351 protein-coding genes, 1 tRNA gene and 5 pseudogenes (2 of these 357 cut by a window edge) are annotated in these 461,373 nt (G+C 70.6%); 169 read left to right on the top strand and 188 right to left on the bottom strand.

Annotated features, from left to right (window positions below; all coding sequences use genetic code 11):
• Together WMF39_RS38705 and WMF39_RS38700 are read right to left on the bottom strand one after the other, a co-directional pair.
• Positions 1 to 708: the 5' portion of a nucleotidyltransferase domain-containing protein gene (locus WMF39_RS38705; RefSeq protein ID WP_437741488.1), read on the bottom strand. Its footprint begins 72 nt before the window's first position; only the first 708 of its 780 coding nucleotides appear in the window; the start codon lies at positions 706 to 708; the stop codon falls past the left edge of the window.
• A complete protein-coding gene (locus WMF39_RS38700) occupies positions 705 to 2,042 on the bottom strand; it encodes a DNA polymerase beta superfamily protein (protein WP_437741487.1) in 1,338 nt (445 codons plus the stop codon). Before WMF39_RS38700 ends, WMF39_RS38705 begins: the two co-directional genes overlap by 4 nt.
• 321 nt (positions 2,043 to 2,363) lie before the next feature.
• Here WMF39_RS38700 and WMF39_RS38695 point away from each other — a divergent pair, with 321 nt between their 5' ends.
• A complete protein-coding gene (locus WMF39_RS38695) occupies positions 2,364 to 3,284 on the top strand; it encodes a transposase (protein WP_437748088.1) in 921 nt (306 codons plus the stop codon).
• A gap of 483 nt (positions 3,285 to 3,767) precedes the next feature.
• On the opposite strand, the gene WMF39_RS38690 is transcribed toward WMF39_RS38695, so the two are convergent.
• Positions 3,768 to 5,303, bottom strand: coding sequence for a hypothetical protein (locus WMF39_RS38690; RefSeq protein WP_437741486.1), 1,536 nt, complete (start codon positions 5,301 to 5,303; stop codon positions 3,768 to 3,770).
• Positions 5,304 to 5,953: 650 nt separating this feature from the next.
• On the opposite strand from WMF39_RS38690, the gene WMF39_RS38685 reads away from it, so the two are divergent.
• The 4 genes from WMF39_RS38685 to WMF39_RS38670 all read left to right on the top strand — a co-directional run bounded on the left by WMF39_RS38685 (position 5,954) and on the right by WMF39_RS38670 (position 9,581).
• Positions 5,954 to 6,079: a hypothetical protein gene (locus WMF39_RS38685; protein ID WP_437741485.1), complete on the top strand. Its 126-nt coding sequence runs from the start codon at positions 5,954 to 5,956 to the stop codon at positions 6,077 to 6,079.
• A 172-nt stretch (positions 6,080 to 6,251) separates the two neighbouring features.
• Positions 6,252 to 7,238: a TOMM precursor leader peptide-binding protein gene (locus WMF39_RS38680; protein ID WP_437741484.1), complete on the top strand. Its 987-nt coding sequence runs from the start codon at positions 6,252 to 6,254 to the stop codon at positions 7,236 to 7,238.
• Complete coding sequence (locus WMF39_RS38675; RefSeq protein ID WP_437741483.1) at positions 7,235 to 8,626, top strand: YcaO-like family protein; 1,392 nt, start codon at positions 7,235 to 7,237, stop codon at positions 8,624 to 8,626. Before WMF39_RS38680 ends, WMF39_RS38675 begins: the two co-directional genes overlap by 4 nt.
• Before the next feature lie 127 nt (positions 8,627 to 8,753).
• Positions 8,754 to 9,581 (top strand): SagB/ThcOx family dehydrogenase, encoded by an 828-nt coding sequence (locus WMF39_RS38670; protein WP_437741482.1) that lies wholly within the window; start codon positions 8,754 to 8,756, stop codon positions 9,579 to 9,581.
• On the opposite strand, the gene WMF39_RS38665 is transcribed toward WMF39_RS38670, so the two are convergent.
• Positions 9,582 to 10,475 (bottom strand): SDR family oxidoreductase, encoded by an 894-nt coding sequence (locus WMF39_RS38665; RefSeq protein ID WP_437741481.1) that lies wholly within the window; start codon positions 10,473 to 10,475, stop codon positions 9,582 to 9,584.
• Between the two features lie 90 nt (positions 10,476 to 10,565).
• Between WMF39_RS38665 and WMF39_RS38660 the strand changes: the two genes are divergently transcribed.
• The 7 genes from WMF39_RS38660 to WMF39_RS38630 all read left to right on the top strand — a co-directional run bounded on the left by WMF39_RS38660 (position 10,566) and on the right by WMF39_RS38630 (position 18,530).
• Positions 10,566 to 11,486 carry a LysR substrate-binding domain-containing protein gene (locus WMF39_RS38660; RefSeq protein ID WP_437741480.1) on the top strand — a complete coding sequence of 307 codons (921 nt, stop codon included), beginning with the start codon at positions 10,566 to 10,568 and terminating at the stop codon, positions 11,484 to 11,486.
• A 174-nt stretch (positions 11,487 to 11,660) separates the two neighbouring features.
• Positions 11,661 to 12,344 carry a PAS domain-containing protein gene (locus tag WMF39_RS38655; RefSeq protein WP_437741479.1) on the top strand — a complete coding sequence of 228 codons (684 nt, stop codon included), beginning with the start codon at positions 11,661 to 11,663 and terminating at the stop codon, positions 12,342 to 12,344.
• A 184-nt stretch (positions 12,345 to 12,528) separates the two neighbouring features.
• Positions 12,529 to 13,173, top strand: a complete 645-nt coding sequence (locus WMF39_RS38650) for a DUF2267 domain-containing protein (RefSeq protein WP_437741478.1) — start codon at positions 12,529 to 12,531, stop codon at positions 13,171 to 13,173.
• A 251-nt stretch (positions 13,174 to 13,424) separates the two neighbouring features.
• Positions 13,425 to 13,724, top strand: a complete 300-nt coding sequence (locus WMF39_RS38645; RefSeq protein ID WP_437741477.1) for a hypothetical protein — start codon at positions 13,425 to 13,427, stop codon at positions 13,722 to 13,724.
• 32 nt (positions 13,725 to 13,756) lie between these two features.
• Positions 13,757 to 14,497 (top strand): phytanoyl-CoA dioxygenase family protein, encoded by a 741-nt coding sequence (locus WMF39_RS38640; RefSeq protein ID WP_437741476.1) that lies wholly within the window; start codon positions 13,757 to 13,759, stop codon positions 14,495 to 14,497.
• Between the two features lie 306 nt (positions 14,498 to 14,803).
• On the top strand, positions 14,804 to 17,545 hold the full coding sequence (locus WMF39_RS38635; protein WP_437741475.1) for a hypothetical protein: 2,742 nt from the start codon (positions 14,804 to 14,806) through the stop codon (positions 17,543 to 17,545).
• A gap of 112 nt (positions 17,546 to 17,657) precedes the next feature.
• Entirely contained in the window at positions 17,658 to 18,530 is an 873-nt protein-coding gene (locus tag WMF39_RS38630) for a DNA-formamidopyrimidine glycosylase family protein (RefSeq protein WP_437741474.1), read from the top strand.
• A 13-nt stretch (positions 18,531 to 18,543) separates the two neighbouring features.
• Here the strand turns inward: WMF39_RS38630 and WMF39_RS38625 are convergent, their stop codons facing one another.
• The gene (locus WMF39_RS38625; RefSeq protein WP_437741473.1) at positions 18,544 to 20,580 is read right to left on the bottom strand and encodes a right-handed parallel beta-helix repeat-containing protein; all 2,037 of its coding nucleotides are present in this window, start codon (positions 20,578 to 20,580) and stop codon (positions 18,544 to 18,546) included.
• A 416-nt stretch (positions 20,581 to 20,996) separates the two neighbouring features.
• On the opposite strand from WMF39_RS38625, the gene WMF39_RS38620 reads away from it, so the two are divergent.
• Complete coding sequence (locus WMF39_RS38620; RefSeq protein ID WP_437741472.1) at positions 20,997 to 21,287, top strand: hypothetical protein; 291 nt, start codon at positions 20,997 to 20,999, stop codon at positions 21,285 to 21,287.
• A 119-nt stretch (positions 21,288 to 21,406) separates the two neighbouring features.
• A complete protein-coding gene (locus WMF39_RS38615) occupies positions 21,407 to 21,859 on the top strand; it encodes a LamG domain-containing protein (RefSeq protein WP_437741471.1) in 453 nt (150 codons plus the stop codon).
• A gap of 207 nt (positions 21,860 to 22,066) precedes the next feature.
• On the opposite strand, the gene WMF39_RS38610 is transcribed toward WMF39_RS38615, so the two are convergent.
• Together WMF39_RS38610 and WMF39_RS38605 are read right to left on the bottom strand one after the other, a co-directional pair.
• Positions 22,067 to 22,474 carry a hypothetical protein gene (locus tag WMF39_RS38610; RefSeq protein ID WP_437741470.1) on the bottom strand — a complete coding sequence of 136 codons (408 nt, stop codon included), beginning with the start codon at positions 22,472 to 22,474 and terminating at the stop codon, positions 22,067 to 22,069.
• Positions 22,475 to 22,536: 62 nt separating this feature from the next.
• Positions 22,537 to 22,662 carry a hypothetical protein gene (locus WMF39_RS38605; protein WP_437741469.1) on the bottom strand — a complete coding sequence of 42 codons (126 nt, stop codon included), beginning with the start codon at positions 22,660 to 22,662 and terminating at the stop codon, positions 22,537 to 22,539.
• A gap of 683 nt (positions 22,663 to 23,345) precedes the next feature.
• Here WMF39_RS38605 and WMF39_RS38600 point away from each other — a divergent pair.
• The 3 genes from WMF39_RS38600 (at position 23,346) to WMF39_RS38590 (ending at position 29,509) form a co-directional block, all read left to right on the top strand.
• Positions 23,346 to 27,320 (top strand): serine/threonine-protein kinase, encoded by a 3,975-nt coding sequence (locus tag WMF39_RS38600; protein ID WP_437741468.1) that lies wholly within the window; start codon positions 23,346 to 23,348, stop codon positions 27,318 to 27,320.
• A gap of 364 nt (positions 27,321 to 27,684) precedes the next feature.
• Complete coding sequence (locus WMF39_RS38595; RefSeq protein WP_437741467.1) at positions 27,685 to 28,485, top strand: hypothetical protein; 801 nt, start codon at positions 27,685 to 27,687, stop codon at positions 28,483 to 28,485.
• A gap of 121 nt (positions 28,486 to 28,606) precedes the next feature.
• Positions 28,607 to 29,509, top strand: a complete 903-nt coding sequence (locus WMF39_RS38590; protein WP_437741466.1) for a LysR family transcriptional regulator — start codon at positions 28,607 to 28,609, stop codon at positions 29,507 to 29,509.
• Here WMF39_RS38590 and WMF39_RS38585 read toward each other — a convergent pair.
• Entirely contained in the window at positions 29,490 to 29,807 is a 318-nt protein-coding gene (locus WMF39_RS38585; protein ID WP_437741465.1) for a putative quinol monooxygenase, read from the bottom strand. The two genes, WMF39_RS38590 and WMF39_RS38585, sit on opposite strands and share 20 nt — an antisense overlap.
• A gap of 779 nt (positions 29,808 to 30,586) precedes the next feature.
• On the opposite strand from WMF39_RS38585, the gene WMF39_RS38580 reads away from it, so the two are divergent.
• Positions 30,587 to 33,004 (top strand): protein kinase domain-containing protein, encoded by a 2,418-nt coding sequence (locus tag WMF39_RS38580; RefSeq protein ID WP_437741464.1) that lies wholly within the window; start codon positions 30,587 to 30,589, stop codon positions 33,002 to 33,004.
• A 320-nt stretch (positions 33,005 to 33,324) separates the two neighbouring features.
• On the opposite strand, the gene WMF39_RS38575 is transcribed toward WMF39_RS38580, so the two are convergent.
• Both WMF39_RS38575 and WMF39_RS38570 read right to left on the bottom strand, forming a co-directional pair.
• Positions 33,325 to 33,909: a sigma-70 family RNA polymerase sigma factor gene (locus WMF39_RS38575; RefSeq protein WP_437741463.1), complete on the bottom strand. Its 585-nt coding sequence runs from the start codon at positions 33,907 to 33,909 to the stop codon at positions 33,325 to 33,327.
• On the bottom strand, positions 33,906 to 35,018 hold the full coding sequence (locus WMF39_RS38570) for an RNA polymerase sigma factor (protein WP_437741462.1): 1,113 nt from the start codon (positions 35,016 to 35,018) through the stop codon (positions 33,906 to 33,908). The genes WMF39_RS38575 and WMF39_RS38570 overlap by 4 nt, the downstream gene beginning before the upstream one ends.
• A 216-nt stretch (positions 35,019 to 35,234) precedes the next feature.
• Between WMF39_RS38570 and WMF39_RS38565 the strand changes: the two genes are divergently transcribed.
• From WMF39_RS38565 to WMF39_RS38545, 5 genes are all read left to right on the top strand, one after another.
• On the top strand, positions 35,235 to 36,350 hold the full coding sequence (locus WMF39_RS38565) for a PEGA domain-containing protein (RefSeq protein WP_437741461.1): 1,116 nt from the start codon (positions 35,235 to 35,237) through the stop codon (positions 36,348 to 36,350).
• A complete protein-coding gene (locus WMF39_RS38560; RefSeq protein ID WP_437741460.1) occupies positions 36,347 to 38,038 on the top strand; it encodes a hypothetical protein in 1,692 nt (563 codons plus the stop codon). Before WMF39_RS38565 ends, WMF39_RS38560 begins: the two co-directional genes overlap by 4 nt.
• Before the next feature lie 38 nt (positions 38,039 to 38,076).
• The gene (locus WMF39_RS38555; RefSeq protein WP_437741459.1) at positions 38,077 to 39,642 is read left to right on the top strand and encodes a hypothetical protein; all 1,566 of its coding nucleotides are present in this window, start codon (positions 38,077 to 38,079) and stop codon (positions 39,640 to 39,642) included.
• A gap of 448 nt (positions 39,643 to 40,090) precedes the next feature.
• A complete protein-coding gene (locus WMF39_RS38550; RefSeq protein WP_437741458.1) occupies positions 40,091 to 40,912 on the top strand; it encodes a hypothetical protein in 822 nt (273 codons plus the stop codon).
• Between the two features lie 266 nt (positions 40,913 to 41,178).
• Positions 41,179 to 41,418: an MbtH family protein gene (locus tag WMF39_RS38545; RefSeq protein WP_437741457.1), complete on the top strand. Its 240-nt coding sequence runs from the start codon at positions 41,179 to 41,181 to the stop codon at positions 41,416 to 41,418.
• A gap of 1,064 nt (positions 41,419 to 42,482) precedes the next feature.
• Here the strand turns inward: WMF39_RS38545 and WMF39_RS38540 are convergent.
• Positions 42,483 to 43,325 (bottom strand): PfkB family carbohydrate kinase, encoded by an 843-nt coding sequence (locus tag WMF39_RS38540; RefSeq protein ID WP_437741456.1) that lies wholly within the window; start codon positions 43,323 to 43,325, stop codon positions 42,483 to 42,485.
• 479 nt (positions 43,326 to 43,804) lie between these two features.
• Here WMF39_RS38540 and WMF39_RS38535 point away from each other — a divergent pair, with 479 nt between their 5' ends.
• The 8 genes from WMF39_RS38535 (at position 43,805) to trpS (ending at position 55,140) form a co-directional block, all read left to right on the top strand.
• A complete protein-coding gene (locus tag WMF39_RS38535; RefSeq protein WP_437741455.1) occupies positions 43,805 to 47,608 on the top strand; it encodes a M23 family metallopeptidase in 3,804 nt (1,267 codons plus the stop codon).
• A gap of 760 nt (positions 47,609 to 48,368) precedes the next feature.
• Positions 48,369 to 48,536, top strand: a complete 168-nt coding sequence (locus WMF39_RS38530) for a hypothetical protein (RefSeq protein WP_437741454.1) — start codon at positions 48,369 to 48,371, stop codon at positions 48,534 to 48,536.
• Between the two features lie 976 nt (positions 48,537 to 49,512).
• Positions 49,513 to 49,674 (top strand): hypothetical protein, encoded by a 162-nt coding sequence (locus WMF39_RS38525; RefSeq protein WP_437741453.1) that lies wholly within the window; start codon positions 49,513 to 49,515, stop codon positions 49,672 to 49,674.
• Between the two features lie 176 nt (positions 49,675 to 49,850).
• Positions 49,851 to 50,528, top strand: coding sequence for a hypothetical protein (locus WMF39_RS38520; RefSeq protein ID WP_437741452.1), 678 nt, complete (start codon positions 49,851 to 49,853; stop codon positions 50,526 to 50,528).
• Positions 50,529 to 50,531: 3 nt separating this feature from the next.
• Positions 50,532 to 51,128: a hypothetical protein gene (locus tag WMF39_RS38515; RefSeq protein WP_437741451.1), complete on the top strand. Its 597-nt coding sequence runs from the start codon at positions 50,532 to 50,534 to the stop codon at positions 51,126 to 51,128.
• A gap of 25 nt (positions 51,129 to 51,153) precedes the next feature.
• A complete protein-coding gene (locus tag WMF39_RS38510; RefSeq protein ID WP_437741450.1) occupies positions 51,154 to 52,323 on the top strand; it encodes an MFS transporter in 1,170 nt (389 codons plus the stop codon).
• Entirely contained in the window at positions 52,320 to 53,786 is a 1,467-nt protein-coding gene (locus WMF39_RS38505; protein WP_437741449.1) for a B12-binding domain-containing radical SAM protein, read from the top strand. The genes WMF39_RS38510 and WMF39_RS38505 overlap by 4 nt, the downstream gene beginning before the upstream one ends.
• Positions 53,787 to 54,039: 253 nt before the next feature.
• Positions 54,040 to 55,140 (top strand): tryptophan--tRNA ligase, encoded by a 1,101-nt coding sequence (gene trpS / locus WMF39_RS38500; protein ID WP_437741448.1) that lies wholly within the window; start codon positions 54,040 to 54,042, stop codon positions 55,138 to 55,140.
• Between the two features lie 183 nt (positions 55,141 to 55,323).
• Here the strand turns inward: trpS and WMF39_RS38495 are convergent, their stop codons facing one another.
• Together WMF39_RS38495 and WMF39_RS38490 are read right to left on the bottom strand one after the other, a co-directional pair.
• Positions 55,324 to 56,208 carry an MBL fold metallo-hydrolase gene (locus tag WMF39_RS38495; protein WP_437741447.1) on the bottom strand — a complete coding sequence of 295 codons (885 nt, stop codon included), beginning with the start codon at positions 56,206 to 56,208 and terminating at the stop codon, positions 55,324 to 55,326.
• Positions 56,205 to 57,389, bottom strand: a complete 1,185-nt coding sequence (locus tag WMF39_RS38490) for an acetyl-CoA C-acyltransferase (RefSeq protein ID WP_437748087.1) — start codon at positions 57,387 to 57,389, stop codon at positions 56,205 to 56,207. The genes WMF39_RS38495 and WMF39_RS38490 overlap by 4 nt, the downstream gene beginning before the upstream one ends.
• Before the next feature lie 624 nt (positions 57,390 to 58,013).
• On the opposite strand from WMF39_RS38490, the gene WMF39_RS38485 reads away from it, so the two are divergent.
• Positions 58,014 to 58,625: a peroxiredoxin gene (locus tag WMF39_RS38485; protein ID WP_437741446.1), complete on the top strand. Its 612-nt coding sequence runs from the start codon at positions 58,014 to 58,016 to the stop codon at positions 58,623 to 58,625.
• A gap of 261 nt (positions 58,626 to 58,886) precedes the next feature.
• Complete coding sequence (locus WMF39_RS38480; protein WP_437741445.1) at positions 58,887 to 61,040, top strand: glucan endo-1,3-beta-D-glucosidase; 2,154 nt, start codon at positions 58,887 to 58,889, stop codon at positions 61,038 to 61,040.
• Positions 61,041 to 61,095: 55 nt separating this feature from the next.
• Here WMF39_RS38480 and WMF39_RS38475 read toward each other — a convergent pair whose 3' ends face one another.
• The 5 genes from WMF39_RS38475 to WMF39_RS38455 all read right to left on the bottom strand — a co-directional run bounded on the left by WMF39_RS38475 (position 61,096) and on the right by WMF39_RS38455 (position 68,265).
• On the bottom strand, positions 61,096 to 62,841 hold the full coding sequence (locus WMF39_RS38475; protein ID WP_437741444.1) for a class II glutamine amidotransferase: 1,746 nt from the start codon (positions 62,839 to 62,841) through the stop codon (positions 61,096 to 61,098).
• Positions 62,842 to 62,864: 23 nt separating this feature from the next.
• A complete protein-coding gene (locus WMF39_RS38470; protein ID WP_437741443.1) occupies positions 62,865 to 63,896 on the bottom strand; it encodes an alpha-E domain-containing protein in 1,032 nt (343 codons plus the stop codon).
• Entirely contained in the window at positions 63,893 to 65,521 is a 1,629-nt protein-coding gene (locus WMF39_RS38465) for a circularly permuted type 2 ATP-grasp protein (protein WP_437741442.1), read from the bottom strand. The genes WMF39_RS38470 and WMF39_RS38465 overlap by 4 nt, the downstream gene beginning before the upstream one ends.
• Positions 65,522 to 65,574: 53 nt before the next feature.
• On the bottom strand, positions 65,575 to 66,042 hold the full coding sequence (locus tag WMF39_RS38460) for a response regulator (RefSeq protein ID WP_012239707.1): 468 nt from the start codon (positions 66,040 to 66,042) through the stop codon (positions 65,575 to 65,577).
• A gap of 327 nt (positions 66,043 to 66,369) precedes the next feature.
• Positions 66,370 to 68,265 carry a chloride channel protein gene (locus WMF39_RS38455; RefSeq protein ID WP_437741441.1) on the bottom strand — a complete coding sequence of 632 codons (1,896 nt, stop codon included), beginning with the start codon at positions 68,263 to 68,265 and terminating at the stop codon, positions 66,370 to 66,372.
• 274 nt (positions 68,266 to 68,539) lie between these two features.
• On the opposite strand from WMF39_RS38455, the gene WMF39_RS38450 reads away from it, so the two are divergent.
• Positions 68,540 to 68,908 carry a hypothetical protein gene (locus WMF39_RS38450; RefSeq protein ID WP_437741440.1) on the top strand — a complete coding sequence of 123 codons (369 nt, stop codon included), beginning with the start codon at positions 68,540 to 68,542 and terminating at the stop codon, positions 68,906 to 68,908.
• A gap of 99 nt (positions 68,909 to 69,007) precedes the next feature.
• Positions 69,008 to 69,394 (top strand): hypothetical protein, encoded by a 387-nt coding sequence (locus tag WMF39_RS38445; protein ID WP_437741439.1) that lies wholly within the window; start codon positions 69,008 to 69,010, stop codon positions 69,392 to 69,394.
• Between the two features lie 37 nt (positions 69,395 to 69,431).
• Here the strand turns inward: WMF39_RS38445 and WMF39_RS38440 are convergent, their stop codons facing one another.
• Positions 69,432 to 70,136, bottom strand: coding sequence for a hypothetical protein (locus WMF39_RS38440; protein WP_437741438.1), 705 nt, complete (start codon positions 70,134 to 70,136; stop codon positions 69,432 to 69,434).
• Between the two features lie 501 nt (positions 70,137 to 70,637).
• On the opposite strand from WMF39_RS38440, the gene glgC reads away from it, so the two are divergent.
• The 5 genes from glgC to WMF39_RS38415 all read left to right on the top strand — a co-directional run bounded on the left by glgC (position 70,638) and on the right by WMF39_RS38415 (position 75,590).
• Complete coding sequence (gene glgC / locus WMF39_RS38435; RefSeq protein WP_437741437.1) at positions 70,638 to 71,906, top strand: glucose-1-phosphate adenylyltransferase; 1,269 nt, start codon at positions 70,638 to 70,640, stop codon at positions 71,904 to 71,906.
• A 197-nt stretch (positions 71,907 to 72,103) separates the two neighbouring features.
• On the top strand, positions 72,104 to 72,799 hold the full coding sequence (locus WMF39_RS38430; protein WP_012239701.1) for a metallophosphoesterase: 696 nt from the start codon (positions 72,104 to 72,106) through the stop codon (positions 72,797 to 72,799).
• A gap of 123 nt (positions 72,800 to 72,922) precedes the next feature.
• On the top strand, positions 72,923 to 73,876 hold the full coding sequence (locus tag WMF39_RS38425) for a 50S ribosomal protein L11 methyltransferase (RefSeq protein WP_437741436.1): 954 nt from the start codon (positions 72,923 to 72,925) through the stop codon (positions 73,874 to 73,876).
• The gene (locus WMF39_RS38420) at positions 73,873 to 74,631 is read left to right on the top strand and encodes an RsmE family RNA methyltransferase (RefSeq protein WP_437741435.1); all 759 of its coding nucleotides are present in this window, start codon (positions 73,873 to 73,875) and stop codon (positions 74,629 to 74,631) included. Before WMF39_RS38425 ends, WMF39_RS38420 begins: the two co-directional genes overlap by 4 nt.
• On the top strand, positions 74,631 to 75,590 hold the full coding sequence (locus WMF39_RS38415) for an alpha/beta hydrolase (RefSeq protein WP_437741434.1): 960 nt from the start codon (positions 74,631 to 74,633) through the stop codon (positions 75,588 to 75,590). Before WMF39_RS38420 ends, WMF39_RS38415 begins: the two co-directional genes overlap by 1 nt.
• 112 nt (positions 75,591 to 75,702) lie before the next feature.
• Here WMF39_RS38415 and WMF39_RS38410 read toward each other — a convergent pair whose 3' ends face one another.
• On the bottom strand, positions 75,703 to 76,899 hold the full coding sequence (locus tag WMF39_RS38410; RefSeq protein ID WP_437741433.1) for an endo-1,4-beta-xylanase: 1,197 nt from the start codon (positions 76,897 to 76,899) through the stop codon (positions 75,703 to 75,705).
• A 398-nt stretch (positions 76,900 to 77,297) separates the two neighbouring features.
• On the opposite strand from WMF39_RS38410, the gene WMF39_RS38405 reads away from it, so the two are divergent.
• A complete protein-coding gene (locus WMF39_RS38405) occupies positions 77,298 to 77,732 on the top strand; it encodes a hypothetical protein (RefSeq protein WP_437741432.1) in 435 nt (144 codons plus the stop codon).
• Positions 77,733 to 77,814: 82 nt separating this feature from the next.
• Here WMF39_RS38405 and WMF39_RS38400 read toward each other — a convergent pair whose 3' ends face one another.
• The 5 genes from WMF39_RS38400 to WMF39_RS38380 form a co-directional block, all read right to left on the bottom strand.
• The gene (locus WMF39_RS38400) at positions 77,815 to 81,867 is read right to left on the bottom strand and encodes a serine/threonine-protein kinase (protein ID WP_437741431.1); all 4,053 of its coding nucleotides are present in this window, start codon (positions 81,865 to 81,867) and stop codon (positions 77,815 to 77,817) included.
• A 182-nt stretch (positions 81,868 to 82,049) separates the two neighbouring features.
• Positions 82,050 to 82,337 (bottom strand): hypothetical protein, encoded by a 288-nt coding sequence (locus tag WMF39_RS38395; protein WP_437741430.1) that lies wholly within the window; start codon positions 82,335 to 82,337, stop codon positions 82,050 to 82,052.
• A 286-nt stretch (positions 82,338 to 82,623) separates the two neighbouring features.
• Positions 82,624 to 84,012, bottom strand: coding sequence for a tyrosine-type recombinase/integrase (locus WMF39_RS38390; RefSeq protein WP_437741429.1), 1,389 nt, complete (start codon positions 84,010 to 84,012; stop codon positions 82,624 to 82,626).
• A gap of 71 nt (positions 84,013 to 84,083) precedes the next feature.
• Entirely contained in the window at positions 84,084 to 84,611 is a 528-nt protein-coding gene (locus tag WMF39_RS38385) for a hypothetical protein (RefSeq protein WP_437741428.1), read from the bottom strand.
• A complete protein-coding gene (locus WMF39_RS38380; protein WP_437741427.1) occupies positions 84,608 to 85,012 on the bottom strand; it encodes a hypothetical protein in 405 nt (134 codons plus the stop codon). Before WMF39_RS38380 ends, WMF39_RS38385 begins: the two co-directional genes overlap by 4 nt.
• A 1,596-nt stretch (positions 85,013 to 86,608) precedes the next feature.
• Here WMF39_RS38380 and WMF39_RS38375 point away from each other — a divergent pair.
• Complete coding sequence (locus tag WMF39_RS38375; RefSeq protein ID WP_437741426.1) at positions 86,609 to 87,376, top strand: transposase; 768 nt, start codon at positions 86,609 to 86,611, stop codon at positions 87,374 to 87,376.
• 746 nt (positions 87,377 to 88,122) lie between these two features.
• Here the strand turns inward: WMF39_RS38375 and WMF39_RS38370 are convergent.
• The 6 genes from WMF39_RS38370 to WMF39_RS38345 all read right to left on the bottom strand — a co-directional run bounded on the left by WMF39_RS38370 (position 88,123) and on the right by WMF39_RS38345 (position 93,047).
• On the bottom strand, positions 88,123 to 89,055 hold the full coding sequence (locus WMF39_RS38370; protein WP_437741425.1) for a hypothetical protein: 933 nt from the start codon (positions 89,053 to 89,055) through the stop codon (positions 88,123 to 88,125).
• 13 nt (positions 89,056 to 89,068) lie between these two features.
• The gene (locus tag WMF39_RS38365) at positions 89,069 to 89,875 is read right to left on the bottom strand and encodes a DUF6345 domain-containing protein (RefSeq protein WP_437741424.1); all 807 of its coding nucleotides are present in this window, start codon (positions 89,873 to 89,875) and stop codon (positions 89,069 to 89,071) included.
• 97 nt (positions 89,876 to 89,972) lie between these two features.
• Complete coding sequence (locus WMF39_RS38360) at positions 89,973 to 90,335, bottom strand: hypothetical protein (protein ID WP_437741423.1); 363 nt, start codon at positions 90,333 to 90,335, stop codon at positions 89,973 to 89,975.
• Positions 90,336 to 90,635: 300 nt separating this feature from the next.
• Complete coding sequence (locus WMF39_RS38355) at positions 90,636 to 90,848, bottom strand: hypothetical protein (RefSeq protein ID WP_437741422.1); 213 nt, start codon at positions 90,846 to 90,848, stop codon at positions 90,636 to 90,638.
• A gap of 63 nt (positions 90,849 to 90,911) precedes the next feature.
• Positions 90,912 to 91,808: a helix-turn-helix transcriptional regulator gene (locus WMF39_RS38350; protein WP_437741421.1), complete on the bottom strand. Its 897-nt coding sequence runs from the start codon at positions 91,806 to 91,808 to the stop codon at positions 90,912 to 90,914.
• Between the two features lie 120 nt (positions 91,809 to 91,928).
• Positions 91,929 to 93,047: an RNA polymerase sigma factor gene (locus WMF39_RS38345; protein WP_437741420.1), complete on the bottom strand. Its 1,119-nt coding sequence runs from the start codon at positions 93,045 to 93,047 to the stop codon at positions 91,929 to 91,931.
• 89 nt (positions 93,048 to 93,136) lie between these two features.
• On the opposite strand from WMF39_RS38345, the gene WMF39_RS38340 reads away from it, so the two are divergent.
• The 3 genes from WMF39_RS38340 (at position 93,137) to WMF39_RS38330 (ending at position 97,687) form a co-directional block, all read left to right on the top strand.
• Complete coding sequence (locus tag WMF39_RS38340; protein ID WP_437741419.1) at positions 93,137 to 94,465, top strand: hypothetical protein; 1,329 nt, start codon at positions 93,137 to 93,139, stop codon at positions 94,463 to 94,465.
• A gap of 221 nt (positions 94,466 to 94,686) precedes the next feature.
• A complete protein-coding gene (locus WMF39_RS38335) occupies positions 94,687 to 96,114 on the top strand; it encodes a hypothetical protein (RefSeq protein ID WP_437741418.1) in 1,428 nt (475 codons plus the stop codon).
• A gap of 37 nt (positions 96,115 to 96,151) precedes the next feature.
• Positions 96,152 to 97,687 (top strand): hypothetical protein, encoded by a 1,536-nt coding sequence (locus tag WMF39_RS38330; RefSeq protein ID WP_437741417.1) that lies wholly within the window; start codon positions 96,152 to 96,154, stop codon positions 97,685 to 97,687.
• A gap of 11 nt (positions 97,688 to 97,698) precedes the next feature.
• On the opposite strand, the gene WMF39_RS38325 is transcribed toward WMF39_RS38330, so the two are convergent.
• From WMF39_RS38325 to WMF39_RS38290, 8 genes are all read right to left on the bottom strand, one after another.
• Positions 97,699 to 98,796: a hypothetical protein gene (locus tag WMF39_RS38325; protein WP_437741416.1), complete on the bottom strand. Its 1,098-nt coding sequence runs from the start codon at positions 98,794 to 98,796 to the stop codon at positions 97,699 to 97,701.
• 113 nt (positions 98,797 to 98,909) lie between these two features.
• Positions 98,910 to 99,521 carry a hypothetical protein gene (locus WMF39_RS38320; protein ID WP_437741415.1) on the bottom strand — a complete coding sequence of 204 codons (612 nt, stop codon included), beginning with the start codon at positions 99,519 to 99,521 and terminating at the stop codon, positions 98,910 to 98,912.
• A complete protein-coding gene (locus WMF39_RS38315; protein WP_437741414.1) occupies positions 99,518 to 100,057 on the bottom strand; it encodes a hypothetical protein in 540 nt (179 codons plus the stop codon). Before WMF39_RS38315 ends, WMF39_RS38320 begins: the two co-directional genes overlap by 4 nt.
• Positions 100,058 to 101,696: 1,639 nt before the next feature.
• Positions 101,697 to 101,834 (bottom strand): hypothetical protein, encoded by a 138-nt coding sequence (locus WMF39_RS38310; protein ID WP_272104033.1) that lies wholly within the window; start codon positions 101,832 to 101,834, stop codon positions 101,697 to 101,699.
• A 104-nt stretch (positions 101,835 to 101,938) separates the two neighbouring features.
• The gene (locus WMF39_RS38305) at positions 101,939 to 102,949 is read right to left on the bottom strand and encodes a hypothetical protein (protein ID WP_437741413.1); all 1,011 of its coding nucleotides are present in this window, start codon (positions 102,947 to 102,949) and stop codon (positions 101,939 to 101,941) included.
• A gap of 19 nt (positions 102,950 to 102,968) precedes the next feature.
• Positions 102,969 to 104,378 carry a DUF4150 domain-containing protein gene (locus tag WMF39_RS38300; protein ID WP_437741412.1) on the bottom strand — a complete coding sequence of 470 codons (1,410 nt, stop codon included), beginning with the start codon at positions 104,376 to 104,378 and terminating at the stop codon, positions 102,969 to 102,971.
• The gene (locus WMF39_RS38295) at positions 104,375 to 105,448 is read right to left on the bottom strand and encodes a DUF2169 family type VI secretion system accessory protein (protein WP_437741411.1); all 1,074 of its coding nucleotides are present in this window, start codon (positions 105,446 to 105,448) and stop codon (positions 104,375 to 104,377) included. Before WMF39_RS38295 ends, WMF39_RS38300 begins: the two co-directional genes overlap by 4 nt.
• Positions 105,449 to 105,672: 224 nt before the next feature.
• The gene (locus tag WMF39_RS38290) at positions 105,673 to 107,583 is read right to left on the bottom strand and encodes a type VI secretion system Vgr family protein (protein WP_437741410.1); all 1,911 of its coding nucleotides are present in this window, start codon (positions 107,581 to 107,583) and stop codon (positions 105,673 to 105,675) included.
• Positions 107,584 to 107,839: 256 nt separating this feature from the next.
• On the opposite strand from WMF39_RS38290, the gene WMF39_RS38285 reads away from it, so the two are divergent.
• Together WMF39_RS38285 and WMF39_RS38280 are read left to right on the top strand one after the other, a co-directional pair.
• Positions 107,840 to 109,993 carry a DUF2169 family type VI secretion system accessory protein gene (locus tag WMF39_RS38285; RefSeq protein ID WP_437741409.1) on the top strand — a complete coding sequence of 718 codons (2,154 nt, stop codon included), beginning with the start codon at positions 107,840 to 107,842 and terminating at the stop codon, positions 109,991 to 109,993.
• A gap of 699 nt (positions 109,994 to 110,692) precedes the next feature.
• Complete coding sequence (locus WMF39_RS38280) at positions 110,693 to 111,490, top strand: hypothetical protein (RefSeq protein ID WP_437741408.1); 798 nt, start codon at positions 110,693 to 110,695, stop codon at positions 111,488 to 111,490.
• Between the two features lie 499 nt (positions 111,491 to 111,989).
• Here WMF39_RS38280 and WMF39_RS38275 read toward each other — a convergent pair whose 3' ends face one another.
• Complete coding sequence (locus WMF39_RS38275) at positions 111,990 to 113,195, bottom strand: hypothetical protein (protein ID WP_437741407.1); 1,206 nt, start codon at positions 113,193 to 113,195, stop codon at positions 111,990 to 111,992.
• Between the two features lie 29 nt (positions 113,196 to 113,224).
• The gene (locus WMF39_RS38270; RefSeq protein ID WP_437741406.1) at positions 113,225 to 113,545 is read right to left on the bottom strand and encodes a hypothetical protein; all 321 of its coding nucleotides are present in this window, start codon (positions 113,543 to 113,545) and stop codon (positions 113,225 to 113,227) included.
• 461 nt (positions 113,546 to 114,006) lie between these two features.
• Between WMF39_RS38270 and WMF39_RS38265 the strand changes: the two genes are divergently transcribed.
• The gene (locus WMF39_RS38265) at positions 114,007 to 116,253 is read left to right on the top strand and encodes a DUF3160 domain-containing protein (protein ID WP_437741405.1); all 2,247 of its coding nucleotides are present in this window, start codon (positions 114,007 to 114,009) and stop codon (positions 116,251 to 116,253) included.
• Positions 116,254 to 116,587: 334 nt separating this feature from the next.
• Here WMF39_RS38265 and WMF39_RS38260 read toward each other — a convergent pair whose 3' ends face one another.
• Positions 116,588 to 117,550, bottom strand: a complete 963-nt coding sequence (locus WMF39_RS38260) for an AraC family transcriptional regulator (protein WP_437741404.1) — start codon at positions 117,548 to 117,550, stop codon at positions 116,588 to 116,590.
• 207 nt (positions 117,551 to 117,757) lie between these two features.
• Between WMF39_RS38260 and WMF39_RS38255 the strand changes: the two genes are divergently transcribed.
• Positions 117,758 to 118,849, top strand: a complete 1,092-nt coding sequence (locus tag WMF39_RS38255) for an MBL fold metallo-hydrolase (RefSeq protein WP_437741403.1) — start codon at positions 117,758 to 117,760, stop codon at positions 118,847 to 118,849.
• Positions 118,850 to 119,309: 460 nt separating this feature from the next.
• Positions 119,310 to 120,497 (top strand): MYXO-CTERM sorting domain-containing protein, encoded by a 1,188-nt coding sequence (locus tag WMF39_RS38250; protein WP_437741402.1) that lies wholly within the window; start codon positions 119,310 to 119,312, stop codon positions 120,495 to 120,497.
• Positions 120,498 to 120,707: 210 nt separating this feature from the next.
• Here WMF39_RS38250 and WMF39_RS38245 read toward each other — a convergent pair.
• From WMF39_RS38245 to WMF39_RS38230, 4 genes and pseudogenes are all read right to left on the bottom strand, one after another.
• Positions 120,708 to 120,821 (bottom strand): annotated as a pseudogene (locus tag WMF39_RS38245) (GFA family protein); the annotation flags it as partial.
• Positions 120,822 to 121,410: 589 nt separating this feature from the next.
• Positions 121,411 to 121,935, bottom strand: a complete 525-nt coding sequence (locus tag WMF39_RS38240) for a hypothetical protein (RefSeq protein WP_437748154.1) — start codon at positions 121,933 to 121,935, stop codon at positions 121,411 to 121,413.
• Between the two features lie 46 nt (positions 121,936 to 121,981).
• Positions 121,982 to 122,110, bottom strand: a pseudogene (locus WMF39_RS38235) (IS200/IS605 family transposase); the annotation flags it as partial.
• A 193-nt stretch (positions 122,111 to 122,303) separates the two neighbouring features.
• Positions 122,304 to 122,930, bottom strand: coding sequence for a hypothetical protein (locus WMF39_RS38230; RefSeq protein WP_437741401.1), 627 nt, complete (start codon positions 122,928 to 122,930; stop codon positions 122,304 to 122,306).
• A 502-nt stretch (positions 122,931 to 123,432) separates the two neighbouring features.
• Here WMF39_RS38230 and WMF39_RS38225 point away from each other — a divergent pair.
• From WMF39_RS38225 to WMF39_RS38195, 7 genes and pseudogenes are all read left to right on the top strand, one after another.
• The gene (locus WMF39_RS38225) at positions 123,433 to 123,828 is read left to right on the top strand and encodes a hypothetical protein (protein ID WP_437741400.1); all 396 of its coding nucleotides are present in this window, start codon (positions 123,433 to 123,435) and stop codon (positions 123,826 to 123,828) included.
• 232 nt (positions 123,829 to 124,060) lie between these two features.
• Positions 124,061 to 125,026 carry an L-histidine N(alpha)-methyltransferase gene (gene egtD / locus WMF39_RS38220; protein WP_437741399.1) on the top strand — a complete coding sequence of 322 codons (966 nt, stop codon included), beginning with the start codon at positions 124,061 to 124,063 and terminating at the stop codon, positions 125,024 to 125,026.
• Positions 125,023 to 126,312 (top strand): SUMF1/EgtB/PvdO family nonheme iron enzyme, encoded by a 1,290-nt coding sequence (locus WMF39_RS38215; protein WP_437741398.1) that lies wholly within the window; start codon positions 125,023 to 125,025, stop codon positions 126,310 to 126,312. Before egtD ends, WMF39_RS38215 begins: the two co-directional genes overlap by 4 nt.
• Positions 126,309 to 127,103 carry an ATP-binding cassette domain-containing protein gene (locus tag WMF39_RS38210; RefSeq protein ID WP_437741397.1) on the top strand — a complete coding sequence of 265 codons (795 nt, stop codon included), beginning with the start codon at positions 126,309 to 126,311 and terminating at the stop codon, positions 127,101 to 127,103. Before WMF39_RS38215 ends, WMF39_RS38210 begins: the two co-directional genes overlap by 4 nt.
• Positions 127,100 to 128,620 (top strand): glycine betaine ABC transporter substrate-binding protein, encoded by a 1,521-nt coding sequence (locus WMF39_RS38205; RefSeq protein ID WP_437741396.1) that lies wholly within the window; start codon positions 127,100 to 127,102, stop codon positions 128,618 to 128,620. Before WMF39_RS38210 ends, WMF39_RS38205 begins: the two co-directional genes overlap by 4 nt.
• A 765-nt stretch (positions 128,621 to 129,385) precedes the next feature.
• Complete coding sequence (locus WMF39_RS38200; RefSeq protein WP_437741395.1) at positions 129,386 to 130,687, top strand: peptidylglycine alpha-amidating monooxygenase; 1,302 nt, start codon at positions 129,386 to 129,388, stop codon at positions 130,685 to 130,687.
• Between the two features lie 469 nt (positions 130,688 to 131,156).
• Positions 131,157 to 131,549: pseudogene (locus WMF39_RS38195) on the top strand (hypothetical protein); the annotation flags it as partial.
• A 1,720-nt stretch (positions 131,550 to 133,269) separates the two neighbouring features.
• Here WMF39_RS38195 and WMF39_RS38190 read toward each other — a convergent pair.
• Positions 133,270 to 133,803 carry a hypothetical protein gene (locus WMF39_RS38190; protein ID WP_437741394.1) on the bottom strand — a complete coding sequence of 178 codons (534 nt, stop codon included), beginning with the start codon at positions 133,801 to 133,803 and terminating at the stop codon, positions 133,270 to 133,272.
• Positions 133,804 to 134,517: 714 nt separating this feature from the next.
• Between WMF39_RS38190 and WMF39_RS38185 the strand changes: the two genes are divergently transcribed.
• From WMF39_RS38185 to WMF39_RS38170, 4 genes are all read left to right on the top strand, one after another.
• Positions 134,518 to 135,162, top strand: a complete 645-nt coding sequence (locus WMF39_RS38185) for an RNA polymerase sigma factor (RefSeq protein WP_437741393.1) — start codon at positions 134,518 to 134,520, stop codon at positions 135,160 to 135,162.
• Positions 135,155 to 136,657, top strand: coding sequence for a tetratricopeptide repeat protein (locus WMF39_RS38180; protein WP_437741392.1), 1,503 nt, complete (start codon positions 135,155 to 135,157; stop codon positions 136,655 to 136,657). Before WMF39_RS38185 ends, WMF39_RS38180 begins: the two co-directional genes overlap by 8 nt.
• A complete protein-coding gene (locus tag WMF39_RS38175; RefSeq protein ID WP_437741391.1) occupies positions 136,654 to 137,859 on the top strand; it encodes a hypothetical protein in 1,206 nt (401 codons plus the stop codon). The genes WMF39_RS38180 and WMF39_RS38175 overlap by 4 nt, the downstream gene beginning before the upstream one ends.
• A gap of 286 nt (positions 137,860 to 138,145) precedes the next feature.
• The gene (locus tag WMF39_RS38170) at positions 138,146 to 138,589 is read left to right on the top strand and encodes a DUF4215 domain-containing protein (protein ID WP_437741390.1); all 444 of its coding nucleotides are present in this window, start codon (positions 138,146 to 138,148) and stop codon (positions 138,587 to 138,589) included.
• Between the two features lie 45 nt (positions 138,590 to 138,634).
• Here the strand turns inward: WMF39_RS38170 and WMF39_RS38165 are convergent, their stop codons facing one another.
• The 4 genes from WMF39_RS38165 to WMF39_RS38150 all read right to left on the bottom strand — a co-directional run bounded on the left by WMF39_RS38165 (position 138,635) and on the right by WMF39_RS38150 (position 143,580).
• Entirely contained in the window at positions 138,635 to 139,570 is a 936-nt protein-coding gene (locus WMF39_RS38165; protein ID WP_437741389.1) for a hypothetical protein, read from the bottom strand.
• A gap of 119 nt (positions 139,571 to 139,689) precedes the next feature.
• Positions 139,690 to 140,190 carry a hypothetical protein gene (locus tag WMF39_RS38160; RefSeq protein WP_437741388.1) on the bottom strand — a complete coding sequence of 167 codons (501 nt, stop codon included), beginning with the start codon at positions 140,188 to 140,190 and terminating at the stop codon, positions 139,690 to 139,692.
• A 10-nt stretch (positions 140,191 to 140,200) separates the two neighbouring features.
• On the bottom strand, positions 140,201 to 140,953 hold the full coding sequence (locus tag WMF39_RS38155; protein WP_437741387.1) for a hypothetical protein: 753 nt from the start codon (positions 140,951 to 140,953) through the stop codon (positions 140,201 to 140,203).
• Positions 140,950 to 143,580 (bottom strand): TonB family protein, encoded by a 2,631-nt coding sequence (locus WMF39_RS38150; RefSeq protein WP_437741386.1) that lies wholly within the window; start codon positions 143,578 to 143,580, stop codon positions 140,950 to 140,952. The genes WMF39_RS38155 and WMF39_RS38150 overlap by 4 nt, the downstream gene beginning before the upstream one ends.
• Before the next feature lie 198 nt (positions 143,581 to 143,778).
• Between WMF39_RS38150 and WMF39_RS38145 the strand changes: the two genes are divergently transcribed.
• From WMF39_RS38145 to WMF39_RS38120, 6 genes are all read left to right on the top strand, one after another.
• Positions 143,779 to 144,195, top strand: a complete 417-nt coding sequence (locus WMF39_RS38145) for a hypothetical protein (protein WP_437741385.1) — start codon at positions 143,779 to 143,781, stop codon at positions 144,193 to 144,195.
• 93 nt (positions 144,196 to 144,288) lie between these two features.
• Positions 144,289 to 145,098, top strand: coding sequence for a ParA family protein (locus WMF39_RS38140; protein WP_437741384.1), 810 nt, complete (start codon positions 144,289 to 144,291; stop codon positions 145,096 to 145,098).
• Entirely contained in the window at positions 145,073 to 145,906 is an 834-nt protein-coding gene (locus tag WMF39_RS38135) for a hypothetical protein (protein WP_437741383.1), read from the top strand. The genes WMF39_RS38140 and WMF39_RS38135 overlap by 26 nt, the downstream gene beginning before the upstream one ends.
• Positions 145,903 to 146,820 carry a hypothetical protein gene (locus tag WMF39_RS38130; protein WP_437741382.1) on the top strand — a complete coding sequence of 306 codons (918 nt, stop codon included), beginning with the start codon at positions 145,903 to 145,905 and terminating at the stop codon, positions 146,818 to 146,820. Before WMF39_RS38135 ends, WMF39_RS38130 begins: the two co-directional genes overlap by 4 nt.
• Positions 146,817 to 148,124, top strand: a complete 1,308-nt coding sequence (locus tag WMF39_RS38125) for a hypothetical protein (RefSeq protein WP_437741381.1) — start codon at positions 146,817 to 146,819, stop codon at positions 148,122 to 148,124. The genes WMF39_RS38130 and WMF39_RS38125 overlap by 4 nt, the downstream gene beginning before the upstream one ends.
• A 111-nt stretch (positions 148,125 to 148,235) precedes the next feature.
• Complete coding sequence (locus WMF39_RS38120; RefSeq protein WP_437741380.1) at positions 148,236 to 148,841, top strand: HAD family hydrolase; 606 nt, start codon at positions 148,236 to 148,238, stop codon at positions 148,839 to 148,841.
• 57 nt (positions 148,842 to 148,898) lie between these two features.
• Here WMF39_RS38120 and WMF39_RS38115 read toward each other — a convergent pair whose 3' ends face one another.
• The 4 genes from WMF39_RS38115 to WMF39_RS38100 form a co-directional block, all read right to left on the bottom strand.
• On the bottom strand, positions 148,899 to 150,296 hold the full coding sequence (locus WMF39_RS38115) for an MFS transporter (RefSeq protein ID WP_437741379.1): 1,398 nt from the start codon (positions 150,294 to 150,296) through the stop codon (positions 148,899 to 148,901).
• Positions 150,297 to 150,505: 209 nt separating this feature from the next.
• Complete coding sequence (locus WMF39_RS38110; RefSeq protein WP_437741378.1) at positions 150,506 to 152,311, bottom strand: fatty acyl-AMP ligase; 1,806 nt, start codon at positions 152,309 to 152,311, stop codon at positions 150,506 to 150,508.
• Positions 152,308 to 152,574, bottom strand: coding sequence for an acyl carrier protein (locus WMF39_RS38105; RefSeq protein ID WP_012239660.1), 267 nt, complete (start codon positions 152,572 to 152,574; stop codon positions 152,308 to 152,310). Before WMF39_RS38105 ends, WMF39_RS38110 begins: the two co-directional genes overlap by 4 nt.
• 103 nt (positions 152,575 to 152,677) lie before the next feature.
• The gene (locus tag WMF39_RS38100; RefSeq protein WP_437741377.1) at positions 152,678 to 153,676 is read right to left on the bottom strand and encodes a helical backbone metal receptor; all 999 of its coding nucleotides are present in this window, start codon (positions 153,674 to 153,676) and stop codon (positions 152,678 to 152,680) included.
• Between the two features lie 171 nt (positions 153,677 to 153,847).
• Here WMF39_RS38100 and WMF39_RS38095 point away from each other — a divergent pair, with 171 nt between their 5' ends.
• Complete coding sequence (locus WMF39_RS38095) at positions 153,848 to 155,290, top strand: serine/threonine-protein kinase (protein WP_437741376.1); 1,443 nt, start codon at positions 153,848 to 153,850, stop codon at positions 155,288 to 155,290.
• A 64-nt stretch (positions 155,291 to 155,354) separates the two neighbouring features.
• On the opposite strand, the gene WMF39_RS38090 is transcribed toward WMF39_RS38095, so the two are convergent.
• Entirely contained in the window at positions 155,355 to 155,954 is a 600-nt protein-coding gene (locus WMF39_RS38090; RefSeq protein WP_437741375.1) for a DUF2231 domain-containing protein, read from the bottom strand.
• Between the two features lie 477 nt (positions 155,955 to 156,431).
• On the opposite strand from WMF39_RS38090, the gene priA reads away from it, so the two are divergent.
• The gene (gene priA, locus WMF39_RS38085) at positions 156,432 to 158,879 is read left to right on the top strand and encodes a replication restart helicase PriA (RefSeq protein WP_437741374.1); all 2,448 of its coding nucleotides are present in this window, start codon (positions 156,432 to 156,434) and stop codon (positions 158,877 to 158,879) included.
• A gap of 48 nt (positions 158,880 to 158,927) precedes the next feature.
• On the opposite strand, the gene WMF39_RS38080 is transcribed toward priA, so the two are convergent.
• Positions 158,928 to 159,515 (bottom strand): hypothetical protein, encoded by a 588-nt coding sequence (locus WMF39_RS38080; protein WP_437741373.1) that lies wholly within the window; start codon positions 159,513 to 159,515, stop codon positions 158,928 to 158,930.
• Positions 159,516 to 159,857: 342 nt separating this feature from the next.
• Here WMF39_RS38080 and WMF39_RS38075 point away from each other — a divergent pair, with 342 nt between their 5' ends.
• A complete protein-coding gene (locus WMF39_RS38075) occupies positions 159,858 to 160,304 on the top strand; it encodes a helix-turn-helix domain-containing protein (RefSeq protein ID WP_437741372.1) in 447 nt (148 codons plus the stop codon).
• Between the two features lie 12 nt (positions 160,305 to 160,316).
• On the opposite strand, the gene WMF39_RS38070 is transcribed toward WMF39_RS38075, so the two are convergent.
• On the bottom strand, positions 160,317 to 160,958 hold the full coding sequence (locus WMF39_RS38070) for a sigma-70 family RNA polymerase sigma factor (RefSeq protein ID WP_437741371.1): 642 nt from the start codon (positions 160,956 to 160,958) through the stop codon (positions 160,317 to 160,319).
• A gap of 547 nt (positions 160,959 to 161,505) precedes the next feature.
• On the opposite strand from WMF39_RS38070, the gene WMF39_RS38065 reads away from it, so the two are divergent.
• The 4 genes from WMF39_RS38065 to WMF39_RS38050 all read left to right on the top strand — a co-directional run bounded on the left by WMF39_RS38065 (position 161,506) and on the right by WMF39_RS38050 (position 167,122).
• Complete coding sequence (locus WMF39_RS38065; RefSeq protein WP_437741370.1) at positions 161,506 to 162,423, top strand: prephenate dehydratase; 918 nt, start codon at positions 161,506 to 161,508, stop codon at positions 162,421 to 162,423.
• Positions 162,424 to 162,701: 278 nt separating this feature from the next.
• On the top strand, positions 162,702 to 164,795 hold the full coding sequence (locus WMF39_RS38060) for a hypothetical protein (protein WP_437741369.1): 2,094 nt from the start codon (positions 162,702 to 162,704) through the stop codon (positions 164,793 to 164,795).
• A gap of 426 nt (positions 164,796 to 165,221) precedes the next feature.
• Positions 165,222 to 166,328 carry a hypothetical protein gene (locus WMF39_RS38055; protein ID WP_437741368.1) on the top strand — a complete coding sequence of 369 codons (1,107 nt, stop codon included), beginning with the start codon at positions 165,222 to 165,224 and terminating at the stop codon, positions 166,326 to 166,328.
• 266 nt (positions 166,329 to 166,594) lie between these two features.
• Positions 166,595 to 167,122 (top strand): DinB family protein, encoded by a 528-nt coding sequence (locus tag WMF39_RS38050; protein ID WP_437741367.1) that lies wholly within the window; start codon positions 166,595 to 166,597, stop codon positions 167,120 to 167,122.
• Between the two features lie 135 nt (positions 167,123 to 167,257).
• Here the strand turns inward: WMF39_RS38050 and WMF39_RS38045 are convergent, their stop codons facing one another.
• From WMF39_RS38045 to WMF39_RS38035, 3 genes are all read right to left on the bottom strand, one after another.
• Positions 167,258 to 169,183, bottom strand: a complete 1,926-nt coding sequence (locus WMF39_RS38045) for a bifunctional metallophosphatase/5'-nucleotidase (protein ID WP_437741366.1) — start codon at positions 169,181 to 169,183, stop codon at positions 167,258 to 167,260.
• A 91-nt stretch (positions 169,184 to 169,274) separates the two neighbouring features.
• The gene (locus WMF39_RS38040) at positions 169,275 to 170,558 is read right to left on the bottom strand and encodes a diaminopimelate decarboxylase (protein ID WP_437741365.1); all 1,284 of its coding nucleotides are present in this window, start codon (positions 170,556 to 170,558) and stop codon (positions 169,275 to 169,277) included.
• Between the two features lie 202 nt (positions 170,559 to 170,760).
• Positions 170,761 to 171,681, bottom strand: coding sequence for a protocatechuate 3,4-dioxygenase (locus WMF39_RS38035; protein WP_437741364.1), 921 nt, complete (start codon positions 171,679 to 171,681; stop codon positions 170,761 to 170,763).
• A 92-nt stretch (positions 171,682 to 171,773) separates the two neighbouring features.
• On the opposite strand from WMF39_RS38035, the gene WMF39_RS38030 reads away from it, so the two are divergent.
• The 3 genes from WMF39_RS38030 (at position 171,774) to WMF39_RS38020 (ending at position 173,818) form a co-directional block, all read left to right on the top strand.
• A complete protein-coding gene (locus WMF39_RS38030) occupies positions 171,774 to 172,046 on the top strand; it encodes a hypothetical protein (protein WP_437741363.1) in 273 nt (90 codons plus the stop codon).
• A 398-nt stretch (positions 172,047 to 172,444) separates the two neighbouring features.
• Positions 172,445 to 172,852 carry a response regulator gene (locus WMF39_RS38025; RefSeq protein WP_437741362.1) on the top strand — a complete coding sequence of 136 codons (408 nt, stop codon included), beginning with the start codon at positions 172,445 to 172,447 and terminating at the stop codon, positions 172,850 to 172,852.
• A 63-nt stretch (positions 172,853 to 172,915) separates the two neighbouring features.
• On the top strand, positions 172,916 to 173,818 hold the full coding sequence (locus tag WMF39_RS38020; RefSeq protein WP_437741361.1) for a dienelactone hydrolase family protein: 903 nt from the start codon (positions 172,916 to 172,918) through the stop codon (positions 173,816 to 173,818).
• 58 nt (positions 173,819 to 173,876) lie between these two features.
• Here WMF39_RS38020 and WMF39_RS38015 read toward each other — a convergent pair whose 3' ends face one another.
• The 8 genes and pseudogenes from WMF39_RS38015 to WMF39_RS37980 form a co-directional block, all read right to left on the bottom strand.
• Positions 173,877 to 174,773, bottom strand: a complete 897-nt coding sequence (locus WMF39_RS38015; protein WP_437741360.1) for a Uma2 family endonuclease — start codon at positions 174,771 to 174,773, stop codon at positions 173,877 to 173,879.
• A 124-nt stretch (positions 174,774 to 174,897) separates the two neighbouring features.
• Positions 174,898 to 176,157, bottom strand: a complete 1,260-nt coding sequence (locus WMF39_RS38010) for a hypothetical protein (RefSeq protein ID WP_437741359.1) — start codon at positions 176,155 to 176,157, stop codon at positions 174,898 to 174,900.
• On the bottom strand, positions 176,154 to 180,470 hold the full coding sequence (locus tag WMF39_RS38005; RefSeq protein ID WP_437741358.1) for a VIT domain-containing protein: 4,317 nt from the start codon (positions 180,468 to 180,470) through the stop codon (positions 176,154 to 176,156). Before WMF39_RS38005 ends, WMF39_RS38010 begins: the two co-directional genes overlap by 4 nt.
• Before the next feature lie 503 nt (positions 180,471 to 180,973).
• Complete coding sequence (locus WMF39_RS38000) at positions 180,974 to 182,218, bottom strand: serine hydrolase domain-containing protein (RefSeq protein WP_437741357.1); 1,245 nt, start codon at positions 182,216 to 182,218, stop codon at positions 180,974 to 180,976.
• 214 nt (positions 182,219 to 182,432) lie between these two features.
• A pseudogene (locus tag WMF39_RS37995) lies at positions 182,433 to 182,702 on the bottom strand (ATP-binding cassette domain-containing protein); the annotation flags it as partial.
• Positions 182,702 to 183,079 carry a DUF1048 domain-containing protein gene (locus WMF39_RS37990; RefSeq protein ID WP_437741356.1) on the bottom strand — a complete coding sequence of 126 codons (378 nt, stop codon included), beginning with the start codon at positions 183,077 to 183,079 and terminating at the stop codon, positions 182,702 to 182,704. The gene WMF39_RS37990 and the pseudogene WMF39_RS37995, both read right to left, overlap by 1 nt.
• Positions 183,063 to 183,392, bottom strand: a complete 330-nt coding sequence (locus WMF39_RS37985) for a PadR family transcriptional regulator (protein ID WP_437741355.1) — start codon at positions 183,390 to 183,392, stop codon at positions 183,063 to 183,065. The genes WMF39_RS37990 and WMF39_RS37985 overlap by 17 nt, the downstream gene beginning before the upstream one ends.
• A 241-nt stretch (positions 183,393 to 183,633) precedes the next feature.
• Positions 183,634 to 185,139 (bottom strand): carboxypeptidase regulatory-like domain-containing protein, encoded by a 1,506-nt coding sequence (locus tag WMF39_RS37980; RefSeq protein WP_437741354.1) that lies wholly within the window; start codon positions 185,137 to 185,139, stop codon positions 183,634 to 183,636.
• A 1,293-nt stretch (positions 185,140 to 186,432) separates the two neighbouring features.
• Here WMF39_RS37980 and WMF39_RS37975 point away from each other — a divergent pair.
• The 5 genes from WMF39_RS37975 to WMF39_RS37955 all read left to right on the top strand — a co-directional run bounded on the left by WMF39_RS37975 (position 186,433) and on the right by WMF39_RS37955 (position 193,324).
• A complete protein-coding gene (locus WMF39_RS37975; RefSeq protein WP_437741353.1) occupies positions 186,433 to 186,951 on the top strand; it encodes a hypothetical protein in 519 nt (172 codons plus the stop codon).
• 180 nt (positions 186,952 to 187,131) lie between these two features.
• Positions 187,132 to 188,733, top strand: a complete 1,602-nt coding sequence (locus WMF39_RS37970) for a S28 family serine protease (RefSeq protein ID WP_437741352.1) — start codon at positions 187,132 to 187,134, stop codon at positions 188,731 to 188,733.
• Positions 188,734 to 188,927: 194 nt separating this feature from the next.
• A complete protein-coding gene (locus WMF39_RS37965) occupies positions 188,928 to 190,334 on the top strand; it encodes a hypothetical protein (RefSeq protein ID WP_437741351.1) in 1,407 nt (468 codons plus the stop codon).
• Positions 190,335 to 190,672: 338 nt separating this feature from the next.
• Entirely contained in the window at positions 190,673 to 191,374 is a 702-nt protein-coding gene (locus WMF39_RS37960; RefSeq protein WP_437741350.1) for a thermonuclease family protein, read from the top strand.
• A 609-nt stretch (positions 191,375 to 191,983) separates the two neighbouring features.
• On the top strand, positions 191,984 to 193,324 hold the full coding sequence (locus WMF39_RS37955) for a cytochrome B6 (protein WP_437748086.1): 1,341 nt from the start codon (positions 191,984 to 191,986) through the stop codon (positions 193,322 to 193,324).
• An 11-nt stretch (positions 193,325 to 193,335) separates the two neighbouring features.
• On the opposite strand, the gene WMF39_RS37950 is transcribed toward WMF39_RS37955, so the two are convergent.
• The gene (locus tag WMF39_RS37950; RefSeq protein WP_437748085.1) at positions 193,336 to 194,130 is read right to left on the bottom strand and encodes a TetR/AcrR family transcriptional regulator; all 795 of its coding nucleotides are present in this window, start codon (positions 194,128 to 194,130) and stop codon (positions 193,336 to 193,338) included.
• A gap of 74 nt (positions 194,131 to 194,204) precedes the next feature.
• Here WMF39_RS37950 and WMF39_RS37945 point away from each other — a divergent pair, with 74 nt between their 5' ends.
• Positions 194,205 to 195,797, top strand: a complete 1,593-nt coding sequence (locus WMF39_RS37945; RefSeq protein ID WP_437741349.1) for an FAD-dependent monooxygenase — start codon at positions 194,205 to 194,207, stop codon at positions 195,795 to 195,797.
• Positions 195,798 to 195,877: 80 nt separating this feature from the next.
• Here WMF39_RS37945 and WMF39_RS37940 read toward each other — a convergent pair whose 3' ends face one another.
• From WMF39_RS37940 to WMF39_RS37930, 3 genes are all read right to left on the bottom strand, one after another.
• Positions 195,878 to 196,588 carry an adenylate/guanylate cyclase domain-containing protein gene (locus tag WMF39_RS37940; protein ID WP_437741348.1) on the bottom strand — a complete coding sequence of 237 codons (711 nt, stop codon included), beginning with the start codon at positions 196,586 to 196,588 and terminating at the stop codon, positions 195,878 to 195,880.
• A 22-nt stretch (positions 196,589 to 196,610) separates the two neighbouring features.
• Positions 196,611 to 196,958, bottom strand: coding sequence for a hypothetical protein (locus WMF39_RS37935; RefSeq protein ID WP_437741347.1), 348 nt, complete (start codon positions 196,956 to 196,958; stop codon positions 196,611 to 196,613).
• A 108-nt stretch (positions 196,959 to 197,066) separates the two neighbouring features.
• Positions 197,067 to 197,969 (bottom strand): SGNH/GDSL hydrolase family protein, encoded by a 903-nt coding sequence (locus tag WMF39_RS37930; RefSeq protein WP_437741346.1) that lies wholly within the window; start codon positions 197,967 to 197,969, stop codon positions 197,067 to 197,069.
• Between the two features lie 394 nt (positions 197,970 to 198,363).
• Between WMF39_RS37930 and WMF39_RS37925 the strand changes: the two genes are divergently transcribed.
• Positions 198,364 to 199,239 (top strand): helix-turn-helix domain-containing protein, encoded by an 876-nt coding sequence (locus WMF39_RS37925; protein WP_437741345.1) that lies wholly within the window; start codon positions 198,364 to 198,366, stop codon positions 199,237 to 199,239.
• Positions 199,240 to 199,363: 124 nt separating this feature from the next.
• Here WMF39_RS37925 and WMF39_RS37920 read toward each other — a convergent pair whose 3' ends face one another.
• From WMF39_RS37920 to WMF39_RS37910, 3 genes and pseudogenes are all read right to left on the bottom strand, one after another.
• The gene (locus WMF39_RS37920; protein ID WP_437741344.1) at positions 199,364 to 200,485 is read right to left on the bottom strand and encodes a polysaccharide deacetylase family protein; all 1,122 of its coding nucleotides are present in this window, start codon (positions 200,483 to 200,485) and stop codon (positions 199,364 to 199,366) included.
• A gap of 199 nt (positions 200,486 to 200,684) precedes the next feature.
• Positions 200,685 to 200,846, bottom strand: a pseudogene (locus WMF39_RS37915) (glycosyltransferase); the annotation flags it as partial.
• A gap of 786 nt (positions 200,847 to 201,632) precedes the next feature.
• Positions 201,633 to 202,040 carry a hypothetical protein gene (locus WMF39_RS37910; RefSeq protein WP_437741343.1) on the bottom strand — a complete coding sequence of 136 codons (408 nt, stop codon included), beginning with the start codon at positions 202,038 to 202,040 and terminating at the stop codon, positions 201,633 to 201,635.
• Between the two features lie 147 nt (positions 202,041 to 202,187).
• Between WMF39_RS37910 and WMF39_RS37905 the strand changes: the two genes are divergently transcribed.
• Complete coding sequence (locus WMF39_RS37905; protein WP_437741342.1) at positions 202,188 to 202,667, top strand: GNAT family N-acetyltransferase; 480 nt, start codon at positions 202,188 to 202,190, stop codon at positions 202,665 to 202,667.
• A 117-nt stretch (positions 202,668 to 202,784) separates the two neighbouring features.
• On the opposite strand, the gene WMF39_RS37900 is transcribed toward WMF39_RS37905, so the two are convergent.
• The 4 genes from WMF39_RS37900 to WMF39_RS37885 form a co-directional block, all read right to left on the bottom strand.
• Positions 202,785 to 203,858, bottom strand: coding sequence for a cyclase family protein (locus tag WMF39_RS37900; RefSeq protein WP_437741341.1), 1,074 nt, complete (start codon positions 203,856 to 203,858; stop codon positions 202,785 to 202,787).
• A 201-nt stretch (positions 203,859 to 204,059) separates the two neighbouring features.
• Positions 204,060 to 205,541: a PAS domain-containing protein gene (locus WMF39_RS37895; protein ID WP_437741340.1), complete on the bottom strand. Its 1,482-nt coding sequence runs from the start codon at positions 205,539 to 205,541 to the stop codon at positions 204,060 to 204,062.
• 37 nt (positions 205,542 to 205,578) lie between these two features.
• Positions 205,579 to 205,677, bottom strand: a complete 99-nt coding sequence (locus tag WMF39_RS37890; RefSeq protein WP_437741339.1) for a hypothetical protein — start codon at positions 205,675 to 205,677, stop codon at positions 205,579 to 205,581.
• A 163-nt stretch (positions 205,678 to 205,840) separates the two neighbouring features.
• On the bottom strand, positions 205,841 to 207,604 hold the full coding sequence (locus WMF39_RS37885; protein WP_437741338.1) for a hypothetical protein: 1,764 nt from the start codon (positions 207,602 to 207,604) through the stop codon (positions 205,841 to 205,843).
• 339 nt (positions 207,605 to 207,943) lie between these two features.
• On the opposite strand from WMF39_RS37885, the gene WMF39_RS37880 reads away from it, so the two are divergent.
• Positions 207,944 to 208,087 (top strand): hypothetical protein, encoded by a 144-nt coding sequence (locus tag WMF39_RS37880; RefSeq protein WP_437741337.1) that lies wholly within the window; start codon positions 207,944 to 207,946, stop codon positions 208,085 to 208,087.
• A 49-nt stretch (positions 208,088 to 208,136) separates the two neighbouring features.
• Here the strand turns inward: WMF39_RS37880 and WMF39_RS37875 are convergent, their stop codons facing one another.
• Both WMF39_RS37875 and WMF39_RS37870 read right to left on the bottom strand, forming a co-directional pair.
• The gene (locus WMF39_RS37875; protein ID WP_437741336.1) at positions 208,137 to 209,570 is read right to left on the bottom strand and encodes a right-handed parallel beta-helix repeat-containing protein; all 1,434 of its coding nucleotides are present in this window, start codon (positions 209,568 to 209,570) and stop codon (positions 208,137 to 208,139) included.
• 173 nt (positions 209,571 to 209,743) lie between these two features.
• Positions 209,744 to 211,417 carry a right-handed parallel beta-helix repeat-containing protein gene (locus tag WMF39_RS37870; RefSeq protein ID WP_437741335.1) on the bottom strand — a complete coding sequence of 558 codons (1,674 nt, stop codon included), beginning with the start codon at positions 211,415 to 211,417 and terminating at the stop codon, positions 209,744 to 209,746.
• A 172-nt stretch (positions 211,418 to 211,589) separates the two neighbouring features.
• Between WMF39_RS37870 and WMF39_RS37865 the strand changes: the two genes are divergently transcribed.
• Complete coding sequence (locus tag WMF39_RS37865; RefSeq protein WP_437741334.1) at positions 211,590 to 212,018, top strand: hypothetical protein; 429 nt, start codon at positions 211,590 to 211,592, stop codon at positions 212,016 to 212,018.
• A gap of 350 nt (positions 212,019 to 212,368) precedes the next feature.
• Positions 212,369 to 212,968, top strand: coding sequence for an HdeD family acid-resistance protein (locus tag WMF39_RS37860; protein ID WP_437741333.1), 600 nt, complete (start codon positions 212,369 to 212,371; stop codon positions 212,966 to 212,968).
• 40 nt (positions 212,969 to 213,008) lie between these two features.
• Here the strand turns inward: WMF39_RS37860 and WMF39_RS37855 are convergent, their stop codons facing one another.
• From WMF39_RS37855 to WMF39_RS37835, 5 genes are all read right to left on the bottom strand, one after another.
• Positions 213,009 to 213,824 carry an HAD hydrolase family protein gene (locus WMF39_RS37855; RefSeq protein ID WP_437741332.1) on the bottom strand — a complete coding sequence of 272 codons (816 nt, stop codon included), beginning with the start codon at positions 213,822 to 213,824 and terminating at the stop codon, positions 213,009 to 213,011.
• Positions 213,821 to 215,215: a glucose-6-phosphate dehydrogenase gene (gene zwf / locus WMF39_RS37850; protein ID WP_437741331.1), complete on the bottom strand. Its 1,395-nt coding sequence runs from the start codon at positions 215,213 to 215,215 to the stop codon at positions 213,821 to 213,823. Before zwf ends, WMF39_RS37855 begins: the two co-directional genes overlap by 4 nt.
• A 179-nt stretch (positions 215,216 to 215,394) precedes the next feature.
• A complete protein-coding gene (locus tag WMF39_RS37845) occupies positions 215,395 to 215,787 on the bottom strand; it encodes a hypothetical protein (RefSeq protein WP_437741330.1) in 393 nt (130 codons plus the stop codon).
• 26 nt (positions 215,788 to 215,813) lie between these two features.
• On the bottom strand, positions 215,814 to 216,965 hold the full coding sequence (locus WMF39_RS37840; RefSeq protein WP_437741329.1) for a zinc-dependent alcohol dehydrogenase: 1,152 nt from the start codon (positions 216,963 to 216,965) through the stop codon (positions 215,814 to 215,816).
• Between the two features lie 322 nt (positions 216,966 to 217,287).
• Positions 217,288 to 218,859, bottom strand: a complete 1,572-nt coding sequence (locus WMF39_RS37835) for a sigma-54 interaction domain-containing protein (protein ID WP_437741328.1) — start codon at positions 218,857 to 218,859, stop codon at positions 217,288 to 217,290.
• Positions 218,860 to 219,056: 197 nt separating this feature from the next.
• Here WMF39_RS37835 and WMF39_RS37830 point away from each other — a divergent pair, with 197 nt between their 5' ends.
• Positions 219,057 to 220,292 (top strand): RtcB family protein, encoded by a 1,236-nt coding sequence (locus tag WMF39_RS37830; RefSeq protein WP_437741327.1) that lies wholly within the window; start codon positions 219,057 to 219,059, stop codon positions 220,290 to 220,292.
• Positions 220,289 to 220,564 (top strand): hypothetical protein, encoded by a 276-nt coding sequence (locus WMF39_RS37825; protein ID WP_437741326.1) that lies wholly within the window; start codon positions 220,289 to 220,291, stop codon positions 220,562 to 220,564. Before WMF39_RS37830 ends, WMF39_RS37825 begins: the two co-directional genes overlap by 4 nt.
• A 312-nt stretch (positions 220,565 to 220,876) precedes the next feature.
• On the opposite strand, the gene tnpC is transcribed toward WMF39_RS37825, so the two are convergent.
• The 3 genes from tnpC to tnpA are packed head-to-tail and all read right to left on the bottom strand — an operon-like array spanning position 220,877 to position 223,310.
• Positions 220,877 to 222,559 (bottom strand): IS66 family transposase, encoded by a 1,683-nt coding sequence (gene tnpC, locus WMF39_RS37820; RefSeq protein ID WP_437740543.1) that lies wholly within the window; start codon positions 222,557 to 222,559, stop codon positions 220,877 to 220,879.
• A gap of 41 nt (positions 222,560 to 222,600) precedes the next feature.
• On the bottom strand, positions 222,601 to 222,972 hold the full coding sequence (tnpB, locus tag WMF39_RS37815; RefSeq protein ID WP_437740544.1) for an IS66 family insertion sequence element accessory protein TnpB: 372 nt from the start codon (positions 222,970 to 222,972) through the stop codon (positions 222,601 to 222,603).
• Complete coding sequence (tnpA, locus tag WMF39_RS37810) at positions 222,969 to 223,310, bottom strand: IS66 family insertion sequence element accessory protein TnpA (protein WP_437740545.1); 342 nt, start codon at positions 223,308 to 223,310, stop codon at positions 222,969 to 222,971. The genes tnpB and tnpA overlap by 4 nt, the downstream gene beginning before the upstream one ends.
• A 51-nt stretch (positions 223,311 to 223,361) precedes the next feature.
• Here tnpA and WMF39_RS37805 point away from each other — a divergent pair, with 51 nt between their 5' ends.
• Positions 223,362 to 223,817: a peptide chain release factor-like protein gene (locus WMF39_RS37805; protein ID WP_437741325.1), complete on the top strand. Its 456-nt coding sequence runs from the start codon at positions 223,362 to 223,364 to the stop codon at positions 223,815 to 223,817.
• Positions 223,818 to 223,862: 45 nt separating this feature from the next.
• On the opposite strand, the gene WMF39_RS37800 is transcribed toward WMF39_RS37805, so the two are convergent.
• From WMF39_RS37800 to WMF39_RS37775, 6 genes are all read right to left on the bottom strand, one after another.
• Positions 223,863 to 224,165, bottom strand: a complete 303-nt coding sequence (locus tag WMF39_RS37800; protein ID WP_437741324.1) for a type II toxin-antitoxin system RelE/ParE family toxin — start codon at positions 224,163 to 224,165, stop codon at positions 223,863 to 223,865.
• On the bottom strand, positions 224,165 to 224,404 hold the full coding sequence (locus WMF39_RS37795) for an addiction module protein (RefSeq protein WP_373372339.1): 240 nt from the start codon (positions 224,402 to 224,404) through the stop codon (positions 224,165 to 224,167). Before WMF39_RS37795 ends, WMF39_RS37800 begins: the two co-directional genes overlap by 1 nt.
• A gap of 451 nt (positions 224,405 to 224,855) precedes the next feature.
• Positions 224,856 to 225,743, bottom strand: a complete 888-nt coding sequence (locus tag WMF39_RS37790; protein WP_437741323.1) for a hypothetical protein — start codon at positions 225,741 to 225,743, stop codon at positions 224,856 to 224,858.
• Positions 225,744 to 225,774: 31 nt separating this feature from the next.
• Entirely contained in the window at positions 225,775 to 226,758 is a 984-nt protein-coding gene (locus WMF39_RS37785) for a hypothetical protein (RefSeq protein WP_437741322.1), read from the bottom strand.
• A 519-nt stretch (positions 226,759 to 227,277) separates the two neighbouring features.
• Positions 227,278 to 227,466, bottom strand: a complete 189-nt coding sequence (locus WMF39_RS37780) for a helix-turn-helix domain-containing protein (protein ID WP_437748084.1) — start codon at positions 227,464 to 227,466, stop codon at positions 227,278 to 227,280.
• A gap of 211 nt (positions 227,467 to 227,677) precedes the next feature.
• On the bottom strand, positions 227,678 to 227,857 hold the full coding sequence (locus tag WMF39_RS37775; protein WP_437748083.1) for an SDR family oxidoreductase: 180 nt from the start codon (positions 227,855 to 227,857) through the stop codon (positions 227,678 to 227,680).
• A gap of 311 nt (positions 227,858 to 228,168) precedes the next feature.
• On the opposite strand from WMF39_RS37775, the gene WMF39_RS37770 reads away from it, so the two are divergent.
• The 4 genes from WMF39_RS37770 to WMF39_RS37755 all read left to right on the top strand — a co-directional run bounded on the left by WMF39_RS37770 (position 228,169) and on the right by WMF39_RS37755 (position 231,467).
• Positions 228,169 to 228,699: a cytochrome c-type biogenesis protein gene (locus WMF39_RS37770; protein ID WP_437741321.1), complete on the top strand. Its 531-nt coding sequence runs from the start codon at positions 228,169 to 228,171 to the stop codon at positions 228,697 to 228,699.
• A 248-nt stretch (positions 228,700 to 228,947) separates the two neighbouring features.
• On the top strand, positions 228,948 to 229,796 hold the full coding sequence (locus WMF39_RS37765; RefSeq protein ID WP_437741320.1) for an MbnP family copper-binding protein: 849 nt from the start codon (positions 228,948 to 228,950) through the stop codon (positions 229,794 to 229,796).
• A gap of 1 nt (position 229,797) precedes the next feature.
• Positions 229,798 to 230,331 (top strand): hypothetical protein, encoded by a 534-nt coding sequence (locus WMF39_RS37760; RefSeq protein WP_437741319.1) that lies wholly within the window; start codon positions 229,798 to 229,800, stop codon positions 230,329 to 230,331.
• Positions 230,328 to 231,467 (top strand): MbnH family di-heme enzyme, encoded by a 1,140-nt coding sequence (locus WMF39_RS37755; protein WP_437741318.1) that lies wholly within the window; start codon positions 230,328 to 230,330, stop codon positions 231,465 to 231,467. Before WMF39_RS37760 ends, WMF39_RS37755 begins: the two co-directional genes overlap by 4 nt.
• Before the next feature lie 23 nt (positions 231,468 to 231,490).
• On the opposite strand, the gene WMF39_RS37750 is transcribed toward WMF39_RS37755, so the two are convergent.
• On the bottom strand, positions 231,491 to 232,261 hold the full coding sequence (locus WMF39_RS37750; RefSeq protein WP_437741317.1) for an SDR family NAD(P)-dependent oxidoreductase: 771 nt from the start codon (positions 232,259 to 232,261) through the stop codon (positions 231,491 to 231,493).
• A gap of 121 nt (positions 232,262 to 232,382) precedes the next feature.
• Between WMF39_RS37750 and WMF39_RS37745 the strand changes: the two genes are divergently transcribed.
• From WMF39_RS37745 to WMF39_RS37710, 8 genes are all read left to right on the top strand, one after another.
• A complete protein-coding gene (locus WMF39_RS37745) occupies positions 232,383 to 233,069 on the top strand; it encodes a TetR/AcrR family transcriptional regulator (protein ID WP_437741316.1) in 687 nt (228 codons plus the stop codon).
• Between the two features lie 315 nt (positions 233,070 to 233,384).
• Positions 233,385 to 234,422 (top strand): deoxyhypusine synthase family protein, encoded by a 1,038-nt coding sequence (locus WMF39_RS37740; protein ID WP_437741315.1) that lies wholly within the window; start codon positions 233,385 to 233,387, stop codon positions 234,420 to 234,422.
• A gap of 40 nt (positions 234,423 to 234,462) precedes the next feature.
• Positions 234,463 to 235,506 carry an NAD-dependent epimerase/dehydratase family protein gene (locus WMF39_RS37735; protein ID WP_437741314.1) on the top strand — a complete coding sequence of 348 codons (1,044 nt, stop codon included), beginning with the start codon at positions 234,463 to 234,465 and terminating at the stop codon, positions 235,504 to 235,506.
• Positions 235,507 to 235,553: 47 nt separating this feature from the next.
• Positions 235,554 to 235,712: a hypothetical protein gene (locus WMF39_RS37730; protein ID WP_437741313.1), complete on the top strand. Its 159-nt coding sequence runs from the start codon at positions 235,554 to 235,556 to the stop codon at positions 235,710 to 235,712.
• Entirely contained in the window at positions 235,709 to 236,596 is an 888-nt protein-coding gene (locus WMF39_RS37725) for a phosphotransferase family protein (RefSeq protein ID WP_437741312.1), read from the top strand. Before WMF39_RS37730 ends, WMF39_RS37725 begins: the two co-directional genes overlap by 4 nt.
• A gap of 423 nt (positions 236,597 to 237,019) precedes the next feature.
• On the top strand, positions 237,020 to 238,261 hold the full coding sequence (locus tag WMF39_RS37720; RefSeq protein ID WP_437741311.1) for a polysaccharide deacetylase family protein: 1,242 nt from the start codon (positions 237,020 to 237,022) through the stop codon (positions 238,259 to 238,261).
• A gap of 161 nt (positions 238,262 to 238,422) precedes the next feature.
• Positions 238,423 to 239,217 (top strand): peptidyl-prolyl cis-trans isomerase, encoded by a 795-nt coding sequence (locus tag WMF39_RS37715; protein WP_437741310.1) that lies wholly within the window; start codon positions 238,423 to 238,425, stop codon positions 239,215 to 239,217.
• On the top strand, positions 239,214 to 240,212 hold the full coding sequence (locus WMF39_RS37710) for a HupE/UreJ family protein (RefSeq protein ID WP_437741309.1): 999 nt from the start codon (positions 239,214 to 239,216) through the stop codon (positions 240,210 to 240,212). Before WMF39_RS37715 ends, WMF39_RS37710 begins: the two co-directional genes overlap by 4 nt.
• Positions 240,213 to 240,285: 73 nt before the next feature.
• On the opposite strand, the gene WMF39_RS37705 is transcribed toward WMF39_RS37710, so the two are convergent.
• Entirely contained in the window at positions 240,286 to 241,458 is a 1,173-nt protein-coding gene (locus tag WMF39_RS37705) for an SUMF1/EgtB/PvdO family nonheme iron enzyme (RefSeq protein ID WP_437741308.1), read from the bottom strand.
• Positions 241,459 to 241,727: 269 nt separating this feature from the next.
• Between WMF39_RS37705 and WMF39_RS37700 the strand changes: the two genes are divergently transcribed.
• From WMF39_RS37700 to WMF39_RS37690, 3 genes are all read left to right on the top strand, one after another.
• Complete coding sequence (locus tag WMF39_RS37700; RefSeq protein WP_437741307.1) at positions 241,728 to 244,409, top strand: penicillin acylase family protein; 2,682 nt, start codon at positions 241,728 to 241,730, stop codon at positions 244,407 to 244,409.
• A 340-nt stretch (positions 244,410 to 244,749) separates the two neighbouring features.
• Complete coding sequence (locus WMF39_RS37695; protein WP_437741306.1) at positions 244,750 to 246,549, top strand: ABC transporter ATP-binding protein; 1,800 nt, start codon at positions 244,750 to 244,752, stop codon at positions 246,547 to 246,549.
• Positions 246,550 to 246,852: 303 nt separating this feature from the next.
• On the top strand, positions 246,853 to 248,835 hold the full coding sequence (locus WMF39_RS37690) for a carbamoyltransferase family protein (protein ID WP_437741305.1): 1,983 nt from the start codon (positions 246,853 to 246,855) through the stop codon (positions 248,833 to 248,835).
• A 55-nt stretch (positions 248,836 to 248,890) separates the two neighbouring features.
• On the opposite strand, the gene WMF39_RS37685 is transcribed toward WMF39_RS37690, so the two are convergent.
• The 4 genes from WMF39_RS37685 to WMF39_RS37670 all read right to left on the bottom strand — a co-directional run bounded on the left by WMF39_RS37685 (position 248,891) and on the right by WMF39_RS37670 (position 270,237).
• Positions 248,891 to 249,718, bottom strand: a complete 828-nt coding sequence (locus WMF39_RS37685) for an FkbM family methyltransferase (RefSeq protein ID WP_437741304.1) — start codon at positions 249,716 to 249,718, stop codon at positions 248,891 to 248,893.
• Between the two features lie 69 nt (positions 249,719 to 249,787).
• Entirely contained in the window at positions 249,788 to 258,256 is an 8,469-nt protein-coding gene (locus WMF39_RS37680) for an amino acid adenylation domain-containing protein (protein WP_437741303.1), read from the bottom strand.
• A 38-nt stretch (positions 258,257 to 258,294) separates the two neighbouring features.
• The gene (locus tag WMF39_RS37675; protein ID WP_437741302.1) at positions 258,295 to 263,712 is read right to left on the bottom strand and encodes an SDR family NAD(P)-dependent oxidoreductase; all 5,418 of its coding nucleotides are present in this window, start codon (positions 263,710 to 263,712) and stop codon (positions 258,295 to 258,297) included.
• Between the two features lie 3 nt (positions 263,713 to 263,715).
• Positions 263,716 to 270,237, bottom strand: a complete 6,522-nt coding sequence (locus WMF39_RS37670; RefSeq protein ID WP_437748082.1) for an amino acid adenylation domain-containing protein — start codon at positions 270,235 to 270,237, stop codon at positions 263,716 to 263,718.
• Between the two features lie 573 nt (positions 270,238 to 270,810).
• Between WMF39_RS37670 and WMF39_RS37665 the strand changes: the two genes are divergently transcribed.
• The 4 genes from WMF39_RS37665 (at position 270,811) to WMF39_RS37650 (ending at position 275,581) form a co-directional block, all read left to right on the top strand.
• Positions 270,811 to 271,443, top strand: coding sequence for an RNA polymerase sigma factor (locus tag WMF39_RS37665; RefSeq protein ID WP_437741301.1), 633 nt, complete (start codon positions 270,811 to 270,813; stop codon positions 271,441 to 271,443).
• Positions 271,434 to 272,747 carry a FecR domain-containing protein gene (locus tag WMF39_RS37660; RefSeq protein WP_437741300.1) on the top strand — a complete coding sequence of 438 codons (1,314 nt, stop codon included), beginning with the start codon at positions 271,434 to 271,436 and terminating at the stop codon, positions 272,745 to 272,747. Before WMF39_RS37665 ends, WMF39_RS37660 begins: the two co-directional genes overlap by 10 nt.
• A 98-nt stretch (positions 272,748 to 272,845) precedes the next feature.
• Positions 272,846 to 273,886: a hypothetical protein gene (locus WMF39_RS37655; RefSeq protein WP_437741299.1), complete on the top strand. Its 1,041-nt coding sequence runs from the start codon at positions 272,846 to 272,848 to the stop codon at positions 273,884 to 273,886.
• 75 nt (positions 273,887 to 273,961) lie between these two features.
• Positions 273,962 to 275,581, top strand: coding sequence for a hypothetical protein (locus tag WMF39_RS37650; protein ID WP_437741298.1), 1,620 nt, complete (start codon positions 273,962 to 273,964; stop codon positions 275,579 to 275,581).
• A 29-nt stretch (positions 275,582 to 275,610) separates the two neighbouring features.
• Here the strand turns inward: WMF39_RS37650 and WMF39_RS37645 are convergent, their stop codons facing one another.
• Entirely contained in the window at positions 275,611 to 276,606 is a 996-nt protein-coding gene (locus WMF39_RS37645) for an amidohydrolase family protein (RefSeq protein WP_437741297.1), read from the bottom strand.
• A 345-nt stretch (positions 276,607 to 276,951) separates the two neighbouring features.
• Between WMF39_RS37645 and WMF39_RS37640 the strand changes: the two genes are divergently transcribed.
• A complete protein-coding gene (locus tag WMF39_RS37640) occupies positions 276,952 to 277,611 on the top strand; it encodes a hypothetical protein (protein ID WP_437741296.1) in 660 nt (219 codons plus the stop codon).
• A 109-nt stretch (positions 277,612 to 277,720) separates the two neighbouring features.
• Here the strand turns inward: WMF39_RS37640 and WMF39_RS37635 are convergent, their stop codons facing one another.
• From WMF39_RS37635 to WMF39_RS37615, 5 genes are all read right to left on the bottom strand, one after another.
• The gene (locus tag WMF39_RS37635) at positions 277,721 to 277,900 is read right to left on the bottom strand and encodes a hypothetical protein (protein ID WP_437741295.1); all 180 of its coding nucleotides are present in this window, start codon (positions 277,898 to 277,900) and stop codon (positions 277,721 to 277,723) included.
• A gap of 143 nt (positions 277,901 to 278,043) precedes the next feature.
• Entirely contained in the window at positions 278,044 to 278,694 is a 651-nt protein-coding gene (locus WMF39_RS37630) for a LolA family protein (protein ID WP_437741294.1), read from the bottom strand.
• 47 nt (positions 278,695 to 278,741) lie between these two features.
• On the bottom strand, positions 278,742 to 281,249 hold the full coding sequence (locus WMF39_RS37625) for a cytochrome c peroxidase (RefSeq protein ID WP_437741293.1): 2,508 nt from the start codon (positions 281,247 to 281,249) through the stop codon (positions 278,742 to 278,744).
• A 413-nt stretch (positions 281,250 to 281,662) separates the two neighbouring features.
• Positions 281,663 to 283,123, bottom strand: coding sequence for a C45 family autoproteolytic acyltransferase/hydolase (locus WMF39_RS37620; RefSeq protein WP_437741292.1), 1,461 nt, complete (start codon positions 283,121 to 283,123; stop codon positions 281,663 to 281,665).
• 1 nt (position 283,124) lies between these two features.
• Positions 283,125 to 283,949 (bottom strand): glycosyltransferase family 2 protein, encoded by an 825-nt coding sequence (locus WMF39_RS37615; protein WP_437741291.1) that lies wholly within the window; start codon positions 283,947 to 283,949, stop codon positions 283,125 to 283,127.
• A gap of 12 nt (positions 283,950 to 283,961) precedes the next feature.
• On the opposite strand from WMF39_RS37615, the gene WMF39_RS37610 reads away from it, so the two are divergent.
• Positions 283,962 to 285,305, top strand: coding sequence for an MFS transporter (locus tag WMF39_RS37610; protein WP_437741290.1), 1,344 nt, complete (start codon positions 283,962 to 283,964; stop codon positions 285,303 to 285,305).
• A 12-nt stretch (positions 285,306 to 285,317) separates the two neighbouring features.
• On the top strand, positions 285,318 to 286,301 hold the full coding sequence (locus WMF39_RS37605) for a phosphotransferase enzyme family protein (protein WP_437741289.1): 984 nt from the start codon (positions 285,318 to 285,320) through the stop codon (positions 286,299 to 286,301).
• Between the two features lie 62 nt (positions 286,302 to 286,363).
• Here WMF39_RS37605 and WMF39_RS37600 read toward each other — a convergent pair whose 3' ends face one another.
• The gene (locus WMF39_RS37600; protein WP_437741288.1) at positions 286,364 to 288,058 is read right to left on the bottom strand and encodes an adenylate/guanylate cyclase domain-containing protein; all 1,695 of its coding nucleotides are present in this window, start codon (positions 288,056 to 288,058) and stop codon (positions 286,364 to 286,366) included.
• A 479-nt stretch (positions 288,059 to 288,537) separates the two neighbouring features.
• Positions 288,538 to 289,083, bottom strand: coding sequence for a hypothetical protein (locus tag WMF39_RS37595; protein ID WP_437741287.1), 546 nt, complete (start codon positions 289,081 to 289,083; stop codon positions 288,538 to 288,540).
• A 601-nt stretch (positions 289,084 to 289,684) separates the two neighbouring features.
• On the opposite strand from WMF39_RS37595, the gene WMF39_RS37590 reads away from it, so the two are divergent.
• From WMF39_RS37590 to WMF39_RS37565, 6 genes are all read left to right on the top strand, one after another.
• A complete protein-coding gene (locus WMF39_RS37590; protein WP_437741286.1) occupies positions 289,685 to 300,304 on the top strand; it encodes a SpvB/TcaC N-terminal domain-containing protein in 10,620 nt (3,539 codons plus the stop codon).
• Positions 300,301 to 300,780: a hypothetical protein gene (locus WMF39_RS37585; RefSeq protein WP_437741285.1), complete on the top strand. Its 480-nt coding sequence runs from the start codon at positions 300,301 to 300,303 to the stop codon at positions 300,778 to 300,780. The genes WMF39_RS37590 and WMF39_RS37585 overlap by 4 nt, the downstream gene beginning before the upstream one ends.
• Positions 300,781 to 301,052: 272 nt before the next feature.
• Positions 301,053 to 303,317 (top strand): RHS repeat domain-containing protein, encoded by a 2,265-nt coding sequence (locus WMF39_RS37580; RefSeq protein ID WP_437741284.1) that lies wholly within the window; start codon positions 301,053 to 301,055, stop codon positions 303,315 to 303,317.
• On the top strand, positions 303,317 to 303,559 hold the full coding sequence (locus WMF39_RS37575) for a DUF2283 domain-containing protein (protein ID WP_437741283.1): 243 nt from the start codon (positions 303,317 to 303,319) through the stop codon (positions 303,557 to 303,559). The genes WMF39_RS37580 and WMF39_RS37575 overlap by 1 nt, the downstream gene beginning before the upstream one ends.
• Positions 303,560 to 303,633: 74 nt before the next feature.
• Positions 303,634 to 303,900, top strand: a complete 267-nt coding sequence (locus WMF39_RS37570; protein WP_437741282.1) for a hypothetical protein — start codon at positions 303,634 to 303,636, stop codon at positions 303,898 to 303,900.
• Positions 303,869 to 304,360: a hypothetical protein gene (locus WMF39_RS37565; protein WP_437741281.1), complete on the top strand. Its 492-nt coding sequence runs from the start codon at positions 303,869 to 303,871 to the stop codon at positions 304,358 to 304,360. Before WMF39_RS37570 ends, WMF39_RS37565 begins: the two co-directional genes overlap by 32 nt.
• Positions 304,361 to 304,683: 323 nt before the next feature.
• Here WMF39_RS37565 and WMF39_RS37560 read toward each other — a convergent pair whose 3' ends face one another.
• The 5 genes from WMF39_RS37560 to WMF39_RS37540 form a co-directional block, all read right to left on the bottom strand.
• Complete coding sequence (locus tag WMF39_RS37560; protein ID WP_437741280.1) at positions 304,684 to 306,021, bottom strand: DUF885 domain-containing protein; 1,338 nt, start codon at positions 306,019 to 306,021, stop codon at positions 304,684 to 304,686.
• A gap of 156 nt (positions 306,022 to 306,177) precedes the next feature.
• Positions 306,178 to 306,993 (bottom strand): ExeA family protein, encoded by an 816-nt coding sequence (locus tag WMF39_RS37555; protein ID WP_437740784.1) that lies wholly within the window; start codon positions 306,991 to 306,993, stop codon positions 306,178 to 306,180.
• Positions 306,990 to 308,345, bottom strand: a complete 1,356-nt coding sequence (locus WMF39_RS37550; protein ID WP_437740783.1) for a DDE-type integrase/transposase/recombinase — start codon at positions 308,343 to 308,345, stop codon at positions 306,990 to 306,992. The genes WMF39_RS37555 and WMF39_RS37550 overlap by 4 nt, the downstream gene beginning before the upstream one ends.
• A gap of 119 nt (positions 308,346 to 308,464) precedes the next feature.
• Entirely contained in the window at positions 308,465 to 309,088 is a 624-nt protein-coding gene (locus WMF39_RS37545; RefSeq protein WP_437740782.1) for a hypothetical protein, read from the bottom strand.
• A 357-nt stretch (positions 309,089 to 309,445) separates the two neighbouring features.
• Positions 309,446 to 310,105: a hypothetical protein gene (locus WMF39_RS37540; RefSeq protein ID WP_437741279.1), complete on the bottom strand. Its 660-nt coding sequence runs from the start codon at positions 310,103 to 310,105 to the stop codon at positions 309,446 to 309,448.
• 346 nt (positions 310,106 to 310,451) lie between these two features.
• Between WMF39_RS37540 and WMF39_RS37535 the strand changes: the two genes are divergently transcribed.
• Positions 310,452 to 311,681 carry a phospholipase C gene (locus WMF39_RS37535; protein WP_437741278.1) on the top strand — a complete coding sequence of 410 codons (1,230 nt, stop codon included), beginning with the start codon at positions 310,452 to 310,454 and terminating at the stop codon, positions 311,679 to 311,681.
• Positions 311,682 to 311,817: 136 nt separating this feature from the next.
• Here WMF39_RS37535 and mscL read toward each other — a convergent pair whose 3' ends face one another.
• Positions 311,818 to 312,267 (bottom strand): large conductance mechanosensitive channel protein MscL, encoded by a 450-nt coding sequence (gene mscL / locus WMF39_RS37530; protein WP_437741277.1) that lies wholly within the window; start codon positions 312,265 to 312,267, stop codon positions 311,818 to 311,820.
• A gap of 488 nt (positions 312,268 to 312,755) precedes the next feature.
• On the opposite strand from mscL, the gene WMF39_RS37525 reads away from it, so the two are divergent.
• Together WMF39_RS37525 and WMF39_RS37520 are read left to right on the top strand one after the other, a co-directional pair.
• Positions 312,756 to 313,361, top strand: coding sequence for a 5-formyltetrahydrofolate cyclo-ligase (locus WMF39_RS37525; RefSeq protein WP_437741276.1), 606 nt, complete (start codon positions 312,756 to 312,758; stop codon positions 313,359 to 313,361).
• Between the two features lie 16 nt (positions 313,362 to 313,377).
• Positions 313,378 to 315,921: a hypothetical protein gene (locus WMF39_RS37520; protein ID WP_437741275.1), complete on the top strand. Its 2,544-nt coding sequence runs from the start codon at positions 313,378 to 313,380 to the stop codon at positions 315,919 to 315,921.
• Between the two features lie 448 nt (positions 315,922 to 316,369).
• Here WMF39_RS37520 and WMF39_RS37515 read toward each other — a convergent pair whose 3' ends face one another.
• Entirely contained in the window at positions 316,370 to 316,699 is a 330-nt protein-coding gene (locus WMF39_RS37515) for a PilZ domain-containing protein (protein ID WP_272104316.1), read from the bottom strand.
• Positions 316,700 to 316,866: 167 nt separating this feature from the next.
• Between WMF39_RS37515 and WMF39_RS37510 the strand changes: the two genes are divergently transcribed.
• Both WMF39_RS37510 and WMF39_RS37505 read left to right on the top strand, forming a co-directional pair.
• Positions 316,867 to 317,043, top strand: a complete 177-nt coding sequence (locus WMF39_RS37510; RefSeq protein ID WP_157907138.1) for a hypothetical protein — start codon at positions 316,867 to 316,869, stop codon at positions 317,041 to 317,043.
• Between the two features lie 823 nt (positions 317,044 to 317,866).
• Entirely contained in the window at positions 317,867 to 319,693 is a 1,827-nt protein-coding gene (locus tag WMF39_RS37505; protein WP_437741274.1) for a hypothetical protein, read from the top strand.
• 190 nt (positions 319,694 to 319,883) lie between these two features.
• Here the strand turns inward: WMF39_RS37505 and WMF39_RS37500 are convergent, their stop codons facing one another.
• The 4 genes from WMF39_RS37500 to WMF39_RS37485 all read right to left on the bottom strand — a co-directional run bounded on the left by WMF39_RS37500 (position 319,884) and on the right by WMF39_RS37485 (position 330,165).
• Entirely contained in the window at positions 319,884 to 325,541 is a 5,658-nt protein-coding gene (locus tag WMF39_RS37500; protein WP_437741273.1) for an AAA family ATPase, read from the bottom strand.
• Positions 325,542 to 326,114: 573 nt separating this feature from the next.
• Positions 326,115 to 328,169 (bottom strand): M3 family metallopeptidase, encoded by a 2,055-nt coding sequence (locus WMF39_RS37495; protein ID WP_437741272.1) that lies wholly within the window; start codon positions 328,167 to 328,169, stop codon positions 326,115 to 326,117.
• A gap of 222 nt (positions 328,170 to 328,391) precedes the next feature.
• Entirely contained in the window at positions 328,392 to 329,531 is a 1,140-nt protein-coding gene (locus tag WMF39_RS37490; RefSeq protein WP_437741271.1) for an acyl-CoA dehydrogenase family protein, read from the bottom strand.
• A 76-nt stretch (positions 329,532 to 329,607) separates the two neighbouring features.
• On the bottom strand, positions 329,608 to 330,165 hold the full coding sequence (locus tag WMF39_RS37485) for a CAP domain-containing protein (RefSeq protein ID WP_437748081.1): 558 nt from the start codon (positions 330,163 to 330,165) through the stop codon (positions 329,608 to 329,610).
• Between the two features lie 402 nt (positions 330,166 to 330,567).
• Between WMF39_RS37485 and WMF39_RS37480 the strand changes: the two genes are divergently transcribed.
• Positions 330,568 to 331,758 (top strand): hypothetical protein, encoded by a 1,191-nt coding sequence (locus WMF39_RS37480; protein ID WP_437741270.1) that lies wholly within the window; start codon positions 330,568 to 330,570, stop codon positions 331,756 to 331,758.
• A 94-nt stretch (positions 331,759 to 331,852) separates the two neighbouring features.
• Here WMF39_RS37480 and WMF39_RS37475 read toward each other — a convergent pair whose 3' ends face one another.
• On the bottom strand, positions 331,853 to 332,896 hold the full coding sequence (locus WMF39_RS37475; RefSeq protein WP_437741269.1) for an AraC family transcriptional regulator: 1,044 nt from the start codon (positions 332,894 to 332,896) through the stop codon (positions 331,853 to 331,855).
• Between the two features lie 77 nt (positions 332,897 to 332,973).
• On the opposite strand from WMF39_RS37475, the gene WMF39_RS37470 reads away from it, so the two are divergent.
• Positions 332,974 to 333,999 carry a Rieske 2Fe-2S domain-containing protein gene (locus WMF39_RS37470; RefSeq protein ID WP_437741268.1) on the top strand — a complete coding sequence of 342 codons (1,026 nt, stop codon included), beginning with the start codon at positions 332,974 to 332,976 and terminating at the stop codon, positions 333,997 to 333,999.
• 131 nt (positions 334,000 to 334,130) lie between these two features.
• Here the strand turns inward: WMF39_RS37470 and WMF39_RS37465 are convergent, their stop codons facing one another.
• The 6 genes from WMF39_RS37465 to WMF39_RS37440 all read right to left on the bottom strand — a co-directional run bounded on the left by WMF39_RS37465 (position 334,131) and on the right by WMF39_RS37440 (position 339,778).
• Positions 334,131 to 334,601, bottom strand: coding sequence for a response regulator (locus tag WMF39_RS37465; protein ID WP_437741267.1), 471 nt, complete (start codon positions 334,599 to 334,601; stop codon positions 334,131 to 334,133).
• Positions 334,602 to 335,029: 428 nt separating this feature from the next.
• Positions 335,030 to 336,412: a sigma-54-dependent transcriptional regulator gene (locus tag WMF39_RS37460; RefSeq protein WP_437741266.1), complete on the bottom strand. Its 1,383-nt coding sequence runs from the start codon at positions 336,410 to 336,412 to the stop codon at positions 335,030 to 335,032.
• A 2-nt stretch (positions 336,413 to 336,414) separates the two neighbouring features.
• Complete coding sequence (locus WMF39_RS37455; RefSeq protein ID WP_437741265.1) at positions 336,415 to 336,552, bottom strand: hypothetical protein; 138 nt, start codon at positions 336,550 to 336,552, stop codon at positions 336,415 to 336,417.
• On the bottom strand, positions 336,549 to 338,024 hold the full coding sequence (locus WMF39_RS37450; protein ID WP_437741264.1) for an ATP-binding protein: 1,476 nt from the start codon (positions 338,022 to 338,024) through the stop codon (positions 336,549 to 336,551). The genes WMF39_RS37455 and WMF39_RS37450 overlap by 4 nt, the downstream gene beginning before the upstream one ends.
• 132 nt (positions 338,025 to 338,156) lie before the next feature.
• The gene (locus WMF39_RS37445; RefSeq protein WP_437741263.1) at positions 338,157 to 339,158 is read right to left on the bottom strand and encodes a flavin-nucleotide-binding protein; all 1,002 of its coding nucleotides are present in this window, start codon (positions 339,156 to 339,158) and stop codon (positions 338,157 to 338,159) included.
• Positions 339,155 to 339,778: a glutathione S-transferase family protein gene (locus tag WMF39_RS37440; protein ID WP_437741262.1), complete on the bottom strand. Its 624-nt coding sequence runs from the start codon at positions 339,776 to 339,778 to the stop codon at positions 339,155 to 339,157. Before WMF39_RS37440 ends, WMF39_RS37445 begins: the two co-directional genes overlap by 4 nt.
• Before the next feature lie 147 nt (positions 339,779 to 339,925).
• Between WMF39_RS37440 and WMF39_RS37435 the strand changes: the two genes are divergently transcribed.
• Positions 339,926 to 340,828 carry a LysR family transcriptional regulator gene (locus WMF39_RS37435; protein ID WP_437741261.1) on the top strand — a complete coding sequence of 301 codons (903 nt, stop codon included), beginning with the start codon at positions 339,926 to 339,928 and terminating at the stop codon, positions 340,826 to 340,828.
• Positions 340,829 to 340,869: 41 nt separating this feature from the next.
• Here WMF39_RS37435 and ahpF read toward each other — a convergent pair whose 3' ends face one another.
• Together ahpF and ahpC are read right to left on the bottom strand one after the other, a co-directional pair.
• Complete coding sequence (gene ahpF, locus WMF39_RS37430; RefSeq protein ID WP_437741260.1) at positions 340,870 to 342,432, bottom strand: alkyl hydroperoxide reductase subunit F; 1,563 nt, start codon at positions 342,430 to 342,432, stop codon at positions 340,870 to 340,872.
• An 83-nt stretch (positions 342,433 to 342,515) separates the two neighbouring features.
• Positions 342,516 to 343,079: an alkyl hydroperoxide reductase subunit C gene (ahpC, locus tag WMF39_RS37425; RefSeq protein ID WP_437710813.1), complete on the bottom strand. Its 564-nt coding sequence runs from the start codon at positions 343,077 to 343,079 to the stop codon at positions 342,516 to 342,518.
• Positions 343,080 to 343,212: 133 nt separating this feature from the next.
• Between ahpC and WMF39_RS37420 the strand changes: the two genes are divergently transcribed.
• Complete coding sequence (locus tag WMF39_RS37420) at positions 343,213 to 344,178, top strand: hydrogen peroxide-inducible genes activator (protein ID WP_437741259.1); 966 nt, start codon at positions 343,213 to 343,215, stop codon at positions 344,176 to 344,178.
• A 140-nt stretch (positions 344,179 to 344,318) separates the two neighbouring features.
• Positions 344,319 to 345,149 carry an EI24 domain-containing protein gene (locus WMF39_RS37415; protein ID WP_437741258.1) on the top strand — a complete coding sequence of 277 codons (831 nt, stop codon included), beginning with the start codon at positions 344,319 to 344,321 and terminating at the stop codon, positions 345,147 to 345,149.
• 51 nt (positions 345,150 to 345,200) lie between these two features.
• Here the strand turns inward: WMF39_RS37415 and WMF39_RS37410 are convergent, their stop codons facing one another.
• The 7 genes from WMF39_RS37410 to WMF39_RS37380 form a co-directional block, all read right to left on the bottom strand.
• On the bottom strand, positions 345,201 to 345,791 hold the full coding sequence (locus WMF39_RS37410; protein WP_437741257.1) for a Uma2 family endonuclease: 591 nt from the start codon (positions 345,789 to 345,791) through the stop codon (positions 345,201 to 345,203).
• 118 nt (positions 345,792 to 345,909) lie between these two features.
• A complete protein-coding gene (locus tag WMF39_RS37405; protein ID WP_437741256.1) occupies positions 345,910 to 347,610 on the bottom strand; it encodes a delta-60 repeat domain-containing protein in 1,701 nt (566 codons plus the stop codon).
• A 115-nt stretch (positions 347,611 to 347,725) separates the two neighbouring features.
• On the bottom strand, positions 347,726 to 348,859 hold the full coding sequence (locus tag WMF39_RS37400) for a prohibitin family protein (protein WP_437741255.1): 1,134 nt from the start codon (positions 348,857 to 348,859) through the stop codon (positions 347,726 to 347,728).
• Between the two features lie 68 nt (positions 348,860 to 348,927).
• Positions 348,928 to 350,835 (bottom strand): PAS domain-containing protein, encoded by a 1,908-nt coding sequence (locus tag WMF39_RS37395; protein ID WP_437741254.1) that lies wholly within the window; start codon positions 350,833 to 350,835, stop codon positions 348,928 to 348,930.
• A gap of 114 nt (positions 350,836 to 350,949) precedes the next feature.
• Positions 350,950 to 351,735, bottom strand: coding sequence for an ABC transporter permease (locus WMF39_RS37390; RefSeq protein WP_437748080.1), 786 nt, complete (start codon positions 351,733 to 351,735; stop codon positions 350,950 to 350,952).
• A 5-nt stretch (positions 351,736 to 351,740) separates the two neighbouring features.
• On the bottom strand, positions 351,741 to 352,547 hold the full coding sequence (locus tag WMF39_RS37385; protein ID WP_437741253.1) for an ABC transporter permease: 807 nt from the start codon (positions 352,545 to 352,547) through the stop codon (positions 351,741 to 351,743).
• On the bottom strand, positions 352,544 to 353,587 hold the full coding sequence (locus WMF39_RS37380; protein WP_437741252.1) for an ABC transporter ATP-binding protein: 1,044 nt from the start codon (positions 353,585 to 353,587) through the stop codon (positions 352,544 to 352,546). Before WMF39_RS37380 ends, WMF39_RS37385 begins: the two co-directional genes overlap by 4 nt.
• A 115-nt stretch (positions 353,588 to 353,702) precedes the next feature.
• Between WMF39_RS37380 and WMF39_RS37375 the strand changes: the two genes are divergently transcribed.
• Positions 353,703 to 356,102, top strand: a complete 2,400-nt coding sequence (locus WMF39_RS37375) for a protein kinase domain-containing protein (protein WP_437741251.1) — start codon at positions 353,703 to 353,705, stop codon at positions 356,100 to 356,102.
• Positions 356,103 to 356,184: 82 nt separating this feature from the next.
• On the opposite strand, the gene WMF39_RS37370 is transcribed toward WMF39_RS37375, so the two are convergent.
• The gene (locus WMF39_RS37370; RefSeq protein ID WP_437741250.1) at positions 356,185 to 357,366 is read right to left on the bottom strand and encodes an FIST signal transduction protein; all 1,182 of its coding nucleotides are present in this window, start codon (positions 357,364 to 357,366) and stop codon (positions 356,185 to 356,187) included.
• A 133-nt stretch (positions 357,367 to 357,499) separates the two neighbouring features.
• Here WMF39_RS37370 and WMF39_RS37365 point away from each other — a divergent pair, with 133 nt between their 5' ends.
• On the top strand, positions 357,500 to 358,255 hold the full coding sequence (locus tag WMF39_RS37365) for a PP2C family protein-serine/threonine phosphatase (protein WP_272104357.1): 756 nt from the start codon (positions 357,500 to 357,502) through the stop codon (positions 358,253 to 358,255).
• A gap of 32 nt (positions 358,256 to 358,287) precedes the next feature.
• The gene (locus WMF39_RS37360; protein ID WP_437741249.1) at positions 358,288 to 358,605 is read left to right on the top strand and encodes a hypothetical protein; all 318 of its coding nucleotides are present in this window, start codon (positions 358,288 to 358,290) and stop codon (positions 358,603 to 358,605) included.
• A gap of 63 nt (positions 358,606 to 358,668) precedes the next feature.
• On the opposite strand, the gene WMF39_RS37355 is transcribed toward WMF39_RS37360, so the two are convergent.
• From WMF39_RS37355 to dnaB, 9 genes are all read right to left on the bottom strand, one after another.
• On the bottom strand, positions 358,669 to 360,726 hold the full coding sequence (locus WMF39_RS37355; protein WP_272104360.1) for a PrkA family serine protein kinase: 2,058 nt from the start codon (positions 360,724 to 360,726) through the stop codon (positions 358,669 to 358,671).
• 260 nt (positions 360,727 to 360,986) lie between these two features.
• Positions 360,987 to 362,183 (bottom strand): YcbK family protein, encoded by a 1,197-nt coding sequence (locus WMF39_RS37350; RefSeq protein ID WP_437741248.1) that lies wholly within the window; start codon positions 362,181 to 362,183, stop codon positions 360,987 to 360,989.
• 277 nt (positions 362,184 to 362,460) lie between these two features.
• Entirely contained in the window at positions 362,461 to 363,450 is a 990-nt protein-coding gene (locus WMF39_RS37345) for an L-threonylcarbamoyladenylate synthase (RefSeq protein ID WP_437741247.1), read from the bottom strand.
• 669 nt (positions 363,451 to 364,119) lie between these two features.
• Entirely contained in the window at positions 364,120 to 365,124 is a 1,005-nt protein-coding gene (locus WMF39_RS37340) for a hypothetical protein (RefSeq protein ID WP_437741246.1), read from the bottom strand.
• A 62-nt stretch (positions 365,125 to 365,186) separates the two neighbouring features.
• Entirely contained in the window at positions 365,187 to 366,233 is a 1,047-nt protein-coding gene (locus WMF39_RS37335) for a hypothetical protein (RefSeq protein WP_437741245.1), read from the bottom strand.
• Between the two features lie 29 nt (positions 366,234 to 366,262).
• Positions 366,263 to 367,276: a hypothetical protein gene (locus WMF39_RS37330; RefSeq protein ID WP_437741244.1), complete on the bottom strand. Its 1,014-nt coding sequence runs from the start codon at positions 367,274 to 367,276 to the stop codon at positions 366,263 to 366,265.
• Between the two features lie 242 nt (positions 367,277 to 367,518).
• Positions 367,519 to 370,326, bottom strand: a complete 2,808-nt coding sequence (locus WMF39_RS37325) for a hypothetical protein (protein ID WP_437741243.1) — start codon at positions 370,324 to 370,326, stop codon at positions 367,519 to 367,521.
• A 44-nt stretch (positions 370,327 to 370,370) separates the two neighbouring features.
• Positions 370,371 to 370,799, bottom strand: a complete 429-nt coding sequence (locus WMF39_RS37320; RefSeq protein ID WP_437741242.1) for a hypothetical protein — start codon at positions 370,797 to 370,799, stop codon at positions 370,371 to 370,373.
• 15 nt (positions 370,800 to 370,814) lie between these two features.
• The gene (dnaB, locus tag WMF39_RS37315; RefSeq protein WP_437741241.1) at positions 370,815 to 372,317 is read right to left on the bottom strand and encodes a replicative DNA helicase; all 1,503 of its coding nucleotides are present in this window, start codon (positions 372,315 to 372,317) and stop codon (positions 370,815 to 370,817) included.
• A gap of 496 nt (positions 372,318 to 372,813) precedes the next feature.
• Between dnaB and WMF39_RS37310 the strand changes: the two genes are divergently transcribed.
• A complete protein-coding gene (locus tag WMF39_RS37310; RefSeq protein WP_437741240.1) occupies positions 372,814 to 373,740 on the top strand; it encodes a PfkB family carbohydrate kinase in 927 nt (308 codons plus the stop codon).
• Positions 373,741 to 373,855: 115 nt separating this feature from the next.
• On the opposite strand, the gene rplI is transcribed toward WMF39_RS37310, so the two are convergent.
• From rplI to WMF39_RS37280, 6 genes are all read right to left on the bottom strand, one after another.
• A complete protein-coding gene (gene rplI / locus WMF39_RS37305) occupies positions 373,856 to 374,308 on the bottom strand; it encodes a 50S ribosomal protein L9 (RefSeq protein WP_437741239.1) in 453 nt (150 codons plus the stop codon).
• A 10-nt stretch (positions 374,309 to 374,318) separates the two neighbouring features.
• Positions 374,319 to 374,639 (bottom strand): 30S ribosomal protein S18, encoded by a 321-nt coding sequence (rpsR, locus tag WMF39_RS37300; protein WP_012239546.1) that lies wholly within the window; start codon positions 374,637 to 374,639, stop codon positions 374,319 to 374,321.
• Positions 374,640 to 374,642: 3 nt separating this feature from the next.
• On the bottom strand, positions 374,643 to 375,182 hold the full coding sequence (gene rpsF / locus WMF39_RS37295) for a 30S ribosomal protein S6 (protein WP_437741238.1): 540 nt from the start codon (positions 375,180 to 375,182) through the stop codon (positions 374,643 to 374,645).
• Positions 375,183 to 375,290: 108 nt separating this feature from the next.
• Complete coding sequence (pth, locus tag WMF39_RS37290; protein WP_437741237.1) at positions 375,291 to 375,962, bottom strand: aminoacyl-tRNA hydrolase; 672 nt, start codon at positions 375,960 to 375,962, stop codon at positions 375,291 to 375,293.
• A 124-nt stretch (positions 375,963 to 376,086) separates the two neighbouring features.
• Complete coding sequence (locus WMF39_RS37285) at positions 376,087 to 376,776, bottom strand: 50S ribosomal protein L25/general stress protein Ctc (RefSeq protein ID WP_437741236.1); 690 nt, start codon at positions 376,774 to 376,776, stop codon at positions 376,087 to 376,089.
• A gap of 214 nt (positions 376,777 to 376,990) precedes the next feature.
• Positions 376,991 to 377,953 carry a ribose-phosphate pyrophosphokinase gene (locus WMF39_RS37280; RefSeq protein ID WP_437741235.1) on the bottom strand — a complete coding sequence of 321 codons (963 nt, stop codon included), beginning with the start codon at positions 377,951 to 377,953 and terminating at the stop codon, positions 376,991 to 376,993.
• A 167-nt stretch (positions 377,954 to 378,120) separates the two neighbouring features.
• Between WMF39_RS37280 and ribF the strand changes: the two genes are divergently transcribed.
• The 3 genes from ribF to WMF39_RS37265 are packed head-to-tail and all read left to right on the top strand — an operon-like array spanning position 378,121 to position 382,259.
• Positions 378,121 to 379,122, top strand: a complete 1,002-nt coding sequence (ribF, locus tag WMF39_RS37275; protein WP_437741234.1) for a riboflavin biosynthesis protein RibF — start codon at positions 378,121 to 378,123, stop codon at positions 379,120 to 379,122.
• Between the two features lie 49 nt (positions 379,123 to 379,171).
• On the top strand, positions 379,172 to 381,223 hold the full coding sequence (locus tag WMF39_RS37270) for a tetratricopeptide repeat protein (protein ID WP_437741233.1): 2,052 nt from the start codon (positions 379,172 to 379,174) through the stop codon (positions 381,221 to 381,223).
• Positions 381,224 to 381,281: 58 nt separating this feature from the next.
• On the top strand, positions 381,282 to 382,259 hold the full coding sequence (locus WMF39_RS37265) for a hypothetical protein (protein WP_437741232.1): 978 nt from the start codon (positions 381,282 to 381,284) through the stop codon (positions 382,257 to 382,259).
• 44 nt (positions 382,260 to 382,303) lie between these two features.
• On the opposite strand, the gene WMF39_RS37260 is transcribed toward WMF39_RS37265, so the two are convergent.
• The 3 genes from WMF39_RS37260 to WMF39_RS37250 form a co-directional block, all read right to left on the bottom strand.
• Positions 382,304 to 383,308, bottom strand: coding sequence for a hypothetical protein (locus tag WMF39_RS37260; RefSeq protein ID WP_437741231.1), 1,005 nt, complete (start codon positions 383,306 to 383,308; stop codon positions 382,304 to 382,306).
• Positions 383,309 to 383,349: 41 nt separating this feature from the next.
• On the bottom strand, positions 383,350 to 384,765 hold the full coding sequence (locus WMF39_RS37255; RefSeq protein ID WP_437741230.1) for a protein-disulfide reductase DsbD family protein: 1,416 nt from the start codon (positions 384,763 to 384,765) through the stop codon (positions 383,350 to 383,352).
• Positions 384,766 to 384,829: 64 nt separating this feature from the next.
• On the bottom strand, positions 384,830 to 385,528 hold the full coding sequence (locus tag WMF39_RS37250) for a tetratricopeptide repeat protein (protein ID WP_437741229.1): 699 nt from the start codon (positions 385,526 to 385,528) through the stop codon (positions 384,830 to 384,832).
• Positions 385,529 to 385,935: 407 nt separating this feature from the next.
• Between WMF39_RS37250 and WMF39_RS37245 the strand changes: the two genes are divergently transcribed.
• The 5 genes from WMF39_RS37245 (at position 385,936) to WMF39_RS37225 (ending at position 391,738) form a co-directional block, all read left to right on the top strand.
• Positions 385,936 to 386,400 carry a hypothetical protein gene (locus tag WMF39_RS37245; protein WP_437741228.1) on the top strand — a complete coding sequence of 155 codons (465 nt, stop codon included), beginning with the start codon at positions 385,936 to 385,938 and terminating at the stop codon, positions 386,398 to 386,400.
• A complete protein-coding gene (locus WMF39_RS37240) occupies positions 386,397 to 386,732 on the top strand; it encodes a hypothetical protein (RefSeq protein ID WP_437741227.1) in 336 nt (111 codons plus the stop codon). Before WMF39_RS37245 ends, WMF39_RS37240 begins: the two co-directional genes overlap by 4 nt.
• Before the next feature lie 256 nt (positions 386,733 to 386,988).
• A complete protein-coding gene (locus WMF39_RS37235; protein WP_437741226.1) occupies positions 386,989 to 388,107 on the top strand; it encodes a hypothetical protein in 1,119 nt (372 codons plus the stop codon).
• Positions 388,108 to 388,273: 166 nt separating this feature from the next.
• Positions 388,274 to 389,875, top strand: coding sequence for a DUF2254 family protein (locus WMF39_RS37230; protein ID WP_437741225.1), 1,602 nt, complete (start codon positions 388,274 to 388,276; stop codon positions 389,873 to 389,875).
• 195 nt (positions 389,876 to 390,070) lie between these two features.
• Positions 390,071 to 391,738 (top strand): serine/threonine protein kinase, encoded by a 1,668-nt coding sequence (locus WMF39_RS37225; RefSeq protein WP_437741224.1) that lies wholly within the window; start codon positions 390,071 to 390,073, stop codon positions 391,736 to 391,738.
• A 75-nt stretch (positions 391,739 to 391,813) separates the two neighbouring features.
• On the opposite strand, the gene WMF39_RS37220 is transcribed toward WMF39_RS37225, so the two are convergent.
• On the bottom strand, positions 391,814 to 393,346 hold the full coding sequence (locus WMF39_RS37220; protein ID WP_437741223.1) for a helicase HerA domain-containing protein: 1,533 nt from the start codon (positions 393,344 to 393,346) through the stop codon (positions 391,814 to 391,816).
• Between the two features lie 250 nt (positions 393,347 to 393,596).
• Positions 393,597 to 394,280, bottom strand: coding sequence for an FxLYD domain-containing protein (locus WMF39_RS37215; RefSeq protein ID WP_437741222.1), 684 nt, complete (start codon positions 394,278 to 394,280; stop codon positions 393,597 to 393,599).
• A gap of 1,493 nt (positions 394,281 to 395,773) precedes the next feature.
• On the opposite strand from WMF39_RS37215, the gene WMF39_RS37210 reads away from it, so the two are divergent.
• The 3 genes from WMF39_RS37210 to WMF39_RS37200 all read left to right on the top strand — a co-directional run bounded on the left by WMF39_RS37210 (position 395,774) and on the right by WMF39_RS37200 (position 400,068).
• The gene (locus tag WMF39_RS37210; RefSeq protein ID WP_437741221.1) at positions 395,774 to 397,447 is read left to right on the top strand and encodes a DUF1592 domain-containing protein; all 1,674 of its coding nucleotides are present in this window, start codon (positions 395,774 to 395,776) and stop codon (positions 397,445 to 397,447) included.
• A gap of 19 nt (positions 397,448 to 397,466) precedes the next feature.
• Complete coding sequence (locus WMF39_RS37205) at positions 397,467 to 399,098, top strand: DUF1552 domain-containing protein (RefSeq protein ID WP_437741220.1); 1,632 nt, start codon at positions 397,467 to 397,469, stop codon at positions 399,096 to 399,098.
• A gap of 112 nt (positions 399,099 to 399,210) precedes the next feature.
• Positions 399,211 to 400,068: a hypothetical protein gene (locus tag WMF39_RS37200; protein ID WP_437741219.1), complete on the top strand. Its 858-nt coding sequence runs from the start codon at positions 399,211 to 399,213 to the stop codon at positions 400,066 to 400,068.
• 86 nt (positions 400,069 to 400,154) lie between these two features.
• On the opposite strand, the gene WMF39_RS37195 is transcribed toward WMF39_RS37200, so the two are convergent.
• A complete protein-coding gene (locus tag WMF39_RS37195) occupies positions 400,155 to 400,721 on the bottom strand; it encodes a hypothetical protein (RefSeq protein ID WP_437741218.1) in 567 nt (188 codons plus the stop codon).
• Between the two features lie 600 nt (positions 400,722 to 401,321).
• On the opposite strand from WMF39_RS37195, the gene WMF39_RS37190 reads away from it, so the two are divergent.
• The 3 genes from WMF39_RS37190 to WMF39_RS37180 all read left to right on the top strand — a co-directional run bounded on the left by WMF39_RS37190 (position 401,322) and on the right by WMF39_RS37180 (position 407,302).
• A complete protein-coding gene (locus tag WMF39_RS37190; RefSeq protein ID WP_437741217.1) occupies positions 401,322 to 403,382 on the top strand; it encodes a tetratricopeptide repeat protein in 2,061 nt (686 codons plus the stop codon).
• Positions 403,383 to 404,141: 759 nt separating this feature from the next.
• Complete coding sequence (locus tag WMF39_RS37185; RefSeq protein ID WP_437741216.1) at positions 404,142 to 405,692, top strand: DUF1592 domain-containing protein; 1,551 nt, start codon at positions 404,142 to 404,144, stop codon at positions 405,690 to 405,692.
• A 14-nt stretch (positions 405,693 to 405,706) separates the two neighbouring features.
• Entirely contained in the window at positions 405,707 to 407,302 is a 1,596-nt protein-coding gene (locus WMF39_RS37180; RefSeq protein ID WP_437741215.1) for a DUF1552 domain-containing protein, read from the top strand.
• Between the two features lie 167 nt (positions 407,303 to 407,469).
• Here the strand turns inward: WMF39_RS37180 and WMF39_RS37175 are convergent, their stop codons facing one another.
• Positions 407,470 to 408,036 (bottom strand): hypothetical protein, encoded by a 567-nt coding sequence (locus tag WMF39_RS37175; protein WP_437741214.1) that lies wholly within the window; start codon positions 408,034 to 408,036, stop codon positions 407,470 to 407,472.
• Positions 408,037 to 408,538: 502 nt separating this feature from the next.
• Here WMF39_RS37175 and WMF39_RS37170 point away from each other — a divergent pair.
• On the top strand, positions 408,539 to 409,411 hold the full coding sequence (locus WMF39_RS37170) for a sulfurtransferase (protein WP_437741213.1): 873 nt from the start codon (positions 408,539 to 408,541) through the stop codon (positions 409,409 to 409,411).
• A 6-nt stretch (positions 409,412 to 409,417) separates the two neighbouring features.
• On the opposite strand, the gene WMF39_RS37165 is transcribed toward WMF39_RS37170, so the two are convergent.
• The 6 genes from WMF39_RS37165 to WMF39_RS37140 form a co-directional block, all read right to left on the bottom strand.
• Entirely contained in the window at positions 409,418 to 410,536 is a 1,119-nt protein-coding gene (locus WMF39_RS37165; protein WP_437741212.1) for an arginase family protein, read from the bottom strand.
• 22 nt (positions 410,537 to 410,558) lie between these two features.
• Positions 410,559 to 411,173, bottom strand: a complete 615-nt coding sequence (locus tag WMF39_RS37160; protein WP_437741211.1) for a histidine phosphatase family protein — start codon at positions 411,171 to 411,173, stop codon at positions 410,559 to 410,561.
• 15 nt (positions 411,174 to 411,188) lie between these two features.
• Entirely contained in the window at positions 411,189 to 411,956 is a 768-nt protein-coding gene (locus tag WMF39_RS37155; protein WP_437741210.1) for an adenosylcobinamide-GDP ribazoletransferase, read from the bottom strand.
• Positions 411,953 to 413,041: a nicotinate-nucleotide--dimethylbenzimidazole phosphoribosyltransferase gene (cobT, locus tag WMF39_RS37150; protein ID WP_437741209.1), complete on the bottom strand. Its 1,089-nt coding sequence runs from the start codon at positions 413,039 to 413,041 to the stop codon at positions 411,953 to 411,955. Before cobT ends, WMF39_RS37155 begins: the two co-directional genes overlap by 4 nt.
• An 86-nt stretch (positions 413,042 to 413,127) precedes the next feature.
• Positions 413,128 to 413,200, bottom strand: a tRNA-Ala gene (locus tag WMF39_RS37145).
• A gap of 202 nt (positions 413,201 to 413,402) precedes the next feature.
• A complete protein-coding gene (locus tag WMF39_RS37140; protein ID WP_012239515.1) occupies positions 413,403 to 414,572 on the bottom strand; it encodes an acyl-CoA dehydrogenase family protein in 1,170 nt (389 codons plus the stop codon).
• A 357-nt stretch (positions 414,573 to 414,929) separates the two neighbouring features.
• Between WMF39_RS37140 and WMF39_RS37135 the strand changes: the two genes are divergently transcribed.
• From WMF39_RS37135 to WMF39_RS37125, 3 genes are read left to right on the top strand one after another with little or no spacing between them, the layout of a single operon-like run.
• A complete protein-coding gene (locus WMF39_RS37135) occupies positions 414,930 to 415,982 on the top strand; it encodes a RimK family alpha-L-glutamate ligase (RefSeq protein ID WP_437294676.1) in 1,053 nt (350 codons plus the stop codon).
• On the top strand, positions 415,979 to 416,734 hold the full coding sequence (locus tag WMF39_RS37130) for an enoyl-CoA hydratase/isomerase family protein (protein WP_437741208.1): 756 nt from the start codon (positions 415,979 to 415,981) through the stop codon (positions 416,732 to 416,734). The genes WMF39_RS37135 and WMF39_RS37130 overlap by 4 nt, the downstream gene beginning before the upstream one ends.
• Positions 416,735 to 416,746: 12 nt before the next feature.
• A complete protein-coding gene (locus WMF39_RS37125; protein ID WP_437741207.1) occupies positions 416,747 to 419,767 on the top strand; it encodes an ATP-binding protein in 3,021 nt (1,006 codons plus the stop codon).
• A 26-nt stretch (positions 419,768 to 419,793) separates the two neighbouring features.
• Here WMF39_RS37125 and WMF39_RS37120 read toward each other — a convergent pair whose 3' ends face one another.
• The gene (locus WMF39_RS37120; RefSeq protein WP_437741206.1) at positions 419,794 to 420,555 is read right to left on the bottom strand and encodes a Uma2 family endonuclease; all 762 of its coding nucleotides are present in this window, start codon (positions 420,553 to 420,555) and stop codon (positions 419,794 to 419,796) included.
• A gap of 105 nt (positions 420,556 to 420,660) precedes the next feature.
• Positions 420,661 to 421,791, bottom strand: a complete 1,131-nt coding sequence (locus WMF39_RS37115; RefSeq protein ID WP_437741205.1) for an AAA family ATPase — start codon at positions 421,789 to 421,791, stop codon at positions 420,661 to 420,663.
• Between the two features lie 106 nt (positions 421,792 to 421,897).
• Between WMF39_RS37115 and WMF39_RS37110 the strand changes: the two genes are divergently transcribed.
• Positions 421,898 to 422,581, top strand: coding sequence for an RNA ligase family protein (locus tag WMF39_RS37110; RefSeq protein ID WP_437741204.1), 684 nt, complete (start codon positions 421,898 to 421,900; stop codon positions 422,579 to 422,581).
• On the opposite strand, the gene WMF39_RS37105 is transcribed toward WMF39_RS37110, so the two are convergent.
• A complete protein-coding gene (locus tag WMF39_RS37105) occupies positions 422,570 to 423,178 on the bottom strand; it encodes a hypothetical protein (RefSeq protein ID WP_437741203.1) in 609 nt (202 codons plus the stop codon). The genes WMF39_RS37110 and WMF39_RS37105 overlap by 12 nt on opposite strands.
• A gap of 282 nt (positions 423,179 to 423,460) precedes the next feature.
• On the opposite strand from WMF39_RS37105, the gene WMF39_RS37100 reads away from it, so the two are divergent.
• From WMF39_RS37100 to WMF39_RS37075, 6 genes are all read left to right on the top strand, one after another.
• Positions 423,461 to 425,959 (top strand): beta-glucosidase, encoded by a 2,499-nt coding sequence (locus tag WMF39_RS37100; protein ID WP_437741202.1) that lies wholly within the window; start codon positions 423,461 to 423,463, stop codon positions 425,957 to 425,959.
• Between the two features lie 350 nt (positions 425,960 to 426,309).
• Entirely contained in the window at positions 426,310 to 428,034 is a 1,725-nt protein-coding gene (locus tag WMF39_RS37095) for a protein kinase domain-containing protein (RefSeq protein ID WP_437741201.1), read from the top strand.
• Between the two features lie 7 nt (positions 428,035 to 428,041).
• On the top strand, positions 428,042 to 429,151 hold the full coding sequence (locus WMF39_RS37090) for a hypothetical protein (protein WP_437741200.1): 1,110 nt from the start codon (positions 428,042 to 428,044) through the stop codon (positions 429,149 to 429,151).
• Complete coding sequence (locus WMF39_RS37085) at positions 429,148 to 430,113, top strand: PEGA domain-containing protein (protein WP_437741199.1); 966 nt, start codon at positions 429,148 to 429,150, stop codon at positions 430,111 to 430,113. The genes WMF39_RS37090 and WMF39_RS37085 overlap by 4 nt, the downstream gene beginning before the upstream one ends.
• A 128-nt stretch (positions 430,114 to 430,241) precedes the next feature.
• Positions 430,242 to 431,174 (top strand): alpha/beta hydrolase, encoded by a 933-nt coding sequence (locus tag WMF39_RS37080; RefSeq protein WP_437741198.1) that lies wholly within the window; start codon positions 430,242 to 430,244, stop codon positions 431,172 to 431,174.
• Positions 431,171 to 432,589, top strand: a complete 1,419-nt coding sequence (locus tag WMF39_RS37075; RefSeq protein WP_437741197.1) for a pyridoxal phosphate-dependent decarboxylase family protein — start codon at positions 431,171 to 431,173, stop codon at positions 432,587 to 432,589. The genes WMF39_RS37080 and WMF39_RS37075 overlap by 4 nt, the downstream gene beginning before the upstream one ends.
• Before the next feature lie 42 nt (positions 432,590 to 432,631).
• Here the strand turns inward: WMF39_RS37075 and WMF39_RS37070 are convergent, their stop codons facing one another.
• From WMF39_RS37070 to aroA, 15 genes are all read right to left on the bottom strand, one after another.
• Entirely contained in the window at positions 432,632 to 433,222 is a 591-nt protein-coding gene (locus tag WMF39_RS37070; protein ID WP_437741196.1) for a PDZ domain-containing protein, read from the bottom strand.
• Positions 433,223 to 433,505: 283 nt separating this feature from the next.
• Positions 433,506 to 435,059: an FAD-binding oxidoreductase gene (locus tag WMF39_RS37065; protein WP_437741195.1), complete on the bottom strand. Its 1,554-nt coding sequence runs from the start codon at positions 435,057 to 435,059 to the stop codon at positions 433,506 to 433,508.
• 254 nt (positions 435,060 to 435,313) lie between these two features.
• The gene (locus tag WMF39_RS37060) at positions 435,314 to 436,873 is read right to left on the bottom strand and encodes a SulP family inorganic anion transporter (protein ID WP_437741194.1); all 1,560 of its coding nucleotides are present in this window, start codon (positions 436,871 to 436,873) and stop codon (positions 435,314 to 435,316) included.
• Positions 436,874 to 436,980: 107 nt separating this feature from the next.
• The gene (locus WMF39_RS37055; protein ID WP_437741193.1) at positions 436,981 to 437,649 is read right to left on the bottom strand and encodes a carbonic anhydrase; all 669 of its coding nucleotides are present in this window, start codon (positions 437,647 to 437,649) and stop codon (positions 436,981 to 436,983) included.
• Positions 437,650 to 438,307: 658 nt separating this feature from the next.
• Positions 438,308 to 438,733, bottom strand: a complete 426-nt coding sequence (locus WMF39_RS37050) for an HIT family protein (protein WP_437741192.1) — start codon at positions 438,731 to 438,733, stop codon at positions 438,308 to 438,310.
• A 154-nt stretch (positions 438,734 to 438,887) separates the two neighbouring features.
• Positions 438,888 to 439,829: a hypothetical protein gene (locus WMF39_RS37045; RefSeq protein WP_437741191.1), complete on the bottom strand. Its 942-nt coding sequence runs from the start codon at positions 439,827 to 439,829 to the stop codon at positions 438,888 to 438,890.
• A gap of 133 nt (positions 439,830 to 439,962) precedes the next feature.
• Entirely contained in the window at positions 439,963 to 440,913 is a 951-nt protein-coding gene (locus WMF39_RS37040; RefSeq protein WP_437741190.1) for a hypothetical protein, read from the bottom strand.
• Between the two features lie 122 nt (positions 440,914 to 441,035).
• On the bottom strand, positions 441,036 to 442,493 hold the full coding sequence (locus tag WMF39_RS37035) for an AI-2E family transporter (RefSeq protein ID WP_437741189.1): 1,458 nt from the start codon (positions 442,491 to 442,493) through the stop codon (positions 441,036 to 441,038).
• Positions 442,490 to 443,041, bottom strand: a complete 552-nt coding sequence (locus WMF39_RS37030; RefSeq protein WP_437741188.1) for an HIT family protein — start codon at positions 443,039 to 443,041, stop codon at positions 442,490 to 442,492. The genes WMF39_RS37035 and WMF39_RS37030 overlap by 4 nt, the downstream gene beginning before the upstream one ends.
• Positions 443,042 to 443,174: 133 nt before the next feature.
• Positions 443,175 to 443,699, bottom strand: a complete 525-nt coding sequence (locus WMF39_RS37025; protein WP_437741187.1) for a hypothetical protein — start codon at positions 443,697 to 443,699, stop codon at positions 443,175 to 443,177.
• Positions 443,700 to 443,888: 189 nt separating this feature from the next.
• A complete protein-coding gene (locus WMF39_RS37020) occupies positions 443,889 to 445,988 on the bottom strand; it encodes a 30S ribosomal protein S1 (protein WP_437741186.1) in 2,100 nt (699 codons plus the stop codon).
• A complete protein-coding gene (locus WMF39_RS37015) occupies positions 445,880 to 447,043 on the bottom strand; it encodes a hypothetical protein (protein ID WP_437741185.1) in 1,164 nt (387 codons plus the stop codon). Before WMF39_RS37015 ends, WMF39_RS37020 begins: the two co-directional genes overlap by 109 nt.
• 4 nt (positions 447,044 to 447,047) lie before the next feature.
• Positions 447,048 to 448,013 (bottom strand): hypothetical protein, encoded by a 966-nt coding sequence (locus WMF39_RS37010; RefSeq protein WP_437741184.1) that lies wholly within the window; start codon positions 448,011 to 448,013, stop codon positions 447,048 to 447,050.
• Positions 447,997 to 448,809: a (d)CMP kinase gene (gene cmk, locus WMF39_RS37005; protein WP_437741183.1), complete on the bottom strand. Its 813-nt coding sequence runs from the start codon at positions 448,807 to 448,809 to the stop codon at positions 447,997 to 447,999. Before cmk ends, WMF39_RS37010 begins: the two co-directional genes overlap by 17 nt.
• Before the next feature lie 53 nt (positions 448,810 to 448,862).
• Entirely contained in the window at positions 448,863 to 450,248 is a 1,386-nt protein-coding gene (gene aroA / locus WMF39_RS37000; protein ID WP_437741182.1) for a 3-phosphoshikimate 1-carboxyvinyltransferase, read from the bottom strand.
• 123 nt (positions 450,249 to 450,371) lie between these two features.
• Between aroA and WMF39_RS36995 the strand changes: the two genes are divergently transcribed.
• From WMF39_RS36995 to WMF39_RS36945, 11 genes are all read left to right on the top strand, one after another.
• A complete protein-coding gene (locus WMF39_RS36995; protein WP_437741181.1) occupies positions 450,372 to 451,274 on the top strand; it encodes a nucleotidyltransferase domain-containing protein in 903 nt (300 codons plus the stop codon).
• A 75-nt stretch (positions 451,275 to 451,349) separates the two neighbouring features.
• On the top strand, positions 451,350 to 451,631 hold the full coding sequence (locus WMF39_RS36990; RefSeq protein WP_012239482.1) for a cupin domain-containing protein: 282 nt from the start codon (positions 451,350 to 451,352) through the stop codon (positions 451,629 to 451,631).
• Between the two features lie 128 nt (positions 451,632 to 451,759).
• Positions 451,760 to 452,065 carry an ArsR/SmtB family transcription factor gene (locus WMF39_RS36985; protein WP_437741180.1) on the top strand — a complete coding sequence of 102 codons (306 nt, stop codon included), beginning with the start codon at positions 451,760 to 451,762 and terminating at the stop codon, positions 452,063 to 452,065.
• Positions 452,066 to 452,162: 97 nt separating this feature from the next.
• Positions 452,163 to 452,636: an ArsI/CadI family heavy metal resistance metalloenzyme gene (locus tag WMF39_RS36980; RefSeq protein ID WP_437741179.1), complete on the top strand. Its 474-nt coding sequence runs from the start codon at positions 452,163 to 452,165 to the stop codon at positions 452,634 to 452,636.
• A complete protein-coding gene (locus WMF39_RS36975) occupies positions 452,620 to 453,339 on the top strand; it encodes an aquaporin (protein ID WP_437741178.1) in 720 nt (239 codons plus the stop codon). The genes WMF39_RS36980 and WMF39_RS36975 overlap by 17 nt, the downstream gene beginning before the upstream one ends.
• Positions 453,336 to 453,764, top strand: a complete 429-nt coding sequence (locus tag WMF39_RS36970; protein WP_437741177.1) for an arsenate reductase ArsC — start codon at positions 453,336 to 453,338, stop codon at positions 453,762 to 453,764. Before WMF39_RS36975 ends, WMF39_RS36970 begins: the two co-directional genes overlap by 4 nt.
• Positions 453,765 to 453,816: 52 nt before the next feature.
• Positions 453,817 to 454,065: a hypothetical protein gene (locus tag WMF39_RS36965; protein WP_437741176.1), complete on the top strand. Its 249-nt coding sequence runs from the start codon at positions 453,817 to 453,819 to the stop codon at positions 454,063 to 454,065.
• Positions 454,066 to 454,917: 852 nt separating this feature from the next.
• A complete protein-coding gene (locus tag WMF39_RS36960) occupies positions 454,918 to 455,874 on the top strand; it encodes a hypothetical protein (RefSeq protein ID WP_437741175.1) in 957 nt (318 codons plus the stop codon).
• 53 nt (positions 455,875 to 455,927) lie between these two features.
• Complete coding sequence (locus tag WMF39_RS36955) at positions 455,928 to 457,316, top strand: protein kinase domain-containing protein (protein WP_437741174.1); 1,389 nt, start codon at positions 455,928 to 455,930, stop codon at positions 457,314 to 457,316.
• Positions 457,317 to 457,600: 284 nt separating this feature from the next.
• Complete coding sequence (locus WMF39_RS36950; RefSeq protein ID WP_437741173.1) at positions 457,601 to 457,756, top strand: hypothetical protein; 156 nt, start codon at positions 457,601 to 457,603, stop codon at positions 457,754 to 457,756.
• Positions 457,744 to 458,244, top strand: a complete 501-nt coding sequence (locus WMF39_RS36945) for a hypothetical protein (protein WP_437741172.1) — start codon at positions 457,744 to 457,746, stop codon at positions 458,242 to 458,244. The genes WMF39_RS36950 and WMF39_RS36945 overlap by 13 nt, the downstream gene beginning before the upstream one ends.
• A 20-nt stretch (positions 458,245 to 458,264) precedes the next feature.
• Here WMF39_RS36945 and WMF39_RS36940 read toward each other — a convergent pair whose 3' ends face one another.
• From WMF39_RS36940 to WMF39_RS36925, 4 genes are all read right to left on the bottom strand, one after another.
• Positions 458,265 to 459,419, bottom strand: coding sequence for a hypothetical protein (locus WMF39_RS36940; protein WP_437741171.1), 1,155 nt, complete (start codon positions 459,417 to 459,419; stop codon positions 458,265 to 458,267).
• The gene (locus WMF39_RS36935; RefSeq protein ID WP_437741170.1) at positions 459,419 to 460,093 is read right to left on the bottom strand and encodes a hypothetical protein; all 675 of its coding nucleotides are present in this window, start codon (positions 460,091 to 460,093) and stop codon (positions 459,419 to 459,421) included. Before WMF39_RS36935 ends, WMF39_RS36940 begins: the two co-directional genes overlap by 1 nt.
• A 78-nt stretch (positions 460,094 to 460,171) precedes the next feature.
• Positions 460,172 to 460,744 carry a hypothetical protein gene (locus WMF39_RS36930; protein ID WP_437741169.1) on the bottom strand — a complete coding sequence of 191 codons (573 nt, stop codon included), beginning with the start codon at positions 460,742 to 460,744 and terminating at the stop codon, positions 460,172 to 460,174.
• A protein-coding gene (locus tag WMF39_RS36925; protein WP_437741168.1) for a hypothetical protein crosses the window boundary here: on the bottom strand, positions 460,719 to 461,373 show its 3' portion. Its footprint extends 440 nt past the window's final position; the window shows 655 of its 1,095 coding nt (coding positions 441–1,095); the start codon falls outside the window, past its right edge; its stop codon occupies positions 460,719 to 460,721. The genes WMF39_RS36930 and WMF39_RS36925 overlap by 26 nt, the downstream gene beginning before the upstream one ends.

The raw sequence follows: 461,373 nt of genomic DNA, 5'->3' as shown, positions 1-461,373 counted from the left end.
CACGGCGTGGTCGCGGGCCGCCTCGAGGGTCGTGAAGGCGCGGGCGATCTGCTCGGCCCAGCGCTCGGCGACGTCGGGAGCGAGCGGCGCCTGCTCTCCGGCGCGCTTGGCCTCGACCAGCTCGCGCGCGGCGCTGAAGCCGTAGAGGTCGAGGAGCGCGGTGACGTCGGTGACGATCTCGCCCGTCCGGAGGGCGTGGGCGCCGGTCAACGTGGTCCTGAGGACATAGAGGAGCTTCTTCGCCGACGAGCGCCCTCCCGCCTCCCAGGCGCGGAGCTGGCTCGTGGCGAAGCCGATGTAGTGGCGGAAGATCCGGCGCGAGAGCGCGGCGGCGACGAGCGGGCGAAGGGAGGCGAGGTCGGGATCGACGTGGAGCTGGAGGGGGCCGAGGATCCGCTCGATGTAGTTGCCGTTGCCCTGGAGGACGCCAATGAGGACGGGGTGGAGCTCGTTCGACGTGTAGTCGATCTCGACGCCGTCGATGACCTGCATCCGCTCGGGGCTCGCGTTGCTGCGATGGAGGCCGAGCAGCTTCTCGGTCGGCTCGACGTGAACCGACTTGAGGTCGAGGTCGCTGTCCGGCGAGGGGAACCCGTACGCGTGCGCGCCGCTGAGGGCGATGACGAGGTGCGAACGCTTGGCCTCCTCCTCGGCGATGACGCGCGCCGCGACCTCCTGCTGCTTTGCTTCGAGCACCTGGGGGTTCATCCGTCGTCCTGTCTCAACTCGTTGCCGGGCGTGGGGTCGTTGCCGGGCGTGGGGTCGTTGCCGGGCGCGGGGGCCGCGTCTCTGTCGTCCCAGGCCGCGACCGGCGCGGGGGGAGCGTCCTTGCCGAGGGGGCCGGGCTCCGCCGTGAGGTGCCGGCGGGCGATCTCCTCGCGGACCCGCCGGAGGAGCGCGTCGGCGCGGGGCACGTCGGGGTGCGGCGGCAACCTGGTTGCGAGCCGCGCGGCCTCGAGGTCGGGCGTCATCGACTCGGCGAGCTCGATGGTGCGATCGAGCGGCCAGGCGCCGCTCTTGATGGCGAGGAGCGTCTCGCGGAGATCGCCCTGCACGACCAGGTCGACCTCGCCGTCGCGCAGCCAGCGGATGGCGGTCGCGATGAGGCGAACCAGGTTGTAGGCGTTCTTGGGGCGGAGGTCGCGGGAGAGGTCGAGCGACGTCCTGTCCGCCCGGGCGAAGGCCGCGAGCGAGGCGAAGTCGCGCGCGGGCAGCAGGCCCTGGTCGTGGAGCGAGCGGTAGAGCTGCTTGATGTACTCCTTCGCCTGGAGCTCCCTGTCGGCCTCGGTCGGCGCGGCGCGCGGGCTGATGGCGGCGAGCTTCCGGGCGACGTCGTCGAGCGACATCGCGGGGTCGTTCGCGAGCCAGTCGAGCACGCGCTCCCGGTGCTCGGCCAGCCGGTGCGCCTGCGAGAGCCGCTTGAGCTGCGAGAGCGCGTAGCGGCCGAAGCTGCCGTAGATGGCCGAGGAGACGAACGCGTCGCGCGCCTCGAGGATCCAGGCGCCGATGTCGTCGCGCGCCTCGGCGGTGCGGACGAAGAGCAGCTCGAGGGTGTTCGGGTCGGCGCGCAGGGCCTGCCGGATGGCCTTCTCGACCTCCCAGTACGAGGCGCTGCCGTCGGCGCTCACGAGGTCCCGCGGCGGCTCGGCGAGGCCCGTGGTCCAGGGGAAGGGGAGGGCGAAGACGCCACGCCGGTCGGTGTCGGACCCCTCGTTCGCGAGCCCCCACGCGCGCGACCCCACGACGGCCTCGAGGACGACGGCGGGCAGGAGCGCGTCCCAGGCGGCGCTGCGCCGCTCCGCGTGCCGCACCTGGCCGGTCTTGCGCGGGACGAGCTCGTCCCGGCGGTAGCGGACGACGCCCACGCCAACGAGCATCACGTCGAGCTCGGCGCCCGCCGAGCCGACGACGCGCCCGATGGCGCCCTGCAGGACGCGGCGCTCCCCGAGGACCCGGTCGACCCGGGTTGTCACCTCGGTGCCGTGGGGCAGAGGGACGGCGAGCGGATCGAGGTGGGTGAGGCCGCGCAGGCGGAGCTCCATGCGAGGACGCTACCATGACGACCCGACCCAGGTTGGGGGCGACCGACCGACCCGGATCCGACCCAGGTTGGGGTACCGGGGCCGACCCAGGTTGGTGGCGCTCCGGGTTTGACCCAGGTTGGCGGTGGGCCAGGTTGGCAGACCGAGGTTGGCGTCCCGACCTGGGTCGGACTAACCGCAACCCAGGTCGGGCTAGGAGTAGTCGCAACAGCTCCAGCTCAGGTGGCGGACCGCCAGGCGGCCGCCACCCACGAAGCTTGGTCGAGCCGCGAAATGATTGATGGAAATCCCTGGCACGGCGCTTGTCTTATTGCGCCTGTCATGAGCCAGCCCCGCGAGATCGCTGCCGGAGCCACCTACCTCATCACCCGTCGCGTCTTGCGCCGGCACCTGCTCTTCCGCCCGGATGCGGCAATCACCCAGCTCCTGGTCTACGTCCTCGCGGTGTCGACCCGCCGTTACAGCATCGAGGTCCATGCGATCTGCGCCATGTCGACGCATCTGCACCTGGTCGTGACCGACTCGAGGGGCGTCCTGCCGCGGTTCTTGCAATTCTTCCATCGCATCGTCGCGCTCGGCACGAAGGTGCTTCGCGGGTGGGAAGGCCCGGTATGGGACCACGAGGCCACGAGCGTGGTGCGGCTGCTGACGCGCGCTGCGGTGGTGGAGAAGATTGCTTACGTCATGGCGAATCCTGTCGCCGCTGGCCTGGTGCAGCATGCTCGCGAGTGGCCGGGCGCCAAGGTGGATGTGGACGAGCTCGGTCGCGGCGTGCTGCGCGCAGCACGGCCTTCGGTGTATCTCGACCCGGAAAACCCCCAGTGGCCCGAGGAAGCGACGGTCTCGCTCGCGCTGCCGCCGGCCATCGAGCAGGACAGCGCGGAGGGCTTTCGCCAGGACGTTTCTGCCGAGCTCGAGCGACACGAAGCGCGGGCCCGCGCGGAGGTGCAGCGGCGAGGACTTCGCTTCTTGGGCGCCGAGAGCGCCTGCAAGGTGTCCCCTCACGAGCGCGTGACGAGCTTCGAGCCGCTGCGCGACGGCAATCCGACGTTTGCGGTGGGTCGCGAGCAGGGAGATGCGTGGCGAGTCGCAGGTGCCGCTGTGCGTGCGTTTCGAGCGTCGTACCGTGCGGCGCTGGAGCGATGGCGTGCCGGCGTACGCAGCGCTGTATTCCCCGCGGGGACGTGGTGGATGCGCACGTTTCACGGCGCCAGCGTGGCCGACGTCGTGCTCACGGTGTAGAGCCACAGCGGTGGGGCGCTGCAGGGAGGTGGGCGGGACGGGCGAGGGCATCAGTGCCTTGTCGTGGGGCGCGTCCGTCTGGGACCGGCGGTGTGGGCGGCAGATCGGTGTGCGGCATTGTGCGCAATAGGATGTGCTGGTACGATGCCGCTCCGAATTCTTATGAGTGGGTCCGGAGGGGTTGCGATCGGCTCTGCGTGATCGAACGGGGAGCTTCGTGCCGTAAACGAACATAGCGATTAGCCCAGCTTGGCTTTAAGCTCGCCTAGCCGGGGTTCGATCGTGCCATGAGTAGAGTTCAGCTCGGCTGAAATCGCTGCGTTGCCGGCCGCAGCTCAACCCGGGTCCGGCGGGCAGGCTCGCAACCTGGGTCTGGGCTGGGCTGCCGCAACCTGGGTCGGGTCGCCCGGGTAGGCTCAACCCGGGTAGGCTCAACCTGGGTCGGAGTGGGTTGCCGCAACCTGGGTCGGGTCGTCGCAGCCGTCACCGTTCGATCAGCAGCACCGGGCTGCCCGAGAGGGCGAGCGTCGCCTTGCCGCCGCTCGCGTCGGCGGAGGTCTTCGCGCCGTCCCACGCGTGGACCTCGAACCCCGTTGTCGTCGCGAGCTCGACGCTCGCGGACGCGTCCTCCGTGCTGCTCGCCGTCACGGCCCAGAGGGCGATCCGGCGCTTGCCGTCCTTCGTGAACACGGCGCCCCGAGCGCCCCCCGGCAGCGCGAGTTCCCTGGTCGCGCTGTCATCGTAGGACGCGCCGAAGAGGATCTCGTTGAGAGTGGTATACGCCTTGCCGAGGTCGGTCTTGATCGCCTGATCCACGCTGGCGAGGGCGCCGACGTCGTTGTAGAGACCCATGTGCGCGAACACGTCGTCGCTCCCGTCCTCGCCGTTCGATAGAATGAACCAGTCGACGCCGCCGATGCCGTGCGCCTGCGCCATGGTCATCATCTTGATGAGGTAGTTCCGCGCGTACTCCGGGCTCCCCACCTCCGGGTACTCCGGCGTCGGCGCGAGCGGCGCGCCGTTCTCCGAGACATTCCACCCCTGCACCACCGCCGCGGCGTCGGCGAGCGTCGCGCCGAAAGCGTCCTTCGACGCAAGGAAATCGTCGACGGACGCATCCGAGCTCTTCGGGCTGAAGATCGGGTAATAGTGAAAATCGAGCACGTCGATGTAGGCGCCGCCCTTCTCCGGGTAATCTCGCGTGACCGCCCCCCCGTCGGGGTTGTCGGTGTAGCGCAGGATCGCCGAGAGGAACGAGGGGTATCCGATGCCCCCCGTCGCGATCCGCGCGTCCGGATCCGCCTTGCGCGCGGCCTCCTTCGTGACGCGCAGCATTCGTATATAGTCAAATATCGATCCATTGAACCGGGGGAGATCGGCGGCCTTCGGCGGTTCGGTCCTCCAGGTCTCGGTGACGCGCCAGTCGGCCACCCAATCGGGCTCGTTCCACACGTGCCACAGCTTGACCCAGGGCTTGTAAGTGTCGACGGTCCGATACACGTAAGAGGCCCACGCATTGCCCGGATTCACCGTTCCATCAGCCGAGAAGATCGGCTCGTAAAGGCTCTTCGGGATATAGTACTCGTTCTGCCAGTCCTCCGCGTCGGCCGGCGCCACCGTCAGATCGACCGACTCGGAGCCGATGAGAAATCCGATATGATCCGCCATGCCCAGGGACGCGTACGATTGAATGTCCCCGACCTCGATCTCGTATCCCCACCTCGCGAAATGGGCCGCTGGCAGCTTGATGCGGAGGCTGCGGACGCCCGCTCGCGCCGCGAGCGTGGCCTCCTTGTCGTCGCCCCAGTCCGCGTTGCGGTGGCCGAGGTTGGCGCCATAGCGAAATGCGTGAGGGAGCCCGCCGCTCCCGCCGTTCCCCCCGCTTCCCCCGTCTCCCGCGCTTCCGCCTCCCCCGGAGCTGATGTCGCCGCCGCCCGACGCATCGTACCCCGGCGAGTCGTCCCCCGAACCACATGCAACGACAGCTGAAGCGCACAGCAGAACGGACCATCGAGCCATGAACATTCCTCCTCCACTCAGATCCCGGGAGGCCAGCGTAAGGGAGTTTCGCGTCCAATTTCAGGAAATCTGCGAAGCAGATTGCACTGCGCTCGCCCAGGGGCCGTTCGCCCGCTCTACAGCGGCGGGCACGCCGAGGCCGAGTAGGCGCTCTCGCTGTCGGTCTCCGTGGGCGAGGTGCAGGAGCGCGAGGGGCTCGCCCGTCTGGCTCGCGCCGTGGCGCAGGTTAGCGATCCTGGCTGACGCAAGCGCGTCTCCCACCGAGCGCGCAGCGCGCCGGTGGGGCTTTGCTCGATCGCGCAGGAGGTTGCGCGTGCTTGTCTTCCAGCTCGCTCGGTCGGTCCTGCGGTGGCCGAGCGAGAATGCCCGCTCTGCTCTGCGGTTCATGGGTCTCGAGGCGAGACTGGGCACACCTTCGCGGCTGGCACATCGCTTGCCATGGTGCCCAGATGTAACCGATGGCAGAAAGGAATCGAACATGACCGACGACCGATCGAACGATTCCAGGACCTCACGTTGGGGGAGAGCCTCGCCGAGATCCAGCTCGGCGCAGGCACCCTCGATGTCGAGGCTGTCGGCCGAGCCGTCGTTGACGAAGGTGTGTCGAGCAATCGGCGGCTGAAATCTGGCGAAGCAGTAGACGTACCCAAATGTTTGAATGGTTGGTCGATGACCTGATGGACCTCACCGTCGATGAGCATGGCGCCGCGAGGTCCGTCGTCTTTATCGGCATCGCCGCGTGCAGCAGCAGTAGCAGCATCATCTGCATCGGTTGATACGGACGACGCTATCCGACCGGACAGGGCTCCTCGTCAGATGAGGAGCCTCCTCCGGCGCTCCATTGATTCCTGACGGGCTCTGCCCCAGTCATCGTTCTGCGTGCCAGCGCTGGCGGCGTCGTGAGGCCTCGCCGCCAGCTCCGCAGCGCGAAGAAGCTGATGAGCGAGTATGAACAAGCTAGACGACGTCCCTGAGTTCCCCTGTGTCAAGACCTGGTATCGGGTCGCGATCACGGATGATGCGGTGATCTTCCAGCACGGAGAGAGGGCGCTCTGCTTTCAAGGCAAAGCCGCGAGCAAGCTGCTGCCGGTGCTGCTTCCGATCCTCGATGGAACGCGGACGATCGAGCAAGTGATCGAGTACATGGGAAGATCCATCGAGCCCGCCACCGCGAACGCCTTGCGGTTGCTGGCCGAGAAAGGGGTGCTCACGAGCGGTTCTCCGGTCGGGGCCTCGGCGCCGCGGCCCGTCCGGGAATCGGCCCGCTTCCACGCGGCATACCGCGATGACGAGCCGGAATCCCTCACGCAGCAAAGGTTGAGCGACGCCAGCGTGGCGGTCGTCGGTGCCGGCGTTCTTGCCGACGAGATCGCGCGCCAGGTGAGCCTCTCCGGGGTCACGGGCGTGCAGCGGAGGTCGTTCGATGCCGGGGCGGGCGACCTGGCCTCGGCGAACCTCGTCGTGGTCGCTCCGGATCGAGGCGAGCTCGACTGGGTGGCGCACTGGAACACGGAAGCGCTGCGCCGACGTATCCCCTGGATGCAAGTGCTCGCGTACGACAGCAGGTTCTCCGCGGTAGGCCCGCTCTACCTTCCGCGCGCGACCTGCTGCTACGAGTGCTACCGGCTGCGCCTCGCTTCGAACGTCGCGTATCGAGGACAATACTGGGCCCTGGAGCGCAGCACGCCCAGCTTCCCACTGCCGTGCGCCATGCTGGCGATCGTAAGCGGCCTCGCCGCATTGCTCGTGGCCCGCTGGATCGTCTCGCGGGACCCGCTCTTGCCAGGGCGGTTTTACGCGGTCAACCCAGGTCCAACCGTCCGCAGCGACACGCACATGGCGTACCGTGTACCCCGGTGCTCGGCATGCAGCGCCGCCGTCGCCGCGAGCGCCCCCAGCCCCTGGTACGCCCTGCAGGCAGGAACGGAGCCATGAACATGTTCGCTCCGCTCCGCTCCCCAGGCGACGAGCCGGCGCGTGGTCACGTCACGCCGAGGCGCGCGCAACGCACGCCGCTCGCCGAGGTCGCCGGCAGGCTGCGCACCCTCGTGTCTCCCTATACGGGCGTCGTGCGCGACACCGTGGAACTGCTCCGCGCTCCGGATGACTGCCGCTTCTTCAACTTTGGCGCCCACACGGGCGACATCTCGGATCTGGTCGGCGCGCCGAGCGAGGTCATGTCCAACGCCGTGCATCCCGACCGAGAGGCGGCCTGGGTGGCGGCGGTCGCCGAGGCCGTCGAGCGGTATTCGTCGTTTTACGTGCCTGTGGGGGATCTCGTGTTCTCTTCGTATGAGGAGCTGGACGGGGCAGCGCCGGAGCCGGAGAGCTTCGCCCTGTTTCATCCATCGCAGTACGCGTCGAGCGACTTCCCCTATGTGCCCTTCACCTCCGGCGCCCGGGTCCGGTGGGTGCGTGGCTGGTCCATCCAGGATGGGATGCCCGCGTGGCTGCCGGCCCAGCTGACGTTCATGGGGTCACACCTCGCGCGCGGCGAGCCGCAGATCGCCTACTCGACGAGCAGCGGGACCGCGCTGGGCGGTACGCTGGAAGAGGCTGCGTTCAGCGCGCTGATGGAGGTCATCGAGCGCGACGCGTTCATGCTGGCATGGAACAACCGATTGGAGCTGCCGCTCCTGGATTGGCAGGGAGACGACTCGCTTCGTCATGACGAGCGCGTGGTTCCGGCCCCAGCGGGCATTCACTATGCCGCGCTCGACGCGAGCGTCTTCTTCCGCGTGCCGACGGCCATCGGCGTGACGCGATGCACCCTGGCCGGGCAGCCCGCGCTGACCGTCGGCGCTGCCAGCGCGGCGACCGGTCAGGAGGCTGCACGGAAGGCGCTGCGCGAAGCCTTCCAGACCAGGGTGCTGGCGAAGCAGCTCTTGAGCGCTCTGCCCAGGGGACGGCGCGCGCTGGAGGCGCATCAAGTCCGCACGTTCGACGATCATGCGCTCTACCATGCGCTGCGAGAGAGCTCCGCGTCTTCCGCGTTCCTCGATGCAAGCAGAGTGCGGCGCCACCTCGGCGACGTGCCCCCCCTGGAGGGCACGGACGTGCTCGGTCAGACCGCTTCGGCCGTGCGAGCGCTCGCGCGGCGAGGCGTCGGTGCGTACCTCGTCGACATCACCTCGCCGGATGTGCGCGACGCCGGGCTGTGGGTGGTGCGCGTGATCTGCCCGGAGCTCTGCCGGCTGGACGCGCCCCACACCGCGCGGTTCCTCGGCGGCAAGCGGCTCTATCATGCGGCGTACGAGGCGGGGCTCCGCGCCCGGCCTCTCTCGTTTGAAGACATCAACGTCCATCCGCACCCGTTCCCGTGAGCTCATGCGAGAGAGGGACGAGCGGGCGTCATCCACGGCGTCCGTCGTCGAACGAGCTGAAGAGACGGATCGCGCTGGACGGCGGCACGGCGCCGTGGCGCGCTGACCGGGGCAACAGGGGGAGATGATGAAATTGAGTCAAGCCGATGCGGCCACGGTCAATGTCGCGGAGCTGGTCTATGGAGACCAGGTGGAGCTCGATGATCCGGCGGAGACATACCATGAGGCTTCCAAGCTCCATCCGGGCATCCTCGGCGAGGAGGCCGCTGGTAGGACGCTCCTGGAGACGAGCGCGCAGCTCCAGCGCTCGACGGCGAGGTCAACCAAGCGGTATGTGCTCGGCGAGGTGATTCGACTGCCAGGACCGGCGCTGCCCGATGTGGGCCTGACGGCGCTCCTTCGGGAGCGCAGATCGATCCGCCAGTTCAGCGGCGCGCGAATCGACGCGCAGGCGCTCTCGAGCCTCGTGTACGCCGGGTATGGCATCACCCACACGGTCCCCGCGAGCCCGATGACCATGCGGACCGTCCCTTCAGGAGGCGCGCTTTACCCCCTGGATCTCTACTGCGCCGTCCTCGGGGTCGACGGGGTTGCCTCTGGCGTGTACCACTACGACCCCTTCCAGCACGCCTTGGAGCAGGTGCGGGCTGGCGACTGCCGGGAGGAGATAGGCGGATCCATGGTCGCTCCCGGGATCGTGAAGGGCGCGTGCGTGGTCCTGCTGATCGCGGCGATGTTCAGGCGAAACCGGTTCAAGTACGGCCTCCGAGGGTACCGGTTCGCGCTGATCGAGGCCGGGCATCTTGCGCAGAACGTGCTGCTGGCCTCCCAGTCGCTTCAGCTCGGCGGCGTTCCGCTGGGAGGCTACTATGACCGCGGCATCGACGATCTCCTCGGCATGGATGGGGTGAACGAGTCTGTCGTCTACACGCTCGCCATCGGTGTTCCCGCCTGATCAGGCCTCGACAGGCGCGAGCAGCGCTGCCCGGTGGCGCGCAAGGTAGCTCCGCACGTCCTCCGCGGGCTTGCCGGTGAGCTCCTCCACCGCCCTCGTCGCCACATCCAGCGTTCCGCGGGCGATCGCCTCGTCGAACGAGGCGAGCAGCCCGGCGATCGCCGCGGGCATCCCGGCCTTCTGCATGCCTTGCTCCAGCGCATCGCGCGGCACGGGGACGTAGTCGATCGACTTGCCTGTGACGGACGAGGCGATCTGCGCGAGCTCGCGCTGGGACACGGCCGACGGCCCGGTGATATCGAGCACGCGCTTGCCATCGAAATCGGCCGCCAGCGCCGCGGCCGCGGCGCGGGCGCAGTCCTCGCGCGTGACATACCCGGCCTTGCCGTCGCCGGCCGCAGCGACCAGCTGGCCCGTCGCCAGCGCGCGCCGCATCGAGGCCACGAGGAAGTCCGTATAGAGGTTGTTGCGCAGCACGGTCGCGCCGAGCCCGCTCTCCGCGAGGGCATCCTCGGTGACCTGGTGGTCGGGCGCGATCGCGATCGGCGAGCCCGGCCCGGGGTTGGTCAGCGACGTGTAGACCACGTGCCCCACGCCCGCCTTCGCCGCGGCCTCGAGCGCGCTCCGGTGCTGCGCGATGCGCCGGCCGGGGCGGTCCAGCGCGTCGGTGCTGATGAGCAACAGGCGCGCCGCGCCGGCGAACGCCTCCGCGAGCGACGCGGGAGCATCGAAGTCTGCGCGCCGCACCTCGACGCCGCGGGCGCGGAGCTCGCCGAGCTTCTCCGGGTGCCGGGTCGTGACGATGAGCGGCCCTGCGCCCTGCGCGAGCAAGAGATCGACGACGCGCCGCCCGAGCTGGCCGTTCGCGCCGGTGACGAGGAGAGGCTGAGACATGGTGAGAGCTCCTTGTGACGAGGTTGGGCGGATATTTGCCGCTGTCTCGAATCTGGTGCAACACGCAGAAACTGGCTACTGTGTGCCGGAATGGGAACAATGGATCTGAACCACCTCTCCGTCTTCGCGGCGGTCGCCGAGACGGCGAGCTTCACGGAGGCGGCGCGCCGGCTGGGGGTGCCCAAGTCGACGGTCAGCCGGGGCGTCGCGTCGCTGGAGGCGTCGCTCGGCGTGCGGCTCTTGCAGCGGACGACGCGCAGCGTGGCGCTGACGACGGCCGGGCACGCGCTGGTGGACCGCCTCGGCTCGCGGCTCAAGGCGCTGACGGAGGCGATCGAGGGGCTCCCGGAGCTCGAGGACGAGCCGTCGGGCACGCTGCGCCTCACCGCGACGGCGGACTTCGCCACCGAGGTGCTGGCGGAGATCCTCGCCGCCTTCTGCCGCCGCTACCCGCGCATCACGGTGGAGATGCACCTGTCGACGCAGTCCGTGGATCTGGTGAAAGAGGGGTACGACGCTGCGTTCCGGTTCCTCACGAAGCAGCCGCGAGACTCGACGCTGGTCGCGCGCAAGGTGGGCGAGCTGCACCTCCAGTTCTATGCCTCGCCCGCGTACCTGGCCGCGCGGGGGACGCCGAAGACGCTGGAGGATCTCGCGGGGCACGATGGCGTGGCGCTCATCAAGACGAGCCCGTTCGGGCGAGACGAGGTGTCGCGCGCCCGCGCGCGGCTCCGTGTCCGGTGGCTCGTGAACGACGGGTTCTTCGCGCGCGAGGTGGTGCGCAACGGCGGTGGGATCGGCCTGCTCCCGACCTTCCTCGTCCAGCAGGACGTGCTCGCCGGGGCGCTCGTCCGCGTGCTGCCGCGCTGGACGGCGCCGACGGGCGGCGTCTTCCTCGTGTTCCCGAGCGGCCAGCACTTGCCGAGGAAGACCGTCGCGCTGCGCGATCACGTGGTCGAGGCGCTGCGGATGCAGCTCAAGGCGCGCGCGGGCCGCGCCGGTGAGGGCTAGCGCCCCATCGGGTTGTCGCGAACATTACACACGTATTGGACCCACGGCAGCGCCGCGACGAGATGTGATCCGCGCCTCCACGCGGGCGCCCCTTAAGGCTTGATTTGCCGACAGGTCGTGAGGTTAGGCTGCACAGCCGAGGCCGCCGGCGCATCGCGGGCGGGGCACCTGAACATGAGCGCACACGACACTCTCGCGCGATCGCCGCTCGCGGTGGTCGAATACGGGCTGGATCTGGCGATCACGGCGTGGAACGAGAGCGCCGCGCGACAGCTCGGGTTCTCGAGGCAGGAGGCGATGGGTCGATCCATCGCCGAGCTGCTCGCTGTCCCCGAGGGCGCGGGGTTGTGGCGGCGGCTGCTCGACGAGGACAGCGGGGAGCAGCGCCTGCGTCACGCCCGGAGGGACGGGGGCGACGTGGCCGTCGTGTGGGTTCATCACCGCGTGCTCGGTGCGCGGGGCGAGACGGCGGGCGTGGTGTGCATCGGCCGCGATGTGACGGCCGAGCTCGAGGCGTCCAGGCGTCAGGCGGAGCACCAGCACATCCTCCGTGCGCTCGTCGAGAACCTCGATGTCGTCGTCTGGGCCTGCGATGCCAGCGGCGTGTTCACCTACTACGACGGCAAGGCGCTCGCGGCGGCCGGCATGAAGCCAGGACAGCTCGTGGGGCTGAACAATTTCGACATCTACAAGGAGCACCAGACCGGGGGGTTGCGGAGGGCACTCCGAGGGGAGCCGATGCACAACGTCATGGAAGCGGACGGAAAGCCCATCGAGAACTGGTTCGTCCCGGTCCGAGGGGAGGGGGGAGGTCGCAGGCCGGACCCAGGGGGAGGTCGCCGGCCGGACCCAGGTTGAGGTCGCAGGCCGGACCCAGGTTGAGGTCGCAGGCCGGACCCAGGTTGAGGTCGCCGGCCGGACCCAGGTTGAGGTCGCCGAGGTCGCCGGCCGGACCCAGGTTGAGGTCGCCGGCCAGATCCTTCACTCTCGGCACGCGCCTGGCACGGGCCTCGCAAGGATCCTCTCCCGAAGGAGGCCCCTCATGGATTACGACCGCTTCATCGAGGAGGTGCAGCGCCGCGCCGGCTTCGAGGGCCGCGACGAGGCCGAGCGTGCGATCGCGGTGACAGCACGGACGCTCGGCGAGCGGCTACTCGTGGAGGAGGCGGCCGTGGTCGCCGGTGGGCTGCCGGGTCCGGTCGCCGCCGCGGTGCGCGGCGCCACGTACCAGGGCGACTTCGATCGCGACGAGCTCTACGACCGCATCGCCCGCCGCGAGGGCGCGCCGCGCGGCTTTGGCATGGAGCACGCCCAGGCCGTGTGCCAGGTCATCGGCGAGGCGTTGCCCGAGGCCGAGCGCGTGCGGCTCCAGCGGCACCTGCCGGACTGGGCGGACCTCTTCGCGCCGCGCTCGGCCGGAGCGCCCCCGCCGCGGCCGGCGCACGCCGCATCGCCGCCCGAGACCGGCCAGGGTTCGACGCTCGCGACGGGGCGGCCCGGCAGCCGTCACCCCTTGAGCGAGGCGCGCCCCGAGACGGCCCATGCGCAGTCGGTCGCCCGATCGGACGATCCCCACGCGGATACCAGGCTGTCGAGCAGCCCGGGGCTGACGCAGGAGCGCCTCCGAGAGACGCTGGCTGACGGGCGCCCCGGCCCCGAGCACCCCGTCAGCGAGACGCAGCGCTGAGCCGCGAACCGCAGCGCGGACGGCCCCACCCGGCGCGGGGGCCTCTGGCGCCTGCTTGACAGCGGCCGTGCTCCCGCGAACACTTCGCCTCGCGGGCTGCTCCGGGCCCGGCTCCTCGCTCGCCGCCGGCACGGCTCCGCGAGGGGCGAAGAGGGCGCTGCCCTTCGGCGGTCTTCGCTCGTGATGCTGCCGCTCTTCCGTCGGTGCCGGCCGACAAGGACCGATCTCGGCAGATCACCTGGACAGGGCCGATGGGGAACCGCCACCACCACAAGAGGCTGCGCGCCGACGTCCGCGCCAGGATGGCCCGGACCGGCGAGAGCTACCAGAAGGCGCTCGCGCAGATCCTGGACGAGCGTTCCACGCCGAAGGCGGCGCGAAACATCGATCTCGTGCCGATCGATTACTTCGGCGCGCCGGCCGCGCTCGCGACGTTCGAGATCGCGGGGCGGCTCGCGTGTCTTGTCGTCTCGAGCCGCCATCGCCCGCGGCCGTTCCCTCAAAGCCCCCTCATCGCCCTGGCGATGCGTGGGCCTCGGGCCATCCATTGAGTGATCTCCGCGATCCCGGGTGTCGCGAGGTCATGATGAGCACGTCAACGAGAGATCGAATCGACGCCTTTCGCGCACAAGGCTTCTTCATCATGCGCGCTTTCCTCGACGTCGCCGAGCGCGCCGAGCTCCGCTGCGCGTGCGACGCCGCGCTCCTCCGCACACGAGCGCTCTCCCGGGAGACGGGTCACTCGACCCCCAGGATCTCGCTCCTCACGGACGGCGCGACCTGCTTTCAGGACGATCCCTGCGCGCTGGAGCTCATCTCCGCGTTCGTCGGCTCCCGGCGCGTCTGCGAGCTGCTCGCCGGCCTCTCGCGCGCGGGAGCGGGAGAGGGAGAGGAAGACGCCCCGCGCCTGAAGGACGCGCATTACTACCACGAGCAGACCAGGCGCGACTGGGACGGGGACTGGCACCGAGACAGCCAGTTCGGCCAATCCGATCCAGAAATCGAGCGCGCCATCGTCGCGACGACGACATCGGTCCACTTCAGGGTCGCCCTGGAAGACGACGATCGGCTCGAGATCGTCCCCGGGTCCCACGCCCGCTGGGACACGCCGGACGAGCTCCGGATCCGCAGGGGCGCCGATCGGACCACGCCGGACATGCCGAACGCCGCGCGCGTCGCTTTGCGCGCCGGAGACGCATGTATCTTCCACGCGTGGTCCATTCACCGCGCGACTTACCTTCGAGCTCCTCCGCGTCGCACGATCGACGCCCTCTACACCTTTGCACGTCCGACCGCGCGTCGGTGGACGCTGCCGGCGATCTGAGGTGCCGCCGTCCGTCGCCCGGCCACCGCGGCGCCCGCCCTCTCGCGCATGCTGGTGCCGGCGTGGCCGTCGCGGCGGCCCTCGTCTTTGCGCCGTGCGCCGCGCGCGCGGATCCCACGATGAGCGAGGAAGCGGGATGGCTGATGCTCGCCGCGCTGCCGTCCGAGGTCGGCGGCGACGTGGGGATAGGCCTCCGCGAGATGGGTGGCCCGCGGATGCTCCTCGCGTGGTCCATGCAGCTCCCCATCCTTCCGCCCCCGGCGAGCTTACAGCAGCCGTGCGCGAGGTCGCCTATCCTTGCCGCCCATGGCGCCCCGCCTGCCCCTGCTCCACCGCCTCGCCGGCGGGCTGGAGACCCGCCCCGTCAAGGCCGCGATCTCGCTCCTGATCCTCGTCTCGGTCCTGCCCATCCAGGGCCTCGACGAGCAGCTCCGCCCGTATTTCCTGGCGATCTTCGGCGTCGAGCTCCTCTTCCGGGCCGTCCTCCTCCACCAGCGCGGGGACGGGCGGTCGCGCCTCGACGTGCTCCTCTTCGCCTTCGACATCATCGCCTGGGTCAGCTTCCTGCCGCTCGAGCGGATCCTCGACGCGCACGCCGCCCACGCCCTCCCCATGCTGCGGCTCTCGCGGCTCTTCCTGCTCCTGCGCTTCACGCGCGAGATCGCGATCGACCTCTACGCGATCATGACGCGGCGCGAGCTGCTCGAGCAGTTCGGGCTCGTCACGCTGGCCGTCTGGGGGCTCGCGTTCGGCTCCTCCGTGCTGCTCAGCCACCTCGCGATCACGCACGACTACGATGGCCGCGGCCCGACCCCGGACACCAACTTCATCGACCGGATCTGGTGGTCTTTCCGGCAGATCGAGAGCGCCGACAACCTCGTCGAGAACCTCCGGGTCCACCCCGTCGTGGCCGTCGTCTCGCTCGGCCTCACCATGGTGGGCGTCTTCATCACGTCGTTCATCATCGGCATCGGCGCCAACGTGGTCGACCAGGTCGTGCGCGCGGCGCGGCGGCGGCCGGTCCGCTACGCGGGGCACGCGCTCGTGATCGGCCCGGTGCACGAGGCCGAGATGCTGGTGCAGGAGTTCGTCCGGCTGTACGAGCGCCACCGCGCGCTCCGGAGCATCCGGCTCGCGGAGCTCTGGCAGTGGCTCATCCGCCGCGGGCCCCCGCCGACCCGCCACGCGCTCCCGCGGATGGCGCTCCTCGGCACCGAGGACGACCCGCCCGCCTATCTCTACGCGCCGGGGATGCGCTGGGTGAGCTACCGCCAAGGGGACAGCGCGCAGCCGGAGGCGCTCGAGCTCGTGGGCGCCGCCGAGGCGAAGCGCGCGCTCATCCTCGCGCGGCCCGACGCCGGGCCCGACGCCGACGCCTTGACGGCGATGACGCTCTCCTCGTTCCGGACGCAGAACCCGCACGGCCACGTGTTCGTCGAGGTGCAGGAGAGCAAGAACCGCGATCTCATCCAGGAGGTGGGCGGGCCCGGGACACATCCGCTCGACATGCAGCGGTTCCTCGGCTTCTTCCTCTGCCAGCACCTGCTCACGCCAGGCGTGGAGTCCCTCTACACCGACCTCATGACCGCGGACGGCTCCGAGTTCTACACGCACATCTTCCTGGGCGAGGAGGCGGCCTGCGCCGTCGGCAAGCTCGGCAAGGCGCCGAAGCACGAGCTCTCGTTCTCGGACATGGCGCGCGCTGCCTACGAGAAGCAGGTGATCCTCGCGGGGGTGTTCCTCGGGGACGAGGCGGCGGTGCCGAAGCGCGAGGAGGGCAAGCTCGTGTCGGTCGAGGGGCTCGTGCCGTGGCTGAATCCGCTGCTCGATCCGCCCGAGGGGTCGCCGGCGTGGGCCCTCGGCGCGCGGGCGGGCCGGGTGCCGGCGCAGCGGCTCAGGGGGCTCATCGGCGTATCGGCGACGTATGCGCCGCTCCTGGACTACGGGCGAGAGCTCTACAGGGGGCGGGGGATCGAGCGCGCCGCGGCGTCGGACGGCGCGACGGCGGCGCACGAGTGGGCGGCGAAGCTCTCGCTGCACCTCGGCGAGATCGAGCGGGTGCTGATCGTCGGGTACAGCGCCGCGCTGCCCTCGCTGCTGCACGCGCTCGCGCGGTTCGTGCCGGGCGTCGAGGTGACGCTGGTCCTCGGGGAGCGCGGGGACGAGCGGATGCCGCTCCCCGATCGGCTCGCCTCGCTCGGCGTGACGCCCGGCCCGAGCGGCGCGCCGCCGGGCTCGGACGGGGCGATGCTCTCGCTCCCGCGCGGGGGCAGCGCGACGGTGTACACGCAGCACGGGCACGACCTCGCCTCGCTCGCGGTGCGCTGCGTGGCGCGCGGCGCGCCGCTCTCCGCGGCGGTGTTCCTGAGCGAGCCCGAGGGGCTCGATCGCGACGCCCGCACGGCGATGCGGGTCATCCGCTTCGCGCGGGCGCTGGCGAGCCGGGAGCTCGCGCACGGCAGGGCGCTGCATGTGCTCGCGGAGTTCTCCTCGGTGGCGAAGGGCGAGCACGTCCGGAGCCTCCTTGCCCCTGACAAGTGCGGCTTCGCCGTGCGGGTCAGCCTCGTCAGCACCGAGCGCATCAAGAACTACTTCATGGTCCACAGCGCCTTCGTGCCGGGAGTAACGGCTCTTTACGATGAGCTCCTCGGCGAGGGCGGGCAGGACCTCGTCCGCATCGAGGCGCCGCCGCCCGACGTGGCGGGGCAGGCGGGCGACGAGCTCCGCTTCGACGACATCCGGGCGGCGCTCGAGCCCCGGGGCGCCATCCCCATCGCGCTGGAGGTCGAGGAGCCGAAGGAGGACCAGCCCGGGGGGGCGAGCCCCGTCGCGCAGCGGGGCGAGCCCCGGCGCGCGAGCCATGTCGCGCAGCCGGGCGAGCGCCGGGTCGTGCACCTGAACCCGCCGCCGGAGAAGGCCTTCAAGACGGCGCTCATCCGCGTCGTGTACGCGCTCGCACGGCGCCAGGATCTCGTGATCCAGGGGGCGCAGCGGCCGAGGCGGGGCGACGCAGCGCTCGGCGAGGAGTCCCCGCGGATCAGCGCGTGATCAGCGCGTGATCAGCGCGTGATCAGCGCGTGATCAGCGCGCCGCCGCGCCTCTTTTTCGCGCCTCGCCCGAAGTCGCGCGATCTTCGCGGCGAGATCTGTATCCTGGAGGCGTGCCCGAGCGCCCGGACCTGGAGTACGTCGTTCCGATCCTCGCGCGCGAGCTCGCGGGCGCGGCCGTGGCCGCGGCGCGGGCCGAGAACTCGGTGGTGCTGCACGTCCTGCTCCCGGAGCGCCTCGACGCGCTCTTGCCGGGCGCGGAGATCCGGCGCGTGGCGCGGCGGGCGCACGCCGTGGTCTTCGAGCTCGACGGGGCGCGCGCGCTCGATCTCGTGATCTCCCCGATGCTGGCAGGGCGGTTCTCGATCACGCGGCCAGGAGAGACGCGGATTCCAACCGATCTCGCCTTCTCGCTGACCCTCGGGGACGGCCGCGAGCTCAGGGTCCGAGACGACGTGCAGATGAGCAAGGTCTACGTGCTCGCGCGGGGCGATTTCGACAGGATCCCCGGGCTCCAGCGCGTCGGTCTCGACGTCCTCGATCCTCGGGTGTTCACGCAGGAGGCGTTCCGCGCCGCCGCGCGCGGGCGGCGCGACCTCGCCAAGGATTTCCTGATGGACGGGACGGCGCTCGACTCCATGGGAGACGCGTACGCCGACGAGGTGCTCTTCGAGGCAAGGATCCACCCGAAGGCGACGGTCCAGAGCCTCTCCGAGGAGGAGACCGATCGCCTCCACGTGGCGATCACCCGTGTCCTCGGCGACGCGACCCGGACCATCGCCCGGCGCGCGCCGGCCCTGGACGAGCGGCTGCGCGACTTCCTCAAGGTCCGCGGGCGCCCGGGCCAGCCGTGCCCGCGCTGCGGCGACAAGCTCCGTCGCGCGAGCGTCCATGGGCACGACGCGATCTTCTGCCCGGCCTGCCAGCCGGAGGTGCGGAGGAGCGCAGCGGGGGATCCGCGCCGCGCCAGGCGGGAGCCGGGCTGAGGTGAGGCCGGCGTCACAGCGCTTCCGGCAGCGGCTCCGGCGGCGCGAGCCCCGCGCTCTTCGCCCTGCACGGGATGCTCATGCCCTGACAGCCGCACTGGTTCTGGCCGCCGTCGGTGATCTTGCCCGCCGTGCCGCTCTCCGTCTCGACGTTGAGATCGATGAAGTTGCACTCGATGGTGCTGCGCGCGAGCGCCACCGAGGCGCCGAAGCTCGCGATGGCGGCGCCGTCGCTCGCCTCGATGCGCACGCCGGTCAACGTGGCCTCCGAGTCGCCGGGGTCCTTGACGATCGTGACGCCGTTTCCCTGGAGCCCATCGGCTGAGCTCCGCGTGCCGCGGATCGTGGTCTCCTCGAGGGTGGCCGCAGATCCGAAGAGGGCGAGCCCCGAATCTACGCTCTCCTCGACGAGCGACGCCCGGAGCACGAGGCCGCTCCGCCCGTCCTGTGCGCCGAGCGCGTGGACCTCGATCCCCCGGCCGAAACGCCCGTCCGACGCCTGCGGGAGCGTGCGGCGGACCGCGACCCGCTCCAGCGTCGCGTCGGCGCCCTCGATGAAGACACCCGCGGTGCGGCTCCCCTCGACCACGGAGCCGCGCGCGGTGACGTCGCCGCGCAGCGGGCCGCGGGAGGCCACCGCGAGCCCGACGCCGTGTTTCCCGTCCCCGTCGCGCGGCAGGGTGTCGCGCACGAGCACGCCGTCGAGCGAGGCGTCGGAGCTCAGGATCGCGACGCCCACGTAGCGGCTCTGCTCGACGACCACGCGCTGCAGGGTCGCCTCGGAGCGCAGGCCCTCCTCGAGGTCGGCGGCAATATAGACGCCCCACCCCGTCGCCAGCTTGTCCGGGTAAGGCCGCGTGTCGCGCACGACGGTATCCTCGACGACGGCGGACGAGCCCTGGACCCAGATCCCCGCCTCCTCATTGGCCTCGAGGACGCTGCGCCTCAAGGTCACCTGGCTCGGCTGGCCCCGGCTGTTCCGGATGGCCAGCACGCCCATCCCGGCGGCGTTGGTGTCGATTCCGGTGCTGTCGCGGATCACGCTGTCCTCGACGAGCGCCTCGGAGGCGATGAGGTACACGCCGGTTCCGTGGCTCTGCTCGATGATGGATGCGCGTACCGTGATCGAGGCCGGCGTGTTGCCCTCTCCCCTGTTCGCGCCGACGCCCGTCCCCTCGACCTCGCCGGACTCGAGGGTTCCTCGCACGACGGACGACTCGAGGGCGAGCTCGGCGCCCGCGCTGTGCACGCCGACCCGATGGGCCCCTTCGACGAGCGAGCCACGGACGGTGAGCGCCGCCGGGCCTTGCTCGTTGTCCACCTTGATGCCCTGGGCGCCCGCGCCGGCCACCCAGACCTCGTCGATCACGACGCCGCTCGAGCCCGAGACCAGGATACCTTGCCCCGCGCTGCGGATCGAGACGCCCCGTATCTCGGCCGCGTCGGCGCCCGCGCCGACTTCGATGGCCGCGGCCGTGTCCGGCCCCGCCCCGGCGATCTCGACGAGCGCCGGGCACCTCCCCCACAGCCGTACTGGCTTGTCGACGATCACGTCCTCTGGATACGGACCCGCGGCGATCGCGACGACCGCGCCGGGCGCGGCCGCGCGGAGGCCCTCGCCGACGGTCGTCCACGGCCTCTCCGGCGTGCCATCGGAGTCGCCCCCTGCATAGGCGCCGTCGACGTGCTGGGTCTCCTCGTCCAGGGCGATGTCGCCCCATGGCGCCTCACCGCACGGCGCGACCTCGCGACAGGCGGTCTCGCCCGGCACGGCCATCGTCCCCGCAGGGCAGGGGGCATCCGGCAGGACAGGCGCGCACGCTCGGTCGCCCGGCGTGAAGCCGGCGCCGCACGCCTCGGGCGGGATGCCCGCGGGCTCGCACCCAGAATCGGTCGTGCGCTCGCCGGCCGCGCACCCAGGCGCGGCCGCCCCTCCTCCTCCGCCGCCGTCAGGCGTCGCGTCCGGTCGAGGTGGGGGGGCCTCCCTGTCGCAGCCAGCCAGGAGCCACGTCGCCGTGAGCAGCAGGAGCGGAGCCCCGTGTCGGTCCATGAATCCGTCCATGAACCGGACCACGACGTCGAGCAACAGTCTACTTGTCGTCTATCACCGTAAAAAAAACGCCGACCCGTCCGCGCTCACGGTCTTCTCTTTGCTCAAACGCGACCCAGGAGACGCGGAGGCTTCACAGGAGAGAGCAGCGAGCGACCGCCATGCACTCCGCGCCTCTTCTTCTGCGCCTCTGTGGTGCATTTTTCTTCTCACTGCATCGGCGCGCCGGCGCGAGTCGAGCCTTCGTGCGAGGCACGGTGACAGGGAGCGGCGTTCTGAGCTACGCTGAGCGCCCCGCAGGAAACGCAGCATGCTTTGCAAAATTCATCACTCTGCACATCGCCTGGCCGGCGTCGCCGTGCTTCTTCTGTCGCTGCCGGGCTGCGCCCTCGAAACGAAAGGCACAGGCGGGTCAGGTGAATCCGAGGCTCAACCCGGAGGACCTGGCGGCGCTCCCGCTGGAGAGCCCGGCGGAGCCATCGCCGGACAGCCTGACGGCGCTCCCGTCGAAGAGCCTGGCGGCGCTCCGGCGGAAGAACCCGGTGGAACGCCGGCGGAAGAACCCGGCGGAACGCCGACGGAAGAACCCGGCGGCGCTCCCGTCGAAGAGCCCGGCGGGGATCCGGTCGAAGAGCCCGGCGGCGCTCAGGTCGAAGAGCCCGGCGGCGCTCCCAAGCCGCTGTGCGGGGCGGCAGCTCCATCGCTGATCGCGTGCTTCGCGTTCGAGGGCAACCCCGACGACGCCTCGCAGCATCACTTCACGCCCGAGCGGGTGCGCAGCCTGCACTACGCGCCTGGCCGTGCCGGCCAGGCGCTCTCGGTGACGATGGGGAGCAAACTCTACTTCCGCCACGACGCCGCATGGACCGCCTCCGCGATGACCATCGATGTCTGGATCAACCCCGCCTCTCTCCCCGACAAGCGGCGATACACCGTGATCGACAGCGGTGGGAAGCCTTCGCTCTTCCTGATGCCGGGCGGACAGATCCGCTGCACCATGGGCGTCGAGCGGAACGTGACTTACCCCATCGTTCCCGGGCAGTGGACGCACGTCGCCTGTCTCTCCGACGGCCAGACGCAGAGCCTCTACGTGAACGGCGTCGAGGTCGACCGGAGCCCCTCTGGCCCGGTGATCGCCTCCGGCGAACAGCCCGTCCACATCGGCTCGGACGAGCCCTCGGGGGAAGACGAGTTCAACGGGCTGCTCGACAGCCTCCGCATCTTCGGCCGGACGCTCGCGCCCCAGGAGATCTGCGCGGCTGCCGGCGGCGGCTGCTGAGCTGCACGGTCCGGCGCGCGCCCAACGGGGGGCTCTGGCCCGCGGGCCGGCTCATGGCCGTCGCCGCGGGCCGGCTTCATGGCCGTCACCGCAGATCGACAGGCGAGGCCCGGCGTGACCGGCCAGGGCTGCCCGACGAAGGCGCGCTCTCGGCGCGCGGAAGGATGAGCGGAGGGAGGGAAGAGAGCGAGAGAGGAGAGGAGCGCCTCAGAAGGGGGCGTCGCGGAGCGTCTCCTTGTACGTCGTCTTGTACAGATCGTGGCAGGTCTTGCAGCTCGCCTTGGCGCCGTCGATGTCGCCCTTCTTGGCCTTGGCGATGCCGTCGTTCGTGATCGCGACCCACTTGTCCATGCCCTTCGGCGGCCGCTTCGCCACGTACTCCAGCGCCTCCGCGATCTTCGCGGCGTCGCCGCTCGTGGTCGCCGACTGCATCACCGACTTCATCCAGCCCTGCATCGGACAGGCCTTCTGTCCTTTTGCACCGCAGCCGAAATCCTTCTTCTCGGCGACGGAAGCGGGGAGGTCCGCGGTCCCGCCAGCGGCCCACGCGGCTCCAGCAAAGCCAATGCCGACGGTCATCAACACGGCACTCATCAGCTTCTTGCTCATCGACATCCGACGTCTCCTGTGGGTAAGGGCAAGCGCAGCGAGAGACATTGCAGTTCCGCGCGTGGAAGTCAACAGCCACCTTGGTCGCCGAGCCAGCTCGCGAACGCCGCCAAGGCGGAGACGATGTCGGGGGACAAGATCTTCATCACAAACGCGGCCGAGGCGAAGATAACGTCAGGAGAGAAAAACTTCATTCATGATGTCCGCCCCGCGCCGTCTCCGTCCGCGCTCGCGCCGCGCGGACGTCCCGACTCCACGCGGCGGGCGGAGGTGCCGGCTCGCCGGCGAGCGCGCCTCAGGGCCGCCCTCCGGGCGCGCGCCGCCTCCGCGCCGCTCCAGCGCGCCCACCCTGGGCGTCGTCGGCGGGGCCTCGCGTTCGTCGATGGCGCAGGCGGGTCCCTTCGCCGGCGCGATGACGAGGTTCGCGATGCGCAAGACCCACCCATCGACATGACGCGACTACGTGGCTTATCGACATGGCGAGATGCGCTCCTCGATGGCTTTTCAGATGCCTTGAAGCGCGCCCGCAGAACACGGCACCCGGCGGCGCCCTCTCCGGCGCCGGCGCCGTTCCCCCATCACGGGCGCCCTGGTCGTCGATGATTTACCTGCGCTCGGCGCACCACCCGGACGGCCTGCGCACACGCACGTATCCGTCGAGAACCCCTCGTTCGCGCCGGCGGGCGGCCAGCGCGTGCGCGGAGCCGGTCCTCCCCGAGCGCCCCGGCGTGTTCTTCGTGAGACTCCAGCCCTGACGCGTCGCATCGCGCGTTCGATCCGGTCGCGGTCGCGCTGGAGGTGAGTCGCCCTACCATCCCGGGCCTGTATCCAGACCAGGAGGGCGGCGCGCGTGATATCGCTGGATTCACGGCCGTTGATGCGCGTCGGAGAGATCGTCGACGAGCGGTTCCAGATCGAGGGCCTCGCGGGCTCGGGCGGGATGGGGCACGTCTACCGGGCGCGCGACCGGCGAAGCGGCGACACGGTGGCTCTCAAGGTGCTTCGCCGCGCCGACAAGGGTGAGCTCAGCCGCTTCTCCTGCGAGGTGGAGGTGCTCTCGGCGCTGCGCGTCCCCGGCGTCGTCCGGTACATCGCCCACGGCGTCGCGGCGGGCGGCAAGCCGTATCTGGTGATGGAGTGGCTCGCCGGGGAGACGCTCGCCGAGCGCATCGCGCGGCGAGGGCTCACCCCCGCCGAGAGCGTCGACGTCGTCGCGCGGATCGCGGAGACGCTCGGCGCCCTCCACGGGCAGGGCGTCGTGCACCGCGACCTCAAGCCGAGCAACCTGCTCCTCGTCGAGGGGCGGCTCGATCGCGCCATGGTGCTCGACTTCGGGATCGCGCGCTTCCGGATCGACCAGCAGCTCACCCTGCCGGGCACCGTCCTCGGGACCCCGGAGTACATGGCGCCCGAGCAGGCGCGCGGCGAGCGGCGCGTCGACGCCCGCGCCGACGTGTTCGCGCTCGGCTGCGTGCTCTTCAAGTGCCTCACCGGGCGCGCCGCCTTCCAGGGCGCCGGGGCGCTCGCCGTGATGGTCAAGGTGCTGCTCGACGAGCCGCCGCGCCTCCGCGAGGTTCGCCCGGATCTGCCGGGCGAGCTCGACGCCCTCGTCACCAGGATGCTCGCGAAGCAGCCAGACGGGCGGCCCCGCGACGGCGCGGCCGTCGCCGAGGAGCTCCGCGCGATCGACCTCAGCCGCGCCGGCGCGGCGGACGGCGCCTACCCTGCCGCGCTGGCGCCCGTCCTGGAGCTCACGAGCAGCGAGCGGCGCGTCACGTGCCTCGTGCTCGCGCACGAGCGCTCGGCGCCCGAGGAGGTGACGCGCTCGCAGGAGGAAGAGCAGGCGCGGGCGACGGGCCGCGCCGACGAGCTCTACGCGCTCGCCGAGCGCTACCAGGGTCAGATCGAGCTCATCGACGCGAGATCGCCGCTGCTCGTGCTGACGAGCGCCGAGGCGGCCACCGATCTCGCCGCGCAGGCCGCGCGCTGCGCGCTCTCGCTGCGCGCGTTGCTCGGCGGCGCGCAGGTCTCGCTCGTGACCGGCCGGGCCGAGCTGACGTCGCGCATCCCGATGGGCGAGCTCATCGACCGGGCGGTCCAGCTCCTGCCGTCGCGCGGCGAGCCGGGCGCGGTCGCCGCGGTCCGCATCGACGAGGTGACGGCGGGGCTCCTGGGCGGCCGGTTCGAGACGAGCTGCGAGGGCGGCGCGCGCTTCCTTCACGGGGCGCGGGACGACCTCAGGGTGACGTCGGCGCCGGCGCTGCTCGGCAAGCCGGTGGCGTGCTTCGGGCGGGAGCGGGAGCTCGCGGTGCTGACCGCGGAGCTCGATCGGAGCACCGAGGAGTCGACCTCCGGCGCGCTGCTGGTGGTCGCGGCGGCCGGCATGGGCAAATCGCGGCTGCGGCAGGAGTTCCTCGAGACGGTGTCGGCGCGCAACGCGCGAGCGGCCGACCGCGCGCGCGGCGGGGGCGGCGCCGACCTGGCGGACGGCGCCCACGTGGAGGTGTGGATCGGCCAGGGGGACCCGATGAGCTCGGGCTCGGCGTTCGGCCTCCTGTCGCGCGCGCTGCGGAGCGCGATGGGCATCGTCGACGGCGAGCCGCTGGAGGAGCGCCGGCGCAAGGTGAGGGCGCGGGTCGAGCGCCATCCGGAGCTCGACGTCGGGCGCGTCAGCGCCTTCCTTGGCGAGCTCCTGGGCGCGCCGTTCCCGGACGACGACATCCGGGTCGGCGCGGCGCGGCGCAACCGGCAGCTGATGGGCGATCAGCTGCGGCTGTCGTGGGAGGAGTTCATCCGGGCCGAGTGCGCGAGGCAGCCCGTGCTGCTGATCCTCGAGGACTTGCAGTGGGGCGACCTGCCCACCCTGACGATGGTGGAGGCGGCGCTCCGGAGCCTGCGGGATCTGCCGTTCCTGGTGCTCGGGCTGGCTCGACCCGAGGTGCACGAGGCCTTTCCGGGGCTGTCTCAGGGGCGCTTCGGCAACCAGATGATGCTGCCGCCGCTCACGCGCCGGGCGAGCGAGCGGCTGGTGCGGGCCGCGCTGGGCGACGAGGCGCGCGCCGAGCTCGTGGCCACGCTGGTGGACCGGGCGGACGGCAACCCGTTCTACCTGGAGGAGCAGGTCCGCGCGGTGGCGGCCGGCCATGGCGCGGACCTGCCGGAGACGGTGCTGGCGATGGTGCAGGCGCGCATCGAGGCGCTCGACGCCGAGGCGCGGCGCGTGCTGCGGGCCGCGAGCGTGTTCGGCCAGGCGTTCTGGCCGAGCGCGGTGAGCGCGCTGCTCGGGGGCGCCGTGGTGACGCGCTGGCTCTCGGAGCTGGAGCGCCGTGAGGTGGTCCACCGGCGCGGCCCCGGGCGGATGCGCGGAGAGGTCGAGTACCGCTTCCGGCACGCGCTGGTGCGCGAGGCGGCGTACGGGATGCTGACGGAGGCCGACCGGCGGCTGGGCCACGCGCTGGCGGGCGCCTGGCTGGAGGGCGCGGGCGAGCCCGACGCGATGGCGCTCGCGGAGCACTTCGAGCGCGGCGCGGTGCCCGCGCGGGCCGCCGCGGCGTACCTGCGCGCGGCGCAGCACGCCCTGGAGGGCAACGATCTCGGCGCCGCGATCGCGCGGGCCGAGCGCGGGCTCGAGTGCGCGCCGGAGCCCGCGGTGGTGGGGGCGCTCCGGCTGGTCCAGGCCGAGGCGCACGTGTGGCGGGGCGACCTCGCGCTGGCCGAGCAGCGGGGGACGGACGCGGCGCGGCACCTCGCGCCCGGCTCGGCGCCATGGTTCGCGGCCGTCACGCAGGCCGTCGCGGCCGCGAGCAAGCTGGGCGGCTTCGACCGCGTGGAGCGGTGGATGGGCGCGGCGGTCGTCGTCACCGCCTCGCAAGGCGCGGAGAGCGCGAGGAGCACCTGTCTCTGCATGGGCGCCTCGACGCTGGCCTTCGCCGGACGGCCTGCGATCGTCGACGGGCTCATCGCGGAGGTGGAGCGCGCCATGGCCGACGGGGCGCCGACCGGCGCCGGCACGGGGGCCGAGGTGGTCGCGGGGCTGCACCAGGCGCGCGCTTTCCGCGCGATGAGCGGGGGCGATCCCGGCGCCTGCGTCACCGGCCTGGAGGCTGCGCTGGTGGCGTTCGAGCAGGTCGGCGACCGGCGCAACGCGTGCATCACCCGCGCGAACCTGGGCTATTCCTACGGCGAGCTCGGCGATTTCGGCGGCGCCGAGGCGGCGCTCCGCTCCGTGCTGGAGGCCACGGAGCGGATGGGTCTGCACGAGGTGGCGGCGGCGGCGCAGGCCAGCCTCGGGCAGGTCCTCGCCTACTGCGGCAGGCTCGCCGAGGCGCGGGCCGTCGAGGAGGCGGCCCTCGCCTCGAGCCAGCGGCTGGGCGACCCGCGCGCCGAGGTGGTGTCGCGCTCGTACCTCGCAAAGATAGCCCTGCTCGCCGGCGATCTCGCGGGCGCTGAGCGCGAGGCGCGCCTCGCCGAGGCGCTGGAGAGCGCGTCGCCGTTCCGCGTCACGGCCATGGCGATCCGCGCCCGGGCGCTGATCGGGCTGGGGCGCGCCGCCGAGGCGCTCGTGGCCGCCGGCGAGGCCCTGGCAGCGCTCGAGTCGCTCGGCGGGATCGAAGAGGGCGAGTCGATGATCCGACTGGTCCACGCGGAGGCGTTCTCCGCGGTCGGCGACGCGGCCAGGGCGGCGGTCGCCATCTCCTCGGCGCGCGACAAGCTGCTCGACCGGGCCGCCGGCGTTCGCGATCCCGAGTGGCGCGGGCGCTTTCTCTCCCACGTTCCGGACAACGCCCGCACCCTGGAGCTCGCATCGCAGTGGGTCGGAGCTGTCGGAGCTGGGCGGAACGGTCGGAACTGAATGTGGCCGAACGTGACTGAACGTGGCCGAACGTGACTGAACGTGGCCGAACGTGACTGAACGTGACTGAACGTGACTGAACGTGACTGAACGTGACTGAACGTGGCCGAACGTGACTGAACGTGACGAAGCGTTGCTGTCCCACGGAGGAATCCGCGGAGGACGTGCAATTTAATAGCTGACAGTCGAAGTGGTTTGCCGTACCCTGGTCGTTGACGTGGAGAGTTCCCGGCTGTCGTTGTGTTGAGCGACGCGCCGGAGGGCGTGCTGTGATCGGGGAGCGTGGGCGCTCCCCTTGGCTCGCTACCTGAGGTCTCATCACGTGAAAACCAGGGCTGTACTTGGGTGCGCAGGCATCCTTTTCGTGGCTACCGGCTGCATCGCGCCCGAGCAGGCGCTCGAAGCGGGGGATGAAACAGAGGAGCTCGGATCGAGCGCTGGCGAGCTCGCGAGCGGCAATGCGCTGAGCGCGAATGCGCTGAGCGCGAACGCGTTGAGCGCGAATGCGCTGAGCGCCAACGCGCTGAGCGCGAACGCGTTGAGCCCGGTGGCGGCCTCCGCTCTCAGGGATCCTGGCGCGAGGGGCGATCTCTTCCGGTCGCTCGTGAAGTACACGGTCAGCTGCGCGCTCAAGGAGTCCCAGTCGTTCCGTTTCTCCTGGACCGACAGCGCGGGCGCGACCCACAAGGAGGTCTATCCCGGACACCTCGGCCTCGCGCCTCGGTGGGACCGGCGCCCGCTCGACGACGAGGGCAAGCGGATGGTCTCCGCGTGCCTCGCCGCCCACACGAACCGTTATGGAGTCTCGGTCAGCATCTCGATGCGCTCCCGACAGAACCCGCTGCATCACGAGGTCGGGTGCGGCGAGCTCGACGAGTACCCTCATGTCGAAGGGGCCTTCTGGGGGAACCTCTTCACGGAGACGCCGTACCTGCGCGCCTGTTACAACCCGGCGAACGTCGATGTCGCGCGCGCGGCGAAGCGCGACTGCGCCGCGGGCCAGCTCGCCGCGGACGGCGATCTCGAGGGCTGCGGGATGATCGAGATCGTCGGGCATTGCAAGGAGTACTGCGGCAAGCTCAACCGCTCCGGGGAGTATTACAAGGAATGCGATGATCCGGAGTTCGGCGACACGCGCTATGTGATCACCACCGCGCTTCGGTGACCCTCGTCCTCCCGGGGAGAGGGGCCGCCGGTCGTCTTCTCCCTCGGCAGCCCTGATCGGAGCCGAGCGAACGCGCCGCCTCCTTGGCGCGGGCGGCGTCGCCGGGCGAAGATGCGCGGCCATGGAGATGCATCAGGTCCGGTATTTCCTTGCGGTGACCGAGACCCGCAGCTTCACGCGCGCGGCCGAGCGGTGCGCGGTCTCGCAGCCCGCGCTCACGGCCGCCATCAAGAAGCTCGAGGAGGAGCTGGGCGGGCCGCTCGTCCTGCGCGAGCGCGGCGGCGCCAAGCTCACGGCGCTGGGGCAGCGCGTGCTGCCGCGGCTCCAGCGGCTGCGGGACGAGATGCAGGCCGTCCAGGTGATCGCGGACAACCACCGGCGCCTCAAGCAGGTGCCGCTCCGGGTGGGCATCCTCTGCACCATCGGGCCCGCGCGGCTCGCGGGCTCGCTGGCGGCGTTCCGCGCGGAGGCGCCGGGGGTGGAGCTGGAGATCGCGGTGGCCGTGCAGGGTGAGCTCCTGCGGCGGCTGGAGGAGGCCGAGGTCGACGTCATCGTCTCGAACCTCGGCGACGCTGTCCCGGACTGGTGCGTGGTGGCGCCCCTCTACGAGGAGCGCTACGTCGTGGTCCTCCCGCCCGGCCACCACCTGGCCGCGCGCGAGGGCTTGCGGCTCGAGGATCTGGATGGCGAGCCCTACCTCGATCGGCTCGCCTGCGAGATGCGCGAGCAGGTGACGGGCGCGTGCGCCGCGCGGCGCGTGGACCTGTACGCGGCGTACCGGACCGACCGGGAGGACTGGGTCCAGAGCCTGGTGCACGCGGGGCTGGGTTTTGCCTTCATGCCCGAGCACTCGGTGCTGCTGACGGGCGCGTCGCAGCGCCCGCTCGTCGATCCGGCCCTCCGTCGCACCGTCGCGCTGGTGCGCTCGGGCGATCGCACGCCGGCGCCGGGCTTGCAGCTCTTCTGGGACGCGCTGCTCTCACGCGCTGCCCGGGCGCGGCCGGTCAACCCTTCGCGGCGATGATGTCCACGTGCTCGATGACGGGCGGCGCGGCGAGCAGCTCCGGCGCCTTGGCCATGAGCGCTGCCGCGATGCGGCCCGCGAGGTGCTCCTTGCGCCCCACCTCGTCCGCGAAGGTGTCGAAGATGCCGAACGTCGACGGCCCGATGCGCAGCGCGAACCAGTGAACCGTCCGCGGCTCCTCGGCCGCGAGGCCGACGGCGGAGCGGAGGAGCGCCTCGACCTCGGCCTCCTTGCCAGGCTTGGCCTCGATGCGGGCCAGGAGGGAGAGCGTCACGGCGGTCGGGGAAGCAGCGGTCATAAGATCCTCCTCTTCGGCGGCGCACGGCGCGCCGCGCTTCGATGAAGAGAGTTGTAACGACGCCCGTCCGGCCGACCATTCGATGTTCTGGATGGATCCATCAGCGCCGTGGATGGACCTTCCCGTGATCCTGCGCCAGCCACCGCGGGACGGCCGCCGCGTGTGGCGGCTTCGGCAGGGGGATGACGCGCCCTCTCACGGGATAACCCAAGGGGCAGGCGCCGCGGTACGTCCGTGCTTTACACAGAAGGGGGCGGTCAGGTGACCGTGGGCGCTGGCGAGACCGACCTGCCTCGACCGCGCTCTGCAGGCGCGAAGCGCGATCCGTACAGGCCGAGGGTCATGTATGATGGGCCTCATGCGGCGTCGAGCGCGCATGGTGGCCGCGGGCGGGCGGAGCGTTGAACTGACCAGCGGTGGCGGCAGGTGCAGCGGCCGCGACGCGCGGCAGGGTTCGGAGGAATGGACCCGGTGTGGCTCTGCTTCGGGCGTTAGGCAGGGCTCGGCCGAAGGGGTTCGGCGGACCCGAGCCGAATGGGTTCGACCGGACGGTCTACTGATAGTTCGGCGGACGAGCGCTGCACGCGCCGGCCCTTCGCTCCGTGTGGTCCATGGAGCCTCCTGACCAGATGCAGTAGCGGCGCTCGGTCATTTCGACGTTCTTGACGCGCCCCCGCAAGCAGGGTCTACTCCCCCTTGGACAGAGTTTGCGTTTGGTCTCGTCGGCGCCCCTCCCCGCGCGACGCTAACCACCTCTCGGTATCACGATAGGACTCAGCATGGACCCGTATAAAAGGCGCCAGTTGGAAGACGAAGTAGCCCAGCGCGACTACGCCGGACTCGTGAGCTTCTTTAATGCAAATGATCTCCAAATCGATCGCGTAGATGGTCTCCGCCCCGGCAGCTACGATTACTTCGTTCTCTTGCACCTGACATCGGAGCGACGGAAGCAACTTGGGCTAACGGGCGACGAGCTCCTGGCCATCATCCTTCATCATACTCCGCAGCAAGCTTGGTTTTTTAACGAGGTAAGACGAAAGCTTCGTGCCAATGATCGTCTAGCGAAGACGGCTGTGCTCGTAATCTCGTCGGATCCCAATATTGTCGCCCAATGCGCCGAAGCCTACCCGGACGGAGCAACAGGCTATAAGACGGCGTACATTGGGCTTACCCATGCAGATATTCGGGCCCTTCAGACTCCAGTGCAGCGTCAAGAACATTTGGCCAGGGCATTCGCCCAGCAGGCCTTCACTGTTGATCACTTCGATACACGATTTCCGGTGCCCGACGATCTGTTCGGCCGCATGCCCCTTGTGACACAACTAGAGCATGACGTCGTCCAGGGTGAGCTTGGCGTGGCTATTCTCGGAATCCGTCGGGTTGGAAAGACGTCTGTTCTGAAAAGGCTTACATCTCAGGTTGTGACGCGTCCGGGGCACGATTGGCTCGTCGCGCTGTATGACGCTCAAGAGGAGAACATTGACGCGGATGCTGCTAGTGCCGCACGGGGGCTGTTGCGGCAGTTGCGCTCGTCCATTGCCGACCGCGGGCTACCGTCGGGTGGACAAGGATCGAGTGACGACCCCCTGGCGAGTCTTCGTTCTCAGGTGCGATGGGCCGTTGAGCGGCACCAGAAACGCGTCCTTCTCGCCATCGATGAAATCGAGTGGCTGGTCCCCACCACCGATGCGGTTGACCCCAGCGAAAAGGCGCGTCGTGAAAGGGAGTACGTCCGCCTGTTCGGGGCGCTGCGGGCGCTGAAGCAGGCACATCAGTCGCAAGTGGCATTGGTCGTCTGTGGAATCAATGAGACATTCTGCGAAATTCCGGATGTTGGTGGTGTAAATAACCCGGGTCTTGACCTGTTTCGAACGCATTACGTTCCGCTTCTTGAGCGTCCGATGATGACACAGATGCTTCGAACAATCGGTGCGCGCATGGCCGTAACACTCGAAGATGAGTTCATCGACCGTGTGTGGTCAGCCTTTGGGGGGCACGCGTATTTGGCTCGACAATTCTGTAGCGTACTGTCTCGTGCTACTGCGGTCCGACCCATGGTGCTTCGAGCCGCAGACTTCGACCGCGAGTACGCGCAGTTCCTTGAGCAACGCGCTGACGGAGTAATAAAACAGGTTGTGCAGTACCTCGCACGCTTCTACCCCGGAGAGTATGAGGTCTTGCAGCGACTCTCTCTCGGTGCGCCCGGTAATCCCAAAGGAAGCAGTCTTCGTCATCTGCGTGCCTACGGTCTTGTCGATGATTCGGTGACTCCACAGGTCACTATGGATGCGCTTCGTGACTTTACCGCGAAACATGCTGTTGACGAGGTGCGTGCAGGACGGTTCACTTTGCTGCAACGGTTGGGAGAAGGTGCGACGGGCACGGTATGGCGTGCATGGGATCGTCAAGCTGGCGCCGACCGGGCACTGAAAGTCTACTCCTCATCTGCGAGTCGCGACGCGGCTGACATGGAGTATCGAAACCTGCTCGCGCTTGCGTGCGATGCTGTTCCGCGCGCATACGAGGTTGTTGAGTATGACGATCGATTTGCTTTGGTGATGGAGTACATTCCGGGGAGATCGCTGTCGACGATCGTCCACGAATCCGGCGGACAGATGAGCACTGAGGCACTCGAGGCTGTGACGACGCATATTTTGGCCGCGGTGGAATCGCTTCATCCCTCGGCCGAACGTCGACGCGCGCTGAAGCGCCAACTGGACGAGCGCTCTCAGGTCACCGAAGAACAGCTGGAGGAGTACTTCCGGCTGTCGCAGAGCGGGTATCTCCATCGAGATCTGAAACCGGACAACATTATTGTGACAGACGAGAGCTCCTGGACGGTCAAGCTGATCGATACGCAGCTTGCGAAGCGGCCGGATGATGCCAATCGAACACAGGTTGGAACGCCGGCCTATGCTCCTCCCGATTGGGGCGTCGGCAAGTGGGATACGTCATTTGATCTCTACGCAATAGGGGTAATCTTTCACGAGCTACTCTTTGGCGAGCGGCCCCGCGCTGACGACGTGCTGCACCACGTGCGAGGGTTGCGTGCCAGTGCGGAATATCGCGCGAGTCTGAGTGAGTTCTTTTCGCGCGCGCTCGCACCGTCCGCTGCGGAGCGATTTTTGAGTGCGGCGGACATGCGGGCGGCGTGGGAGGATGTGTTGACGGCTCCGCACGGCGTCACTCCAGCTTGACGTTCTGTGCCGCCGAACAATCCGATGGATCCGGCGCCACTTCGCGGCGCAGCTTATCGGCCGGTCGTTAGCCCGACAGAGCACGAAGCAGGCAGGGATGAAGGTCGCCACCGGCGGCGATCCGAGCCACGCCCCGGCACAGTGCGCGTACCAGAAGGCGGGGGTCGACGCCGAGATCCCCGGTGTAAGGATGTGCCGCAAGCGATGATTGGGCTCGCACCCCTTCCGCTGCATGAACGTCCCCACGCCCGACCCCGGGGCGCAGCCCGGCTTGCGAGACGGCATCCTCCGTTCCCGGCGCGCGCTCGCGACGGGGGACGTCATCGATGAAAAGTTCGCGGACTTCCGCGAATCTCCGAACGCTCGCGGCCGCAGGGCCTCCGCCACCGCAGGCGAGCGCGCCGGAACCACAGCCGGCCGAGCCGCAGTCGATTCCAGACCGTGTTCGGGTTCTGCCCGAGCTCCGCGGCGATCTCCGCGATCGTGTGTCCCTGTGCCGTGAGGGCGAGGACAGCTCGAAACCTGGGGGCGACTCGTCTCAGATCGTGCAGTGCCCTCCGGGCCTCGATCTGTTCGACCGGCGCAGGGGTGTGGTCCTGGCGGAGCCCACCGGCGCTCGGCACGAGGACCTCGTACCGCCGGTGCGCGCGCTTTACGTAATGTGAAGCATGACGCCAGCTGATGCCGACGATCCATCGCTTCAGGGCCACGGCGTCCGGGACCCCCGGCCGCGGCTGGAACCGGCCGGCACGCATGCTTTGCCATGCCCCGAGCAGCACCTCCTGGACGAGGTCGGCGCGATCCCTGCTCGGCACGCGCCAGCGCTGCAATACATGGTTGATGGTCGCCGCGTGCCGGGTGATGGAGTCGATGTCCAGGTCGACGGCTTTGCGCGGCGCGATCACTCGTGCGCCTGGAGCGACCCGTAGCGCTCGCAGCGCACCCGCCGGAGCAGCGCGTCGCGCTCCACGCCGTGTTCTCCGCGACCACGACGCTCGCGGTGCTCGTGCAGGAGACGGCACGCCGCAAGCTGTCCCTCGATGGTCCCGAGATCCAGCATCGCTCGCGCGCGCTCGATCCTCGGATCGATCCGGACATGCTCCGCGCCGGTACCTTCCTGGGGCGATCTCGCGACTGCGGCGGACGCCGCGCCGGATGTCGTGGAGCTGCCGTGAGGGGCGGATGTGGCGGAGGCCATGACGGCCTCTCGTCTCATGACGCTCTCGGATAGGCCCGGCCTCACGCCGCGCGCGTCAGCAGGTGCCGCCGGGATGTCGAGTGTGGACTGCGCGTGCCCCGAGGCTGCGAGCAGGGGCGCTTCGGCGAAACCTGCCGCTGGGCCAGGCCAGGCGGCGCCCGCCCCGAGCACGAGCCCAGCCGCAGCCGTCCCATGCAGCCTGAACCGGCGAAGTCCGCGCAATGCGTCGTGAAGCCAGGCGCTGGAGAAGAAGGGCATCACGCACGGCGCCGCGGCCTCCCCGCGCCGGTGCTGCTCTGCCTGCCAGCGCGCCCTCTCCTGCTCGACCCTGTCCCAGGCGGCAGCGAGCCGTGACTTGACGGTGTTCTCCGAGAGCGCGTGCGCCCTGGCGATCTCGGCGAGCGTCCGGCCCAGGAGCTCGTGCTCGATGAACACCGTGCGACGTGCGTCATCGAGCTTGTCGATGAAGCGCCAGAGCACGGCAGGCCGCTGGCGGGCCATCACGGCGGCTTCTGGACCCGGCCGCTCGTCCGAAGGATCCTCGTCCTGGAGCGGTGCGACCACCTCGTCCCGGCGGCGCGATCGCCGCCGGCTGGAGCGCGCCTCGTTTCTGACGATCTGGTCCACATACGCTGCGGCGTCCCTCGCCAGGTCGATGTGCGCGCGGTTCTCCAGGATGCGAAGCCACGCCTGCTGGACGACGTCGTCGACGTCCTGAGCCGGCACGCGCATGGCGCGCGCGAGCCGGCGGAAGCGATCGGAACCAAGCGGACAAGGGGCTGCGACGTCCAGGATCGGCGGAGTGCTCAGGTCCATGCACGTCCAGATGCTTCAGGCGCGAAAAGAGGTGACCCAATCGATAGGCGCGACGAAGAACGGTGCGCGAAGGTGCGTCCACACGGGGATGACGGCCGGGCGACGCCTCGACAGAGACCATTGCGAAGGCGACGTCGGATTCGTTTGGCAAAAACGCAGCGTTCGGCGTGCTCGCGCCGTTGCTGGGCTGGCGGCATCCCCGGTACAGTGCGCCGCGTGACGCGCTGGCGCTCGGTCGTGGGCGGGGTCTGTCTTGTCGGCGCGCTGGGCAGCGGCATCGGGCTCGCGCGCGCGGCGCCGGGGCCTGCGGGGCCCCGGGCGGCCGGGAGCGCGGGGGTGATGACGGCGCACCAGCAGGCCCGGCGTGCCTTCGGCGCGCGGCGGTGGGCCGAGGCGGAGGCGAGCTTCGAGGCCGTCCTGGCGGCGCCCGACGCTGCTGGCATGACCGCGGTGCAGCGGGCCGAGGTGCTGGGTTATCTGGGGCTCTGCGAGCTGGAGCAGGGCAAGCACCGGGAGGCCGCCGAGCACTTGGGGCAGAGCCTCGAGCAGGACGCCGCCCTGAATCGCGCGCTCCTCGACAGGTTCACGCGTGCGTTCAACAGGGCCGCCGAGCGCGTCGGGAGGATCTACGTGGCGGCGTCCCCGCCGGACGCCGAGATCCTCCTGGACGGGGAGCCAATCGGCACGGGCGCCACGGCCCACGAGCTGTTCGTCTCGCCGGGGGCGTACACGCTTCGGGCCCGGCTGTCGGGGCACGGGGAGGTCTCGCAGCGGGTCGAGGTCGATGCGGGGAAGACGGTCAGCGCGGCGCTGCGGATCGAGCGCGCGGCCGACGCGCCCGTGCGCGCGCCGGATCCGGGCGTGAGGAAGAGCGCACCGGTCGAGCCGGCGGCGGCCTCGGCCGCGCCCCCGGCGGCACCGGGACCATGGGCGTCATGGCCGGGGACGCTGCGGATCACGGGCGTTGCGGTCACGGCGGCCGCCGTGTCGGCGGGGGCGGTCTTCATGCTCCGGGCGAACCGCCTCGACGGGGACCTCCGCGAGCGCATCGGCGGCCTCCACCGCGATCCGTCGTGGACCTCGGGCGCGTGCCGCGAAGCGCCGCAGCCCTCGGCGTGCCCGGAGCTCCGGCGTATGCGCGAGCAGCGCGATCAGTCCGGCGTCCTCGGAACCGCCCTGGTCGCGACGGGGGCCGTGGTCGGCGCGGTGACCGTCGCGTCCTTCTTCGTGGACCTCTCGTTCCTGCGATCGACGCCGTCGCGGAGCGGGCTGCGTGTCGTCCCGGCGATGGCGGCGCAGCAGGTCGGGCTGGTGGCGCTGGGGGTGTGGTGAGGGGCTCGGAGACGGGCATGGAGGGCCAGGAGGCGAGCGTGAACGTGAGGTGGGCCAGGGCGGCGCGGAGGGCCGCGATGTCGCTTGCGATCGCCGGGCTGTGTGCGTGCGGCGCGAGCGCGGTCTCGGGGTGCAGTATTTACGGGGGCGACTACTGCTGGGAGGAGCAGACGTGCGACGAGCCCTCCCCCCCGGCGCCGCCGCCCCCGGCCTCGCCGTGCGACGGCGATCCAGAGAGGGCGCCGGCGCTAAGCGGTTGCGGGGTGTTCGTCCGCGTGGACGGCGACGACCGCAACCCGGGCACGCGGCAGCGGCCCGTGAGGACATTGCAGCGCGCGATCGCGCTCGCTGCGGGCGGACGGCGCGACGGGGAGGCGCCGACCCGGCGCGTGTACGCGTGCGGCGAAATGTTCGAGGAGTCGGTCGTGCTGCCCTCGGGCGTGGACCTCTGGGGAGGGCGCCGCTGCGCCGACGGGGACTGGTCATTCGGGTGGTCGTTCGGAGGGCCCGACCAGCTGACCACCATCACCCCGGGCCCGGCGGCGGTCCCGGTCCGGGTCCTCGACGGGGGAGGTGCGACGTCGACGGTGGTCGGGATCCGGGTCGTGGCCGCCGAGGGGTCGGCGAGCGACGGGAAGTCGTCGATCGGGATGATCTTGAGCCAGGGGGCGAAGCTCCGGGTGGTGGAGAGCCAGGTCCACGCGGCCGATGGCAAGGACGGGGAGCCGGGGGAGGACGCCCCGCGCCTCCGGGCGAAGGACGGGCAGTACGGGGAGGACGGGGTGAACGCGTGCACGGCGGACATCGCGACGGGCGCACCCCCCGTGATCACCGAGTGCGAGGGGGGCATCGAGTCCATCGGCGGACAGGGCGGCGATGGGCACGTCGAGGAAGGCGGCGACGGCCAGCCGGGCGCACCTTCTTCGGCGGAGAGTCCGGTGGCGTCCGGCGAGGGGGGGCTCGGCGCGGGCAGCGGGGGATGCAAGGCCGGAAAGCCGGGCGCGAACGGTGAGTCGGGGCAGCACGGCCCCGGTGCGATCGGCCTCGGTAGCCTCGACGTGACCGGGTGGGTGGGCGTTCGGGGCGGCGATGGTGCCCCCGGGGGCATCGGCCGGGGCGGCGGGGGCGGCGGCGGGAGTCGATCGAGGGTCGACATGATCCAGTGCCGTGCTGGAGCACCTCGGGGCGGCGCTGCCGGCGGCTCCGGAGGCAGCGGCGGCTGTGGTGGAAAGGCGGGCCAGGGAGGGGGCCACGGCGGCTCGAGCATCGGGATCGTGGCGCTGGGGGGCGCCGAGATCACGGTCGAGGCCAGTACCTTGGTGACCGGCCGAGGTGGCAATGGTGGGGCCGGCGGGACAGGCCAGCTGGGAGGCGTTGGGCTTAAGGGCGGTCAAGGTGGGCTCGGCTATGGTATCGAAATGTGGGACGCGTGCCCCGGGGGCCATGGCGGTGACGGTGGTGACGGCGGCGACGGGGGAGGCGGCCTGGGTGGGCACTCGATCGGCGTCGCCACCGTGAGCGTCGGCAAGGTGAGCTTTGTGCGACACGCGGGATTCACGAGCGGCGGTGCTGGCGCCGGCGGCCTCGGCGGGGGGTTCCGCAAGGACGCGAGCGAGGGTGGGCGGGGCGAGTCGGGTCTGTTGGTTGTGTTCCCAGCGGTGACCCAGGCCGAGGAGCCACCGCGATGAAGGTCCCCCCGTGCGGGGCGCGACATTCGAGAGGCTCCATGAGGATCGCTGAAATCCGACGACTGCTTTTGCTGATGCCGCTCGCGGCGGCGGGGTGCGGGATCGATCTCGGTCCCTATGAGGATGACCAGCCTTCTGCGCCGTGCGGTGGCGCGACGTCGTGCGCACCTGCTGCTCCGCCGGAGTCGGTCTGTCGCGCGTACCTCACCGCCGACCAGGCAGAGGACGGTTGCGGCGTGTTCGTCGATGTGTTCGTGGGCGACGACGAGAACCCCGGTACGCGGGACAAGCCGGTGCAGAGCCTGCCGCGCGGCATCGCGCTCGCGCGCACGGGGCGCGGGCGCGTGTTCCTTTGCAGCAGACATTCAGGCGCGATCACGCTGCCCTCCGGCGTCGACCTCGTGGGGAGCTTCGACTGCACCAACGATTGGAAGCGGAGGAATCCGAGCGACGATCCATTCATCTCGTCATTCCCCGTGGGTGTCGCGTTGACGATCGAGCCCGCGAGGTCCGGCGACACGGGGGCCGCGGACGGCGTCTCGACGCTCGTCAACTTGCGGATCGGGACCACGGAGGACGTCGGGCTCTTCGTCCGGTCCGGCAGCGCGGTGGAGATTGTTCGCAGCGAGCTCTTCGGGGGTCACGGCTACAGGACGGGGGAGGATGCGAGGACAGTTCCCGATCCGCCCGAAGGCGCGCGTGGGAACGGCGGTGTGCAGGGATGCTCCCTGGCCCCCGCGGCCGGCGGGGTTCCGGCGAGGACCTCCTGTGACGACGGCGCCGTGACGATCGGCGGCAAGGGGGGCGACGGAGGGGCGACCGGAGGCGGCAACGGCGGTGACGGCGGCGATGGCGGCGACGGTGTGCCCGCGCCGGGCCCCGATGCCAGTCCCGATGACCGTCGCTGGGGCGCTGGGGGTACCGGAGACCACGGCGACGGCCGCTGCCAGGACGGGCAACCGGGGAAGGACGGCGCGCAGGGCGCCGATGGGGCACCGGGCCAGGGCATCGGGCGTCTCAGCGAGAACGGTTGGCTGGGAGACCGGGCCGGGGATGGGGCCAGGGGGGCGCCGGGTCAGGGGGGCGGCGGGGGCGGCGGTCTTCGCGGGAGCGCCGCCTTCTGCGGCGTGGCCTCCCGGTCGGGACCGTCCGGAGGCTCGGGCGGCGGCGGCGGCTGCGGCGGCAAGGGCGGGACGGGAGGCGGCAACGGCATCCCGAGCATCGCGATCCTCGCGCTCCACGCCAAGGTCACGGTGCGTGACAGCCGGATCGGGACGGGTCCGGCCATGCCTGGGACCGACGGAGGGGAGCCTCAGGAGGGCAGCCGTGGGGGGCGCGGGGGCGTCGGCGCCTATTCGCCCGATGAGATTGTCCGCGCGTGCGACGGCGGCGACGGCGGCTTCGGGGGCCGGGGCGGTTATGGCGGCGGCGGGCGCGGCGGGGACTCCATCGGCATCGCCTACCTCGATGAGGACCAGCTCGTGCTGGAGAACGTCACGTTCGAACTCGGCGAGCCAGGCGAGGGCGGCATCGGCAACCCCGCGGATCCCGCGACATGGGGCGAGGACGGCATCGCGGTCGAGACATCGCGCTTTCCCGAGTGAGCCGCGCGCGCCGCCTGGGCGCGCGGCGTCCGGCAAGCGGGCCAGGGGCGGCTTGGTTCCTGGACGCGAGGGCTCAGTTCCTGGACGGGTCGGCTCGGTTCCTGGACGGGTCGGCTCAGTTCCTGGACGGGGCGGCTCGGTTCCTGGACGCGAGAGATCGGTTCCTGGACGGGGTGGCTCGGTTCCTGGACGTGAGGGCTCAGTTCCTGGACGGGGCGGCTCGGTTCCTGGACGCGAGGGCTCAGTTCCTGGACACCGCTGCAGGCTTCCTGGACTCGGCGGCTGGATTTGTGCACCGCCCCTTCACACCACGCGGTCGCTAGATTCCTGCTTTGCTCGCGCCACCCCGTCTGGGCCTCTTGCGGTCCCTCGGAGAGGTCTTAACCAGGAGTGCTTGGGGAGAATCCCACTCTCCATGAACAATCCCTCGGTACATCAGGAGATTCCGATGCCCAAAGCGAAGACCGATCTGGACCTGTGGATGAAAGAGGCGCTCGACGCTCCGGGGAACGACGAGCTATCCATCTCGGTGCCCCTTCATGTGCTGTTCGGTGAAGCGGTCGACGTCGCGAGGTTCCACAAGGCCTACTGGAAACCGGAGGTGAAGGACGGGAAGGTGGTGCGCCGCGGCCTTGAGATGGCGGCGAGCAAGAACAAGAAGGGGAACGCGCTGACCGCGAAGACAGGCGAGGAGATCCTCTCTCTCCAGCGCGCCGCCGTGGAGGCGGGCACCTGCTACTTGCTCGCCGTGGATCCGAAGAAGGCGAGCCCGTTCGAGCGCGGGCAGCTCGTCCTCGACGAGATCACCGCGACGCTCGAGTGGCTGTTCGACGATGGCGTCGAGGACGAGAACGATGCGAGGCTCGCCAAGCTCGGACAGGCCCACGCGGGCGACCCGTCCACCGCCGACGCGCTCGCGCTGGCCCTGGACGACTACGCCGCCCTCGCGGCGCCCCAGCGCGAGGCGATGGACGGCCTCGGCGGGTTCGACGTGGCCATGCTCGACGAGGCCGCGGAGCTCGCGGCCGCGCTCCGGGCGCACCCCACCCAGAGCGCCGCGCTCGGTGAGAAGGCGCGCGAGGCGCTCGTCGTCCGCAACAAGGTGATCGGGCTCTTGAGCGCGCGGATATCGACGGTGCGCGCGGCGGCGCGGTTCGTGTTCCGGGACCGGCCGGAGATCGTGCGCGAGGCGACAAGCACCTACGAGCGGCGGCGCCGGGCCGAGGCCAAGCGCCGCGCGAAGAAGGTCGACGCGCCGGCGCGCCTGTGAGCTCGCCTTGACGGGGCGCTGTCCAGTGGCCTCGTCCCGCGTTGCGGGCCCGCGGCGTCATGCGTCGAACCATGGGGAGCGGATCCATGGGGCATCGGTTCGCTGGCGTGATCTCGTGACACGGGCATCGATCCGGGCATGATGCCGTCTCGGGCGGAGACGGCCTGATCCTGCGATCCGTTCTCGGAGATTCCGGCTCGACGGCGCGGGGAGCGAGGTTATGGTGCGACCCCGCAGCGCAATCGGGCCGACCCGCGGAGGGGAAGATGAACCAGGAACAGCGGCAGGACGCAGCCACCTATCGCGTCGTCGTCGATCACGAGAAGCAGTACACCGTCTGCCCTGTCGAGCGCGCGATCCCGAGCGGGTCGCGGGAGGCCGGCAAGCAGGGATCCATCATGGAGTGCCTCGCTTACATCGAGCAGGCATGGGAGCGCCTGCGCGCCCCGGAGGAGGGATGCGCCCCGGCGGAGGTCGCCCGAGCGCGCGCGGAGTGGCTCTCCTGACGCCGCCATGAGGCGAGGACGGCGGCGATGACAGGGGCGACGTGGCCATGAAAGCGGAGTCTGCGCCGTCCGTCCGGCAGCCTGGTCAGGCTGGACCGGGAAGGCTGGACATGGAGCACGCTGGCTGGACGGAGGTCCTTGCGCCATGGGGGCCTGCCAAAGCGTGCCAACCTGGGCCAGAGGGGACCTCTCGCGCTCGACGTAGCTGCATGAAACAAGGCAAGGATCGCCGCGGAACGGCGATTGCTGAGGGCAGGCCCGGAGGAGCTGATGCGTCACCTCTCTCTCGTCGGTGTTGCCCTCGTTGTGCCCCTGTTCATCGGCTGTTCCTCGCACGTGGACCTCGACGCTGAGAGCGCTTCAGCGAGTGGGTCCGGAGGCGCGCCGAGCGGGGAAGGCGGCGCGCCGAGCGGGGAAGGCGGCGCGCCGGCTGGGGAAGGCGGCGCGCCGAGCGGGGAAGGCGGCGCGCCGACCGGGGAGACGACGGTTTCGCCCGGGTGCCCGAGCGAGGTGCTTGTCGAGTCGACAGCGTGTCCTGAGATCGGGAAGATCTGCACGTACACGACGGGCGATTGCGTCCTCGTGTTCGAATGCAAACTCAATGAAGGCGATCCCGACGATACTCAGAGCAGCTGCGCAGCGCGGCCGGCAGCCTGGCTCAAGACGGAGCAATCGGCGTGCGGCGGATGCGCCGGGGCCAACGCGATCTGCGTTCCGTGCGAGGGCGCCAGCCCAGGCGAACCGTGCGATGCTGTCGGCTATGCTTGCGAGAACGACTCCGGGGGCGGCAACTGTGGTGGGGCGATGCGCTGCAAGCACGACAAGACATGGGTTGCATCAACGCTCTATCCCTGGTGCTGCATTTAGAGCGACAAACGGGTTGAAACCACGAGAAAAAGCAGGAATTTACAGGGAGGCGGGGAGCGAGAGACGGCAAGAGGGAGAAATTCATTTCTTCTTCCTCCCCGCCTCCCCGCCTCCCTGTGAAAATTCTCCGGGTTTCAACGTGACCGCCGCTCTAGGTAACAAGCGCCGCGATCCCGCCCCGCAGAGGTGGATCCGAGTCACGGTGCGATAAGCGCCATCTGCGTCTCGAGCGGATCGATCCCGCGCAGCACGGCGGCGCCGTGCGGTCCAGCGAGGCGACAGGCTTCCTCGACCGGGAGGCCGTGGGCGAGGTGGTAGGTGAGGGCGCCGGCGAAGCTATCGCCGGCGCCGTACTCGCCGAGGACGCGGTCCGGCGCGGGCGGCGCGTCGACCAGCGCGGCGCTCCCCGGGCGGAGGACGCGGACGGGCCGCGGCCCGTCGGTGAGCACCAGCGCGCCGGGGCAGGGGTCGTACGCGGCGAGCGGGGCGTTCTCGCGCGGATCGGAGGCGCTGCCGATGACCACGTCGGGGGCGATCGCCGCCGCCCGGAGCGCCGCGCCCCTGCGGGCGGTCACCACGAGGCGACGCGCGGCGCGCGCGAGGCGCAGGCTCTCGGGGTCGGCGCCGGTGAAGTAAACGGCGTCGCAGCCGGCGAGGATCGACCACGGGAGCGGGTCGGTCGCGGCGGGCTGGAGCGGGGCCCCGGTGACGAGGATGGTGCGGCGGCCCTCGGCGTCCACGACGACGACCACGCGCGGGTGGTCCACGGCGCGCACCGCCGCATGGACGTGCACGCGCCCCGGCGCGACGCGGATGCGCTCCTCGACGGCGCGCGCCGCCGCGTCGTGCCCTAGCGCGGTGAAGAGGTGGATCTCGGCGTCGCTCCGGCAGAGCTGAGCGAAGGCGAGGCCGCCGCCCCCGCCGGGCAGGAAGCGCGCGTCGAGCAGGTGAACGATGTCGCCCGGCTGGGGGACGCCCTCGGTGCGGCCGAGCGTCACGTGCTCGACATGACCCACGACGGCGATGCGCGGCGCTGCCATGCCGCTCGACATAACACGGCGGCGCCGCGCCGCGCGGGCGCCTCCTGGCCGTCGCCCGGCCGGAGCACGCCCGCCTCCCCGGCCCCCCGCGCCGCCCGCCACGCCCGGCGACGCCCCTCGCCGGGCATGGCCGGCGGCGCGCGCGGGAAAAGAGGATCGGTGCCTGTCAGAAGCCGGACGGCCGCGGCGTAGGAACGGGGGTGGCCGTCGAGCCACGCCCGATCCGCGCCCTCCTGCGCGCCAGGGCCAGCCGCCGTCGCGCGCTGGTGAGCGGAGACGCACGCGCGTGACGGCCGCGCGACGCGCGACCCGCGGCGGAGCGCTGGCCGGAGGGCCTCGTCTGCTCGGCTTCTCATCAACGATCCATGTCCAGAGGAGATCAACACCGTGCTTCATCACGCATTCAACAGATCCATCCGGTACCCTGCGCCATGCCTCGCCGCCGCGCTCATCGCGGGCCGCGGGAGGACGGGCGCATCATGAGGCGGCTCTGCAAAGGCGCGCTCCTCGCGGCGCTCGCCGTCGGGAGCCCCATCGCGAGCGCGGGAGACGCGCGGGCTGCAGAGGGCGCCAGCGCCTTCTGGAACAACGCCGTCGAGGTCCAGGTGTCGGGCGGCGCCCTCACCCGCGGCCCGGGCTGGGGCTGGAGCGCCGGCGCCTCGTCGGTCCAGCAGATCGAGGCGGGCGACGGGTTCGTCGAGTTCTCCACGAACGAGGCGAACCGGACCAAGATCGCCGGGTTGAGCCACGGCGATGAGAGCCCATCGTTCTGGGACATCGATCACGGGGTGCTCCTTCGCGCCGACGGGGGCGTGGAGATCCTCGAGCAGGGATACGGGAAGGGCTACTTCGGGACCTACCAGGCCGGCGACGTCTTCCGCGTCGAGGTGTTCGATGGCCAGGTGCGTTATCGCAAGAACGGGGTCGTATTCTATACGAGCCAAACGGAGCCCACCTACCCGCTCGCGCTCGACGCCAGCCTGCACGACGAGGGCGCGACCGTCACCAGCGCCCAGGTCACGAGCTGCGCGGTCGGCGACGAGAGCTGCATGCCGCCGGGGTTCTGGAAGAACGTCCGCTACGCCCCGGCGAACGGGACCTTGCTGACGCGCAGCCCCGGCTGGGGCTGGCACGCGGGGGCCTCGTCGGTCCAGCAGATCGAGGCCGGCGATGGATTCGTGGAGTTCTCCACGAACGAGGCGAGCCTCGAGAAGATGGCGGGCCTCGGCAACGGCGACGCCGATCAGGGCTTCGGGGACATCGACCATGCGGTCTTTCTGCGCGCCGATGGAGGCCTGGAGATCGTCGAGCAGGGGTACGGGAAGGGCTACTTCGGGACGTACCAGCCGGGCGATGTCTTCCGCGTGGAGGCGTTCAACGGCCAGGTGCGTTACCGCAAGAACGGGCTCGTGTTCTACACGAGCGCCACGGCGCCTATCTACCCGCTCGGGCTCGACACAAGCCTGAACCACGAGGGCGCGACCATCACCAGCGCCCAGGTCGCGAGCTGCGCGGCCGGGGACACGAGCTGCATGCCGCCGGGGCTGTGGAGGAACGTCCGATACGTCACCGCCAACGGAGGCTTGCTGACGCGAAGCGCCGGCTGGGGCTGGCACGCCGGGGCCTCGTCTGCCGAGCAGATCGAGGCGGGCGACGGGTTCGTGGAGTTCTCCACGAACGAGGCGACCCTCGAGAAGATGGCGGGCCTCGGCAACGGCGACGCCGATCAGGGCTTCGGGGACATCGACTATGCGGTCTTTCTGCGCGCCGATGGAGGCCTGGAGATCGTCGAGCAGGGGGTTCTACAGGGGTACTTCGGGACGTACCAGCCGGGCGATGTCTTCCGCGTCGAGGTGTTCAACGGCCATGTGCGTTACCGGCAGAACGGGATGGTGTTCCACACGAGCACCATGGCGCCCACCTACCCGCTCGGGCTCGACACAAGCCTGAACCACGAGGGCGCGACCGTCACCGGCGCCCAGATCATGAGCTGCGCGGCCGGGGACGAGGGCTGCATGCCGCCGCAGGAATGGAAGAACGTCCGCTACGCCACGGCGAACGGAAGCCTGCTGACCCGCGACGCCGGCTGGGGCTGGCACGCCGGGGCCTCGTCGGCCGAGCAGATCGAGGCGGGCGACGGCTACGTGGAGTTCTCCACGAACGAGGCGGACCTCCAGAAGATGGCGGGCCTCGGCCATGGCGACACGGACCAGGGCTTTGGAGACATCGATTACGCGATCTACCTGCGCGACGACGGGGGCCTGGAGGTCTACGAGCAGGGCGTTGGACAGGGATACTTCGGGACCTACGAGGTCGGGGACGTCTTCCGCGTCGAGGTGTTCAATGGCCAGGCGCGCTACCGCAAGAACGGGATGGTGTTCCACACGAGCACCACGGCGCCCACCTACCCGCTCGGGCTCGACACCAGCCTGAACCACGAGGGCGCGACCGTCGCCGGCGGCCAGGTCGTGAGCTGCGCGGCCGGGGACACGAGCTGCATGCCCCCCGGGCTATGGCAGAACGTCCGCTATGCCACCGCTAGCGGTGGCTTGCTGACGCGCACCGCCGGCTGGGGCTGGCACGCCGGGGCCTCGTCGGCCGAGCAGATCGAGGCGGGCGACGGCTATGCTGAGTTCTCCACGAACGAGGCGAACCTCGAGAAGATGGCGGGCCTCGGCCACGGCGACGCCGATCAGGGCTACGGCGACATCGATTATGCGATCTACCTGCGCGCCGATGGGGGGCTGGAGATCTACGAGCAAGGGGTTGGACAGGGGTACTTCGGGACCTACCAGGCCGGCGACGTCTTCCGTGTCGAGGTGTTCAATGGCCAGGTGCGGTACCGCAAGAACGGGCTGGCGTTCCATACGAGCCTGACGGCGCCCACCTATCCGCTCAGGCTCGATACCAGCCTGAACCACGAGGGCGCGACCGTCACCGGCGCCCAGGTCGTGAGCTGCGCGGCCGGGGACACGAGCTGCATGCCGCCGGGGTTCTGGAAGAACGTCCGCCATGCGCCGGCGAGCGGGGGCTCGCTGACGCGCGCCGCCGGCTGGGGCTGGCATGCCGGGGCCTCGTCGGTCCAGCAGATCGCGTCGGACGACGGCTACGTGGAGTTCTCCACGAACGAGACGAACCGGTACAAGATGGCGGGCCTTGGCCACGGCGACGCCGATCAGGGCTACGGAGACATCGATTACGCGATCTACCTGCGCGGCGACGGGGGGCTGGAGGTCGTGGAGCAAGGCTACGGACAGGGGTACTTCGGGACCTACCAGGCCGGCGACGTCTTCCGCGTCGAGGTGCAGAACGGCCAGGTGAGCTACCTGAAGAACGGGGCCGTGTTCCACACGAGCAGCGCGGCGCCCACGTACCCGCTCGAGCTGGATACCAGCCTGTACGACGACGGCGCGACCATCACGAACGCGTCGGTCTCGGGCGCCGGCGGCGGGGGGGACCCGACCACCGGCTGCGGCGAGGTGGGGCCCGGCGACGAGCTCAGCGACACGAAGGTGCCCACGTTCTGCAATCACCCCACCACGATGCCGAACGGAGATGCGCCGCCCATGGGGCAGTACTTCGGCCATACGTGCACTTCGGTCGTGCTCCAGACCGTCTATTACACGCACACCTCCGGCAACCACAGCGGGCTCGACTTCTCCGTCCCAGCGCGCAGCCCCCTGTACTCGGTCGGCTATGGAAAGGTCATGTGCGCCGGGCCAAACGCCTGCACGGGCAGGTACCCCACCGCCCGGGGCGCGCCTTCCCAGATCGATCTCACGATCCGCTATGGCTCGGTGTACGTCATCTACGGGCACGCCGCGTCGACCCTGGTCGCGGAGGGCGATCTCGTCGTCCCGGGGCAGGAGCTCGGCGAGTCGTCGGACTGGCCGGACAACGACCACCTGCACTTCGAGGTCCGCCGCGTCGCCGACAACAAGGCGCCGAACCCGGTGCCCTTCTTCTCGCCGGACATCCGGAGCTATCTCGAGGGCACCGTCACCGACGCGCACTTCTGCACGGGGCACTTCGATGATCAGGCGGACGTGGGGTTCACGTCGACCACCCAGCTCGACGAGCGGCCGTGCACGGACGCGAACGACGGCACGACCGGCCCGATCCGCTGCCAGGAGGTGTGCGACTACAGCCCTGCGGACTGCGAGGTAAAAACCTACCCCAACGGGTACAGGGAGGTGCACGAGTACTGCAGCGTCTTCAGCTGCGGCGGCGGCGCCTTCGCCTGCGGCCTCCGCCGGAACACGGCCGCCCAGGCGTGCCAGTGACACCTGCGCCGTGACGCCGCCCATCATCGGCCAGCGCTGTTGAGCCGAGCTCGCCGGCGCTGCCGCTCCTCACGGGCGCGGCGATCGCCGTGGTCGCCGCGCTCATGGCCGCCTCGGCGACCATGCAGCAGGCCACCGGGATCCTCGGCGACGCGATCGAGAGCGTCCGCCTGGTGCACAGCCTGCAGATCGACCTCCTCCGCGATGCACATCAGATCCACCGCGGCGCCGGGTCCGCCAGCGGCGGGCCGATCTCCACCTTCCACGAGTGGGAGATCGAGCTAAGGGAGGGCCTTTCGCAGGCTCACCGTTACGTGAGCAGCCAGGAAGAGAGCAGCGTGCTCGTCGACGCAGAGCGGCGCGTCGACGAATACCTCGTCGGGCGTCGAGCCGGCGATGCCGGCGGCTCACCCCCCCTCGCCGGACGCGCCGGCGCTGGCCACCGATTCGCTCGCTTTCGACGAGGCGTTCGAGGCCCTCGACCGCCTGGTCGAGATCAACCTCCATCAGGCCCGTGCGTCCCAGGCGCTCATAGAGCGTCTGGGCCGGCGCGCGACCACCGCCGGCGTCGCGGCCGTCCTCTTCTTCATGGCGGGCGCGTCCCTGGTCCTCATCAGCGCACGGCGGCTCGTCTACGGCCCCGTCGTCGCGATCCAGGAGGCGATCGGCCGCTACGGCGCGGGGGACCGCGCCGCGCGCGCGCCGCTCGTCGGGCCGCGCAACCACCTTGACGTCGACCGCCACAGGTCCTGTTTGCTCCATGTCCAGCAAGGACGCCGCGAAGTCCTGGGCTGCGGAGTCCATCAAGGCAGGCACGAAATCCCCGAGCCAGATTGCCTCGGAGCGGGCCGAGCGGGCACGCCGGATCGCCGAGCGGCAGCGCGACCGCGACGCGCGGCGCGCGAGCGGCGACGCCTCCGCGAGGTGAGCCCTCTTCGCCCGGCCGCGCCGTCAGGCGCCATTCCCCGCCGCGCGCCGCCATCGGCCCTCGCGGCGCCCGGCCCGCCCCTCGCGCTCCAGCTTGAACGGGTGAATTTTCGAGGCGCATCCGAGCGAGCGGCCACGCCGGCGCTGTGACATGTCATGTGACATGTCACGCTAGGATCGTGACATCCGGCCGTGCCATGTCATGGCGGCCATCCCAGCACGCCTGACCGCCGCAGCGGCTGAGGCCTCAACACGCTCAGTCGCGCGCGGATCGGGCCGACTTGGAGCGGCTCCCACGATGGCGCGGAACGTGCAATGCTGCTCGCGGGGTCCGGTCGTGCAAGCGGAGACGCGTGCACCCTGCGACAAACGATCGAGACTGTGATTTGACCATCGTCGGGCGCGGCGCCCTCCCTGCGGGGGCCATGCGAGCAGCCGGATATGCCTGTCGATGACAGGCGCTTGCCGCCTCGAGGGGAGCTCGGCTGAACCAACATCACCTGGTGGGAGGAGCAGGGGTAAGCTCACTGCGAGCTGGTCGCGGCGACGCAGGATAGTCGACGCAGCGGAGCGCGCTCAGCTGTCCGATCGACCAAACGAATCATGGTGTGATTCTCCGTCGATCGCCCAGCTCCGCTCACCGTCTCAAGCAGCCAAATCATCGAGCAAGATACCGTCGCAATGCATGCTTGACCAGATACGCGGCGTCACACAAAACAACAGCAGTCCGGCGATGGAGCCGAGTTGAAAAGGGGGGGATTGTCCGCTTGATATCGAAGAGATCGTCGTAACGGCTTCCGAGGATGAGACCCAGGGGCGCTCGCTCGCGCAAGGAGCGTTCTGTCCCCTGAGGTGAGCGTGGCGATTCGCCCTTGGCATCCTCCGAATCGTCTTGCTTTGTCTTCCACTCGCACATGGACGCCTGAGCGCCGTCGCTCGGGCATGACACCAACCCAGTACAGCATACAGGAGCAAATATGAACACCGAGATCGCCAACAATGCCGCCGTTCAGCAGACCAACGATGCCTCGCCGGCCCTGAGCCGCATCACGCTCGACAACGTCCTGCAGGCCGTCCGCCGGATCGAGGAGAGCGAGGTGAACAACCGCCTGAGCATCGCGATGTGGCCCGAGACCTGATCCTACAGGTCTGGGCGTAGACCAGGGGAGCGCCAGGGAGGGTCTCGCCGCGGCGCCGCCGTGCGTCGCTCGACCTTCCCTGGCGTTCGCTCCTGTCCTCGTTGTCGACCGACTCCGCGTCACGTGGCCGGGGTCGGCGCATGTAACATGGAATTCGAAAAAATCATGTGACGCAGATGCGAAACAGCGAATTTCAGTCCCTGGTTGACCGCTACGGCTACTACTCGAGCGCGGCGTTGCTGGTCAAGTACGTGCAGTTCCTCGACTGCCTGCAGCAGAACTGGCGCTGCGGAGACGTACGGAAGAACGTGGACGTGATGTCCCGCTACTCGCTGCTCAGAGATCACTACGCCGAAGTATCGACGAGCCTGCTCCCGAGCATCCACGCGGATCACGTCCGCGAGGTCGACCTCGGCGGGCGCTCGTATCTTCAGTACGATCGGGAAGCGTTCATCGCCCAGCGGCCCGGCGGAGCGCCGCTCAGCGGATGTGCGTACCGTCGCCTCGACCCGCGCAGCGTCGCCGACGCTGTATTTTACATCTACTCGATCGACAGGCGGGGCGAGATCATCATCAACCCGGAGCCCATGGCGGTTCACGACATGTTCTTCCGGAAGGACGGCGCGAGGGTCACCCACGCTCACCTGCTGGAGGACCGTGACCTCCTCTCCGCCTGCTCCGGAGAGGCGATATTCGTCAAGGGGGGATCCGACATCGTCTTCGCGCTGATCAACAACTGCTCGGGTCACTTCCTCCCGAGAGAGAAACATCTCCAGTACGCCGTGGGCGTGTTCTCCGCGGCGCTCGGCGTCCCCGCGGAGAGCGTCTTCGCGTTGTGCGTGGGCAGAAGGTAGCTCATGGAATTTGAAGCCTCGTTCATCATCGCCGAGCGCGACTTCCCCGAGCTGCGCGGGATGTACGTCCAGCGCTATCAGGACGCGCTCCAGTACACGCTGCGCCAGTCGCGGGTCTACATCGATTCGGACCAGCTGCTCCTCCATCGGTCGCAACAGTCTGCCTCTTTCGTGACCGAGCCGCGGGGGACGCACTGCCTGCTGCACAAGAGGAACGTCGCCATCCACGACGGCTACGTCGCGAGAGAAGAACGCAAGCTCAAGTGCAGCGACTATGCGGACGTGCAGGCCATGGTGGACGTGTTTCAGCGCTCGGTCGGCCTCTCGGCGCCGCTCGCGCCCAGGCTCGTTCTCGTGTCGGAGCGGCGGAACGTCGTGGTGCAGACCGTCCCGCAGCCTGTGTTCATCACGTTCGACGTCGTCGATGCGTACGCGACCGACAACACGCATCTGCTGCGGTTTTACGCCGTCGAGTTCGAGTGCAATGGCGAGCGAGCGGACGACCGTTTTCTCCGCGAGGTCGCCGGCTTCAGGGAGCGCGTCTCCGACGCGGTGCTCCTGCACTCGTCGAAATATAGCCACTCGATGAGCTCCCTGTGACCTGACGCCGCGAAGTCGAGCCGCCATGGACCGAGCATTCCGCAGATACGCAGCCATCCAGTCGATCTCGATCCTGTTCAACAACATGCACGTCCTGCTGTTGCCGTACTGGTACTACGAGCTCACCGGATCCAAGCTCCACAGCACCGCGATCTTCGCGGTCGAGGGGGTCTTCGCGCTCGTCGCGGTGCCGTTCGTGGGCGTCCTCGTGGATAACCTCTCGCACCGAAAGCTCACGGTGATCGCCGAGGCGGCGCGCGGCGCGTCGGTGGCGTGCCTGCTGGCGGTGAGCGGAGCGACGCCCGTCGTCGTCATACTCATCCTGGCGGCGATCAACAGCGTCGCGTCCTCGGTCTTCTTTCCGCTCCAGCAGGCGGTCATGAAGAACAACGTCGGACACGAAGGCGTGCTCAAGGCGCAGTCGCTCTTCTCGGCGGTGCAGGGCGCCACGCTCATCCTTGGGCCGGCCTCCGGCGCCTGGTTGGCCGGGGTGGTGGGCTACAAGGCGGTCTTCGCGCTGAACGCCGCGAGCTTCCTCCTCAGCGCGGCGAGCCACGTCTACATCAGGGATCCACAGCCGCGCGGGGAGCGCGTCAGCTTCCACCGCGACATCCGCGACGCCGCCTCGTACCTGTCCAACCGCCCCGCGCTGCGGATGGTGTATTTTGTCCAGTTCGCCACGTACGTCGCCGTCGGCTCGCTGGGCATTCTGTTCATCTATTTCTTCAGGCTGCGATCGATCGGGCTCAACGGCATCTCCATGATGATGGCCGCCCAGGGCGCAGGTGTACTGCTCGGATCGCGCCTCGCGGCCAGGTCCCCGCTGCGCGCGGACAAGCACGCGCCCTGGACTTCTGGGGGAATGGGCCTCGTGCTCTGCGTCCTCGCAGCGGTCCCCTCGCTGGGCCGGCCCCTGATCGGCCTCCTGATCTTCGTGTTCGGATTCCTGTTCGTGAACCTCGGCGTGGCGACGAGAGCGCTGGTCCAGGAGAGCGCCGAGGTGCACATGATCGGGCGGCTGTCGTCGCTCTTGAGGTTGACCATGCTCGGCGGATCCATGCTGTCCACCCTGGCCGTGGTCCTCCTGTCCGAGCGCGTCGAGGCGGACGTTCAGCTGCTCTTGCTGGGGCTGCTGCTGGCGCTCGCGAGCCTCGCCATCCTGGTTGGTCGACGTAGGAGTCAGGTGGTCACATGAAACTGGTGCTGATAGATCTGGCGGACGACGGCTACAACGCTTACCCGTTCGGGCTCTATGCGCTGAAGGCATACTTGAGGCTGCACGTCGCGCGGCTGACCGTCGAGGTCAGGTCGTTCAAGTGCGGCGCGCCCCTGGACGACATCCTGGCGCACATCGAGGGAGATCAGGCGGATATCATCGGCCTCTCGTGCTTCGTGTGGAACGAGCAGAAGAACCTCGAGATCGCGAGGCGTGTGCGCGCCCTGTCGGACTCGAGGTTCATCATCCTAGGCGGCCCCCAAATCGAAAAGGGAGCCGCAGAGGTCGAGCGGCTCCTGATCGACGGCACCGTGGACGCGGCCGTGGTCGGCGAAGGCGAGATCCCCCTGTTGCACATCGTCGAGGGGATCGCTCGCGGTGGAGCGGTCCCGTCAGGTATCGAGAACGTGGGGGTGCTCGCCGCGGGCGTCGTGCGCTGGGGCGGCGAGCCGACGTACGAGAAGTGCATCGACTACCTGCCCAGCCCCTACGCCGATCTCGATGATCTGCGGCAGATAGTCGCCGCCACGGGGGTGGCGTTGTACGAGAGCGCCAGAGGCTGCCCGTACCTGTGCACGTTCTGCGATCAGGGCGCCAAGGCGTTCCGCTCGCACTCGATGGAGCGGATCAAGAAGGACCTCTCGGAGATCTTCGCGCTCGCGCCCAGGAAAATCGTGTTCCTGGACAGCACGTTCAACGTCTCTCCAGCCAGGACGAAGGAGATACTCAGGTTCATCATAGCGCATGGCCATGAGCTCGAAATCGAGGCGGAGGTCAAGCCGGAGCGCTGTGACCAGGAGATGGTCGAGCTGATGCGAATGGCCGGGATCAAGAGCGTCGAGCTCGGGTTGCAGTCGACGAAGAGTCAAACTCTGGAGTTCATCAAGCGACGCAACAACTTCGAGAGGGTCGCGGCTTCGGTCCAGATGCTGATCGCGTCGGGCATCAACGTGTACATCGATACCATCATCGGCCTGCCCGGGGAGTCGCTCTCCGATTGGCTGGCGACCATCGACTACTGCTTCGGGCTGGGGGACGTCGCGATCTTCTCGAGCACGCTCAAGATCCTGCCCAACGCAGAGCTGAAGCGGGATATCCAGGGCATGGGCTTCACGTACGATACGGCGCGGAGCTGCGTCATCCAGCGGAGCGACGCCATGTCCGCGGAGGACCTCGAGCTGGCGCGGCTGCACCAGAAGATGATCAAGCTGTTCTGGAACCGCAGCTCCGACAGGGCGTGGCTGCGGCAGATGATCGTCGAGAAGCTCCACGGGAGATTGACGCTGTTCACCTCGGAGCTGCTGCAGCTGCTCGGCGCAGGGACCGACCCGGAGCGGCTGAAGTCTCGTCAATTCTGGTTGGACCACGCGCCGTTGACGACGGGTGCAGGACGGTATGTGCCTCCCGCGCCGCGCGGCAGGCACCTCAAGGTCCTCTCCTGAGATCCGCCGTGCCCGGCCTCCGCTCCACCTCATCGCGCAGGAGCGCGCGCTTCGACCACCCCACCTGGGCTTGAGCGCATCACACAAGTCGTCTGTGCACCCGAGGCGCAGCCCTTCACTCGGTCGGCTGCGGGGAATGAGCTCCGCTAATGGCTGATGTGCGATCCGGAAAAATATTGACCAGGGCCCGGGTTCTTCGCTATGCTCGTTCGGCTCAGCCGCTTCGGCACGTCGAGCTATCGCAGGGGCCAGGATGGAAACACGAGCGATTGAAGGCGACGACAGAGTTGAATACGGAACGTTCGAAGCTGCCGTTGAGCGAAGCAGGAAGATCGAGGAAGATCTTCCGAAGAATCCGAAGAAGTACCGCGCACTGACCGGAGACCGGCCGACAGGGAGACTCCATGTAGGTCATCTGTTCGGATCGCTGCAGAACCGGGTCAGGATCCACGAGCTCGGAGTGCCCACGTACGTCGTCATCGCCGATTATCAGGTTCTCACCGACAGGGATGTGTTCGAGAACATCTCCGAGAACATGCGCCAGCTCGTCATCGACTACATCTCGGCCGGGCTCGACCCCGAAGCCGGCAATCTCGTGATATTCCCTCACAGTCATGTTCCCGAGCTGAATCAGCTCACGCTTCCATTCCTCACGCTCGTGACGAACGCGGAGCTCGACCGGAACCCCACGGTGAAAGAGGAAATTCAGGCTGCGGGCCTCAAGAGGATCAACGCGGGGATGTACGTGTACCCGGTTCACCAGGCGGCCGATATCCTCTTCTGCAAGGGAAACCTCGTGCCGGTGGGAAAAGACCAGCTCCCTCATCTCGAAATCACAAGGACCATCGCGCGCCGGTTCAATGACCGGTTCGCGAGGAGACAGCCGGTCTTTCCCGAGCCGCAGCCGCTGCTCAGCAAAGCTCCTGTCATCCTCGGGCTCGACGGCTCCCAGAAGATGAGCAAGAGCAGGGGAAACGCCGTGATGCTCAGCTCCACGGAAGACGAGACAGTGGCCCTGATCAAGAAGGCGAAGACCGACTCCGACCGCGTCGTCACGTTTGACCCCGAAAAGAGGCCTGAGGTGTCCAACCTGCTTCTCCTCGTGTCGCTCGCGACCGGGGAGGATCCGCATGCGGTCGCCGCGCGGATCGGCGACGGGGGAGGCGGCAAGCTCAAATCGCTTCTCGCTGAGACGCTCAACGAGCTCCTCCGCCCGATCAGGGCGAAGCGGCGTGAGCTCGAAGCCAATCCCGACTACATTCAGTCGGTTCTCCGCAATGGAATCAGGGACGCGCGCGCGGTGGCTGAACAGACCCTCGGCGAAGTCCGCCGTGTCATGAACATGGAGATATGACTGTCGTGCGCCCGGCCAGAAGCAGGGCGGGCGCGACGCCGCTCTTGTCCTCGCCGCTCCCCGCGGCATCCGCAGCGCCGCCATGGCGTCGCCACGCATCACCGCGGCGCTTCATCGGCCGGTACGGCGGTGAACGCGTGCGCGACGCCTCCGCGAGGTGATCCCGCTCTGCCCGGCGCGCGGTCAGGCGTCGTTCCCCGCCGCGCGCCGCCATCGGTCCTCGCGGCGCAGGGCCCGCCCCTCGCGCTCCAGCTTGATCAGGTGTGCTTCCAGGCTCAGCCGCGCGAGCGGCCAGACGAGCGGCGCCGTATCCGCGTAGGCGATCGGCAAGAGCGCCTCGATCGACGTGCCGCTCGCGCCGCCCTCGCCGCCCGCGCCGGCCGCCTCGAGCGCCGCGAGCACCAGCCGCTCCCGCCCAAGCCGGTGCGCGATGTAGCGCCGGAACAGCGCCTCCGGCGCGTCGATCGGCCCGCCGTGGGCCGGCAGCGCGACCCGCGCCCCGAGCCCCGCGAGCCGATCGAGCTGCGCGAGGTACTCCGCCATGTCGCCCTCCCGGGGATCGATCAGGATGGTCCCCTCGCCGGCCACCATGTCGCCGCAGACCAGGGCGCCCTGCGCCTCGTCGAGGAAGCAGAGGTGGTCGGGCGCGTGCCCCGGCGTGTGGAGCACCCGCAGCGCCGTCGGCTCCGGCCCGCCGAGCCGCACCACCTCCCCGTCCGCGAGGCGGCGCGCGAGCGGGACGCCCGGGAGGCGCGGGGCCGCCTCGGCGTGCCCCCAGACCGGCAAGCCGAGCTCGGCCGCGAAGAATCGCGCCCCCCCGACGTGGTCGGCGTGGTGGTGGGTCACCGCGATCGCCACGAGCGACCGCCCCTGGGAGGCGAAGCCGCGCGCCCAGGCGAGCCACTCGCGGCGCTCGTCCTCGTACGGCGTGGCCGGCTCGACGAGCAGCACCTCGCCGCCGCCGAGCGCGTAGCTGTTCGTGTGGGTCGCGGGCGGCAGGGTCGGCGTGCGCGCGGGGAAGGCCTCCACGCCGCGCACGCCGGGCCCGACGGGCTGCGGGCGGATCACCGCTCCACGACGACCGCGAGCGCCTCGCCGCCGCCGATGCAGAGCGTGGCCAGGCCGCGCTTCGCGTTCCGGTCCTTCATGGCGAAGAGCAGCGTCGTCAAGATGCGCGCCCCGCTCGCGCCGATCGGGTGGCCGAGCGCGACCGCGCCGCCGCGGACGTTGACCTTCTGGGCGTCGAGCCCGGAGAGCTTGTTCACCGCGAGCGCCACCACCGCGAACGCCTCGTTCACCTCGAAGAGGTCGATCTGGTCCGTCGGGATGCCGAGCTTCTTCGTTGTGTTCGCGATGGCCGCGGCCGGCGCCGTCGTGAACCACTCGGGCGCCTGCGCGGCGCCGCCATAGCCGACGATCCGCGCGAGCGGCGTGAGCTTGTGCTCCTTGACGGCCCGCTCGCTCGCCAGGACGAGCGCGCTCGCGCCGTCGTTGATCGACGACGCGTTGGCCGCGGTGATCGTCCCGTCCTTCTGGAACGCGGGCTTCAGGGACGCGAACTTCTCGGGCTTGCCGGCAGGCGGGCCCTCGTCCTCCTTCACGATCACGGCGTCGCCCTTCTTCTGCGGGACGGAGACGGGCGCGATCTCCGCGGCGAAGAGCCCCTCGCGCTGGGCCGCGACCGCGCGGCGGAAGCTCTCCTTCGCGTACTCGTCCTGCGCCTCCCGCGAGAAGCCGTGCTCCCTGGCGCACGCGTCGCCCGCGGTGCCCATGTGGAAGTTGCCGTACGGATCCCACAGGCCATCGTGGATCATGCCGTCCACGAGCTTGCCGTCGCCCATGCGGTAGCCGGAGCGCGCCTGCGGGAGGTAGTAGGGCACGTTCGACATCGACTCCATGCCGCCGGCGACGACGACCTCCGCGTCGCCGAGCGCCACCGTCTTCGCGCCGAAGAGGACGGCCTGGAGGCCCGAGCCGCAGACCTTGCTCACGGTGGTGGCCGGCACCTTGCTCGGGATGCCGGCGAAGATGGCGGCCTGCCGGGCCGGAGCCTGCCCGATACCGGCGGACAGGACATTGCCGAGGAACACCTCCTCGACGGCCTCCGGAGACAGCTTTGCCCGCTCGAGCGCCGCCCGGATGGCGACCTCACCCAGGCGGGGGGCGGGCAAGGGCGAGAGTGCGCCCTGGAACGCGCCGATCGGCGTCCGGGCCGCTGCGACGATGTACACGGGGACGGGCAGGGTCATGATCTCCTCCAGCAGCGCTGATGCCATTTCATTCGATGACGCCAGCCATGCGCCTTGCGAATGTGCCTTGGGTACCTCGGTTGGCCTGGGGGGGCAAGCCGGCCCCGGGGACGCTCCGCTGCCTGCGCGGTCGCGCGCGCGGTTGCCTGCGCGGCTCGTTCGGTTCGCGGGTTCACATCGATCCTCGATCGCCCCCCTGCCTCGCTCCGCCGGCCGGGCTCTTCGCGACCGGGCTCCTCGCGATCCCCTCGCGATCCCCTCGAGATCGTATGTCACCACCCAGCCGCCGCGCGCCGCGCCTCGCGGGACGGGCGCCGCGGCCGCGCGGGACGGGCGCCGCGGCCGCGCGAAGGCGCGGGAACCCCGGAGTGGAGCGCCGTCGTCGTGCGGCCGCTCTCGGACGGAATCAAGCTCCGCCCGAGCCGGATTCGGGCTGGCCCTGAGCGCCCGCGCCCTTCGGGCCGAGGCCCCGCCGACTCGTCGCCTGGGCGCGGCGCGCGGCGACGCTGGCGCGGGCCGGGGGGCGCTATGTGGTACGCCGGGGACGTCGCGTGATATCGTGCGCGCCGATGGGGAAGGGGGGCTGTCCTCCCTGCGCCCGGGCGGACAAGGAGCGAACGAGCGATGGTGAATGCAGGCGATCGTGCCCCCGATTTCTCTCTCGAAAGCGACAGCGGTAAGACGGTGGGCCTCGCGGATTTCCCGGGCAAGACGGTCGTCCTCTACTTCTATCCAAAGGACGACACGCCCGGCTGCACGCGGGAGGCCCAGGCCTTCTCCGCGGCCCTGCGCGCCTTCGCCGAGGCGGGCGCCGTCGTGCTCGGCGTCTCCCGCGACTCCGTCGAACGCCACCGGAAGTTCAGGGACAAATACGATCTCGGGGTGACGCTCCTCAGCGATCCGGATCTCGCCGCGCACAACGCCTACGGCGTCTACGGCGAGAAGTCGATGTACGGCAAGAAGGTGATGGGCACCATCCGGAGCACCTTCATCATCGGCCCCGACCGCGCGGTGAAGCACGCCTTCAGCGCCGTGAAGGTCGACGGACACGCGGACGAGGTGCTCGCGCTCGTGCGCGGAGGCGGCGGCCGCGAGGCGCCGCCCGCGCCTGGAGCACGGGCGCCCGCGAAGAGCGCGGCCAAGGCGCCCGCGAAGAGCGCGGCCAAGGCGCCCGCGAAGAGCGCGGCCAAGGCGCCCGCGAAGAGCGCGGCCAAGGCGCCTGCGAAGACGCGATAAAGGACCCCGTGAACCGTCGGACAACGACATAGCCGACTCGCGGCGTGCGGGCTGTCGATCGCCTGATGGATGGCATCGCCAGGGCCTCCGGCGCGGGGGCGGCGGGCTCGCCAAGCTGGACGGGCCCGGCGCTTCATGAAAGAATCTGTGCCGTTGCTTGCAAATCGATGAAACTACCACGACACCAGGGCTCATCTCTCGATCCGCTTCGTGGCAGGTGGAGCGATGAGCGCTGGAGCGAGGGAGCGAGGGAGCTGGATCATGATGTTGAAGCATCCGATGCTACGGACTTTTGCTTTGCTGAGCTGCCTGTCCGCGATCGCCGCGTGCGGCGATGACGAGCCGCCGCCCAAGGTGACCGAGGGCGACGGCGGCGGAGGCAGCGGGGGGGACGGCGGCGGCGGCACCGGCGGCACCGGCGGCGTGCCGGTCGAGACGTGGGATCTCGACCGCAGCAAGCCGCTTTCGGACGTCGCTCCGGAGTTCACGGAGGCGGAGCACCCGCTCGCGCCGGGCGCCGTGCTGGCCGATCTCAAGGCCCCGCTCCCCACGAACGCCACCTGGATGAACTTCGCGCTCGGCCAGGGCGATCAGCGGATCAACGCCGCGCCGTACGACCTCAAGGCGGTCGGACAGGCGCTGTCGATCTCCCGGCCCGGCGTCGTGGTGGAGAGCGCGTCCGTCACCTCGGCGGACCTGACGCAGCTCGCGCTCAGCGCGCGCCAGGCCTTCGCCGGCCACACCGTCAAGTCGGCCGATCTCCTGTCAGTCACCGTGGAGTGGGCGGCGCAGGGCGGCACGATGACGGCGCCCATCGTGTACGGGATGCCGTACGTGACGGCCACGTACGACGGGCTCGCCCCCTCCGTCCGCGCCGGCGACGGCGTGGCGATCACCGAGGTCAACGGCGAGTCGACGAGCCCCACCACGGTCACGGGCGACCGATTCGAGATCACGCTCAACAACGGCCAGACGTGGGTGCTCTATGCATTCCCCGAGATCAGCCTCGAGTGGGACGCCCTTTCCATGATGGCGGACGAGCCGTACGAGGGCTCGCTCCGCCTCGCGCTCGTCCCCGGGCCGAACGCCGCGGCCGTGCTCGACAAGCACGCCGCCGCCATCCCGGTCGGCGGCGACATCGAGGCCTCGGTCACCGAGGACGAGGCCAGGGTGCGCTTCGTCTGGAAGACCGAGGGCGAGGGCGATCTCCTGACCATGGCGCTGCCGCACCATCTGGATCACCTCGATATGTTCAAGGCGGCGGACGTCTCGTACCCGACCGTGATTGGCCAGATGAAGGGTATCTCCGGCGCGAGCTGGGAGCTCGAGTACCCGCTCAGCACGATCGGCTGGGACGCGCCGCGCCGCGTCTCGGACGACTGGGGCGATGATATCATCGCGGCCCTCGAGGAGGACAAGGGCTTCATGCCCGACGAGGCGGTCGCCGGGACAGACCCCTATTTCGGTGGCAAGCAGATCGCGAAGCTCGCGCGCCTCGCGCAGATCGCCGAGGTGGTCGGCAAGGCGGATCTCGCGGAGGAGCTCAGGGCGCGGCTCAAGTCGCGCCTCAACCCGTGGCTCAACGGCCAGAACGGCAACCCCCTCGTCTACGACACGACCTGGGGCGGCCTCGTGACGACCAACGGCCTGGCGGACCAGGCCGCCGACTTCGGCCAGGCGTATTACAACGATCACCACTTCCACTACGGCTACTTCCTCTACGCGGCCGCCGTGCTGGCGAAGAGCGATGAGGCGTGGCGCGAGGAGTACGGGGACAAGGCGCTCTGGCTCGTCCGGGACATCGCGAACCCGAGCACCAAGGACACGTATTTCACGCCGTTCCGCAACATGGATTGGTTCAGGGGCCACTCGTGGGCGTCAGGGCTGTTCCCGTTCGCGGACGGCCGTAACCAGGAGTCGACCTCCGAGGCCGTCAACGCCTGGTACAGCATGCAGCTCCTCGGCGAGGCGCTCGAGAACGAGGACGTGAAGAACCTCGGCCGGGTGCTCCTCGCCATGGAGACGGCCTCGGCGCAGACGTACTGGCAGGTGACCGCGGACAGCGCCGTCTACCCCGAGCCGTTCAAGAACAACGGCGCCGTCGGCGTGCTCTGGTCCACGAAGGCCGACTTCGGGACGTGGTTCGGCCCCAACCCCGAGTACGTCTATGGGATCCAGCTGCTCCCGATCACGCCGATCTCGGAGTCGCTCATCTCCAAGGACTGGGTCCAGGACACGTGGCCCGTGATTTCGGAGACCACGCAGGACGCGGAGGACCCCTGGAAAGCGTTCCTGATCGCGGCGCACGCGACCGTCGACAAGGAGGCGGCCTGGGAGGACGCGCAGGCGCTCACCACGCTCGACGACGGTCTCAGCCGGACCGCGCTCCTCTACTGGATCGCCACGCGGCCCTGAGCCGGCCGCCCTCGCTCGCCATCGAGCTCACCGCGGCGCTGAGCCGGTCGACCTCTCAGTCGATCGGCTCGACCCGCACGTCGACGGCGAGGCGCTCCGCCCCGCCGCCCACGTAGATCGTGCCCGAGGTCGGCGTCGCGTCCACGTAGTTGCGCCCGACCGCGACGCGGATGTGATCGGTCTGCGTCAGGATCCCGTTCGTCGGGTCGAAGCCCTTCCACCCGATCTCCGGCAGGTACACCTGGACCCAGGCGTGCGACGCCTCGCTCTGCCGCTGGTTCTCGTGCTTCGGCCCCGTGTAGATGTACCCGCACACGTAGCGCGACGGCACGCCGAGCAGCCGCGTCAGGCAGATGAACAGGTTCGTGAAGTCCTGGCACACGCCGCGGCGGTTCGCGTACACGTCGAACGCCGTCGTGAACAGGTTGGTCGACCCCTGCTTGTACTCGTACTCCTCGAAGATCGACGCGTTCAGGTCGAGCAGCGTGTCGAGCAGATCGTAGCCGTTCCGCTCCACGAAGGTCATCGCGTACTCGATGAGCTCCGCGAGCTCGCTCTCGGCCAGCTCCGGCGGCAGGAGGAACGGCTGCAGGACCTGGCGCTGCCACGGCATCCACACGAGCGGGATCGTCGACCGCGCGCGCAGCGGGCGGAAGCTCAGCGGATCGGTGTCGAGCATCTCCACCCGCGACCTCGACTCGATGACGAGATCATGGAACGGCGTGTCGAGCAGCACCCGCCGCGCGCGGTTGCCGAAGACGTCGTCGTACTCGCGCTGCTGGCCCTCGACCGACACCTCGATCTCGTTGTGCAGGAGCGTCTGAAGCCGGTCGTGCGCCGGCGTCAGCCGCAGGAGGTGCGTGCTGCGCTCCACCGCGGTCGCGTAGTGGTACGACGTGCGGTGGACCACCTGGAAGCGGCGGACCGCCGCGTGCACGGGGCGCCGGACCGGCCGCGACGAGAGCGGCGGCGTGGACGACGACGGCTTGCGCCGGTCGGTGCGCGGGGACGCCGTGGCCCGGAGCGCCCCCTGCCGCAGCACCACGAGGTGCCCCGGCGGCACGCGCTTCCAGGACGCCGCCCGCCCGCCCGCGTGGACCTTGAGCTCCTCCGACGAGACGATGACGCCCTTGCGGCTCTTGACCCCCCGGCGCGTCAGGTCGACCTCCAGATCGTCGTCCCCGAACGCGAGGCGCTCGTACGGCGGCAGCACCTCCCACAGGAACGCGTCCCCCTCGCGATCGCGATCCGCGTAGACCACCAGATCGCGGCCGTCGGCCAGGACCGTCGTGAGGGGGCCGTGCTCGTTCATCTCGTCGAACCAGTCGCGCAGCACCGCCGGATCGATGTCGCCGATGCTCCGGAGGTTCTCCGACGCCATCCAGCGCATGAGCTCGCACAGGATGAGCTCCGTGTCCGTCGAGCCGACCGGCTGGAAGAGCGATTTCGGATCGACCTCGATCCGGTCGACGAGGCTGCCGCTGTGCGCGAACAGCCAGTCGCGCCCGCCCCAGCTCCGGCTGAACGGCTGCGTGTTGGCGTCGTTGACGCTGCCCCACGTCGCCGTGCGGATGTGCAGCACGAGCAGCGACGACTCGAGGTGCTCCCACGCCTTCACGAGCTCGCTGCGGATGCTCCCCTGCGGCGGCGCCGGCTCCTTGAGCACCGAGGCGCTCGGCTCGCCGCCGGGGTAGTAACCGATGCCCCAGCCGTCAGGCAGTTTGCGCCCGGGGCGCAGGCAGGTGAGATCGAAACATGGGGCGAGCTCGCCCTCGAACGACATCGCGAGGAGATTCGGCATGGGTGCGTCGGCGACTCTGGCGGCTACTGGCTCGTGACCGTGGGGCTACTGTCGGGCGGCCCGTAACCGAGCAGCTCGCGACCGATACCGTCGCAGATCATCGCCGTCTCGTCGACCACATGGGTGAGCGCCGCGTGGACCGCCATCGGGTCGAACGCCTCGGTGGCCCTGTCGGCCACCCACTGGTGCAGGAGCTGGAGCCGCTCGAGGCTCTCGCCGCCGGGGAGCGCCACGCTGTCCGGCGGCCGGATCTCGCAGAGGCGCGCGAACGCCGCGTGGACGCAGTGCCGGATCGAGCGCGGGAAGCGCGGCTCGTACAGGAGGAACTGGGCGACAGCCTGCTCGCTCACCTGACCCTGGTTGAGCTTCATGAACGGCTCGAACCCGGAGCAGGCGCGGAGGAGCGAGAGCCAGAGAGCCGTCTCCACGACCCGGTGCTGCCTGCGCAGCGCGCCCTGCGCCTGCGCGCTCATCTCCGACGGCGACGGAAGGTTGGTCAGCGCGTGGTGGTGCACGTCGAGCGTGCGCGCGGTCTGCCCGACGCGCTCGAGCAGCACGCCGAGCCAGATGAAATCGAGCGGCGTGTCGTTGAGCATCGTGCTCTGCGTGAGCCCGAGGCAGAGCTGTGTGAGCTGGCGTACTCGCCGGTAGAAGGCGTAGCGGCTCGACCTGAACTCCTCCCGCGCCTCGTCGCTGTTCACCCAGAGGTGGAGCTCGTTGACGGTCTCCCACACCTCGAGGCTGACGACCTCCCGGATCGACCGCGTGTTCCAGCGCGCGGCCGAGATCGAGCTGCGGAGGCTCGTCGGGTTGTCCTCGTCGAAGCTCATGTAGCGCTGCACGAGCTCGCCGTCGGCCGCGGCCTCCTCGCCGTGCTCCGCCCCGAAGTGCGCCTTCTGCCCGGCCACGATGATGACCGGCAGCCAGCACTGGTGCGCCGGGATCTCGGCGTCGAGCGCGAGGTTCTGCGTGACGGCGAGGATGCGGGCCATGTTCTCGGTCCGCTCGAGGTAGCGGCCGAACCAGAAGCAGTGATCGGCGACGCGGGAGATCACGGGGCCTCCGGGGGGGCAGGTCCCGGCGCGGCGCCGGGAGGGTCGTTGTTCGCGGCGGCGGGGCTCGCGTCGGAGCCGCCGATCGAGGGCGTGCGCTGCGCGCTCTCGCCTGGGCCCTTCAGGACCCAGGTGTCCTTCGAGCCCCCGCCCTGGCTCGAGTTGACGACGTAGGAGCCGGCCACCAGGGCGACGCGCGTGAGCCCGCCGGGCAGCACCCACGCGCCGTCGCGGCCCGTCAGCACGTAAGGGCGCAGGTCGAGCCGCCTCGGGACCGCGGTCTTCCCGCTCGGGTCCCAGGTGGGGCTCGTCGAGAGCTCGACCCGGTGCTGGGCGATGTAGCGGCGCGGCGTCGCCTGGATGCGCGCCCGGAACTCGTCGCGCTGGGCGGCGGTCGACTGCGGCCCCATCAGCATGCCGTAGCCGCCGGCCTCGTCGACCGCCTTGACGACCAGCTGGTCGAGGTGGTCGAGCACATAGCGCCGGTCGTCGTCGCGCATGCAGAGGTAGGTGGGGACCTGCTCGAGGACCGGCTCCTCGCCGAGGTAGTAGCGGATCATCTCCGGCACGAAGGGGTACACGGCCTTGTCGTCCGCCACGCCGTTGCCGGGCGCGTTCGCGAGCGCGACGTTGCCGGCGGCGTAGGCGCGCATCAGGCCGCGCACGCCGAGCATGCTGTCAGGGCGGAAGGCCTCGGGGTCGAGGAACGCCTCGTCGATGCGGCGGTAGATGACGTGGACCCGGCGGGGGCCGCGCGTCGTCCGGACGAAGACCTCGTCCTGATCGACGAACAGGTCGGGGGCCTGCACGAGCTCGAGCCCCATCGTGCGCGCGAGGAAGCTGTGCTCGAAATAGGCCGAGTTGTAGGGCCCCGGCGTGAGCACGACGGCGCTCGTGCCGCTCGGGCTCGCGGGCGACACCGAGCGCAGCGTCTCGGCGAGCCGGGCCGGGTAATGGTCGACCCGCTGCACGCGCGCCTTGTCCAGCAGGTGCGGCAGGACGCGCTTGCTGATGAGCCGGTTCTCCAGGACGTAGGAGACGCCGGACGGCGTGCGGAGGTTGTCCTCGAGGACCCGGAAGGTCCCGGCCGGATCGCGGATGATGTCGACGCCCGCGATGTGGATGCGCACGCCGCCCGGGGGCCGCAGGCCGTGCACCTGCTTCAGGTACTGCCCGGAGCCGAGCACGAGGTCCCGGGGGACGCGCTCCTCCTTGAGGATGCGCTGGTCCCCGTAGACGTCGTCGAGGAAGAGGCCGAGCGCGCGGACGCGCTGCTCGAGGCCCCGCTCCATGTGGGCCCAGTCCGCCGCGGAGAGCATCCGGGGGATGAGGCAGAGCGGGAAGATCTTCTCCGCGCCGCGCTGATCCGCGTAGACCGAGAACGTGACGCCCTGGTTGAGCAGGGCGAGCTCCGCGAGGTGCTGCGCGCGCGCGAACTCGTTCGGCGCGAGCGCGCCGAGGAGCGTGGCAGTGCGCAGGAACTCGGGGCGAGGAGCGCCGTCTCGACCAAACAGCTCGTCGTAGGCGCCGGGGAGGGGAGTGTAGCCGGCGAAGAGGCCGGCACCCGGGTTCTCTAACAACACTGGAGTGAAGCTACCGCTGGACGGCCCTGGAGGTCCATGGGCCATTTGCGCTTTCTGCCGCGATGGAGGCAGTGGCGCGGTCGGCTGATCGACTCGGCCTACTCGGCGTCGAGGATTTGCCGCTCTCTTGAGCGCGTGAGCTCGTCGACCGCGGCGAGGAAGGCGTCGTAGTCGATCGGCTTGGGCAGCACCCGAGCGACACCGAGGCTCGTCGCGTCATGTTTTGAAGACGCGGATGAAACAATGACTGGTATACGGGCCGTCTTCTCGTTGTGCCGGAGCGCCGTGAGCAGGCCCCAGCCGTCCATCACCGGCATCATGATGTCGACGACGAGCAGATCCGGCGGCGCGATCTGGTCGAGCAACGCCAGCGCCTCCTCGCCGTTCGAGGCGCAGCGCACCTCGTAGCCGCCCTCGCTCTCCAAGATCATGCTCACGACCTCCTGGATGTTCGGCTCGTCGTCCACGACGACCACGAGCTTGGCGCGGCTGTTCGGCGCGCTCGATCGTGTTCGTACTTCTGCGTTGCGCCGCACCGTCCGACCTCCGAGCGTATCGACAAGCATGCCGTTCTCCCTCGCGCTCTCCGGACCCCGAATTCTCCGGATGAACGAGAGTATTCCCCACGCGCTCCGTTCCGTCGCTGCGTGGAATCCAAGATTGAAAGCTCAGGAGACTCCCGAAAGCGGTGGGGGCCGCACGCTTGCGGCATTACGCCCGAACCACGATCGGGCGCGCGGCGCGACCAGGACATCCACGCGCGCACGCCCATGACACGCGCGTGTCGGCCGCGCGGACGCGCGGGCGCGGGAAAGTTGGCCATTCCCGAATTTCCAGGACGAGCGCGCCCTGCGTCCGCCCTGCGTCGTCGTCGGTCGCCTGTTCCGAGATTCCTACTGTCCCGCGCTCTCGAGCTCCGCCGTCGCGTCGTGGTAGGCGCGCGTGACGTCGGATTCGTCCAGGATGCCGACGATCTTGCCCTCGGCGTCGGTGACCAGGAGCTCTCGCACGCGCAGCTCCAGCAGCACCTGGAGCGCGTGGTGCAGGTCCTCCGCTTCGCTGACCGAGGCGGGGCTCGCCATCATGTCGTGCGCGATCGCGAGCCCCGAGAGCTCGGGGCTCGTCGCGGTGGCGCGCAGGATCTCGGCGTCGATGGTGCCGACGACCTTGCCGTCCTCGGAGAGCACGGGGAAGGTGTCCTGCCACTCGCACGCCGCGATGCGCTCGACGACGATCGAGGCGGGGGTCCGCGTCTCGAACGACACGAACGGGCGGCTGCGGATGACGATGTCGGCGACGCGGATGCTGCGGAGCACGTCGACGATGAGCTCACCCCGGTGCGCCGGGGACTCGCGCTTGGTCGCGACCTGCGCGCGGTACAGGGTGCTGTGCCTGAGCGCCACGAAGGCGATGCCCTCGCAGAGCATGAGCGGCACGAGCAGGTCGTAGCTGCCGGCGAGCTCGCAGACCATGACGAGCGAGGCGATCGGCACGTGCGCGATCCCGCCGTAGAACGTGCCCATCCCGACGAGCGCGAACGCGCCGGGGTCGATGCGCGGGTCGCCGAGGAGGAGCTCCGCCGCGCGCCCGAAGGCCCCGCCCGTGAGCGCGCCGAGCACGAGCGAGGGGCCGAAGTCCCCCGCGCTGCCGCCCGAGCCGACGGTGAGCGAGGTCGCGACGATCTTCGTGGCGAGCAGCACGAGCAGGAGCTGCACCGAGGTCCACCCGCCGGGCAGCCACGGGGCCCCCGTGATCGCGATCTGGGCCGCGCCGTAGCCCGCGCCCAGCATCCCGAACCCCTCCCCCGGCCTGTCGAAGCGCGGCCCGAGGAGCATGAGCAGCGGGGTCACGAGCGCGCCGAGCGCGAGGCCGCCGAGCGCGGGCTTCGCCCAGGGCGGCAGGCGGATCCGGTGCACCGTGTGCTCCACGGCGTGCAGCGTCCGGAGGAAGAGCGTGGCCACGAGCGAGACGACGAGCGCGAGCGCGGCGTAGAGGGGGAGGTGGCTCGGGATGAACGGGTAGCGGGGCGCGTGCGCGAAGAGGGTCGACTCGCCGAAGAAGTAAATGAAGACGGAGTACGAGACGACGCTCGCGAGGATGGAGGGGATGAGCGCGTCGGCCTCGAAGTCGTCGCGGTGCAGCACCTCGACGGCGAGGAGCGCGGCCCCGAGCGGCGTCCGGAACACGGCCGCCATGCCCGCGGCCGCGCCGGCGATGAGCAGGATCCGCCGCTCGCGCGTGTCCACCCGGAGGGCGCGCCCGATGATCGAGCCGATCGCGCCGCCGATCTGCATCGTGGGCCCCTCGCGCCCGCCGGACCCGCCGCAGCCGAGCGTGAAGATGGAGGCGAACGCCTTCACCACAGGGACGCGGCGGCGGATGTGGCCGCCCATGTGGTGGAACGCCCGGATGAAGGCGTCGCCGCCGCCGCCGCGGGTCTCGGGCGCGAGCTTCGTCGTGAGCACCCCGCCGACGAGGGCGCCGAACGCCGGCAGGACGAGGACGAGCCAGGGCCGGAACGCCCCGATGTGCGCGCTCGAGAGCACCGCCTCGCCCTTGGCGCGGAGCGGCTCGTAGCCGGTGACCGCGATGAAGAGCTCGTGCTCGGCGAGCTCGAGGGCGGCGAAGAACAGCGAGCCGGCGATGCCGGCCGTGACGCCGACGAGGATCGCGTGGAGCAGCACCCGGCCGACGAGCTGGAACGGGATCAGCCCCCGCGCGCGGGGCATCGGCGTGCGCGCCGCCCCCGTGCGGCTGGGGCGTGATGGGGAGTATTCGCGGGACGACATCATGATCTCGTGGCCCAGGGCCTCCCCCCTCGAGCGATGGGCCTGGCAGGAGCGGTAGCTTCCCTGATCTTCAGCGGGATGCCGCCTGAAATCGCCGCCAGGATCGCCGTCCCCGGAGGGGTCCTCGCGGTGTCGGCCTCCGCTCGGTCTTCGTTCGGCTTCCGTTCGGCTTCCGCTCGGCTTCCGCTCGGGCCTCCCGCGCTCCATGAGCGAGGAAGGAAGCCTGGCGCGGGAGCGGCACCCGGACCCGCCCGAGCCCGGACGAGGTGGAGTCATGACGACCGATCGGAGCACCGTCGAGTACGGCACCCTCATCACCGGAGACGCGAGCGTCACGATGGGCGACGCGGCCGTCCAGACGACGGACGAGAGCGTCCGCACGACCGCCGAGACCGTGGTCACGCCCGTGGTGGCGCTCGAGCTGGCCGCCGAGCTCCTGGCGGGCTCGCTCGGCCCGCTGATCGACGAGGATTACGTGCAGGGCAAGACCCGGTTCCGGGACGTGCTCTGTGACCGGATCGACATCTCGCAGCTCGAGGCGGAGGAGCTAGTCGACGATATGGAGCGGTCGGGGCGGATCCGTTTCATCGGCGTGGCAGAGGGCCGGGGGTGGCACATCCAGCAGGGAGCGGGGGTGCGTTGATCGCCGCTGTCTCGCGCAGAAAAACGGGCTCGCCGGTGGTGCCTGACGAAACAATTCCCTTGCCGGCGTACTCGACTCGTGGCCTACGCTGAGGCGCCTATGGAGGACGGTACGAAGCCGCGCAGGGCCGTGGTCCCGAACGCTCCGCCCGCTCCGCTCGTGATCGTGGCCGGTTGTCCTGCCGAGCTCGTCGCCGTGTGCCGCGAGGCGGGGGCCCGGCTCGGGGTGACGGTGCGCGAGTGCGATCTGCGCTCGCTCCGGGCGACGAGCGCGGCGTCGCATCTGTACGCCGTGATCGTGGGGGAGGAGCTGTACCGGTTCGATCGGGAGGTGTTCGACGCGATCATCCGTCAGGCGCCGGCGTCGCTGGTGCGCGTCGATCGCCGGGAAGCGGACGACGAGTCGGCGCGGCGGCTGCTCGTCGATGCCGTCTTCGAGTCGGCGGCGACCGAGCCGAGCAGCGGGATCCGGTCCATCCTGACGTGAAGCGGCGCGGCGCGACGGCGCACCGCCGCCGCCTGCGTCAGGGCCTGCGCTTCATGCCGGGGAGGGTGGCCTTCTCGGGCGGCGGCTCGAGGTACTCGATCTGCTCCGCGGACAGGATGCCGTACTTCGGGTTGGCCGCCGCGCCGCCGGTCGACTTCGTGAACGTCACGCCGTAGGTGCCGGTGACCTTGACCTTCGCGCCGACGGCCGGGATCGGGTTCGGCAGCTCCTGGCCCCAGAACTCGTCCGTGAGCTTCGCCTCGCCCTCCTTGCCGCGCGGCGCTTTGTCGATCGCCTCGATCATGGTGTAGATCTGCGCGAAGTTCGACGCCCAGCCCATGACGTCGATCATGTCCTTCGTCTCGCCCTTCTCGTCGGCGATCGCGAAGCTCGGGACCGGCGCCTTGCAGTCCGGCGGGTCACCCTTGCCCGTCTTGTGCACGGCACAGGCGGGGGCCTCCGCCAGGTTCGTCTTGACGATGTAGCCGACGATCGAGAGCTTCTTGCCGTTCACTTCCTCGAAGTGGACGCGGCTCCGGAGGTCGTGCGTGACGCCCCAGACCGTGTAAGCGTCGCCCTGCTTCTTGTTCTTCGCGGGCAGCGTCGGCACCGCGGGCAGGGTCGCTTTGCGGCCGCTGAAGGCGGGCTTTGCCTGGTAGGGCTGCTCGTCCGTTCCGCACCCTGAAGTGCCCGCGACGAGGAGGATGGCGGCGAGGAGGGTTCGACCGAATCGGGCGTTCATGGCATCTCCAAGGTCAGCGTGACGGGCACCTCCAGCAGGAAAGATCCAGCGCTGGAATAGCCCTCGGACAGCGGTGCGCCGCGTGCGGGTCAGGCGCCTCTCGCATGCGCGCGCGACGGCGGAAACGGCTAACACGGCCGCGAGTCGATCGTAAAGAGAAACGGAGACGTCCCCCTCTCTTCATCGATCCTCGTCGCGCATCGGCGCGCGGCAGCGCGCCGGCGGAGGGCCGCGCATCGGCGCGCCGCGGCGGAGGGCGGGCGGAGGACGGTAGAGCGCGACGGGCCGCTGCCGGCGCCGCCCGATCGCGGGGCAGGAGGGCGTGAGAGGCGGGCTCGGCAAGGCGCGCGGCGCGACCCGCCCGGGCTCCGCCCGGCGCCGCCAGGCTGGGTTGCGCGGGCCTCCGCGGCGTTCTCCCGGTCCCGAGGTTGCCTCGAATACGCGAAGGACGTGTTTCCGCTCTTCGCGATGGCAACATCGATCGAGTACCCTCTCCGTCCCATGCGCGAGACGACCCTGCGCACCGCTTTCGAAGCCTCGAAGGTTTTGGTGATGATCCTTGCTGGCGGCGAGGGCCGCCGGCTCGGCCCGTTGACGCACGATCGGGCGAAGCCGGCCGTGCCGTTCGGCGGCCGGTACCGGATCATCGACATCGTCCTCTCGAACTTCGTCAACTCCGGGCTGCACCGCATCAAGATCCTCACGCAGTACAAGAGCGCGTCGCTAGACGAGCACATCGCCCGAGCTTGGCGCCTCTCGCCGATGCTCGACAGCTTCATCGAGACCGTCCCTGCGCAGCAGCGCACGGGCAAGAGCTGGTTCAAGGGGTCGGCGGACGCCGTCTACCAGACCCAGCACGTCATCACGGACGAGTCGCCCGAGCACCTCTGCATCTTCGGCGGCGACCACGTCTACAAGATGGACGTGCGCCAGATGCTGCACGATCACCTGTCGCGCGACGCGGAGGTGACCGTCGCCGCCATCCCGGTGACGAAGGAGGAGGCTCGGGCCTTCGGCGTCATCGAGTGCGACGAGTCGGGGCGCATCCTCGCCTTCCACGAGAAGGTGCAGGATCCGCCGAGCATGCCCGGCAGGCCGGGCATGTGCCTCGCGTCGATGGGCAACTACATCTTCAAGACGAAGGCGCTGCTCGACGTCCTCGAGCACGACGCCGCGACCGAGGACAGCGCGCACGATTTCGGGCGCGACATCATCCCGCGCATGGTCCAGAGCGGCAGCCGCGTCTACGTCTACGATTTCCACGAGAACCTCGTCCCCGGCGAGGACGAGGGCGCGGGGTACTGGCGCGACATCGGGACGATCGACGCGTACTGGGCGGCCCAGATGGATCTCGTGAGCATCCAGCCGGCGTTCAATTTCTACAACCCGCGCTGGCCGATCCGGACCGGGATCAGCCACGACCCGCCCGCCAAGTTCGTCTTCCGCGACGAGGCGAACGCGCGCGTCGGCATCGCCACGGACAGCCTGGTGTCGCTCGGGTGCATCATCTCCGGCGGCAGGATCCACCGGAGCGTGCTCTCGAACCGGGTCCGCGTGAACTCCTTCAGCCACATCGAGGAGTGCGTGCTGTTCGAGGACGTCAAGATCGGGCGCCACGTCAAGCTCCGCCGCTGCATCATCGACAAGGACGTCGAGATCCCCGCCGGCGCCGAGATCGGCTTCAACCTCGAGGAGGACCGCAAGAAGTGGTTCGTCAGCGAGGGCGGGATCGTCGTGATCCCGAAGCGCGCCAAGATCGACTCCCCGTAATGCGCCTGACCAGGGCCCAGCGCGGCGCCGTCCGGGTGGCCGGCGCGTAACTCTCCTGAATTACATGTAAAATTCCGATCACGGCGCGTGGCGATCGCGGCGCGCTCGCCGGCGGAGCCGCGCGGTCCTGCCGCGTCCGCGGGGACGGGCCTGGGCGCCCCCCATGGAACGGGCGTCCCTGCTACGTTGGGTGTGCGATGCCGCGCACGATCATCATCGGTGACGTTCACGGCTGCCGGGATGAGCTGGCGCGGCTGATCGAGCACGTGGGCCTCGTATCGGGCGATCGGGTCGTCATGGTCGGCGATCTGATCGTGCGCGGCCCTGATCCGTGCGGAACGCTCGATCTGCTCCGGGAGGTCGGCGCGATCTCGGTGCGGGGCAACCACGAGGATCGGCTGCTCCGCTGGCGTGCCGGGCGGAGCGATCCTCGCGGCGAGCCGCTGGGGGAGCTCTCGAAGGAGACCGCGCAGCAGCTGCGCAAGCGGGACTGGGCGTGGCTCGAGACGCTGCCGTACTGGCTGGATCTGCCGGAGCACGGGCTCCGTGTGGTCCATGCAGGGTTGATCCCCGGGCTGCCGATCGAGCGACAGGATCCGCACACGTTGATGTACGTGCGCTGCCTCGGCCGCTACGGCGAGCCGGTCGAGCGCCGCGGGGGCAAGACGCTGTGGGGCCAGACGTACCAGGGCCCGCCGCACGTGGTGTTCGGCCACAACGCGCGGAGCGAGCCGCAGATGCACGCGTGGGCGACCGGCATCGACACGGGCGCGGTCTACGGGGGGCGCTTGACGGCGATGGTGCTCCACGACGGCGAGCGCGTCCCGCCGCCGGCGGCACGCTCCGAGGTTCTGGTCTCGGTCCCGGCGCGGCGCCGTTACGTGGGACGTTAAAAATGCTCCGCGTCTTCCAGCGGTTCCGCGCGATCGGCCGCGCCTCTCTGCGGGAATTTCGTTAGGCTCCCGTCCGCGCCGCGGCCGCTCTCCAGGCCGGCGGCCCGTCACGGAGCAAGCCAGGTGGAGCCTCGATACCCGTTCGTTGCAGTCGATGTCCCCGAGCCGGAGGCCGACGAGATCGGCGCCCTGCTCTTCGAGCTGGGCGCCAGCGGCGTCGAGCAGCGCGACGAGCAGACCCTCGTCCGCGGCGCGCGCTCGGGCCAGGTGACGCTCGTCGCCAGCTTCGAGGATCACGGCGAGGCGATGGAGGCCATCGCGGCGCTCGGGGAGCAGTCGCCGCCGCTCGCCGCGCGGCTCGAGGAGGTGGTGGGCGACGCCTGGCGCGACGCGTGGAAGGAGCACTTCGCGCCGTTCGCGCTGACGCCCACGATCACGGTCGTGCCGCCGTGGGCGGAGCGCGCGCCCGAGCGCGAGGGCGAGCGGGTGCTCCTGCTCGAGCCGGGCAGGGCGTTCGGCACGGGGCTCCATGCGACGACGGCGCTCGTGGCGGAGCTCCTCGACGAGCACGCGGCGGAGCTCCGCGGTCGCGAGCTCCTCGACGTGGGCACGGGCAGCGGCATCCTCGCGCTCGTCGCGCTGGTGCTCGGCGCGGAGCGGGCGATCGCGATCGACAACGACGAGGACGTGATCGAGGTGGTGCTCGAGAACGCGGCGCGCAACGGCCTCGAGGGTCGCATCGAGGCGAGCGCCGGCGTGGTCGAGGGGGTGACGCGGCGGTTCCCGTGGGTCGTCGCGAACATCGAGGCGCGGGTGCTGCGGCCCTTGGCGCCGGAGCTCGCGCGTGTGCTCGAGCCGGGCGGCTGGCTGATCCTGTCGGGCATCCTCGAGAGCGAGCGCGACGATCTGATCGCGCGGTACACGTCGCTGCCGCGCGCGCTCGAGCACGTCGCGACCCGGCCGGATCCCGCGTCGCCGGGCGGCGATCGCAGGGCGGGGCGGGGCGACGCGGGCGGCGAGGGCTGGGTGGCGCTCCTGTTCCGCGCGCCGGGCGGCGCGGCGTCCTCGCCGGGATGAGCGGCCCGGGGCTCTTGCGGGTGCCGCTCGGCGCGATCGCGGCCGGCGTGATCGCGCTGCCGCCCGAGGCGGCGAGCTACGTCGTGCGGGTGCACCGCCTCCGCGAGGGGGATCGGTTCGTCGTGTTCGATCCGGAGCTCGGGGTCGAGGCGGAGGCCACGCTCGAGTCGATCGGCCGCCGCGGGGCGGAGGCGCGCATCGACGCGCCCCGCCCGGCCGCGCTGCGGCCAGGCCGGCGCGTGACGTGGATCCAGGCCGTGGGCAAGGGCGACAAGATGGACGCGGTGGTGCGCGACGCGACCGAGCTCGGGGCGACGCGGATCATCCCGGCGATCTCGGCGCGGAGCGTGGCGCGGCCCGCCGAGGAGAGGAGCCAGCGCTGGCGCCGGATCGCGGTCGAGGCGGCGCGGCAGTGCGGCCGCGGGGACGCGCCCCGGGTGGAGGCGCCGATGAGCCTCGCGGCGGCGCTCGCCGAGGCGCAGGCGGCGCCGTCGACCGAGGGCGGCGCGCTGGGGATGTGCCTGGATCCCTACGCGGAGACGCCGCTCGGCGCGCGGCTGGCCGCGCTGTCGCCGGGCATGGAGGCGGCGTTCGCGGTCGGGCCGGAGGGCGGGTTCACGCCGGAGGAGCTCGGCATGTGCGCGGCGCTCGGGTTCGAGCGGGTGCGCCTCGGCGCGCTGACGCTGCGCACGGAGACGGTGTGCGCGGCGGCGCTCGGGGCGCTGATCGCGGTGAGCGACGCGCGCGCGGGGTGATGGGGCGGCGGTCGGCGAGCGGCGCGCTGGCCAGCGCTGGTCGCAGCGCCAGCGGCTCGCCGTCGCGAGGTGCGGCGCGGTGGATCGCGGCGTTGCTCGGCGCGCTCTGCGCGTGCGGCAACACGGCAGACGCTCCGAGGAGCGCGCGCGCGCCGGCGCCCGACGGTGCCGCGCTCGGTCCAGCGGAGCCCGACCCTGTGCCGGCAGCGCCGACCCTGGCCGTCACCGCCGCGACCGCGCCCCCCGAGCCGGCGCCGTGGCCCCGAGCGCGCCCGCCGCGCGTCGAGACGGACTGGTGCATCGATGGCGTCGACGCGCTCGACGAGGAGACCTGCTACGTCCTGCCCGACGCGCCGACCCGGACGCTGCTGCTCTATCTCCACGGCATCGTCCCGCCGGGGAAGGAGAGCCAGCAGAAGACCAACTTCGAGACGGTCGTGTCCCGCGCCGCACGGCGCGCGGGCGTCGCCGCGCTGATGCCGCGCGGCAAGGTCGGCCTCGCGCCGAAGGGGTACGCGAGCTGGTGGGGCTGGCCGACGGGCGGGCGGGCGTACGACGAGCACGCCGCTCCGCTCGTCGCGACGTTCGCGGAGAAGCGGCGGAAGCTCGAGGAGATCGCCGGCGCCCCGTTCTCGCGCGTGTACGTCGCCGGCTCGTCGTCGGGCGCGTACTTCGCCGCGGCGCTCGCGCTGCGCGGCGGGATCGACGCCGACGGGTTCGGCGCGATGTCCGGCGGGGGAGGTCGCGCGACGCCCGAGCTCTCGACGCTCGCGCCGAGGCCGTTCTACATCGGCTTCGGCGCCCACGACACGGTGGGCGGCTCGGCTCGCGCCCTCGCCGGCGTCCTGCGCGGCGCGGGCTGGCCCGTGCGCGTCGCCGAGCACCCGTTCGGCCACGGCGCGAAGGAGGTGTACCTGGACGAGGCGTTCGCCTTCTGGCGCGAGCACGAGGCGCGCTGATGATGATCTCCGCGTCGTGCTTGACCATCCCGGCGATGCCGTCTCTGACCCCGAGACCCATGTCACGGTCGTGCGCGCCAAGGAGCGCCGCGGCACGGTCGTGCGAGGGAGATCACTCGCCGCGACCGAGGAAGTCCATCAGCCAGGTCATTGCCGGCCGCATCGTGCCGTCCGGGTACAGGAGGCCCGTGCGGTCCCTCCAGGTGGAGCCGACGACGTAGCCCCAGAGGGTGATGCCCTTGACGGCGCTGTGGTCGTAGAACATCGGGAACTGCTCCTCCATCACCCTGCGCTGCTCGTCGTCGTCCGCGAGGTCGATGTCGTACTCGGTGATGTACACGGGCAGGCCCGTGGCGGCGAGCCTGTCGATGTAGCCCTTCACGGTGCTGGTGTCGATCTTGTACGCGTCGTGGGCCTCCGCGCCGAGGCCGTCGATCGGGGCGCCCGCCTCCAGCGCCGCCTTCACGATCTCGACGAAGTGGTTGTGATCGCTCTCGTACTCGATGTTGTTGTAGTCGTTGAGGATCAAGGTCGCGTCCGGGCAGAACTCGCGAGCCCACTTGAAGGAGTTGACGATCCAGTCATAGCCGCTCTTGCCGCCGCCTCCGATGGCGTTCATGAAGGGAGGCAAGGTGTGGGGCGGCGGCTCGTTGACGACGACGATGTACTTCGTGTCGGGGTACCGCTCGCAGAACGCCTGCATCCAGTCCCTCACGGCCTGCCGCTGCTCCTCCGCGGGGAGCCTCGTGAGCCACGCCGCCTGCGTGGCACCCCACACGAAGCTGTGCTGCATGAAGGGGATGTCGTTGTCCTGCGCGTACTCGTAGATCGCGTCGAGCCTGCTCCAGTCTCGAACGCCGCGGCTCGTCTCGACAGAGGGCCACTTGCCCTCGATCTCGGGCGTGATCTGGTTCCAGTGCTGGATGAAGCCGTCGCGCACCTGGCCGTTCGTCGTGATGTTGCCGACGAACTTGCCGGTGCTGCCGCTCGAGCCACCCGACCCGTCGCTGGAACCGCCAGCCCCGGAGCTGCTCGGTCCAGCGCCTCCGGCGCCTCCGTTGCCGCCGTCGCCGGAGCCGCCCGTACCAGAGCCCAGAGCGCCCGTGCTGCCCGTGCCGGCTCCGCCGGCGCCCGTTGCGCCGGCGCTGGCGCCATGGCCCCCCGCTCCCGTCGTGCCGCCCGCGCTCGACGAGCCGCTCGGGCCATCGTCAGCCTTGTCCACCTTGCCAGAGCAGCCGGAGAGGGCCGCGATCCCGAGTGCGATCGAGGTTGTGCTGCACAGCCATCGAGAAGAACGGTTCTTGTTCATGCCAACCATCCGCAAGCAGAAGGATCGTGACCGGTGACTCCCGGAGCGGGAAAGCCGAGGGGAGCAGCGCGAGGTAGAGAGCATGCGCCCAGCGCCACGCACGCCGGACAGACCCGCCCCTGGAGTTCCCGTTGCCCCTCGGATCTATCACGACCCGTGCCGTGGAGCGATCCTCCACGGTCACGAGAGCGGGCGAACAGCGTGAGAAGCGACGCGGCGCGCCGCACCCTCGCGGCGCTGGCGCAGGCGCTGGCCTGGTCCTCGGCGCTGCGTCCGCGAAAGTGCTCTTGCGCGCTCCGGCGTAGCCTACACGGGGGCTTCCGTGGGATCGCGCGCTCGGCGTTCTTACATTCGCTCGGGTCTCGCGGTAGAACGCGAGGTCCGTCAGGTAAGACAGCATGATCTACAGCTTCCCAAGCTATGTGCCCGGCATTGCGATCGCCGTCGCGGTGCTTGCCGCGTCGATCGGCGTGCTCCTGCTGTGGAGGCGTCAGCCGCTGGTGGTTGCCTTGATCGCATTCGGGGTTTCTGCGGTAGCGGGTGGCCTCTTCGCGCCGATGCTGGCGATGGATCGGGTCGTCCTCGACGACGAGAAGCTGGAGCAGACCACGGGGTTCTGGTTCGCGCCGACCGTGAAGGGATTTCGTCTCGCTGAGGTCGAGTCCATCGCGATTGGCACCGCCAGGGATAGAAAGAATCGCGAGATTGAGGTGTGGATTGTGAAGGGGAGGGACGGCCAGGTGCAAGAGATCGACCCTGGTGACCTCTGGGAGATGAACGGTCAGGACATCCTCCGGCGCCTGAGAGAAAAAGGGATCGACGTCAGGCGATGAGGAGAGGTTTGCTCGTCTCACGCTCGGTGTAGGCGACCGCTGCCGAGGCGTTCGCGTTGCGCGGCGCGCGGCGCCCGAGGCCTCAGCCGAGCCACGCCTCGGCGAGCGCCAGCAGCCGCGCGTTCTCGGGGACGTTCTCGAGGAAGCACCGCCGGATCTCCACGTCCGGGATCCGGTCCGCGCGCGCGAGCAGGGCCGCGCGCGCCGCCGCCAGGGCCGCGCGCGCCTCGTCGGTCGACCCCGCTGCGTGGAGCGCCTCGGCGTGCACCAGCGCGAGTTCGGTCGCCTCCGGAGGTCTGATCCCGAGCGCTTGCAGGCGCGCCACGAGGTCCTCTGCGATCGCCGCGGCCTCGGCGGCGCGGCCCTGGGCGAGCCTCACCCGCGCGAGCACCGATCGGGCCCAGTCATGGGCCAGCGAGGGCATCGCGAGCCCCTCTATCGCCGCGAGCACCTCGCGCTCGGCCGCGGCGAGGTCGCCGTGCCGGTAGAGCAGGCTCGCATGCAGCAGGCGCGTCAGTCTCTCGAATTTCCGATCCTGCTGCGCCGCGAGGGCGCTGGCGAGGTCGGCGATATCCGTGATCGCCTCGTCGATCCGGCCGCGCGCGCAGCGCAGGACCGCGCGCGACCAGCGTGCTATCCCGCCGCTCACGTCGGCTCGGGAGCTCCCCTCGGGCAGGAGGGCGCGCAGGATCTCCTCGGCACGGTCGTGGACCCCGAGCTCGACGTAGGCCCGGGCGATGCCGGCGCGCGCGTACTCCACCGGCAGCCGCATCCCCACCGCGTCGAACGCGGCCTCGGCCTGGCGCAGGAGCTGGAGCGCCGCCCAGCCGTCACCGCGAAGATGGCGCGCCTCCTCCGCATGCATCACGCGCCTATAGCCGGACACAAGCAGATCTCGGCGGCCGAGCGATTCGTCGAGGCGATCGAGCCGCGCGCGACAGGCCTCGGCCAGCTCACATTGCTCCATGGATATCAGCCGGAACCCGGCAATATACAGCGCTTGAGCGAAGGCCGCGGCCGCCCCGGGATCAGGATCCATCGCGAGGAGATCTCCAGAGACCGGATCGATGAGCTCCGCCGAACCGCGCTCCTCCAGCAGGTTCCAGAGCAGCTTGGCCGTCGCCTGGCACCAGTTCCGGCTCCCCGGTCGGGCGAGGCGCTGCACCTGCTTCGCCAGAGCACCGGCCCGAGCCTTCTCCCCTACCCAGGAGAGCGCCTCGCACTGCAGAAGCCGCAGCGCCGCGTGGAGCTCGCCCTCGGCGCCGCACTGCACGCCGCGCTCCGCGCGCTCGATCGCCCCCGCTGTGTCGCCCCCGCGCAGGAGCAGCTCCGCCGCCTCCAGGTAGCGGGCCGCCGCCTGGGCGCGCTCGCCGCCGCGCTCCAGGTGCTCGGCGAGCACCCCGGGATCGCTCTCGCCCGCCGCCGTGAGCCACGCCGCGGCCAGCTTGTGCCCGAGCGCGCGATCGGCGTCGGTCAGGGTCGCGTACGCGCCCTCGCGCAGCAGCGCGTGGCGGAACGCCAGCTCCTCCTCGCCCGGAAAGCGGCTCTCGGCGCGGCGCTCGAGCACCTCCCGCGCGACGAGCGACGCGAGCGCTCCGCTCACCGGCGAGGCGGGCTCGCCGCAGGGCAGCTGCGGCGCCTCGCCATCCCAGGCCGCCGCGCCCGTCGCGGGCAGGGTCACGTCATCGCCCCCGGGCGGGGGACGGCCCCCGGCCTGAGGGGCGAGATCGCCGCCGAGCAGGCGCCGCGCCCCGCCGGCCCAGAACACCTCGCCGAAGACGCTGGCCGCGCGCAGCACCCGCCGCTCCGCCGGATCGAGCGCGCCGATCCGCGCGTGCACCATGGCCAGCACGGTCTCGGGCAGCGCCTCGCCCCGCCCCTCGCTGACCGCGCGGAGGAGCTCCTCCAGATAGAACGGGTTGCCGGCCGCGCGCTCGACAAGCTCGGCGATCCTGGTCGCGCCCACGGCGTCGCCGAGCGCGTGCACGGCGAGCCGCTCGGCCGCGCGGCGCGGCAGCGGGGCGAGCCGGATCTCCTGGACGCTGCGCTCGGCCCACAGCCCGGGGAAGCGCTCGTGCACCTCGGGGCGCCCGAGCGCCAGCACGAAGAGCGGCCGATCCTCGAGCCGGCGCAGCGCCTCACCCAGGAGCCGCACCGAGGGCAGATCGCCCCAGTGCAGATCGTCGAGCGCCAGCAGGATCGGCCGGGCCTCGACCTCGGCGGCCACGAAGCGCTCGAAGGCGCGGGCGATCTGCTCCGCCATCGCCGCCGGGTGCTGGCGCGCCGCGCGGAGGGCGGGGCTCTCCTCGTCGGGGAAGGGCGCGCCCGCGATCTCGCCGAGCATCTCCGCGACGCGGCGCTGCTCGGCCTCGGGCACGCGCCGCGCGACCCGCGCGCGGATCCGCGCCTGCCGCTCGCCGAGCGGCGCGCCGGCCAGCGCGCCGCTGGCGCAGCGGATGGCCTCGCCCAGCACCCCGAAGGGCGCGCCCTCGCCCACCACGTCGGCGCGGCCCGTCCAGATCTCCACGTCGGGCCGGAGCGCGCGGATGCGCTGGAGCGCCTCGTCGCAGAGGCGCGACTTGCCGATGCCCGGCGGCCCGGTCACCAGCGCCGCCCGGGCGAGCCCCTCGCCGGCGCACTCCTCGAAGAGGTCCACGAGCGCGCGGATCTCGCGGTCGCGGCCGACGCACGGGCTCTCTCGCCCGAGCAGCATGCGCGCGCCCCCGCGCGCCTCCCGCTCGCCGTGGAGCTCGAAGCCGGCCGGGCCGCGCCGCACCTCGAAGCGGGGGTCGAGCAGCGCCCGGGTCACCTCGTCGATCATCGCGACGCCCGCCGCGGGCGGCGCGCTGGCCACCATGGTGGCGGCGCGATCGATGAGATCCCCGACCGGCGTCTGCCCGGTGAGCTCCGCGCGCCCGGTGACGACCGCGATCCGCGCCGCGCCCCCGCTGTCATCGAGCAGCGGCCCCAGCACCATCGCGCACCGGGCTGCGCGCGCGGCCTGATCGGTCGCGCTCCCCTTGCTGTGGAGGCTCACCAGCACCCCGCCGCCGGCGAGCTGGTCCACCCGGCCGCCGAGACGGGAGATCGCGGCCTCGAGGCGCCGCCGCCGCGCCGCCGGCACCTCGGAGGGCAGCGTCTCGCCGGCCGCGCCGGCGGCGCCCGCCGGCACCTCGGAGGGCAGCGTCTCGCCGCCGGCCGCGCAGGCGGCGTCCGCTGGCGCGGCCATGACCAGCGAGAGCACGCGCTGCTCCCCCGCGGTGAGCGCCGCGCCGGGGACCGGCGCCGGCTCGCCGCCCTGCGCCCCGAGCGCGCGCAGCGCCGCGGCGACCTCGGCGGCGCTTGCTGGCCGTGCCGCCGGGTCCTTGGCGAGCAGGCGCGCGACCAGCGCATCGAGCGCCGGCGGCACGTCGGGCCGGAGCTCGCGCACCCGCGGCGCGGGCTCGATCAGCAGCCGCGCCAGCACCGCGAGGACGTCCGTCCCCGCGAAGGCTGGCCGGCCGGTGAGGCACTCGAAGAGCACGGCCCCCAGCGCGAAGACGTCGGCGCGCGCATCGGCGCGCTCGCCGCGTGCCTGCTCCGGGGCCAGGTAGCCCGGGGTGCCCATCACCACGTCGGTCCGGGTGTGCAGGCTCGTCGCGCCGCTGAGGCGCGCGATGCCGAAGTCGATGAGCTTGATGCGGCGCGGGTCGCCGCCGACAAGGAAGATGTTCGAGGGCTTGATATCGCGGTGGATCACGCCGCGCGCGTGCGCCGCGGCGAGCGCCTCGGCCGCGGCGAGGGCGAGGGCCACGCTGTCGTCCACGCCGAGGCCCGCGCGCGCGATCCGCGCGGCGAGGTCCTCGCCCTCGAGCCACTCCATGGCCAGCCAGCGCTGCCCCGCGTCGGTCACCCCCTGGGCGACGAAGCGCACGATGCCAGCGTGGCTCAGGCCGGCGAGGATGCGGCACTCCGCGGCAAAGCGCTCTTCCTGGCGGTCGCCCTCGCCCGCAAGGAGCTTGAGCGCGACCGGCTCGCCGCGGGCGCGATCGAGGGCGCGGTAGACGAAGCCCATGCCGCCCCGGCCAGCCTGGCGCTCGATCACGAAGCGCTGGGCGAGGAGGTCGCCCGGCTGTGCGCTGGCTGGCGGCAGCATGGCGAGAGGATGGGGCAGGGGTGCAGCGCGGTCGAGGGCGCGGCGCCGCAGCGGAGGTTCCCGGCGCGGCGCCGCTTCGAGCTGGCGGCCTTGGCGCCATGGTGGTTGTCCTGCTGAACCGGGGAAACCTCCCGTAGCAGCGCCTGGAGCGCAGGCGAGATGCCCGGTCGGGCCGTGTTCGCTCAGCCGTCCGGCGTCTGAGCCTTGAGCAGGTACAGGCGCGTGAGGGGCCCCTGGACGACCGTGCTGCGCTCGAGCTCTTCGCTTGCGCGGCTCTCCGCGTTGATATCGTTCAGCGTGAGCAGCAGCCGATCGGACGTCGAAATCCCCAGCGTGTGGATGTGTCGCAGGCTCTGATGGGGTGCGACTGCCACTCTCCGCCATGGCGCCGCCACCCCTGAGCAGGAGCTCTCCTCGCGTTCTCCCGTCGTTTCGCGCCGGCATGGGGTGTGCTCGACGTCGAGCGTCATGCCGACGCTCGAGCACAACGCCCTCGTCGAGATGTTCCGCGAGGACATCTCCGGCGCCGGGGCGTCAGCGGCAGAAATGTCTATTATTTCAATGGGTTCTGACTGACGCCTGGCCGAGTCGTCTTCCGGCGTGGCCCAACGCGGGCCCAACGAACCGCCTGTGAAGGCGCCAGCGTCCGCCGTGGCGGGGGCGGGGACCTCGCCCGGGGGCGCCATCTGACCGGGCGGCGCGCCGGAGGCGGAAGGTTCGGCGCTCGCCGAGCCCGTGTCTGCTCCAGCGGACGCACTATGGCCTCCTCCTACCGAGCCGCCCTTTCCTCTCAGCTCGGGGATCGCCTCGTCCAGGGGGATAAAGTCGCCCAGCCCAAGCTCGGCGATCTTGCGCGCGGCGCGCTTGTAGTGGTGGATCTGGCCGCTCGACTTGTGTCCGGTTCGACTCCGTGGTCTCGAACAGCTCGGGTCGATCGACTCCCGCGCGTTGGAGGTGATCTCTGAAGCGTTCCGCCCCGTGACAACCCGGCAAGGGGTCCCCCTTTGGCCCGGCGAAGACACGCCGATTGTCCGGCCAGAGCTCGCGATAAGCACGAAGCGCGCGCACCACATCAGGCGATAGTGCCCAGGCGCGGGGGTCATCGGTCTTGTTCTCATCGAGAACAACGGCTCCCCGGTCAAGGTCGACGTCCGACCATTCGAGAGTTCCGGCCTCGTCGGCTCGCATTCCCTCGCGCGTGAGGAAGCCATAGTAGATCCGGAAGCACAGCGGGACCATCTGACTCCTCATGAGGCGCTGATCCTCGTCAGGGTACAAGTACCCCTTTGCCTTATTATTCTCTATCTTCGGAATCCACCCGCGCGGCAGCGGGTTGTGCGCAATGATGCGCGCCGGATAGGCCGCCAGTGCCAATAGCCGATGGATGACGATCGCAATATTCCGGCGCGATCCGGGCTCCAGGTGCGCCGGCAGCCGTGACATCGCGTGGTCGGCATGGTCGAGTGTGAAGCGCACGAGGGGAACGGGGCCTAGCACGTCGAGCACGTGGCCCAGCCTCTGCTCATATTTATCGGCGGTCCGAATCGCCTTCACATGGTCCGGATACTGCTCGGCAAGCTTTCCAGAAAGAACCCGCTCAGCGAACTCGGCGAAGGTGGTTTCCCCGGAGGCACGGGCGCGCGCTTCGCCCCTGCACAGGTGGTTGATCGCGAGCCGGACGTCACGGAGCGCGCTCCCCTCGCGCGCGGCAGCCTGCTCCAGCAGCGGCAGGCCGAGCACGATCTGCCCGGCAGCGAGCAGGTGCCGGCTGAGATCGGCCAACACTTCCAGCCGCGCGTTGGCGTCGTGCTCGGTCCGGCACGTCGGCAGGCTGAACGTGCGTCGCCCCGCCTCGCCGAGGCTCAGACGCGCGGTCCACGTGTTCCTGCGCAACCGGACTGACCCGGAGCCGTTGGCGCGCTTGTCGCCTGCCGCTGATGGCGCGGTGCCCTGCGGGCGCTCTGCAGAGTTCGACGCTCCCGGTAAGCTCGCACCGGGCGCGGCTCCCGCCTCCGGCGGCGAGGCGCGCCCGCCAGGGCGGCTCGCACGTGCGCGGCGCTCGGTCGATCCAGTTGAAGGAACGGACGAGGTAGCGACTGCCGGCGAGCGCTTGGCGCGCGCCCGCCGCTGCGGTACGTCGGTCATGGGTCGGTCTCCGGGAAAGCGGGGGTCGATCAAGGGCCCGTCCGGCGTTGGTAGCGCCGAGCGGGCCCGCTCTACTTCAGCGGCAGCCTAGCACGCCTCGCATCTGCGTGACGGGCGCTCGCTCGGCCGGTGGGCGGCTGCGGAACAGGTTCGAGCCCGGCAGAGGCCAGCACGGCGGCAACCCGAGTGTTCTCATCCGCCTCGGCGGTGCGACGCGACGCCGGCTCACTGGCCAGCGCCCGCAGGTACGCAACGAACGACTCGCGCTGGACCAAGCGCAACTTGCCGAGTTTGGTGATCAGCAGGGGAACGCCCGGCGCGCGGATCGTGTCGAGGAAGACGCGCGCCGGGATGCCGGTGACCGCCTCGACGTTCTTCTGCGAGAGCATCTCCGGCTGCGGCGCCGTGATCGTCAGCCCATCCAGCGGGATCGCGAGCGTTGCGGTTGCCGTCGCCGTCGCTGGCTGACCGATCACCTTCGGGTTGGACCATCCGCCGCTGGGCGTCTCCAGACTCTCTCTGTCGATGGCGAGCGTGCCGTTACCAGCCTGACGAAGAGCAAGCGGTGCCGATACACGCGCGAGAGCCGCTCGTGTCATGCCATACCTCCCTCCGTGTTGGGTTCGTGCGCGACCGTGACCGCCGCTTCTCGATCGCTCGGACGTGGGCTTGAGATCGCGGGCGTCCCGCGCTCCGCCGCCTCCCACGCGGCTCGAAGGCTGCTTGCAAGTTTTCCTCCCCCCTCCATCGGCGGTCCCATTCGCTTCAGCGCCTCCAGGCGCACAGCCTCCAGCCTCGACCGGCGCGGCGCCGTCGCCCGGCGCTTCTCCACGAGCTCACCGAGCACCTGCGCCGCGCGCTCCCACTGCTCCGCCGCCCCCGGCGCGTGCGCGATCCTTCGCACGGCGTTCCAGGGCGCTTCAAGCTGATCACAGAGGTTGCCGATCTCGGGGTGCAGCCGCGCGATCGCGCGCAGGTGGCACCGGGTCTGCTTGTTCATCTGGAAACACTCTTCCAGGACGTGGCTCGGCGCGCGGACAACTCCGCACGCGAGCTCGTACCAGCGCCGCGAGCTCATGCGTCTACAAAAGCACCGAACCACAAACCTGCCAGAGCGAAGCCTTCATTTTCCGTTCAACTTTAAAGAGCGTTAAAGCACCGTACAAGAGTCGGCTCCTGGCGAGGGCGACGGCATTAAAGTCTGATGTCGCGTGCGACCAAGAGGACGCCGGTTCTCACGTGGCACCGTGACCTGACTGGCATTCGCTGGGGCCCGATCACGTGACCTCGGTGTGCGGGGTGACCCCTCCGGCGATCCCACGGGCCGGTCGTCGAGCGGGGCCAGCTCCCTCGGCGTCGCGGCCGCGCCGCGCTGGGCGTCCACCTGGGCGAGCTCCGCCTTGCGCCAGCCTCTCGCCTGGACGAGCTCCGCGGCCCCGTGCGCCGTGTTCGCGGCCCGCGGCGTGCTCGGCTCCAGGCCCAGGCCACCCCGGCGTCCGCCGGGAAGAGCTCACGCCGCGCCCTTCGGGCGGCCCCGCGGTCGTGCCCGCCGCGCGCCGCCCTTACATACGTATGCGACAAAACGGAGGTCGGCGGCTCGCCGGAGCCCTTCAGCCGACCCCGCGCAAAATTACCAAATCGACCCCCTTCGCGCGCCCCAAATCGGCCCCTCGGGAGCTCCCTCGAAGCGGTCTAACTGCGCGTCACCAGAGCGGTTTCCACACCTGACCAGATCCCGGTAACTCACGACGAGATACCGGGTCGTCAGAATTACCATTTCGAGCCTCCTCACGGGCTCTCGTTCAAGCTCCGTCCTGATCCCGACCCCCCCACGACGGAGGTTCGGATGTGGCAGGAGCAGCTACCCTCGCGCCGTCGGCGGCTCCAGACGCGCGGTCGTCAGGCCGCGCTGGCGGGCAACGCTGCTACACGTGCGGCATCGTGCGCAGCCCCAGGCGTTCGGCCGTCAGCGCGCGGTGACCGCGGCCGGCCCCACAGCGCGCTCCGACGAGCCGCCCGCACCCGGAACGGCCGGGCAGGGGCGACGTCGTGCGGCTCCAATCCCGAGAGAGAGAGAGTGCCGACGGCATCCGCAAGGAGGAGGAAGCGATCTGGCGCGCGCTGCGAACTGTCGCGCTCGAGCGTGCTGGCTAGAGTTCGTCACGTCGAAGGGTGGCGGGCATGAGCGCGACACCTCGCGCTCGACACGCTACGCGAGCTCCCGTCGCGCCCTCACCGCTGGCTTCACCCACCGGTGAGGGCAGCGCAGGTGCGAGTGTGAGCGCGTTTCCTGGGCCCTCGAGCATGGCCCGTTGAGCACGCGCGTGAAGATTGAGGGAGACTCGATCAAGAAGATCGAGGGACGCACGGCGTCATGGAACAAGGCGCGGACGACGGCCTTCAGCCGCGCAAGGCAGCGTGATTGCCGCCCGCTCACCCGTCTGGACGATCGTTCGTCCGAGCAGCGGGCCGCCGGTGGGCGCCACCGGTGCGACGCGAGCGCGACGAGGCCACCGGCGCCTGTTGACGGGGTGGCCAACCGCGGCGATCACGCGTCGTCGGTGGGCCGGCCAAGCGGCGGCCATCTGGCGCCGCCATGGCGGAAACGGCCGCCGTCACCCGCCGCCCGCGCCAAGTGTTCACCGCGGTGGTGCCCAAGCCGCCGGGTGTCGTGCACGCTCACGACCTTCCGGCGAGCGGCAGCGGGACCGTGAAGTGCGATGCGGCAAAGGCAGCCTCGATGCAGCCGCCAACGCCGAAGCGCGCCTCGCCCGGCCCCGTGCCACCTCGCGCGGAGCGGACATCCGCGCCGGGGGGCGCCGCCGTACCCTTCAGCCCGCAAACGTTCTCCTCACCGCCGCTCGCAGCAGCACCCGCCGGGCCCGCCGTGATGCCCGCGGCTTGCTGCGCGGTGGCCGCTGTTGCCGGCGACGTCGTGATCACGGAGTTCGGCATCTCCGTCCGCCACCTCGACAGGCTGCTCGGCGGCCTGCTGCTCGCGACCTCGCCGCGAATCGACTGGGCCAAGCTCATCCGTCGAACGTTCGGGCTCGACGCCCTCCGTTGCGCGCATTGCGCCGGCCGCCTGCGCCTTCTCGCCGCCATCACCGAGAAGGCGACCGCCAGGAAGATCCTGGAACACCTCGGCCTGCCCGCCGATCCGACCTCGCCGCGATCCCGGACCCGCGACCCGGAGACGACCCGGCCTCCTGGATGGACGGCGCCGCAGAGTAGCGAGCCGCCACGAAACCGCCGACGGTCACCCGACCAGACGCCGGGACGAGCCGAACGTGTGGGCGCGTGGCACGCCGGCGCCCCCGTTTGGACGAGCTCAATCTGGGCGGCGCGTACAGTAGAGTGGTAACCGCTGAGCCTAACGGGACACGCTTACCTGCTAAAATTACTCGGTTTTTCTGGATGGCACGACCACGTCGTGGTTGTGGCGTTAGGTTAACTGGATGGGCGGGGCAAATTTCCTCTTCACTTCGGGAAGTCGGTAGGGCTCCCTATCCGCCTCACAGCTCAGTGGAACGAAGTTGTTCACACATGGAAAGCCGTTCGCGCATTGAGAAGATATCGCGACGGCGATAACCAAGGCATCTGGACGCTTGGCAGCCCACACCCATCAGATGCGGCAATACCGCTGATCGCGATAGGCAGAACAGGCCGGAAGAAGCCAGACACACTCATGGAGAAGGCACTGGAGCTGTTCCAAATCTCATGGCACCAACGAAGCTCCACCGCCCGTGCTCGTTATTCAACTGGACCTCGCTGAACTCGGGAAAGTCTTTTGGAAAGACAACAATCGATACGAACCCCAAGGCATAATCTATGATGAAGACTCGCGCGGCAGGACTTTGAGTGCGATTTGGTGGATGCTCACTTCGCGTGCGCAGGTGATGATAATGACACACATCAAGTGGACTCATTGCCTCGCGCCTTAGGCCAGGCTCCAGGCGACCTCGCTCACCTGTTCCCCTTGTCGACGAGGATCAGCCCCCGGCGATCCCGGGTTTCACCAGCCAGAGCAGCTCCAGGGAGCGTGGTCCTCCCGTGGATCCACCGAAATCAGATGAGCACGCCCGCTCCCGCCTCCGCTTCCGCCGAGCGCTATATGTGCTGTTTGGTTGAAATGCTCGTACAAGGCCGCTTGTCCGGCGCAGGCAGCAGGGCAGCCAGCCGCGAATCGCGATGCGCCGGGATGATCTGGCTCACGGCCACGCCGACGTCCCCCCGGATGCTCAATGCGATCCGGTACGCAGGGAGCAAGGAATGCTGCGTCGTCCACCGGTCGGCTGCATAATAGCCGAACTCCACCTGCTTCACCGAGAAGTCCAACCCGCACCGCGACTCCGCCAGCGCCGAATGGAGGTACGGCTGTGCATCATGTTGCAAGGCCTCTTCCAGCGAAATGAGGTCGACGATCTCCGTCGTGCGGATGAGCGGTCGCCAATTGCGCTCGTACCCGACGACATCCCCTCCTTCGATCATGCAAGTGACGAAGGCCCCGGGGCCGATCCACGAGATTTCGTCGAAGACGCGGCGGCATCGCAAGACGGCGTTATTTCTGATGACGCTGGCCATATCTCCAGCTCCGTGAATTCCTTGTGAGCTCACGAAGGAAAGGTCGCACGGGCGGAGCTGGTCGGAGCCATCGATAGGCCAGAGCGCGAATCGTCCGAGGAACTGCTCTGCAATGGCCGTCGCCGCCTCCATGCACGCCACGTCCGTGGTGCCCGTATAGGCGCGGTGCAGGTTTTTGTACTCGACGCACCCGGACGGGAACCAGGCCCGCACCCGATGTCCATTGGGGTGCGTGAGCACGAGCCGGTCCTCGTGGCAGACAGGGTCGGCCGTCGCTTGACAAGCGCCCTGGCCGACGGAGAGGGCCAGGGCCCATCGGCGTGCCTCGGCGATCAACTCTTCGCGTGGCGGCTGCCGCAGGCCGTGGATCGGGAGCCGCTTTCGTTCGGTCGCCTCCCGGCTGGCTTTCTGGACCAGATCGTTGTCGCAGAGCGATTTCAGGATGTCCGATGAAATCATGACTTCTGCCCTTTCATGTACGCTCGAGCCACCTGTAGTGCAGCCATGCGATCTCGGAGGGAGGTGTGTCGGGAAAAGTGATTCCTCTGCCCCAATAATGATCGTTGCTCAGCGTGGTTGCGTTATAATCGGGATCCCCGCGGCGCCACGTCTCCGCGCGTTCGGCGGAGAAGGCGGCCGGCTTGTTTTCGATGCCCATTGCATCGAGCCAGGCCGCGGACACGGGATCCCCGTCGAGCAGGTTCTCCGCGAAGCCGCGCCCGACATTGGCGAAGTCAGCGCAGCTGACCATCTCTCCCCACGCCCCCAGCATGATGTGGAGGCGGCCGAAGATGTTGCTGTAGTTTTTCCATCCCGTCTCCCTGAATTTCAGCGTCTCGCAGCTCCACAGCGCGATCCAATCGCAGTCCCAATTGTCACCGAGGTGCCAGGTCCGAGACGGGCTGGACCAATTGTCGAATTTGGAGTTGAACACAATATGGGCGCCGGCGCCGTCCGGCTGGCGGATGTAGCTGTGCCCCGCGAAGAACCAGAGGTCGACGCCGTCTGCGTACGTGACGTCGTTTCCCCTTTTGGCAGAGTCCTTGATGTCGGTCTCCCAGACATCGCCGCCCCCGAAGTAGAACGGGCAGGTTTCCCCCGCGCCGGTCATTACCTCGTAGAATCCGTTGGTGATGTTGTAGCTGTAGTCCAGGTCGGTCCACCCACCGACGCCTTTCGGGATGGGTGCAGGAACGACCGTTCCGTCCTTCAGCAATGTATCGTTGTTCTGGCGGTACTGATCGTACCAGCGAATACTCTCGAGCCCAATCGTCGCCATGACGTCGCCTCCCACGTATCTGCATCGACACAATGTCCCACGCTTGCAAAGCGGTCTCCGTCGCGCGGGGGGCTGCGACCCGCTCTGCGGGTCGAAATCAGGGGGGGGGGAACGGGCAGCAGAGCGCCTTGCTGCCGGTGAAGCAGCCGTTGCCGAAAGTGGGGTGCGTCAGGAGCGGCAGCGACATCATCAGGTTGTGTGCCTCGGTGTAGTTGCGGGCATAACCCCAGACGAAGTCGTTCCCGCAGTCGGAGCTGCAGAACGGCGCGGTGCCGCTCCAATAGCAGGGCCGGGGCTCTCCTGCCTCCGGCTCGACGCGCGGAAACGACGGGTCCGAGAGGGTTATCGCCTGCGGGTTCGCTTCGGCCGGGCTCGTGCCCCGGGACACGCATGCGCCGCCGAGCATCGGGGCCGCCGCCAATAGAACGAAGCTCGCCGCGATTTTTTTCCAGGAACTCATAGACCTCGCTCCCTCCATCATCGATGATGCGCCCTCCGCGCACGACCTCTCGATGTCCGTCCCGACGATTCGCGGTGCAATTCTGGATCCCACGGCTGCCGTGCTTCCGGTGCGCACGAGGCGATCCAAAGCGCACCATGAGGCGAGCCATGAAGCCAATTCGTGGAATGCGTGTCGGCAATCGGCGCGCAAGTAAAGTGTGGCTTGCGGCGCATACGTAAAAGATGCCGTTCGCGGAGATGCGCCCACACGCGGCGGGCCGGTTGCGTCGACGCCACGATGACGCGGGTTCGTCGGCAGCTAGATCGTGGCCTCGTCATCCCTCAGAAGCCCGTCAATCTTGCTTAGCAAATCTCGCTTGACCCGCTGCCGGTTCAGTTCGTCTTCGTAACCGGCCTTGACAGATGCCACCTTGACAACTCCCTTGATCGTCATCAGAGCGTCGATCGTTCGCTGCGCCTCATCGTCATCCAAGTCGCGCCGAAAGTGGACAACCAGGCCCTTGACGCTCATTGCAATCCCACTCCCCGCACAGAGATCTCGCTGGCTTCCCGAACCATAATGATATTACGCAATTCACCCATGGCTCCCTACTCCCGGAAGTGTCGTGTTCAGCGGAGAGCGCTCTACGTCCTCCCAATCGGCAGCCGTTGCGGAACCCGGCCCGCCTTCGTCACGCTGCACCGGGAAGCTCGTCAGCGTCGCAGCGCGCCGGGCGGGCTCAGTCCCCGTGGCGGCGCGGACAGGGAGCGGCGACCGAAGCCGCTGCTGTGGAGGCGGCGGGAGCTTCGCCCGCGGGCTCCTGGCCGCAAGCTCGGGAGACGGCACCACAGGCGGAGGAACGTCGAGCGCGCGCGGAGGTAGCGTCGGCGGTGTCGAGCTCTGCACCGGCGACGACGCGGGACACACCGAGCTCTCGCGCTTGGTGATGGGCTCGCCGACCTGGATCACCACGGTCTCCTCGGCGTCTGTCCGGTAGTCGTCGTGCAGCCGCCAGAGGCGCTCCCAGTACCGCGCCGGCGTACCGGTGAAGGCCTCCAGCTGCCGCGCGAGGCCGGGCGTCATAGGGAGGTCGCTCCTCAGCAGCCGCTCCACCTCCCTCGGCTCCAACCCCGTGCTCTCGGCCAGCTTCCTCCTCCACGAAGGCATCGTCGCGCAGAGCGACTCGAGGACCCTTCCTGGCCGGGGGACGGGGCGCGCACGGGCGTCTGTCAGCTCTGCGAGCGCCGCGTCGACGTGACAGTCCAGAAGGCGCCGATAGCGGTCGCGGTCCCCCACGGCCTGCTCCTTCGCATCGGTGAGGGCTGCCTCCTCGTCGTCATGCGCGTGCTCACGCGCCTCGCGAAGCCCCCGCTCCCGTCCCAGCGCTTCGCGCGCGGTGACCGCAAAGCCGATCGCGACACAGGCTATCATCGCGAGCCCGAGCGGCGAAATGAGCCACATCGCACCAAGTAGATCCTCCATCGTATTCATCGCGTTTCGTCTCCTGGACGTGATCGCTCATGTCGGGATGCAAGGCGGATCTTCGCCTTGTGCTGTCCGAAGACATCACCAAGCTCACCGCCTGTGAGCTGCCGAAGAACAGTCGAGGATTCAGCGAAGCTGCCGGAGGAGTGCTTCGCGCTCGGCGACGAACCGCCCACGGGGGAACTCCTGCGCGTGGGTGTTCAGCAGCCGGAGAGCCTCGACGTTCGCCGTGACATTGCGGGCCTCGATGGCCCTCCGAGCCTGGTTGATCAGGCTCCGCTCGCGCTCGCTGCCGGTCGATCGAACGGCGCTCGCTGGAGGCGCGGGCCGGCGATCTGTCGTCGTTGAGGGAACAGGCGTGCTGCTCGCCACCGCCTGCACGCGCGCGCTTCCTTGCGCCCTCGGCGCCGACATCCCGCGCGCGATCGGCGCGGCCGGTGCTGCGGCGCTGTGCGCGCGTTCTCCTCCGGCGGGCGCTTCGGCGCTGTGCGCGCCGTCTCGCGCAGGCGACGCCGCACTCTCCTGCGCAGCGGGCGGGGTGGCAGGGACCGCCGCCGCCCCGTACCACGATTGCAGGTCGGGCAGGGACGACACCGAGGAGACGAGCGCGCCGGTCAGCACGGCGAGCGCACCCTGAACGAGGATCCTCACGCCCAGGCGGCGTAGCGAGGCCACCCACGACGCGGGACGGCCGAAGCCCAGTGCGAGCGGCACGCAGAGGCGATCGTCCCTTCCCTGCGAGCGCTCCTGCGCCTGCCACCGCTCCCGCTGCACCCGGAGCTCCTGGTGCGCCCGCCAGAGTCGCGTCCTCACCGTGTCCAGCGGAAGTCCCTGCTCGGCCGCGATCTCGGCGAGCGGGATCTCTTGGAGGTCGTGCTTGATCACGACATCCCGGTACTTGGGATCAAGTTGGTCTATCAGCTCCCGCGTGAACTTTTCCCGCTGCCGTCTCCGGAGCAGCTCTTCCGGCGTGGGGTACTCGTCTCGGATCTCGCACTCATCGAACGACGTCAGCACCTCGCCGCGGCAGCGTGCGTCACGGACGTGATTGCGCGCCTGGTTGATGGCGATCGTGACCCGGTACGGCGCTGGGTCTGCCCCCGGGTCGAGCCGCTTGTCGGCCTCCAGCCCGCGCAGCAGCGCTTCCTGAGCGATATCCTCGGCGTTTCGCTCCGGCACGCCGTGGCGCCTGGCGAGGCGCCGGAAGAGCTCGAAGCCGGGGAAGACGGTCGGTGGCTTGCCCACGCTAAGCAGCACACTTGAGCGGGCCCAAACGCTTCAAAAAAGAACCAACGAGCAATATTGGTCGGATAATGTAAGGTAAGGTGTCATCTTTGGCCACGCGAAAGCGGGTCCAGAGGACGACTGAGCACATTCCGTCATACGACCGCCAATTCTCGCGCAAACGGCCGAGGCGTCGCAATTCCTGGCGGTTGACGCCGAACGGCCGGCGTCAGTACCGTCCCTGGATGCGTTGCATCGCGCATTCGCTCTCGATATTTCTCACGCTCGGGGCCGCAACAGGCTTCCCGACCTCGGCCAGCGCCGATGATGGCCCCCCGAAGGCGCAACAGACTTCACGAAGTCTGCCAGCGCCGCCGATGTCCCCCCCGAAGGCGGGACCGAACGACAGCTCATCGGTGAAGGACCATGTTCGCCGTGGTCAGAGAGCGCGCAATGCCGGGCGGTGGAGCGAGGCATACGCTGCCTACAAGGCTGCTTTCGACGCCGCGGACCCGACGACCAGCACCGAGCGAGAGCGGGCGGAGATCGCCGGCGAGCTCGGCCTTTGCGAGGTCGCGTTGCACAAGTATCGCGATGCGGCCGAGCACCTTGCCAAGAGTCTCGAACAGCGCGAAGCGCTGCCGGACGCGCTCGAGCGGCGATTCCAGGCAGCCCAGCGCGAGGCAGTGAAGCGCGTCGCTACGCTCGTGCTCTCGGTGGATCCGCCCGACGCGGAGGTGCTCATCGACGGCGAGCGCGTCGGACGGACCGCGCGCACCTATACGCTCTTCTTCGAGCCGGGGGACAAACACATGGTGCGGGGCCGTGCACCGGGCCACGCGGACGCGTTTCAGGGGTTCCTTGGCGTGGCGGGCGTAGAGCACGAGATGACGATGGAGCTGTCCCGCGCGGCGGCAGGGAGCGCCACGGAGGCGAGCAGCACGAAGGACACCGCGCCAGCGACGCCGCCCGCCTTGCGCCCGCTGCCCGCCTTGCGCACGTTGCCCGCTGCGCGCGCGAAGGCTCCCTCCCCGTGGGCCTCCTGGCCGGGGACGCTGCGCATCACGGGGATCGCGGTCACGACGGCTGGCGTGGCGGTGGGCACCATCCTCGTGATCCACGCGGGCAAGCTCGATGACGACCTGAGCGCCCGGCGTGACTGGCTCCTAAGCGAGCCGTCGTCGAGCACGTCGATGTGCTGGCACGCACCTCGGAACTCGCCATGTGGCGAGCTGGCGCACCTCCAGGACGCGCGAAACACGTTCGGCCGCGCCGGTCTGGCAACGGTGATCACGGGTGGTGTCATCGGTGCCGTGACTGCCGCGTCCTTCTTCACGGACTTCTCTTTCCTGAGATTCAAGCCGGCTCAGGATCGGGTCAACGTATCGCCCGTGGCGAATGGGAACGAAATCGGCGCGCGACTCGAGGGGGTATGGTGAGCACGCGGGGGGCCGAGAGAATGGGTCCGCTGGCAGACCGAGGCGCCGTGACGTCGGTCGTTGCTCTCGCAGTCTGCGTGTGGGGAGCTAGCACGCTGACGGCTTGCGCTGCCTATCCCGAGGATTGCTCGGAAAAGCTGGCGTGTGCTCCCGATCCGGAGCACACGCCTGACCCGTGCGCGGGAGAGCCCGGCACAGCGCCAGCGCTCGACAAGTGTGGCGTGTTCGTCAGCGAGCAGGGCGACGACAACAGCCCCGGAACGAAGGGAGCGCCGGTCAAGACGCTCCAGCACGCGATCGGGCTCGCCGCGCACGGTCGAGACCACGGCGAGGCGCCGACCCGGCGCGTGTACGCGTGCGGCGGGGTGTTCGCGGAGAAGATCACGCTGCCCTCGGGGATTGACCTCTGGGGCGGGCGCCTGTGTGACGGCGGCGATTGGTCGTATGACGGGTCGTTCGGCGGACCGAATCACCCCACGATCATCGCTCCGCAGGTGGGTATCCCGCTGAGGGTGCTCGCGGATGACAAAGAGCACGCGACGTCAACGGTCTTCGGCGTGCGCGTCGCGGCGGCGGATGCGTCCGCGGATGACGGCAAGTCGTCGATCGCGATGATCTTGAGCCCTGGGGCCAGGGCAATCGTGCGGCAGAGCAAGATCCTCGCAGGCGATGGCAAGGATGGAGAGCCGGGCGAGGACGCGCCGAGCGTTCGCGCGAGCTCCGGCGTGGTGGGGAACGACGGCGCGGACGCCTGCACCGCGGACGCGGCGCCGGGCGCCCTTCCGGTCGTGACCGTGTGCGGCGATGGGATCGAGTCGATGGGTGGCCAGGGGGGCGATGGAGGCCTCGAGACGGGCAGCGACGGAACTTCAGGGCTGCCGGAGCCGCTCGGGAATCCGACCGAGCGCGGCCTGGGTGGATCCGGCGCGGTCAGCATGGCATGCAGGCAGGGGCAGAACGGAGCCGACGGCGCTCCTGCGGAGCGCGCTGCCGGAGCGGATGGCGCTGGCCTCTTGGACGAGTACGGATGGGTCGGCGTCCGCGGGAAGGATGGAGCGAAGGGCGGCGCCGGTCAGGGCGGCGGCGGGGGCGGGGGCGGCAAAGGTCGCGACTCCGCCAGGAACGCGTGTCCGGCAGGTCGGCCCCAGGGCGGTGCGGCCGGCGGCTCGGGGGGCAGTGGCGGCTGCGGTGGCAAGGGGGGCAAGGGAGGCGACTACGGCGGCGCGAGCATCGCGATCGTGGCGTTGCAGGGGAGCGACCTCACAGTCGATGCGAGCACGGTCCTCGGGGCCAAGGGCGGCGACGGCGGGGTCGGCGGAACGGGCCAGTGGGGAGGCTTTGGCGTCGATGGCGGTCTCGGTGGCCACGGTCTTTTGATCGACGCGTCGCGAGGGTGCCGCGGCGGCTTTGGAGGCGACGGCGGTCGCGGGGGCGATGCCGGCGGCGGTCTCGGGGGCCACTCGCTCGGCATCGGCTCCGTGGGCGCCTCCGTGGCCATCACGGAGCTCGCGAAGGTCTTGCCCGGACAAGCCGGCAAGGGTGGCCGCGGCGGCAATGCATCCGTCGAAAATTCGCCCGGCCAGGGGAAAGCCGGGATTGCGCTGTTCTGGTACCCGTTCGATACGCTAGATCCGGAACCGGCTCGATGAACTACCCTGCGCTGACAGCGCACGTCAGGATGCGCACATGAGAAAGACCACCGCTGCTACCTTCGTCTTTCTGTTGTCGCCGTGGGCGACCGGCTGCGGAACTGCGCCCGACGTGAACGCCCCTGGCGTGCCGTCTTGCGAGGGCACCTCGTGCGAGCAAGAGCCGCCCCCGGAGTCGGTCTGCGCCGAGCACGTCGCCGCCGATATCCTCGACGACGGCTGTGGCGTGTTCATCGCTGGACCCTACGGTTTTGGCGACGACAGGAACCCCGGCACGAAGGCGAAGCCTGTGGCCACCGTCGAGCGTGCCGTCGAGCTCGCGCGCACGGGACGAGGCCGCATGTTCATCTGCAACGACGGATTTCCGGTGCGTCAGATCAGGGTGCCCTCCGGCGTGGACCTCCTCGGGGGCTTTCACTGCCGGCGATGGAATCGCGACCCTGAAATCCCGCGAACCACATTTTTTCACCAGCCGATCGCCGACCTCGCCGACCCCATGGTGATCGTCGAGCCCGCGGGTCCCGAGGACAGCGGGGCCGCGGACGGGGTGTCGACGCTCGCCGATCTCAACCTTGGGGCTTTTGGTCCGCTCGGCGTGCTCGTCCAGTCCAACACGGGGGTGGAGATCGTGCGGAGCGAGATCCGCGCAGACGGTGCAATAGCGGGCAGCGATGGCGAGCAGTGGCCGACCGATCAACCGGACGGACCGGATGGCAATTTCGCTGGCGAGGGGTGCTCGGCGCCCCTCGTCGCCGGCGGACCTGCGGCGGTGAACCGGTGCGAGAGCGGGCACACGAGCGTCGGTGGCAAGGGAGGGGATGGGCTGCCCGACAGCGCCGGGGATGGCGGCGACGGGGAGCCCGTCTACACTTCGCCCTCGCGCGGCGGCATCGGGGAGCGAGACAACCGCCGTTGCGAAAGCGGATTCACCGGGGGCCCGGGGGCTCCGGGAACGCAGGGCGCGCCCGGCAAGGGCATCGGGCGCCTCACCGAGGCCGGTTGGGAGGGCGACACGGGGGGCGAGGGGACGTGGGGCACCCCGGGCCAGGGGGGCGGCGGCGGCGGCGGTCGCCGGGGCGGGCTGGCCGTGTGCGGCGCGGCTTCCAAGGGAGGCGGAGGAGGAGGCTCGGGTGGGGCCGGCGGCTGCGGAGGCCGGGGGGGCCGCGGGGGAGCGAACGGACGTCCGACCATCGGCGTCCTCGCGCTTCACGCCCGGGTGACGGTGCGCGACAGCGAGATCACGACGATCTCCGGCGGCAGGGGCGGCGACGGCGGGCCGCCCCAGGAAGGCGGCCGAGGGGGCCGAGGCGCACCGGGCGCCGCCGACGTGGACGCCGTTCAGGGCTGCTTCGGCGGCCCGGGCGGCGAAGGAGGCCACGGCGGCTACGGCGGCCCGGGGCGCGGCGGCGACTCGATCGGCGTCGCCTACCTCGACGAGGGCCAGCTCACGCTCGAGGGCGTCATCTTCGAGATCGGACCGCCGGGCCATGGCGGCATGAGCTGGAACCACGATGGCACGACCACGATGGGGCAGAGCGGCGAGAGGCACGAGACGCTTCGCTTTCCCGAGTAGCCCCAGTCACGTCACGGGAGATCGGCGACCGAGTCCACGGGCCAAGTCGCCAGGAACCTGGAAGCCCAAGCGACCATGGCGGCCGGCGGCTCGCCTTCACCATCCCACGATGCGATCAGCGCTTCGAGCTCGCGCGCGGCGGCTTCGAGCTCGCGCTTGGCAGCGATGCCGCGAGGAGTCTTGGGCGACTCAAGGAGCAGGCGAATCTTCGCAAGCGCCTTTATAACTTCCTCTTTGTGCAGGACCCCATCTGTCGTCACCACCCAGTAGGAAGAACCGCTCTGCACCTCTGGCATCAGAGTCCATGCGATTCGATAAGTCGCCGCGAGCACGGTGAGTACCGCAACGAGCGAATCTGTCAGGTTGCTCGCTTCGATATTTACGCTTGGTGCCGGCATCTCACGCGGCGATGGCTTCACCCATGTATGCTGATCTGAAAACAGGCAATCGTAGAGCCTGATCTCACCCGGAAGACCCAGGCCCGCTGTCACATCGGGCACGAGCATGGTCCCGATCTCCGGCGGCATGCGCTCGCAACCGAACGTCGTTTCGATGTCGCGGGAAATCCATTCCGCGCACGGCTGCTGTTCCGGCAAGAGTTCGAAGCTAGCGTAGCTCTTCCCGATAGCGGCAGACCTGAGGCTATCGTCCGGGCGCGACACGAAACCTGGATCGAATGGGCTTCGATGAACAAGGAAACGCACGTCTCGAAATTCGACCGCGAACAAGTCCTTCGTTTGTTTCACGATCTCAACCGTGCGCAAACTGTGGACAATATAGTAAGGAGCCAGGAAGCTCACATGAAACCAGATCGGCTCACCGGCGGATCTTGGCAGATCAATCGTAAATGAATAGCAGCCGTCCCAGCCGCCGGTGGGGAGGTGTAGCGAGTGATTCATGAGCATGCCGGGGAATCGTTCTGCGATGCGACGCAGCATGGAGTGCCAGCGCTCGTCCTTCGATGCCTGGATCCGCGCGGCCACGAGCCGAGCGTGCTCCTCCGTGTTCTTGCAGAGCTGGACGTCGATATCGCCATCCTTGGTGAGCCCAACCCCACGTGGATAGTATCGATAGACAATGCCGAGCAGCTCATCGATGCTGTGTTTCATGGAATCACTTAACCCTGGCACCAAGCTCTTCATACATCTTGGGGAAACGCTCCCTCATGCAGCTCTTATGCCTCTCGCAGAATATACCTTGCGGAAGATCCCGGCCTCCATTCTCATACAGAAAATCCGCACATGCGTTCGCTACATTGGCGGCATATATCGCCGCCGTCTCTGGTGATGTCAGCCCCCCAGCGCTCGCTTCGAATGGGCATTCCTACGATAACCGAACACGCTGCGTCACCCTCCAAATTGTGACCGAAATATAGATCTGCCTTTGCCTCCTGCCAACCGCTCACGGTTCCATCGTAGGCGACGATCGTAACAAAATTGAAGGCTCGCGGGTCGATCGGTATTTTGCCTGTGCACCCCATGGTCGGAGCGCCGCTCTGCTGGCAGGGATCTGGCGGGCTCGTCGGGCTAGCTGTCGGCCGCTCCGAGCTGTCGCTCGGGCGTTCGTCCTCGTCCTCGTCTTCGTCTGCGTCGTCCGTTTTGTTGCACTGGAGTTTGCGCTCGCTGCCGTACTCCGGCCCGCTCGGCGGCTCCGCCCCGAAGTCCCCCGACGCGACGGAGGTGAAGACAGGAACGGGCGGCCCGACTGGTCCACCTGCACCTTCGCCCTTCACCCACTCCTCGATGGGATAGCAGTCTCCTACCGTCCGGTTGCATGCCGTTAGCGTGCAGATGGCAATGCCCACAATGATCAGCAGAGTTCTTATTGCGTTCATCTTATGCTCCATCGAAGCACAGGACCGACGACGACAAGCACGGACACGTAGCCTGAGAGTACAAGGCTGCTCCCGCCGATCCAATCCACATTGGCGCTCACCGAGACGCCGAGCGGCCCTGCAACGTACGCGTTGGTTTGCGCATGCGCGCCTACCGCCATCCCGGCAACGTGCCCACACAATGTACTTCCGCAAGCCGGCATGAAGTAGATCGCAACGGATGGGCCAGCGCTAAAATCGCCATTCTTCCAGCCATATCCGAGAGCGGCGATGGTGCTATTGTAGACACCGGCCCCACCTATCTGGATTGGAGGCACGACGCTGAGGAGATCGTGAACATTGAATAGGATGTTGCCGTTGATGCGCCACGATATTCCCGCGTGCGGACTCACCGCCAGGTGCGTCACGGTGCCAGCCTGGATCCCCCCGAAGCTAATTCCGGCACTCAGCTCAGATGCGTCTGCCTGCGTCGGAACGACACTGAGCAGGAGAGCGAACACTGCCGACGATGAGATCTGCCGGTCTGTCGTCCTCATCGTCCCCGTCCCGTCTTCCGCAACGCGTGAGCAACGTGCCGACGCGGCCCATTCTTCTGATCACAGGATCGGCGTCAAACGGAATCTAGACGAGAACACTACACGGGCCAGGGGTCGTACCGTCCAGAGCGTGCGCCAGCGGGCAGCGACCTGCGCGGCTCCAGCGCGTGTCGGCCTGCGGGCGCCAGCTGCTTGTCCACGCCGCCGCGAGAGCGCGCTACCGACCACGCGCCCCGGGCTGCGCGTGTCGGCTGCAAGCCCGACCCAGCGCGGCGCCGCGCGCAGGCAGCGGTCGCCGCGCGCTGTGACGGCCACGCGCGTGGCGTGGCACGACGTCGCTCGTGCGGCCACGCCGCCCGCGAGCACGGCGCCTGACGGTGGCCTGCGCGGTCGGCGGCGACGACGCGCTAGCGCTCACGCGCCTGGAACTGCACGCCGTCGCTCGCGTGTCCGCGTCGGCGCGAGCGTCACGCGTCGTGGCCCATCGACAGGCAGCCATGAGACCGGCTACGGATGGCCAGCTAAGGCTCCGCGGGCCCCGCAGCCCGGACGATCCCGCAGGCCGCTCCGCTGCTCGAGGGCGTCGCCGCTGTTGCCCCGGCGGCCTCTCGGGGTCGTCGAGCTGCTGAGCCGCGCCTAAGCCGATCACCTCGCGCATGCGTTGCAGATCGCCCAGGAGCGCCATCACCTCGATCACACCGCGCCGTACGCCGGCGAGCGGAGCGGGAGAACTGACGGATCAAGAGCTCGACCACGCCGCTGCGCAGCCGCGGGTCTTCGATCATCGTCGCCCGCGCGACAAGGGCGGGCCGCGTGCCTCACGATTCTGCAGTGCCGCGACCACGCGCGGCTTGGGCGCCAGCGCTCGCAACGAGTGACGGCCTGGCCCGACGCGCTTGAGCACACGGACATCGACGGCCCCGAACTCGCCGGCGTCCACCTCGATCTCCGCGCGCGGAGCGGGCGCGGACCTCGATCCTGCGGCCTGTCTGCTCGAGCGCCATATACGCCGCCCAGAACGGGCGCCAGCTGGCCCATGCGCGCCGTGCCGACTTCGCGCGCGAGGTCATCCAGATGAACCCCGACGCTGGCGACGGCTCCGCGCGCGCCGGCGCCTACCTCGACCCCGCAGCCGCCGTCTGCTTCGGCGCCAAGCAGCGCGACGCCGGCGCGATCCCGAGCTCGCGTGCGTCCATCATGTGGCCGCAGCCGCTCCCGCGGAGCGCCCGGCGTGCCCTTGATCTCCGCAGCCGCCGCCCCCCGCGTACTCAACCAGGCAGACGGCGGCGTCGATTCGCTGGCAACGTGAGCTCGGTCGGGTGGACCGCGTCGCGGATCATCTCCTTCAGGTCGAAGCGCCTCAAACAGTAGGCTCGGCTACCCTGCGGAGCCGCTGACGCCCGAGAAGGCGCATTCGCAGGCATCACGCGCAGCATCTCTCACCGTGTGCGACCCCTCAGCGCGCCCGCCGAGCTCCGTGCACCACACGGCGGCTCTGGCCCTCCGCGGCACCAGCCCGCCGCGGCACCACGGCACGGCCGCAGCCCGGGCGGCACCGGTGGCGGAGGCAGCGGTGAGCCCCCCGTCGGGGTCGCCTTCACAGCGACGTCGGTGTCTGAGGAAGGGCACCGGGTGGCGGTCATCGGCGCAGGGTCACGACCGCGATCGCCAGGGCCAGCCCGAGCGCGTGCGCGTGCGGATGCGGCGGCTCGATGACGTCGGCCGCGGGGTACGGATCCGAGGTGATTGCCTCCACGCCGGGCCTGGGCGGTGTCATGCGTGTAGGCGCGACAAGACGATTCGCATCCTCACCTCGCACCACTCGCGGGGCATCCCGCGCTAACCACGCGCACATCATCCGATGACGATGACCGTCAAGTGTCAACGGATGGGAGCGTTGTCGACGTGGTCGATCCGCTCCCAGCGGCTGCCCTCGAGGCGCACGATGTCCTTCGAGCCGACGACCCAGAGCGCGCCGCCGACGCTGTCGACCGTGTGCGCGTCCTCGATCTCGGGCACGAGCCCGGTCGAGACTCGCCGGAGGCTGCCGCGCTCGTAGGTGAAGAGGCCGCGCGGATTGGCGCCGCTTGCCAGGTAGATCCGGCCGTCGTGCCTGGTGATCGACGTGAACATCTGGCGCCGGCCCGAGACCGCGACCGCGCGGAAGCCTTCGCGCCGGTTGCCGCGGAGGAGCGTGCCTTCGCGCCCGCAGATCCAGATGCGCTTCTCGTCCTCGACGAAGATGCTCACCAGCGCCGCGGCCGTGACGGGCGGGAGAGCGGTGAACGTGGCGCCGTCCCAGACGAGGATCGTGCCGCGCGTCCCGGTGACGTAGATCTCGTCCTCGCGTGGACCGTCGACGCAGTAAAAGACCTTGTGCTCCGCGGCCGGCGAGCTCGGCGCGCGCAGGAGCGCCCGGGCCCGCTCCTCGGGATCTTGCAAGAGCGAGCGATCGAGGTGCTCCCAGCGGCCGGCGCCGAAGTCTCCGCCGATACGGCGATAGACCTGCCCCCCGTCGCCGCAGGCGTAGAGGTGGTCGCCGACAGGGCGGAGGCGCGCGAGGCGCCCCCAGCGCTCGGCGTCGGGCGAGGTGATGCCGGCGCCGGGGATCTTCTCGCGCGGGAACGGTGACCGCACGAGCACGACGTCTCCCTCGGCGGAGAGCACGCAGAACGAGGTCGGCGCGCCGGGCGCGGGGGTGAAGCGGGCGATCGAGGTGACCGCGACCTGGAGGTCGTCGTAGAACCACTTCACCGGCCCCGGATCGCCGGCATCGTAACGGCAGAGCCGGGTGAACGGCGTGAAGGGCTCCTGGCCGTCTGGCACGCCGGCGACACAGAGGAAGTCCGCGGCAGCGGCCTTGGCGCGGGTAAAGGTGAGCGGCGTCGTCATGGTGATGTCTCCCTCGACCTCAGTAGCGACCGCCCGGGCGCATGCCGGTGCTGAGCGCCTCGTACTGCGGGCTCCCGGCCACGGTCGGCATGATGGTGGTGCGGCCGAGCTGCGCGCGGTCAACCCCGGCGAAGCCCGCCTGCACCGCGGCGCGGATCTGCGCCTCGCACTCCCGGCGGAGATTGACGACCTGATTCTCCGAGAGGTCGATGATGCTGCCGATGGCGGTCGTCCCCGGCGGCGTGCCGTTCACGCCCAGCTGGGCGATGCTCGCGTCCACGCCGTGCGCCTCCCAGTGCTCCGAGCCGTCGTCGCCGGCGTTGCCCTGGAGGCAGATGGCGGGCCCGTCGCCGAATGACGGGAAGTTGGGGATGCGCTTCATCCCCGCCTCGCCCTCGGCCCTCGTGCCATAACGAAGGGTGTAGTCGGGCACGATGTGGTGCGCCTGGTAGCCGGGTTCGCACGTGCCGCGGATAGTCCTGTATGGGCCGACGTTGCAAGGCCGGTCTCGCTCGCGCGTCACGCGCACGTTGCCCGCTGCGGCGGCGAGCCGCGCATTTTCCTCCTGTCGCGCGCGCTGCGCCCGCAGGCGCTCGGCGTTCTGCCGGATCTTCTCGGCCGAGGGCCACGGCTGCCTCACGAGCTGCTCGAGCTGCTCGGGCGTCATCTGGCGGAAGTCGACGAGGGTGCCCGCCTTGAGCGAGAGCTGATTGTTGGTGCTATCTACCTGGTTCCAGTACCAGCCGCTCGATCCATACGCGGCACTCCGCTGGTCGGCGCTCATCTGGCCATAAAGGTGCTGATCGATGCTCCGGGCGAACATGCCTTCATTGCCGATGTAATACTGACCGGCCATCTCCCCGAGGCCTGCTCCCAGCGCACCGAGGCCGAGCAGCGCGTTGAGCCTGGCGGCCGCCCCCATGGGCCCCGCGGCGGGCGCGCTCCCCGGCGTCGTGGCCGTGCCCGTGCCCGTGTAGGCCCCCGTCGTGTCGAGAAAGGCGACCTGGACCGGGCGGTCGCTGGCGCTCATCACCCGCGTGTCCCGCACGAAGATGAGCTTCCCCTCAGTGTTGCGGTCGTTCATCCACCAGGCGTCGTCGTGGCGGATCGCGTTCCTGCCCTCGATGCGCACGGTGGGCGAGTAGGTCTTGGGCTCGCAGACGCTGCCCACCGTGCCCGATTTGACCCCGAGCCCGCTGCCCGGCTCGTCACCCTGGCAGGTCGTCACCTTCGATCCCATGTTGTGCGACCGATCGCCGGTCTGCAGCACGGTGGTCGCGGTGTCCACGGCCGCCTGGTTCTGCCTTGCGTAGATCGAATAAGGGATGGGGACGAGCGCCGGGCCGACCGGCGTCTTGCAGACATCCGGGCAGGTCGAGACGATGATGCCTTCGCCTATGTCGCGGCTGCCCTCGCGCGGGATGCTCATGCGTCGCTCCCCGGGCTCACGAGCCCTCGCTCGTCACACCACGGCAGCGCCGCGGCCTCTTCGAGGCTCGCGGCAGCGAGATCGATACGATCGAAGCCCTGCGACATGGCCACCCAGGCGCGCCAGGTGAGCTGGACAGACCAAGGCGGCTCGCCGCGGACATCGATGTGCATGCCATCGAGGTGGAGGCGCACCGCGACGCGGCGCCCCCGCTCCCACTTGAACCAGGCCCAGAGCGAGTGGCCGGGCAGCGTGAACGCGAGCGCGCCGCCCCCCGACGTGAGGCCCTGGAGCTCGACGCGCTCGTCGCCGCGGAGATGGCCGGGCAAGACCAGGCCGGGGTGCGCGGTCTGGTAGAAGCGATAGTCGAAATCGGCGGGGAGCTGAGGGTGGCGAGTCGCCAGCCAGGCGTCGTCGTAGGTGCCGGCGAAGCGGCTGCGAAACTGCCACCAGGGCGGCACGGGCCCGAAGCCCTGCGGTTCTGGCCGCGCCGCCGGGTCGCCCACAGGCTCGGCCTCGCTGTCGATGGTGGGCGCGGGGTAGGCGCGATCGGCCGGCGTGTGGCGGCGATCGAGGACGCCCCGGCCGATGGGGTTGCGCGCGTCGACGTTGCCCTCGGGATCGCCGATGACGATGCCGCCGGCGGCCGATCGGTAGTCGATGGACGCGCGGGCCGCCGGCTCTCCCGTGGAAAGCCGAAACCCGCCGGCGTCCGGCTCGAACGCGCGCGGCGCATACGCCCTCAGGAAGCGCGTGTATTCCCCGACGCGCGCGCCCACCTGCCAGACGTGCGCGGCCACGCCCCCGGGGGCGTGGCCATCAGCGAGGAGGGTGACGTCGGCCGCGGGCTTGAAAGGGATGAGCAGGCCGACCCGGAGCATCGGTGTCGCATGCGGATCACCCTCGTACTCGTCGGCGAGGATCAAGGATTGATCGGGGGCGATCGACAGCCGGCCTTCGGGCGAGAGTAGAAGCGTGCCCCTTGCCGCGACGACGGCCATGGCTGCGCCGTCACGGTGCTTCTGCTCGAACCCTAGCGCGGCGAAGGGGGTCGCGTTGGCGGCCAACATGGCTAGCGGCGGTGGACGGCGACGCGGGTGCCGTCGATGAGGTGCGTCGCAGCAAAGGCGGTTCGATTCACGGCCAGCATGGCACTGCTCAGGTAGGATCGATGACGAACTCGATCTTGGTCCCTGCATGGACACCAAGAAGGACGACACCGGACGGGACGCCGCGGGATGTGGCTCGGCATGAAGCTCCGGGCTCGAACCGCTTTCTGCGACCGCATTCAGGGCTAGTTGAGATCGATCGGATCGCCGAAGACCTGGACATGCTCGCTCCCATCGACCAGGATCCTAACGCCCTTGAGCGTGATGTTGCCGTCCTTGTCCATCACGAACTTCGATTTGCCGCACGTGATTTCGATCTTCTCCCCGACGTCGATGGTCTGATTCCGGCCAATCTGCACTACCTCGTCGACACCCACGGCGCGGGCGCGGATCATCCCCACCGCTTCGCGCAGGCTATTCAGCACGCTCTTCGTGGCGTTGTTGCCGACCGTGACGTCCTCGTTGTGGCCGATCCCCGTCGTCCGGTCGCGGCCGATCGTCGTCTCCTGATCGTTCTTGACCAGCTTGTGGAGGTCCTTCTCGGCTTGCATCCTGACGAGCTCGCTACCGGCCTTGTCCTCGAACATGATCTCGTTGTAGCCGTACGTGGACGGGCTCGAGTTGCTCTTCCAGCCGCTCTGCGTCTTGTTCATGGGCAGCGAGTAGGGCGTCTTCTGGAGGTTGGTGTACACGCGGCCGACGATGATGGGCCGGTCGGGATCGCCGCCGAGGAAGTCCACGATGACCTCCTGTCCGATGCGCGGCAGGTTGGTCCCGCCGAAGCCGGCGCCGCCCCAGGGCTGGCTGACGTGGATCCAGCACGACGAGTCGTTGTTCATCTTGCTCTCGCGGTCCCAGTGGAAGTGGGCGCGCACGCGGCCGAACTCGTCGACGTGGATCTCCTCGCCGGGCGGACCGACCACCGTGGCGCTCTCGACGCCCTGCGCGCGGGGCTTGCGCGTGCGCAGCGGCGGTCGGTAGGGCGCGTCGGCGCTCACGGCGACGCAGGAGTGCTCCCACTCGGCCGGTACCTCGCCGGAGAGCTGGGACTCGAGGACGAGCAGCTTCTTGTCGGGACCGAGCTCGCTCTTCGGGTGCTCGAGGAACGAGAGGACGGCGCCCGGTGCGGGATCGATGACGTTGGTCTTGAACACGATCTCCCGTGCCGAGGCGCGCTTCGCCTCCAGCCGACGCTGAGCGAGCGCCTCGCCCTCGGACTCGTCCGCGCGGTACTTGCCCTGATCGTCGGCTGTCGGCGAGCTCTCGCCCTTTTGACTTTCGAACAGGAACGCGCCAGGCACATAATGGAAGCGCTCCAGCTGATCTTCCACGGGGCCGGCGCCGGAGGCGGTGGCCAGGAGCTTGTAGTTCGCGGGCCTCCGGTGGTCGTGGTCGCGCACCGTGTACCTGCCGGGTCGCAGGCGGCGGCCGACGACGACCTTGGTGACGTGCTCGCGGTCGGCGTCGGTCGGGTGATCGCGGTAAGTGATGGGCACGCGGGCGACGTTCGCCTGGGGGCGGTCGTCGAGGACGAGCCGGCTCTCTCCGCCGTTGTCGAAGTAGAAGCTCACCCCGGCGTCCTCCAGCATGCGGCTGATGAAGGTGTAGTCGCTCTCGCCGTACTGGACGCGGTACTTGCGCTTCTTGTACTCGCCGGCAAGCCGCCGCGTGGGGGAGATGCCCCACTCGCCGAGGAGCTGCAGCACGATGTCGACCTCCGACTTGTGCTGGAACATGCGGTAGTTGCGGCGCTGGGTGGCGAGCCAGAGCCGCGGGACCAGGGTCAGCTCGTAGGTGGAGAGGTAGCGCTCCTCGACGGCCACCTGCTGGAGGTGACTGCACAGTCCGGACCAGACGCGGGTCTGATTCGCGTGCGCGGTGAAGGTCATGGGCTGGCCGATGACGGCTTCGAAGTCGATATCCGGGTTGTCCGATACGGCGACGATCTGGACCTCGAAGAGCGAGGAAATCCGCTCGGTGACCTGGAAGCGACGCACATCGAGCATGTCGCCCGACGCGATCTGCGCCTCGACTCGGTAGACCCCCGAGCTCAGTCCGGTTCCCTTGTTTCGCATGATCGGGTGCGTGTCGGCCATGGGCATTCCTAGCCCGGTCTACCCTGCGCTTGTAGAGCGGACAGCCGATGCTATCCGGCAGCCATCCCTGTCCGCAAGAGGGGCCCGCGCGCATTGTACGCTCAGGGCTCCGCCGGTGCGGCCGTTCAGACGGTCGAACGCCCACACATTGACGCCTCGTGTTGATGGTTGCAGTATCGCCGGCGGAGTGAAGGTCGTCTCCCTTTCGCAGCTCCCCGTTGGCCTGGTCGTGTGGCAACCCCATCCAGGCGCCTGGATGCAGACGTTCGTCTGTAAAAGCACGTTCAAGCTGTACCCCGGTGTGTGTGCCCTCGCGGCCGAGCAGGAGCCGCTCCACCTATCCGACCGCCACTGGCGCGACGACGCGTGCTGGAGTCTCTATGCGGCCTCCGACTTCGTCCCCCACCGCGCCCGGGCGGACGTCGTCCTCGTTGGCCACGCCTTCTCGCCCAACGGCACGGCAGTCCGATCCCTCACTGCCCGCGTGATCGTGAATGACATCGACAAGGCCATCGAGGTCTACGGAGCTCGCAGCTTCACGCAGCACGGCGTCCTCGATCAGAGCTCGCGCTTCACCAGGATGCCGCTGCTCTGGGAGTACGCGGGCGGCGGCCCCGGCACCTCCAACCCCGTCGGCATGCCCCCCCATGCTCGCGACATCCACGGGCGACGCAACCTCCCCAACCTCCAGCGTCCAGGCGTTGTCGTCATCGGGCCGGACGACGTCATCGAGCCCGTGGGATTTGGACCCGTTGCCTCCGGATGGCCCACCCGCCGGCAGAAGCTGGGGCGCTACGCGGCCACGTTCCCCGGCAACGACTGGCACCGCCAGCCCCTGCCCCCGGACCTCGACGTCAGCTACTTCAACGCCGCGCCGGTCGACCAGCAGACCACCGCGCTCCGCAATGACGAGCGGCTCATCCTCGAGCATCTCCACCCCGAGCACCCGCACCTCGTCACGAGCCTCCCGGGGCTCCACCCCCGCGCCTACGTCGACCGCCCTGGCGAGCCCTCGCAGGGCGTCGCCATGTGGCCCGATCTGCTCTGGATCAACACCGACCGCTGCATCTGCACGGTGACCTGGCGCGGCCAGGTCCCGCTCCGAGAGCCGCAAGAGGCCGGGCAGATCCTGGTCGCGCTGGAGGGGCCTTATCAGACCCTCGTAAGTAACGACAGCGAGGGCGTGGCCAGCAGCTCTGGAGTGGGGCTCGCGAGCGGCCGGGCCGGCGGCGGCGCGATGAGCGAGATCGGGCTCCAAGCGTCCTACGACCAGGCGCACGATGGCGATAGCGCCGTGCACAACGAGGATGACCCTGAGGTCTGCACCCTGCCGTTGGACGTGAATCAGGATCTCGCCGTCTCCCGGCCGGCCCTACCGTTCGCCACAGTGCCCGCGGGCCAACCTGCTCCCCCGTCGAGCCCGGCGCAGCGCCTCGCAGTCCCCCCCTTCGTGCAGTCCGCGCCGCCGGCGGCCGCGGTACCCCCGTCGAGTCGGGCACAGCACCTCGAGGCCGCGGCCGCTGCGTTCGTTCAGGCCGCGCCACGAGCAGCCGCGGTACCCACTCCGGCAGCCGCGGCGCAGCCGCCCGCCGATGCGCCCACTGCCACCAGCGCGGCTTCACTGGTCGCCGCGAAACCCGCGTTGCCATTCGTGCAGGGCGAGCGAGCTGAGCCTGCGCTACGTCACCAAGCAGAGTCTTCGCCGCGAGGGGCGGAGCCAGCAGAGGCTCCTGACAAGGTGCTGCGTCCGCCGCTTGTCGCGATCCCTCCAGCGCTGTCGCCTGCGCTGCACGCGCCGCCTGCGCCTGAGCGCGATGCGAGGTCTCCGCCCCTGACGGCAAAGGAGCCCGCCCCTCCTGCCATGCTCGGCCCACTGGCGAGGCCAGACATGGGGGCGATGGAGCCCTCGGCAGAGGAGGCGCCCGAGCCTGACACCCAGGCGAAAAAGCCTGGTCCGCTCCCCGCGCCGGAGGAGCCCGCACCGCCTCTCGCGGCCTACCCCATCGAGCGTTGCGCAGTCATTGCGGCCAAGCTCGCGCAGCGGCCGGCGGACTGCGACACCATCCTCAAAGCGGAGAAGCTCACGCCGAAGAATTGGCAGTCGCTGCACGAACAGTGGCTTGACGAGATCCAGGACGAGATCGCGCGCCGGAAGAAGAAGCTCCTGTCAGCGTACGACGCGGCCTACGTGGCGGCACTCGAGAAGGAGCGCGGGCCGATCACAGCGGGCGAGTACGCACAGCTTGTGATCTCGGCCGAGCAGGGGCAGGGCCAGGCGGCACTGGCCGAGCTGGGCCTGCCGGATGAGTCGATGATGCGGATCCGGCGGGTGTGGCTGGAGAGGATCGTGAAAGACAAGAAGGCGGCGGCAGCGGTGCGGGCTGCAATGCGGAAGGCGGACGAAGCTTGAAGGCGGGCGCGCTGAGCGGCGGGAGCTTCTAAGGTAGGCACAACCGCATGGGCCTGGGCCCTCCGGCTCGACCGGAGCCCATCGTACCCATCAAGAGCACGTTATGCCTCTCCGCGGCGGTGATGTTGGGGTGGCCTTCGCCGCGTCGCAGGGCTTCTCGGACCTCGCGAGGTCGTTGACCGAGCGCGGCGCGTCGTCGGCCCGTTGCGCTGCCAGGGGTCGGCGGTACCCAGGCCCCGGCAGAGCCAGGACTAAGCGGACCGTGCCGACGTGGCTCGGCTTCCGCGGCTCTCCGCGTCTGTCCTACCTCGGTGCCTCGTCTATGCAGCCTGCTACTGTCGGCGCGACCTTGCTCGCCCCTTCGGTGCCGCCGACAGCCCGAGCAGCCGACCGATCGCCTCGTGAACCACCCGGGCGGCCTCTATATCACCGAGCGCGACAGCGCGGCTCAGCGTGCGGGCGAGCGAGTCAACCAGCGCAGATCGAGGCGACGGGTCGGCCGGCGCGAGCTCAACACGTCCCAGGCTCGCCGGCTGGGCCCACGTTGGGCCTGCGCCTTCCGAGGGGCTGCGATCCGTCGTCACGCTCCCCCGAAATCTCGACGAAAGTGACGGAACGCGACGGTTCGGCACCGCAGATTCGTTCCGCGAGCACCCCGAGCTCGCGCCCCACTGGCTCGCGACGCTCTTCCACATCGAGGTGCCGCCACACACCTCGATCGGGGCGGTCGAATCGTCGCTCGACCAGCTCATCCCGGTGGAGTTCCGCGCTGACCTGGTGCTCGAGCTTCGAGACGCGAGCGGTGCGCTCGTGCTGGCGATCGTCATCGAGGTCCAGCGCGACATGGATCCAGACAAGAAGTTCTCGTGGCCGACGTATGTCACGGTCGTGCGCGCCAGGAAGCGCTGCGGCACGGTCGTCCTCGTGATCGCTCCGGACGCCGGCGTGGCCGCCTGGGCGGCGGAGAACATCGACCTCGGCCTGGGCCTCGGAAACGTCGCGCCGCTGGTGCTCGGCCCGGCCGTCGTCCCCGAGATCACCGACCCAGCCGAGGCGGAGAAGGACGCCGAGCTGGCCGTGCTCTCGGCGGTGGCGCACGGCAACGGGCCGAACGGGCTCACCGTGGTCAAGGCCGCGCTCGTTGCGCTGGGCCGGCTCGACCAGGAGCACGCGATGGTCTACTTTCAGGTCATCTGGAGCGGGTTGCGTGAGCCCATGCGGCGGGCTCTGGAGGCGTTGGTCATGGAACGGCAGATCGAAGGCGAGGCGAGGTTTCCGTTCGTGCGGGAGCTCATGGATCGCAGCGAGCTCAAGGGCCTACGTGAGGGCGAGCTCAAGGGCAAGAGGGACACGCTGCTACGGCTGCTTGCGCGGGCAGAGATCATGCTCACCGAGAGCGAACGTGCGCGCATCCAGGCATGCACGGACATCGCTACCCTCGACCGTTGGCTCGATAACGTCCTCGGGGCGAAGACCGCCGCCGACGTGCTCTCCTGACGGTTGACGGATGCGGCCAGATGTTATTCGAACGGCTGCTGCCTATTCCTTCCTCTCGATCGTCTTTTCGATGACGATCTTGTGCTGCCCAGCGCGTTCGAAGGGGGCGCCGCAACTCTGAATGGCAGCTCATGACTGACGAATGCTGCCAAGCTCCCTGTTGAGTGCAGCAGAATGTGTGATTTAATGTCGCTCGGATCGGCTTTGAAGCCAGTCTTCGCGGAGGAGGACCACAGGCGGTCCGCACGAAGGTAGACGGTGCCGCGATCCTCGCCGAGATGCTCGAGACCGCATCGCAGACGTCGGAGAGGCCTACCGCTGCGCGGCGCCCTGACCTGCCCTCGCGAGCACGCGTGAAGACCACAGCAATGCTTGTGATCGTGCTGGTCATGGCGTGGATCTTCTTCGCGGACCGGTGACCATCCGCATCGAAGCCCAGCGTCGCCCAACGAAATGGCGTCTTGGCGCCGGTCGGAGAGCTGCTTGCTTCGCGAGCGCCTCAGCGCCAGCGCGCCAGCTCTTGAACGTTGATGCGATAGACCGGGCTGATCCGCCCCCGCTGCTCGGGATTCGGGCAACGCAGACCGGGGACGTCGTCGGACGAAGCTAGCTTGGGGAACCTGCTTGCCAGCTGTCCCCTGTTCGGGCCGCCCGGTTCGCGGTTGTATTCCTGCAGCAGGAACGCCACGAACTCGGCTTCGGTCCACGCCGGGTCTTGCGAATCGAACGTGCTGAAGCGCGGCTCGCCGCCGACGTTGCCGAGATAGACGGCATTGGCACCCTGCCAGGTGGCGAAGGAGCTGTCGCGGTGGCGCTTCACGTAGCCTGGATGATTGTAGAAATACACCCAATCGCCGGGGCGCAGCTGGTCGACGGAGTCCACCGCCAGCGCCACCCGCAGCTTGCTCACGCTGCCCTCGTCTCCCGGCGCGACTTGCACGATGTCCTCGGTGACCGCGTCGAGGGCCGCCGTGCCGACCGTCTTCATGAAGGCGCGCAAGAAGCAGATGTGCAGCGCGCTCATGCACTCGATGGCGATGGGATGGGCGTCGCAGGTGAACAGATCCTCGAGGGCGGCGGACGGGCTGAAGTCCTCGGTGTTGGCGAAGTTCATGGTGACCGAGTGGGCGGGGTGGTCGTCGTCGACGGGCGCGTCCGCCATCCACGACCGCTGCGGGAAGCGATAGACACGGCCATTCCATTCGTTGGCGTAGAGGAAGCGTCGATCCTGGCCCGGACGTCGCGCGGTGTTGAGCTCGCGGAGGCTGTCGATCATCCATTGGCCGAACAGAGCCTCTCGGTGCTCGACCACGCAGGTGCGGACAATGTCGACCAGGTCGCGCGCCCGGCCTTGCATGGGCTTCGAGCGGGCGTGGTTTCTGGCCAAGTCCAAGAGCAACCTGCCGCGATAGAGCCGGGCCCGGTCTGCGTACTGGGGCGGGATTTGACCTTGCTCGACCTTGGCCAGGCGCCGGAGCAGGATGCGCCGCTCGTTCTGGAGCTTTCGCGCCTTGTTGAGCACACGGCGGATGTGCTGGCGCTCGGTGGGCCAGTCGGTATTGCCGGGCGGGGCCGTTGTGTGGTCGAGACGGACGAGCTCCTCGTCGATCCGGTCGATGCGCCGCTGGCAGCGCGCGGCTGCCCGCAACAACGCCGCCACGGTCAACGGCACGCGCGCACCCGAACCGCAGCGCCACTTGCCCACGCAGCCGCGATCGGGCGCCGTCGCATCGCTTACCCGATCACCAGCTCGTCCGCGATGGCCTGCGCCTTGGCCTCGCTTGTCACATTCCGGGCGCGGAGCGTGGCGACGAGCGCCGCGTACTCCGGCTGTTCCTCGAACGAGTCGCCGAGCTCGAAGCACAGATCCACATAGCTGGTCACGTGGGCCTCGAGGTGAAGCCCGTGGCCCGCCGCCCGCTGGAGCTGCGCCTTCAGGCGCTCAATCAGCGTCTCGTCGTTCGTGCTCCAGACCTGCTCCGGATACATCACCCGCACGCGTTCGAGCAGGCGCGGCATGAGCTCGGCGTCCGGGCGCCGGGCCAGGAGTCTCATTTGCTCGCGCCGGATGGTCAGCACGACGCAATTACGACGGCTTCGTCAACCCGTGTCAAGGACGGTAACGCGAGCAAGGCCGATCCTGCGAGCCCGACCCCGCCGAGCGCGCCTCCCCCTCGCGCCAACGACGGAAGGACCACGCCGCCGAGCCCTCCACGCCCAGCAAGGACCGGAGCGAGGCTCCGCGCCTGGACGAGCTCCGCGGCGAGCGTTCCCGTGCAACCGTTGGCGCCGTACAACACCCACACCCGCGGCACTGGAGTGGCCAGCAGGAAGCCCGGAAGCCGCTTGTCGGCTCGGAGGGCTGGCACGCCGGTTGCCTGTCTATGGCGTTGGCACACATGGAGTGGATGAAACCCGCAATTCGAGCGTCCTTCGGCCTGGTGCCGCGGCACAACGATCCGGGTTTGGCACACCGGCACACCAGACCCTGTGCCGCCAAAGGAGCAGGAAAATCCGTGCACACCCAACGAATTCTCTCCACCCTGGTCAGCGTTGGCTTGCTCGCGGCGTGTTCTGGTTCCACCGAACCGGGTGGGCCGGGCCCCGCCGGTCCCGGCGACGAGCGTCCCGCAGAGGTCGGAACCCAGGTACAGCTCGAGCTCAGCTCGGTCGCCGCGACCGAAGTCGAAGCCCAGGTGGCCACCGCCAAACAACACGACGCGGCGTCCCTCCAGGAGGCCTACGCGGTCTCGTTCTCGAACGATCTGGGCTACGGTCTCACGGACGTTCAGAACCTCGATCTGATCCAGAGATCAGAGCTGGGCCTGAATGACGCGGAGCTCGAGGTCCTGGCCGCGAACGGCTTCGTAGTTTCTAGCCGACTTGCCTATCCCAGCTTTCCCTACGCCTACGCTGCCATCTACGTGCACGATTTGCCGGTCTTCGTGAGCGGCGACATGGTGCTCGAAGCCATGCACCGTTCGTACGACGACATCTTGCAGGCCCTGGAACAGGCCGTCTTGATCCCGCGTGTCGCCCGCTTGCTCGACACGATGCGTGCTCGCCTGGCGTCCGGAAACTCCGGGCTCTCGGAGCAGGCAGCAGCCGACGCGGACTTCTACCTGACCGTCGCGCGCAGTCTGCTGATGGGAGCGCCCAGCGAACCCGTGGCGGGAGCCAGCAAAGCCGACGTCGCGTCCTTCCTGGCTCATGCCGAGGCGGCCGACGGAGAACAGCAAAGGTCCATCTTCGGCGTTCCGCGCCGCTTCGACTTCTCGCAATTCAAGCCTCGGGGCCACTACACGGACACGGTGGCGCTCGAGCGCTATTTCCGCGCCATGATGTGGATGGGACGCATCGATTTTCGGCTGATCGAGACCATGCCCGATGGTTCGCGCGTCTTCTGGCGCCGTCAGCTCGAGGCGGCGCTGGCGATGCGTGACTTGATGGATGCCGCGGCGCTGGAAGACTGGTCGGGCATCGATCGAACCGTCACCGCGTTCGTGGGTGAGCACGACTACATGATCGTGCCCGAGCTGGACGAGCTGTTGCAAGGCCTGGGGGTGTCCGATACGAGCGGGCTTGCTGCCATCGATGACACGACGATCGCTCAGGCGATCATCGAGGGGCGCTACGGCGAGCAGCGCATCGCGAGCCACATCATGCGAAAGGATGGCGGCGATTCCACGTTCCCGCTCAATGCGAGCTTTGCGTTCTTCGGGCAGCGCTACGTGATCGACAGTCACGTGTTCTCCAACGTGGTGTACGACCGCACCGCGACGCGCGTGGTCCCGAACCCGCTCGACGCCGCGTTCGCCGCCCTGAAGAACGACCATGCCGTGAGCCTGCTCGCGGGTGAGCTCGAAGAATGGAGCTACGCCGGCGATCTGGCGGCCGTTCGCGTCATCGCCGACGCCCACCCTCCATCGTACTGGGAAGGCAGCCTGTACACGTCCTGGCTCGGGGCGCTGCAGACGCTCTCGGCGAACGCCACGACCCTGGGGCCAGCCGCGGAAGGTCTACCCAGCGTGGCGCGCAGCGAGGCGTGGGGGCGCCGTTTGCTGAACACTCAGCTCGGATCGTGGGCGCAGCTCAGGCACGACACGATCTTGTATGCCAAGCAGTCGTATACCGGCAGCAATGGCTGCGACTTTCCGGATGCGTACGTCGAGCCCTACCCCGAGCTGTTTCAAAAGATCGCCAGATTCGCCGGCCAGGGCCAGGCCTTGGTCGATACCCTCGACTTCAGCTTGAACGGGAACGACACGTTGGCCGAGCAGGTGAGCGCCTACTTCGGCACCCTGTCGCGTATCGCGACCACCTTGAGTGAAATGGCGGAAGCGCAGCGGACGGGCATGCCGCACTCGGAGGAGCATCTGACCTTCATCAAGCAGGCAATTCACATCGAGGGCGGTGGCAGCGGTGACCCCTGGCAAACGGGCTGGTACAAGGATCTGTTCTTCGATCCCGTCGACGGCTTGAAGAGCGACCCGACCATCGCCGATGTGCACACGGACATCGGAGGCGACCTGCCGGTCCCGCGAGCTCCGTCGGTGTTGCACGTGGGCACCGGCAATCCACGCATGATGGTCATGACGGTCGATACCTGTCAGGGTCCGCGCGCGTACGCGGGCGCGGTGTTCGCCTACCACGAGCACCTGGCAGAGGGCTTCACCCGACTCACCGACCAGGAATGGGCTCGAAAGCTGTATCAGGATCCGCCGGCCGATGTGCCGTGGATGGCGCCGGTGCTGGCGGAGTAGAAACCGGCGCGGCCAGGCCCAGCGCTGTGACAACCTGCGGTTCGACGCCCTCCGTCGACGTCGCTCCTCCTGGCGCCCTACGTCGAGATGGCCGACGACCTGGCGAGGTCCCGTCGACGAGCCCCCGCCAGGAAGCGCGAAGCCGTCCCGGCGCCCCCCGCCCGCGGCGGGCGACATGCCGCTCGCGCACGTGATGGGGTGGCGAATGCGGCACGCCTCGAGGCTGCTCGAGGACGGGCGCCTGAGCATCCAGGACATCGAAGAACGGTGCCGTCGATTCATGGCGGGCTTGTCGTCCGGCGACGGGGCGCCGGGAACCGGCGAGGCGCCACCGTCATGAGGATGGCCGCCTCGACTCCTTCTCGTGCGCGTCTTCCGGCCTCGCTCCGCTTTCGGGTCCGCGCTGGTACGCCCCCGGGGTGCCGCCGGTCACGCGCCGGAAAGCGCGCGTGAACGAGATGGCCGAGTCGTAGCCGACGCGATGGGCAACCTCGGCGATGGGGACGCCCTCCCGCAGGAGCCCGCGCGCGCGGTCCATCCGGATCCGCGTCAGATACTCGAGCGGCGTCTGGCCCACCGTGCTCCGGAACCTCTCCGCGAAAGCGGAGCGAGACATCCGCGCGCTGCGCGCGAGGTCGTCGATCGTCCAGCCGCGCGCGAGGTCCTCGTGCATGTCGCCGAGCGGGCGCGCGAGCCGCGTGTCCGCGATCGCCGCGAGGACGCCCCTCCTCGGCCCCTCGCCGGTCTGGAGGTAGGCCCGGACCGCCGAGATGAAGAGCGCCTCGGCGAGGCGGCGGATGATCGGGATCGATCCGATCTCCGACGAGCAGACCTCGAGGCGCAACAGCTCGATGAGCGACTGGAGGCCGTGGCTCCGGTTCTGATCGATGCGCAGGTGGATGAAGCGCGGGAGCGCGACGAGGAGAGGCTCGCCCTCCGTCGGATCCACGTCGAAGGCCACGCTCACCAGCGTGGAGCGCGCGCCTCCGCCTCCGTAGCGGATCAGATAGCCGTCTCGGCGATCCTCGAGATCGGTGCAGTCCACGGTCGCGGAGTCCAGCGAATCGGACAGCACGTAAGGCTCGCCATCCAGAACGAGGAAGAGATCGTGTGCGCCGAGCAGCCTCGGCTCCGGGAGCGCGCGCGTGCGCAGCCAGCACGATCCCGCGACGATGAGCACGAACTTGATGGGGCCGCGGTGCGCGACGCGGTGTCCCCACGGCGCCGACGCCTCGAAGCGCGTGCACAGGGCGCTCTCGACGTGCAGCGAATGAAAGAGTCGGCTGAGGGCGTCCATCGCCTCGCTCCTCCAGCGCTCGTCAGGCGCCCCATCTGGACGATTGGTTTATTTTTTCTGATGTTTCAGGCATAGTAAGTCTACCTGCATGGACGTACGGTGCAACGGCGAACGGGCGGCGAACACGGGCCGCCGTCCCGCCGACGGGCGGCGAGCAGCGCTCGCGCGCCGCCAGCGACCGAAGAGCGCCCGGAGAGAAGAACGATCATGCGGATGATTTCCACGCGGCGAATCGCGTCCATCGCGGCCTCACTCCTGCTGCTCGGAGGCGCTCTCACCCTCCCCGCCGCGTGCGCCGCCCCGGCCCCGCCGAGCGGCAGCGCTCCGAAGAGCCCGGCGGCTCCGGAGCAGCCCGCCGCGACGCCGGCGGCACCGGCGCCGTCTCCGGCGGCGAGCGCGCTGATTCCGTCCGGCGGCGAGAGGCGTCAGGCGGGCTTCTATCACACGCGTGTAGGCGACATCGACGTGACCGTGCTTTCCGACGGCACGTTCGGCCTGGATATCTCGAATGGCCTCGTCCTCAACGCCAAACCGGGTGAGGTCGACAAGCTCCTCGCGCAATCCTTCCAGAGGTCGCCGATCGACGTGTCCTTCAACACCTTCCTGATCCACAGGAACGGCAGGACGATCCTCGTCGACACCGGGTGCGCAGAGCTCATGGGCCCCACGACCGGGAAGCTCCCCGCGTCGCTCTCTGCGGTGGGCGTGAGCGCCGAGAGCGTCACCGACGTCTTCCTCACGCACGTTCACCCGGATCACTCCGGCGGGCTCGTGATCGGCGGGAAGAGGGCCTTCCCGAACGCCACCGTCCACCTGAACCAGAAGGATCTCGACTACTGGATGGACAAGGCGGCCGCCGCGAAGTCCTCGGGGATGCAAGCCCAGTTCTTCGCCGCGGCGCAAGCCACGTTGCAGCCGTACCTCGACGCCGGGCAAGTGAAGCCGTTCACCGGAGCGGCCGAGTTCTTTCCGGGGTTCCGCGCGGAGCCGGCGTACGGCCACACGCCCGGCCACACGCTGTACGCTCTCGAGAGCGGCGGCCAGAGGCTCCTCCTGTGGGGCGACCTCGTTCACATCATGGCCGTTCAGTTCGACGATCCCTCGGTGGCGGTGGCCTTCGACGTGAACGCGCCGATGGCCGTGGAAACGCGCAAGAAGGCGCTCGCCGACGCGGCCGACAAGGGCTACCTCGTCGCGCACACCCACGCCCCGTTTCCCGGGCTGGGCCATGTCCGGAGAGACGGAGAGTCCTACCGCTGGGTGCCCGCCCCTTACGTCGACGACGCGAAGAGGAAGTAGCGCGACGCCGCGAGGACGCACGGACGGGCTCACCCCCGCGGATGGATAACGCGCATGGGGGAAGGGGGCCGTCCGGGCATCCCCCCTAGTCCCCGGTTTTCTTGGCGCCCTTGACGGCTTGGCGGTTCGCTTCCCGGCCGACTTCCCGCAGTAGAGCTAGTTATTCTGCCTCCTCGATAGAACTTGTGGGTGAGCCATTCGGGCTCCGGCAGGTCCCCGAGCGCGTGGTAGAGGGCGATCTCCGCGTGTTCGTAGGTCCGAACCCCATCCTTCGCGTGGACGCCCTGGAGCGCCCGGCGTCGCGCGGGTATCCTGCGCGCGGACGCGGGGCCGCCAGCACACCCGGAGCGCGGAGGGCGTGGCCTCTGCGCGGTGGGCCCGATCCAGGGCGGCAGGAGCCATGACGAATCGAGCGCGATGGAATCGGTGGGCCGCGCGGCTGCTAAGGACGAAGGCAACGATGCGTCGCCTGCGCCCCCGCACGGCGGCCCTCGCCGGGCTCGCCGCCCTGGGCCTCGGGCACGCCCAGCCCGCCTCGGCGACCCAGCTCCGCTTCACGACGACGGCGCCGGGCGGCATCGTCGCCACCGGGAACACGCTGGGGCTCAGCAAGCAACACAGTGCGAACCGGCCTGGCGCGGAGGACTCGATCGGGACGTTCCTCTCGCTCGACGGCGGCGTCGACGACACGCCGCCGAACGCCGCGAACCCGTGGCCCGCGGGGACCACGGCGGACTGGAGGCAGAACGGGTCGGCGGCGGAGCTGGCCCTGCCGGACGAGCTCGACGTTCTCTACGCGGAGCTCATCTGGGGCGGCAGCTACAACTACGGCGACGATGTCACCGCGTTCCTGGGCACCCCCGTGACGCTGAGCACGGGCGGCGCGTCGATGGCCGCGTCGCCGGACGAGGCGACCTCGGTGACGCTCGCCGGGACGAGCGCGAGCGGGTTCTCCGTGAACTACTACCTGCGGTCGGCGAACGTGACAGCGTTCGTGCAGGCCCACGGCGCCGGGGCGTACGAGGTGCGCGGCGTGCCGGGCACGCAAAACGAGACGAACAACGCGCTGAACGCCGCCGGGTGGACGCTCGTCGTGGCGTACCGCGACGGCACGCAGCCCGTGCGCAACCTGTCGGTGCTCGTCGGCGGATCGTTCGTCGACGAGGACACCCAGCAGGACTACGTGGTGAGCGGCTTCTGCGCGCCGCCCTCGGGGCCGATCGAGGGGAAGGGGGGCGCGTTCTCGCTCCGCCCGACATGGGGCTACGAGTTCGTCTCCTGCCAGGGCGAGCCGCCGCTGAGCGAGAGCTACGGCAACTTCGCGACCGTCCGCTTCGAGGGAGAGCCCGGCGGGGGCGGCGGGGGCGGCGGCGAGGGCGTGTCCTCGGGCACGGGCGGCGAGGGCTTGTCCTCGGGCACGGGCGGCGAGGGCTTGTCCTCGGGCACGGGCGGCGAGGCGGGCAGCGCGGGCGAGGGGGGCGCGGGCGCGGCGCCCCCGGGCGACTCCGGGGACGCGGGCTCGGACGGCGGCTGCGGCTGCGCGACGCCCGGGCAGAGCGGGCGCGCCAGCGCGTCGATCGCGGGCGCCGCGCTCCTTGCGCTGGCCGCCGCGACCCGCCGCCGGCGCGCGCGGCGGACTCCGCGCTGACGCGGCTGTTTCCAGGTCCTGGTCTCGGACCTGTGTGACCGCCTCCAGATAGATGCGAAGCGGCTGCTCGACGACGTCGTCCATGTGGCGGTCGACCCACTGCTGCAGCGACGAGACCTGCCGCTCCAGGCGCTGAATCGCTGCCGCCTTCTGTTTCGGGTCGCTCCAGTCCAGGTCGAGCCCGGCCTTGATGCTGGGAGCCAGAACTAGGCTTGCCCTCTGGCAATCGCGGCAGTGGCAGTTGAGAGTCCAGACGGGCGCCGCAGAACACGTGTAACGAACGGCGCCGCACGCACATCCACCCGCCAGCTTCGAGAGCGGGATGTGCGGCCAGATTTGCTGGCGCAGCTGCGGGAGATGCTTCTGCACGCGGCCCGTCTGCTGTGGATCCGAGACCCCACGCTGCCGTTGCCACGATGGCATGCCGGCCTCGAACGCTCGGGCGAGCTCCTCCCACGTCCGGTACTTCGCCTGGAGCTCGATGCCGATCTTGCCAGCGTGGTGTAGACAATAATCCACGGCCGAGTGAACTCGTTGGATCTGTTGGTGTTACCCGAGTATCTGGCGAGCAGCGCCTCCAGTTCCCGAAGCCGTGTCTCCAACTGCTGGATGCGGACACGGAGGGCGGCGTTCTCCCGCGTCGAGCTCGTCAGCGCGCTCGACGCGGGCACGGAGAGCAGCGTTCTCCCGCTCCAGTCCGTCGATGCGACCGTCGCGCCAGTCACGTGCCACGATGGGCGAGCTTTAGGCCGACCTCTGCAGCCATGCAAGCAAGCGAACATGTTGAGGTATGTCGCGTTGAGGCATGTCGCGGCGCCTCAGGCAGCCTGGGCGGTGGACGATTACAGCAAGGATAGCCACGGCCATTGAATCCGCCAAGGCCATTGAAGCCGAGGCCCGGAGGGTGTCGTCGTCAGTCGGATTCGACAGTGTAACCGCGCAGCACGGCCGGAGTGGCGGTGCAGATATCCCCGTCAGCTCCACCCACAGTGATAAACAGATAGCCGGCACCCAAGGGGTAATTCGAGTGCCATGCCGTGAGGTGGGTGCTCAAAATCTGGATGGCGTTTGCACCGGCGTCTTGCCTGGTCAATGAGGTGGCCTCCAAGCTGCACGCCGATCCATAGGTGTTGCTGTTGCGGGCAGCGTAGATAACACAAGCCTTCGCGGACGGCGGAGAGCAATCATACCATGACGCCGGATATGCCATCGTCAGATTGACGAACACTCTGCTGACATCTGCGAGTCCGTCGGGGAACCAGTTTAAGACGGGGCAGGTGTACGTTTGGCCGTACCATGTATATTGTTCTGGCGGCCAGACATACCCCTCGCACTCGAATCCTGAGTACCGATCAGCCTGGAAAGCCGCGGTATTGCTCGAGATGGTGGCGAGGGCGACGAGGACAATGCTGCTTGTGCCAAACATCTTCACGCGCATCGGTGTTGACCTTTCTGTTGGTAAGGATCCCCCGGCAAAGCCGGGGGTTTTCGGAGCAGAGGTGCCTCTCCTCGACCCGGCTCTCCGTCTGCTCCGCAAGCGTTCGGAAAACCGAACCGAGGTGGCGGCGCAACTCTCCGTAGAGCACCTTGCGCCGGCACTTTGGGATGAACACGACGTGGTGCTTGCGCTCTCACTTCGTATGGTTGAGACTCTGGTGGTCATCCATCTGGAACCCCTTTCGTGATGCGTGAGCCGCTCACGAGGGGGGCCGCCTTCAGGATCCCGGAAAATCAATCTTCGGCTGCCTCCCCGGCAGAGCCGGGGGATTTCTCAACGGATTAGGCTTTGACGATTCGGGTTGATAGCTACAGACAATCGGAGAACACGATCGACATCGGAGAGCCCTTGTTCTCGCCAGAGCCGAGCTTGCCCATGACCTGGATATTGCAGTTGACCGAGTACTTCGCTTCGGCGATGCGCTGGTTGTTTCGTATGGCGTCCTCCGCGCTGTCCCATTGGACGTTCGCGACGCACGTCTTCGATTTGCAAGCGAGCGACTCGACCTTGAAACCCTCTCTCTCTGACAGCGTGCCCAGCTCCGAGCGCAGCGCGCCCGCCGCGCGCGGCGCCCAGTCATGCTCCTCGGGCGCCGCTTCGAACGCGCGGAGCTTGGCCTCGAATTGCGCATTCGCGAGCGCGCCCGCCTCCTCGTCGTCCAGCGCCGGAGCCGTTCGCGCCGGCGACCTCGGCGAAGCGCGCTCGGGCCCCGGGGCGGACGCCGGCGGCGATAGGGGCGCGGCGGCCGTCTTGTAGGGGTTGCCGCCCTGCGGCGGCAACGTGTGAGCTCGTGATCCCGGCGCGTCGCGCCTAGATCCCTGCGCCGCAGGCGTTCTCTCAGCGGACGCATATCCGGCTCTGCTGAGGCCGAGCATCAAGGTGGCACCGAGGATCGCAGCAGCGAGGGCCAACAGGCTGACTTTCAACGTGGACATGGACGTGTACTCCTGGCATCGTTCGGGGGTTCGCCGCGGGCGAGGGTAGACTCTTCTGGGTGCTGGTCCCAGACGGCGTGTGGCGGAACACCACCGCACGCTCCCGGCGGGCGCCGACCTGCGAGATGAATGGACTGGAGCGCCGCGGGCGGCTGCGAGGACCCTGATGCAGCGATCGAGCCAAGGGGCCAGGTCCGAAAAAGCCGCGACTTCCGCGGTGGGGGCCATCTCCAGCGTTCGATATCGTGACATGTCACGTAACATGTCACGTGACATGTCACGCGGAGACGGCCGACACGGCCAGCACTGCCTCGGGCTCCGGTGGGTGCCAAGATAGTTGACCGTTGATTTGGTCACACCCTCATGAGTGCTTTGGCCTCGTGCGTATGGGGGTGTTGACGCTCAGGCTGGCTTAGGGGCCGCCGAGCAGGCTCATTGATGGTCATCGCGGGCGTGCTCGGTTGCGTTCAGGACTCGCGACGGCCACAACGGAGGTTCGGATGTGGCAGGAGTAGCTACCCTCGCGCGGTCGGCGGCTCCAGACGCGCGGCCCGCCGATCGCGCGAGCCCAGGATTTCTTTGGCCGCACGGCGGAGCAGGGGAGATCCTCGACGCGATCGCCAAGAACCTGCCGGCGCAGATCCTGGGTGGGGCGAAGGTGGGGAAGTCGTCGCTCTTGCGCTGGGCGGAGCGGCATGTGCCCGCGGGCCGGGCGGTGGCCTGGATCGATCCGGGCGTCGGCTTCTCGCCAGGGATGCTGGTCGCGGCGATCGCGCGGAAGGTGAACAAGCCCGAGGTGGCCGCACGGATCGAGCAGGAGGGGGCGACCCTGCGCGCGGCGGTGGAGCAGTTAGGGAGGCTCGGGCCTTACGCGATCAGGCAGGTTTTCCACGCCTGAAACGCCTGGGATTACCGCGACGTAGCACCAAGCGGAAGGCATCCTACCGTATCGCTGTACCCTACTGGCTCTACCTGCCCGGCCCCCGTTTTCTGCACACCCCTTGAGTACGCCCGCGCTGCCCGGGGTTCACCGAGCATCGTCCACGGCGGCACGCCGGGGATCCATGCTTGACGTCCGCCGCTCTCCTCCCAATGGACGCGTTGCCCAGCGCTCCCTCAAGGAGGTCCTGTTGAGCTCCACATTCGCGGAGGACGCGTACCCTTCACCCGATGAGCGCGCTCGGTTGCGCGAGAGCCTCACACGATCCCCGCCCGAGATCCCGCCCGTCTACTTCTACGACGATCTCGGGAGCGAGCTGTTCGAGCAGATCACCCAGCTCGGGGTCTACTACCCGACGCGCACGGAGATCGGCATCCTCGAGCAGCGCGCCGGAGACATCCTGCGCGCCGTCCGGCCGCGGCGCCTCGTCGAGCTGGGCAGCGGCGCGGGCCGCAAGATCCGCATCCTGCTCGACGCCTGGCGGTGGGTGGGCGGCGGCGAGACGTGCACGATGCTGGACGTGAACGGGCTCTTCCTGGAGACGTCGATCAGCCGCCTCCGCACCGACTACCCGGAGTACACGTTCCGCGGCGTGATCGGTGATTTCACCACCGACCTGCCGCGGCTCGGCCGGGGCGGGGGGCGCCTCGTGGTCTTCCTCGCGGGCACCATCGGCAACCTCTACCCCGACGAGCGGCGCGCCTTCTTCCGCGAGGTCGCGCGCGTCATGGAGCCGTCGGACGCGCTCCTCGTCGGCGCCGATCTGGTCAAGGACACGGCCCGGCTGGAGGCCGCGTACGACGATCCGGAGGGCGTGACGGCGGCCTTCAACCGCAACGCGCTCCGCGTGATCAACCGGCGCTTCGGGGCGAATTTCGCGCCCGACGCGTTCGCGCACCGCGCCTTCTACGACGCGGCGCGGGCGTGGATCGAGATGCGCCTCGTGGCCTCGCGGCGGATGCGCGTGCAGATCCCGGCGCTCGATCTGCGGCTCGATCTCGAGCGTGGCGCCGAGATCCGCACCGAGGTGAGCTGCAAGTTCACGCGCGACTCGCTCCAGGCCTCGGCCCGGGCCGGAGGGCTCGTGGTGTCTTCGTGGCACACCGATCCCGACCAGCTCTTCGCGCTGGCCCTGCTCCGGCGGAACGACGCGTGACGGAGGCCTCGTTCGAGGCGCTCCTCGCCGCCGCGTGGCGCCGCAGCGACGATCTGTTCGCGCTCGTCCCGGAGGCCTCGATGGGGCGTCGGCCCATCGCGCTGCGACACCCCTTCTCGTTCTACCTGGGGCACCTCCCGGCCTTCGCGTGGAACCAGATCGGCCGAGGCGTCCTCGGGCTCGGGCCCATGCGGAGCGATTTCGACGTGCTGTTCGAGCGCGGGATCGATCCGGCCGACGAGGACGGCGCCCGCATCGCGTCGAGGGACGCGTGGCCGGCGATCGCCGAGGTGATCGCGTACCGCGACGAGGTCCGCCGCGCCGTGCTGGCGCGCATCCCCGACGTGCTGGCGCGCGCCGAGGACGTGCTCGGCGCGCGGGGGCGGATCCTCCAGCTCGTGATCGAGCACGAGCGGATGCACCACGAGACCCTGATGTACATGCTCCAGGAGCACGGCGCCGCGCGGCGCCCCGACGGCGCGCCCGCGTTCGTGGGCGGCGGGGGGCGCGCGGCCGAGCCCCGGCACGTCCCGGCGGGCCGCGTGGTGATCGGCGCGGACTTCGAGGCGATCCCGTTCGGCTGGGACAACGAGTTCGGGCGCGCGGAGATCGATGTCCCGGGCTTCACCATCGACTCGTTGCCGGTGCGGAACGGCGATTACCTGGCCTTCCTCGAGGCGATGGAAGACGGCGCGCGGGCCGCGCTCACGCCCCGTACGTTCGTGCGCCGCGGAGGCGGGCTGGCGGTGAAGACGATCTTCGGGCCGGTCTCCTTCGAGGTCGCGTCGGGCTGGCCGGCGCAGGTCTCGGGCGAGCAGGCGCGCGCCTATGCAGTCTGGCGCGGTGGGCGCCTGGCGACCGAGGCCGAGCTGCGCCGCGCCGCGTTCGGCGAGCCGAGCGGCGGTGTGCGCGCGCGTCCGTGGGGGCACGCGCCGGGCGAGCCGCGTCATGGCCAATTCGGCTTTCGCGGATGGTCGCCGGTGCCGACGGGCAGCCACCCGGACGGCGCCAGCGCGTTCGGCGTCGAGGAGCTGGTGGGCAATGGCTGGGAATGGACGTCCACGCCCTTCGCGCCCTTGCCCGGCTTCGTCGCGTACGCCCGCACGTACCCCGGGTACTCGGCGGATTTCTTCGACGGGGAGCACGACGTCGTCTTCGGCGCCTCGTGGGCGACCGACGAGGGGTTCCTCCGGCCGAGCTTCCGCAACTGGTATCGCCGGGACTATCCCTATGTCTTTTCGAGCTTCCGGGTCGTACGCGAGGAGCCACGCTCTCGGCGGCGATGATCGAGCTCGATCAGGTGACCAAGCGCTACGATGGAATCGCCGCTGTCGACAGCGTCTCCCTGCGCGTCGAGCCGGGCGAGCTGGTGGTCCTGCTGGGCGGGTCGGGGTCGGGGAAGACCACGACGCTGAAGATGACGAACCGGCTCATCGAGCCGAGCTCGGGTCGCATCCGCGTCGAGGGCGAGGACGTGACCACCGTGCCGCCGCACGCGCTCCGGCGCCGCATCGGCTACGTGTTCCAGCGGCTCGGGCTCTTCCCGCACCTGACGGTCGCCGAGAACGTGGGCATCACGCCGGCGCTCCTCGGCTGGGACGCGAGGCGCATCCGTGGTCGGGTGGACACGCTGCTGGAGCTGGTCGAGCTGGATCCAGCCGAGGTCCGCGATCGGCGGCCCGACGCGCTCTCCGGCGGCCAGGCGCAGCGCGTGGCCGTGGCGCGGGCGCTGGCGGCCGAGCCGGGCGTGCTGCTGCTCGACGAGCCGTTCGGCGCGCTCGATCCGATCACGCGCGAGCGCCTCCAGCGATCGTTCACGCGGGTGCGCCGGAGCCTGGGGTTCTCGGCGATCTTCGTCACGCACGACGTCGTCGAGGCGCTGCTCCTCGGCGATCGCGTGGGCGTCATGCGCGGCGGGCGCCTCCTGCAGCTCGCGCCCGGCCGCGAGCTGGTGCGCGCGCCGGCCGACGACTACGTGGCCGATCTGGTGCGCGGCCCGCTCGAGCAGGCGCGCGCCGTCGAGTCGCTGATCGCGGGCGCGCCCGCGCGAACGATCGCGGGAGGCGACGCTTCGTGAAGGAGCAGCTCGCCCTCCTCCCGCGCTACCTCGCCGCCCACCTTGGGCTCACGCTGGTCGCCCTGGCGCTGGGCGTGGCCGTGAGCGTCCCGCTGGGCGTGCTGGTCACGCGATCGCGCCGCCTGGAGGGGCCGGTGCTGGGCGTGGCGAGCGTCGTCCAGACCATCCCGAGCCTGGCGCTCCTGGCCTTCATGGTGCCCGTGCTCGCGGCCCTGGGCGCGCGCAGCATCGGTTACCTGCCGGCGCTGATCGGCCTCTTCCTCTACAGCCTCTTGCCGGTCCTCAGGAACACGGCGGCCGGCCTCTCGGGCCTCGATCCGGCGGTGATCGAGGCCGCGCGCGGCGTGGGGATGACGCCCCGCGAGCAGCTCCGCCGCGTCGAGCTGCCGCTGGCGCTCCCGGTGATCGTGGCCGGCGTGCGCACGGCGGCGGTGCTGACGGTGGGCACCGCCACGCTCTCCACGCCGGTCGGGGCGCCGAGCCTTGGTGACTACATCTTCAGCGGGCTGCAGACGCGCAACACCACGGCCGTGCTGATCGGCTGTGTGGCATCGGCCGGGCTCGCGCTGGTGCTGGACGGCCTGGTGCGTGGCCTGCTCGCCGGCGTCACGCGCCACAGCCGGCGCCTCGTGCTGCTGTGTCTCGGCGGCTTCGCCGGGCTCGCGGTCTTCGCGGCCACCCCGGTCGTGCGCGCCCTCCTCGCGCGCGATCAGGTGTCCATCACCGTCGGCGCCAAGACCTTCACCGAGCAGTACATCCTCGCCGGCATCGTCGCCGGGAGGATCGAGCGCGTCGCCGGCGTGCCGGCGCGGACGCTGGGATCGCTCGGATCGACGGTGGTGTTCGACGCGCTGAAGATCGGCGAGATCGACGTCTACGTCGACTACTCGGGCACCCTCTGGGCGAACGTCCTGAGACGGAGCACGGAGGGCGCGGACCGCGCGTCGGTGCTGGCCACGGTGGAGAGGGAGCTGCTCGATCGGTACAACGTCCAGGTGGCCGCCGCGCTCGGGTTCGAGAACACCTACGCGCTCGCCATGCGGCGGGCCGAGGCCGAGCGGCTGGGGATCCGGCGCATCAGCGATCTCGGGGCGCGCGCGCGATCGCTGCGGGTGGGGGGCGACTACGAGATCTTCCAGCGGCCGGAGTGGCGCGCCATCGAGCGCGTGTACGGCCTCGCGTTCCGCGAGGCGCGGAGCATGGATCCGTCGCTGCTCTACGAGGCGCTGCGGGCGGAGCAGGTGGACGTGATCACCGCCTTCTCGACCGACGGGCGGATCATCGTCGACGATCTGGTGCTGCTGGAGGACGATCGCCGGGCCATCCCGCCGTACGACGCGCTCGTGCTGGTGAGCGATCGGCTCGCGCGCACCCGCCCGGAGGTGCTGGAGGCGCTGCGCGGGCTGTCGGGGACGATCGACGCGCAGAAGATGCGCCAGATGAACGCGGCCGTGGACGAGAAGAAGGGCTCGCCGGCCGCGGTGGCCGCCCGTTTCCTCGATGAATTGCGGCGCTGAATTCTTCTGCGCTGGGCCCCCCGCGGGCCGGCCGTTGGGGCTCGCACGTTTGGCGCGGCGCGATCGGCCTTGACGTGGAACGCGCGTTCCAAGGCCGTCGGCCCATGTCGAAGGGTATCGACGTCGTGGGTTGGCGCGGATGCGCCAAGCAGACGGAGCTCGGGGCGGACAGGAAAAGCAAACGCGTTCCGCAAAGCCAAGATTCTCGGAGCCGTTCCTGACTCGTGCAGTCCGACTGCACGAGCTCATTGACAGAACGGGCCCTATGCGCTCAGGCAGGTCTTCCGCGCCTGAAACGCCTGGGATTACCGCGGCGTAGCACCAAGCGGAAGGCATCCTACCGTATAGCTGTACCCTACTGGCTCGGGCGCGCCCCGTAGATGGATCCCCGCGCGCGACCCTAGTCCGCAGCCGAGCTTTGACCAGACGGCACCGCGCCTCCTGGCGCACGAGCGCCTCGATACCTTCCGCGTGAGCGCACCGTTGAACAGTCTCAGAGCGGGCGGGCACTCACCGAAGTAGCACCGACGCCAGGTCGCCGGCCCGTCCGTAGACCTGGGTCGCCGGTGCTCTCACGCGCCAAGTCTCCCGCTGTTCTCGGGAGCTCGCGGCGCGCGTGCTTCTTCCACCCAATTCGACGGCGTTCTTCGGAATCTCGGTCTTCGACCGCCCTTCCGAGAAGCTGCAGCTCAGCGCTCGATACCCTCGAACGCCGATTCAGGTCGCACTTTTGCCCGAGGAGCTCGCATGAATCGTAGTCGTTATTTGTTCTCGGCGCTGTCCTTCCTATCCGCTCTCGTGGTCGTCGCGTGCAGCGACGCCGAGAAGGGCAGCAGCGGCTCATCCGGCTCCGGTCCGGAGAACGGCAACGCGGAAGCGCTGCCGTGCGACGTCCACAAGATCCTCTCCACGAAGTGCCAGACCTGTCACGGGGCGTCCCCGAAGTTCGGCGCGCCGTTCCCGCTGGTCGACCGGAGCGATCTGGTCGCGCCCGCGGTGAGCGATCCCAACAAGAAGGTCTACGAGCTCGTCGCCGCACGCGCCCGCGACACCGCGCGCCCCATGCCTCCGCCCCCAACCGAGCGCCTGACCGCCGCGGAGCTCGCGATCTTCGATCAATGGATCGCCGCCGGCATGCCGGCCGGTAAAGACACGTGCGTCGACCCGGGCGGCGGCGGAACCATCGACCCTCCGACCCTGAGCTGCACACCGGATGTCCTGCTAGCGCCGTCCGCGCCTTACGTCATGCCGAAGGACGTCCAGGACCAGTATATGTGTTATGGGGTCGATGTAGAGATCGGCCAGAAACGACACCTCGTCGGGGTCGTGCCCCGCATCGACAACAGCACCATTGTACATCATATCCTGCTCTTCAAGGCGGATGAGGCGTCTCCCTCGACGCCCACGCCGTGCAATGGGGGCGACATCATGGGGGCTCTTTTGGCCGTCTGGGCGCCCGGCGGCGAGGCCACGGAGCTGCCGCTAGAGGCGGGCTTCCCGCTGGAAGGCACGGCACACTTCACAATCCAGGTGCACTACAGCAACATCAAGGGCCTCGACGGGCAGCAAGACAGCACCGGCTTCGACGTCTGCACGACGACGGAGCTCCGCCCCAACGACGCCGGCATCTTCGCGTTCGGCACAGAAGACATCAACATCCCGCCTCACGGCTCGCTCGACGTGAGCTGCGATTACCAGTTCCCGCGGGATATGGGGGCGATTTCGGTAATCAGTGTTATGCCGCACATGCACATCCTCGGCAAGCACCTGTCGAGCAACACGGTGCCCACGGACGGCAGCGAGCCGAGCAACCTGGGGCTCGCCGATCCGTGGAACTTCGACAACCAGATCTGGTACGATAACGATACCATCCTTCGAGGCGGCGACACCGTGAGGACGCGTTGCGCGTGGGACAACCCGGGCAACCGTGCCGTGGAATTCGGGGAGCGGACGCAGGATGAGATGTGCTATAATTTCGTGATGTACTATCCGTCTCAAGAGCTAGAGTCAAAGGTGGGGGACTTGACTTCTCCGACGGAAGACGTGTCCTGTGTGACGACAAAATAGACCAGCTCGTGCAAGACGCGCGGCCTGTGCCCAGGCGGAGGCGCGCGCCGTTCGGTGAGAGCGCTCGTAAGCCTGGCGAACAGGAGCACCGCGCGCGCCGCCGGGCGCCTTCGAGGGTCACTTCGATCCGCGCGCCACCCCGAACGGCCGCGTCGATCGCTTCGCTTTCGGCGAGCGGATAGGACAAGCAAACGCGTTCCGCAAAGTCAAGATTCTCGGAGCCGTTCCTGACTCGTGCAGTCCGACTGTACGAGCTCATTGACAGAACGGGCCTTATGCGATGGGGCAGATCTTCCACGCCTGAAACGCCTGGGATTACCGCGACGTAGCACCAAGCGGAAGGCATCCTGCCGTATCGCTGTACCCTACTGAGCTCGTCCAAACGGCCTGATGGTGAGGAATGGCCCGGGCTGAACCGCGCGGCAGACGGGGCTGACGGCGTGTATGGCGGCGATGCGTGCTCGGGAGCCACCCGACGATCGGGATTGTCGCGCTCCACGCCAAACTGACGGTACGCGACACCCTGATCGAGACACTCGCCGGGGGACCGGGTGGCGACGGCGGGCCACCCGAGCAAGGGGGCAAAGGCGGTCGAGGCGCATCCGGCGGCGCCGTGGGGGACGGCACCTGGTCCTGTCAGGGTGGCAACGGCGGCCGAGGGGGCGATGGCGGCTACGGCGGCCCCGGGCGCGGCGGCGACTCGATCGGCATCGCCTACCTCGACGAGGACCAGCTCACGCTCGAGGGGGTCACCTACACTCTCGGACCGCCTGGTAAGGGCGGCGTGAGCTGGGATTGGTCTGGCGACGAGATCACGGGGGAGGACGGCATCCAGGTCGAGACGCAACGCTTCCCTGAATAGGATCACGGCACATCAGGCGAACCCTGTGAACGGTGTGAGCGGCATACGCCTCGGGCGATCCGCCATAGCGTGATCGCCGTAACATCCGCCGTGGCGACCGAGGCAGCCGCGGAACTCGGCCAGACGGACGCGCGTGTGGGCGCAGGCGTCATTCCTCCTCCTGCGTAGCGCGATCTTAAAGTCGCTGGACGCGCTGGTGAGGTGTGCCGCCGTCCACCACGACCCAAGGAGCCAGCGGATCGTACGCTGTGACACCCCACACCGGCAGCGGCGCTCCTTGAGCGATTTCAGCAAGACCATGCCGCTTTATTTCATCGCCGACAGCCGTCAACCTATAGCGAGCCTCCAGCATAGGTCCTCTGTCCGTCCTATAGGGGACACTCTCCAGCGCGGCCTCGGCCCCTCGGTGCTCGGCCCACTGACGCAGCCGCATGGCGAGAAAGCAATCGCCGATGCGCATCCCCCAACCAGCGCGCAGCTCTTCGCCAGCCGACGAACGGTGCATAAATACGTCCACGGGCGTCAACCAGTCTTGTCCGAGACACGCGAACAAGAGCTCGTCAACCCAAGATAAAGTGAGCGTCCTACCGTCCACTCGAGGGAAGAATGCCGCCTGGTGGGTGCCCAGCTCTGCGAGATCGTTCGGTACTCGATCTGCGCGCCCCCCCTCGATGGACAGGATCGGAGACCGACCGGATACCTTTCGCCAAGAGCGCGCCATGTGCTGGACGCGCGTCCGAGATAGAGTGAGTGCGTCGTCCAGACCGCGGCGCGCGTCAGCTGGCTTCACGTGGACGAATCCACGGCCAAACCCATCCTCCGGCGCATCTCCCAGGACGACGATGTCGAGATCCGGGTGCTCGGGCCAATCGCCGAGCCTCCACGCGCAGAGGGCCCACAGCATCAGCCTGTCCCTCCACAACCCGGACGTCCACACGACGATTCTCTGCCGCGATTTCAACGCGTTGATAACATCATGAAACCGCGAACAAAATTGTGTCCTTTCCCGCCCTCGAAGGTTCCAATAATCGCTCCGCCTCTCACAATGGACTTCGGGGTCGGACGCGCACGGCCCCTCCAGCACGTTGTCGCCCACGAAACGCACAGGAAGCCGAAGCCCGCGCCGGATCGCTCTCCGAATATCCTCATTCGAAGTGACGTGAATCGTCATTGGAGCCTCAGAACAAACACTTTTTGCAATCCCGCGATGGAGGATCCCCGGACTCGCATCGTCTACTGCAGGTCTTACACTTCGTCTCGCCTGGGTCTCCTGACCCTGGTCTTGCACAAGACCACGGGCCGTGGTTGACGCAATCCTGATACTTCTCATCGCAGCTGCGATTGCTTGCTTGCTCGCAACCGTCTCGACAGTTCTTATATCTAGCGTACGCGCTATCCCGACAAGCTGTCCGCTGCGCCTCGCCCTCGTTCTTTCCACACTGTATATTGTCAGACTCGTAGTCCGTCTCGCATTTCTCCTCACACGGTGTCTGGCTCGCGATGTTGCAGACTGGAGGAGAAGGCGGATCCATGTCCTGCGTCTCCAGCGGTACGGGCCCGATGCCGCCGGCCCCTGTCTGGCCGAACCCGTAGCCGCCCGCCCCTGTCGCGGTGATGATGATCCCGCCGGCGCCGCTTTCGCCCTCACTCCGGAGGTAGCAATCCCCGACATCGAAGTTGCACCCCGCAAGACCGAGAAATCCAACGGCCAACACCTTGTTCATTTCGACTCTCCCCCGAATCTCCAGATAGGCCCAGCGGTCACCATCACGACCCCGCTTCCAGGAAGAACACGGCTGCTCCCGCCGGCCCAGTCCACGTTGAGGCTCGTGGATACCCCCAGACGTCCAGCGAAATACCAGTCGGACTGTGCGCGCCCGCCTGGAGCAAGCCCCATTACGCGGTTACAGAGCACGGCACCGCATACCGGCATCGAGTAGAGCGACAGGGCTGGACCAAGGCTGACGTTGCCCGTCTTCGTGACGTATCCAACGGTAACCGCCGTTCGATCGTAAACTCCTACACGTGCCCCCGGAATGATGCTGAGCATGTTGTGGACTTCGATCCGGAAGTCCCGCTCTTTTCGCCAGAGCCAGCCAGCGAAGGGGCTCACGGCCAGCTTGGGTTCGGTCCCGACCTGGATCCCACCCACGCTCACGCCACCGCTGAACTCGAGTGCCTGCGCCGACGCCGGAACAAGGACGAGCGCGCATGCGCAGAGCAGGCCGACGTTGCCGTGTGCGCACATGGACATGGCGGAAGCCCTGGCCAGCTCGCGACGCGCGCTGTGGGGCACGAACGATTTTCCTGGGCGTGTGGCGCGGGCGTCAACGAGAAACGCTGCGGTGCAACCGCAGTGGATGGGGGTCGACCCGTCCCGGGTGTGCGCCGGTGCGCAAGGCGGCTACGCGGCTGGAGTGTTCGTTAACCGAAATGGTTGGCGAACGGCCCTCGCGGTAAATTCGCAGCGCCGCGACTATTTCCGCTTGACTATGGCGGCCGCACCGTGCTGCCCGACATGCGCTTCGACCTCCACGACCGCAGCGGCGGAGAGGAGCCGAGCTCGTGCCCGCGCGCCTCGTCGCTGGTGCCTCTCCTGTACTCGGCCAGATGGAGGACGTCGCCACGCTCGCCCTGTGCCAGCGTCGCTCCTGCACTCGCCAGGTGGAGAGCCACTGCACCGAGCTGGCCGACGTTCACCTCGACATCTGCGACGGCGCTGAGCGTGCCCAAGTGGACGACGGCGGCCCTCCGAGTTCGTGCCCGGGGATCTCGACGTCGGCTAGGCGTGGCGCGGCCCCCCGACCGACGCCCGCGCCGCGGCGAGGGCCTCCCCCCTCGATGCCGCCTGTCCCGTTCCCGTCGAGAGATCCGGAGCGCCCTTCGCGAGGCGCGCGCGGCGTTCGCTTCGCCCCCGTCGCTTTTGTGAGCCACCGGGACCCGCTCGCGACCACCTAGTCCAGTTCCCGTGGTCTTGCCCAGCGCAGCCCTCGCCCCCCGGCTCACCCTCGTCCGCCCGAGCCCCCTGGCCGGCCTGGACGACGCCGGCCTCGCCCGCGCGGCTGCCGAGGGCCAGCCAGGCGCCGCCGGCGCCGTCTGGGACCGCTACGGCGCCGTGGTGCACGGCCTGCTCCGCCGCGTGCTCGGGCCGGGCGGCGACGTCGAGGACCACGCCCAGGAGACGTTCCTGCAGTTCTTCCGCGAGGTGAAGCACCTGCGGGATCCCGCGGCGCTCCGGCCGTTCCTCCTCGGCATCGCCGTGCGCGTCGCGCGGTCGGCGCTGCGGCGCCGGCGGCTCCGGCGCTGGTTCTCGCTCACCGACAGCGGCGCGCTGCCGGACGAGCCGGCCGAGGGCGTCGACGAGGGCGCGCGCGAGGCGGTCGCGCGGCTCTACGCGCTGCTCGACAGGCTGGACGACAGGGCGCGGCTCCTCTTCGTGCTGCGCCACATCGAGGGCCTGGAGCTCGCGGAGACCGCGCAGGCGAGCGGGATGTCCCTGGCCACGGCCAAGCGCCACCTGGCCAAGGTGACCGCGCGGGTCCACGCGATGGCCGAGCGGGATCCGCTCCTCGCGGCGTACATCGAGCCCGTGGAGGAGGCGAGCGATGGCTGATCCGAAGCCCGGGGTTCCGCCGGAGGTAGCCCTGCGGCGGCTTGCGGCGCTGGCGCGCGAGGCGGGGGCGGCCTCGCCGGCGGACCGCGCGCTCGCCCGCGGCCGCGCGCGGCTGATCGACGAGGTCGAGCGCCCCGTGCTGCCGCTCGCGCCGCGGCGGCGCTGGCTCCTGCCGGCGGCGCTGGCGCCGCTGCTCGTGATCCTGGGCCTCTGGGCGCTGCGGCCGGCGGCGCGCCTGTCGTACCAGGTCGACGGTGTCGCGCCGGGAGACCGCGCCGACGGCGCGGCGCTCGCGGACACCTACGTGCGCGGGGGGACCAGCGGGGCGACGGCGCGCTTCAGCGAGGGGACGACCGTCCGCTTCGCGCCGGGGGCTCGCGGGCGCGTCACCGCCGTGACGGCGCGCGGCGCGCAGATCCACATCGAGGGCGGCGCCGCGCACTTCCGGGTCGCGCACCTGCCCGAGGCCGAGTGGGTCGCGGCGGCAGGGCCGTTCACCGTCAGGGTGACGGGCACGGAGTTCGACCTGAGCTGGGAGCGTGAGCGGCTCGAGCTGACCATGCAGAGCGGCTCGGTCGCGGTCCGCGGCCCGCTCGCCTCGGGCGGCGTCGCGCTCCAGGGAGGCCAGCGCCTGGTCGCCGACGTGGTCCGCGGCGAGCTCACGATCGCGGACCTGGGCGCCGCCGGCGCGCGCACGCCGGAAGGCGGCGAGTCGCGCGACGTCGGCGCGCCGGCGAAGACCGACGTGCTGGAGGACGCCGGGGCGCCGGCCCAGATGGGCATGCTGGAGGACGCCGGGGCGCCGGCAGAGACGGGCGGGGCCGCCGCGGCGGGAGCGCCGGCAGCGGCGGGAGCGCCGGCAGCGGCGGGAGCGCCGGCAGCGCCGGCAGCGCCGGCAGCGGCGGGAGCGCCGGCAGCGCCGGCAGCGGCGGGAGCGCCGGTAGCGGCGGGTGCGACAGTCACGACCGATCCGATGGCGGCGCTCGCGCCAGCTTCGGCTGCGGTCCGTGCGCCCGCGGCGCCTGCGCCCGCCTCGGGGAGCTGCAGCGAGCATGTCGCCCGCGGCGACTTCGCCGGGGCGATCGCGGTGGCGGAGGCGCGGGGCATCGACGCGACGATCGCGGCGAGCCCGCTCCCGGAGATCGCCGCGCTGGCCGACGCCGCGCGCTACACGGGGCGGAACGACCTCGCGCGGCGCGCGTTGCTCGCCGAGCGCGCGCGCTTCCCCGGCTCGCCCGAGGCGCGCTCGGCGGCGTTCCTCCTCGGTCGCATGGCGGAGGCGGGCTCGCCCGCGGCGGCCATCGACTGGTACGATCGGTACCTCGCCGAGTCGCCGGCCGGCTCGCTGGCCGCCGAGGCGCTCGGGCGGAAGATGATCGTGCTGCGCGCCTCCCAGGGCGACGGCGCGGCCCGGCCGATCGCCGAGCAGTACCTCGCGCGCCACCCGCACGGGGCATTCGCGGCCGCCGCGGCGGAGATCCTCCGCCGCCCATGAGGCGCAGCGGGTTCAGGCTCGCCCTTGCGCTGTGCGCCGCGCTCTTCGTGTCCCCGGGGGCGAGCGCCGCGGCGGAGATCGGCGTGATCGTGGTGCGCGCGCCGCACGCCGGGAAGGTCGTCGAGGAGGCCACGGTGCGCCTCGAGGGCGAGCTGCGCGCCGTGGGCTTCTCGGTACGCTCCCTGGAGGGCGCGCCGGGCGTCGACGGGCGCGCGCAGGTCGAGGGCGCGGGCGGCGTGTTCGCGGCCATCGCTATCCTCGAGACCGACGGCGGGGCCGTCGCCGACGCGTGGATCGCGGATCACGCGACGAAGGAGACGCTGGTCCGCCGCGTGGAGCTCGGCGTCCCCGGCGCCACCAACGCGGCGAGCGATCTCGCCGTGCGGTCGGCGGAGCTGCTCCGGGCCAGTCTGCTCGAGCTGAGCGGCGAGCAGCGGCGCGAGCTGCCCGAGCGGGTGGCGCAATGGATCGCCGACGCGGCCGCGCCGGCGGGGCGCGAGGAGGCCATCGCGCTCGACGCGGCGCCGCTGCAGCCGCGAGCGGCGGTCGCGCCCGCCGAGCGATCCACGGCGGCGCGTGGGCCGGCCGCGCCTCCGGGCGGATCCCGGGCGGCGCGCGGGTCGGCCGCGCCCGGGCGACCCGACCCCGGGAGCGCCGCGCCCCGGGCGCCCACGGCGCCCACGTCCGACGAGCGCCGGCTGAGCGTCGAGGCGGGGCTCGCGGCGCTCGCCGGCGACGTCGGGATCGTCCCCGGGCCCTACTTCCGTGTGGGGTACGATCTGACGGCGAGCGTCTCGCTGCGCGGGACCCTCGTGCCGGCCGTCGTGGCCAGGAACCTCGACGCTCCCGGCGGGCGCGTGGCGCTGCGGCAGACCGCGGCCATGATCGGCCTGGCGTACGCCGCCGGCCCCGAGGCATGGCGGATCCATCCGGTGATCTCGCTCGGCGCGGGCGTCTACCATGTGACGATCGCCGGCCGGGCGAACCCTCCTTATCGCGACCGGCGTCAGAGCTGGCTCACCGCCGGCGTCTCCGCAGGGGGCGGCGTCGACGTCCGCGTCTTACCGTACCTCGCCGTCCACGCGGCGCTCGACGTCTTCGTGCTCGCAAGAGAGCCTGTCTTCACCATCGCTGGTGCGGAGGTGGGCCGCACGGGGCGCCCGGCGCTGCTCTCGAGCCTCGGCCTGCGGGTGAGCTTCTGAGTCGCCGGATGGTTCTGAATCGTTGATTTTGGTGAGCCACGGAGAGGAGCTCGCGCCCACTTACCAGAGCGAGGCACATCCCGACTTCGCTTTGAGAGGGAGAGTCATGCGTCATCATCTTCTTTCGCGCTGTCCGCTGCTCGCCGTCGCAGGGCTGTTCTTGATGCAGGCTGCGTGCGAGGTGCGCTTCATCGAAGGGGTCGACTCGCCGGAGGAGAGCTCGAGCACGGGGGCGTGTGTCGAATGTTGCTCCTCCTCGACGGACTGCGCGGCCGGAGGCGGCGCCGTGGGTGGGTCGAGCGCCGTGGGCGGGTCGAGCGCCGTGGGCGGGTCGAGCGCCGTGGGCGGGGCGAGCGCCGGTGCGGTGTGCGGAGACGGCGTGGTGGACCCGGAGTGGGAGCAATGCGACGACGGCAACACGGCTGACGGAGATACATGCTCGAGCGACTGTCAGCTCCGCGCAGCCGGGGGCGCGGGCGGGGCGAGCGCCGGCGCGGTGTGCGGAGATGGCGTTGTGGACCCGGAGTGGGAGCAATGCGACGACGGCAACACGGCGGATGGAGACGCGTGCTCGAGCGACTGTCAGCTCCGCGCAGCGGGCGCGGGCGGGGCGAGCGCCGGCGCGGTGTGCGGAGACGGCGTGGTGGACCCGGAGTGGGAGCAGTGCGACGACGGCAACACGGCCGATGGAGACGGGTGTACGAGCGATTGTCAGATCGGCCCGGCATAGCGCCGTGAGCATCGTGGGGCGGCGCGCCCCGCCGCCTTCACCCGATCACGGCAGCACCGCGCGCCTCGAGCACTCGCCGTCGCCCTGGAAGTCGCCGAGCGTGCGCGCCTGCGCGACCACGTAGTCGTACGCCGTCTCGATCGGGCCGCCGGACGCGCCGGCGAGGTTGTACTCGTCGCCGAACACGTCGGCGGCGTTCACCTGCTTGAGCTCGTCAATCGTTGTCTCACCGTCGCCGTCGAGATCGCTGTCCGCGATGTACTGCGCGTAGCGCTTGGTCAGCTCCACGCCCGCGGTGATGTTGTCGAAGAACCAGTGATCGCCGTGGATCGTCGGCTTCACCGCGACCGTGCCGCTGGTCGGCACGCTGAACCCGTTGAGCCCGTCCTCGGTCGCGCAATCGTCGAACGACGTCCCGGCCGAGAGGCCCCAGCTGAAGCGCACCCGAGCCGCGGGGACGCACGCGTCGCCGGGCGGCGGGCACGACTCGCCGTCCTCCTTCTCGATGGATCCCTCGAAGAACAGCGAATAACCGCCCTCGACCATGAGGTCGACGTCGGCCGCCGTGGTGGGCGGAAGCGTCTTCACCCCCGCCTTCGCGTTCGGGAGATCGAACCCGAAGCGGTCCCAGCGCACCGCGCTCACGTCCTGGAACTCCGCGATCACGTACCTCGTCGCCGGGGCGTTCTTGAGGTCGAGCACGAACACCGAGTCATCGCCGAGCGTCTCCTCGGCATCCGAGCGCGCCGCGCGCACGTTGCCGATCGTCACGAGGAACCTCTCGTACGTGACCTTCCAGCCGTCCGCGATGTTCTCCTCCCCCGTGCCCGGCTCGAGGCCCTCGGGGATGGTGTCCTCCGGCTCCACGAAGATCTGCACGGCGCCGGTCTCGGACGTCGCTCCGCCGTCATCGCTGCACCCGGCGACGAGCGCGAGCGCGCACGCCGTCACCACGAACCCTGTCTCGTTCAGTCTTTGCATGATCAAGCTCCTGAGTCGTCTCGAAATCCCGACGAGCGCGCACGAGCGCGCCCGGCGAGCGCAGGCCCGCGCTCCTCGCGCGCCCAGCGCCCGCATCACCCTCTGGCCTCGTGAGATGCTCAGGCCGCCGGCGGGGAGCTCTTCGGCGCCAGGATCAGCAAGGGGATGGGCCGGACCTCGGGTGAGGGCCGGATCGAGGCGAGGCGGACGACCTCGAGCAGCGTGGCCTCCGCCACGCGGTGCACGGGCGCGCCGAGCTGGCCGCGCAGCGCGAACGCGTCGCAGTGCTCGTCGCCCTCGTGGCGCGGCGCGAGCGCGTCGCACAGGTCGTCACCCCCGCCGGGCCGCGCTCCGGGCGCGCCGGGCTGGTCGCCGGGAGGACGGCGCTCGGCGTGCAGCGTCGCCGCGGTTACGGCGATCGTCGCCGCGTGGACGAGCTCGCCGTGCTCGCAGCGGGCGTGCCGGACGAAGAGCGCGTGCGTCAGGCTGCACAGCTGCGCCGCGAGCGCGAGCGCCACGAGCCAGCGCGCTCGCCACCGGCAGGCGGGGCTCCGGCCAGGCCGCCGCCGGCCAGGCCGCCGCCGCGCTGCGGCCGTCGCGCGGGCCGGACGGGGGCTCACCGAGGCCGCCTCATGGCGACGTCGACCAGAGGAACTGCGGCCGGTGCACCGCGATCATGTCGTAGCGCAGCCGCTGGTGCGCGGGCGACCCCGGCGCGATGGCGACGCTGGTCGCGCCTCCCTCGGCCAGGGCGTCGAAGTCGACGCTCGCGAGCCACTCGTCCACGACGTCGAAGCGGACCGCGAGGCGGACCGGCGCCGCGCCGACGTTCGCGGCGACCGCGAGGCTCGGGACCGCGAGCAGCCCCTGGCGCTGCGGCACGGCGTCGACGTCCGCCTCGAAGTCGAGCGCCTCCGCGCCCCGCGTCGCGCGCCCGCGCAGGTGGACGGAGCTGACGCCGGGAGCCTCCGGCGCCGGCGCGGGCGACGACTCGGTCGAGAACCAGTGGATGCCGTAGTTGAACGACACGCTCCGGATCTCGCCCTCGAAGCCGTGCACCAGGCCGAGCGGCTGCGGCGCGGGATCGAGCAGGTTCACGCGCGTGATCGTGGTCAGCTCGGCGATCGCGGTCTCGCAGAGCGTCGACGCGCCGGATTCCGCGGCGCAGAAGTAGGCCGGGCCGAAGGCGACCGTCGCCTCGTCGAGCGCGATCGTCCACGCGCCCGCGGCGATCTCCCCGGGGACGTCGGCCTCGGCGTGCGCGGCGTACGTGACCTCGGGCTGGCCGGTGCCGGCGCAGGCGGATACGGACAACGCGGGCGACCCGAGGAGGACGGCGGCGAGGAGGCGGCGCGCGGCCGGGGCGAGGTTCGGGGCATTCATAGCGAGAGCGTCACGTTCGCGAGGAGAGAGCGCGGCGACCCGGCGCTGATGTGCCGGGCCGGCAGCTCCGAGGGGATCGACGGCCGCGACGCGCCCGCGGCGCCCGGCCAGGTCGACTTGAACGAGTACTCGGTGTCGGCGTACTCGGCGTCGAGCAGGTTCTGCGCCTCGACCCCGACCTCGATCCAGGGGCCGCCCTGCGCGGCGTCTCGGCCGACGCGCAGGCTCCGCCGGAGCGAGAGGGACGCGTCCACCACGAAGACCGGCGCGGCGGTCTGTGCGTACGGCAGCGGGCGCGGGGAGAGGAACGTCGCGCCGTAGCCGAGCCGCCCCTCGACGGGCGCGCCGGCGATCGTGAAGACCGGCCGCTTCAGCGCGAGGTCGGCGCGCACCACGACGGGCGGCACGAACGGGAGCTGCTGCCCCTTCACGTACGGCGGCGACGGGTTCTCGGGCGTCGGCGGGGGCGGCTCGTCCAGCGTGGCGTGGACGAACGTCGCGCTCACGCCCGCCGTGAGCGTGGGGCTCGGCGCGGCCTGCAGGTAGGCGACGAGCCCGCGGCGGGTCGTCCTGCCGATGCGCACGAGCGCGCCCTCCGCCGCGTCGAACGCGAGGTCGTAGGAGAGGCGCGTCTCGTAGGCGGCCGCGGTCACGCTGAGGCCACCGCCGGGGCGCAGCGTGGCGCCGGCCTCGTAGCTCTTCACGGTCGCGAACGGCGCGTTGTCCCCGTCCTCGAGCAGCCGCGCCTGCGGCGAGCGGTAGCCGTGCCCGTACGAGGCGGAGACGCGCAGCGAGGGCAGCGGATCGAGCTCCAGCGTCACCCGCGGGCCGGCGGCCAGGCCCGCCGCCGTGCGGCGGAACCCCTCGATGTGCGTCTCCTTCTGCGCCGCCGGGATGAAGTTGCCGATGCGGTCGTCCACATCGAAGACGAGCAGGTCGGCGCGCAGGCCGCCGCGGAGGCGCGCGTAGCGCGACAGCTCGAGCAGCGCGTCGGCGTGGGCGCCGACCCCGGTCACCTGGATCGACGCGTCGACGCGCTGATCCCACGTCTCGTTCTGCGGCGGCTGGAGGAGGTTCTGCGCCTGGTCGACGCCGCTCGTCTGCACCTCGGCGCCGACGGCGACCTGCCCGGTGAGCCAGGGCGCGAGCGGGATCCTCGGCGTGCGGTAGGCGAGGCCGCCGCCGAGCGCGGCGTCCTGGTTCGCCTGCTCGATGAGGTCGCCCCTGCCGACCCACTCGGGCCGCCGGCGCGAGCGCTGCGTGTAGCCGGTGAAGTTCATCCGGCTCCGGTACCCGGACGTCGCCGCCCAGAGCCAGGCGCTCTTCTGAGAGCCGTCGTCGTCCGATCGCTCGACGCTCAGCGCGAGCTGTAGCCGCGTCGACGCGGCCGACTGCGCGCGCGCCGCGAGATCCGGGTAGGCGTCGTGGAAGTCGACGCGCCCCGCCTCGACGTCGTCGCGCCGGAGCACGCCCGCGAGGTTCGCGCGGCCGCCGTGGGCCGCGACGTGCAGCAGCGCCGAGTACTCGTCCGGCAGCGGCACGCGGTACTGGCCGACGGCGCCCCCGGAGATCGCCCCGCGCGCGCCGTCGCCGAAGCCGTCGGTCGCGCGCACCACGGCGGCCCCGAACGTGTCCTCCGACTGCGCCTCGGGCGCCCAGATCGCGAGCAGCCGTCGCGTGCCGAACGAGCCGAGCGTGCCCTTGAGCTGGAGCCCGCGCTCCTCGACGCCGAGGTCGAAGTACGCGCTGCCCGCGACCGCGAAGTCGCCCTGCTGCGGGTCGTAGACGCCCTCGACGACGCGGAGCGACCGCACCACCTCCGGGATGATCACGCCGAGGTCCGCGTAGCCCTGGCCGTGCACGTGCGAGCGCTGGTTCAGCGGGATCGGCCCGACACGGAGCTCGACGTCCTGGCCGTGCTCCGCGTCGAAGCCGCGGAGGAAGATGCGCTGCGCGACCGCCTCGCCCTCGGGGTGCGCGACGTGGACGCCGGGCGCCGTGCGGAGCAGATCCGCGGCGGTGGCGTGCGGCGCGGCGGAGAGCGCCGCGCGGCCGATCCGGAAGTCGCTCGCGGCGCGCCGCGGCGGGTTCGGCCGGCCCTGCACGTGGATCTCGATCGGCTTGCCGGGCTCGGCGACGGCGTGCGGGCCGGCGACGCCGCCGGCGAACTCCACCGGCTTCGGCGCCGCCGGCCGGGGCGGCGGGGGCGCCGCCGGGCGATCCGCCGCCTCCGGCGCCTCTGCCTGCGCCGGCGCGGGCTGCTCCTCGTGGGGGCCCGGCGCGAAGTGGAACGGCACCCGGATCCGCGCCCGCAGCGGGGCGCCGCCGCGCATGGCCGGCGAGAAACGCCACCGCCGCACGGCCTTCATGGCCGCGTCATCGAACGCCGCGCCCCCGGACTCGGCCACGACCGCGTCGCTGACCGTGCCGTCCTTCTCGACCGTGACGAACAGCGTGACCGTCGTGTCGATGCCCTCCGCGAGCCGCTCGGGCGGGTACTCCGGATCCACGTGCTCGAGGATCTGCGGCGCCACGGGCGCTTCGGGCCGCGCCTCAGGCTGCCCGAGCGCCAGAGGCGCGGCGAGGGCGGCTGCGGAGAGGCAACAGAAGAAGGACAGCCAGCGCATGAGCAACCGAGCTCAACGCGACTACCACGCCGCACAGCGGCGCCGCAAGCGCCGCTGTGCGGCGCAGCGCGCGCAGACGACGGTGACGGAAGCGCGCGACGTCCGCGCGCCTCCTCGGCTCCTCGGCTTCTCGGCGACACGTCACGCCGGTGCAGCGGCGGTCTCGCCGCGGGGCGCGGGGCCGTGTATCGTCTCGTCATGCCGAATGAGACGCTCGTCCAGGCGGTCAAGACCATCGTCGCCCTCGCGCGCGGGGGCGACCTCGACGGGGCCTACGGGGGATACCGCGACCTCTTCCAGAAGCCGGAGTTCCTCAAGCAGCGCCCCGAGGATCAGCGCCAGGTGCTGCGGCTCATGATCCTCGCCAAGGGCGTCCCGTCGACGCCGACCGACGCGATGATCGACGCCCACCGCGCGGCGGTCCCCGCGCTGACCGAGCTCGTGTCGATCCACGGCGATCCCGGCGACCACGAGCTCCTCGGGCTCTGCCACGTCGTGCTCGGCAACGTGGAGAGCGCCGACAAGATCTTCCGCGCCGGCCTCAAGATCGAGCGCGAGCGCAACCCCCAGAGCGATCTGTGCGGCACGCTGATGAAGCGGATCTCGCTGCTCTAGTTCGCGCTCGTCAGGGACGGGACTAGTTCTCAGCCGCACCCGTCCTGGTAGGATGGCCCCCGGGCGCCGTGACAGCGCGCCGTCAGGGAGTCCATGCACGTCATCGCGGTCGCGAGCCAGAAGGGCGGCGTCGGAAAGACCACGATTTCCCTCAACCTCGGGCTTGCCCTCGGGCGCGCGGGCAACCGCGCGTTGATCCTGGAGCTCGACGCGCAGGGGAGCCTCGGGCTGTCGCTGGGCCTCGCGGATCGCGCGCGGCCGGGCGTCGCGGAGCTGCTCACGGGCGCCGAGCGGCTCGAGTCGGTGCTGCTCCGGACGCGCGAGCCGCAGCTCCAGGTGCTCACCGTCGGCCGGGTCGATCCCACGACCGTCGCGGGCTTCGAGGACGCGCTCGCCCGCGGGCCCGTGCTCCCGAGCGTGCTCGCGCGGCTCTCGCCGGACTTCGACATCGTGGTCGTCGACTGCCCCGCGGGGCTCGGCAAGGTCACGACGCGGGCGCTCGAGGTGGCGACGCACGCGCTCCTGCCGCTCCAGGCCGAGCCGCTCGCGCTCCGATCGGTCGGCCAGCTGCTCGCGGTGATCGATCGCGTCCGCGCCGAGAAGAACCCGCACCTGTCGCTGCTCGGCATGGTGCTGTCGATGTTCGACCGGCAGGCGTCCGCGTCGCTCGACGTCGCCGAGACGCTCTGGACGAAGTTCCCCGACGGGATCATCCTCGACACCGTCATCCCGCGCGACGAGGCGTTCCTCGAGGCGTCTCTCCGCGGGGCGCCGCTCCTGCTCATGCAGAAGCGCCCTCCGCCGCTCGCGCGCGTCTTCGATCAGCTCGCGAACGACGTGCTGGTTCGCCTGGACCCCACCTCGCTGGACGATGACGATGGCCCGATCTCGCTCCTCCTTTGATGTCGACGGCGCCGTCGTCACCGCGGCGGCGCTGGTCAAGCGGTCGAGGTCGCGGAGGCCGCGGGCGGCGTCGGTCGCGCCCGCGGCCGAGCCGCTCGTGTCGTTCGAGTCCCGGCCGCCGTCCTCGCGGGCGGAGCCGGAGCCGACGTCCTCGTCGCCGCTCTCGCCGTCGTTCGAGGAGCTCGCGCCCTCGAGCGACCTCCTGCCCCTGTCGGGCGCGGGCGTGGGCGGCGAGCTCGGGCTCCGGGGCGCGCTGCCCTCGTCGGCCGACGACGTCGACTCGCGGCGCGGCTCGCCGCTCGACCTGCGGCCTCTGGGCTCGCCGCCCCCGTTCGCGGCGGCGCGCGAGCCCCTCGAGGAGCGGCTCGACGGCGCCATCGAGGCGCTCTCGGCGGGCCGCGCGCCGCGCTTCCCGGACCTCGCCGCGGCGGGCGGGCCGGTCGCCCGCTGCGAGCGGGTGATCGAGTGGATCGCCGAGGCGACGGGCGCGACGGACGTGTTCCTCGCGGACGCGGCCGGGCTCCCGTTCGCCGGCGCGATCCGCGACACGGAGGCGAGGCTCGCCGCCTCGGGCCTCATCGCGTCGGCGATCGGCTCGCTCGTCGCGGCGCTGCCCGGCGCCCCGTCGCAGCGCTTCGAGCTCTGCGTCGGCGACGGGCCGTTCTTCCAGCTCATCGGGTTCCAGGTGCGCTCCGCCGCGTACATCGTCGGCCTGATGCGCCCGGGCCCGCTCACGCCGCGCGAGGCGCACGCCGTCCGGATCGCGTGCCGGCACGCGATCGACGCCGCGGTCGGGGTCGTCGGGTGAGCGCGGAGCACGGCGAGCCCTCGTTCGGTCGTGGCGTCGCGGCCGGCGCGGGCGCGCTGGACGACGACGACCCGCTCGCGCCGATCGCGCTCGACGGCATCGGCTACGGCGTCGGCGGCCTCGACGCCATCGTCGTGTTCCACCTCGGCGACGCGCGCGTCCACGCCGTGTTCGTCCGCGAGGGCGCGGCCCTCTCTCCGAGCGACGTGGCCGCGGGGCTGCGCGACGCGTACCTCGGGAGCCAGCTCGCCGCGCAGCGGCTCGTCCCGGAGCGGGAGGGCTCGATCCGCCCCGCCCGCAGCCGCGGCGCGCGGTCGTCGAGCAAGCCGCCGCGCTCGCAGGGCCGCGCGGAGGAGCTCCCGGACCCCGTGGTCACGCTCGAGCTGAGCGGCCGGACCGTCCTCCTGCGCCGCGTCCGCGCGTGCGTCGTCGCGAGCCTGTTCGACGGCACGATGCCGCTCGGCATGGCGCGGCTCGTGGCGCAGCGGCTCGCCGCGACGCTCGCGCCCGAGCTGCCGCTCGAGGAGCCGCCCGAGGAGATGCTGAGCGACCCGTCGGGGCTCTTCGAGGAGCCGCTCAGCGCGGACACGGTGGACGATCTCGTGCGGGGCGTCGCGCGATCGGCGCCGCCGAGGGGCTCGTCCAGCATCCCGTCGCGCCGGACGGGCGGGACGCCGCCGCCCGTCGATCCGCCGTCGGCCGAGGTCACGCGGATCCAGCGGCTGCTCGCGCTGCTCGAGGCGCGCGCGCCCGAGCCTCACGTGGCGCGGCTCCGGCTCGCCCTGCGCGCCGGGCTGACGCCGCTCGCGCTCGAGCACCCCGACGGGCTCGGCGCGGAGGCGATGGTGCTCGTCGAGACGGCGGTCGCGGACATCCTCGGCCTGGAGCGCGCCGCGCTGCGGAGGCTGCTGTGACGGCGCTCCGGCACGGCCTGCGGGGCCGCATCGAGGGCCCGCTCGGCGATCTGGTCGGCCCGATCGTCCCGCACGGGCTGCTCCACGTGGCGGATCAGCTGGTGATCACGCACTCCCACCACTTCGCGCTCTTCCTGGAGCAGACGATCTTCGACGCGCTCGGCGGGGAGAGCCGCGGCGTGCGCCGGCAGGCGGCGTTCGAGGCGGCGCACGCGCTGCTCGGGCCGCTGTACGAGGACCGCCACGGGGCGTCGCCGCGGGAGAAGCTCGAGCTCGCGGGCGAGCTGTTCGCCGCGATGGGGCAGGGGCGTCTGCGGTTCGAGGTGAGCGCGGAGGGCGGCGCGGTGCACGCGGACTCGCTCTTCCACGGGACGAGCTTCCTCGCGAAGTACGGCGGTCGGATCCAGAACCGGCTGGCGGTGGACGCGTTCGCCTCCGGCTACTGCGCGGCCGCGGCGAGCCTCGCGTTCCCGTCCGACTGGGGGCGGCTCGACGCCGACGAGGTGACGTGCGTCGCGCGGGGCGACGCGACTTGCACCTTCCTGCTGACGCGGCGGTCGGAGCGGCCGCGCTTCGGCGAGGCGCTGACGCGCAAGCAGATCGAGTCGGCGCGGGTGCGCTGGGAGCCCGAGGGCGGGCCGCTCTCGCGGGCGCAGCGCGTCGAGGGCGCGATGCTCGAGGAGCTCGGGGCGCTGCGGTCCGACGAGCGCGGGCTCATCTCGGCGTACGGGGTGAACCTGGCGCTCTTGCCGGTGGGGTACATCGATCAGAAGACGTTCGACACGGTGCACCTCATCGAGCGGCGCTCTCCCGAGCTGGTCCCGGGGTTCGAGGCGCTCGTGCGGGAGGCGGCGCAGACGGGCGCGTTCCACCTGCTCGGGGGGATGCTCTCGTCCTCGTCGTTCGAGGCGGCGTGCGGTCCGGTGGGCAGGGACCAGCACGAGCGCCTGGAGCAGCTGCTCGGGCTCGCCCGCGCGCTCGGCTGGGGGGCGCTCTCCGCGCCGGAGTTCCAGCCGGGCCGGGCGCTCGTGCTGCGGGCGCCGATCACGCACGAGAGCGCGTATTACGCCATGAAGCACGGGCCCACGGCGCGGGGGCGGCTCCTGTTCCAGCAGGGGACGGCGCTCGCGATCATGCAGCTCCTGCACCGCGTCGATTTCGGGACGGTGCGGCCGATCGACGCCGAGACCTATGGCGGGCTGTTCAAGATGGGGACGCGGTTTCGCGTGCAAGAGACGAAGTCGCCGCTCAGGGGCGATGGCGCGTGCGAGGTGCGGGTGGAGGCGGTCGAGGACAGGTGGTGACGATCTCGTTCGCCCGCGAGCAAAACGAAGCCTGAGGTTTTGAACGGCGAGCTCTCCGGGAGGGCCGGCGCACCAGCGGGAGGCCTGCCGATATGCTACTAGGTGCGGCCTATGCCAGGACTTGTATTCCCCTCAGGCTCGTTTGTCGCTTATCTCTTTGATTGCGACGGGACGATCGCGGACTCCATGCCGGTCCATTACCAGGCGTGGCTCGAGGCGCTCGCCCCGCATGGGTGCGAGTTCTCCGGCGAAGATTTCTACGGCTGGGCGGGGATGCCGACCGACCGGATCGTCGAGCTCCTGAACGGGAAGTACGGGCTGCGGATGCCGGTGGCCGAGGTCTTCGCGGCGAAGGAAGCGGCGTACCACCGCCTGATACCGACGGTGCGAGGCGTGCCTGAGGTCGTCGCCGCGCTCCGCGACGCTCCTCCGCGCGTGAAGCGCGCCGTCGTCTCGGGGAGCCCACGGGCGTCGGTGGAACGGACGCTGGAGTTCCTGGGCCTCCGCGGGTACATCGACGTGGTCGTCGCGGCGGAGGATTACGCGCGGCCCAAGCCGGCGCCCGACCCGTTCCTCGAGGCGGCGAAGCGCCTGGGCGTCGAGCCCGCGCGGTGCCTGGTCTTCGAGGACGCCGCGCTGGGGATCCAGTCCGCGCAGGCGGCGGGCATGCCGTGGGTCTTCGTCGATCCCCGGGCGCTCGCCGCCGAGCGTGGGTGAGTGGGGCGGAGAGGGCCGGCGGGGGATACCTCGCCTGGCTCGCGTGGAGGCCGCGCGTCAGTGGGCCGCCGCGCGCCGCTCGGGCCGCGCGTTCCACACCCGCGTCGCCAGCGCGAAGCCGACGAGCGCGACCGGGAGCATGGCCGCGGGCCATGGCATCCAGTTCCCCGGGTCCTTCGCCGCGTCGCCCGAGGGCAGGATGCTCCCGTAAAGGAACGATTGCGCCGCGGTGCCCAGGTAGACGAAGCCGTCGATGATGCCAGTCGCGACGCCGGCGTTCTTCCTCCCGCCGAAATCCATGCTCGCGGTCCCGGACAGCATGCCGTGGACGCCGATCACGCAGAGGGACATGAACACGACGGTCCACCCGGCGATGGGGAAGCTCAGCGTGAAGAGGACGATGACCGCGCCGAGCACGAGGCCTGCATACAGCACCGAGGCCACCGGGCCCCGGCGCGAATCGAAGACATGATCGGAGATGAAGCCGGCGAACACGCCGCCCAGGATGCCGGCGATGCAGAGGAGCACGCCCCAGTGCGCCGACACGAAGCCCTTGAGCCCGGTCTTGTCGGCGAAGACGAGGTACCACTTCATGACGGCGTTGCGGAGGAAGCCGCTGCAGAACTCGATGGCGACGATGATCCAGATGACCCGCTGCGAGAACATGCGCCGTGCGACCGCGATTGCCCCCAGGCGCCCGCCGGTGTCGCCCGAGGACGCGTCAGCTGTGTCGAAGTCCTGGAACCCCGCCTGGCCCGGCGTGTCGCGGATGAGGAAGACGTCGAGCACCAGAAAGCCGAGCAGCAGCAGGGCGGGGACGTGGAACACCCACGGCATCGGCAGGTGCCTGGCGATGAATCGACTCCAGTCGTAGGCGAAGTAGAGCCCGAGCGAGATCAGGATACCAAAGACGCCGCCGAGCATCCCGCGCTCGCGGACGTGGAACCAGGGCGCGTTGACCTTGACGATGGATACGGCGCCGAAGCTCTGGAAGTACATGTTGGCGGAGAAGAGCACCGTCATCGCGGTGATGGCGGCGCTGTGGTCGAGCCGCCCTTCCTGGGCGAGGCGGACGGCCACGCCCATCAGGACGTTCATGAGCGCGGATCCGCCCGCGGCGATCAGGATGGTAACGCGCCCGCCCCACCGGTCGGTGAGCGGCCCGTTCAGCAGGAAGGCGACCCCGTAAACGGCCGAGCCCCAGCCGTCGATGTTCCCGAACTCGCGCTTGCTGACGAGGTGCAGCGCGTCGAGCTCCGGCGCGTTGGCGGAGAGGTTGTACCGCCCCATGTAGAGGAAGGCGTACGTGAGCCCGAGCGGAAACCAGTTGAAGAACCGCCGGCGCCGGAACTCCTCCGAGTGCCCGAGATCGATCTTCGGCAGCCGCCGCATGACGACCGCGATGGCCGTGAGCAGGAGCAGGATCGGCAGCAGCTGATGGAGCCACACGGGCATGGACGCCCTTCGACGATAACGGCCCCCCGCACGAGCGGCCATGCCTTCGCGCTTCCCCCGCGCGCCCGCTCGCTCGAACTCCGTCCGTGAGGTCGAAGCGCGTGCAGTGACGTGTTGCTGTCCTGAGAGCTACCCGCGAGAGCCGCGGTCAGCTGCCGTGAGGCAGCCCCGGAGATCTCCAGGGGGCCCCTTCCGAGCCCCCTCCAGGATCATCCCCCCCGCCCGCGGAAGATCGCGTGGCGGAAGAAGTTGATCTGGCTCTTGGCGAACTCCTTCGCCGCGTCCAGCCGGTCCCCTTCGCGCGACGAGCTGCGGATCAGCAGCTCCCCGTTCTCGTAGAGCTCCCGCGTCTTGCTCCGCTGGAGCTTCCCGCTCGAGGTCTTCGGCAGGATGCCCGCCCCGACCGCCACCACGTCATCGACGGTGAGCCCCATGGCCTGCTGGACGACGCGGCGCACCTCGCCCTTCAGCGCCTGCTTCTCCTGCTCGTCCGACGCCGGGGTCTCGAAGACGATGACCACGCGCTCGCGGTCGTTGTGCGGCTTCATCGTCCCGAACGCGATCACGTTGCCCTTGCGGACCCCGGAGACGCGGCTCGCCTCCCACTCGAGATCCTGCGGGTAGTAGTTGCGCCCGTTGACGATGATGACCTCCTTCGAGCGCCCGCAGATATAGACCTTGCCCTCCGCGAGGTACCCGAGATCGCCGGTCCGCAGCCAGCCGCCCGCGAACGCCTCCTTCGTGAGATCCGGATCGTTGAAATAGCCGGGCATCACGCTCGGGCCCCGCAGCCGGAGCTCCCCGACCTCGCGATCGCCGAGCGGGCGCGCGCTCTCCGCGTCGTCCGACGCGAAGACCGCGATCTCGTGCCCCTCGAACGCCGACCCGCACTGCACGAGCGACGACGCGCCCTCGCCGTCGGCCGGGACGGGCGTCGCCTTGCCCTCCTTCCAGAGCGTCTCGCCGTCCACCGCGTCGGTCTGCAGCCCGGCCCCGAGCGCGCTGAACGACACCGCCAGCGTGCTCTCGGCCATCCCGTACGAGCAGACGAACGCCTTCTCGTCGAACCCGACCGGCGCGAACTTCTCGGCGAACGCGCGCAGGTTGTCGGCCCGGATCGGCTCGGCGCCGCACCCGGCGACCCGCCACGTCGAGAGATCCAGCCCCGCCATCTCCTGCTCTCGGATCCGCTTCACGCAAAGCGCATAGGCGAAATTCGGGCCGAACGACACGTTGCCCCGGTGGCGCGTGATCGTCTCCAGCCAGCGCACCGGGCGCTTCAGGAACAGGAGCGGCGGCAGGAACGTGATCGTGTTGACGTAGTAGAGCGGCGCGATCACGAAGCCGATGAGCCCCATGTCGTGGTAGAGCGGCAGCCACGACACGCCCGTGTCGACCGACTCGCGCACCGCCAGGCCGAGATCCACGATCGCCCGCACGTTGGACGCCAGGTTCGCGTGCGTGAGCACCACGCCCTTCGGGCGCGACGTCGAGCCGCTCGTGAACTGGAGGAAGCACACGTCGTCGAGCTCGACCTTGACCGGCTTGAGCTCCTCGCGGGCGCCCCGGAGGCCCTCCACCGCCACGATCTGCTCGAGCGCCGGCGCCTGCGCCTGGATCGTGCCGAGCATCCGCTTGATCTCGGCGCTCGTGAGCAGCACCTTGGCGCCGCTCTTCGCGACGATGTGCAGCGTGTTCTCGAGGTAGCCGGTCAGCTTGCCGAGGCCGGTCGGCGGGTAGATGGGCACCGGGATGACGCCCGCGCGGATCGCGCCCAGGAAGGCGAAGATGAAATCGGCGTTGTCCGGCAGGATCAACGCGACGCGATCGCCCTTCTGGAGCCCGAGCGCCTGGAGCGCGCCGCCGAAGCGCGCGCTGGCCCGCTCGATGCCCCCGTGCGTGAAGAACGGCTCGTTCTCGCTGGACTCCTCGATGAATCGATAGCCCGTCTTCGTGCTCGCCGCTGCGTCCTCGATCGCCTGCGCGACCGTCCGCGGTTTCCAAACAGCCGTCATCCCGAGAGCCTTCCTTCGTTCTTGAGCCGGAGCTCGATGGCCTTGACGACGTCGGCGACCGTGTCGACCTCGCGCAACATGTCGTCGGGGATCGAGAGGTCGAACTTATCCTCCATATCCGCGACGATCTCCATCACTCCCAGCGAGTCGAGGCTGAGGTCGGCGACGAGGTGGCTCGACTCCTCGATCTTTACCTCGCCGGCCGTGTGTCCTTCCAGGAGCTGGATGATCTCTGCCCGCAACGTCTCCCGTGTCCACGTCATCCTACGTTCCTACCCTAACTGAGGCGTGGCGAGGAGGGGCTTGCTCGGCCGCAAGGCCGCGGGAATTCGGCGTTGCACCCCTGACCCGACGCTCGCGCGTGCATCAGGGACGGGCGGCGTCGACGATCTCGCGCAGCCGACTGAGCCCCTCGAGCGCCCTCGCGCCGTACCACATGAGGTCCTTGCCGTCGCACCTGATCACGTGGCCACGGCGGGCAGCGGGGATGTCGAGGGAGCGAAATATTGCCGCGTCGGCGTCGGTGAAGGCGTGCGGCTCATCGGGCAGCAGGACGAGCTCCGGGGCGCGGGCGATCACCTCGTCGAGGGTCACGCGGGGGTAGCGGAGGTCGCGGCCCTGGACGCGCTCGGGGGGCAGCGGCGGCGCCTTGCCCAGGTCGGCCGCGAGCGGGTAGCGCCGGGGCCGATCCTCGAAGACGTTCTGCGCGCCCACGAGATCGAGCACGTCGGAGAGGAACGTGTCGCCGTGGACGGTCATCAGCGGGTCCATCCAGATGGGGACGAAGGCGCGGATCGGCGGGCGCTCGCGGCGCCGCGCCTCGGCCGCGGCGTGGGCGCGGTAGGCGGCCGCGACCAGCTCGCGCGCCGCGGCCGCCGGCGGCTGGCCCGGGGCGCCGTGCTCCACGTACGCCGAGGGTGCGGGCGCGCCGGGCCTCGCCGCGGCGTGCCCGAGCAGGCGCGCCAGCCGGGCGAGGTGCGCCACGCCGTCGGCGACCCGCTTCGGGAACGAGACGAGCACCCGGAGCCCCGCGGCGTCGAGGCGCTCGATGTCGCGCTTGCTGTTCTCCTCCTGGTTCGCGACGACGACGTCGGGGTCGAGCGCGGCGATGCGGTCGACGTCGGCGTCCTTCGTGCCGCCGACGAGCTCGATGCCCTCGACGTCCCCGGCGGGCGCGACGCAGTAGCGGGTGCGGCCGACGAGCCGATCCCGGGCGCCGAGCCGGAGGAGCGAGTAGGTGTCGCTCGGCACGAGCGAGACGATGCGCTGCGGAGGGGAGCGCCACTCGTGCTTGCGCCCCCGGTCGTCGACGATGCGGATGAACGACCCGGCAAAGGCCGGTCCCCAGCCTGCGCTGAACGCCATGCGCCGGATGTAGCCCGCCGCCGCGCGCGCTGCACGTGAACTGACGTGGACTGACGTGAACTGACGTGAACTGACGTGGACTGCGCCGCGCCTGAGCTGCGCGCCCCAGGGCCTGAACAGCGCCGCGTCCACTTAGTTGGCCCGCCCGGGCGAAGTCTGCGACGACGGCTCGTGCAGATCGATCGCCTCGATGTGCGTCGCGGAGGCACGCTCCCGTACCCGCCTTCCGGCCTGCCCGCTCTCCCCCTCGGCGCCGCGCGCGAGGACACTCCCCGCCGCCGCGCGGCGCCCCGCGGGGGGCGGCTGCTGCCGTGCCAGATCGGCCGCTACACGCTGTTCGATCACATCGGCCAGGGAGGGATGGCCGATCTCTACCTGGCCCGGGTGCGCACGGACCTCGGCGCCGCGCGCCTCGTCGCCATCAAGGAGGTCGCCCCGAGGTTCGCGCACGACCCGCGCTTCGTCGAGATGCTCGCGAGCGAGGCCAGGCTCGCGGCGGGGCTGCGCCACGCGTCCATCGTGCAGGTCGAGGACCTCTGCCGCGAGGACGGCTCGCTCTTCATCGCGATGGAGTACGTCGAGGGCCTCGACCTGCGCGAGCTGCTCCGCCGCTGCGCGCGCCAGAAGGTGAAGTTCCCGGTCGCGTTCTCGCTGCTGATCATCGCCGAGGCGCTCCAGGCGCTCGCGTACGCCCACCGGAAGGGCGTCGTGCACCGCGACGTCTCGCCGTCGAACGTGCTCCTGAGCTTCGAGGGCGAGATCAAGCTCTGCGACTTCGGCATCGCCCGCGCGCACGAGCGCTGCGGAGCCATGGACGAGGCGCTGCAGGGCAAGGCCGGCTACATGAGCCCCGAGCAGGCCCGGGGCGAGGCGCTCGACGCGCGATCCGACGTCTTCGCGGCGGGCATCCTGCTCTGGGAGCTGCTCGCCGGCCGGCGGATGTACAGCGCGAGCCCCGGCGCCGCGCTCTCCAAGGAAGCGGCGCGGGGCGATCTGCTCGAGCTCGCGCGGCGCGCGTCGATCCCGCCGCTCGTGGAGCGCGGGCTCCCCGACGAGGCGGCGCTCCACGCGATCGTGGCGCGGGCGCTCGCGGTCGCGCCCGACGAGCGCTACCCGAGCGCGGCGGCGATGCTCCAGGACATCGCCGCCTACGCGGCGGCGGCCGAGCTGACGGCGAGCCCGCTGCGCTTCGGGGCGTGGCTGCGCGACAACTTCGGTGCGGAGCTGGTCGCGCCCCGCCGGGCGCGCGAGCGCGCGGTGCGCGCGCTGGAGCTCGGTCCGCCTGCGGTGATCGAGCCGATCGCGGCCGTGGCCATCGCGCCGAGCGCGAGGGAGGCCGTCACGCCGAGCGCGATGGACATCGGCGCGCAGGGCGCGATGGCGATGGCAGCGCCGCCGGCGATGGAGGCCGCCGCGCTGCCCGCGAGGGCGGCCGGCGCGCAGGGCGCAGAGCCCGCCGCGCTGGCCCTGGCCGAGCCGCCGCCCTGGGCCAGGGCGCAGCCTCCGCTCGCTCGACCGCAGCAGCGCCGGCTCGTGCCATGGCTCGTGCACTGCGCGCTGCTGTTCGCCCTCGCCGCGCTCGTCATCGCGGGCTGCTATCTCGCGGCGCGCTAGCGCCCGCTCGGTCGAGGAGAACGTCGTATCTCGCTCCCGTCCGGCGCGCCGGCGCCCGTCGCCGTCAGCCCGCGTCGGCGATCGGCGCTTCGGGCACGGGCACCTGCATCTCCGGCCTCCGCTCGCACGCGTCGTTGCCGATGCCGACGCCGTAGCGGTAGATGAGCTCTCCGCCGAGCCAGCCGCTCGCCCCCGCGAGGCCGAACCCCGCGGTCGACAGCGCGATCCCGAGCGGCCGCAGCCCGATCGCCCGGGAGGCGAGCGAGGCGCCGTACAGGCCGGCGATCGCGAGGTTCACGGCGCCGTGGACGAAGCCGATCCGCTTCGCGGGGCCGAGGGTGGTGCTCCAGTCGGCGAGCCCGGCGAAGGTGGCCACGAGCGCCCCGCCGAGGCCGATGGCCGCGGTCGCGTCCGCTCCCCGATGGAGACGACGCCGCCTGCGGCCGATGCCGGCGAGATCGAGCACCAGCGCGCAGGACCAGGCGCCGATGGGGATGGTCACCAGCACCGGGTGCAAGGGGTGCCCGAGGAACTTGCCATGCAGCACCTTGGCGACCGTGGGCGCTCGCCTCAGGACGGATTGGATGCCGCGCTGAAGCGGGTCGGCCATCCGGTCGATCCAGTCCTGCTCCTCGATTCCCCCCAAGACTGCGCTTCCGATCATGTTCCCCCCTTCCGAGGCGCGCTGCGCGGATTTCCAGCGCATGGCGCCCGCCCCGCCGACCGTCCAGTGGTGAACCCCTGACCGGATCCCGAGCAATCGGCGGACCCCGCGGGAGCGGGTCCGGCGTTCCCACCCCCTCCCGCGGCGCGTGCCTCTGTGACGCTCGAGCAGGGCGCTCAGTTCGCTTCTGCAATGGTGCTCTGCCGAAATTTCAGGTTCGAAATCAGCGAGCGCCCCATCTGAAGTGAAATACGTTCGAATCGCGAATCCCGCGGATGGCATGGACGGTGCTCTATGTCCGGCCAGCGCTGCCGGCGCGGCCTTCCCCCCCCCCGAGGCCCCGGCGGCGCTTTTTTTTTGGAGTCTTTCCTTATCCGGGCCCGGCGCGGCGCCCGCGCGCACGCCCTGCGTTCCTCGTCCTGGGCGGCGTTCTCTGGTATCTCGCCCGTGCCGCGCCGCGCGCGGCCCTCCGGAGCGATGCCCCTCCTCGCCGATGTCGCGGTGCCCGTCCCGCTCTCGCAGGCCTTCACCTACGAGGTCCCCGCCGCGCTCGCCGGCGAGGTCCGACCGGGGGCGCGCGTCCTCTGCGAGTTCCATCGGCGCAAGCTGCTCGGCGTGGTGCTCGCCGTCAGCGAGCGCAGCGCGGCCATCGATCCGTCCAAGATCAAGCCGCTCGCGGCGCTCGTCGACGCGCGTCCGGCGCTGCCAGCGGAGCTGCTCGCCTTCCTGCAGGAGCTCGCCGCCTACTACTTCGCGCCGATCGGCGAGGTGCTCCGCCTCGCGCTGCCGGCGCTCGAGCGCGAGCAGGTGCGCGCGCTCAAGGCCCAGGGGGAGCTCGACGGCGTCCTCGACCTCGGCCGCGCCAAGCAGGTCGGCGGCCGCAAGGTCGCGTACGCGAGCGCGACCGACGTCGTCGAGGAGCCCGGCACGCTCCGCGGGCAGGCCGCGGCGGTGCTCGCGCTGCTCCGGGCGAACGGCGAGCAGCCGGTCGCGCGGATCGAGGAGCGCTTCGGCAACGCGCGCAGCGCCCTGAAGAAGCTCGCCGAGCGCAACCTCGTCGCCCTGGACGAGCGCGAGCCGCCGCGCGACCCGTTCTTCCGCCGCGCCGAGGAGCGCGACGTGCCCCCCGAGCTCAACGCGGCGCAGGCCGAGGCCGCGGCGCGCATCGACGCGGCGCTCGCGGCGCTGTCCGCGCCGCCCGGGGGAGGGGAGCACCCTGCGATCGCCCAGCAGGAGCCGCGGCCCGCCGGGCAGGAGCCGCGGCCCGCCGGGCAGGAGCCGCGGCCGAGCGCGTTCCTCCTCTTCGGCGTGACCGGCTCCGGCAAGACCGAGGTGTACCTGCGCGCCATCAAGAGCTGCCTCGACCGGGGCCGCGGCGCGCTCGTCATGGTGCCGGAGATCGCCCTCACCCCGCAGCTCGTCGCGCGCTTCCGCGCCCGCTTCGGCGACGAGCTCGCCGTGCTGCACAGCGGGCTGAGCGACGCCGATCGCCACGCGATGTGGGCGAGCCTCCACGTCGGCAAGGTGCGCGTCGCCATCGGGGCGCGCTCCGCGCTGTTCGCGCCGGTGCCGGACCTCGGCCTCATCCTCGTCGATGAGGAGCACGACGGCTCGTTCAAGCAGGAGGAGGGCGTGCGTTACCACGCGCGCGACATGGCGCTGCTCCGCGCCCACCGCGCGGGGGCGGTGTGCGTGCTCGGCTCCGCGACCCCTTCCATCGAGTCCGTCGCGCTGGTGCGCCGCGGCAAGCTCGCCGAGCTGCGCCTGCCGGACCGCGCGCACCGCGAGGCCAGCCTCCCCGAGGTCTCCCTCGTCGATCTCCGCCGCTTCCGCGCCGGCCCCTCGGGCGATCCGCTGATCTCCTTGCCGCTGCACCGCGCGCTCGAGAAGACGCTCGCGGCGAAGGAGCAGGCGATCCTCTTCCTGAACCGCCGCGGCTTCGCGCCGAGCGTCGTCTGCGGCTCGTGCGGGACGCTGACCACGTGCGACGCCTGCTCGGTCGCGCTGACGTACCACCGCGGGCGGCGCCGCGACGCGCGCCCGCCTTCGCCGGGCGGCGCGCCCGCGCCCGCGGCGCCGCTCGACGAGCGGCCGGAGGGGGGGCGGCTGCGCTGCCACTACTGCGACTATGCGGGGCCGCTGCCGGACCGCTGCGGCGCGTGCGGCGCGCGGAACCTGCTGCTCGAGGGGCTCGGCACCGAGCGGCTCGAGGCCACGATCGCCGGCTCGTTCCCGGAGGCGCGCGTGGCGCGCCTCGATCGCGACGTCGCCGGCAAGGATCGCTCGCAGGCGATCCTCGCGAGGATGCGCGAGGGCAAGATCGACATCCTGGTCGGCACGCAGATGGTCACGAAGGGCCATGACCTTCCCAACGTGACGCTGGTCGGCGTGGTGAACGCCGACGCCGCGCTCGGGCTGCCCGACTTCCGCGCGGCCGAGCGCGGCTTCCAGCTGCTCGTGCAGGTGGCCGGGCGCGCGGGGCGGCGCGACCGCCCCGGCCGTGTGCTCATCCAGACGCGCAACCCCGAGCACCCGGCCATCGCGTTCGCCGCGGCGCACGACGTGCCTGGCTTTCTCGAGCGGGAGATCCGCGACCGCGAGGAGGTGGGTTATCCGCCCGCCACGCGCCTCGCGCTGCTCCGGATCGACGCGGTCGACGAGAGCGTGGGGCGCGGCGCCGCGGCGAAGCTCGCGGCCCACGCCCGCACCTGCCCCGAGGGGGTCGCCCGGCGCGTCGAGGTGCTCGGCCCGTCGGCGGCGCCGATCGCGCGCCTGCGCGGGCGCTACCGGTTCCGGGTGCTCCTCCGGGCGCGCGATCGCGGTCCGCTCCGGGGGGCGCTCGCGGCGCTGGCCGGGCTGATAAGGGATGGCCTTGACCGGAACGCCCGGGTGATCATCGACGTGGATCCGGTCGCCATGCTGTGACGGGTGATCCCCGGGAGACGGGCGCGCTCGCCGCGCCAGGGGCGCTCTCTATCCAGATCCACGCGCGGTGAGGCCAGGCGCGGTGAGCTCGTCGCGCGACGCGCGCGAGAGCCGCTCGAACTCCGCGCCCAGCCAGTCGAGGAACGCCGCGTCCCACGTCGGCCCTTCCGGGCGGGACGCGACCGCCTCGGCGAGCTCACGGTCCCAGCGGCCGTAGACGTCGCGGAGGAGCGCGTGCGCCCGGCGGCTCTCGGCGGACGCAGGATCCGTCTGGCCGTCCGTGCGCTCGGCGAAGGCGTCCTCGCAGAGGAAGTAATTGCATGTCGCGGCCCGCCGCTCGGCGGGGACGGAGCAGCCGCGCGCGCCGTGATAGACGCACTTCGATTGCCGCGGGGCCGTGCGCTCCTCCCGCTTCCGCACGCGCCGGAGCTCGAGTCCGCGGCTCACGGGGAGCAGGTTGCCTGCGGCGATCTGCTCGAGCAGCCAGCCACGGCCGTCGAGGGAGACGATGCGCCCGATGTCCGTCCAGTCGAGCTCGGGCGGGCTAACGCAGCACCCCGCGGGGCCCTGCGGGCACTGGGCGCACAGCGTCGAGTGCAGCCGGGTGTGCTCTCCTGAAAGCTCCAGACGGATCATCGAACCCCTTGCCGTCCCCCGAAGGGGCCGAGACACGCGCTCGAACCAGCGCACATCCTGCCAGCGAACGCGCCAGGAATGACAGAAGCGCCCTGAGGCTGCAACCGACGCAACCGACGCAACCGACGCTGACCCCGCGTCGATCCGAGCTGCGGCCAAGCGCCCCTCCTCACCGGCATAGCGATCGAGAGGCGCGAGAACTCGCACTCCCGGGCGCTCTTGGAGGAGCTGAATCAGTTATAGTAAGTAACCGACATCGACGTGCGCCCCCGCGCGAATGCAGGGAGAAACGTGCGATCGTCCTTTTCCGGCTGCGGCGGGAGTTGATAGGCTGCGCCGGCCATGAGCGATGCGCTTCCCAAGGAGGTCGGTCGAGCCATTCGCGTGCTCCGGCAGCTGCACGGGCTCACTTACGCCGAGTTCGCCGAGAAAGCGCGCCTCTCGGCGACCTACCTGCGGCAGGTCGAGCGCGGCGAGCGCGACCTCGGGCTCGGCGCGCTGGCGCTCATCGCACAGGGGCTCAACTGCGATGCTCGGCTCCTCCTGCCCGGCGACGGGAGGAGCCCGGTCTCCGCGGTCGTCGCCGATCGCTTCGATCGCGCGCCCGAGGCTCTCCAGGAGGCGCTCCTCTTCCTGCTGATCGAGCCCGACGACTCGCCGAAGAAGCAGGCCATCCTCGCGCTCATCAACGAGGATCCGGAGCGCGCGCGGCTCCGCTCGCGGCCTCGGTCCGAGGAGCGCGGGTCGCGCGGCTCCGCTCCCTCGTCATCGAGCCGGCGCGGGCGATGAGCCCCTGAGCCGTCACGTCCGCGCGGAGCAGCCCGCGACGCGAGGCGACCCAGCGCCGGACTCCGGTCGGCCGCCGCCCCGCGCCTCTGCGCCGGGCATCGACGCGAGGCGCCGCGTGGCCAGCTGCTGAAACGCGGCGAGCGCCCGGCTCCGCCGCTTGTACGCCGTCGAGAGGGGGACTCCCGCCCGGCTCGCGAAGTCCGCCATGGGGACGCCCTCGATGTCGTGGGCCATGAGGATCGCGCCGAACTCGGCGTCGAGCTCGCGCAGGACCGCGCGCGCGAACAGGCGATCGCACGCCGAGATGATCTGCTCCTCGGCCGAGGGCTCGTCGAGCTCTGCGTCGAAGTCGTCAGGCAACGGCTCCTCCCTCCGGCGCCGCTCGCGCAGCCCGTAGTGGGACGCGGCGTGGACAGCGATCTTGTTCAGCCAGCGGTCGGACGGCCCGAGCTCCGGATCGTAGTTCCCGAAGCTCTCATGCGCCGCGAGCATCACGTTCTGGGCGATGTCCCAGCGATCCCGGCGCGGAACCCCCAGGAGGCGAAGCCATCGCCGCACGAGCACGATCGTTTTCTTGTTGAAGATCCGCCAGTAGGCCCCTTCTCTGTCGTTCGGCGGCCCTGAACCATGGCCTCCACGCCCCGTTCCCGACATCGCGTAACGATCGTTATCACAAGAAACGGAACTTGCAAAAACTGGTCGGGGCGATCACAGGCGAAATTCGATCGAAAAAGTGGTCGAATGTATGGACATGTGGTCGTCTCCTGCGCCACCCTCCGCATGCGCAACTGCGCGCATGCAGGCCGAATCGCTCGGGAAAGCGCCGCTTGACGATGGTTCTCTGGATGTAACGATCGTTCCTCACCCGAACCGCGCCAGGGGGCCTTCCGGCATCGTCGGCCACGATGGTGCTCCCGCCCGGCTGCTGGGGTGCGATCGACGCACGGGCGGGCTCGGCGGCTGCCTGGTGCACCGCGGCGGCGGGCGCCTCCTCGCGCGGGCAGGCGAGACAGGCGAGACAGGCGAGACACGCGAGACGCCGCCGCTTTCCTCGCTGGACGCCGCCGCATCGCGCCGGTAGACAGGCGGCGCTCGATGCACAGCTTCCATCGAAGGATGCCGGCCCCACGGCGGAGCGGCGCGCCCTGCGGGGGGCGTGTCGCGACCGTCCGCGCTGGCGCTGGCGAGGCGCCCGTCGCTCATGTCGGCTGACGCGGGGAAGCCAGGGACGGCGCGCGGCGACGACGCGGCGCCCGCGGCGAGCGACGCGGCAGGGGCCCCGGCGGCGCGCCAGCGGGTCGCCTACTTCGGGCGGCCCGGGACGTTCAGCCACGAGGTCGCGTCCCGGCGCTTCGGCGCGAGCGCGGAGCTCACGCCCCGGCGCACCATCTCGGAGGTGTTCGACGCCGTGGCCGGCGGCGCGGCGACCTACGGCGTCGTGCCGATCGAGAACGCGGTGGGCGGACCGATCTACGACACCGTCGATCAGCTGATCCGCCGCGAGGGCACGGGCGCCGCGCTCGTCGTGTGCGAGGAACTCTCGCTGCACGTCACGCTGTCGCTCCTCGGCAGGGCGGGCGTGGCGCCGAAGCGCATCTATTCGCACTTCGTCCCGCTCAAGCACTGCGGCGACTGGCTGCGCGAGACCTACCCTGACGCGCAGATCCTCGAGGCCGAGAGCACCGCCGAGGCGGTCGAGCGCGCGGCGCAGGACGGCGAGGCCTGTGCGATCGGCAACAAGGGCGCGGCGGCCATCTACAAGCTGGAGATCCTCGTGCCGAAGCTCGGCGCGAAGGGCGAGAACATCACGCGCTTCTTCATCGTCGGGAAGGTCGCGGAGCCGCCGGCCTCGGGGGGGCGGACGCTGCTCCTGTTCGGGCTGGACCACCGCCCGGGCGCCCTGGTCGCGGCGCTCTCCGCGCTCGGGAGACACCACATCAACCTCACGCGCATCGTCTCTCGCGCGCTGCCGGACAGCCCTGAAGAGTACCTCTTCCTCGTCGAGTGCGAGGGCAGCACGGAGGAGCCTGCGTTCAAGGAAGCCCTCGCGTTGCTCGAGCAGCACGCGACGGGCGTACGCTCGCTCGGCTCGTTCCGCGTCAGCCAGAAGTACGAGTAGGCGCCCCGGGCCGACGCGATGACGATCGCCGCGCGGGCGCCGCGCGGCGCGGCCGGTGCGTCGGATGACCGCGAGTCCACCGCGGCGGACGCGCGCCAGCCGCTCGTCGCGTGGGCGCCCCCACGCGCGGGGACAACAACGCCGCTGCGAAGCTGGGAATATCTTCGCGCGGGGTATCCCGCGTGACTCATACGCTCTTTTCAATAACCAGTTACCCCTCGCCTGGGACTAGAACGCTCGACAGGTGCGGTCTCGCACTCCTCACTAGGCAGGGTGGCATGGATCTACATTGGCGATGGCTCTTCGTGGTGGTGCCGGCGCTCATGGGTTCTCTGGAAGCGTGTGATGTGGACCCATGGGATTCGGAGTTGACGGTCGACAGCGAGATGCAGAGCGGCGGGGCGAGCCAGAAGCGCCGCCCCGTCGGCGCGAGCTGCAGCTGCGATGCGGACTGCGACGGCGAGGCGGCCGTCTGCGTGCTCGGCATCTGCATGCAGCGCGCGGAGGGGCTGTGTACGGCGCCGAACAGCGAGCAGGGCTGCGCGCCCGGCTCTCGCTGCTTCAACACGGACATCCTGACCGACTCGGGGGTGTGTTATCCCCTCTATGATCCAGAGACCTGCGATGGCGTGCAGAGCCGTCACGGCCTGTGCTCTCCTCGGCGCGGCGACGGGTGCAACGCGGCCTGCGGCGCGGCGTGCGCGGAGGATACGGTCGGCGCCGGGGAGATCGGCGCGGCCTGCGACGCCGACGAGGCGTGCTCGCTGCGCGGCGCGACCTGCTATCGTGACGAGGATCCCTCGGCGCCGAACGGCTGGGTGGAGGGGTACTGCCTCGCCTTCGACTGCGAGAGCGATGACGAGTGCGGGCCAGGCGCGGGCTGCTTCCCCGCGGCGGAGGGCGGCTCGCCGGTGTGCATGAGCACCTGCGGCAGCGATCTCGACTGCCGGCCTGGCTACGTGTGTCACACCGTCGACGGCGAGGGCAGGTCGGCCTGCTTCGCCGGCTGCGACGGCGCGTCGACCTGCCCGGAGGGCACGACCTGCCTCGGGGAGCTCTGCGTATCGGACGATGTCGCGTGCTCACCCGACGTCCCGTCAGGCTGGTGTCCGGAGGGCAGCTCCTGCGATGGCGGCGAGTGCCGCAAGGGCCCCTCCGCCTGCGGCGCCGAGGGCGACGCCCTCGAGCCCAACGACGACCTGGGAGCAGCGGTGACAGCGCCCATGGGCGTCACGAAGGACCTCACCCTCTGCGAGGGGGACGAGGACTGGCTCAAGATCGTGGTACCGGAGCGGACCATCGTCCGCGTGGGCATCCGGTTCCGTCAGGCCGCCGGGGACATCGATCTGGTGGTCTATGACGGCGTGGGCCGCCTGCTCGGCTCGCGCGACGGCGCGCAGTACCCGTACGCGTACCGCGATCAGGAGACGGACACCGAGTTCTACGGGTTCTACTCCGAGCGGGGTGGCGCCGAGTACTTCGTCCGGGTCGTCGGCCACGACGGCGCGCAGAACGTCTATGGCCTGGACGTGACGTCGACTCCGTATGTCGACGGCCCGAGCTGCGTGGACGCCGGCTTCTCGTTCGACGAGTGCGCCGGCTTCGGCGAGCGCGGCGGCGGGCTCTTGCCGTTCCCGTTCCCCGACCTTGACGACTCGGTGGTCGGGGGCGGCTACATCTGGGAGACGTTCAGCAATTACCGCTTTGCTCGGCGCGAGCTCATCATGCTCGTCCGGGACGCCCTCGCGGAGACGCTGCATGCGTTCCCGGGCACGACGCCGCTCTCGCTGATCGACGTCTGCCAGATCAACGGCGTCACGCCCGGCTACGACGTCGACAGCCCGCGTCACCCCCAGTCGACGCACGACCAGGGTGGCAACATCGACATCGCCTATTTCCAGACGGACGGATCGAACGATGGGGAGATCATCTGCGGAGACGGGTCGAAGCACGAGGACGGGTACTGCTCTTCGGCGGCGAAGCGGAAGCACATCGTCGACCTCGAGCGGGAGGCGTTCTTCATGGCCAGGCTGTTCCGCTCGCCCCGCACGCGCGTCATCGGCGTGGACAAGGTCATCGCGCCGTTCCTGTCGAGGACCGCGGCCAAGCTGAACGCCCTTCCGGCCCGGGATCGGCGGAAGATCACCGACGACGAGCTCGCGAGCTTCTCGGACCGGATGGCGTACGGCGAGGGGTGGCCGTATCACCACCACCACATCCACCTCAGCATGGACTGGTGGCCGAAGAAGACCGCGCCCGGCGGCGGCACGTCGGAGGCGTCGTTCGCGGCGCCGCCCGCCATCCATCGTTCGCCAGCGCTCGCGGCCGAGCAGCGGATGGTGTGGCCACCCCGGCCCGCGATCGTGCGGTGAAAGGTCGCTTGCGCGATTCGCCTCCCTCCTGGAAAAGTGCGCTGTATCCACAACGCACTCATGCATCGAAGGATGCCTCGTCTTACTGCACAGCCGCTGCCTGCGGCGCCCTCTCCCAGGCGACGTGCAACAAGCAACCGATGCCGGCCTGAGCCATGGGATTCCCGGCGTTGATCGAGGCTCTTCGCACGTGGATCCTGGGTGGCGTGCAGGCCCCTGTCACCCTCGATACCTGACGCGCCGATGCGCGTGAAACAGCGGAGGATAACTACATGAAGGCGGGAATGTGGGATCAGCTCGGGTCCCGTCTTCCACGCCCCGCGCCGCCATGCTTTACTGTCGCCGTTCTTGGGAAGATGTTGCCGCCTTTTCGGCGCCTTGTCCGCCGGACGGACAGGTCATCGACCACCTGAGGAGAGCTGCTTTATGAGCAAGGAACGAGATACCGAGACCCAGGGCCCGTTGTTCAAGGTCGTTGACCGGCGGCAGGCGCTCCTGGGGCTGGGAGTGATTGCCGTCACCGTGTCGTGCGGAGACGGCGGCGAGTCGGATGACCCCAGCGGCGCCGGCGGAGGCTCTGCGAGCTCCGGGGGCAGTGGGACCACGGCCTCGGGTAGCGGAGGCGGCGGGGCCGACCCCGCCACCACCACGTCGAGCTCGAGCGGCGCGGGACCGGCCACCTCCACCACGGCAGGCACGGGCGGCTCGGGCGAGGGAGGCTCCGAGCCGGGCGCGGGAGGCGCGGGAGGTAGCGGCGGCAGCGGCGGCGGCGACGGCCTAGAGGCACCGCCGTTCGACAACGTGCCGACGTGCAGGGCGATCAACAAGACGGACGGCGCCGGTCAGGGCCCCTTCTTCATTCACGAGCTCGAGAAGAACGACGACATCTCCCTGGTCCGACAGGACATTCGTGGTCGCTACAATGAGAGCGCGCCAGAAGGTGTGGAGATGCACCTCCACCTGCGCGTGGTCGACCTGAGCGCGCCCGACTGCGATGGCAAGGGCGTAGGCCTGGCCGACGTGGACGTCTACATCTGGCACACGGACGGGCAGGGGTTCTACAGCGGCTTCGGGACCAGGGGTGCTGCCAACGAGCAGAAGCCCGACGCGCCCTACGCGGGCAGGCCGGGTCAGAACGATCTCACCAACACGGACCGTTTCTGTCGCGGCGTGCAGACCACGGACGCGAACGGCGTCGTCTCGTTCAGGAGCATCTTCCCCGGCTGGTACAACGGCCGCGACGTTCACATCCACTTCGTTTGCTTCAAGAAGGGATCGATGTCGAAGGGTCGCACCACGTACCAGGGTGGAGACCACATCTTCACGACGCAATTCTACTTCGATCCCGCCTTCACCGACTCCGTTCATACCAAGTACGAGCCGTACAAGGCGCGCACCACCGGCAACCTGGCGAACTACTACCAGGGCGCCATCAAGGCCGACGAGGCGGGCAACAGCGGCCTTCGTGCCAAGGCCGTGATGGAAGGGGACATCGTGATCGCCCAGATGCAGATCGCGGTGAATCCCGGCTAGGCAGAGCGGGCTCGCTCCCTTCCCACGGCTGCGTCGACCGACCGGCGGGCGCGTTCGAGCCGCTCTGGCGGGCTCTCCTCGCCGGTCGAGGCTGTCCGTTCGACGAGACCTCGCTCATGAGAGCGTCTCGAGGCCACGGGGATCCCGCACGCGCCTCCTTGAAGTAGCATCACGCGTTCGTCTCCGTGCGCGGGCAGGAAGGGGACGGCAGGCATGCTAGGGTCGGGGCCATGAGACGTGATGGCCCTGACGCCGCTCCTTCGCCGATGGCCAGCGAAGTCGGCGGCTACTTGATCCGGCAGTTCGAGATAGCCTGGCAGCTCACCAGCTTTCACCTCGACGGGCTCTCCACCGAAGAGTGCTTGTGGCGCCCTGCTGACCAGGGGTTGCACGTTCGTCAAACCCCCGATGGCCAGTGGCGCGCCGACTGGCCGGAGCACGAGGGCTACGATCTCGGCCCGCCGAGCATCGCGTGGCTGACGTGGCATCTCGGCTTCTGGTGGTCCATGGTGCTCGACCACGCCTTCGGCGACGGCGCTCTCACCCGCGAGAACGTGACGTGGCCTGGCAACGCCGGCGACGTGCGCGCGTGGCTCGGAGGGCTTCAGGGCCAGTGGCGAGCGGCGATCGAGCAGGTGACCGACGACGACCTGCGCTCGACACGACGGACGCGATGGCCTTTCCAGGACCGCCCGTTCGGCGACGTCGTCGCGTGGGCCAACGTCGAGCTCACGAAGAACGCCGCCGAGATCGGCTATGCACGCTTCCTCTACGCACGAAGGCCGCGCAGCTAGGGGGCGAGCTTTCGCGCCCCTCCAGAGAGCTCCTCGGCCGGAGGGCGTGACCCTGCCGGCGTCCTCCAGCCAGCCGCCGTTCTATCGCGTGAAGTCGAGCGCGGCCGTCAACCTCGGCAGCTCCAGGAAGCCCGATCAGGGCACGACCGTGATCCGGTCGAGCGCGGGCGGGGAGATGGGCGAGTTCGCCGCGAAGTAGTCCCGCAGCGCGTCCAGATCCAGCGCGCCGCCGAGCCGATCGGTGCCGTCCTTGAGCACGGTGAAGCCGTCGCCGCCCGTCGCCAGGAAGCTGTTCACCGTCACCCGGTACGTCCGCGCCGCCTCGATCGGGACGCCGTTGATCTGGATCGAGGCGATGTCGACCTTCGCGCCGATGGGCGCGCTCTGGCTGTAGGTGTACGTGAAGCCGTTCGAGATCTGCAGGATCAGGCTCTGCCGCACGCCCCCCGTGTCCAGCCGGAACTGCTGCTCCAGCAGCGTGTCGATCTGCGCCCCCGTGAGGGTCATCACGACCAGGCTGTTGCCGAAGGGCTGCACCGTGAACACCTCACCGAACGTGACCACCCCGTCGCTGACCTCGGTGGCAGAGGCCGCGTAGGTGAGGTCCGCGCGGATGCCGCCCGGGTTCATGAACGCGATCTCGGCCCCGCCGGTCCTCGCGTCGCGCGTGGCGGCGAGCTGGGCGTCGGCGATCACCGCGCCCATCGTGAACAGTCCGGCGCCCATGGCCGGGACCGCGCGGTCGAGATTCGCGGTGATGGTGCCGACCTGCACGCTGGCCAGCGGCGCCGCGAGATCCTTGTAGCGCGTCACCAGGGTGCTCACGCTCGCGTCGGGCGCTTCGCGCGTCACGATGACGTTGTTCGCCGTCTTCGCCGTCACGTCGCCCGTGCTCTTGCTGATCTCCAGATCGATGTCCGTCACCAGACGGCCGAACGACGCCGCGCTCGTCACGATCTTGTCGCCGAGGATGCAGTTGTACGCCTGATGGGTGTGCCCTGAGACGATCACGTCCACGGCGGGGTCGATGTTCGTGGCGATGTCGATGATGGGGCCAGAGAGGCCCGGGCACTCGTTGAAGAGGCCGGTGGGGAGCCCTCCCTCGTGGAGCAACACGACGATCGCCTCGATGCCCTGCGCCTGGAGCTCCGGGACGATGTCGTTCACCGTGTCGACCTCATCCATGAACGACAGCCCCGCGACGCCGATCGGCGTCACGATGGACGGCGTGTCCTCGAGCGTCATGCCGATGAAAGCGACCTTCACGCCGTCGAACTCGCGGATGTCATAACGCGGGAAGAGCGTCCTGCCGCTCGTCGTGTCCACGACGACGTTGGCGGCGAGGAACTTGAAGTTCGCGCCCGGGAAGAAGGTGCCGTCCGTGCAGCCGTCGGCCGGGCTGCACCCGCCGTACTGCATCCGGAGGAGCTCCGATGTGCCCTTGTCGAACTCGTGGTTGCCGACACCGTTGATGTCGAGGCCGAGGAGGTTCATGGCCTCGATCGTGGGCTCATCATGGAAGAGCGCCGACACCAGCGGGCTCGCGCCGATGAGATCGCCGGCCGAGACCACCACGGTGTTCGGATTCGTGGCGCGGAGCGCGGCGACGCGGGACGCCAGGTAAGTGACGCCGCCGGCGTCCACGGTGGTGTTGGTGGGTGTGGCAGGTACGGTGATCCTGCCGCTGCTGCCTGTAGGGGGCTCCAGGTTGCCGTGGAAGTCGTTGAAGGCGATGATCTGCACGCTCACGGTGTCGCCGCCGGAGCCGCCAGCGCCGCCGGCGCCATCCGAGCCGCCGGTGCCACCGGAACCACCGGAGCCAGCCGCGCCGGAGCCGCCTGAGCCGCCGGCGCCGGAGCCGCCCGAGCCGGCAGCGCCGCCGCCCGAGCTGGTACCCGTCGCGCCGCCGCTGCCGCTGGACACCGAGGCGGTTGTCGTCGCCTCGTCATCGCCGCAGCCCGCGCTGGCGACGGGTGGCACGCACAGCGCGGCTCCGAGGAGCGTGACCCGCCACGCTCGTGCGCATCGCCCGAGGACCCACGAAGCTCCGCTCGATTTCATCTGTGCTCCTCCACGTCGCAGCGCTCGTCGCTCCATGGTGCCACATGCTGGATTCCCCTGGAAACGACCATGTGAACGCCGCGCGGCGGGCTCATGGCCGGCCGCGGCCGCGGCTCCAGAACGCGACGACGTCCTCTGGCAGCTCGCGCTCGCGCAGGACCCGGAGGTCGTCGGCGTCGACGCCGAGCACAGCAGGGATGCCGCGGCTGCAGTGGCGGGACCACATGCTCAGCGTGTAAGCCCCCGTGTCGCGGATGAGCACGAGATCGCCGGGCGACAGCTCCGGAAACGCGAGCTCGCGGGCCAGCACGTCGCCGCCGAAACAGAGCGGGCCGCCGAGGGTACACGGCGAGAACGGCCCCCCCTTGGGTTCGGCCTCGGGATCGAGCGCCATGAAGTCATGGTGCCAGTCGTCCGGGTGATACGCGCGGCGCAGCAGGAAGTCGGCTCCGAGGTGAAGGATCGCGGTGCGCCCGGCCGAGTCCTTCTTCACGTACTCCACCCGCGAGACCGCGAAGCCGCAGCCCGCCTGGATCCAGCGCCCGAACTCGGTGATCAGCGTGGTCCCCTCCTCGAAGAGCGTCGGCACCTCGCGCCGCAGCGCGGCCGCGTAGTCCTCGAGCGCCGGGGGGCGGTCCGTGCTCCGGTAGGCGACCGGCAGACCGCCGCCGATATCCATGGTCCCGGCGGCGAGCGGGCCCATCGCGCGCCGGTGCTCCTGGCGCAGCGCCTCGACGCGGCCGATCCCCTCGATGAGCTGCGAGAGCGCGCACCCCTGCGAGCCGACGTGCACGTGCAGCCCTGCGAGCCACGGGTACCGCGCAAAGGCAGCGCGCACCGCGTCCGCCTGTTCGAGGGGGACCCCGAACTTGGAGCGCCGATCCGCGACGCTGGTCAGGGCGATGCTGGAGGCCCCGACCTGCGGGTTGATGCGCAGCCCGATGCGGCTGGCCGCCCCCCCGTGGCCGACGAGCTCGTCGATGCGTCCGAGCTCGTCGAGGTTGTCGGCGTTGAGCCGCACGCCCAGGCGGAGGGCCTCCGCGATGTCGGCGCGGGACTTCGCGGGAGAGTCGTAGACGATGCGGTCGGGCGGGCAGCCGGCGGCGAGCGCGAGCTTCACCTCCTCGAGCGAGGCCGCCTCGAGCCCAGCGCCGCAGTCGACCGCCGCCCGCAGGACCTCGACGAGGGGGTTCGCCTTGATCGCGACGGTGTGGAGGGCGCCCGGCGGAAACGCCGCGCCGATCCGTCCGATGCGCGCCCGCATGCGCCCGAGGTCGTGGAACAGGACCGCCGGCTCCACATCCATCCCGCGGCGCCGCGCCTCGCGGAACGCGCGCGCCATGCTCCCGGGATCCAGCCGATCCGTGTCGCTCATGGAACCTCCCTACCGCAGTCTGGCGCCCCGGAGGGCGATTGTCCGCCCCGCGCCGGCGCGGCGAACGGCAGAGGTGCCCTGTTTCCTCGAAATTTCGTGACGTTCAACAGGCAGCGGGCAGGCGCGGTCCCGGCTCGCCGAGGGGGGCCCGGGTCGAGCCGAGGGCGTGACGCACTGCCCCCTGGGCGAGACACCCGTGCGCTCAGGCATCGACGATGATGTTGAGAATGCTGGTGATCAGCCCCGAGGTGTACGTGGTCGGCATGACCACCTTGCCAGGCGGCGGATTGAGGCTGGACGCCGGGAGGTTCGCCGAGCGAGCCGCGTAGGCTGGCTCCTTCTGGAAGACCTCCACGCTGAGGTCCGCGTCGAAATAGAGCTGCGTCGTGATCAGCCTTGTCGTGGCTCCGTTGATGCGAGCGACCATGTGGACGTGGACCGGCCGCCCCGCGTCCGACCCGGGATAGATCGACTTGAAGCCCACGATCCCGTTGCGGTCCGAGAGCTGCACGCCGCGGCAGAACCGATCCTGGCTCTCCGGCGTGTGCTCGGCCGCGCCCGTGGACGGCGTGGAGGGGCTCTGATGCTCGAGGCCGCTGGTTTGCCCATCCGCGTCACAGTGCCAGATGTAGACCTCGGCGTCGGGGATGGGCTCGTGGTTGTTCCGGGCGTCGAGCAGGCGGACATAGAGCCGGAGCTCGCAGCCGGGGTGGTTGTCCCGGATGTCGCTGCGAAACAGGCTGATGTCGTTCGGGATCTCGCGGTCGTCGATGAAGAACGGACCCCCGATGTCCGTGGCGGTCACTCGGCAGCTGCCGGCGCCCTTGAAGATCGACGGATCCAGCGCGTCGGCGCCGCCTGCGCCCACGCCGCCGCCGGCGCTGCTCGAGCTGGTGGCGAAGGGGCCGGCGGTGCAGCTGCCCGAGCTACCAGGGCCGCTCCACGCGCCCTCTCCGCCGCCGGTGCCGCTCCCGCTCAGGTCGCCGCCCCTCTCGTCGTCCTCCCTGCAGGACACGAGTACGGGCTTGGTGATGGCGAACGCCCCGAGCTTGACGAGGGGCTGCCGACGGTTGAAGACCCAGTCGAGCAGCTCTCGCGGCACGGCTCCTTGGCTATTACGCATACAACGGTCTCCTTCGATGAGTCGCTGATCTGACCCGTGCAATCACCCTGGCTTGACCGGACAGGGAGCGGCGTCCCGCCCCGGGGCTGCCCATGCTGGCGCCGTGGCTGACGGTGGGGCCGTGGTCGACGCCGCCAGCGCCGCTGGTCGCCGAGGAGGCGCTCGTCGACGCCGCGTCATCGTCATCGGGCGCGTCATCGCTGTTCCCGGTCTCGGACTGGCGCGCCACCATGACGAGCGACGGGATGAGCGCGCCGAGGATGGGTCGGAGAGCACGGGTACCGAAGCTGCCCGAGGACAGGCTGCCCCACCCGCTGTTCACGGTGAGACAGTGCTTCAAGGACATACGGGCTTGGCCCTCCTAAGCAAGAACCGGGCGACGCGCCGAGGTGCGCGGTAGCGGAGCGACGTACCGCAAATCGTCTCTTTCTCGCCCCGTCCAGCTCTATCGTGGCAGAGCCAGGGCTCTCATCGAAGCAGCTCTGGCGAAGAAGTGCAGTGCGCGCGGAGCGCACAAGGTTTCCTGTGTGACTCAGACGAATTCCCGGAACGCGCCGATGTGATCACGGCACGGGCTCGAGGAGGGGCCAGGCCGGTCCTCGGAGGCCGCCGCGGGGCACCTGACCGGCGCGCAGGCGGGCGTGGAGGGCTCAGGGGCGCCGCCGGGGACGCGCTCTCCTGTCGGAAGGCCGACAAACGCTTCTGATTTTGCCGTTTGTGGTGTACTAGGCGCCCCCTCGAGAGCTCGAGCCGGACCCCCTGCATGACCCGCATCCTCCTCATCGACGACTCCGCCGCGATGCGGACCTACATGCGAGCGGCGCTCGAGGGGGCGCCAGAGCTCGGGCCGGCGGTCGAGGTCGCCGAGACGGCGAGCGGGTTCGAGGCGCTCCGGCGGATGCACGGGGGCGCCTACGACGCGGTGATCATCGACATCCACCTGCCGGACATCGACGGCCTGGAGCTCATCCGTTTCATCCGGCAGAGCCGGCACCATCGCGACGTCGCGGTCGTCATCGTCTCGTCGATGTCCTCGCCGCGCGAGCGGGAGCGGGCGTTCCGGCTCGGCGCCCATGCGTTCGTCGCCAAGCCGTTCGCCCCGGATACGCTGACGTCCGCCGTCCGGCGGGGGGTCGCGTCGAGCCAGCTGGGCCTGCGCGTCGCGACGTAGGCGGGCGCGACGCCTCGCGGCGAAGCTTCCGGCGCACCGCTCCGAGCTGGTAGGGTGCGCGCCATGACGCTCCTGTCCCACCTACGCCGCTTCCGCGTGGCTGCGCCGCTGGCGCTGCTCGTCGCGACCGCCTGCTCTGCCTCGTCTCCCGCGCCCCGCGTCGAGCCGCCGCCCGCGGCCGCCGCGCCGGCGCCGGCGTCGTCCGGCGCGCCCGGTGAAGTCGGGCCGACCGGGCTGCTCTCGGAGGAGGACTTCAAGGCCCTCCACCAGCTCAGGGCGGACAAGGCCCCGCCCGCGCGAGGACAGACGGTCGAGGTGGCTGGCACGAAGGCGTACCTGAGCCTGCCGCGGGACGCGAAGCCGCCGATCGCGGGCGTCGTCGTCATCCACGAGTGGTGGGGCCTGAACGAGCACATCAAGCACTGGACCGATCGCCTCGCCGAGGACGGGTATGCGGCGCTCGCCGTGGACCTCTACGGCGGCAAGGTAGCGACCACGCCGGACGACGCGATGGCGGCGATGAAGGCGGTCGACGAGGCGAAGGGGATCGAGGTCGTGCGCGCGGCGCACCGCTTCCTCACGACGGACGCGCGCGTCCTCGCGCCGCGCACGGCCTCGATCGGGTGGTGCTTCGGCGGCGCGTGGTCGCTCAAGCTCGCGCTGAACGAGCCCGAGCTCGACGCGGCCGTGATCTACTACGGCCGGCTCGTCACCGACCCCGCGCAGCTCAAGGCGATCAAGGCGCCCGTGCTCGGCATCTTCGGCAACCAGGACAAGGGCATCCCGCCCGAGGTCGTCAACGACTTCGACAAGGCGCTCCACGACGCGGGCATCGAGCACGGGGTGCTCCGGTACGACGCCGACCACGCCTTCGCGAACCCGTCGGGAGAGCGGTACAACACGAAGGCCGCGGCGGACGCGTGGGAGAAGGCGCGGCGGTTCCTGGCGGCGAAGCTGAAGGGGTAAGGAGCGGCGTGGCTGGCGAGGAGGGCTCGGGCGGCCATCCTCCTCGCCGGCCAGGCGCTCAGCGGGACTTGAGCCGCTCGATCTCCGCGCGCGCCTGCGCCAGCTGCTTCTCTGTCTCCTCGCGCAGGCGCTGCTCCTCCTCGCGCAGGCGCTGCTCCTCCTCGCGCAGGCGCTGCTCCTCCTCGCGCAGGCGCCGCTCCCTGTCGAGCTCCGCGGCCAGCTCCTCGGCGACGCGCTGCGCTTCCTCCTGGTGGGAGATGACCTGATCGAGCATCCCGCCAAGGCGGGCGATCCTCTCATCGGCGTCCTCGAGAAGGGCGTTGCCCGCGAAGAAGCGGAGGCGCGTGCCGTCGAGCAGCAGATCGAGGCCGAGCACCTCGGAGGCGAACCGGCCAGCCTGAGGCACGATGCGCTGGTAGGCGCGCGGGCGTGACGGGTCGCTCTCCTCGGCGGCGGGCAGCCTGTAGGCGTGCAGGCGCAGGCGGGCGCGGTCGAAGAGGAAGTACTCGTGGATGCCGAGCCGGGCGTAGCGGTCGACGTTGAGCTGGTGATCCTTCGTGCGGCTGCCGGCCACGTGGACCTCGATCACGAGATCGAGCCCCTTGCCCTCGTGGTCGACCACCCACCGCATGCGCTCGTGCGGCTCGACGTCGATCACGGCGAGCAGGTCGGGCGCGAACCGCGGCTCGCCGGGGTAGAAGACGGCGAGCTCGGAAGAGAGATAGATCTTGCGGGCGGTGCGGCGGAAGAAGCCGTCCAGGGCGTCGAGCGCGTCGCGCTTCGCCTTGCGGTGCGGGTCTCCCTCGGGAGGCATGAGCTCCAGCGGGACCTCGGCGGGGAGCATATCGACGACGCGCGCGCGCTCGGCCGGGGTCATCCGCGCCCACTGCTCGCTCGTCGGCGCGCGCGGGTCGGCAGGGTCGAAGAGATAGCCGGTGGGGAGGGCCTGAACCACACGCGAAGCCTAGCTCAACCCACCTCGCTCGGGGAGGCTCCCAGGGCGCCGGGCGCCAAGGTGACCCGTTACGGCCAGGCATCGTTTTGCGTGTGATTTTCAGGGGCGGCCGTCGCTCATCGCCTCAGCGGAGCTCGCGCAGCGCTGCGATGAGCTCCGCCAGCGACGTCGCGTCGCTCCGATCGAGCGCCACCGAGCCCGCGGCGAGCGCCTCGGCGAGCGCGCGCGAGCCCCCGGCCTCCGGCGCGGCGGCGGCGACGGCCGACTCGGCGCGCGCTATCTCCGTCACGAGCGCGCCGATCGCCCCCGGGTCGATCGCAGCCGCCCTCGCCGTCGCGGAGAGCGCGCCCGCCGCGCTCTCGACCTGCTCGACAGAGGCGCGCGCCGAAGCGTGGAGCTCCGCCAGGCGCAGCCGCTCGAGCAGCGCGCCGTAGGCCGACTCCATCGCGGCGAGCTCGCGCAACGCGAGCGCCGCCGGGCCCTCCGCTCCCTCTGGGCCGGTCGCGCCGTCTTCGCCGGGCGCACCGGGCGCGCCCGGCGCGCGCCGCTCCGCGATCTCCACGACCTCGGCGCGCGCCGCCCGCACCTCGCCGAGGAACGCCTCGATCGACGCCGCCGCCGGCGCGAGCGCGCCCGCGCCCAGGGTCGCGAGCGCCTGCGTCGCCTCGCGCGGCCGCCGCCGCAGCAGCCGCCGGAGCGGCGCGTTGCACGCGATCCGCAGCGCCGCGGCCTCCGCGGCGGCGAGCACCCGCTGGCCCATCGACAGCTTCAGCGCGGCCTCGTCGCACGCGCGCGCGAGGTCCTCGGCGAGCGCGCTCGCCTCCGGTCGCTCCTCCGATGGCGGCGCGTCCTGCGCGCCGGCGCGCTTCGCCTCGAGCGCGGCGCGCGCGCCGGTCAGCGCGCCCACCGCGGCGCGCAGCCGCGCGACGGCGTCGTCGGCCGCCGCCGTCTCGGCGGCGAGGTCGTCTCCCTCGGCGTACGCGCGCTGGCTCGCCGCGAGCAGCCGGCGCCGCTCGTCGCCGGCCCGCAGCGCCGCGGCGCTCCGGCGGGCCCGCGCCGCCCCGAGCGCAGCCGCGGCGCGGGCGCCGAAGGTCCACGCGCACGCCGCGGTCGCCCCGAGCGCGGCCGCGGCGGCGATCCCCACGGCGGCCGTCGGGACGGCCGCGCCCGCGCCCGCGCCCACGCGCAGCCCGACCATCCCGGCCGCGAGCGCGCAGGCCGCCGCGCCCGTGCCGACCGCGCGCGCGCCGCGCTGGCGGGGCGCGGCCTCGAGCGCCGTCACGCCGAGGTAGGCCACCGAGCCGAGCGCCGCGAGCAGCAGGACGAGCGCCAGCGGCGACGTCAGCGTGACGAGGAGCCAGCCGAGCAGCGAGACGTCGATCATGGCAGCGCGCCGCTCGCCAGCGCGACCTCCCGGTCCTTCGCGCCGATCGACCCCGGCGCGCTCGTCACCTGGAACGACGCCCCGTCCCACACGATCGTCGTCACCACGAAGCGCACGTCCCTCCCCGGCGGATCGCTGCGGAACCGGACGCGCCACTCGAGGCGCGCGAGCTCCGAGGCGGGCAGCTGCACCGCCGCGAGCCCGACCGCCGGCGCGAAGGTGCCGTCGCCGAGCGCCGCGTCCACCTGGCCGTCCCGCGCCGCGAGGGCGAGCTCCGCGGCGTAGTCCTCCCAGAGCACGACGCGCAGCGCCCCGGGGCCGCTGAAGAGCTGGAGCTCCTTCAGCTTGCGGGCGAGGCTCTCGGCCTCGGCGCCGGCCGCGGGGGCCGCGCCGCCGCCCCCGGCGAGCAGCCGGCCGATGCGCGCCGCCGACAGGAGCCGCGCCCACGCGCGCGGATCGTCGGGCCCCGGCGTGCCCTCCGCGGCGGCGACCTTGCGCTGGATGCGGAGCGCCTCGTCGACGCGCCCGCTGCCCGCGGCCGCCGCGGCGAGCCGCAGCCAGCCCTGGGGCTCGGCCGGCGCGAGGTCCGTGAGCGTCGTGTACTGGCGGTACGCCGCCGCGTACCAGCCGTGCCGGAGGTAGACGTCGCCGAGCATCGCGCGCGACGCGGGGCTCGTCGGATCGAACTCGACGACCTCCGAGTACGTGCGCAGCGCGTCCGCCTCGAAGCCGCTCGACGCGAGCACGTCGCCGAGATCGAGCGCGAGCGCCGGGCTCATGAAGCCGCGGTCGCGCAGCCGCCGCCCGTAGGCGAGCGCCTCGTCCTTCCGGCCCGCCTCCGCGAGCAGGCGCACCCGCCGGATCTCCCCCTCCGGATCGTCGGGCCGGTCGGTGAGCGCCTGCCGCACCAGCGCGAGCCGCTCGTCCACCGCCGGGAGCGCCGCGAGCCGCTCGTCGAGGAGCGCCCAGCTGGCCCTGGGATCGACGCCCCCGAAGAGCGTGCGCCGCACCGCCGCGGAGATCGCGGGGTCCACGCTCCGCCTGAGGAGCGCGTGCGCGATGAACCGCTGCGCCTCGGGCTCGCCGGCGAACCGGGCGAGCAGCGCCTCGGCGCCGCCCTCGGTGGACACCCTCGCCTGGAGGAGCGAGAGGAGCGCGGCCCTCGATCGCCAGTCCGGCAGCTCGCAGGTCGTGAGCGCGCCCTCGTAGCGCGCGATGAGCTGCTCCGCCGTCGTGGCGCGGGCGAGGCGCTTCGACCAGACGACGATGCGCTCGGCGAGCGGCCGCCGCGCGGCGTCGCTGCACGGCGCCATCGCGACCTGCGGGCGCCTCGGCGGCGGGGAGGTCCGGGAAGCGGGGCGCACCGCCGCGGGCGCTGTCTTGCGGGCCTTCTCCAGGCGCGGGATGGCGTCGGACGGCGTGATCGCACCGCCGCCGCCCGTCGCGCGCTTGAAGCCGGTCGAGCCGATCGTGGCGAGCTCGGACGGCTTGTCGGCCGCCGGTGCGCTCATGGGCGCAGCCGGCGGGCGGGGGGCGGCCGGCTGGTTCGCCGCGGCCTCCTGCTTCTGCCGCAGGGGCTCTTGCTCCGCCTCCTCGGCCGGGCGCGCCGCCTCGGGCGCGGGGGGCGGGGCCGCCAGCGTGGCGCTGGGCGCGGCGACATCTCCCTTGAGGCTCTGGCCCCGCTCGTTGCCCTGCTCCGCGATCGCCGGCGCCATCGCCGGCGCTGGCGCCGCCGCCTGCGCCCTCGCGCCGTAGCCGCCTTCTTTCGCCGAGCTCTCCTCGTAGGCCGCGCTCGGCTCGCTCCTCGAGCACCCGGCGGCGACGGCCGCGGAGGGCGGCGCGAGCAGCGCCGCGAGCTCGCGCTCTCGCTGGGGCGTGAGCGCCGTCAGCCGCTCGCCCCGGAGCGGCGAGCGCCGCCGCCGGATCCCCTGGTTCACGTAGGCCTGCTCGCTCTCGAGCGCCAGCGTGCTCGTGAACGGCGTGATCAGCCCGTAGTCGAGGCCGAGCTCGACCACCTTGCCCCGGTGCGCCTCGATGTCGTCGCCGTCCGCGAGCAGCCGCCGCATCTTCTCGGCCGCCCAGAAGCGCGGCACCAGCGCCGCGCCGACGCCCCGATCGAGCGCGATGGGGTGCTCGCGGGTGTACTCCTTCCCGGCGAGCCGCCCCTTCACGATCGCCTTCGTGGGCAGCGCGTGGTGCGTGCGCGCGAGCAGCACCACCTCCTCGCCGCGCGACACCTTGCCGCTCGCGGTGAGCATCGGCTCGTCGAGCCCTGCGCCGAGGTCGATCGCGAGATCGGTGATGGTCGGCGTCTTGATCGCGCCGGCGAGGCGCAGCACCTCGGACGTCGAGCCCTCGGCCTCGTCGATCCGGAACGCCTGTCCTCCCCCGGCGCGCGCGAGCTCGCGGAGCAGCGCGTGGTTCGAGTTCTCGCCGACGCCGACGGTGAAGAAGCGCGCGCGCGAGCCCGTGAGCGAGCGCCGGAGCCGCTCCGCGAGGCGCGCGCCCGTCACCTCGCCGCTCGTCGCGAGCCCGTCGCCGATGTAGATGACCGCCGGCTGCTCCTTGCCGTGCACCCGCCCGAGCGCCGACTCGAACAGCGCGCCGAGGTCGGTCGCGCCCCCCGTCGCGTGCTCGGCCAGCCGCGTGAGCGCGGCGGAGATCTCCTTGTCCGACGCCTCGGCCAGCCCGTCCTTCGGGTGCAGGACGGCCGGCGCCGAGTCGAGCGCGATCAGCGCGAAGTGGTCCGACGGCGACATCGCCCGCAGGATCGCCTCGGCGGCCGCCGCCTTCTGCTGCCGCGCCGACTCGTCGGCCGACGCCGACGTGTCCACCACGACGACCAGGTCGGCGGGCAGCTCCGCGAGCTCGGCCCAGTCCACGTCGGGCACGTACCTGGCCATCACGTAGTCCGCGCGGTCCTCGCCCGCGGCGAAGCGCGACACCCGCAGCGGCGACGGCTTCACCTTGACGGAGGCCTCGAGCTGGAAGTCCGCGCGCGGCTCGTAGCCGCTCCGCCGCATGCTCACCCGCCGCCCGCCGTCCTCGATCACCGCGTCGGCGAGCGTCGCGATCTGCAGCCCCTGGCCGGCCTGGCCGAGATCCACGGACAGGGAGAACTCGCCGATCTGCACGGGCTCGCTCGCGCGCATCGGGTAAACGTAAGCAAGCTTACCTGATGGCGCGCTGAGCATCTCCACGTAGCGCAGCACGACGCGCCGGGAGCCGCTGGCGGGCACGGGGAAGATGCGGGCGCGGTAGCTGTGCCCGTCGACCCACTCGAGCAGCGCCGGCTCGTGGCCGGTCTGCACGGCGGTCTGGTACCGCTGCGCCGCTTCCTTCCGCTCGATGACCTCGCCCTCGACGAGCACGCCGTTGGTCTCCACGGCGAACGAGCTCACGATCGCCCGCTCGGGCACGGTGAACCAGTACCAGCCCTCGACCTGGCGTCCGCCCGGGTTCGAGAAGGTCTGGTCCACCTCGGTCTCGGCGATTCCGTCGCGCAGGACGGCCCGCACGGCTTGCCGGCTGATCTCGAGCGTGCGCGCCTGCGTCCCGGGGGCGCCCTGCAGGTCGACGCCGTAGATCCGGCCGGATCCGCTGCCTTCGCCTGCGAGCGGCCGGTGGTCGCCCATGCCTCCGGTCCAGTCCTCCCAGTAGGCGAGCGGCGCGACCTTGGGCGCGGCGCTGCCGGCGACCGTCGCCTGCTCCCCTGCGTGCACCTCGACGCGCCCGCCGGGGGCCGCGACGACGGCGAGCCCGCGCGCCACGTACACGCTCACGGCGTCGCCCGAGCGCCTCATCGACAGGCCGGCGTCGGCCGCCGAGACGTTGACGTCCCCGAGCGCGTGCGAGAGCCCGCTGCGCCCTTCGGGCGGCGCGTCGAGCCAGACCTCGCCCTGGGCGATCGAGAGCCCCTCTGCGCGGAGCGCGATCTCCGAGTCTGCGCGGAGGAACACCGCCGAGCCGTCGGCGAGCCGGACGAGCGCCCGCGCGCCCTTTCCGGTCGCGAGCTTCGCCCCGACCGGGACCGGGATCCCGGACACCACCGTCGACTTCCTTTCGCCCTGAGCGTTCGCCGCGAGCGTGACCTCCCCCGAGGACAGCTCGAGCCGCGCGCCGATGGCGCTGGTCTTCTCGGGCTTCGTCTCGTGGGTCAAGACGAGCGCTGTCACGCTGGCGGCGAGCGCGATCGCCCCGAGCGCGAGCCGGAAGCGCAGGCCACGCCTGCGGCGCGCAAGCTCGGCCCCCGCCCTCGCTGCGCCCTCTTCTGCCGGCGTATCGGCCGGCTCTACCTGTTCGTGCGACGACATACAAGACCTCCTCGCCGCGGTGGCCCTCGCCCCCGGGAGCCCAGCGCGGGGCCGCATGCAGACGTCTCATGCCCCCCGGCGATCTACCCATGCGATCGCGCTGGTCATCGTAACGGGAAAGCGCGGAGGAAGCGTAGCCCCAAGCCGGAGCGGGACGGCGAGCGGCGCTCATCCGGCTGCCGCCTGGCGTGGGGACGAGCTTCGAGCCGCCCTGACGCCAAGAGAAGAGGAGAGGAGAAGAAGATTGGAACGCCAAGGCGCCAAGACGCCACGAGAAGAGAAAAAAAGTTCGTGAAGGCGCCAGAAGAAGATTTGACCGACAGCGCGCCAACGGAGCGAAGGAGGAAAAACACCAGCTTGACGGACGCGCCCCCGGTGCGACATCGGCAAGCCAAGAGGTCATCCTTTCTACAGGGCCACCTCAAAACCCAGCCGGCACCGTTCCTTCGTCGAGCGTACCAGTTCCTCGAGAACGTCATGAAGTTCTGTACGTGAGGCCTCCGTCACCCGAGGCAGGCCGCGACCGCCGCGGCCAGGTTCGACGCTCGCGGTTCGCCGATCCGGAATGACCAGAGGTTCATGACGTAGCCGAAGCCGACACCGGCATCGGGGTCGGCGAAGCCGACCGATCCGCCGGAGCCGGGGTGGCCGAACGACCCGGGCCCGGCCCAGGGCATCGGCGGGCAGGCCCGCCAGAACCCGAGCGCCATGTAGAAGGAGCGGTCGGCTGGAACGTCCAGTCCTGGCGGCAGCCCGTTCATCTTCGTCTTGTCGGTCTGGACGACGGTCATCTTCTCGACCGTCGCCGGATTCAGCAGCTGCACGCCGTCGACCTTGCTCACCGTGGCCGCATACATCCGCGCCAGCGATCGAGCGTTCGTGAACATGTTCCCAAAGGGGAGCTCAGCAGCGCGGAAGGCACGCGTGTTCATGTAGTCGCTGGCGGGATCGAAGGCGCCGCCGAGCTGGCCGGCGCGGGCTTGCACGGAGTCCGGACCCCACACGGCGTTCATCCAGGCGATGACCGTGTCCCTATCGAGGCCGGTGGTCTCGATCATCCCGGCGGTCATCTCCTCCAGCGTGAACGGAGCGGCGTACTCGATCCGCGCCACCCGTCCCTCTTGCTCCTCGGGCAGCCCGATCCAGGCGCTCAGCCCGAGCGGGGCAGCGACCTCGTCGGCGAAGAAGGTGCCGAGCGACTTGCCGGTGATCCGCCGCACGACCTCTCCGACCAGGAACCCGAAGGTCATGCTGTGGTAGACGTGCTCCGTGCCCGGCTGCCACAGCGGCTTCTGCGCCTCGAGTGCCCGGATGACCGGATGCCAGGCGCAGGCGTCCTCGAATGTCAGCGGACCATCGACGACCGGCAGACCGGCCTGGTGTGAGAGCAGCCAGCGCACCGGGATATGCTCCTTGCCGGCAGCGCCGAACTCCGGCCAGTACTGGACCACCGGAGCGTCCAGATCGAGCTCGCCGCGCTGTGCCAGCAGATGGGCGCAGATCGCGGTAGCGCCTTTGGTCGTGGAGGCGACCAACGCGATGGTGTCCTCGTCCCACGGACGGTTCGCCTCGCGATCGGCGAGGCCGCCCCACAGGTCGACGACGGGACGGCCGTCCACGTAGACGCAGCACGCCGCGCCGACCTCGCCGGAGCTCCCTTCGAAGTTCCCGCGGAAGGCATCGGCCACCTTCCCCCAGCCGTCCTCGACGTGTCCCTGCACTACTGTCCCGTTTGTCGTGTCCAACATGCTGCACCGCCTTTTCTAGAGGGTCTGAAACGAATCGCATGCGCAGCGCCGCAACGCTTACGGCACTGTGCTTCGCGGGCTGACGTCATAGGTCCGCTGCTGCTCGTATTTCGAGAGAGCGGTGAATCGTGATGTCGCCATAGCCCGTCCGAGCACGGATCTTGACGGCTTCCTCGCTCGGCTCTGGTGCGCTGGCAGCGTGGAGCTCGTTGCGAACGTTCCCGTAGTTCGTGGGAAGCTCCAACCAGGCCGGTACATCCGCAGCCTGCGTGGCGACATCGAAGCCGTTGACGCTGGCAGTCCCGGCGTCGGCCCGCAGCAGCGTGGACAGGATTCTCACGACCGTGGTCTTGCCCGCCCCGTTCGAGCCGAGCAGGGCGAAGATGCTGCCCCGCGCCACGTCGAAGTCCACGCCGCGCAGCACCTCCAGGTCGTTGAACGATTTCTTCAGGCCCTGCACGTGGAGTGCGTGCTGTGTCGTCATCAGACTCCCCTCGCTTCTTCTTCGGCGGCGCGCTCGATGGCGTTGGTCAGCCGTTCCCGCTCCCGGATGATCCACTTACCCTTCGGGTAGTTCCGGACGAACGTCTCGATGAACTCCACGGGGTCTTCCCCGACGATCTGGCGAATCGGAGTCCGGTTCGCCGCGCTCTGTTCGAACAGGTCGACGAGGTCCGCGTAAATCGCAGTCCCGTCGCCCCCCGTCCCGAAGTACATCAGGTACCGCTCCAGCGCATCGACCGCCGTGCGATAGCTCGCGGGAAGTTGTCTCGCGCGCGCCTTGTACTGCCGCCATTGCCCCTTCTCGCCGATCACCTTCGAGATGAACTTTGAGATGAACATGTCATCTGCCTCCTTCATGGAGCTGTTCGAGCCGTTCAGCGAGGAAGCTCCAGGTCCTCCAGAACTCTTCGAGGTATTCCCGCCCCTGAGCGTTGAGCGAGTACACCTTGCGCGGCGGCCCCTTCTCGGACGGGACCTTCTCCACGTCGACGAGGCCGCGCTGCTCGATCCTGACGAGCAGGGCGTAGACGGTGCCCTCGGCGATGTCGGAGAAGCCCTGAGCCCGCAGCCGCGCCGTGATCTCGTAGCCGTACGCGGGCCGCATGGACAGGATCGCGAGGACGATGCCCTCCAGGATTCCCTTAAGCATTTCCGTCATTTGCTTGCCCACGAACAGCTCCTCGAACTACCTAACGTTACTGACTACCAGTACATAGTAACACTGAATAGTGGCGGAGCAAGCCCCAAGTGGCACGCCGAGGGTGTGAAGGTGTCGCAGATCCATATCCGAGGAGGATGGTAGACGCGGGCGCCGCGCTCCGGGCCGGCGGACGAGCGCAGGCGACGACGCCGGCGCCGCTCGCGTCGCCCGGGAGGTGCGCGGCCGCTCGCGATGATCGCGCTGAGGACGGTCAGGGGGCGACCGACTCGGATCCTGGCGAGCAGTCCCCCGCGAGGGTGCTGCAGCTGAGCCGGTTCTGCATGAAGCTCACCCGCCGCGGGATCTCGACCTGCTTGACGAAATTCGAGAGGACGCCGGTGCCGTCGGGGCCGGGGGTCGCGAACGGCGCCACATGATAGAAGGTGGCGAGCTGCTGGGTCTCGGCGTTATGGCACCCGTTGCAGGTCTGCCCGGCGAACGCGTGGCGCAGCGGCTCGTCCGCGCCGGGGAAGACCCATTTCGTGGCGGAAGGCACGATGTTGCCCTCCGCCTCGCCGCCGAGGAACGAGGGGTCAAGCGGCGTCGCGCCGGCGATGATCCCGGTGCGGTTCGCGAGCAGGAAGGCCTCGAGGCCGGCGTCGCCGTTGAGCTGCTGGTCCGGCGTCTGGGCGGTCTCCACGAGCCGAAGGAAGGCCTGGTAGCCGGTCGGCTCGGGGACGAGGTGGAACTCCCGCCACGACCAGGGAGCGCCCATGAGGTCTTCGCTCGTGCGGAGCTGGGCGAGCGCGCTCGCGTTGGGGTTGCCCATCGTGCTGCGCTCGGCGCCGCGCTGCGTGAAGAGATCCGTGATCTCCTGGAGCTCCTGGTTGTACTGGGCGCCGAAGGCGTGCTGCCCGAGCGCGTGGAAGCGGGCAATCCAGCTGTGCCGGTCCGGCGCGATCGAGTTGGTCGGCAGGCGGTACTCGAAGATCACCGTCATTCCACCGATGAAGTGATTCGGCGGAACGATGCCGAACACGAAGCGCGCCTCGCCGCTGCCGCTCGCGTGCAGGTCGGTCCGGTTGAAGATGCCGAGGAGCCGGAACGGCGCCTGCGCGACGTCGAGCTTGCCGTCCGGCCGCGTCGGCCAGAGGTTCAGTAGCGAGAGCGTCCCCCGGTTCGTCGTGGGATAGCCGTTGATCGTCAGCGGCTGGAAGCCCTCCAGCCACTCCGCCACGAAATCCGCAGGATCGACGCCGCTCGGGGTCATCTGCTCGATCAGGTACCGGAAGCTCCAGGGCCCGCCCGTCGCGTTCGAGGTGCGCGCGTCCTGCGTGACCGACGGATCGACGATCGCGATCTCCTTGTAAGGATCGAGGGCCGGGCCCGCGCCGCAGGCGCCGGCGCAGGTGAAGCTCTGGATCCGATCGGCCGTGACGCTGCCGAGGTTGACCGAGCTCGGCGTGATCGTCGCGCCCGGCTTGGACGGGGTGAGCGTGTACGTGCCCGCGGGCAAGCCGGTGAAGAGGAAGTTGCCGTGGCTGTCGGTGACGGCCTGCGCGCTCGCAGCGCCGCTGAGCTGGACGATGACGCCGCTCATCCCTGCATTCGAGGTGTCGTTGCCGACGTGCCCCGCGATCGCGACGGCGCCGTTCAACGCAGCCTCGGCGATGTCCAAGGATGGCTGCTCCTCGAGCGGCTCGACTCCGCAGGACGAAAGGACAAGGGCAGAGAGCGCGAGCAGGCGAGAGGGCAAGGGGCGTAACCTGGTTTTCATCGACAAGGATCCTTTCACGACAGGTGGAACGGGCGCGCGGCCGTGCTCGCCCGATCTTGGGCCTCTAAGAAGGTCGGAGCCCCGGTCCGTCAAGAGGTTTTACATTACTTCACAGGCTTTCCACGAGGCGGAGCGCCTGCGCGGCGTCTTCTCGGCGCCGGAGCACGTGATTTCCGGCGGACGCGCGCGCCGCGCCGGATAGGAAACGGTAGAACTCTCGCCCGAGTCAAGCCCCGCGGGGACGGCGCCGGGCGAGCCGTCGTTCGCCCATCCGAACACCCGCTTGCCCCGTCGCAGGGCCGGCGCGCCGTGCTCCGGGCGCAGCTGTGCCTCGACGACCGCGGCGAGCGCTCGCCATGACGGGCTCGGGCGGTGTGCCCAGCTATGCGGCGTCGAGCCCGAACGCCATCGGTTCCCACGTTGGGTCGCGTGCGGGTGCTGCCGTTCGCGGGTGTGAGGGGAGGTTGAGATGAACGAGGATGCGGCGCACGGCCTTTGGGTCCGTGATCGTGGAAAGCGCGCGCATCTTCCGTTCGCATCTCGGGCATCGCAAAGCATCGAACCCGAAGGTGCGTTTCATGAGCAAGGCCCACTCGACGTAGCGCGACGTCGCGAACAACTCCCCGTCGAACGGCCGCCCCCAGTGCAAGACCGAGATCAGGGTCGGCTCAACTCGCACCGTGGGCTCGGCATGCGCGAGGCGGCCATCGCCCCCGGGAGCCCAGCGCGGGGCCGCATGCAGACGTCCCATGCCCCCCGGCGACCTACCGAAGCGATCGCGCTGGTCATCGTAACGGGAAAGCGCGCAGGAAGCGTAGCCCCAAGCCGGAGCGGGATGGCGAGCGGCGTTCACCCGGCTGCAGCCTGGCGTGGGGACGAGCTGCGAGCCGCCCAGACGCCAAGAGAAGAGGAGAGGAAGATTTGAACGCCAAGACGCCACGAGAAGAGAAAAGGCTCGTGAAGGCGCCAGAAAAAGACTGAAACGCCAGCGCGCCAAGGGAGCGAAGGAGGAAAATATTCTCTCTTGTCTTTTGGTGTCTTTGCGCCTCTGCGCCTTGGCGTTCAAATATTTCTCTCCATCCGACCGGCGCTTCAGGCCACCTCGCGTCCTGCAGGTCAGGCGCGGCGAGCGCTTTCAGAGGGCCAGGGCCTTCTCTATATCTTCATGAAACAGGCCGCCTGGTCAGGGTCGAAATCCGCGACGTGACTCGCCTCGAACAACCGCGGTTCCGGGTCGCCACAACCTGGGTTGGGTCGGGGGGGCCCTGCGCGGCGGGTCGCGTTGTGCTCCGCATGGAAGCTCTCTATGCTCTGACCATGCAATGGACACATCGATTGCTTGTAATTTCCGTCGTGAGCTGTCTCGGCTGTGAAGCGAGCGACCCGGAGGCAGGCGTCAGCGCCGGCGGCACGGGTGTTCCGGACGTCTCGGGCGGCACTGGAGGCCGGGGCGGCGTCCGGGACCCGGACTTCGGTGGGATCATCGCTTCGGAGGGAGAGTTCGATCCCATCCCGCTCGAGGGCCTCACGCCCTGCGCAGAGCGCCCGGTGTTCTGCGAAGCTGGAGACACCTCCGAAGACGTTGCGACGGAGCACCTGCTGGAGATCGGCGAGGATTGCGTCATCGCCACGAACTTTCCGTGCGGCGCTGGGTTAGCGGTCAAGTTCGATGAAATGGGCTGCGCCGTCGGGACACAGGATCCTGACATCGACGCGAGAGCGGCGTCCTGCGTCATCGAGGCCGTCACGGCGGAGCGATGGGCTTGCGCCACGGGCATGATCGTGCGCGCGGGCGCCTGGACTTGTGAATAACCGGCGCTCGCCTCGACACGCCACGCCACGCCGGGCCGCCCGCCAACGCCCAGGAGTGGGGTCAAGCTCGTCGATCTGCCACGGTGATCCGGGCGCCTGATCCGGGATGGCTCACCCGCAACGTGGAAATCTTGCTGCGCCACGCCGCTCCGAACGCCGATCGGGCACGCTGCCGCCACGATGGCCGACCGGACGATTCAGAACAGCAGCGCGGCCTTCTTGATATCGCTCGCACTGGCGGCCGTCGCCGCCTGCGGAGACGACGGCAGCGGAGAGGCGAGCGCCTCGACGACATCTTCCGCGAGCTCGAGCACAAGCGCGAGCGCCGGGACCGGCGGCGGCTCGACCGGCGAGGGCGGCGCGACCGACGGCGGTGGCGGCAGCGGCGGCGCAACGGACGGCAGCGGCGGCGCGACAGGTGGCGGCGGCGCGACGGGCGGCGGCGCTGGCGGCGTGGGCGGGTCGGCCGGCGGCGGCGGCGCCGCGGTGGATATCCTGGATCAGCTGCGCGCGCTCGACGTCGCCGAGGTCACGGAAGAGGCGTCCAGGATCCCCGGCTATCGGTTCTTCGTCATCGAGCTCGAACAGCCTGTCGATCACGATGCCCCGGGCGGCGAGCGCTTCCGGCAGCGGCTCGCGCTGCACCACCGCGACTCGAGCGCGCCGCTCGTGCTCGCCGCGACCGGCTACTCGCTGTTTCTCCCCGAGCAGTACATCGAAGAGCCCACTGCGCTCTTGAACGCAAACCAGATCTACATCGAGCACCGGTTCTTCACGCCGTCACGCCCGGAGCCGGCGGATTGGACCAAGATGACGATCGAAGCGGCGGCCGCCGATCACCACCGCGTCGTCGAAGCGTTCCGCACGATCTACACCGGGAGATGGATCTCCACGGGGGCGAGCAAGGGGGGAATGACCTCCGTCTACCATCGTCGTTTCTACCCCGATGACGTCGACGGCACGGTGGCCTACGTAGCTCCGCTCAGCCACGGCGTGGAGGATCCACGCTACATCGATTTCCTGAACCAGGTCGGCGAGGCCGACTGCCGCGAGCGCATCGCCGCGTTCCGGCGCGAGGTGCTGCTCCGGCGCCCGGCCATGCTCGAGCGCGCGGAGACGGAGGCGGACGCGCTGGGCTTGACCTACGACCTGTTCGGCGTGGAGGCGCAGCTCGAGAGCGCTGTGATATGGCTCCCATCCTACTTCTGGCTCTACTCGCTCGAGGCCACCTGCGGCCAGATCCCGGATGTGTCGGCGTCCGACGACGACCTGTGGCTGGCCCTCGGCCTGATCTCTCCCGTGAGCGCCGGCGCCGATGCTGCGTATCTCGCCTTCGAGCCGTACTACTGGCAATGCTACACAGAGCTCGGCGCCCCCCTGCCCGACACCGCTGATATCGCTGACCTGCTCACGTTCGACTGGGGGTCGGTCGACCGCCTGCCGACCATCCCCATCGAGCCGGAGTTCTCGCCTGCCGCGATGGAGGACGTCGCGCGCTGGGTCGCCACCGAAGGCAGCGAGCTCCTGTTCATCTACGGCGAGAACGACCCCTGGTCTGCCGGGGCCTTCGATCTCGGCGCGGCGGTGGACTCGTACCGCTATTTCGCGCCGGGCGCTAACCACGGCGCGCACATCGGCGGCCTCGCCCCGGCCGACAGGGACGCCGCGGTGGCGACGCTCGCCCGGTGGGCGGGTGTGCCACGGTCGCTCGTGACGGCGCAGCCCTTGCGCGCTGCCGTCCCCCGCTCTCCGCGCATGCTGCGCCCGCGATTCGCTCTCTGATCTCTTGTCTTTTTCGATCGCGACGCCGCTCGCGGAGCCGCCGCCCGGCACCGTGATGTCCGCGCCCTCGAAGAACTTGCTCCAGCGCAGGGCGCCGGCTCGGCCGTGCTTCTTCACCACGATGGCTTGGGAGCAGGGGAATCCGGGGCCGTGGCCCTCATGCTGCCAGGCGACCACGACGATGTTGCCGGCGATTGCTGCGGGCGCTGGTGCGGCTGGATGACCCCGGGTTAACCTCGACCGATGATCACCGCGGACCACGGGGAGCACATCCTGGCGATGCGGCTGCAGCAATGAGCGAGGACGCTCCCGGGGCGGCTTCGCCCGAGCGACTCTGCAAGGTCGAGGTGCAGGACGCCCGCCGCGACAAGCGCCTCCTCGGGTCCGTGGTCGTCGCATCGCTCGTCGGCACGTTCGCCGCTCCGTGGGGGCTAGCCGTGCTCGGGATGGAGAAGGCCTCGCTCTTCGCCGCGCTGATCGGCCTTGGCAGCTACTTCGCCAGCGCCCTGTCGTTCGCCGGCGCGGACCGCGGACCGGGCGAGCGCCGCCTCCGCGACGGCAGCGTGACGATCGAGGGCGAGCGGCTGCTGATCGCGGAGGGAGCGAAGGAGAGCAGTCTGCCGCTCGCGCGCCTCGCCGGCGGCTGGACGGAGCGGACGCCGAACGGCCACGCCGCGGTGCTGTCGTTCTCGGATGGGCGCGTCGCCGCCGTCGAGCAAGCCTCGGAGGAGGAGGCGATCGACCTCTTGTCGCGGGCCGGGGCGGGGGCGCAGGCGCGCGCGGTGCGGATGCGCACGTACCGCGAGGACTCCAGCGGTCGCAAGATCGCGGGCTGTCTCCTGGCCTTCTTCGTCCTGATCCTCGCCCCGGGTGCGCTGGCGCTGCTGATCCTGCTGTTCACGGCCATCGCAAAGTGGTCCATCGCGCCCCTCGGTCCGATGGTGGCAATGGGCGGGCTCGCGCCGCTCCTGGGCGTCGCGGCCTGGCTCTGGTCCAAGGTGACGCCGAGCTGGGCGCATATCGGCACCGACGGCGTGATGGTCAAGAGCGCGTTCCGGCGGCGGTTCCTCCCGCACAGGGCCATCGTCCAGGTCGCGCTCACCCGCGGGGGAGTTGGCGGCGCCTATCATTTCGTGAAGATCGGCCTGCGGCACGGCGAGTCGATCACCGTCCCGGCGGCCAGCCCCGCCGAGGCCACGGCGCTGATCGAGCGTATTCAGGCCGCTCAGGCCGCCGTCGCGATGCAGGATCGGGCGCGGCTGCTGGAGGTCATCGCGCGCAATGGCCGGCCGCTCGCCGAGTGGAAGAAAGCGCTGGGGTCGCTGGTGGCCAGGACCGGATACCGGACGGCGGGGAACGACCTCGAAGAGGTGCTGCGCATCGTCGAGGACGGTTCTGCGCCGCCGGAGCAGCGCGTCGCCGCCGCGCTCGCGGCGCGCCCGCACGGGGGCGAGGCGGTGGAGAAACGGATCCGCGTCGCCGCCGAGGCGAGCGCCGAGCCGAAGCTGAGGCTGGCGCTGGAGAAGGTGTCCGCGGGGGAGGACGAGGATGATCTGCTGGAGGAGATCGGCGCCGGCGACGCCCGGAAGGCGGCGGGATGAGCGGTGCTATCTGACCGGCTCGCGGCGACGCCGGTGAGATGAACGAAAAGCTCGTGAAGCCGCCAGAAGAAGATTGGAACGCCAGCGTGCCAAGGGAGCGAAGGGGGAAATATTCCCTCTTGCCTTTTGGCGTCTTTGCGCCTTTGCGTTCAATTCTTCCTCCCCATCCGACCGGCGCTTCAGGCCACCTCGCGCTCCCCGGGTCAGGCGCGGCGAGCGCTTTCATAGGGCCAGGGCCCTCTCTATATCTTCATGGAACAGGCCGCCTGGGCAGGGCGAAAGTCCCTGCGATGCGCGAACGGCGGTTTCTGTGGGGCTATCCATCATAGGAGGGGGCGATGGCAGGATTGCTTCCGGAGTTCCGGAGGTTCATCGACTACGTGTCTCTTGTCTCCCGTAGGCGGGGGCTGCGCCGGGAGCTGCCTGGCGACAGGTTCCTCGCCGAGGTGGTGAGGACGGTCGACGGCGACACGCTCCGCGTGCGCGACGAGCACGGCGTGATCCATCCTGTCCGTATGCTCTCCATCGATACGCCGGAGACGCACTTCCTCGGCGCCTCGCAAGGTTACTGGGCCGAGCTGGCCGCCGAGCGGCTCTCCGAGCTGCTCCCCGACGGCGCCGAGGTCGAGATCCAGACGGACGAACAGCCGTTCGACGCCTACGGCCGCGTCCTCGGATACGTCCTGTCGCGCGGTCGGCTCATCAACCGGCAGATGCTGGAGGAGGGCCTTGCGACGACCTACATCGTCGCCCCGAACCTCCGTCATGCCCGGGAGCTCTCCGAGGCTGCGCGGCGGAGCTTCGCCGAGCGCCGCGGCATGTTCGGCGACGCCAGCGTCCTGCTCCCGTACGAGTTCCGGTGGAGGATGCGAGGCCAGTCGAGCGCGAAGCTCGTCGGCAGCCTGTCCCGAGGCGAGGTGGTCGATCTGGCGGAGCGGGAGCGGGTCCCCGTCTGGGATCGGGTGTTCTTCTTCGACGCGAAGGACGTCAAGGCGCCGTTCTTCCGCGTCGAGCCGGAGCGGGGCGAACAGGGCGGCTGAACGGACCGCCGTGGGGCGCGCGCTCGCGCCGCGCGCGCGCCCCGGTCGCGCACGCGGCGCGACGCGGGCCATGATGCCACGGATCGTGGCAGTTTGCCTCGCGCCGCCCCGCACATCGGCTGGACGGAGCGCGCTCGTGAGCTCCGTGGGCACGGTGACCCGCGATGGCGCGAGGCGTGCTCGTTCGCCGATCCGAGCGAGGAGGCACGATCTCCCGCGCAAATTGCCCCGCTCCGCGCCTGATCAGGAACGGAGCGCACAGCGGGCGCGCCCCTGGCACAGGAGTCGCCTGCGGGCGGAACTGCCCATGGCGCCTCGGCTGTGTGCCCGGCGAGCCGCCCTTCGTGTGCACGGGGCGGGAGCTCCGCGCGCCGGGAGGCGGGGCGCTCGGCCAGCCATTGCTGACGACGTACCCCTCGTGAAGGAGCCGCTCGTATGCCTGTGAAGAGAATGGATATCACGTGCATGGTCGCGTGCACTGCCGCGCTCTCGCTCGGTCTCGTGAACTGCGCCTCGACGCCGGGGGCGGTACCTCTGGAGCCTGACAGCACGCGTGGCGCGCCGCCGGGGACGGCCGAAACGGTCGCGCCGACGGGCCCGAGGGCGCCCATGAACGCGTATCCGCCGCCCGGCCCCGACACGCCGCGCACGAGCTATCTGCCGGTCGACGAGAAGGAGCCGTTCGCCGCGCTGATGGCCCGGATGAAGGCCGACAAGCCCGCGTTGATGAAGCGCCAGAAGACGCTGCTCGAGGCGCGGTACGACCTCGCCAACCGCCCTGCGCCGGGGGTCACCATGTCGCGCGGAAAGCCCGTTCAGGGCGGCGTCCGGGTGAAGCTCGAGAAGGGGACGACGTGGGAATCGCTGGCCGCGCTCACGCCCGACGCCATCCGGGACCAGGGCCTCTGGCCGCAGGGCTTCCTGCCGCTGCCCCACCCGAACCATCCGGAGGGAGGGATGGTCTTCCCGAAGTTCGAGATCGAGGAGATCAAGCGCCAGGAAGGGCGCGACCTCACGCGCTTCGATCTCGACTTCGACCTGCCGGACCACGTCGTCTCCGAGTTCCCGCCGCCGATCTACCTCACCACGCGGCCTGATCTGGGCGACGTCTCCAGGGGGCAGCTCGTCACCATCGCCAACTTCTACGAGCTCTTCAACGGGATCCTGAACCCGAAGCAGCTCGAGGGGCTCCGCCTCCTCGTCACGCCTTTTCCGCAGCAGCAGTTCAACGCGACCGCGGATCGGCGCTCGGAGAGGGCGAGCCTCGGCGTCGCCTGCTTCGATTGCCACGCCAACGGGCACACGAACAACGCGACCCACCTCGTGGGCGACATCCGACCGCAGGAGTTCCGTCACCGGATCGACACCCCGACCCTGCGCGGCGTGAACATCCAGCGCCTCTTCGGCTCGCAGCGCGCGCTCAAGACCGTCGAGGACTTCACCGAGTTCGAGCAGCGAGGGGCGTACTTCGACGGCGACATCGTCATCGCCGTGAAGAAGGGGATCAACATCCTGGACCGCGGCCACCAGGTCCACGCGATGTCCGAGTTCCAGGAGATCCTCGACTTCCCCCCGGCGCCGAAGCTCGCGTTGAACGGGCGCCTCGACCCCGCGAAGGCCACGCCGGAGGAGCTCCGCGGAGAGCAGATCTTCAACGGCAAGGGCCAGTGCGCGACGTGCCATGCCGCGCCGTACTACACGGACAACCTGATGCACAACCTCCGGGCGGAGCGCTTCTTCAAGCCCGTGCTCATCAACGGACGGATGGCGACCGCGGACGGCCCCATCAAGACGTTCCCGCTGCGCGGCATCAAGGACAGCCCTCCCTACCTGCACGACGGGCGCCTGCTCACGCTGGAGGACACCGTGGAGTTCTTCAACCTCGTGCTCGGCACGAAGCTGACAGCGCAGGAGAAGGCCGACCTCACGGCCTTCCTGCGGGTGCTCTAGAAAGGCAGCGGCTATCGCCGCTCGCGACGACCTGCTCCCGCCGCGGCTCCGCAGGAGAGGCGCGCCGCGATGCCGTCGAGCACGCAGTCGAGACCCCTGTCGAACGCGGCGTCGGCCGGCGGGTGGGTGGCGTCCTCGACCACCTTGGCGAGCGTCGGGAAACGGCCGGTGGCGATCATCCGGCGGATGTACGCCTCCGACGCCCGCTGCCATTCGGTCTGATCCAGGCCACTGGCGACCTCGGCGCGCAGCTCGTTGGCCTCGGCGCGGATGGCGCCGATCACGTAGGCGTTGACGGTCCCGACCGCCATCATGACGGCGTCGATGTCCTCGAAGCCCGGAGCGCCGCTCAGCGCGGCGAGCGAGGCCTCGAGGTGCGCGAGGGCGTTCGGGCCCAGATGGGGACGGCCGCCCAGCAGATCGATGAACCACCCGTGCTCCCTGGCGGCCCGACGGGTGCGGTGGGCAATCGTCCTTAGGGCGTCGCGCCAGCCGCCAGGGATGGGCCCCGCGGACGCCATCTCCCCGTACACCGCGTCCACCATCAGCTCGAGCAGCTCTTCCTTGGTGTCCAGGTAGCCGTAGAGGCGCATCGGGCCGGCGTCGAGCGAAGCCCCGATCTTGCGCAGAGAGACCGCGGCAAGACCTTCCGCGTCGGCCAGCGCGATGGCCGCGCGCACGATCCGGTCTCTGCTCAGCGGCCCGGGAGCGGGACGGAGCGCCGGCTCCGGGCGGTCCCAGATGAGGGAGGCGCCGGTCACGTGCGGTTTTTTCTGCCGTGCGGTCATCGCTCGTCTTGTTCGCATCAGCAGCCGGTTGACAACAAATCCGACGCGATACACTGTATCGTAGTGATACACTGTATCAAAGGACGGTTCTGATGCACGTAGAATCGACGTCGGTGCTCGTGGTCGGGGGCAGCCTGGTCGGCCTGTCGGCCGCGGTGTTCCTGGCCTGGCGAGGTGTGCGCACGGTGCTGATCGAACGGCACGCTGGCAGCTCGCCGCATCCACGCGCGATCGGCTACACGCCGAGGACGCTGGAGCTCTATCGCGCGGTCGGGCTGGGCCAGCACATCCCGCAGGTGCCGCCCGGCTTCCGGCTGCGCCGGGCTCGGGTCGAGAGCCTGGCCGGGGCGTGGTTCGAGGAGGTCCCGTGGACGCCCGGGGAGCACGTGGCGCCCGCGATCGAGCGCTCGCCGTGCGCGGGCGCCGCGATCGCCCAGGATCGTCTCGAGCCCAGGCTTCGAGACAGGGCGATCGAGCTCGGCGCCGACGTGAGGCTCGAGACCGAGCTGACCCGCTTCGAGCAGGACCCAGGCGGCGTGACCGCCTGGCTGCGCGAGCGCGACGGGCGAGAGGTCGCGCTGCGCGCTTCCTACCTGGTGGCGGCGGACGGCCACCGCAGCGCGATCCGCGAGGCGCTCGGGATCGGCCGCGCCGGGAGAGGGCACATCCGGACGGCGCGCAGCGTCCTCTTCCGGGCTCCTCTCGAGGAGTACCTTCGAGCGGGGGTCACGCAGTTCGCGATCGAGCAGCCGGGCTTCAGCGCATTCCTCACCACCTACGGCGATGGCCGCTGGGTGCTGATCTTCTGGGATGACCAGGAGCGCGACGCGGCGACGTTGAGAGCGCTGATCTCCAGGGCGATCGGCAGGGCTGACCTGGAGATCGAGATCGTCACCACCGGGCGCTGGGAGATCAGCGCCCTCGTCGCCGATCGATTCACGTCCGGCAGGGTGTTCCTCGCCGGGGATGCCGCGCACACGCTGCCGCCCAACCGGGGCGGTTACGGCGCGAACACCGGCATCGAGGACGCCCACAACCTCGCGTGGAAGCTCTCTGCGGTCCTCTCCGGCGCGTCGAAGCCCGATCTGCTCGACACGTACGACGCCGAGCGGCGCCCGATCGCGTGGCTCCGGCATCACCAGATCTTCGCCCGCGAAGACTACAAGGCGCACGCGGGCGGGACCGCCGGAGGCGCGCCGATCCTCGACGACGACGCCATGGAGCTCGGGCAGCTGGTCCGATCGACGGCGGTGCTCGGCGCCGGCGACGGGCTCCCGCCGGCGTTGCGGCCCGAGCAATGGGCGGGTCAGCCCGGCACGCGCGCGCCGCACGTGTGGGTGGTGAGGGGCGGCGAGCGGCTGTCGACGCTCGATCTGTTCCAGCGACGCTGGGTGCTGCTCACCGAGGACGCGGGGTGGTGCGCCGCCGCAGCGCAGGTCGGCGAGCAGCTGGGCATCGAGCTCGAATGCGTCCGCATCGGCGCGGATGTACGGTCCTCCGAGGAAGGAGCGTTCTGCAAAGCGTTTGGCCTCGGGGCCGGGGGAGCGTCGCTGGTCCGCCCTGACGGCTATGTGGCGTGGCGCTCGCTCGACCTGCCGGCGGATCCGCGCGGCGCGCTCGCCGATGCCCTCGGGCGGGTGTCGTCCGCCGCGCGCCGCACCGGCGAGCCCGCCGCCCTCACGTAGGTGATCATCGCCAGCCAGGTCGACCGACGATGCTCACGATCGATGGATCCGGAGGACCGGGCACGCAGAGGGCCAACCGCTCACTTCACATAGAAGGCTCGCACCGGCGCAGCTACGCCCTTCAGCCGGAGCTCGCCAGCGGCTTCCAGCGGAACGGCGCCGTCCAGCAGCTTCGCCGTGCTCTCGCCAAGGAGGATACGGCCCGGCTCACTCGCCGTCTCGAGCCGCGCGGCGATGTTCACAGCAGGTCCGATGACGGTGTAGTCCGAGCGCGCCAGCGAGCCGAAATTGCCCACGACGGCGTCACCCGTGTTGATGCCGGCGCGGGCGACGAGGCGAATCCCATCACCCAGGCTCGGCAGCGTGGCCTGAAGGTCGCGGGCGAGCGCGACGCAGCGACGCGCCTGCTCGGCCGGGTCGAGGGGATCGGGGGCTCCGAACACGATCATGACGGCGTCCCCGACGAACTTGTCGACCGTGGCTCCGTGCGCGTGCGCCACGTCGGCCGCCGTCGACAGGTACTGGTTGAGCAGCCGCCCGACGGCCTCGGCGCCGAGCCTCTCCGACAGCGATGTGAACCCCACGAGGTCGGTGAACATCACGGTCACCACCCGCCGCTCGGGCTCGGCGTCCATCCGCAGCTCTCCGTGCGCGGCGCGCTCGACGAGCGACGGCGGCAGGTAGCGTCGGAGGACGGACTCCGTGAGGTAGCGGTGGAGCTTGGCGGTTTGATTCACTGCGTAGTTCGACGCAAAGAAAACCAGGAAGATGCCGGCAGCCATGTTGGCCATCACGGTCGCTGCCGCCGCGGGCTCAGCGTAGAAGAGGGTGTGGAGAAGGTGGGCTGAACAATGGATGCGGCCGGATCACGCCGGTGAGCTCGAGGGTGCCCACGCCACAGTACAGACAGGAGCCGAGGACCGCAGCGAAGAGGCCGAACCGAAAGTCGAGGAAGATCCGGTACAGCGCGACGAACATGACGATGTACAGCGCCGACGGTGACACCAGCGTTCCGGTGGCATGCATGGCCAGCTGATTCGATGCGAGCTCGGCGGTCAGCGTGACATACGTCAGCGCGCGAGCGATGATCGAGGCGTCCCGCCCCAAGGCCCGCGTGAGCGCCAACAAGGCCCCGTTCGCGACGATGAAGACCGCCAGCATGGCGAACCGTGCTCAGCGCGCCGGGACGGAACGCTCATGATGTCGGGCAATCGCCCCGCCGCGCGCTCCGAGCGGGTCGGCGGTCTCTCGATCGGGCTGGCGCCCGGCTCACCTCAGGTAGTCGGAGATCGCGTCGTACCAGCGGCCCGCCATCCGGGCGTAGCCGGCCTTGTTGGGATGGACCCCGTCGCCGAGCTCGGACGTGGGGAAATCCTTGAACTGATCGACGAAGAGGACGTGCGCGCCCTTGCTGGCGCGCGCCTCGACCAGCGCGGGGATCTTGGCGTTGTACGTGCTGACCGCGTTCGCGCCGCTCGGGAAAGGAATGATGTTGCTCACGACGATCAGCGCGTCGGGCGCCTCGGCGATCAGCTCGTCGATGAGCGCGCCCAGGCGGGTGTCGGCGCCGTTCGGCTCTCGATACATGTCGTTGGTGCCGGCGTGGAGCAGCACGATGTGCGGCATCTCCCGGAGCCCCGGGGTCGGTATACGATTGGCGATCTGCTGGATCGTCTCTCCGCTGATGCCCTCGTGATTGCGGGGGAACGGCTTGCCATCGACCATCGCGGGGCCGTTCCCCGGCTGGCTGCCCGTGAAGGTGACCTCGTGGCCGTCCTGCGTGGCGAGGTGGAAGAGCTCGACCCGGTAGCCGCCGTCGGAGCCGAGACCGAAGGTGATCGAGTCCCCGAGGGGCAGGATCTTGCAGGCGCCCGTCGCAGGGCAAGGCTGGAACCCTGCATCCGGAGAGCCCCCGCTCCCGCTCGTTCCTTCCGCTGCGCTGCTGCTGCTACTGCTCGCGCCCCCAGCCCCTCCGGCGCTGCTCGAGCTGCTGGAAGAAGCCCCACCGCCCGAGCCGCTGGTCGCCGTCGTGCTGCTCGCTCCGCTCGTTGTCGAGGAGACTCCCGAGCCCTCACCCGCGCTCGTCGTCTGGGCGCTGCCGGAGGAAGAAGCACCTCCTCCGGAGCCGCCCGAGCCGTCGGACGACCCATCGGAGGCGCTGGAGCAGGCCATGGAACCGACCAAGAGAAGGCCCACGAGCGGAATCCCGCGGGCAAAGGTGCCGAATGCGCCATGACGGACGAGCAGCGGAGAGGTCGAGGTAGACATGTGAGCAGCGCTCCCGGTCAGCGACCGAATAAAATTATGTTGTAAGCAGAGAGAGCGGGAGCTCGGCGCAGTGTCACACCACCCGCACAGCCTCTGCGAGGAAGTGAAGGGAAGGGTACGTGGCGCTCGCAGCGAGGTCGTTCAAATTCCCGGCGAAGGTTTTCAGGATCCCGACGCGCGGGATCCGATCCACCCGGCGCCCGCGAGCAGAGGTGTGTGTGCGCTCACATGCCGAGCGCACGAGGGGCTTGACCCCCGTGTTCCTCGACGTCGACGATGCTCCGGGGCGACCCCAGGCATGACCGCGGAGTTCTCAGCAAAGTACGGGGCGGCTCTCACCGGATCGGACTGGGTGGGGCTGCCCCTCCGGATCGGGTACGTGCCCGAGAGCGGCCGGATCGAGGGGCTCTCGGCGGAGAGCGATGCGGTCCTGGTGTGGACGGGAGGCCCCTCGCAGGTCGACATTCACTTCGCGGAGCCGACCTCGGGCGAGGTCCGGGAGCATTCCTTCGAGCGGCTCTCGGGAATGATGGACCTCTTGCCGCGGAGGACAAGGCTGCACAGCGTCGCGTGGCGGGGGCGGCCCTCCGTGTGCACGTCGGTGAACTTCCCCGAAGCATCCATGTTGGCTCTCTGTGCGTCTCCGTCCGCCGTGCTGGTCCCGGAGCGGGAGCCGCGGTTCGGTCTGGTCGACGCCCATGTCGTCGACCTGGTCCGGCGCCTGCAGGCGCAGGCCGAGGGGCAGGAGTACTTCGGGGCCGTCTACGTGCAGTCGCTCTGCCTGGCGCTGGCTTCCTACCTATCGGCGCGGTACGGAGCGGGATCCGGGGCGGAGATCTCGCTGCGCAACGCGAGCCTCTCGAGGAGCCAGCGAACCCAGATCGAAAAATTCGTGGACAGCGAGCTCTCCTCGAACTTCGGGCTCGTCGACCTGGCGGGGCTGGTGGGCTACTCGCCGGACCATTTCTCGCGCCTGTTCAAGAGCGCCTTTCACCAGACTCCCCACCAGTACGTCATTTCGCGCCGCATCGAGAAGGCGATGACCATGCTCCAGGACGAGCGGCTGTCCATCGCGGAGATCGCGCTGGAGTGTGGCTTCGCCAATCAGGGGCACCTCACGACGGCGTTCAAGCGCCGTACGGGGACGACGCCGGGCGCCTATCGAAAGAAGTGAGCGCCCGGCCGGGCTCCTCGGGCGCAGGGGATCCCCTCGCGCCGAGCAGCGCCTGGCGCTCCGGCGCGCGCCGGGGGCCGCGCCGTCCGCGACCTGCATGAGCGGCCGCGCGCGGGTTCCGCGATCACTGGATCGGCGAGCCCTCGGCTTCGTCCTGGGATCCATCGAGCGTCAGGCCCGGATCGACCGGGGCCACCGCGCTTCGCAGGGCGAGTTGCCGCTGCAGTAGCTGCTTGGTCCACGGGACGCCCGACACCGAGCGGATGAGGCTCCGGTGATCCGCGCCGAAGTCGATCCGCGGCACCGAGAACGGCGCGTCCGCGGAGCTACGGAATCCGCTGACCGTCGCATAGTCGTCAGGCCAGTGGGTCACGGCTCCCAGGAAGCCGAGCCGGCGAAGCGTCGCGCACTCGCGAGGACCGAAGTCCGCCCCCACGTGCCCGTTCGGATAACAGAAGATGGGGACCGGGCGCCTGGCCTCGGCGCGCAGGCGCGCCCAGGACACGTGGATCTCGTGCTTCGATTGCGCGTCGCTCGTCCTGGAGAGCACCGGATGGGTGACCGTGTGCGGACCGAACGTGATGCCGCGCGCCTCGCACGCGCGGACGTCATCCCACGACATGGGCGCGTACCGCGCGGGAGGGCGCGCCGGGAGATCGACCTCGGCCGCGGCGGCGAGCCGCTGGATGGCGCGGAGCTTCTCGGTCTCGGGCACACGCTTGCAGCGCTCCATGAAGCGCCGCGCGAGCTGCGCCCGCGGGACGCCGTCGTCCAGGCGGATGACGTGGCGGAGGCCGCCCACCATCACGCTGAGCTCGCGGCGCCGCGTCGTCTCGAACACGTGCTCCACGCGGTGCCACCAGCACCACAGATGGCCGTCCAGATAGCCGCTCACCACGAAGATGGTGGCCGGGCAATCGAACTCCGCGAAGATCGGCGCGGCGACCGTCGCCTGGTCGATCGTGCCGTCATCCATCGTGAAGGCGACGGCCCGGTCGACGGGCGGCTCCTCGCCCGCGAGGCCTCGGAACACCCGCTCGAGCGACACGAGCGGATACCGCTCGCGTCTCAGGAACTGCAGCGCGCGCCGGAGGGCGCGCGGATCGAGGCCCTCGATCCCGCGATCCGGGTCGGCGAGCCGATGCATCACGATGATGGTCGAATGGCCGTGCATCACTGGTGTGAATGGCCGCGTCGCCCACGGCGCGGCCAGGAGATCCGAGAGCCATTGCATTGCGTTCGACATGAGTCGTCCCCCCCTCGAGAGCGCGTGAAAGCAGCAGCGTTCGGCGACGGCGGCGCTCCGCCGCCTGATCAGCTCGCGAGCGGCGCCGGCGAGCGCGACGACGGGTGATCGCCAGGAGCAGCAGCGCGTACAGTTCCATGTAGCGCTCGGCCATCCGGATGGCGGAGTAGCGCCGGAGCGCGAGCATCCGGCCGCTCCGGCCCATCTGCGCGGCGCGGGCGGGATTGGCGTGGAGCTCCGAGAGCCTCGCGGCGAGCGGCGCTACCTCGTCGGACGGCACGAGGAAGCCCGTCTCCCCGTGAACGAGCACGGTGGACACGCCGCCCACGTCGGTCGCAACGACCGGAAGCCCAGCGGCCATCCTTGGGAACACGAGCCTCGATACCGCAATCGGTCCGTACCACCATACCCCTCTCCCCCCATCGAGTAGACTGTCGATCTCTCGACTCGACCGCTCATCGAGCGCCAGGCATGCCTCGCTGTCCTCCCGCCGCGCCTCTCCGGTACGGAACACACCGTCCAGGGCATCGCAAGATGCGAAACCGGGACGGATGGGGCCTCGACCTGGCAGATCGACACGAGCGCTGCAACACGCCGCATGACTACATTGCGGACGGTAGGGGCGCGATTCGAATACACTATACGTCGAATTCGCGAACTGACAAGCACATCGCACAAACGAGAAGACCGGAGTACGGGGGCTGCGCAAGCTCAAAAAGGACATGGGCCGCGGCGCCCAAGCGTGGTGATCCGTCCCAGTCTTCGACTGGCCACGTCCCTCGAGGGCGACACCCGCCCAGGCGCTCGCCGAGAGCCCGCGTGGGCGGCGCGGTCGCTGGCCCACAAAGTCTTTGGTTTTTCGCCAGGTTACAAAAATCGTCGCCGGCCGGTCACGAAAGGCGAGCCGCGTCTGGCTCGCCTGAGCACTGTAGAGGGCGTGCCGCGGCTCGGGCCGGGGGTCGGTCTGGGATGGAGCGTGGCTGGCAGCGGTTCGCCCTGCGGCGGCGCCGCGGGTGACTTCGGATCATCGTCTCCTCACGGAACATGGGACACCGCGATGGATATCGCCGGACGGAGGACACCTCGATACAGATCGCAGACGGCGCAGCTGCGCGCGTCTGGTGGGCTGCGCCGATCGCGACCCGCATCAACGGATGCGCGCCGGTGCTTCTCGGAGGTAATCGAGCAGCCGGGCCTCGTCGCTGCCGATCATCCGATCGATGCCGTCCTCGCGGAAATGGCGCTGGATCTGCAGCGCCCCCGCGGTCGTCCGCACGAGGATGGCGACGCGCCGGAAGCGGCCCATCACGACCGGCCGAATCCGCTGCATCGCCGCCTCGAACTGCGGATCATTGCGCCCCACCGCCGCGCGCAGATCGATGAGCAGACACAGCCGATGGCGGTCGACCCGGTCGAGCGCGCGGCTCACCTCCATCCATAGCTCCTCGAACTGCGTGGCAGACTCGGACGGCAGCGGGCTCCGCGTGACCCGCGCGATCTGCGAGACCGGGTCGACCGTCACGGTGTGGTGCGCGTTGCGGAGGAGCTCGAGCATGGCCAACGACCATGCTACCAGACCCAGAGCAGCCGAGCGAGCGAGCCGAGCACCCCGGGTGAAGCTGCCGAGTTCGCCGGCGATCCTCGGTTGCCCTAACCTCCTCGCCCGGCTACACGGCCGGGCAGGAGCAAGTAGGATCTACCGATGACCGACCCCCCCGTCGCCCTGCGGCCTCTCGATGTCACAGAGCTCGGTGCGTTCGTCGAGCTCGTGATCTCTTCGTACGCGGGCGAGCGCGCGAGCGCCGTGGACGCCGGGACCGCGGACGCGCTGCGCAACGCGCGCTCCCAGGTGGAGGTGCTCCTGCCGCAGGGGCTCGCCACCCCCGACCACCACCTCTATTCGGTGCTGGAAGGGAATGCCGTGGTCGGGCACCTCTGGATCGGGATGACCAGCGTGGACGGGTTTCGAAGCGCCTTCGTCTACGAGCTTCACCTGCGTGAGGACGCCCGCGGCCGGGGCCTCGGGCGCCGGGTCATGGCGCTCGCCGAGGAGGCCGCCCGCGGCCTGGGCGCGCGGGATATCGAGCTCCACGTCTTCGCGCAGAACACGCGGGCGCGGCGGCTCTACGAGTCGCTCGGCTACCGGATCACGAGCCTGAGCATGAGAAAACGCCTCGATTGACGTCTGCGCGGCGTGGCTGAGAGCGCTTCTGGCGCCCTGAAGAGAGAGCTCGAACCACAGAGGCCCAGAGGACAGTGGCGACATGCGGGCGCGCGCGGCGCCGGCGCGCCGATCCGCTCACCGGATCGCGAGCGGGATGCCCGGTGATCCGGACGCGCCCCGGAGGGGCAGCGGGCTGTAGACGTAGAAGAACTCGTAGGGGCTCTTGTGGCCGTGGGGCCGCTCCTGGAGCTCCGCGGCCAGATCCGCGGCCAGCTCCGAGAGCACCATCACCTCGTGCATGAAGATTCCGCTCTTCACCAGCAGGTGATGGTGCACCGGGAAGATCACCCCCGGCGCCACCGGAGGCTTCGGCGGGAGGACCTCGATGCCGAAGTTGTCCGACCCGACGCAGGCGATCCCCTTCGACGAGAGCCACTTCGCGACCTCGAGCCCGATCCCCGGCTGGGCCAGCCCCACGCCTGGCTGCGTGTAATACCCCTCGGTGCCGAGCTCCCAGTTCTCCTCCCAGCCCGTGAAGATCAGCACGACGTCGCCGGCGCCGATGTCGCGCGCGTCCATCTTCTGCGCGCGCAGCGTCTTCATCACCATGGGCAGCGTGATCTCCTGGCCGAACGCGAGCGTCTCCCCGCCGTTCGCGTAGCGCTTGACGTCGAGGAGCACGCCGCGCGTGACGAGCGGCTTCACGTTCTCGACGCCGAGGTGCGCGAGCCCGTCTTCCGTGAGGATCTCGGCGCCAGTGAACTGGTTGTAGAAGAGCGCGTCGGCGGGGTCCGTGCTCCCGGGCGGGATGTAGCCGAAATGGCCCAGCGCGTCGAACTCCGTCCCCATCTGGCCGAATTCCCCGTGCATCACCTCGGAGTTCGTGACCTGCTGCTGGATGACCGCGGTCGGCCCGGCCTCCACGGAGAGCCCCTGGTTGCCCGGGAACGTCGGCATCCCCGGCTCGTAGACGTGACCCAGACGATAGACCTTGCCCTCCTTGATCAGGCGCTTTCCCTCGAGGACCTTGTCCGGCGTCTGCGTGTTGGAGGCGCCCGCCTCGTCGTCAGGGCCCCACGGCGAGGGACCGGGCATTGGATCATAACTCTCCAGCATCGGCACGCCGCGGGCCAGCGCTGCCCCCGCGACCAGGCTGACGGCCATGGTCACCACGATCGCGCCACGTAACGGCATCACTCCAGGCTTCATACGCAACCTCCTGGGTCACATCGCACGTTGTACCGACAGCGCCCCGCGCTCCATGATGGGCGCGGGCGCATGTCATCACCAGAGTACACCGTCAGGGGCGCCTGAAACCTGCTCTCCCGAGGTCCTCGCGGGCTTCGCCGATGCCGTGAAGGCCTTGTGCGTATCCGCGTACACCCGGTCGCTCGGTGGGAGCGCGCTTGGTCACCAGCGGAGCCGGCGTCCCAGCGCGTAAGCGATGCCGCTCTCCAGGGTCCCTTTGGTGACGATGCCGCTCAGATCGGCGCCGATCGTGGTGAGCGTCTGCGCGATCTGCGGCTTGATCCCGGTGAGCACGACCCGGGTGCCGAGCAATCCCGCGGCCCGGGCCGCGTCGACGAAGGATTGCGCCACCCGCTCGTCGACGACCTTCACCCCGGTGATGTCGAGGATGGCGATCCTGGCCTGCTGGGCGGCGATCCCTTCAAGCAACGTCGTCAGGATCTGCTCGGCGCGCGCGGGGTCGACGCTCCCGACGATCGGCATCGCGACGACGCCACGCGCCAGCGGCAGGAGCGGCGTGATGAGCTCCTGGATCGTCGCCTGCTGCATCTCGATGAGCCGCCGCTGCATCTCCGCGCGCTCGGCCTCGGCCTGCTTGGCTCGGCTGATGTCCACCGAGATCGTCCCGACCGCGTAGATCTTCCCCTCGGCGTCGCGGATGGGGAACTTGGTCGACAGGTAGGTGCGCGGACCGTTCGGGTAGACGAGCACCTGCTCGGATGCGCCCGGGCGTCCGGCGGCCGCCACCTCTTCATTGGCCTTTCGTATCGAGGCGGCCGCCGGCGCCGGGAGAAGGTCGTAGACGACCCGCCCCAGCAATTCCTCGCGGCTCATCTTGTAGAATGACTCGATTTCGCGGTTCACGAGGAGGAGCCGGCCCGCGGCGTCCACGGCGACCATCATGGACGGCGTGTATTCGAGGAACGCATGGAGCAGGCTCTCACTCCGCTCGAGCATCTGCTCCGTGTGCTTGCGCGGGGTGATGTCGTGCGCCGAGCCCAGCATCCGCCGCCCCGGTCCCTCGCGGCCGAGCGCGACGCCTCGCTCGAGGAACCATCGCCAGCCGCCGTCGCGACCGCGCACGCGGTACTCCACCGTCGCCTGCTCCCCGCTCTCGGAGGCGGCCACGCGAGCCCGGTACTCCTCGATGCGACCGATATCGTCCGGATGGACTATCGGGGACAGGCCGTCGCCGCGGGGCGAGCCCGCCGCGGCTCCGCCGCCCTCTCCGACGAGATCGGTGAGCTCCCGGTTCCGGTAGACGTACCGCCCCTCATCGAGATCGAGCACGTAAACGAGGCTGGGCAGCGCGTCGAGCAAGCGCTCCGGGAAGCCGCGGCCGGCCTCCTCCAGCTCGGCGACGCGGGAGCGCAGGCGCTGCACTTCCTTCTGCAACGCGTCCAGCTCCGCCTCGAGCGCCACGGTCTTCTGCGCGTCCATCGCCGTCCAGGGCGATGTTATCCCAGCCGCGGGCTGAGGTGGGTCACAATTTTCCTGGGTATCCGGGCTCCAGCACGATCGCGCCGACGCCTCGTCGAGCTCGATGTCGGCGCGGGGGATCTGGCCCGTCAGGCTGTCGAGCCAGCGGGTGATCAGGTGCACCTCCTTGTCGTCCAGCTCCTTCCCGAGCTGGTGTCTCGCCATCCTCCTCACGGCCTCCTCCAGCGAGGAGACCGAGCCGTCATGGATTGTCCCCCTCGAGGAACACGTCCCAGCGGCTCCGCGTGAACAGCGTGGCCTCGAACGCCGCGAGCGCCCGCGCGACGTTGTCGAACGTCACGGTCCGCGGCTGCCCGGGAAACGCCAGCGCGAACGCCTGCCTGTTCCCTCTGGACGAGCAGGCACGGCCGCCCGGGCTCGGCGGCGCGACACGGCCCTGCGGCCGGGAACATGAGCGAGGCGATCCCTACCGGCAAGGGCCCCGCAGCGGGCGAGCTGTGGTGTCAAGCCGGGAGGGCCGTATCCCGGGCCGCCAGCCGCCGGCGGCGCGCATCGCGGAGGCGCCTTGCCGGCAAGACGGCCAGCGCGAGCGCGAAGGCCATGAGGGGGGAAGCGCTGCGCGTCGGCTGACCTGGACCGCCCATGCGGCAGCCGCCATCCCCGCCGGCGTCGGTCCCAGGACTGCCCGTACCGGCTGACGCCGTGCTACTGCCCGCGTTTCCACCGCTGCCCGCCTCACCGCCAGAGCCGCCGCTGCCCGCCTCACCGCCAGAGCCGCCGCTGCCCGCCTCACCGCCAGAGCCGCCGCTGCCCGCAACACTGCTGCTCGCGCCGCCCGCCTCACCGCCAGAGCCACCGCCGCCCGCAACACTGCTGCTCGCGCCGCCCGCGTCACCGCCAGAGCCGCCGCCGCCCGCGTCACCGCCAGAGCCGCCGCTGCCCGCCTCACCGCCAGCGCCGCCGCCGCCCGCGCCGCTGCTGCCCCCGGGCGCGCACTGGCCGGCCTCGCAGGAGCCGCTCAGGCAATCGGTGTCCGCCACGCACGCCGCGCCGTCCAGGGACGGCAGCGCGTACACATAGGCCGCGCCGCTTCGGTCCAGAGGGGCGCTGTGGTACGGCGCCCCGACGATCACGCTCCCGCCAGCGTATCCCGCGCTCCACCCGAAAAAATCCAGCGTTTGCCCATCCGACGGCGCGAGCGTTCGCGCCTCCGTCCATGTTCCTTCTCCTCCGTGAAACACGGACACGATCCCCTTGTTGTCAGCCACGCCGACGAACCCGGCGACCACGGCGTTGCCCAGGAGCTGCACCCCTGTCGCCTCGCTCCCTCTCAAGGCGGGCACGAGCTTCGCCTGCTCGGTCCAGGCGCCGTCGCTCCGCGTATAGATGTACACCGCGCTCTTGGCTCCGATCGCCACGGTGTCCCCCGCGAGATCGACCGAGAAGCCGAAGGACGCGCGGGCGCTCATGTCATGCGGCAGGAGCTTCGCCTGTTGCGTCCAGCTGCCCCCATCCCGCACGAACACGTAGGCCGAGCCGGCGAACGCGCTGCCTTCGGGCGAATCCGCCGCCGCGCCCACGATCGCCGTGTCGCCCGACACAGCGACCGACCAGCCGAATCCCCGAGGGCAGTCCTGAGGCACGAGCTCCACCCGCGGCGACCACGCGTTGCCCGTCCTCGTGAAAGCAAATGCCTTGCCCAGCACGAGGTCGATGTCCTCTCCCACCGTGCTCGCGACGACCGTGTCCCCACCGACGTCGACCGCCATCCTCGAGAAGCTCAACGCCGGATACTCGGGGACGGTCAGCTTCGCTTGCTCCGACCAGGCGCCGTCGCTCCGGACAAACACATAGACGCGCTCTTCGTACGGCCGCACCTCATAGTTGGCGCTGGCCATGACGGCAGCGGTATCGCCGTCGAGGGCCACCTGACGGCCGAACACCATGCCGTTTTCGCCGTCGCTGGGCGCGAGCGTGGCGTCGAGCGTCGCGGCCCCGTCGGTCACGGTGTAGACGTGCGCGGCGCCGCGGGTCAGGCTGTTCTCGTCCGGCGCTCCGATCAGCGCCGTGTCGCCGCTGCCCGCGACCGCGAACCCGAACACGCGCTGGAGGGCCGGCGTCTCCTCGGTCAGCTTCTGGTCCTCGGTGACGGTGAGCGCCGCGCGCGCGGCCGCGAGCGGTCCTTCGTCGGGGCCTGGAGCGGCGCACGCCGCAGCGCAGAACGCTGTTGGAATCACGATCATGCGTTCGATTCGCCAAACCTTCATCGGGTGCACCTCGGAGCGCGGAGCGTAGCCGGAGCGCCGCCTCGTGGGAATCGGGGCGGAATCGCAGCGGTCCCGTGCCGGGCGCTGGCGCCAGCGGCTCCTGTGGTCAGCTGGAGGCGAAGACTCGCAGGGTGGGGGGCTCTGCTCCACGTCAGGTGGACGCCGCGCGCGACATGAGTGGTGACCTTCCGCGCCCGACTCCGCCGATGAACCGATGCCGGTAAGGGGTGCGCGAGGAGCCCCATGCGGTGGACCTGACGCTTCTCTCCGGGTCGGCGCGGCGCTAGAGGGCAGCATGCAAAGCGTGTTGGAAGCGTTCACGGCGTGCGGGTGGGCGGCGTGGCTCGCCCTCCTGGCCGGCGCGTCGGCACGGAGGAGGCCAATCAGTGCGTGAACATCGGCGCCTCGATGGGCGTCCTGCCGTTCGTGATCGGCGCGGCCGCGGTAGGGATCGGGCTCGCGCTCCGCGACAAGCCGGCTTGATCGATCCAGGGCACCAGGCACGTTGGCTCACGCGCCTGCGCCGGTGGGACTACTCTTCGCTCTCGAAGGGACCGAGATCCGGCGCGGATCCGTTGTACTCCACGCCTACGTCGACGCCCGCATCGCGGAGATCGCTGCCCGGCACCAGCTTCAGATAGTCGACGTCCGGCAAGCTCCCATCGGCCTTGCGGGGGCCCTTGAGCAGGCTGGTGTCGACGCTCACGAAATCGCCGCTCGTGGCCGACAGTCCACCTTGCCAGCTGTTGTTCGTGATGCTCGTGGTCGTCGCCGACAGTGACCCGTTCGTTCCCAGGGAGATCGTGTTTCTGATGGTCAACGAGGCTGCGATGTTCGAGGTGCTGAAGTTGATGTTGCTGCCATTGGCGTGCGCCGCGCTGTTCAGGATCGTGACGCTGCCGCGGTTGCTGTTGTGGTCGAAGCCGTCGTTGACGTTCCCCGCGGCGATGCACCGCGTGTAGATGGCGTTGTGGCTCAGATCTTTGCCGTCGCTGCCGCCGGACTTGAAGCCGTTGCCGTCGCCTGCGCCGGCCGAGCCATTCTTGAGCTTCCCGTTGTCGATGGCCCAGCAGTCGTCGTAGGTCGTGGTGACGTTGTTTGCAGGGCGCAGGTAGCCGTCCCAGCCATCATCGAGGTTGTTCCAGGCGCGGCAGCCCACGAACTTGTTGCCCGTGCCGACGTCGAGCTTGGCCGCGAAGCCGTCGGCGTTCTCCAGGCTGGAATCGGCGTTGAAATACGAATCGCAGTTGAGCACCAGGTTGTCGGCCGCCCCTCCGCCCAGCTGCAGTCCGGTGTCGGCGCATTCGACGAACGTGGAGTATTCGATCACGTTGTGGGAACCGCTGACGAACATGCCGTTGTCGCCGGCTCGGAGGACGTCGATGCCGTAGATGTGCCAGTAGTCGCCGGACAGGACGAGCCCGCGATTGCTGGAGCTCTCCGCCATGGCGGAAAAGTCGAGCAAGGGGCGCTCGCTGTCCAGGGGGTAGGCGCGCAGATCGATGGTCGAGCCGCTCATGCCGTCCTTGCTCAGGCTGAGGGTCGTGTTGAGCGCGTAGGTGCCCCCGCGCAGGTAGATGGTGTCACCCGCGTTCGCCCGGAGGAGGGCGGCGGCCAAGGTCATGGGATCACGCATCGTTCCCGACGCGTCCGCCGCGCCATCCGGAGCCGCGAAGAGGGCATCGGGATCGATCGTGGGCGCTCCGCCGCTTCCCGACCCGCCGCCCGCCCCCGTGGTGGCGCCGCCAGCGCTGTCGCCGCCCGTCCCCGTGGTGGCGCCACCGCCGGCGCCGCCAGCTCCGTCGCCGCCCGAGCCGGCGGCGCCCCCGCCGGACGCCGTCGTGCCACCCGTCGCGAAGGTGCCGCCTGCGCCCGAGCTGACGCCGCTCGTCGGAGCCCCGCCGCTTCCTGGATTGTCTGTGTCAGCCGCGCCGCCGTCAGAGCAGGCCGCACTCGCCAACAACACGCTCGGGGCCAACAGGAGGCGCCACAGACGGCCGCGTCGGGTCTGGAGCTGAGGCTTGGAGCTCGGGTTCATGCGATGGAAGCATTGCCACGCCGGCAATAGGCCGTCTAGCGCGCTTCGTACGAAATTGGAGAACGGGGTGAAGGGCTGCGACACGCGAGCCGCGGCAGCGCTCACGCGCTGGCCGGGACTCGGCGCTTCCGGCGCGCTCTGAAGGCCCAAAGCACGAGGTTGAGGAGCACGAGGCTCGCTGCATCCGGCCGGTGGCCGCCAAGCGTGCTGCACGCGCATCCGGCCGAGTCGTCGGCGCTGCTCGTGCTCGGATCGGTGCCATCGCCGCCCGTGCCCAGGGGTCCGCCGCTACCGACGCTCGTCGTGCCGCCGCTGTCTGCGCCGCCGCTTACCGCTCCTCCGCTTGCGCTTGCGCTCGCGCCGCCCGACCCCGTATCCGCGGCACCGCCGCCGCCCGAGCCAGCGCTCGCCGCGCCGCCGGTGCCGGAAGCCCCGGCGGTCTCGGTCTCGGCCAACCCCGTCTCGAAGCAGCCGAAATCCGGAGCGGAGCCTGCGTAGGGCAGCCCGACGTCGACGCCCTTGTCGATGGCGTCGCTGTCCGACGCGAGGCGGAAATTCATGAGCACGGGCAAGCTGCCGTCCGCCTGTCGCGGAGCGTCCAGCCCCATTTCGGACGGATTCTGAAAGTCCGCGTCCGAGACCGTGACACCCCCCGCCGTCCAGGAGTTGTTCGCGTCGTCGGCGCCGTTGCGGTTCGAGAACAGCGTCCCGCCGAACGCCAGGTTGTTCCGGTAAACCCCGACGGTGATGTCGCTCCCGTTCGAATCCATCCCGAGCATGTTGAAGTCGGGGCGATTGCCGTACGACGTGTTGTTGTAGAAGTAGAGCGTGCTCGGGTGGTGGTTCGCGTAGAACCCTGCCGCCCTGTTGAAGGCGGCGAGACAGTTTTGCACCGTGTGGGCCGCGGGCTCAGCCGGAAATCTCGCCGGATCGGCGCCGTAGCCGCCGCCCTTGAAGCCGTTGCCGTTGCCGATGCCGGTCTGCGTCCCCGGCTTGTAGCCGTTGTACCAGGCCCACGAGCGCTCGACGAGGCAGGCGGCGCCGGAGTTGATGAAATCGTAGCCGTCGTCCGCGTTCCACCAGGCGCGGCAGCCTCGGAATACATTGCCGGTCTCCCGGGCGCCGACGTGACAGCCGAAGCCGTCCGCGCTCTCGCCCGCGCCGTTCGACGTGAGCTCGTCGAAGTTGTCGTGCGAGTCGCAGTTGAGCACGAGGTTGTTGCTGCCGCGCTGGATGAAGATGCCGGCGCCCATGATGTGGTGGACGTCGAGCGCTTCGAAGATGTTGTTGCTGCCCTGATTCCACACGCCCCAGGACTCGTGGTTCAGGTTGTTGTTCTGGCGAACGCCTTTGATCTCGAGTCCCTTGAGGTGAATGTAATTCCCGGAGACGAGGATGCCCTTGATACGGCAAGAATCCCGGATGCCGTCGAAATCGAAGACGGGCTTCTCGCCGGGCGCCGCCCAGTACTTGATCAGGTTGCCGGCGCTCCCGCTCTTGTTCAGCACCACGCCGCTGATGGTCGCCGTCCCGCTCGAGCAGGTGGTGGTGCCCTCCGTGTACGTGTACGTGCCGCCTTTGAAGTAGAAGACGTCGCCGGCCATGGCCACGCTTTGCGCTTTGGCCATCGACGCGAACGGCGCGGCTTCGGTGCCGGCGTTCGCGTCGTCGCCGGCGGGCGCCGGGGCCACGTAGTAGTCCTTGGCCCAGCCGCTCGTCGCAACGAGCAGCGGAGCGCCCAGCGCGGACAGCGAGAGAAGGAGTCGCAGGTTCATTTTTGCACCAGCCCGAGGTCGTCGAGGTTGAAGCCCGCCGAGGCCGGGGGAAAGCACACCCAAGCGTCCTGGAGACGTCAAGCCCAAACTGCAGGACCTCCGGGTTGACAGGTCCAGCGTCTCTGCGATATCGGCCAGAGGTGCGCCGCCGGAGCACATGGAGAGTGGATCCATGCGACGATTCGCGATCTCTCGTTGGCTGATAGCGTGCTTGGCGAGCTGTACGTCGGCGCCGCCGTCCACGCCGGGGGACGGGGTCGTCGAGGGGCCTCCGCCCCCTGCGCCGACGTGCCCGACCCAGAAGCTCGCGTTCACCAGGGAAACGGGGTGCGTGAACGATGGATCCCTGGAGTTTTGCCTGCCGTCGGACGACGCGGCGCTCCTCGCGCGCGTGCGGGGCATCGCGCCCGCGATCCGGGCCGGCTCGTCGAGGGGGCGCGCCAGGTGCGATGTGCCCGCAGAGACCCTGTACTTCTTCCCCACGGGAGACGCCGAGTGCACCGCGCGCCATGGCGCGCTCGAGGACGCGGCATGGGACCAGGTCTGTCGTATTGCCGCGCTGCCCGAGGTGCGGGAGATCGTGCCGACGTGGTACGAGTGAGCGCGGGCGGGCGCTCCTGCGCTGGCTCGCCGGCTGAGCGGCCCGGCCGCGCGGATCGCTGGTAGAACGACGCCGCGGAGAGGGCCGCCGACCATCCCCTGGGCGTGAGGGGGTGAGCAACCCGATCACGGGCACGCGAGGCCGGCCGCTCTGGAGTCACTTGACACCGCTCGGGGGCGGCACCTTGTTCGCCGTGGCCGGACCCCTGCCGTGCCCCGCCCGGCTCATGCGCTCTCGGCGGAGCGCGTGGCGCTCGTTGCGGCGAGCAGGCACGCCGGTGAGGCGCTGGGCTTCCATTTGCGGTTGCGGTTACGGCGAAACTCCAGCTCCGGGAAGAGGAGGGTACACACATGGCTGATCGCTGGCAGGACTCTGCTCGCACGACGAGCTTCGGATTGCAATTGGTCGAGCCTCATACCTTGCGGGAGAACCGCGGCTCGTTCATCGGCCTCGGCATCGCTCTTTTGGTGCTTGGCGCTCTCGCGATCCTCATGCCCGTGATCGCCTCGCTGGTCACGGCGGTCGCCATCGGGGCCGTGCTGGTGGCGAGCGGCCTCTTCCAGGGCGTCCACGCCATCCAGCACCGGCGATGGGCCAACTCCGGCTGGTCGCTCGCGAGCGCCCTGCTCCAGATCGCCGCGGGCGTCCTGATCGTGGTCTTCCCGGTGACGGGCACGGTCACGCTGACCTTGATCCTCGCGGCCTTCTTCTTCGTGGAAGGCTTCCTCAAGATCGTCCGCGCGCTCCAGCACCGCGAGATGCCCGCCTGGGGCTGGCTCCTGTTCGACGGGCTGCTCGCGCTGGCGCTCGGGGTCCTGATCTGGTGGCGCTGGCCGAGCACCGCGGCGTGGGCGATCGGGCTGATCGTCGGCGTCAACGTCCTCGTCAGCGGCACGTCGATGTTGCTGATCGGGACCAGCGCGCGACAGCGGCCGGTGGCCAGCATGTGACAGGCGCCCCGGGCCGGAGACCGCGCCTGACGCTCGTCCCTCACTGGCGGCCACCGCTCGTGGTGAGCAGCCAGGTCTCCACGGCGTGCGCGAAGCCCTCGTCGGCGTTCGACAGCGTGATGAAGTGGGCTTGCCGCTGCACGACGGCGCGCGCCTGCCCCATGGCGATGCTGAGCCCGCTCTCCCTGAACATGAGCACATGGTCGGGCAGCTCGCCGATCGCGGCCATGGCCGCGCCGGAGAGGCCGAGGCGCGCCGAGAGGGTCCTCGCGACCTCTCCGGAGTTGGCCCGCGGGTGCATCACCTCGATGCAATGGGGCACGGGGCGCGACGCAGAGAAGAACGCGCAGGCCCCCTGGAGGTCCGACTCGCCGCGCTCCAGCACCCCGGCGTCGTCGCTGACGCCGACGATCTTGACCGAGCTGTCCACGACGCCTTCCCAGCGCTCGACGACCCTGGGGACACACTGCGCGACCGCCTGCTCGCGCGCGACGTGCGGCGCGTCGGCGCGGCGCACCAGCCAGTCGTCGCCCTGGTAGACCCAGACCGCGGCGCCGTGTCGCTCCAGGGTCGCGATGACGACCGCGGCCGCGCCGTTGTCGAGCGGGTGCTGCTCGATGACGGAGAGATCCGGCCGCACCAGCATGGCGCCGCCGAACGCGGCGACCGGCGTCGCGATCCTCAGCCGCCCGAGCAGGACGCGCAGGCCGCGCGGCGAGCGCCTGCTCATCAGCGCGAGGTCGATCCCGGCGTCGCGGAGCCGACTCGCCGCCTGCTCCGCTCTGGGGGTGAGCACGCCGTCGGGCGTGAGGAGCGCGCCGTCCACGTCGGCGAGCAGCACGCGAATCGCGGTCATGCGGCTCTCCGCGCCAGCGGGGTGGCCAGGGAGGGCGTACGCCACCCGCCGAGGTCGGCGACGAGGCGGTCGGCTTCGGCTGGGCCCCAGCTGCCCGGCTCATAGGGCGAGAGCGGCGTCGCCTGGTCCAGGACCGGATCGACCACGGCCCATTGCGCCTCCACTTCGGCCTGGCTCGCGAACAGGGTCGGATCGCCGGCGAGCGCATCGCCGAGGAGCCGCTCGTAGGGCCCCAGCGCCTCGGACAGATCGCTCGCCACGAGCAGCTCGGTCGGCTGTCCGGCCATCCGCTCGCCGGGCGCCTTGATCCGCACGCCGACGGCGAGCTCCGGCGACGGGGCGAGCCGGATGCGCACGTAGTCTGGAGCCCCGCGCCCGACATCCTCGAACACGGCGTGCGGAGGCCGCCGCAGCAGGACGAGCACCTCGGTCGCCGTGACGGCGAGGCGCTTGCCAGCGCGGATGCAGAACGGCACGCCCGCCCAGCGCCAGGTGTGGATGCGGAGCCGCGCGGCGCAGAACGTCTCGACCTGCGACCCTGGCGCGACGCCCGGCTCGCCGCGGTACCCGGTGTATTGACCGCGGACGACGTGCGCCGGATCGAGCGGCGTGATGGCCCGCAGCAGCCGGACGCGCTCCGCGCGCACGGCGTCGGCGTCCCCGGACGGGGGGGGATCCATGGCGAGGCACGCGAGCACCTGCAGGAGATGGTTTTGCAGGACGTCGCGGATGCACCCGGTGGCGTCGTAGAACCGGCCGCGGCCCTCGATGCCGAACCTCTCGGCCATGGTGATCTGGACGCTCTCGACATGGTGGGAGTTCCAGACCGGCTCGAGCAGCGCGTTCGCGAAGCGGAAGTAAACGATGTTCTGGACGGGCTCTTTGCCGAGGAAGTGGTCGATCCGGAAGATCTCCTCTTCCGGAAAGACGCTCGCGAGCGTGCGGTAGAGCGCCCGAGCGGACTCCAGATCGTGGCCGAACGGCTTCTCGACGACGAGCCGCCCTCGCCGCACGCACCCGGAGCGGTCGAGCGCCTTGACGACCTCTTCGAACAGGTCGGGCGGCACGGCCATGTAGTGGAGCGGCCGCTGGGCGGTGCCGAGCCGCTCGCGGAGGCGGTGGAACGTCGCCGGATCGGCGTAATCCCCGCTCACGTACGAGAGCCGCGCGCACAGCTCGCGATACACGCCCGCCTCGAACGCGCCCGCCCGCTCGAGGCTCTCGCGGACGCGGGCGTAGAGCTGATCGAGGCTCCACGGGCTCTTGGCCACGCCGACGATCGGCACCTCCAGCTTGCGGCGGCGGATCAGCCCGGCCAGCGCCGGGAAGATCTTCTTGAAGGCCAGGTCGCCTGTCGCTCCGAAGAGCACGAGCGCGTCGGCGGCGTTCATGCCGCCTGCTCGGCGGCGCCGGACATCACGCGCCGCATGCCCGAGCTCTCCTGGCCTTCAGCTTCCATCCATCCAGTGCGCATGCGCTCGGCTCCTCGCATCTCGCCATGGCCCCGGGGGCCCTGGTCCCGATCCGGCATCGCGTGTGCCACGCTGGATCGGCGCGAGCACGCCTTTCGTCACGCGCGCTGTGACGCCGCGCGCCCGGGCTTGACTGCCCTGACGGCCCGCCTCTTCAACAGGAGAGGGAGGCTCTCGATCACGTCGACCCGATCCGCGATGAACAGCGCGACCCAGTGGGAGAGCCGGTGATCCGGGACCTTGTAGGCGACGCGACGCAGCGCGCCGCTCGCTCCTCTCGGCGGCAATGCCGTGCTGAACACCGGCGTCGGGCGGGCGCGCCCGGGGTGCCTGAGCAGCGGCCCCTCGATCGGCTGCTGCTCGGGCTCGAGCCAGTGCGCGCTCTCCAGGAGGCGCGGCGGCACCTCCCTGGGGACGCCGGGCCTGTCCTCGAGGCAAATGTCGACTCCCCAGTACGGCAGCTCCCTCGGCAGCACGATCTCGGCTTCCATGATCGCCTCCTCCTCGATGACGGAGCTCACTTGGCCCCCCGCGGAATGAGCACGCATTTGAGGATCCCGTCGGTCCTCGCCGCGAACACCCGGTACATCTCCGCGGCCGCCTCGAGCGGGACGCGGTGGGTGATGAGCGCCCTCGGGTCGATGTTCCCGCTGCGGATGTGCTCGAGCAGGCGGGGCATGTACCGCTTCACGTCGCACTGCCCGGTCTTGATCGTCAGGCCCTTGTTCATGGCCGCGCCGACGTCGATGAGGTTCCACGGCGGCCCGTAGACGCCGACGATCGAGACCCTCCCGCCGCGGCGGACCGACTGGATCGCCCAGTTGAGGGCGACGGGCGACCCGGCCTCGAGCTTGAGCGCCTTGCCCAGCACGTCGTGCAGCGCCGAGCCGTTCGCCTCGAGGCCGACCGCCTCGATGCAGACGTCCGGCCCGCGGCCGTCGGTCATGTCCCGGAGCGCGGACACGACATCCGGGGTCTCGCTGAAATCGAGCGTCTCTGCCTTGTTGTGCCGGCGCGCGAAATCGAGGCGGTAACCGACCGAATCGACGGCGATGACCCGGCGCGCGCCGAGGAGCCATGCGCACCGCTGGGCCACGAGGCCGACGGGCCCGCAGCCGAAGACGGCCACGGTGTCCGCGGGGCCGATGTCCCCCATCTCCGCGGCCTGGTACCCCGTGGGGAGGATATCCGAGAGAAAGAGCGCGTCCTCGTCCGAGAGGTCGTCGGGGATCTTCATGGGGCCGACGTCGGCGAAGGGGACGCGGACGCGCTCGGCCTGGCCGCCCTGGTAGCCGCCGGTCGTGTGTGAATAACCGAAGATCCCGCTGGCGAGCGTGGTGAGCGGGTTCGTGTTCTCGCAGGCGGAGGTGCGCTCTCGCTGGCAGAAGAAGCACGTCCCGCAGGCGATGTTGAAGGGCACCACGACGCGGTCGCCGCGCTTCAGCGTTTGCACCGAGGCCCCCATCTCCTCCACGACGCCGGTGAACTCATGGCCGAAGATGGTCCCCACGCGCGTGTCAGGCACGTAGCCATGATAGAGGTGCAGATCCGAGCCGCAGATCGTGGCGCGACTCACGCGCAGGACCACGTCGTTCGGATGTTGAACCCGAGGCTCCGGGTTTTCCTCGACGCGGACGTTCTTCGGCCCATGGTATGTGAGCGCCAGCATTCGCACGACCTCCCAGCTTGCTCGACAGGGCAATGCAAGCGGTGAACCAGGCGCGCGCGCTCGTGGGTGCACCTGGCGTAGGCATCGGCTCTCCGGGCTTCGGGCGCCCAGCCTCGGGACATCGAGGACATCGCTGCTGGCGCCGGCGGCCCGGGCGCCGTTCGCGCTATCGGGTAGTGCTCAAAATTGAACATGAAGGCGGGAAGGAAAAATCAATGATCTTCCCGCCTTCATGTGAACTCTCTCCGGGCAAATGTGAGCACTACCGCCTATCGGCGGTCGCTCGTCCTCTTCTTCTCTTTCTTCGGCAGCGGCGGCAGCTTCAGCTTCTTCGGGTCGTCGAGCGCGCAGGCGCGCCCTTGCCGAGGCGATAGGCCGCCATCTTGCGCTTCAGGGTGTTCCTGTCGATGGCGAGCGCGCGCGCCGCGCGCGAGAGGTTGCCCTTGTGCACCTCGAGCGCGCGCCCGATCGCGGCGCGCTCGGCCGACGCGACGGCCTCCGCGAGCGGCGCGACCTCCTCGCCGCCTGCCTCCGACTCCGGCGCTCGCGCGATCCCGCCTGCGCCGCCGCTCGCGGGCCGCGCCGCCGGCGACGCGATCTCCGGCGCGAGATCGCCCACGTCGACCGTGTGCTCGCAGAACACGCCCCACCGCTGCACCTCCGCGCGCAACTCGCGCACGTTGCCCGGCCAGGCGTGCTGGTAAAGGCTCCTCAGCGCCTCGCGCGTCACCTCGAGCCCGCGCCCCTTGCGCCGCGACTGCACCTCGTCGAGGAACGCGCCGACGAGCACCTCGATGTCGCCACCCCGCGCACGAAGCGGGGGAACCTCGATGATCGCGCCGCGGAGCCGGTAGTACAGATCCTCGCGGAACGTCCCTTCCTCGACCATCGCCGCGAGGTCGCGGTGGGTGGCCGCGAGGACGCGGACGTCCAGCTCGATCTTCGCCTCGCCGCCCACCCGCCGCAGCGTCCCGTCCTGGAGCACGCGCAGCAGCGACGCCTGCACCCGCGGCGACAGCTCGCCGATCTCGTCGAGGAACAGCGTCCCGCCGTGCGCCTGCTCGAAGACGCCGCGCCGCCGCCCCGCGGCCCCGGTGAAGGCCCCCGCCTCGTGGCCGAACAGCTCGCTCGCGAGCACGCCCTCGGCGAAGACGCTGCAGTTCTCCGCGATGAACGGCCCTCTCGCGCGCGGGCTGTGCTCGTGGATCGCCCTGGCCGCGAGCTCCTTTCCGGTCCCGGTCTCGCCGACGATCAGCACCGGCACGTCGGTCGCGGCGACCCGGGCGATGCGGGCGCGGAGGAAGCGCATCGGCTCGCTCTCGCCCACGAGCACCGTGTCGCGCGTGCGCGCCTCGGCCCGCAGGCGCACGACCTCCTCGCGCAGCGCGCGGATCTCCGGGAAACCCTCGATGTCGAGCCGGACCTCGCGCACCGGCCGCGGGTGCGGGTGCGGCACGAACGCCGCCGGGATCACCTGGAGCATGCGCGCCGGCAGGATCCCCGCCTGCACCAGGATGACCCAGAGCGTCTGCGCCTGCGGCGTGCCGGCCGAGAGCAGGACGTCCGTCGCCCACGCCGCGGGTGGAAAGGCGCGCTTGAGCTGCGCCGAGAGCTTCCCGAGCGCCCGGAAGAGCTTCGCGTGGTCCGACGGATCGTCGACGTCCACGACCCGGAGCTCGATCCGCGGCGCGCGGGCCCGCGCCTGCTCGACGAGCGCCCGCGACGGCGCCTCGCCCGCCGGGATGGTGAGGACCACGATCGCGTCGTAGCGGCTCTCTTCCTGGTCGAGGAGCCGCAGCACCGGCCCGCGATCGCCCTCGGGCCGGCGGCCGTGGTGCGCCGGCGCCGGCCCGAGCGTGCCCGCGTCCGACCAGGTGAGGAGGAGGCGATTCACTGGTGCACCGTACACCAGACGTGGTGCACGATGTACCACTTTATCTGGTGCACGGCGCACCATGTTGAGGCGCTCTGCCGGCGTCGCCGCGGGCCGCGCGCTGGCACGGAAGCCGCAAGTCTCCTGCGCATTCCCATGGGCATTCCCGTTCCCATCCGCGTTTGCGCCTGCCTTTGCCTCCTGCCCCGGAGATCTCGATGAAAGCCCCCGCCGACAGCGCAGTCCTTCCTGCCCACGCCCGCCTGGTCGCCCGCGACGACGTCTGGCTCGAGGGCAACGCCGTCCAGCAGCTCGCGCGCGTCGCCGCGCTGCCGGGCTGCGTCCGCGCCGTGGGCATGCCGGATCTGCACGCCGGGCGGGGCATCCCCATCGGCGCGGCCTTCGCCTTCGCGGACCGGGTCGTCCCGGAGCTCATCGGCGGCGACGCCGGCTGCGGCGTGCGGCTCGTCGCGACGTCGATCGGCCGCGTGGCGCCGGACGTCCTCGAGCGGCGCGCCCGGCAGGCGATGGACGACGAGCCGCTCGCCGAGTGCGACCCGCGGGCGGTGTTCGAGCGGGTCTGGGAGCGCGGCGCGCGCGGCTTTGCCGAGGTCGACGGCGTGCCCGAGGCGCTCGCGCGGCTCGCGGCGGCGGAGCCGGAGGACGGCCTTCGCCCGAGCGGGGACGCCTCGCCGTACCGCGCGGGCTACGAGGGCGCGCTCGGCTCGGTCGGCGGGGGGAACCACTTCCTCGAGGTCGCCCGGGTCGGCGCGCTGCGGGACCCTGCGGCGGCGAAGGCCCTCGGCCTCTCCGCGGGGGAGCTCGTCGTCGTGGCGCACTCCGGCTCGCGCGGGCTTGGCGGTGCGCTCGGGCAGCGCTGGGGCGGCGCGGTGCTCGAGGGGGACGCGGCCGAGCCGTACCTCGGCGAGCTCGCCGGCGCGTGCCGCTTCGCGCGGGCGAACCGGCTCCTGCTCGCGTACCGGATGCTGCGCGCGCTCGGCGCCTCGCGGGCGTCGACGATCACGGGCGGGCTCGACCTCACCCACAACGACGTCGCGCGCGAGGCCGTGGGCGGCGAGCTCGCCTGGGTGCACCGCAAGGGCGCGGCGCCCGCCCGGGGCAGCGACTTCACCGTGGTGCTCGGGTCGCGCGGCGCGCCGTCGTGGGTGATGCGCTCGTGCGACGCGGAGGCGGGGCTGCGCTCCGTCGCGCACGGCGCGGGCCGCAAGATGGGGCGCAGCGAGGCGCGCGAGAAGATCGCGGCCAGGTACCGGCGGCGCGAGCTCGCCCGCACGGAGCTCGGCGGCCGCGTCGTGTGCGACGACCCGGCGCTGCTGCTCGAGGAGCACCCGGACGCGTACAAGCCGATCGAGCCGGTGATCGAGAGCCTTGTCGAGGCCGGCCTGGCGACGCCGGTCGCGCCGCTCGTGCCGGTGCTCACGGTGAAGCGATGAGCCGGTCGTGGGTGCAGATCAGCGCGGGGCGGGGGCCGGTCGAGGTGCGGCGCTTCGTGGCGCGGCTCGCCGAGCGCATGGAGGCGCTCTGCGAGGAGCGCGGGCTCGCGGTGGTCGACGTCACGCTGCACGGCGACGAGGACGCGCCGGCCTCGGTCGAGATCCTGGTGGAGGGCGACGCGCGGCGCTGCCTGGAGGGCGAGCTCGGGACACACGCGCTGGGTATCCGTTCTGTAGACCACATCGTCGCGAGGTGCGCGCCGTCACCGTAGATTCGCGACGCGATGCGAGAGCAAGAGCGGCCTGCGACGAAGGGGGGCTTGGCCCAGCGAGTCGGGGAACCGGCAGTCGACGCCGACGTCGCCGCCCGCGTGCAAGTCGCCCGCAGGCGTGCGGCGGCGAAGCCGCGCGCCGCCGATGCCTCTGCCGGGCCCGAATCGTTGACAAGGCGCCGGAAGCCACGCGTCGACCGCGCAAGCGCCGAAGAGCCGGCACCAGCGCGCCAAAGCCGGCGACCGGTGCGCCCGGCGGGCGGCAAGGCGGCGACGTTGCCCACGGCAGCGGACGGCGACGCTGAGGAGCGATCAGCTGGGCGTCGCGTCCGGCGCCCGGGGCCACGGACTGGCCGCGAGCCGTTGCCGAGCGTCGGCGTTCTCGAGGGTCTGCTTCCAGGACTTGGGAGCGAGCTCGATGACCCGCTCGGGAGGCCAGGTGGGCAGCAGGATCAGCACGTCGCGCAAGTAGGCCCAGGGCTCGATGCCGTGCAGCGCGCAGGAGGCGATGAGCGACACGATGGTGGCGTTCCACTCGGCACCGTCCTTGCTGCCCACGAAGAGCCAGTTCTTACGGCCCACGGCTTCACGGCGGAGCTCAAGCTCGCTCCGGTTGTTGTCCAGGCGGAGCCGACCATCCTCGAGGAAGCGAGTGAGCGCGGTCCATTGGTTGAGCGCGTAGCCGATGGCGCCTGCGATGGGGCTCCTCGGGAGGACGAGCAGGTCCTCTGTCTCAAGCCACGCGCGGAAGGCCACGAGCACGGGCTCGGCATCCGTCCGGCGCTGCTCGGTTCGACGGTTCGGAGCCAGCTCCTTGGTCGCCTTGTCGATCGCGTAGAGCTTGCGAATGAAGCCGATGGCTACCGTCGCGCGGTCCCGGTCGGAGGTCATCGCCTCGAAGAACTTTCGCCGGCAATGGGCCCAGCAACCGACCTCGGTCACCCCCTCGGTGCGGAAGAGCTGCTCGTAGACGTTCGAGGCGTCGGCCTGGACATAGCCCTTGTAGCCGCGAAGGAACTCCTTCGGACCATCCTGGTTGTGATGCGGCGTGAAACGGAACAGGACGTGATCTCGGTCCGCCACCAGGACCCAGAAGTGGCCCCGCCGACACTTCTCCTTTGCTTGCACGAGCACGCCGGTGGCGTCGATGGCTATGCAGTGCGCGTTCAGGGCGTCCTTGGCCATCGCCTCGACGACGATCGCGAGCTTGCCGGCGCACGATTCGACCCAGCCGCACAGCGTCGAGCGCGAGAGGTGAAGGCCCCAGCGCTCGAACATCTTCTCCTGCCGGTGAAGCGGCAAGTGGTCGGCGTACTTGCTCACCAGCACGTGCGCGAGCAACCCCGGACCGGCGAGGCTGCGCGGGACAGGGCTGTCGGGGACGTCGGCGATCGTGATGCCTTGCTCGGGCTCACCTTTGACCGCGAACTTCGGCCTCACGATCTGCAGTCGCACGAAGCTCGCGGGCCGCCACTCCAGCGTCTCCGACACCTCCTCGCCGATGCGGACAAGCGCGGTCGCGCGCTCGTCCTGCGCCTCCGGCGGCAACAGCTCGATCCGCTCGACCGGCAGATGCTCGGGCAGCCGTTGCCGCCCGTGCGGGCGAGCTTGGCGCCCCTTGTCCCCGCCTCCGGAGGAGCCGTTCGGCGCCGCGCCATCGCGACCGTCGGGTGAGCCGGTCGCGCCCGCATCCGGCTGCGCCCCGGTGCCCGCGAGCATCTGCACGATCGCATCGAAGGCGAGCTGCATCTGCCCGGGGTCGACGTGCTCGGCCTTCTGGCCGAAGATGTGCCGGCGAAGCCGCTCCAGCTCGATGCTGGCGAGCTCGTAGAGCTTGCGGTACTCGTCCCGCTCGTGGGCAGCGCGCGCGAGCTTGTCCTTGAGCTCGCGAATCTGCTCTTCGACCGGCTTGCTCACGGCGCGGTAAGTACTCGTGAGCTCTTGCTTTTTGAAGGGGCTTGTGGAGGAAAATTTATGTCGCTCGAGGCAATGCAACCGTGGGGCTACCCAGGAGCGTGCGAGGCTGTCAGGCGAGATCAGGGGACCGGAGGCGGTGCGGTCTCGGCGAACGGGACCGCTCGCCGCAACTTCGAAGGCGACAGGGCGATGCCTTCCAGGATCTTCGCGAGCTCGGCGGCGTCAATGAGGACGCTCGTGGCTCCCGGAGTGACGGCACGCGGGGCTCGAAACGCCCCACGCTCGAGCCTTTTGTAAAGTAGACAGTACCCGCTGCGGTCCCACCAAAGGGCCTTGCAGCGATCGGCTGCCCGGTTGAAAAAGAGAAACAGCGCTCCGGAGAGCGGGTCTTGTCGCAGCACCTCGCGCACGACGGCAGCGAGACCATCGAACGAGCGCCGTAGATCGAGCGGCTCGGTGGCAACGTAGATCGAGACGCGGCCAGGGATCATCGCGCCCCCCCGAGCGCACGAACAACGCGCGCCAGCGTAACCTCGTCGAACGACGGCGGGACGCGGACGACCGCCCCGTCCGGCAAGACGATCTCCAGCGCCGCGCCCGGCGAGGGCGTCGTGGATGCTGGCGGGGCGACCACCACGGGCAGCAGCGTCGGAAGCGTCGCCTTCTCCGAGCGCTGCCGGTACTCGCTCCGCTTCATGCCCAGTCGGCGGCTCCAGGAGTACAGTGTGCCGGCGTTGACCCCCTCCTGCTCCGCGAACACGCGGGCGGAGTGCCCGCTCTTGTGCCAGCGCGCCACGCGGTCGCGCCAGGTGCGTGTGCTCTCGTCCATCGGTACCTCCGGCGCGGGTTTCTAAGCGGCGCAGAGGCTCGAAGACAGGATGTGGTCCGCAGAACGCGTACCGCGCTGGTCGAGCGGAGCGCGGCGCGGGGGAAGGCGGCGCGCAAGCGGTGGTTCGCGGGGGTGGCGGTCCACGCTGCGGGGGCGGACGTCGGGACGGGCGCGGGCGAGGGCGTGGATCTCGGTGAGCTCGAGATATCGGCCTGCCGCGCGAGCGGGCCGGGGGGGCAGCACGTGAACAAGACCCTGTCGGCGGTCCGGATCCACCACCGGCCGAGCGGGATCACGGTGCGCGTCGCCGATGAGCGCTCGCAGCGCGCGAACGTCCGCCGCGGGGTGGAGCGCATCGCCGAGCGGCTCGCCGAGCGCGCCGCCCGGCGCGTCGCAGAGGGGGACGCCGCGCGCTGGAGCGAGCACGACCGGATCGTCCGGGGAGAGCCGGTGAGGACGTACCGGGTGGGGCGGAAGAGCGCGCTCGTGGTGGCGGAGGGGCGGTGAGGGGAGCGGCCTCGCGTCTTGTTGGACAGGCGTAGTCTCTCCCGCTCACTTTTTAAGTCGGTTTCGCCAATAGCCAGGCATTCGACTCGTGTGGCCAAACGCCAGCACGAGGACATGCTCGTCCCGGACGACGAAGTAGGCCACATACGGGAACCGTGTGAACAGGAACCGGCGGACGATCTTGCTGCCTGCAACGAGGGGCCATGTCGTTGGGCTCGCCGCGATTGCGCTCAGTACACGATCGGCCTCGGCCAGCAGATCCTCACCGAGGCCGTCTCGCTCCTGCTCATACCAATCCGCGGCGGCGGTAAGCTCGGCATCTGCCTCGTCGAGAACGACGATCTTCATTATTTGCGGTTCGTGCGGAGACGTGTGGCGAGCCGTTCCCGAACAGCGTCCCAGGGCTCGGCGCTCGCCGTGCCACGGTCGACGTCCTGCAGACGTCGCTCAACCTCGGCGAGCCAGGCAGCCTCGACGTCCTCGTCCTCTGGTCCGTCGAGGCTCGCGATCAAGCGCTTCGCGACGTCTGCTCGCTCCTCCGGCGGAAGTTGCAGAGCCTCGGCAAGCACGGCATTCCTGGACGACATCTCGGGAGTGTAGCAGCATTTGGGCCGGTGGGCATCCCCGACGACCGGACGGGGTAGTCTGGGTGCCGATGGCATGAGCGGGTGCGGCATGAGTGGGCTTCGCTGCCCGTTCAACCAGTGGCCCGTGCTTGTGGCGCTGGCGTGCATGCCCATGGTGCTGCGATATTGTTGGTGACAGTGCAACGTGATCCCCTGCGGCTCGGCTGCCCATTGTCCAGGTTTCAACTGCCTGGGGCTGCCTTGACCTGGGCACTTTTCGTGCGTCGCGCCCGTCCTTGCTTTTGTAGGGTTCCGTGCATCCGCAAGGGGTCGGGGCGCTGTGGCCTCCCCGGCGATCCGTGTGAAAGTGCGCGAAGCCTCTGGATCTAGGCCGTTCCGCGTCGCCCGGCCGACAAAAAATGCGCAAGTCGAGGCTAGCGTTAGCGAGCACTACGTCTGCTGTAAACCGAAGTTAGGGCGCGTCGTCATTCCTTAGTGGAAGCACCGACCGCAGTTCTGTCAAAATTGCGATCATCCACAGCAAGACCTGCGTTGAGCGTCGCTGCGTGGCGAACGATACGTCGCTACCGTGGAGAATTCCGTTGCGAGTCTTCGAGATCGTACTATTAGGATCTGACGGCGTGAGAACTGCCCTCAGAAGGTCACTGAAGATCTCTGTAGTGCCAGCAGCCTTCCTATCGGCCGCTTGTGCTTTCGCGTACAAGCCGGGTAGCTGCCGGGGGTTAGGCGACACGGGTTTCTCGGTTACACTGCTCGGATGGGGCAGAGCGTCCAGGGCGTCGGTCACGATGCCCTCGAGCTGGGAGATGAGCAATGGTATCGCGCCAGCGAATCTGCCTTCGCGGTGGAGAGCAATACCTTCACTGATTAGTGAGGCGCGCTGGGGTTGCAGGCCCGAAGAACGGTAAAGATCGAGCACAGCTTGCGCGAACTCCGGAGTGGACGTTTGCGCATACAGGCATTCATCGAGCTCTTCAGCCGACAGAACACCTAGGTCGCGGGCATCCTGCATCGATAGGATGTATCCGGTGCTGCCGTAACCTTCCCTGTAGAGCACTTCCAGGCCGCGCTCCACAAGCAACATGTTTGTCTGAAGGTTGGCCTCCCAGTCCGGAAGCTTCTCGAGGACTCGGGAGAGGTCTTGCCCGAGGCGCTGCAGCGCCGGTCGGTTCTTCTCTACCCAGTCATTAATCCGCGTCGCTATGTTGCCGAGCCATTCGCGAAACGCAATGGCGTCCTCCGAGGGGGGCGCAGCATCCTGCGATGCAACAAATTCTTGAATGAGCGACAAAACACGACCTGCGCTATTCCCTTGATTTGCCGATTGATCGTATGCCATTATTGTTCCAGTCGTTCTAACGCATGACGCGTCAGCGGTGGCGACTTATGCCGCCCGCTGTGTGCGCTGGCTGGGCGGCGCGCAACGGTCCGAGAATTTCATCGTCTAGCCCGGCTTCTCTATAGCGCACAAATGGATCAGCGTCCGCGCTTTCCCAGTTCCAACTAGGTGGCATGCTGTCCTTAAATTTTTGACTGAGAACATCGTCCTGATCCTTGGTGATAATGACGGCAAAACAGTTGTGCTCCAGAAACGTGAACACGGCCTCTTCGGTGCGAAGGCCAGGCTCCGAGAGTATGCAATCGATCAAGGCACACCTCGGGACAATGTGCTCGTGCCGAAGCCCAGCCACCGTCCCCTGCTCAGACCGCTTCGTGTGCGCCGCCAGTGTGAACCGCTGATACTCGAAGTTGTACTTCATCTTGTCACGCCCGGCTTGGCCCGAGCTCGGATCAACGCCGTCCGCAGTCCAGCACCACAAGAGCGTGTCGACAAGAGCGCGAGCGGTCGTTTGCATCGGATGCTGTTCGTTTCGCGCAAAATGTGCCAGTCGAGCAATCTCCGCAGCGATAAATCGCTTGTGGTCGGCTGCGAGGGGCACCCACGTCGTGCAGCGTCGCCGCGGTCGCCGGAGCGTCTTGCTCGGCGAAGGCGTTGTTGTCAACGCTTTCGCTTGCAGCCCATCCGCCAAGCGGTGCAGCGCATGAATCTCATCGATGTCTAGCCGGCGCGGTGGCGCCTTCGTCAGGGCGACGAGTGAACCTCCGCGACCAATAGGCACGCCGCACGTTGAATTTGAAACAAAGAACTGCCGCCAACTCCTTCGGCCACGATAATGCGTCGTGTCGAATAGACCCTCCGCAGTTTCGTGCTCAAGCGCGACGGCATAATAAAAGTGCGGCCGGCCGCATTGTTTCGAGCCGCCGCTGACGCAGCGGACGCCACGAAGGGGTGTCCCGTCATGGGTGACTTCGGATTGGTCGCTGCAAAGGAGGTATGTGGCGGTCATGCTCATGTTTTCATTTGCGGTTTATTTGCAATTATCGCCGCTTGTCCAGACGATTAGGGAGCGGCTATGCTCGGCCAAAGATATGCGGAACACGATGGGCTACACCCACGTCATCGACCGCGGTCCTCTCGGCGTCATCAGCCATCATGACTGCTGACCGCCCCTCCGCGCGGAGCGCCCTGAACTCCGAGCCCACCCTGTCGTACCGCCCCCACCCATCGTGAAAATGTAGCGTATCCTACGGCTGCCCCGCCTTGTCAAGGAGACCGAGGCAGGAGCGTGCCGGCTCCAGACCGGACGACGGCGCAAATGGACTCTCGATACCTACACCTCCGAGCCGAGGGCGTCGTCCTGCGAAGGCCCGGCCAGTCCTCGGCCGGATGCTTCAGTTTGCCGTGACCTGTGGAGTCCGCCATTACTCGATGCATCGTCGGCCGCGAAGCGCCTGCCGGAACTGCGTCACGTTCGTTGAGGAGCGCGCGGGTCGCCGCAGGTGGTCGAGCTGCGGGCAGCGAGGGGTGGCCGTCAAGCAACGGCGGGACGCATGCTCGGCCTCTCGCGCGTCGTCTTCGGCATCGCGTCCGGGCGAAATAATGCTGCTGGTGTCACGCCGAGGGCGTTGGCGATCGCTACAAGGGCAACGGCGCTGACATTGTTTTTTCCGCATTCGAAGCGAATGAGAAGGCCAGCGCTAACGTCCGTCGCTACCGTCAGCCCGTCGTGGGTCAGCCGTCGTCTGATGCGAAGCTGCTGTACGTTTGCCGCAATATGTCGAAAAGATCGTATCGATCTCGAAGGGTTCCATCGTCACGAACCGAACCCGGGCCGCGCGCCTCTTGGGTGCATTCTGCTCGCTACGGGGAACGCGCGCCCTTCGTGCCGGCGCAGCTCGATCCGTGCGGCGGGACGACAGTCCGTCCCGTCGTCACATCGGTCGGCCCCCGCTCGCGCGGGCAATCTCGCCCGTGACCGCGTTGTTCGCCGCGGAGCACAGGAAGACGATCGTTGGCGCCACCTCTTCCGGCCGCAGCAACCGCCCCACAGGATACGTTTTTCCGCGCTGCGCAACGGATGCCCTGGGCGCCGCGCAGGGGACGACGCCGATCTGGCCGACCTGCGCGCCGTGCCGAGCTAGCGGTCGAGGTCCTCACCGCCGTCGCGCCGCGCTCGGCCAGGAGGGCACGGTATCCCCGGCCGGGGTGGGCAATGCGTCAAGGTGTCGCACCTCGTCGACCATGCAGCCGTAACCCAGCCTTCGGCGCGCACATCGCTGCGCGGCGACAAGCGCGACATCGTGTCGCAGGACCTTGGCGGCGGGTGACGCTAGCCTGTTTCGCGATGATCCAGCGAGACCAGGACGGGCCTGCCAATGACCCGGCCCGTTTCCCTCACGGCGCGCGAAAGGGAAGCGGACCGGTGGGGCTCCGGTCGCCGCCGAGCTGGCGCTGGCGCCGCGTGGTCGCGCTCGCCGCGGCCGTCGCGGGCATGGCGCTCACCGGCAGCGCCGAACCCGCGCCGCCCAGCCAGGCCGCCTCGGAGCTCGTCGACTCGACCCCGGCGCCTGGCGAGAGGGCGCTCGCGGCGCGTCTGCTCGCGCCTTGTTGCTGGGATCAGACGCTGGATGTCCACGAATCGGAGCTGGCGCGCGATCTTCGTCGCGAGATCCACGCGCGTCTCCGGCGGGGCGAGGTGGCCGACGCGATCGAGCAGGACCTCGTGGCGCGTTACGGCGAGCGCCTCCGCGCGGCGCCCTCGTCAGGCACGCTCGGCCAGGTCGCGCTGGGATTGATGCTGGGCATCGCAGTGACCTTCCTCGGGATCTTCGCCCTGTTGCGATCGTGGCGGAGCAACGCAGCGCAGGCCGCTCCGTCCGGAGGCACCGTCACGGCTGCTCGCGACGAGTACGACGAGCGCCTCGACGACGAGCTCCGGGAGCGCGGCGCATGAGCGCACCCGTCTTCCTGGTTGATTGGAGAGGAGGCTCAGCAGGGACATCTCGTTATGACCGCGGCGCAGTGGCCGCGGCGGAAACTCTTCGCCCGGATATCACCGGCTCCCCTTGAAGGATGGCCGCAGGGTGCGACAACTTGCTGCACGCAGGAGAGCCGAGCTTCGAGTAGGCTCCGCTCCGCTCCGGTGCGGTGGTGACGACGTTGTGGCCTCGTAGCTTGAAAGGTTGCCTGATGATTTGTTCAATGGCGCGTATCACGTTCCTCGGCGTGGCCTGTCTTGCGGCTCTGAGCGGATGCGGCGGGAGCGATGAGGACGTCATCTCGAAGACGTTCGCGCTGCGCTTCGCCGCCAAGGTCGGCGACAGGCCGTTCTCCTGCACTGACACGTTCGATGGAGTCGGCACGACCGGATCGTCGGTCAATGCGCTCGATTTTCGCATGTACGTCTCCGACGTGCGGCTCGTTCACGGCGACGGGTCCGAAGAGCCCCTCTCGCTCGAGCAGGATGGCCAATGGCAGCGCGACAAGATCGCGTTCCTCGACTTCGAGGACGGCACGGGCTCCTGTGAGACCGGCAGCCCGGAGACGAGGACCGAGGTTGTTGGCACCGCGCCCGCCGGCGATTACGCTGGTGTCAGGTTCAACGTGGGTTTGCCCCCGGAGATGAACCACCTGGACGCGGCGACGGCCCCGGCGCCCCTGAACATTCCCGGTATGTGGTGGTCGTGGAAGGGCGGCTACAAGTTCGTGCGCCTCGACCTCATCTCGACGATGAACCCTACCTACTTCTTCCACCTCGGGGGTACGAAGTGCGAGGGTACCGTGAGCGAGGGTTACTCGTGCGCCGCTGACAACCTCGCTGACATACGTATCGACGGGGTCGACCCGGAGTCGAGCACCATCGTCTTCGATATCGCCAGATTCTATGCCGAGTCCGACCTCGACCACCAGGTCGACGGCGAGACGGATCGCACCTCCGGTTGCATGTCCTTCGAGGGCGATCCAGAGTGCCCGCCCGTCTTCAACGCGCTTGGCATGGGCTTCGATGGCGTGAACCCGTCCGCTGCGCAGACCGCCTTCCGGGTGGAGTGAGATGTACATCCTCAGAACGGCGACCTGCCTGCTCGCGTCGCTATGGGTCTGTGCGCTTGCCGGCTGCGGTGCCTCCGACGAGGACACGGACGAGCCGAGCGACGCGGAGATCCTCCCGGGCGACCCCCGCTTCGAGCGCGATCCAGCGCTCGACGTGGAGAACATCAGCGCCGCTGTCGAGAAGCGCAGCCACAACATGGGGCAGAACTGCATCGGCTGCCATCAGCCCCACGGGCCTGGCAAGGGGCTCTTCACCACGGCCGGGACGGTGTATGCGCCGTCGGGCACGCCGGTGACGGGCGGAACGGTCGAGCTCCGCACGGCCGGCGGAGGCGAGGGAGATCTCGTGCTCTCGGTCGCCATCGACGGGAACGGGAACTTCTTCACGACCGAGCCGCTGCCCTTCCCGGACCAGGCGCTGTTCTTCTTCCTGCGGTCCCAGGACGGCGAGGGGACGAACGAGATGCCGTTTCCATCCATCTCAGGAGCGTGTAATCTGTGTCACAACGAACAGCGCCGCATTCTGCTGGAGTGATCCGCGCAATCGCGTCGGCGGCGCTCGTCGCGCTCGCGGTGGCGTCGTGTGGGGGCGAGACGGAAGCGACCTTGCCGGTCGACGGCTACGAGCTCGCCTTGCCCGTCGGCTTCCCGAGGCCGTGGGTGCCGCCCGACAACCCGATGACCGAGGCGAAGGTCGCGCTCGGGCGCGCGCTGTTCTTCGACGAGCGCTTGTCGGGCAACGGGACCATGGCGTGCGCCTCGTGTCATGAGCGCGACAGGGGGTTTGCCGACGGCAAGCCCACCCCGACCGGCTCCACAGGGGACACGATCCCGCGCAACGCGATGGGGCTGGCCAACGTCGCCTATTTCCCGCTGCTCACGTGGGGCAACCCCACGCTGTCGTCGCTCGAGGAGCAGGCGCTCGTCCCGATGTTCGGCGAGAACCCGGTCGAGCTCGGGATCACCGGCGCCGAGGACGTCGTTCTCGGCCGGCTCCGCGGCGACGAGGCGTACAAGGCCGCGTTCGTCGCCGCCTTCCCCGGCGAGAGCGAGCCGATCACGTTCGATACCGTCGTGAAGGCGATCGCGACGTTCGAGAGGACGCTCCTCTCCGGGCGCTCCGCGTACGATCGGTACACGTACGGCGGAGAGGCGGGCGCTATGTCCGAGGCGGCGTTGCGCGGCATGGACCTCTTCTTCTCCGAGCGGCTCGAGTGTTATCACTGCCACAGCGGGATCAACTTCACGACCGCCTTCCGGAGCGCCGAGACGAAGCAGGCCGAGATGGATTTCCACAACACCGGCCTCTACAACCTCGGCCCGGACGGGGACTATCCATCCGGCGGAGAGGGGCTGTTCGAGTTCACCGGCGACCCGGCCGACAAGGGGAAATTCCGCGTTCCTTCGCTGCGCAACGTGGAGCTGACGGCGCCCTATATGCACGACGGGAGCGTGGCCACCCTGGAGGAGGTCGTCGACCACTACGCCGCGGGAGGCAGGACCATCGACGGCGGGCCGTTCGCGGGCGTGGGCAGCGAGAACCCGAACAAGAGCACGCTCGTCAGGGCTTTCACCATCACGCCGGAGGAGAAGGCGGATGTCGTGGCCTTCATGAAGAGCTTGACCGATCCGGAGTTCGCAGCCGTGGTGGACGGCGCGCAGGCGCCGTGACCGGTAGGTGTCAGTTGCCTCGGTTACATCGGTCGGCCCCCGCTCGCGCGGACGATCTCCCCCGTGACAGCGGTGTTCGCCGCCGAGCACAGGAAGACGATCGTCGGCGCCACCTCCTCGGGCCGCAGCAGCCGCCCCACGGGATACGCCTTCCCGCGCTGCGCGACGAGCTCCGGTGATGCCTGCGCGCTCACCCTGTCGGTCAGCGTCAAGCCCGGCACCACCACGTTGGTCAATATCCCGTGCGGCCCGAGCTCGCGCGCGAGGACGGACGTGAGCCCGTGGAGCGCCGCCTTGGCGGCGGCATACGGCCCTGCGCCCACCACCCCGTCGAGCGCCACGCCCGAGGAGATATTGACGATCCGCCCCCATCCGCGGGCCCGCATCGAGGGCACCGCGGCCTGGATGGCGGCGAAGGCGCCGTCGATGTTGTCGTGGATGACGCCCTGCCACTCCGCGAGCGGGATGTCCTCGAAGCGCGGCGCTTCCCAGGGCAAGCGCTCGCTCCAGCGGACCGCGTTGTTGACGAGCACATCGATCTGCCCGAAGCGCGCCACGGTGGCCGCGACGGCTGCCTTGACGGACTCGACCGACCCGAGGTCGAGCTCCAGCGCGACCGCCTCGCCGCCTCGCCCCTCGATCTCCCGGACGACCTCTCGGGCCTTCTCCCGCTCGCTCCGGTAGGTGAGCGCCACGCGGGCCCCCTCGGCCGCGAGCTGCAACGCCACCTCCTTGCCGATCCCCTGCGAGCCACCGGTCACCAGCGCGGCCCTCTTCTCCAGCCCCAGCTCCATGCGACACCTCGCTTTCGACAGGAAGATAAACAAAATGGAAGAAACTTCCAAGATGAAACTGGAAGAATCCTCCAGTTGGGCCGGCTGGCCAGCGATGCGCGGCTGGGGTAGGGGAGGGGCCATGGCCGTGGCTCGACAGAACGGCGTGGCCCGCCGGGAGGCGCTCCTGGACGCGGCGCTCCGCTGCTTCGAGCAGCGGGGCCTCTTGCGCACCGGCATCGAGGACGTCCGCAAGGAGGCGGGCGCGAGCCCTTCGAGCGTGTACCACCTCTTCGAGGACTTCCCGGCGCTCGTGGCGGCGCTGCTGGAGCGGACCTTCGAGCGGCTGGTGGGGCACGTGACCGCGCGCGTGCTCGCCGCCAGGACGGCGCGCTCGGCGGTGCGGACGCTGGTGGAGGCGCACTTGACCTGGGTGTTCGACCACGAGGGCGAGGCGCGCTTCATGTACCAGGCGCTCGCGCTGGAGCTCGACGGGCATCACCGCGCCGCGCTCCGGGAGACCAAGGCGCGGCTCAAGGCGGAGATCATGGCGCACCTCTCCGAGCTCGGCGTCTTCTCCGAGGCGCGCTCCTCCGAGCTGATGGTCGACGTGGTGCTGCTCGGGCCGGCGCACCAGGCCTGCCGCGCCTACCTCTCCGCGCCAGGCGCCGTGGACCCCGCGTGGATGAAGGCGACCCTGCCCGAGCTCGCCTGCGGGGCGATGGGCAAGGTCGACCCGCCGCAACGAGCGCCGCGGACAGGGCAGCGCGCCGCTGGCGTGGAGCCGCGTCGGCAGGGCGGCGGGAGACGGAAAGGCAAGCCGGGCTGAGGAGGTGTCCGCCATCCAGCCCGAGCGGGGCTCGGACCGCTGGTGCGCGCAGCAGCAGGACCGGCCTCGCGCGATCTCACGCCCTGATTACGATCACGACGCATCCTGGCCATTGCGGCGCATGTCTCCTGCACGGTTCCCGCCCGTTGAGACGGGCTTGACACGATCCACACGATGCGTGCTACGGTCCCCCCCGAAGCCACCTGACGCTGCGATGGCGGCCCGGCCTGTGTCGGTCCGTAGCGCGTCCCTGGTGGCCTGCGCGACCCGAGACCACCGGGACGACCTCACGTGGTCGCTGAGGCTCCGCACAACATGGCTGAGACGAAGTCGGCGTCGACGACGCTGCCCCTCCTCTCGTTCGTTCTCCGCAATTACAAGAATTTCAACGCCCGCGCGACGCGCGACGCGCTCCTCGCGTACTGGGAGCACATCGAGCGCGGGGGGAAGATGTTCTGGGCCGTGGCCGGGGCGATGTCTTCGGCCCAGCTCGGCATCACGCTGGCGCCGGCCATCCGCGCCGGCCTGATCCACGGCATGTCCGTGACCGGCGCCAACCTGGAGGAGTCGCTGTTTCGCCTCGTGGCGCATGATGGCTACCGCGACTTCCCCGATTACCGTTACCTCACCAAGCAGGACGACACGCGGATCCTCGAGAACCGGATGCGGCGCGTGACCGACACCAGCATCCCCGAGGACGAGGCTTTCCGCGCGGTCGAGAAGCACATCGTCCCCATGTGGGAGCGGGCGACGGCGAGCGGCGAGCGCCGCTTCTGGCACGAGTACTTCTACGATCTGATCCGGGCGGTCGAGCCCGCGCTCCACCGCGGACCGCCCGAGGACTGCTGGCTGCTCGCCGCCGCGGAGGCCGGGCTGCCGCTGGTGGTCCCGGGCCACGAGGACTCGACCTTCGGCAACATCTTCGCGTCCTACGTGAGGCGGGGCGAGTGCAGCGCGAGCATCGTGAAGTCGGGCATCGAGTACATGGCCGCGCTGTACGATCAGTACCGCGCGCTCAGCGCAGGCGCGGGCGTGGGGTTCTTCCAGATCGGCGGGGGCATCGCGGGGGACTTCCCCATCTGCGTGGTGCCGTCGCTCAAGTACGACCTCGAAGAGCCGGCACGGCCCTGGGCCTACTTCTGCCAGATCTCCGACTCGACGACGTCCTACGGCTCGTACTCCGGCGCCACGCCCAACGAGAAGATCACCTGGGACAAGCTGACCGAGGACACGCCCATGTTCGTGATCGAGTCGGACGCCACCATCGTGGCGCCGCTCCTGCTCGGAGCGCTGCTCGAGTGCAAGCGCCACCCGGCCGAGGCGCGGGCCATCATCGAGGCGCGCGGCGCGTGAGGGCCGGCTTTCCTTATCCCTGAAGCGAGGTTGCAAGACGATGAGCAAGAAGAAGGTCCTGATCACGGGCGGCGCGGGCTTCCTCGGGATCAATCTGGTGCGGCACCTGCTCGAGCGCGGCTATGACGTCACGTCGCTCGATCTCCTGGACTTCGACTACCCCGAGCGGTCGCGCATCCGCGAGGTGCGCGGGGACATCCGTGACGCGGCGGTCGTCGACGAGGCGGTGAAGGGGCATGACTTCGTCGTGCACACGGCGGCCGCGCTGCCCCTGTACACGGCGGAGGAGATCTACACGACCGACGTGATCGGCACGCGCCTGGTCATGAGCGCCGCGCGCCGCCACGGCGTCGAGCGCGCGGTGCACATCTCCTCCACGGCCGTGTACGGCATCCCCGATCACCACCCGCTCTGCGAGGACGACCGGCTCGACGGCGTGGGCCCGTACGGGCAGGCCAAGATCCAGGCCGAGGTCGTGTGCCTGGAGGAGCGCGGCCGGGGGCTCGTGGTGCCCATCATCCGGCCCAAGTCCTTCATCGGCCCGGAGCGGCTCGGGGTCTTCGCCCTGCTCTACGACTGGGCGCTCGACGGCAAGGGCTTCCCCATGATCGGCGATGGCAAGAACCGCTATCAGCTCCTCGACGTGGCCGATCTCTGCGAGGCGATCACCCTGTGCATGACGAAGGATGCGTCGATCGCCAACGACACCTTCAACATCGGCGCGAAGGACTTCACCACCATGGGGGAGGACTACCAGGCGGTGCTCGACGCGGTGGGCAAGGGCAAGAAGATCGTGCCCTTCCCGGCGGCGCCGGCGGTGCTCGGCCTGCGCGCGCTCGAGGCGATGGGCGTGTCGCCGCTCTACAAGTGGGTCTACGAGACGGCGTCGAAGGACTCGTTCGTGTCGATCGAGAAGGCCGAGCGGGTGCTCGGCTTCACGCCCAGGTACTCGAACAAGGACGCGCTCGTGCGCAACCTCGAGTGGTACCAGGCGCACCGGAGCGAGTTCGAGAGCCGCTCGGGCGTGACCCATCGCGTGCCCTGGAAGCAGGGCGCGATAGGCCTGTTGAAGGCGTTCTTCTGAGGGCGCGCGGCGCCGGGGCGAGCGAGCTCATCACGACCGCTCTCGCGATGCCGTTCGCGTATGCAGCTCGCCGCTTCGACCGCCTCCATCGCGGGCTCGGCGTCGTGTCGGGCCTGCTGAGCCTTGCGTTCGGCGTCTTCCTTGTCTACGAGATCGGCTTCGTGCACGGCCTGTTCACGGGCCACCCGCAGTGGACCCCGGGATGAGCATCGAGGACGACGCCCCCCTGCTGCAGGTGATGAGCCATCTCGGCCTGACCCGGGATGGGCTGCTCGGCATCGGCGGTGAAGCCTGCGTGTTCGCGCTGGGTATGGAGAGGGTCGTGCGTATCCACCACCCTGGGACCGTCCGGGATACGGTGGTTCGACGAGCCCAGCTGCTCGAGGACTTCCACCAGCCCGCGAGCGCCGTGCCGTTCTCGATCCCGCGTGTCCTGGAGATGACCGAGCTGCACGGCCGCCTCATCACCGTCGAGCCGCGGCTCCCGGGGCGGCCCCTCTTGCAGGTGCTCGGCGAGGCGGCCGGCGCCGAGCGTGAACGTCTCATCACCCGCTTTCTCGAGGCCTCGACGCACCTGCGAGCCCTGCGCGTGAGCGCTGCGTGGTACGGCGACCTCTGCGAAGCCGAGCCGATCCGGACGCCCTCTTACCGCTCTTACCTCGAGCTGCGCGCAAGGAAGAGCCTGGCCTGCGCCGGGAGCGCGTTCGACGGCATCGATCCAGCGGGCCTGGCCGCCGCGCTGCCCGAGCCGGAGCGACCGAGCTTCGTGCACATGGACTTCTATCCAGGCAATGTGCTGGTCGAAGGCCAGGAGGTGAGCGCCGTGATCGACTTCGGGGGCCTACCCATCGTGGGAGACGCCCGGCTCGATCCGCTGTCTGCTGTCATCTATCTCACGCCGTTCATCACCACGACTGCCACGGATCGGGATCGAAGCCTCGCCCGGGAGTGGTTGAAGGCGCAACACCTGGACGCGCTGTTCGAGCCAGCCGAGCGATGGCTCGCCGCCCGCTGGTCGTTCGCGACCGACGACGTGCGCTTGCATCGATGGTGTCGACGCGTGTTGCTCGGACACCCGGGGGATCCGTGAAGCGGACCCTTGGACCCACGCGGCGGGCGGTTCCTCCAGCCGTCACCACGGGGCCGCCCGCCTGCTTTGCCGATCGTCCAGGCGGGGGTGGAAACCACCTGGCGAGTCAGGGTGAGAGCGCTGCACATGAGGCCGACGCGAAGCCCGGTACGCTCCGGCAGTCGCCGCGTCGCTAGAAAGATACGGCGGAGCGCTTCGTCGACGTGGCCCTCGCTACTTTTGGCAACGTGTGAGCCGCTCGCTACTTTTGGTAACATGTGAGCCGCTCGCTACTTTTGGTAACATGTGAGCCATTCGTGCGATGCGTCGACCCGCGTGCGTCGTGCATAATCCTTTGAGCGCCTTCCGGGGGTTTTGTATCCTTACCCGATGCTGAAATCATCGCGATTCTTCCACTTCGAGAATTTTCCTGCGTCATCGTCCTTGGCGCTCGGTGCGATGTTGTTGCTGGGCACGCTGCACGTCAGCGGCTGCAGCGATGACGGGGAGGACACCGCCGGCGGCACCACCGGTGGCCAGCAGACGACGAGCAGCAGCAGCAGCGGCGGCACGCCGGGAAGCTCCTCCTCCAGCGGCGCGGATCCCAGCACGACGTCGGCGTCGGCTGGGGGGGGCGACGGCGGCTCGAACCCCGCCGGCACGGGCGGCGCGGACCCCGCCGGCACGGGCGGCGCGGACCCCGCCGGCACCGGCGGAACGGGTGGCGCAGGAACGGGCGGTGGCGGTGACGGAGGAGCGCTGCCCGATTCCGGCATTCCGCCGGCGCCCGGCGCTGGCAATGTGCCGAAGCCGGCCGGCGCGGCCGGCGGGTTCAAGGTGATCGACTGGGCCGGCTTCGCGGGCGCAGTGACGTACAGCTTCGACGACGTGAACCAGACCCAGATCCAGCACTTCGATGAGATGATGGCGCTCGACGTGCCGTTCACCTTCTACGTCTGGACCGGTAAGCAGGAAGCGAACAACGCGGTCTGGAAACAGGCTCTGACGCGCGGGCACGAGCTCGCCAACCACACGAGGAGCCACTCGAGCAACGACAACGGCTCCGATACGGACGCCGCGACGAAGGACATGAAGGACAAGTACGGCGTCACGCCGTATACGATGGCGGCCCCGAACGGCGCGGGTGTATACGAGGGCATCGCCCGGACGCGCTTCATGATCAATCGCGGCGTGTCCAACGCCCTGATCGGCCCGAACGACAGCAGCAATCCGTTCGTTCTGCCCACCTACATTCCCCCGACCAACGCTTCCAAGGCGCAGATGGACTCGGAGGTCGCGAGCGCGCGAAGCGGCAAGAAGTGGCGCACCTTCTGCATCCACGGCTTCACCGGCGGCAGCGACGGCGCCTATCAGCCGATCCCGTTCCAGGCCTGGGTCGATCACGTCAAGGCCGTCAAGGAATACGGCGACGTGTGGATCGGCACCATGGAGACCATCGGTGCCTACTGGCGTGGCCAGAAGGCGATCACCGACGGCACCAACATGAAGAACGGGAACGACACGACCTACTCGTGGACCCTCCCCGCCAACTTCCCGCCGGGCAAGTACGTGCGCGTGACGGTGACCGGCGGCACGCTCAAGCAGAACGGCGCCACGCTCAGCTGGGATCCGCACGGCTACTACGAAGTGGCGCTCGACGCGAAGTCCGTCACGCTGTCGCCCTGACCCGAGCCGCCCGAAGCCCCGCGCCGCCACCGGCGCGGCTTCGGGCGTAGCCGACCCCGCCCAGGGCAGGTCCCTCGGCTGGGGCTTGACGTCTCCGAAGCGTTTGGGTCTCCTCTCCCCCGGCGAGAGCGCGTCTCATGTCTGACACCAGCGGTAACACCATGGGGAGCTTCGCTCGGTTGCTCCGCGAACCGGTCATTCATTTCCTCTTCATCGGCGCGCTGTTGTTCCTCGGCCACCGGCTCGTCGCCGGTGATCCCAGGGAGATCGTCGTCAGCACGGGCCTGAAGGCGGACCTGGAACGGCAGTTCCGCGACAACATGGGGCGGGCGCCGACGGAGGCCGAGCTGGCGGCGGCGCTCGACGGGTGGAAGCGGGACGAGGTGCTCTACCGTGAGGCGCTGCGGGAGGGGCTCGATCGGCAGGATGCGACGGTGCGGGTCGCGCTGGCCGAGAAGCTGCGGACACGGGCGGCTCAGCCGAGCGCGGCGCGGGCGCCGACGGATGCAGAGCTGGACGCGTGGCTGGCTTCTCACCGGAGCCAGTACGAAACGCCGCTCCGGTACGATTTCGAGATCGTAGCCTTCTCCAAGAGCGACCCGGCCGCAGAGGAGCAGCGGTCGACGTATCGACGTGCGCTGGCCGACGGTGCGGACCCAAGGACGCTCGGTCGTCCGATCGAGGGTGGCAACCTCACCCGCGATTCACTCGCAGCCAAGTTCGGACCCGCGGTCGCCGAGAGCATTGGCAGCTCGCCGCTCTCGACGTGGCAGCCCCTGGAGACCCAGGACAGCCTGCTGCTCGTGCGGGTCAACCAGATAGGCGGGGGGCTGCCCAGCCGCGAGGCGATCCGCGCGACCCTCACCATCGACTGGGCCGCCGCGAGGAAGAAGCAAGCCGTCGACGAGTTCGTCGAGAGCCTCCTCGCGCAGTACAGGTTCAAGGAGAGCCCTTGAATCGTTCGCATCTGCTCCGGCTGGCTCGTTCCCTGCCGTTCTTGCTGGCCCTGCTCCTGGCGCCTGTCCCGGCGGCCGGCCACGCGCTCAACTCAGCGCTTCTTTCGCTGACGGAGGTGGAAGGTCACGACGGGCGGTTCGCCGTACGCTGGGAGGCGAGCTCGTCCGCGCTACAGGCCGACCTCGCGACGCCCGCCGTGTTCCCCGCGGCCTGCAAGCTCGACGGAGCAGTTCTCGACTGCGGTCACGACGGCCTCGTCGGCACCATCGAGCTCCCCTGGCTCGAGGGGACCGAGACCAACGTGATGGTGGTTGTCGAGTGGCGGAATGGAAGCCGGCTTGTCCGGGTGTTGACCGGCAACGACCCGAGCCTTTTGGTCTACGGTATTCCCGCCTCCGCCGGGCTCGGCGCGCTCCGGCCGATCATGGTCGATTACACGTGGCTCGGCGTCGAGCACATCCTGACCGGGTTCGACCATCTCCTCTTCGTCATCGCGCTCACGCTCCTCGTGAGCGGCGGCCGGAAGCTGCTCGGCGCCGTCACGGCCTTCACGGTCGCGCACAGCCTGACGCTGGCCTGCGCCGTGTTTGGCTGGTTGACGCTGCCGGCCCCGCCGGTCGAAGCGGCCATCGCGCTCTCGATCGTGCTGATCTGCGGCGAGTGCATCCGGCCGACCGACTCGCTCACCCGCCGGGCCCCATGGGCCGTCACGTTCGCCTTCGGGCTGCTTCACGGGCTCGGGTTCGCGTCGTCGCTGCTCGACATCGGGCTGCCGGAGAGGCATGTGCCGATTGCGCTCTTGTTCTTCAACGTGGGCGTGGAGACAGGGCAGCTCGGCGTGATCGCGCTGGTGGTCGCGCTGCGCTTCCTTGCCGCGCGCGTCCCCACGCAACCAGCGACGGTGAGGCGCGGCGTGGTGTATGCGATGGGCGCAATGGCAGGCTACTGGTCGATCGAGCGCGTCGTGGCGATGCTGACGGACGCCAGCATGTAGCGGAGCCCGCAGGCGGCGGCGTGGAGGCGGCCCCTTCGCGCTGCGCCGCAGGCCCCGACAGGCGCCTCGCCGCTCACCGCTTCTCGCCGCTCCCTGGCGCGGCGGGCGCGCCGCCCCCAGGCGTCGCGTCCACCGCGCCCGGCCCGAGCAGCGTGCCGCACATCGTCTTGCACAGGATGTCGGTCGGCTTGCACTCGCACTTGCCCTGCTGCTTGAGCTCGAGCTTCCCGCGCATCTCCTCGACCGTGAACTGCGCCATCCGCTCGACCCGAGCCATGTCCCACCCCTCCTGGACCTGCCGGGGCGTCCGCGGCTCGCTGGCCTTGCCGTCGGGCTCGGCGCAGCAGCGGAAGCTCAGGAAGTAATAATAGAACCCCTCGTCGTGGGTGTAGATCTTCGGCCGGCACTGGTTGCGCACGCCCTTGTACCAGGGGCCGCCGGTGTGGACGCTGTCGAACTTGCCGCGCCAGCCGCCGCTCGTCTCGCTCGCCACCACCTCATCGGTGTTCGCGGGCAGGTCGGCGACGCCATAGTCGCTGATGCATTCGGGCTGCGACCCGCTCCGCACCCCCTTCCAGAGGCGGGCCAGCTCGCCCGGGTCGCGCTTCGCGACCTTCTTCATGTCGGGATCGTCCCAGAGGTGGTCGCCGTTGCACTTCGTCGCGTCGCGCGAGTACCCGTAAGGGAACGGCTTCATCTCGGGGCCTTCGCAGGCGAGCGTCCACTCCGATTCGGTGCAGAGGCGCTTGCCGACGGCGGCGCACTTGACCTGCGCCTGGTGGAAGCGGTTCATCACCTCGGGCCGCTCCCCCTTCTTGTTCGGCCACTCGTACGTGTCGATGCAATAGCGCTTCTTCGTCTTGTCGCCTGTGCAGCGGGCCGGGGCCGGGGCGAACTCCTCGCAGATCGTCTTCTTGTTCGACTTGTCGTACCAGCTGCGGAGGCAGCTGTGCTCGACCTCGCTGCAGTACTCGCCCTCGACGAGCTTCATGTCGGCCGGGCACGCCTGCTCCTCCGCGGCGGCGCTCTCCCCGCCGGCCGTCCCCGCCTGGGCAGCGGGCGCGCCGGCCTCCGGGGCGGCGGGCGCCGCGGCTCCGGCCTCGGTAGGGGACGGCGCGGCCGCGGGCGGGCGGCCGTCGTGCGCGCGCGGGGACGGCACCGTCTGGGCGGGCTCCGGGGGAGCGCCGGAGCAGGCGGCGACGAGCGTCAGGGCGGGGAGGGAGAGGGGGAGCAGGAGGCGTCGCATGCCCGGCGTCATAGTCGAGATCGCGGCGAGGGGAACCAGGCTCGCGCCGTTGGATCGACGCCGCGCGCCCTGGCCGGGCCGGAGGCGGTCCGGCGGGGGCGCGCTCCCTCCGGCGGCCGCGCGCCGGGCGCTCTCCGGGAGCCCCGGCTCCCCGCGTTGACGCTGCCGGATCTCGCCCTCTGCTCCGGCAGGCCATCGACGCGCACAGTTCGCCGTTCCCGCCGGAGGCGCGTGATATCGTGCGCCCGAAGGCAGGAGGAGTATCGCTGATGATGCGTACGGCTCGTTTCGGTTCGCTGGTCCTTGCGTTCGTCTTTGCCGCTTCGGCGGCCGCCGTCTCGTGCGGCGACGACGGCGAAGCCCCGTCCAGCGCGGCAAGTGGCAATGGCGGTGAAGGCGGCGGGGGAGCAGCGGGGGGCGGGGGAGCAGCGGGCGGCGGCGCAGGGGGATCGGACCCCGGCGGCGTGGCGATTCCCGATCTCGACGGGGATGTCCGGGCGGTGACCGACGAGCTCGGGGTCCTTCACCTCGAGTGCGCGTCCGACGACGACTGCTTCGCCGCGCTCGGTTACTTCCACGCTCAGAACCGCTTCTTCTTCATGGATTTCATCCGCAACCTCGTCGAGGGGTCGCTCGGCGGGCTGGTGAAGGTGGGCGCGCAGGTGCTCGAGCAGGACTATCAGAACCGCCATTTCTTCACGACGCGCGGCGGCGAGCCGCTCGAGAGGGCGCTCTACGAGCAGGCGAGCCCGAAGGTGAAAGGGCATCTGGACGCGTATGCGCGCGGCGTGAACGCCTGGCTCGCCGACATGCGGAACAAGAGGAACGGCGCGACGCTGACCGTCGAGTACAACCTCGCGCTCATGGTGAAGGACGCGATCCGCGACTGGACGCCGGAAGACAGCGCCGCCGTCGGCCTCTACGTGCTCAACGACCTCTCGAACAACAGCGGGGAAGAGCTCGAGCTCGCGGCGCAGATACCGCTGTTCGACGCGGCGCTCGCCGCCGATCTGTTCTCGCCCGCGCCGGTGTTCGACGCGTCCACCGTGCCCGCCGCGCAGACGGCGGACCTCGTGCGGCCCTTCGCGCCGGTGGCCGTGTCGCGGCTCTCGCCGCACCGGGCGCTCCTCACGGGCGCGGCGAAGGTCGGCGACGGCCGGCGCAAGATGGCGGGCGACGCCGGGTCGAACAACTGGGCTGTCGGCCCGGGCCGCACCGAGAGCGGCCACGCCATCCTGGCGAACGATCCCCACCTGTTGCTCGGCAATCCCAGCACCTGGTTCCCCGTCGAGCTCGACGCCAGGAGCAGGGGCGACGGCGAATACCACGTCGCCGGCGCCACGATTCCGGGCATGCCGAGCGTGATCATCGGACAGAACGAGTCCATCGGCTGGGGCGTGACCACCGCGTACTACGACCTGGCCGACGTCTACCTGGAGACGCTCACCGGGGACGGCGCGTCGGTCGATTTCAAGGGGGAAGACGTGGCGATCGTCGAGAAGAAGTTCTCGTTCAAGGACGCGGCTTCCGGCGAGACGATCGAGAAGACCTTCCGCTGGGTCCCGCACCACGGGCCCATCGTGAGCGAGGACGCGGACGCCGGCACCGTCGTGACCATCCGGTGGCGCGGGCACGACGGCGGGACGGATCTCGACGCGCTCTTCGCCCTCGGGCGCGCTGGAAGCGTCGCCGAAGCCAGGAGAGGGCTCGAGGCGGCCAGCTTCGTCAGCCAGAATTTCGTCGTCGTCGACACCGAGGGGAATATCGGCTGGTTCCCGTACAGCAAGGTGCCGGCGCGGCCCTGGGCGTCGCCCGAGGTGCCCGCGTGGCTGCCGCTCCCGGGTGACGGAAGCGCCGAGTGGGGCGACCCGATCCCGTTCGCCGAGCTGCCGCAGCTCCTCAACCCGCCTCGGGCCGCGATCGCGACGGCGAACGGCGACATGACGGGCGCGACCGCCGACGGCGATCCCACGAACGACGGGCAAGGCGCGCTCCAGGCGTGGGGCAAGGCCGACGGGACGCGCGAGCAGCGGATCCTCGATCTGCTCGACGCAGGCGGCGACGCGCATTCGCCCGACACCATGACGGCGATGCAAGGCGACACGTACTCGCTCTATGGCAGCTTCGTCGTGCCTGCCGTGCTCTCGGCGGCGGAGCCGGCGACGTTGACGGACGAGGAGCAGGCCGTCGTCGACGCGCTCGCCGCCTGGGACCACACGTGTCCGACAGGGCTCGACGGGCACGATCCGGTGGACGCGGGCAAGGTGGACGACGCGACGCTCGCCGCCGAGTCGATCGGCTGCACGGCGTTCCACGCGACGTTCTATGCGATCGTGAGCGAGGCGCTGGGCGACGAGGCGGCGGCGGCGGGCCTCGATGAGCCCGGGTTCGGGCTGACCGTCGTGGCGCGCGCGCTGCGCGATCCGGCGCGCCTGAGCTCGGGCCCTCTGCTCTGGGACGACGTGACCACCGACGACGTGGCGGAGACGCAGGACGACATCGTGCTCCGGGCGCTCGCGAAGGCGGCCGCCTCGCTCGCGGTCATCGGCCCGGCGGACGACTGGCGCTGGGGCCGCTTCCACACGCTCACGCTCCGCAGCATCTTCGATAACTTCAACCTCGCCGTGTACAACGACGGGCCTTACGCCGCGCCGGGCGGGCTCTTCACCGTCAACGTCGCCAACCCGAGATCGCGCGCGCTCCCGCCGGACGGCGGAAAGCCCAGCTTCGCCTTCGCCAACGGGCCGTCGATCCGCCTGGTCATCGACGCGGATCCAGCGGGCCCGAAGATGCGCTTCGGGCTCCCCGGCGGGTCGGACCTCCACCGCGAGAGCGCGTTCTACAACAACCTCCTTCCGCAATGGCTCGACAACGAGCCGCTCGAGTTCCACTTCGGGCCGGGCGCAGTGACGGATCCGGCGAGCGTGGTAAACGTCTCGCCGGCGCGCTGACCCCGCGCGATCGCGCGGGGTCAGCGCGCCGGCGGAGCCATGTCGCCGGGCGCCGCCGGCGCGAGCGCGCGGGTCAGCGCGGCCGCGGCCCGCGCCGGCGCGTGACCCAGACTCCCAGGATCCCTCGGCTCCGCAGGTTCCTGGGACACCGATGATTCCATTCGATCGCGCAGAGAAGACCGTTGCGCCTAGGGCTATCCCCTGCTCGTATCCGGCCGCGCCTGGCGCCTTCTCCTGCGCTGCGATGAGGCGCGAATGAGCATTGGCCGTGAAGCGATCCCTGATTCGTGACCTGCGCCGGAGTCTGAATTACTTATCTCCCCATCGCGCGAGACTTTCCGTGTGCCTCGCGCTCACGCTCGTCTCGGGCGGCCTGCCCGCGCTCGAGCCGCTCGCGCACCGCGCGATCTTCGACCAGATCTCGGCGAGCGCTGGTGTCTTTGGCCCCGGGAGCGGGCCGGCCGCGCCCGGGGAGCAGAGCGCCCGGGCCCTCGCCTGCCTGACGCTCGCCCTGTGCGCGCTCGTCGTCCTCCGGCAGATCGCGGAGGGCCTGGGGGCGTTCGCCGTGTGGCGGGTGCGGCTCCGCATCAACCGCGACCTGCTCGACGAGACCACCGCGCGGCTGCACGCGCTGCCCCTCTCGTACCATCAGGAGAGGGGCGTCGGAGAGACGATGACGCGGGTCGATCGCGGCATCACGTCGCTCATGGACTGCCTTGCTTCGGTCGCGTTCCAGCTCTTCCCGGCGCTCGTTTATCTCGTGGTCTCGCTCGGGATCATGCTCCGGCTGAGCCCGCTGCTCGCGCTGGTCGCGGTCGGGTTCATCGTGCCTCCGCTCCTCTTCGGCAGGGCGACGACAGCGCGCCTCGTGGAGCGCGAGCGCGAGGTGCTCGACCGCTGGTGCGGGATCTACAACCGCTTTCAGCAGGTGCTCTCGGGCATCAAGACGGTCAAGGCGTTCGCGCGCGAGGCGGACGAGCACGCCCGGTTCATCCGTTCCGTCGAGGAGGCGCAGGGCGAGGTGCTCCAGAGCATCCGTCTCCAGACGCGGCTCTCCGCGGGCCGGAGCGTCTGCGTCAACATCGGCCGTGTGGCGCTGCTCGGCGTGGGGGGCCTCCTTGTCCTCCGCGGGGAGCTCGGCGTGGGCACGCTTGTCGCGTTCCTCGGCTATGTCGGCGGCCTCTATGGCCCCGCGCAGACGCTCCTCGGCGTCTACGAGACGGCGCGCCGCGCCGAGGTCGGCCTGGCGGCGATCTTCGGCGTGCTCGACGCCGAGGTCGCGGTCGCCGATCCGGAGCGCGCCGTGAGCCCGGAGCACATCCGCGGCGACCTCGAGCTCGACCAGGTTTGCTTCCGCTACCAGCACGCCGCCGGGCGTGCGGTCATCGACGGGGTCTCGCTCTCGATCCGCGCCGGCGAGTTCGTGGCGGTCGTGGGCCCGAGCGGCGCCGGGAAGAGCACGCTCGCCGATCTGCTCCTGCGGCTGCACGATCCGACCTCCGGGACGATCCGCATCGACGGGCTCGACCTCCGGGCGCTGTCGCAGCGCGCGCTCCGGCGGAAGCTCGGCATCGTCACGCAGGAGCCGTTCCTCTTCGAGGACACCATCGAGGCGAACCTCCGGTATGGCTCGCCCGACGCGACGAACGAGGCGCTCCGCGCCGCGGTGAGCGCCGCCTGCGCCGAGGAGTTCATCGAGCGGCTCCCCCTCGGGTATCAGACCCTCGTCGGCCGCGGCGGCGTGGCGCTCTCCGGCGGGGAGCGGCAGCGCCTCGCGATCGCGCGCACGCTGCTCAAGGACCCGTCGGTCGTGATCCTCGACGAGCCCACGAGCAGCCTCGATATCGAGAGCGAGACCGCGGTGCAGCGGGCCATCGAGGGGCTCTCGCGGGGCCGCACCACGCTGCTCATCGCGCACCGGCTCTCCACCACCCTGCGCGCCGACCGCGTCGTCGTCATCGAGGGCGGGCGCGTCGTCGAGCAGGGCCCGCCCGCGGCGCTCCTCCGCCGCGGCGGGGCGTATCGCCGGATGATGGATCTCTGGCGGGCGCACGAGCCCTCCAGCGCGAGAGGCCTCGGCCACCGAGCGGATGCGCTGGAGCCAGCGCTGATCGAGGCCGCGGCGGCGGCCGGCGCGTGAGCGGATCCCGAGGCGCCGGTCAAAGCATGAGCGCGGACCCGGCGTCGCAGTGATTCAGCTCTGACCCGCGGCGAGCAGCCCGAAGATAGCCGAATCGAAACGACCGAACGTCGAACAATCGTGGTTCGGCGACGTCGACGCCAGCCTGCGACCTCGTCATACAGATTGCTTTCTACAAAATGAAAGCAGCCCCGTTCGGCGCGTCGATTGCGCCGCTTGAATCTCGCATTGAACGCCCCGTCAGCGCGTCGATTTGCCGGTGAGCGAGCTTTACTTATCGCATTCGAAAGCTACCCTCCATTCATGCGAATCCTTGGAATCAGCGGAGGCCACGAGCCGGACCATATCGGTTATCCGAGACCAGCATTCAATGCGGCGACGTCGCATGACGGCGCCGCCGTCCTCCTCGAGGACGGAGAGGTCGTCGCGGCGATCGAGCAGGAGCGGCTGAACCGCCTCAAGCACTCGAACAAGGCCCCCCTCCAGGCGGCCCGCTTCTGCCTGGAGGGCCGGGGGCTCCGCGTCGACGAGGTCGACTACCTCTGCTTTTACATCAGCGAAGGCTGGTGCGACGCCCAGGTGAAGCGCGGGCTCTTCTCCGCAGACCCCGAGCTGCGTACGGCGAACGACGTCATGAGGCGCCTCGTGCTCGCCGAGTTCGGCGTCGACGTGAGGCCCGAGCGCATCCAGTTCGTCAAGCATCACACGGCCCACGCGATGAGCGCCCTGATCGGCTCGGGGTACGAGAGCAGCCTCGTCCTGACGCTCGACGGCTGTGGCGACGGCGAGTCGGGCTCCGTCTCCGTCGGCTCCGGCGGAGCGCTTCACTCGCTGAGAGACATCCCGGAGCGGGACTCGCTGGGCAATTTCTACGTCCAGGTGATACGGTTCCTCGGGTTCTCGCTGTTCGACGAGTACAAGGTCATGGGGCTCGCCCCGTACGGCGATCCGAGCAGGTACCGGGCGCTGTTCCAGGCGATGTTCACGCTGCTCCCGGAGGGCGCATGGGCCATCGACTTCGACAAGATCGTCGACCTCCACGGCGCGATCCGGCCGCGCGCGCCGCGGGAGCCGATCACGCAGGACCACAAGGACATCGCCGCCTCGCTCCAGGAGGCGCTCGAGACCATCGTCTTCCATTGCCTGCGGTACTTCCAGCGCGAGACCCGGCAGGTGAGCCTCTGCTTCGCGGGCGGCGTCGCGCACAACTGCACCTTGAACGGGAAGATCCTCCGCTCCGGGCTGTTCGAGCGGGTGTTCGTCCAGCCGGCCGCGCACGACGCCGGCTGCGCGCTCGGCGCCGCCATGGCCGTGCACTCGCGAAAGGCCCCGGCGCGGCGGCCGCCCGCGATAAGCCATCTGTACTGGGGAAGGCACATCGGCGAGCGGGGGGAGGTCCGGAGAGCGCTCGACGCGTGGCGCGATTTCATCCGTGTCGAGGAGCTCGCCGATGCGCCGAAGGCCGCCGCCGAGCTGCTCGCGGCGGGCAGCGTGATCGGGTGGGCCCAGGGGCGGTCCGAGTTCGGCCCCCGCGCGCTCGGCAACCGCAGCATCCTGGCGGATCCCAGGCCGGCGGCGAACAAGGACCTCATCAACGCCATGGTGAAGAAGCGCGAGGAGTTCCGGCCCTTCGCGCCCGCGGTGACGGAGGAGGACGCGCGCGACTATTTCGATCTCGGCGGCGCGGAGGCCATGCCCTTCATGATCTTCACCGTGCCCGTCCACGAACAGAAGCGACAGCAGCTCGGCGCCGTCACGCACGTGGACGGGACCGCGCGGGTCCAGACGGTCTCCAGGCGCACGAACCCGCGCTTCTGGCAGCTCATCCGGGCCTTCGGCGACCTCACCGGCGTGCCGGTGGTGCTCAACACCTCGTTCAACAACAACGCCGAGCCGATCGTCGATTCGGTCGACGATTGCGTGACCTGTTTTCTGACGACGCGGCTCGACAAGCTCATCGTCGGCGACCACCTCGTCCACAAGGAGCCCGCGCCGCTGTCGGCCTATGCGGAGCTCGTCCCCTCGTTTCCGACCTTCGTGAAGCTGCTCTCGCTGCGAGGGCCCACGCCGGGCGGCTACGAGGTCGAGCGCGCGATGGTCACGACCTACAATGATGCCCGGACCCCGGTCTCCGCCGAGACGTTCGATGTCCTGTGGCGGGCCGACGGACGGAAGCGGCTTCGGGAGCTGCTCGACGGCGTGGAGGATCGGGAGGCGGTGATCGCCGAGCTGATCGAGCTCTGGTCGCAGCGCGTGGTGCGACTGCTGCCTGCCACCGGCCATTGACGGCGGAGGAGGGGGGGAGCCGCCGAGCGCCCCGCGGCCGGCGTTCCCCCGCATTCTACCGGTATCCCGCCATGGTGATGATCACGTCCTCGGGGCAGATCTGGTCGGTCTCCACCTCGAACCCGTGATCGCGCAGCATCCGCCGGACGCGCTCGCCTCTCCCGCCGAAGTCGTGCAGCTCGAGGACGACCGCCCGGATCCTCCCCCAGTCGCCGGGGCGAATGCCTTCCAGCACGTCGATCTCGGCCTTCTCGACGTCGATCTTGAGCAGGTCGATCTGCCCGATCTGCTCCCGTTCGATGAGCTCGGACAGCGTCGCGAGCTCGCATTCCACGCGCCTCATGCCGCGCCTCATCCACCAGCCGTGACAGTCAATGAGCAGCGAGTTCACCGCGCGCGGGAGGTGCTTCATGGTTGCCGGCAGATCCGCGTGGTGCTTCTCCCGGATCCGTTCGTCGTAGATGGCTGCGAGCGTGGCTTCTTTGTCGTCGCTCGCCATCATGTCGTACATGCTCGAGATGGCGCCCTGGCGTGGCGCGTAGTGGAACGTCGCTGTGCCCGCGGTCCGACCCAGGCCCGCGCGGTGCAGGCGCACGCGCTCCGATCCGGACGATCTCAGGTTCATCCGGAGGAGCTCGAAGGTCTCGGGGATCGGCTCGAAGCAGTGGATTCGCGCCCGTCCGCCGGTGCGCTTCAGCACCTCGAGCGCGAAGAGGCCGATGTTCGCGCCGACGTCGATCACGGTCACCTCTCCGCTGGCCAAAAGGCTCTGCACGCGAGGCCTGAAGTAGCCCTGCACCTGGAGATGCAGCGTCTTCGCCATGTCGGGGACGCGATCGTGAACGACCCTCTGATCCGGCAACTGGATTGCGTACGTCTTCATATGGGCTCATCCAAACGTGGTGTGTCCATCCATCCCTCGCGCCGCCGCGCGCACGGGCGCGGGCTCCGCTCACCCGCACGCGCGCGCGCGCGCGATCGCACGCAGATCGTCGATGACGGCGCCGGCGACCCGCTGCGCGGTCGCTGGCGCGTGCACGTTCGCGCTGTAGCGCCACCGGAACGTCAGGGCCCCTCCGCGGACGAGGACGTGGCACTCGAACAGGTTGAACCGCAGGTTCGTCGCCGCCTCGTCGTAGCCTGTGGACTCACTCGCCACGCGGAGGATCGAGCCCGGCGCAGGCGGCTCGATGCGCCCCTGGTAATTGAACAGGATCCCCGGTCGCTTCCGGAGCCGTCCGAGCTCCGCGCTGAGCCGGGCGTCGCCTCCCAGGTACTTGAGGAGGTTGTAGCCATGGCCCCCGTTCGGGATGCGATCGATCTGCCGGCTCGCCTCGAGCAGCGCCGCGAGGGGCTCTTGCTGGCTCGGGCGCCGGAGCACGAGCACCCGCTCGGCGCTCAGCCAGCCCACCGTGCGCGACGCGTCGAGCTCCGGGTGATGGGGCATCAGATCACGCCCCGAGTTGAGGACCATGATGTCCTGCCAATCGCGGCCCGTCCAGGCGGTCACGCCGCGGAGGACCGCGGCGATGAGCGCGTGCTCCGTGCTCACCCCGAAGCGCGCCGGCAGGTCCCGCAAGATGACCTGGGACTCCTGCTCTGGCAGCGACGCCCAGTGATCGCGGACCGACTCCACGGTATAGAGATGACGCGTCGCCGGATGGTCCGCCGGGAGGAGATCGATCTCGTCCCAGGGCAGCGAGAGCCAGTAGGCGCGTTCGTTCGGCAGGATCTCATCGCTCACCCACCGCTCCAGCGCGCGCGTCCAGCGGCCGGACGAAACGCCCGTGGGCGGCAGGCGGGGCGTGGCCGTCGTCGCGAGCTGATCGTAGATGGATTGCAGATCGAGCGCGGCGATCATCATCGACATCCAGTCGACGACGAGGTGGTGCGCGTTGAGCCACAACCGGCCTCGCCCCTCCTCGTCCCACCGGAAAAACACGATCCGGAACAGCCGCCCGCGCTCGAGCTCGACCTCGTCCTGCATGCGATCGCAATGCCGCTCGAGCTCGGCCCGGCGCCGATCCTCCGGGACCCTGGACAGATCCACGCAGGCGAACGGCGCCTCGGTCCACGGCACGTCGATCACCTGGCGAACGCCGCTCGGGGCGCCCTCGAAGCGCGCGCGGAGCGCCTCATGACGGTTTGCGAGGATCAGCGAAGCGCGCGCGAGCCTGTCGAGATCGAGCGGCGCCACGGCCTCCAGCAGCAGGTTCACGTTCCAGCGCGCCGGGCGGGTGCGCTCGCGGGCCTCCTCCAGATACCAGCGCTGGAGGACGGTGAGCGGCCGCTCCCCATTCTCTGGTTCCACGTCCACCGCCGGGCGGTCCGGGGAGGCGCAAGCGGCCGAAAGGCGCGCGATCGTCTGGTGCTGGAAGAGCTGCCTCGGCGTGACATTGAGCCCCGCCTCCCGCGCCCGCTCGACCAGCGCAATGCCAAGGAGCGAATCCCCTCCGAGCGCGAAGAAATTGTCGTCCACGCCCACCCGATCCAGCTTGAGGACGCCGGCCCAGAGCGCGGCCATCCGGCGCTCTGCCTCCGACGACGGCGCCCGGTAAGCCGCGATGGCCCCCTCGTGGCGCTGCGCGGCGAGCTCGAGGAGCGCCCTCCGATCGACCTTGCCGTTGGCCGTCAGCGGCAGGCGCTCCAGCGCGATCCACGCGCCGGGCACCATGTACTGCGGCAGCCTCGCGGCGACGGCCTCCTCCAGGACGCGAGGCTCGAGCGCGGCGCCCCGCTCCGCCACGTAGCAGGCGACGAGGCGCCTGGCCCCGCTCGGGGTCGACTCCACGCACACCACCGCTTGCTTGACGTCGGGGTGCTGCGCCAGCGCGGCCTCGATCTCCCCGAGCTCGATGCGGTTTCCCTGGATCTTCACCTGGAAGTCTTCCCGTCCGATGAACTCGATGTTCCCGTCCGGAAGGAATCGCCCGAGATCGCCTGTCCAGTAGAGCTGCTCGCCCGTCTCCGGGTGCTCGAGGAAGCGCTCCGCGGTCTGCGCAGGATCCCGGTAGTAGCCGCGGGCGAGGCAGATCCCACCGACGTACATGCGGCCGACGACCCAGTCGGGACACGGCCGCATGCGCTCGTCGAGCACGTGGACACGCTGGTTTGGGAGGGGCTTGCCGTAAGGGATGCTTTGCCAGGTCGAGTCCACCTCTCCGACGGGATAGAAGATCGACCAGATCGACGTCTCCGTCGGCCCTCCTGCCCCGATGACCCGCGCCCCCGGGCAAGCGCGGCGGATCTGATCGGGCAGGGGCACGGGGATCCAGTCGCCGCTCAGGATGACCCAGCGCAGCGAGGGGCACGCCAGAGGACCGCCGCCGAGGTGCTCGACGAACATCTGCATCAGCGCAGGCACCGAGTTCCAGACGGTGACCCGGTGGGTCTCGATGAGCTGCCGCCAGTGCGCCGGATCCCGCGCCGCCTCGGGCGAGGGGAGGACCAGGGCGCCTCCCGCGCCGAGCAGACCGAACACGTCGTACACCGAGAGATCGAAGTGAACGGCGGAGAGCGCGAGGGCGCGATCGGAGGCAGAGACCTGGAAGCGCTCGTTGATCTCGAGGATCGTGTTCAGCGGGCCGCGGTGATCGAGCGCCACGCCCTTGGGCTTCCCCGTCGAGCCCGACGTGAACAGCACATAGGCGAGATCGTCCGGCCCCTGGACCGCCGCGACCGGGCTGTCGTCCTCCGGCGCGGACGCGCCGTCGTCGTCGACCGCGATCAGGCGCAGGGCGTCGGGCCAGGCCAGCGAGGAGGCCAGGCGCTCCTGCGTGAGGACGATCTCCACCTGTCCCTGATCCAGGACCGAGCGGATGCGCTCGATGGGCCACTCCGGATCGACGGGCAGGTACGCCGCCCCCGATTTGAGGGCCGCCAAAATCGCGACGATCTGCGCCCACCCCTTCGCCGCGGCCACCGCGACGAGCGCGTTCGGCCGGGCTCCGAGCGCGCGAAGGCGCCGGGCGAGCGCGCTGCTCCTCCGATCGAGCTCTCCGTAGGTGAGCGTCCTCTCGGGGCTGATGACCGCCGGCGCAGCGGGCTGCAGCGCCGCTTGCCGCATGAACCCGCTGTGCAGGAGATCGCTCGAGACCTCACGGGTGGTGCTGTTGACGCCGGCGCGGACAGCGCGCTGCCGCTCCGGGAGCTCGATGGCCGCCGCGCTGGTCCAGGGCGCACCGTCCCGGGAGAGACGGCTCAGGAGCGCCTCGTAGGCCTCCAGGAGATCCGCCGCGAGGCCTTCAGGGAACAGATCGTCGGCGGCGCCGAAGCTCAGCATGAAGCCACCCTGGTCCTGCTGGATCTCGTGCTCGATGCAGGGAGCCTGCGTGCCTGGTCCTCCTCCCTCGGGTCGGAAGGGCCCAGCGACGTGCAGCCTGACGGCCGTCGCGCCGGGGTGACGCACGGCTTCGTCCGGCGCTCGTGTTCCGGGCGCGGCGAGCGCGATGGCCTCGTCGAAGGCCCGGACGAGGTCGACGAATGGCGCCTCGCCGCCGCGGCTCACCTCGATCTGCCCACTCCCGGCGCCGATGGAGACGGACAGCATTCCGTTCGCCGGCTCGCCCGGCGCGCCGACAACGACGGCCAGCGGCGACGTGCTCCACGCGGCGACCGCCTGCGCGAAGGCGGCGGCGACGGCCGCGCCCGGGGCCGCGCCGAGGAGCGCAGCGCGCGCCTCGAGCCCGCGGACGAGCCCGGCGTCGACGCGCCGGGCGTGGCGGACGAGCCGAGGAGGCTGCCCCGCGAGGTCGCTCCGCACGAACGGGAGAGCGGGCGCCGAGAGCGCCCGGCGCGCGGCCGCCGCTGTCGCGGGTCCGAGCGCCTCGCCGCGGAGGAGCGCCGAGACCCTCTTGTCGGGCTCACGCGCCGCCTCGGCGAGGAGGCGCTGGAGGAGCTCGGCGTGGCGCGCGATCGTCGCCTCGCCGAACAGCGCCGTGTCGTACTCGATATGGCCGCTCAGGGTCGCTCCGTCGTGCTGCATCGACAGGGTGATGTCGTACTGCGACGTCCCCGGATCGAGGTCGATCGGCGTCACCCGCGCCCGCCCCAGCGCGACCGGCGCGGGCACCTTGGGCTGGAAGGCGAACATCACCTGGAACAGCGGAGTCCGGCCGAGGTCTCGCTCCGGTCGAACGGCGTTGACGAGCCGCTCGAAGGGGATGTCGGCGTGCGCGAACACGCGCACCGCCGTGCCGCGCACCCGCGCGAGGAGCGCGCTGAAGGGCGGGTCGTCCCCGAGGTCGCCGCGGAAGACAAGGGTGTTCACGAAGCACCCGATGACGCCCTCGAGCTCGCGGTGATCACGCCCCGCGATCGGCGTCCCGACGAGGAGGTCCGCCTGCCCGCTGAGCCGGTGGAGCAGCGCGAGGAACCCGGCCATCAGGACCATGAACGGCGTCGCGCCGCGCGCGCGGCCGAGCTCCTCGACGGCCTCGGTCAGCGCTCGCGAGAAGCGGACGTGGTGCCGCGCCCCCTGATACCGCTTCTCCGCAGGGCGAGGGTGATCCGTCGGGAGATCGAGCGTTTGACTGGCCCCCGCGAGCTCGGCCTTCCAGAAGGCGATCTCCTCGCCCCGCGCCGCCTCGTCCCAGCGCTGCCGCTCGTGGACCGCGTGGTCGCCGTGCTGGATCGGGAGCGGCTCCCAGCGCGGGCGCTCGCCCGCCGAGATCGCTCCATAGGCGGCGGCGAGCTCGCGCACGAAGATCTCGTGCGACCAGCCGTCCGTCACGATGTGGTGCATCGCGAACGCGAACAGGTACCGCTCGTCGTCGATCTGCGCGAGCTCGGCCCGCACGAGGGGGCCCGTGGCGAGGTCGAACGGGCGCCCGGCCATCCGCCGCAGCCGCGCGAGCGCCGTCGCCTCGCGCGCGTCCCGAGCGAGCGCCCGGTGATCGATCTCCTCGAAGTCGAGCTGCGCCGACGGCTGGACGATCTGGACGGGAGCCCCGTCCACGACGCGGAACACGGTGCGGAGGGCCTCGTGCCGCACGATGACGGCGTGGATCGCGCGCTCCAGGGAGCGCACGCACAGGGGCCCCGCGATCTCGGCCGCACCTCCGACGTTGTAGGCCCCTGTCCCGGGCGCCAGCCGGTCCAAGAACCAGAGCCGCCTCTGCGCGTACGACAGCGGGATCACCCCGCCCGGGTCGCGCCGGCGCAGCGCCGGACGCACCGACGGGCGCGCGAGCTGCTCGATCCGTTGAGCCAGATCGGCGAGCGCCGGCGTGTCGAACAGCCACCGGAGCGGCACCTCGGCGCCGGCGCGCTCGCGGATGCGGGAGACGGCGCGCATCGCGAGCAGCGAATGGCCCCCGAGCTCGAAGAAATGGTCGGTCCTGCCCGGCGCGCGCCCGAGGAGCTCTTCCCAGACAGCGGCCACGAGCCTCTCCATCTCGGTCGCCGGCTCCTGCCGATCGCGCGCCGGCGCGCGCTCCAGCGCGTCCAGGCCCGGGAGCGCCTTGCGGTCGATCTTGCCGTTCGGCGTCTGCGGCAGCCGGGGCAGCTCGACGAAGCGCGCCGGGAGCATGGCTTCGGGCAAGAACGCGCGCGCGTGCGCCCTGAGCGCCTCGGGGCTCACAGGCCCCGCCGCGGGCACGTAATAGGTCACGAGCACCGCCTCGCCCACCGCGTCCCGGTGCGCCGCGCAGACGCACTCCCTGACGCCGGGGTGGCGCGCCACGGTCGCCTCGATCTCGCCGAGCTCGACGCGGAAGCCGCGGATCTTCACCTGATGATCGATCCGGCCGAGGAACTCGATCCGCCCGTCGTGCGTGATCCGCGCCAGGTCGCCGGTGCGGTACATCCGCGCGCCCGGCGCCGGCGAGAACGGGTCTTCCACGAACCGCTCCCGGGTCAGGTCAGGCCGGCCGTGATACCCGCGGGCCAGGCCCGCTCCGCCGATGTACAGCTCCCCGGCCACGCCGATCGGGAGCCGCTCGCGCCGCTCGTCCAGGAGGTAGGTGCGCGTGTTGGCGATCGGGGATCCCAGCGTGATCCTGTCCGGAGCGTCGACGCGCGCCGCGGCGGACCACACGGTCGTCTCCGTCGGGCCATACAGGTTCCAGAGGCAGCCAGCGCGCGCGCTGATCTCCCGGGCGAGCTCCGGCGGCAGCGCCTCCCCGCCTGCCAGCGCGCGGAGGCGCGGGCTGGCCGTCCACCCCGCCGCGAGCAGGAGGCGCCACGTGCTCGGCGTCGCCTGCATGACCGTCGCTCCCGAGCTCTCCAGCGCGCGCAGGAGCGCGGCGCCGTCCCGCGCTTCGGCGGCGGACACGAGGACCGTCCTTCCGCCGACGCTCAGCGGCAAAAACAGCTCCAGGACGGAGATATCGAAGGACGCCGTGGTCACCGACAGCAGCACGTCGCCGGCGTCGAGGCCGGGGCTTTCCCGCATCGCCTCAAGGAAATTCACGACGCTGCGGTGCTCGACCTGCACGCCTTTGGGGTGCCCGGTCGAGCCCGATGTATAGATGATGTAGGCGAGGTTCCGGCTGCAGGGCGGCGCCGCGAGCGGCTCCTCGGCCAGGCCGGAATCTGCCGAGAGATCCTCGAAGAACGCCGTCCGTTGCGGCTCGCCGGCGAGCGGGAGCTGCAGCGCGCGCTGCGTGAGCAGGACGGCGGCCCCGACGTCGCGCAGGATATAGGCGATGCGCTCGCCCGGCAGCGCGGGATCCAGGGGCACGTAGGCGCCGCCCGATCTCAGGATCGCGAGCAACCCGATGACGAGATCGATCGATCGCTCCATGCAGATCGCCACCGGGACGTCCGGGCCGACGCCCATCGCGCGCAGCCGGCGCGCGAGGCGGGCCGAGGCGCGGTCGAGCTCTCCGTAGGTGATCTCACCCTCACCGAACGAGAGCGCGACGCGCTCGGGATGGCGCTGCGCCTGCCGCTCGAAGAGCTCGTGGACGCAGAGCTCCTCGGGAAAAGGTCGCTCTGTCCGGTTCCATTGCTCGAGGTGCAGCGCGTCGGCCTCGTGCACGACCGGCAGGTGGAGCACGCGCGTGTCGGGGCGCGCGGCCGCCGCGCGCAGGAGCGCTTCATAGCTCCTGAGCATCCGCTCCGCCGTGTCGCTGCGGAACAGGTCGGTGTCGTACTCCAGATCGAGCCGGAGGCCCTGCGGGCGGTCCCAGGCCTCGACGGTCCAGTCGAACTTCGACGTCGTCACCGGCACCTCGACCGGCTCGAGCGTGAGCCCCGTGAAGGCCGGCAGATCGGCCGCCGCGGTCTGCAGGATGAACAGGGTCTGGAACAGCGCCGCGTGGGACGTGCTCCGCTCGGGCTGCAGCGCCTCCACGAGCAGCTCGAACGGCAGATCGTCGTGCGCGAAGGCGTCGAGCGCGCCGCGCTTCGTGCGGCGGAGCAGCTCGACGAAGCTGGGGTTGTCCGAGAGGTCGGCGCGGAGCGCGAGGTTGTTGACGAACATCCCGGCGAGCGGCTCGATCTCTCGCCGCGTCCGCCCGGCGACGGGCGACCCGACGACGACGTCGAGCTTCTGCGTGACGCGACAGAGGAGGATCTGGTACGCGGCGAGGAGCGCCATGAAGAGGGTGACTCCCTCCCGCTGGCACAGCGCCTTCACCGCCGCGGAGAGCCGGGGTGACAGCGTGAGCGACGCCTTCGCCCCCCGGTGGGCCTGCGAGGCCGGGCGCGGCCGGTCCAGCGGAAGCTCGAGGAGCGCCGGCGCGCCGCGCAGCCGCTCCTTCCAGTACGCGAGCGCCCGTTGAAGGCGCTCCTGGCTCCACTGGCTCCGCTGCCAGACGGCGTGATCGCCATACCGGACGGGCAGCTCGGCCAGCCGCGGGGCGCGCCCCGCGACGAGCTCGTTGTAGAGCGCGCCGAGGTCCCGGAGCAGCACGCCCCAGCTCCAGTGATCGCTGGCGATATGGTGAGTCGCCATGAGCAGGACGTGCTCCTCTGCGGCCAGGCGAAAGAGGGCTGTCCGGAGGAGATCGCCTCGCTCCAGGACGAAGGGCGCATGGGCGATCTCTGCGCACCGGAGGGCGAGCTCGCGCTCGCGGGCCGCCGGATCCATCGTGGAGAGATCCGTGACCGCCACGGCGACGCCGGACGGCGGCAGCACCTCCTGGTAGGCCTCCTCGGCGTCCTCGTCGAAGCGCGTCCGCAAGATCTCGTGCCGCTCCACGAGGAGCGAGATGGCTCGCTCGAGCGCCGCCGCGTCGAGCGAGCCCCGGAGCCGCGCGGCCCCGTGGAGGTTGTAGGCAGGGCTGTCGGGCTCGTACCGGTACAGGAACCAGAGCCGCTGCTGCGCGAACGACAGGGGGAACCTCGACCGCGTCCCGGTCCGCTGTGGCCCCGCCGCCGCGCCGCCTCCGGACGGACGTTGTCCCTTCAGCTTCGCGACGAGCGCCTTGAGTTCCTGGGACGACAGGCCTTTGATCCGCTGCTCTAGCTCGCTCACCTCGACGCTCCTCTCCCAGGTTCCGGCGCGTTCACGGCTCAGGACGGCTCGCCGGGCGCGTCCGCGTCTGTCATCGACTCGAGCATCGCGAGGCGCTCGGCGAGAGCGCTCGTGATCTTCTCGGCGAGCCGGGCGACGGTCGCCCCCTCGAACATGTCCTGTTTCGGCAGATCGACGTCGAACGCGTCGTTGATCCGCGAGAGGATCTGGATCGCCAGGAGCGAGTGGCCGCCGAGGCTGAAGAACTCGTCGTGGATGCCGATCGGCCGCCGGCCGAGCAGCTCCTCCCACTGCGAGCACACCACGCGCTCTATCTCGTCGCGAGGCCGCTCGTCGTCGCCGAGGGGCCGCCGCGGACTCGCCGAGGGTTCCCGCCGGGCGCGGCGCTGCTGCTCGGCGAGGGCCGGGAAATCGCGCGGCGAGACCACGATCTGCTCGGGCCCGGTGAGCGCGAGGATCTGCTCGATGGCCTTCATCCCGTCCTCCGGGTCGATGCCGCGCGACATCCTGTGCGACGGCGTGGTGAGGGCGGCTCCGGCGCCGCCGTGGACGCGCTGGAGGACAAAGCGGGTGACGTCGGCGATGACCCGCCCCTGCTCGTCGAGCAGGGTGACGTCCGCGGAGAGAACACGGCCAGGCTCGGTCTCCTCCCGGCGCAGGCGAACATGGCTGAACAGCCGCGTTGGAGTCGCCGCCAGGCAGGCCACGCGGCCGTACCCCGCGGGGAGGTAGATCCCTCGAGGGTCGAGCACGGCGGTCACCGAGGTGGCCACGTCGAGCAGCGCCGGATGCAGACCGTACACGGACAGGTCCTCCGCGAACTCCGGGCGAAGACGGAGCTCGGCGAGCGCCTCGTCCTCCCCGACATGGAGCGATTCGATGCAGTCCCAGCGAGGTCCCCACCGGAGCAAGCCGCTCGCGTTGACGGCCTCGAAGAGCTGCCGCGCGGCCGCAGGGCGGCAGCGCCGCCGGATCGACTCGACCGGCGCGTGCTCGCGCGTCTCGTCGAGCGCGGGTATCCAGGTGCCTGACGCGAGCCGCTCCCTGGCCCCGGCGGGGCCCGGTGCGAAGATCGAGAATTCGGTCCGCGTCCCGCTCCGCTCGCTCTCGAGACAGACGTCCTGCGGCGCCCCGTCCTCCACGCGGCAGGGCGCATGGAAGCGGACCTCGTGCAGCTCGACGACGCCCATCCCCGCGAGCGTGGCCGCGGCACGCGCCATCTCGATCAGGGTCGTGCCGGAGACCAGCCCGGCGCGCTGCGCCCGGTGCTCCGCGACAGGCCAGTCGCGCGCCAGGCTGAACCGCTTGTGGAACACCCGCGGCCCGGTCGCCGCGCCTTCCACCCGGTCGATCAGCGGGTGGCGCCCCCGGAGGCTCGACCTAGGCCCAGGCGGCAAGGGCCCTGGCCGGGTGATCCCGGCCCGCGCCGCCATCCCGATCTGCTCCCAGCCGTCCCAGGCGACGGCGAAGCTCGGATTGCCGGTCGCGCTCTGGTACGCCCCGGCGAAGGCGTCGAGGTACGCGTTCGCGGCGGCGTAATCCGCCTGTCCAATCGCCCCGAGATGGGAGAACGTCGATGAGAACAGCACGAGGAACGGCTGCTCTCGCTCCTGCCCGAGCTGGTCGGCGAGGTTCCGTGTCCCGGTGGTCTTCGGCGACAGCACCCGGCAGATCTCCTCGTTCGTCCGTGTCTGGAGCGGACCGGCGCCCGGAACCCCGGCGCCGTGGAAGATCCCGTCGACGCGCCCGAAGCGGGCCCTCGCCTCGGCGAAAACGCGCGCCACGTCCTGCGGCTCGGCCACGTCCCCGGCGGCGACGACGAGCTCTGCGCCCTGCGCCTCCATCCGCCCGAGCGCCTCGAGGATCTCGGCGGTCGCTGCCAGCGCCCCGTCGCGCTCCCGGTAGCTCGGCCACTCCGAGCGCGGCGGGAGCGGCGTCCTCCCCATCAGCACGAGCTTCGCCGACCAGGCGCGCGCGAGGTGCTCGGCAAGGCGCAGCCCGATCCCGCCGAAGGCGCCCGTGATCAGGTAGACGCCCCCGCGCCGCAGGCGCGACGCTTCCGCGGCCGGCGATGGAGGGAGGATCGCCTGGAACGCGGGCACCCAGCGCTGCTGCGCGCGCAGCAGCACGAGGTCGTGCTCCGGTTCGCCCGCGAGCTCCCGGAAGACGGCCCGCGCCCACGACGTGGGGGTCTCCCCGTCCCGCGGCGGGATCACATCGATGGCGCGACAGCGGACGCCGGCCAGCTCGTTGCCCAGGCTGCGGCAGAGGCCGACGAGCGCGGCATGGTCCGGCGAAGGGGTCGTCTCGCCGGCGATCGCGTGGGCTCCCCCGGTCACGATCGCGAGCTCGATCCCCGCCCCTGGCGGCGCGGCGCCGAGGCTCCGCGAGACGGCGCACACACTGAGCAAGCCCCTCCGCAGGAGTTCTTCAGCGTCCTCGCCCGGCCTCCCCATCGCGCTCCACAGGTGGACGATGCGTCGGGGAAAGACGCCTTGCCCGTCGAGGGTCGAGAATAGCGCCCGGAGATCCTCCTCGCTGTCAGGGCGCAGGACGAAACCGAGGTCGCCCGACGCAGCGAACGCCGGCCCGGGGCGGGCGGTGATCACGCGAGCGCCCGAGCCGCGGATGTGCGCCTCGAGCGCGCCCGCGCCCTCGTCTGCGTCGGTGAGGAGCAGCCACGGCGCCTCGTTCGCTGGCTGGGATACCGGGGCGGCCTCGTGGAGACGAGACCAGCGGAGCCGGAACAGCCGCGCTCCTCCGGTGCCCTCCGCGCCCTCGGGAGCCGCGGTCTCCGTCGCGCTCGCGGACGGCTCTGGCAGGCCATCCTCGACCGCGTGGCGCCTCCGCTCGAAGGGATAGGTCGGCAACGGGACGCGGCGCGCCCGGGCGTCCGGGAATACCGCCTGCCAGCGCAGGTCGGCGCCGCGCGCCCACAGCTCGCCGGCCGCCTCGAGCAGCACGCGCCGGCCCTTCCCGGCGTCGCCCGGCCCGGGCAGCAGCGGAACGGCCGCGCTCTCCGCGCTCCCCCCGAGCTGCGCGCGCACGAGCGAGCACAACGTCGAGCCGGGCCCGACCTCCACGAACAGATGCGGTCCCTCGCCCTCGAGCGCCGCCTTGACGCCGTCGCCGAAGCGGACCGCGCGCCGCAGGTGGTCAGCCCAGTACTGGGCGCTCCGCGCCATCGAGCCCGTCATCCACCCGCCGGTGACGTTGGAGAGGAGGGGAATCCGGGGCTCGCGCAGCGTGATCCCCGCCATGGCCCTGCGGAACTCGTCCAGGATCGGCTCGGTCACGGCGGAGTGGAAGGCGTGGGAGGTCTGGAGCCGGCGGCCCTTGATCCCGCGCGCGCCGAGCTGCGCCTCGTACGTCGCGATGGCCGCCTCGGGGCCGGAGACGACGCACAGCTCGGGCCCGTTCACCGCGGCGAGCGACAGCGCGGGCGGCAGGCTCTCGAGCGCCGCCCCCTCGGACAGCGGCACCGCGAGCATCGCCCCGCGCGGCAGCGACTGCATCAACCTCGCGCGCACCGCGACCGCCCGGAGCCCGTCCTCGAGCGAGAACACCCCCGCGACGCAGGCCGCCACGAGCTCGCCGACGCTGTGCCCGAGGAGCGCCTCGGCGCGCACTCCCCACGACTCCTCGAGCAGTCGCGCCGCGGCGTACTCGACGGCGAACAACGCCGGCTGAGCGACCTCCGTCTCCCGGAGCTCCTCGGCCGGGCCATCGAACAGCAGCGCTCGCAGGTCGCGGCCAAGGAGCGGCCGGAGCCGCTCAGCGCACTCGTCCAGGGTCTCCCGGACGACGGCGTGCTCCTCGTACAGCGACCGGCCCATTCCGGGGTGCTGGCTTCCCTGGCCGGTGAACAGCATCACCACGCCGGCGGCGCCCGTCTGCGCCCCTCGCCCCGGCCTGGGCGCGCGCAGCCGCGCGACGGCGTCGGGCGACGACGACGCGACGACGAAATCGCGGTGCGAGAGCCTCCGCCTCCCCTCGAGCAGCGTGAACGCCGCGTCTCGCAAGGAGATCTCCGGGTGCCCCTCGAGGTGCTCCGCGAGGCGCGATCGCATCGCTGCCAGGGCCGCCTCGCTCCGGGCCGACAGCGCCAGGATCTCGCTCTCTCCGCCGGGGGTCGGCTGGTAGGCCGGCCCTTCCTGGAGGACCGCGTGCACGTTCGCCCCCCCGATCCCGAACGAGCTCACGCCGGCTCGCCGAGGGCCGCTGTCCCTCGGCCAGGCGCGGAGCTCCGTGTTCACGTAAAAAGGGGACCTGTCGAGATCGATCTCCGCGTTGGGCCGCCGGTAGTGGAGCGTGGCCGGGATCTGCGCGTGCCGGAGCGCCAGCACCGTCTTGATGAGCCCGACGATGCCGGCCGCCGTGTTCGAGTGGCCCACGTTCCCTTTCACCGATCCGAGGGCGCACCGGCGGAGCGGGACGGCGGCGCGCCGGAAGGCCTGCTCCAGGGCGCGGACCTCGATGGGGTCGCCCAGCGACGTGCCGGTCCCGTGCGCCTCGACGTAGTCGATGGTGTCCGGCCGGACGCCGGCCACCTCGTGCGCCATCACGATCACCGAGGCTTGCCCGTCGACGCTCGGGGCGGTGTACCCGACCTTGGCGGAGCCGTCGTTGTTCGTCGCGGACCCGAGGACGATCGCGTGGATGAAATCGCCTTGTTCTATCGCGTCCTCGAGCCGCCTCAGCACGACGACCCCGACCGCGTCGCCGAACACGGTCCCCGCGGCGTCGGCGTCGAAAGGACGGCAGTGGCCATCGGGAGACGTGGGCCCGCCCTTCTCGTAGAAGTACCCGCGCCGCTCCGGGAACATCACCGACGCCGCGCCCGCGATCGCCATGTCGCACTCGACGGCGCGCAGGCTCTGGCATGCTTGATGGACCGCCGCGAGACCGGTGGAGCAGGCCGTCTGGACGCTGATGCTCGGGCCCTTGAGGTTGAGTTTGTACGCGACGCGCGTCGTCAGATAGTCCTTGTCGCTCGCGATCAGGAGCTGCATCGCCTCGGAGGACTCGAACTTCTGGAGCAGCGCGCGGTGGTGCGCGAGGAGATACGAGTTCATCTTGGCGCCGGCGAAGACGCCTATCCAGCCGGGGAACCGCTCGGCGTCGTAACCTGCGTCCTCGAGCGCCTCGTACGCGCATTCGAGGAACAGCCGCTGCTGCGGATCGATCCACTGCGCCTCCCGCTCGCTGTATCCGAAGAAGTCGGCGTCGAACCACTCCGGCCTATCGAGGCTGGGTCGCGCCTTGACGTAGCCCGGATCCCTCACCTGGGCGCGAGGGACCCCGGCGGCGATCAGCTCTTCTTCCGTGAAGCGGGCGATGGACTCCCTGCCATCGCGCAGGTTCCTCCAGAACGCCTCCGGATCGTTCGCCTGCGGGAACCGCCCGCTCAGCCCGACGATCGCGATGGCGTCGCGCAGATCTTTGAGGTCCTGCATCGCTCACTCCTCCGGCTTGCCCTGGCGCGAGGCCTGCTCCGGCGTGGACGGCGTGGACGGCGTGGACGGCGTGGACGGCGTGGACGGCGCGAGCGCGCGCCGCTCCAGGCCTCGCTCGCGCTGCCGCTGGGCGCGCGCTGCGATGGCGTCGAACCGGCCGCCCTCCGCCGCGCGCGGCGCGGCCCCGACCGCCGCGGCATCCTCGCCTCTCGTCGAGAAGGGCGCGTTCACCCCGAGCGTCCTCAGGTAGGCCGCCTGCTGCGACACCGTTGGATGCTCGAACAGGTGCACCAGCGGAACATCGCGGTCGAAGCGCTCGCGGAGGCTGCGCGCCATGCTGACGAGCAGGAGCGAATCGCCCCCGAGGTCGAAGAAGTTGTCGTCGTGACCGACGCGCGGGCGTCTCAGCACCTCGGCCCAGATGCGGGCGATGGCGCTCTCCAGCCCGTCGCTCGCCACCACGGCGGGCCTCGCCCTGGCTCGCTCCGCGCGCGGCGGCGCGTCCTCCGGGACTGACCGCTGTGCGCCCTCCGGGACCGACCGCTGCGCGCCCTCCGCCGAGCCAGGGAGCCTGTCGACGACGACCACCCTGACGGGCTCCTCGGTCCAGCGCTCTGCGACGTACGACGAGAGCGCTCGCGCGAGCCCATCACGCGGCCGCTCCGGCCTCGCCAGGGTGGCGCCCTGCGGCGACGCGGCGCGCGTCGCGGCGTCGACCATGGCCGCCAGCGCCGCCGACTCGCGGGCCAGGGCCTCGAGGGTGGTGTCCGAGTCCGAGACGGCCCCGCCGACGAGGCCGTGGAGGTATTCGTGGCGCGGGCCGACCTGGAAGAGGTGGGCGACCTGCGCGAAGTCGAATCCGCCCGTCTGGCAGAGGCCGATCTGGTGATCCGGCGCCGTCGACTCGAGCAGATGGGCGATGACGCCGGCCTCCATGAGGCACAGATCCCGCGCCCGGCTGCCGTACACCGGCTCGATGGCGCCGAGATCCGCCACCAGATACACGCTGAACGCCGAGCTGTCGAACGCCTGCCCGTTGGGGCCCCCGTGGACCGACCGGTCGATGTGCGCGCCGGGCTGGATCGTGACCAGCTGCTCCCGCTCGGGGTGGAAGTAGTACGTGCCGCCGGGGACCCGCTCGATCCGATCCGGCTTCACATACAGATACACGTGCACCGGATACAGGTTGCCCGCCGAGGCGTAGAGCTGCTTGGCGAGCGGATAACCTGGCAACCTCACCGGAGACAGCTGCCTCAGGAAGCGCGCCAGGCGTTCGAAGGTGATGGGCTCGCTCCGGAACTGGCGATAGCTGCGCCGCCGCGCGAACGCCGAGAGATCCTCGTCCGTGCGCGCGCGGGCGATGAGGGGGATGGCGGCCCCGGAGAGATCATCGCGCTGCGCCGGCTTGCTCAGCTTGAACTTCAGCCTCGCGATCGGATCCTGCAGCAAGGGGACCTCCGGGTCCGCGGTGCCCCGCGGCGGCGCTTCCACGCCGGACTCGCTCGCTGGATCCGGAAGGGCGCTGCGATCGACCTTGCCGTTGCTGGTGAGGGGGAGGCGGGACGTCTCCACGAAGGCGCCCGGCACCATGTAGTCCGGGAGCTTCGAGGCGATGAACGCCCGCAGCGCGGGCGCCTCGAGCGCCCTGCCCGGGGCCGGAACGACATGGGCGATGAGCCGCTTTCCACCGCTCGCCGTGCTCCCCACCGAGACAGCGGCGCTCGCCACGTCGGGGTGCTGGAGCAGCGCGGCCTCGATCTCCTCGAGCTCGATCCTGTGCCCTTGAATCTTCACCTGGAAGTCTTCGCGTCCCAGGAACTCGATGTTCCCGTCCGGCAGACAGCGTCCCAGGTCGCCGGTCCAGTACAGCCGCTCTCCGGTCTCCGGGTGTGTCACGAAGCGCTCGCGCGTCCGCTCCTCGTCCCGCCAGTAGCCGCGCGCGAGGCCCACGCCGCCGATGTAGAGGCGCCCGGGCACCCCGTCGGGACACGGCTCCATCGCCCCGTCGAGCACGTAAAACCGCTGGTTCGCGAGCGGCTTGCCGTAAGGGATGCTCTTCCAGCTCGGATCCACGCGGGTGATCGGATAGGCGATGGACCAGATCGACGCCTCCGTCGCCCCGCCGAGGCTCAGCACCGACGCGCCCGGGAACGCCTCGCGGATGCGATCGGGCAGGGTCACGGGGATCCAGTCCCCGCTGAGGAGCGCGGCGCGCAGGGGCGCGGGGGCGCCCGGGCGCTCCGCCCGGTGCTCGACGAGCATCTGCATGAGCGCCGGGACGGTGTTCCACAACGTCACGCCGTGCCGGGACATCAGCTCCTCCCAGTGGCCGGGATCGCGCAGCTGGGCCGGCTCGGGCAGCACCACCGCGCCCCCCGCTGCCCACAGGCCGAAGAGGTCGTAGACCGACAGATCGAAGGCGAGCGACGAGAGCGACAGGACACGATCGGACGCGTTCACGCCGAGGCGCGCGTTCACGTCCGCGAGGGTGTTCACGGCGCCGCGGTGATCGATCGCCACGCCCTTCGGCCTCCCCGTCGAGCCCGAGGTGAAGATGACGTAGGCCAGATCGTCGGGCCGCTGAACGGCCTCGAGGGGCGACTCGTCCTCTGACGGCCCGCCCGGCGCGTCGAGGGGCACGACGATCGTCCCCGCGGGCCACCGGGCCGGCTCCGCGAACCGCGCCTGGGTGAGGACGATCTGCGCCTCGCCCTGCGCCAGGATCCCCCAGAGCCGCTCCCGGGGCCACGCCGGATCGACGGGAAGGTAGGCCGCCCCGGACTTGAGGACGCCGAGCGCCCCGAGCGCCTGCGTCATGCCCTTCTCGCAGGCGATGGCGACGAGGGTGTTGGGGCGCGCGCCGCGGGCCCGCAAGGCGCGGCCGAGGGCGTTGCTCTGCCGGTCGAGCTCACCGTAGGTGATGCTCCCCCCGGGCGCGATCACCGCGGGCGACCCGCCGCGGGCCGCCGCGCTCCGGAGGAACGCCGCGTGGAGCAGCTCCTCGGGCGCGGCTTGCTGCGTCCGGTTCATCCGGGCGCGCGCCTCCTGCTGCGCGATCGGGAGCGCGACCCTCGCCTGCTGGAGCGCCTCGTCGCCGCGCGCCAGCCGCGCGAGCAGATCCAGATAGGACTCGAGCATCGCTCCGACCATCCCCTCGGGGAAGAGCCCGTCGACGACATCCCAGGAGAACGCGAGCTCCCCCTGGTCCTCGGTCACCTGATGATCGAGCCACACCTGCGGCGTCTGGGTGACCATGAAGACCTCCCGGCCGAGCCAGGAGAACAGCGACTGCGGCTCGGCCCCTCCCTGGCCGAGCAGGCTCGTGAACACCACGGGGACGCTCGGCGCGTGCGCCTGGCGGAGCGCCGGGATCGCCCCCGCGCGCCGGTGCTCGATCGCCCTCCAGATCTGGTCCTGGGTGGCGCGCGCCAGCTCGGAGACCGCTTTGCGCCCGCCCACGTCGAAGCCCACGAGCACCACGGTGGTGAAATCGCCGACGATCTCGGCGACGTCCTCGTGCAGCCGCGGGCGCTCGAACGACGTCAGCGTGAGCGAGAACTCCGGGCGGGCGCTCCACTTCCCGAGCACCTGGGCGAACGCCGCGAGGACGACGGCCGACGGCGTGAGGCGGCTCGCCTTCGCCCGGCTCTTCAGCGATTCCCACGCGGACCGGTCGAGGCGCCCCCTGTGCCGCACGAACCGGGGCGGCGTGACCTCTCGAGGCTTCCTGGCGAGCGGCAGGTCGGGCGCGGGGGGGAGGCTCGCCACGCGCTCGCGCCAGAACGCAAGCGAGCGCTCGTGATCCGGCGTCTGTCGATGGCGCTCCGCATCCACGATGCAGTCCCGGAAGGTCACGCCGAGCGGCGGCAGCTCGAGCTCGGGCTGCTCGTAGAAGCGCTCCAGATCGCGCGAGACGATCCCGCAGCTCCAGGCGTCGAGCGCGAGGAGATCCAGGTTGATGTGCACGCGGCGCCGGCCGTCTGGAAGGAGCGACACGCCGGCGTCGAACAGGGGCCATTCCATGGGCGCGAACACGCGGTGGGACAGCCGATGACGGATGTCATCGAGCGCCCGGCCGGCGTCGGCCGGCGTCATCGCGCGGAGATCCCATATCTTCGGCTCGAAGCGGGGCACCGTCCGCTGCACCCGCTGGAGCCCGTCTCCGGTGAACACGGCCCTGAGCATCTCGTGCCGTGCGATGACCCGATTCCACGCTTGCTCGAAGCGCTCGAGATCCAGCCCCTCGCACTCCCGCTCGATGTAGCCGTGACAGCCGACGCCCCCGAGGTCGAAGGCGCTCTCGCGCCCGACCAGATACGCCCGTTGAACGTCGGTCTGGCGAAAGGGCGCTCCCGGGTCGTCGTCACCTGGGCTGACGGCGGGGACCTCCTCCTCGCGGCCGCCGGGCGAGGGCGGTTCGGCGAGCAGGCGCGACAGCTCGTTCAACGTCATTCCCTCGATCAAGCTCACCGGCGCGATCTGCCTGCCGCTGAACCCGGCGATGCGCTCTGCGAGCTGGATCGCCTTGACCGACTCGAGCCCGACCTCGACGAGCGGCACGTCCCATCGCAGCCGCGCGGCGTCCACCTGAAGGATGTCTCCCACGAGCGCCCCGAGGCGCGCTGTACAGCTCGAGCCGCCGGCCTGCGCGCCTCTCGTCGCGGAGGCCCCGTCCTGGGCCGCGGCTGCGCCGGGCGCTCCATCGCGCGCCGGCGCGCCGTGGAACACGCCGAGGGGCTCCAGCTCACCCCGCAGAAAAGCCGCCTTGCACGCCCTCCGCTGCACTTTCCCGCTCGTGGTCTTGAGGAGGCGGCGCGGGGGGAGGAGCACCACCGCGTGCACCGGCAGCCCGAACTGCTGCGCCACGGCGCCCCGAGCGGCGCGCGCGAGCGCCTCGAGATCGAGCCCGCGCTGCCCGCGCTTGATCTCCTGGCAGACGACGATCGCCTCCGGCTCTTCGACAGGGAAGCTCACCCCGTCCTCGAGGCTCACGGAGAAGGCCGCTCCCCCGTCGGGCGCAAAGGCCTCGTGCGCGGAGCTCACCGCGAGCTCGATGTCCTGTGGATAGTAATTGCGTCCTCGGACGATGATGACGTCCTTGAGCCGCCCTGTGATGAACAGCTCCCCCTCCTGCATGAACCCGAGATCGCCGGTCCGCAGGAAGCGCAGATCGCCTGTCCCGCGCAGCCGCGCGCCGAACGACGCGCTCGTCGCCTCCGGATTCTCCCAGTAGCCGCTCACCACCGCGCTGCTCTCGACCCACACCTCGCCTACCTGCAGATCCGGCGCAGCCTCTCCGCTGGTTGGATCGACGATCGCGACGCGCGTGCCGGGCAGGGGCCGTCCGCAGCTCACGAGCTCCTGTGCGTCGGACTCCGCGGCGGCGCTGGCGCGCGCCCGCCCCTGTTGCAGCTCCGTGGAGCTCACCGTGACGACGCGCGGCGGGCGCCTCGGCGAGGCGCTGACCACCAGCGTCGCCTCGGCCAAGCCATAGGAGGGTCGCAGCGCGTCGGGCCGGAATCCGCTCGGCGCGAAGGCTGCGATGAAGCGCGCGAGGGTCCCCGCGCGGACGGGCTCGGCTCCGTTGATCACCGTCCTCCACGTGGAGAGATCGAGCCTGGCGCGCTGCTCGGCGGTCGAGCTCGTCACGCAGAGATCGAAGGCGAAGTTCGGCGCCGCGCTGTGGTGGCCGCGGTGGCGCGACAGCGCCTCGAGCCAGCGCATGGGCCGGAAGACGAACGACGCCGGAGGCATGCTGGTGCATCTGCCGCCCACGAAGAGCGGCAGCATGATCCCGTGGATCAGCCCCAGATCGTGGAAGTGGGGCAGCCAGCTGACGAAGGTGTCGCCGCGCTCGATCCCGAACCCGTCGGCGATCATGCGGCAGTTCTGCAGCACGTTGCGATGGCTGACCATCACGCCCTTGGGGCTGGAGGTCGAGCCGGAGGTATATTGCAGGTACGCGACGTCGTCTGTCGTGCCGCGCGCGGCGCGCGCGTCCTCCACGCCACGCGCGCCGCCCGCGCGTCCGGCGTCGGCGCCCGAGGAGCACTCCTCCAGCGTGTGAACGGCGAGCCCGGAGCGCGAGGTCGGCGCGCTCCGCTCCCGCGGCGTGGCTCTCGCGACGATCGTGCACGCAGGGGCACAGTCGGCCGTGATGGCGTCGAACCGAGATTCCGCCCGATTCGGCCGCGGGAGCGAGGTGGGAACAGCCACCATGTCCGCCAGCAGACAGCCGAAGAACGCCTCGATGAACTCGAGGCCAGGGCCGAACAGCAGGATGACGCGGCTCTTCGGCGGATAGCGCGCGCGGAGGAAGGCGGCGATCGTTCGAGCACGGGCGTGGAGCGCGGCGAACGAGAGCGCCGCCGTCTCCTCCTCGCCTTCGTGGAGATGCACGTACGCGGGCGCGTCGCCGAGCTCTTCCGCGCGGCGAGCGAGCAGCTCAGGAAGTGACGCTATGGCGCTCCGAGATCCAGACAGATCATCCTGTGCGGCGCCGGGCGTATGCCCAGAAAAAGTCATGCCAAGTGTCACGAACGGTTCCTTTCGATTCAAGCACGCAAGACCACCTGCGCGCGCCCAGGCGCTTCACCCATCGAATCGATGCATGCTTCCCGCAGCGCATCGAAGGCTTCGCGGGGGATGCAGGGTGCGCCAACGGTCGATGTGATCCACCGGGCTCGGCGCTCGCTCAGCTGCGAGCCCGAGAGGATCGTGGGTTACGGGGAACGCTCGAGCAACGGGCGCAGGTCATGACACGAAGAAGAAGCCCTGTCTAGCCCACCAATCGACGGAGCATGCCGTCCCCTGATGATGCGGAAGAAGCCTGTGGCGCGGTGATATGCGGCGCGCGCTCACTCCATGATCGCCTCGCAGGGATGCGATTGTTAAATAATGTTATTTGTTGTTTAGAACGACGCCGGGCGACGGGCCCGGTCGCATGAAGAGATCCCGAGCTCGATCTGTCGCAAACTGGCGAATGGGTACTCGCGCGCCAGCGCTCACGCATCAGCTCGCCGGGCGGGGGCGCAGGGCGACGCCGCACGCCCGCCCTGAGCCGTTGCGGCGGGGGCCGGCCATCTTAGAGGCTGCCCCATGTCCGTGCACCTCCGCGTCGTTGGAAAGCCCCGCCCGCCGGACCGCCCTGCCGGCGCGCAGCTCACCTCACCCGACATGCTGCGCGGCCTGCACGCTCGGAACCCCGCGGCGGAGCGCCGCCTGCTCGACACCTACGCGGGCTTCGTCGAGCGGATGCTGTTTCGCATCCTGGGCGACGTCCGGAGCCTGGAGGATCTGGTCCAGGACGTGTTCGCCCGGGTGTTCTCCCGCATCGACGACGTGCGCGAGCCCGAGGCGCTGAAGCCCTTCATCACCAGCGTCACCGTGTTCGTCGCGCGCGAGGCGCTCCGCAAGAGGCGCAGGCACCGCTGGCTCGCGTTCTTCGCGAGCGACGAGCTGCCGGAGGTCGCGGCCAGCGCCGATCCGGAGGCCCGGCAGGGCGTGCGCGCCTTCTACCGCGCCCTGGAGACGCTCGACGCCGACGATCGGCTGGCCTTCACGCTGCGCATCGTCGAGGGCCAGGAGCTCGCGGAGGTGGCCGCTGCGTGCAAGGTGTCGCTCGCCACCGTCAAGCGCCGGATCCAGCGCGCGGAGCTCGCGTTCGTCGAGCGCTGCAAGAAGGATGAAGTTCTTTCTTCCTGGCTCGCGGAGGGCGACCGATGGACCTGAGGACCAAAGACGTCGCGGCCGTGGGGCGCCGGGTCGCCGCGCACCAGGATGCCGCGCTCGAGCGGCTGGTGCGGCCGTCGACCACGGATCGACTCGAGGCGATCTACCGCAAGGAGGCCGCGCTCTCGCTGAGCGCCAGGGCGGCTCCCCGCTCACGGCGGCTCGGCGTCGCGCTCGCTGCGGCGTGCTTCGCCGCTTCGGTCCTCTGGTTCGTGCTGTTCCGGCCGGGCGATCCGTTGACCTACCGGGTCGCGGGGGCGCCGGGGGCCGTCGGCCGGTGGGTGGCGGCGGACGCGTCGCAGGTCGGGCTCGACTTCTCGGACGGGTCGCGCGTGGACCTCGCGCCCGGGACGCGCGCCCGCGTGACCGAGGTCGGCCCCCGGGGCGCGAGCGTCCTCCTCGAGCGCGGCTCGCTGCGCGTGCGTGTCGTGCATCGCGACGACACCCGGTGGGTGGTGGCCGGGGGCCCTTTCGAGGTCCACGTGATCGGCACCGAGTTCGACATCACGTGGAACACGGAAGCCGAGGAGCTCACGGTCTCGATGATCACCGGCCGCGTGCGCATCCTGGGCCCATGCGTCGACCCCTCGGGGCGCGCTCTCGCCGCCCCCGAAGCGACGCGGCTGGCGTGCGCGGCTCCCCGACCCGTCGCGCCGCGGGCGTCGTCGCCGGCGCCTGATCCGGAGGCCATCCCCTCCGCGCAGCCTCCCGCGCTCCTCCCGGGCGCGAGCGCCGCCGCATCCGCTCCCGCGCCCGCGCCCGCGCCCGCCCCCGCGCCACCTTCCCTTGGCTCGCCGCAGCCCCGCGCGGGCGAGCCCCTGGCCGAGGCTCCCGCCGAGCGCTGGCGCGCGCACCTCGCCGCGGGCAAGCTCGGCGAGGCGCTCGCGGACGTGGAGCTCCTGGGTATCGACACGGTGCTCGGGCGCGCCGGCGGCGCGGAGCTCGTCGATCTCGGCTCCGCGGCGCGTCTCTCGCGCAAGCCGGACGTCGCGGCCAGGTTCTACGAGGCGGCGCGGCAGCGGTTTGCCGGGAGCGACGCCGCGGCCGCGGCCGCGTACCACCTCGGTCGCATGGCGTTCGACGGGCGCGGCGCCTGGGCGGAGGCCGAGCGCTGGTTCGCCGTGTACCTCGCCGAGAGGCCGCGGGGCGCGCTCGCGCCGGAGGCGCTCGGCCGCTCGATAGAGTGCGCGAGGAACCTCCAGGTCCGCGCGCGCGCCCGCGAGCTCGCCGCGCGCTACCTCGCGGCATACCCGAACGGCGCCCACGCCGGGCTCGCGGCGACGCTCGCCCATGGGGCCGATTGAGGGTTCCGTTCGGCAGCCTGCGCGCTCGATTGAGCCTCCTCCCGCGGAGGTCGCGGCCGCCGCGCCGGCGCCGCCTGCGCTCGCCGGGAGCGCGCGCCGTGGCGAGCTCGATCGGCTGCGCGCTCGTCGCTTTGCTGGCGTTCGCGGCCTTCGCAGCGCCGTGCTCCGCCGAGGAGGCGCCGCCGATCACGGTCGTCGCCGGCGCGCGCGGGGCGCTGGCGTACCGGCTCTCGCAGGAGCTCGAAGCGGCGGGCCTGCAGGTGCACGTCCAGGCGGGCCCCGTGGCGGCTGGTTCCGGCGGGCTGCTCATCGTCATCCCCGAAGGCGAGGAGGGGGCCATCGAGATCTGGTCGGACTCGAGCGGGCGCGCGGACCTGGTCGCGAGCGTGGCGCCCGACGGCCCGCTCGACACCCGGGTGCTCCGCGCGGCGGAGCTGGTGCGGGCGCTCCGGTCGACGGCGTCGACGGCCGGGGCCCCCGTCGGAGCCGTCGCACCAGAGCCGGCGGCCGTCGCGCCGGCCCCGGTCCAGCCCTCTCCCGCCGCGTTGCCCGGTGAGGCGTGGCGGAGCCCGCCGCTCCGCGCCTGGGCGCCGCCCTCGCCGCCGTTCGCGGTGCCTGCGGCGTCCAGGGTCCCGCTCGTCGAGGTCGGCGTCGCGATCGCCGTGGGATGGCAGGCGCCTGGCGCCTCGCTGGCGCTCGATGCCTCGCTCCGGATCTGGCCCTCGGCCCGGATCGGCGCCGGGCTCCTGGCGGACCTGCCGATCATCGGTCCCGAGATCGAGGCGTCCGAAGGCAAGGTTCGCTTTCGCCGCTCGCTCTTCGGCGCCGAGCTCGCCCTCGCGCCCATCGAGAGGAGCCGTCGGTTCGGACTCGTCCTCTCCCCCGGATTGGGTCTCGGTTACGTGAGCGCGTCCGGCGATGCGAGACCGCCCTATATCGACAGCGACGAGTCCGCCTTCACCGCCTTGGTGTACGGGCGAGGCGAGGCGCGTTTCCGGCTCGTCGACTCCGTGGTTCTCACGGCGGGCGCGCTCGGCGGCGCGGCGATCCCGCCTGTCGACATCCGGTTCGCAGGACGGGTGATCTCGACGTTCAGCCCGCTCGCGTCGTTCTCGATCGGGATCGTCGTCCAGCGGTGAGCCGCCGTCACGACAGGCGGCCATTCATAGGAGCAAGCCACGCGTACTTCTTCAATCGAGATCGGAGAGGCCTCCTTGAAACAGCTCCTCGTACCTGGATGCACCGTGCTCATGACGCTTGTCGCCGCATGCGACAGGATCCCGCTCGATCCCATACGCGATGATGGCGCCGGAGGTGGCGCGACGGGAGCGGGTGGGGCCGGCGGCAGCGGCGGCGCAGGCGGCAGCGGCGGCGCAGGCGGCAGCGGCGGCGCAGGCGGCAGCGGCGGCGGCGGCGCAGGCGGTAGCGGCGGCGGCGGCGCAGGCGGTAGCGGCGCCGCCGTCGGCAGCGGCGGCGCAGGCGCTGGCGGCGCCGTCGGCAGCGGCGATTCTCTGTGGAGCCGGCACTTCGCCGCGAACCCACGCCAACCCCAAGTCTGGGTGGGCAGCCGTATCGCCGTGGACGAAGCCAGCAACCTCGTCGTCGCGACGGCGGTCGCCGATGGCGTCGACTTCGGCGCCGGTCCGCTTTCGACCGGGGGCGCTCTGGCCTTCGCCCTCGCGAAATTCGACGACGAAGGCGAGAACCTCTGGCACAAGGAATTCTCCGGTTCCGTCTACCCGCATGACGTCGCGGTCAACCAGGCGGGGCTCATTGCCACGACGGGGGTGGTTTACGGGACCGGCGTCGACTTCGGCGGTGGTTTGCTCGTGGGGCAGGAGTCGGGTGGCGACGCCTTCGTGGCTGTCTTCACGGCAGACGGAGAACACGTCTGGTCGGCTCGAATCGGCGTCGACGGCGATCAATGGGCGGATAGCCTCGCCATGGATGCAGCCGGGAACGTCGTCGTGGCAGGGACGTTCATGGGCCAGATCAGCGTCTGCGGCGCCTCGCTGACCAGCGTCGGTGACATGGACTCGTTCATCGCGAAATTCGACCCTACGGGGAATTGCCTCTGGAATAAGCAGCTCGGCTACACGGAGATCCACAACGTCGCTCTCGACGCGTCGGGCAGCGTCGTCCTCGCCGGCAGCTTCGGCGACTATTTCGCCGAGGCGATCGACCTCGGCGGCGGGCCGCTGACCACCGCGGGCAGCGAGGATATCTTCGTGGCGAAGCTCGATGCTGCCGGTGAGCACGTCTGGAGCAAGCGGTTCGGCGACGAGGCGCTCCAGAGGGCGTACGGCGTCGCGGTCGACGGCGCTGGAAACGTCGTCATCAGCGGGACGTTCCTCGGGAGCGTGGATTTCGGCGCAGGTCCGCTGGTGAGCGAGGGAGGGTACGGTCCTCTCGAGCCCGGCTCGGTCACGTGGGGCGGCAACGCCTTCGTGACCAAGCTGAACCCGGCAGGCGAGCTCCTCTGGGCCAGGCGCCTCGGGCAGTATGGGCCGCAGACGGCGCTGGACGTCGCGGCGACCGTGGACGGCGAACTCGCGATCACCGGCTTGATGTACGGCGACGTCGACTTCGGCACGGGCCTGATGGACTGCACCTATGGCGATGCCTTCGTCGCGAAGCTCGATGCGGCGGGCACGGTCCGCTGGGTGAAGCACACCGGCGGCAGGGGGCAACAGTACGGCTATTCCACGGCCATGGACGCGACCGGCCACGTGTACGCCGCCGGCCCGTTCCTCGGCACCATCGACTTTGGCACGGGCCCGCTGGCGGCTCCGGCGTCCACCCGGGCCATTTTCCTCGCGAAGTTCGGCCCCTGAGCCGCGGGCGGCGATCCGCGAGGTGGCCCTCAGCGCAGGCAGGCGCCGAGCCATCGCGCGGCGTTCTGTCCGAGGGCGGGGCCCAGGAGCTCGGGGGGCAGGTGAAGGCCCTGATAGGTGCCGATCGTGCGGGCCGATTGATGATCGGCGGTTTGACGAAAGAAGCGAAACTTGTCCTCTTTCAAGAGACCCATGTTCGACTCCACCTGCAGGTCCCACAGCTCCATGGACATCGGGTCCAGCCCGCTGGTCACAAGGTCGGTCCCGAACAGGAAGCGCTCGGGCCAGCGAGAGAACAGCCTGAGGAGCTGGGCGCGCTCCCGCTCGAGGCTCGCGAACCCCTCTGTCGCCGGGCCGGCGGAGCCATGGCTCGTATCGACGAGGAGGCGCGGAAACGCCTCCATCAGGGACTCCATGCGCGCGAGGTCGGTGCGGCTGCCGCAGAGGTGCGCGCACACGAGCTGCAGGTCGGGGAAGGCGCGCAGGACCGCCTCGAGCTCGCTCCTGTAACGGACGGTGTTGGCATGAAGGAGAACCGGAAGCGCCTGATCCGCGAGCGCCTGCCACATCGCCTGGTGCGCGGGGTCGTCGAGGGGGCGCTCGTGGAAGAGGTTGTGCCCCTGATAAAGCTTCACGCCACAGGCGCCTCGGCGGCGCAGCTCGGCGAGGTACGGGATGTCGGCGTCCCCCAGGTCCAGCGTGACAAAGGGAATGAGCTTTCCACGGTGAGCCGCTGCGGCGTCGAGGACGAGCTCGTTGCCCGCGCGGTAGCCGGAGAGGCCAGCGCCGCCGCGTCCGCTGGTCAGGTCCGGGCTCGCCAGGATGACGGCGCGATCGACGTGATGCTTGGCCATGTGCGCGAGCAATGGTGCCACCGCGCTGGCCTCCGTCAGGTGCACATGGATGTCGATGACCTCCTGACGGGCCGGCGGAGGCGGCGACGAACGGCACCCCAGGACGGCGGCGAGCGCGGCGCCCCACGCGATGCTCCGGAAGCGAGCGCCGCGCTCGGCACGCGAGTTCATCGAAGGAGGGCGATGAGGACGGCGGCCATCTCGAGAGCGATGAGCGACGATTGGATCCATCGCCGACAAGGATACGCCGTGGCGGGGATGGCGCCATAAGAAAGGAGGGAGTCGGGAAATATGAAAAATGATGTGAGCTGATGATTCGCTTCTGAGCCTGCTTTGTGCGAACGCTCGATGTTCGCGCCTCGAGGACGAAGTTTCGCCCTGGAGGTCGTTGTTCATTTGTGCCCAGTGGAGTTATTTATGTCGCTCATTCGTAGCTCGGTTCGTCTCATGGGGTTCGCAGCGCTCTACGCGTCTTTGTTTGGAACGACATCTTGCTCGCGCTGGCTGGACAATGGCGTGGGCTCAGGCGCCGAAGGAGGTGGCGGCAGCGATGCCAGCGGCAGTGCCGGCATCAGCGGCAGCGCCATCAGCGGTAGCGGCGGTAGCGGCGGTAGCGGCGGTAGCGGCGCCACCAGCGGCAGCGGCGTTGGTGGGGCTGGTGTAGGCGGGGCCGCGACCGGGGGCGGCGGAGCGTCTGTTTGTGCAGACGACGCCTACGAGGCGAACGACGCGTCCGCCTCTGCGGCTCCGCTCGCCTATGACCATACCGACGACAGCCTTGGTCCCAGCGCGTGGTTCTCGAAGATCGATTTCGTCCTCTGCCAAGGCGACGAAGACTGGTACCTGCTCGACACCACCTCTCTCGGGATCGAGGAGGTCAACTGGAGCCTTCGCGTACTGGCCTCCGGGGCAGAGCTGTGCGGCGCGGGTTGTGAGCAGTATACTCCGCCCTCCGGCCCGGAGAACACGTTGATCGTGGAGGTCTACAGCGCTGCCACGATGGAGCTCCTCGGGGGTGAGGAGAGCGATCATGGACGGGTATGGCTCGATGGAGGGGGTGCGGGTTCGGCGAACGATCTGCTGCTCCGCATCTATGGGCCGCCCGAGGCGAACTACCCGTACGACATGAGCTTCGTCGCCAAGTCCTATGAAGGGGAGGACGAGTGCGAGTGCTGATCTTCACCTAGCGCCGCGACGCCCGGGCTCTTCTCTGCTTCCGTGTCCCGGGGGGACCGAGCATAGGCATTAACCAAGCTTCCCGCCGCGTTCTCCTACATCCGAACGTTTACGTGGTCGTGGTCGTGAACGTGGTCGTGGTCGTGGTCGTGGTCGTGGTCGTGGTCGTGGTCGTGGTCGTGGTCGTGGTCGTGGTCGTGGTCGTGGTCGTCAACGGTAGGCCGTGAACGACCACGACCACGTTCACGTTCACGTTCACGTTCACGTTCACGTTCACGTAAACGTTCACGTAAACGTTGGTGACCGATGGTGGGGTGGAGGGGGGCGGGCTTCGTGCCCTGAGCGTGACCGAACGAGCTTGGCCCCCGTCTTATGAGGCCCGGGAAGCCCGGCGCTGCCCCGCGCGCCGCCGGGCACGAGCTCGGCGCCCGCTCAGCCCTGCTTCGGCGCCTTCATCCGCGCCGGATCCACGCTCACGTCCCGCGCCACCTTGCCGAACGCGATGACGCTCCGGTCTCCGTTCCGCTCCTCGATGACCACGCGCCGCACCGACCACAGCTCCGGCCCCGAGGTCATCTCGAGGCTGCGCACGTGCTTCGCGACCTCCTCGGCCCGCGGCCGCGCCGCCAGCGTGATCCCGTCCGCGCGGCTCGGGATCGACAGATCGTAGCGCGCCCGCAGCTTCCCGAGGTCGCCGCCGAGCAGCACCAGGAGGTCCGACAGCACCGCCCCGAAGCGCCCCGCCGCGCCCCGCCCCGCGCCCGCCGCGCCCTTCGGCGTCGCGAAGCCGAACCCCTCGGGCGTGATCCAGTAGGTGATCGCGTCCGGCGGCTTCAGCTCCCACCGGAGCCGGTCGGGCAGCACCAGCGTCATCTCGCCGTCGCTCTTCACCGCCGTCGCCAGCAGGCCGATGCTCCGCTCCTGCGTGAACGGCGCGACCAGCGTCTTCACCGACGCGCGCGCCCGCGTGATCTCGGCGAGCGCGTCGCCCACCTCGTCCGCGCGCGCGCGGCGCGCGTGGCTGCCGATCGACAGCGCCCCGCCGCACGCCGCGAGCCCCTTCAGGAAAGATCGTCGCTGCATCCTCGCCTCGTCGTCTGACATGGTCATGTCAGACGAGCGGGCCGCGCTCAATCCGCAATGGGCTTCGGCGTGTTGGGCCCGCTCTCCGGCAGGTCCGGCTTCGCGATGTACTCCTTCGGGAGCTCGCCCGTCAGGGACTTGAGCCACACCACGATCTGCTCGACCTGCGCATGGGACAGGTCCTTGCCGAGCTGGTGCTTCCCCATGAGCCGCACCGCCTCCTGCAGCGACGAGACGGACCCGTCGTGGAAGTACGGCGCCGTCATGGCCACGTTGCGGAGCGTCGGCACCCGGAAGACCATGAAATCGGCCTGCTTCTTCGTGATCTCGAAGACGCCGCGGTCCATCGTGTCGGGCCACGACCGCACGAGGCCGAGCTTCTGGAACATCGTCGCCCCGACGTGCGGGCCGAAGTGGCACGTCACGCAGCCGACCTCGACGAACGTGTTGAACCCTTCCTTCTCCGCGTTGGTCAGCGCCTCGGGCTCCCCCTCCAGGAACAGGTCCCACCGCCCGCGCGTGATCAGCTTGCGCTCGAACGCGCCGAGCGCCTTCGCGGTGTTGTTGGCGTTGACAGGCCACGGATCGTTCGGGAACGCCCTGCCGAACGCCTTCACGTACTCGGGGATGGAGCGCAGCGTCGCCTCCAGCCGCACCGGCGTCATCGCCATCTCGCTCGGGTTCATCATCGGCCCGTTGGCCTGGGCCTCGACGTTGTCGAAGCGCCCGTCCCACATGAGCGAGAAGAACCCCGCGGAGTTGTACACGCTCGGCGTGTTGCGGCGGCCGCTCTGGTGCGCGTGCCCGATCGACACCTTGGCGCCGTCCGCGCCGTAGCGGTCGAGCGGGTGGCACGAGTTGCACGAGAGGTCGTGGTTCTTCGAGATCCGCGTCTCGTAGTAGAGCATCCGGCCGAGGTTGATCTTCTCGTCCGTGAGCGGGTTGCTCGAGGACGTGATGACCGCCGGCAGCGGGTTGAAGCTCCCGAGCCGCTCCGGATCGATCTGCACGGCCGGCTCGGCAGGCGCCGCGGCGGTCGCGCCCGGCGCCGCGGTGGCCGCGCCTGGCGCCGCGGCGGCCGCCGGCGCGGGCTGCGTCCCGCCGGTCGCCGGGGCGGACGCGGACGCCGTCGTCTTCTGCACCAGCCAGGCGCCGACGCCGGCGCCCGTCGCCGCGACCAGCGCCGCCGCCACCACGAGCGGGGCCGCCTTGCTGCGGGGGCGCACGTGGGCGGTGGGCTGGTCACCCGCCACGATGATCGTCTTGTGGAAGGGCACGGAGGTGCCCGAGACCGTCCTCGATGGCGGCGGGCCGTCCGGGAACCCGCGGATCAGGAGGCCGTGCGGGGTCGCGTGGTGGCCGCTCTGGGTCGCGTGGTGGTGGCCGCTCTGGGTCGCGTGGTGGTGACCGCTCTGGCCGAGGGCCCCGCTGTGCGTGACGTGCTCGGGCCAGCTGCGGGGCGTCCCCACGGGCGTGGGCGGGCGCCGCGTCGAGAAGTCGCCGGGGTCCGGCCAGCTGCGGGACGTGCTCCCGGGCGTCGGCGTGCGGCTGCGGGGCGTCCCCACGGGCGTGGGCGGGCGCCGCGTCGGGGCGTCGGGGTTCGGCGGCCCCTGCGAGGGCGGCGGGATGTCGGCCTGCACCGAGTCGGGGAGGGGCCGCAGCATGCTCTCGTGGATCGAGATGCCGTGCGGCAGGAGCATCCGGCACTCGTCGAGCATCTCCGCCGCGCTCTGGAAGCGCAGGTTCCGGTCGATCTGGAGCGCGCGCTGGACGATCTCGGAGACCTCGTAGGGCACCCAGGGCGCCAGCGACTGGATGGGCGGCGCCGGGGTCGAGCAGATCGCGACGATGAGCTCGCCGAGCCCCCGCGAGTTCCTGTAGGGGGTGCGCCCGGCGAGCATCTTGAAGAGGACGATGCCGAGCGACCAGACGTCGGTCCGGCCGTCGACGTCCCGCATGTTGCGCGCCTGCTCGGGCGACATGTAGATGGGCGAGCCGATCAGGTTGCTCGTGGCCGTGAGCTCCTTCTGCTGCTCGAAGGTGTCGTCCTGGATCTTGGCGACGCCGAAGTCGAGCAGCTTGACCGCGTACTCGCCCCCGTCGCGCCGCGCCAGGAACAGGTTGGCGGGCTTGATGTCGCGGTGGAGGACGCGCGCGTCGTGCGCCTTGATGAGGCCCATGCACGCCTGGGCCACGATGCAGAGCGCGAGCTCGGGCGGCAGGGGGCCGAGCCGCCGGAGCATCTGGTCGACGTCCTCGCCGTTGAGCAGCTCCATCACGAGGAAGGGCAGGCCGGTCGCGCGGTCCCTGCCGCTGTCGAGCACGCTCGCGATGTGCTCGCTGTCGATCGCGCCGGCCGCCCTGGCCTCGCGCTCGAAGCGGGCCATCACCGCCTCGTCCTGCGCGAGCTTGCTCGTGATCACCTTGACGGCGACGCGGCGGCCGGTGCCCAGGTGCCGTGCCTCGTAGACTGCCCCCATCCCGCCTTCCCCGAGCAGCCCGAGGATGACGTACCGTTGATCGAGGGTGGTGTTGATCAGGTTGATGTCCGTCATGGTCTGGTCGACCCAGTCGCCGCTCCGATGCCGCGACCTTGGCGCCCCGAATCGGATTGTCGGACGGAAGCTGCCGCTAGGCAATCTTGCGGTAGGGCTATGCCGGACGAGAGGTGCCCTACCGCCGATGTACGGGCGTGGAAGAGAGGGCGCCCCGAAACCACGCCGAAAACTTGCGATTTCGCGCCGGGTATGTCGCTGCTGCGCTGCGGGGAGGGCCCTCGTAGGCGCGGCGGCGCGGCGCTTTCGTGCTCGCCGTGGGATGAGGCGCATCCCGGGCGCGGGGCTGTCGCGCTCGCTCGCCACGCTCGCCACGTCCGCGTCACGGCATGGAGACGGCGCCGCCGCGCTTGCGCGAGGGACGGAGCGGTTATTTAGTTGCGTCTGTTTATTTAAGGATTGTCGTTGCTTATTTAAGGATTGTCGTTGCCGCGCTCCCCGCCTTCGTGGGGTGAGCCGGCGCGCTCCCAGGCGGCGTAGTCGCCGCTCGTGAGCAGCGGATCCTCGGGCATGGCGTCGGGCTCGGCCGTGTCGAGCGCCGGGTCGAACGCGGGGTCGAGCAGCCGGGTGAGGTCGAAGCGGAGGAAGCGGCCGGCGAGGTGGGGGCCTTCGCTGACCCAGAGGACGCGCGCCGTGGCGTCCATGACGACGGCGTGGGTGGCGATGAGCGCGTCGATCGCGCGCCGGTCGCCGAGCGGCAGGGGCGCGCCGCCGCGCCCGCGCCGGTCGCGCAGGACGTCGATCGCCGCCTCGATCGTCGCGCCCTCGGGCAGCGCCGCGAGCCGCTCGTCGAGGCGGTCGCGCCGCGGGCGGGTCGAGGTCTCGGCCTGGATGCGGAGGTTGCGCGGATCGCCCGCGAGCGGCCCCTCGAAGTGGTTGGTGAGCGGGACCTTGCCGCGGCCCCGGCGCGCGTGCAGCGGCGCGCCGGGCGCCCGCTCGGCGATCGCCGCCTCGCCGTCCGCGTCGACCAGCATCACGAGGTGGGAGACCATCGGCGCGCGCGCCTCGAGGATCGCGAGCGCCTCGTCGACGCTCCGCGCGCGGCCGAGCACCTCGCGCATCGTGTGGACGACCGGCTCGCCTGCCGCCCGCGGCTCGCCGGCCCGCCCGCCGTGGACGACGAGCGCGAGGCCCGCGGCGTTCATCCCCGTCACCGCGCCGATCAGGCCGGGCCAGGACACCGAGGCGTACGGGATCTTCCCCTGCTCGTGGACGAGGAACACCGCCTTGCCCTCGTCGAAGACGGGCCCGGCCTCGAAGTCGAAGTTGCGGGCGAGCACCGCGTGCCCGCCCGCCGACGCCGTCCCGGTGAGCGCGAAGCTCGTGCAGCCGAGGAGCGGCGAGTGCTCGAACGAGAGCGCGATGTCGTAGAGCGACTGGAGGAAGACGAAGCGGTGGTACGTGGGGAGGACGCCGTCGAACGGGTCGGGCGAGAAGGCGCGGGCCTGCGCGGCGATCTCGCGCCGGACGCCGTCGGTCATGCCCTCGTCGACGCCGCGGAACTCGAGGCGCGACAGGTCCATGATGAGCCACCGGAGCGGGGCGACGGGCACGTAGCGGTGGAACTGCTCGTAGAGGGTCCCCTCGTTCTGGACCATCTCCGGGTAGAAGAGCCGCCCGTGCTGGTGCCCGATCTCCTCCGGCGACCCGGAGAGGCGCGCCTCGAGGATCCGCCCGCGGCGGCGCGCGTAGGCCGGGCCGAGCACGCGCAGCCCTCCCGGCCCTGTCTCGGGCTCGCCGGCGGCCGCGCGGATCGGGGGCGGCTCGATCCGCGTCGCGGCGGCGATGCCGAGGTGCGCGAGGACCGGCGCGGCGAGGAGCGCGGCGGCCGCGAGGAGCTTGCGGCGGTGGCGTGCGAGGCGCGACGGCCGCAAATCAGGGAGGCGCCGTCGCCGGCTGCCGCGGGTGGGGGTCGAGCTCCGTGGCGAGCGCGCTCGCCGCGGCCGGGCGGACCGGGTCGGGGGACAGCAGCGGCGCGGCCGGCACGTGGCGGAGCCCGCGCGTGAGCGCGAGCGTCGCCACCACCCGGCGGATGATCCGCGCCGGATCGCGCACGCTGTCGAAGTGGGTGAGCCGCTCGCCCTCGGGCGGGTAGATGACCCGGATCGGCGCCTCGACCAGGCGGACGCCGGCGGCCACCGCGCGCAGGAGGATCTCCGCCTCGAAGGCGTACCCCTCGTCGCGGGCGCCGAGCGACAGCGTCGTCCGGAGCGGGTAGCGGCGCAGGCCGCACTGGGTGTCCGCGAAGGGGCGGCCGGCGAAGAGGGAGAGGAAGAAGTTCGAGATCCGGTTCGAGATCTGGTTCGCGCGCGGCGCGCCTGCGCCCACGAGATCCCGGATGCCGAGCACCAGCGCCTCGGGGTCGGCGTCGGCCTCGATGAGGCGCCGCGCCTCCTCCGGCGGGTGCTGTCCGTCCGCGTCGATCGTGATCGCGACGTCGAAGCCTGCGGCGAGGGCGAACTCCATCCCGGTGCGCAGGGCGGCGCCCTTGCCCTGGTTTTCCGGGTGGCTCAGCACCGTGGCGCCGGCCGCGCGTGCCCGCTCGGCCGTCCTGTCGCTCGATCCGTCGTCCACCACGATGACGGTGCCGGTCAGGCCGTGGACCCGGAGCGCCTCCCGTGTGACGTCCCCCACGTTGCGCTCGGCCTGGTAGGCGGGAATGATGGCGCAGATCCGCATGAGACAGAGCGCGATTACCATGGTGTGCCCTGGATGAACAGCGGCAGGCGCCCGGAGCGCCGTCCTGGCCTGCTCCGCCGCCGTCCTGCGTTCCGTCGCGTCTGGATGAGCGAGGTCGTCTCGCTGCTGGGCGACTGGATGAGCTTCGTCGCTGTGAGCCTGCTCGCGCTGGGGGGCGAGGGGGGCGGGGTCGTGGCGCTCGCGCTGGTGATGGTGGGGCATCACCTCCCGAACGCGCTGTTCGCGCCGGTGGCGGGGGTGCTCGCGGACCGGCTGGATCGGCGGTGGCTGCTCGTCGCGACGAGCGTGGTGCAGGGCGCGCTCACGGTCGGGATGCTGGGGGCCGCGGTGGTGGGCAGCGTGGTCGGGGTGCAGGTCCTCGTCTTCGTGCGCGCGTCGGTGGGCGCGCTGCGCTTGCCGGCGCAGAGCGCGGTGCTGCGCCATGTGGTCGAGGAGGACGAGCTGCTCGAGGCGAACGCGATCGCGTCGGCGACGTGGAGCGTCATGTTCGCGGTCGGGATGGCGTTCGGCGGCCTGATCGCGGGGCTCGGCCCTGCGGCGGCGCTCGCCCTGGACGCGGCGTCGTTCGGCCTGGCGGCGCTGTTCCTCCGGGGGCTCCCTCCGATGGTGGCGGAGGGGCGGCCGGCGGAGGGCGGCATGCTGTCGGCGCTCGCGTCGGTGCGCCGCGACATGGTCCACGCGTGGCGGCACGCGTGGGAGCGGCCTCCGCTGCTCGAAGCGGTGCTCGCGAAGACGCCTGTCCACATGGCGAACGGCGGGGCGCTCCTCTTGCTCAACCTTGTCGCGACGCAGCTCCCCTTCGCCGGCACGGGCGCGCTCACGCTGGGCGTCCTCCAGTGCGTGCGCGGCGCGGGCACGGGGGTCGGCCCGCTCGTCGGCGTCGCGCTGGTCCGCCGCGGCCTGCGGGGCGAGCGCGCGGCGACCGGAGCCGTCTGGGTGACGTTCGGCGCGATCGCTGTGTTCGCGGTGACCCGCCACCCGGCGGCGCTGCTCGCGGTCGTGCTCGTGTGGGGCCTGGGCAGCGGGGCGAACTGGGTGCTGTCGAGCACGGAGATCCAGCGGCTCTCGCCGGATCGTTTCGTCGGCCGGCTCTCGGCCGTCGACAACCTGGCCCTCACGGTGGGCCTGTGCGCCGCGTTGCTCGGCGGGGCGTTCCTGGTGGAGCGCGCCGGCGTGCCCTCGGCTTCCGCCTGGCTCGGCCTCGGCGCCGGCGTCGTCACGTGGCTCGGGGCGCAGTGGATGCTGCGCCGACGGGCCGCGGCGGTGCCGGCGCTCCCGGCGCCGCCTCCCTTGCCCCCCGAGGTTGCGGCGGTCCCGGCGCCGCATCCCTTGCCCCCCGAGACGGAGCGCAGCTAGGTTCCCGTTCCGATGATCCCGGACGTGTGGGCGCCCCTGAGCGGCCTCTCCGTGCGCCGCTGCGAGGACGAGGGCCTCATCAACGGCACCTGGCTGGCGGGCGATCCTCCGCGGTACGTGGTCCAGCGGGTGAGCCCCATCTTCGCCCCGGAGGTCCACGACGACATCGAGGCGGTGACGGCTCACCTGGCGGCCCGCGGTCTCGCGACGCCGCGGTTGCTGCGCGCCGGTGACGGCGCCCTGTGCGCGCGCGATGCCGAGGGCGCGGTATGGCGGGTGATGGACTTCGTCCCTGGCCGCACGCATCACCGGGTCGGCTCTCCTGTGCTGGCGCGCGCCGCGGGGGAGCTCGCGGCCCGGTTCCACCGGGCGGTGGACGATCTCGAGCACGTGTACCGCCACGTCCGCGTGGGCGCGCACGACACGGCGCTCCACATGGATCGGCTGGACGGCGCGGCCACCGGGGGTGAGGGGCGGCGGCTGGCGGACGCCATCCTCGACGCGTTTCGCACGTGGCGGGGGCGGCTCGACCTGCCGGTTCGGCACTGCCACGGCGACCTCAAGATCTCGAACCTGCGCTTCTCCGAGGCGGGGGAGGGGATCTGCCTGCTCGATCTCGACACGCTGGCGCTGCAGTCGATCGACGTGGAGCTCGGCGACGCGTGGCGGTCGTGGTGCAACCCGGTCGGGGAGGACTCGACCGAGACGCGCTTCGATCTGGAGGTCTTCGCCGCCGCCGTGGCGGGCTACCGCGAGGCGCGGCCGCTCGGGGCGGAGGAGCAGGAGGCGCTCGTCGACGCGGCGGAGCGGATCGCGCTGGAGCTCGCGTCGAGGTTCTGCCGGGATGCGTTCGAGGACCGGTACTTCGGCTGGGACCCGTCGCGCTTCCCGACGCGGGTCGCGCACAACCTGTACCGTGCGGCGGGGCAGCTCTCCCTGGCGCGCTCGGCGCGGCGCCAGCGCGGAGAGATCGCGCGGTTGCTCGCGGGGGGGTGAGCGCGGCGCGCGCGCCCCCGCCGCGCCGAGCACGGTGATGCGCTATCGCCCCTTTGTGCTCGTCAGCGGTCCATCACGGCGTAGGTCATCACCGGCTGCACTCGGCCTTTGACCGTGATCTCGCTGACGGGACGTGTGTTGAAGACGTCCTTCACGAGGAGGTGCGTGTCCTCGCTGAGGAGCACGCTCACGCCGAGCTCCTTGGTCGCGCTCTCCAGGCGCGAGGCGAGGTTCACGGCGTCGCCGATGACGGTGTATTCCATCCGCGCTTCACTGCCGATGTTGCCCGCGACGACCTCGCCGGTGTGGATCCCGACACCGGTCTTCAGCGCCGGGATTCCCCGTTTGGCCAGTCGCTCGTTGAAGCGCTCGAGCGCGGCGCGCATGCGGATGGCCGCGCGCACGGCGCGCACGGCGTCGTTCGGCCTGGGGACGGGCGCGCCGAACACCGCCATGATCGCGTCGCCGATGTACTTGTCGACGACCCCGCCCTCGTCGAGGATGATGGCCACCATCTCGGTGAAATACTCGTTGAGGAGCCCCACGAGCTCATGGGCGTTCATCCTCTCGCTGATGGTCGTGAAGCTCCGGATATCGCAGAAGAGGATAGAGACGGTGAGCGTCTCGCCGCCGAGCTGCACCTTGCCGGCGAGCAGGTGCTCGAGCACGGATTCGGTCATGTACTTGCCGAAGGTGCTGCGGAGCTTGTCGCGCTCCTTGAGGCCGTCCACCATCGAGTTGAAGCCGGTCGCGAGATCCTCCAGCTCGTCGCCGGTCTTCACCGCCTCCACATGCACATACCGCTGTTGCTCGAGGTGCTTGAGGGCGACGTTCACGCGGGAGAGCGCGCGTGACATCGTGGTTGCGAGGCGCGCGCCGAGGATGAGCGAGAAGAGCGCCGCGAGGGTGAGCACGCCGGCCGCGAACATCAGGTTCTGGCGCACGATGTTCCGGACGTCGCTCACGTCGAGCGCCATGACGATCGAAAAATCGCCGGCCTTGCCCCGGAGCGATCGGGGCGCGAAGCGGGAGAGGGCCCACAGCGAGCTCGCGTCCTCGACGATCGTGGGGTGGGTCTCGTCGCCGATGACGGCGCCCTCGAGCAGCTCGGTCGGGAAACGCTCCGTGCCCGTGATCCTCTTGCCCGACGGGTCGACGAGCGCGATATCCACGCCGAGCTTCGTCGCCACTTCGTCGAAGTAGGTGTGATCGATGGGAATGCATGCGAGCAGCGATCCGGCGTCGCTCCTCGCATGCTGGGCGATCATGTACGCAGGCGGCGAGCCTGGCTGTCCATCGCACCCGTGTACGAGCACGTCCCGCAGGTCGTCCATCTCGGCGAGGCCCGAGAGGCCTTCGGTGAGCCCGGGGACCTCGTCCGTGCTCGGGGGCGGCGCATCGAGCCCCCTCGCCGCGACCCGATTGCCGAGCTCATCGAAGGCGACGATGGAGACGTTGGGGTGAGCGGCGATGACGGCCTCGAGCGCCGTCCCCACGGCCGACTCGTTCCGCAGCCGGAGCCCCTCGACCAGCTCGCGCGCACGAGACGCCTGGCGTGAGGTCGCCGAGATGGCGCGCTGCTGCTGCCTGAGCTCCAGCCGGAAGTTGCGGATCGCCTGCGGGACGCGCTCGCTGATCTGCGCGAGGAGCTGCCGGTGCATCACCCAGGACAACACGGGGAGGGCCGCGAGGGTCGCGAGCGAGGAGAGCGCGACGAGGACGGTGAGCTTGGCGCGAACGGTGCTGAGGCGGAACATGAAGGCCTTCATCAAAGCAAAGTCGGCTTCCGGTGGACAGCGCGTCGACATGTCGACCTGACGTCGAAGTTCGAGCGCTCCTTGAAGGAGACCGGAAGGGCTTCGGTGTAGACGGCCAAGATGTAGCGGGCATTGGTGGTGAGCGTAGCGGTGCGCGTCAGCACATCTGTGAACGCGCTGCGCGCGCGGCTGTTGGCGGGGGGTGAGCGAGGCGGCGCGGGCGCTGCTGGGCCTTCCGGCGGTATGTCGAACATGGGGAAGTGCCTGCTGGTTGATGCGCCCGAGGATGTCGGACATGGGCGGGTGCCTGCTCGGCGAGGCCCCCAGGCAGGTCGGACATGGGCGGGCGCCTGCTTCGCCACGGCTCCCGGGATGTCGCGACATGGGCGGGTGCCTCGCCGAGCAGGCCGCCGGGCATGTCGGACATGGGCGGGTGCCTCGCCGCTCACGCCCCCGGCATGTCGCCGCGAGCGGTCCGGCTACAGCTCGGGATCGGCGCTCACCGCCGGCGCGGCCGGCGCCACCTCGCTGGGCACCGTCGGCGGGCCGGGGGGCGTGGCCGGGGCCTGCTCGGGCGCCGCGCGCCCGCGCAGGGCCCGCTCGCGATCGGCGTTGAGCTTGTCGATGTAGGCGAACAGCCGCGCCTCGTGGTCGGCCGGCAGCTTGCTGCCCTCTTCCTGGATCTCGTCCCGGAGCGCCTCCCGGAACCGCCCGAGCAGCCCGACGGCGGCGCCGCGGAGCGGGCCGGTGGCCGCGGCGTTCTCGCCCGTCGCGAGGAGCGTGGCGCGCCTGCGCAGCAGGCCATCGATGTCGTCGCCGGCGGCGACGAACGCCTTCACCCAGTCGTGCAGCGTCCCTCCGCCGGGGGTCGCGGCGGCCTTCAGCTCCGCCTTGAGCCGGGTCAGCTCGGGCCGGTTGTCGAGCGCCGCCGACGCCTCGTCCGCGTACGGGGCGCGGAGCACGTCGAGCTTCGGGACGAACGTCTGCTGCGCGGTCGCCGCCGCTTCCTTGAGCGCCGCCGGCAAGGCGGGGTGCGCCTCGACGGCCTTGCACAGGAAGAAGACGGCCGCCCCGAGGCCGTCGTGCCGGGCGTCCGCCTCGGCGAGCTCCCTGGCGAGCGGCGCCTGCGTGCCCGCGGCGTCGGGGATCGCGTCGATCTCCTTCTGCTTCGCCCTGAGCCGCGGCTCATACAGCTTGCCTGTCGCCGACAGGCGCAGCTCATCGGCCTTGTGTCAAGAGATCGCGCAGCGCGAGCTTCAGGTCCCCGATCGTGAGATTGCGCAAGGTCACCTCCGTGAATGGCGTGATCGGCCACCCCCACGGCCGCACGGGCGGCCGAGAGGGCGAGCCAAGGAGTGTTGCGTGAGCGTCACAGGATAATGAACTTCTCCGCATCCGGTAGTCCGAATTCGATGGCTCGGAGGCGCAGCGCCTTCAGGCGCGCTGAAATCGTGCTGGGAACCGGTCGAGTTTGGCGCCTTTCGTGGCGAGACCGCCCCGCCTGTTATCGCTTGTAATTGCTATTTACGATGCCGTTTGCTCCCTTCGCGGCCGCGGAGGAGACCGATGACGTCCAGGTGGATGAGACGGGTGTGGCGGCGGTGCGCGGGTTGCGTTCTCTTGCTCATGGTGGTGAGCGCGCCCCTCGGCGCGTGGGCTCAAGCGTTGACGTTGCGCCGGATAGGCGATCCCTTGCGCGCGCGGCTCACCGGCGCTCGCGGCGGCGCCGAGCTCGCGGCAGCGCTCGCCGGGGACGCCGCCGTGCTCGCGAGCGAGGCAGACCCCGCCGGCGGCCCCGGCGGCCTCGCCGTGGTCCCGATGGTGGCCTTGCCAGCGGACGTTCGCGCCGATGGCGCCGCCCCGGGGGCGGACCCGTGGGTCCTGTTCGACGGCCGCGGCGATACGGGGCTTCGCAGCGAGACCGGGGAGAAGGTGCGGATCCGGGTCTCGTTCCCGCAGCCCACCGCGCTCGAGGCGCTCTCGCTGTACGGGCGCAGCGAGGGCGCGCTCACGGTCCGTGCGGAGGACGGCGCCGAGCTTCAGGCCGCCTCTGGCCTCGTCGACGTGCCGCTCCACGACACGGGCGAGCGCTGGACGCGTCTTCCCATGGCGGTCACGGCCCAGCACGTCGTCATCGAGTGGCTTCCTTCGGGGGAGCGCGGGCCGCAGGAGATCCTGCTCTGGACCGCCGGCGCGCCCACGCGCGGCCTCTCCGAGGTGGAGCTCGCCGATCGCGTGCTCGCCGGGCGGCTCGCCGGGGCTTACCAGTTCGCTGCGACGTCCGAGCGGGCGACCGTGACGCGCACGGGCGGCGAGCGATCGCTGTCGCTCCACGTGGACACCGATCCACGGGCGCTCGCGCGCGCGTTCCTCGTCTACCAGCTGGAGGGCCGCGGGCACTGGTCGACCGTGAACCGGCAGATCAACGGCACGGCGCCGCGCGGCGGCTCCCCGGCGGCAGCGCCGGCGACCGGAGGTCTGCAAGTCGAGGAGATCGCGCCCGCGTGGCTGAGGCGCGGCGAGAACGTGGTGCGGTTCCGGCCCTCCGCGGAGCAGGAGCACGGATTCACCGTGAGCGCGCTGCGGGTGGTCGGGATCCCGCACGCCGGTGTGATCGAGGCGCGCTCCGCTGCCGAGGCGCGCGCCCGGCCGGCCGGCGGCGAGCGCGCGCCTCGCACGGAGGCGCTGAGCCTCGATTTCGGCGCGCCTGTGGCGCCGCACGCGCTCCTCTTCCAGCTGACCAGCGCGGGCGCCGGGGAGCTCCAGATCGCGCCCAGCGAAGGAGCGAAGGGGCTTCGCTTCGACCTGAAGGACCTGCCGCCGGGCTGGCACCGGTTCGAACTCCCGGACTCAGCGACATGGCCGGGGGCGGCTTCTGCGCAGATCGCGCGGGCGAAGGGGAGCCACGCCGAGGTGTCGGACGTCGCCGTGGTGGCGAGCCCCGTCCCGTCGCGCGCGCGGCGGATCGCGCTGAGCACGCCGCTGCACGCCGAGTGCGCCGAGGGAAGAGCCCATGTGCGCGGGTTCCTCGATCTGGCCGGCGAAGACGCGTCGCGAGCACGGCTGTTCGCCGGCGCGGAGCCGGTGGCGCTGGGCGACGACGGCAGCTTCGAGCTCACGCTCCCGGAGCCCGAGGGGGCGAGTCACCGGACGTGGACGGCGCGCCTCGAGGCGCGGCTCGAGGACGGCACGCGTTTCGGTCGCGAGCTCCAGCTCGGTCCGTGCGCCGCGGGCGCCGCCCCGAGCGGGCTCGTCGTGGACCACGGCGCGCCCTATGGCGCGGTGGTGAGCCCGGACAAGGGCGCGGTGCTCTCGTTCGCGGGCGCCACGCTCGATATCCCGCCTGACGCGCTGGAAGAGACGACGCGCATCACGATCCGCCCGCTGATGCCCGTCCAGGTGCAGCCGATGGGGCGCGCGATGCGCAATGTGACGCCCGAGGGGCGCGCGTTCCGCTTCGGCCCGCACGGGCTCAAGTTCAGGAAGCCCGTGAAGCTGACGTTGCCTGTCGACGCCGCGGCGATCCCGAGCGGCGCCAGGGCCAGGGAGATCTTCGGTTTCTACTTCGACGAGGCGGTCCAGCGATGGACGAAGCTCGGGCGCGTGGAGGAGGGCGGGGCCCGGGAGCTCACGAGCTTGACGGATCACTTCACCGATTTCGTCAACGCGGCGATCTCCATGCCGGATCAGCCGGGAGCGCAGTCGTTCGATCCCAACGCGATGAAGGGGATCCAGCTCGCGAGCCCGTCCGCGGGCGTGTCGTTCATCGAGCCGCCGGAGGCGAACGGCCAGGGCACGGCGCAGCTGTCGTTCCCGATCGAGGTGCCGCCGGGCCGGCACGGCATCGCGCCGGATCTGGCGGTCACGTACGAGAGCGAGCTGGGCAATGGCTGGCTCGGCGTGGGGTGGGATCTGCGCTTCTCGGCGATCGAGATCGACACGCGGTTCGGCGTGCCGCGGTACACGGGCGACGAGCTCTACACGCTCGACGGCCAGATGCTGCGGGCCATCCCCGATCAGCCGGGCAGGTACGAGCGGCGCGTCGAGGGCGCGTTCGATCGCATCGAGCGCCTCGGGGCCGATCCCGGGAGCTTTCACTGGGTGGTCACCGACAAGGACGGCACCCGGTATACCTACGGCGAGAGCGCGGGCGCGCGCCTTGCGGACCGGTCTGGCCAGGCCGGGATCTTCCGCTGGAACCTGGAGCGGGTGGAAGACACGTTCGGCAACCGGATGCGGATCTCGTACTTCAAGGACGCGCCCGAGGGCGAGGACTGGGTGCAGCTCTATCCGCAGCGGATCGACTACACGGAGCACGAGAGCGGCTTCCCTGGAGCGCACTATCACGTTGTCTTCTCCGTGGACGACGGAGCGCAGCGGAGAGACGTCGTGAGCTCGGCGCGCGCCGGCTTCGAGGCGCGGACGACGCGGAGGCTCACGCGCGTCGACGTGACCATGGGCCAGGCGCCCGACGCCGAGGAGATCATCCGGAGCTATCATTTCGCGTACGACACGCCGGACCCGCGGCACCATCACAAGTCGTTGCTGAAGAGCATCGCTGTCCACGGAAACGGCGGTGAGGAGCCGCTCTACGAGCACAGCTTCGAGTACTTCAGCCTCCAGCAAGAGGGCGGCGAGCTCCAGGTGTTCTCGGCGCCGACCGAGTGGAGCCGCCCTGCGGAAGGGCGCGATGGCCTCGGGGCCACGAGCTCGGTCGAAGGGGGGCTCAGCGCGTTCGTCGGCGTGGGGCCGACGGTGTGTGATCCGCACGTCGGGCTGGGGGTCTCCGTCTCGTTCGGGGCGGACGACGAGGACGTCGCGTTCACGGACATCAACGGCGACGGGCTCCCGGATTTCGTGGGCAGCAACGGCGTCTGGCTGAACTCGCTCCCGGATCGGTCGAGCGGAAACGCGTTCTCGCCGGAGGGCGTGGGCAGCACGCACCAGATCACGGCCGGCCTGCAGGGGGCGATGCACCTGTTCCAGGAGCTCGGAGGTCTTGGTCTCAACCGCGCCTGGAGCACCGCGACCGCGCAGAGCCTGCTGCTCGACATCAACGGGGATGGCTTCCCGGAGCTGCTGGATGGGAGCGGGGCGACGCTGAACCCGAACAACGCGCGGCTGGGGCCGGGCGCCCGCGGCGCCGGGTTCACGATCGACGAGGATTTCAGCGATGGCGAGCAGGTCGAGGCGCTCCGCAACGCGTTCTACCGGACCAGCGCGCTGGTGAAATGGACGCCGCCGATCGACGGTATCGTCGTCATCGACGGGGGCGTGTCGCTGGCCGGGGGCGGCGCGGGAGACGGGGTGATGGCGTCGATCACGAAGACGACGCCGGCGCCGCGGGCGAGTGACAAGTTCCACCGCGACCACCAGCCGCTCTGGCAGAGGGACATCGGGCCGAGCGATGCTGCGTGTGTCCCCGAGGGCGAGAGGGGGTGCGGGAGCGGCGTCCGCGTCCGCGTCCGTCCGACGGATGCGCTCTTTTTCCGCGTGGACCCGAAGGAGGACATCGAGGGCGACATCACGCGCTGGAACCCGCGCATCCGCTATGCGGAGCTCTGCCTGTCGGACTCCTGCCGGCCGTTGCTTCCGCGCGAAATAGGGCGCCCCGACGCGCTCAGGCGTCCGATGTATACCTATACCTTCGCGGACGACTTCTCCGTGCTCGACCGGAGCGTGCCGGGCTGGGCCGCGGGGGCGGACGGGCAGGTCACGGTGCAGGCGAGCTTCGTCCGGACCGACGCGCTCGATGCGTTCGATGTGCGGCTCGTGCGCCAGGACGTCGACTCGGGGCAGAGCGTCGAGCTCCATCGGACCAGGGTGTCGGGCGCGCAGCTCAGCACCGAGATCGCGTGGCCGGTGTCCGTGCTCCAGGGCGACCTCCTGTTCCTGTATGCCGAGCTCGGCGAGAACGTGGTCCACCCGTCGCGCGTGCAGTACCAGGGGTTTGCCCGGTACACCGAGGTGTGCGGCCACGACGCGGATCCGGGGAGCTGCCGCGCCGTAGGGGAGTGCGCGCCCAGGTCCGGTGCTCCGTCCGGAAAGAGGGTTTGCGGGCTCGAAGCGTTGCCCGGCGACGGCGGGCCGATCTCGGTGCCCGAGGAGTCGATCCTGGCGCCCGTGCAGCTGAGCGACAGCACGACCGGCGGGACGGCGCTCTCGCTGTCGCGGGTGGCCATGCCCGAGAGCGGGCCGGTCAGCCTGCTCGGCTCCGCCTCCAAGCGAGCGACGCAGGGGCCGGTGACCCTGCGGGTGGATCGCGGGAGCGAGCGGCTGTTCCGGGAGCTGCTCGGAGCGGAGGCGATCTCGCCGGCCAGGAGCGTGCCTGGCCCGAGCGATCCGGTGGTGTTCCCGGTGACGGAGGGCGAGGAGCTCGCCTTCACGAAGTTCTTCGAGAGCGCAGCGGACATGGACACATCGCTGTCGGATCCCGGAGCGTCGGTGTCGTGGCTCCCGCAGCTCGTGTTCAACGAGACGGGGACGGTGCTGGACGTGCCCGCGGTGAACGCTCGAGCGATCCCGGATGGGAAGCTGGAAGCCCGCATGGTGGGCGGGTTCCGCGGCTTCAGCTATGGCGAGTGGACGACGGAGTACCCGTTCGACGAGAACCAGCTCCGCCGGAGGCCGGAGGAGAACAGGCCGCCTTACTTCACGCGCGTCGAGCCGCACTGGGAGGGGTACCACGCGAGCTGGTCGCCCGGGGACGCCGGGTTCCCTCTCGTGGGCAGCGTCAGCGGCCCGGTGTTCCGGGGGTCGGGCGCGGACATGTACATCCGGGCCGGGGAGCTCAAGCCGTCGCGCGTCGGCGGCGTCCGGCCGGAGGACGTGGCCAATGTCCCCGGGCTGAGGAAGAGCCACAACGGCTCGGGCTCGGCGGAGCTCGCGCTCATCGGGTCGTTCCAGGTGACGACCGGGACCACCGAGTCGAAGCTGGAGCTCGTCGACGTCAACGGCGATGGGCGGCCCGATGCCGTCACGCAGGGCGGCGTGCGCATCCAGACGTGCGGCAGCGGCGGCCGGTGCGACGGGCAGCAGCCGGGGCAGTATGGCGCCCTGACTGTCGGTGGGCCGGGGGACATCCGGGTCATCGAGACCATGAGCGCGCGGTTCGGGTTCGGCTTCGGATCCGCGGCGTCGGTGGTCGCTGAGAAGATCGAGGCGAGCGCCGAGACCAAGGAGGTGCTCAGCGTGCTGCCCTCGCTCGGCAAGAGCTGGGGCACGTCGCAGACGACGAAGGACCTGCTCGACGTGAACGGCGATGGGCTTCCGGACAAGGTGAGGAGCGCGGGTGGCGTGCTCCATGTGCAGCTGAACCTCGGCTACCGCTTCGGGGACGAGCGCGCCTGGGCGGCGCTCGATCCGAGCGGCGATCCGTTCGAGCCGCTGCCGGAGGTCGACGGGGATCCGCTGACCGCGCTGAGCCGGGTCTGGTCTCCGGAGCAGCTCAAGACGGTGCGGGTGCAGGACAACACGACGAACAGCCTGCAGGTGGGTTATGCGGGGATCGGCGGCGGCATCGCGCACACGGTGAGCCGGACGCTCGTCGACTTCGTGGACCTGAACGGCGACAGGCTGCCCGACCGGGTGATCAAGCAGCCTGGACAGGGCTACTACCGGGTCCGGCTCAACCTCGGTGACCGCTTCGGGCCCGAGGAGAGGTGGAGCGCGCCGGCGGTGAGCGGCGGGCTGCCGTGGGGGGTCGTGCTGGAGAAGGAGTTCACGAAGGAGATCAACGGCAGCAATGACGCGCTGTCGTTCTCCGAGACGACGGCGTTCAACGCGGGGTATGGCGTGCCGATCAAGATCTCGACGCCGTACGTGTGCATCGTGCTCGAGATCGCGGCGCAGCTCGGCTTGAGCGACGGGCGGAGCGAGCTCGCATGGGAGGACCTGGACGGCGACGGGACGGCGGATCACGTGCTGAAGCTGGGCGAGGGGATGCTGCGCGAGAGCGACACGGCGCTGCGGGCGCGGCTGAACCTGACGGGCAAGACCAACCGGCTGTCGCGCGTGGTGCGTCCGCTAGGCGGCAGCATCCGGCTGGACTATGCGCGTGAGGGCAACAAGGTGGCGTATGCGAGCAGCCCGGACGAGCTGAGCGTGGACATGCCCGGCGGCAAGTGGGTGCTGTCGCGGGTGGAGGTGGACGACGGCATGGGCACGCCCGCCTACGTGCACACGTTCGATTACCACCAGAGCGGGTTCTACGACCGGGCGGAGCGCGAGGACTACGGCTTCGCGCAGGTGACGGCGACGCGGGAGGACGGCTCGCAGATCGTGACGCGGTACCACAACCAGGACTATTACCGGCGCGGGCTCGTGGCCGAGGTGATCGAGCAGGACGCCGAGGGGCGGCTGTTCAGCCGGCAAGAGGTGGTGTACCGGGCGCCCGGGGCGCAGGCGACGCTGACGGGCTCGTTCTTCCCCAGGGAAGAGCTGCGGACGATGTCGTGGTACGAGGGCCAGACGACGGACCCGAGCGCGCCCGGCAAGCAGACGAGCGAGGAGCGGGACTGGGACGACCGCGGCAACCTCATCGGGGTGATCGAGCACGGCGAGCCAGGCACGCTGGAGGACGACGTCACGACCACGATCCATCACGTGACGTACGACGGACCGCACATCGTGCGGGCGGATAGCGTCGAGGTGCGCGACAGCGCGGGGACGCTGCTGCGCGAGCGCACCGCGGGGCACAACGAGGTGACCGGGGCGGTCGAGTGGATCACGAGCACGGTGATCGGCGGCAAGGATCCGGCGACGGGCGCGCCGTACACGGGAGACGCGTCGACGAATCCAAGATGGGAGTTCACGCACGACGCGTACGGCAACCTGGAGCGGGCGATCGAGCCGCGGGGCTTCACGCTGACGTACGAGTACGACGATGTGGCGGAGACGTACCTCTCCCGGGTGGATGACTCGTTCGGTTACTTCTCGGAGACGTCGTCGGACTACCGCTACGGCGCGGTCAGCGCGGTGCGGGACGTCAACGGCCATGAGGTCCACTACGACTTCGACGCGTTCGGGCGGCTGCGGGCGGTGTTCGGTCCGGACGACCCGCTGGCGGCGGCGGAGGCGACGATCGCGTTCGAGTATGCGCTGGAGCCCGGGGAGAGCGTCGCCATGCCGGCGTGGGCGCGGACGCGGCACAAGGACGTGCAGCACCCGGGGGATCCGATCGACACGGTGACGTTCGTCGACGGGCTGGACCGGGTGATCCAGACGAAGAAGGACCTGGAGAAGGATTTAGGGACCGGGGGCGCCCCGGTCGTGGGCATGAGCGTGAGCGGCCGGGTGGTGCTGGACGAGCGGGGCCGCGTCTGGCAGCAGGGGCAGCCGGTGTTCGCGACGGGCGAGGCGACGGCGTTTGTGGACGTGGCGCTGAAACACCCGACGACGTTCGAGTACGACGTGCTCTCGCGCGTCGTCGAGCGAAGGGAGCCGGACGAGGAGGCCGAGGCCGGCGAGGCGGTGACGACGACGAGCTACGATATCGACGAGCTCGATGGCGTGGCGATGTTCGTGGCGACGGAGGTCGACCCGAAGGGGAAGGTGCGCAAGGCGTACCAGGACGTGGACAACGCGATCGTGGCGGTCGAGGAGCGCAATCGGCTGCGCGGGTCGGAGGCGTGGACGACGCTGATGACGCGGTACGGGTACAGCGCGGTCGACGAGCTCGTGCGGGTGATGGACACGCGCGGGAACGTGACGACGGCGGCGTACGACACGCTGGGGCGGATGGTGACGCTGACGAGCCCGGACATGGGGCGCACGGAGTGGCGCTACGACCGGTCGGGCAACGTCGGGGCGCGGCAGACGGCGAAGCTCTTGGCGGAAGGCGCGAGCAAGCTGATCCGGTACGAGTACGACTTCAACCGGCTCACGCGGGTGAACTACCCGGACTCGACGGACGTGACGTATGTGTACGGCGAGCCGGGCGAAGCGGGCGACGAGCACGGCAACCGGGCCGGGCGGCTGGTGGAGGAGCAGAGCGAGGCGGGGAAGAGGACGTTCTGGTATGACCGGCCGGGGAACGTGGCGAAGCTGACGACGGAGTTCCCGCGGCTGAGGGAGCCGCACCGGGGGCCGTACCAGGCGACGATGGAGTACGACTTCGACGGGTTCGGGCGGCTGCTGTCGCTGAAGTTCCCTGGCTCCGGGGCGGAGGTGGTGACGTACGGCTACGACCGAGGGGGCCTGGTCCGGTCGGCGGTGGGAACGAACACGCAGATCAACCCGCAGCACCCGGACGAGCCTGCGGTGACGCAGTACCTGCTGCACATCGGGTACGACGAGTTCGAGCAGCGGGTGAGGGTGGTGCACGGCAACGGGATCGCGACCACGTACCGGTATTACGAGAAGTCGCGGCGGCTTCAGGAGATCAACGCGGACCACCGCGACAGGTACCTCGTGGAGCGCGGGCAGCCGGCGAGGGCGTTCCAGCGGATGCGGTACGAGTACGACGTGGCGGGCAACCTGGAACGCGTGCGGAACGACGTGCCGTACGACCAGTCGATGCCGGGCTCGGTGCTGGTGGGGCCGACGACGCACGACTACGGGTACGACGATCTGTATCAGCTGATCTCGGCGAGCGGGACGTACCAGGACCGGAGAGACTGGCAGTTCCGGTACCGGCTGTCGTTCTCGTACGACGAGATTGGCAACATCCTGACAAAGGACCAGGCGAGCTACCGGTACGTGCCGCAAACGTGCCCCACGCCGGGTGGGTGCGACGGATGGCGGGAGGACCATGCGATCCGGGAGCAGACGTACCGGTCGGAGTACCGGTACACGGGGCCGCAGCCGCACGCGCCGAGGCAGATCGACGAGCAGCTCGTGGCGGAGTCGGCCCCGTGGTCGCGGGTGATCAGCTACGACGCGAGCGGCAACCAGACCGGCTGGACGTACCGTGGCTCGGACACGCGGACGACGGACTGGAACGAGGAGAACCGGGTCACGCGGGTGACGCAGAACGGTCAGGTGCTGTCGCGGATGCTGTACGACGGCGACGGCGAGCGGCGGGTGCACCTGCACCACGTGAGCGGCGAGGAGGAGACGGCATACCACGACCAGCACCTGACGCTGCGGGACGGGCGGTTCGTGACGAAGCACATCTATGCGGGGCAGACGCGGATAGCGAGCAAGATGGATCCGGACTGGTTCCGTGACCCGCCGACGCTGTACTACCACCCGGACCACCTGGGCAGCACGAGCTTCGCGTCGAACAACGAGCAGACGCTGACGCAGCGGGACGAGTACTTCCCGAGCGGGGAGCTGTGGATCGACGCGTCGGACTCGCGGTACGAGCTCAGGCGAGCGTACGTGTTCACGGGGAAGGAGCTCGACCAGGCGACGGGGCTCTACTACTTCGGGGCGCGGTACTACGACCCGAGGAGCAGTGTGTGGCTGAGCCCGGATCCGATCCTGGACGAGTACATGGAGGGGGGGACGAGCGGGGGAGTGTTCAACCCCGGGAACCTGGGGCTGTACAGCTACACGCTGAACAACCCGGTGAACCTTGTCGACCCGGATGGGAGGAGCGCGCAGGGGGCGCATCGGAACTTCCCTCCCGGGGCCGATGGGTGCCGGCACCCGAGCTGCTTCAACGGGCCGGCGGGGCAAAAGTTCCACCAGGAGCAGATGCTGCAGCGGATGAACGCCGGCGCTGCGGCGGCGGGTCGCACGTCTCGCGGTATCGGGGACGGCATGCGCCGGCTGCTGTTCAGGTTCGTCATGCAGCAGCAGCAGACTGCTCGGCCGCCGGCGCAGCCAGCAGCCGCGTCGGCGCAGCCGCCGCCGGCCGCACAGCCGGCGAAGGGCCCGCAACCGGCGCCGGCCGCGAAGCCGCCGCAGGGGGCGGAGGCGGCGAAGGCGCCTGCGACGCAGACAGCACCATCGAAAGAAGCTGCAGGGATCGACCGGGCGCGTGCCGCTCGCGATGCGGCTGGGCGACGCCCAGACGGAAAACCTGATCGAAGCAGCGCCGCCTACGTAGGAATTACACGTGACGGGAAAGTGGAGGTAGGGCGATCTGGTCCACGTCTTCATGCGGAGGTTGATGCCGAGGCGAAGCTCCCAGGGGGAACAATGACCGAGGTGAATGGCTGGCGAAGGAATCAATCGACAGGGCAGCTAGAGTGGACCGAGATCCCTGTGTGTGTTCCGTGTCAACAGAAATTTCCGCCTGAGAGATTCGTTCCGGGGACGCTGCGAGATCCTCCTGGCGGTACGTCGGGTTCCAAATGAAAAATATGAATGTCGCGGAACGTCTCATTGGGTCCATTGACTGGACTAGCGTTCATGAGGCGGAGGGGACCGGAGAAAGGGTGAAAGATGCATTGCTTGGCTTGCTGAGCGCAAAGGACCCTGAGGAGTCTACGAGGGCTTACTGGGGGATAGAGAATCACGTGGTCGTTCAGGGCGAGTTGCATCAGATCGCGGAGGCGTGTACGTCCGTGCTGGTTGCCTGTCTAGTAGATCCGCGCCCACGCTTCGTCAGGATAGCGGTACTCGATCTTCTGTTTCAGATTCTCGGGGGGTACGCATCACCCTCGAACTTCACTCCGGGTGACATTGTTGAACGATGCCATCGCGCGGCACGGGAGGGGTTATGGATTCTCATCGACGAAGCCATACACCGTGAAAGAGAGGCCGCTCGAGATGTTCTTAGATTGCTCGGTGAAGAGGAGCGAGTAGACGCGCTTTCGAAATCCGTTCCCTGACCCGGCAGGGGTTGGGCGCCGGTGACGGGAACCGCCTGACGCATTCCCTCAGATAGTTCCAAGAATTCCATGGGTTACAGCGTGCTTGCTGAGTCCCTTGCCATCGCCGGTTATGAGTGAAACGAGCCGTTTTTTCGCAATCCACCAGAAGACCGCACACGGGTGGGTTTGCTTCAGCCAAATAGGAGTGATGATGATACGTGCCGCATGAAGCGGCTAAACCTGTCGTCGGAAGCGGCGCTGAAAGTATCGAGCAGTAGTTCGGTCTTGCGTTGTTCGATGACTACCGCAAACTCCTCTTGAACAGAAATAAGAGGACGTTCTGGTATGACCGGCTGGGGAACGTGGCGAAGCTGACGACGGAGTTCCCCCGGCTGCGGGAGCCGCACCGGGGGCCGTACCAGGCGACGATGGAGTACGACTTCGACGGGTTCGGGCGGCTGCTGTCGCTGAAGTTCGCTGGCTCCGGTGCGGAGGTGGTGACGTATGGCTACGACCGAGGGGGCCTTGTGCGGTCGGCGGTGGGAACGAACACGCAGATCAATCCGCAGCACCCGGACGAGCCGCCGGTGACGCCGTACCTGCAGCACATCGGGTACGACGAGTTCGAGCAGCGGGTGAGGGTGGTGCACGGCAACGGGATCGCGACGTCGTATCGGTATTACGAGAAGTCACGGCGGCTTCAGGAGATCAACGCGGACCACCGCGACCGGTACCTCGTGGAGCGAGGGCAGCCGGCGAGGGCGTTCCAGCGGATGCGGTACGAGTACGACGCAGCAGGCAACCTGGAGCGCGTGCGGAACGAGGTGCCGTACGAGCAGGACATGCCGGGCTCGGTGCTGGTGGGGCCGACGACGCAGGAGTACGGGTACGACGATCTGTACCAGCTGCTCTCGGCGAGCGGGACGTACCAGGACCGGAGAGACTGGCAGTACCGGTACCGGCTGTCGTTCGCGTACGACGAGATTGGCAACATCCTGACGAAGGACCAGGCGAGCTACCGGTACGTGCCGCAGGCGTGTCCCACGCCGGTTCCGGCTGAGTGCGACGGGTGGCGCGAGGATCATGCGATCCGGGAGCAGACGTACCGGTCGGAGTACCAGTACACGGGCCCGCAGCCGCACGCGCCGAAGCGCATCGAGGAGCACCTCGTTGCGGAGTCGATGCCGTGGCCGCGGGAGATGCGATATGACGCGAGCGGCAACCAGACCGGCTGGACGTACCGTGGCTCGGACACGCGGACGACGGACTGGAACGAGGAGAACCGGGTCACGCGGGTGACGCAGAACGGTCAGGTGCTGTCGCGGATGCTGTACGACGGCGACGGCGAGCGGCGGGTGCACCTGCACCACGTGAGCGGCGAGGAGGAGACGGCATACCACGATCAGCACCTGACGCTGCGGGACGGGCGGTTCGTGACGAAGCATATCTATGCGGGGCAGACGCGGATAGCGAGCAAGATGGATCCGGACTGGTTCCGTGACCCGCCGACGCTGTACTACCATCCGGACCACCTGGGCAGCACGAGCTTCGCGTCGAACGATGAGCAGACGCTGACGCAGCGGGACGAGTACTTCCCGAGCGGGGAGCTGTGGGTCGACGCGTCGGACTCGCGGTACGAGCTCAGGCGAGCGTACGTGTTCACGGGGAAGGAGCTCGACCAGGCGACGGGGCTCTACTACTTCGGGGCGCGGTACTACGACCCGAGGAGCAGTGTGTGGCTGAGCCCGGATCCGATCCTGGACGAGTACATGGCGGGAGGGCCGAGCGGAGGGGTGTTCAACCCGGGGAACCTGGGGCTGTACAGCTACACGCTGAACAACCCGGTGAACCTGGTCGACCCGGATGGGCGGCAGGCGCAAGGGGGGCACCGGAACTTCGCGCCGGGTGGCAATGGAATGGGTGGCTGCCGGCATCCGAACTGCTGGTACGGGCCCGAAGGGGCTCGCTTCCAGCAGCAGATGCAGATGCAGCGCTTGGCGGAGCAGCAGGCGCAGGGCAGGATACCGACAAGCCCGGCGGCTGCTCCTCCTAGGACGGTGCACATGGGCGGCGTGAACCGAGAACCGGTGCTGCCACCGCGGACCGCTGCCCAGCAGCAAGCGGCGGCGCCCCCGAAGCCGGTGCCGGCAGTGCAGCCTGGGCAGGCAGCACAACCGGCGAAGCCACCGCAACCTGCCCCGGCAGCGCAGCCGCCGAAGCCTGTGCAGACGGCGGCCGGAAAGGCATCCGCGCAGCAGACGTCATCCAAAGCAGCCGCAGGAGAAAAACCAAGCGTTTCGGTTAAGAAAGTTGTGAATATCAATATGCCGCATGCTGCAGAAAGGGCAGTTGAGCGCGCGGGTTTCAGTAGTGCAAAGGATGCTCGCGCCGCGCTTCAAGAGTTCGGGGCCAGTATAGAAAGGGGCGGCTTGCCGAGTGGTGCTATCCGAGATACTGCCCATGAAGATCGAGCGATTGTTCCTGGGTTCGGGCAGCGAGGGGCTGTTGTCTATCAGGTCAAAGACGGGACTCTGAAGCTGAAGACGGTGTTGTAATGGAGGCCGCTAAAATGAGTGAATCTGACTCGTCAAATGGTGTTGGGTTCTTTGAGTTGCGTGTGTCTGAGGACGATTCCGATGTGGCGTATCTTCGGTTGCCGTCTCATCCTGGAACCAGTCCCTGTGAGATGTCCAAGTCTGCTCGGCTTCGTGATCTTATTGGTGATTACGATGGCCCGGATGTGGTGCTTGATTTTGATTTGAGGGATGTTCTTGTGGGTATTGAGATAATTGCATAGGCTGGGAAATCTGGCGAAGCTGACGGCCGAGCCCCCCCGGGCTGCGCGAGCCGCACGGGGGAGGGGACCGTACCATGCGACACACGGAGATCAACCCACAGCACCCGGACGAGCCTGCGGTGACGCAGTACCTGCTGCGCATCGGGTACGACGAGTTCGAGCAGCGGGTGAGGGTGGTGCACGGCAACGGGATCGCGACGTCGTATCGTTATTACGAGAAGTCACGGCGGCTTCAGGAGATCAGCGCGGACCACGGCGACGAGTGCCGCTTGATGATAATGAGATCAGGGGCAGATGTGGATGATTCCTGTGGAAGAAGGCAAGGCGCTGCTCCTCGGTGACGAGCTGTTTCGCTCGGTTGTGAGCGAGATGCGTCCAACGTGGATCGGCGGAATCCTCGATGCGGTCCTTGCTGTGACCCGGTGCGACTTCTTGGGGTTTGGGGGGAGGATCGTGGTAATATGTCACGACAGGAATGCGTGGTGTACGGCGGAGAGCCTGTTCCTCGATCTCAGGCGGGTCAGCCTGAATCTCGAGAACGAAGGGTCGCCAATCGAGTGTGCGATGGTAGATCTTCTCGAGGTCTCCGCTAAGATCGTATTCAATGCAAGCGGAGCTCAGCCGGGTTTTGACGCGCACGCCGGAGCACGGGTCCTCCCTCTGGTGTGGCACATCATGAGGCTCGTCGAGGAAGCGCCTGGTCGCGAGGAGGCGCTGCGCTGTGTTGAAGAAGCCTTGTGGCGAGGGGTGGGAACGGAAGTTGCCAACAGGTTCGAGGCAGGCCAAACGAGAAACCTATGAGGGGATCGCGCTGGGGGGGCACGTTCCGGCACCAGGCCCCCAGCCAGTCGAGGTCGGGGCGGCCGCGTTACGGCGGGCGTCGCGCCAGGTTCGGGCGCGGCGCTGGTCGTGTCTGTGTGCGGCGGCTCCGCGGTTCGGCCGGCGCGAGCTCCCCAGGCCCGAGCCTCAGCGATTGGGCTCGGTCGGGCCCACGCCAGCCGAGGGGGGCGATCCGTCGTCACGCCCCCGGAACCCCGGCCGAGCCTGCGGAGCGCGGCGACGGTTCGCCACCGCAAATCAGCCTGCGGGAGCTCGTCCAGACCGCGCCGCGGGCCCTCCGCCGCTCAGGGCGCCGGCTGTGCCGGCACGAAGCGCTCGATGACCGCCTTGCGAAGCAGCTTCGGCGGCAGGATGCCCTGGGCGAGCACGAAGTCGTGGAATCGCTGCGCGTCGAAGCGCGGGCCCATCATGGACTCGGTCTCTCGCCGCAGCTCCATCAGCCGGGTGAACCCGTAGAAATACGAGGTCGCCTGCCCCGGTGCGCGGAAGGTGTAACGCTCCACCTCGGATTGCGCGAGGGGCGGCGAGAGGACCACCTCTTTCTCCAGGAAGGTCCGCGCGGCGGCCGGCGTGATCTTGCCCGCCTGGAGCTCCGGGTCCAGGAAGCCGCGGGCGGCCCGGACCAGGCGGTGTTGCAGGGAGACGAGCTGGCCCTCGGGCGGCATGAACGGGAGCAGGATGGCCTCCGAGTAAAGCGCCCACCCCTCCATGTTGGCGCTGTTCTCCGCGAAGACGGCCCGGGCGAGCGAGACGCCCCGCTCGACGAGCGCGGCGAACTGGAGCTCGTGCCCGGGGCGCGCCTCGTGGGCGGTGAGCGTCCATGACGCCGCGGCATAGGTGAAATCGTCGATCCTCCGCAGCTGGTCGGAGGGCCCAGGCAGGCTGAGCGGAAGCACGAACTCCCCCGCTTCTCCCTGGTTGTCGAGCAGCCGCGGCGGCCGCATGCGCGGCGCCGGCATCTCGGCGCTCTCGGCGGCGGTGCCGAGCCGGATGCGCGCCGGCCGCTCCGGCAGCGTGACGAGGCGCTCCTTCCGGATGATCTCTTCGATCTGGGCGAGCCGCTCCTTGTAATGCGGCAAGATCGCCTCGCCCACGAGCTGCTCTTTCTTCAGGGCGCGGATCACGTCCCGGTAGTCCGCGCTCGGCAAGTTGCGTGCTTTCGCGATGGGCAGCGAGAGCTTCTGCATCTGCGCCTTCAGATCGTCGAAGGCGGCGTGGGCCAGCCGAGCGAGCTCGGCGGGCGGGATGTCGACGCCATGCAGCTCGAGCATGTACGCGTAGAGCGGCGGCGGCAGCGCGAAGTCGGTCCGCGCCTTCGGGAGGACGTCCTTGCGCAGCGCCGCGTCGTACGCCTCGAGCTGACGATTCAGCGCAGCCAGCGGCTCTTCGTGGCCGCTGATGCCGTATTTCCGGAAGAGCTCACCGAGTCCCTCCCGCACGCGGGCGTTGGTGGCGAGGTGCCGCTCGATCTCCATCCTGGAGGGCGCCAGCAAGCCGGGCTTCCCGAGCTCCTGGTCGAGCCTCTTCCTCGCCTGCTCGGCGATGGGCGCGTGGCCCGCCTCCAGCCCGTGTTGACGCTCAGGCTGGCTGATGGTCCGCCGAGCAAGCTGCTTGATGGCCATCGCGGGCGTGCACGGTTGCGGTCAAGGAGAGCGATGGCCATCGCTCGGACGCGCGCCGCAGGGCAGCTCGCAATGGCCATCATGGTTGGTGGCCGTCGGCGCCGGCGAGGTGTCCCTTTACCAGCGCCGAGGTGGCGCCCGTCGTGTGGGTCAGCGTCAGCTGCCGTCCGTCCCCAGGTCGCCGACGATGCGCGCCATCACGTCACGCTCGACGAGTTTCTTCTTCCGTCGCGCCGCCTCGCGCAGCGCGGCGGTGGCCATGCGGTCGATCTCGCGCAGGCTCGAGCCAGCCGCCTCGTGGAGCAGCGTCAGAGCGTCCGCGGTGAAGACGTCGCGATCGGCGCCGGCACGGCTCATCCGGAGCCGCACGTACTCTCCGGTATCGTCGGGGACCATCGCACCAATGGACAGACGCCGCTCGATGCGGGAATATAGCGAGCGGTTTTTGCGCAGCTCAAGCCGGTCTTGGAGGTCAGAGAGCCCTACCAGGATCAGCGACAACAGGGCGCGGCTGTCCCATTCGTAGTTGAGCAAGATGTGGAGATGATCGAGCGTGTCTTGGTGGAGCAGGTGCGCTTCGTCCAGCAGGAAAACCGGGTGGATGCGCTCGCGGCCGAGGGTCTCGATATGCGCGCTGACAGCGTAGAATACGGCCGCCGCGGTCGCAGCGGGGTTGAGGCCGAGGGCATGGCAGAGCTGGCGATAGAAGTCGCGGCGGCCCAGCGTGGCGTTGTGGCAGTAGGTCAGCCGGAAGCCGGCCTGCGGCAATCGATGACGCACGGCCCGTAGCACACACGTCTTGCCGGCACCGGGCTCGCCGACCAGCAGCACTTGGGCGTGCTCGTGCACGGCCTCGCACACCTCCTCGACGAGCTGCTCCTTCGAGGGCGGCAGCCACAGCTCGCCGTCCTGGATCTCCTTGGAGAAGGGTGCGGCGGAGAGGGTGAAGAAGCGGACGTAGGACTCGCTCACGTCTCTCCTCCGCGCTCGCTCGTGTCAGCGCCAGTGCCTATCGAGCGGCCGAGCGTCCGCGCGGGGTTGAAGTCCACGGGGCGAGTCGGCTTGTTCACCGCAGGCCCGCCGCACGGCAGCCGCTTTCGGCGCGCGTTGCGCTGCGGGTCGACCGGATGCAGCACCAAGCGCTTGCCCTCGTGCTCGACCCACGGCGGCTCGTCGGGCGCGACGAAGCATCGGGCGACGGAGACGATCTGGCCGGCGAGGTAGCCTTGATCGAGCTGCCAGGCGACGCCGTCGACAGAGACGATGTTGTCGCCCGAGACGCGGCGCCGGGTGCGCTCGGTGAGCGCGACGCGCAGCGCCCTTTCGTCGACGCCGCCCTCGGCGGCGGGGCGGGCCGCGTAGACCTTCGCCGGGGTCTGGCCGAGCAGGCCCCCGTGCGGCGCCGGGTGGTAACGCCTGTCGAGGAAGGCGCGGAGCGTCGTGTTGATGTCCACGAGCGACGCCAGGGCGCCGAGATAGGTAAGGCACCCTTCGCGCAGCGTGCGCCAGAAACGCTCCATCTTGCCACGCGCCTCTGGGTCGTACGGCTTTGCGTGCAGGAGCGTGATGCCGAGCCGCGCGCACGCGGTTTTGAGGATGTCGCCGCGGTAGGTGGAGCCGTTGTCGAGATAGAGCGCGTCGGGCTTGCCGTGGCGGCGCAGGGCGTCGACGGTCATGGCGAGCATGTCGACCTCCTTCTCGGTCGTGTGCGCCTCGAGGGCCACGACGTAACGAGAGGCGTCGTCGAGCAGCCCGTGGATGCGGAGCGGCATGGCTTTGCCGCCGACGGTGCAGCCGGTCACGTGGCAGACATCGCCGTGCCAGAGCGCGCCGGGGCGCTCGGCTTGCCAGCGCAGCCGCGTCTTCGGCTCTCCCTCGGCGCGCGCGGCGCGGCGGCGAAGGCCGTGCGCCGCGTACAGTCGCCGTACGGTGGGCTCGGAGATCTGGGTGGCTTCGAGTCGCCCCTCGTCCACAAGCGTCTTGAGGATGAGCGGCACCGAGGCGTCGGGATGCTCGCGCCGAATGTCGAGCAGCAGCGTACGCAGCTCCTCCGACAGGTCCTGCGCGAAGCCGCGATCGCTGCGTGGCTGTGGGCGCAGGCCGTCGAGGCCAGCGGAGCGATACGCGTACAGCCAGCGCTCGAGCGTGGGCACCGAGTAGGTGCGGGTGCTGTGCGCGCCCGGCGGTCGAAACCGCTGCTCGCTCAGCGCACGCAGCGCTGCGGCGAGCTGGCCGTGAGTGAGTACGCGGTGCATGAGAGGGCCGATGACCGTGGCGCGATAGATCGCGACGGTCTCGGCGTGGTCGGCGGGGCCGAGGGCCATTCGGACAGGTCCTTTCTGCGCCTTGCTGGCGCGCGGTCCTTGTCCGGGATCGGCGGCGTTTTTGGCAGGGATCCTCTCAGGTGGGCTGTACGATCGGGGCTCCTCGGGGGCAAAGGCCCTCACGCCGCATGCGCGGCGCCGAAGAAGGCGCGCTGCTCGATCGGCAGCGCCCGGGTCGTCGGGTCCGCGGTTGCCGCGAGCGATGTCGCGACGGCGGCTGCCCTCTTTCGGAGCGAGGCGGACGGGCCTGGGTCGGGGGCGTCCGAAAACAGACGTCGCTGCGCGACGTCGCGCGCCCACCGACGCAGCGTGGCCCAGCCGGCGACGGCGCTGTCGCCGAGGATCTTCGCTGGGCCCACGCGCCGACGGACCTCGGCCGCCGTCGCGAGCGCCAGGCCCCAGAGCGCGAGGGCGAAGCCGATCGCGGCGGCGCTGTATACGCGAAGGCCGAGCACTCCGCGAGGAACGACGAGCAGCACAGCGCGGCAACTGAGGCAGCGGTAGCGGCGAGCTGTCACCGAGAGCACCTCGGGGCGTTGGTCCGGGCTGGTGGGGCCCCAGACCTGCCGCTCGCGCCTGCCGTGGCCTTGGAGCCGGATGGCGCCGCCCAGCGGACAGCTCGCAGCGCCGCAGACGGGGCAACGCGCAGGCCGCGCTTCGACGACCGTGGGCGGCTGCTGCTGCCAGCGCTTGATGTCGATGGCGCTCTGGATAACACTGCGACCGCTTCGATTCCTGGGCACAAGAACCGGAGCACGACGAGGAGGCTGTCCGCCAAGATCAGGTCTCCTCGTCGCCTATTTTGTGGCCGGCACCGCGCCGCTGCTCCGCTCCTGCGGTCGGCCTAACCCGTCGTGAGGCGGGCGTGGGAGCGACGAGGGGTGGTAATTTTTGACCGATGGACGGAAGTCGGGCGCCCGCGAGGGAAGGGCTTGTTTGAACCGACGCAACCGTGCTCAGAGGGAACGGAGATGAGAATCTTGAGAGGCCGGAGGTAATGCGTCGTGTGTCGCGGCGCTCCGGAGTCGTCGTCCCGGGCTGCGTACGCGGAGCGAGCATCCTCCTTGATGGCCAGCCTCGTTGGGCAGAACCCCTCACCATCAAGCAGCACGCTCGATGCGGTGCGCTGCCGCATCGATGAGAGGGCGCGGTAATAGCCCGGCGTACCGCCGGAGCCGCGCGAGGGCCGTGGCTCGGCGCGGCGGCGGGATGCGGTCGTCGAGCAGGGTCGAGATGCCCTCGAACACGAGCCCCGTGGCGTGCACGTAGGTGACCCGGGTTCTCTCCTCGAGCTCGGACCCGCGGACGGCCCGGTCCGCAGCGTCCAGCAAGATCTGAAGATCCTCGGCGACCGCCGGATCCTTCTCGGCCGCTCGGCGCTTCTCCAGCTCCGCGATGGCCTCGCGGTACGCGGCGCGCAGTCGCGCCTCGACGCCGGGCGACAGATCGGAGACCTCCTGGTCGGCGCGCTCGACCCCCAGCGCGCTGGCGCGCTCCGGCGAGAACCTGGCGAGCACGTCGAGGAGAATCTTCGCATGCTCGTTGCTGCGCTCGACCCACGCCGGCAGTCGCCGCGCCGCGGCGGCCGCGCTCTGGCCCGGCGCCGCGGCGGCCGCGCTCTGGCCCGGCGCCGCGGCCGCGCTCTGGCCCGGCGCGGCGGAGGGCGAGGGAAGGGGAGCCGGCGCGGCGGGCGGCGGCGCCCTGACGGTGCACGCGGCGACGAGCAGGGGCGCGAGGGCGCGGAGCGAGCGCAAGGTCATGAGGCACCTCTCGCACAGGCGCCCTGGAGCGCCAACCGGCAGCAGAGGAGCAACTTACCCGCGCACCGAAGATGCCTCCCGCAGCCTGCGGCGTGAGCGCGGGCCCCCTCGGCGCATGGACAAGTTGTTGAATTGGCACCGCTTTTCAGGGGACGTCGGAGCGCATGGAAAATATTCAGTCAACCCGGGTCAGGTCCCCGCAGCTGGGGCTTGACGTCTTCGGGAACTTTGGATCTCCTTCTCCGCTGGCAGATCTCGGTAGATGAATTCACGATAGTGAAACTGGCCCTGCGCGGCCGCGTCGGCCGGCACAGCGCTGAGCGCATGAGAAAGCGAGCGGTGGAACATGGCAGACATTCGTCATCTGGTCATCGTGATGCTCGAGAACCGCTCCTTCGATCACATGCTGGGTTACCTGCGCGGCACGGGCATGGACGTCGATGGGGTGATCGGCGCGACGAACTCGGACGATAACGGCACGCCGATCACTGGATATCATCTCGAGAGCACGAGAGTCCGGATCCGCCCGCATCACCACCGGAAGGAGGTCGTGAGGCAGATCAACGGCGGCGCGATGGACGGCTTCGTGAAAGGCTACAGCACGAACAGCCACGTCGCCGAGATCATGAGCTGGTACGACCAGCGCGATCTGCTGACGTACGATAGCCTGGCGCGACAGTACGTCGTTTGCGACCGGTGGTTCGCTTCGTTCGCGGGCCCGACGTGGCCGAACCGGTTCTTCGCGCTCTGCGGGACCAGCGGCGGGCGCACGGGCAACCTGCAATGGATCGACCACGCGACGTTCCTCGACTTGTTGCCTGCCGACTCGTGGCGCTACTACTCGCACGACATCGCGTTCTTGCGCACCGTCGAGAAATACAAGGGCCACCGCGGGCTGCCGATCGCGAAGATATCCTCGTTCTACAGGGCCTGCCGTGAAGGCACGCTGCCCAGCGTCTCGTGGATCGACCCGAACTTCACGCTGGTCGACGTGGACGCGCTGCTGAACTGGGCGAATGACGACCATCCCCCGGCCGACGTGGCGCGCGGTCAGAACCTGATCGCGCGCATCTACAACCACCTGATCGCGAGCCCGTCCTGGCCGCACGTGGCGCTGGTCGTGACCTACGACGAGCATGGCGGGTTCTACGACCACGTGCGCCCGCCGCCGTCGCCCGCGAACGAGGCGGCGCCGTTCGATACGCTCGGCGCTCGCGTGCCGGCCCTCGTCGTCTCGCCGTGGGCTCCGCGCGGCGTGCCCTTCCACGGAACACTCGACCATACGTGCATCGCGCGCACCGCGCTCGAGCTGTTCGCGCCCGATCGCGTGAACGCGCTGAGCCCTCGGGTCACCGCGTCTCCGAGCCTGCTCTCCGTGCTCAGCGAGACCAGGCCACGCACCGACCAGCGCAGGCTCGATGGTATCCCGATCCTGGAGACGGCGGTCGCCCCGATCCACATGGGCTCGACCGCCCCTTCCGGCTTTCACTCGATGGAGCTCACCGACGCCCAGCAGGAAATTCTGACGCTGAAGAAGGCCGTGCTCGAGGCCGGCGTGCCCGTCGAGAACCATTGAGCCAGAGCGCGGCCATCCGCGGCCGCGCGCCCCTCCGAACGAACCCGGCGTCGACGCGCCCTGCCTCGACGGAGAGCCCGCTCGCCGGCGAGCCGCGCCGGCTGCGCCGCCCACGCGGTGACCTCTCCGTTTCGCGTCACGCGCCCTTCAGCGCCGCCGTGCAGTGCCCGCAGCGCACCGCCTTGATGGGGATGCTCATCGCGCACTCGGGGCACTCCTTCGTCGTCACCTCCTCCGCGTGCTGTCGGTGAAGCTTCCCCATGAGCCGCACCAGGAGGAAGACGCTGAGAGCGACGATGAAGAAGCTCACCAGGCTGTTGATGACGACCCCGTACTGGAGGAGGACCGCGCCGGCCTTCACCATCTCCTCGGGGGTCGCGTACGGACCGGGCCCGCTCGGCGACTTCAGGACGATGTAGTGCCGGCTGAAATCGACGCCGCCCGTGAGGAGGCCTATCGGCGGCATGATCAGGTGATCCACCAGCGTCTTGACGATGTTGCCGAACGCCGCGCCGATCACGACGCCCACGGCCATGTCGACGACATTGCCACGAACCGCGAACTTCTTGAAATCCTCCCAGAACATCGCTTCCTCCGGCGTCGGGGGCTCCTGCCCTCGCAAACGCACCGCTCCGGTATCGTCTCTCCGCGATCAGGGCGCTACCAGCCGCCTGTGCGGACCGCGCGGCAGCGGCGGTCGCCGCCATCCGCGCAGCCGCCGCCAGCAGCACGAACGGTGCCACCGGGCTCGTCCGTGGGCTCCCCCTGGTGAACCGCTCGCCAACTGCGCTTTCCGCGCGGTCCCTCCCGCGCTCTCGCGCGGTCCCTCCCGCGCTCTCGCGCGGTCCCCTCGCTCGTCCGGCGCTCCCTCCCCTCTCTCCGCCCGCTCCGCGCCGCGCCTCGGGCCCCCCGTCTGTCCCGCTCCCCCGCGCTCGCAGCGCGGCCGCTGCCCCGCCCTCCGTGCAAGAGCGCCACATCTGGGGCCAACTGCGCCACCTCACGCCGATTTCGCACATGGCGGTTCCCCGGCCCGGGGCGGCTCTCTAGGATGCGCGCCGGAGGAACCACCGAGCCATGGACCCCGACGCCGAGGCCGCCCTGCGCTACCGCGCCAAAGCCGAGCTGCGGAAGCGCGCTCGGGCCGTCCGCAGCTCCATCCCCCTCGACGCCATCCTCGAGCGATCGCGCCGGATCCAGCGCGCGCTCGCGGAGCTGCCGGCCCTCGCCGCGGCCCGGCGGGTCGCGCTCTTCTACCCGATCGAGGGGCGCAACGAGGTCGACCTCAGGGAGCTCGATCCGCTGCTGCGCGCCCGCGGCGCCCGGGTCGCGTACCCCTCCATCGACCCCGAGTCGCGCGCCATGACCTTCCGCTTCGTCGAGGACCCCGAGGCCATGGAGGAGCGCGGCCTCGGCTTCCGCGAGCCCGACGCGACCGACGAGGAGGCCGCCGCGCTCGACGTCATCGTCGTGCCCGCCCTGCAGATCGACGCCCGAGGGCACCGGATCGGCTACGGCGTCGGCTACTACGACAGCACCCTGCCGCGCTTCTGCCCCCCGGCGCATGCGGTGGGCGTCGTGTTCGACTTCCAGCTCGTCGCCGAGGTGCCGGCGACCCCGGGCGACGTCCCGCTCGGGACCATCGTCACCGACGCCCGCGTGCTCGCCGCCGAACCCGCCTAGGATGCCCAGGGCGCAGGTGGGAGAGGACAGCGCGAGCGACAGGCCCGTCCTCCTCGCGGCCATCGCCTCGGGCGCGATGATCGCCCAGCAGGTCGCCGGCCGGGCGACCCGGGACGCCCTCTTCCTCGCCAGCTTCGGCGCGGCCGACGTCCCCAAGGTCATGGCCGCCGGCGCGGCCCTGTCGTTCGGCGCCGTCGTCCTGCTCTCGCGCGCGCTCCTCCAGCTTTCCCCCGCGCGCGTCGTCCCGGCCACGTTCGCTGCGAGCTCCGTGCTCCTCGCCCTGGAGTGGGCCCTCGCCCGGCGCGCGCCCGGCGCCGCCGCCCTCGTCTTCTACCTGCACATCGCCGTCTTCGGCGCGACGCTCATCTCCGCCTTCTGGTCGCTCGTCAACGAGCGCTTCGACCCCCACACCGCCCGCCAGTCCATCGGGCGCATCGCGGGCGGCGGGACCGTCGGCGGCGTGATCGGCGGCCTGTTCGCCTGGCGCGCCAGCCGCCTCATCGACGCTCCGACGATGCTCCTGGCCCTCTCCGCGGTGAGCGCGCTCACCGCCTGGGCCACCCACCACCTGGGCGCCAGCCTCGCGCGCGCGGCCGCCGCCACCGGCGGGGCGGGGCGCACCGAGGTTGAGGCGGGGCGCACCCAGGTTGAGGCGGGGCGCACCGAGGTTGAGGCGGGGCGCACCCAGGTTGAGGCGGGGCGCACCCAGGTTGAGGCGGGGCGCACCCAGGTTGAGGCGGGGCGCACCCAGGTTGGCGCCGGCGGGGCGGGGCTCGCCGCGCTGCGCGACAACAGCCACCTGCGCGACCTCGGCCTGCTCGTCGGGCTCGGCGCCGTGAGCGGCGCGCTGTTCGACGTGGCCCTCAGCGCCGAGGCGGCCGCCGCGATGACCGACCGCAACGCGCTGCTCTCGTTCTTCGCGCTCTTCCACCTCTCGGTGAGCGTGCTCTCGTTCCTCGTGCAGTCGCTCGCCGCCACCTTCTCGCTCGACCGGCTCGGGCTCGCCGCCACCATCGGCATCCTCCCGGCCGCGGTCGTCGCGAGCACCCTCTCCCTCGTGGTCGCGCCGCGGCTCTGGGCCGCCTCCATCGTCCGCGCGACCGAGGCGGTGCTCCGGAACTCGCTGTTCCGGTCGGGCTACGAGCTGCTCTACACGCCCCTGCCCCCGGACCAGAAGCGGTCGATCAAGACGCTCATCGACGTCGGCTTCGACCGCATCGGCACCGCGGCGGGCAGCGGCCTCGCGATGGCCCTCCTCGTGCTCGCCCCGGGCGGGTCGCTCCCGCTGCTGCTCGGCCTCGGCGCGGCGGCCGCGGGCGTCACGCTGCTCTTCACGCCTCGGCTGCACCGGGGTTACGTCGCCGCGCTCGAGGGCAGCCTGCGCTCCGGCGCCGTCTCGCTCGACCCGACGAACGTCGTCGACGCGACCACCCGCCGCACCCTGAGCGGCACCGTCGACGCGCTCAGCCGCGACAGGGTCCTCGTCGAGCTCGCCGCGCTCCGGAACGCCGCGGCGGCGCGGCACGACGCCGGGCGCGCCTCCGCCGACGGCGAGCGCACGTCGCACCCCGGCCCGCCGCTCTCCGGCCGCTCGCCGCTCTCCGGCCGCGCGTCGCTCTCCGGCCCCGCCCCCGGGGACTCGCCGCGGCCTCCGGCGGGTGATCGCAGGGGCGTCGACGGGCCGCTGTCCGCGCGCGCCGCGTCGGCCGCGCTGGCGTCCGATCCGGTGCTCGCCGCCACGGCCGACCTGCGCTCCGGCGATCCCGAGCGGATCCGCCGGGCGCTCGTCCGGGAGCCGGACCCTGCGCTCGTGCCGCACCTCCTCCCCCTCCTCGAGCGCGAGGGGCTCACCTCCGAGGCGATCCGGGCGCTCCGCGCCGTCGCCCCCCGCGCGACCGGCCAGCTGGTCGACGCGCTCCTCGATCCATCCGTGAGCGTCGCCCTCCGGCGCCGCATCCCGCGGGTGCTCCAGGCCTGTCCCACCCAGCGCGCCGCCGACGGCCTGATCCTGGGCCTCGCCGACGAGCGCTTCGAGGTGCGTTTTCAGTGCGGCGTCGCGCTCGCGCGGCTCCTCCAGCAGCGCGCGCCGATCCACCTGCGGCACGACGACGTGATCGAGGCGGCGATGCGGGAGATCGCGATCGGTCGCCGGGTGTGGGACGCCCAGCCCCCCAACGTCGCGCCCCCGGTCGAGGCGCCGCTGGCCGAGCGATTGCTCGTCGAGCGGACGAGCCGCAGCCTGGAGCACGTGTTCCGTGTCCTCTCGCTCTGTCTCGAGCGCGAGCCGCTCGAGATCGCCTACAGGGCGCTCCACGCCGACGACGCCCATCTCCGCGGGACCGCGCTCGAGTACCTGGAGAACGTCCTGCCGGCGCCCATCCGCGAGAGCCTCTGGCCGTACCTGGGCGCCCGCGCGCCCGCCCCTCCCGAGCCAGGCGTCGCCGAGCCGCGCGCGCCGCGCCTGCCCGAGCACGCGCTCGACGAGCTTCGCCGCTCTGCCGCCAGCATTCCGCGGGCGTCGATCTCGGCTGCGCGCCGACGACGAGAGCCACGCACGTAGCGCGTGCCCCACCGCTCGTCGCTCCAGCGAGCGACAAAAAGAAAAAAGCGTCGCCGGGGCCTAGGGGGGGAGAGGCCGCACCAGCAACGCTCGTCCGTGAACTAGCAGCTCACATGCCACTGCGAGAAGACGGAAATAGAGTTAAAATTCGCATAGATGTCCCGGGCACATCCTCCCGGTGTTGCAATCCTGCGATTTCACCCTTGCAGCCGAGCATCGTGTCGGGGACGTCCCCCACCCATCCGTCTCAAGGCGTTCACCCCCGGCCGTCTGCCCCATCTCCAGCGGTTTCCGCCCCCCTCTGCACCATCCAGAGCCGCAGCAGAGCGGCGGTCTCCCGCACAGGAGACGGGCCCAGATCGGCGTTTTCGGCGCGCAAGCGCACTCCGGTGCGCTGAGCACCGAAAACGTCGAGGTGGGCCCGTATCCGAAGCGGGAGACCGTCGCTCTAATGGAGGGGTTCGCGGCGGTGGGCGCGCTGGTCGAGGTGCTCGGCGATGGTGAGCCGGTCGGCGTCGCTCATGACGACGAAGCGGACGGCGAGCAGGTTGTCGCGGTCCCAGACCGGGCGGGCGCGCAGCCGGATGGGGCGCCCGACCCCGAGGTCGAGCTCGAACGGGGTCACGGCAGGCAGCGCCCGGCCTGCCAGCGCGGGCGCGCGCTCGACGACCATCCCCGTGGGGGAGAGATCGATCGCACGACACCGGTGCCGGTGGCCATCGACGAGCGCCGAGACGGGGAAGTCGACCTGCGCGCGCGCGCCCTGCCTCCGATCCATGGGAGCCTCCTTGGTGTCCTCGTGACGCGGCGAGCCTAGGTCGCGGGGCTCGTCCGGGCCAAACATCGGGCGGGCGAGCCGCGCGGTCCGCTCGCGGCGCCGGGGCGCGATCTCGGCGCGCGCGGGATCGGTGCGATATGCTGGCCCGGCGAAAGGAAGGTGTGGCGATGCCCACGTGCCGGGAATGCGATAACGAGGTCGACGAGCTCAAGACGATCAAGGTCGGAAGCAAGAAGAAGAAGGTCTGTGAGGACTGCGCCGACCGCGCGGCGCAGGAGGGCGCGATCGCCGAGGAGAGCGAGGCGGTGGTGCAGCAGATGATGGGCTTCAAGGGGAGGCGCTGACCGCTCGCCCGCTCGCGCGCCCGCCGATTCCCGCCCATCTCCCCCGCGCGGCGAGCAGCGCGATGCCGCGCGGACGCCGCCGATCTCCCCGTCGAACGCCGGCCCGTCGTCCTTCTCCACGATCTCCCGCGAGCCCGTGTCGCGCGCGTCGACCGCGGCAGGCCAGCCGCGACGCGCATAGCGGATCCTCCGCCAAGCGATCGAGCAGGGCTGCGAGCTGTTTTCTTGCTTGCGGTGCAGCGGTGTCGCCGAGGAAGCGCGCGACCTCCCTCGGGTCACAGGCGCCGCGGCCGAGATAGCGAATGCAGGGGTAAGGTAGGTAAAGGTCGTTGACCGACATGGAGAACCCTGTCGCATTGGGGGTTCACCCACATTTCCCGGGGATTTCGTCTGCATTCAAGCGAGCGAGCGACCACTTCTCTATACCTTCCTTACATCAGCGGACGGACTGTGTATTGCAGTTTTGCATCGAAAATTTGCAACCGTGATGTGAAAAACGGCCGAGGTGTGCGACCTAATTGGGTGTTCGTTTCGTTTTCGAAAGCATTTCGTCTTGACCCGTCGTGTTAATCCGGGAATAAGTTGTTTCACGAGAGCGCCGGTATCCACCCCTCTGGTGCTGAATGGTCTGCACCGATGGTTCGCGGCGCGAAGGCACGCAGCGGGAGGCTCCTCTTCTGCCCCCTGATGCTTTCGCCCGTTACGGTCCTGTTCACCACAGGGGTTCGACGACGCCGGGGGAGAAAAAGCCATGCATTCGATTTCTCAAGGCTTTGGGTCGCGGTCGTTTGCCGCCGGTAAGGTCATCGCTTCCCTGATAGCGATGTCTATCGTCGGCTTCGGCTGCGCGCCGCTCGACGAGGACGTGACCGCAGAGGAGCTGGACGCGGAGGAGCAGGCGGCCGGCACGACGTATCAAGTCGGTCCCACGCGCACCTACAAGACCATCGGTGAGGTAGCCAGCAGACTGCAGCCGGGCGACGTGGTGGAGGTCGACGGCAACGCGACGTACTCGGGCAACATCAGGCTCACGAAATGGGGCACGCCCACCTCGAAGATCACGATCCGCGGCGTTCGCGTCGGCGGGAAGCGCCCCGTCCTGAGGGGCGGCACCAACACGATCGAGATCAACGCGAACCACATCGTCTTCGAGGGGTTCGATGTGACGGGCGGCACCTCGAGGTGCATCTTCCAGCACGGGCACGATGTCACGATCCGTGACTCCGTGATCCACGATTGCCCATCGCACGGGATCCTGGGCGCCGACAGCGACTCGGGTACGCTGTTGGTGGAATACGTGGAGGTCTATAAGTGCGGTGCCGGTACGACGAAGCACCCGATCTACATCGCAACGGATGAGACCGCTTACCCGGGTTCCGTGTTCCGGATGCAGCACAGCTATGTCCACGATGCAATCGGTGGCAACGCGGTGAAGACCCGCGCGGAGCGGAACGAGATCTATTATAACTGGATCGAGGGCGGGCTCTACAAGGACCTCGAGCTCATCGGCCCCGACGGGCAGGATCCGGGGCTCGCGCGGGAGGACTCCGATGTGGTCGGCAACGTCTTCCGCAAGACGCATACGCAGTTCGTGATCCGCGTCGGCGGCGACGGCACGGGCGACACCAACGGGCGGTATCGGTTCGTGAACAACACGTTCCTGCTGATGGCGGGGTCGAGCGCGGCGATCCACCTGTTCGATGGCATCGAGAGCATCGAGCTGCACAACAACATCTTCCATCGCGTCGGGGGCGGGAGCGTTCAGGTCTTCCGTGACGACGCGAGCTGGACGACCGGCAGCCCGCTCATCAAGGGCGTCAACAACGCCGTGCCCACGGGCACGACGGTGCCTTCCGGCTTCACGGGGACGCTGATCGTGAGCGATCCCGGCTTCACGAGCATCGGCAACCGCGACGTGACGCTGCTCTCGACGAGCCCGCTGCGGAACGCGGGCGTCAGCTCGACGACGGGGATCTCGGGGCGCACGTTCCCGTCGCCGCTCGCGATGCCGCTGTACCACCCGCCGAAGGCGGGGCTCGCGGCCGTCGGCTCCGCGCAGCGGCGGACGGCCGTGGGCGCGGTCGACATCGGCGCGTTCGAGTTCGGGACGACGACCACGACGCCGACGCCCACGCCGACGACACCGACGCCCACGCCGACGACGCCGACGCCGACCACGCCCACGGCGCCGGTGTGCTCGGTCGTCAACGCTGGCCAATGGTTCAATTCGCAGCTGCCTTCGACCCAGCGGGGCACCTTCACGGCGACCTGGGACGTGACGCCGAGCGCGTCGAAGATCGACGCCGTGGTCGGCCTCTCGAGCGGCTCCGCGAGCCAGTGGACCCAGCTCGCCGCGATCGTCATCTTCGACGAGGAAGGCAATGTCCGTGTCCGGAACGCCTCGAGATACCAGGCGCTCCGGGTGTTCCCGTACACCGGCGGGACGACCTATACCGTCCGGATGGTGGTCGACGTGGCGGCGAAGCGGTACTCGGTGTACATCCGGCCGAAGAACGGCACCGAGGTGCAGCTCGCGAGCAACTATGCGTTCAGGTCCGAGCAGGCCAGCGTCGCTTCGCTCGCGAACTGGGCGATGACGCAGACGATCGGAACGGCCACGCTGTCGGCCTGCAACTTCAAGATACAGTGATCCCACGGAGGGCCGGCGCGACGAGCGCCGGCGCTTCCTCGGGGCGGTCGTCCGAGGGGGCCCGGCGCGAGGAGACGGTGTTCTTCGCGCGGCGCTGGGACCCCGCCAGGGTACGCGCTCACCCGGTTCCTGATCGGGCGGCTCCGGCCGCGAGCGATGTCGAGAGGCTCCTCGCCAGGCGTCGAAGAGCTCAGCCGTCCTTCCGCGGACCGGCGCATGGGAGCTCGACCGTGAACGCAGCGCCTTCCCCGAGCTGGCTCTCGACGCGGATCGAGCCGCCATGCGCCTGGACGATCGAGCGGGAAATGTAGAGCCCCAGGCCGAGCCCACCATAGTGCCTGGTGGAGACGGCGCGCGCGAAGCGCTCGAAGATGCGCGCCGTCTGGGCCGTCTCAATACCGATGCCATGATCCCTGACGACGAGCCGCGCGATCCCTGCGTCGTGACCGATGTGGATCTCGATGGGCTTGCTGGCCCCGAATTTGATCGCGTTGGAGAGCAGGTTGGTCACCACCTGATCGAGCCGCGGCCGATCCCAGAAGCCCACCGCGGGCCCCTCGTCGTGGATCGACACCGCGCACCCGGCCCGCGCGAGGTTGAGCTCGAGGCGCGTGACGACCTCGCGGACGACGGCCGCGAGATCGACCTCCGCGAGGTCGAGCGGGAGCTCGTTCGTGTCAATCTGGGAGACCTCGAGGAGCTCGTCGATGAGGCGGTTCAGCCGCTGGCCCTGCGCGTGGGCGAGCTCGATGCGGTTCCGCAGGGGCGAGGACTCGAGGGGCCCTGCGGCGCGACCTGCCTTCAGCATCGCCTGGAGCGCGAGCGTGAGCGACGTCATCGGGGTGCGCAGCTCGTGGGACGCCACCGACAGGAACTCCTCGCGCAGGCGCAGCGCCTCCACGGTCTGGCGGTGGAGGCGCGCGTTGTCGATCGCGATCGCCACGCGGCGCGCGAGCTCCTCCGCGAGGCGGAGGTCCGCGCTCCCATAGCGCCCCGGCCTGGCGGAGCCGAACGTGATCGCCCCGATCGGCTTTCCCCTGGCGATGAGCGGAACGGAGAGCGCGGACTGAATCCCCATCGCGCGGATGAGCCTCGCATGCTCGCCGTCGGCGCAGTTGGCCCGGATCTCGGCGTCCGTGAACGTCGGCAGGAGCACCGGCTCTCCCGTCCGGATCGCGCGGGCCGCCGGGCTCCGCGAGCCGGGCCGGAGCGGATTGAGCCTCGCGAGCTCCTCGAGGAACACCTGCTCGGCCGGATCGGCGTTCACCCCCGCGATCCGCTTCACCTCGGCCTCTTCGATGACGTCGATCACGAAGGAGTCGGCGAGCTCGCGGACAGACAGCGAGGCGAGCCTTCCCAGGACCTGCTCGTAATCGATCGACCCGTTGAGGAGCACGCTGGCCTCGGCGAGGAGGGCCATACGGCGCTCCGCCTCCTCCGCCGCCGCCCGCGCCGCCTGCTCCTCGGCAAGACACAGGGCGCTGTCCAGCGAGATGGCCGCCTGGGCGGCGAGGAGCTCGAGCACCTCCGTGTGCTCGCTCGTGAAGGCGCCGGTGACGAGGTTGTTCTCGAGATAGAGCATACCGACGAGCTCAGCCTGCCTGAGGATCGGCAAGCACAGAACCGATTTGGGCCGGGTCCGGGCGATATGCTCGTCCGAAGAGAACGTCGGCGCCTCGGCGGCGTTCGCGAGGAGCACGTGCCGCTTTGTCCGCGACACATAGCTGATGATCGAGGCCGGCAAGAGCGGCGAGGGCGTCGCCGGCAGCGAGCGGAGGAGCTTCACGGAGGCCGCCTCTTTCTCGTCGAGGAGGGCCTCGGCTTCGATCGTGAGGCCGCCTTTTCGGCAAAGGATCACGTATCCCTTCTGCGCCCCGGCCTGCTGGATCACGACCTCGACTAGCCTGCTCAAGAGGTCGTCGAGCACGATCTCGCGCGAGATGGCCTGCGACGCCTTGACGACCGACAGCACGTCGAGCCGCTCGGCCCCGACCGCGAGCGTGGCGGTGGGCGCGAGCGACCTCCGCTCGACGAGCCCTGGGTAGAGCCTGTCGAGCTGCCTCACCTTGCCGTCGGCCCCCCAGCGCACGTAGCGGGCGCGGGCCTCGCGCAGGTACCCATCCGCGATCTGGTCGAACCCGCGCGCGCGGTAGAAGCGCGCGGCCGTCTCGTAGGCGATCGCCTCGTTGTTGACGAAGCCGTTGTCACGGGCGGAGCGGATTGCCTGCTCGTACAGGTGCGCCGCCTTCTCCGCCTCGCCGCCGAGGCGCGCCTCTTCTGCGGCGACCAGCGCCGCGCGGCTCCCGAAATTCTCGGGGCAGCTCGAAGCCCAGGCTTCGAGCTGCCGAAGATGAGCGAGCAGCGCTTCGCGGTACGACCGCCGATCGTCAGGCGAAGCCTCGTCATGATGGGCGGCCAGCGCCAGCGCGCGATAGAAATGGTACTCGGCCCTTTCAAGAACGAACCCGGTTATCCATAGGATCGGCTCTGCCACCGCAGCGGCCGCCACGGCGGACGCATAGTCGCCGGCATGGAACCGCGCCTCCAGCTTGCGGATCCAGTACCAGCACTTGGCCATCAGCAGGGACGGGTCGCCGGCGAGGTGCGCCTCGAACTGGTTTTCGTCGAATTGCTCGTCGTTGAACGAGGAGAACGACGGCGAAAGCCCGCGCATGTTGCGGATGAGCCGCTCCTTGGCAACGCCGACGTCGATGAAGAGCCCGAACCTCGCCTTCCGTGTGAGGGCGAGCGATCGCTCGGCTTCCCGTTGCGTCTCATCGAGCGATTCCCCTCCGGCAAGGAGCAGCGTGACCACACACTCGGAGACGGCGCAGGCAACCATCAGGTCGCCGGTCTCCACGGCCGCGCCGAGGGCGCGCCGGAGCCACTCGATGCCGCTGCGGAGCGGTTTTGCCCAGGGATTGATGGCCAGCCCGAAGACGGCGTAAACGGTGGCGCGGAAGCGGAGCTGCCCGCGTTTCTCCAAGAGATCAAGCCCGAGCTTGCCGAAGCGAAACCCCGCCTGATAGTCGCCGAAGAACGGGCCGAGAAGCATGCCGAGATTAACATAAGCGAGGCACGAGCCGTCGCAGTGGCCATGCTCGAGGCTGAGGTTGACCATCCGACAGGCCACGAGGCAGAGGAGCTGTTCGTCGCTGAACGAAGCCGGTCTCACGAGCGCGGTGAGGACTTCCATCGTCGCCTGCCAGCGCGCGTCTGTCACCGGCGGCAGGTCGAGGAGCTCCTCGATCGCGCGACTCCCGAGCTGCCCCTGCATCCACTCATAGTCGTGCCGTACGTCCTCCCTCGTCGGCTGCGCTGGCCACTCGATTCCGATGCGCCGGAGATAGTGCAGGCCGGCGTCGATCGCCCGATCATTCCGAGTCTGTGTCGCGTAGAGAATTATTTGCGCGCAAGCGACGGCGCCCGCGTCGATGAGATCCTTGGCCTTGCGCGCGAGCGTACGGAGCCGCTCTTCCGCCGCCTCGAACGCGCCCGTCAGGTACTCGCACTCGGCCCGGTTGAGCTCCAGCGCGAAGGTGAGCTCGTACCGCCGGTCCCAGCTGTCTCCTGCCAGCAGCGCCGAGCCGGCGGCGAGGTACCTGAGCGCCGAGGCGTAGGCCGTCGACCTCTTGGCGCGTTTGCCGGCAATCAGCTCGAGCTCGGCCGCCCGCTCGCGCTCCTCTCGCGACGTGATCAGCGCGGCGCCGCGGTCGAGCTGGTTCACGATCTCGAAGATCTTCTCCTCGAGCTCCTCCGCCGCCGTCCGCGACAGGAGCAGCCTGCCGATCTCGAGGTGCGCCGCGGCGCGCTCGGCCTTGGGGACGAGCGAATAGGCTGCCTCCTGGACGCGGTCGTGGGGGAATTGGTACGCGCCCTCCAGGCGGAGGATGAGCCCGGCGCGCACGGCCGGCGAGAGATCCTCGTACAGATCCAGCTCCGAGCGGCCGAAGATGCGGGTCAGGATGGAGACCTCCGCGGTGCTCCCCACGCAGGAGAGCTGCCTCAGCGCCTTCTGGGTTCGCTCAGGGAGCCGCGCGAGCTTCTCGACCATCAGGTCGATCACGTTGTCGGTGATGCCTTTGGCGTAGATCTTCCGGATGTCCCACCGCCACGCCTCCGCGAGCGCGTCGAGCTCGATCAGGCGCTCGTCGTGGAGCGCGGTGAGGAACTGGATCACGAAGAAGGGGTTGCCGGCCGTCTTCTCCTCGACGAGGCGCGAGAGCGGCGCGGCGCGCTCGCGGGAGCAATGGAGGGTATCGCTGATGAGCGCGTTGAGGTGCTCGCTGGAGAGCGGGCCGAGCACGATGTCGGCGACACGCGCGCCCTCCTTCCGCACCCTGTCGAGCGCCAGCGTGAGCGGGTGCGAGGGGGGCACTTCGTTGTCACGGTATGCCCCGATAACGAGGAGATGGCGCGCCTCGGCGCGGGTCATCAAATCCTGAAGGAGCTCGAGGCTCGCCGGGTCGGCCCACTGGAGATCGTCGAGAAAGAGCGCGAGCGGGTGCGGCCTCCGGGCGAAGACGCCGATGAAGCGCTGGAACACGCGCTTGAACCGGCTCTGCGCCTCGGCCGGCGGCAGCGAAGGGACGTTCGGCTGCCGGCCGATGATGAGCTCGACCGGCGGGATCACGTCCACGATGAGCTGCCCGTTCGCGCCGAGGGCTGAAAGGAGCCGCTCTTTCCAGGCGGCGATCTTCTCCTCGCTCTCGGCGAGGATCTCGTCAACGACCCCGGTGAACGCCGCGACGATCGTGGCATAGGGGACGTCGCGCTTGTATTGCTCGAACTTCCCCGAGGCGAAGAAGCCCCGCTCGCGGACGATGGGCTTCTCAAGCTCACGCACCAGCGCCGATTTACCGACGCCGGCGTAGCCGGAGACCAGCAAAAGCTCGGGGACTCCATCGCGGACAACGCGCTCGAAGGCGCAGAGCAGCTCGGAAATCTCCCTGTCGCGCCCGTAGAGCTTCTGCGGGATCTGGAAGCGGTCGGATACGTCCCGCTCGCCGAGGGGGAACGGCTCGATCGTGCCGCGGGAGCTCCATGGCTCGAGGCACCGCTCCAGATCGTGCCGGAGCCCGCGAGCGCTCTGATACCTGTCCTCGGCCTCCTTTGCGAGCAGCTTCATGAGAATGGCCGAGACGACGTCCGGCACCCAGGGCGCGCTCTCCGCGGGGGGGATGGGCGAGCGGGCGATGTGGCAATGCACCCACTCCATGGGGTCGGCGGCCTGGAAGGGCAGCTTGCCGGTGAGCATCTGGCAGAACGTCACCCCCAGCGAGTAGAGGTCGCTCCGCTCGTCGGGCGCTCGGTTCATTCGTCCGGTCTGCTCGGGCGACATATAGGGCAGCGAGCCCTCGATCTGCCGGAGGCCAGCGCTCGCCTGCCAATTGCACGGCAGCGTCGAGGCGAGCCCGAAATCGATGAGCTTGACCTCGCCCGTCGTGGGGTGGACGAGGATGTTGTCGGGCTTGATGTCTTTGTGGACGACGTTCCGCTGATGGATATCCGCCACAGCCGAGACGATCCGGATCGCGAGCCGCAGGAACTCCGCGATGTCCATCGGCGGGCCGACCGCTCGATCGAGCGACTCGCCGCCGTAGTCTTCCATGACGAGGGCCGGCCTGCCTTCGTAGGTCTCGAGGGCGATCGGCCTCACGGCGGCCGGGATATTCAGCGCGCTCTGGGTCGAATACTCGTTCTTCAGCCACGTGAGGTGCTGCGAGCGGTGCTGCGGATCGAGGACCTTGAGGACGACCGGCTGCCCGTCTGCGGCGCGGACTCCGCGATAGAGCACAGCTCTCTTGCTCGTGGAGAGGACCTCCTTGATGACGTACGTCGCATCCATCTTTTTCCCCCGCCCGGGAGCCACCTCGGCCGGGATTGCCCCGTGTATCCGTGAGTATCGTCGCGACGCCCTGAGAGCATGTCTAGCAGTAAGTGGCCTGATTTTGCTGTTGAACCCGGCCGGCGGCAACGCTGACATCGGGCGGGCTGATGGGAGCGGCAGCAGCGGCGGGATGGTGGGTTCAGTGGTGGGCAAGCAGGGCGGATTCCGCCGCCGGCTGGGACAGCCGACGCGCCATCAGCCGCACCATCGTCGCAGAATGCGGCTCTCATCCTCGCGAAACGCGACGTCGAGCACCCAATGGCGCTGGTTCTCGATCGACCAGTGGTCACGGATCAGGGATGCCATCGTTTTTGCACCGGTCCGCGCGCGGGAGCTGATGAAGAAGTGTGCTTGCGCGCGGCGCCGGTAGCGCGTGTCCTGGGGCTGAGGTGTCGGGGAGCCGTGGGGGGCCGTGAGCGCCTTGGGAGCGGGGCCCGAGGCCCGTGAGGGGCCCGTGGGGGCGTCGTGGAGGACCGCGGCGCCTGGGGGGCCCGGGGTGCCGCCCGAAGGCTCAGGGCCCGCCCAGGGGGCTCAGGCGAGGCCGCTGCGCTGGAGCAGGGCGTCGAGGGTGGGCTCGCGGCCGCGGAAGCTCCTGTAGAGATCCATCGGGTCCTGCGTGTCGCCGAGCGCGAGGATCTGGCTCCGGAACGCGTCGCCCACCTTCCGGCTGAACAGCCCCTCTTCCTGGAAGCGGGAGAAGGCGTCGGCGTCCAGCACCTCGGCCCATTTGTACGAGTAATAGCCCGCTGCGTAGCCCACCGGGCTCGAGAAGAGGTGCGAGAAGCCGGCGATCATGGCGTAGCCCTCGGGCAGCGGGACAGGCGAGTAACGCCCGAGGACCTCGCGCGCGAACTCGACGACATCACCCTGCTCTCCGGTCCAGTCCATGTGGAGCGCGAGGTCGATCTCGGCGAAGCCGAGCTGCCGCATCGTCGCGGCGCCCGCGCGGAACGTGCGGGCCGCGCGCATGCGCTGGAGCAGGTCGTCCGGGACGGGCGCGCCCGTCTCGTGGTGGCGCGCGAAGAGGTCGAGCGCCTCCCGCTCCCAGCACCAGTTCTCCATGATCTGCGAGGGGAGCTCGACGAAGTCCCAGGCGACGTTGGTGCCGGCGAGGCTCCGGATCGGCACCCGGCTCGAGGCGTGGTGCATCATGTGGCCGAACTCGTGGAACAGCGTCTCGACCTCGCGGTGGTTGAGCAGCGCGGGGCGGCCGCCGACCGGCGGGGTGAAGCTGCCCGCGAGGACCTCGAGGTGGCGAGCGTCCTCGCCGGCCGCGCGCCCGTCCTCGCTCGGCGCGCCCGTGACGAGCCCGTGCATCCAGGCGCCGTCGCGCTTCTGCTCGCGCGGCACGAAGTCGAGATAGAAAGCGGCGCTCTGGGCGCCGTTCGGCTCGACGAGCTGGTAGGCGCGGACGCTCGGGTGCCACGTGGGGGCGGCCTGCCAGGGCGCGATGCGCACGCCGTAAAGGCGGTGGGCGATCTCGAACAGGCCGGAGACGACGCGATCCAGCGGGAAATACGGGCGGAGCGCCTCGTCGTCGAAATCGTAGCGGGCGCGGCGGAGCTTCTCGGCGTAGTAGGCGACGTCCCACGGCGCGAGCGGCGGCGCGTCCGGGCCCTCGATCTCGCGGCGGAAGGCGGCGAGATCCTCCTTCTCGCGGGCGAAGACCGCCTCGGTGCGCGCCCGCAGCGTGTCGACGAAGCGGCGCGCCGCGGCGCCCGTCTTCGCCATCCGGTCCTCGAGCACGAGATCGGCGAAGCTCGCGTAGCCGAGCAGCCTCGCCTTCTCCCCGCGGAGCTCGAGGATACGGCGGATGAGCGGCCGGTTGTCGTGGTCGCCCTCGGTCGCCCGCGTGTTGAAGGCGCGGTAGAAGCGCTCGCGGATAGCGCCGTCGTCGAGGTGCGTGAGCACGGGGATGTAGCTCGGCGCCTGCAGCGTGAAGCGGTAACCCTCGATGCCCCTGTCCTTCGCGCCCTGACGGGCCGCCTCGACCGCGCTCGGCGGCAGGCCGGCGAGGCGGGCAGCGTCCTCGACCACGAACTCGAAGGCGTTCGTCGCGTCGAGCACGTTCTGCGAGAAGCGCAGGGTGAGCGTGGCGAGCTCGACGTCGATCTCGGAGAGGCGCTTCTTGCCGGCCGGGTCGAGCTCGGCGCCGCTCCTCCGGAAATCGTCGAGGGTCTTCTTCAGGAAGCGGTGCCGTGGGCCCGTCAGCGCCGCGGCCTCGGGCGTGGCCGCGTACGCCTTGAGCGCGCCGTAGACGCCCTCGTTGAGGGCGATGCCGCTCAGGAACTCGCTGACCTCCGGCTGGACGGCGTTGTACGCGGCGCGCAGCGCGGGTGTGGTGGACGTCGATTCGAGGTGCGAGACGACGTTCATGGCGCGGTCGAGCCGCTCGGTGACGGCCTCGAGCGCGGCGAGGGTGTTGTCGTACGTGCGGGGGCCGGGCGCCGCGACGAGCGCGTCGAGCCGGGCGCGGGCGTCCTGGAGCAGCGCGCGCACCGCGGGCTCCACGTGCTCGCTCCGGATGCGATCGAACGGGATCTCGAAGCCGAGAATGAGCAGGGGATTGTCGGTCGCTTCGGTCATATCGTTCCTGGTTGGGCTTGAGGGGCCGGCGGACGGGCGCGGGCCGGCGACCCTCGGCCGGTCCGCGCAGCCCTACCTTGGTAAAGGCGCCGGCGAGGGTTGGCCAGTAGTTCGTCGTCCAAGTTCTTCCATGTTGGATGGGAGGGGGCCGAGCACGCTCCCGGGGCCTGATGTCACGACGAGGGGGAGCTCGGTGAGACGAGGTGAAGCGCGGGCGAGCGGCTAGACGCCCAGCCACCGCGCGACGATCGTGGCGAGCACGTCGGACGTCCCCGAATGGATGCTGCCGCCCAGGGCGTCGTCGATGGCGGAGGGGAGGCCGCTCTCCTCGAGGTAGCCAGCGCCGCCGCGGAGGCGGAGGTCGTCGAGCGCGGACGCCACGGCCGAGTCCGCCGTGTGCCACTTCGCGAGCGCGGCCTCGGCCTGGCCGCGCTCGCCCTGATCCAGCGCCCACGCGGCGCGGTAGGTGAGCAGCCGCGACGTCTCCAGCCGCAGCTTCATCTGCGCGAGGCGGTGCGCGACGGCCTGGTGGCGGGCGATCGCCTGGCCGCCGATCTCGCGCTCGCGGGCGAAGCGGACGGCCTCGCCGAGGGCGCGCTCCATGGCGCCGAGGCGGAAGGCGAGGATGAGCGCGCGCTCGAAGGTCATCGCGATCTGGAAGACGGCGAGGCCGGCGCCGGCGCGGCCGAGGAGCGCGTCGTGGCCGACCTCGCAGCCGGCGAACGAGACGGGCGCGAGCCGCGCGCCCCGGAGGCCCGCGGTCGCGAGCGGCGCGCCGGGGAGGATGCGCGCGGCGCCCTCGCCCGCGGCGCGGGGGACGAGCAGCGCGGTGAGGCCGCGCGCCGGGGCCCCTCCGGCGCGGCCGCCGCCGTCGCGCGCGATCGCGAGGTACACGTCGGCCCGGTCGGCCCAGGTCACGTACCGCTTGTCGCCGGTGAGCCGGTAGCCGGCGTCCGTGCGGTCGGCCCTGGCCTGCACCGACGCGACGTCCGAGCCCGCGCCGGCCTCGGTCGCGGCGACCGTCGCCATGCACGCGCCGCTCGCCATCCGCGGCAGCCACGCGCGCTGCTGCGCGGGCGTGCCCACCCGCGCGAGCAGGAGCGCCACGCCGAAGAGGTGCGCCCCCGCGGCGAGCAGGACGCCGCCGTCGCGCAGCGTCGCGCCGAGGCCCTCGTAGGCGAGCGCCGTCGTGACGAGGTCGAGGCCCTCGCCGCCGAGATCGCGGGCGATCGGCAGGCCGAGGGCGCCGCCCCGGGCGAGGACGCGCATGCGATCGTCCGGGGCCGCGGCGTCGGCCTCGGCGCCGAGGGCGCGCATGCGGTCGTGGACGGCGCGCTGGGAAGGGGTCCACCCGAAGTCCATCGCCGCTGCGATACCAGAGCCGGCGAGGGGCGGGGAGGAGACGAGGACGGCGCGCGCCGACGACGCGCGCGCGGGCTCAGTAGGGGCGCTCTCCGGCGAAATTGCCGGGAGGATCGTAGTTGCACACCCAGATCTGCCAGGTGCCACCGCCGAACGGCGAGCCGGTCGTGCAATCGGCGACCCCGCAGCCGAGCCGCAGGGAGTCGGCCCATACCACCTGAGTGTAATGGCCGCAGGTGGAGCTGCAGGCATTGCTCGCAAGATCGTAGTTGGCCGCCTCGTCGACCCACGAGGCGACAACATCCTCCGGTGTGGGTGACGAGCCGGCCGACGCGAAGATGTTTTCTCCATAATCGCTCGCGCTATGGCCGAACATGCACTGGGCGGCATAGGCCTGAGCCACCGCGGCGATCTCGGGCGACCACAAGAGAGGGGGCACCGGCTGATCGGCGGGCGGGTCGACGGCGGCGCGCGCGGCATTGTGGGCCGCCGTCATCCCCGTCATCCTGGGCGGCTCGCCGGCGGCCTGGCCGCTCGTCGGGCTCTCGTCGTCGGACGAGGCGCCGCAACCGGCCGTCAGGGCGAGCACGAGAGAGAGCTGCACGAACCGGGGGAGCCGTGGGCCGAGCGTCATCACGGGGCCATTGTCCTACGGCTCGGCCGAGCTCTGCAACGGCGATTCGATGATGGCTGGTTGAACCCACGACGTGCCGTGTCATGGCGCGCCCTCTGCCCTCCCCTGGACGGCCGCGAGCGGGCGTTCTTCCTACCTCTGCCGTCGACATGAACATCAACAGATCTCGTCGTGGATGGCTCCCGTGCTGACGGGCTTCGCCCTAGGGTGACGTCGAGACGAGCAACAATTCCGCAGCATGGGCCTTGTCATGTGGGTCGATCTATGAACTATTGTCGCCCTGCTTCGGAGGCGGCTGCAGGCCGAGCTCGGAGGCGAGCGTGCTCCCTCATGGGGTTTCACCGCTCTCCGTGGCAGTCCCGCACCAGCGGCACGCCCGACAAAGAACGAAGGAGTTTCCCGATGAATATCCGTGTGACGTGGCGAATCGCGGCATTCCCGCTGGCGCTGGCGGGGCTCTCCGTCATCCCGGCGATGGGGTGTGACAAGGTCTCGGAGCTGCAGAGTGACATCTGCTGTCGCGACTTCACGCCGGGCGCCGATCTCGCCACGGTGGAATGGGGTCTCGAGGGCGAGGCAGAGCTCAATTATGGTGCCTTCATGCAGTCCGTGTCGGACTTCACGGGCGCCGCGGGCGCCATCGTGGCGGACGTGACGAGCGCCTGTCAGGCGATCGCGCTGGACCTCGGCGCGGACGTGGCGACGATCACGGCGACGAAGCCGAACGAACGGGCGGAGCAATGGTGTGAGCTCGCCGTCGACGCGCTCGGGGACGCGACGGCCGACCTGTCGATCACCTTCCAGCCGCCGAGCTGCACGGTCGACGCGAGCGTGCAGGCGAACTGCGAGGCGAGGTGCAGCGCCAACGTCGAGTGCCAGCTGACCCCGGCGGAGATCGTCGCGCGCTGCGATCCCGGTCAGCTCTCGGGGCGGTGCGAGGGGAAGTGCACCGGCTCGTGCGAGGGCTCGGCCAACCTGGCGGTCCACTGCGAGGGGACGTGCCAGGGGACGTGCGAGGGCACGTGCGACGGCGATTGCTCCGCGACGACCGCCGGCGGCGACTGCCGCGGCGAGTGCCAGGGCACCTGCACGGGCGAGTGCCGTGGCTCGTGCGCGTTCGCGGCCGAGGCAGAGGTGCAGTGCAACGCCGATTGCTCGGGCTCGTGCGACGTCCAGTTCAAGGCGCCGAAGTGCAGGGCCGAGCTCAAGCCGCCGAGCGCCGAGTGCCAGGGGTCCGCGGAGTGCAGCGGCTCCTGCGAGGCGAGCGCGAGCGCGAAGGCCAGCTGCAAGGAGCCCGCGGTCAACATCGAGGGTGGGGCCGACGTCGAGGCGGCGATCGCGACGCTCAAGGCGAACCTGCCGCGGCTCCTCGTCGTCGCGCACGCGCGCGGCGAGCTGCTCCTCGCCAGCGCCGAGGCGGTGGTCCAGGCGGGCGGCAACCTCGAGGGCGCGGCCACCGGCAGCGTGAAGGCGGGGGCGTGCCTCATCCCGGCCACCAATGCGATCACGCAGGCGGTCGAGAACATCCAGGCGGGCATCACGGGCAGCGGCAGCGTGATGGCGAAGCTGGAGATCGCCCCCCCCGGCCCGTGAGCGCAGGGCCCGTGAGCGCAGGCCCGGCAGCGGCGCAGGCCGCGGCCGGGCGCGCGTGAAGGAACCCGTCAGGCCAGCCGCTGGCGCAGGCCGCTCACTGCGGCGCTGCGCCCCTGGTCCGGGCGCGGAACGCCTCCGGCGTCACGCCGGTCCAGCGCCGGAACGCCCGGTGGAACGCGCTCGGCTCGGAATAGCCGAGCAGATACGCCACCTCGCCGATCGCCATGTCCGCGTCGAGGAGCGCCGCAGCGCGGCCGCGCCGGACCTCGTCGAGCAGGGCGTGGACCGACGTCCCCTCGTCGCCGAGGCGGCGCTGGAGCGTGCGCGGGCTCATCCGCAAGCGCGCCGCGAGCGCGCCCAGGTCGGCCCCCTCGCGCAGCCGCTCGCCGAGGAGCGCGCGCACGCGGTCGGACAGCGCGGGCGGGGCCGCGCCCGGCAGGCGCGCCGCGGCGGCGCTCATGTGGCGCTCGAGGAACGCGGCGAGCGCCTCGTTCGCGTGCGGAAGCGGACGGGCGAGCTCTTCCACCGGCAGGACCAGCTCGGTCGCCGGCGCCCCGAACAGCACCGGCGAGCCGAGCCGCCGCGCCTTCTCCTCCGGATCACCCTCCGGCGCGTGACGAAAGCGCACCGCGAGCGCCTGGATCGGCGCGCCGCACATGCGCCCGGCGTTCACGAGCGCGTCGAACGCGAACATCTCCGCGAGCTGGCCGTGGGCCGGCCGGTCGGGCCCGAAGGGCACGAACCCGAGGTGCGCGCGGCGCCCGCGGATCTCCAGCGTGTAGCGCTCGCCCTCGTTCCAGATCTGCTGGTAGCGGAGCATCCGGCGGAACGACTCTCCGAGCGTCGGGCTGCTCATGGCCAGGAAGCCGAGCGCGTCGAAGTGCTCCGGCTCGAAGCGCGCCGCGAAGTCGAGGCCGAGGTGCGGATCGGCGGACGCCGCCACGGCCGCCTCGATGAGCGCGTAGAACGCCGCGAGCGGCACGCGGGCGTCCGGATCGGCGAGCGCCGCGCCGGCGAGCCCCGCGGCCTCGAGCAGCGCCCGCCGATCCGCCCCGCGCTCCGCGGCGTGGTCCGCGAGCTGCGCGGCGGTGCGGGCCCAGATCGTCGGGGCGGGCGCCTGCGGGGCCTGGCGCCGCATGTCAGCCCTTGTGGCGCGCGCTGTCACTGCTCCCCGGCCGGGCCGGCCCCAGGCTTCCGGGCGATCGGAGGAGCATCATGCGAAAGCACGGCATCGAGGAAGGGCGCGGCGCGTTCGTCGAGGGCGCCTGGTACATCATCGCGGACGCGGCCTGCGTGGGCAAGCGGCCGGTCGCCGTCGAGCGCTTCGGGACGCGGCTCGTGCTGTTCAGGGACGAGCGCGGCGTCCTGGTCGTGGCGCGGGCGCGCTGCCCGCACCGCGGCGCGGACCTCGGCCTGGGGCGGGTCGTGGACGGGGCGATCGAGTGCCCGTACCACGGCTTCCGGTTCGCCTCGGACGGGCGCTGCGTCGCGATCCCGTGCGAGGGGCGCGGCGCGAGCGCGCGCGGCGCGGGGGATGCGCTCGCGCTGACCCGGTACGAGGCGCGGGAGCACCGGGGTTTCGTGTGGCTCTTCTGGGGCGAGCGGACGGCCGAGCTGCCGCCGGTGCCCTGGTTCGATGGCCTGCCGCCGGACGAGCGGCACGCCCACACGGCGTCGATGGACTGGGACGTGCCGTTCGCGCGCGCGATGGAGGGCATGCTCGACGTCCACCACCTGCCGTTCGCGCACCGCCCCTGGGTCCCCGGCGTCGGCGCGATGCTCGACCCTTGCGAGGTCCGCGTCGAGGGCGACGTCATCCACGCCGAGGCGGTGCTGCGCCACGACGACGGGGAGCCCTGGGACGGTCGTCGGGGGTGGAGGTTCGAGATGGAGGTGCGCTTCCCGGGCGTGCTGCGCCTCTCGTTCGGGAAGCGCGTGGTGGGCATGGCGGGGTGCGCGCCGATCGACGCGGAGCGGACGGCGATCGTGGGGCGGTACTACGTGCCGATCCCGGTGATCGGGCGGCTGCTCGCGTGGCTCGGGTTGCGGACGGAGTTCTGGCTGATCCAGCCGGGCGACGAGCGGATGCTCGCGTCCTCGGAGCCGCGCGACGCGGATCTCGACGCGTGCCGCTTCGTGCGCGCGGACGCGGGGATCCTCGCGTGGCACAAGATGCGGCGGGCGCGGCTGAAGGCGCAGCGCGCGGGGGAGCCGCGCCGGCTGCCGGTCGAGGCGGGGTGAGGCGGCGCCGGGCGACTCACGATCGCACGGATCTGCTCCACGACGATGTTGAAAACCTATCCAACGGTCAACTGGCGCGCTCCTGACAAGGGTTGTGTGTAGTGGAGCGGCGCGGGCGGCTGCGTGGTGCGTCAGCCGCGCATCGAGACGAGCGTCTGGACCACGAGCCGCAGATCGTCCACGTCGAGCGGCTTGTCGAGCACCGCGTCGGCGCCCAGGCGGTAGGCCTCCGCGTGTGTCTCCGGGTCGCCGAACGCGGTGATGAGGACCACCGGCGTCGTCCAGTCGTCGCGGCGCAGCCCGGCCAGCAGATCGAGTCCGCTCGCGCCTGGCATCCGGATGTCGCTCACCACGACATCGACCGGGCCGCCGTTCCCGGAGACGAGCGCTTCGCCCATCAACTCGAGGAGGTGTTTGGCGTCATGCGCCTCCAAGACCTCGTAGCCGTCGCGGCGGAGGGCGGTGGCGAGGAGCAGCCGCAACTCCCTGTCGTCTTCGGCGAGCAGCACGCGGATGGGGGGCGCGCCGGGGTGGACGCGCGGCACCGGCTCAGGGGGCGTATTCAGGATCGAGGCAAGACCGCGCATCGAGTCGGGGGGCATCGGGCTCTCTCCTTGGTGAGAGGCCTGTATTGCAGGCCGCGTGCCGCCCACCGGCGGCCGTCCCGAACCGACCGGGGTTGGGGTGGCTGGAACCGACCGGGGTTGGGGGGCTGGCTGGAACCGACCGAGGTTGGGGTGGCTGGAACCGACCGGGGTTGGGGGGCTGGAACCGACCGAGGTTGGGGTGGCTGGAACCGACCCGGGTTGGGGAGGCTGGCCGGAACGGCTGGAACCGACCGAGGTTGAGGCCGCAGGCGCCGACCCAGGTTGCGGCGGACGACCCAGGTTGCGGCGGACTGCAGTGGGACTGGCGGCGACCCCCCGCGTGGGCCATCCGGGGTGGGGCGTCGTTCCCCGCCCGGGGTATTCCTCCGCCCCTCGGCGTGGGCTTCGAGCTTCAGGTCGCCCGACCCACCCCGCCCACCCTCTCAGCTCCCCTTCGTCCCCCCGGCGCCTGGCTCCCACCGCTCCAGCTTCCGGTGCAGCGTCTTCCGGTCCAGCCCCAGGATCCTCGCCGCCAGCGTCTTGTTCCCGCCCGCCGCCTCGAGCACCCGCAGGATGTACCGCCGCTCCACCTCCTCGAGCGGCACCAGCTCGGACGGGTCGTCCCCCGCCACGAGCACGTGCGACGGCCGGTGCTCCCGGATCTTCGCCGGCAGGTCCTCCACCGTGATCTCCGGGTACCCCGTGAGCGCCACCGCCCGCTCCATGCAGTTCTGGATCTCCCGCACGTTGCCCGGCCACGTGTACGCGAGCAGCCGCTCGGCGGCCGCCGGTGACAGGCCGACCACCTCCTTGCCCCAGCGCGTGGCGAAGTCCTCGATGAAGCGCTGCGCGAGCAGCAGCACGTCGCTGCCCCGCGCCCGCACGGGCGGCAGCTCCACGTGGAGCACGTTGATCCGGTAGTACAGGTCCTCCCGGAAGCGGCGCGCCTCGACGGCCTCGTCCAGGTCGCGGTTCGTCGCGGCCACGATGCGCGCGTCGAACGGCACCTCCGCGCTCCCGCCCACCGGGCGCACCCGGCGCTCCTGGAGGGCGCGGAGCAGCTTCGGCTGCACCGCGAGCGGCAGCTCCCCGATCTCGTCGAGCAGCAGCGTCCCGCCGTTCGCCTCGACGAACAGCCCGGAGCGCGCCGCGCGCGCGTCGGTGAACGCCCCCCGCACGTGCCCGAAGAGCTCGCTCTCGATCAGCGACTCCGGCACCGCCGCGCAGTTGATCGCCACGAACGGCCCGTCCTTGCGGCGGCTCCGCGCGTGCATCGCCTTCGCGACGACCTCCTTGCCCGTCCCGCTCTCGCCCGTGATGAGCACCGTCGCGTCCGCGTCGGCGATGCGCTCGATCAGGTCCTGCACGCCCCGCATCGCGGCGCTCCGGCCGATGAGGTCCGGGAACCCGCCGGGCCCGGCCACGGCGCGGCGCAGCCGCCGCACCTCGGCCTTGAGCGCGTGGTGCGCGATCGCCCGCTCCAGCGCCAGCGCCAGCGCCTCGATGTCGACCGGCTTGGTCACGTAGTCGTACGCACCCGCGCGGATCGCCTGCACCGCGGTCTCGATGCTGCCGAACGCGGTGATCACCATGACCGGCACGTCCGGCCGGATCTCGGCCGCCCGTCCGCAGACCGCGATCCCGTCCATCCCGCGCATGTTCAGATCGGTCAGGATGACGTCGAAGCCCTCGTCTGCCTCGAGCAGCGCGAGCGCCTCCGCCGGTGAGGTCCGGGTCGTCGCCTCGACGCCGCGCGACCGCAGGTCCGCCGAGAGCCACGCGCACATCGCCTCGTCGTCGTCGATGATCAGCGCTCGCCTGCCCATCGTCACCTCGATGGCTCGCCCGCCATCTCTCCTCGATAACTCGCGTAGTACAGCGCCCCGCTCGCGGCCAGCCGCGGCGCGGCGGCCGCCCCGGCCAGCCCGCCCTCGCCCTCGGCCCGCGGCCGCCGGGCTCGCGTCATCCTGCGTCATCCTGGCCGCTCGGCGGGAGGTACACCGTGAACGTCGAGCCCTTGCCGAGCTCGCTCTCCACGTCGATCCAGCCCCCGTGCTCGCGCACGATCCCGTAGGACACGCTCAGCCCGAGGCCCGTGCCCTCGCCGACGTCCTTCGTGGTGAAGAACGGCTCGAAGATGCGGAGGATGTTCTCGGGCGCGACCCCCTCCCCGCCGTCGGTCACCCGGACGGCGACGTGCTCGCCCTCGGCGCCGCCGTGGTCGGCCGGCGGACGCACGCGGGCGCGCTCCACCCGCACGGTGAGCTCGCCGCCCCGCTTCATCGACTGCATGCCGTTCATGATGAGGTTCGTGAGCACCTGCTGCATCTGCCCCGAGTCCACCTCGGCGCGCGCCGCCCCGCCGCTCGCCTCGTCGAGGCGGAGCGTCACGCTCCGCTTCCGGGCGAGGGGCTCCAGCAGCGCCAGCGTCTGGCGCGCGATGTGCGCGAGATCGGCCGGCGCCTTCTGCGCGACCCGGCGGCGCGCGAAGTCCAGCAGCTGCCGGATGATCTTCGTCATCCGGTCCGCCTGCTCGGCGATGATGCGCGCGCTCTCCGCCGCCTCCTCCTGCGGCAGGCCGCGCGCGATCATCTTGGCGCGGCCGCCCACCACGTTGAGCGGCGTGCCGAGCTCGTGCGCGAGCCCCGACGCCAGCTTGCCCACGGTGGTGAGCCGATCCGCGTGCCGGAGCTGCTCCAGCGCCGCGATGCGCGCGGTCGTCTCGCGGCCCGCGCGCTCGCGCGCCTCGGCCAGGTGCTCGCACATCGCGTTGATCTCGTGGGCGATCCGCCCGAGCTCGTCGCGCTGCGGCAGGAGCAGCGGCCCGCCGAGGTCGCCCTCCCCGATCCGCCGCGCCTTGTCGACGAGCCGCCGCGTCGGGCGCCCGACGAGGACCTGCCCGAAGGTCATCGCCAGGAGCCCGCTCAGCGCCGCGAGGGTGATGATGGTGGCCACGGTGTTGACCACGCTCGCCTGGACGTACGCTTCTTCCTCCTCGAGCGACTCGGAGATCTCGATGGCGCCGACGCGCTCGGGCTCCACCCCGACGGGCGCGTACGTGTAGAAGCGCCCGCTCCTGTCGCCCTTGCGCTCGATCCGGAACACCTCGGTGCCCCGCGAGAGCTCCTCGATCTCGGCGGCGGGCAGCGCGGGCGCGAAGCGATCCCCGGCCGGCGCGTCGAGCCACACCCAGCGGAACCGCACGCCGTCCTCGCGCTCGCTCATCTCGTCGAGCAGCTGGAGCGCCTCCCCCATCCCGTCCCGGCGCCACGTCTCGACCACCGCCGCGCGGAGCGCGATGCCGATGAGGTGCTCGTCGCGCCGCATGTCCGCCTCGAAGAGCGCCCGCTCGCGCCGGACGGAGAGATAGCCGTACAGGCTGAGCGCCGCGCACATGACGAGGACGAGGGCGAGGGTGAGCTTGCTGGCGAGTCGCATGAGGTCGCGGGTAGGATGCAGGACGCGTACGCATTCTCAAGGTGCCCGTCCGCACGCTGACCCGCCCGGGCCCGCCCCGGATCGCCCCGATGGGGCAAAACTCCCCTGGACGGGCCCCCGCGGGCCGCGGCGTCACCCGCGCGCCACGTCCTCCCACGAGCCGGTCGCCGCGAGCTGCGGCGCGGGCACCGGCGCCGACCAGCGCAGCGGCAGCGCGTCCTCCCGGAAGGCGCCCTCGGCCACGTGGAACCGCAGGAGCCGCTGGGCGCCGGCGAACGCCGAGAGCTCCGGCCCGTCCCAGAGCACCTCGGCCTCGCCGGTCAGCGACAGCACCCCGCCGGAGGCGAAGTCGACGAAGAGCACCCCGGCGCTCGGGCAGAGCGCCAGGTTGCCGAGCGTGTTGAACGCGAAATTGCCCGTGAAATCCGGCGAGGTCAGGACGGTGTGGCCGTCCTCCTCGGTCACGCGCACGAAGCCCGGCTTGCCGCCCCGATGGGACACGTCGGCGCCCTCGATCGCGTCGCCTCCCCGCGCGGCCGGCGCCGCGGTCGCGATGAAGAACGTGTCCGCGCGGCGGATCAGCGCCGCCGCGCCGGCGGACAGCGCCGGCCCTTCCGCGTGCGCCGGGGGCGCGGCGGCCGCCTCCGGCGCCCTCACGAGCTCGGGCTCTCGCGCCTGGATGTACTGCGCGCAGTTGCCGAAGCTCTGCCCGACCTCGACCACGAAGCCTCGCTCGTCGGCCGCCGTGATCGTCCCGTTCATCCGGTTCCGGCGGCGGGTCTCCAGCTGGATGCCGAGGAGGCCGACGGGCGCGCCGGCCACGAGGTGCGGGCCGAGCGCATCGCCGGCTCCCGGGCGAGCGTTCACCGCGAGCGTCCGCGGATCCGGGGACGAGATGAACCCCGGCGGCCCCACGACGATCGAGGCCCACGGCCGGCGCTCTGCGTCGAGGGCTCCGACGAGCAGGAACGGCAGCTGCGCGAACAGCTCGCGGTGCTGGTCGGGCATGAAGTCCCGGATGATCCGGCGCCCGGCGTTCTCGGCGCGCTCGCGCGCCCCGGCCCGCGCCTGTACGGCCATCTCGCCCGGGTGATAGGGCGAGCCCTCCCTGGTCCACCCGGGCAGGGAGGTCACGACAGCGCCTTCTTCATCGGCACGAAGCCGGGCAGCCCCTCCACGCGGGCGAGCCACGCGCGCAGGTTCGCGTACGGATCGAGCGACACGCCGCCCTCCGGCGCGTGCGCCGTGTAGGTGTAGATCGCGATGTCCGCGAGGGTCGGCTCGTCGCCGGCCAGGAACCGCTGGTCCGCGAGGTGCTGGTCGATCACCGCGAAGAGCTGGGCGGCGAGCCCCTTGGCCTGCTCGACATCCAGCTTGCGGCCGAACACGCTCGCGGCGCGCGCCGCCGCGGGCCCCGCCACGAGCTGCCCGGCGGCCACGGAGAGCCACCGCTGCACGTGCGCCGCCGCCACCGGATCGCGCGGGAGCCAGCGCCCCGACGGGTCGTACCGCGCAGCCAGGTACACGAGGATCGCGTTGCTGTCGGCCAGCGTCACGTCGCCGTCCTCGATCACGGGCACCTGACCGAACGCGTTCTTGCTCAGGAACTCGGGCGTCTTGTGAGCGCCGCCCTTCAGGTCGACGTCGACCCTCTCGAACGGCAGCCTCAGCAGCGACAGGAACAGCTCCACGCGGTGCGCGTGTCCCGAGAGCGGATAGCGGTAGAGGCGGATGGGGCTGGCAGGGAGGGTCATCGAGGTGTCCTTTCGGCTGTGGATGTCAGCGGGAGCGGCACAGTCCGCGTGGGGCTCCCGCGCTCGCCGAGCCAGGATGCCCATTCCCGCGGCCAAGGGTAATGCTCGTCCTTGACAAGGGACCATTCCGGAAACTGGAATAATCCGATGGACCGCCTCGACTCCATGCGCGTGTTCGTCGCCGTCGCCGAGGAGGAGGGCTTCGCGCCGGCCGCGCGGCGGCTGTCCATGTCGCCGCCGGCGGTGACCCGGGCCCTCTCTGCGCTCGAGGAGCGCATCGGCACGCGGCTCCTGCACCGCACCACGCGCGTCGTCCGCCTGACCGAGGCGGGCGCCCGGTACCTCGCGGACTGCAAGCGGATCCTCGGTGAGATCGAGGAGGCCGAGGCGTCGGCGGCCGGGTCCCATACCGCGTTGCGAGGGCAGATCGGCGTCACGGCGCCGGTCCTGTTCGGGCGGATGTTCGTCGCGCCCGCCCTCTTCGATTTCCTGGCTCTCCATCCGCGCGTGTCGGCGTGGACGCTGCTCGTCGACCGCGTTGTCGACATGGTCGACGAGGGGCTCGACGTCGCCGTCCGGATTGCCCATCTGCCGGACTCGTCGCTCAGCGCGATCCGTGTCGGCTCCGTGCGGCGGGTGGTCTGCGCTTCGGCGGAGTACCTCGCCGCGCGGGGTGAGCCCAAGGCGCCGGCCGATCTGGCGCGTCACGACACCATTGCTTTCTCTTGGACGGGCTCCCCGGTGGAATGGTCGTTCGGGGTGGGCTCGCGGGTCGAGAGGGTCTTTCCGTCATCGCAGCTCCTCGCCAATACGGCCGACGTCGCCATTGCAGCGGCCGTGGCCGGGCGAGGGCTCGCGCGGGTGCTCTCGTATCAGATCGACCCGGAGCTGCGCGCCGGGCGCCTCTCGATCGTGCTCGCTGCGCACGAGCCCCCGCCGGTCCCTATCCACGTCGTCCACCCGGAGGGCCGGCGGGCGGCGGTCAGGGTGCGCGCGTTCGTGGATTTCCTCGTCGATCGGCTCCGGTCCGAGGCGTGGCTGAGCTCGTGATCGCAGACGGGCTCGCGCGTCGAACCTCGGCCGGAGGGCGCTCAGTCCGCCGGCGCGGTGGCGCGGATGAGGTGCTCGAAGGCCCCGAGGGCGGCCTTCGCGCCGTCGCCGAGGGCGACGACGATCTGCTTGAACGGCGTGGTCGTCATGTCGCCGGCGGCGAAGAGGCCGGGCACCGACGTCTGTCCGCGGTCGTTGACGACGACCTCGCCGAGGCCGTTGAGCTCCACCGTCCCCTTGATGAACCCGGTGTTGGGGAGCAGGCCGATCTGCACGAACACGCCCTCGACCCCGATCTGGTGCTGCTCCTTCGTCTCGGTGTGCTCCCAGCGGAGCCCGACGACCTTCTGCCCGTCGCCCACCACCTCGGTCGTGCGCGCGCGCGTGACGATCTCGACGTTGGGCATGCTCTTGAGCTTGCGAACGAGGACCGCGTCGGCGCGGAGGGCGGGGGCGAGCTCGAGCAGGGTGACGTGGCCGACCACGCCCGCGAGATCGATCGCCGCCTCGACGCCGGAGTTGCCGCCGCCGATGACGGCCACTCGCTTGCCCTTGAACAGCGGTCCGTCGCAGTGCGGGCAGTACGTCACGCCCTTGGTCCGGTACTCGGCCTCGCCGGGGACGTTCATGTCGCGCCACCGGGCGCCCGTCGCCAGGACGACGCTCTTCGCGCGGAGCGTGGCGCCGCTCGCCAGGCGCAGCTCGAACGGTGAGCCGGGGGTGATCGACGCGACGCGCTCGTGCTTGATGAGCTCGACGGGGTACGCGCGCACGTGTTGCTCGAGCGCCGCCGCGAGCTTGGGCCCGTCGGTCTCCACGACCGAGATGAGGTTCTCGATGGCGAGGGTGTCCATCACCTGCCCGCCGAAGCGCTCGGCGACGATGCCGGTGTCGAGGCCCTTGCGCGCCGCGTAGATGGCCGCCGAAGCGCCAGCGGGCCCACCGCCCACGATGAGCATGTCGAACGGCTTGCGCTGGTCGAGCGCCTCGGCGCGCTTCTTCACGGAGGAGCCGTCGTCGAGCTTGGCGAGGATCTGCTCGATCTCCATCCGACCCTGGCCGAAGGGCTCGCCGTTCAGAAAGACGGTCGGCACGGCCATGATCTTCCGCTGCTCGACCTCGCCCTGGAAGAGGGCGCCATCGACGGCGACGTGGCGAACCCTCGGGTTCTTGGCCGCCATCAGGTTCAGCGCCTGCACGACGTCGGGGCAGTTCTGGCACGATTGAGAGAAGTAGGTCTCGAACCGAAGCTCGCCGTCGAGCCGCGCGATCTGCTCGAGCGCCTCCGCGCTCACCCGCGGCGGATGGCCGCCGACGTGCAGGAGCGCGAGGATCAGCGAGGTGAGCTCGTGACCGAGCGGGAGCCCCGCGAAGATCACGCGCGGCTCCTCGCCAGGGGAGTGGATGCCGAACGACGGCGTGCGCCCTTCGCCCTCGCGCCGCTCGTGGAGCTCGACGAGGGACGAGGCGCTCGCGACGTCGCGCAGGAGCGCGCGCATCTCCTCCGACCCCTGCGAGTCGTCGACGAAGGCGGTGACCGCGACGGGACGGGTCAGCCGTCCGAGGACGTCGCGGAGCTGGGTCTTGATGGAGTCTTCGAGCATGGCTGCGTTCCTTCCGGCGAGTACGAGCGGGTCACGAGCGCTGGCGGGCGTCGCCGCGGAACGCGCGGCGACGCCCGAACGCCTCAGATCTTGCCGACGAGATCGAGCGACGGCTTGAGGGTCTTCGCGCCCTCGTCCCACTTCGCCGGGCAGACCTCGCCCGGGTGCGTGGCGACGTACTGGGCCGCCTTGACCTTGCGGAGCATCTCCGCCGCGCTGCGGCCGATGCCGAGGTCGTGGATCTCGTAGACCTTGATGACGCCGTCGGGGTTCACGAGGAACGAGCCGCGGAGCGCGAGGCCCTCCTCCTCGATGAGCACGCCGAAGTTGCGCGAGAGGGTGGCGGTCGGATCGCCGACGAGCGGGTAGTTGACCTTCTTGATCGCCGCGGACGTGTCGTGCCACGCCTTGTGCGCGAAGTGCGTGTCGGTGGAGACGCCGTAGATCTCGACGCCCAGCTTCTTGAACTCGCCGTGGAGGTCCGCGAGGTCCTCGAGCTCGGTCGGGCACACGAAGGTGAAGTCCGCGGGGTAGAACACGAAGAGCGACCACTTGCCGAGGACCGACTCGTGCGAGACGTCCACGAACTTCCCCTGGTGGAACGCGGTGGCCTTGAACGGTTTGATGCGGGTGTTGATGAGCGACATTCTCTCTTCCTCGTTTCGGGGCGGGGGCGTCTCGTGCCTCCGCGCCGTCGAGAGGCAACGTGGTCGTTCTGCGCCGGCGGTGCAAATCGAACGATTTTATGAATCGTTCACTTTTTATGATACTCCTCCGGCCATGGACCTCGAGCAGGTGACGCTCACGCAGCTCCGCTACGCCGTGGCGGTGGAGCAGACCCGCAGCTTCCGCACCGCGGCCGAGCGCTGCCACGTCTCGCAGTCCGGGCTCAGCATGCAGATCCAGAAGCTCGAGGAGCTCCTGGGTACCGTGCTGTTCGACCGCAGCAAGAAGCCCGTTCTGGTGACCGAGGAGGGGGCGCGCGCCATCGCTCAGATGCGCGAGATCCTCCGGGAGACGGAGCGGCTCGGTCAGATCGTCGCCGGCGACGACGCTCCGGCGGGGCGCTACCGGCTGGGGATCATCCCGACCCTCGCTCCCACCGTGCTGCCCCTGTTCCTCGATCCCTTCGTGAAGGCACACCCGCGCGTCGAGCTGTTCATCGAGGAGCTGAAGACCGAGGAGATCATCGAGCGGCTCGCCGCCGACACCCTCGACGCGGGGCTCGCTGCGACGCCGCTCCACGCTCCGGGGCTGAGCGAGACGCCCCTCGGACACGAGGCGATGGTCGCCTATCTCCCCGAGGGCGACCCGCTGCTCGACCGCAAGTCGGTCACGCAGGCGAACCTCAGCGATCGCGAGCTGTGGGTGCTCCCGGAGGGGCACTGCTTCCGGAGCCAGGTGCTCTCGTATTGCAGGAGCGGCCAGGCGAGGCCCCCGCGCGGCGTTCAGCTCGAGAGCGGCAGCTTCGAGACGTTGATCGGCCTTGTCGACACCGGGCTCGGAGCGACGGTGCTACCCGCGCTCGTGGCGCAAGGGCTGCCCGCCGAGAAGCGCCGCGCCCGCGTGCGGCCCCTCGCCCGGCCGATCCCGCTCCGGGAGATCGGCCTCGTCACGTCGCGGACTCAGCTGCGCAGGCGCGTCACCGAGGCGCTCGCGGCCGCGATCCGCGAGCACCTCGGCCGCGCGCTCGGGCCCTCGCCCCCGGGCGGGAGCGTGCTCGATCCGCTGCTCCCCGAGGGCTGACGAGGCAGGCTCGGAGGTCATCCACGCATCGACGATGAGGCATCCTTCACTGCACGGCAGGCGGAAGCTCGTCCAGAGGCGGATGCCAGCGCGCGGAAGGTGTTGACCGGACGCACGACCGCTGGGACGTTCGTGGCCGGATGATCACCCCCGATGCTCCCCGCGGCTCTCTCACGGCGCCCGCGCAGCGCCCGACAGCGGGGCTCGTGCCGCTCGAACGCCCCGGCTTCGGCGCGGGCCTCAAGGCCATGCTGGGCGGCTACGGTTACCTCTTTCGCACGCCGGACCTCTGGCCGCTCGCGCTCGTCCCCACGGGCATCGCGCTGGTGCTCATGGTCGTGCTCTCCATCGTCGGCGTGAAGCTCGCGCCTTCGCTCGTCGAGCTGATCGTGAGGGAGCCGGGGACGGGGTGGCCCTGGACCGTGCTCATGGCCGTGCTGCGGATCCTCTCGCTCGCGGTGGTGCTCGTGGCCGCCCTCGTCATCTCGTTCGGGCTCGCGAAGCCGCTCTCGGGGACCGCGCTGGAGCGGATGGTGCGCAGGGCCGAGGCCGATCTCGGGGCGCCCCCGTGGCCGGAGGTCGGCTTCTTCGCGGACATGTGGCGCGCGCTGCAGTCGTCGCTCGTGGCGCTCGCCTTCACGCTCCCGATCCTCATCGTCCTCGGCGTCGTGGGTCTCCTCTTCGCGCCGGCGAGCGTCGTCGTCGTCCCGCTCCAGCTCGCGGTGACGGCGCTCGCGGGGGCCTGGGACCTCTGCGACTGCCCGCTGTCGATCCGCGGCGTGCCCGTGGCAGAGCGGATCGCTTTCGTGCGCCGGAACCTCGCCGCGGTGACGGGCTTCGGCTTCGGCCTCGCGCTGCTCTCGTTCTTGCCTTGCGCGCTGCTCATCGTGCTCCCGGCCGGCGTCCTCGGGGCGGCTCGACTCGTCGTCACGCTGGAGCGGTGGGAGGCCACGAGGCGAGCGCCGCGCTGAGCTGATGCTGCCCGGGCCGCGGCGCCGGGAACTGGACGGCACGGCGGTCTGCTACGTCGCCCAGAGCACCGAAAGATCGAGCTCGACGGCCTCGAAGGGCTCGGCTCGCACGCGCGCAGCGTCGCGGTAGACGGCGGCGGGCCCCCAGCCCCGGCCCGAGACGAGCGAGGAGACCTCCAACGTCCGTGCGATCGGGTCGACCAGCCATGCGTGACGCACGCCTTCGCGCGCGTAGATCGGCATCTTTTCGTCGCGGTCGACAGACGCCGTCGACGGGCTCAGCACCTCGCAGATCCAGTCCGGAGCGAGCGCGAAGTAGGCCGTCTGGGGCAGCTCGGGCATGCGCTCGCGGCGCCAGCCGGCGAGGTCGGGCACGAGCGCGTCGATCTCGCCCGGCGCGTCCGGGTCAGGGAAGTGCAACTCCGGCTCGTCCAGGATCCACCAGCCGCCTGGCCCACCATCGCCGAGGCCGAAGGGGCCGCCGATCTTGATCCCCAGGACCGAGCTCGCGTTGGCGTGGCGCGGCGCCGGGCGGGGCAGGACGTGGAGTACGCCCCTGATGAGCTCCGCCACTTTGTTGGATTGGACGGCCTGGAGGTCCGCATACGTGGCGCGGCGCTGCTTTGCGGCGGGCTGGCCCATGGGCGAAGCCTGCACGGGGGGGGGCGGCGGGGCAAGGCAGCGAGGAGCCTTGTCTTGAGACCTGTGGACGTGGCGAAGGGCGACCGCCGCTTGGGCCCTGACTTGGCGCGGATGAGCGCTACATCCAGAGGCGCGCCACGATCCCGTACGTCCCTGGACCTGGCACACCCCCCTGGTTCTCGCCGCAGATCACGACCTTCTGGCCCGCGTAGACCGCGGCCCGCTGGATGCCGCCGGAGTCGCCGACATACAGCGAGAGCACCCCGTCGACTCCGAAGTTGGGATCGAGCCTGCCGTCGCGCAGATAGCGCGCGAGCACCGGCCCAGGCGCGGCGCCGCCGGTCGCATTGCCCACGACCAGGATCCGGCCGTCGGGGAGCACGAGGGCGTCCTCCGCCACGTCGTCGCCGTCGGTGATCGGAAGCGCGACGACGCCCGACGCGCCAAAGCTCGGGTCGGCGGCGCCGTCTTCGAGGAAGCGGCGGACCTCGAAGTCGGCGCTCCCGTCCTTGCCGGTGCTGCCGCCCACGAGGATGCGGCCGTCGTCGAGGACGGCGATCGCCGCCGTGCGCTCGTTGATCCCGGACGCACCGAAGACCTGCTGGCCGCCGGTCCCGAAGGTGGTGTCGGGCTGCCCGTTGGCCAGGAAGCGGGCGAGGATGCCGTCGGACTGGCCCCCCGTGTCCACCTCGCCCACGACCAGGATCCGGCCCTCGCGGTCGACGACCACGGCCCTCGCGGTGGAGGCGCGGTCGAGCGCCCAGAAGCCGTTCGGCGCGGCGAAGACGGTGTCGAGCCTCCCATTCGAGGACACGCGCGCCACCATCATGCGCGCGTCGCGAGCGCCGGCGACGAGGATCTTGTCGTTGGCCAGGACGAGCCCATCCACGACCGTCTCTTCGCCGCCCGTGTCGAGCAGCGCCTTGCCGTTGTTGCCGAACTCCGGGTCGGTGGTCGCGCCGTTCGCCCCGACGCGCCAGAGGGCGATGTCACGCGGCTCCGGGATCTCGTGCCAGCCCATCGCGATGATCTTGCCGTCGACCTGGTGCCCCACCGCGAACGACTCGGCCTCGGAGCCCGAGCTGCTCCCGATCCTCGTCGACAGCAAGGCGCCGCCGGCGAAGTCGGGATCCAGCGCGCCGGCGCTGGTCAGGCGCGCTATCTTCATCGAGGAGCCGCCGACGCCGCCGATGCCCCAGCCGGTCGCGACGATCCGCTCGCCGACCACCTCGATATCGGTGAAATAGCCGCCGTCGTCGTTCCCGAAGCGCACCGGCGCGATGCCCGTCGCCACGCCGAACGTGGCGTCCAGTGAGCCCGGGCGGCCGGTCACGAGCGCGTTCGTCACGGCGGCGGTGCTCTCCAGGGCGCCGGAGGTCGCCGCCAGGGTGAAGGAGATCGTGTTGCCCAGGGCGAGCGGCGCCTCGGCGCCTACCACGATCTCGGCCTTCGTCTCCTTGGCGGCGATCGTGATGCGATCGACGACGAGGCCCGCAGGAGGGCTCACCGCCGCCACCGTCACCTCGCCATCGAAGCCGCCAGTGCGGCGTATCTCGATCTCGACAAGGTTCTTTCCCCCGAGAGGCACCGTGACGTTGGGCGTCAGGACGACGAGCGCGAGATCCATGCTGGAAGGCGCATGACCGCCGCCGCCGACCTCGCCGCCGGCCTCGCCGCCGCCGCCGCCAGCCCCGGAGGTCGCGCCCCCGCTCCCTTGAGACGTCTGGCCGTCGGGCCTGCCCGTGTCTGGATCGTCGCTCACGTCATGAATGCCCAGGATCTGCTGGCAGCCCGCGAGAGCGAGCGGGAGCGAGGGCATACACAGAAGCGGGAGCAGGGCGGCGAGCCGCCGGCGAGGGCGCATTGCCGCCATCGTCGCACCCCCCCTCGCGACGTCAATCCAGACCACGAGCTCTCCCGCCGCCCGGAGCTGCTCAGGGCGCGCCGGCCGGCGCTTGCCCAGCCGGCTTTTCCGCGGGCTTCGCGCCCTTGTCGCCCTCGTCGCCGCCCGCGCCCGTCGCCGCCCCGCCAGCCGGCGCCGCCTCACCCCCTGGCGCCGTCTCCTCGAGCAGCTCGGCCAGCTTCTGCTCAGCATCCTTGTCGAGCGCGCTCTTCATGTCGAACGTCAGCATCGGCAGCGGGCCCTGGTTCATCGCCGGCAGGCGCCCGTTCCATCGCTCGAGCGCGCGGTACTGCAGCACCGCCGGCGTCGTCGACAGCCGGATGATCGTGTTCGCCTTGGCCTCGGAGCGCGCGCGGATGAGCAGCGCGTCCGCCTCGCCGCGGGCCCGCTCCCGCGCCGACTCGGCCGCGCCGCGCGCCGTCGCGATCGCCTGGTCGGCCTCCGCCCTCACCTGACGCACCCGGTTCTCGGCCTGGATCGCCTTCTGCGTCGCCTCCATCGCCTGGTTGATCGCCGCGGCCACGTTCTCGGGAAGCCTCAGCGCGCCGTTGATCGTGAGCTGATCGATCCGGATGCCGTCCTTCTCGATCACCAGCTCGAGCTCCTTCGTCACGTCGTGGATGAGCCTCGTCTTGCCCGACCCGTAGATCTCCTGGACGGGCATCTTCGACGCGACCGAGTTGAACGCCTCGCGCACCGCGTTGCGCACGTAGCGATCGGCGAGCCTCATCAGGTCGTTCTCCCGGAAGCGCAGGTACAGGTGGGGCGCTTTCTCCGGGTCGATGTGGAACGACATCCCGATGTCCGCGCCGACGTTGACGCCCTCGGAGGACGAGAACGTGATCGACTCGTCGACCGCTCGGCCCTCGTGCGCCGACGCCGTCCAGACCACGTTCTGCACGCTCGTCGGAAACTGCACGATCTGCTCCGTGAGCGGGTTGTAGAACACCCAGCCGGTCACGACCGGGATGTCGCTCACGCCGCGGTTCGAGCCGGCGAGCTTGACCCGGATGCCCACGTGCGCGGCGTCGATCCGCGTCACCGTGGTGCACGCGACGAACAGCATCGCCACGAGGAGCACGAGGCCGAGCGCGACGCCGCGGACCGCGCCGGCGACGCCGCCGCCGCTCGAGCGCCCGAACTTGATGGAGGGGATCTTCGCCATGGGCGAGGTTCTACCTCAACCCCTGCGCCTTACGAGGAGGTCGAGGGCGCTCGCGCCGGCGGCGCCGCTCACCCGTCGCGCGAATCGCGCGTCCCCTCCGCGTCGTCCGCGCGCTCGCGCCCCGCCCTGCGCTTGCGCCGCCGCTTGACCGACACCCCGCTCGACTGCATCGCGAAGAGGAGCGCCTCCCGGAGGTTCGAGAGCGTCTTGATGTTCGACAGATCGAGCCCCAGCGACACCACCGTCTGCGCCACCTCGGGCCGGATGCCGACGACGATGCCCTGCGCCCCGAGCAGCGCCACGGCGTCGATGAGCCTCAGCACGTGATCGGCCGTGGCCGCGTCCACGGCGCTCACCCCGGTCAGATCGATGATCGCGTGACGGCAGCGGGTCCGCGCCACGGCCTCGAGCAGCACCTCCATCATCTGCTGGGCGCGCTCCTCGTCGAGGACGCCGAGCACCGGCATCGTCAGCACCCCCCTCCAGACCTCGATGATCGGCGTCGACAGCGCCCGGATCGCCTCCTGCTGCTGCTCGATGATCGCGAGCCGCTCGTTCAGCACGGCCTGCTGGCGCTTCTTCTCGGTGATGTCCGTCCCGCCGCCCGCCATCTGGAACGGCACGCCCTTGTCGTCCCACTCGGCCATGCCGCGGGCGAACACGTCGCGGTACTCGCCGTCCTCGCGCCGCAGCCGGTACTCCACCTCGAAGGGCCGCCGCTCCTCGAGGTGAGCCCGCAGCGCGGCCTGCACCGCCCTCTGGTCGTCGGGGTGCACGCGCTCGAAGAAGCTCGCGAACGTCCCGCCCCACGCCTCGCGGCGGACGCCGATCATCTGGAGCATGCGATCGCTCCACTCCACCGTGTCCTCGCGGATGTTCCAGAACCAGACGCCCTCGTTCGACGCCTCCGCGAAGAGCCGGTAGCGCGCCTCGCTCCTCCGGAGGGCGGCCTCGGCGCGGCGCAGCTCGGCCACGTCGGTGGTGCCGCCGATCCACCGGAAGACGTTCCCCGCGGCGTCGCGCTGCGGCAGCGCGCTGACCACGTGCTCCCGGTACGTCTGATCGCTCGCCCGCCGCAGGCGGAACTCCGTGTGGTACGGCTCGCCGGTCGTGAGGCTCCGGGTCCACGCCGCCACCGTCTTCGGGACGTCGTCCGGGTGCAGCACCGCGAGCCAGCCCTCGCCGATCATCTGCTCCTCCGTGCGGTCGAAATAGTCGAGGACCGCCCGGTTCACGAAGTTCAGCTGGCCGTCCGGGCGCGCGGTCCACACCTGGAGGGGCATGGCGTTCCCGAAGAACCGCAGCTGCGCGTCCAGGTCGCTGAGCGGCGCGTCCAGCAGCCCGGCCCCGCTCGCCGGGCCGCCGGCCCCGCGCACCCGGCTCGGCGGCGGCGCGTCCCGCCCGTCCGGCTCCTCCACCTCCTCCTGCCCCGCCCAGGAGGCGTCCCCGAGCGCGCGGAGGAGCGGCTCCTCCAGGTCGAGCGTGCGCTCCGCGCGGCTCTCCGCGACCCGCGCGCGCACGAGGCGGAGCAGCTCCCTCCGCACCTCCTCCTCGATCCGGCCGCGCAGGTAGTCCTTCGCGGAGGCCCGCGACTCGGTGAACCTCACCGACTCCGCCGACAGCTCCGCGATGTCCAGGAAGATCCCGAGCGGCGCGCAGGGCCTCGGCGTGATGCGCAGCGCGAGGGTCGCGTCGAGCCGGTGCTCCTCCGCTTCCCCATCCGCGTCGACCCGCACCGTCACGGCGTGCGGGATCGCGACATCGAACGCGCCGCTCATGCTCCGCGTCGCCGCCGGGTCGCCGACCTCGAAGTCCATCGTGAGCCGCGATGGCCTGCCGAGGACCTCGAGCTCCCGCTCCGCGCGGCGCCCGACCGGGAGGAGGGCGATCACCTGGCGGCGTATCACGTCCTCGGTCATCGCGAGATCGACGATGCTCCGACCCAACTCCTCGAGCGTCAGCCCTCCGTCCTTCACCGCGTCTCCTTCCCGATCCCGCTCTCCCCCGGTGTCCGTTAGCCCTCCTCGCGCCCGGAGGGCAATCGTGTGACGTTAACGCACCGCGCCGCTCGCCGGAAGCCCTCGCGAGGCTCAGCTCGACGCCGACGTGTACCGGCCTATCGCCCGCTTCCACACGCCGCGCGCGACGGCGCCGAAGATGAGCGCGCCGAGCGCCGCGGCGGCGGCCGTGCGCGGTGCGATGGTGCCGAGCATCGCCTCCGCCGGGTACGTGGTCATCAGCCCGAGCGGGACGATCACGGTGAAGACGACGCGCCAGAAGCCGCTGAAGATCGTGACCGGCCAGCGCGCGAAATCGAAGATGGAGTTGAAGAGGTAGGCCAGGTTGTCGAGGCGCACGACCCAGAACGCGGCGGAGATGACCAGGATGCACATGGAGTAGAGCACCAGCGTCGCCGTCACGAGCAGGCAGAGCGCGAGCGCGACGTGGGCGGGCGCGGGGGCGCGCCCCATCTGGGCGAACGCGTAGGCGAAGATCGCCACCGCGGCCGCGGCGTCCACGACCTTGCGGATCTCGAACCGGGCCGTCGAGACGAGGAACTGCGCGTCGGCCGGCTTGAGCAGCGTGAAGTCGAGCGTGCCCTTCCGGATCTGGTCGACCACGCTGATGAGCGACGGGTTCACGGCCCCCTCGAGGATGCCCTTGAGCAGCGTGAACCACCCGACGACGACGAGCGCGCGCTCGTACGTCCAGCCCTGCACCGGCGGCCGGGCCGCGAGCGCGATGTGGAGCGGGACCAGCCCGACCACCGTCCACACGACGGTCATCACCGCGCCGAGCAGGAAATCCCACCGGTACTGCATCCCGAGCGCGATCGACACGCGCAGCTGCGTCGCGAGCAACCGGAGGTAACGCACGCCGCTCACCCGCCGAACGCCGAGAACCGCCGGATCCCCGCGCGCCACGCGACGAGCGCGGCGGCGGCGGACGCGGCGGCGAAGGCCCACTGCACCGCGAGCTCGGTGAGCGCGCGGCCCGGGTCGAGCAGGCCGGTGATGAGCTCGACAGGGAACGCGAGGCTGTAACGGAACGGCAGGACCCGCGCGAGCTCGGCGAGCCACGAGGGGAACAGCTCGATCGGGACGAGGTAGCCGGCGAAGACCATGAAGGCCGCGAGGTAGACGTCGAACACCGCGGTCGAGCTGTCGATCACGAACGCGAGCGAGCCGATCAGCGCCATCGTGAAGAAGTTGATCGCCCAGGCGCCGGCGAGGGAGAGGACCCAGAGCCCGAGCTCGAGCGCCGTCGGCTGGAACCGCTCGCCCGACGTCGCGACGAGCGCGATGACCGCGATGGGCAGGCAGAGCGCCGCCCGGAGCGGCAGCGCGGCGAGGTTCTCGGCGGCGTACGAGAAGAGCGGGTGGATCGGCCGGAGCAGGCGCTGCGAGAGGGCGCCGCTCTTGATGTCCATGTTCATCTCCCAGACGAGCCACGAGCCGGTCAGCTGCCGGACGATGAGGATGGCCAGGAAGTACGCGGAGAAATCGCGCGCCCCGAAGCGGCCGACCGGCGCGCTCGCGGCCACCGCCGACCAGAGCGCGAGGCTCACGAGCGGCATCGTCGTCGTGAGCATCCAGATCAGCATCTCGGCCCGGTACGCGAGCGCGGCCGCGATCCCGACGCGGAGCAGCGTCGGGAACGCCCGGGCGGCCCGAGCGAGCCCGCTCATGACGCGGCCCCGCCCGTCGAGCCCGACGGCTCGCTTTCCGGCTCCGCCGAGGGCTCCACGCCTGAAAAGAGCTCGCGCATCACCTCCTCCAGGGGAGGATCCTCGACCGTGAGATCCGAGATGTCGGTGTGGCCGAGCAGCCAGGACATGGCCTCGCGCAGCTCGGCCTGCGGCACCTGCAGCACCGCGCAGCCAGGATCGAGCGAGAGGACGGCGCCCACCCGCTCGAGGAGCGCCTGGTCGACCGGGCTCTTGAAGTGCAGCGCGATCCGCTTGTGGGGCCGCATGCTGCGGACGAGCGCCGCGAGGTCGCCGTCGTAGCGCAGCCTGCCCTTGTCGATGACGATGACCCGCGGACAGAGCGCCGCCACGTCGTCCATGTAGTGGGACGTGAGCACGATCGTCGCCCGCCGCCGCTCGTTGTAGCGGCGGATGAACTCGCGGACCCCGAGCTGCATCGCCACGTCGAGCCCGATCGTCGGCTCGTCGAGGAACAGGATCTCCGGCCGGTGCAGCAGGGCCGCAGCCAGCTCGCACTTCATGCGCTCGCCGAGCGAGAGCTGCCGCGTCGGCTTCGTCGCGATCTCGGCGATGCCGAGGAGGTCTTCCAGCTCACCGAGGGTCTCCTTGAAATCCGCGTCGCCGATCCCATAGATCGCTCGGTTCACCGCGAAGGTCTCGGCGGGCGGGAGGTCCCAGAGCAGCTGCTGCTTTTGCCCCATCACGAGGGTGATCCGCTTGAGGAAATCGGGCTCACGGTGCCGCGGGACGAAGCCGGCGACCTCGACCTTGCCGCCCGACGGGTGGAGGAGCCCGGAGAGCACCTTCAGCGTCGTCGTCTTCCCGGCGCCGTTCGGGCCGAGGAAGCCGACGCGCTCGCCGGGCGCGATCGAGAACGAGAGGTCCTCGACCGCGTGGACGACCTTGGTGCGGCGCCGGAAGAGCGAGCGCACGGAGGCCGAGAAGCCGGCGGCGCGCTCGTGGACCTGGTACGTCTTGGAGAGCGACTCCACCACGATGGAGCTCGACGCCTCTGCCATGGGCGGCGGAGACTAGCACCTCCGTGCTGGAGCTCCCGCGACGGTCGGCGCTCGACCGGCCGATCCCGTGGGCTAATCTCGTGACGCGGGGGGCAACGGCCGCCGGAATTCCCCTATGCCGCAGAGCTTCAAGGACGACACGATCCACGACCTTCCGCTCGCGGCGAGCGGCGCGCGGCAAGCGGCCGACTCCGCGGACGCCGTCGCGACCGGCCCGCGGCAGGTCCTCGCAGGCCGGTACGAGCTCCTCGGGCTGGTCGGCATCGGCGGGATGGGCAGCGTCTACCGCGCCCGCGACCTGGAGCTCGAGGAGCTCGTCGCGGTCAAGGTGCTGCGCCGGGAGCTCAGCGTCGCGCCGGAGGTGACCGAGCGGTTCCGGCGCGAGGTGCGGCTCTCGCGCAAGGTGACGCACCCGAACGTGGCGCGGGTCTTCGACATCGGCGAGCACGAGGGCGACCGGTTCCTGACGATGGAGTTCGTCGACGGCGAGCCGCTCGCCGCGCTGCTCGCGCGCGAGCGGCGGCTCGGCATGACCCGCGCGCTGGACGTCGTGGAGGGCGTCTGCGCGGGCCTCCACGCCGCGCACCGGGCCGGCGTCATCCACCGTGATCTCAAGCCGGACAACGTGCTGCTCGGGCGCGACGGGCGCGTCGTCCTGACCGACTTCGGGATCGCGCGCGCGGTCGCGAGCGGCGAGGCGGGCAAGACGCTGGGCGCCGTCATGGGGACGCCGGCGTACATGGCGCCCGAGCAGGTGCAGGGCGCCGACGACGTCGACGCGCGCGCCGACATCTACGCCCTCGGGGCGATGCTCTTCGAGATGCTCACGGGCGAGCGCGCGTGGCAGGGCGACGCGCCGCTCGCCGTCGCCGCGGCGCGGCTCTTCGCCGACCCGCCGGATCCGCGGCTCCGGCGCCCCGACCTGCCCGACGCGCTCGCGCGCGTGGTGCTCCGCTGCATGGCGCGCGAGCGCGGCGGCCGGTATCCGTCCGTCGAGAGCGTCGTACACGACCTCGCCTCGCTCACGCGCCCGGCCACGGTGACGCCGCCGGCGTTCACGCCGCCGCAGGAGCGGACGGCGGTCTCCGGGGTGACCCCGGGGGCGAGCTCCGGGGTGGCCGAGCACGGCGGCAAGAGCGTCGTGGTCCTGCCGTTCGCGAACCAGGGACCTGCGTCGGACGCGTACCTGGCCGAGGAGCTGACGGACGATCTCGTCGACACGCTCTCCATGACGCGGGGCCTCCGGGTGAGGCCGCGCGGGGCGCTCGGGCGGCGCTCGTCCTCCGAGCTCGATCCGCGCGAGGTCGGGCGTGAGCTCGGGGTGCAGGTGGTCGTCGGGGGCTCGGTGCGGCGGCGCGACGGGACGGTGCGGATCAACGCGCGGCTCATCAGCGTCGCCGACGGGTTCCAGCTGTGGGCGAAGCGCTTCGATCGCCCCGAGGCGGAGGTGCTGCGGATCAACGACGAGGTGGCCGAGGCGGTCGCGGAGGCGCTGACGCTCGACGGGGCCGCGCCGAACCGCACGGCGCCGAGCGATCCCGTCGCGCTCGACCTGTTCCTGCGCGGGCGCCACGAGTACCGCAGGTTCTGGCCGGAGCACCAGGAGCGGGCGATCGCGCTGTTCGAGCAGGCGCTCTCGCGCGCGCCCGAGGATCCGATGATCCTGTCGGCCTACGCGCTCGCGCGCTCCCGCTTCTGGTTCTTCACGGACCGCGGCGGGGAGCTCGCCACGGAGGCGGCGTCGCGCGCCGTCGCCGCGGCGCCCGGGCTGCCGGACGCGCGGCTCGCGATGGCGTCGGTGCGGTTCCAGCGCCTCGACGTGGTCGGCGCGATGCGGGAGCTCAAGGCGGCGCTCGCGTGCCGCTCGGGCAACGCCGAGGCGGAGGGCCTCATCGGCCACATCCTGCTCGAGTGCGGCGCCTTCGAGGAGGGCGCGCGGCGCGCCCGGTCCGCGCTGGCGCGCGATCCCGAGGTGGTGCTGGCGGCGCAGGCGCTGGCGCGCGCGTACACGCTGCTGGACAGGTGGTCGGACGCCGACGACGTGATCCGGGCGCATCCGACGGTGGGCAGCGGATCGGGCTACACCGTCCTGCGGATGCGCCGCGTGCTCTGGCAGCGCGACCCGGAGGTGGTCGAGAAGCTCTCTCAGAGGCGCGTGAGCGAGGCCTTCCCGGACCTCCCCACGCCGTTCGCGCAGGTGATCGAGGACCTCATCGAGGGGCGGCTCTCGGACGTCCGGCCCGTGCAGGTCGAGGGGGAGCGCCCGGCCGTCACGGCGCTGCGGCGCACGTCGTTCATCCGGCAGCTCCAGGCGGAGTTCGCGGCCTTCCTCGGCCAGCGAGAGCTCGCGCTGGCCGCGCTCGAGCTCTCGCTGGCCGACGGCCTGTTCGACCTGATCTGGCTCGAGCGCTGTCCGGTCCTCGCGCCCCTGCGCGACGAGCCGCGGTATGCGGCCGTCCACGCGGCGGTGCAGCGACGGGCCTCCGCGGTGGTCGCGGTCTACCGCGAGCGCTGAGGCGCGGCGCTCGGCTCGGCGCGCGGAAGAGCGCTCAGCTCGGCGCGCGGAAAAGCGCCCGGCTCGGCGCGCGAAAGAGCGCTCAGCTCGGCGCGCGGAAAAGCGCGAGCACGCCGGTGTAGAGGGCGAGCCTGGCCTGGCCCCGGGCCCAGGGGGCGATCTCGAAGCTCGAGTGCATGCCGGCGATCGGGAGGTCGGCGAAGCGCTGGCGCAGGATGCGCGCCTCGACGTCGGGCGTCCCGTACAGGCCCTGGCCGCGCCCGGCGCAGGTCAGGTAGAGCGCGAAGCGGGGGGCCGACCCGAGCGCGCTCCGGGACACTTGCCGGGCGATCCCCTCGAGCCCGGAGCGGCCGGCGGCGGCGTCGCGCACCGCGAAGGCGAGGCGCGCGCCGGGCCTCGCTTCGTCGCCGAGCAGGAGCCCCCGCCGCGACGGATCGATGCCGCGGACCGGCCGCAGCACGTAACGCACGGAATCGGGCGCCTCCGCCTCGGCGTCGCCGCGGTCGGCGCCCGGCGCGGCCGGTGGATCGAGCGGCGGGTCGGCCAGCGCGGCGAGGATGAGCTGCTGCGCGCTGGGCGGCTCGCCGAGCGTGGCGGTCGCGGTGGAGAGCAGGTCGAGCGCCGGCCGCCCGCCGGCGCGGAGCACGACGCCGCCGCTCGCCTCGTCGATGCGGTGGAAGCCGGAGAGCAGCCTGGCGGCGGGCGAGGCGTCGACGAGCGGCGGGGCGAAGCCGGTGATGGCGAGGCCCGTCGCCGGGCCCTCGATGAGCTCGCCCTGCGACGTCACGCCGATGGCGGAGCCGGAGGCCGTCCCGGCGCCGAAGAGGCACGCGTTCGGCGCGGACAAGGCGAGCGCCTCGAGCCGCTCGGGCGCGAACGCCCCGGGCCGGACGAAGAGGATGGCCGTCGCGGAGCGCTGGCCGACGGTGCGGGCGAGCGTCTCGCGCAGGAGGCGGCTCGGCTCCTCGGCGCGCTCGGGCAGCGCGAAGGGGGTGACCTGCCCGCCGGACCACAGCACGCCGCTCGCGCCGGTGTCCCCCTCGATCTCGCCGCGCTCGCTGAGCACGCCCGCGGCCGGCACGACGCAGGCGGGGACGCCGCGCCAGGCACCACGGACGAGCTCGGCGACGCCCGAGGCGCGCTGGGCGAGCTGTCCGGAGACGAAGACGACCCCGCCCGACGGCGACGGGACCGCGCTGCGCAGGTCCGCCAGGTGCTGGAGAAGGCCATCCGGCCCACAGGTCGCGGAGAAGCTTCGTGCCATGGCTGGCTCGCCCATCTTAATCGAGCCTCCGACCACTCGACAGGCCCCGCTTAAGAAGTTTATCGTGCGACAGTCGCGCCGGCGCCTCGGGGATTTCCTCACGGGACGGCGAGCGAAGGACCGGGCAAGCTCGATGAGGATCCAATCATTTGGCCGCACCGATGTCGGGCGCCACCGGCGCGCCAATGAGGATGCGTTCTTCCGGGACGACGAGCTCCGGCTCTACATCGTCGCGGACGGCATGGGCGGGCACGCGGCCGGCGAGGTCGCGAGCGCCGAGGCGGTCGAGACGATCTACGGCATGGTGAAGCGGGGCCTGCCCGCCATCGGCGATCCGAACGAGCCGCTGACGCAGCCCAAGGCGCGCGCCGTGCTGCGCATCCTCGAGGGCGCGATCCAGGCGGCGACGTACATGGTCTTCGCGATCGCCGAGCTCGATCGCGACAAGAGCGGCATGGGCACGACGATCAGCGCGGCGCTCATCGTCGGCGGCGCGCTCGTGACCGGCCAGGTGGGCGACAGCCGCATCTACCAGGTCCGCAACGGGACCGCGGTGCAGATGACCGAGGATCACACGCTGATCGCGTGGCAGATCAAGAACGGCCTCATCTCCGTGGACGAGGCCAAGAGCTCGCCCCACCGCAACGTGATCACGCGCGCGGTCGGCAACCGGGACTACGTCGAGGTCGACACCTCGATCGTCGCCGTCGAGGAGGGCGATCGATACCTGCTCTGCTCCGACGGGCTGCACGGGTATCTCCACGCCGAGGAGGAGGTCGCGAGCATCGCCTCGAAGGGCGGCGACGTGGCGGTCGACCTCTTCATCGACCTCGCGAATCGGCGCGGGGGGCGGGACAACATCACGGCGGTGCTGGTCGAGGTGGGCTGACGCGCCCGCGCGAAAATGGCTAGGCTGCCCGCATGGCGCTGAAGGACAGACTGGTCACCGAGGGCATGAGGCTCGCCGCGAACCCGAACGTGGCGAAGCTGATGCAGGACGAGCGGTTCATGCGGCTGTTCATGACGGCGATGAGCGTGCCCGGCCGGGTCTCCTCGTTCACCGCGGAGCAGAAGGAGACGTTCGCCAAGGCGATGGGCCTCTCGACCGTCGAGGAGGTCCGCGACCTCAAGCGGACGGTGGCCTCCCTGGAGCGCGAGGTCGCGACGCTGGAGCGCGAGATCGCGAAGCTCCGGCGGGACGGGGAGCGCGAGCTCGCGAAGGTCAGGCGCGAAGGCTGAGCCTGGGGGGGCGAGCGGCGCGGCGCGCGCTGCCTGGCAGCGCCGCCGCGCCCCCGCGACGGGTCACTTCGTGTCGCCGCGCGCGTAGATGCTGGCGACGTAGTCGAGCACGTCGCGCGCCGAGACCTCGTTGTACCCGAAGTACTTGATCATCCGGGTCTTGATGATGTCGATCTTCTCCTGCGTCTCCTTGTCGATGACGCTCGACACGAGGGTCTGGAGCTTGATCGCGTCCTTCTGGTCCTCGAACAGCTTGAGCTCGAGGGCGCGGCGCAGCCGGTCGTTCGTGTGCCACTCGAACTTCTTGCCGTCGACCGCGAGCGCGCCGATGTAGTTCATGATCTCGCGGCGGAAGTCGTCCTTGCGGTTCTCGGGGATGTCGATCTTCTCCTCGATCGAGCGCATCAGCCGCTCGTCGGGCTCGACGTCCTCGCGGGTGAAGCGGTCCTTCACCTTCTCCTTCAGGGTGTAGGCCTTGATCGAGTCGATGTAGTTCGCCGCGAGCTTCTGGATCGCGTCCTCGTCGGCGCTGATCGCCCGCTGCACCTCGTTCTTGACGATCTCCTCGTACTCGCGCTTCACCATCCCGATGCACTCGGTGAAGCGCTTGCGCTGCTCGTCGTTCGTGATGAGCGAGTGGTGCCTGAGGCCCTTCTCGAGCTCGCTCATGACCATGAAGGGGTTGATCGTCCCCTCGCCGAGGTCGTTGACGAGCGCGTTCGAGATCTTGTCCTGCACGTAGCGGGGGCTGATGCCCTCCATGCCCTCGCGCGACGCCTCCTTGCGGAGCTCCTTCACGGTGTCCTGCGTGTAGCCGGGCAGGACCTTGCCGTCGTAGAGCTTCATCTTCTGGACGAGCGAGAGGTTGTGCTTCTTCGGGTCCTCGAGCCGGGTGAGCGCGGCCCACATCGCGGCGACCTCGAGCGTGTGAGGGGCGATGTGCTTGCCGCGGATCTTCTCCTTGTTGAAGTCCTTCTCGTAGATCCGGATCTCCTCCGACACCTTCGTGATGTACGGGATATCGATCTTGATCGTGCGGTCGCGGAGGGCCTCCATGAACTCGTTGTTCAGGAGCTTCTTGTACTCGGCCTCGTTGGTGTGGCCGATGATGACCTCGTCGACGTCCGTCTGGGCGAACTTCTTCGGCTTGATCTTGTGCTCCTGCGACGCGCCCAGCAGGTCGTAGAGGAACGCGACGTCGAGCTTCAGCACCTCGATGAACTCGACGATGCCGCGGTTCGCGATGTTGAACTCGCCGTCGAAGTTGAAGGCGCGCGGGTCCGAGTCCGAGCCGTACTCCGCGATCTTGCGGTAGTTGATGTCGCCGGTGAGCTCGGTCGAGTCCTGGTTCTTCTCGTCCTTCGGCTGGAAGGTGCCGATGCCGACGCGGTCCTTCTCGCTGAGCACGAGGCGGCGCACGCGCACGTGCTGCATCACCTTCGACCAGTCGCCGCCGTACTTGTCCATCAGGCGGTTGAAGATGAAGCGGCACGCGGGGTCGAGGTCGCCCTCGGTGCGGACGTGGTGCTGCGCGCTCGAGAGGCCGAGCTCGCGGAACGCGCGGTCGCGCCACGCCGGCGGGACGAGGCGCAGCGGCTCCTCGTGCATCGGGCACTTGAAGCGGGCGCTCTCCGTCCCGGCCATGCCGACGTCGTCGAGGTTCACCCAGTCGAACGTGTAGAGCGCGCCGTCGGGGGTCGTCGAGTAGTGCTCGATGCCCTTCTTGAGGAGCCGGGCGATCGTCGACTTCGACGAGCCGACCGGGCCGTGCAGCAGGATGACGCGCTTCTCCGGGCCGTACCCCTCGGAGGCCGCCCGGAGCACGTGGACGAGCCGCATCAGCGGGATGTCGAGCCCGTACACGGCGTCGGCGCCGCCGTGCATCTCGTCCTTGAAGAAGTTGTACCGGATGAGCTTCTTCTTGTTGTCCGTGTACTCCTCGATGCCGTAGCGGATGATCATGTCGTACGCCCGCTGGAACGCGTTGCGCGTCACCTGCGGGTTCTGGCGCACGATCTGGAGGTACTCTTCGAACGTGCCCTCCCACGCGAGATCGCGGTAGAGCGCGAAGTCCTGCATCGCCGCGATCTTCTCAACCATCCCTGTCCGCAACTCGCCCATTTCGCACCCTTTTTCTCCAGGGCGACCGCGGGGCGGCCTTGGCCGCCGGAGGTGCGGGGGACAGATCTCGGCTCGCCGAGCTCCGCCCCCGTCTCGCGTCGCGCGCCCAGGGGGAAGACGCCAAGCTTAACACCGATCTCGGGGAGGCAAGTCACCGCGCCCCGAGGCGCGCTCCATCCTCCGGAACGGGAGCGCGCGGCGGAGCAGCCGGTCGCGCGGGTGGAGGTGCGAGGTGCGAGGGCGACCGCGGGGAGGCGACGTCAGCGAGGCGCGGCCCCGCCGGAGCGCGCTCCCTGCGCGCTTCCCCAGGAGAGCCCGCCGCTCTCGACGACGCCGGGCCAGGAGTCGACGTATTCCGACGGCTCGCCGGGGCCGGAGATGTCGATCCAGAAGACGCGCCCGGCGCCCGGGCGGCGCACGTCGACATGGACGAACTTGCTGTTCGGGTAGAACCCGCAGCCCACGTCCTCGAGCGTGCGGCAGAACTGAAACAGCGCGGTGTTCGGGACGCCCATCACGAGGATGTCCATGGCGCGCCCCTCGGCGTGCTGGCTGTGGTGCGTGCCGGAGGTCGGCCTGCGCGCGGCCGGCGCGTCGCCCGCCGGCCGCGGCCTGTACCCGCTGAAGATGTGGATCCCGCGGCGCGGGAAGGCGTCGGCGATCTGCTGGAGCAGCCAGAGCAGGCGCGGGTGGACGAGGCGGACCTGGGGCACCCACTCGAGCGCCCGCTGCCAGGTGTCGGCGTCGGGCTCATCGGGGAGCTCTGCGCCCGGGTCGGGCGCGTCGGGCGGACGGGCCATGATCGACAGGCGATCCAGCGCGCCGGGCGCGACGGAGCCGTCGCAGCGCACCAGCTCGAAGGCGTCGTGCTGGCCGCCGTACCGGGCGAACTGGACCGGGCGTCTGCGGCAACGCCAGTCGAGCGGCTGCTTCTTCGGCGGGTCCCAGAGCAGATCGAAGCCGTTCGAGGAGAGGCTCGGCCCCGTGGTCGCGAGCACCGGCGGGCTGAGGATCGGATCGAGCTGGCGGAACCACGCCGGCGCGGCCGGATCGAGGCGGAGGGTGCCGGGCGGCTCGAAGGGGGTGAAGGGGGACCAGGCGCTCGCGAACGCCGTGGAGCCGAGGGTGGGGGAGGCGAGCGCGTGCTCGCCGAGCGCGTCCGCGGCGTCCGGCCGCGCGCCGCCCCAGGCGAGCTGCCACCACGGCTGCTGCCGCCATTTCCCGTAGGCGCTGTTCAGGTAGAGCCGGAACGGTCCGGGGCGCTCGACGGCGGCGTTGTGGAAGGCGCGGAGGAGCGGCAGCTCCGGCGCGACCGTCTCGTTCAGGTTGAAGCTCGCGCGCTTCGGCGGCTCGTCGAGCAGGCTGGCGCCGGCGCGCTGGGGGGCGGCGACGAGCGACGCAGCGAGGCCGAGGGCGGTCGCGAGGCTGTGGACGGCGGCGCGGGACGTTGCCGGCATGGGATCGACGAGGGGCGCGAGTCGAGCGAGGAAGGTAGCTCACCCAGCGGGCGGGCGACCCTGATTTGCCACAAACCGCCAGCTCGGGGGATGAAAACACACCCGTGGGGGGAACCCTAGGCGTCAACCAAGCTTCGCGCCGCGTTCTCCTACATCCGAACGTTTACGTTTACGTGGTCGTGGTCGTGGTCGTGGTCGTCAACGGTACGCCGTGAACGACCACGACCACGTAAACGACCACGACCACGTTGGTGACCGATGGGCGCGCGGCGCTTGCTCAGGGCGCCGCGGAGGCGCGCGTCAGCCTGTCCCGCACCGCGTCCCACGCAGGATCCTCGGGGACGGCGGCGATGACGATCACGTCGCAGCCGGCGTCCTCGAGCCGGTGCAATGCGGCGTACAGCGCCGCGGCGTAGCCGGCGGGATCTCCTGGAAGAAGCTCGGCGTGCGGCCCTGTCGCGGTGCGGTTGCCGTGCTCGACGGCGCCGGCGCGCGACCCGGCCTGCGCGGCGCGATCGAGCTCGCCGCGGACGGCCTGGGCGGGGACCAGCGCGACCTGCGCGCGGGGGGCGTAATGGCGCGCGTGGGTCCCCGGGGACGGGGCGCGCTCGGCCAGGGCGGTGATCAGCCCGGCGGCCGCCTGGAGCGGCACGAGCGCGGCGATCGCCTCGGCCGTGACGTGCCCCGGGCGGAGCACCCGCGCCGGCGAGCGCGTGACGTCGACGATGGTGGACTCGATGCCGACGGCGGTCGGCCCGCCGTCGAGGATCGCATCGATGCGCCCGCCGAGGCTCTTCTCGACGTGCTCGGCGGTGGTCGGCGAGATCTCGGTGGAGCGGTTGGCGCTCGGCGCGGCGATCGGCAGCCCGACCGCGTCGAGCAAGGCGCGCGCGACCGGGTGGACGGGGATGCGGATCGCGACCGTCGGCCCGCCGGCGGCGACCACGTCGGCGACGCGGTCGGGCCGGCGCGCGACGATGAGGGTGAGGGGTCCTGGCCACATGGCGTGCGCGAGCCGCTCCGCGTCCGGCGGCCAGCCGTCCGCGAGGGCGCGGGCGGACGCGACATCGGGAACGTGGACGATCAGCGGGTTGCCGGGCGGCCTCCCCTTCGCCTCGAAGATGCCGCGCGCCGCGCGCGCGTCGTCGGCGCGCGCGCCGAGGCCGTACACGGTCTCCGTGGGGAAGGCGACGAGCCCTCCGCGGCGGAGGATCTCGGCGGCCCGTGCGATGGATGCCGCGTCAGCGGCGAGCCGCTCGGTTCGCATGCGCCGCGGTCCATGTTGCCCGGGCGCGCGGGAGGCAAACGAAAAGCGAGGGGGGCAGCCACGGGGCGCTGCGCGGTCCGCGCGGCCGCGCGGCCGCGCGGCCACAGGCCGAAGGAGCGCCTGACGCCGTCGGCGTCGATCCAGAGCGGCGCCGTGGCGAGGTGGACGTGCTGCTCGCTCGATCGACCGGTGCGCGCTGCCGGGGGTCTCAACCCCTCCGGCCGCGCGTTTGGATGCCCCCGCGTGGTCGCGACCTGGGGCGGAGGCTGCTCGTGAGCCGATGGCGAGGTCGCGACCTGGGGCGGAGGCTGCCCGTGAGCCGATGGCGAGGTCGCGACCTGGGGCGGAGGCTGCTCGTGAGCCGGTGGCGAGGTCGCGATCTGGCGCGGCGGCTGTTCGTAAGCCGGTGGCAAGGTCGCGATCTGGCGCGGCGGCTGTTCGTGAGCCGACGGCGAGGTCGCGACCTGACCACTTGTATGAAAAGATCCATTTCTTGGGATCGGGACCTGTTTCCGGGGCCGAAAAGATCCTCGGCGAAGGGTCGTGACCTGTCCGCGGCCTCGCCAACGAGCGCCGGCGCTGGTCGTGACCTTGGGGACAGCATCTCGTTGACCGGTCGGGGGGACCGCGAGCTCGTGAGCTGAACCGCCCCTGCGGGCGTTGGCGAGATCAGCTGCCGGCAGGTTTGCAGCAGAACGTCTGGCCCCACGTGGGCTTGATCTTCTCTCCCTCCGCGATCCCCACCCGCCCATGATTGGTGCAGTCGCCGTGGCCTTCCGCGAGCACGTGGAGCTTGACGCCGCCGATGGCCACAGGCTCCGCCAGATCGGTGCAGACGCTCTCGGTCGTGAGCGTCTGGGTTACCACGAGATCACTGCACGCCTGGTCGCGGTAGAACGAGAACTCCATCGAGCAGGGGTCCCCGTCGAACCCGCAGTCGCAGGTGCCGCAGCCGGCGAGGGACTTGTACATGTCGAGCCTCTCCGGGAACTCCGAGGGACAGAGAGGCTCCATGACCCCCTCATCGGGGCCGGAAGGGGGGACTGCCCTGGAGACGCAGAGCCGAAAATTGTCGAGGATACGGTGGTCGAGCAGGCACATGGGATAGTTGGGTAGGTCTCCGCAGCTGTACTCCCGAGGCTGCATCGCCCTGCAGAGACGCGCCTTTCGCTTCCAGGTCTCCCTCGGTTGGTACAGGTCCTCTCTCGACGTGCACGCAGGAAGGACGTCGTACCAGGGGACGGTCACGCTGGTGGACGTCCCGTCCTCCCCCAGCGGCTCGCACGCATCCCACGGAGAGGACATATACGTCGTACCTTCGCTGTCGTCGGCCTCCTCGCAACTGCTGGCGCTGCTCCTGAAGCGTACAGATCGATTGGTGCAGTCGGTGCGCTCGCACCGGCAGGGCGGGCAGCTCGGGTCGTCCTGGAGCTCCAGCCACAGGTCCTCTAGGTGGACTAGCCCGTACTCCTCACAGGTGGGCTCCTCGCCCAGCTCGCCGACCCACACGATATCCTGGTAGACGCTCCCGACGGCGTCCCACGCCCCGTCCTCGAGGCAGTGGCCGGGACACGGCTCGCAGCGCTCGTCGCTGAAGCACCTGAGCTCCTTGCCCCCGCAGCTCGACCCGAGCAGCACGCCGGCGAGCCCAAGGAGCGCGCAGGCTGCCGTCATCGGCAACCAGCTCCGTCGCGCTCGTCCCCGATCCAGGGCGGCAGGCTGGATGCTGGCCTGGATCATTGCCCCATCTCCTCCTTGAGGCAGCAAAAGGTTCTGCGATACACCGGCTTTCGTTCCCGCACGGGCTCACCTCCCGATGCCTCACAGGCGCCGGGCGCGTTCGTGACCCACTCGGCGCGCATGCTGCCGAGCGAAACGCCCGAGCTCGGATCGGCGCAGCCGCCTTCGGCAGCGACCCGCACGGAGGCGACCTCCTGGCCGCACGCCGCGTCGGCATAGGTCGAGACGAGCGCCTCGCAGACGCTGGGCTCGGCCTGGGTGCACGCGCACGGCGAGCAGCGGCCGTTGTCGTAACCCAGGAACCAGGTGTGCGGGTCCGGGTACTCATCCGGGCACTTGAAGTCCGGGCTCTCCAGGGCCGACGTGGCCTGGACGCACGTCTTGAACGCGGGCGTTGGTCGCTTGTGGAACCTGGGGAAACACACGTTTCCCGATGCATCCCCGCACGCGCCTCGCTGGAACTCACCGTTGCACAGCTTTGCGTGGCGCTTCCAGGGTGACCCCAGGCCGCCGCTGCGGGGCACGATCGCGTCGACTGGCGCGCAGGGGACCGCGGTGGCCGGTGGAACGGCGACGGATCCGACCTGCTCCGGCGGGATCGGCGCCCGATCCGTGCACGTGCCGTCCCAGCCGGCCGGGGCCTCGAACGGTGTCCGCGTCTCCGGGGGGCCGTCCTGGCACATGTAAAGCGAGCTGGCCGTCACCCCCACCGGCAGCTCGCACGCCGGCTGTGAGCAGGCACAGGGCGGGCAGCCCGGCGCCGGATCGAGGTCAGCGTAGAGCAGCAGGGCCTCCCCGTCGCTGGCGTCCGGCGGACACGGCGGTGGCTTCTCGTCGATGCTGCCCTCCCAGAGGAGCACGGGCTTCGAGCGGACGTTGCTCGCATCGACGGGCATCGGCACGCACTCCCCTGCGCAGAACTCTCCCGCCGGGCCTGCGCAGGTCACCGTCTCGTCGCACGCCTCGCCGGTGCCGCCGCACGCGCTCGCCAGCGCGAGCGCCGACACGGCCCATCCCAGCCTCATGAGCACACGGCGATGCATCCCCTCCTCTCCTTCCCGGCGCGACGCGCCTACCAGACGCCCGCGATCGCCACGCCACCTCCGCCGGCCGCGACGAGCGGGCGCACGGCGACGCGGGCCGGCGAAGGCGGCGACGGGGCCCACCAGAGCGACGAGATCGCCACCGCGCCGAAGATCCCGCCCGCGATGAAGCTCGCCCAGGCCGCACCCCGCAGCGTGTCGCGGGCCGAGAGCGTCTCCTCGAGCGCTTTGCACGGGAGCGTGACCTCGGTGGCCTGTTTGTAGAGGCAGCCGCCGCGCCCGTAGTCCCGCCGGATGGCGTCCGCCTGCGCGTCGGCCTCGTCGTCGCGCACCCCGGCGGCGATGGCGAACCCCGCCCCGAACGCCGCGCCGGCGAGCGCCAGCGACGCGCCGGCGATGCGGATGTTGCGACCCGAATGGTCGGGAGCTGGCGGCGTCGTGCGGATGATCACCTCGGGCGGCGGCGCTTTCAGGATGGAATCGAGCACTAGCGGGAGGATCGTCCCGTCGCCGGCATAGTTTTCGAAGCGGACCGTCTGGGTGACATGCCCCTCGAGAGAGCCGCGGACCTCGTGGGCACCAGGTGTGACGTAGAACTGATAATTCGCCTGCCCACGGCCGATGAACCTGCCGTCCACGAAGATCTCCGCCTCGTCGTGGCTGACCATGATCTCGACGTGGATGGCGTCCTTCTCCGCCCGGCGCAGTCCTTCGTTGAAGCGCCGCTGCTCCGCAGGTGTGAGCGCTCTGGAGTCGCGCAGCGCGCGCAGCAGATGGTTCGCCGCGTCCACAGGTCTGCGCAGCGCCAGCTCGCAGAGCCCGAGCTCCCCTTCGATGGCAGGGCGCGGCGCCGCGGCGAAGGCAGCGCGATACGCCGCCTCCGCCTCCTGCCATCGGCCGGCGCTGCGCGCGGCGTGTGCGCGCCGAAGCGCGTCCGCTGCCGGATCAGCCGGCGCGGGCGCTGCAGCACGCGGTGCGGCGAGGGGCTGCGCGGACGTCGCAGACGCCGTGACGAGGTGAAGCGATACCAAGGGAAAGATCATGAGCTTCCTGGCATCCATGCCGCGCGAGCCTAAGTGCGCAGATGTCAGCGAAGCAAGACTCCGCCGTATGGAGGAGGAAGGTTTTGCTTTCGCGTGCCAAGGGCGATTTGGAAGCGAAGATGGACAGCTACACGTAATGCCGCACAGCCGGGCCAGGCGCCGGCCAGCTTGCGGCAACGCGTGCTGCCCTCTTCAGGCGGGGCTGCGCTGCCGTGCCCGGCGCGCCACGGAGCTCGCCGCGCTCACGGCGCTGCGGCGCGGCCGAGGGAGCGGCCGTCGCCGTCGGCGTCGATCCAGAGCGGCGCCGTCATCGCGAACGGGAGGATCTCGCCCGGGTCTCCCGCGAGCACCGGCTCGAGCGGCCGCCGCCCCCGGACGATCGCGACGACGAAGGTGTCCTCGGCGACGGAGATCGCTCCGTGCGCGCGCTGCCCGGTCCCGCGGTCGCCGCGCGCTGCGCCGGCGTCGGGCCGCGGCGGTCGTCGCCCGCCGCCGCCTCCGAGGACGACGGGGATCGCGATCTCGTCGAGGAGCGCGCCCGCGGGCGTCGTGCGCGTGCCTTCCAGCGGGATCGGCGCGCCGCTCGCGACGCCGCCGACGAGCACGTGGAGCTCGCGCGCGTCGACCCACGGGGCGCGCTCGACGCGGATCGAGAGCGACAGCGGCCCGCCTCGGGACCCGCGCCGCGCCGAGGCGACGCCGCCCTGGCGGGTGTCGCCGAGGCGCATCGTCACGAACGGGCCGTTCGTGATCACGACGTCGCGACGGCGCCGCAGGCCCGCGACGAGATCGGCCACGTCGAGCCGGCCCGGATCATCGGCGGCCACGGCGACGTAGGTGCGCGGATAACCCGCCTCCGCGCCGCGCAGCCCGTGGCTGTCGCTGGTCGCCGTCGGCGTGACCGGGTGGGACGCGCGGAGCAACGCCCAGAGCTCCTCGAGCGCGCGGTCCCGCGCGGCCGCGTCGCGCCCGGTCCAGACCTCGACGGCATCGGCGCCGGCGCCGGCGCCGTCCCCGACGATCTGCGCGAGCGGGCTCGGGCCCTGATCCGGCGCGACCTGCGGCGCCCAGGATCCGTGCAGCGGTGAGCCGCCGCCGTGCTGTCGGCTCACCTGGACGACGCGCTCGCCGGGCAGCGCGCGCACCTCGCGGAGGATCTCGCTCGCCGTCTCGTCGACCCACCGCAGCGCGCCCTCGCGGGGCGCGTCCGCCTCCCTGCCGAGCGGAAACACGCTGAGGCTCCCGAGCCCGGCGCCGCTCCGGCCGCTCGTGAGCTCCACGCCCGGGAGCGCGCGCAGCCGCGTCTCGAGCCGCAGGGCGGCGACGTCCCGCTGGAGATCCGAGGCGAGGTTGTGCTCGCTCGCCACCGCGCACTCCACGCCTTCCGCCGCGTTCCAGACGAGCCGCGCGGCCGAGGAGACGCCCGCGTCGGCGCTCCGCGCCGTGTGCTGCCGGAGGTCGCAGGCGATGTAGCCCGACGTGTCGACCACCCGCTCCAGCGTGAGATCGAGCCGCGACGTTCCGCCGTCCGCGATGTCGACCGTCGCCTCGGTGAGCGCGTACTCGGGCCCGCGCGAGGCGACGACCCGGACTCGCCCAGGGGGAAGGGCGACATCGAGCTCGCCCATGAGCGCGAGCCGGGGCGGCGAGAGGGCCTTGCCGGTCGCGGCGTCGAAGAGGCTGACCTTCGCCGGCGCGAGCGGACCGAGGGGATCGGGGTCCACGGCGGGCGCGGAGGCGCCGCCCTCGCGCACCCCGAGGTAGAGCCGCCCGGCGCCGGAGAGCGTGAGCCGCGCGGGGGCGATCTCGCCGGCGCGGATCCGGATCCGCGCGCTCCCCAGCGCGCGGCGGCCGCTCCCTTCGAAGCCGACGAGGTAGAGGCCGGGCGGCGCCTCGGCGGCGAGCGGCGCGCTGTCGCCGGTTCGCAGCCACAGATCGAGCGCGGCGGCGGGCGGCGGCGCGGCGCCGTCCTCGGCGATCGGCGTCAGCGTCGCCTTGCCGGCGAGGAGCGGGAGCGGCCCGCCGCGGCCGTCCACGAGCTCGAGCGCGACGCCGCCGGGCGCGCCGCCGCCGAGAAAGAAGAGCTCCGTCTCGACGGCGAGCGAGTCGCCGCGCGGCGCGATCGCGAGGATCCGCTGGTACGCGGCGCGCCCGCCGGGCGGGAGCGCGGCCTGCCGAGCGAACGTCACGTCGCTGAAGCCTTCGCCGCTCCGCGCGCGGACCGCCGCGCCGTCCACCGGGGCGAGCGCGTACGCGACGCCGGCCCCGACGCCGGCCAGGTACGGCGCCTCGCGCTCGCCGCGGAGCCCCGGCGCCATGCCGGGCGCGACGTGCTCCGCCGCGCCCCAGTGGACCACGTCGCCGAGGTCGAGCGCCTCGAGCGGGCGGTCGCCGTCGTTCCGGAGCGACGTCGTGATCATGACCGCCCGGTCGCGCGGCCCAAGCGTGTAGCGGGTGGTGACGGAGAGCGCGCCGCCGGCGGGATCGCGCCCGCGCACCTCGCCGCGCGCCTCGATCCAGGCGGCGCCGTCCTCGCCGCCGCCCGTCGTGATGTCGCGGTAGATCACCTGCCGCGGCGGCGCGCCGAGCCGCGTGACGATCTGCCCGAGCTCGTCGCGGCGCGCCCGCGCGTCCGCCGCGTCGACGAGGTTGCCGCCGCTCTCGGCGAGGCCAGCCCCGGGGCCGGGCTGATCGACGACCACGGCGATCTCGTCGTTCTCGAGCACGTAGTCGCCGGGCCGCCCCGCCGCGAGCGGACCGGAGAGCGCGTCCGCGGGCCCCGTGATCCGCCGGACGCGCGCTGGCTGCGCGGCGCCGCCGTCCCTCGGGCAGAGATCGCCCTGCTCCGCGCCGCCGCGGCCCCACCGGCAGAGCATGCCGAGGCGCTCGACAGCGCCGGAGGACACGACGACGCTGCCGCCCTGCACGGGCGGCGCGCAGGTCGCGGACGCGAGCGCGAGCGCGAAGAGGCGCGCCGAGCGGAGGGCGCGGCGCGCCGCGCGCCTCGCGGGGCTTCCGGGGGTGCGGGGGCACTCGGGCGAGCGGGTCATCGATCCTCTTCCGACTCCGATGCGCGGCCGCGGCGCGCCTTGGGTCAGGAGCGCTCGGTGGCGAGGACGAGGAGGGCGGCGAGCCGCAGGCCGACGCCGAGCGCCCGGCGAGCGGTGAACACCTCGCCGAAGAGCAGCGGCGCGAAGAGCGCGGCGATCGCGATGCCGCCGGCGAACACGATCGGCCCCGTCGCGGTCACCGGACCGCCGATGCGGAGCGCCATGAAGGTGAGCGTCGCGACGCCGCTGATGCACAGGCCGGCGGCGCAGGCCCAGAGCACCCCCTGGGCCGACGGAGGCGTCTCCGCGCCCGGGCGGATGAGGAAGAAGACGAGGATCCCGACGGCCGCGGTGCCCTCGAGGCACAGCGCGCCAAGGGCGTCTCCGATCCGGCCTGCCGCCGCGCGCAGCATCAGGTAGTGCCCGGCCATGCAGAGCGCGGCGAGGAGGGCAGGGACATACCAGGCGGACATGTCGTGCGTCGCAGCCTACTCGTCGTCCGCCATCTCCGGGTAGTCGCCGGGCGCGAGGTTGTCGAACCGGGTGCACGACGAGGTGAACCGCGTGAGCACCTTGCCCGTCGGCCCGTTGCGCTGCTTGGCGACGATGAGCTCGGCGATGCCTTTGTGGTTGGTCGTCTCCGGGTTGTAGTACTCGTCGCGGTAAATGAAGATGATGTTGTCGGCGTCCTGCTCGATCGCGCCCGACTCGCGGAGGTCCGACAGCTGAGGGCGCTTGTCCTTGGTGGTCCGGGTCTCGACGGCGCGGTTCAGCTGCGAGAGCGCGATGACCGCCACCTTGAGCTCCTTCGCGAGCTGCTTGAGCCCACGGGAGATCTCGCTGATCTCCTGCTCGCGGCTGCTCACGCCGTCCCGCCCCTTCATGAGCTGCAGGTAGTCGATGACGATGAGCCCGATGCGCCGCCCCGAGTTGCCGTCGCTGGGCGGCCGGTCGTACTCGGCCTGGATGCGCCGCACCTTGGCGCGCAGCTCGAGGAGGGAGATGGCCGGCGTGTCGTCGATCCAGATGGGCAGGGTGGACAGGAACGAGGCGGCCTCCGTCAGGCGGCGCCAGTCGTCGGGCTGCAGGAAGCCCTGGCGGAGCTTGCCGACGTCGACGCGGCCCTCGCTGCAGACCATACGTGTCGCGAGCTGCTCGCGGGGCATCTCGAGCGAGAAGACGGCGGCGCCGAAGCCGGGATCGTGCCGCTCGACGCCGTGCCCCGAATGGTCGGGCCCCGGGGAGCTCACGGTGCGCGGCGACGCCACGTTCACGGCGAGGTTGAGGACGAAGGACGTCTTGCCCATGCCGGGGCGGGCGGCGATGATCGAGAGGTCGCCGTCGTGCAGGCCGGCCGTCTTGGCGTCGAGCTTCTCGTACCCGGTCGAGATGCCGGTGATCCGGTCGCCGCGCTCGGCGGCGGCGGTGATCTGCTCGAACGCGGCCTTGAGCACCTGGGCGATCGGCTGGGTCGCCGTCCCCTGGGGCGTGCGCGCGAGCTGGTAGACCGCCTGCTCGGCGCCGTCGATGTACTCCTGCACCACGCCGACGTCGCCGTACCCCTCGGCCGCGACGCGCTGGCACGTGGCGATGAGCTGCCGCACGCGCCATTTCTCGTAGACGACCCGCGCGTGCGCCGCGACGTGCGCGACCGCGGGGGTCGCGTCCGCGAGCTGGGCGAGGTACGCCGCGCCGCCCACCTGGGCAAGGCGCTCCCGGTCGCGCAGCCACGACGCGACCGAGACGATGTCGATGGGCGTGCCGGCGGCCGCGAGCTCCTGCGCGGCCTCATAGACGCGGCTGTTCGCCTCGCTGTAGAAGTGGTCCGCTTTCAGGATCTCGAGCACCCGATCGAGCGCGTCGCGGTGCAGCAGGATGGCGGAGAGCACCGCCGCTTCGGCGTCGAGGTCGTGCGGCGGCACGCGTCCGGCGACGATGGGAGGCTCGATCCTCTGAGGCCGCTGGCCCCGGCGCTCCATCATTCTCATCATCCGTGCTTCTCCTCCCCACCGATTCCCCCCATCCCGCCCCGAGCTTTTCCACAGGTGCCGAAATGGGCGACGCCCCGGAGGGGAAACGTTCCTCCGGGGCGTCGGGTGCAGGGTCGATTTCCGTCTACCAGAACATGGGCAGCCCTGAGAAGGGTTTCTGTTTGCATTGCAGTGAGCGTTCGTGCGGTCGGCATCCCAATGCGGGTTCCATGTCGAGGGGGCGCTTTTCCATCGTCGGAGGCATGCTCGGAGGCAGGCTCGAAGGCTTGCTCGGACGCTTCCGTGGAGGCCTCCTCGGCGGTCGCTGCCGAGGCTCCTCGCGGCGAGGCGCCGCCGCCGGCGGCGAGGTATGGAAATTGAGCAACCCCGGTCTCATCGCCATTTCTTTTCGCGCTTGACTCAGCTGCGATGACGCTTCGCGCCTCGGCGTGAGCCATCGCGGGGAGCCGCCATTGTGGATCACAAAACACGCCATACAAGGATTGAGCCCGCCGAGGTGGTCTGCGTCGGTGAAGCGCTGTGGGATCTCTATGCGCCCGAAGGCATTCCGCTCGAGCAAGCGAAATTGCTGCGCCGTGTGCCGGGGGGCGGGGCGGTGAACACCGCGACGGCGCTCGTCCGGCTCGGGATACGCTCGGGGCTGTGCGCCGCGCTGGGCGATGACGCGATGGGGCGCGGGCTGAGGGACGAGGTCGCGGCGGCCGGCATCGACGTGGGACGGCTCTCGCTGAGCGCGGCGCGCACAGGCCTCATGCTCGTGGCGATCGAGCGCGGCGAGGCGCGCTTCGCCGGGTACAGGCAGGGCGAGAGCGAGGCGCAGGCGCTCGCTGCAGCGCTGCCGGAACGATGGCAGACCCGGGTCGTGCACTTCACCGGGATCGCGCCGGTGCGCGGGGCGAGCGGCGCGCTCGCGCGGGCGGCCGCGAGCGCTCGCCGCGAAGGGTGCGCCGTCGCGGTCGACGTCAACGCGCGCCCGCGGATGTGGCCGCGCGCCGAGCGCGCCGCGTCCGTTCCCGGCGCGGAGGCCGGCGCCGCTTCGGTTTCCGACGCCGGCGCAGGCGTGCGCGGCTGCTTCCGCCTGTTCGGGCAGGCGGACCTCGTGAAGTGCAGCGCCGGCGATCTCGACGTGCTGGGGACGACGGCGCGCGCGCTCCGCGAGCGCCTCCGCCCCGAGGCGACGCTGGTCGTCACCGATGGCGCGCGGGAGACGCTCCTGCTCGGCCCCGGGGGCGAGCGCGCCGTCGCGCCGCGCCCGGTGCGTCCGCACGATCCAACGGGCGCGGGCGACGCCTTCTGCGCCGGGATGCTGGCGAGCCTCGTCTGGGAGGAGCGAGCGCGGTGGGGGGACGCGGCGCTCATGCTGCGCGCGGTGGCGCGGGGGCACGACGTCGCGCGGGCGTGGGTGAGGCGGAAGCGCGGCTGAAGGGGACGCGGGGGCGCGGCCGAAGGGGGCGCGGCCGAAGGAGGCGCGCGGGTGCGGCTGGAGAGGGGAGGGGAAGCGCGGGAGCGCGGGTCGAGCCGCGCTCCCTGGCGCTGCGCTACTTGGCGGCGACCGTGACCTCGACCGACGCCGTGATGGACGGGGCGAGGCGGATCACGACGGGGTGGGCCCCGAGCGTCTTGATCGTGTCGGTCTCGATGCGGCGCCGGTCGACGCTGAAGCCCTGCGCGGCGAGCGCCTCTTCGATGTCGCGCGCCGTGACCGAGCCGTACAGCTTGTCGCCCTCTCCGACCGGGCGGCTGATCGTGATCTTGACCTGGTTGAGCTTGGACGCGAGCTGCTCCGCCTCGGAGCGCGTCTTGGCGGCGCGCGACTCGGCGACCCGCTTCTCGTGCTCGATGCGGGACACGTTCTCGGCGGTGGCGCCCACCGCGAGGCCGCGCGGGATGAGGTAGTTGCGCGCGAAGCCGGGGCGAACCTTCACGAGCTCGCCGCTCTTGCCGACGTTGTGGAGGTCCTCCGTGAGGACCACATGGATGTGGGTTGCCATGATCGACCTCCTACGCCGTGACGGTGAACGGCAAGAGCGCGATGTTGCGCGCGCGCTTGATCGAGAGGGTCACCTTGCGCTGGTGGCGCGCGCAATTGCCGCTGATGCGGCGCGGGACGACCTTGCCGCGCTCCGAGATGAAGTACTTGAGCGCCTGCGGGTCCTTGTAGTCGATGACCAGCGCCTTGTCTGCGCAGTAGCGGCAGACGCGCTTCCGGCCCGTGCGGCGGCGCCCGGGGGCGTCCGCGTTCAGGTCGGGCGTGCGCCCGAAGTCGCGATCGTCGTAGTCAGCGCCGCCGTTGCGGCCCATGTCGTTGTTGCGGCCGTTCATAGCTCAGCTCTCCTCCTCGTCGGCGGCGCCTTCCGCCTCAGCCTCTTCGGCATCGTCGAGATCGCCCGCCGGGGCCTGCTCGGAGCTCCGGTCGATGCGGCGCTCCGGCTCGAGCAGGCCGAGCTGGCGCTCGCGCGAATCGTCGCGGTCGTCCTCCAGCGGCGCGAGCTCGAGGCGCTCGAACTTCACGTCCTCGTCGGCGATCGTGACGCCCTGGACCTCGACGTCGTTGCGCACGAGCACCGTCTGGTACTTCAGCACGCCGTCGGAAAGGCGCAGGTTGCGCTCGATCTCGGCGACGACCTTCCCGCCCCCGAGGTACTTCAGGTACACGTAAACGCCGCGGCGGTGCTTGGCGATGTCGTACGCGAGGCGGCGGCGCCCCCACGTCTCGACCTTGGTCAGCCGGCCCGACTCGCGGCCGACGACCTCGGCGAGGCGCGACCCGATCCGCTCGGCGCCGTCGGCGTCGATGTCGGGTCGCAGGATGTAGATCGTTTCGTACTCTCTGGCGCGCCCGGGCGCCGTTACCTGTCGGCTCATTCAGTCTTCCCTCTCGGCCAATGGCCCCGGGGCGGTGCCCCGGAGCGAGGAAAGGAACAGCCTGTCGAGCGACGCACCGGCGAGCTCGGCAGGCTGTCCCGTGGAGGATCAGGGCTTCTGCGTCGGGGGGAGGGGACCCTTCCCGTCCTTCGCGGCAGGGGCTGGATCCGTCGACCCATCCCCCTCGCCCTTCTGCCTCTTGCCCGGCTTGGGCCGGGTGTTTCGGACGTTCATCGCGGCCTCGAAGCCGCGGGCGGCGACTTCTAGCACACTTTGGACAGCTTGCTTCAAGCAGTCGGGCAGGCTCGCGCGCTCGACGGCGTCGAACCCCGACAGGACGTAATCCGCGACCTCGCCCCGGAAACCCGCCGGCGGACGTCCTACCCCGAGGCGGACGCGCCCGAAGTCGCCCGTCCCGACGTGCGAGATGATCGAGCGCAGCCCGTTGTGCCCCGCGTGCCCGCCGCCGACCTTGAGGCGAACCGTGCCGAACGGCAGGTCGAGCTCGTCGTGGAGCACGATCAGCTCGGAGGGCGCGACCTTGAAGAAGGCCATCGCCGGCTGCACGCTGCGCCCCGACTCGTTCATGTAGGTCATCGGCTTGAGCAGGATCGCCTGCTGTCCGGCGATCTCTGCCCGCGCGTGGACGCCCGAGAACTTCTCGCGGAACGGATCCGCCCGGACCTCGTCGGCCAGCGCGTCGATGGCCATGAAGCCGACGTTGTGCCGGTGAGCAGCGTATTCCTTGCCGGGGTTCCCCAGGCCGACCACGAGCAGCATGACGAGCTGGTTCTGCTGAGTCCCTGGAATGGGGCAGGTGAGGCAGGTGAGGCAGGCGAGGAGCGGGGTAGGGCGGGCCGCGCGCGCCTCGCGGTGCGGAGGCGCGAGGCGGCCCGCTCCCGGATTACTTCTTGTCCTTCTTGTCGGCCGCGGGGGCCGCGCCCTTCGCGGGGGCGGCCGCGCCAGCGGCCGGCGCAGCGGCCGCGCCAGCGGCCGGCGCGCCAGCGGCGGGCTTCGCCTCTTCCTCGGCGCCTGCCTTCTCGGGCGCGTTGACGACGGCGATCGTCTGGTCGTCCGCGAGGAGCGTCTTCACGCCCTCCGGCAGCTTCAGCCCGCTGGCCTTGTACGAGTCGCCCAGGTCGAGCTCGGTCACGTCGATCTCGACGAACGACGGGATCTTCTCCGGCAGGCAGCGCACGGGGATCGTGCGGAAGATCTGCTGGAGCACGCCGCCGGTGACCACGCCCTTCGGCTTGCCCACGCAGCGGAAGGGGATCTGCACGTCGACGGGCTGGTCGAGCTTCACCTGGATGAAGTCGGCGTGGAGGAGCTCCCGCGAGATGGGGTGGTAGTCGTAGTCGCGCACCATGACGGTGAGCGTCTGGCCGTTCTCGATGGCCAGCTCGACCACGGAGTTCTTGCCGTGATCGGAGCCGAGCACCTGAAGGAGCGCCTTCGGCGAGATGGCGACCGACTGCGGCGCGAGCTCGCGCCCGTAGGCGATGGCGGGAATCTGTCCGGCGCGGCGCAGGCGGCTCGACGCGCTCTTGCCGCTATCCTCGCGCCTCGTGGCGTTGAGCTTGATGATGTCCATGACGACGGCTCCAGAAGTGATCCGGGGGTCCGCGATGCGCGGTTCCACCCCGGCGTAGGGTGCGGCGCTATAGCAGAACGGAGAAGAGGAAGTCGAACCTTCGTCGCCGGAGGGCGCGTTTTGTGTCTTTTGTGAGTTCTTTGGTGTGTTCTGGCGAGGGGGCTCGGGCGACCTGCGTCGCCGGTGCGCCCCGCCGCCGAACGCGCGCGGCCGGTCAGACGAAGAGCGAGCTCACCGAGTCCGAGTGATGGATGCGGCGGATCGCCTCGGCGAGCAGCCGCGCCACCGAGACGACCTTGAATTTACCGGAGGCCCTCGCCTCGTCCGAGAGCGGGATCGAGTTCGTCACCACGACCTCGGTGAGAGGCGAATCCTTGATGCGCTCGACCGCCGGCCCGGACAGGACCGGGTGGGTGGCGCAGGCGGCGACGCTCTTGGCGCCCTGCTTCATCAGGGCGTTGGCCGCGTTCACCAGGGTGCCGGCGGTGTCGATGAGGTCGTCGAGGATGAGGCAGTGCTTGCCGGCCACCTCGCCGATGATGTTCATGACCTCGCTCTCGTTCGCCCGCTCGCGGCGCTTGTCGATGATCGCGAGCGTGCCCTGGAGGCGCTTCGAGTAGGCGCGGGCCCGCTCCACGCCGCCCGCGTCCGGGGAGACGATGACCACGTCCTTGCCGTAATGCTCGCGGAGGTGGTGCTCCAGCAGCGCCGGCATCGCGAACAGGTGGTCGAACGGGATGTTGAAGAACCCCTGGATCTGCCCGGCGTGCAGGTCGAGCGCGACGATCCGGTTCACCCCGGCGGCGACGATGAGGTCGGCGACGAGCTTCGAGGTGATCGGCGTCCGCGGCGCGACCTTCCGGTCCTGCCTGGCATAGCCGTAGTAGGGGATGACCGCCGTGATGGAGCCGGCCGAGGCGCGGCGGAGCGCGTCGACCATGATCAGGAGCTCCATCACGCTGTCGTTGACCGGCGAGCAGGTGGGCTGGACGACGTAGGTGTCGACGCCTCGGACGTTCTCCTGGATGACGCAGAACGTCTCGCCGTCCGAGAAGCGCGACACGCGCGACTTCCCCATCGGTTGCTCCAGGACCTGACATATTTCCTGGGTAAGCGGGAAATTGGCGTTGCCGGAGAAGATACTGACTCTCTTGAACACGGCGCGCCTCCAGCCCATTTCGGGGAGCGCGGCTCTATCAGTCGGCCATGGGCACGTCAAGCGACTCTGTACTGCGATCGCTTGGCTGTACGTGCGTATCGTGACGGGCGGCGCTGCTCTCACCTGCGTTCTCGCCTGCGTCCACCCGCATTTCGTTCGGCGCTGCTTCGGGTTAGGTAGCGGCCGTGGAGTCTTTCGCCGCCGCCGCTTCCGGGCAGGGCGGGCGCGCCGCGGCCGGGCCGCGGGGCAGCCTGGTGATCATCGGCAATTTCGACGGCGTTCATCTGGGGCACCAGGCGCTGCTCGCCGACGCGGCGCTGGACGCGGAGCGGCGGGGGCTCGAGCCGGTCGCGCTCACGTTCGCCCCGCACCCCGCGAGCGTCCTCGGCCGGACCCCGCCGGCGACGCTGACGGCGCTGCCGCGCAAGATCGAGCTCATCCAGCGCGTGCAGCCGGCGATCCGGGTCGACGCGGTGACGTTCGACCGGGCGTTCGCGGCGCAGACGCCGGAGGAGTTCGTGCGGCGCGTGCTGCTCGATCGGCTCGCGGCGCGCGTCGTCCTGGTCGGCGCGAACTTCCGGTTCGGCCGCGGGCGCGCCGGCGACTTCACGACGCTCGGGCGCCTCGGCGAGGATCTCGGCTTCGAGACGCGATCGCACCCGCTCGTCGGCGACGCCGAGGGGGCGTGGTCGAGCACCCGCGTCCGAGCGGCCCTCGCGCGCGGGGATCTCGAGTCGGCCGAGCGGATGCTGTCGCGCCCGCACATGCTGTCCGGCGTCGTCGCGCAGGGGGCGAGGCGGGGCAGGACGATCGGCTTCCCCACCTGCAACATCGACGAGATCGAGGAGGCGCTCCCGCCGTTCGGCGTGTACGCGACGCTCGTCGATCGGGTGACCTCGTCGGGCCGCGCGATCGCGCTCGCGCGCGGCGTGGCCAACCTGGGCGTCCGCCCGACGGTCGAGGCGTCGAGGCAGGCGCGCCCGAACCTCGAGGTGCACCTCTTCGACGTCGACGAGGATCTCTACGGCGCTGCGCTGCGCGTGCACCTGATCGCCCGGCTGCGCGAGGAGCGGCGGTTCTCCGGGCTGCCGGAGCTCAAGGCGCAGATCGCGCGAGACGCCGAGGCGGCGCGCGCGCGGCTCGCGTCGATCAGCGCGGATCCGGCGGCGGAGGGAGCGTTTCGCTGAGCGCTCCGGCGAGGGTGAGCGAGCGTCGGATGTGGTAGCGTCGGCGGCGATGGAGCGCCGGGAGCTCGACGGGCTGACGCGGGAGGAGCTGATAGCGCGCGCCGAGGGGCTCGGGGTGCCCCGGCCGCGCCTGCTCACGAAGGTCGAGCTCATCGACGAGATCGTGGCGCGCACCGCGCAGAGCGAGCCGGAGCGGGCCCGCCTCCGCGGCTTCCTCGGGCGGGCGCGCGATCTGCTCTCGCGCGTGGTCGAGCGGGGCCTGCACATGCCGGAGACCGCGCGCGCGCTGCGCGGCGAGGCGCCGCCGGAGCAGCGGCCGCCGCCAACGCCGCCGCCGCCGCGGTCCACCACGACGCTCGCCGAGATCTATGCGTCCCAGGGGCACACGGACCGCGCCATCGCGATGCTCGACGAGATCCTCGCGCGAGCGCCGGAGGACGAGGACGCGCGGCGGCTCCGGGAGAGGCTGATCGAGAGCGCGGCACGCGGGCAGGGGGCAGGCGTGGAAGCGCGGGACGCGGACGCGGAGGATGCGGACGCGGAGGATGCGGACGCGGAGGACGCGGACGCGGAGGATGCGGACGCGGAGGATGCGGAGAGCGCCGCCGCGGAGGCTTCCCCTGCTCCGTTCGCGCGAGACGATGGCGCGACCGAGCCACGCGGGGCCGCCATCGCGAGCGAGCACCGGGGGGAGCCCGGGCCCGTTGCCGGAGCGCCTGGCGGCCTTCCGGTGCAGCCCCCGCGAGATCCTTCGCCTGCAGGTGCCGGAGCGACGGCGTCGCCCGTCGCCGCAGGGGGGGTGCTGGGTCTTGCGGCGGCCTTGCGCGACGAGCGGGCGGAGCTCCCGGCGCGGTATGACGTCGACGAGATCGTCGGCATCGCGGTCGATCACGAGACGATCTACCTCTACTGGGAAGTGCGTCCCAGGACGCTCGCGCGAGCGCGGGCGCGTCGCCCGGAAGGGCAGCTCGCGATCCGCGTCGTCGCGGTGCTCCCGAGCTGGGAGCGGCCCGTGGTCGAGCAGCGGGATCTCGCCATCGACGCGCTCTTCGGGGACATGTTCGTGCGCGACATCCCGTCCGGCGCGAACCTCCGTATGTGCACGGGCTGGCTCGCCGGCGAGGTGTTCGAGCCTTTCGCGGTCGGCCTCGAGGTCGCTGTGCCACGCGCGTTGCCGGCTTCGCCGAGATCGTCCTCGGAGGAGCCACCGGCCTCTGCGCCAGCGCTGACGGGCGAGACCTCGGAGGAGCCTCCGGCCTCTGCGTCAGCGCTGGCGGGCGAGACCTCGGAGGAGCCTCCGGTCTCTGCGCCGGAACCGACGAGCGAGATCCCGCCGGGCAGCCCCACTGCGGCGATGAACGTCGCCGAGCGGCACCTCGAGGGCGGCGTCGGCGATGCGGCATCGGCGCTGATCGCCGCGGGGACGGCGTCACCGTCGATTCCCGGTGCCAGGGGAGAGCACGGCGAGCCTGTCGTCGTGGTCGGCGCGAGCGGAGGCTCGGTGACCACGGCTCTTCCGGCGTCGAGCGCGCCGGTCGCCAGCGGTGACGCAGATGTCAAGGCGGCTGCGGCGGCGGTCGTCACGAGCAGCGACGTGGCGCCTGCTGCGCCGGCCGCGATCGGCGACGTGGCCGCCGAGGCTGTCCGAGCGGCCGCGCCTCACGGCCTCGAGGCGGTCGCGGCTGGGCGCAGCGCGACGCTCGTCGCGGAGCCGACGCTCGCGTTGCCCGACCAGGCGCCGTGGCGCTTCTCCTCGGGAACGGCGCCGACGCCGGAGGCGATCGCGCAGGCGGTCGCGGCGACCCGCGGCGCGGCGAGCGAGGGACCAGCCCGCTTCCCGTCAGGAACGGCGCCGACGCCGGAGGCGATCGCTCAGGCGGTCGCGGCGACCCGCGGCGGTTCGAGCGAGCTGCTCCGAGGAGGCGGCGGGAGCGCGGGACCTCACGCCAGCGAGGCGCTCCGGCGCACGAGCGCGGAGCGGGGCATCTCCCCGGGCGGCGGGCCGCGCCTTGGCGCCGATCGGGTCCGATCCCTTGGCGGTGGAGCGGAGCTCTGGCGGAGCTTCGCCACCCGGGCGCGCCCGCCTTCCCGGAGCCGCTGAGCGACCTGGTCGACCCGTCGCACGCAACTCGCGACGCGCGGCGGTCGACCCACCTCGCGTGCACCCGAACCACCGATCCATCGCAAGCTCCGCTCTCTTCCTCCTCGGCGCGCTCGCCTGCGCCCTGTTCACCCGGCAGGCGCGCGCCGAGCTCCCCCTCGACGACGAGCCCACGGCGCTCGACCCGCGCGTGGACCGCCTCGACACCGCGCCCCACGAGCTCTGGGCTGCGTCCCCGGGCAGCGCGCAGCCGCTCTGGCTCGCGGTGGAGCTCGGGATCGCTCGGCTCGAAGGGGGCGAGCGCTCCCTCACCGGCATGCTGCTCGCGAGCATCCCCCTCGAGCGGCTATCCGCCCGCCCTGGCGCGCCGTCTCCACCGCCCGCCGTCGCCGAACCTGCTGCGCCTCGGCTGAAGCCTGCCCCGGCGACCCCGAGCCCGCCACGCGCGGCGCCGGAGATCGAGCTCCCGGAGCCGCCTCCGCCCGCGCAGCCAGCCGAGGCCGAGCCGTCGCTCCCGCTGCCGGTCCGGGTCACGCCGGCGATGGCCCGCGCGATCGTCGAGGCGGCGCTGCGGCGATCCCGCCTCCTCGATCCCGAGGCGCGCATCGACGCGATCGCGTCGCGCGCGCGGACGTCGTCGCTCTTCCCGGAGCTCCGGCTCCGCGTCTCTCGGCTCGTCGATGAAGCGGAGAGCCTGGCCCCCACGGAGTACGATCCGGCGCGAAGGACGGCGTCCGGCGGCACGAGCCTGTGGCTCGAGGCGCGCGCGACGTGGCGGCTCGACCGGATCGTCTTCGCCGACGAGGAGATCGCGCTGGAGCGCCTCCGCCGCGAGCGCGCCGAGCTGCAAACGAAGCTCACGGCGCGCGTCCTCGAGCTGCTCTTCGCGTGGCAGCGCGCCGTCGCGCTCGCGGCCGATCCGGGCCAGAGCCCCGAGGAGCACCGCGCCGCGACGCTCGCGGCGCTCGAAGCGGAGGCGTCCCTCGACCTGCTCACCGGCGGCTGGATGACGCGGTGGCGCGCTGCGCGCGAGTGAGCCCGCGCGCCTCCGCCTGCGCAGGGCGCCCGCGCGCTGCAGGGCTACAGGATGGTCTGCGAGAGCGTCACCGCGCGCCTGCCGGTACCGGCGTCTCCGTCGGGATCGGTCACCGTCACCTCGACCTCCACGACCTTCCCGAGCAGCTCCTCGATCTTCCGCTCGCCATCCAGCCGGAACCGCAGCCCGGCGAGCTTGCAGAAGCCGCCTTCGTCGGGATCCAGGGTGAAGATGACCTCGAGCGGCTCGATCGCATAGCCGAGCTCGGGCACGATGCCGTTCACCACGGTGAGCGAGCCGGATCGGCGCAGGTTCTTGAGACGGATGGCGACGAAGATGTGGTAGCCGCCTTGAGGTCCAGCCTCCACCTGGACCTCGTCGAGGTCATCGAGCGGGAAGTAGTCGGCCTGCCCCTCCCCGACGATGACGACCGGCTCGCCCCCGGCGGCCGGCTTGCAGACGTCCGGCTCCGCGCCCGCGTTCCACGAGGTGCTGTAGGGCTCGAGCTGCCGGGGATCCACGTCGGGGGCGCTGCAGCCGCCGGCCACGCAGGTCTGCGGCGCCGGGCAAGTGGCCGCCCCGGGCGCGACGACGCACTCCCGCTCGAGGCGCACCCGCAGCAGCAGCGTGCGGCCGCCGATCACCCGGGTCGACGCGGTGCGGGTGAGCAGCGGACCCTCGGCGTCCTCCGCTCCGAACGCCTCCAGGGAGATCTCCACGGCCGTGCCATCCTCGAGATCGCTGAAGAAGAACTCCCGCGGGAAGAACAGCTGCCCGTTCTTCTGCGCCAGCGCGTCCTCGTGGACCACGTCTCCGCCGGCCCGCAGGACGACGCGCAGCAGGTCGATGTCGGCGCCCGCGCGGAGCTCGCTCGTCACCCCGATCACCACGGTCCCGGTGGTGGGCCCCGCAGCGCCGCAGCCTGCGACGAGCAGGGCGCAGAGCGCGAGGGCGGCGAGCAGGAAGGTGCGGATGTTCGTGGCGGCCTGGCGGCGATGGGCGCGGCGCCCATCGCTCCCTCCTCGCGGCGTTCGGTCCTCCTGAGCCATGCCGACGGCGTGTGCGGCGCGCTGCTGCCAGGCGCAGCGCGCTACTGGATGCCTTCGAGCGCGGCCAGGAACACGTCCGGGCCGACGAAGTCGTTGAACCGCTTCCGCTCGGCGCCGGTGGAGTCGTACAGCACCACCGTGGGCAGGCCGACGACCTTGTACTTGCCCTTCACCGCGTCGATCTGCGGATCCTCGTCGTCCGTGGCGTCGACCTTCACCGCGACGAAGTGCGCCGCCTTGGCCATGACACGGGGATCCGAGAAGGTCTCCTTCGCGAGCTGCTTGCAGGCGCCGCACCACTCCGCGGTGAAGTCCACGAGCAGCGGGCGCCCTTCCGCCTTCGCCTTGGAGACGGCCACCGGCTCCTCGTGCAGCCACGTGAGCTGCGGCGACACGGCCTCGCCGGCCACCGCCGACGGGACGGGCGAGGCGAGCTTTGGCAGATCCAGGCTCGCGACGAGCAGGAAGCTGCTGGCCACCGTGAGCGCGATCCCGGCCCCCTTGCGGGCCTTCACGCCGGTGCCTCCGTCGTCCCAGGAGAGGTGCACCGCGCCGAGCGCGAGGCCGACCGCGACGAGGCCCGCCATGACGGCCATGAACTGCGGCGTGGGCTGCGCGAGCGACGACAGCGCCGGGAAGGTCGTCTTCAGGAAATAGAGCGCGACGACCATCATCACGATCCCGAAGAACGACTTCACCCCCAGCATCCACTTGCCGCCCTTCGGCAGCGCGAACGCGAAGGCGCCGACGAGCCAGAACGGCAGGCCGAGCCCGAGGGAGAAGGTGGCGCCGACCAGCGCGCCGAGGCCGACGTTCTGGGTCTTCCCGATCCAGAGAATGATGCCCGTGAGGACAGGCCCGGTGCACGGCGCAGCGACGAGGCCGCTCACCAGACCGAGCAGGAAGGCGCCGCCGTAGCCGATGCCCCCGACCTGCGAGAGCCGCTGCATCAGGGTGTCCGGCAGCGTCATCTCGAACGCGCCGAACATGGACAGCGAGAGCGCGATGAACACCGCCGCGATGCCGACGATGACCCACCTGTTCGAGAGCACGCCGCCGAACAGGCTGCCCGTGAGCGCCGCGGCCACGAGCATCGTCGTGAAGAGCACGACGATCCCGAGCACGAAGCTCGTCGAGAGCAGCATCGCCTCGCGCCGGGACTTCGCCTCCCGCGCCCCGAAGATGCTCACCGTGATGGCGATCATCGGGTACACGCAGGGGGTGAGGCACGTGAGCAGCCCGCCCCCGAGCGCGGCGAGCGCGGCGAAGAGCGGGCCAGCCTCCAGACCGCGGGTGAAGAGATCGCGCGGATCATCGGCCAGCGCGAGCGCCGGGGACGCGAGCGTGGCGAGCGCGGCCAGCGCCGGGAGCACGCGTCCGAGCGCGCCGCGCGCGCCGCGTCGGACACCCGCCGGCGCGGCGCCGGCGCTTGCCTTGAAACGAGTCGAAGCGGTCATCACCAAGGTTCTATAGCAAAGCGATCGGGGTCGTGCGGCGGGCCGCCGTCCGTTCAGGCCGGCATCAGCGTTCCGCGAGGGACGCGAGCGTCCGGCGCGCCGCCTCGATCTCCGCGCCGAGCGCGATCGCGACCGCGGCCCTCCCCGAGGTGCTCCGCTGGACGAAGGCTTCCAGGTATTTCTTGGCCTCGTCCCAGCGATGGTCGAAGTAGGCCATCTGCCCGAGCACGAACCGGCCGTAACCCTGGCCTGCCGGCACCTCCGAGAGCCGATCGATCAGCGCGCCGAGCCCCTCCACCGGCTTGCCGCTCTCGCACTGCACGACGGCGAGGTGCCCCTGGTAGAGCGGCTTGTCCCGCGTGCCCCAGCGCGCCGCTCGTGTGAGCGCGCCGATCGCCTCGTCGTACCGGCGCGCCAGGTGATACACGCTGCCCAGCGTCCACCAGTGGAACGCCCTCCGGCTCGCCGGCCCCGTGCGCGCCGCCAGCCGGAGGTGCCCGACGGCCCCATCGATGTCCCCGAGGGCCTGCTTCGCGCGCGCCGCGTCCTGGTGGGCGACGTCGCTCAGCACGCCGAGCGCCAGGATCTGCTCCGCCACCTCGGCTGCCCGCTCGAAGCGGCGTGTCTCGAAATACGCGAGGTAGAGCTGCCGCAGCAGCATGGCCTGCGTCGTCCTGTCGAGCGGCCCCCGGAGCGACAGGCCCCGCCGCGCCCAGATCGCGCGCGATCGCGGGGTCGCCGCGCCCAGCGCGCGCCGCAACATCTCCTCCGCTGTCAGCGCCGCCGCGGGCGCGCGCCGTCGCGGCGCCTTGCTCGGCCGTTTCTCTCGTGGAGCATTGGGGCCAGCGTCATTCCCGCTGCCCGCAACGGACTGCGCCGTCGCTTTCGTGCGTCGCCGCGTACCCCCGGGGCCCGTACGGACGGATCGAGCGCCGCCCACGCTGTCACCGTGCTCGCTCGCCTTGCGCACAGAAAGCAATTCTAACAGACCTGCACACGCGTTCCAGCAATACGCGACGTTTCCATCTTGACTCGGGCCACATGGCTGGCAGGTGGCCGGTCGTGGACGACGGCGGTGTGCCGGCTGGGGTTGGCCGTTCGCCAGTACGGGCTGTCGGCTTCGGCTGGACCTTGTTGCGCCCCACCGAGCGTGGCGCCATCGTCGCGGCCATGCGTCGCCGTCCTGGCTCAACTTCCCTTCAAAGGAGGCGGTATTCCGTCTCCACGGTCTCCGGCAACCTGGGTCGGGTCCTCAACCTGGGTCGGGTCCTCAACCTGGGTCGGGTCCTCAACCTGGGTCGGGTCCTCAACCTGGGTCGGGTCCTCAACCTGGGTCGCGTCTTCAGGCTCGCGCCATGCTTGGCCTTGCTCGCCGGCCTGCCGCTTCTGGCCGGGTGCGGGCACCCGGCCAGCCGCGACGAGTGCGAGGCCATCTTCCGGAGGAGCGCCGAGATCGAGCTCCGGGCGCAGAACGTCGTCGACCCGAAGATCGTCGAGGAGCGCACGGCGGCGGTGCGGGACGCCCGCGGCAAGGAGCTCATCGACAGGTGCGTCGGGCGCCGCATCACCGATGCTGCGATGGTGTGCGTCCGGCAGGCAACGACCCCGGAGCAGGTCGATAAGTGTCTGGAGTGACGCGCCCCGCGACCCGCGCCGACGTCCTGGCAACCCTGGCGATCGTCCTGCTGGTGCTCGGTATCCTTGTGGGGCGCGCCGCGCTCCGCCGCGCCGCTCCACGCCCGTCCGCCGAGGCGTGCGCCGCGCTCCTCGATCGGTACGTCGAGCTCGTCCTGCGCGCGGCCAACCCCGAGCCCGCTGCCTCCCAGGTGGCCGAGAGGACCGCGATGGCGCGCGCGACCGCCGGGGAGCGCGGCTTCGTCCGCTGCGAGGCCGACCTCACGCAGGCGGAGGTGGCGTGCGCCCTCCAGGCGGGAACTGCGGACGACCTGGAGCGCTGTCTGCCCTGACGCGACCAGCGCGCGGTCCGCGGAGGACCAGCCCCGACATGCTCCCCTACCGAGGAGACGGTGAAGGAGCGGCGGAGGACGGGCGGAGGACGGGCGGAGGACGGGCGGAGGACGGCAGAAGAACGGCGGAGGAACGTGAAGGGACGCCGGCGCGCTGCGAATCGTTCCGGGCGCGCCGCGCTGTGATAGTCTCGGCCGTGGCGAGCGCTCCCCGCTGGCGCGATCTCCTCACCTCCCCACCCTCGGATTGCCTGTCGTGAAAGCCCCGTCGCCCTTGCTCGGCTTCAACAACAACGTCCGGCACAAGGGGCGGTTGTTCCACATACAGACTGAGGACTCGGGCATTCGCCATCCTCACATCATCACGCACCTCTTCGCCGACGGCGGGCGCATCCTCAAGACCACGAAGACCTCGTACGCGGAGCACGTCGGTCAGGCCTCGCTCGCGGAGACGGTCCGCGGCCTCATGAAGGAGCAGCACAAGGCGATGTTCATCGCCCTGCGCGACGGTCATTTCGACTACCTCTTCGACGACACCGCCGCCCCGCCCGTGTCAGCAGGCGCCGTGTCCGCAGGAGCCGCCCCCGCCCCGTCGCATCCGGAGGCGAGCAAGCCCGCGCGGGCGTCGTCGCCGTCGTCGCCCGAGGTGACGGGCGCGCCGAAGCCGCCCCCGCCGTCCCGGCCCCTCACGCCGCCCGTCATGCCGCCCGTCGTGCCCGATGCGTCGCCGCGCCCGAAGCCGGCAGCCGCGCCGACGCCGGCGCCCAGGCCCGCCGCGCCGCCCGCAAGGCCAGCGGCCGCGCCCCTCGCCACGGCGCCGCGCGCCCCGGCGGCCGAGCCGGCGCCCGCTTCGGCCGGCGGGCGCCCCCGGCTAGAGCTCGATCCCGTCGCGCTCCAGGCGCTCGGCGGCGGGCGCGCGGCCAGCCCGCTCGCCGGCAGGGCCGTACGCCCGGCGTCGCCCGCCGAGATCAAGCCCGAACAACCGTCCATCGATCTCGATCTCGATGCGCTGGAGCGCGCCGCAGCCGAGGCACAGACGCCGTTCTTTCAGCAGATCCAGGACCTCCCGCCGCCGCCAGCGTCGGTGATCGGGCGGCGGGCGGAGTCCGCGGCCTCCGGCGCCGGGGTCTACAGCAATGTCCACCCCGAGCAGCCCGTCGCGCCGCCCGCGCCCCAGGTCGCGGTCGAGCATTTCTCGGGCGGCCCTGGCTCCGGCCGCTACGCGGCCTCGCGCCCGGCCAGCATCTTCGCGACGAACCGGCCGGCGGAGGGCGCCTCGATCTTCGGTGAGGACCTGATCAGCGAGAAATCGCTCGACGAGGTGATCCTCAGCTACCTCGCGGAAGATCTCGACAGCCCCCCGGAGAAGAAATAGCCGGGCTGCCGCCTGGCGTGGCGGACGCGTGGAGCAGGTGCGTGGGGGGCAGCGTGGAGCGGGAGGGCAGGCGGGTCGGCAAGCAGGTCGACCGAGCGGCGGTCACCTGATGAGACCCGATCGGACCGCAGACGACGCCGAACGACAGCGTCGCAGGGGCGCGACCATGGCCCGCATCTGGCTGCGGCCGATGTCGTATCTCCTGGGCGTCAGCGTCGCGACCCTCGCCGTCGTCCACCTGCTCGACGTCGCGCGACACGAGAACGCGCACCTCTCGCTCTGGGAGGTGTTTGCGCGCATGTCGCCGAGCGACGCCGAGCACATCATGGGCGGCATCGGCGAGGTCATCGCCGCCATCCTCGGCATCGTCATCACGGTCGCGTCCATCATCGTGCAGCTCGCCGCGAACCGTTACACGCCGCGGATCACCGAGATGTTCTTCCGCGACCGGACGAACATGCTCGTGATGGGCTTCTTCGTCGTCAGCGCGGTGTTCTCGCTGTGGGTCAACTTCTCGATCCGCGTCGGCGGGGGCGCCCCGACCGAGGACGTCTTCGTCCCCGTCTACGGCGTCCTCGTCACGATGGGGCTGCTCACCGCGAGCCTGCTCATGATGGCGCCCTACTTCGGGTACGTGTTCGACTTCGTCGAGCCCGACAACGTGGTCCGGCGGATCAAGACGAGCGGCGTCGAGCAGGCGCTGCGCCCCGCGGGCGGAGAGGGTGAGGCCGAGGTCGACGAGCGGCGGGTGACGGCGCTCTCGTCGCTGGAGCAGCTCGCCGACGTGGCGCTCAACGCGATCGACCAGAAGGACAAGGGGATCGCGTCGAAGACGATCGACTCGCTGTCGGAGCTCGTCGTCGCGTACCTGCCCCACAAGGCGACGCTGGATCCGCGCTGGTTCCAGATCCGCGATCGCCTCGCGAAGGACACCGACTTCGTGAGCATGAACGCCGAGGCGCTCGGCAAGCTGTCGACCGCGCGGACCTGGCTCGAGTACAAGGCGCTCCGCCAGTTCTTGATGGTCTATCGCGAGGCGCTCACGGCGATGCCCGACCTCATCACGCGCATCGCCATCGACACGCGCTACATCGGGCAGACCGCCATCGCCGCAGGAGACCGGGCGGCCGTCGCGGTCGTCGTGAAGTTCTTCAACACCTACATGCGCAGGTCGCTCAACGCGAAGGACATCGCCGCGGCCTACAACAACCTGAACCAGTACCGCTACCTCGCGGAGGAGCTGCTCAAGGCGGGGTGGGGGGATCAGGTCCTCGAGATCGCGCGTCATTTCAAGTACTACGCGCAGACGGCGCACGCGATGGGGCTCGCGTTCCTCACCGAGACCGTCGCGTTCGATCTCTGCGTGGTCAACGAGCGCGCGTACGACCTGCACGCACCTGCCCGGGACGAGCTGCTCCAGCTCTTCCTCGAGGTGGACAAGGAAGCGGAGCTCGATCAGCAGGAGCCGTCGCTCCGCGGCGTCCGCAAGGCGCAGGTCAAGCTCGCCACGTACTACCTGCAGAAGGGTGAGGAGGCGCTCGCGCGGAAGATCTACCGCGACATGCGCGACGAGCGGCCCGACAGGCTGCGCTCCATCCGCGCGGAGCTCCTGGCCGTGACGAGCAACGAGTTCTGGGAGATCAACGACCGGGGCGCCGTGTTCGAGTACATCGAGCCCGAGCGGCGCCAGCTCATCCACCGCTTCTTCGAGTGGTTCCCGGCGACGACCATGCGGGAGCCGATCCGCGAGGAGCACACGCAGGAGTGAGCGAGGCGTGAGCGGCGCCCTCTCGGTGAGGCGGGCCCCAGTCCATGCAGGCTGGATCTGCGCCGGGCATCGACGCGGTGATTCCTGCGGCGCGCGGGCAGCGGTAGGATCGGGCATGCCTTGCTTGCACCCTCTCCACCCCGAGCAGGAGGGCTAGCCTCGACGGAGTCGAGATCGAGCGCTGCACACCACGAGATGCCTGCCTCCCGCCCGCGTCGCAAGAACGCCGAGTCCGATCCGCCGCCGGAGCTGTTCGCCGGCAAGTACCGGCTCATCCGGATGCTGGGCAAGGGCGGGATGGGGGAGGTGTGGCTCGCCGAGGAGGGGCCTCCCGACCTCCGGCGCCACGTCGCGCTGAAGCGGCTGGTCCCGAGGCCAGGGCTCGGCGAGAGCGCGAGGGAGTCGTTCTTCGCCGAGGCCCTGGTGATCGCGCGGCTCGATCACCCGAACGTCGTCCGGCTGGTCGAGTTCGGGGAATTCGAGGGCTCCGTGTACCTCGCGCTCGACTACATCGACGGCCCTGCCCTCGATCGCGTGCTCAGGAAGGTGGGCGCGTTCTCGCCGCGCGCCGTGGCCTACATCGGCCGGGAGATGGCGAGGGCGCTCGAGGCGGTGCACAGCCTGTGCGAGGACGAAGGGCAGAGCTACGCGGTCGTCCACCGCGACGTCTCGCCGTCCAACATCCTGATCGGGCGGGACGGCCGCGTCTGCCTGACCGACTTCGGCGTCGCGCGGATACCGGGCCTCGCGGACGAGCAGTCCGAGAGCAGCGTGTTCAAGGGGAAGCTCCCGTACATGCCTCCGGAGCAGGCGCGCGGGGAGCCGTTCGACGGGCGCGCGGACGTGTTCTCCCTGGGGATCACGCTCCTGGAGGCGCTGCTCGGCAGCCGCGTGCGCAAGGCCGAGACGCAGAGACAGCTGATCATGGGCGTCGCGTCGCTGCCGATCCCTCGCACGCGCGAGCTCCTGCCCGACCTGAGCGCGCGGCTCTCGGCTGCGCTCGACGCGGCGACCGAGTTCTCCATCGAGAAGCGGACCGCCAGCGCGGGCAGGCTGGCCGGCGATCTGGAGCAAGTGCTCCGCGACATGGGCCACGGCGCCGAGGAAGAGGCCCGGAGCGAGCTGAAGGAGCACGTCGAGGCCTGCATCGCGAGGACGGGCTCGCTGAGCGGCGCCGGTCACCGCGCCTCACCGTCGCTCCCTCCGGAGAGCGCGCCGAGACAGAGCTCGCCGGGCCTCGGGCGAAAGGCGCCGGCGGTCGCGACCACGTCCGCTGACCGTAGGTCGGTCCGCCCGTCGTCGCCCGATGGACGGCACGGCGTTCCTGCGGCGGGCCGCAGCGACGCCCCGCTCCCTCTCGGCGCCGCGACGGGCTCGCTCTCGGTGCAGTACCTCGATTTCGACGGCCCGGACGATGTTCCGCAGCGCCCGCGCCTGCACGCGATGTCGACCACGCCGGAGGGGGAGCTCCAGCGAGGGCTGGCCGCGGTCCAGGCTGCGAACGGCGTCGCTTCCACGGCGAGCACGCCGCCCGTCGCGGGCAGGCCATCCGGGGCGAGCAGGCCGCCCGTCGCGGGCAGGCCATCCGGAGCGAGCACGCCGCCCGTCGCGGGCAGGCCATCCGGAGCGAGCACGCCGCCCGTCGCGGGCAGGCCGCCTGGAGAGAGCAGGCCGCCGGCAGGCAGCGAGCCGATCGCGGTGCCGGCGGTGCACGCCGGCGGGGAGGCGGCGCCTGGTGAGGAGCCCGCGTCTACCGGGCTCAGCGCCGAGCAGCTGCGGCGCAAACGGACGATCTTCTATGCAGGGCTGTTCGTGCTCGGGACGCTGGCGACGATCCGCCTGATCTTCGTTTCCTACTGCTAGCGCAGCTCGGGCGGCGCCTGCGCGCCTCGAGCGTCTGGGCGCCCCCGCCAGGGCTCGGCTCGGAGCCGCCTCTCGTCAGCCGCTCTGGATCGCGCGGAGCACGGCCGCCTCGTTGAGCGCGTGACGGCCGCCCTGGAGCGAGGCGAAGCCCGCGCGGGCGAGCGCGGTGAGCGCGTGCGCGGCGCGCCGGATCTCGACCTGGCTGCGTGAGCCGCCGCGGGCGGCGAGCTCCTCCGCGGTCAGCGCCGCGCCGCGGGCGAGCAGCTTCGCGGCCAGCGCGACGTGCGCCACGGACCGGGGGGATCGGCGCCGCGCGTGGCTCCTCGCGGCGCTCACCATCTGCTTGACGCCGCGCACCTCGAGCATCGTGGTGGCCGGCATCGCGAGATCCCGGAGCGACGGAGAGGCCGGTTTCGCGATGATCTTCACGGCCGCGCCGCCCGATGCCGCGGCGGGCGCGAGCGCGGGCGCCCCAGCGACGCGGTCCATGGGCGCGCCGAGCGCGGGAGCCGCGGGGGCGCGCGGAGCGGCAGCCGCCGGCGCCTGCGCGACCTCGCCATGGCCAACGCGCGCCACGATCTCGCTCTGGATAACCACCTTGACGACGCCGGCCACCTGAAGCGCGGTGCGCAGCTGCCCGGCCTCGGCCTCGGCGGCTCTGCGCGCCTCGTCGGCCCGGGCGAGCTGCTGCTGGAGCCGGCGGATCTCGGCCCGCAGCGCGGCGCTCGGATCCGGGCCTTGCTGGCTCGCGCTCTCGGCCGCGAGCGCCTCGCGCAGCTCGTCGAGGAGCGTGCTCAGCGTGGCGTCCGCGACGCGCGGCACGCCGCCGGGCTCACCGGTCCAGCTCGGCGCCTCGCCGCCGTGGGCGGTGTGGCGGGCGCGCCAGCGCTCGAATCCCCCGGCGGCGGGCAGGAAGAACTCGCCGGCCGGGAGCGCGCGGAACTCCTCGAACGTGTGCCCGTCGACGAGCGCCCTCACCGCGTCGTAGTCGCGCTCGATCTCGAAGCCGCCGATGGCGGGGAAGTTGAGCTGGCTCATGAGCTCCTTCGAGACCGCCTGCGTGCGCTGGCTGGCGACGACGAGGAGGACGCCGCGCTTGCGGCCCTGCTTCGCGAACCGGTGCAAGATGTCCGAGGTGAGCGACGCGCCCGATTGAGGCGCGAAGATGTGCACCTCCTCGATCACGACGGCCGCCGGGGCGCGGCGCTCCGAGAGGAGGACCCAGAGCCGCTCGAGGAACGGGAGCGCGGCCTCTTGCTGGGAGCGGCTCGTCGGCTGATCCGACAGATCGACGATGAGGCCGAGCCCTTCGTCGAGCACCCTCGCGAGCGCGATCTCCGCCGCGCGCTCGCCGGAGGGCAGCGGCAGGTCCGCGTGGGCGCCCCCGAGGACGAGGACGCGGAACCGCTCGCGCAGCGTGTAGAGCTCCCCCTCGGGATCGATCGCGACGACAGGGATGCCGGCGGCGAGCAGCTCCTCGCAGAGGACCCCGACGCCGAAGCTCTTGCCCCGGCCGGAGGAGGCCCAGATGCCGACCCGCAGCCCGGTGCGCGCGTAGTCGGAGAGGTCGAGCTGGTAGCCGTCGCAGAGGGAGAGGATGGGGCTCACTGGGTCGCTTCGGGCCGGGGGTAGGATCGGCGCGCTCGTGGTGAACTGTAGGCGAGCGCGCGGACGCGCGGGAGGCGGGGGCAGCATCGCGGCGGAGTCAAAGGCCACAGGGCATGTCGCGCCTCTCTGCGATCGGGCGCGGCCCGCGCTACGGGCTCATCCGCGCCGTTCGGCTCGCTGCGGCGTACCTTCCTGCGCCTCATTCGCCTGCCCCTGGCCGAATCCGTACCACACGAACCTGCACCCCGCTTCACGGAGGAACCGAAACCGTCGGATAGGCGACGTGACCAACGCCGACATCGTCCACGGTAGTCGTCTCGAAGGTCCAGATCCCGCCGGGCGGAATGTCGGCGGCCGCGCTGCTCGTCGCCATGCCGAGCGGCCGTCCGACTCGATTCACCGGGAAGACCGTTATCTTGGGATCGCTCACTGCCACATCGAGTCGGTTCTCGAGCGTGCCCATGTAGGCGCTCCCGGCGCCTCTGCCGACGGTCTTCACCTCGCTGACGTTGACGGCATCGACAGGGACCACGCCCACGGTGAAGGCCGGAAACCTGTGTTTCAGATACCCGAGCTCCTCGATCACGAGGTCACCTGGGAGATCCGCTGAGCCCGTCATCGCGATCTCGCCCGGGCCGATGCAGGGGATCATCACGCCAGAGCCGTCGTCCAGCCGATAGAGCCGACCGCTGAGCAAGCTGCCGCCCCAGGTTGTCACGAGCTGTTCGGCCTTGTCGATGAAGTAAAACATCAGGCCGGCGTCGCAGGACGGGGTCTCCCCGTCATTTCTGACCGCGGCGTAGAGCTCCGGGCCCGTCGCCCCCTGCACCAGGGTGAAGGCAACCAGCTTGAGCCCAGCCCCTTCCTCGTCCATGTCGGTGCTGGACAAGCCTTCCGGCACGAAATGAAGGCCCTCGCCAGGGTCCCCGCCCATGCCGCCCCCGCCCGCCTCCGAGCCGCTCGAGCCAGCTCCCGCCTCGCCGCCGCCCCCGCCTCCGCTGCTCGCGGCTCCGCCGACTGGCAGGAGGGCTCCACCGCTCCCCGACGAGCCGCCGCTGGCAGTATCCCCGCCGCTGCCGGGTCCGCTCCCGCCGTTGCCCGCCCCATCATCGGGGGGGCTCGCCGAGCATGCGAGAGGGAGGGCAAGAGCGACAGCCCCGATGACGACCAAGGACTTCGATTGCATCGTTGTGCAGAGGGCGCGGGGCAGGGAAGCTGGCTTCCGAGGGCTCACGCTAGCGTCACACCGCCTCACGGGCAAGCGCCAACCTGCTGAAGCCTGGAGAGCGAGTGTTCAAGTCCAAAAGCCCACGACTCCACGACGACGACACCGAGTCTTCATCCGCGGTAGCCCCCGCGTTCTCAGCGGCCGCCGGGCGAATCTCCTCGACGAGCGCCTCGACGCGCCCGGTCGACACCCGCACATCATCGACCCAACGCCTGGTCGAGCGGGGCCGCGCGCCCGCTCTCGCGAAGGCCGCGGAGGAAGGGGAGGCCGCGCCCTCCCATGAACCGCGTCGACGACGTCGCGAGCAAACCCGGCTTTCCGAGCCAGAAGTGACCGCCCCGACCGCAGATGACCCGATTGGCGTGATGGTCCTCACGTTGGGTGATGCGGCGCGTTGCCCACGAATGACACGAGGTTTGGAATGCCATGGTTGCACATTTGGGGACCTACTGGATTCGTGAGACCCGTGCGCCCGCGCAAGAAGCGCCGGCCTCTCGCGGCCGAGCGAGCTCTCGTCGAGCGCTCCTTAACTGCTGTCGATCGGCCGCTCGAGCCCGGCGACAGATGCTCCGTTCCCATTGGCGCTATCCAGCATGGTTGTATCTCGCGGGCGCACTTTTTAGTTTGAGAACTCGCGCGGATGGAGCTCTATCTAGAGGAAGGTTGAATCGCCCGCGCGCCGCTGGCGCGCGCAGGGCTCGACGTCAACGCCGCGTTGCGGCGTGATCGACGGGCACGGCGAGGGACATCCCCCGAACGTCGACGGCGCCTCGTGCGGTGTCGTGGTCCACGCGTACTCTCCATTCCGCGGCGCTCGAGCTCGACGGGGCGGCCGAGGAGAGCGTTTTTATGGCTCCGATCGCGCCGCCGCGCCGCGTCGCAATGACGCGCTTGGCGGCCCCTGCAGCGGCCCGCGCGCGTCGCTGTTCCGCAGCGAACTCGGCGTCCGCGCGCCAATCGGGCAGTTTCTCGAGGTCGAAGAGGGCATCAGGGCGCCGCTCGTACGCCGGTGTTTCACTATCACGTCTCCAGAGGAAGCGGTCGGCCAGACGCGCGTGATCTCCCGGATGGCGACCCTCGGACTGATTCATAACTTTTGATCCGCTCCCATGATCACTTCGGTGCGGACCGGGAATAGTGAGGTCATGCGAACGTTACGGCAACTATCGTACATTGGTACGACAACATTTTTCACCTCATTGACCTTCCTCGCTGGGTGCACCGGCGAGATAGCGCCCGGCGATGGTGAGATCACCGGCGGCGGGGAGACCTCCGGCAGCGGCAGCGGCAGCGGCAGCACCGGTTCGGGGGGCACGGACGAGCCCGACAACGGTCCCCCCGAGAAGTGCATCCCCGGCATCCCGATCACGAGCCAGATCCCTCGGCTGCTGAACCGGCAGTACGACAATACGGTGCGGGATCTCCTTGGCGTCACCAGCGTCGACAGCAAGCTGCCGTCCGAGCAGCTCGTCGACGACTTCGACGGCCCGATGACCCCTGACGCGTGGCGTCTCTATCAAGAGGTTGCCGAGAAGATCGCCAAGGCGGTGATGGCTGGGTCGAACAAGTCCAAGTTCATCAGCTGCGATCCTGCGGCGGCCGGCTGCTTGGAGCAGACCATCAAGACCTTCGGCCGCAAGGCGTTCCGTCGCCCGCTGACCGATCTGGAGGTGGCGCGGTTCCAGAAGCTGGGCCAGATTACGCCGGCAGGGACGCCCGCCGAGGTCGCCGAGGCAACGCTGGTCGGCTTCCTCGTGTCGCCGTCGTTCCTCATGCTCCCCGAGCTGGCGACCGACGCGGATGCGTCGGGTCAGGGCATCAAGCTGTCCAGCTACGAGGTGGCGACGAAGCTTTCGTACTTGCTCTGGGGCTCCGCTCCGGACGAGGTGCTGAGCGCGGCGGCCGACAGCAACGAGCTCCAGACCAAGGAGCAGATTCTGGCCCAGGCGCAGCGCATGATCGCTGTGCGCGAGAAGACCGGGCCGCTCGTGACGGCATTCCATCGCAACTGGGCGCAGATGAACAATGGAAACGCCCACTGGTGGAAGATGGATCACGACACCGAGACGTATCCGTTGTACTCCGACGCCGCCAAGCCCAGCTGGCAGGCAGAGCTCGACGCCTTCTTCGAAGACATCGCGTTCGAGAACGGTTCGTTCGACGACCTCCTCCTCAGCAATGTCGCCTTCGTCAACAAGGACAACGCGGCGATCTATGGGCTCGATCCTGCGAGCTACGGCACCGAGCTGACCAAGGTGGAGCTGGACGCCAACCAGCGGCCGGGCTTCCTGACGCGCGTCGGGTTCTTGAGCTCCTACGCGGGCTACGACGCCACGAGCCCGATCCTGCGAGGCGCGTTCATCTCGGTGTACCTGCTCGGCGTCAATCCGGGGCCGCCCATCCCCGGCGCCACCATGCAGACCGTTCAGGGCGACTTCGCAACGCAACGCGCGAGGATCGAAAAGCTGACGGAGCCGGCATCCTGCAAAGGCTGCCACTCGGTCATCAATCCTCCGGGATTCGTGATGGAGAACTTCGACGGCATCGGAAAGTGGCAGACGACCGATCCTCTTGGTGGTGCGATCGACGCAAGCGTCACGACGAACACCATCGACTTCGGCGACGGTAACGTGAAGGAGATCTCCTCTCCGCTGGCGCTCATGCAGGAAATCGCTCAGCTTCAGAAGGCCAAGCAGCTTTACGCTGAGTCGTGGGTCTCCTATGCCTTCGGGCGGGATCCGAACGGGAAAGATAAGTGCGTCGTCGATCAGATCGACATGAATCTGTCTGAGGGGGGCTACAGCATCCTCAACCTGCTGGCCGATCTCACTCAAGCGGATTCCTTCCGCGTGCGCGTCCGCGAAACGCCGTGAAAGCTGAGGAAACTTGACCATGAGCAAGCAACTGAACCGCAGAATCTTCCTTCGTGGCCTGGGCGGAGCCGCCCTGGCCGCGCCGTTCCTCAGCTCCGTGTGGGAGCGCGACGCAAAGGCCCAGACCGCTTCGGGTGGGAAAGCGTTCATCGTGATGTTCACCCACTACGGGTGCGTCACGAACAAGTGGTTCCCCACGAAGACCCAGGGTGAGCTCACGGCTGCTGACCTCCAGTCGACGAGCCTCGCGGCCCTCGCTCCCTACGCGAAGAAGCTCCTCATGCCGCGCGGCATCCGCTCGATGAACGAGTGGACCTCCAACATGAAGCGCGGACAGGGGAACGACTCCCACACGCAGATCGTGGGGTCGTTCTTCACCTGCCAGCCGGTCACTCCGAACAGCAACGACCCGTTCAGCTTCAACCAGGCGACGAAGTTCAACGCGAAGCCTGTCGGTCCTTCGCTGGATCACGTCATGGCCCAGCAGCTCAGCCCGCAGGGCACGCCGTTGCTCATCGCCACGGCTGGCCAGAATGACAACTCTCAGTCGGCGATCTCCTACTCCGCCGCCGAGACCATCTTCAGGGGCCTCAACGCGTCGCAGGCCTTCAGCAGCCTCACGGGCCTCTTCCAGACGGGGCAGCCGATGAATCCGGACACCTACGCGGCGCTCCGCGGCAAGAGCATCCTCGACCTCGTGAAGGATGATCTGCAGACGCTCGAGCGGTTCGACATGAGCCAGGCCGACAAGCGCAAGCTCGCGGCCTGGAAGGAGCTCCTCAACCAGACGGGGACCGTGGTGGCTTCCGCGCAGTGCAGCGAGGAGCTCGGCGCGATGCTCGGCGCGACGTCCGCGAACGCCTCCAAGGCGTCGTCGGGCGGCCTGGGCGTCGACGTCCTCACGACCAAGGTCTCCGGCGATCTGGATGGAGCGGACATCAGCTCGGCCATCGCGGCGCTCGCGGCCGCCTGCAACGCCAACCCCGTCATTTTCCTGAAGTACCCGGGAAATTACAACTTCAAGGGGCTCGGCATCACGATGGAGTCGCACTCCCTCTCGCACCGCCTCGACAACGCCGGCATGACCGGCAGCTGCCTGCCCAACGCGCTCGAGTGGCTCGTCAAGGTGGACACCTATTACGCGCAGAAGTTCGCGAAGCTCGTCGGAATGCTCGACAGCATCCCCCAGGGCAATGGGCAGACGGTCCTCGACACCAGCGTCGCTATCTGGTTCAACGAGATGTCGGACGGCAACGCGCACAACCTCAACAACGCGCCGATCATCCAGGCCGGTAGCGGCGGCGGTTACTTCAAGACCGGTCAGATCATCAACGTTGACCCCGCGTCGACACCGACGAACGGCAACAGCGAGTCGCAGTGCGCCAACGGCAGCGGCCAGGTCAACGGTATCAACCAAGGCACCGGGACCGATTCGAAGGTCGGCAACGCGCCGATCAACAAGTACTTCTGCAACATCATGAACGCCATGGGCGTGAAGGCGGGCGCGGACGGCTTCCCCGCGAAGGGTGGCTCCGCGGAGGTGACCAAGTTCGGCTATTCCGACAAGACGGAAGAGTTCATCGGTGGGAAGGGCGCAGTCGCCGGCGCCTCGATCAAGAATCCGGGCGGGTTCACGGAGCTCAAGGCCTGAGCACTCTCGGCGCCAGGTCCTGAACACCCCGACGAGCTCGGGTCCAAAGACCCCTTCTTACCGAAGGGGTCTTTGCGCTTGTGCACGGTCGGCGACCGCGGGCATCGCGAAGTTGCCGCTCTTCGAGGTGCGCCTCACGGCGCGACTCCGTGCTGTCCAACGATGGCGGGCAGCGATAGGCTGGGCATCTCTTCTCATGTTCATGCTGGCGAAGCGTTTCCTCATCCCTGCTGCTGTGCTCGTCCCGCTGGCCTGCTCGAGCGAGGCGAGCGACGGCGCCGGGGTGGGCGGGGACACTGGTGACGAGGCGCTCATCGTCCCCGAAGACCTCACCATCCTGGCGCTCCCCGGCGGGAACGGCGTGCTCAACGTGATCGCGCTAACTCTCCGCAAAGGACCGACCAACACCGAGCTCTACGCCGCCTTGAGGAACGACGGGGATACCCCGGCCTGCAGCGCTGCCCTCTCCGTCGAGCTCTACAACAAGGCTCAGCAGTCCCTGGCATCCGGGATCAACGGGTTGCTGACTCAGCATTTCTATCGAGTCACGGATGGCTCGGACGCGATCGCTGCGTGCGTGGGTCCAGGTGACGTGACCATGACCTCGGTGACGGATCTGCCCTCGGACATCGTGATCGAAGATGTGGGATACGTCGTCTACCGGTGCCCTTACTTCGCTCTCGACGTCGTTCCCATCGATGGCCTCACCGCCAGCGAAGTGAAGGCCGTGACGGGTGGCGCCGGCACGGTGTACACGGGCACGCTCTTCAACGGGCTCGACGTGGCGGTGAGCGATCCCTCTGTCACGGTCTTCTCAGTCAATCGCGTCGGGCGCCCGCTCGGCGTCGCGATCGCCACCGGCGCAGTCCAGATCCCGCCGGGTGGCAGCTGGGCCTTCGAGACGAACACCGTGGACATGCCCGGAGCTGATCAAGCGGCATATCCGGCAGGCGCGATGGCAAAGCAGTAGACCATCCGACGGGTCGCTCGGCTGTCCCATGACACGATGCGCCCGTGGGGCGCCGCAACCCGTCGGCGGCTACTCGCCAAGCCCGGCTACTCCTGCGCGCCGTCCGCGATCCATTGCGTGAGCGCTTCGATGTAGTCGGGGGGTATGCACTTGGCATCCCCATCGTTGACGCATTCAAGGGGCATTCGCGGAGTTCCGCCGCACGGCCCCTTCAGGATCTTGATGAGCGCGCTCTCTTCCGGATTCTCGGTGTCGACGAGATCTCCGCAATTCTTGGTTACGTGGGAGCTCACCCTCATGTGGAGCTCGCCGTCGACCATCAAGTTCAGGGGGTTCATATCGTCGTTATGGCAACCCGCCCCGAAGCACGCGTTTTGTATAACGAACTGCAACGTCTCGAACGTCGGTTCTTGCCCGCTGCCGCTGCCGGTCGAGCCGCCGTCGCCACCGGTGCTCGCGCTGGTCGAGCCAGCCCCGCCCGAACCGCCGGACCCGACCGCGCTCGAGGCAGACACACTGGCGCTCGTGCTTCCGGCATCCGTGCCGCCGGCGCCTCCAGCGCCGGTATCGTCAGGGTCGTCGGAGCAGCCTGGAAGCGGTGACAGGATGGCGACGAATGCTGCCGCGATGAAGCTTGAGAATCGAAATTTCATGGTTCACGACGAGGATGGTGAGAGAGAAGGTTTAGCTCTCGTTCCCGTGGATCGAAGCAAAAGGCTTCGAGCTTCGGATTGCAGAGGCGACGCGCGAGCCACGTCGCCCCCAGGCAAGAGCTGCGCGAGACGTGGAACGTCCTCTTGTGCGGGTAGAATGAGCAAACGCCACCCGAAAATCAAGCGGTTCGTGGAGGCCATCCTGGCGTACAGCCATGCTGTACGGGTCGATTGGCACTCGTGCCTTGTGCGCTCAAGCCGGTCTCACGTGCGCTGAGCGCCTCTCGAGACCTCCCGTCACCAGGCAGACGGGGGCAGGCGCGTCGCGTCGTTGCTCCTCGTCGCACCATGTCAGCAGGGCTCTTCGCCGCGACAGGCATCCCGCCCGAGCTCGGTTGCTTGACCTGGTCCGGCACGATCAACGTCGGGAGGGGCGAGGAGCCCCGAGCGCGATCCGAAAGTCAAGCTCCTCGAAGTGGCCCTCCCATCGTACAGCCATGCTGGACGGGCCGGTCGACATGAAAACCGGCTTGCGCTCAGCGCCAGGGCGCAGCCATCCTGCTCAGCGAGATCCCGCACTCTTTCGACAAGGAACTCCCCGTGACCGCCGCTTCGCTCTTCGAACTGGCAGTGCAGTTTCATCGGGCCGGGCAAGTCGATCGCGCAGAGCTCCTCTATCGCGGCGCGCTCGAGCAATCGCCCGGGCATGGCGACGCGCTGCTTCTTCTCAGCGTGATCACCGTCCAATCCGGTCGGCTCGCGGAGGCCGCCGCGCTTCTCGAGCGAGCCGTCCGCGTCGCCCCGAATAACGCCCTCTACCTGTCGCATCTCGGCGACGTGTATCGCTGCCTCGGCCGGAGACCACAGGCGGTCGCCGTGTTGCTCATGGCCGTCGCGCGGAAGCCCGACTTCGCCGAAGCGGTGTTCAACCTTGCTCTCACCTTCGAGGAGCAAGGGGACCTGGACGCGGCGGCGGCGTGCTACGAGCGCGCTCGCGATCTCGAACCTGGGTTATTGCAGGCTGGCGAGCGCCTCACGAGCCTGAGGGACCAACGGGGTGCTGCCGCCGGGGTCGGTCCGGCGGCGACGCGCAGCCCCGAGTCGAGCTTGAGCGCATCCGATGCCCTGGCGGCCCTCGGCGAGACATTGCGCCTCGGCGGCCGGTCGGACGACGCGGCGGCCTGGTACCGCGTGGCGCTGAAGCTCAATCCGCGGATGGCCAACGCGTACACTGCGCTCGGCGCGATTCACGCGGACGCCGGCCGTTTCGACGAAGCGATCGACGATCTGCGTCGAGCGCTCGAGATCGACCGAAACTTCCATGTCGCTCGGGATTATCTCGCCGCCGCGCTCGGCGAGTCGGGGCTCCTCGACGAGTCCCAGGCGATGTACCGCGAAGCGGTCGCCCTGTGTCCCGACGACCCCGCTGCGCACAGCGCTCTTCTCTTCAACATGCCGTTCTGGCCGAACGTCACCGAGGGCGACATCCTGGCCGAGGCGCGCGCGTGGAATGCCCGGCATGCCCGCCCCCTCTCCGCGCAGGCTCCCCCTCACAAGACCGATCGCTCGTCCGACCGGCGGCTCCGCATCGGTTACGTGTCACCCGACTTCCGAACGCACGTCCAGTCTCTCTTCACGATCCCGCTGTTCGAAAACCATGACCACCGGCAGTTCGAGATCTTCTGCTACTCGAGCACGGACAAGCCGGATAACCTGACGGATCGCATTCGCGGTCATGCCGACGTTTTTCGCGAGGTCGCGGCGCTGGACGACGCTGCCCTGTCCGAGGTCATTCGACGGGATCAGATCGATATCCTGGTCGATCTCACCATGCATATGACTGACCGCCGCGTCCTGGTCTTTGCCCGCCGGCCCGCTCCCCTTCAGGTGTGCTGGCTGGCGTACCCCGGGACGACCGGCCTCGAATCGATGGACTATCGTCTGTCCGATCCCTTCCTCGATCCCCCCGGTGCAAACACGGACGTCTACACGGAGGAGACCCTTCGGCTCCCCGACTCCTTCTGGTGCTACGACCCGCTCACCGACGTGCCCGACGTGAGCGCTCTCCCCGCTCTCGCGGAGGGGAGGGTCAACTTTGGCTGCCTGAACCACTTCCGGAAGGTGAATGAAGGGGTGCTTCATGTCTGGACGAGGGTGCTGGCCGCGGTGCCCAGGTCGCGGCTCACGCTCATGGCGCCTCAGGGAAGGGCGCGGGACCGGGTGCGCTCGATCTTCGAGGAAGGGGGCGTCCAGCTCGATCGGATCGAGTTCGTCGATCGGTGCGGGCGGCTCGACTATCTGCGAAGGTACCGCGAGATCGACATCTGTCTCGATACGTTCCCTTCCAACGGCCACACCACGAGCCTCGACGCGCTGTGGATGGGCGTCCCGGTGGTGACCCTCGCAGGTGAAACCGTGGTCGGCCGCGCCGGCGTCTGCCAGGCGATGAACCTGGGTCTGCCGGAGCTCATCGCGTCGACGCCGGAAGACTACGTTCGGGTCGCCAGCTCGCTCGCCGAGGACCTCGAGCACCTGGGCGAGCTTCGCCGAACGCTGCGCGATCGCATGAAGCAGTCGCCGCTCATGGACGGCCCGCGCTTCGCCCTCAATCTCGAGTCGATCTACCGCGACATCTGGCGCCGCTTCTGCGCTCGAGCCTGAGGCGAGGGCCGCTCGACGAACGCGGCTGGCCGGGCGAAATACAAATACGTTCGCGGGCCTGCGGGCATTGTAAGGGTGATGGAGACGCGGCAGACGCGGGCATTCGGGGGGCGTTCCGAGGGGCGGCCGGGCGTTTGTATCCATTAAGCAGAAGCTCGCAGCCTGGAAGGAGCTCCTCAACGCGACGGGAAGCGTGGTGGCTTCTTCGCAGTGCGACACGTCCCTCGCCATGGCGCTCGGCGCGACGCAAGAGAACGTCGACCTGGCGAGCACGACTTCGAGCGTCCGATCATCCAGGCTGGCGGCGCCGGCGGCTATTTCAAGACCGGCTGGGCCGTCAACGTCGAGGACGGCTCGCCCGATCTCACGACCGGGAACAGCGAGATCAAGGCAGCCCGAACAGCCGACCGATCGCTTCGCAGACAACCCGGGCCGCCACCTCATCCCCGAGGGCGACGGCGCGGCTCAAGGTGCCAGTAAGCTCGGCAACCCCAGCGGCCCGAGGCGACGGGTTGGCCAGCGCCAGCTCCCCGAGTCGGTCGGGCCCGCGTTGGAATCATGCGCAGGGGGATCAGCTCGACGCACGTCGGGGATAGTCACATTATGCGAACGCTGCGGCAACTAGCGTACATTGGTACGGCAACATTTTTGACGTCATCAACTTTTCTCGCTGGTTGCACTGGCGAGATAGCACCCGGTGAACCTGGGGTCTCCTCCGGTGGCGGGGAGACCTCTGGCACCGGTACGGGGGGCGGGCCGGTGGAGCCGGACCCCGGCGACCCGGATGTCTGCACTCCCGGCATCTGGGCGACGTCTCAGGTCCCGCGGCTCTTGAACCGGGAGTACGACGCGGTGGTGAGGGATCTGCTCGGTGTGACGAGCGTGCCGAACGCTCCCACGGGCAACCCGTCCTCTCTCCTCGTGTCCGACTTCGAGGGCAGCATGACGGACATCGCCTGGAACTCCTACCTCGTGGCTGCCGAGAGCATCGCCGCCGAGGTGATGGCTGGGGCGAACAAGTCCAAGTTCATCGCCTGCGATCCGGCGGCGGCCGGGTGCCTCGAGTCGACAATCCGCGATTTCGGCCGCAAGGCCTTCCGCCGCCCGGTGACGGACGAAGAGGTGCAGCGCTACATGCGGTTCAACGCGCTGGAGCCCAAGGGCACGCCCGCGGAGGTCGCCGAGGCCATCCTCTTCGCCATGCTCGCTTCGCCCTCGTTCATCACGGTCCCCGAGCTGACGGATGACACGGAGAACGGCGCCATCAAGCTCTCCAGCCACGAGGTGGCGACGAGGCTCGCGTTCCTGCTCTGGGGCTCCATTCCGGATGACGCCTTGAACACCGCCGCAGACGCGGGTCAGCTCACCACCAGGGAGCAGATCCTCGCGCAGGCGGAGCGGATGGTTCAGGACCGCACCAAGACGGCGCCGATCGTGGCCCTGTTCCATCGTGCTTATGCGGACGTTCGTGAGGGTTCGCACTGGGGACAGGTCGAGCACGACACGACCAAGTTCCCCGACTACTCCCCGGACATCGTCGCTCCGATGCTGGCTGAGATCGACGCCTTCTTCGAGGAGGTGGCGTTCGAGGGGGGGTCGTTCAAGGACATCTTCCTCAGCAACGTCGCTTACGTGAACAAGGACACCGCTCCGATCTATGGGCTCAACGCCGCCGACTATGGCGCGGAGCTGACGCGGGTGGAGCTCGACCCGAACGAGCGGCCGGGGTTCTTGACCCGCGTTGGATTCCTGAGCTCCTACTCGTCCTTCGGCGCCACGAGCCCGATCCTCCGGGGCGCGTACGTCGCCAACAGGCTGCTCGGGCTCACCCTGAAGCCGACGCCCGGCGCGGACCAGACGCCGCGGCCTCCGGGCCCGTTCTCCACGGAGCGTGAGGCCATCGAGGCGCTGACCTCCCCTGCGGGGTGCGTCGACTGCCACAGCAAGCTCGTCAACCCGCCGGGCTTCGTGCTCGAGAGGTTCGACTCCGTTGGCAAGGTGCAGACGAAGGATCCGCTCGGCGGCGACATCAACGCGACGGGCGACGTCTACTTCAGCGACACCAACACCAAGACGATCACGACTCCCCTCGAGATGATGACCGAGCTCGGTGCTGGTGCGATCGCCAAGCGTCACTATGCCGAGCAGTGGGTCTCCTGGGCCCGCCGGAGGGTGCCGAACACGAACGACGCCTGCACCGTCAACGAGCTCAGCGACAAGCTGTCGAGCGACGGCTACACCATCATCAATTTGCTCACGGATCTTACCCAGGCCGATTCGTTCCGCCTGCGCACCATCTTCGGGAATTGAGAAGGAATACGACCATGATGAAGAACCTTAACCGAAGAGTATTCCTCCGAGGCCTGGGTGGAGCCGTCGTCGCTGCACCTTTCTTGGGCTCTGTTGCCGAGCGTGACGCCGAGGCGCAGTCGGCCGGCGGCGGCGCTCCGAAGCGGCTGATCGTGCTCTTCACGCACTATGGCTGCCTGACGAACCGGTGGTTCCCGAAGAAGTCCCATGGCGAATTGACCGCCGCCGATTACGAGGCGACGACGCTCAAGCACCTCGCTCCCTTTGCAAAGAAGCTCCTGATGCCGCGTGGCATCCGGGGGATGAACGAGTGGAGCTTCGGGCGGACCCACGGCCAGAACAACGACCCCCACGGTCAGGTCATGGGGTCGTATTTCACCTGCTACCCGGTGACGCCCGAGAGCGACAAGTTCAACGCGAAGTCGACCGGGCGGTCGCTCGATCACATCGCCGCGGAGCAGGTCAACCCCAACGGCGCCGCTCCCCTCGTGATGCAGATCGGCGGGGTGCGGCAGGACTCGTTCTCCAATTTCTCGTACGACAAGCCCAAGCAGATCTTCCCCGGCATCGGGTCTCCGACGACGATCTACAACAACCTCACGGGCCTCTTCGGTCAGGGCCCCGTGTCGCAGGACACGTACAAGGTGGCCCGCGGCAAGAGCGTGATCGACGTCGTGCGGGAGGACCTGGAGACCCTCGAGCGGGTCAGGATGAGCCAGGCGGACAAGCAGCGGCTCTCCGACTGGAAGGACCTCCTCCACCAGACCACGAACACGGTCAGGGCCCAGTGCAGCGCCGCCCAGGCAGAGGCGCTCGGGTTGACGGCCCAGTCCGTGCAGGCGGCCTCGCAAGGGGGTGGCCTCGGGATCGACCTGTCGAAATCGACGAACGTCATGATGGACCTCGCGGTGCTTTCGGCCATCTGCGACCAGAACCGCGTCATCTTCATGAAGTTCCCCGGGACCCTCACGTTCAAGTGGGACGGCATCAATCATTCGAAGGACTCCCATGGCATCTCCCACCGCGTTGGCGACGCCAACATGGGTGGTGATTGCGTTCCTGGTGTCATCGAGATGATTCAGCAGATCGACGACTGGTACGCGAAGAAGTTCGCTTACCTCGTCGGTCGGCTCGACAGCATCGACGAGGGCGAGGGGAAGCTCCTCGACAACACCGCGACCGTCTGGTTCCAGGAAGACTCCGACGGCAACAGCCACAACCTCAACAACCTGCCGATCCTCCAGGCAGGTAGCTGCGGCGGCTACTTCAAGACGGGTCAGGCGGTGAACGTCGAAGGTGGCAAGGCTGACCTGGCCGTCGGTAACAGCGAGGCTGCCTGCGGACCGGGCCAGACGAAGCTCGAGTTCGGCGAGATCGATGGCACGGGGACGCCGCCGGATGTCGCCACGCAGCCGATCAACAAGTACTTTTGCAACCTGCTGAACGCCATCGGGGTGAAGGCCGGCGCGGACGGCTTCCCGGCGATCGGTGGCTCGGCAGAGGTGACCCACTTCGGCAAGCACGACGACACCAAGCTCTTCGCCAGCGAGAACAATCCAGTGTCCATCAAGGACGCTGGTGAGTTCAAGGCGCTTCGCGCGAACGGCTGATCGTCGCTCGTGCCGGGTCTGCCGGCTTGGGCGAAATGAAAACCAGGCCCCTCCCTCAGGAGGGGCCTTTTGCTTGGGGCTGGGTCGCAGAGGGTGCGATGACCTCGTGCCACCAGCACAACGACGCGGAGCTCCGGGGCGGAGCCCGCGTCGTTGTCATCGGCCGCTCACTGCTGCTGCTGCGCGCCGTTGGCGACCCACTGCTCGATCGCGTCGATGTATGTCTGGGGCAGGCACGTGTATTCCGGGCCGGGCTCACCGACGCATCCATTGGGCATGCGGGCGATATCCCCGCAGGGGCCTTTGAGGATCTTGACGAGGGCGCTCTGTTCTGGCTCGCCGGGGGTGACGAGCGGAATGTCTCCGCAAGCCTCGGAGATGTGCGTCGTCAGGGTCGCGTAGAGGGTGTCGTCGTCGAGCAGCCTCGGTTCCGCCTCGCCGTTGTGGCAGCTCGCATCGGAGCAGCCAGCATTCGCGACGACCGCTCTGACCGTTTCAAAGGTCGGGTCGACCGCTGAGCCGCCACCGCCGGCTGCAGCGGAGGTCGAGCTCGAGGCCGTGGCCCCTCCGGCGCCATCCCCGCCCGAGCCCTGCCCGCCGGACCCGGACGTACTCGAGGTAGTGCTCGTGCCGGCTTCCGAGCTGCCGGTGTCTCCATCATCGGAGCAGCCTGAAAGCGCTGACAGGAGGGTGAGGACCACTGCGGCGGCGAAGTTTGAGAGTCGAAGTTTCATGGATCGTGATTAAAGTGGTTAGAGAGAAAAGTATAGCTCTCTCGCCGGTTGAAACAAAGGGAAAGGCTTCGATTCCGTCGGACGTTCGAGGCGAGGCGTGATCGATGAATGGATCTGGTGAAACCGCACTTTTGTGAGCACGTCGCCCGTGGCGCTGGCGGCTCTCGCTCGGTGAAGCGCTGAGCGAGGCCAGGGGTGTCCTCCGGGATGGGCAGGTGCTGCGGGGCGGGTAGGGCGAGCAAATGCGTTTGAAAATCAAGCGGTTTGTGGCGGTTATCGTCGCATACAGGCGTGCTGCACGCGCCGATTGACATTCATGCCTGATGCCCCCAGGCCCGATCTCAACTGTCAAAAAATGCTTGCAAATACCGTCGCTTCGGGGCGCTCCGTCGAGCGCCGGAGTCGCGTGCGGCTGCCCAGCGCCACCGGGCACAGCCGAGCAGGTCGAGCATGGCGAGGATGCGATGTGGCCCGGCGCGAGCAGGGTGGGTACCCTTCGCCCATGAGCGATCCCTTCCTCGTGCCCGCCGGTCCGCTCGTCGATGTCGCCTGGCTCGCAGCGCACACGGGCGATCCCCGCGTCCGGGTCGTCGATTGCCGCTGGTACCTCGGCGGCCGCCGCGGCGCCGACGAGTACGCCCGCGGGCACATCCCGGGCGCCGTCCACCTCGACGTCGATGCCGATCTCTCCAGCCCGGCGCACGGCGGACCAGGCCGCCACCCGCTGCCCGACGCGGCGGCGTTCGCGCGCGTCCTCGCCCGCAGCGGGGTCATCCCCGGCTCGGTGGTCGTCGGCTACGACGACGCCGGGGGCGCCATCGCCGCCCGTCTCTGGTGGCTGCTGCGCTACTTCGGTCATCCAGGCGGGCGCGTGCTCGACGGGGGACTCCAGGCGTGGACCTCCGCGGGATACCCCCTCTCGACCGCGGCACCCACGATCGCGGAAGCGCCCGCCATGGATCTCGCACCCGGCGGCGCCCCGGTCGCCGACAGGGCGGCTGTCGACAGGCTGCGCCGCGATTCCGCGGCGGTGATCCTCGATGCCCGCGCCCGCGAGCGCTACGAGGGGCAGACCGAGCCCGTCGATGCCCGCCCGGGCCACATCCCCGGCGCCCGCTCCGCCCCCTTCGTCGAGAACCTCAGCGCCCCCGGGGGCGCCTTCCGCGAGCGCGCGGCGCTCGAGCGGCGCTACCGCGACCTCGGCGCGCTCGATGCAGCCACCGTGGTCTGCTACTGCGGCTCCGGCGTCACCGCCTGCCACGACCTGCTCGCCCTGACGACGCTCGGCCGCGAGGACGCGATCCTCTACGAGGGGTCCTGGAGCGATTGGGCCCGCGACGCCGCCCTGCCCGCGGCCACAGGCCCCGAGCCCTGAGCGGCGTCAGGCGAGCGCGCGGCCGACCGTGGCCTCGATCGTCTCGCGCAGGTAGCGCGCCGCCAGCGCGACCGTGCGCGCCGCGCTCTCCGGCGTCGGCTGGAGCGCCGGCGCGACCTCCATGACGTCGCCGCCGATCAGGCCGACCTCGCGCCCGAGCCGGCGGATGAGCGCCACGACGAACTCGGGCGACAGGCCGTCCGGCTCCGGCGTCCCCGTGGCGTCGGCGTACGCGGCGTCCGTGCCGTCGATGTCGTTCGAGAAATACACGCCCTCGACGCCGGTGCTCTTCACGTGGGCCACGATGGCGTCGAGCGCCGCCGCCGGATCGGCGCGGCACTCGGCCGCCCAGAACTGCCGAACGCCGTAGCGGCTCTCCCAGTGCTCGCGCGGCTTCTGTGACGCGCGGACCCCCACCTGCGTCAGCCGGCCGCCCCGCCCGACCAGCTCGTTCGCGTGGTACGACCACGTGGCGAAGCAGTACGCGATCCCGAGCCGCTCCTCGAGGAGATCGGTGTGCGCGTCCGGCTGGACGATGCCCCACGGCCGCTTCCGCGCGCGGGCGAGCGCGCGCGCGACCGGCAAGGCCGTGGAGTGATCGCCGCCGAGCACGATGGGTGCGACGCCCGGGTTGATCGAGAAGACGAGATCGAGCGCGCGCTCCGCGATGGAGAGCGGCGAGACCGGCAGCCGCGACGCCACGGGCTCGGGCACGCCAGGGTAGAGCGCGCGGCGCGAAGCGGCCTTCTGCGCCTCCGAGAGCATGTCGTCGTGCAGGAGCTGCGGCACGACGAACACGTCGCCGATGTCGACGAGCCCGACCTCGCGCGCCCGCTCGGGGAAGTCCGGGAAGGCGTCGAGGAGCGCGGTCCGGATGGCCTGCGGGCCCATGTTGGAGCCGCGGAGGAACCCCGCGCCGACGTCGGAGGGCACGCCGAGCAAGACGGCGCGCGCGCCCGCGATGCGGTCGAACGACGCGCGGAACCGCGCGAGGACCTCCTCCTCGGTCGCGGCGCCGTAGAGCCGCCGCTGGACCTCGAGCTGCTGCGCGCGGCCGGTCGAGACGAGGTAGAGGCCTCCGGCCGCCGGGCGCAGCAGGAGCGCGAGCTCTTCTTGCGGGGTCATGCCCGACGAGGGTACGCGCCCCTCAGGGGTCCGCCAGCAAAAGGGCGGAGGGAGGGAGAGGGAAGCGCTCGGCCGTGAGGTGAGGGACCGGCGCGCTCATCGCCGCGGGCCAGCTGGCGCCGCACGCGACGACCCGGAGCGCGCGCAGCACCCCGGCGTGCGCGACCAGGAGGTGCGGGCGCGCGCGGGACGCGACGTCCGCGCCGTCCGCGCCGCCGATCTCGCGCCAGAACGACCGCACCCTGGACTCGACCTCGAGCGCCGACTCGCCCCCGGGCGGTCCGACGCGCTCCCAGCCGTCGAGCCACGCGGCGTACGCGGCCGGGTCGTCGCGCTCGATGTCCGAGAAGGCGCGCCCCTCCCACGCGCCGTAGGAGATCTCGAGGAGGCGATCGTCGATCGCGCGCGGAACCCCGAGGCGCGCCGCGAGCTCGGCGGCCGGGAGCGCGCAGCGGGAGAGCGGCGACGACCAGACCACGCCGGGGCGGACGCAGAGCTCGTGGAGCGCGCGCTCGATCGCGGCCGCTGCAGCCTCCGGGGGGAGCTCCGCGGCGGCGTCGAGGCGGCCGTAGCAGACGCCGGAGAGCGCGACGGGGGCGTGGCGGAAGGCGATGAGGCCGTGGGTGAGGGGATCCACGCGCGCGCCCGCGGCTCAGCCGCCCCGCACGAGCGCGAGGGCGAGCAGCGCGGCGCACTCGGCGATCTGCTGCGCAGCGCCCAGGAAGTCGCCCGTGAGCCCGCCGGCGCGGGCGTGGAAGCGGAGGCCGCAGAGCGCCGCGGCGGCGGCGGCCGCGACGAGCATGCCCGCCGCCTCGGCCGCCGTGAGGGCCCCGGCGGCGTGCGCCGCGGCGAGCGCGAGCGCCGGCCAGAGCGAGCCGAGCAGCGCCTGCGGGAGCGCCGCCTGCGCCACCGGGCGGCTGCGCGAGCCGCTCTGGGTCACGTAGGGCAGCGCGACCATCAGCCAGATCGGCGGGGTGCGCGAGAGGCACTGCGTCAGCACGAGGGCGACGGGCGCCGCGGCGTCGAGCCGCGCGAGCAGGGCGACGCGCAGCACGAGGACCACGATCAGCGCCGCCGCGCCGAACGCGCCGATGCGGCTGTCCTTGAGGATCTCGAAGATCCGAGCGCGATCGAGCGCGCCGCCGAGCGCGTCGGCCGTGTCCGCGAGGCCGTCCTCGTGGAACGCCCCGGTCAGCAGCAGCCCGAGGGCCACGGTGACGCTCGCCGCGACGAGCGCGCCGCTCCGATCGACGAGCAGCCACACCGCGGCCTGGACGGCGCCGAGCGCGGCGCCCACGAACGGGAACCAGGCAGAGGCCCAGCGCCAGTCCGCCTCGGCGTAGGGGAAGCCGCCGACCGGGACGCGCGTGAGGAAGGTCGCCGCTGCGCGGGCGCCGCGCAGCACCGGCGGCGTCGTCATGGAGTCCCGGGCCGCGCGCGATCCGGCACGCTCGCGCTCGCGAACGTCGCCATGCCGGCGTGGAGGGCGCAGGCCGCGTCGAGGAGAGGCAGCGCGGCCAGCGCCGCGCTCGCCTCGCCGAGCCGCATCCCGAGGTCCAGCAAGGGGCGCGCGTCGAGCGCCGCGAGGACGTGGGCGTGTCCGCGCTCGGCCGAGCGGTGGGCGAAGAGCATGCCCGATCGCGCCTCGGCGCACATCCGGACGAGCGCGAGCGCCGCCGTCGAGACGATGAAGCCGTCGACGAGCACCGCCATGCGCCGCTCGATCGCCCGCGCCATGGCGCCCACCAGCGCGGCGATCTCCTTCCCGCCGACCGCCTGCACGACGCGGTGCGGGTCGGTGCGCTTGACGCCCGAGGCCTCCTGCGCGCGTCGCGTCGCGTCGCGCACGACCTCGATCTTGCGCGACAGCGCGTCGCCGGAGACGCCGGTCCCCGCCCCGACGACGTCCTCCGGCGCGATCCCGAGGAGCAGCGCCGTGATGGCCGCCGCCGCGGTCGTGTTGCCGATGCCCATGTCGCCGAGCAGGACGACGCGCGTGTCGCCGCCGAGCGCGTCGATCTCCGCGGCGCCCGCGCGGAGCGCGCGCTCGTAGACAGCCTCCGAGAGCGCGTCCTCGACCCGCAGGTCGCCGATGGGATCGTCGGCGACCGGATCGCGCCGCAGCCGCGCGCCATCGCCGCCGTCGACGCGCTCGTACGGGTGGGCGACCCCGACGTCCACGACCCGCAGATCGACACCGAGGTTCCGGCAGAGGACGCTGGCGGCGGCGCCGCCGCGCACGAAGTTCGCGACCATCGCCGCCGTGACCTCTGGCGGGTACGCCGACACGCCGTGCCGGGCGACGGGGTGATCGGCGGCGAAGAGCACCGCCGCCGCAGGCCGGCTCGCGGGCGCCCCGCCCTGGATGCCGGCGAGCGCCACGGCGAGGTCCTCGAGCACTCCGAGGCTGCCGCGCGGCTTGGTCAGCGTGTCTTGCCGCGCGCGCGCCGCGCCCACCGCGCTCGCGTCGAGCTCCGGGAAGACCCAGTGAGGCGAGAGAGCCATGTCCGGGTTCTCTACTCCGACACGCCGGCGAGCGGGCACGGCGCTGCGGACTCCTTACAGAGACAGGAGTCCTTCGGTCCTATCGGTGGAGCTGAGGGGGATCGAACCCCTGACCTCATGACTGCCAGTCATGCGCTCTCCCAGCTGAGCTACAGCCCCGGTCGTTGGGAGCGGCATATCTACAGCCTCTCGCGCCGCTTGTCTCTACTTTTTTTCGACCGGCGCGTTTTTGTGTCCGAGGGCGTCGGTTCGAGGCTGTTTGTGCCCGTTTGCGTGCGTTTGCGCCCGTTGCCGGGTGGGTGCTCCCAGCGGCGAGCTCCGCGCGGCCTGGCGGTGATGCGGCCGCCGGGCCGCGGGGCGCTCAGAAGTTCATCAGCTTTGCCAGGTAGTACTTCATCGTCTCGGTCGTCCCGCCGCCGATGCGAAGGAGCCGCTGATCGCGCCAGGCGCGCGCGATCGGGAAGTCCTCGATGTAGCCCCAGCCTCCGTGGAACTGCAGGCAGGTGTCCACGACGTCGTTCGCCACGTCGCCGGCCAGGATCTTCGCCATCGAGATGAGCTTCACCGTGTCGAAGCTGATCGGCACCTTCCGCACGTACCGCTCGTCGTTGTAGTGGTCGACGCACTTGTAGGCGAACGCGCGCGCCGCCTCGCAGCGCGTATACAGGTCGACGAGCTTGTGCTGCCACGACTCGCGCTTGATGATCGGCTTGCCGAACGCCACCCGCTCGCGCCCGTACTCGACCGTGCCGTCGAGCGTCATGAACGAGCTCGCGATCGCGCTCACCGCAGCGACCAGCCGCTCGGTCTGGAAGTTCTGCATCAGGTACGCGAAGCCCTGATCGGGCTCGCCGAGCAGGTAGCGCCCCGGCACCCGCACGTCCTCCAGGAAGAGCTCCGCGGTGTCCGAGGACTTGTTGCCGATCTTCTTCAGCTTCTTCGCGACGTTGAAGCCGCGGAGCGCCGTCGGCACGAGGAAGAACGAGCAGCCGTGGGCGCCCTTGTCCGGCGACGTCTTGGCGAGCAGCGTCACGAAATCGGCGCGCGTCCCGTTCGTGATGAACGTCTTCTGCCCGTTCAGCACGTAATCATCGCCCTCCTTGCGCGCGATCGTCCGGATCCCGGCCACGTCGCTGCCGGCCGCCGGCTCGGAGACGCCGAGCGCGGCGATCTTGTCGCCCGCGAGCGCCGGCTTGAGGAACTCCTCGATCTGCTCCTTCGTGCCGATGTCGCTGATCACCGGGGTCGCCATGTCGCTCTGCACGAGCAGCCCCATCGAGACGCCCGCCATCGTGCAGCGCACGAGCTCCTCGGCCTTGGCCGCCGAGAACCAGTAGTCGAGCCCGGCGCCACCGTGCTCCTCCGGGAAGTGCGCGCCCAGGATCCCGAGCTCGCCGGCGCGCTTGAACACCCAGCTGGGAAAGCACTCCGACGACTCCCACTCCTCCACATGAGGAGCGAGCTCCTTCTCTGCGAAGGCCCGCACCGTCTTCCTGAACTGCTGATGTTCTTCCGTGAACGGCTGCCACATCGCGAATCCCTCCTCGCCGGCACGACCGAGATGATTCGTACACGAAACATTTTTCAGCGCAAGCGCTGCACCTCGGCGCTTCTGCCGCGCCTGGTCCGCCGCACGGCCGCGCGGGGAACCCCACGGAGCGCGCGGCGTCCCACGGGGCGGGGGACGCGCAGAAATGCGCGGCGTCCCACGGGGACCGCGCGGAGCCCCATGGAAAACGAGGGCCGATGGCGCGGCGCGCGACCGTGCGGGGCGCGGCGCGAGCGGCGCGAGCGGAACGAGCGGAAGAAGAACCGCCGAAGAGCGAAAAATGAATCGGCACGCGCATCCATCCACGCAGTCTGCCGGCTCTGCTAGCCTCCGGGCCACATGCGACTCCTCGTCCTGTCCCGCAACGCGTCCCTCTATTCGACGAGCCGGATCGTGCTCGCGGGGCGCGCGCGTGGTCACGACGTCAGCGTCATCGATCCGCTCGATTTCCAGATCGTCGTGTCGCGTGGCCGCCCGTCGTTGCTCGTCGGTGGTTCGGCGGTGCCCCGCTTCGACATCGTGATCCCGCGCATCGGCGCCAGCATCACGAACTACGGCCTCGCCGTCGTCCGTCAGTTCGATCTCATGGGCGTCCCCGTCCTGAACGGCGCCGTCTCGATCGCGAGGAGCCGCGACAAGCTGCGCGCGCTCCAGCTGCTCACGCGCCGCAAGCTCAACGTGCCGATCACCGTGTGCGCCCGGAGCCCGGCCGGCGTCGAGGCGGCGCTCTCGCTCGTCGGCGGCTGCCCCGCGATCGTGAAGCTCCAGCAGGGGACCCAGGGCATCGGCACCATGCTCGCCGAGACGCCCCACGCCGTGCACGCGCTGCTCGAGACGTTCTGGGCCATGGGCCAGGACATCGTGCTCCAGGAGTACGTGCGCGAGTCGAAGGGGCGCGACATCCGGGTCATCGTCGTCGGCGGCCGCGTGGTCGCCTCGATGCGCCGCGTCGCCAAGCCGGGGGAGTTCCGCTCGAACCTCCACCGCGGCGGCAAGGGCGATCGCGTGAAGCTGCCGCGCGCCTACCGCAGCGTCGCGATCCGCGCCGCGAAGGCGATGGGCCTCGAGGTCGCCGGCGTCGACATGCTCGAGGCGCGCTCCGGGCCCAAGATCCTCGAGATCAACAGCTCGCCCGGCCTGGAGGGGATCGAGCGCGCGAGCGGCGTCGACGTCGCGGGCGCGATCATCAGCTACGCCGAGCGGTACGCGGCGGAGCAGCGCGGCCTCAGCCGCCGCACGCTCGAGGCGCGGATCGCCGAGGTGATCCACGACGAGCGCATGCCGGCGCCGCGGCGGCTCAGCCGCGCGGCGGCCGAGAACGGGGCGGGCGCGAGCCGCCGGAAGGCCGCGGCGCTCACCGGCGGGAGGGGCGCGCGGAGGGCCCTCTCGTGACCTTGCGGGTCGAGGCGGCCGGCGATGCGGTCGTCCTGACCATCGATCGTCCCGAGCGCAGGAACGCCATCGACAGCGACTTCGCGGGCCGCCTCGGCGAGGCGATCCGGCGCGCCAGCGCCGACCCGCGCGTGCGCGGCGTCGTGCTCACCGCGACGAGCAGCGACGTCTTCGTGGCGGGCGGCGACATCCGCGAGCTCCACGCGCTCGCCGCTGGCGGCGCGGACGGGGGCGAGGTCCTCCGGCTGTTCGAGGGCCTCGCGGCCTTCGAGGAGAGCGAGGTGCCGATCGTCGCCGCCGTGCAGGGCGACGCGCTGGGCGGCGGCTGCGAGCTCTTGCTGCTCTGCGATTTCGTCGTCGTCGAGGAGCACGCCGCGCTCTCGTTCCGGCACGTCAAGATGGGCCTGTCCCCGGCCTGGGGCGGGCTGACGCGGCTCTGCGAGCGGGTGGGGCCGCTCGCGGCGGCGCGGCTGCTCCTGACGGCGGAGAGGATCGACGCCGCCGAGGCGCTCCGCGTCGGCCTCGTGAGCGAGGTCGTCCCCACCGGCGCGGCGCGGCGCCGGGCGATCGCGCAGGTCGGCCGCATCGCCGAGGGCCCGCGCGCGTCGGTCGCGGCCATGAAGCGGTCCCTGCACAAGGTGCGCGAGGCGCTGCGCGCCTCCGCCGCCGAGGTCGAGCGGCGGGCGTTCGCCGAGCAGTGGAACGGCCCGGAGCACCGGCGTGCGATGGATGCGTTCCTGAGCAAGAAGTGACGGTGGCGCGGCGTGGAGGGCGCGGAGCGGCAGGACCCTGAGGGCGCCGAGCCCCCGCTGGAGGGCGCGGAGCCCGCGCCGGGGAGCGCCGAGGCCGCGCCTGCGAGCGCGCTGCTCCCGCCCGCGCCGCCGACGATCGAGCACTTCATCGGCCGCCGCCCGCACCTGCGGGCGCTCCAGCGCGCCGCCGAGGCCCTCGTGCTGGAGCGGCCCGTCGCCGTGCTCGTTCACGGCGCCGCGGGCATGGGAAAGAGCGCGCTCATCCACCACTTCTTGATGGGGCTCCGCCGCGACAAGGGTCCGGTCGTCCTGCGGGGGCGCTGCGCGCTCGGGGCGGCCGAGTCCTACAAGGCGTTCGGGGGCGTGATGGAGGCGCTGAGCCGCTTCCTCCGGCGGGTCTCGGACGACGAGGTGGAGCGCCTCCTGCCGCGCGACGTCCGCGCGCTCGCCCGGGTGTTCCCGGTGCTCTCGCGCGTGCAGGCCGTCGCGTCGGCGCCGCGCGCGAGCGAGTCGCCCGACGCGCAGGAGCTGCGGCAGCGCAGCTTCGCCGCGCTCCGCCAGCTGCTCTGGCGGATCGCCGAGCGCAGCCCGCTCGTCGTGGCGATCGAGGACCTGCAGTGGAGCGACATCGACAGCGTGGCGCTCCTGCTCGAGCTCACGCGGCCTCCCGACGCGCCCGCGATGATGTTCCTCGGCAGCTTCCGGGACGAGGACGTCGCCACGAGCGCGCCGCTCCGCGCGCTGCTCGACGGGATGGGCCTCGAGCGCCGGGACGCCGAGGCCGAGACCGCCGGCGCGCGGGGGCGGATCGAGTCGGCGCGCCGGGACGGCGAGCTGCGCGAGATCGCGGTCGGCCCGCTCTCGCCGCTCGAGGCCGAGGAGCTCTCGCTCGCGCTCCTCTTCGCGCGCGACGACGTGACCCGCGCGCGGGCGGACGCCATCGCCCGCGCCTCGCGGGGCAACCCGCGGCTGCTCGGCGAGCTCGCCCGCGACGCGCAGGAGCTCTCGGGCGAGGACGGCGCCCGGGGCGACTCTGCGTGGGGCAGGGCGCTCGACGCGCGGCTCCGCCGCCTGCCGGAGCAGGCGCTCCGGCTGCTGGAGGTGATCGCGGTCGCCGGGGAGCCGATCGACGCGGCGGTCGTGGCGCGGGCGGCGAAGCTCCGCGACGACGAGCGCGCCCCGGCGATGACGCTGCTGCTCATGGAGGACCTGATCGCCGCGCGGCGCGCCGGCGAGGGCGAGCTCGTCGAGGCGTCGCACGACAGGGTGCGCGCGGCCGTGGTCGGCCGGCTCGGCCCTGTGCAGCTCGCGGCGCGGCACCGGCGGCTAGGGCGGGCGCTCGAGGCGCTGGGGACGGCGGACGCGGAGGCGCTCTCGCGGCACTGGCTGGGCGCGGGGGACGCGGCGCGGGCGGGGCGGCTCGCCGAGCGCGCGGCCGAGGAGGCGGCGGAGGCGCTCGCGTTCGAGCGCTCGGCGCGGCTCTACGAGCTCGCGCTCGGCCTGCGCTCGCGCGAGGCGGATGTCCCCGAGGCCGAGCGGCGCGCGCTCGGCGTGCGGTGCGCCGACGCCCTGGTCAACGCGGGCAAGAGCGCCGAGGCGGCGAGGATCTACGCGGCGGCGGCGGAGGGGGCGGGCGGCGCGCTCTCGCTCGAGCTCCGCCGGCGGGCCGCGGAGCAGTACCTGCGGAGCGGGCACATCGACGAGGGGATCGAGCTCGTCCGCGCCGTCCTCCGGGCGGTCGGCCTGTCGTTCCCGGAGACGCCGCGGCGCGCGCTGGTGGCGCTGCTCCTGCACCGGGCGGAGCTGCGCCTCAGGGGCCTCCGGTTCCGCGAGCGGTCCGAGGCGGAGGTGCGGCCGGAGGACCTCGCGCGCATCGACGCCTGCTGGACGGTGACGGTGGGGCTGTCCGGCGTCGACATGGTCCGCTCCGCCGAGTTCTCGGCGCGCGCCCTGCTGCTCGCGCTGCGGGCCGGCGAGCCGTACCGCGTCGGCCGCGCGCTCGCGTTCGAGGCCTCGTCCGCGTGCATGATGGGGGCGCCGGGCCGGGCGCGCGCGGAGGAGCTCGTCGCCGCGGTGCGGGCGCTCTCGGAGCGGCTCGACAGCCCGCACCTGCTCGGCCTGTCGATGATGGTGTCGGGCATGCTCGAGGCGTTCACGGCCGGGCGCTGGAAGGCGGCGTCCGCGTGGTACGAGATCGCCGACGAGCTCCTGCGCGACCGCTGCGCCGGCGTGTCCTGGGAGCTCGCGACGACGCAGCTGATGGCGTCGTGGGCGCGGTACTACCGCGGGCAGATCGACGCGCTCGCGCGGACGACGCCGGCGGTGCTCCGCGCCGCCGAGCAGCGGGGGGATCTCTACGCGGTGGCGATCTTCAGCGCGCAGGCGACGTGGGTGGCGCTCGCGTCGGACGACGTGGCGGGCGCGCGCGGGGCGATCGCGGGGGCGCTGTCGAGGTGGACGACGTCGGGGTTCCACCTCGAGCATTTCGTCGGGCTGCTCGGCGAGACCTACGTCGACCGGTACGCGGGCCGCGCCGGCGCCGCGATGAAGCGCCTCACGGACGCCTGGCCGAGGATCGAGGGCTCGATGCTGCTGATGATGCAGAACAGCCGGGTGATGGCCCACGTCGAGCGCGCGTGCACGGCGCTCGCCGTGGCCGAGGCGGCGCCCGAGCCGGAGCCGCTGATCCAGGCGGCGCTCCGGGACGCCGCGGCGCTCGCCCGGGAGAAGACGGCGTGGTCGGACCCGTTCGTGCCGCTGATCCGCGCGGGCGCAGCCGAGCTGCGCGGCGACAGGGAGGCGGCGATCGCGCAGCTGGAGGCGGCGGCGGCCGGGTTCGACGCGGCGGACATGCCGCTCTATGCGGCGGCGGCGCGGCGCCAGGCGGGCGAGCTGCTCGGCGGGGAGAAGGGGCTCCAGCGGCTCCTCGTGGCGGACGCGGTGATGGCGCGGGAGCGGATCAAGAGCCCGGCGCGGTGGGCGGCGATGCTGGCGCCGGGGTTCGGGCGGGGCGAGCGGGTCGGCTGGGGCTGACCCGTCCGGCGGCGGTCGGGGAGCCGCTAGCCCGAGTCGCCGCCCGGCAGCGGGCCGAACTGCTTCTCGTAGGCCGCGAGCCGGGCGGCGAGACGCTTCGCCTCATCGCCGGCGGCGCGAGCCTGCTCTTCGGCGGCGCGAGCCTGCTCTTCGGCGGCGCGAGCCTGCTCTTCGCCGGTCTGCAGCACGCGCCCATGGGCATCGATCCAGCGCAGCCAGTCGACGGCGAGGCCGCGGTACGTGCCGTGGCGCACCCCGAGGCGCAGGCCGAGGCACGCGCTCACGACGTCGCCGTTCGTCTCGGGCGGCATCGGCAGGTAGGACCGCGTGGCTCGATCGAGCACATAAGCCTCGAGCACGCCCGAGAACGGATCGAACAGGTAGTACTCCGGCACGTGCAGGAGCTTCGCGTAGATCCGCATCTTGTCGCCGCGATCGACGGCCTCGGTGCTCTCGGAGAGCAGCTCGATCACCACGTCGGGCGTCCTCCCGTCCTCCTGCCAGACGACCCAGGATTTGCGCTCGCGCCTGTTGGTGTCGAGCACCACGAACACGTCGGGGCCTCGGAAGTCGTTCTTCTTCGCCTGCAGCTCGCTGAAATAGATGGCCATGTTGCCGGCGACGTACACGTCGTCTCGGTCGCGCCAGAACAGCTTCAGCACCTCGATGAGCAGGGCCATCTGCGCGAGGTGGCGCTCGGATTCCATCGGCTCACCATCGTCGTACGGGAGCTCGTCCTCGCCGGGCGGGGGAATCGGGATGAAAGAATTCTCGCTCTGGAAGGGCATACGTCGCTCCAGGCGGAGCGTACCCCATGCCGCGTGCGGGCGCAGCCGGGCGGCTCGTGCCGCTCCATCCGGCGGCTCCGGCACGAGGGCAGGCGACGTCAGGCGTCAGCGCACAGCCAGCACCACCTCGTGGGCCTCGGTCTTCGCCGGGATCTCCCAGCGCTCGATCATCCGGCGGATGACCGCCTCCGGCACCGCCGCCTCTCGCGCCCGGTTCTGCGCGAACAGCGTCGATGCAGGCACCTCCACGTAGACGACGCGGATCCTCGCCCCGTAGTCGGCCGCCATCTGCAGCAGCGGGCCGCGCCGCTGCCGCGAGAGGTTCGTCGCGTTCCACACGAACCGCTCGCCGCGCCGCAGGTATTCCTTCGCTCGCTCGCGCGCGGCCTGGACCACCTGTCCCTGCGTCTCCGCCGGATCGATCTCCAGCTCGCTCCGCAGCGCGTCCAGGGAGACGACCGGCCAGTCGGCGAGGTGGTGGCGAACATAGGTATCCTTCCCGGCGCCCGGGAGCCCGCTCATCACCACGACCTCGGAGCGCGTGTCGTCGTAGACCTCGACGTCCGGGTGGCGCCCGCCGGCGGGATCGGAGCGGAAGTACACGAAGCGCGTGTGAGACGAGGCGAAGGACCGCGGCGCGGTGTAACACCCCTCCTCGCGACAGAACTCGCGGAAGAGCTCGATGTTGTCGACGACGCGCCCCATGTCCGCGCAGACGCGCCCTCGGATGTCGGCCTCGGCCACGAGCGCGAGCAGGTCGCAGCGGGCCTGGAGGCTGATCTCGGCGGCGACGCGCCGCGCGTCGTCGCGCTCGATGAGATAGAACGGGATCTGGTGATAGCGCACGAGCGCGCACACCTGCTCGCGCAGCGCGAACGGCGCGCCGAGCTCCCAGAGAAGGCGGCGCGCGAGGAGCTCCCCCGCGCGAGAGTGGCCCTTCGCCGTGATCCGCCCGTCGTCCTCGCGGGTGGTCGCCGGCTTCGCCACGTCGTGGAGGAGGCACGCGAGGTACACGACGCGCTGCTCCTCGGCCGGCAGCGCCTGCCACTCGGGCAGCCCGAGGAGCGTCTCCAGCACCATGCGGGTGTGGATCCAGACGTTGCCCTCGGCGTGGTGGATCGGGTCCTGCGGGCAAGCCTCGAGCGCGCGGACCCAGTCGAAGACCTGGAGCTCGTTCCAGGGGACACGCCCCGGATCGGGCGTGAGCAGGTCGAGGAGCGACGACGCGGAGGACATGACGGAGGACCCCTGGCGAGCGCGCGATCGGCTCCGCGTTCGGCGCCGCGCGCGTGAGGGCCGTAGCATGTCCGCTCCGGGACGCCGGTGCTACCCTGGCACCGCCATGTCCGCCAAATACCCTCGCTCGTTCCACCTGCCGTGGTCCCCCGGCGGAACGTCCGACGACAAGAGGATGGCAGACGTGTCGGGGTTGCTCGGCGTCGAGATCGTCATCACCGAGAAGTGCGACGGGAGCAACCTCACGTACACGCGGGCGAGCGTCTTCTCCCGCTCGCACTCGGGCCCTCCGTCCCACCCGAGCTTCGACCTCGCGAAGGCCACGCACGCGAGCATCGCGCACCTGCTCTCGGAGGGCATGTCGCTCTTCTGCGAGTATTGCTATGCGATCCACTCCATCGAGTACGAGGCGCTCCCGGGGTATTCGCTGGTCTTCGGCGTGCGGGACGACGCGCGGGGCCTCTTCTGGGAGTGGGACATGGTCGTGGCCCAGGCGAACGATCTCGGGCTCCCCACGGTGCCTGTCCTGTTCCGGGGCACCGTCGAGGGCGAGCGCGAGCTCGAGGCGCTGACGACCGCGCTCGCGCGCGAGCCCTCCGCGTTCGGCGGCCCGCGCGAGGGCGTGGTGGTGCGGGCCGCCGGCGAGTTCCCGGACGCGGCGTTCCAGCGGCGGCTCGCCAAGTGGGTGCGGCGCGGGCACGTGCAGACGGACGAGCACTGGATGCACCAGGAGATCCGGCCCCAGCGCCTCGCCCCGGGGCCGGCGCCGGCCTTCGCGTCACCGCCGTGAGGCCAGCGCCGCGAGCCGATCGCAGAGGCCCTCGCGGATCGGGCCGTAGGCCCTGCGGTACTCCTCCCAGTCGAGGCGCTCGTCCGCGACGATCTCGCGCCAGTACGGGTTCGCGGCGCCGTAATCGTGGAGGACGCCGGACTCGGCGATCTGCACGGCGAAGAGCGGCACCCGGAGGGCGTGGAAGAGCTTCTTCTTCGAGGCCTCCGGCTCGTCGTCGAAGCGGGCGCCGGCCTTCTTGAAGTCGGACGCGGAGCGGCTCGCGGCCGACGCGGCGAGCTTCTTCCTGTCGAGCTTGAACGGGAAGGGCGGCCTTCCTTCCTTGAGTCGGTGCTCGGGCGGCAGGAACAGGCACTCGAGCGCGAAGACGCTGTGCTCGGCGATGGCGTCGCGAAAGGTGTCGAGGCCGTGGACGACGACGTTGACGCCCGGCGCAAAGGCGAGGTCCTGCCGCGCGTCGCGCCGCGCGAGGACGGCGACGAAATCCTCGTCCGACGTCGCGGACGCGGTGCCGTACACGCGCGACCCGGCGCGGAACACGCTGTGGACCTCGCCGTCTTTGCGGCCGAGGACGCGGAGCACGGTGGAGAGGCTCATGGCAGCGGCCTCGCTCGAGGGACGGCGAGCATCGCGCCGTTCCCACCCCCGCGCAACGGGCGGCGCGCCCTCGACCACCGCGACGCCCGCCCGCTCGCGAGCGCGCGCCGGCCGGAGCGCCGCCGAGGCGCGCGCGGTGCTCCTCTCGGCAGCTTCCACGGCTCGTGGCGAGCGTGAGCTTTCGGCGACCGTGACTCTCCTGTGAAGCTGGTGTTTCCTCGACCATGGTAGTCCCGTGCGCGGCGCCGCCTCGACGGCGCCTCCGCGCTTCCAGGAGGGTTCATGGCCGTCGCTGACTCGCACTCCGCTCGCCCCCAGAAGACCGATCACCTGCCCGAGGCCGTCGAACGGCGCGTGGCGGACGCCCTCGCCGCGCTGTCGCTCGAGCAGAAGGTCCGCCTGCTCACGGGCGCCGACTTCTGGAGCACGCACCCCGAGCCCGCGATCGGCCTGCGCCGCATGGTCGTCTCGGATGGCCCGGTCGGCGTGCGCGGCGAGCGCTGGGACGAGCGCGACCCCTCGGTGTGCCTCCCTTCCTCCACCGCCCTCGCGGCCACATGGGACGAGGCCTTGCTGGAGCGCGTCGGCGCCGCGCTGGCGTCGGAGGCGCGGCGCAAGGGCGTCGACGTCGTCCTGGGGCCGACCGTCAACCTGCATCGCAGCCCGCTCGGCGGCAGGCACTTCGAGTGCTTCTCGGAAGATCCCCTGCTGACCGGCCGGATCGGCGCCGCCTACGTCCGAGGGCTGCAGGACCACGGCGTCGGCGCCACGCCCAAGCACTACGTCGCCAACGACTCGGAGACCGAGCGGTTCACGGTCGACGTCCGGGTCGATGAGCGCACGCTGCGCGAGCTCTACCTCGCGCCCTTCGAGCGGATGATCACCGGCGCGGGCGCGTGGCTCGTGATGGCCTCGTACAACGCCGTCAACGGGGTGACCCTGACGGAGAGCGCGCTGCTCGCGTCGCCGCTCGAGGACGAGTGGGGCTTCGACGGCGTCGTGGTCTCCGACTGGACCGCGACCCGCTCCACCGAGGCCGCGGCGCGCGCGGCGCTGGACCTCGCCATGCCGGGCCCGGGAGGGCCCTGGGGCGCGGCGCTCGTCGCCGCCGTCCGCCGCGGCGCGGTGCCCGAGAAGGCCATCGACGACAAGGTCCGCCGCCTGCTGCGCCTCGCCGCCCGGGTCGGCGCCCTCGAGGGCGTCGCGCCGGCCGCGCCCGCCCCGGCCCCGCTCTCCAGCGCCGCGGCCGGGACGCTCGCCCGCGAGGCCGCCGCGGCCGGCATGGTGCTCGTGCGCAACCAGGGCGACGCGCTCCCGCTCGACGCGACCAGCCTGCGGCGCATCGCCGTGATCGGCCCGAGCGCCGCGGCGGGGCGGATCCAGGGCGGCGGCAGCGCCAGCGTCCACCCGCACTACGCGGTCTCGCCCCTGGACGGGCTGCGCGCCGCGCTCGGCCGGCGCGCCGAGGTGCTCCACGCCGTCGGCACCCGCATCCACGAAGGGCTCGTGCCGGTGGCCGGGGACCAGGTCGTCGACCCCGTGAGCGGCCAGCACGGCGTCCACGTGCGGCTCCTCGACGCGAAGGGCGGCGTCCTGCACGAGGAGCACCGCGACGTCGGGCGCCTCACGTTCATCGGGGATCAGCGCGCGAACGAGGCCGCGACGATCGAGGTGACGGCGCGGTTCCGCGCCGCCGAGGCCGGGCTCTACCGGATCGGCGTGGCCGGCGTGGGCGTCTACCGCCTCACCGCCGGCGGGCAGGTCCTCTTCGACGAGGCGGTCTTGCCGGACAAGGACGACATCGCCGCGGCCCTGCTCGCCCCGCCGCAGCGGGCGGCCGAGCTGTCCCTGGCCGCCGGCCAGGAGATCGATCTCGCCCTGACGCACACCGTCCCCGTGGGCACGCTCGCGGTGGCGTTCTCCCTGGGCGCCGAGGTTCCGGCGCTGTCCGACGAGGAGGAGCTCGCGCGCGCCGTGGAGCTCGCGCGCTCCGCCGACGTCGCGATCGTGGTCGTCGGCACCACCGAGGCGATCGAGAGCGAGGGCTTCGACCGGAGCACGCTCGGGCTCCCCGGCCGCCAGGACGAGCTGATCCGCGCCGTCGCGGCCGTGAGCCCCCGGACGATCGTGCTGGTGAACTCCGGCGGGCCGGTGACCACGCCGTGGCGCGACGAGGTGGCCGCGGTGCTCCTCACGTGGTTCCCGGGCCAGGAGTTCGGCACCGCCGTCGCCGACGTGCTGCTCGGCGCTGTGGAGCCCGGCGGCCGCCTGCCCACGACCTGGCCCGCGCGCGCGGAGGACGTGCCCGTGCTCTCGACGAAGCCCGAGAACGGCAAGCTGGTCTATGCCGAGGGCCTGCACATCGGGTACCGGGCCTGGGCGCGCGCAGGCGTCACCCCGGCCTACCCGTTCGGGCACGGCCTGGGCTACACGCGGTGGGAGATCCTCGACGTGGAAGCGCCGAGCGTCGTCGCCGGCGCGGCGGTCGAGGCGCGGGTGCGCGTGCGGAACGTCGGCACGCGCCGCGGGCGCCACGTGGTCCAGCTCTACCTGTCGCGGCCGGACTCGGAGATCGAGCGCCCCGCGCTCTGGCTGGCCGGCTTCGCGTCCGTCGAGGCCGAGCCCGATCAGACGGTCGACGTCGCCGTCACCATCGAGCCGCGGGCCTTCGCGCACTGGGCGGCAGGCCGATGGCAGGTGGAGCCCGGCGTGTACACGCTGCATGCGGGACACTCGGCCGCCGTCCTGACGAGACAGACCGCGGTGCGCCTGCACGATTGAGAGCGCAGCTGCGCGGCCCCGGGCGCTGCGCGCGCTCGCTGGGATCGATCCGACGATCCCCGGATCGAATCGATGAGGCCAGGAGCGAGGCGTTGCCGAGCATCATGGCGGGCGCCTCGCTCCTCCGCGCAATGCCTTGGTGCAAATTGCCCCAGCGTGACCGATGCGCGCGGCCGATTCCCGGCCGGAAAGGGGAATCCGTGCTCGTCTTGTCGTCTCGTCCCGAGGGCGCGCGTCGAGCTCGCCGGACGCTGCGCGCGCGGCAGGACGTGGGCAGGGGGTCGCGCAGGCGCTGGCGGAGGTGAGGAGACGGCTCCTGGTTCGCCGCTTGCTTTCCAGGAGGGCGACCCATGATGGACGAGCACCATGTCCCCGGCCAGAGCGGATGGCTCGCGCTCGCCGGGAGAGGCGATGAGAGCACGGGCGGCGTCTCGTCGAGCGTCCGTGGATCGCCGCAGAGGGAGCGCGCCGTGGGCGAGGTCCTCGCGGGCAAGTACCAGATCGTGGGCCGGCTGGGCGCGGGGGGCATGGGCACGGTGTGGCGTGCGCGCAGCCTTTGGCTCGACGTCGACGTGGCGATCAAGGTGCTCCACGAGGAGCAGCTCGACGGCCACGCCGCCGAGCGGTTGCTCCGGGAGGCGCGCGCGACGGCGAAGCTTGGCCATCCGGCGATCGTGCGCGTGTTCGATTTCGGCGAGACCGACGCGGGCGAGCCGTTCCTGGTGATGGAGCTGCTCGAGGGCACGCCGCTCTCGAGCTGGCTGGAGGCGAGGGGCCGGGTGCCGGCGGAGCAGGCGGTCCAGATGCTCTTGCCGGTCGCGTGTGCGCTCGCGACGGCCCACGCGCAGCGCATCGTCCATCGCGACATCAAGCCTGCCAACATCCTCATCGTGCCCGACGGCGCGGGCGGCCACGTCCCGAAGGTCGTCGACTTCGGCATCGCCAAGCTCGCCAACGCGGCGAGCCCTGCGATCACGCAGCGAGGGATGATCGTCGGCAGCCCGGAGTACATGTCGCCGGAGCAGGCCGACGGCCAGCTGGACGTCGGGGAGCAGACCGACGTCTGGGCGTTCAGCGTGGTGATGTACGAGCTGATCACCGGGCGGCGGCCGTTCAGCGGGGAGACGCTGAGCGCGGTGATCGTGGCGATCTTCAGCAAGGAGCCGGCGCCGACGACAGAGCTCGGCGCCGGCGACGAGGCGCTGTGGGCGATCCTCCAGCGCGGGCTGGCCAAATCGCCGGCCGATCGATGGCCCAGCATGCGCGCGCTCGGCCGCGCGCTTGCCGCCTGGGCGGTCGAGCGCGGGGTGACGGCGGACGTGGCGGGCACGTCGCTCGCACACCAGTGGCTCGCGCGAGGGGCCGAGCCGCCGCTCGCGGCGGAGAAGGCGGCTCCGATCGCCGCGCCTGCGGGCGCGGCCTCCGGGGCGGAGATGGCGGCGCAGCGCCCGGCCGGCGCGCGGGAGGCGCCGGGCGCGCTGCCGACGCCGGCGGCCACGCCCGTCGCGCGCCGGGGCGGCACCATCAAGATGGCCGAGGCATGGCGCGGAGCTCGGCTCGGGCTCACGGCCTCGCCGTGGCTCCCGAAGGCGCTCGTGGCCGGGGTCCTCGCCTTCGCCGCGCCTCTGGTGGTCGTCCTGGGGCTGAGCGCGCGGGGTGGGAGCGCGAGCGCGGGCACCGCTCGGCCGGCGGTCATGGCGGTTGCTCCTGCCGTCGCGCTGGGCGCGTCGGAAGCGCTGCGGGGGACGGCGTCCGCTGCGTCCTCCATCGGCGTCGCGCCCCCCGATGCCGGCGCGCGACGCGCGGCTGCTTCCGAGATGGCCGTGAGGGGTGCGGCGGCGGACAGCGCGCCTGCCGAGCGGGACGAGCAGAGCGATCCGTGGGAGGAGCCGAGCGATCCATGGGCTGAGCTCTTGCCAGCGCCTGCGGAGCCGCGCGCTCAGGGGGCCGAGCCGGCCGGCCAACGGATCGCGCCGCGCGCTCAGGTGGCCGAGCCGCGCGCTCAGCGAGCTGCGTCGCCGCGTCCGCGGCCTGTCTCCACGTCCATGCCGCTGCCGGCGGCGCCCGACTTCTGAGGTGGTCATGCGCACTCCCGGGGTGAAGCACCGCTCCCTTCGTGGTTCTGGCGATCTGATGCTCCTCCTGGTCACGCTCGCTGCAGCGGCGCTCGGGCCGGGAGGCTGCTCCGCTCTGATCAGCGAGGAGCTGTCCGACAAGGCCGACGAAACAGAGGGCGCTGGAGGGCTCGAGGACCAGGTGGGCGACGGGCGTGGCGGGGGCGATCTCATCGGGAGCAGCGGCGCGAGCACGAGCAGGACCACCGTGGGCAGCGGTGGCGACGAGAGCGCGACAAGCAGCGGGAGCGGCGCTGGAGCGAGCAGCGGAAGCGGCGCTGGAGCGAGCAGCGGGAGCGGCGCTGGAGCGAGCAGCGGAAGCGGCGCTGGAGCGAGCAGCGGGAGCGGCGCTGGAGCGAGCAGCGGAAGCGGCGCTGGAGCGAGCAGCGGGAGCGGCGCTGGAGCGAGCAGCGGGAGCGGCGCTGGAGCGAGCAGCGGAAGCGGCGCTGGAGCGAGCAGCGGGAGCGGCGCTGGCCCGAGCAGCGGGAGTGGCCCTGACCCCAGCAGCGGGAGCGGCCCTGACCCCAGCAGCGGGAGCGGCCCTGACCCCAGCAGCGGGAGCGGCCCTGACCCCAGCAGCGGGAGCGGTCCTGACCCCAGCAGCGGGAGCGGTCCTGGCGCGAGCGTCGGTGGAGGCGAGGGCGGCGGAAGCGGCGCTGGTGCGAGCGATGGGAGCGGCGCTGGCGCTAGCGGCGGTAGCGGTCCTGGCGCGAGCGTCGGCGGAGGCGACGGCAGCGGAAGCGGCGCTGGTGGGAGCGGCGCGGGAGGCGACGGCAGCGGGAGCGGCGCTGGTGGGAGCGGCGCGGGAGGCGACGGCAGCGGAGGCGACGGCAGCGGAGGCGGCGCTGGCGGGAGCGGCGCGGGAGGCGAGGGCGCGAGCGGCTGGAGCGGCGCGGGAGGCGCTGCAGCGAGCAGCGGCGCAGACACCGAGACGACCTGCAATGGCCATTACGCCGATTGCGACGGGGACGCGGCGCATCATTGCGAGACCAACCTGTGGAACAACGACGCTCATTGCGGCGCCTGTGGCAACCGATGCCCCGCTGGTACGAAGTGCCGGCGAGGAGACTGCTCATGAGCGCGCGCCCCGCACCGCGCTCCGCGCGCCTCGGCGTCGCGCTCGCCGCGGCCTTGCTCATGGCCGCAGCCACGCTTCCCGCGTCGGCGCAGGGCGCGGGCGATGTGGAGTCCGCGCGCGTGCTGTTCGTCCAGGGGGCCAAGCTGGCGAAGCAGGGGCGCTGGGAGGAGGCGCGCGCGCTGTATGCCCGATCGCTCCAGATCAAGGCGGCTCCCCTCACGCGCTACAGCCTCGGCGTCGCGCAGAAGGAGACCGGGCACCTCGTCGAGGCGCTCGCCAGCTTTCGCGCATTCCTGGTCGAGCCGCCGACGCCGACGACCTCTCCCTACGTCGTGCCGGCGCGCGAGGCGGTCGCAGCGCTCGAGGGGCGCATCGGCCGAGCGACGATCGCCGTCAGGCCCGCCGAGATCGGCGGGCTGACGCTGACCATGGACGGGAGGCCGCTGAGCGCGGCCCCTGGGCAGGTCCTCGAGCTGGACCCGGGCGCTCACGAGATTGCGGCGAGCGCTCCGGGGTTCCGCGCCGCGGTCGCCCGGTTCACCGTCGGCGCGGGCAGCTCGGTCGAGGTCCCGATCGCCCTGGCGCGAGCCACGACCGAGACGAGGCAAGCCTCGGCTGCCGGGGGCGGTCTGCCTCCCGTGGCCGGCGCTGCCGATGCATCATCGAGCCGGACGCTCCCGCTCGTCGTCCTAGGCGCGGGCGGCGCGCTCTTCGCCGGCGGAGCCATCCTCGGGCTCTCGGGCCTGAAACAGGCAGGGGATGCGCGCTCGAGCACGGGCGCGGACGCGGGCGCTGCGCGGGCCAAGGGGATCGCCGGCGACGTCCTCGGCGTCGCCGGCGTCGCGACCGTGGGCGTCGGGCTCTACCTGCTGCTGAAGGAGCGCGCGCCGAGCACGACCAAGGCGGGCTCCGTGACGCCGTGGTTGAGCGCGTCCGGCGCGGGCGTCGAGGTGCGGCTCTGACGCCGCGCGGCCCGCGCTGAACCCACCGCCGGCGGCGAGCGCTCGACGCCAGGACGCGGGGCAAAGACGCAAACGAGAGGCGGTGAGGGGTATTCCCGGCGGAAGCGCGGACATGGTACTGCGCGCCCATGCGCTCGCTCGTGACGGTGCTGTCCCTGGCCGCGCTCCTGGCCGCGGGCGCATCCGCCTCGGCCAACGGCGACGGGACCAGCTCGCCGCCCCCTGCGGCCGCGCCCGCGGCGAGCGCTCCTTCCGCAGCAGCCCCCGCGGCGAGCGCGCCCCCTGCGGCCGCGCCCGCGGCGAGCGCGGCCGCATCCCCGCAGGACCCGGCGGCGGCGCGCTGGTGTGCGCCCGAGCTCGCGTCGCTGCCCGGTGAGGTGTGCGCCTTCCTGCCGGCCAGGCCGGCGCCTGGCCCGCGGGTGCTCGTGATCTTCCTGCACGGCGTCGTCCAGCCCGATTCCGGGTGGCAGTGGGCGCAGCAGCGGGGCGCGGCGCGGGCCGGCGCCCGGCACGGGGCCGCCGTGATGATGCCGCGCGGCCGGCGCGGTATCGGTCCAAATTCGATGGAAGACTGGTGGTGCTGGCCCACCGCCTCCGCCGCGCAGACGGCTCACGAGGACGCCCTGCTCGCCGAGTGGGACGCGGCGCGCGCGGAGCTCGAGCGGCGCGCGGGCGCGCGCTTCGAGCGGGTGCTCGTGTTCGGGTTCTCGAACGGCGCGTACTACGCGACGTCGCTGGCGATGCGCGGGCGGCTGCCGGTCGACGGCTACGCGGCGTTCGCAGGCGGCTCGGGCGCGCGCTACCTGCAGCGAGCGGGCGCGCAGACGAAGCTGCGCGCGCCGGTGTTCGTCGGCTGGGGCGGGAAGGACCCGGCGCACAAGGACCAGGTGGCGCTCGCGAAGATGCTCCGCAGGCTGAAGTGGCCATCGAGGTCGCTCGGCAAGCCGCGCGCTGGGCACGCGATGACCGACGAGCAGGTCGACGAGGCGTTCGCGTTCCTGAGCGGCCGGCGAGGCGGCGACAAGGCGCCCGGCAGAGGGCGAGGAGCGCGAACGCGATGAAGGACGCGCTGACGACCGCGCTCTCCCCCGATTTCCTCGAGCGCGAGGCGGCCCGCCTGGGCGCGCTGCTCGCGGATCACGTGCGCAGGGCGCAGCGCCGGGAAGGGCCGGTGCTGGTGCAGCGATCGATCGAGGAGATCCTCGCCGCGCTCGACTTCGATCGCACGGTCGCGCACGGCGGCGCGGATCTCGCCGCCCTCGTCGCCACCGTCCTCGACAACAGCAACCGGCTGCACCACCCCCGCTACTTCGGTCACCAGGTGGCCGTGCCGATGCTGTCGTCGTCGCTCGCCGACCTCGTGCACGGCGTCCTGAACAACGGCATGGCCGTCTATGAAATGGGGCCTGCCGGGACCGCGATCGAGCGCGGGCTCCTCCGCTGGATGCGGGGCAAGATCGGCTGGGGCGCCGAGGGCGACGGCGTCATCACCCACGGCGGGAGCCTGGGCAACCTGAGCGCGCTGCTCGCGTGCAGGGAGCGCGTCGCCCCGGGGAGCTTCAAGGCGGGCGTCCCGCCCGGCCTCGTCCTGCTCGCCTCGGAGGCGGCGCATTATTCGGTCGCGCGCGCCGCCGCCATCATGGGCCTCGGCGTCGATGCCGTCGTGAAGGTCGCCGTGGACGACGCGCTGCGGATCGTCCCGCGGGCGCTCTCGCGGGCGTACGAGGAGGTGAAGCGGGCGGGCAAGCGTGTGCTCGCCGTGGTGGCCAACGCGGGCGCGACGCCGAACGGGGCCTTCGACCCGCTGCGGGAGATCGGCGCCTTCTGCCGGCGGGAGGGGCTCTGGCTCCACGTCGACGGCGCCCACGGCGCGGCGGCGCGCTTCACCGAGCGCTACCGGGACCTGCTCGACGGCGTCGAGCTCGCCGACTCGCTGGTCTGCGACATGCACAAGATGCTCGGCACATCGACGCTGGCCTGCGCGGTCCTCGTCAGGGATCCCGCCGCGCTCGCCGGCACCTACGAGCAGTACGCGCCGTACCTGCACGGCGACGACAAGCGGCAGGGCGTCGATCTGTCCAAGCTCACGTTCGAGTGCACGAAGGCGCAGCTGTCGCTCAAGCTGTTCTTCAACCTCGCCCTCGTCGGCGAGGCCGGCCTGTCCGCGCACGTCGAGCGCCTCTTCGACGCCGCCCGGCGCTTCCACGGCCTCCTCGCGCGCCGGCCGGCGTTCGAGTGCTTCGGCGCCCCGCAGGCCAACATCCTCTGCTTCCGGATCGGCCGCGACTCGGCGACGCAGGATCGCGTCCGGCGGCAGATCGTGGAGGAGGGGAGCTTCTACATCACGCGAACCACGCTGCGCGGCGAGTCGTGGCTGCGCCTCGTCATCATGAACCCGCACACGACGGACGGGGACATCGAGGCGCTCGCGGCGCGCATCGAGGCGCTCGTCGTCGAGCGCGCGCCGCCGCCCTGACGAACACGCGCCGGGCCGGGTCCGCGGGCGGACGCGAGGCGGTCAGCCGCCGCCTCTGGACCTGGTCGCCGCGGCTGACGGGGGCGCCGGAGCGTCGCCGGTCGGCACCTGGAGCATCGCATAGTTGATCGTGGTCTCGTTGCGGAGCACGGTGAGCACCACCATGTCGCCGGGCACGCGGGCGCGCAGGTAGCCCTCGAGGCCTGCCAGCGAGTGGACCGGCCGCCCGTCGACGGCGAGGATGACGTCGCCCGGCTCCAGGAGCGGGGACGTGAAGCTGCGGATATCCATGCTCGCGATCCTCGCGCCCTCCCCCGTGGTCGGCTGGATGGTGAGCAGCCAGGGCGCCGGGACGGAGGTGGCTGTCGGCGCGCGGCTCGACCGGTTATCGCGTTTCTCTGGCCTTGCGGTCGCCGCCGGGCTCGCCGGCGCGCCGGCGCGTTGCTGCGTGTCCTCGGCGCGCTGCTGCGAGGCCTCGACGCGCTGCTGCGAGGCCTCGACGCGCGGGCAGTCGCCGCGGCACGCGCTGACCGCCAGCGGGACGAGCGGCGTGAGCACCCCTGAGAGGCGTCGAGCCCACCCGTACGCGCCGCGCGCACGGAGGGGCTGATCCCGCTGTTGACTGCCATGCATGGCCCCGGCGTCCTCCGCGTGTCCTCTGCGCGTTCGCCACGCGTCCTAACGCGTGCTCACGTCGCTCATGTCGAGAGCTGCAAGATCTCAACCACCGATTCCCCGCCGCTGTCCGGGCCGTTGTTCGGCGCGCGGCGAAGACCGGGGCGAGGCGGGCGCGGAGAGCGTTCTTCTCTCTCTCGCTGCGCCCTCGCAGTTCCGTCTCTCGTGAGCCCGAGCGGCGTCCTCGCGCCTTGAAATCACCGGAAAGCAGGGAGGGTGTCCGTCCCTCGGCGCGCCGTGCTCACGGGCCGGCGGGCCGTGGCGCCGCGCCGAAGTGCGCGGGGAACACCCGCTCGAGGAACTCGTTGCGCAGGAGCCCGTCGGGATCGACGAGCCGCTTCAGGCGGACGAACTCCGGGAGCGCGTGCGCGTACATCGCCCGGAGGTGCTCCGCTGTCGCGTGGACGTTCTTCACCAGGTAGACGCGGCCGCCGAGCTCGAGCGCGCGCGCGCTGAGCTCGCTGAGGCGGAGGCCGATCCGGTGGGCGCTCTCTTCCTCCGAGGCCTCGAACGCGAGCGTCACCGCGAACCCGTCGGTCCCGTGGTTCGCCGAGAGGAGGAACTGGTCGCCCTGGATGTGGAGCACGTCGAGCAGGAGCGGCGGTATGCCGTCTCGGGTAGCGATCTCATCCACCTTGCCCAGGAAATCGACGAGCCGGCGCAGGCTGTCCTCCTGGGCGCCCGGGTCGTAGGGGATCATGAACGCTTGCTGCACCGTGAGCATGGGCATTCCGAGGGTCTGCGCGATGCGCTTCGCGCGGACGTTGCCGTCCATGAAGAACAGGTAGCCCATGAGCTCATCGACGTACGGGCGTGAGACATCGAAGAGGAAGCGGTCGATGAGCGTCCAGAGGCCCCGGCTCACCACGGAGGCGCGCATCAGCCACTCGATCGGGACGCGGAGCACGTGCCGGGGGCGATGGATCAGCAGCGGGCGGAGCTCGTGCGAGGTCCCCGGGACGTACCGCGACCGGAGGACCATGCTCCTGCTCCCCTCCAGGGTGTGGAAGGCGATGGAGAAGAGCGCCTCCGGGATCCACCCGTCCTCGTCTGCGGTGCCGCCCTCGGCGTGCAGGAGCTGCTCCGCGCGTGGGAGGAGCGCCGTCGCGAGCTCCTCGAGCGAGGCGCAGCGCGTCGCCTGGGTGACGACCCGGATCGGCGTCCCTGCCGGGGCGACGCGCGCGACGCGGTAGGTGACATCGATCACTGCGCCGAGGTAGCCGAGCCCGCCGATCACCGCGTGGAACAGCGCGCTCGTCGCCTCATCGCGGCTGAGGGAGAGCAGCTGTCCGTCGAGGGAGAGGAGGGAGAGCCGCTCGACGTAGTGTCCCTCTTTGCTGGCGATGCCCGAGAAGCGCGAGAGACAGTCCCCCGAGACCGTGCCTCCCGCGGTGGCGTGGCTCGTCGATACGACCGTGTAGGGCACGAAGCCGCGGACGGCGAGCGCGCGGGCGATGGCTCCCCAGGTCGCGCCGGCGCCCACGGTCATCCGCGCTCCTTGCGTGTCGATCTCGATGGATCGGAAGTGGTGCATCGAGATCACGATGTCGTCGTTCAGCGCCTGGCCATCGAACGACTGGCCTCCGGCGCGGAACGTGATTCTGCGCCCTGTCCGCTTCGCCATGCGGAACAGCACCCTCAGCTCCTCGACCGACGCCGGGAAGTACACGTCTCCGCACGATCGGTGCAGCCCGCTGTAGCCCTGGAGCGAGCAGAGCGGTCTCCGTCGGATCTCGTCGAGCCGTGGCGTGAGAATCTCGCCCGTCGTCCTGGCCCAATCGAGAGCGGCGCGCATCCCACCAGCTTCGCTCGTGGCGGCTCGGCGGGCCAAATTAGCCGCTGTCTTCGCGTGCCCCCGGGGCCCAGGCGTTAACCGAGCTCGTTCGGTCACGCTCAGGGCACGAAGCCCCGCTTCACCCCACCATCGATCACCAACGTGAACGTTCGGATGTAGGAGAGCGCGGCGCGAAGCTTGGTTAACGCTGGGAGGCCCCCGGGGAGGGGGCTCGTCGCGCGGGGGCGGGGACGGGCAGGTGTCTGAGTGTCGCGCTAAAAGCCGCGGAGCTCGACGTGGATGTTGCGTCGATGCGCCGACTGCTGGAAGCGCCGGAGGAGCTCCGCGACGTCGTGGTCGATGTACGACACCCCCTGGGCGTCCACGACCACGTGGGTGTCGCTCGGCAGTCGCTCGAGCAGCGTGACGAGGTTGCCCTGGGTGAAGAAGTAGGCCGCCTTGTTGAACCGGATGGTCACGCGAGCCCCCTCGTGGATCACGTCGAAGACGCGGGACATATGGGTCCTCAGCACGAAGAGGACGCCGACCGCGAGGCCGATGGCGATGCCCTTCAGGAGATCGGTCAGCACGATGGCCACGATCGTCACCACGAACGGGATGAAGTGGTTCCAGCCGAGCTGGCGCATCTCGGCGAAGATCTTGGGCTTGGCCAGCTTGTAGCCGGTCACGAGCAGGATCGTCGCGAGGCACGCGAGCGGGATGCGCGAGAGCAGCCCCGCCGCGAAGACCACCGCGAGCAGCAGGAGCGCGCCGTGCGCGAAGGCGGAGACCCGCGTCCGCGCGCCGGCGTTCGTGTTGGCGCTGCTGCGGACGATGACCGACGTGACAGGGAGACCGCCGGCGAACCCGGAGAGCATGTTGGCGAGGCCCTGCGCGACGAGCTCCCGGTTCGGCGGCGACTTGCGGTGCCACGGATCGATCCGATCCACGGCCTCCAGGTTGAGCAGCGTCTCGAGGCTGGCCACGATCGCGAGCGTAACGCCCAGCACCCACACCTCGGGCCGCAGGATCGCCGACCAGTCGGGGAGCTGGAGCGCGTTGACCAGGTCGCCCGTGGGCAGCGTCACGAGGTGCTTCTGCTCGAGGGCGAGCGACGGGATCGCCGTCTTGAACAGCTCGTTGCCGAGCGTCGCGACGAGGACGGCGACGAGGGGCGCGGGGAGCCAGGAGATCTTCGCGAGGCGCGATTTCTCCCACCCGACCAGGATGGCGAGGCAGACGGCGCTGAGGAGGAACGCGCCCCACTCGATGGCCTGCGCCGCCTGGCCGAGCATCGTGAAGGTGTTGCCGCCGTCGGCCTTGAACGACTCGGAGGCGAAGTTGTCCTTGTCGAAGCCGACGGCGTGGGGGATCTGCTTCAGGATGAGCAGGACGCCGATGGCCGCGAGCATCCCCTTGATGACCGAGGAGGGGAAGAAATGGCTGATCGCGCCGGCCCTCAGCACGCCGAGCCCGAGCTGAAGGACGCCGCCGATCACCACGGCCATCGCGAAGGCCTGGAAGCTCTGCAGGCTGGTGATGCCCGCCAGCACGATGGCGGCGAGCCCCGCCGCCGGGCCGCTCACGCTGAGCTGAGCGCGGCTCACGAGCGGGATGACGAGCCCGCCCACGATGCCGGCCACGATGCCGGAGAGGAGCGGGGCCCCCGACGCGAGCGCGATGCCCAGGCAGAGCGGCAGGGCGACGAGGAAGACGACGAGGCCGGCGGGGATGTCGTACTTGAGGTTCGCGGTGAGGCGCGGGTCGAGCGGCGGCGCGCTCTCCGCGGGCGGCGACTCCCGGCTCGCACCCGGGCTCTCGGAACTAAGCGTCACGGCGCCGGCGGGACTCACCCCCGCGCCTGCATGGATGGTATTCGGAAGCTGCATCGAACGGGCCCTCTCGATTCGAGTGAAGACGTGGATCGGCGACGAACAGGCGCTCAGACGGCCCGTCGGTAGACCGTCGACTCCGGCAGCGCCGATGGGGGCACAGCGTCACCGATCGGCCCGAACTGGCCGGTCGAAGCTTCGAATTGAAAGACCTGTCCGGTCTCGATCTTGAAGACCCAGGCGTAGAGAGAGAGATCGCCGCGCGCGAGCCGCGCGCGGATCGTCGGGTGCGTCCGGAGGTTCTCGATCTGGGCGAGCACGTTCTCCTCCACCGTGATCGTCAGTCGATCCTCCCCCTCGATGTGCGGGTAGTTCTCCTGCACCAGGCGGCGCGTCAGCTCCGCGTGCTGGAGCCACCCTTTGACCGCCGGCAGCTCGTCGAGGCCCGCGAGATCGAGCAGCCCGCGCATCGCGCCGCAGTGCGTGTGGCCGCAGACGATGATGTGCTTGATCCCGAGGTGCGCGACCGCGAACTCGATCGCGGCGGACTCGCTGCCGTTGCTGGCGCCGTACGGCGGCACGATGTTGCCGACGTTGCGTACGATGAAGACGTCGCCGGGCTGGGTCTGCGTGATGAGGTTCGGATTGATCCGGCTGTCCGAGCACGTGATGAACAGCGCCTCGGGCCGCTGACCCCTCGCCAGGTTGCGAAAGAGGTCTTGATGTGTGGCGCACACCTCGGCATGGAACTTGTGCAACCCGTCAGCGAGCTTCTGCATGGAATAAACCCTCTCGTTGACCGCGCCGATACGGCGCGGCGATCGTCATGAACACCTCCGATCCCAGCGACTCCGAGCCGGACCGCGAGCGGACTCGGCCACGGAGCTAGCCTGTCAGTTCAGGAAGCGTGGTGGAGGACGACGGAGGGGAGGGTGGGGGACGGGGGACGGGACGCGGACAGGCCGCAGATCGGCGACGAGAACGGCGCGCGGCCGCGCCGCGCCCGCGCGCGGCGCCGGTCGCGAGGCGACCGAACGATGCGCTCCGTCGCGGAGCTGCGGCTGCAAGGCCTCGAGGGCCCCCGCGTCGTTCTCGCTGGCCCCGGTACGAAACGATCCCGAAACATCGGAGTTGCCGGCTTCGATGATGCTGATATTCGCCCGTCCCAGCGCAGCCGGGGCGAGGATCAGCATGAAGAGCAGCGCGATCCGAGGGAAAAATGACCGGAGAGCCAGCATCGTTCGAGGAGTGAGAGGCTGTCGGCCCCGGGAACCAGGGAAGCGCCCTGTCTATTCCCTAACCTGGCAGCGGTCTCGGTTCGTCGCAAGACACAACGAGGTGCAGACCGTGTGTGGCAGAATGTCCCGATCTGGGACGGACGTCTCGCGCCTGAGCCAGCACGGCGCCACGTCCAAATACCCGTACCAGCGACAGAATTCAACCCGCAGCCAATGCCGTCACGATGGCGTCGCGAAGGCCGCACATCTCGTGCTCACCCGCATATTTATAACGAGGCCAGAAGAAGCCCTTGAGACCGTCCCTCTGACGGCGCGGGACCACGTGGATGTGCACGTGGGGGACGCTCTGACTGACGCGGTTGTTGATGGCGACGAAGAAGCCCTCAGCAGAGCACGCGGACTCGACGGCGCGCGCGAGGCGCTGCGCGGTCGCGAAGAGCGGACCGACGAGCGACGCCGGAACGTCGGTGAGCACCTCGTGATGGGCGCGCGGGATGAGCAGGCAGTGGCCGGGGAAGAGCGGGCGGTGATCCAGGAACGCCATGACGTCCGGCTCGTCGAGCACGACGTGGGCCGGCGTTTCGTCCCGGGCGATGCTGCAGAACACGCAGGGGCGGGGCGGCATGGCGGGCCTCGCGCTCTTCGATGCCGCGCCACCTGCCTGGCGTCAATGCCGGGTCAATGCCGGGGGCGCGGGCAGCGGAGCGCGTCCGCGGTCACGCTGGGAGCGCGCGACCGCGGCCACACAGGGCGGGCGCGGCTGCGCAGGGGGCGCGCGATCAGTGGCTCGCGAGGATGTCGTCGATTGAGCCGTAGGGGGCAGGCTCCCGCGTCCAGTAGTCGAGGAGAAGGCCGCCGGCCGTCATCCACGCTCGGTCGAAGCGGCCGTCCTGCGACGTGACGCGCACGATGTGGTCGCCGCCGTGGAAGGCCCAGTGGCGGCCCGTGTGGTCGAAGTGGTCGATGAGCGCGCCCTGCCGCGTCTTGACGTGGAGCGCGTCGGAGGGATCGTCCCACGAGGTGTCGATGATGAGCTCGTAGACCTGCCAGATGTTGCCGGACGGGAGCACTCCCCAGTCCACCTGGACCCCGGAGTCGTTCGGGAGCCCGAAGACGAAGCAGCGGGGCATGCGCCGCGCCGCGTGCCAGAGATCGCCGTTGCGGCTCGGCTCGTGGTGGAGCGTGACCAGCGTGTCGCGCGCGAGGCCGAACGCGTCGTTGTCGCCGGGGCTGTCCCACACCCGGCGGAAGAGGTGCTGGCAGAGCTGGTCGGCCCCGGCGGAGAACCCGACGGTGAGCAGGCCCCGCTGCCGGCGCTCGTGCAGGAGGCGCCCGAACTTGCCGGGCTCTCCGTCGAACATCGCGCCGAGCTGCTTGTAGCGCCAGAGCCCTGTCGTGCTGTAGCCGCCGCCGAGGATCACCACCTCGGACGACGCGAGGTAGTGCCAGAGGACGTCGACGTCCTCCCTGCGCAGGTTGCTGCTCCAGTAGAACGGCACGTGCTCGAGGCCGAAGCGCTCGTAGAACCGGAAGAACCAGCTGAAGTTGCCGTACGCGAACTCCTGCCGCTCGCGCTCGTTGCCGTCGCGGGGCGCCTCGGACATCGGCAGGAACAGGATGCGCTTGTTGTCCCGCCCCGAGAGCGCCCGCTGCGCGATGTAGTGGTCGTGGATGAAGTTGCAGCGGTTATGGGAGCTGTAGAGCAGCGCGGTTCCTCTCATGAGGGCGCGCATCTGAGCCGCTCGCCGCGCCGCGCGTCAAGGGGCCGCTCTCGGCGGGCGGGCTCGGCGCGCCGGCGGCGAGGCGCGGCGCTGGTCGGCCTCGGCCGCTCGTTGGTCGACCACGCGCCGCGCGTCAGCCGCGCCGCACCTGCTGCATCTTGCGAGGGATGGCGCCCGAGCGCATCAGCATCTCGAACGCTTCCTTCTCGAGCATCGGATGGACGCCGCGCGGCGGGACGCCCATGGGGCTCTTCTTCTTCGTGACGAAGCCGCTCAGGTACTGCGGGTTGAGCGCGCTCAGGCTCCGCAGCGTGGTCTTCATCTGCTTCGTGTTGTTCGCCCACGCATAGGCGAACGCGCGCGAGCGGAGCAGCTGCGGCTTGAGCTCGGCGAACGCCTCGTCGTTCGGATCGAAGGTCTCGAGCAGCTCGACCGCCTTCCCGGCCTGGCCGGTCCGGGCCCACGCCTCGCCGACGATGGCGGCCATCATGGCGCGGATCCTCGGCTCCTTGTGGCGGGTCATGTCGATCTTGTCGACGAGCGCCCGCGCCTCGTCCGTCTCGCTCAGGATGAGGTGGATCATGCCGCGCTGGGCGCGCGCCTCGTCGGCCATCGGGGCCATCACCTTGTCGAGGTTGATGGTCTCCAGCGTCCGGAGCGCGGTCCGCGGGTCCTCCTGCATCTGGAGCTGCGCCTTCGCGAAGGTCGCGGCCGTGTCGTCCTTCTTGAACTCCGTGTCGAGCTTGGCGATCGCGTCCTTGCGGGCCTCGGCGGAGTCGGCTGTCTGCACGATCTGCGCGACGGCGCGCGTCCGGGTCGCGAAGCGCAGCGCCCACACGATGACGCCGCCGACGATGACCGTCAGGACGCCGGCGACCGCCTTCGGCCAGACCCCCGGGATGGCCAGGGCGATGGCCCAGACGATGAGCGCCGGGATGCCGACGCGGATGGCGAGCGAGCGCGGGTTCAGCTGGGAGAGCGGGTCGGCGGGGGGCTTTCCGCTGCTGCGGAGGGCGGCGATGGCCTGCTCGCGCTGCTGCTTGGGGCTCTGCTTCTTCGGGGTGGGTTTGCCGGGGGTCTTCATCGAGGTCGTGGAGCTGATTTCCTGCGCGGGGCGCGGGGTCTCATAGCCGGCTTGCGGGGGAGCGGCCAGCGGAGGCGGACAGACGAGCTGACCGGCCCGGGGGAGGGCTCGGGCGATGGGGCCTAGCTCGCGGCCGTGTCGGGGTCGTTGCCGCGGGCGCTGGGCTCGCCCTCGGGCTCGGGGGCGGGGACCGGCGTGGAGGCCGGGCGGGCGGATTCGAAGCCGCGCAGCGGCGGGAGCGGCTCGATCACGGGGGCGATGATCGGGACGCCGCGCTGCGGCGGGATCGTGGCCGTCGGATCGGCGAGGCCCAGCGTCGACTCGCGGAAGTGGAGGAAGATCGTCTGCGCGAGCGAGAGGCAGGGGACCGCGAAGAGCGCGCCGGTGATCTGGAAGAAGTGCTCGCCGACGAGCAGCGCGAGCACCACGAGGACCGGGTGGATCTTCGCCGCGTCGCCGATGATCTTCGGGTTCAGGAAGTTCGCCTCGAGCTGGTGGATGCCCACGATCCACGCGAGCACGCCGACCGCCGTGCCGAACGACTGCGTGAGGCCGATGAGGACCGCGGGGATCGAGCTCAGGATCGAGCCGAAGATCGGGATGAGCGACATCACCGCCGCGAGGACGGAGAGGATCGGCCAGTACTTGAGGTCGAAGAGCCAGAAGCCGATCGCGGAGAGGACGCCGTTGACGAGGCAGATCAGGAGCTGCCCGCGGACGACGCCGGAGAGCCCGCGGTCGAGCCGGCGCAGGAACCGATCGAACGAGTCGCGCGAGGTCGGGTGCCAGAGCTCGCGGAAGAAGCGCAGGATCTTCTCGTGCGTCAGGATGATGTAGCCGGCGAGCATCAACGTCATGAAGAGGTTGAAGATGCCGCGCGAGATGGCCGTCGCGATGGCCTGCCCGATCCGGAGGACCGCGAGCGAATTCTCCTTCAGGTAGGTGGCCCCCTTCTCGTAGCCCTCCTGGAGCATGTTCGCGCTGGAGAGCCCGCGGTGCCTCGGGCGCGCCTGCGCGATCTGCCAGACGCCGTCGCGCGTCTCGCGGACCTCGACGTCGTCGGCGATCTGCACGTCGAACGAGCCGTCCGGCCCGGGCAAGATGCGGATCGGCGGGCGCTCGACGCCCTCGTCTCCTCCAGGGGCCGCGATGGCGTCAGGCGGCCGCGCGGCCTGATCGGGCTCCTGGGCGGGCGCGATCGCCGGCGGCGGCGCCTCGGGCTCGCGGCCCGACCAGCGGTTGAGCCGCGCGTCGAGCGCGGGCAGGTACTCCTCGCGCAGGCGCGCGGCGAGGCGCGGGGCCTCGGCGGTGAGCGCCTTCCCCTCGGCGATGAGGCGCGGGACGCTGAGGGCGAAGAAGCCCGCGATCCCGGAGAGCACGAGCGCGTAGACGACGAGGATCGCCGCCCACCGCGGGACGCGCGCGCGCTCGAGCCGGAGGACCGCCGGCGTGAGCACGTAAGCGACCACGAGCGCGAGCACGAACGGGAGCAGCACCGCGTGGGAGACGATGAGCAGCGCCGCCGTGAGGACGGCGCTGACCGTCAGGAACACGGTGCGCTGCGAGGGGCCTTCGCTCACAGCGCCTCGCCGCGCGCGGCCCGGCCGTGGGTGCCCTCGTCGACGAGCGGCGCAGGGAGGTCGGCGAAGAAGCCGAGCAGGTGGTCACGCGTCGCCTCGAGCGCCTGCGGGACGACGCGGACGTCGGCGAGCACCGGCATGAAGTTGGTGTCGCCTGGCCAGCGCGGGACGATGTGGACGTGCAGGTGCTCGGCGATGCCGGCGCCCGCCGCGGTGCCAAGGTTGATCCCGACGTTCATGCCCTCGCACTTGAGCGCGGCGCGCAGGCGGGTCGTCGACTCGCGCACGAGGCGGAAGAGGGCCTCGTGATCGGCCGGATCGAGCGCGTCGAGCGAGGCGACGTGCGCGTGCGGGACGATGAGGAGGTGGCCCGACGCGAACGGGTAGCGGTTGAGCATGACGAACGCACGGCGGGTCGTCGCCACGACCAGCCGGTCGCGCTGTTCTTGCTCGGATGCGCGGGGGATGCCGCAGAAGATGCAGTCGGCCTGGCCCTTCGGCGCAAGGATGTACTCGATGCGCCAGGGCGCCCACAGGGGGTTACCCATGTCGCGGAGACGCTAGCACGGCGGCAACGCGCGCGGGACCACCGCTCGCTCGTCACCACGCCGCTCTCGGCAGGGGCCGCGCAGGGGCGCGCCTCGCGTTCCGCCGCTCCGCCGCAGCGCCGTCGATGTGGACTCAGAACTGGATCGGCGTGGCCGCGAGATCGAACCAGAGCGAGAGGCCAAGCCCGGCGGAGGTGCCGAGCGCATCCCAGACGACGTCGCGGGCCGAGGGGGTGCCGTGCCCGGCGGCATCGTAGACCTCCTTCGCCAGCCCAGCGCCGAGCGCGACCGCGGCCCCCAGCGCGAGCCGCTGGCGGAGGTCGCTGGTCGCGAGCGCGCCGAGCGCATACCCGCCGCCGGCAAGGGCGATTGACGCGCAGAAATGGCGCATCTTGTCATCGCCGAACCACGGGTCGGCAGCGCGGAGCGGGGCGTAGGCGCGCGCCAGGGGCTGCGCCGGGAACCCCGCCCAGGGAGCTGCCGAGGCGCGGGGGCCATCGGCGCGGGCAGCGGGAGCGGCCGTGATGCGGGGGCCGCCGGCGCGGGCAGCGGCAGCGTCCGCGGCGCGGGGGCCGTCGGCGCGGGCAGGAAGAGCGCTGAGCGCCAGGGCGGCGAGGACGGGCGCACCGAGGGCGGAGCGCGCAAGGAGGCCTCTCATCGCGGCATCGTCCGCGGCCTCGCGGAAAAAGCAAGAGGCGAGGCCCTGGGAAGGGCCTCGCCTCTCATCGACATCGGGTCCACACGGCGAGCCGGGGGCACCGGGGCGCACTCGGCCCGCCGCACCTGACGTGCAGCGGGTGAGCGCCTGGCGCGCGGCCGCGTCAGCGACGCCGCGCGCCGGGCAGCGTCACTTCAGGTCGAGCTTGGTGCCGAACTTCTCCTTGATGAGATCACCGATCGTCCCGGCCGCCGGCTTGTCGTCGTCGTCCTTGCGCTTCTGCTGCTGGCGCTGGACGGGCGCGGGGCGCTCCATGCCGATGTTCTTCATCGTCAGGAAGAGCCGGCGATCGACCGTGTCGAGCGATGAGATCTCGGCCTTCACCTTGTCGCCGACCTTGAGCTTGCCTTCCTCGGGCTCCTGCACGTCGCCCTGGGAGATCAGGCCCTCGACGCCCTCGCGCAGCCGCACGAACACGCCGTAGTCGACGATGCTCACCACCTGGGCGTCGTCGAGGACGCGGCCGGGCGGGTACTCCGTCAGCATGCTCGGCCACGGGTCGTCCCAGAGCTGCTTGATGCCGAGGGAGACCTTCTTCTCGTCGTGGTTGATCGAGAGGATGATCGCCTCGACGTCATCGCCCTTGTGGTAGAGGTCGCTCGGGTTGTTGACGCGCACCGACCACGAGAGATCGCTCTTGTGGACCATGCCGTCGACGCCCTCCTCGATCCCGACGAAGACACCGTAGTCGGTGAGCGACCGGACCTTGCCCGCGATCTTGTCGCCGGGGTGGTACTTGTCCGTGAACAGCATCCACGGATCGGGCTCCAGCTGCTTCAGACCGAGGCTGATGCGCTTCGCGCGCGCGTCCACCTCGAGCACCTGGCACTCGAGCTCCTGGCCCACCTCGAGCAGCTTCGACGGGTGCTTGACCTTCTTGGTCCAGCTCATCTCGCTGACGTGGATGAGGCCCTCGACGCCCGGCTCCAGCTCGACGAACGCGCCGTAGTCGGTGATCGACATGACCTTGCCGCGGACCTTCTTGCCCGCCGGATACGCCTCCTCGGCGTGGTTCCAGGGGTCCTCCTGGGTCTGCTTGAGGCCCAGGGAGACGCGCTCGGTGTCGGCGTTGTACTTGAGGACCTTCACGAGGACCTCGTCGCCGACCTGGAACACCTCGCTCGGGTGGTTCACGCGGCCCCACGACATGTCCGTGATGTGCAGGAGGCCATCGATCCCGCCGAGGTCGACGAACGCGCCGTACTCGGTGATGTTCTTGATGGTCCCCTTGACGGTCATCCCTTCCGTCAACGTCTCGAGCGTCTTGGCCTTCATCTCGTCGCGCTCGCGCTCCAGGAGCACGCGCCGCGAGAGCACGATGTTGCCGCGCTTCTTGTTGAACTTGATGACCTTGAACTTGTAGGTCTGGCCGATCAGCTTGTCCAAGTTGCGGATCGGGCGGAGATCGACCTGAGAGCCCGGGAGGAAGGCCTTCACGCCGCCGCGGATGGTGACCGAGAGGCCGCCCTTCACGCGCTGGCTGATCGTGCCCTCGATGAGCTCGTCCGCCTCGCAGGCGTTCGAGATCTCATCCCAGACCTTCATCTTGTCGGCCTTCTCCTTCGACAAGGTCACGAGGCCGTCGTCGTTCTCGCGGCTCTCGATGTAGACGTCGACCTTGTCGCCCGCCTTGACGGCGCTCTGGCCCGCGGCGTCCGCGAACTCGCGGAGCGCGATCACGCCCTCGCTCTTGCCGCCGATGTCGACCACGACGGAGTCGCGGTTCACTGCGACCACGGTGCCGGAGATGATCTCTCCTTCACGCGCGAAATCGCCCCCCTCCACGCTCTGTTCGAAGAGCGCGGCAAAGCTCTCCATGCTCGCCCCGGACGAGCCAGCCTCCATATGGATGTTACTAGTCATGTTGTTCGTTCTTGTTTCCTTTCCTTCCCTGGGATTCGCCGCGCGGGCGCAGGCGTGGACCCTAGGTGCCACGCACGAGCGGCGGAGGGGCAGGCACACACGTACCGATGCACCCGGGCCCCTCGGGAGAGGCGAGCCTGTAGTCTGAGGAGGGGCCTCTGTCAATGCAACGACCGAGCCACTGGAGGTTTTTGTGGGTCCGGTCCGTTTTGCTGGGAAGGATGTGCCCGCCCGCTCAAAGCAGCGCGATCTCAGGCTCAGGGCGCGCCGCCCAGCGCGCTCCCTCCGGCGTCGAGCGCGTCGCGCGCGGCTCGGGCGCGGTGTGCGATCTCTGCGCAGGCGCGATCGAGGCCCTCGTGGGGCCATTTCGTCCGGATCTCGACGAGCTCTCCCTGCGCGAGGGCCTGGGCTCCCTCGAGCGCGGCGCCCGCGCCGGCGACGTCGGGGAGCAGCGCGAGCCCGAGCTTGAGGCTGCCGAGGAACGCCTGGGTGTCCGGGGCGAGCGCCGCGGCGGCCTCGCCCGCAGCGGGCGCGAGGCGCATCGAGAGCTCGGGCTCCGCGCCGAGGGTGAGCGCGCCCGAGGCGTGGTCGACGCGGCGGAACAGCGCTCCGGCCCGCGGCAGCACGCCGGAGACTGCGGCGGCGGCGCCGGACCACGCGGCGCTGGTGAGCGCGAAGGTGACGGCGCCCTGCTCGGGCAGATCGAGGCGCCGCCACTCGTCTGCGTCGGGCGACGCGGGCAGCGCGGCCTTCACGATCTCGACGTCCGTGCCGAGGACGAGCGTGCCGTCGTCGGCCTGGCCGAGCACGGCGCGCGGCCCGACGAGGAGGAGCTCGCCCTCGCGGCGGACGCCGGTCCAGCCCTCGTCGCGGGCGACCTTCTCCATGCCGGCGACGAAGCGGCCCTTCGGGATGCGCCCGCCCGCGAGCGCGACCCAGCTCGCGGCGTCGGTCGACGCGACGACGATCTCGCGCAGATCCGACGGGAAATCGAGGCCGGTGGCCGCCTCGATGCGCGCCTTGCGCGACGCTGTCTGGGGCGCGTCGTCGAGCAGCGGGAGGAAGTGCCGGCGCACGGGGCCGAAGAGCGCGAGGTCGGCGGTCTCGAGGCGGACCACGATGTTCGCGTCGCCCGGGATGTGCTGCCGGGCCGTCGGCACATAGCGCCAGAACAAGAGGTAGACGCCGAGCGCCGCGCCGGCGAGCAACGCGGCGAGCGCGATCGCGACCCCGAGGCACGCGGCCCCACGGGGGCGGCCCGGGCGCTGCGGGGCGGCGGGGGCGCCCTCGCCGGGCGGCGCGGGGAGCGCGTCTGCGGGGGCGGCCCCCGGCGCCGGCGCGGGGTCGCCCTCGGGCGCGGGCGCGGCGAGGTCGTCGGTCACTGTCGGTCGGATCGGTTCTTCGATCAGGGTGTCAGGCATCGGCTTAGCCCGGGGAGCGCCCGGACAGCAGGGCGAGCACGAGGGGCGCAGGGAAGAGCCAGCGGAGCCGCACGGTGCTCTCCACCTGCTCGATCGAGAGCTCCTTCATGAGATCTGCGTAACGTACATCCTCGACGTTGTCGCGGAACACCTCGATGAACCGGCGGGCGCGCTCCGCGCCGGCCGCGTCGACGCCGACGAGCTCCACGTCGAGGCGCACCCCTTCGTCGTGGAGGGACGCCACGGCGCGGACCCGCGCGACGCCCGCGACGAGCGCGCCGATCGACGGGAAGCGCCGCGCGAGGTAGGGGGGGAGCCGGCGCGCGCGCAGATCGAGGCTCACGAGCCCCTCGGCGGCCGGGTCGCCGCGGCGCGCGTCGGGGCCGTCACGGAGGAGGCGCGCGACGCTGCTCACCTCGACCGCCGACACGAGCGCGACCGCGCGATCGCCGAGCGCGATGATCCGCGCCGTGTCGGCGCGCGATCCAGCGACGCCGCCGCGGCGGTCGAAGACGGCGACGCCGTCCTGCGCCGCCGGCGCCGGCTCCCAGCGGCCGGGATCGGGCGTGAGCCCGGCCATCCGGCCCTCGAGGACGACCACGCGATCGCCCTCCTCGAGATCGGCGAGCCGCAGGCCGAGCCAGACGACGTCGGCGCGCTGGAGGGCGCTCTCCAGCGCCTCGTCGGGCACCTCGTCGAGCGCGCGCCGGGCGAGCTCGTCCGAGGCCGCCTGGCCCAGCCCGTCGCGCATGCGGGCGACGTCGACGCGAACGACGAGATCGAGATCGGCCGGGAGCAGATCGGCCGGCTCGATGCGCCGGACGACGCGCGGGCCTGCGGGGCTCGCCGCGCGCGCGGGGTGGCCGCCGCCCGCGAGCCGCGGCGCGGCGTCTCCGCAGGCCGGGAGCCCGAGCGCCATCAGGGCGGCGGCGGCGACGGCGGCGGCGCGGACCTCAGCCGCCGCGCGCACGGATCTCCACGAGGGTCGCCATCTCGTCGATGATCTCCTGCGGGCTCCTGTGCCCGGAGTCGACGAGGATCGCGTCGTCGGCCTTGCGGAGCGGCGCGACGGCGCGCTCGCTGTCGGCCTTGTCGCGGCGGAGCACGTCGGAGAGCGTCGCCTCGAAGCTGACGGGCATGCCGCGCGCGACGAGCTCGTCGTACCGCCGCTTCGCGCGGATCTCGGCCGGCGCCGTCAGGAAGAACTTCACCTCGGCGTCCGGGAACACCACGGTGCCGATGTCGCGCCCCTCGAGCACCACGCCGCCGCCAGCGCCGGCCTGCCGCTGCATCGCGAGCAGCGCCTTGCGCACGGCGGGGATGGCCGAGACCCGGCTCGCCCCGAGGCTGATCTCGGGCGCGCGGATCGCGCTGGAGACGTCCTCGCCGTCGAGCAGCACGCGCATGCCGCTGCCCCCCAGGCTCGACTGGGCCGGGGCGTTCGCGGGCGGGGGGGCGGAGGAGTCGGGCGGCATGCCGTGCGGGCTCCGCTCCAGCGCGATGCGCCCGCCGCGCGCGAGATCCTCGGCGAGCGCGCCGATCTCGCCCTCCTCTTCCCACGTGAGGCTCGCGCGGCGGGCCGCGAGCGCGACGGCGCGGTAGATCGCGCCGGTGTCGACGAGCAGGTAGCCGAGCCGCTCGGCGAGCCCTCGCGCGACCGTGCCCTTGCCGGCGCCGGCCGGTCCGTCGATCGCGACGCGCAGCCGCCGGGGCTCGCCCCGGGCCGGGAGGTGGTGCGCGTCGTCCTGTCGTTGTCGTTCGGTCACCTGCGCTCCTCCTCCTCTCTCTTCCTCACGGGATCGCCTCACCGATCGCGCGCTCACGCGGCGCGGGCGCCCTCGACCTCGATGCGCGCGCCCAGGGCGCGCAGCGTCCCGACGAAGAGGGGAAAGCTGGTCGCGATGCAGCCCGCGTCGCGGACGCGCGTGGGCCCGCTCGCGGCGAGCCCGAGCACGGCGGCCGTCATCGCGATGCGGTGATCGCCGCGGCTGTCGACGTCGGCCGCGTCGAGCGGCCGGTCGGGCCTGCCCTCGACGAGGAGCCCGTCGGTGCGCTCCTCGCAGCGCAGGCCGAAGGCGCCGAGCACGGACGCCATCGCCGCGATGCGGTCGGTCTCCTGCGCGCGCAGCTCCCGCGCGTCGAACACCTCGGTGAGGCCGCGCGCCCGCGCGCCGAGGCCGAGCAGGATCGGCAGCTCGTCCATGGCGCGCGACGCGAGCTCGCCGCCCGCGCGCCCGGCGCGGAGGCCGCCGCCGGAGGAGGCGGACGCGACGTGGACGTCGCCGGTGGGCTCGCCGAGGGCCTCGCCCTTGATCTCGACGGCGACGCTGCCATCCATGTCATCCATGTCGCGCAGCACCTCGAGCAGGCCGGTGCGCGTCGGGTTGAGGCCCACGCGCCGCGCGGTCACGCGGCTCCCCGGCACGATCTGCGCGGCGGCGACGAGGAACGCGGCCGCGGAGAGGTCGCCGGGCACGTCGAGCTCGAACGCCGGCAGCGCGCCGGAGAAGCGGGCCGCGTCGAGGCAGACCATCGCGCCGACCGAGTCGATCGGCACGCCGAGCGCGGTGAGCATGCGCTCGGTGTGATCGCGCGAGACGATCGGCTCGCGCACGAACGTGGGGCCGTCGGCGTAGAGGCCGGAGAGGAGGAGGGCGCTCTTCACCTGGTCGCACGGGACGGGGAGCTCGTGCTCGATCGACGAGAGCACGTGCGGCTCGGGGAGCGGCCCGACGTCGAGCGGCGCCGTGATCTCGCCGATCTTGCGCGGATCGAGCTGCCCCTCGATGTGCCCGCCGCGGAGCCGGAGCGGCTTCGCGACGCGATCCATGGGGCGGCGCGAGAGCGACGGGTCGCCGACGAGCCGCGCGGCGAAGCGCTGGGCGACGAGGATGCCCGCGAGGAGGCGCATCGTGGTGCCGGAGTTGCCGCAGTCGATGGGGCCGCCGGGGGCGCGGAGGCCGGAGAGCCCGGCGCCGTGGACGACGAGGTCGCCCGGCGACGGCTCCTCGACGCGGACGCCCATGGCGCGCAGCGCGCCCACGGTCGAGAGGACGTCGCCGCCGAGCGTCCCGCCCCGGATGCGGCTCTGCCCGGTGGCGAGCGCGGCGAGGAGGAGCGCTCGGTGGGCGATGCTCTTGTCCGCAGGGACCGGCACGCTCCCGATGAGCGGCCGCTCCGCCGGGTGGACGATGAGGTCGGGCACGGGTTGCCGTGTAGCAGAACGGCGGGCGCAGGCACAGCGGGCGGGGCGCCGAGGGCGGCGGGACGGCGCGGGCGCCTCGATGTTAGGGTCGCCGCGTCGCAGTGGGGATCGACAGGAGGCGGCATGGACGAGGCACTGGACGTGGCGGCGCGCGTGGCGGCTCGGCTCGGCGCGATCCCGGGCGTGGTCGCGGTCGTGCTGGGCGGATCGCGCGCTCGCGGCGCGGGCCACCCGGACTCGGACGTCGATCTGGGCATCTATTACGAGCCCGAGAGCCCGCCCGACCTCGCTGCGCTGCGCGCGCTCGCGCGGGAGCTCTGCGCGGGCGGCGCCGAGGGCGAAGTGGCGGCGCTCGCGCGGGAGCTCCACGCGAGCGCCGCCGAGGACGTCGTCACGCCGCCCGGCGCGTGGGGGCCCTGGATCAACGGCGGCGCGTGGCTGGAGATCGAGGGACACCGGGTCGACTGGCTCTACCGGGATCTCGCGCGTGTGCGGCGCGTGATCGGGGAGTGCCGGGCGGGGCAGGTGACGTGCGACTACCAGCCCGGTCACCCGCACGGCTTCCTCAGCGCCAACTACCTGGCCGATATCCACGACTGCCGGCCGCTCTTCGATCCGGAGGGCGCCCTGGCCCCGCTGAAGGCGCTCGTGACGCCGTATCCGCCGGCCCTGCGGAGGGCGCTCCTCGAGAGGTTCCTGTGGGAGGCCGGCTTCGCCATCGACACCGCGAAGAAGGCCGGGCGGCGCGGCGACGTGTTCTACGTGAGCGGCTGCCTGTTCCGCGCCGCTGCCTGCCTGGTGCAGGCGCTGTTCGCGATGAACGAGCGCTACCTCTCGAACGAGAAGGGCGCCCTGCCGAGGACGCGGGCGCTCTCGCTGTGCCCCGAGGGCTTCGCCGACAGGGTGAACGCGGTGCTCGCCGCGCCCGGCGGGGGCGCGGAGGCGCTGCTCGCGAGCCTCGGGCGCATGGAGGCGATCGCGCGCGAGGTGCGCGAGCTGTGCCGCGGCGACGAGCCGAGCTGCTAGCATCCGCCGCGACGATCGCCGAGGGCGCCGCGGGGGCGGGCCAGGCGGCGGCGCATGAAGCCAGGACGAGGAGCCATGGAGTCGATCAAGCTGGAGCACGGTCCGTCGGAGGAGCAGCTGGCGAAGCTCGGGGCGCGCGGCTGGCCCATCTGGACGAAGGAGGTGTCGACCTTCTCGTGGCACTACGACGAGCGGGAGATCTGCTACCTGCTCGAGGGCGACGTGATCGTGACGCCCGCGGAGGGCGGCGGCGCGCCGGTGCGGATCCAGGCGGGGGATCTGGTGACGTTCCCCGCGGGGCTGAGCTGCACCTGGGAGGTGCGCTCGCCGGTGCGGAAGCACTACCGGTTCGGCTGAGCGGGGTTTCACGGCGCCGAGGCTCCCCCGCGCGCTCTCTCAGGGCACCAGACGCGGCACCGGCTCGTATCTTTATTTATTTGGAAGAAGGGCTTGCGCCGATGCTTCGACATTATTAGAAGTAAGGCGTGCCGTCGACGCTCGACCGCCACGCCGAACAGCTCGCCGCGCTGGGTCACCCCGTGCGCCTGGCTGTCCTGCGCTTCGTGGTGCAGGCCGGCATGGAGGGCGCCTCCGCCGGCGACATCCAGGCGCACGTCGGACTGGCCGCTTCGACGCTGAGCCATCACCTGAAGCGGCTCGTCGATGCCGGCGTCCTGAGAACGCGGGGGGAAGGGACGTTTCACTACTACAGCGCCGACTACGAGGCGCTCCGAGCCCTCACAGCGTATCTGTGGGAGGACTGCTGCAAGCGCGGCAAGGCGTGCTGCTGAACAGCGTACCTGTGGGAGGACTGCTGCAAGCGCGGCAAGGCGTGCTGCTGATTTTTTTTGCCCCTCTATTTCGATATTTTTGGAAGGAGAATGCGCGATGAATGTCCTGAAGCCTCATGTTTCGCTCAACGTCTCCAACATCGACGCCTCGGTTGCGTTCTACGAGAAGGCCTTCGGCGTACGCGCCACGAAGCGTCGTCCCGGCTATGCGAAGTTCGACCTCGCGTCGCCTTCCTTGAACCTCACGATGCAGGAGGCGCCGCGTACTGGCGTGAACGCGAGCCACTTCGGCGTGCAGGTGGCGAGCACCGAGGATGTGCTCGAGGCCACGAGCCGCTTCGAGGCCGCGGAGCTCAAGACCTTCACGGAGGAGGACACGGCTTGCTGCTACGCGGTGCAGGACAAGGTCTGGATCGAGGACCCCGACGGCAACTCGTGGGAGGTGTTCGTGGTGAAGGGCGACGCGGCCGTGATGGGGAGCCAGCCCGCGATGCCCTCGAAGAGCGATGCCGCGTGCTGCGCGCCTGGGTGCTGCGTCCCATCCAAGCTCGACGATGCCGCCGCGCGCTGATCTCGCCCGCAGGGCCGTCGCTGAGGCGCTCGGGACGGCCCTGTTGCTCGCGACCGTGGTCGGGTCCGGGATCATGGCCGAGCGTCTTGCTGGCGGGAACGTGGCGATTGCCCTGCTCGCGAACACGATGGCGACGGGGGGCGCCTTGGTGGCGCTCATCCTGACCTTCGGGTCGATCTCCGGCGCGCACTTCAACCCAGCCGTCACGCTCGCCGACGCGAGCCAGGGCGGGCTCTCCTGGCGCGAGGTGCCCGCCTACGTCCTGGCCCAGGTCGCCGGCGCCTTCGCGGGCGTCGCCGTGGCTCACGTCATGTTCGGCGAGGCCCTCTTCTCGGCGTCTCAGCACGAGCGCTCGGGGCTCGCCCAGATGGTGAGCGAGTTCGTCGCGACCTTCGGGTTGCTCGCCGTCATCTGGGGCAGCGTCCGGAGGCGGGCCGAGTCGGTCCCGTTCGCCGTCGGCGCGTACATCACGGCGGCCTACTGGTTCACCTCGTCCACATCGTTCGCCAACCCGGCCGTGACGCTCGCCAGGGCGGCGAGCGACACGTTCGCCGGCATTCGGCCGACCGACGCGCCGGGGTTCATCGTCGCACAACTTGCAGGGGCAGCGGCGGCGACGCTGGCGTTTCGCTGGCTCGTTCCCGCCCTGCCCGAGGTCGCCGAGCGCGTCGTCGATCGCGCGCTTCCGGAGGATGTTCCATGAAGACCGTGCTCTTTGCCTGCGTTCACAACGCGGGCCGCTCCCAGATGGCCGCGGCGTGGTTCAACGCCCTGTCCGACCCGTCCAAGGCGCGCGCCATCTCGGCCGGTACGGAGCCCGGCCCGCGCGTCCATCCCGAAGTGCTCGCCGCGATGGCGGAGGAGGGGATCGATCTCTCGGCCGTGAAGCCCCAGCGGCTGACTGACGCGCTGGCGAGCCAGGCGGCGCTGCTCGTCACCATGGGATGCGGGGAGGTGTGCCCCGTGGTTCCAGGGCTTCGCCGTGAGGACTGGCCCCTCGAAGACCCCAAAGGCAAGCCGGTGGAGCGCGTGCGAGAGATCCGCGACGAGGTCCGCGTGCGCGTGTCCGAGCTCGTGTCTCGCGAGGGGTGGGCCGCTGCGCCTACGGCCGAGGAAGGCCGAGGATGAGCTGCGAGCCGGCGGGCGCAGCGGAGCACCGGCGATCGCCGCCGGGCAGCCCATGCGGATCCAGGCGTTGCGGGCGTTCACTACTTCCCGCGGCGTGGCGCCGTCGGTGTTCGACGGGGCGTTCAGCGCGAGCTGCCCGCGCTGCGCCTCCACCTTCTCGATCTCGAGCGCGGCCGCGACCCAGGCGTCCACCACCTGCGCTAGCGGCCCCTCGGGCGTCTTCAGCTTCTTGAGCAGCTTCTCCGACGCGTCGTCGAGCCGCGACGGGAGCAGCTTGGCGTCGCCCGCCTGGTCGCCGTAGCTGCGCGAGACGGCCTTGAGCCCCGCCGGCGCGAGACGGTCGCGCAGATCGAGGACCGCCGCCGCGAACGCGGGGTCGTCGGTCATCTCGGCGAGCGCGCCGAGGTAGTTGTACGCCCCGCGGAGCTTGCGATCGTGCGTGGCGTCGAGCGCGATGGCCTTCTCCATGAGCGCCTTCGCCTGCTGCTGAAGGCTGGAGCCGAGCCGCTGTGTGGTGAGGATCCGGCCGTGCGCCTCCTCGACCGCGGGCAGGAGCGGCGCGAGCAGCGGCAGCGACGTGAAGACCCTCCGATCCTGCTCCGGATCGAGCCAGGGGCCCGAGATGTTGACCATCGCTTGCGGGGTGAGATTGCGATAACCCATGAGATACCCTCCTTGGTCAGGGGCGTCCCGAATCTCGGTCCGGGTTGGCTGGATGCAACGCCCCGCGCGCTCAGGCAGCCGTCGCGATCTTGCTCCGTGGCCGGAGGACCGCTGGTTGCGCTCGCCCCGCCTCGGGGAGCCCGGATGGGCGGCAACGGCATGTGCTCAGCTCCTGAGAGAGGCCCTCTCCTTTCCAAGAGAGACCCTCTTCCTCACCAGAGGCACGCTCCGTCGCACCAGAGGCGCGCTCCGTGCCGGTGCACCCCGACCGCCCAGGAGTGCGATTTGGTGAGAATTTGTGGCCGCGATTTGCAATGCGTTGGCGAGAGCAAATTCGGCCTGTGGGGGATTCAAAGCGCAGGCAGACCTATGTTAGTGCACGTCTGCCCGAGGGATGGACGCCGCTCCGGCCGAGGCTGAGCTGAAAGGCGGTACCGCGCCGGATTGGGCCGGCGCGGCACCCGGTCCCCTCGTAGGGCCGAGGTGCGCTTTGCTGCGTTCTGCGCTGGTCATCTGTTGGTCGCACGTGGCGGCCGTCGCGATGTTCCTCCTCGCGCTCGAGCCAGCGTTCGCCGCGCAGCCGCCGCCACGGTCGCCGCGCGTGACAGCTTTGATCAAGGAGGCAGAGGCCGCCCTGGAGCGGCTCGACATCGCGCGCGCACGCGACCTGTGGGCGCAAATCTACGATATCGAGCGTTCTACGGTGGGGATCTGCCAGCTCGGGCAGCTCGACCGCCGACTCGGGCGCTGGGTGGACGCCGTGGTGGAGCTCACGCGCTGCGTGCAGGAGATGCGCCCGCCGGCCACGCCCAGGGAGCGGCGGCTCCACGACACGCGGCATGCGGACCTGGCGGCGGCGCGGCTCGAGGTAGCGCAGCTCAATGTGTTCGCGCCCGCGGGGGCGGCGCCCGTGCTCGTGGACGGGCGCCTCGTGGACGAAAGCGGTCAGAGCTACGTCGCGCCCGGGCAGCACGAGGTGACGGCGATGTTGTCGGATGGGCGCAAGGTACGCTCCATGGTGCACGTCACCGCGGGAGAATCGCGGGTTGTCCTCCTGAGCGCCGAACCGGCGAGCGTGCGCTCGGTCGCTCCGCTGAAGGCGACGCCGGCGGGCGCGTCGGCTCAGCCGGAACCCGGTCCGGCGCCGTGGCTTCTCTATACGGGCTCTGCGGCGTCGGGCGCGCTTCTGGTGTCGGGGATCGTGCTGCACATCGTGGCAGCGACCGAGGACAGCGCCTTGAGGGACGAGATGTGCAAGCCCAACTCGGTGGAGAATCAGAAGTGGGCCGAGGATTTGCATGCTATCGAGGCACGACAGCACATCAGCACGGCAGCGCTTGTTGCCGGGACCGCGCTGGGGGCCGCGACACTCGCGGTTGCGGTGCTGCCGAACGGCGCCCAGATCCGCGCGCGCAGGGCTGGTGCGGAGGTGAGTTTCTCGTGGTAGAGCCCGGTACCGTCTGGGAAGGTCACCGGATCCTCCGCGAGGTTCACGACGGCATGGTCCGCACGTTCCTCGCCCAACAGGTAGGCGGTGAGGGCGCGACCGTTTGGCTGTACGTGCGCGAGGGCCAGCTGATCGACCGGACGGCCTTCGCATCCGAGCTCCAGCGCTTGCAGGAGGTCGCACAAGCGGTCCCGCAGGTTGATCCCGTGCTCTACGGAGATGCGGGCGGCCTCTCTGCGTGGGTCGCGTGCAGGCGAAGCCACGGGATCAGCATCAGAGATGCGACGCGCGGTGCCGATCTCGGCGTCACCGCGCTGCACTTGGCGATCGAGATTGCCCGGGCGATCCAGCGATGTCACGCGCTGGGCGGGTGCCATGGAGCGCTCGGGTCCGACCGCGTGTTCATCACGTCGAAGCGGGATTACAGCATCAGCCAGTTCGGCCTGGTCCGGCTGTTCCGGATCGAGCCGCACGAGGCCGCGCGGGAGTCGCTGGTGGCGTCTCCTGAACTGCTGCGCGGCGACCGATTGGGGCCAAGGACGGACGTTTATGGCCTCGGGACGCTGTTGTACGAGCTGGTCTGCCGCCGCTCGCTCGACGTCGGCCAGCCAGGTACGCTGGGAGCGCGGAGGGATAGGCCTGCGATCCCCATCGACACACCGCCCGCTGTGGCTGCCGCGATCGAGATGGCGCTGGAAGAGGATCCGCGCCGCAGGTACAGGAACGTGGGCCACTTCATTGCGGTGCTCGAGGGCCTCGTGGACGCCTGGGCCACGCTGGCGCGGGCACCGAGCCGGCGCGATAACCACGCCTTCGTCGTCGGCGTGGCGCCGTCGACCTTGCGCAGCTCCCAGATTCAGAGTCGGCGTTTGTCCGCGCCGGTAACGGAAGGTCCGGACACCCGGCCGTCCGAGCTGGCGCCGGTCCGGCCGTCCGAGATGGCGCCGGTGGTTGCGCCGTCGAGCGACGATAAACCTCCGCTGCCGCAGATCCCTCCCCTTGACGAGCCATTGCCGACTGCTTCCGCTCCGAAGGAGCCGAGCTTTCCACCGCCGCCGTCCCTCCGTCGAGAACCTGAGCTAAAGTCGATGGCGGTCCGGAGCACCCCTGTCGGCATGCCGCCTCGGAAGCTCACGAACAGTGTCGCCGTTTGGCTCGCTGTGACGGTCGCGCTATGCCTCGGCGTTCTCTGCCTGACGCGTCCAGCTGCGATCGTGCTTCGCGCGGAGAAGACTGGGGCGGTGCTGGTGGAGCAGGTGTCGTCGCGACGTGAGCAGCAGCGTTTGCCGTCACCGGTGGGTCTGGTGACGATCGCCTCGAAAGAAGCGGGCAGCCGATCGCTTGCTGCGCTCTCGCAGCGAACGCGCGTGACGGCAAAAGCCGAGCTGCGCCGGCCGTACTGCGATCGCGGCGATTTCAGCTGTGGTCCTGCGATGTACTAGGAGGGCTTCTGTAGATGCGATACGTTCTGCTGCTCATGGGCGCGAGCGTCGGGCTAGGTTGTGTCTCCGATCGCGGCTGCCCCGCCCCAGGCCCCCACGAGGGGAACCCGGCGGTATGGCTCTGGGAGGGCACGCAGAGCGAGGCGCCTGGCTGCGCGGAAGACACGGATCTCCTTTGGGACGGGTGGCGGAAAGGATCCTCCACAACCCCAGAGTCGCCGACGTTCGCGCGTGCTTGCGCCGGCGCTGTTCGAGACGATATCCCTGCGGGGTATACCCTTTGCGTGATCCCGAGCTTGGTGGACGATCTCTGCTGGGAGGGGTACGAGGACAGCACGACGTATGTTGAAGAGAATGGAGAAGAGCACGTGATGTGCTGCACGCCCGCGGGTGACCCGCCGACGGTGATCCCTCAAAGCTACGGTGCATGCACGACATGAGCGAGCCGATGGCAAATGCGATAGCACGCGTGTTCTCATCTCTGTTCTGGGCTGCCGTGTGCGTCTCGTGGGGCGGATGCATCGCCCATCCCGAGATCTCGGGCAAGGCGACCGTCACGCGGGATGGAGAAGAACTGGCGATCGACACCGGCGGCAACGGAACCAGGGTCGTGGATGCAAGCGGCGAAGTCGCAGGCGGGTGCATCGTACCCAATCAGGGGAAGCTTGGCGTAGCGGTGCAGAAGGAGGGCGCTGCTTTCTCGTTCTTCGATATGATGGACGAGGCCGGCTGGCCCTATGCGTCCGTGACGATCGAAGGAGCGCGGTACCAGGGCGCATGCGAGATCATCATCCAGGAGCAGCCAACCGACCCGTACGAGGCCGATGTATCGGCGGGGCCGTGTGATCTCGTCCGGCTCTTCGACGGTGCCAAGGTGCGCCTCGAGACGGCGGTCTTTCACGTCTCGGACTGCAGCGGAGCCGACTAGCCGGGCGGGCTGTCCTGGGGCTATCGCGCCTTCTCCGGCGGCGCATCGTCGGCCAGCACCTTGGCTCGCGCCGCGCGGACCGCCGCGAGCCAGTGCGCCTGCTCGGGATCGCTGTCCCACGGCGGGGCCTCCCGGTAGAACGCGTCCCAGTACTCGCGCGCTGCCGCTTCAGCCGTCTCGATCTCGCTCTCGCCGTCGGGCGCGTCATCGACGCGGTCCGCGAAGGCACGCCAGGGTTCCGAGGCGTGGCGGCTCAGATTCGGCCACGGCCGGCCGGGCGCCCCGTTGAAAACCCCACCGCTGCTGTGAAGGTAGCCCTCGTAGGCGCTCTGAGCGATGGCGTCGCGCCGGCGACGGTAGACATGCCTCGTGCAACAATCGCGAACCGCTTGGGCCCATTCGCGGTCCTCCTCCGGCACGTCGTTCCGCCATGCGCTCGCATAGAGATCGCGCAATTCCTGCTGGCGTGTCAGCCACCCCTGTCGATCGCCGGGTACTGGCGGAGCCTGGAGGGCCTGGTCGCGCTCGGCACGGAGGGCTCGCTCGCGCGCGGCGCTCGGTCCGGGGTACTCCGGCAGCCCAGCGCCCCAGTACCACGGTGGTTCCAGCATCGGAGGGATGGGCATCTTCATGGATCTTGGCGTTCCGCGGAGCCCGAGCTGAAAACCCCTCTGAAAGGCGCGGAGTGCCATGGGCCGGTGCTGCTCGGCCGTGTCGTCAGAAGAAAGGGTCCGCCAGAGGTAGGTACGGTGGAGGCGCGAGGCTGCCCCGGCCGCGGCCTGTTCACTGTCGCCGGTAGGCGCTTCCTCGAAAGCCTCAGCGAAGGCGACGAACGCGCTCTCGACGGCGGCGAGCACCATCGGCCACGGCGGGGTGAACCGCCCGGGGGCGCGGCCAGCGCCGCTCAGGGGCGGGCATGGACTTGCCGTTTGGTCGATGGTGCTCGGACGCGGCTCATGGAGCCACTTTCCGAATCTCTCGCGGTGGGCCGCCGCCCATGCGCGGTCCCCTTCCGGCAGGTCGTCGTGCCACACTTCGGCGTACAGAACACCCAAATCCTCAAAACTCGACTTCCATTCCTCGGGCTCCTTGGTCGAGAACAGCCCATGTCCGATGGTCGCCTCGCGCACGACGCGAGGTACGAACGCCTTCGTCTCCCCCATCGAAAGATTCATCAGTAATCTCCCGGTTGGCCGCCCGTGGGGTTGGTGGGCTCGCCGCCTGTAGGATCGGTGGGACTCGGGGGACATCCCCATCCCGGTCCGGCGCCCAGCGGGCAGAGGAGCGGGACGATCCGAGGAGGAACGACCCACCCAGGGGGGGGGCCGGGCAGGCTGATCATGGCATCGATGATGTCGTCCGCTCCGATCTCGTCGGGGTCGATCAGCTCAGACGGTACTTTCTCCGGCTCGTAGCGGAAATCCCACACGAACCGGCAATCAATGCTCGCGCCGCCAGGTATTGGTCGGCTGTTTTCGAGATCGGTTTTTCTGAGCTGGCGCTCCAGCGATGCCCATTCGTCCTTGCACATGATGTAGGTCACGGCAAAAGGCCGATGGATGAGACACTCGAGCATGTCGGCAACAGTGTACGTCGGCTCCTGGTCGGACCATTGGCTCCATTGTCCTCCGGCCTGGTAACGGCACTGTAGCTTGCCCATTTGGTCGTTCTCGTCCTTATGCTCGAGCCATCTCATCGCCTTTACGTTCATGACCATCTTCTTCATGAGCGACATTTCGGCCGGCGGCAGAGTCGCGATCCGGCCTCTCAGCTCATCGCGGTCGCTGGGATCCAGGATCGAGCAGCCGCAGGTGAGCAGAACGAGCAGGGCGCAGAGACGATGTCTCATTCGGTTTCCCTCCAAAGCCGATGGACCGGCGTTCACATGGCGGCAAGTTGCTGTCAAGCGGGTCGAAGCGGGTCATGCCTACCAGAAGATCCGACCTGCCGCTGCCGGCTCCACGCTGACACCAGACCACGCGAGCGTGTTGATGAAGCGGACACCGCACGTCGCCACGACCGCCACGTGCTGCGTCGACAGATAGGCTGCGCCGGCCTCCATGGCCGGGAAGAATCCAAGATAACGCAGGCACAACCCCCACGCGTTGCACACAGGGATGCGCCCGAAGTCGAGGCGCGCCGCGAGCTCGAACGACAGGGGCGCACGGAACGGCATGCCCCGGATGGCCGCCGTGGGGCCGGTCAGCACGCCGAGCCAGCGCGCGTCGCCGCCCAGACCGAAGAGGCCCACGTCGGCGCCGATGCCGATGTCCACGGCGTTGCGGACGGGCCATCGGCGCAAGCCGGTGACCGACGGCATGATGCCGCCCGTTGCGCGCGTGGCACGCGACCCCAACACGACGTAGGTCGCCTTGACGTCGATCTCCCAGCGCGGCGGCGCGCTGTCTTCCGCCCGCGCGACCGCGGGCAGGAGCGACAGCGCGACGAGCCCGGCGCGCGACCCCGTCCGAGCGCTACCTGCCCATCGCCGGCGGACCATCGTCGGCCTGCGCCTTCCTTCGAGCGGCGCGGACCGCCGCAAGCCAGTGCGCCCGGTCGGGGTTGCTGTCCCACGGTGGGGCGTCCCGGTAGAGCGCATCCCAGTATTCCCATACTGCTGTCTCGGCCGTCGCCTGCTCGCTCTCGCCCTCGGGCGCGTCCTCGACACGGTCCACGAGAGAGTACCAGGGTTCCTTGGCGAAGGCGTCCACGCTACGCCACGGTCCAGCAGGCCCGCTGCCGAAGCGTCCATCGCTGCTCTGGAGATAACCTTCATAGGCGTTCTGCGCCAGGGCATTTCTCCGGCGTTGATTCACCCACAGCATGCAGTTTTCTCGGTACAACGCTGCCCAGAGGCGGTCCTCCTCCGGCACGTCATTTCGCCATGCGCTCGCATACAGCGCTCGCAGCTCCTGCTCGCGTGCCGCAAGCTCCTTCGGATCGTCCGGAACCGGCAGCGCCCTGATGGCCCGCTCGCGTGCGGCGCTCGGACCGGGAAGCGCAGGCGCCGCAATATCCCAGATCGCGGGAGGCTCCAGCATCGGGTGGATGGGCTTCGTCAGCGTCCTCGGTCTTCCGCGGCGTCCGATCCGAAAACCCCTCCGGAAGGCGCGGAGCGCGTCGACTCGG

It is taken from the genome of Sorangium sp. So ce1504, assembly GCF_051521635.1.
Lineage (GTDB): Bacteria > Myxococcota_A > Polyangia > Polyangiales > Polyangiaceae > Sorangium > Sorangium cellulosum_B.
The sequence above is the reverse complement of the archived record's forward strand: the minus strand, read 5'-3'. Positions and strand labels throughout refer to the sequence as shown.

Excerpts from the sequence above, each read along its gene's own strand:
- WMF39_RS38700 (WP_437741487.1), bottom strand. The coding sequence starts at position 2,042 with ATGGAGCTCCGCCTGCGCGGCCTCACCCACCTCGATCCGCTCGCCGTC.
- WMF39_RS38695 (WP_437748088.1), top strand. The coding sequence starts at position 2,364 with ATGAGCCAGCCCCGCGAGATCGCTGCCGGAGCCACCTACCTCATCACC.
- WMF39_RS38690 (WP_437741486.1), bottom strand. The coding sequence starts at position 5,303 with ATGGCTCGATGGTCCGTTCTGCTGTGCGCTTCAGCTGTCGTTGCATGT.
- WMF39_RS38685 (WP_437741485.1), top strand. The coding sequence starts at position 5,954 with ATGTTTGAATGGTTGGTCGATGACCTGATGGACCTCACCGTCGATGAG.
- WMF39_RS38680 (WP_437741484.1), top strand. The coding sequence starts at position 6,252 with ATGAACAAGCTAGACGACGTCCCTGAGTTCCCCTGTGTCAAGACCTGG.
- WMF39_RS38675 (WP_437741483.1), top strand. The coding sequence starts at position 7,235 with ATGAACATGTTCGCTCCGCTCCGCTCCCCAGGCGACGAGCCGGCGCGT.
- WMF39_RS38670 (WP_437741482.1), top strand. The coding sequence starts at position 8,754 with ATGAAATTGAGTCAAGCCGATGCGGCCACGGTCAATGTCGCGGAGCTG.
- WMF39_RS38665 (WP_437741481.1), bottom strand. The coding sequence starts at position 10,475 with ATGTCTCAGCCTCTCCTCGTCACCGGCGCGAACGGCCAGCTCGGGCGG.
- WMF39_RS38660 (WP_437741480.1), top strand. The coding sequence starts at position 10,566 with ATGGGAACAATGGATCTGAACCACCTCTCCGTCTTCGCGGCGGTCGCC.
- WMF39_RS38655 (WP_437741479.1), top strand. The coding sequence starts at position 11,661 with ATGAGCGCACACGACACTCTCGCGCGATCGCCGCTCGCGGTGGTCGAA.
- WMF39_RS38650 (WP_437741478.1), top strand. The coding sequence starts at position 12,529 with ATGGATTACGACCGCTTCATCGAGGAGGTGCAGCGCCGCGCCGGCTTC.
- WMF39_RS38645 (WP_437741477.1), top strand. The coding sequence starts at position 13,425 with ATGGGGAACCGCCACCACCACAAGAGGCTGCGCGCCGACGTCCGCGCC.
- WMF39_RS38640 (WP_437741476.1), top strand. The coding sequence starts at position 13,757 with ATGATGAGCACGTCAACGAGAGATCGAATCGACGCCTTTCGCGCACAA.
- WMF39_RS38635 (WP_437741475.1), top strand. The coding sequence starts at position 14,804 with ATGGCGCCCCGCCTGCCCCTGCTCCACCGCCTCGCCGGCGGGCTGGAG.
- WMF39_RS38625 (WP_437741473.1), bottom strand. The coding sequence starts at position 20,580 with ATGGACCGACACGGGGCTCCGCTCCTGCTGCTCACGGCGACGTGGCTC.
- WMF39_RS38615 (WP_437741471.1), top strand. The coding sequence starts at position 21,407 with ATGGGGAGCAAACTCTACTTCCGCCACGACGCCGCATGGACCGCCTCC.
- WMF39_RS38610 (WP_437741470.1), bottom strand. The coding sequence starts at position 22,474 with ATGTCGATGAGCAAGAAGCTGATGAGTGCCGTGTTGATGACCGTCGGC.
- WMF39_RS38605 (WP_437741469.1), bottom strand. The coding sequence starts at position 22,662 with ATGAAGTTTTTCTCTCCTGACGTTATCTTCGCCTCGGCCGCGTTTGTG.
- WMF39_RS38600 (WP_437741468.1), top strand. The coding sequence starts at position 23,346 with ATGCGCGTCGGAGAGATCGTCGACGAGCGGTTCCAGATCGAGGGCCTC.
- WMF39_RS38590 (WP_437741466.1), top strand. The coding sequence starts at position 28,607 with ATGGAGATGCATCAGGTCCGGTATTTCCTTGCGGTGACCGAGACCCGC.
- WMF39_RS38585 (WP_437741465.1), bottom strand. The coding sequence starts at position 29,807 with ATGACCGCTGCTTCCCCGACCGCCGTGACGCTCTCCCTCCTGGCCCGC.
- WMF39_RS38580 (WP_437741464.1), top strand. The coding sequence starts at position 30,587 with ATGGACCCGTATAAAAGGCGCCAGTTGGAAGACGAAGTAGCCCAGCGC.
- WMF39_RS38570 (WP_437741462.1), bottom strand. The coding sequence starts at position 35,018 with ATGGACCTGAGCACTCCGCCGATCCTGGACGTCGCAGCCCCTTGTCCG.
- WMF39_RS38555 (WP_437741459.1), top strand. The coding sequence starts at position 38,077 with ATGAGGATCGCTGAAATCCGACGACTGCTTTTGCTGATGCCGCTCGCG.
- WMF39_RS38550 (WP_437741458.1), top strand. The coding sequence starts at position 40,091 with ATGCCCAAAGCGAAGACCGATCTGGACCTGTGGATGAAAGAGGCGCTC.
- WMF39_RS38545 (WP_437741457.1), top strand. The coding sequence starts at position 41,179 with ATGAACCAGGAACAGCGGCAGGACGCAGCCACCTATCGCGTCGTCGTC.
- WMF39_RS38540 (WP_437741456.1), bottom strand. The coding sequence starts at position 43,325 with ATGGCAGCGCCGCGCATCGCCGTCGTGGGTCATGTCGAGCACGTGACG.
- WMF39_RS38535 (WP_437741455.1), top strand. The coding sequence starts at position 43,805 with ATGAGGCGGCTCTGCAAAGGCGCGCTCCTCGCGGCGCTCGCCGTCGGG.
- WMF39_RS38530 (WP_437741454.1), top strand. The coding sequence starts at position 48,369 with ATGTCCAGCAAGGACGCCGCGAAGTCCTGGGCTGCGGAGTCCATCAAG.
- WMF39_RS38525 (WP_437741453.1), top strand. The coding sequence starts at position 49,513 with ATGAACACCGAGATCGCCAACAATGCCGCCGTTCAGCAGACCAACGAT.
- WMF39_RS38520 (WP_437741452.1), top strand. The coding sequence starts at position 49,851 with ATGCGAAACAGCGAATTTCAGTCCCTGGTTGACCGCTACGGCTACTAC.
- WMF39_RS38515 (WP_437741451.1), top strand. The coding sequence starts at position 50,532 with ATGGAATTTGAAGCCTCGTTCATCATCGCCGAGCGCGACTTCCCCGAG.
- WMF39_RS38510 (WP_437741450.1), top strand. The coding sequence starts at position 51,154 with ATGGACCGAGCATTCCGCAGATACGCAGCCATCCAGTCGATCTCGATC.
- WMF39_RS38505 (WP_437741449.1), top strand. The coding sequence starts at position 52,320 with ATGAAACTGGTGCTGATAGATCTGGCGGACGACGGCTACAACGCTTAC.
- trpS (WP_437741448.1), top strand. The coding sequence starts at position 54,040 with ATGGAAACACGAGCGATTGAAGGCGACGACAGAGTTGAATACGGAACG.
- WMF39_RS38490 (WP_437748087.1), bottom strand. The coding sequence starts at position 57,389 with ATGACCCTGCCCGTCCCCGTGTACATCGTCGCAGCGGCCCGGACGCCG.
- WMF39_RS38485 (WP_437741446.1), top strand. The coding sequence starts at position 58,014 with ATGGTGAATGCAGGCGATCGTGCCCCCGATTTCTCTCTCGAAAGCGAC.
- WMF39_RS38480 (WP_437741445.1), top strand. The coding sequence starts at position 58,887 with ATGATGTTGAAGCATCCGATGCTACGGACTTTTGCTTTGCTGAGCTGC.
- WMF39_RS38475 (WP_437741444.1), bottom strand. The coding sequence starts at position 62,841 with ATGCCGAATCTCCTCGCGATGTCGTTCGAGGGCGAGCTCGCCCCATGT.
- WMF39_RS38465 (WP_437741442.1), bottom strand. The coding sequence starts at position 65,521 with ATGGCCCATGGACCTCCAGGGCCGTCCAGCGGTAGCTTCACTCCAGTG.
- WMF39_RS38460 (WP_012239707.1), bottom strand. The coding sequence starts at position 66,042 with ATGCTTGTCGATACGCTCGGAGGTCGGACGGTGCGGCGCAACGCAGAA.
- WMF39_RS38455 (WP_437741441.1), bottom strand. The coding sequence starts at position 68,265 with ATGTCGTCCCGCGAATACTCCCCATCACGCCCCAGCCGCACGGGGGCG.
- WMF39_RS38450 (WP_437741440.1), top strand. The coding sequence starts at position 68,540 with ATGACGACCGATCGGAGCACCGTCGAGTACGGCACCCTCATCACCGGA.
- WMF39_RS38445 (WP_437741439.1), top strand. The coding sequence starts at position 69,008 with ATGGAGGACGGTACGAAGCCGCGCAGGGCCGTGGTCCCGAACGCTCCG.
- WMF39_RS38440 (WP_437741438.1), bottom strand. The coding sequence starts at position 70,136 with ATGAACGCCCGATTCGGTCGAACCCTCCTCGCCGCCATCCTCCTCGTC.
- glgC (WP_437741437.1), top strand. The coding sequence starts at position 70,638 with ATGCGCGAGACGACCCTGCGCACCGCTTTCGAAGCCTCGAAGGTTTTG.
- WMF39_RS38430 (WP_012239701.1), top strand. The coding sequence starts at position 72,104 with ATGCCGCGCACGATCATCATCGGTGACGTTCACGGCTGCCGGGATGAG.
- WMF39_RS38420 (WP_437741435.1), top strand. The coding sequence starts at position 73,873 with ATGAGCGGCCCGGGGCTCTTGCGGGTGCCGCTCGGCGCGATCGCGGCC.
- WMF39_RS38415 (WP_437741434.1), top strand. The coding sequence starts at position 74,631 with ATGGGGCGGCGGTCGGCGAGCGGCGCGCTGGCCAGCGCTGGTCGCAGC.
- WMF39_RS38410 (WP_437741433.1), bottom strand. The coding sequence starts at position 76,899 with ATGAACAAGAACCGTTCTTCTCGATGGCTGTGCAGCACAACCTCGATC.
- WMF39_RS38405 (WP_437741432.1), top strand. The coding sequence starts at position 77,298 with ATGATCTACAGCTTCCCAAGCTATGTGCCCGGCATTGCGATCGCCGTC.
- WMF39_RS38400 (WP_437741431.1), bottom strand. The coding sequence starts at position 81,867 with ATGCTGCCGCCAGCCAGCGCACAGCCGGGCGACCTCCTCGCCCAGCGC.
- WMF39_RS38395 (WP_437741430.1), bottom strand. The coding sequence starts at position 82,337 with ATGACGCTCGACGTCGAGCACACCCCATGCCGGCGCGAAACGACGGGA.
- WMF39_RS38390 (WP_437741429.1), bottom strand. The coding sequence starts at position 84,012 with ATGACCGACGTACCGCAGCGGCGGGCGCGCGCCAAGCGCTCGCCGGCA.
- WMF39_RS38385 (WP_437741428.1), bottom strand. The coding sequence starts at position 84,611 with ATGACACGAGCGGCTCTCGCGCGTGTATCGGCACCGCTTGCTCTTCGT.
- WMF39_RS38380 (WP_437741427.1), bottom strand. The coding sequence starts at position 85,012 with ATGAACAAGCAGACCCGGTGCCACCTGCGCGCGATCGCGCGGCTGCAC.
- WMF39_RS38375 (WP_437741426.1), top strand. The coding sequence starts at position 86,609 with ATGGCGGAAACGGCCGCCGTCACCCGCCGCCCGCGCCAAGTGTTCACC.
- WMF39_RS38370 (WP_437741425.1), bottom strand. The coding sequence starts at position 89,055 with ATGATTTCATCGGACATCCTGAAATCGCTCTGCGACAACGATCTGGTC.
- WMF39_RS38365 (WP_437741424.1), bottom strand. The coding sequence starts at position 89,875 with ATGGCGACGATTGGGCTCGAGAGTATTCGCTGGTACGATCAGTACCGC.
- WMF39_RS38360 (WP_437741423.1), bottom strand. The coding sequence starts at position 90,335 with ATGAGTTCCTGGAAAAAAATCGCGGCGAGCTTCGTTCTATTGGCGGCG.
- WMF39_RS38355 (WP_437741422.1), bottom strand. The coding sequence starts at position 90,848 with ATGAGCGTCAAGGGCCTGGTTGTCCACTTTCGGCGCGACTTGGATGAC.
- WMF39_RS38350 (WP_437741421.1), bottom strand. The coding sequence starts at position 91,808 with ATGAATACGATGGAGGATCTACTTGGTGCGATGTGGCTCATTTCGCCG.
- WMF39_RS38330 (WP_437741417.1), top strand. The coding sequence starts at position 96,152 with ATGAGAAAGACCACCGCTGCTACCTTCGTCTTTCTGTTGTCGCCGTGG.
- WMF39_RS38325 (WP_437741416.1), bottom strand. The coding sequence starts at position 98,796 with ATGAAACACAGCATCGATGAGCTGCTCGGCATTGTCTATCGATACTAT.
- WMF39_RS38320 (WP_437741415.1), bottom strand. The coding sequence starts at position 99,521 with ATGAACGCAATAAGAACTCTGCTGATCATTGTGGGCATTGCCATCTGC.
- WMF39_RS38315 (WP_437741414.1), bottom strand. The coding sequence starts at position 100,057 with ATGAGGACGACAGACCGGCAGATCTCATCGTCGGCAGTGTTCGCTCTC.
- WMF39_RS38310 (WP_272104033.1), bottom strand. The coding sequence starts at position 101,834 with ATGACACCGCCCAGGCCCGGCGTGGAGGCAATCACCTCGGATCCGTAC.
- WMF39_RS38305 (WP_437741413.1), bottom strand. The coding sequence starts at position 102,949 with ATGACGACGCCGCTCACCTTTACCCGCGCCAAGGCCGCTGCCGCGGAC.
- WMF39_RS38300 (WP_437741412.1), bottom strand. The coding sequence starts at position 104,378 with ATGAGCATCCCGCGCGAGGGCAGCCGCGACATAGGCGAAGGCATCATC.
- WMF39_RS38295 (WP_437741411.1), bottom strand. The coding sequence starts at position 105,448 with ATGTTGGCCGCCAACGCGACCCCCTTCGCCGCGCTAGGGTTCGAGCAG.
- WMF39_RS38290 (WP_437741410.1), bottom strand. The coding sequence starts at position 107,583 with ATGGCCGACACGCACCCGATCATGCGAAACAAGGGAACCGGACTGAGC.
- WMF39_RS38285 (WP_437741409.1), top strand. The coding sequence starts at position 107,840 with ATGCAGACGTTCGTCTGTAAAAGCACGTTCAAGCTGTACCCCGGTGTG.
- WMF39_RS38270 (WP_437741406.1), bottom strand. The coding sequence starts at position 113,545 with ATGAGACTCCTGGCCCGGCGCCCGGACGCCGAGCTCATGCCGCGCCTG.
- WMF39_RS38260 (WP_437741404.1), bottom strand. The coding sequence starts at position 117,550 with ATGGACGCCCTCAGCCGACTCTTTCATTCGCTGCACGTCGAGAGCGCC.
- WMF39_RS38255 (WP_437741403.1), top strand. The coding sequence starts at position 117,758 with ATGCGGATGATTTCCACGCGGCGAATCGCGTCCATCGCGGCCTCACTC.
- WMF39_RS38250 (WP_437741402.1), top strand. The coding sequence starts at position 119,310 with ATGCGTCGCCTGCGCCCCCGCACGGCGGCCCTCGCCGGGCTCGCCGCC.
- WMF39_RS38240 (WP_437748154.1), bottom strand. The coding sequence starts at position 121,935 with ATGCGCGTGAAGATGTTTGGCACAAGCAGCATTGTCCTCGTCGCCCTC.
- WMF39_RS38230 (WP_437741401.1), bottom strand. The coding sequence starts at position 122,930 with ATGTCCACGTTGAAAGTCAGCCTGTTGGCCCTCGCTGCTGCGATCCTC.
- WMF39_RS38210 (WP_437741397.1), top strand. The coding sequence starts at position 126,309 with ATGATCGAGCTCGATCAGGTGACCAAGCGCTACGATGGAATCGCCGCT.
- WMF39_RS38190 (WP_437741394.1), bottom strand. The coding sequence starts at position 133,803 with ATGTCCATGTGCGCACACGGCAACGTCGGCCTGCTCTGCGCATGCGCG.
- WMF39_RS38180 (WP_437741392.1), top strand. The coding sequence starts at position 135,155 with ATGGCTGATCCGAAGCCCGGGGTTCCGCCGGAGGTAGCCCTGCGGCGG.
- WMF39_RS38175 (WP_437741391.1), top strand. The coding sequence starts at position 136,654 with ATGAGGCGCAGCGGGTTCAGGCTCGCCCTTGCGCTGTGCGCCGCGCTC.
- WMF39_RS38165 (WP_437741389.1), bottom strand. The coding sequence starts at position 139,570 with ATGCAAAGACTGAACGAGACAGGGTTCGTGGTGACGGCGTGCGCGCTC.
- WMF39_RS38155 (WP_437741387.1), bottom strand. The coding sequence starts at position 140,953 with ATGAATGCCCCGAACCTCGCCCCGGCCGCGCGCCGCCTCCTCGCCGCC.
- WMF39_RS38150 (WP_437741386.1), bottom strand. The coding sequence starts at position 143,580 with ATGCGCTGGCTGTCCTTCTTCTGTTGCCTCTCCGCAGCCGCCCTCGCC.
- WMF39_RS38145 (WP_437741385.1), top strand. The coding sequence starts at position 143,779 with ATGCCGAATGAGACGCTCGTCCAGGCGGTCAAGACCATCGTCGCCCTC.
- WMF39_RS38140 (WP_437741384.1), top strand. The coding sequence starts at position 144,289 with ATGCACGTCATCGCGGTCGCGAGCCAGAAGGGCGGCGTCGGAAAGACC.
- WMF39_RS38135 (WP_437741383.1), top strand. The coding sequence starts at position 145,073 with ATGGCCCGATCTCGCTCCTCCTTTGATGTCGACGGCGCCGTCGTCACC.
- WMF39_RS38120 (WP_437741380.1), top strand. The coding sequence starts at position 148,236 with ATGCCAGGACTTGTATTCCCCTCAGGCTCGTTTGTCGCTTATCTCTTT.
- WMF39_RS38115 (WP_437741379.1), bottom strand. The coding sequence starts at position 150,296 with ATGCCCGTGTGGCTCCATCAGCTGCTGCCGATCCTGCTCCTGCTCACG.
- WMF39_RS38110 (WP_437741378.1), bottom strand. The coding sequence starts at position 152,311 with ATGACGGCTGTTTGGAAACCGCGGACGGTCGCGCAGGCGATCGAGGAC.
- WMF39_RS38105 (WP_012239660.1), bottom strand. The coding sequence starts at position 152,574 with ATGACGTGGACACGGGAGACGTTGCGGGCAGAGATCATCCAGCTCCTG.
- WMF39_RS38100 (WP_437741377.1), bottom strand. The coding sequence starts at position 153,676 with ATGGCGTTCAGCGCAGGCTGGGGACCGGCCTTTGCCGGGTCGTTCATC.
- WMF39_RS38090 (WP_437741375.1), bottom strand. The coding sequence starts at position 155,954 with ATGATCGGAAGCGCAGTCTTGGGGGGAATCGAGGAGCAGGACTGGATC.
- priA (WP_437741374.1), top strand. The coding sequence starts at position 156,432 with ATGCCCCTCCTCGCCGATGTCGCGGTGCCCGTCCCGCTCTCGCAGGCC.
- WMF39_RS38080 (WP_437741373.1), bottom strand. The coding sequence starts at position 159,515 with ATGATCCGTCTGGAGCTTTCAGGAGAGCACACCCGGCTGCACTCGACG.
- WMF39_RS38075 (WP_437741372.1), top strand. The coding sequence starts at position 159,858 with ATGAGCGATGCGCTTCCCAAGGAGGTCGGTCGAGCCATTCGCGTGCTC.
- WMF39_RS38070 (WP_437741371.1), bottom strand. The coding sequence starts at position 160,958 with ATGTCGGGAACGGGGCGTGGAGGCCATGGTTCAGGGCCGCCGAACGAC.
- WMF39_RS38065 (WP_437741370.1), top strand. The coding sequence starts at position 161,506 with ATGTCGGCTGACGCGGGGAAGCCAGGGACGGCGCGCGGCGACGACGCG.
- WMF39_RS38060 (WP_437741369.1), top strand. The coding sequence starts at position 162,702 with ATGGATCTACATTGGCGATGGCTCTTCGTGGTGGTGCCGGCGCTCATG.
- WMF39_RS38055 (WP_437741368.1), top strand. The coding sequence starts at position 165,222 with ATGAGCAAGGAACGAGATACCGAGACCCAGGGCCCGTTGTTCAAGGTC.
- WMF39_RS38050 (WP_437741367.1), top strand. The coding sequence starts at position 166,595 with ATGGCCAGCGAAGTCGGCGGCTACTTGATCCGGCAGTTCGAGATAGCC.
- WMF39_RS38045 (WP_437741366.1), bottom strand. The coding sequence starts at position 169,183 with ATGAAATCGAGCGGAGCTTCGTGGGTCCTCGGGCGATGCGCACGAGCG.
- WMF39_RS38040 (WP_437741365.1), bottom strand. The coding sequence starts at position 170,558 with ATGAGCGACACGGATCGGCTGGATCCCGGGAGCATGGCGCGCGCGTTC.
- WMF39_RS38035 (WP_437741364.1), bottom strand. The coding sequence starts at position 171,681 with ATGCGTAATAGCCAAGGAGCCGTGCCGCGAGAGCTGCTCGACTGGGTC.
- WMF39_RS38030 (WP_437741363.1), top strand. The coding sequence starts at position 171,774 with ATGCTGGCGCCGTGGCTGACGGTGGGGCCGTGGTCGACGCCGCCAGCG.
- WMF39_RS38025 (WP_437741362.1), top strand. The coding sequence starts at position 172,445 with ATGACCCGCATCCTCCTCATCGACGACTCCGCCGCGATGCGGACCTAC.
- WMF39_RS38020 (WP_437741361.1), top strand. The coding sequence starts at position 172,916 with ATGACGCTCCTGTCCCACCTACGCCGCTTCCGCGTGGCTGCGCCGCTG.
- WMF39_RS38010 (WP_437741359.1), bottom strand. The coding sequence starts at position 176,157 with ATGATCGACGTCTCGCTGCTCGGCTGGCTCCTCGTCACGCTGACGTCG.
- WMF39_RS38005 (WP_437741358.1), bottom strand. The coding sequence starts at position 180,470 with ATGTCGTCGCACGAACAGGTAGAGCCGGCCGATACGCCGGCAGAAGAG.
- WMF39_RS38000 (WP_437741357.1), bottom strand. The coding sequence starts at position 182,218 with ATGTTGGACACGACAAACGGGACAGTAGTGCAGGGACACGTCGAGGAC.
- WMF39_RS37990 (WP_437741356.1), bottom strand. The coding sequence starts at position 183,079 with ATGAAGGAGGCAGATGACATGTTCATCTCAAAGTTCATCTCGAAGGTG.
- WMF39_RS37980 (WP_437741354.1), bottom strand. The coding sequence starts at position 185,139 with ATGAAAACCAGGTTACGCCCCTTGCCCTCTCGCCTGCTCGCGCTCTCT.
- WMF39_RS37975 (WP_437741353.1), top strand. The coding sequence starts at position 186,433 with ATGGAAGCTCTCTATGCTCTGACCATGCAATGGACACATCGATTGCTT.
- WMF39_RS37970 (WP_437741352.1), top strand. The coding sequence starts at position 187,132 with ATGGCCGACCGGACGATTCAGAACAGCAGCGCGGCCTTCTTGATATCG.
- WMF39_RS37960 (WP_437741350.1), top strand. The coding sequence starts at position 190,673 with ATGGCAGGATTGCTTCCGGAGTTCCGGAGGTTCATCGACTACGTGTCT.
- WMF39_RS37955 (WP_437748086.1), top strand. The coding sequence starts at position 191,984 with ATGAACGCGTATCCGCCGCCCGGCCCCGACACGCCGCGCACGAGCTAT.
- WMF39_RS37950 (WP_437748085.1), bottom strand. The coding sequence starts at position 194,130 with ATGCGAACAAGACGAGCGATGACCGCACGGCAGAAAAAACCGCACGTG.
- WMF39_RS37945 (WP_437741349.1), top strand. The coding sequence starts at position 194,205 with ATGCACGTAGAATCGACGTCGGTGCTCGTGGTCGGGGGCAGCCTGGTC.
- WMF39_RS37940 (WP_437741348.1), bottom strand. The coding sequence starts at position 196,588 with ATGGCCAACATGGCTGCCGGCATCTTCCTGGTTTTCTTTGCGTCGAAC.
- WMF39_RS37935 (WP_437741347.1), bottom strand. The coding sequence starts at position 196,958 with ATGCTGGCGGTCTTCATCGTCGCGAACGGGGCCTTGTTGGCGCTCACG.
- WMF39_RS37930 (WP_437741346.1), bottom strand. The coding sequence starts at position 197,969 with ATGGCCTGCTCCAGCGCCTCCGATGGGTCGTCCGACGGCTCGGGCGGC.
- WMF39_RS37925 (WP_437741345.1), top strand. The coding sequence starts at position 198,364 with ATGACCGCGGAGTTCTCAGCAAAGTACGGGGCGGCTCTCACCGGATCG.
- WMF39_RS37920 (WP_437741344.1), bottom strand. The coding sequence starts at position 200,485 with ATGTCGAACGCAATGCAATGGCTCTCGGATCTCCTGGCCGCGCCGTGG.
- WMF39_RS37910 (WP_437741343.1), bottom strand. The coding sequence starts at position 202,040 with ATGCTCGAGCTCCTCCGCAACGCGCACCACACCGTGACGGTCGACCCG.
- WMF39_RS37905 (WP_437741342.1), top strand. The coding sequence starts at position 202,188 with ATGACCGACCCCCCCGTCGCCCTGCGGCCTCTCGATGTCACAGAGCTC.
- WMF39_RS37900 (WP_437741341.1), bottom strand. The coding sequence starts at position 203,858 with ATGAAGCCTGGAGTGATGCCGTTACGTGGCGCGATCGTGGTGACCATG.
- WMF39_RS37895 (WP_437741340.1), bottom strand. The coding sequence starts at position 205,541 with ATGGCGAGACACCAGCTCGGGAAGGAGCTGGACGACAAGGAGGTGCAC.
- WMF39_RS37885 (WP_437741338.1), bottom strand. The coding sequence starts at position 207,604 with ATGAAGGTTTGGCGAATCGAACGCATGATCGTGATTCCAACAGCGTTC.
- WMF39_RS37870 (WP_437741335.1), bottom strand. The coding sequence starts at position 211,417 with ATGAACCTGCGACTCCTTCTCTCGCTGTCCGCGCTGGGCGCTCCGCTG.
- WMF39_RS37865 (WP_437741334.1), top strand. The coding sequence starts at position 211,590 with ATGCGACGATTCGCGATCTCTCGTTGGCTGATAGCGTGCTTGGCGAGC.
- WMF39_RS37860 (WP_437741333.1), top strand. The coding sequence starts at position 212,369 with ATGGCTGATCGCTGGCAGGACTCTGCTCGCACGACGAGCTTCGGATTG.
- WMF39_RS37855 (WP_437741332.1), bottom strand. The coding sequence starts at position 213,824 with ATGACCGCGATTCGCGTGCTGCTCGCCGACGTGGACGGCGCGCTCCTC.
- zwf (WP_437741331.1), bottom strand. The coding sequence starts at position 215,215 with ATGAACGCCGCCGACGCGCTCGTGCTCTTCGGAGCGACAGGCGACCTG.
- WMF39_RS37845 (WP_437741330.1), bottom strand. The coding sequence starts at position 215,787 with ATGGAAGCCGAGATCGTGCTGCCGAGGGAGCTGCCGTACTGGGGAGTC.
- WMF39_RS37840 (WP_437741329.1), bottom strand. The coding sequence starts at position 216,965 with ATGCTGGCGCTCACATACCATGGGCCGAAGAACGTCCGCGTCGAGGAA.
- WMF39_RS37830 (WP_437741327.1), top strand. The coding sequence starts at position 219,057 with ATGAAAGCCCCCGCCGACAGCGCAGTCCTTCCTGCCCACGCCCGCCTG.
- WMF39_RS37825 (WP_437741326.1), top strand. The coding sequence starts at position 220,289 with ATGAGCCGGTCGTGGGTGCAGATCAGCGCGGGGCGGGGGCCGGTCGAG.
- tnpB (WP_437740544.1), bottom strand. The coding sequence starts at position 222,972 with ATGATCCCTGGCCGCGTCTCGATCTACGTTGCCACCGAGCCGCTCGAT.
- tnpA (WP_437740545.1), bottom strand. The coding sequence starts at position 223,310 with ATGGACGAGAGCACACGCACCTGGCGCGACCGCGTGGCGCGCTGGCAC.
- WMF39_RS37800 (WP_437741324.1), bottom strand. The coding sequence starts at position 224,165 with ATGAAGATCGTCGTTCTCGACGAGGCAGATGCCGAGCTTACCGCCGCC.
- WMF39_RS37795 (WP_373372339.1), bottom strand. The coding sequence starts at position 224,404 with ATGTCGTCCAGGAATGCCGTGCTTGCCGAGGCTCTGCAACTTCCGCCG.
- WMF39_RS37790 (WP_437741323.1), bottom strand. The coding sequence starts at position 225,743 with ATGGCATACGATCAATCGGCAAATCAAGGGAATAGCGCAGGTCGTGTT.
- WMF39_RS37785 (WP_437741322.1), bottom strand. The coding sequence starts at position 226,758 with ATGAGCATGACCGCCACATACCTCCTTTGCAGCGACCAATCCGAAGTC.
- WMF39_RS37765 (WP_437741320.1), top strand. The coding sequence starts at position 228,948 with ATGGCGCGTATCACGTTCCTCGGCGTGGCCTGTCTTGCGGCTCTGAGC.
- WMF39_RS37760 (WP_437741319.1), top strand. The coding sequence starts at position 229,798 with ATGTACATCCTCAGAACGGCGACCTGCCTGCTCGCGTCGCTATGGGTC.
- WMF39_RS37750 (WP_437741317.1), bottom strand. The coding sequence starts at position 232,261 with ATGGAGCTGGGGCTGGAGAAGAGGGCCGCGCTGGTGACCGGTGGCTCG.
- WMF39_RS37745 (WP_437741316.1), top strand. The coding sequence starts at position 232,383 with ATGGCCGTGGCTCGACAGAACGGCGTGGCCCGCCGGGAGGCGCTCCTG.
- WMF39_RS37740 (WP_437741315.1), top strand. The coding sequence starts at position 233,385 with ATGGCTGAGACGAAGTCGGCGTCGACGACGCTGCCCCTCCTCTCGTTC.
- WMF39_RS37735 (WP_437741314.1), top strand. The coding sequence starts at position 234,463 with ATGAGCAAGAAGAAGGTCCTGATCACGGGCGGCGCGGGCTTCCTCGGG.
- WMF39_RS37730 (WP_437741313.1), top strand. The coding sequence starts at position 235,554 with ATGCCGTTCGCGTATGCAGCTCGCCGCTTCGACCGCCTCCATCGCGGG.
- WMF39_RS37725 (WP_437741312.1), top strand. The coding sequence starts at position 235,709 with ATGAGCATCGAGGACGACGCCCCCCTGCTGCAGGTGATGAGCCATCTC.
- WMF39_RS37715 (WP_437741310.1), top strand. The coding sequence starts at position 238,423 with ATGGGGAGCTTCGCTCGGTTGCTCCGCGAACCGGTCATTCATTTCCTC.
- WMF39_RS37705 (WP_437741308.1), bottom strand. The coding sequence starts at position 241,458 with ATGCGACGCCTCCTGCTCCCCCTCTCCCTCCCCGCCCTGACGCTCGTC.
- WMF39_RS37700 (WP_437741307.1), top strand. The coding sequence starts at position 241,728 with ATGATGCGTACGGCTCGTTTCGGTTCGCTGGTCCTTGCGTTCGTCTTT.
- WMF39_RS37690 (WP_437741305.1), top strand. The coding sequence starts at position 246,853 with ATGCGAATCCTTGGAATCAGCGGAGGCCACGAGCCGGACCATATCGGT.
- WMF39_RS37685 (WP_437741304.1), bottom strand. The coding sequence starts at position 249,718 with ATGAAGACGTACGCAATCCAGTTGCCGGATCAGAGGGTCGTTCACGAT.
- WMF39_RS37675 (WP_437741302.1), bottom strand. The coding sequence starts at position 263,712 with ATGCAGGACCTCAAAGATCTGCGCGACGCCATCGCGATCGTCGGGCTG.
- WMF39_RS37670 (WP_437748082.1), bottom strand. The coding sequence starts at position 270,237 with ATGACTTTTTCTGGGCATACGCCCGGCGCCGCACAGGATGATCTGTCT.
- WMF39_RS37665 (WP_437741301.1), top strand. The coding sequence starts at position 270,811 with ATGTCCGTGCACCTCCGCGTCGTTGGAAAGCCCCGCCCGCCGGACCGC.
- WMF39_RS37660 (WP_437741300.1), top strand. The coding sequence starts at position 271,434 with ATGGACCTGAGGACCAAAGACGTCGCGGCCGTGGGGCGCCGGGTCGCC.
- WMF39_RS37645 (WP_437741297.1), bottom strand. The coding sequence starts at position 276,606 with ATGAACTCGCGTGCCGAGCGCGGCGCTCGCTTCCGGAGCATCGCGTGG.
- WMF39_RS37630 (WP_437741294.1), bottom strand. The coding sequence starts at position 278,694 with ATGCAGCGACGATCTTTCCTGAAGGGGCTCGCGGCGTGCGGCGGGGCG.
- WMF39_RS37625 (WP_437741293.1), bottom strand. The coding sequence starts at position 281,249 with ATGACGGACATCAACCTGATCAACACCACCCTCGATCAACGGTACGTC.
- WMF39_RS37615 (WP_437741291.1), bottom strand. The coding sequence starts at position 283,949 with ATGGTAATCGCGCTCTGTCTCATGCGGATCTGCGCCATCATTCCCGCC.
- WMF39_RS37610 (WP_437741290.1), top strand. The coding sequence starts at position 283,962 with ATGAACAGCGGCAGGCGCCCGGAGCGCCGTCCTGGCCTGCTCCGCCGC.
- WMF39_RS37605 (WP_437741289.1), top strand. The coding sequence starts at position 285,318 with ATGATCCCGGACGTGTGGGCGCCCCTGAGCGGCCTCTCCGTGCGCCGC.
- WMF39_RS37600 (WP_437741288.1), bottom strand. The coding sequence starts at position 288,058 with ATGTTCCGCCTCAGCACCGTTCGCGCCAAGCTCACCGTCCTCGTCGCG.
- WMF39_RS37590 (WP_437741286.1), top strand. The coding sequence starts at position 289,685 with ATGGTGGTGAGCGCGCCCCTCGGCGCGTGGGCTCAAGCGTTGACGTTG.
- WMF39_RS37585 (WP_437741285.1), top strand. The coding sequence starts at position 300,301 with ATGAAAAATATGAATGTCGCGGAACGTCTCATTGGGTCCATTGACTGG.
- WMF39_RS37575 (WP_437741283.1), top strand. The coding sequence starts at position 303,317 with ATGGAGGCCGCTAAAATGAGTGAATCTGACTCGTCAAATGGTGTTGGG.
- WMF39_RS37570 (WP_437741282.1), top strand. The coding sequence starts at position 303,634 with ATGCGACACACGGAGATCAACCCACAGCACCCGGACGAGCCTGCGGTG.
- WMF39_RS37560 (WP_437741280.1), bottom strand. The coding sequence starts at position 306,021 with ATGGCCATCAAGCAGCTTGCTCGGCGGACCATCAGCCAGCCTGAGCGT.
- WMF39_RS37550 (WP_437740783.1), bottom strand. The coding sequence starts at position 308,345 with ATGGCCCTCGGCCCCGCCGACCACGCCGAGACCGTCGCGATCTATCGC.
- WMF39_RS37540 (WP_437741279.1), bottom strand. The coding sequence starts at position 310,105 with ATGACCTTGCGCTCGCTCCGCGCCCTCGCGCCCCTGCTCGTCGCCGCG.
- WMF39_RS37535 (WP_437741278.1), top strand. The coding sequence starts at position 310,452 with ATGGCAGACATTCGTCATCTGGTCATCGTGATGCTCGAGAACCGCTCC.
- mscL (WP_437741277.1), bottom strand. The coding sequence starts at position 312,267 with ATGTTCTGGGAGGATTTCAAGAAGTTCGCGGTTCGTGGCAATGTCGTC.
- WMF39_RS37525 (WP_437741276.1), top strand. The coding sequence starts at position 312,756 with ATGGACCCCGACGCCGAGGCCGCCCTGCGCTACCGCGCCAAAGCCGAG.
- WMF39_RS37515 (WP_272104316.1), bottom strand. The coding sequence starts at position 316,699 with ATGGATCGGAGGCAGGGCGCGCGCGCGCAGGTCGACTTCCCCGTCTCG.
- WMF39_RS37510 (WP_157907138.1), top strand. The coding sequence starts at position 316,867 with ATGCCCACGTGCCGGGAATGCGATAACGAGGTCGACGAGCTCAAGACG.
- WMF39_RS37505 (WP_437741274.1), top strand. The coding sequence starts at position 317,867 with ATGTCTATCGTCGGCTTCGGCTGCGCGCCGCTCGACGAGGACGTGACC.
- WMF39_RS37500 (WP_437741273.1), bottom strand. The coding sequence starts at position 325,541 with ATGGATGCGACGTACGTCATCAAGGAGGTCCTCTCCACGAGCAAGAGA.
- WMF39_RS37495 (WP_437741272.1), bottom strand. The coding sequence starts at position 328,169 with ATGACCGAAGCGACCGACAATCCCCTGCTCATTCTCGGCTTCGAGATC.
- WMF39_RS37490 (WP_437741271.1), bottom strand. The coding sequence starts at position 329,531 with ATGGACTTCGGGTGGACCCCTTCCCAGCGCGCCGTCCACGACCGCATG.
- WMF39_RS37485 (WP_437748081.1), bottom strand. The coding sequence starts at position 330,165 with ATGACGCTCGGCCCACGGCTCCCCCGGTTCGTGCAGCTCTCTCTCGTG.
- WMF39_RS37480 (WP_437741270.1), top strand. The coding sequence starts at position 330,568 with ATGAATATCCGTGTGACGTGGCGAATCGCGGCATTCCCGCTGGCGCTG.
- WMF39_RS37475 (WP_437741269.1), bottom strand. The coding sequence starts at position 332,896 with ATGCGGCGCCAGGCCCCGCAGGCGCCCGCCCCGACGATCTGGGCCCGC.
- WMF39_RS37470 (WP_437741268.1), top strand. The coding sequence starts at position 332,974 with ATGCGAAAGCACGGCATCGAGGAAGGGCGCGGCGCGTTCGTCGAGGGC.
- WMF39_RS37465 (WP_437741267.1), bottom strand. The coding sequence starts at position 334,601 with ATGCCCCCCGACTCGATGCGCGGTCTTGCCTCGATCCTGAATACGCCC.
- WMF39_RS37460 (WP_437741266.1), bottom strand. The coding sequence starts at position 336,412 with ATGGGCAGGCGAGCGCTGATCATCGACGACGACGAGGCGATGTGCGCG.
- WMF39_RS37455 (WP_437741265.1), bottom strand. The coding sequence starts at position 336,552 with ATGACGCGAGCCCGGCGGCCGCGGGCCGAGGGCGAGGGCGGGCTGGCC.
- WMF39_RS37450 (WP_437741264.1), bottom strand. The coding sequence starts at position 338,024 with ATGCGACTCGCCAGCAAGCTCACCCTCGCCCTCGTCCTCGTCATGTGC.
- WMF39_RS37440 (WP_437741262.1), bottom strand. The coding sequence starts at position 339,778 with ATGACCCTCCCTGCCAGCCCCATCCGCCTCTACCGCTATCCGCTCTCG.
- WMF39_RS37435 (WP_437741261.1), top strand. The coding sequence starts at position 339,926 with ATGGACCGCCTCGACTCCATGCGCGTGTTCGTCGCCGTCGCCGAGGAG.
- ahpF (WP_437741260.1), bottom strand. The coding sequence starts at position 342,432 with ATGCTCGAAGACTCCATCAAGACCCAGCTCCGCGACGTCCTCGGACGG.
- ahpC (WP_437710813.1), bottom strand. The coding sequence starts at position 343,079 with ATGTCGCTCATCAACACCCGCATCAAACCGTTCAAGGCCACCGCGTTC.
- WMF39_RS37420 (WP_437741259.1), top strand. The coding sequence starts at position 343,213 with ATGGACCTCGAGCAGGTGACGCTCACGCAGCTCCGCTACGCCGTGGCG.
- WMF39_RS37415 (WP_437741258.1), top strand. The coding sequence starts at position 344,319 with ATGATCACCCCCGATGCTCCCCGCGGCTCTCTCACGGCGCCCGCGCAG.
- WMF39_RS37410 (WP_437741257.1), bottom strand. The coding sequence starts at position 345,791 with ATGGGCCAGCCCGCCGCAAAGCAGCGCCGCGCCACGTATGCGGACCTC.
- WMF39_RS37405 (WP_437741256.1), bottom strand. The coding sequence starts at position 347,610 with ATGCCCTCGCTCCCGCTCGCTCTCGCGGGCTGCCAGCAGATCCTGGGC.
- WMF39_RS37400 (WP_437741255.1), bottom strand. The coding sequence starts at position 348,859 with ATGGCGAAGATCCCCTCCATCAAGTTCGGGCGCTCGAGCGGCGGCGGC.
- WMF39_RS37385 (WP_437741253.1), bottom strand. The coding sequence starts at position 352,547 with ATGAGCGGGCTCGCTCGGGCCGCCCGGGCGTTCCCGACGCTGCTCCGC.
- WMF39_RS37380 (WP_437741252.1), bottom strand. The coding sequence starts at position 353,587 with ATGGCAGAGGCGTCGAGCTCCATCGTGGTGGAGTCGCTCTCCAAGACG.
- WMF39_RS37375 (WP_437741251.1), top strand. The coding sequence starts at position 353,703 with ATGCCGCAGAGCTTCAAGGACGACACGATCCACGACCTTCCGCTCGCG.
- WMF39_RS37370 (WP_437741250.1), bottom strand. The coding sequence starts at position 357,366 with ATGGCACGAAGCTTCTCCGCGACCTGTGGGCCGGATGGCCTTCTCCAG.
- WMF39_RS37365 (WP_272104357.1), top strand. The coding sequence starts at position 357,500 with ATGAGGATCCAATCATTTGGCCGCACCGATGTCGGGCGCCACCGGCGC.
- WMF39_RS37360 (WP_437741249.1), top strand. The coding sequence starts at position 358,288 with ATGGCGCTGAAGGACAGACTGGTCACCGAGGGCATGAGGCTCGCCGCG.
- WMF39_RS37355 (WP_272104360.1), bottom strand. The coding sequence starts at position 360,726 with ATGGGCGAGTTGCGGACAGGGATGGTTGAGAAGATCGCGGCGATGCAG.
- WMF39_RS37350 (WP_437741248.1), bottom strand. The coding sequence starts at position 362,183 with ATGCCGGCAACGTCCCGCGCCGCCGTCCACAGCCTCGCGACCGCCCTC.
- WMF39_RS37345 (WP_437741247.1), bottom strand. The coding sequence starts at position 363,450 with ATGCGAACCGAGCGGCTCGCCGCTGACGCGGCATCCATCGCACGGGCC.
- WMF39_RS37340 (WP_437741246.1), bottom strand. The coding sequence starts at position 365,124 with ATGACGGCAGCCTGCGCGCTCCTTGGGCTCGCCGGCGTGCTGCTCGGG.
- WMF39_RS37335 (WP_437741245.1), bottom strand. The coding sequence starts at position 366,233 with ATGCATCGCCGTGTGCTCATGAGGCTGGGATGGGCCGTGTCGGCGCTC.
- WMF39_RS37330 (WP_437741244.1), bottom strand. The coding sequence starts at position 367,276 with ATGATCTTTCCCTTGGTATCGCTTCACCTCGTCACGGCGTCTGCGACG.
- WMF39_RS37325 (WP_437741243.1), bottom strand. The coding sequence starts at position 370,326 with ATGACCCGCTCGCCCGAGTGCCCCCGCACCCCCGGAAGCCCCGCGAGG.
- WMF39_RS37320 (WP_437741242.1), bottom strand. The coding sequence starts at position 370,799 with ATGTCCGCCTGGTATGTCCCTGCCCTCCTCGCCGCGCTCTGCATGGCC.
- dnaB (WP_437741241.1), bottom strand. The coding sequence starts at position 372,317 with ATGATGAGAATGATGGAGCGCCGGGGCCAGCGGCCTCAGAGGATCGAG.
- rplI (WP_437741239.1), bottom strand. The coding sequence starts at position 374,308 with ATGGCAACCCACATCCATGTGGTCCTCACGGAGGACCTCCACAACGTC.
- rpsR (WP_012239546.1), bottom strand. The coding sequence starts at position 374,639 with ATGAACGGCCGCAACAACGACATGGGCCGCAACGGCGGCGCTGACTAC.
- rpsF (WP_437741238.1), bottom strand. The coding sequence starts at position 375,182 with ATGAGCCGACAGGTAACGGCGCCCGGGCGCGCCAGAGAGTACGAAACG.
- pth (WP_437741237.1), bottom strand. The coding sequence starts at position 375,962 with ATGCTGCTCGTGGTCGGCCTGGGGAACCCCGGCAAGGAATACGCTGCT.
- WMF39_RS37285 (WP_437741236.1), bottom strand. The coding sequence starts at position 376,776 with ATGGACATCATCAAGCTCAACGCCACGAGGCGCGAGGATAGCGGCAAG.
- WMF39_RS37280 (WP_437741235.1), bottom strand. The coding sequence starts at position 377,953 with ATGGGCTGGAGGCGCGCCGTGTTCAAGAGAGTCAGTATCTTCTCCGGC.
- WMF39_RS37270 (WP_437741233.1), top strand. The coding sequence starts at position 379,172 with ATGGAGCGCCGGGAGCTCGACGGGCTGACGCGGGAGGAGCTGATAGCG.
- WMF39_RS37260 (WP_437741231.1), bottom strand. The coding sequence starts at position 383,308 with ATGGCTCAGGAGGACCGAACGCCGCGAGGAGGGAGCGATGGGCGCCGC.
- WMF39_RS37255 (WP_437741230.1), bottom strand. The coding sequence starts at position 384,765 with ATGACCGCTTCGACTCGTTTCAAGGCAAGCGCCGGCGCCGCGCCGGCG.
- WMF39_RS37250 (WP_437741229.1), bottom strand. The coding sequence starts at position 385,528 with ATGTTGCGGCGCGCGCTGGGCGCGGCGACCCCGCGATCGCGCGCGATC.
- WMF39_RS37245 (WP_437741228.1), top strand. The coding sequence starts at position 385,936 with ATGCGTCGCCGTCCTGGCTCAACTTCCCTTCAAAGGAGGCGGTATTCC.
- WMF39_RS37230 (WP_437741225.1), top strand. The coding sequence starts at position 388,274 with ATGGCCCGCATCTGGCTGCGGCCGATGTCGTATCTCCTGGGCGTCAGC.
- WMF39_RS37225 (WP_437741224.1), top strand. The coding sequence starts at position 390,071 with ATGCCTGCCTCCCGCCCGCGTCGCAAGAACGCCGAGTCCGATCCGCCG.
- WMF39_RS37215 (WP_437741222.1), bottom strand. The coding sequence starts at position 394,280 with ATGGGCGGGGACCCTGGCGAGGGCCTTCATTTCGTGCCGGAAGGCTTG.
- WMF39_RS37205 (WP_437741220.1), top strand. The coding sequence starts at position 397,467 with ATGAGCAAGCAACTGAACCGCAGAATCTTCCTTCGTGGCCTGGGCGGA.
- WMF39_RS37195 (WP_437741218.1), bottom strand. The coding sequence starts at position 400,721 with ATGAAATTTCGATTCTCAAGCTTCATCGCGGCAGCATTCGTCGCCATC.
- WMF39_RS37180 (WP_437741215.1), top strand. The coding sequence starts at position 405,707 with ATGATGAAGAACCTTAACCGAAGAGTATTCCTCCGAGGCCTGGGTGGA.
- WMF39_RS37175 (WP_437741214.1), bottom strand. The coding sequence starts at position 408,036 with ATGAAACTTCGACTCTCAAACTTCGCCGCCGCAGTGGTCCTCACCCTC.
- WMF39_RS37170 (WP_437741213.1), top strand. The coding sequence starts at position 408,539 with ATGAGCGATCCCTTCCTCGTGCCCGCCGGTCCGCTCGTCGATGTCGCC.
- WMF39_RS37165 (WP_437741212.1), bottom strand. The coding sequence starts at position 410,536 with ATGACCCCGCAAGAAGAGCTCGCGCTCCTGCTGCGCCCGGCGGCCGGA.
- WMF39_RS37155 (WP_437741210.1), bottom strand. The coding sequence starts at position 411,956 with ATGACGACGCCGCCGGTGCTGCGCGGCGCCCGCGCAGCGGCGACCTTC.
- cobT (WP_437741209.1), bottom strand. The coding sequence starts at position 413,041 with ATGGCTCTCTCGCCTCACTGGGTCTTCCCGGAGCTCGACGCGAGCGCG.
- WMF39_RS37140 (WP_012239515.1), bottom strand. The coding sequence starts at position 414,572 with ATGTGGCAGCCGTTCACGGAAGAACATCAGCAGTTCAGGAAGACGGTG.
- WMF39_RS37135 (WP_437294676.1), top strand. The coding sequence starts at position 414,930 with ATGCGACTCCTCGTCCTGTCCCGCAACGCGTCCCTCTATTCGACGAGC.
- WMF39_RS37120 (WP_437741206.1), bottom strand. The coding sequence starts at position 420,555 with ATGCCCTTCCAGAGCGAGAATTCTTTCATCCCGATTCCCCCGCCCGGC.
- WMF39_RS37115 (WP_437741205.1), bottom strand. The coding sequence starts at position 421,791 with ATGTCCTCCGCGTCGTCGCTCCTCGACCTGCTCACGCCCGATCCGGGG.
- WMF39_RS37110 (WP_437741204.1), top strand. The coding sequence starts at position 421,898 with ATGTCCGCCAAATACCCTCGCTCGTTCCACCTGCCGTGGTCCCCCGGC.
- WMF39_RS37105 (WP_437741203.1), bottom strand. The coding sequence starts at position 423,178 with ATGAGCCTCTCCACCGTGCTCCGCGTCCTCGGCCGCAAAGACGGCGAG.
- WMF39_RS37100 (WP_437741202.1), top strand. The coding sequence starts at position 423,461 with ATGGCCGTCGCTGACTCGCACTCCGCTCGCCCCCAGAAGACCGATCAC.
- WMF39_RS37095 (WP_437741201.1), top strand. The coding sequence starts at position 426,310 with ATGATGGACGAGCACCATGTCCCCGGCCAGAGCGGATGGCTCGCGCTC.
- WMF39_RS37090 (WP_437741200.1), top strand. The coding sequence starts at position 428,042 with ATGCGCACTCCCGGGGTGAAGCACCGCTCCCTTCGTGGTTCTGGCGAT.
- WMF39_RS37085 (WP_437741199.1), top strand. The coding sequence starts at position 429,148 with ATGAGCGCGCGCCCCGCACCGCGCTCCGCGCGCCTCGGCGTCGCGCTC.
- WMF39_RS37080 (WP_437741198.1), top strand. The coding sequence starts at position 430,242 with ATGCGCTCGCTCGTGACGGTGCTGTCCCTGGCCGCGCTCCTGGCCGCG.
- WMF39_RS37075 (WP_437741197.1), top strand. The coding sequence starts at position 431,171 with ATGAAGGACGCGCTGACGACCGCGCTCTCCCCCGATTTCCTCGAGCGC.
- WMF39_RS37070 (WP_437741196.1), bottom strand. The coding sequence starts at position 433,222 with ATGCATGGCAGTCAACAGCGGGATCAGCCCCTCCGTGCGCGCGGCGCG.
- WMF39_RS37065 (WP_437741195.1), bottom strand. The coding sequence starts at position 435,059 with ATGCGCGCCGCTCTCGATTGGGCCAGGACGACGGGCGAGATTCTCACG.
- WMF39_RS37055 (WP_437741193.1), bottom strand. The coding sequence starts at position 437,649 with ATGCAGAAGCTCGCTGACGGGTTGCACAAGTTCCATGCCGAGGTGTGC.
- WMF39_RS37050 (WP_437741192.1), bottom strand. The coding sequence starts at position 438,733 with ATGCCGCCCCGCCCCTGCGTGTTCTGCAGCATCGCCCGGGACGAAACG.
- WMF39_RS37045 (WP_437741191.1), bottom strand. The coding sequence starts at position 439,829 with ATGAGAGGAACCGCGCTGCTCTACAGCTCCCATAACCGCTGCAACTTC.
- WMF39_RS37040 (WP_437741190.1), bottom strand. The coding sequence starts at position 440,913 with ATGAAGACCCCCGGCAAACCCACCCCGAAGAAGCAGAGCCCCAAGCAG.
- WMF39_RS37030 (WP_437741188.1), bottom strand. The coding sequence starts at position 443,041 with ATGGGTAACCCCCTGTGGGCGCCCTGGCGCATCGAGTACATCCTTGCG.
- WMF39_RS37025 (WP_437741187.1), bottom strand. The coding sequence starts at position 443,699 with ATGAGAGGCCTCCTTGCGCGCTCCGCCCTCGGTGCGCCCGTCCTCGCC.
- WMF39_RS37020 (WP_437741186.1), bottom strand. The coding sequence starts at position 445,988 with ATGGCCCCACGAGGGCCTCGATCGCGCCTGCGCAGAGATCGCACACCG.
- WMF39_RS37015 (WP_437741185.1), bottom strand. The coding sequence starts at position 447,043 with ATGCCTGACACCCTGATCGAAGAACCGATCCGACCGACAGTGACCGAC.
- WMF39_RS36995 (WP_437741181.1), top strand. The coding sequence starts at position 450,372 with ATGGACGAGGCACTGGACGTGGCGGCGCGCGTGGCGGCTCGGCTCGGC.
- WMF39_RS36990 (WP_012239482.1), top strand. The coding sequence starts at position 451,350 with ATGGAGTCGATCAAGCTGGAGCACGGTCCGTCGGAGGAGCAGCTGGCG.
- WMF39_RS36980 (WP_437741179.1), top strand. The coding sequence starts at position 452,163 with ATGAATGTCCTGAAGCCTCATGTTTCGCTCAACGTCTCCAACATCGAC.
- WMF39_RS36975 (WP_437741178.1), top strand. The coding sequence starts at position 452,620 with ATGCCGCCGCGCGCTGATCTCGCCCGCAGGGCCGTCGCTGAGGCGCTC.
- WMF39_RS36970 (WP_437741177.1), top strand. The coding sequence starts at position 453,336 with ATGAAGACCGTGCTCTTTGCCTGCGTTCACAACGCGGGCCGCTCCCAG.
- WMF39_RS36965 (WP_437741176.1), top strand. The coding sequence starts at position 453,817 with ATGCGGATCCAGGCGTTGCGGGCGTTCACTACTTCCCGCGGCGTGGCG.
- WMF39_RS36955 (WP_437741174.1), top strand. The coding sequence starts at position 455,928 with ATGGTCCGCACGTTCCTCGCCCAACAGGTAGGCGGTGAGGGCGCGACC.
- WMF39_RS36945 (WP_437741172.1), top strand. The coding sequence starts at position 457,744 with ATGCACGACATGAGCGAGCCGATGGCAAATGCGATAGCACGCGTGTTC.
- WMF39_RS36940 (WP_437741171.1), bottom strand. The coding sequence starts at position 459,419 with ATGAATCTTTCGATGGGGGAGACGAAGGCGTTCGTACCTCGCGTCGTG.
- WMF39_RS36935 (WP_437741170.1), bottom strand. The coding sequence starts at position 460,093 with ATGAGACATCGTCTCTGCGCCCTGCTCGTTCTGCTCACCTGCGGCTGC.
- WMF39_RS36930 (WP_437741169.1), bottom strand. The coding sequence starts at position 460,744 with ATGGTCCGCCGGCGATGGGCAGGTAGCGCTCGGACGGGGTCGCGCGCC.